304 protein-coding genes, 1 tRNA gene, 1 rRNA gene, 1 other RNA gene, 8 pseudogenes, 3 riboswitches and 1 other annotated feature are annotated in these 323,770 nt (G+C 37.9%); of the genes and pseudogenes, 57 read left to right on the top strand and 258 right to left on the bottom strand.

The window, feature by feature from the left end; all coding sequences use genetic code 11:
- A 16S ribosomal RNA gene (locus MLOOGBEN_RS00005) occupies positions 1-63 on the bottom strand; the annotation flags it as partial.
- Positions 64-659: 596 nt separating this feature from the next.
- Between MLOOGBEN_RS00005 and MLOOGBEN_RS00010 the strand changes: the two genes are divergently transcribed.
- Both MLOOGBEN_RS00010 and MLOOGBEN_RS00015 read left to right on the top strand, forming a co-directional pair.
- Positions 660-1,355 (top strand): MgtC/SapB family protein, encoded by a 696-nt coding sequence (locus tag MLOOGBEN_RS00010; RefSeq protein ID WP_179156226.1) that lies wholly within the window; start codon positions 660-662, stop codon positions 1,353-1,355.
- A gap of 83 nt (positions 1,356-1,438) precedes the next feature.
- Positions 1,439-1,511, top strand: a tRNA-Ala gene (locus tag MLOOGBEN_RS00015).
- Between the two features lie 34 nt (positions 1,512-1,545).
- Here MLOOGBEN_RS00015 and MLOOGBEN_RS00020 read toward each other — a convergent pair.
- Both MLOOGBEN_RS00020 and MLOOGBEN_RS00025 read right to left on the bottom strand, forming a co-directional pair.
- The gene (locus MLOOGBEN_RS00020; protein ID WP_256988766.1) at positions 1,546-2,952 is read right to left on the bottom strand and encodes a DEAD/DEAH box helicase; all 1,407 of its coding nucleotides are present in this window, start codon (positions 2,950-2,952) and stop codon (positions 1,546-1,548) included.
- A 114-nt stretch (positions 2,953-3,066) separates the two neighbouring features.
- Positions 3,067-3,306 (bottom strand): sulfurtransferase TusA family protein, encoded by a 240-nt coding sequence (locus MLOOGBEN_RS00025; protein ID WP_179156228.1) that lies wholly within the window; start codon positions 3,304-3,306, stop codon positions 3,067-3,069.
- A gap of 135 nt (positions 3,307-3,441) precedes the next feature.
- Here MLOOGBEN_RS00025 and MLOOGBEN_RS00030 point away from each other — a divergent pair, with 135 nt between their 5' ends.
- Entirely contained in the window at positions 3,442-4,353 is a 912-nt protein-coding gene (locus tag MLOOGBEN_RS00030) for a selenium metabolism-associated LysR family transcriptional regulator (RefSeq protein WP_179156229.1), read from the top strand.
- Positions 4,354-4,387: 34 nt separating this feature from the next.
- Here MLOOGBEN_RS00030 and MLOOGBEN_RS00035 read toward each other — a convergent pair whose 3' ends face one another.
- The 19 genes from MLOOGBEN_RS00035 to MLOOGBEN_RS00125 form a co-directional block, all read right to left on the bottom strand.
- Complete coding sequence (locus MLOOGBEN_RS00035) at positions 4,388-5,887, bottom strand: acyl-CoA synthetase (RefSeq protein ID WP_179156230.1); 1,500 nt, start codon at positions 5,885-5,887, stop codon at positions 4,388-4,390.
- A 104-nt stretch (positions 5,888-5,991) separates the two neighbouring features.
- On the bottom strand, positions 5,992-6,732 hold the full coding sequence (gene fabG / locus MLOOGBEN_RS00040; RefSeq protein ID WP_179156231.1) for a 3-oxoacyl-ACP reductase FabG: 741 nt from the start codon (positions 6,730-6,732) through the stop codon (positions 5,992-5,994).
- Complete coding sequence (phaZ, locus tag MLOOGBEN_RS00045; RefSeq protein ID WP_256988767.1) at positions 6,729-7,649, bottom strand: intracellular short-chain-length polyhydroxyalkanoate depolymerase; 921 nt, start codon at positions 7,647-7,649, stop codon at positions 6,729-6,731. The genes fabG and phaZ overlap by 4 nt, the downstream gene beginning before the upstream one ends.
- Complete coding sequence (locus MLOOGBEN_RS00050) at positions 7,631-8,644, bottom strand: 3-oxoacyl-ACP synthase (RefSeq protein ID WP_179156233.1); 1,014 nt, start codon at positions 8,642-8,644, stop codon at positions 7,631-7,633. Before MLOOGBEN_RS00050 ends, phaZ begins: the two co-directional genes overlap by 19 nt.
- Before the next feature lie 17 nt (positions 8,645-8,661).
- Positions 8,662-8,841, bottom strand: a complete 180-nt coding sequence (locus MLOOGBEN_RS00055) for a hypothetical protein (RefSeq protein WP_179156234.1) — start codon at positions 8,839-8,841, stop codon at positions 8,662-8,664.
- Positions 8,842-8,852: 11 nt separating this feature from the next.
- Positions 8,853-9,851: a branched-chain amino acid ABC transporter permease gene (locus MLOOGBEN_RS00060; RefSeq protein ID WP_179156235.1), complete on the bottom strand. Its 999-nt coding sequence runs from the start codon at positions 9,849-9,851 to the stop codon at positions 8,853-8,855.
- Between the two features lie 4 nt (positions 9,852-9,855).
- Positions 9,856-10,716: a branched-chain amino acid ABC transporter permease gene (locus MLOOGBEN_RS00065; protein WP_179156236.1), complete on the bottom strand. Its 861-nt coding sequence runs from the start codon at positions 10,714-10,716 to the stop codon at positions 9,856-9,858.
- A gap of 18 nt (positions 10,717-10,734) precedes the next feature.
- Complete coding sequence (locus MLOOGBEN_RS00070) at positions 10,735-11,442, bottom strand: ABC transporter ATP-binding protein (RefSeq protein ID WP_179156237.1); 708 nt, start codon at positions 11,440-11,442, stop codon at positions 10,735-10,737.
- Positions 11,420-12,193 (bottom strand): ABC transporter ATP-binding protein, encoded by a 774-nt coding sequence (locus tag MLOOGBEN_RS00075; RefSeq protein WP_179156238.1) that lies wholly within the window; start codon positions 12,191-12,193, stop codon positions 11,420-11,422. The genes MLOOGBEN_RS00070 and MLOOGBEN_RS00075 overlap by 23 nt, the downstream gene beginning before the upstream one ends.
- 89 nt (positions 12,194-12,282) lie before the next feature.
- Positions 12,283-13,467 (bottom strand): substrate-binding domain-containing protein, encoded by a 1,185-nt coding sequence (locus MLOOGBEN_RS00080; RefSeq protein WP_179156830.1) that lies wholly within the window; start codon positions 13,465-13,467, stop codon positions 12,283-12,285.
- Positions 13,468-13,686: 219 nt separating this feature from the next.
- Complete coding sequence (locus MLOOGBEN_RS00085; RefSeq protein ID WP_179156239.1) at positions 13,687-14,349, bottom strand: 3'-5' exonuclease; 663 nt, start codon at positions 14,347-14,349, stop codon at positions 13,687-13,689.
- Positions 14,350-14,370: 21 nt separating this feature from the next.
- Complete coding sequence (locus MLOOGBEN_RS00090) at positions 14,371-16,284, bottom strand: DUF294 nucleotidyltransferase-like domain-containing protein (protein ID WP_179156240.1); 1,914 nt, start codon at positions 16,282-16,284, stop codon at positions 14,371-14,373.
- On the bottom strand, positions 16,265-17,935 hold the full coding sequence (locus MLOOGBEN_RS00095) for a sodium:solute symporter family protein (protein WP_179156241.1): 1,671 nt from the start codon (positions 17,933-17,935) through the stop codon (positions 16,265-16,267). Before MLOOGBEN_RS00095 ends, MLOOGBEN_RS00090 begins: the two co-directional genes overlap by 20 nt.
- 86 nt (positions 17,936-18,021) lie before the next feature.
- Positions 18,022-18,324, bottom strand: a complete 303-nt coding sequence (locus tag MLOOGBEN_RS00100; protein ID WP_179156242.1) for a DUF4212 domain-containing protein — start codon at positions 18,322-18,324, stop codon at positions 18,022-18,024.
- A gap of 148 nt (positions 18,325-18,472) precedes the next feature.
- Positions 18,473-18,655, bottom strand: coding sequence for a hypothetical protein (locus MLOOGBEN_RS00105; protein WP_179156243.1), 183 nt, complete (start codon positions 18,653-18,655; stop codon positions 18,473-18,475).
- A gap of 264 nt (positions 18,656-18,919) precedes the next feature.
- Positions 18,920-22,162 carry a winged helix-turn-helix domain-containing protein gene (locus MLOOGBEN_RS00110; protein ID WP_179156244.1) on the bottom strand — a complete coding sequence of 1,081 codons (3,243 nt, stop codon included), beginning with the start codon at positions 22,160-22,162 and terminating at the stop codon, positions 18,920-18,922.
- Between the two features lie 161 nt (positions 22,163-22,323).
- Positions 22,324-23,247 (bottom strand): homoserine kinase, encoded by a 924-nt coding sequence (gene thrB, locus MLOOGBEN_RS00115; protein ID WP_179156245.1) that lies wholly within the window; start codon positions 23,245-23,247, stop codon positions 22,324-22,326.
- Complete coding sequence (gene thrC / locus MLOOGBEN_RS00120; RefSeq protein WP_179156246.1) at positions 23,244-24,305, bottom strand: threonine synthase; 1,062 nt, start codon at positions 24,303-24,305, stop codon at positions 23,244-23,246. The genes thrB and thrC overlap by 4 nt, the downstream gene beginning before the upstream one ends.
- Positions 24,302-25,597 (bottom strand): homoserine dehydrogenase, encoded by a 1,296-nt coding sequence (locus MLOOGBEN_RS00125; RefSeq protein WP_179156247.1) that lies wholly within the window; start codon positions 25,595-25,597, stop codon positions 24,302-24,304. The genes thrC and MLOOGBEN_RS00125 overlap by 4 nt, the downstream gene beginning before the upstream one ends.
- A 255-nt stretch (positions 25,598-25,852) precedes the next feature.
- Positions 25,853-26,063: a binding site (T-box leader), on the top strand.
- Positions 26,064-26,441: 378 nt separating this feature from the next.
- Between MLOOGBEN_RS00125 and serA the strand changes: the two genes are divergently transcribed.
- The gene (gene serA / locus MLOOGBEN_RS00130) at positions 26,442-28,076 is read left to right on the top strand and encodes a phosphoglycerate dehydrogenase (RefSeq protein WP_179156248.1); all 1,635 of its coding nucleotides are present in this window, start codon (positions 26,442-26,444) and stop codon (positions 28,074-28,076) included.
- 198 nt (positions 28,077-28,274) lie between these two features.
- Here the strand turns inward: serA and MLOOGBEN_RS00135 are convergent, their stop codons facing one another.
- From MLOOGBEN_RS00135 to MLOOGBEN_RS00180, 10 genes are all read right to left on the bottom strand, one after another.
- Positions 28,275-29,414 carry an HAD family hydrolase gene (locus MLOOGBEN_RS00135; protein ID WP_179156249.1) on the bottom strand — a complete coding sequence of 380 codons (1,140 nt, stop codon included), beginning with the start codon at positions 29,412-29,414 and terminating at the stop codon, positions 28,275-28,277.
- Between the two features lie 163 nt (positions 29,415-29,577).
- Complete coding sequence (locus tag MLOOGBEN_RS00140; protein WP_179156831.1) at positions 29,578-30,999, bottom strand: NAD-dependent succinate-semialdehyde dehydrogenase; 1,422 nt, start codon at positions 30,997-30,999, stop codon at positions 29,578-29,580.
- A gap of 43 nt (positions 31,000-31,042) precedes the next feature.
- A complete protein-coding gene (gabT, locus tag MLOOGBEN_RS00145; RefSeq protein WP_483296368.1) occupies positions 31,043-32,410 on the bottom strand; it encodes a 4-aminobutyrate--2-oxoglutarate transaminase in 1,368 nt (455 codons plus the stop codon).
- 31 nt (positions 32,411-32,441) lie between these two features.
- Positions 32,442-33,815 carry a putrescine aminotransferase gene (locus MLOOGBEN_RS00150; protein WP_179156251.1) on the bottom strand — a complete coding sequence of 458 codons (1,374 nt, stop codon included), beginning with the start codon at positions 33,813-33,815 and terminating at the stop codon, positions 32,442-32,444.
- A gap of 22 nt (positions 33,816-33,837) precedes the next feature.
- On the bottom strand, positions 33,838-35,310 hold the full coding sequence (locus tag MLOOGBEN_RS00155; RefSeq protein ID WP_179156832.1) for an aldehyde dehydrogenase family protein: 1,473 nt from the start codon (positions 35,308-35,310) through the stop codon (positions 33,838-33,840).
- A gap of 205 nt (positions 35,311-35,515) precedes the next feature.
- Positions 35,516-37,651 (bottom strand): sigma 54-interacting transcriptional regulator, encoded by a 2,136-nt coding sequence (locus tag MLOOGBEN_RS00160; protein WP_179156252.1) that lies wholly within the window; start codon positions 37,649-37,651, stop codon positions 35,516-35,518.
- A 99-nt stretch (positions 37,652-37,750) separates the two neighbouring features.
- Complete coding sequence (locus tag MLOOGBEN_RS00165) at positions 37,751-37,999, bottom strand: biotin/lipoyl attachment domain-containing protein (protein WP_179156253.1); 249 nt, start codon at positions 37,997-37,999, stop codon at positions 37,751-37,753.
- A 22-nt stretch (positions 38,000-38,021) separates the two neighbouring features.
- Positions 38,022-38,312: an SAV0927 family protein gene (locus tag MLOOGBEN_RS00170; protein WP_179156254.1), complete on the bottom strand. Its 291-nt coding sequence runs from the start codon at positions 38,310-38,312 to the stop codon at positions 38,022-38,024.
- Between the two features lie 28 nt (positions 38,313-38,340).
- Positions 38,341-39,630 carry a Glu/Leu/Phe/Val family dehydrogenase gene (locus tag MLOOGBEN_RS00175; protein WP_179156255.1) on the bottom strand — a complete coding sequence of 430 codons (1,290 nt, stop codon included), beginning with the start codon at positions 39,628-39,630 and terminating at the stop codon, positions 38,341-38,343.
- 211 nt (positions 39,631-39,841) lie between these two features.
- Complete coding sequence (locus MLOOGBEN_RS00180; RefSeq protein WP_368737734.1) at positions 39,842-41,188, bottom strand: APC family permease; 1,347 nt, start codon at positions 41,186-41,188, stop codon at positions 39,842-39,844.
- Between the two features lie 437 nt (positions 41,189-41,625).
- Between MLOOGBEN_RS00180 and speB the strand changes: the two genes are divergently transcribed.
- Positions 41,626-42,555: an agmatinase gene (gene speB / locus MLOOGBEN_RS00185; RefSeq protein ID WP_179156256.1), complete on the top strand. Its 930-nt coding sequence runs from the start codon at positions 41,626-41,628 to the stop codon at positions 42,553-42,555.
- A 73-nt stretch (positions 42,556-42,628) separates the two neighbouring features.
- On the opposite strand, the gene MLOOGBEN_RS00190 is transcribed toward speB, so the two are convergent.
- Entirely contained in the window at positions 42,629-43,228 is a 600-nt protein-coding gene (locus MLOOGBEN_RS00190; protein WP_179156257.1) for a cell wall hydrolase, read from the bottom strand.
- A gap of 277 nt (positions 43,229-43,505) precedes the next feature.
- On the opposite strand from MLOOGBEN_RS00190, the pseudogene MLOOGBEN_RS00195 reads away from it, so the two are divergent.
- A pseudogene (locus MLOOGBEN_RS00195) lies at positions 43,506-43,838 on the top strand (Dps family protein); the annotation flags it as partial.
- 46 nt (positions 43,839-43,884) lie between these two features.
- Here MLOOGBEN_RS00195 and MLOOGBEN_RS00200 read toward each other — a convergent pair.
- The 18 genes from MLOOGBEN_RS00200 to MLOOGBEN_RS00285 form a co-directional block, all read right to left on the bottom strand.
- Positions 43,885-44,295 carry a disulfide oxidoreductase gene (locus MLOOGBEN_RS00200; RefSeq protein WP_179156258.1) on the bottom strand — a complete coding sequence of 137 codons (411 nt, stop codon included), beginning with the start codon at positions 44,293-44,295 and terminating at the stop codon, positions 43,885-43,887.
- Entirely contained in the window at positions 44,288-45,010 is a 723-nt protein-coding gene (locus tag MLOOGBEN_RS00205; RefSeq protein WP_179156259.1) for a DsbA family protein, read from the bottom strand. The genes MLOOGBEN_RS00200 and MLOOGBEN_RS00205 overlap by 8 nt, the downstream gene beginning before the upstream one ends.
- A 137-nt stretch (positions 45,011-45,147) precedes the next feature.
- Positions 45,148-46,089: a family 43 glycosylhydrolase gene (locus MLOOGBEN_RS00210; RefSeq protein ID WP_179156260.1), complete on the bottom strand. Its 942-nt coding sequence runs from the start codon at positions 46,087-46,089 to the stop codon at positions 45,148-45,150.
- A gap of 20 nt (positions 46,090-46,109) precedes the next feature.
- A complete protein-coding gene (locus tag MLOOGBEN_RS00215; protein WP_179156261.1) occupies positions 46,110-47,486 on the bottom strand; it encodes an MATE family efflux transporter in 1,377 nt (458 codons plus the stop codon).
- Positions 47,487-47,586: 100 nt separating this feature from the next.
- Positions 47,587-48,552 (bottom strand): glycoside hydrolase family 43 protein, encoded by a 966-nt coding sequence (locus MLOOGBEN_RS00220; RefSeq protein WP_179156262.1) that lies wholly within the window; start codon positions 48,550-48,552, stop codon positions 47,587-47,589.
- 33 nt (positions 48,553-48,585) lie between these two features.
- Positions 48,586-49,536, bottom strand: coding sequence for a glycoside hydrolase family 43 protein (locus MLOOGBEN_RS00225; protein ID WP_179156263.1), 951 nt, complete (start codon positions 49,534-49,536; stop codon positions 48,586-48,588).
- 18 nt (positions 49,537-49,554) lie between these two features.
- On the bottom strand, positions 49,555-50,787 hold the full coding sequence (locus MLOOGBEN_RS00230) for a sn-glycerol-1-phosphate dehydrogenase (protein WP_368737735.1): 1,233 nt from the start codon (positions 50,785-50,787) through the stop codon (positions 49,555-49,557).
- A 38-nt stretch (positions 50,788-50,825) separates the two neighbouring features.
- Positions 50,826-51,878, bottom strand: a complete 1,053-nt coding sequence (locus MLOOGBEN_RS00235; protein WP_179156264.1) for an aldose epimerase family protein — start codon at positions 51,876-51,878, stop codon at positions 50,826-50,828.
- Between the two features lie 105 nt (positions 51,879-51,983).
- Positions 51,984-53,498, bottom strand: coding sequence for an arabinosylfuranosidase ArfA (arfA, locus tag MLOOGBEN_RS00240; protein WP_179156265.1), 1,515 nt, complete (start codon positions 53,496-53,498; stop codon positions 51,984-51,986).
- Between the two features lie 17 nt (positions 53,499-53,515).
- Positions 53,516-53,788: a DUF6171 family protein gene (locus MLOOGBEN_RS00245; protein WP_179156266.1), complete on the bottom strand. Its 273-nt coding sequence runs from the start codon at positions 53,786-53,788 to the stop codon at positions 53,516-53,518.
- A 17-nt stretch (positions 53,789-53,805) separates the two neighbouring features.
- Complete coding sequence (locus MLOOGBEN_RS00250; RefSeq protein ID WP_179156267.1) at positions 53,806-55,293, bottom strand: alpha-N-arabinofuranosidase; 1,488 nt, start codon at positions 55,291-55,293, stop codon at positions 53,806-53,808.
- A gap of 101 nt (positions 55,294-55,394) precedes the next feature.
- On the bottom strand, positions 55,395-56,879 hold the full coding sequence (gene araA / locus MLOOGBEN_RS00255; protein ID WP_179156268.1) for an L-arabinose isomerase: 1,485 nt from the start codon (positions 56,877-56,879) through the stop codon (positions 55,395-55,397).
- 93 nt (positions 56,880-56,972) lie between these two features.
- Positions 56,973-57,668, bottom strand: a complete 696-nt coding sequence (gene araD / locus MLOOGBEN_RS00260) for an L-ribulose-5-phosphate 4-epimerase (RefSeq protein WP_179156269.1) — start codon at positions 57,666-57,668, stop codon at positions 56,973-56,975.
- The gene (gene araB, locus MLOOGBEN_RS00265) at positions 57,662-59,356 is read right to left on the bottom strand and encodes a ribulokinase (protein WP_179156270.1); all 1,695 of its coding nucleotides are present in this window, start codon (positions 59,354-59,356) and stop codon (positions 57,662-57,664) included. The genes araD and araB overlap by 7 nt, the downstream gene beginning before the upstream one ends.
- Before the next feature lie 609 nt (positions 59,357-59,965).
- Positions 59,966-62,215 carry a glycoside hydrolase family 127 protein gene (locus tag MLOOGBEN_RS00270; RefSeq protein ID WP_179156271.1) on the bottom strand — a complete coding sequence of 750 codons (2,250 nt, stop codon included), beginning with the start codon at positions 62,213-62,215 and terminating at the stop codon, positions 59,966-59,968.
- 171 nt (positions 62,216-62,386) lie between these two features.
- Positions 62,387-63,229, bottom strand: a complete 843-nt coding sequence (locus MLOOGBEN_RS00275) for a carbohydrate ABC transporter permease (protein ID WP_179156836.1) — start codon at positions 63,227-63,229, stop codon at positions 62,387-62,389.
- Between the two features lie 85 nt (positions 63,230-63,314).
- Entirely contained in the window at positions 63,315-64,205 is an 891-nt protein-coding gene (locus tag MLOOGBEN_RS00280) for a carbohydrate ABC transporter permease (RefSeq protein WP_179156272.1), read from the bottom strand.
- Between the two features lie 148 nt (positions 64,206-64,353).
- Entirely contained in the window at positions 64,354-65,688 is a 1,335-nt protein-coding gene (locus tag MLOOGBEN_RS00285) for an ABC transporter substrate-binding protein (RefSeq protein ID WP_179156837.1), read from the bottom strand.
- A gap of 516 nt (positions 65,689-66,204) precedes the next feature.
- On the opposite strand from MLOOGBEN_RS00285, the gene MLOOGBEN_RS00290 reads away from it, so the two are divergent.
- Both MLOOGBEN_RS00290 and MLOOGBEN_RS00295 read left to right on the top strand, forming a co-directional pair.
- Entirely contained in the window at positions 66,205-67,305 is a 1,101-nt protein-coding gene (locus MLOOGBEN_RS00290; RefSeq protein ID WP_179156838.1) for a GntR family transcriptional regulator, read from the top strand.
- A 100-nt stretch (positions 67,306-67,405) separates the two neighbouring features.
- Entirely contained in the window at positions 67,406-67,996 is a 591-nt protein-coding gene (locus tag MLOOGBEN_RS00295) for a DUF624 domain-containing protein (protein ID WP_179156273.1), read from the top strand.
- 117 nt (positions 67,997-68,113) lie between these two features.
- Here the strand turns inward: MLOOGBEN_RS00295 and MLOOGBEN_RS00300 are convergent, their stop codons facing one another.
- The gene (locus tag MLOOGBEN_RS00300; protein WP_179156274.1) at positions 68,114-68,242 is read right to left on the bottom strand and encodes an anti-repressor SinI family protein; all 129 of its coding nucleotides are present in this window, start codon (positions 68,240-68,242) and stop codon (positions 68,114-68,116) included.
- A 310-nt stretch (positions 68,243-68,552) separates the two neighbouring features.
- On the opposite strand from MLOOGBEN_RS00300, the gene MLOOGBEN_RS00305 reads away from it, so the two are divergent.
- Together MLOOGBEN_RS00305 and MLOOGBEN_RS00310 are read left to right on the top strand one after the other, a co-directional pair.
- Complete coding sequence (locus MLOOGBEN_RS00305; protein ID WP_179156275.1) at positions 68,553-69,611, top strand: lactonase family protein; 1,059 nt, start codon at positions 68,553-68,555, stop codon at positions 69,609-69,611.
- A gap of 27 nt (positions 69,612-69,638) precedes the next feature.
- Positions 69,639-70,343: a DUF421 domain-containing protein gene (locus tag MLOOGBEN_RS00310; protein WP_179156276.1), complete on the top strand. Its 705-nt coding sequence runs from the start codon at positions 69,639-69,641 to the stop codon at positions 70,341-70,343.
- Between the two features lie 60 nt (positions 70,344-70,403).
- Here the strand turns inward: MLOOGBEN_RS00310 and MLOOGBEN_RS00315 are convergent, their stop codons facing one another.
- The 54 genes and pseudogenes from MLOOGBEN_RS00315 to MLOOGBEN_RS00575 all read right to left on the bottom strand — a co-directional run bounded on the left by MLOOGBEN_RS00315 (position 70,404) and on the right by MLOOGBEN_RS00575 (position 122,810).
- Positions 70,404-71,486: a nucleotidyltransferase domain-containing protein gene (locus MLOOGBEN_RS00315; RefSeq protein WP_179156277.1), complete on the bottom strand. Its 1,083-nt coding sequence runs from the start codon at positions 71,484-71,486 to the stop codon at positions 70,404-70,406.
- 16 nt (positions 71,487-71,502) lie between these two features.
- A complete protein-coding gene (locus MLOOGBEN_RS00320) occupies positions 71,503-73,314 on the bottom strand; it encodes an ABC transporter ATP-binding protein (protein ID WP_256988769.1) in 1,812 nt (603 codons plus the stop codon).
- A gap of 19 nt (positions 73,315-73,333) precedes the next feature.
- Positions 73,334-73,789, bottom strand: coding sequence for a signal peptidase I (locus MLOOGBEN_RS00325; RefSeq protein WP_179156278.1), 456 nt, complete (start codon positions 73,787-73,789; stop codon positions 73,334-73,336).
- Entirely contained in the window at positions 73,776-74,051 is a 276-nt protein-coding gene (locus tag MLOOGBEN_RS00330; protein ID WP_179156279.1) for a PqqD family protein, read from the bottom strand. Before MLOOGBEN_RS00330 ends, MLOOGBEN_RS00325 begins: the two co-directional genes overlap by 14 nt.
- Before the next feature lie 134 nt (positions 74,052-74,185).
- Positions 74,186-74,395 carry a hypothetical protein gene (locus tag MLOOGBEN_RS00335; protein ID WP_179156280.1) on the bottom strand — a complete coding sequence of 70 codons (210 nt, stop codon included), beginning with the start codon at positions 74,393-74,395 and terminating at the stop codon, positions 74,186-74,188.
- Between the two features lie 88 nt (positions 74,396-74,483).
- On the bottom strand, positions 74,484-75,263 hold the full coding sequence (locus MLOOGBEN_RS00340; protein ID WP_179156281.1) for a hypothetical protein: 780 nt from the start codon (positions 75,261-75,263) through the stop codon (positions 74,484-74,486).
- Between the two features lie 250 nt (positions 75,264-75,513).
- Positions 75,514-75,840 carry a VanZ family protein gene (locus MLOOGBEN_RS00345; protein ID WP_256988770.1) on the bottom strand — a complete coding sequence of 109 codons (327 nt, stop codon included), beginning with the start codon at positions 75,838-75,840 and terminating at the stop codon, positions 75,514-75,516.
- Positions 75,841-76,017: 177 nt separating this feature from the next.
- A complete protein-coding gene (locus MLOOGBEN_RS00350; protein ID WP_179156282.1) occupies positions 76,018-76,908 on the bottom strand; it encodes a glycosyltransferase family 2 protein in 891 nt (296 codons plus the stop codon).
- A gap of 5 nt (positions 76,909-76,913) precedes the next feature.
- On the bottom strand, positions 76,914-78,023 hold the full coding sequence (locus MLOOGBEN_RS00355; RefSeq protein ID WP_179156283.1) for a glycosyltransferase family 1 protein: 1,110 nt from the start codon (positions 78,021-78,023) through the stop codon (positions 76,914-76,916).
- Between the two features lie 58 nt (positions 78,024-78,081).
- Positions 78,082-79,074 (bottom strand): SDR family oxidoreductase, encoded by a 993-nt coding sequence (locus MLOOGBEN_RS00360; protein WP_179156284.1) that lies wholly within the window; start codon positions 79,072-79,074, stop codon positions 78,082-78,084.
- Positions 79,075-79,076: 2 nt separating this feature from the next.
- Complete coding sequence (locus MLOOGBEN_RS00365; RefSeq protein ID WP_179156285.1) at positions 79,077-80,465, bottom strand: nucleotide sugar dehydrogenase; 1,389 nt, start codon at positions 80,463-80,465, stop codon at positions 79,077-79,079.
- Positions 80,440-81,561: a glycosyltransferase family 4 protein gene (locus MLOOGBEN_RS00370; RefSeq protein ID WP_179156286.1), complete on the bottom strand. Its 1,122-nt coding sequence runs from the start codon at positions 81,559-81,561 to the stop codon at positions 80,440-80,442. The genes MLOOGBEN_RS00365 and MLOOGBEN_RS00370 overlap by 26 nt, the downstream gene beginning before the upstream one ends.
- A gap of 507 nt (positions 81,562-82,068) precedes the next feature.
- On the bottom strand, positions 82,069-84,207 hold the full coding sequence (locus MLOOGBEN_RS00375; protein ID WP_179156287.1) for a hyaluronate lyase N-terminal domain-containing protein: 2,139 nt from the start codon (positions 84,205-84,207) through the stop codon (positions 82,069-82,071).
- A 20-nt stretch (positions 84,208-84,227) separates the two neighbouring features.
- Entirely contained in the window at positions 84,228-85,910 is a 1,683-nt protein-coding gene (locus MLOOGBEN_RS00380; RefSeq protein ID WP_179156288.1) for a hypothetical protein, read from the bottom strand.
- A gap of 660 nt (positions 85,911-86,570) precedes the next feature.
- Positions 86,571-87,452 (bottom strand): acyltransferase family protein, encoded by an 882-nt coding sequence (locus MLOOGBEN_RS29650; protein ID WP_179156840.1) that lies wholly within the window; start codon positions 87,450-87,452, stop codon positions 86,571-86,573.
- A gap of 9 nt (positions 87,453-87,461) precedes the next feature.
- Positions 87,462-87,692, bottom strand: coding sequence for a hypothetical protein (locus tag MLOOGBEN_RS00390; RefSeq protein WP_179156289.1), 231 nt, complete (start codon positions 87,690-87,692; stop codon positions 87,462-87,464).
- A 94-nt stretch (positions 87,693-87,786) separates the two neighbouring features.
- Complete coding sequence (locus MLOOGBEN_RS00395) at positions 87,787-88,482, bottom strand: acylneuraminate cytidylyltransferase family protein (RefSeq protein WP_179156290.1); 696 nt, start codon at positions 88,480-88,482, stop codon at positions 87,787-87,789.
- Positions 88,483-89,649: a UDP-N-acetylglucosamine 2-epimerase gene (neuC, locus tag MLOOGBEN_RS00400; protein WP_368737736.1), complete on the bottom strand. Its 1,167-nt coding sequence runs from the start codon at positions 89,647-89,649 to the stop codon at positions 88,483-88,485.
- Positions 89,646-90,641 carry an N-acetylneuraminate synthase gene (neuB, locus tag MLOOGBEN_RS00405; protein ID WP_179156291.1) on the bottom strand — a complete coding sequence of 332 codons (996 nt, stop codon included), beginning with the start codon at positions 90,639-90,641 and terminating at the stop codon, positions 89,646-89,648. Before neuB ends, neuC begins: the two co-directional genes overlap by 4 nt.
- A gap of 5 nt (positions 90,642-90,646) precedes the next feature.
- Positions 90,647-91,282: an acetyltransferase gene (locus MLOOGBEN_RS00410; protein ID WP_179156292.1), complete on the bottom strand. Its 636-nt coding sequence runs from the start codon at positions 91,280-91,282 to the stop codon at positions 90,647-90,649.
- Positions 91,275-92,318, bottom strand: a complete 1,044-nt coding sequence (locus MLOOGBEN_RS00415) for a sugar phosphate nucleotidyltransferase (protein ID WP_179156293.1) — start codon at positions 92,316-92,318, stop codon at positions 91,275-91,277. Before MLOOGBEN_RS00415 ends, MLOOGBEN_RS00410 begins: the two co-directional genes overlap by 8 nt.
- A gap of 19 nt (positions 92,319-92,337) precedes the next feature.
- The gene (locus MLOOGBEN_RS00420; RefSeq protein WP_179156294.1) at positions 92,338-93,513 is read right to left on the bottom strand and encodes a LegC family aminotransferase; all 1,176 of its coding nucleotides are present in this window, start codon (positions 93,511-93,513) and stop codon (positions 92,338-92,340) included.
- An 11-nt stretch (positions 93,514-93,524) separates the two neighbouring features.
- Positions 93,525-94,505: an NAD-dependent 4,6-dehydratase LegB gene (locus tag MLOOGBEN_RS00425; protein WP_179156295.1), complete on the bottom strand. Its 981-nt coding sequence runs from the start codon at positions 94,503-94,505 to the stop codon at positions 93,525-93,527.
- A gap of 106 nt (positions 94,506-94,611) precedes the next feature.
- Positions 94,612-95,475, bottom strand: coding sequence for a 6-hydroxymethylpterin diphosphokinase MptE-like protein (locus MLOOGBEN_RS00430; RefSeq protein ID WP_179156296.1), 864 nt, complete (start codon positions 95,473-95,475; stop codon positions 94,612-94,614).
- Complete coding sequence (locus MLOOGBEN_RS00435; protein WP_179156297.1) at positions 95,472-96,281, bottom strand: 6-hydroxymethylpterin diphosphokinase MptE-like protein; 810 nt, start codon at positions 96,279-96,281, stop codon at positions 95,472-95,474. Before MLOOGBEN_RS00435 ends, MLOOGBEN_RS00430 begins: the two co-directional genes overlap by 4 nt.
- Positions 96,282-96,327: 46 nt before the next feature.
- On the bottom strand, positions 96,328-96,810 hold the full coding sequence (locus MLOOGBEN_RS00440) for a KdsC family phosphatase (RefSeq protein ID WP_179156298.1): 483 nt from the start codon (positions 96,808-96,810) through the stop codon (positions 96,328-96,330).
- Positions 96,807-97,817 carry a KpsF/GutQ family sugar-phosphate isomerase gene (locus MLOOGBEN_RS00445; protein ID WP_179156299.1) on the bottom strand — a complete coding sequence of 337 codons (1,011 nt, stop codon included), beginning with the start codon at positions 97,815-97,817 and terminating at the stop codon, positions 96,807-96,809. Before MLOOGBEN_RS00445 ends, MLOOGBEN_RS00440 begins: the two co-directional genes overlap by 4 nt.
- Positions 97,789-98,628: a 3-deoxy-8-phosphooctulonate synthase gene (gene kdsA / locus MLOOGBEN_RS00450; RefSeq protein WP_179156300.1), complete on the bottom strand. Its 840-nt coding sequence runs from the start codon at positions 98,626-98,628 to the stop codon at positions 97,789-97,791. The genes MLOOGBEN_RS00445 and kdsA overlap by 29 nt, the downstream gene beginning before the upstream one ends.
- A gap of 29 nt (positions 98,629-98,657) precedes the next feature.
- A complete protein-coding gene (locus MLOOGBEN_RS00455) occupies positions 98,658-99,458 on the bottom strand; it encodes a 3-deoxy-manno-octulosonate cytidylyltransferase (protein ID WP_218780980.1) in 801 nt (266 codons plus the stop codon).
- On the bottom strand, positions 99,439-100,221 hold the full coding sequence (locus tag MLOOGBEN_RS00460) for a 6-hydroxymethylpterin diphosphokinase MptE-like protein (protein ID WP_256988774.1): 783 nt from the start codon (positions 100,219-100,221) through the stop codon (positions 99,439-99,441). The genes MLOOGBEN_RS00455 and MLOOGBEN_RS00460 overlap by 20 nt, the downstream gene beginning before the upstream one ends.
- 4 nt (positions 100,222-100,225) lie before the next feature.
- Positions 100,226-101,005, bottom strand: coding sequence for a glycosyltransferase family 32 protein (locus MLOOGBEN_RS00465; protein ID WP_256988775.1), 780 nt, complete (start codon positions 101,003-101,005; stop codon positions 100,226-100,228).
- Between the two features lie 77 nt (positions 101,006-101,082).
- A complete protein-coding gene (locus tag MLOOGBEN_RS00470; RefSeq protein ID WP_179156304.1) occupies positions 101,083-102,084 on the bottom strand; it encodes a glycosyltransferase family 2 protein in 1,002 nt (333 codons plus the stop codon).
- Positions 102,085-102,122: 38 nt separating this feature from the next.
- Complete coding sequence (locus MLOOGBEN_RS00475; protein WP_483296369.1) at positions 102,123-103,916, bottom strand: ABC transporter ATP-binding protein; 1,794 nt, start codon at positions 103,914-103,916, stop codon at positions 102,123-102,125.
- Between the two features lie 216 nt (positions 103,917-104,132).
- A complete protein-coding gene (locus MLOOGBEN_RS00480; protein WP_179156306.1) occupies positions 104,133-105,332 on the bottom strand; it encodes a glycosyltransferase in 1,200 nt (399 codons plus the stop codon).
- A 26-nt stretch (positions 105,333-105,358) separates the two neighbouring features.
- Positions 105,359-105,985 carry an acyltransferase gene (locus tag MLOOGBEN_RS00485; protein WP_256988776.1) on the bottom strand — a complete coding sequence of 209 codons (627 nt, stop codon included), beginning with the start codon at positions 105,983-105,985 and terminating at the stop codon, positions 105,359-105,361.
- Positions 105,986-106,005: 20 nt separating this feature from the next.
- A complete protein-coding gene (locus MLOOGBEN_RS00490) occupies positions 106,006-106,746 on the bottom strand; it encodes a glycosyltransferase family 32 protein (protein ID WP_179156307.1) in 741 nt (246 codons plus the stop codon).
- 9 nt (positions 106,747-106,755) lie between these two features.
- Positions 106,756-107,100, bottom strand: a complete 345-nt coding sequence (locus MLOOGBEN_RS00495) for a helix-turn-helix domain-containing protein (protein ID WP_179156308.1) — start codon at positions 107,098-107,100, stop codon at positions 106,756-106,758.
- Positions 107,101-107,132: 32 nt separating this feature from the next.
- Positions 107,133-108,272 carry a DegT/DnrJ/EryC1/StrS family aminotransferase gene (locus MLOOGBEN_RS00500; RefSeq protein ID WP_179156843.1) on the bottom strand — a complete coding sequence of 380 codons (1,140 nt, stop codon included), beginning with the start codon at positions 108,270-108,272 and terminating at the stop codon, positions 107,133-107,135.
- A 53-nt stretch (positions 108,273-108,325) separates the two neighbouring features.
- On the bottom strand, positions 108,326-108,970 hold the full coding sequence (locus MLOOGBEN_RS00505; protein WP_179156309.1) for an acetyltransferase: 645 nt from the start codon (positions 108,968-108,970) through the stop codon (positions 108,326-108,328).
- Positions 108,967-109,581, bottom strand: a complete 615-nt coding sequence (locus tag MLOOGBEN_RS00510; protein ID WP_179156310.1) for a sugar transferase — start codon at positions 109,579-109,581, stop codon at positions 108,967-108,969. The genes MLOOGBEN_RS00505 and MLOOGBEN_RS00510 overlap by 4 nt, the downstream gene beginning before the upstream one ends.
- 16 nt (positions 109,582-109,597) lie before the next feature.
- On the bottom strand, positions 109,598-109,741 hold the full coding sequence (locus MLOOGBEN_RS00515) for a YwzD family small protein (RefSeq protein ID WP_179156311.1): 144 nt from the start codon (positions 109,739-109,741) through the stop codon (positions 109,598-109,600).
- Positions 109,742-109,904: 163 nt separating this feature from the next.
- Positions 109,905-109,976: pseudogene (locus MLOOGBEN_RS28865) on the bottom strand (SDR family NAD(P)-dependent oxidoreductase); the annotation flags it as partial.
- Positions 109,977-110,017: 41 nt separating this feature from the next.
- Positions 110,018-111,088: an EpsG family protein gene (locus tag MLOOGBEN_RS00520; protein WP_179156312.1), complete on the bottom strand. Its 1,071-nt coding sequence runs from the start codon at positions 111,086-111,088 to the stop codon at positions 110,018-110,020.
- 42 nt (positions 111,089-111,130) lie between these two features.
- Positions 111,131-112,009 (bottom strand): UTP--glucose-1-phosphate uridylyltransferase GalU, encoded by an 879-nt coding sequence (galU, locus tag MLOOGBEN_RS00525; RefSeq protein ID WP_179156313.1) that lies wholly within the window; start codon positions 112,007-112,009, stop codon positions 111,131-111,133.
- Positions 112,010-112,024: 15 nt separating this feature from the next.
- The gene (locus MLOOGBEN_RS00530) at positions 112,025-113,866 is read right to left on the bottom strand and encodes a polysaccharide biosynthesis protein (protein WP_179156314.1); all 1,842 of its coding nucleotides are present in this window, start codon (positions 113,864-113,866) and stop codon (positions 112,025-112,027) included.
- A 402-nt stretch (positions 113,867-114,268) separates the two neighbouring features.
- A complete protein-coding gene (locus tag MLOOGBEN_RS00535) occupies positions 114,269-114,931 on the bottom strand; it encodes a CpsD/CapB family tyrosine-protein kinase (protein ID WP_368737737.1) in 663 nt (220 codons plus the stop codon).
- Entirely contained in the window at positions 114,912-115,640 is a 729-nt protein-coding gene (locus MLOOGBEN_RS00540; protein ID WP_179156316.1) for a YveK family protein, read from the bottom strand. The genes MLOOGBEN_RS00535 and MLOOGBEN_RS00540 overlap by 20 nt, the downstream gene beginning before the upstream one ends.
- A gap of 198 nt (positions 115,641-115,838) precedes the next feature.
- Positions 115,839-117,632, bottom strand: coding sequence for an ABC transporter ATP-binding protein (locus MLOOGBEN_RS00545; protein WP_179156317.1), 1,794 nt, complete (start codon positions 117,630-117,632; stop codon positions 115,839-115,841).
- On the bottom strand, positions 117,629-118,768 hold the full coding sequence (locus MLOOGBEN_RS00550; protein WP_179156844.1) for a nucleotidyltransferase domain-containing protein: 1,140 nt from the start codon (positions 118,766-118,768) through the stop codon (positions 117,629-117,631). The genes MLOOGBEN_RS00545 and MLOOGBEN_RS00550 overlap by 4 nt, the downstream gene beginning before the upstream one ends.
- Positions 118,769-118,840: 72 nt before the next feature.
- Positions 118,841-119,257, bottom strand: a complete 417-nt coding sequence (locus MLOOGBEN_RS00555; RefSeq protein WP_179156845.1) for a lasso peptide biosynthesis B2 protein — start codon at positions 119,255-119,257, stop codon at positions 118,841-118,843.
- A gap of 42 nt (positions 119,258-119,299) precedes the next feature.
- The gene (locus MLOOGBEN_RS00560; RefSeq protein ID WP_179156318.1) at positions 119,300-119,608 is read right to left on the bottom strand and encodes a lasso peptide biosynthesis PqqD family chaperone; all 309 of its coding nucleotides are present in this window, start codon (positions 119,606-119,608) and stop codon (positions 119,300-119,302) included.
- Positions 119,592-120,536, bottom strand: a complete 945-nt coding sequence (locus MLOOGBEN_RS00565; protein ID WP_179156319.1) for a phosphoenolpyruvate carboxykinase (ATP) — start codon at positions 120,534-120,536, stop codon at positions 119,592-119,594. The genes MLOOGBEN_RS00560 and MLOOGBEN_RS00565 overlap by 17 nt, the downstream gene beginning before the upstream one ends.
- A gap of 167 nt (positions 120,537-120,703) precedes the next feature.
- Positions 120,704-120,856 carry a paeninodin family lasso peptide gene (locus tag MLOOGBEN_RS00570; protein WP_179156320.1) on the bottom strand — a complete coding sequence of 51 codons (153 nt, stop codon included), beginning with the start codon at positions 120,854-120,856 and terminating at the stop codon, positions 120,704-120,706.
- A gap of 4 nt (positions 120,857-120,860) precedes the next feature.
- Positions 120,861-122,810 (bottom strand): lasso peptide isopeptide bond-forming cyclase, encoded by a 1,950-nt coding sequence (locus MLOOGBEN_RS00575; protein WP_179156321.1) that lies wholly within the window; start codon positions 122,808-122,810, stop codon positions 120,861-120,863.
- A 404-nt stretch (positions 122,811-123,214) separates the two neighbouring features.
- A riboswitch (SAM riboswitch) is annotated at positions 123,215-123,331 on the top strand.
- Positions 123,332-123,412: 81 nt separating this feature from the next.
- On the opposite strand from MLOOGBEN_RS00575, the gene MLOOGBEN_RS00580 reads away from it, so the two are divergent.
- Genes MLOOGBEN_RS00580 through metH form a run of 4 tightly spaced genes read left to right on the top strand, consistent with a single transcriptional unit; the run spans position 123,413 to position 131,003 of the window.
- Positions 123,413-124,528, top strand: coding sequence for a methionine biosynthesis PLP-dependent protein (locus MLOOGBEN_RS00580; RefSeq protein WP_179156322.1), 1,116 nt, complete (start codon positions 123,413-123,415; stop codon positions 124,526-124,528).
- The gene (gene metC, locus MLOOGBEN_RS00585) at positions 124,528-125,715 is read left to right on the top strand and encodes a cystathionine beta-lyase (protein WP_179156323.1); all 1,188 of its coding nucleotides are present in this window, start codon (positions 124,528-124,530) and stop codon (positions 125,713-125,715) included. The genes MLOOGBEN_RS00580 and metC overlap by 1 nt, the downstream gene beginning before the upstream one ends.
- A 1-nt stretch (position 125,716) precedes the next feature.
- Positions 125,717-127,576, top strand: a complete 1,860-nt coding sequence (locus tag MLOOGBEN_RS00590; RefSeq protein ID WP_179156324.1) for a bifunctional homocysteine S-methyltransferase/methylenetetrahydrofolate reductase — start codon at positions 125,717-125,719, stop codon at positions 127,574-127,576.
- Positions 127,554-131,003: a methionine synthase gene (metH, locus tag MLOOGBEN_RS00595; RefSeq protein WP_179156325.1), complete on the top strand. Its 3,450-nt coding sequence runs from the start codon at positions 127,554-127,556 to the stop codon at positions 131,001-131,003. The genes MLOOGBEN_RS00590 and metH overlap by 23 nt, the downstream gene beginning before the upstream one ends.
- A gap of 72 nt (positions 131,004-131,075) precedes the next feature.
- Here the strand turns inward: metH and MLOOGBEN_RS29655 are convergent, their stop codons facing one another.
- Together MLOOGBEN_RS29655 and MLOOGBEN_RS28870 are read right to left on the bottom strand one after the other, a co-directional pair.
- Positions 131,076-131,213, bottom strand: a complete 138-nt coding sequence (locus MLOOGBEN_RS29655) for a hypothetical protein (RefSeq protein ID WP_179156326.1) — start codon at positions 131,211-131,213, stop codon at positions 131,076-131,078.
- Positions 131,186-131,449 (bottom strand): hypothetical protein, encoded by a 264-nt coding sequence (locus tag MLOOGBEN_RS28870; protein WP_218780981.1) that lies wholly within the window; start codon positions 131,447-131,449, stop codon positions 131,186-131,188. Before MLOOGBEN_RS28870 ends, MLOOGBEN_RS29655 begins: the two co-directional genes overlap by 28 nt.
- Positions 131,450-131,864: 415 nt before the next feature.
- On the opposite strand from MLOOGBEN_RS28870, the gene MLOOGBEN_RS00605 reads away from it, so the two are divergent.
- From MLOOGBEN_RS00605 to MLOOGBEN_RS00620, 4 genes and pseudogenes are all read left to right on the top strand, one after another.
- Positions 131,865-132,737 carry an AraC family transcriptional regulator gene (locus tag MLOOGBEN_RS00605; RefSeq protein ID WP_256988778.1) on the top strand — a complete coding sequence of 291 codons (873 nt, stop codon included), beginning with the start codon at positions 131,865-131,867 and terminating at the stop codon, positions 132,735-132,737.
- Between the two features lie 102 nt (positions 132,738-132,839).
- Positions 132,840-133,712, top strand: a pseudogene (locus MLOOGBEN_RS00610) (family 4 glycosyl hydrolase); the annotation flags it as partial.
- An 82-nt stretch (positions 133,713-133,794) separates the two neighbouring features.
- The gene (locus MLOOGBEN_RS00615; protein ID WP_179156327.1) at positions 133,795-134,568 is read left to right on the top strand and encodes a phytanoyl-CoA dioxygenase family protein; all 774 of its coding nucleotides are present in this window, start codon (positions 133,795-133,797) and stop codon (positions 134,566-134,568) included.
- A gap of 52 nt (positions 134,569-134,620) precedes the next feature.
- Positions 134,621-134,746, top strand: a pseudogene (locus MLOOGBEN_RS00620) (beta-propeller fold lactonase family protein); the annotation flags it as partial.
- A gap of 136 nt (positions 134,747-134,882) precedes the next feature.
- On the opposite strand, the gene nagA reads toward MLOOGBEN_RS00620, so the two are convergent.
- Together nagA and MLOOGBEN_RS00630 are read right to left on the bottom strand one after the other, a co-directional pair.
- Positions 134,883-136,034 (bottom strand): N-acetylglucosamine-6-phosphate deacetylase, encoded by a 1,152-nt coding sequence (nagA, locus tag MLOOGBEN_RS00625; protein ID WP_179156328.1) that lies wholly within the window; start codon positions 136,032-136,034, stop codon positions 134,883-134,885.
- Between the two features lie 104 nt (positions 136,035-136,138).
- Entirely contained in the window at positions 136,139-136,978 is an 840-nt protein-coding gene (locus MLOOGBEN_RS00630; protein ID WP_179156329.1) for an AraC family transcriptional regulator, read from the bottom strand.
- A 126-nt stretch (positions 136,979-137,104) separates the two neighbouring features.
- Here MLOOGBEN_RS00630 and MLOOGBEN_RS00635 point away from each other — a divergent pair, with 126 nt between their 5' ends.
- Together MLOOGBEN_RS00635 and MLOOGBEN_RS00640 are read left to right on the top strand one after the other, a co-directional pair.
- Positions 137,105-138,193, top strand: a complete 1,089-nt coding sequence (locus MLOOGBEN_RS00635) for a Gfo/Idh/MocA family protein (protein WP_179156330.1) — start codon at positions 137,105-137,107, stop codon at positions 138,191-138,193.
- Between the two features lie 23 nt (positions 138,194-138,216).
- Positions 138,217-138,990, top strand: a complete 774-nt coding sequence (locus MLOOGBEN_RS00640; RefSeq protein ID WP_179156331.1) for a sugar phosphate isomerase/epimerase family protein — start codon at positions 138,217-138,219, stop codon at positions 138,988-138,990.
- A gap of 122 nt (positions 138,991-139,112) precedes the next feature.
- On the opposite strand, the gene MLOOGBEN_RS00645 is transcribed toward MLOOGBEN_RS00640, so the two are convergent.
- From MLOOGBEN_RS00645 to MLOOGBEN_RS00835, 39 genes and pseudogenes are all read right to left on the bottom strand, one after another.
- Positions 139,113-140,213, bottom strand: coding sequence for a GNAT family N-acetyltransferase (locus MLOOGBEN_RS00645; protein ID WP_218780982.1), 1,101 nt, complete (start codon positions 140,211-140,213; stop codon positions 139,113-139,115).
- 45 nt (positions 140,214-140,258) lie between these two features.
- Positions 140,259-141,107: pseudogene (locus tag MLOOGBEN_RS00650) on the bottom strand (family 43 glycosylhydrolase); the annotation flags it as partial.
- A gap of 237 nt (positions 141,108-141,344) precedes the next feature.
- On the bottom strand, positions 141,345-141,554 hold the full coding sequence (locus MLOOGBEN_RS00655; protein ID WP_256988779.1) for a family 4 glycosyl hydrolase: 210 nt from the start codon (positions 141,552-141,554) through the stop codon (positions 141,345-141,347).
- Between the two features lie 85 nt (positions 141,555-141,639).
- Positions 141,640-144,786 carry an alpha-mannosidase gene (locus MLOOGBEN_RS00660; protein ID WP_218780983.1) on the bottom strand — a complete coding sequence of 1,049 codons (3,147 nt, stop codon included), beginning with the start codon at positions 144,784-144,786 and terminating at the stop codon, positions 141,640-141,642.
- 23 nt (positions 144,787-144,809) lie between these two features.
- Entirely contained in the window at positions 144,810-146,585 is a 1,776-nt protein-coding gene (locus MLOOGBEN_RS00665; protein WP_179156334.1) for a glycoside hydrolase family 2 protein, read from the bottom strand.
- Complete coding sequence (locus MLOOGBEN_RS00670) at positions 146,582-147,352, bottom strand: sugar phosphate isomerase/epimerase family protein (RefSeq protein ID WP_179156335.1); 771 nt, start codon at positions 147,350-147,352, stop codon at positions 146,582-146,584. Before MLOOGBEN_RS00670 ends, MLOOGBEN_RS00665 begins: the two co-directional genes overlap by 4 nt.
- Before the next feature lie 75 nt (positions 147,353-147,427).
- The gene (locus MLOOGBEN_RS00675; protein WP_179156336.1) at positions 147,428-148,489 is read right to left on the bottom strand and encodes a Gfo/Idh/MocA family protein; all 1,062 of its coding nucleotides are present in this window, start codon (positions 148,487-148,489) and stop codon (positions 147,428-147,430) included.
- A 17-nt stretch (positions 148,490-148,506) separates the two neighbouring features.
- Positions 148,507-149,526 carry a Gfo/Idh/MocA family protein gene (locus tag MLOOGBEN_RS00680; RefSeq protein WP_179156337.1) on the bottom strand — a complete coding sequence of 340 codons (1,020 nt, stop codon included), beginning with the start codon at positions 149,524-149,526 and terminating at the stop codon, positions 148,507-148,509.
- A 99-nt stretch (positions 149,527-149,625) separates the two neighbouring features.
- Entirely contained in the window at positions 149,626-150,423 is a 798-nt protein-coding gene (locus MLOOGBEN_RS00685; protein ID WP_179156338.1) for a DeoR/GlpR family DNA-binding transcription regulator, read from the bottom strand.
- 44 nt (positions 150,424-150,467) lie between these two features.
- Positions 150,468-152,939, bottom strand: coding sequence for an alpha-mannosidase (locus MLOOGBEN_RS00690; RefSeq protein WP_218780984.1), 2,472 nt, complete (start codon positions 152,937-152,939; stop codon positions 150,468-150,470).
- Entirely contained in the window at positions 152,932-154,764 is a 1,833-nt protein-coding gene (locus MLOOGBEN_RS29030; protein ID WP_218780985.1) for an MBL fold metallo-hydrolase, read from the bottom strand. The genes MLOOGBEN_RS00690 and MLOOGBEN_RS29030 overlap by 8 nt, the downstream gene beginning before the upstream one ends.
- Complete coding sequence (locus MLOOGBEN_RS00700; protein WP_179156339.1) at positions 154,761-156,131, bottom strand: protein O-GlcNAcase; 1,371 nt, start codon at positions 156,129-156,131, stop codon at positions 154,761-154,763. Before MLOOGBEN_RS00700 ends, MLOOGBEN_RS29030 begins: the two co-directional genes overlap by 4 nt.
- 79 nt (positions 156,132-156,210) lie before the next feature.
- Positions 156,211-157,131 (bottom strand): class II fructose-bisphosphate aldolase, encoded by a 921-nt coding sequence (locus MLOOGBEN_RS00705; RefSeq protein ID WP_179156340.1) that lies wholly within the window; start codon positions 157,129-157,131, stop codon positions 156,211-156,213.
- Positions 157,132-157,150: 19 nt separating this feature from the next.
- Positions 157,151-158,656: an FGGY-family carbohydrate kinase gene (locus MLOOGBEN_RS00710; RefSeq protein ID WP_179156341.1), complete on the bottom strand. Its 1,506-nt coding sequence runs from the start codon at positions 158,654-158,656 to the stop codon at positions 157,151-157,153.
- 42 nt (positions 158,657-158,698) lie between these two features.
- Positions 158,699-159,574 (bottom strand): carbohydrate ABC transporter permease, encoded by an 876-nt coding sequence (locus MLOOGBEN_RS00715; RefSeq protein ID WP_179156342.1) that lies wholly within the window; start codon positions 159,572-159,574, stop codon positions 158,699-158,701.
- Positions 159,571-160,533, bottom strand: a complete 963-nt coding sequence (locus MLOOGBEN_RS00720; protein WP_306430710.1) for a carbohydrate ABC transporter permease — start codon at positions 160,531-160,533, stop codon at positions 159,571-159,573. The genes MLOOGBEN_RS00715 and MLOOGBEN_RS00720 overlap by 4 nt, the downstream gene beginning before the upstream one ends.
- Before the next feature lie 71 nt (positions 160,534-160,604).
- A complete protein-coding gene (locus tag MLOOGBEN_RS00725) occupies positions 160,605-161,945 on the bottom strand; it encodes an ABC transporter substrate-binding protein (RefSeq protein ID WP_179156343.1) in 1,341 nt (446 codons plus the stop codon).
- A gap of 258 nt (positions 161,946-162,203) precedes the next feature.
- The gene (locus MLOOGBEN_RS00730; RefSeq protein WP_179156344.1) at positions 162,204-162,812 is read right to left on the bottom strand and encodes a YesL family protein; all 609 of its coding nucleotides are present in this window, start codon (positions 162,810-162,812) and stop codon (positions 162,204-162,206) included.
- A gap of 85 nt (positions 162,813-162,897) precedes the next feature.
- Positions 162,898-163,878 (bottom strand): Gfo/Idh/MocA family protein, encoded by a 981-nt coding sequence (locus tag MLOOGBEN_RS00735; RefSeq protein WP_179156345.1) that lies wholly within the window; start codon positions 163,876-163,878, stop codon positions 162,898-162,900.
- A 50-nt stretch (positions 163,879-163,928) separates the two neighbouring features.
- On the bottom strand, positions 163,929-164,732 hold the full coding sequence (locus MLOOGBEN_RS00740) for a sugar phosphate isomerase/epimerase family protein (RefSeq protein WP_179156346.1): 804 nt from the start codon (positions 164,730-164,732) through the stop codon (positions 163,929-163,931).
- A 20-nt stretch (positions 164,733-164,752) separates the two neighbouring features.
- Positions 164,753-166,636 carry a beta-N-acetylhexosaminidase gene (locus MLOOGBEN_RS00745; RefSeq protein WP_179156347.1) on the bottom strand — a complete coding sequence of 628 codons (1,884 nt, stop codon included), beginning with the start codon at positions 166,634-166,636 and terminating at the stop codon, positions 164,753-164,755.
- Positions 166,637-166,644: 8 nt separating this feature from the next.
- A complete protein-coding gene (locus tag MLOOGBEN_RS00750) occupies positions 166,645-167,988 on the bottom strand; it encodes a GH1 family beta-glucosidase (protein WP_179156348.1) in 1,344 nt (447 codons plus the stop codon).
- 29 nt (positions 167,989-168,017) lie between these two features.
- Positions 168,018-171,143: an FAD-dependent oxidoreductase gene (locus MLOOGBEN_RS00755; RefSeq protein ID WP_179156349.1), complete on the bottom strand. Its 3,126-nt coding sequence runs from the start codon at positions 171,141-171,143 to the stop codon at positions 168,018-168,020.
- 19 nt (positions 171,144-171,162) lie between these two features.
- The gene (locus MLOOGBEN_RS00760) at positions 171,163-173,316 is read right to left on the bottom strand and encodes a Sip1-related alpha-galactosidase (RefSeq protein ID WP_179156350.1); all 2,154 of its coding nucleotides are present in this window, start codon (positions 173,314-173,316) and stop codon (positions 171,163-171,165) included.
- 33 nt (positions 173,317-173,349) lie between these two features.
- Positions 173,350-174,327, bottom strand: coding sequence for an ROK family protein (locus MLOOGBEN_RS00765; RefSeq protein WP_179156351.1), 978 nt, complete (start codon positions 174,325-174,327; stop codon positions 173,350-173,352).
- Positions 174,324-174,950 (bottom strand): D-sedoheptulose-7-phosphate isomerase, encoded by a 627-nt coding sequence (locus MLOOGBEN_RS00770; protein ID WP_179156352.1) that lies wholly within the window; start codon positions 174,948-174,950, stop codon positions 174,324-174,326. Before MLOOGBEN_RS00770 ends, MLOOGBEN_RS00765 begins: the two co-directional genes overlap by 4 nt.
- 27 nt (positions 174,951-174,977) lie before the next feature.
- Positions 174,978-176,252: a four-carbon acid sugar kinase family protein gene (locus tag MLOOGBEN_RS00775; RefSeq protein WP_179156353.1), complete on the bottom strand. Its 1,275-nt coding sequence runs from the start codon at positions 176,250-176,252 to the stop codon at positions 174,978-174,980.
- Positions 176,249-176,920 (bottom strand): class II aldolase/adducin family protein, encoded by a 672-nt coding sequence (locus tag MLOOGBEN_RS00780; RefSeq protein ID WP_179156354.1) that lies wholly within the window; start codon positions 176,918-176,920, stop codon positions 176,249-176,251. The genes MLOOGBEN_RS00775 and MLOOGBEN_RS00780 overlap by 4 nt, the downstream gene beginning before the upstream one ends.
- Before the next feature lie 2 nt (positions 176,921-176,922).
- Complete coding sequence (locus MLOOGBEN_RS00785) at positions 176,923-179,352, bottom strand: alpha-mannosidase (protein ID WP_179156355.1); 2,430 nt, start codon at positions 179,350-179,352, stop codon at positions 176,923-176,925.
- 32 nt (positions 179,353-179,384) lie between these two features.
- Positions 179,385-180,302, bottom strand: a complete 918-nt coding sequence (locus MLOOGBEN_RS00790) for a class II fructose-bisphosphate aldolase (RefSeq protein ID WP_218780986.1) — start codon at positions 180,300-180,302, stop codon at positions 179,385-179,387.
- 14 nt (positions 180,303-180,316) lie between these two features.
- Positions 180,317-180,982 carry an aspartate/glutamate racemase family protein gene (locus tag MLOOGBEN_RS00795; RefSeq protein ID WP_179156357.1) on the bottom strand — a complete coding sequence of 222 codons (666 nt, stop codon included), beginning with the start codon at positions 180,980-180,982 and terminating at the stop codon, positions 180,317-180,319.
- Positions 180,983-181,081: 99 nt separating this feature from the next.
- A complete protein-coding gene (locus tag MLOOGBEN_RS00800; RefSeq protein WP_179156358.1) occupies positions 181,082-183,103 on the bottom strand; it encodes a YyaL domain-containing protein in 2,022 nt (673 codons plus the stop codon).
- A 5-nt stretch (positions 183,104-183,108) separates the two neighbouring features.
- A complete protein-coding gene (locus MLOOGBEN_RS00805) occupies positions 183,109-184,365 on the bottom strand; it encodes an amidohydrolase family protein (RefSeq protein WP_179156359.1) in 1,257 nt (418 codons plus the stop codon).
- 77 nt (positions 184,366-184,442) lie between these two features.
- The gene (locus MLOOGBEN_RS00810; RefSeq protein WP_179156360.1) at positions 184,443-185,726 is read right to left on the bottom strand and encodes an ABC transporter substrate-binding protein; all 1,284 of its coding nucleotides are present in this window, start codon (positions 185,724-185,726) and stop codon (positions 184,443-184,445) included.
- Positions 185,727-185,927: 201 nt separating this feature from the next.
- Positions 185,928-186,821 carry a carbohydrate ABC transporter permease gene (locus MLOOGBEN_RS00815; RefSeq protein ID WP_179156361.1) on the bottom strand — a complete coding sequence of 298 codons (894 nt, stop codon included), beginning with the start codon at positions 186,819-186,821 and terminating at the stop codon, positions 185,928-185,930.
- Between the two features lie 59 nt (positions 186,822-186,880).
- Positions 186,881-187,765, bottom strand: a complete 885-nt coding sequence (locus tag MLOOGBEN_RS00820; RefSeq protein ID WP_179156362.1) for a carbohydrate ABC transporter permease — start codon at positions 187,763-187,765, stop codon at positions 186,881-186,883.
- 99 nt (positions 187,766-187,864) lie between these two features.
- Positions 187,865-188,890, bottom strand: a complete 1,026-nt coding sequence (locus tag MLOOGBEN_RS00825; RefSeq protein WP_179156363.1) for a LacI family DNA-binding transcriptional regulator — start codon at positions 188,888-188,890, stop codon at positions 187,865-187,867.
- 431 nt (positions 188,891-189,321) lie between these two features.
- Complete coding sequence (locus MLOOGBEN_RS00830) at positions 189,322-190,629, bottom strand: amylo-alpha-1,6-glucosidase (protein WP_179156364.1); 1,308 nt, start codon at positions 190,627-190,629, stop codon at positions 189,322-189,324.
- Between the two features lie 81 nt (positions 190,630-190,710).
- Entirely contained in the window at positions 190,711-193,161 is a 2,451-nt protein-coding gene (locus tag MLOOGBEN_RS00835) for an alpha-mannosidase (RefSeq protein WP_179156365.1), read from the bottom strand.
- Between the two features lie 392 nt (positions 193,162-193,553).
- Here MLOOGBEN_RS00835 and MLOOGBEN_RS00840 point away from each other — a divergent pair, with 392 nt between their 5' ends.
- The 3 genes from MLOOGBEN_RS00840 (at position 193,554) to MLOOGBEN_RS00850 (ending at position 195,874) form a co-directional block, all read left to right on the top strand.
- Complete coding sequence (locus tag MLOOGBEN_RS00840) at positions 193,554-193,967, top strand: MarR family winged helix-turn-helix transcriptional regulator (protein ID WP_179156366.1); 414 nt, start codon at positions 193,554-193,556, stop codon at positions 193,965-193,967.
- Positions 193,968-193,982: 15 nt separating this feature from the next.
- Positions 193,983-195,188: an MFS transporter gene (locus MLOOGBEN_RS00845; RefSeq protein WP_179156367.1), complete on the top strand. Its 1,206-nt coding sequence runs from the start codon at positions 193,983-193,985 to the stop codon at positions 195,186-195,188.
- A 122-nt stretch (positions 195,189-195,310) separates the two neighbouring features.
- Entirely contained in the window at positions 195,311-195,874 is a 564-nt protein-coding gene (locus tag MLOOGBEN_RS00850) for an FAD-dependent oxidoreductase (protein WP_179156368.1), read from the top strand.
- Between the two features lie 37 nt (positions 195,875-195,911).
- On the opposite strand, the gene MLOOGBEN_RS00855 is transcribed toward MLOOGBEN_RS00850, so the two are convergent.
- The 7 genes from MLOOGBEN_RS00855 to MLOOGBEN_RS00885 all read right to left on the bottom strand — a co-directional run bounded on the left by MLOOGBEN_RS00855 (position 195,912) and on the right by MLOOGBEN_RS00885 (position 201,616).
- Positions 195,912-196,322: a cytosolic protein gene (locus MLOOGBEN_RS00855; RefSeq protein WP_179156369.1), complete on the bottom strand. Its 411-nt coding sequence runs from the start codon at positions 196,320-196,322 to the stop codon at positions 195,912-195,914.
- A gap of 121 nt (positions 196,323-196,443) precedes the next feature.
- The gene (locus tag MLOOGBEN_RS00860; RefSeq protein ID WP_179156370.1) at positions 196,444-196,593 is read right to left on the bottom strand and encodes a hypothetical protein; all 150 of its coding nucleotides are present in this window, start codon (positions 196,591-196,593) and stop codon (positions 196,444-196,446) included.
- Between the two features lie 11 nt (positions 196,594-196,604).
- Positions 196,605-197,825 (bottom strand): helix-turn-helix domain-containing protein, encoded by a 1,221-nt coding sequence (locus MLOOGBEN_RS00865; protein ID WP_179156371.1) that lies wholly within the window; start codon positions 197,823-197,825, stop codon positions 196,605-196,607.
- A gap of 150 nt (positions 197,826-197,975) precedes the next feature.
- Positions 197,976-199,238, bottom strand: coding sequence for a S8 family peptidase (locus MLOOGBEN_RS00870; protein ID WP_179156372.1), 1,263 nt, complete (start codon positions 199,236-199,238; stop codon positions 197,976-197,978).
- A 175-nt stretch (positions 199,239-199,413) separates the two neighbouring features.
- Entirely contained in the window at positions 199,414-200,352 is a 939-nt protein-coding gene (locus MLOOGBEN_RS00875; RefSeq protein WP_179156373.1) for a magnesium transporter CorA family protein, read from the bottom strand.
- 208 nt (positions 200,353-200,560) lie between these two features.
- Entirely contained in the window at positions 200,561-201,445 is an 885-nt protein-coding gene (locus MLOOGBEN_RS00880; protein WP_179156374.1) for a cation diffusion facilitator family transporter, read from the bottom strand.
- A 27-nt stretch (positions 201,446-201,472) separates the two neighbouring features.
- Positions 201,473-201,616, bottom strand: a complete 144-nt coding sequence (locus tag MLOOGBEN_RS00885) for a hypothetical protein (RefSeq protein ID WP_179156375.1) — start codon at positions 201,614-201,616, stop codon at positions 201,473-201,475.
- Positions 201,617-201,706: 90 nt separating this feature from the next.
- Here MLOOGBEN_RS00885 and MLOOGBEN_RS00890 point away from each other — a divergent pair, with 90 nt between their 5' ends.
- A complete protein-coding gene (locus tag MLOOGBEN_RS00890) occupies positions 201,707-201,925 on the top strand; it encodes a YozQ family protein (RefSeq protein WP_179156376.1) in 219 nt (72 codons plus the stop codon).
- Positions 201,926-201,968: 43 nt separating this feature from the next.
- Here MLOOGBEN_RS00890 and MLOOGBEN_RS00895 read toward each other — a convergent pair whose 3' ends face one another.
- The gene (locus MLOOGBEN_RS00895) at positions 201,969-202,724 is read right to left on the bottom strand and encodes a TraR/DksA C4-type zinc finger protein (RefSeq protein ID WP_179156377.1); all 756 of its coding nucleotides are present in this window, start codon (positions 202,722-202,724) and stop codon (positions 201,969-201,971) included.
- A 221-nt stretch (positions 202,725-202,945) separates the two neighbouring features.
- Here MLOOGBEN_RS00895 and MLOOGBEN_RS00900 point away from each other — a divergent pair, with 221 nt between their 5' ends.
- Together MLOOGBEN_RS00900 and MLOOGBEN_RS00905 are read left to right on the top strand one after the other, a co-directional pair.
- On the top strand, positions 202,946-203,119 hold the full coding sequence (locus MLOOGBEN_RS00900; protein ID WP_179156378.1) for a hypothetical protein: 174 nt from the start codon (positions 202,946-202,948) through the stop codon (positions 203,117-203,119).
- Complete coding sequence (locus MLOOGBEN_RS00905) at positions 203,103-204,464, top strand: amino acid permease (protein ID WP_179156379.1); 1,362 nt, start codon at positions 203,103-203,105, stop codon at positions 204,462-204,464. Before MLOOGBEN_RS00900 ends, MLOOGBEN_RS00905 begins: the two co-directional genes overlap by 17 nt.
- A 33-nt stretch (positions 204,465-204,497) precedes the next feature.
- Here the strand turns inward: MLOOGBEN_RS00905 and MLOOGBEN_RS00910 are convergent, their stop codons facing one another.
- The 8 genes from MLOOGBEN_RS00910 to MLOOGBEN_RS00945 form a co-directional block, all read right to left on the bottom strand.
- Positions 204,498-205,124, bottom strand: coding sequence for a LysE family transporter (locus MLOOGBEN_RS00910; protein ID WP_179156380.1), 627 nt, complete (start codon positions 205,122-205,124; stop codon positions 204,498-204,500).
- A gap of 115 nt (positions 205,125-205,239) precedes the next feature.
- Positions 205,240-205,671 carry a GtrA family protein gene (locus MLOOGBEN_RS00915; RefSeq protein ID WP_179156381.1) on the bottom strand — a complete coding sequence of 144 codons (432 nt, stop codon included), beginning with the start codon at positions 205,669-205,671 and terminating at the stop codon, positions 205,240-205,242.
- A complete protein-coding gene (locus MLOOGBEN_RS00920; protein WP_179156382.1) occupies positions 205,640-206,650 on the bottom strand; it encodes a glycosyltransferase family 2 protein in 1,011 nt (336 codons plus the stop codon). The genes MLOOGBEN_RS00915 and MLOOGBEN_RS00920 overlap by 32 nt, the downstream gene beginning before the upstream one ends.
- Positions 206,651-206,671: 21 nt before the next feature.
- Positions 206,672-208,345, bottom strand: coding sequence for a DUF6044 family protein (locus tag MLOOGBEN_RS00925; protein ID WP_179156383.1), 1,674 nt, complete (start codon positions 208,343-208,345; stop codon positions 206,672-206,674).
- Positions 208,346-208,510: 165 nt separating this feature from the next.
- Positions 208,511-208,675 carry an aspartyl-phosphate phosphatase Spo0E family protein gene (locus MLOOGBEN_RS00930; RefSeq protein ID WP_306430711.1) on the bottom strand — a complete coding sequence of 55 codons (165 nt, stop codon included), beginning with the start codon at positions 208,673-208,675 and terminating at the stop codon, positions 208,511-208,513.
- Between the two features lie 142 nt (positions 208,676-208,817).
- A complete protein-coding gene (locus tag MLOOGBEN_RS00935; RefSeq protein WP_179156384.1) occupies positions 208,818-209,216 on the bottom strand; it encodes a YugN-like family protein in 399 nt (132 codons plus the stop codon).
- A gap of 540 nt (positions 209,217-209,756) precedes the next feature.
- Positions 209,757-211,103 carry a glucose-6-phosphate isomerase gene (locus MLOOGBEN_RS00940; protein ID WP_179156385.1) on the bottom strand — a complete coding sequence of 449 codons (1,347 nt, stop codon included), beginning with the start codon at positions 211,101-211,103 and terminating at the stop codon, positions 209,757-209,759.
- Positions 211,104-211,269: 166 nt separating this feature from the next.
- Positions 211,270-212,433, bottom strand: coding sequence for an iron-containing alcohol dehydrogenase (locus MLOOGBEN_RS00945; protein ID WP_179156386.1), 1,164 nt, complete (start codon positions 212,431-212,433; stop codon positions 211,270-211,272).
- 130 nt (positions 212,434-212,563) lie between these two features.
- On the opposite strand from MLOOGBEN_RS00945, the gene MLOOGBEN_RS00950 reads away from it, so the two are divergent.
- Positions 212,564-212,794 carry a DUF378 domain-containing protein gene (locus tag MLOOGBEN_RS00950; RefSeq protein ID WP_095248344.1) on the top strand — a complete coding sequence of 77 codons (231 nt, stop codon included), beginning with the start codon at positions 212,564-212,566 and terminating at the stop codon, positions 212,792-212,794.
- A gap of 37 nt (positions 212,795-212,831) precedes the next feature.
- Here MLOOGBEN_RS00950 and MLOOGBEN_RS00955 read toward each other — a convergent pair whose 3' ends face one another.
- The 3 genes from MLOOGBEN_RS00955 to yugI all read right to left on the bottom strand — a co-directional run bounded on the left by MLOOGBEN_RS00955 (position 212,832) and on the right by yugI (position 215,905).
- Positions 212,832-214,121, bottom strand: a complete 1,290-nt coding sequence (locus tag MLOOGBEN_RS00955) for a Glu/Leu/Phe/Val family dehydrogenase (protein ID WP_179156387.1) — start codon at positions 214,119-214,121, stop codon at positions 212,832-212,834.
- 24 nt (positions 214,122-214,145) lie between these two features.
- Positions 214,146-215,345, bottom strand: a complete 1,200-nt coding sequence (locus MLOOGBEN_RS00960; RefSeq protein WP_179156388.1) for an ornithine--oxo-acid transaminase — start codon at positions 215,343-215,345, stop codon at positions 214,146-214,148.
- Positions 215,346-215,500: 155 nt separating this feature from the next.
- Complete coding sequence (gene yugI / locus MLOOGBEN_RS00965) at positions 215,501-215,905, bottom strand: S1 domain-containing post-transcriptional regulator GSP13 (RefSeq protein WP_179156389.1); 405 nt, start codon at positions 215,903-215,905, stop codon at positions 215,501-215,503.
- A 205-nt stretch (positions 215,906-216,110) separates the two neighbouring features.
- Between yugI and MLOOGBEN_RS00970 the strand changes: the two are divergent.
- Both MLOOGBEN_RS00970 and MLOOGBEN_RS00975 read left to right on the top strand, forming a co-directional pair.
- Positions 216,111-216,296: pseudogene (locus MLOOGBEN_RS00970) on the top strand (helix-turn-helix domain-containing protein); the annotation flags it as partial.
- Positions 216,297-216,529: 233 nt separating this feature from the next.
- A complete protein-coding gene (locus MLOOGBEN_RS00975; RefSeq protein ID WP_368737738.1) occupies positions 216,530-217,354 on the top strand; it encodes an alpha/beta fold hydrolase in 825 nt (274 codons plus the stop codon).
- A 47-nt stretch (positions 217,355-217,401) separates the two neighbouring features.
- On the opposite strand, the gene MLOOGBEN_RS00980 is transcribed toward MLOOGBEN_RS00975, so the two are convergent.
- The 6 genes from MLOOGBEN_RS00980 to MLOOGBEN_RS01005 all read right to left on the bottom strand — a co-directional run bounded on the left by MLOOGBEN_RS00980 (position 217,402) and on the right by MLOOGBEN_RS01005 (position 221,040).
- Positions 217,402-217,665 carry a DUF1871 family protein gene (locus MLOOGBEN_RS00980; RefSeq protein WP_179156392.1) on the bottom strand — a complete coding sequence of 88 codons (264 nt, stop codon included), beginning with the start codon at positions 217,663-217,665 and terminating at the stop codon, positions 217,402-217,404.
- 21 nt (positions 217,666-217,686) lie between these two features.
- Positions 217,687-218,064, bottom strand: coding sequence for a PH domain-containing protein (locus MLOOGBEN_RS00985; protein ID WP_179156393.1), 378 nt, complete (start codon positions 218,062-218,064; stop codon positions 217,687-217,689).
- Between the two features lie 66 nt (positions 218,065-218,130).
- On the bottom strand, positions 218,131-219,324 hold the full coding sequence (locus tag MLOOGBEN_RS00990; RefSeq protein ID WP_179156394.1) for an alanyl-tRNA editing protein: 1,194 nt from the start codon (positions 219,322-219,324) through the stop codon (positions 218,131-218,133).
- A 74-nt stretch (positions 219,325-219,398) separates the two neighbouring features.
- Entirely contained in the window at positions 219,399-219,920 is a 522-nt protein-coding gene (locus tag MLOOGBEN_RS00995) for a superoxide dismutase family protein (RefSeq protein ID WP_179156395.1), read from the bottom strand.
- A gap of 76 nt (positions 219,921-219,996) precedes the next feature.
- Positions 219,997-220,212 (bottom strand): hypothetical protein, encoded by a 216-nt coding sequence (locus tag MLOOGBEN_RS01000; RefSeq protein WP_179156396.1) that lies wholly within the window; start codon positions 220,210-220,212, stop codon positions 219,997-219,999.
- An 87-nt stretch (positions 220,213-220,299) separates the two neighbouring features.
- Positions 220,300-221,040: a peptidylprolyl isomerase gene (locus MLOOGBEN_RS01005; protein ID WP_179156397.1), complete on the bottom strand. Its 741-nt coding sequence runs from the start codon at positions 221,038-221,040 to the stop codon at positions 220,300-220,302.
- A 100-nt stretch (positions 221,041-221,140) separates the two neighbouring features.
- Between MLOOGBEN_RS01005 and kapB the strand changes: the two genes are divergently transcribed.
- On the top strand, positions 221,141-221,521 hold the full coding sequence (gene kapB, locus MLOOGBEN_RS01010) for a kinase-associated lipoprotein KapB (RefSeq protein WP_179156398.1): 381 nt from the start codon (positions 221,141-221,143) through the stop codon (positions 221,519-221,521).
- A 38-nt stretch (positions 221,522-221,559) separates the two neighbouring features.
- Here the strand turns inward: kapB and kapD are convergent, their stop codons facing one another.
- The 9 genes from kapD to MLOOGBEN_RS01055 form a co-directional block, all read right to left on the bottom strand.
- Positions 221,560-222,180: a 3'-5' exonuclease KapD gene (kapD, locus tag MLOOGBEN_RS01015; RefSeq protein ID WP_179156399.1), complete on the bottom strand. Its 621-nt coding sequence runs from the start codon at positions 222,178-222,180 to the stop codon at positions 221,560-221,562.
- Between the two features lie 175 nt (positions 222,181-222,355).
- Positions 222,356-222,739 (bottom strand): hotdog fold thioesterase, encoded by a 384-nt coding sequence (locus MLOOGBEN_RS01020; RefSeq protein ID WP_179156400.1) that lies wholly within the window; start codon positions 222,737-222,739, stop codon positions 222,356-222,358.
- A gap of 106 nt (positions 222,740-222,845) precedes the next feature.
- Positions 222,846-223,058 carry a hypothetical protein gene (locus MLOOGBEN_RS01025; protein WP_179156401.1) on the bottom strand — a complete coding sequence of 71 codons (213 nt, stop codon included), beginning with the start codon at positions 223,056-223,058 and terminating at the stop codon, positions 222,846-222,848.
- A 78-nt stretch (positions 223,059-223,136) separates the two neighbouring features.
- Positions 223,137-224,645, bottom strand: a complete 1,509-nt coding sequence (locus MLOOGBEN_RS01030; RefSeq protein WP_179156402.1) for a leucyl aminopeptidase — start codon at positions 224,643-224,645, stop codon at positions 223,137-223,139.
- 115 nt (positions 224,646-224,760) lie between these two features.
- Complete coding sequence (locus tag MLOOGBEN_RS01035) at positions 224,761-225,375, bottom strand: 3D domain-containing protein (protein WP_179156403.1); 615 nt, start codon at positions 225,373-225,375, stop codon at positions 224,761-224,763.
- A gap of 116 nt (positions 225,376-225,491) precedes the next feature.
- Positions 225,492-225,815, bottom strand: a complete 324-nt coding sequence (locus tag MLOOGBEN_RS01040) for a YuiB family protein (RefSeq protein WP_179156404.1) — start codon at positions 225,813-225,815, stop codon at positions 225,492-225,494.
- A gap of 157 nt (positions 225,816-225,972) precedes the next feature.
- Positions 225,973-226,104: a YuiA family protein gene (locus tag MLOOGBEN_RS01045; protein ID WP_179156405.1), complete on the bottom strand. Its 132-nt coding sequence runs from the start codon at positions 226,102-226,104 to the stop codon at positions 225,973-225,975.
- A gap of 156 nt (positions 226,105-226,260) precedes the next feature.
- A complete protein-coding gene (locus tag MLOOGBEN_RS01050) occupies positions 226,261-226,752 on the bottom strand; it encodes an NUDIX hydrolase (protein ID WP_179156406.1) in 492 nt (163 codons plus the stop codon).
- A 212-nt stretch (positions 226,753-226,964) separates the two neighbouring features.
- A complete protein-coding gene (locus tag MLOOGBEN_RS01055; RefSeq protein WP_179156407.1) occupies positions 226,965-228,182 on the bottom strand; it encodes an NAD(P)/FAD-dependent oxidoreductase in 1,218 nt (405 codons plus the stop codon).
- Between the two features lie 389 nt (positions 228,183-228,571).
- Between MLOOGBEN_RS01055 and MLOOGBEN_RS01060 the strand changes: the two genes are divergently transcribed.
- Positions 228,572-229,579: an NAD(P)/FAD-dependent oxidoreductase gene (locus MLOOGBEN_RS01060; protein ID WP_179156408.1), complete on the top strand. Its 1,008-nt coding sequence runs from the start codon at positions 228,572-228,574 to the stop codon at positions 229,577-229,579.
- Between the two features lie 43 nt (positions 229,580-229,622).
- Here MLOOGBEN_RS01060 and MLOOGBEN_RS01065 read toward each other — a convergent pair whose 3' ends face one another.
- Together MLOOGBEN_RS01065 and MLOOGBEN_RS01070 are read right to left on the bottom strand one after the other, a co-directional pair.
- Positions 229,623-229,988, bottom strand: coding sequence for a HesB/IscA family protein (locus MLOOGBEN_RS01065; protein WP_179156409.1), 366 nt, complete (start codon positions 229,986-229,988; stop codon positions 229,623-229,625).
- A gap of 141 nt (positions 229,989-230,129) precedes the next feature.
- On the bottom strand, positions 230,130-230,369 hold the full coding sequence (locus tag MLOOGBEN_RS01070) for a YuzB family protein (RefSeq protein WP_179156410.1): 240 nt from the start codon (positions 230,367-230,369) through the stop codon (positions 230,130-230,132).
- 245 nt (positions 230,370-230,614) lie between these two features.
- On the opposite strand from MLOOGBEN_RS01070, the gene MLOOGBEN_RS01075 reads away from it, so the two are divergent.
- Entirely contained in the window at positions 230,615-231,682 is a 1,068-nt protein-coding gene (locus tag MLOOGBEN_RS01075; RefSeq protein WP_179156411.1) for an NAD(P)/FAD-dependent oxidoreductase, read from the top strand.
- Positions 231,683-231,722: 40 nt separating this feature from the next.
- Here the strand turns inward: MLOOGBEN_RS01075 and MLOOGBEN_RS01080 are convergent, their stop codons facing one another.
- Complete coding sequence (locus MLOOGBEN_RS01080) at positions 231,723-232,049, bottom strand: YuzD family protein (RefSeq protein ID WP_179156412.1); 327 nt, start codon at positions 232,047-232,049, stop codon at positions 231,723-231,725.
- 166 nt (positions 232,050-232,215) lie between these two features.
- On the opposite strand from MLOOGBEN_RS01080, the pseudogene MLOOGBEN_RS01085 reads away from it, so the two are divergent.
- Positions 232,216-232,440, top strand: a pseudogene (locus tag MLOOGBEN_RS01085) (NifU family protein); the annotation flags it as partial.
- A 42-nt stretch (positions 232,441-232,482) separates the two neighbouring features.
- On the opposite strand, the gene yutH reads toward MLOOGBEN_RS01085, so the two are convergent.
- Positions 232,483-233,493 (bottom strand): spore coat putative kinase YutH, encoded by a 1,011-nt coding sequence (gene yutH / locus MLOOGBEN_RS01090; RefSeq protein WP_179156413.1) that lies wholly within the window; start codon positions 233,491-233,493, stop codon positions 232,483-232,485.
- A 212-nt stretch (positions 233,494-233,705) separates the two neighbouring features.
- Between yutH and MLOOGBEN_RS01095 the strand changes: the two genes are divergently transcribed.
- Positions 233,706-234,206 carry a phosphatidylglycerophosphatase A family protein gene (locus MLOOGBEN_RS01095; RefSeq protein ID WP_179156414.1) on the top strand — a complete coding sequence of 167 codons (501 nt, stop codon included), beginning with the start codon at positions 233,706-233,708 and terminating at the stop codon, positions 234,204-234,206.
- Positions 234,207-234,250: 44 nt separating this feature from the next.
- On the opposite strand, the gene MLOOGBEN_RS01100 is transcribed toward MLOOGBEN_RS01095, so the two are convergent.
- The 3 genes from MLOOGBEN_RS01100 to MLOOGBEN_RS01110 all read right to left on the bottom strand — a co-directional run bounded on the left by MLOOGBEN_RS01100 (position 234,251) and on the right by MLOOGBEN_RS01110 (position 236,833).
- A complete protein-coding gene (locus tag MLOOGBEN_RS01100) occupies positions 234,251-235,015 on the bottom strand; it encodes a TIGR01457 family HAD-type hydrolase (protein ID WP_179156415.1) in 765 nt (254 codons plus the stop codon).
- 69 nt (positions 235,016-235,084) lie between these two features.
- Positions 235,085-235,519: a DUF86 domain-containing protein gene (locus tag MLOOGBEN_RS01105; RefSeq protein ID WP_179156416.1), complete on the bottom strand. Its 435-nt coding sequence runs from the start codon at positions 235,517-235,519 to the stop codon at positions 235,085-235,087.
- A gap of 27 nt (positions 235,520-235,546) precedes the next feature.
- The gene (locus tag MLOOGBEN_RS01110; protein ID WP_256988787.1) at positions 235,547-236,833 is read right to left on the bottom strand and encodes an EAL domain-containing protein; all 1,287 of its coding nucleotides are present in this window, start codon (positions 236,831-236,833) and stop codon (positions 235,547-235,549) included.
- Between the two features lie 200 nt (positions 236,834-237,033).
- Here MLOOGBEN_RS01110 and MLOOGBEN_RS01115 point away from each other — a divergent pair, with 200 nt between their 5' ends.
- Together MLOOGBEN_RS01115 and MLOOGBEN_RS01120 are read left to right on the top strand one after the other, a co-directional pair.
- On the top strand, positions 237,034-237,300 hold the full coding sequence (locus MLOOGBEN_RS01115) for a DUF3055 domain-containing protein (protein WP_090761491.1): 267 nt from the start codon (positions 237,034-237,036) through the stop codon (positions 237,298-237,300).
- 47 nt (positions 237,301-237,347) lie between these two features.
- Complete coding sequence (locus tag MLOOGBEN_RS01120; protein ID WP_179156418.1) at positions 237,348-237,632, top strand: cytosolic protein; 285 nt, start codon at positions 237,348-237,350, stop codon at positions 237,630-237,632.
- A 29-nt stretch (positions 237,633-237,661) separates the two neighbouring features.
- On the opposite strand, the gene MLOOGBEN_RS01125 is transcribed toward MLOOGBEN_RS01120, so the two are convergent.
- Positions 237,662-237,937: a YutD family protein gene (locus MLOOGBEN_RS01125; protein ID WP_179156419.1), complete on the bottom strand. Its 276-nt coding sequence runs from the start codon at positions 237,935-237,937 to the stop codon at positions 237,662-237,664.
- Positions 237,938-238,051: 114 nt separating this feature from the next.
- Between MLOOGBEN_RS01125 and MLOOGBEN_RS01130 the strand changes: the two genes are divergently transcribed.
- Complete coding sequence (locus MLOOGBEN_RS01130) at positions 238,052-238,690, top strand: YhcN/YlaJ family sporulation lipoprotein (protein WP_368737739.1); 639 nt, start codon at positions 238,052-238,054, stop codon at positions 238,688-238,690.
- Between the two features lie 44 nt (positions 238,691-238,734).
- Here the strand turns inward: MLOOGBEN_RS01130 and lipA are convergent, their stop codons facing one another.
- Positions 238,735-239,652 (bottom strand): lipoyl synthase, encoded by a 918-nt coding sequence (gene lipA / locus MLOOGBEN_RS01135; protein ID WP_179156420.1) that lies wholly within the window; start codon positions 239,650-239,652, stop codon positions 238,735-238,737.
- A 203-nt stretch (positions 239,653-239,855) separates the two neighbouring features.
- Here lipA and MLOOGBEN_RS01140 point away from each other — a divergent pair, with 203 nt between their 5' ends.
- Positions 239,856-240,806 carry a M23 family metallopeptidase gene (locus tag MLOOGBEN_RS01140; protein ID WP_179156853.1) on the top strand — a complete coding sequence of 317 codons (951 nt, stop codon included), beginning with the start codon at positions 239,856-239,858 and terminating at the stop codon, positions 240,804-240,806.
- 152 nt (positions 240,807-240,958) lie between these two features.
- On the opposite strand, the gene yunB is transcribed toward MLOOGBEN_RS01140, so the two are convergent.
- The 23 genes from yunB to MLOOGBEN_RS01255 all read right to left on the bottom strand — a co-directional run bounded on the left by yunB (position 240,959) and on the right by MLOOGBEN_RS01255 (position 263,382).
- A complete protein-coding gene (gene yunB, locus MLOOGBEN_RS01145; protein WP_179156421.1) occupies positions 240,959-241,714 on the bottom strand; it encodes a sporulation protein YunB in 756 nt (251 codons plus the stop codon).
- Positions 241,715-241,807: 93 nt separating this feature from the next.
- Entirely contained in the window at positions 241,808-242,110 is a 303-nt protein-coding gene (locus tag MLOOGBEN_RS01150; protein WP_179156422.1) for a YunC family protein, read from the bottom strand.
- Positions 242,111-242,170: 60 nt separating this feature from the next.
- Positions 242,171-243,517, bottom strand: coding sequence for a bifunctional metallophosphatase/5'-nucleotidase (locus tag MLOOGBEN_RS01155; RefSeq protein WP_179156423.1), 1,347 nt, complete (start codon positions 243,515-243,517; stop codon positions 242,171-242,173).
- 18 nt (positions 243,518-243,535) lie between these two features.
- Positions 243,536-244,357, bottom strand: a complete 822-nt coding sequence (locus tag MLOOGBEN_RS01160; protein ID WP_179156424.1) for a sulfite exporter TauE/SafE family protein — start codon at positions 244,355-244,357, stop codon at positions 243,536-243,538.
- A gap of 16 nt (positions 244,358-244,373) precedes the next feature.
- Positions 244,374-245,219, bottom strand: coding sequence for a DUF72 domain-containing protein (locus tag MLOOGBEN_RS01165; RefSeq protein WP_179156425.1), 846 nt, complete (start codon positions 245,217-245,219; stop codon positions 244,374-244,376).
- Between the two features lie 35 nt (positions 245,220-245,254).
- Positions 245,255-245,515, bottom strand: coding sequence for a hypothetical protein (locus MLOOGBEN_RS01170; protein WP_179156426.1), 261 nt, complete (start codon positions 245,513-245,515; stop codon positions 245,255-245,257).
- Between the two features lie 64 nt (positions 245,516-245,579).
- Positions 245,580-246,977, bottom strand: a complete 1,398-nt coding sequence (gene sufB, locus MLOOGBEN_RS01175; protein ID WP_179156427.1) for a Fe-S cluster assembly protein SufB — start codon at positions 246,975-246,977, stop codon at positions 245,580-245,582.
- A gap of 51 nt (positions 246,978-247,028) precedes the next feature.
- On the bottom strand, positions 247,029-247,466 hold the full coding sequence (gene sufU, locus MLOOGBEN_RS01180; protein ID WP_179156428.1) for a Fe-S cluster assembly sulfur transfer protein SufU: 438 nt from the start codon (positions 247,464-247,466) through the stop codon (positions 247,029-247,031).
- Positions 247,456-248,685: a cysteine desulfurase gene (locus MLOOGBEN_RS01185; protein ID WP_179156429.1), complete on the bottom strand. Its 1,230-nt coding sequence runs from the start codon at positions 248,683-248,685 to the stop codon at positions 247,456-247,458. The genes sufU and MLOOGBEN_RS01185 overlap by 11 nt, the downstream gene beginning before the upstream one ends.
- Positions 248,685-249,995, bottom strand: a complete 1,311-nt coding sequence (gene sufD / locus MLOOGBEN_RS01190; protein WP_179156430.1) for a Fe-S cluster assembly protein SufD — start codon at positions 249,993-249,995, stop codon at positions 248,685-248,687. Before sufD ends, MLOOGBEN_RS01185 begins: the two co-directional genes overlap by 1 nt.
- 23 nt (positions 249,996-250,018) lie before the next feature.
- Positions 250,019-250,804, bottom strand: a complete 786-nt coding sequence (gene sufC / locus MLOOGBEN_RS01195) for a Fe-S cluster assembly ATPase SufC (protein WP_179156431.1) — start codon at positions 250,802-250,804, stop codon at positions 250,019-250,021.
- A gap of 434 nt (positions 250,805-251,238) precedes the next feature.
- A complete protein-coding gene (locus MLOOGBEN_RS01200; RefSeq protein ID WP_179156432.1) occupies positions 251,239-252,066 on the bottom strand; it encodes a MetQ/NlpA family ABC transporter substrate-binding protein in 828 nt (275 codons plus the stop codon).
- Between the two features lie 18 nt (positions 252,067-252,084).
- Entirely contained in the window at positions 252,085-252,750 is a 666-nt protein-coding gene (locus MLOOGBEN_RS01205; RefSeq protein ID WP_179156433.1) for a methionine ABC transporter permease, read from the bottom strand.
- Positions 252,743-253,768, bottom strand: a complete 1,026-nt coding sequence (locus MLOOGBEN_RS01210) for a methionine ABC transporter ATP-binding protein (protein WP_179156434.1) — start codon at positions 253,766-253,768, stop codon at positions 252,743-252,745. The genes MLOOGBEN_RS01205 and MLOOGBEN_RS01210 overlap by 8 nt, the downstream gene beginning before the upstream one ends.
- A gap of 163 nt (positions 253,769-253,931) precedes the next feature.
- Positions 253,932-254,040: riboswitch (SAM riboswitch) on the bottom strand.
- A gap of 133 nt (positions 254,041-254,173) precedes the next feature.
- A complete protein-coding gene (locus MLOOGBEN_RS01215; protein WP_179156435.1) occupies positions 254,174-255,490 on the bottom strand; it encodes an O-acetylhomoserine aminocarboxypropyltransferase/cysteine synthase family protein in 1,317 nt (438 codons plus the stop codon).
- A 67-nt stretch (positions 255,491-255,557) separates the two neighbouring features.
- Positions 255,558-255,659: riboswitch (SAM riboswitch) on the bottom strand.
- Between the two features lie 115 nt (positions 255,660-255,774).
- Complete coding sequence (locus MLOOGBEN_RS01220) at positions 255,775-256,083, bottom strand: thioredoxin family protein (protein ID WP_179156436.1); 309 nt, start codon at positions 256,081-256,083, stop codon at positions 255,775-255,777.
- A gap of 3 nt (positions 256,084-256,086) precedes the next feature.
- Positions 256,087-256,443, bottom strand: coding sequence for a toprim domain-containing protein (locus MLOOGBEN_RS01225; protein ID WP_095250798.1), 357 nt, complete (start codon positions 256,441-256,443; stop codon positions 256,087-256,089).
- Positions 256,444-256,573: 130 nt separating this feature from the next.
- Positions 256,574-256,813, bottom strand: coding sequence for a YusG family protein (locus MLOOGBEN_RS01230; RefSeq protein ID WP_179156437.1), 240 nt, complete (start codon positions 256,811-256,813; stop codon positions 256,574-256,576).
- 114 nt (positions 256,814-256,927) lie between these two features.
- A complete protein-coding gene (gene gcvH, locus MLOOGBEN_RS01235; protein ID WP_133369137.1) occupies positions 256,928-257,311 on the bottom strand; it encodes a glycine cleavage system protein GcvH in 384 nt (127 codons plus the stop codon).
- 87 nt (positions 257,312-257,398) lie between these two features.
- Positions 257,399-257,755, bottom strand: a complete 357-nt coding sequence (locus MLOOGBEN_RS01240) for an arsenate reductase family protein (RefSeq protein ID WP_179156438.1) — start codon at positions 257,753-257,755, stop codon at positions 257,399-257,401.
- 180 nt (positions 257,756-257,935) lie between these two features.
- Complete coding sequence (locus MLOOGBEN_RS01245; RefSeq protein WP_179156439.1) at positions 257,936-259,720, bottom strand: acyl-CoA dehydrogenase family protein; 1,785 nt, start codon at positions 259,718-259,720, stop codon at positions 257,936-257,938.
- A gap of 20 nt (positions 259,721-259,740) precedes the next feature.
- Positions 259,741-260,916 carry an acetyl-CoA C-acetyltransferase gene (locus MLOOGBEN_RS01250; protein WP_179156440.1) on the bottom strand — a complete coding sequence of 392 codons (1,176 nt, stop codon included), beginning with the start codon at positions 260,914-260,916 and terminating at the stop codon, positions 259,741-259,743.
- Positions 260,917-260,994: 78 nt separating this feature from the next.
- Positions 260,995-263,382, bottom strand: coding sequence for a 3-hydroxyacyl-CoA dehydrogenase/enoyl-CoA hydratase family protein (locus MLOOGBEN_RS01255; RefSeq protein ID WP_179156441.1), 2,388 nt, complete (start codon positions 263,380-263,382; stop codon positions 260,995-260,997).
- 207 nt (positions 263,383-263,589) lie between these two features.
- Here MLOOGBEN_RS01255 and MLOOGBEN_RS01260 point away from each other — a divergent pair, with 207 nt between their 5' ends.
- Positions 263,590-263,721, top strand: coding sequence for a YuzL family protein (locus tag MLOOGBEN_RS01260; RefSeq protein ID WP_179156442.1), 132 nt, complete (start codon positions 263,590-263,592; stop codon positions 263,719-263,721).
- Positions 263,722-263,798: 77 nt separating this feature from the next.
- Here the strand turns inward: MLOOGBEN_RS01260 and MLOOGBEN_RS01265 are convergent, their stop codons facing one another.
- The 5 genes from MLOOGBEN_RS01265 to MLOOGBEN_RS01285 form a co-directional block, all read right to left on the bottom strand.
- Positions 263,799-264,050: a DUF2573 family protein gene (locus MLOOGBEN_RS01265; RefSeq protein ID WP_179156443.1), complete on the bottom strand. Its 252-nt coding sequence runs from the start codon at positions 264,048-264,050 to the stop codon at positions 263,799-263,801.
- Entirely contained in the window at positions 264,010-264,789 is a 780-nt protein-coding gene (locus MLOOGBEN_RS01270) for an IucA/IucC family C-terminal-domain containing protein (protein WP_179156444.1), read from the bottom strand. Before MLOOGBEN_RS01270 ends, MLOOGBEN_RS01265 begins: the two co-directional genes overlap by 41 nt.
- Positions 264,782-265,603 carry an ABC transporter ATP-binding protein gene (locus tag MLOOGBEN_RS01275; protein ID WP_179156445.1) on the bottom strand — a complete coding sequence of 274 codons (822 nt, stop codon included), beginning with the start codon at positions 265,601-265,603 and terminating at the stop codon, positions 264,782-264,784. The genes MLOOGBEN_RS01270 and MLOOGBEN_RS01275 overlap by 8 nt, the downstream gene beginning before the upstream one ends.
- A 239-nt stretch (positions 265,604-265,842) precedes the next feature.
- Entirely contained in the window at positions 265,843-266,898 is a 1,056-nt protein-coding gene (locus tag MLOOGBEN_RS01280; protein ID WP_179156446.1) for a FecCD family ABC transporter permease, read from the bottom strand.
- A complete protein-coding gene (locus MLOOGBEN_RS01285) occupies positions 266,895-267,899 on the bottom strand; it encodes a FecCD family ABC transporter permease (RefSeq protein ID WP_179156447.1) in 1,005 nt (334 codons plus the stop codon). Before MLOOGBEN_RS01285 ends, MLOOGBEN_RS01280 begins: the two co-directional genes overlap by 4 nt.
- 270 nt (positions 267,900-268,169) lie before the next feature.
- Here MLOOGBEN_RS01285 and MLOOGBEN_RS01290 point away from each other — a divergent pair, with 270 nt between their 5' ends.
- Positions 268,170-269,159, top strand: a complete 990-nt coding sequence (locus tag MLOOGBEN_RS01290; RefSeq protein ID WP_179156448.1) for an ABC transporter substrate-binding protein — start codon at positions 268,170-268,172, stop codon at positions 269,157-269,159.
- A gap of 71 nt (positions 269,160-269,230) precedes the next feature.
- On the opposite strand, the gene MLOOGBEN_RS01295 is transcribed toward MLOOGBEN_RS01290, so the two are convergent.
- Both MLOOGBEN_RS01295 and MLOOGBEN_RS01300 read right to left on the bottom strand, forming a co-directional pair.
- Positions 269,231-270,400 carry an FtsW/RodA/SpoVE family cell cycle protein gene (locus tag MLOOGBEN_RS01295; protein ID WP_179156449.1) on the bottom strand — a complete coding sequence of 390 codons (1,170 nt, stop codon included), beginning with the start codon at positions 270,398-270,400 and terminating at the stop codon, positions 269,231-269,233.
- A 137-nt stretch (positions 270,401-270,537) separates the two neighbouring features.
- Positions 270,538-271,311 (bottom strand): DUF4931 domain-containing protein, encoded by a 774-nt coding sequence (locus MLOOGBEN_RS01300; RefSeq protein WP_179156450.1) that lies wholly within the window; start codon positions 271,309-271,311, stop codon positions 270,538-270,540.
- 165 nt (positions 271,312-271,476) lie between these two features.
- On the opposite strand from MLOOGBEN_RS01300, the gene MLOOGBEN_RS01305 reads away from it, so the two are divergent.
- A complete protein-coding gene (locus MLOOGBEN_RS01305) occupies positions 271,477-272,259 on the top strand; it encodes an undecaprenyl-diphosphate phosphatase (protein WP_179156451.1) in 783 nt (260 codons plus the stop codon).
- Between the two features lie 419 nt (positions 272,260-272,678).
- Here the strand turns inward: MLOOGBEN_RS01305 and MLOOGBEN_RS01310 are convergent, their stop codons facing one another.
- The gene (locus tag MLOOGBEN_RS01310) at positions 272,679-273,341 is read right to left on the bottom strand and encodes an FMN-dependent NADH-azoreductase (RefSeq protein ID WP_179156452.1); all 663 of its coding nucleotides are present in this window, start codon (positions 273,339-273,341) and stop codon (positions 272,679-272,681) included.
- A gap of 244 nt (positions 273,342-273,585) precedes the next feature.
- On the opposite strand from MLOOGBEN_RS01310, the gene MLOOGBEN_RS01315 reads away from it, so the two are divergent.
- The 4 genes from MLOOGBEN_RS01315 to MLOOGBEN_RS01330 are packed head-to-tail and all read left to right on the top strand — an operon-like array spanning position 273,586 to position 276,873.
- On the top strand, positions 273,586-274,524 hold the full coding sequence (locus MLOOGBEN_RS01315; RefSeq protein ID WP_179156453.1) for a substrate-binding domain-containing protein: 939 nt from the start codon (positions 273,586-273,588) through the stop codon (positions 274,522-274,524).
- Complete coding sequence (locus MLOOGBEN_RS01320; RefSeq protein WP_179156454.1) at positions 274,518-275,381, top strand: ABC transporter substrate-binding protein; 864 nt, start codon at positions 274,518-274,520, stop codon at positions 275,379-275,381. The genes MLOOGBEN_RS01315 and MLOOGBEN_RS01320 overlap by 7 nt, the downstream gene beginning before the upstream one ends.
- A 23-nt stretch (positions 275,382-275,404) precedes the next feature.
- Positions 275,405-276,103, top strand: a complete 699-nt coding sequence (locus MLOOGBEN_RS01325; RefSeq protein WP_179156455.1) for an ABC transporter permease — start codon at positions 275,405-275,407, stop codon at positions 276,101-276,103.
- Positions 276,100-276,873 carry an ABC transporter ATP-binding protein gene (locus tag MLOOGBEN_RS01330; RefSeq protein WP_179156456.1) on the top strand — a complete coding sequence of 258 codons (774 nt, stop codon included), beginning with the start codon at positions 276,100-276,102 and terminating at the stop codon, positions 276,871-276,873. The genes MLOOGBEN_RS01325 and MLOOGBEN_RS01330 overlap by 4 nt, the downstream gene beginning before the upstream one ends.
- Before the next feature lie 10 nt (positions 276,874-276,883).
- On the opposite strand, the gene MLOOGBEN_RS01335 is transcribed toward MLOOGBEN_RS01330, so the two are convergent.
- From MLOOGBEN_RS01335 to MLOOGBEN_RS01350, 4 genes are all read right to left on the bottom strand, one after another.
- Positions 276,884-278,260, bottom strand: a complete 1,377-nt coding sequence (locus MLOOGBEN_RS01335; protein WP_179156457.1) for a HAMP domain-containing sensor histidine kinase — start codon at positions 278,258-278,260, stop codon at positions 276,884-276,886.
- A complete protein-coding gene (locus tag MLOOGBEN_RS01340; protein ID WP_179156458.1) occupies positions 278,238-278,948 on the bottom strand; it encodes a response regulator transcription factor in 711 nt (236 codons plus the stop codon). The genes MLOOGBEN_RS01335 and MLOOGBEN_RS01340 overlap by 23 nt, the downstream gene beginning before the upstream one ends.
- A 280-nt stretch (positions 278,949-279,228) precedes the next feature.
- Positions 279,229-280,743, bottom strand: coding sequence for a flotillin lipid rafts scaffold protein FloT (locus MLOOGBEN_RS01345; RefSeq protein WP_179156459.1), 1,515 nt, complete (start codon positions 280,741-280,743; stop codon positions 279,229-279,231).
- Between the two features lie 13 nt (positions 280,744-280,756).
- Positions 280,757-281,290, bottom strand: a complete 534-nt coding sequence (locus tag MLOOGBEN_RS01350) for an NfeD family protein (protein ID WP_179156460.1) — start codon at positions 281,288-281,290, stop codon at positions 280,757-280,759.
- A 250-nt stretch (positions 281,291-281,540) separates the two neighbouring features.
- On the opposite strand from MLOOGBEN_RS01350, the pseudogene tnpA reads away from it, so the two are divergent.
- Together tnpA and MLOOGBEN_RS01360 are read left to right on the top strand one after the other, a co-directional pair.
- Positions 281,541-281,922, top strand: a pseudogene (tnpA, locus tag MLOOGBEN_RS01355) (IS200/IS605 family transposase); the annotation flags it as partial.
- A gap of 4 nt (positions 281,923-281,926) precedes the next feature.
- Positions 281,927-283,342: a zinc ribbon domain-containing protein gene (locus tag MLOOGBEN_RS01360; RefSeq protein ID WP_179156461.1), complete on the top strand. Its 1,416-nt coding sequence runs from the start codon at positions 281,927-281,929 to the stop codon at positions 283,340-283,342.
- Positions 283,343-283,606: 264 nt separating this feature from the next.
- On the opposite strand, the gene MLOOGBEN_RS01365 is transcribed toward MLOOGBEN_RS01360, so the two are convergent.
- The 6 genes from MLOOGBEN_RS01365 to nadE all read right to left on the bottom strand — a co-directional run bounded on the left by MLOOGBEN_RS01365 (position 283,607) and on the right by nadE (position 289,893).
- Positions 283,607-284,341, bottom strand: a complete 735-nt coding sequence (locus tag MLOOGBEN_RS01365) for an amino acid ABC transporter ATP-binding protein (protein WP_179156462.1) — start codon at positions 284,339-284,341, stop codon at positions 283,607-283,609.
- Between the two features lie 20 nt (positions 284,342-284,361).
- Complete coding sequence (locus MLOOGBEN_RS01370; RefSeq protein ID WP_179156463.1) at positions 284,362-285,057, bottom strand: amino acid ABC transporter permease; 696 nt, start codon at positions 285,055-285,057, stop codon at positions 284,362-284,364.
- Positions 285,044-285,877, bottom strand: a complete 834-nt coding sequence (locus MLOOGBEN_RS01375; protein WP_179156464.1) for an amino acid ABC transporter substrate-binding protein — start codon at positions 285,875-285,877, stop codon at positions 285,044-285,046. The genes MLOOGBEN_RS01370 and MLOOGBEN_RS01375 overlap by 14 nt, the downstream gene beginning before the upstream one ends.
- A gap of 140 nt (positions 285,878-286,017) precedes the next feature.
- Positions 286,018-287,445 carry an amino acid permease gene (locus MLOOGBEN_RS01380; RefSeq protein ID WP_179156465.1) on the bottom strand — a complete coding sequence of 476 codons (1,428 nt, stop codon included), beginning with the start codon at positions 287,443-287,445 and terminating at the stop codon, positions 286,018-286,020.
- A gap of 174 nt (positions 287,446-287,619) precedes the next feature.
- Entirely contained in the window at positions 287,620-288,819 is a 1,200-nt protein-coding gene (locus tag MLOOGBEN_RS01385; RefSeq protein WP_179156466.1) for a membrane-associated sensor domain-containing protein, read from the bottom strand.
- A gap of 252 nt (positions 288,820-289,071) precedes the next feature.
- On the bottom strand, positions 289,072-289,893 hold the full coding sequence (gene nadE, locus MLOOGBEN_RS01390; protein WP_179156854.1) for an ammonia-dependent NAD(+) synthetase: 822 nt from the start codon (positions 289,891-289,893) through the stop codon (positions 289,072-289,074).
- Between the two features lie 153 nt (positions 289,894-290,046).
- Between nadE and MLOOGBEN_RS01395 the strand changes: the two genes are divergently transcribed.
- A complete protein-coding gene (locus MLOOGBEN_RS01395) occupies positions 290,047-290,559 on the top strand; it encodes an acyl-CoA thioesterase (protein ID WP_179156467.1) in 513 nt (170 codons plus the stop codon).
- A 25-nt stretch (positions 290,560-290,584) separates the two neighbouring features.
- On the opposite strand, the gene MLOOGBEN_RS01400 is transcribed toward MLOOGBEN_RS01395, so the two are convergent.
- Positions 290,585-291,556: a cation diffusion facilitator family transporter gene (locus tag MLOOGBEN_RS01400; RefSeq protein WP_179156468.1), complete on the bottom strand. Its 972-nt coding sequence runs from the start codon at positions 291,554-291,556 to the stop codon at positions 290,585-290,587.
- 164 nt (positions 291,557-291,720) lie between these two features.
- Between MLOOGBEN_RS01400 and MLOOGBEN_RS01405 the strand changes: the two genes are divergently transcribed.
- Positions 291,721-292,428, top strand: a complete 708-nt coding sequence (locus tag MLOOGBEN_RS01405; RefSeq protein ID WP_179156469.1) for a DNA alkylation repair protein — start codon at positions 291,721-291,723, stop codon at positions 292,426-292,428.
- Between the two features lie 37 nt (positions 292,429-292,465).
- Here the strand turns inward: MLOOGBEN_RS01405 and MLOOGBEN_RS01410 are convergent, their stop codons facing one another.
- Complete coding sequence (locus tag MLOOGBEN_RS01410; RefSeq protein WP_179156470.1) at positions 292,466-292,699, bottom strand: group-specific protein; 234 nt, start codon at positions 292,697-292,699, stop codon at positions 292,466-292,468.
- A gap of 12 nt (positions 292,700-292,711) precedes the next feature.
- Positions 292,712-293,713 carry an AI-2E family transporter gene (locus MLOOGBEN_RS01415; RefSeq protein WP_179156471.1) on the bottom strand — a complete coding sequence of 334 codons (1,002 nt, stop codon included), beginning with the start codon at positions 293,711-293,713 and terminating at the stop codon, positions 292,712-292,714.
- A gap of 227 nt (positions 293,714-293,940) precedes the next feature.
- Here MLOOGBEN_RS01415 and MLOOGBEN_RS01420 point away from each other — a divergent pair, with 227 nt between their 5' ends.
- Both MLOOGBEN_RS01420 and MLOOGBEN_RS01425 read left to right on the top strand, forming a co-directional pair.
- A complete protein-coding gene (locus MLOOGBEN_RS01420; protein WP_179156472.1) occupies positions 293,941-294,159 on the top strand; it encodes a hypothetical protein in 219 nt (72 codons plus the stop codon).
- Positions 294,160-294,223: 64 nt separating this feature from the next.
- Positions 294,224-294,856, top strand: a complete 633-nt coding sequence (locus MLOOGBEN_RS01425) for a DUF2085 domain-containing protein (RefSeq protein ID WP_179156473.1) — start codon at positions 294,224-294,226, stop codon at positions 294,854-294,856.
- Positions 294,857-294,909: 53 nt separating this feature from the next.
- Here MLOOGBEN_RS01425 and MLOOGBEN_RS01430 read toward each other — a convergent pair whose 3' ends face one another.
- The 11 genes from MLOOGBEN_RS01430 to MLOOGBEN_RS01480 all read right to left on the bottom strand — a co-directional run bounded on the left by MLOOGBEN_RS01430 (position 294,910) and on the right by MLOOGBEN_RS01480 (position 304,092).
- On the bottom strand, positions 294,910-296,274 hold the full coding sequence (locus MLOOGBEN_RS01430; RefSeq protein WP_179156474.1) for a glycosyltransferase family 2 protein: 1,365 nt from the start codon (positions 296,272-296,274) through the stop codon (positions 294,910-294,912).
- Between the two features lie 323 nt (positions 296,275-296,597).
- Positions 296,598-296,936 carry a helix-turn-helix domain-containing protein gene (locus MLOOGBEN_RS01435; RefSeq protein ID WP_179156475.1) on the bottom strand — a complete coding sequence of 113 codons (339 nt, stop codon included), beginning with the start codon at positions 296,934-296,936 and terminating at the stop codon, positions 296,598-296,600.
- Between the two features lie 29 nt (positions 296,937-296,965).
- On the bottom strand, positions 296,966-297,898 hold the full coding sequence (locus MLOOGBEN_RS01440) for a type II secretion system F family protein (RefSeq protein ID WP_179156476.1): 933 nt from the start codon (positions 297,896-297,898) through the stop codon (positions 296,966-296,968).
- Between the two features lies 1 nt (position 297,899).
- Positions 297,900-298,862, bottom strand: a complete 963-nt coding sequence (locus MLOOGBEN_RS01445) for a type II secretion system F family protein (RefSeq protein WP_179156477.1) — start codon at positions 298,860-298,862, stop codon at positions 297,900-297,902.
- Positions 298,859-300,208 (bottom strand): TadA family conjugal transfer-associated ATPase, encoded by a 1,350-nt coding sequence (locus MLOOGBEN_RS01450; protein WP_179156478.1) that lies wholly within the window; start codon positions 300,206-300,208, stop codon positions 298,859-298,861. The genes MLOOGBEN_RS01445 and MLOOGBEN_RS01450 overlap by 4 nt, the downstream gene beginning before the upstream one ends.
- A gap of 10 nt (positions 300,209-300,218) precedes the next feature.
- Positions 300,219-301,406 carry a CpaE/TadZ family protein gene (locus tag MLOOGBEN_RS01455; RefSeq protein WP_256988830.1) on the bottom strand — a complete coding sequence of 396 codons (1,188 nt, stop codon included), beginning with the start codon at positions 301,404-301,406 and terminating at the stop codon, positions 300,219-300,221.
- Complete coding sequence (gene cpaB / locus MLOOGBEN_RS01460; protein WP_179156480.1) at positions 301,406-302,020, bottom strand: Flp pilus assembly protein CpaB; 615 nt, start codon at positions 302,018-302,020, stop codon at positions 301,406-301,408. The genes MLOOGBEN_RS01455 and cpaB overlap by 1 nt, the downstream gene beginning before the upstream one ends.
- 31 nt (positions 302,021-302,051) lie before the next feature.
- Complete coding sequence (locus MLOOGBEN_RS01465; protein ID WP_179156481.1) at positions 302,052-302,972, bottom strand: TadE/TadG family type IV pilus assembly protein; 921 nt, start codon at positions 302,970-302,972, stop codon at positions 302,052-302,054.
- Between the two features lies 1 nt (position 302,973).
- Positions 302,974-303,339, bottom strand: a complete 366-nt coding sequence (locus MLOOGBEN_RS01470) for a TadE/TadG family type IV pilus assembly protein (RefSeq protein ID WP_218780989.1) — start codon at positions 303,337-303,339, stop codon at positions 302,974-302,976.
- Complete coding sequence (locus tag MLOOGBEN_RS01475; RefSeq protein ID WP_218780990.1) at positions 303,336-303,848, bottom strand: A24 family peptidase; 513 nt, start codon at positions 303,846-303,848, stop codon at positions 303,336-303,338. The genes MLOOGBEN_RS01470 and MLOOGBEN_RS01475 overlap by 4 nt, the downstream gene beginning before the upstream one ends.
- 70 nt (positions 303,849-303,918) lie before the next feature.
- Positions 303,919-304,092: a Flp family type IVb pilin gene (locus MLOOGBEN_RS01480; protein WP_179156483.1), complete on the bottom strand. Its 174-nt coding sequence runs from the start codon at positions 304,090-304,092 to the stop codon at positions 303,919-303,921.
- A gap of 237 nt (positions 304,093-304,329) precedes the next feature.
- Here MLOOGBEN_RS01480 and MLOOGBEN_RS01485 point away from each other — a divergent pair, with 237 nt between their 5' ends.
- The 3 genes from MLOOGBEN_RS01485 to MLOOGBEN_RS01495 all read left to right on the top strand — a co-directional run bounded on the left by MLOOGBEN_RS01485 (position 304,330) and on the right by MLOOGBEN_RS01495 (position 307,704).
- The gene (locus MLOOGBEN_RS01485; protein WP_179156484.1) at positions 304,330-304,662 is read left to right on the top strand and encodes a DUF192 domain-containing protein; all 333 of its coding nucleotides are present in this window, start codon (positions 304,330-304,332) and stop codon (positions 304,660-304,662) included.
- Positions 304,663-304,873: 211 nt separating this feature from the next.
- Positions 304,874-306,745, top strand: coding sequence for a VWA domain-containing protein (locus MLOOGBEN_RS01490; RefSeq protein WP_179156485.1), 1,872 nt, complete (start codon positions 304,874-304,876; stop codon positions 306,743-306,745).
- Positions 306,746-307,239: 494 nt separating this feature from the next.
- A complete protein-coding gene (locus tag MLOOGBEN_RS01495) occupies positions 307,240-307,704 on the top strand; it encodes a hypothetical protein (RefSeq protein ID WP_179156486.1) in 465 nt (154 codons plus the stop codon).
- Positions 307,705-307,789: 85 nt separating this feature from the next.
- On the opposite strand, the gene MLOOGBEN_RS01500 is transcribed toward MLOOGBEN_RS01495, so the two are convergent.
- Genes MLOOGBEN_RS01500 through MLOOGBEN_RS01510 form a run of 3 tightly spaced genes read right to left on the bottom strand, consistent with a single transcriptional unit; the run spans position 307,790 to position 309,575 of the window.
- On the bottom strand, positions 307,790-308,137 hold the full coding sequence (locus MLOOGBEN_RS01500) for a 2Fe-2S iron-sulfur cluster-binding protein (RefSeq protein ID WP_179156487.1): 348 nt from the start codon (positions 308,135-308,137) through the stop codon (positions 307,790-307,792).
- Positions 308,137-308,985: a family 1 encapsulin nanocompartment shell protein gene (locus tag MLOOGBEN_RS01505; protein ID WP_179156488.1), complete on the bottom strand. Its 849-nt coding sequence runs from the start codon at positions 308,983-308,985 to the stop codon at positions 308,137-308,139. Before MLOOGBEN_RS01505 ends, MLOOGBEN_RS01500 begins: the two co-directional genes overlap by 1 nt.
- A gap of 20 nt (positions 308,986-309,005) precedes the next feature.
- Positions 309,006-309,575, bottom strand: coding sequence for an IMEF encapsulin system ferritin-like cargo protein (locus tag MLOOGBEN_RS01510; RefSeq protein WP_179156489.1), 570 nt, complete (start codon positions 309,573-309,575; stop codon positions 309,006-309,008).
- 172 nt (positions 309,576-309,747) lie between these two features.
- On the opposite strand from MLOOGBEN_RS01510, the gene MLOOGBEN_RS01515 reads away from it, so the two are divergent.
- Entirely contained in the window at positions 309,748-310,425 is a 678-nt protein-coding gene (locus MLOOGBEN_RS01515) for a spore coat protein (RefSeq protein ID WP_179156856.1), read from the top strand.
- 432 nt (positions 310,426-310,857) lie between these two features.
- Entirely contained in the window at positions 310,858-314,400 is a 3,543-nt protein-coding gene (locus MLOOGBEN_RS01520) for a bifunctional 2',3'-cyclic-nucleotide 2'-phosphodiesterase/3'-nucleotidase (RefSeq protein ID WP_179156490.1), read from the top strand.
- A gap of 51 nt (positions 314,401-314,451) precedes the next feature.
- On the opposite strand, the gene menC is transcribed toward MLOOGBEN_RS01520, so the two are convergent.
- Genes menC through MLOOGBEN_RS01535 form a run of 3 tightly spaced genes read right to left on the bottom strand, consistent with a single transcriptional unit; the run spans position 314,452 to position 317,859 of the window.
- Positions 314,452-315,561 carry an o-succinylbenzoate synthase gene (menC, locus tag MLOOGBEN_RS01525; protein ID WP_179156491.1) on the bottom strand — a complete coding sequence of 370 codons (1,110 nt, stop codon included), beginning with the start codon at positions 315,559-315,561 and terminating at the stop codon, positions 314,452-314,454.
- A gap of 21 nt (positions 315,562-315,582) precedes the next feature.
- Positions 315,583-316,965 carry a YjiH family protein gene (locus MLOOGBEN_RS01530; protein WP_179156492.1) on the bottom strand — a complete coding sequence of 461 codons (1,383 nt, stop codon included), beginning with the start codon at positions 316,963-316,965 and terminating at the stop codon, positions 315,583-315,585.
- 36 nt (positions 316,966-317,001) lie between these two features.
- Positions 317,002-317,859, bottom strand: coding sequence for a MurR/RpiR family transcriptional regulator (locus MLOOGBEN_RS01535; protein WP_179156493.1), 858 nt, complete (start codon positions 317,857-317,859; stop codon positions 317,002-317,004).
- Positions 317,860-318,146: 287 nt separating this feature from the next.
- On the opposite strand from MLOOGBEN_RS01535, the gene MLOOGBEN_RS01540 reads away from it, so the two are divergent.
- On the top strand, positions 318,147-318,611 hold the full coding sequence (locus MLOOGBEN_RS01540) for an LAGLIDADG family homing endonuclease (RefSeq protein ID WP_256988792.1): 465 nt from the start codon (positions 318,147-318,149) through the stop codon (positions 318,609-318,611).
- 338 nt (positions 318,612-318,949) lie between these two features.
- On the opposite strand, the gene ssrA is transcribed toward MLOOGBEN_RS01540, so the two are convergent.
- The 5 genes from ssrA to secG all read right to left on the bottom strand — a co-directional run bounded on the left by ssrA (position 318,950) and on the right by secG (position 323,475).
- Positions 318,950-319,286, bottom strand: a transfer-messenger RNA (tmRNA) gene (gene ssrA / locus MLOOGBEN_RS01545).
- Between the two features lie 153 nt (positions 319,287-319,439).
- A complete protein-coding gene (smpB, locus tag MLOOGBEN_RS01550) occupies positions 319,440-319,907 on the bottom strand; it encodes an SsrA-binding protein SmpB (protein WP_179156495.1) in 468 nt (155 codons plus the stop codon).
- Positions 319,908-319,994: 87 nt separating this feature from the next.
- Positions 319,995-322,292 carry a ribonuclease R gene (rnr, locus tag MLOOGBEN_RS01555; RefSeq protein WP_483296371.1) on the bottom strand — a complete coding sequence of 766 codons (2,298 nt, stop codon included), beginning with the start codon at positions 322,290-322,292 and terminating at the stop codon, positions 319,995-319,997.
- Between the two features lie 65 nt (positions 322,293-322,357).
- On the bottom strand, positions 322,358-323,104 hold the full coding sequence (locus tag MLOOGBEN_RS01560) for an alpha/beta hydrolase (RefSeq protein ID WP_179156497.1): 747 nt from the start codon (positions 323,102-323,104) through the stop codon (positions 322,358-322,360).
- Between the two features lie 137 nt (positions 323,105-323,241).
- Positions 323,242-323,475, bottom strand: coding sequence for a preprotein translocase subunit SecG (gene secG / locus MLOOGBEN_RS01565; protein ID WP_095246682.1), 234 nt, complete (start codon positions 323,473-323,475; stop codon positions 323,242-323,244).
- Positions 323,476-323,770 lie beyond the last annotated feature (295 nt).

A 323,770-nucleotide genomic window follows, 5' to 3' on the forward strand; every position in this document is an offset into this window, starting at 1 on the left:
GACTTGCATGTATTAGGCACGCCGCCAGCGTTCGTCCTGAGCCAGGATCAAACTCTCCAAGAAAGTTGATTAGCTCATAAATGTTACGTTGGCTTAGCTTTTATAAAAAAGCTAAAAAATTGTTTGTTGACGTTCTTGTTTGTTTAGTTTTCAAAGAACAAATTCTTTCACTTATGAGCTTTTCCTACTAAGTAAGCTCGAAAGCGACCTCTTTAATTTAGCATATCCATCAAGATGATGTCAACAACTTTTTTAATTTCTTTTTTTCGTTGTGTGACTCACTCGTGAGGACGAGATTTAATATAACATGTTCCGAAAATGATTGCAATATAATTTATAAAGTTTTTTTGATTCATTTATTTTAGGTAGAAGTTAAACAACAATTTACTTTAGCCATTTGAAGGGGAATAAAGAGTATTCAACTGTCAAAGGATAAATCAAATAAGTGGTGGACTCATAATTTCAACCAATTATGTATATGTAATTAGTAAGGACTTAAATATTATAAGACTGTACGAAAAGAGAAAAGTAAAACTAGCTTTTTCAACTATATTTAGTAATAAGTAATATTTCTTTATTTTTCATGGAAGGGATATCGTATAATAGTAATAACTATATTCTAATTATCACTAAACACAATAATAATGGACGTGAAGTCAATGGAGAATATTGATTACGATATATTATTAAAGCTTGGAGTATCAGCGATTTTAGGGCTTATAATTGGGCTTGAACGCGAATTAAAGAGAAAACCTGTAGGACTTAAGACAAGTCTTGTAATATCTGTAGTGAGTTGTCTACTTACAATTGTTTCAATTGAATCTGCTTATATGTTTCCCGCTTCTGACGATGTAAGAATTACCATGGACCCTCTTCGTCTTGCTGCGCAAATTGTTTCTGGTATCGGTTTTCTAGGAGCAGGCGTAATCCTTAGACGGGGAAATGATAGTATATCTGGTTTAACAACGGCCGCGATGATTTGGGGAGCAGCTGGAATCGGTATCGCTGTTGGGGCTGGTTTCTTTATCGAAGCGTTTGTTGGTGTCGCCTTACTAATTATTAGTGTAGAATTGGTACCATATGTCATGAAGTTCATTGGTCCAAAGCAATTGCGTGAAAAAGAAATTAGTCTTCAATTATTTATTAGAGACAAAATCCAAATTGAAGATGCCATTTCATTTATAATCGGCAGGAAATATATTATCCGCAGGATCCGTATAAAGGATTTAGATAACGGTGACCATCTCGTGCAAATATTAGTTGCGGTAGATTACCGGGAGAAGACTACCGATGTGTATGATTCTGTTTCAAAATTAGATGGCGTTCATAAGGTTGAAATTGAAAGCATGGGTTAATTTACTTTTTACTGAAGAAAAAAGTAAAAATTACTATTGCAAGAATGGTATGAGAAAGATATAATTTTTCTTGTACCACATACGGGGGCTTAGCTCAGCTGGGAGAGCGCTTGCATGGCATGCAAGAGGTCGTCGGTTCGATCCCGATAGTCTCCATACTTAAAAACCCTTGCCTCGCAAGGGTTTTTTTCTATGTCATTCTTCTGCTTTTACTAGAACTGGATTGGCTCCTGCCTTTTTCCCCTGGTCTGGTATTCGTACGTTTTCCCTTAATAGGACTCTTCTTGTTCCCTTGATCCTTCAATGATCCTCTTCCTTGTTGTCTCGTACTGTTCTTACCATCACTTTTCCCGTCGGTTGTACGAACTGACTTTCTGTTTTTATTCGTTTTAAATGTCCTTTCCTTTTCCGACTCTGAAGTTGAACTTGGTTTTTTATCTTCCTTTTCCCCACTATTTCCTAGGTTTTGCTTTTGAATCGTAATGTTAAGCTCTTTTTCAATCATGTCCAGAGTTGGGCGATCATCCGAAGAGTATAATGTGATGGCCAATCCCTTTGTACCGGCTCTTCCAGTTCTTCCAATTCGATGGATAAAGCTTTCGGCATCTTGAGGAATGTCATAATTAAATACATGTGTCACCCCTTCAACATCGAGACCTCTTGCTGCGACATCGGTCGCTATCAACAGTTGAACATCCCCGTCCCTGAAGCGTTTCATCACTTGCTCTCTTTTGGCTTGCGACAGGTCACCATGCAGTTCATCACATAAAAATTTGTGAGATTTAAGAACATCATACAACTTTGAGACTCTGCGTTTGGTCCTACAAAAGATAACAGCTAAATATGGTCTATGTGTTTCAACTAATTGAATCAATGTTGCTTGCTTTGCACGATCAATCGTATGAATAGCAATTAGTTTAACATTTTCGGCAGGGCCCTGTGTTTTTTCAACTTGGATGTATTCAGGCTTACGCATATGTTTATTAGCTAGTGTCCGTATTTCCTCTGGCATTGTTGCAGAAAACAGCATAGTCTGACGAGTCTTAGGTGTTTCCCTAATAATATCCTCAACTTCATTCAGAAAACCTATATGGAGCATTTGGTCTGCCTCATCAAGAACTAGAAATGAAGCTTCTGATAAGTGAACTGTTCCTCTTCTAATATGGTCTAACAGCCTGCCTGGTGTCCCAACAACGATTTGAACATTTTTCTTTAGTTTCTTTAGCTGCTTATCAACATCCTGGCCTCCATAAACTGCCAGCACATCAACACCATCCATATCTTTGGTCAACTTTTCAAATTCCTCGGTAATTTGTAAAGCCAATTCTCTGGTTGGGGTAACAATGAGTGCTTGTACATGTGGTGCAAGTGGATTTATTTTTTCTAATATGGGCAGTATGAAGGCAAATGTCTTCCCCGTCCCAGTTTGGGCCTGTGCAATTACATCTTTTCCGCCCATTACAATGGGTATTGCTTTTTCTTGGATTGGAGTTGGCTTGGCTACACCGTAACTCCTCAACTTTTGTACATTTGACTTAGAAATACCTAATGATTCAAAATCAGGCAAAAAAATCCCTACTTTCTCTACTATAAACATATAAACAACAAAAATTATGTCTTATTAATATTGAGTGTTTAACATCGAAAAGGCAAATATTCTTATTATAAGAAAAAAAGACCTTATCAGGTGATAAGACCTTTTTATAGATTACTAACGTTTCTCAATGTAGTAATAACAACTTTCACCAAAATCCTTACGATCTAACAAAGTGTGCTTTTGTATTCTTACCCAGGTCAGCAAGTCTTCTTTTACCGATGGTTCATTTGAAATGACCTCGATAATTTGTCCACTGATCAACGCTTCCGTCTTCAATAACAGTGATTTTATTAACTCGCCGTATTCAGTATGACCTGCATCATAGATTACATCCGGTACATATTGGAGTGACATTCATTAAACTCCCATCACATTGTATTCAAACCTCTAATAACATCTATTATAAAAAAATGTTATGATAAGATAAATTCAATTTATCTATTCTACCGATAAATATAAATCGGTAATTTGAATAAAGGGGCAAAGTCTATGGATTTACACCAATTATTTGTGTTTACAAAGGTAGTTGAGCATAAGAGCTTTTCTAAAGCAGCCGAAGACATCTTTTTAAGTCAATCAACAGTCAGCTCCCATATTCAAACACTTGAGAGAACTCTTAATGTAAGTCTATTTGATCGTGTTGGCAGAGAGAATATTCTTACACCATCCGGTGAGCGTTTGTATCAGTGGGCACTAAAGCTCTTATTATTGAAGGACCAGGCGATGTTGGACTTAAAGAAGGGTGTGACCGAACTCAGGGGAATTATTCGAATCGGTGCAAGCTCTGTGCCTGGGCAATTTATGATTCCAAAGATGGTCAAGCAATTTAGAACTCAATACCCAAAAGCAACATTTCATATTAACCAATCCTCCTCAAAAAATGTGGCGGATAAGGTTCTAAATGGGTCTGTGGATTTTGGTATTTTAGGTGAGAAATATGAAAACGAAAAGCTATGCTATATTCCCTTACTTAAAGAAAGTTTAGTCCTAATAACATCACATCATTCTGATATTGTTGGTTCTGTAGATATTCATGAACTCTTAAAGTATCCTTTTATTATGAGAAACGCTGATTCTGGAACGAATTCACTTATTGAAAAATTTTTGACGAAAAACCAAATTTCAAAAGACCAAATGAATATTGTTGCTTATACAGAAAGTGGACAAAGTTTGATTCAGTTCGTACTCCAGGATATAGGTATAGCAATTATATCGGAAATGGCTGCAAGGGAATATTACGATAGAAATTTACTTAGGATCCATGATATTAATGGATTCGATAATGAACGATTTTTCTATCTCGTTTATAACCAAAACAAAACCCAATCGATGTTATCTAAATTATTTATTGAAAGTGCACACGAACTCATTAAACCTATAAGTCCAGACGAAATAAAATGAAGAAAAGGAGGACCCGCTTGAGTGGGTTCTCCTTTTATGTTTGTGTACTTAATTCTTTTAATTTCTTTTTATCGATTTTTCCAACATGTGTTTTTGGGAGCTCATTCAAAGATATAAATTTCTTCGGAATTTTATATCTTCCAAGTTTTCTCTCACAATAGGTTTTTAGTTCTTGTTCATCTAGAGATTGAGGATGTTTCTGAACGATAAATGCGGTAACAAGTTCCCCCCATTTTTCATCTGGGAGTCCAATTACGGCCACTTCATCAACCTCAGGGTGAGCTGCAATCCAATGTTCAATCTCAAGTGGATAAACATTTTCTCCACCCGAGATGATCATATCCTTCTTTCTTCCGACAATATAATGGAATCCATCTGCATCTTTCTTCGCCAAGTCTCCAGTATGAATCCAGCCTTCTTTTTTCGTTTCTAGCGTTGCGAGTTCGTTATTCCAATAATGCGAGAAGGAATGTTTTCCTTTGATTAAAAGTTCTCCAACCTCGTTTATTGATACTTCGTGACCCTCATCCTTTATAAGTTTAATAGCGTTGAATAACATTGGTTTTCCAACTGACCCGCGTTTCACTTGCGCTTCCTCTGGATGAATAAAGAAATTATTTGGGCCAGCTTCCGTTAACCCATACCCTTCTTTAAAATCTAATCCTTTTTTCTTAAAAGCTTCATAAACGTGGAAAGGACATGGGGCCGCACCTGATAAAAATACTTTCATAGAAGGAAATTCACTTCTCTGGAACTCTTCCGTTTGAATGAGTAAATGGTACATCGTTGGTACAAGGAGAATAATCGTACAGCTGTACTGTTCAATCGAATTCACTACTTTTTGTCCGGTAAACTGATCTCCAATAACAACAGTCCCTCCGGTCATTAGGATTGGCAGCGATAATGCATTTAGTCCGCCTGTATGAAACAGCGGCATATAGTTGATTGTTACATCCGCTTCTGATAAATTCCAGCTAAGAACAGTGTTTATAGCGTTCCATTGAATCGATTGATGGCTTAACACCACTCCTTTTGGTTGACCGGTTGTTCCCCCTGTATAGATTATGGCTAAGGGATCAAGTTCAGTGATTGGGTCAAAATGATTACCTCTATCTAATTGAGCTGTACTCTCTTCATACTTAGAGTCTCCAACATAAAAAGAACTTGGTACTACAGCTTTTAAAGAAGTAAACACGTTCTTGAACTTCTGATGGATACCAAGTAATAAGGGTGAACAATCCAGCAATATTTCATTTAATTCATATTCTGACAACCGCCAGTTAAGCGGAACAAATATGGCGCCAATTTTTCCACAAGCAAAAAGCAAATCAAAATAGCTAATATTGTTTGGCGACAGAAGTGCCACCCGATCACCTTTTTTCACTCCTTGACTTTTTAACCATCCTGCCACTGAGGACGAACGTTTATTTATTTCTTCATAAGTCCAGGATTTATTTGTATCTTCATCTATAATTGCCTTTTTATTTGGCGATAACCTTGCTCTATTTTCAAGCCAGTCAAGTTCCCACCTCACTGTTCAATCTCTCCTTCACAACTAGATGAGAATATCTTACAGAATTCTAGTTACATCAAAGTTACAAGAGTTAGGGTAAAAAAACGGCCCTAAAGGCCGTTTCTTTACATCATAATCCCACCGTCTACATGTAGAACAGCCCCGTTTATATAATTTGATTCATCGGATGCTAAAAACAAGTAGGCATTTGCGATTTCTTCAGGCTTCCCCAGCCTTGCCAGCGGCACCATCTGTTTCATTTGGTCTAATACCTTTTCAGGAACCTTTGCTGTCATTCCTGTTTCAATAAAACCAGGGGCAACGGCATTTACATTAATCCCTTTGCGGCCAAGCTCTTTGGCCCATGATTTTGTCATGCCGACCACACCTGCTTTTGTTGCCGCATAATTCGTTTGACCAACATTTCCATAAACGCCTGAAACAGAAGATGTATTTATAATTTTTCCTTTTCCATTTTCAATCATAGACGGTAAGACCGCTTGTGTACAATGAAACACTCCTGTAAGATTAACATCCAAAACTGCTTGAAAATCCTCGATGGATAATTTCGAAAGCATCGCATCTTTTGTAATTCCCGCATTATTTACTAGGACTCCGATGTTTCCGTAAGCTTCACGGACCTTTTCAACCATTTCATCTACACTCGAACGCTGTGCTACATTCACTTGAAAAAAGGTTACTTCATAGCCCTTTTCCCTTAATTCTTGTGCCCTCTTTTCACCCTGCTCTGCATTAAAATCAGCCATGGCCACCCTTGCACCCTCTTTGGCAAAAACTTCCGAAGCTTTTAAGCCTATTCCATTTGCCGCACCAGTAATAATAGCCACTCTGTCTTTTAATCTCATTTGAGCACCTCATTCTTTAAAAAATTTGTTATTTCTTTTAGTAATTGAGGTAAATCATCAATAAGGGGGGAATGCCCACAATCCTTTAACTCTACAAATTTAGCTTTTGGTCCTAAATCGTCTACCAATTCTTTTGTCATTTCAGCATTAACAACAAAATCACGGTCCCCTCTTAATACAAGGACAGGTACATTAATTTGATCCACTAAACCATTTCCATCTACCAGTCCATTATGATGATGACTGATATTAAACGTATTGTTTGAATGATGTACCTCAGCTAAGTTTCGCTGTGTTCTCATATCCTGCACATATTCGTCATACAGGTCAGGTTCAGGCTGATTTTTTGTATAAATAACGGCGTTCCATATTAGTTTTAATAAATCAACATTGTTCGTGTCATAGGCAGCTTGAACAGGCAGGGTTCGAATTAAGTCACGTTTAATATCTTCATAGGAGGAAAATCTTCGGAGTTCCTCGTTCTCACTCGTTTTTCCATCAAACGGGTAGCCTCTAGTAGATTCTGAAGCTAATAAAATCAGCTTATTACAATAACCAGGATGATCAGCAGCAAATTGCATGGCGACAGCACCTCCTGTTGACCAACCCACAATCGCAAAATCCTTTAAGTCAATTGCATCGACAAAGAGCTTTACATCATCTGAAAAATCCTTGATTGAAGTAATAAGTTTATTGTAGCTAGATTTTCCAAACCCTCGTAAATCCAAAGCATATAACTTATATTCCTCAGACATATTATCTAGGACAAGGTCCCAGTGCTTAGAGGAAGTCATGTTTCCATGGATCAACAATACCTTTTTCTCACCTCCTTCCCTTTCTCGAAAGGCAATAGTTTCTCCATTTTTTAACTGTACCTCTTTCATCGTCACATTACCCATTACATCACCCTTCCCCATTTAATTGTAGAGGCTCCCCAGGCATAGCCAATCCCAGCACTAACTAAAACGACAATGTCACCCTCTTTTACCTTCCCTTCTTTTACGGCAAGCTCAAGAGATAATATTTGATCAATCTGCCCGATATGACCATAGTCCTCCAGATAGATTGATTGCTGGTGTGATAAGCCCAATTCTTTTAATACATATTCATGGGCAGACTTTTTCATGTGGAGCATAGCTATAAATGAAATATCTCCAACTTTGTATCCACTTTTTCTAACGGATTCCCGAATTACCTTCAGAAAATTAGCCATAGACTTCTGTTCCAAACGCTGTTTCATTCCCTCAGGATCAAGGACATCCAGCATATTTAGCCGCTGATCAATAGCTTCTTTAGTAATTGGATTTTTTGTACCGCCACTAACAACCACCACATCCTCTGAAAAGGATCCATCTGTCAGCAGCTCAGTTTCTAACAAGATGTTTTCGTTGTGGTCTTTTTTCAAAAGAATTGCCCCGCCGCCAGCACTTAGATTAAACATGAAACGCGTCCTTGGGTTCTGGTAGTCGATAAAATCCCCATTTCGATATCCTCCTGCCAGCAACACAGTTTGGATTGTTGAATCCGCTATTATCAAGCTTTTTGCTACCTTAAGCGCCATAACGGTTGTTCCACATCTTAAAGCTACATCAAATGCCCAGGCATTTAAGGCTCCAACCTCTTCCTGTAGTTTGATGCCAGCCGTCCAAAGTGGATATTCCTTATGCTCTTCACCAATATAAATAACGACATCAATCTCCATTGGATGTATTCCTGCCTTTTTAATGGCTTGCTTTGCTGCCTTGATGCCCATTTCACACGTATGATCATCAGGACCAGGAACATATTTCTTTTTTATCCCCATCTTTTCTTCAACAACATGTGCAGGGATACTTGCTTTTTCTGCTATCTCTTTACCTGTTATATAATCCTGCGGGAGGTATAGACCTGTACTTACGATTCCTATTTGCAAAATATCCACCACCTAGATTAAGTGTCTTCTACCATCGACATCATAAAAGCAGTAGCCTCTTCAATGGTCTCAAATAAAGTTTCTCGCTCTTCTTGAACATGGGTTACTTTAATCCTCCATTGTTTTTTACCAGTCTCTTTTTCAACATCGGCTAGTTGAAAACGCACGACGAAGGAAGCAATTTGTAGTGGTTCCATTAAGCCTCCCTCTAACCTGCTAAATTTTCTTTTTTCTTAACAGGCTGCTGTTTTTTTCGTTTCCAAGTGAATTTCCTTAATGTCCCCACAATACCTAGCGGGAAGAAAATAACAACCAAAATATAAATGATACCAAAGAAAATAATCCAACGTTCAAATATCCAATGTTCTTTTGCCAGCTCTGTTAATCCATCGTGGGCAAATTCAATTAATCCTGCCCCAATAATGGCACCAACTAAAGTGCCTACTCCGCCGATAATCGTCATCAATAAAGCGTCTAATGTAATATCCATTGCAAATACACTAGTATTCACATATCGAAGTGACATCGCATAAAAAATCCCTGCAATTCCTGCTAAAACACCTGAAACAACACTAACAGCAATCTTATAGTGTAATACTTGATAACCTAAAGACTCTGTTCGTTGTTCATTTTCTCGAATGGCCTGAAGAACTCTTCCAAGAGGGGAGTTGGTAAAGCGTTTTAAAATCATAAAAGTAGCAATCATTGCAGCCAAACAAATGATGTAAAAATTAGTCCTATCAATAAACAGTTCCGGTACTCGAAAGGTAAATCCATCATTTCCAAATGTTAAGATCCGCCATTTTTCTGCTAATACCAAAAACAATCCAGCCAATGCCATGGTTAACATCGCGTAAAAATGGCTTTTCAATCGCAGTGTAAGTAAACCAACAATAAAACTTACGATTGCCGTGATAAGAATCGTTGCCAGCACCGCATAAATAAAATGAAGCATAGTTGGTTCAAAACGCTTCATGAATATCCCAATCGAGTAGGCCCCGATACCAAAAAACATCGCATGACCAAAGGAAACAATTCCAGTAAAGCCTAGTAATAAATCGTAGCTCATCGCAAGGATGGCAAATACAAAAATTTGGGTTAACAAAATCAACATATTTCTAGATTCATAGACGAAAGGCAAGAGAAACAGGAAAGCGGCAATGATGATATAAATAGCATTTATTCTATTATTAACAATCCATTTCATACTCTCACCCCTTCCCGCCAAACAGTCCTTGTGGCTTTACAATCAAAACAACTGCCATTAAAAGCATGTTTACTGCTAATGATAATTCCGGTACATAATAAGCCATGAACGAACCTGATAACCCAACTAGGATCGCCGCCATGACCGATCCTGTGAAATTTCCCATTCCGCCAATGACAACTACAATAAACGCTAATATGGCAAACTCCATCCCCATACCCGCGTGTATGACACCAGAGTATGGTCCAAAAAGTACCCCGCCAAGCGCTGCCATGCCGGAACCAATCATAAATACAAACATAAATACCTTCTTAATATTAATTCCCAGTGCCTGAACCATTTCCTTATTCATAACCCCTGCCCGGACAACCAGGCCAATTTTGGTATTTTTCAGCAAAAATTGTACTCCTGCAAAAACGAGCAATCCAACTACTATGATAAATACTCGATATTTAATGATAATCATATCGCCAATTTCCCAGCTGCCTGTCAAATATTCTGGAGGGTTAGCTGTTAATTGATTAGGTCCCCAAACAACTTTTAACATCTCTGATAGAACCAACATTAAGCCGAGAGTAATTAAAATTTGCTGAACATGGTTTCCGTAAACTGGTTTAATAATCCATTTTTCAGTAATAATCCCTAGTATAAAACCTGTAAGAATAGCCCCAATAATACCGATAAAAAAACTTCCAGTACTGGCATAAATCCAAGTGCCGCTATAGGCACCCCAGGCAAATAAACCGCCGTGGGCAAAGTTAAGTACATCCATCAGACCGAAAATAAGTGTTAGTCCTGCTGCTAATAGGAAGATCAGCATGCCTGTTGCCAATCCATTTAATGTTAAATTGAATAATAGCTCCATTCAAACCTTCCTCCTTCCCTAAGCAATCCCCAAGTACTTTCGTTTCATTTCCTCATCTTCTTTTAACTGTTTCATAGTTCCAGTGCTTACCGTTCTTCCATCATCGATAATATAAAAGCAATCACCGATGGTACTAGCCATCATGAAATTTTGTTCTACTAATACGATCGTTGTTTGATCCTTCATTTGCAGGATCGATTCCATCACCTTCTCGACGACGATAGGGGCTAAACCTTTACTTGGTTCATCAATTAATAACAGTTCGTTATCATTTACATAGGCTCGGGCGATGGAAAGCATTTGTTTTTGACCGCCGCTTAATAACCCGCCGGGCTTTTTCCAGAACTTTTTTAAGTCAGGAAACAAATTTATGATATAATCTAGTCGCTTATTCGTTTCATCATTTTCTTTTTGAATGGCTACTTTCATATTTTCTTCAACTGTCAATCCTGCAAAGATACCTTGGTCTTCTGGAACATAGCCGATTCCCTTTTGAGCAATGGTGTAGGTTGGTAAAGCATGGATTTCTTCTCCTTTATAAACAACACTGCCTTTTGAGGCTGGATTTAGTCCCATAATCGTCCGTAATGTGGTTGTTTTTCCGGCACCATTTCTTCCTAACAGTACCGTAACCTCACCTTTTTTCACTTCAAGCGAAACACCCTGTAAAATATGATACTGTCCAATAAACGTCTCGATATTATTAAGCTTCAGCAGCTGTTTCATCGCTGATACCTCCCAAATAGGCAGACTGGACCGTTTCATTTTTCATTATTTCCTCAGGAGTTCCGTCCGCCAGCAGCCTGCCATTAAATAGCACCATTACAGAATCTGATAAATCGAGGATCATATCCATTTTGTGCTCAATTAATATAATTGTCCGATTCGCTTGCTCTTTAATTCTTTTAATGACATCTAATATGGCTGGAACATCTTCTAAAGACATACCTGCTGTCGGTTCATCTAATAAAAGAACCTCTGTTTCAAGGGCTAGGAGCATAGCCATTTCTAGCTTTCGCTTTTCCCCATGTGCCAAATTGCTCGCCAATGAGTCCACTTTATCGTCTAAAAGCACAAGACGTAACCATTCTATAGCCTTTGTTTCAAATTCTGTGTATTTCTTATAATGAAATAACATCTGGTAGCGAACTCCAGCCTTTGATTGAACGGCCAGTCTTACATTTTCAAGAACCGTTAAATTAGGGAAAACATTGGTAATTTGAAAGGAACGTCCTATTCCTTCTCTCGTTCGCTTTGTCGAAGAAAGTTTTGTGATATCCTTTCCCCGAAAATAAATTTTTCCATTTGTAGGGGTTAATTGACCGCTTAAAAGATTAAAGAATGTTGTTTTTCCAGCACCATTTGGACCAATGATGGATTTAAAGTGTTTTGCTGGAACGGAAATGCTGACAGTATCAACTGCCGTATGCCCTCCAAAGGTTATCGATAAATTTTCTGTTTCTATTAGGGTTTTCATGTTTTCACCACCAATCTTGGAGATAGAAATAAGGAAGAGGGTGACCATAAACAACAGGTCTAACCCTCATATTTTAAAAGAACACTTTATTAATTACGTACTGGCGGTGCGGTTTCTTCTGGTGTTAGTTCTCTAATTAGCACTGGGACTGGATATGGTACGCCATCTTTCTTTTCTAGTTTAATGGCATATAGTGCTTGAAGGGCCTGGTGATCTTCAGGACGATAGGTCATTTTTCCTTTTGGCGTTTCGAAGCTCATGCCTTCCATGGCTTCAATTAGTGTATTACCATCAGCATCACCTTCGGTTTTCTTTAATGCTTCTACAATTGAAATCGCTGCACTCATCCCCCCTGGTGTGAATAAATCAGGAACGTCCCCATTAAATCGCTTCTTATGTTCAGCTACGAGCCAATCATTAATTTCATTTTTTGGCAGATCGTGATAGTAAACGGTAAAGCCTTCCATGCCAATAAGCGGCTCCATTGTAGCCAAAGCTGCGATATCCGGCGCCCCTGTTGAAATTTTGATGCCCTTGTCTTGTACCTTCATATCTGAAATCTGCTTCCAAGGAGAGTTTGCACCCGCCCAAACAACAAATAAATAATCAGGCTTAGCATCAATAATCTTTTGAATGTTCGAAGTAAAATCAGTTGCTGCTGGGTCTGCATACTCTTCTAAAACAATATCTGCACCAAGTTTTTCAGCTGCTTCTTTAAAAGCTGCTACTCCATCACGGCCAAACGAGTAATCCGGTGCCAGAGTAGCAATCTTCACACCATCTCCAGCGATAGCAGCTGCACCCGCAACGGCATCCTGTGAAGAATTTCGCGCTGAACGGAAAATATATTTATTAAACTCAGAGCCTGTGATACTATCAGCGGCTGCTGGTTCAACAATCATGATTTTTTGGTATTCTTCAGCAAGCGGTAATACCGCTAACGTATCAGCTGAACTGGATGATCCCACTAAAAAGTCAACTTTATCTTCTTCTAATAGTTTAGTAGCTTTTTGAACAGCAACTTCTGGCTTCGTTTCTGTATCTTCAACCACAAACTCTATTTTTCTGCCTGCAACCTCCATTGTCCCTTCGGTTGCATATTCAAGACCAAGTTCAAAACCTCTTAACGTTTGTTTACCATATGATTCTAGGGCACCTGTTGTTGAGGCAAGAACTCCAATTTTAATTGGCTCCTTCGTCTCAGCCTTTTCACCGTTTCCCTTTGTATCTCCCTCTGTCTTGTCAGAGCTGCATGCTGTAGCAAATACCATCATAAAAATAAGTAATCCTAATAAGAAAACTCTGCCTTTACATACCTTCACTTTTTTTCCCCCTTATTATTTGTAAAAAACTATTGCAATACCTTTAAGTTAATAATAGAAGATGAGAGTTACAAGCAAGTTACAAAAGACGAAAAGCGGAAGCCCCTAGGCGCTGCTGCTAGACAAAAAAATACAGCTCAGTTGAGCTGTACTAGGTAAATATAGTTAAGTTTATTGCAGGGATCTCATCTGGCTGTCGGTTGCTTTTATTAGTTCTCCCCACGTGCTGTATCCGCGATTTTTGAATTGCCATAAGAGCTCAATAAATAAATAAGCGGTGGTTAACGCGTCGCCTAATCCGCTATGCCGGTCATAGATTCTTGTTCCAAAAGCCATTGCATATCGTTCTAAATCCCTCATATCGTAGGACGGTGCAATAAATCCGATAAGATCAAGCGTATCGATGGTTAGAAATTTTTTCAAAGCAAGTTTTTCCCTGCTAAATTCACTTTTCAATGCAAGCACATCAAAACTGACATAATGACCTACCAAACATACGGCTTCTCTCGATTGTACATAATCAAAGAAACTCATTATTGCCTCTAACGCTTGTGGTGCACCCTCTACCTGCACATTAGAAATAGAGGTCAACTCTACCGTTTCCTGAGGAATTTTCCGATTAGGGTTCACATAGGTCTGAAATGTATCAGTCTCACGAACCTCTAGGCCTTTTATAGAAACAGCACCAATCTCAATGATTCGGTCCATTGTCGCTACCTGAAATCCTGTTGTTTCTGTATCAAAAACAACAAAATCAAGATTTTCTAGGGGAGTTGACAGCGGAGTATTTTCATATTTAAAGGCACAAGCTACATTTTTTCTGCGAAAAAACATTACCACCCTCCTCTAGGACAGCTACAAAGAAAAGTGTGCAAACACCTGACCTTGAAGCTCCCTTAATGTTTTTAAGCTTAATATCAATTCTTCTTTTTCCCGGGTAGACAGCCTAGTAAAAGAGACAATAGATGTCAGTTCATTGCCGCTTTTCACCTGCTGCCAGCGTTGGTTGACATATAGAGTTAAGATATGGCTGACCGCTTCCTTGAGGTCCTGTGCAAATGCCTCAGAAAATACTCTTTTATTCATAAGCCAATCAATTTTTTCTATCGGGGTTCCCGATTGGTTTCCATGCAAAAGAGATAATATTTGCAAGCTATGATGATAGGGAAATAAAACCTCCTTTTTCATATCAATGTTTTTTCGCTCAAGCTTAAATAAAGAACGAATAGGGTGATCAAGGGTAGGAATCAGTTGCTCTCTCTCTATTTGCGCCAGCTGGTATAAAAAAATTCTCGACCTTTCCATTTGATTTGAAACCACGTTTTCAAACATTTCATGCAATTTATCACTGCCTGTAATAAACCGGTATGAAAAGAGGTTTTCAGCTAATAACAAATTGTCATTTGTCGATTGAAGCATCCATTTTCGAAGACGTTCTTCCCAGACCGCCAGAGACCCGCGCCATTTCTGCTCACTGCACATCATCAAGCCTTTACACCGTGCATAACCGGCTGCTTCCATGTTGTCAGTAATCTCTCTTCCTAATTCAGCAAAATAGGAATTTTCCTTATCCCCATCATCCTCATAAACAAGAAAATGATCTTGATCAGTCAGGATAAACTGCTCTTCACGGCCGCTGCTGCCCATTTGATAAAAGGCAAAAGAACATGGCTTCCGCCTTCCGATTTCCTCCAGCTTTTGAATAGATAGCTCTACTATTCTTAAAACAAGACGATCGTACAAATTGGTTACGATTTCGAAGGTTTTTAATATAGGAATCCGGTCTCTCAACAGGGTTCCTATCACTTCATAAATCGCACTCTTCACCATTGGAAGGCTGTCCATATCAGCTTGTTCAATCTTTTGAATGGTCTTCATAACGTTTTCGCTTTTTTTCCGTAATAAATCAGACAATGTAACGATTCCTACCACCTTTGAATCTTCTATTACGGGTAAGTGTTTAATTCCTTTTAGAAGAATCATTGAAATGGCTTCATAATAAAAAGCAAATCTTGAAATAGATAAGGGATTCTGGGTCATAATTTCTTGGGCTGCGGCCGTCATTGGCATACCTTGGGCAACCACTCTTGACACCATGTCCCTTTCAGTAATGATTCCTTTTAAAATCTCCCTTTCTATTACCAAAACTGAACTTATTCTCTTTTCATGCATAATCCGGGCTGTTTCCTGTACAGTTGTTACAGACGTAACTGCGACAACTTTTTCACTCATAATGTCCTGGACACGAATCTTAATCGTATCATTTTCACCATAATCCCGTGCAAGCTTGACCTGCTCAGCTAGGGATGTATAAATATCCCTTAAGCGAATAGCCACCTGTGTCAGTAAATAGTCACGGACTGCCGGATCATCCCATCTCCTTGTTACGACCTCGAAAGGAATATATAATACCTTGACAGCACTTACAGCTTTTACCTCAACCATGACATCGTTTTTCATACTCGGCTTTGACACCCCAAGTAAATCAGCTAATTTTGAGAACCCGATCATTTCCCCTTTTTGTAAGACCTCCAAGACTTCTTCTCTGTCATTGCTTTCATTTCTGATAAATACCTCCGAAAGACCTTCTATCATAAGCAGAAGGCCTTCACGGGGTTTATCTTTTTTGAACATCTTTTCATTTTTTTCAAAATGACGGATTTCACATAGGGATAGAAGTGAAAGAGCACTGTCAGGCTCCACCCCACAGAAAAAGGGGTGAAACCTGACTGCCTCTAAATTGAATAAATTAAACTGATTTTGGTCCATCATCATTCATCCATACATCGCCATTTTTATAAACCATTTGCTCTGGATAGCGAAGGTCCATAACCTCATCCTGAATCTTTTGAGAAGGAGCCGGTGTCATAAGTGAAACTACGATGTTGGCAGTAAATGCAGCGATTGCACCGAAAACTCCTGCACCTGTATCAATGATTCCGAGGATCGTAAATCCGCCATACTTCGCTGCAAAAATGTATGACAAAGTTACGCCCAAACCAACCAGCAATCCAGCAATAACACCTTTTGAATTTGAACGTTTCCACCAAACACCAAGCACAAGTGCCGGGAAGAAGGTTCCAGTTGCAAGCGCAAATGCCCAGGCAACGATTTGTGTGATGGCTCCTGGAGGGTTAAGCGCGATAAGTCCCGCGAAAAGAGTCGCTAGGACGATTGACCAGCGTGCAACAGACAGGCGTTTTTTCTCGGTTGCATTTGGTTTTAAGACACGATAGTAAATGTCGTGGGCAAATGATGATGAAATAGCAATCATCAAACCGCCGGCAGTTGATAATGCAGCTGCCATTGCCCCTGCTGCCACTAAGCCGATTACAAACATACCAAGATTTGCAATTTCCGGTGTCGCCATAACAACAATATCATTAGAGATAATTAATTCACTCCACTGAAGGATTCCATCTCCATTTCCATCTGCTACCTGCAGCTTGCCTGTATCAACCCAAGTTTTTGTCCATGCAGGCAGTTCTGTTATTTTGCTGCCAGCAACCTTTGTCATCAGAATGAACCGGGAAAATGCAGAATAAGCGGGTGCCGACAGGTAAAGCAGCCCGATGAACAACAAAGCCCAAGCACCAGACCAGCGGGCAGCCTTCATTGTTGAAACTGTATAGAAACGGACAATTACATGCGGCAATCCTGCTGTACCAGCCATTAATGTAAACATAAGTGCCAAGAATTGCCACTTTGTCCCATTTGTAAATGGTGCAAAATATTCAGAGATACCCAATTCACGATCGAGTTCCCCCATTTTACCAACAAGCTCACCATAAGAAATCCAAGGCATTGGGTTTCCGGTAAGTTGGAGTGACATGAAAATAACTGGTATTAAGTAAGCAATAATTAAAATGATATACTGAGCTACCTGTGTCCAAGTAATTCCTTTCATACCGCCAAACGCTGCATAGAAGGCAATGAGAATAACCCCAATCATTGTTCCCACTTTAGCATCAATTTCAAATAAACGGCCAATTACCACTCCTGAGCCAGAAAGCTGTCCAATAGAATAAGTAAAGCTGATTATGATTGTACATATAGCTGCAATCACTCGGGCCGTATGGCTTTCAAAACGGTCACCGATAAAGTCTGGTACTGTATAGCGTCCATACTTTCGCAGCTGCGGTGCCAATAGGAATGTCAACAGCAAATATCCTCCCGTCCATCCCATTATATACGCAAGACCATCATAGCCAAGAAGCATGATAGTTCCAGCCATACCAATGAATGAAGCGGCACTCATCCAATCTGCCCCAATTGCCATCCCATTAAAAATTGGCGGAACACCCCGGCCGGCAACATAGAAATCTGATGTTGCTTTTGCTTTGTTATAAATGGCAATACCAATATACAATGCAAATGTTGCTAAGATAATAGATAATGAGACCAAAAATTGTATATCCAATGTCATCCCCCTTTTTCAATTACAAATATTTTTTGTGAGCTCCTATCGCTAAGCTTACAGACAGCTTGAACAGCAGCTTGTCGGAATTAATGATCAAGTACCTTTCCCGAACTGATCTGCTTATTTTTCTCCTCGTCAATCCCATATTTCCTATCAATGGAGTCACCCAGCTTTGCATTGACAAACAGAAGGATAATAAAAGTTATTACTGCTCCCTGTGCTCCCATAAAGTAATGAAATGGAAAGCCGTTAATTGTAATTTCACTCAAAGGCTCTGCCATAAGGACTACCCCAAATGAAACGATAAACCACACAATAAAATAAATAATCATATTCCGAGTTTTTTCCCGAAAATAGCTGTCTGCTATTTTCTTATCAATTTTCTTCAAAACCCCACCCCCGATTAAATTGATTGAATTTCCATGAAATAAAATTGCTGGTAAATGGATTTTTCTCGGCACCACCCCTTTTTTTAGAAACTGCAGCATGACTGGCTGCTATTCTCACCGTGCCCATAATCGGGCTCGGGAAAAATCATTATCTTAGACTGAAAATGAATTTGACTGTTTCTATAAATGGTGCTGGTACTAGGATGATTTGAATGAGGAAGTAGGCAAAGATGGATAGGATGGGTACAGCTAGAAAGAATGGCCTTTTCTTCTTTAGAGCAAGAAAAAGGCAGACACCTGTAATAATCAATAATGACAATAAAACAAGCAAATCGTTTCCCCCTTCATAAAGAAAGCGTTATCATTTTTTAGAGTTCTTTTGGCAAGTTAGTTTTTTAAGAAGTCTAACAAACTATCCTTCTGACTAGATTAAATTTTGGGAAAATTCCCACTTTATTATTATGTCTAAAAAATATTCTTAGGTCAAGCACTACTAACAAAAATTAACAATTTTATATTGGGTTATACGCAATATAAAAGGAGCCATTTCATAAAGAAATCGCTCCGTTCATTTTGTATGTTTAAATTCCTAGAGTTATCGTATTAGATTCCTATATTTTTCTGATTCGATAATCATGTCATGCATTTGATTTGTGGGTTCCAATGGAGAGACCCCAAGTTCTTCTTCCAAGACTGTCATACATTTTTGGTACCATTTCATTGCTAGTGGGCGATTGTTTTTTCGATAATAGCAATACATTAATAATCGATAGGCTTCCTCCCAAGTCCTATCCCTTTTAAGTATATTTTCACACCAATAAATCGCTTGTTCATATTCTTCTTTTCGGACCATAAACTGTGCCATTTTTTCTGCGCCCCGTAAAAAGTAAACCAGCATACTCTCCCTTTTACTTAAACACCAATCATCATATCGCCGTTCTGGCAAGTATTCTCCTAGATAAAGCCTCAAGCCCTTTTCTAAAAGGGGTATCACTTTTTCCTGGTATGTTTCACTCAAACCATTTTGAATCAGAGATTGAAATAGGGTTGTATCTAATTCAATTTTGGCATGTGGATTTATTCCATAAAACATCCCTTCTCTTATAATGAAAAATGGAGCTGCCCTTGCCTTACGAGTTGGTTCAAGTACATGCTGGAGACTATTTAATGCAACTTTAAAGTCACGGTCGGCATGTTTTGTATCCTGATTAGGCCAAAGAATTTGGAGTATCTCCTCTTTGGAAATAAGTTCGTTTACTGTAATAAAGAGCTGAAATAATTCCTTGCCTTTTTCACGCTGCCAATCTTTTTCCCCAACTTCCTTTTCCCCTAACCAAATTTTAAATTGCCCAAGTGTTTGAACTCTTATCGAATATCCAGGATGTGAATCCAATGTCGTGATTCCCATTTCCTGAAGGATTTTTACGGCTAATGACTTTTGAATATCTCCTTTCGTGCATTCGATTAATAGTGGAACAAACATTTGTAAATCCCTTGGACTGAAAACTGACACTTTATGAAAAAAGAACTCAAAATCATTTTTTTGAACCATATATAAGAACTTATCCATCGTTTCTCTAAACATGTCTTGATCTTTTTCTAAATAGTAAATATAGGCCAGCCAGAAACTAGATAACATCTGTCCAAAGGAATCCTCACACTGATAAAATAATTCTCTCGTTTTTTCTAAGCAGGAAAGACCTTTATTTAGTCTTTCATTATAAATACAGGTGATCCCCATACATAGGGTAATAAGTGCGGAAAGCCAGATATCTTGAACTTTTTCAGTCTCCTGTAAGGCCCTTTTCCCTGCCTCTAATGCCCGCTCATATTCTCCCCTTGTCCCATAAAGGATACAAAGTCCCATTAACGGTTCGGCTTTTCCTCTTTCTACATTCAGCCTGCTCATAATTTCTAATGCTGTATTGTAGCATTGTTCTGCCAAATCCGAATCATATTTATTGAGAATTTGCACGGCATGCCCCATCCGAATCCAGCCGCATGCTTCCACAAAAGGTGCTTTTAAACTAATACCTTGTTGTATGCCTGCCTGTGCTAATTCTTTGGCCATTAATCCTTCTCCTGTAAATGATTCTATTAATGATAAAAGTAAATCTGTTTCTCTATGGGATTTGGGAAGTTCTATCCCATTTTTATTTGATAATTCTTCTTTTTGGTGGAGAAGGAATCTTTTTGCTGCTTCAAAACGACCTGTTCTTAAATACAATCTTGCTTCAATATTTCCATCCAATATTGATGGGCTGTACGTTTTTGCCTTTTGCAGCCATTTTTCAGCGTTTGTTGATTTTCCAGAGTTTAAAAGATTTTCAGAGAGCAAGTAATATAACTTTGCCTTTTCCGCTTCTGAACTTATGCTTTTCTCTCTCGCTTCAATAGCTTCATATAATAGCTTCTCAGCTTGATGAGGCTGGATGGTGTCTAAATAAATCTTCGCTTTTCCTTCTAACGCCTTGCTCATCCCGAGAAAGTCGTGTCTCTTCTCAGCCTCGTTATAGGTTTTATCATAACATTCCTCGGCCTCGTGAAATTGAGAGCGATATCGGTGGACCTCTGCTTTTAGGAACCAGAGAAGATAATACGTATCTAACTCAAGCACAGGAATCAATGTCAATTGATCAGACAGGCTTTTTAGCTTCCCAGCTTCAAGCATTTTAATCCCATTTTCTTGTAAGATTGATGCCATTGCTTTGTAATGATTAATTTTTTTATAGTGATAGAGTGCCTCTTCCCACATCAGTCTTTTTTCATAAAATCGTGCACATTTTTCATGAAGTTTAGTGAAGGTAGTCGGGTTATTCTTTAAGAAGGCATTTTCTAAAAACTCTTTAAAAAGTGCATGGTAGCGATAATGTTTTAATCCAATCTTTTGAATGAACAAATTTCTCTCTTTTAATTGCTCGAGCATGGTAGAAGCACCTTGAATTCCAATGACTTCATCACAAAGTTCTTCTTCAAGAATATCTAAGATTGATGTTTGTTCCAAAAATTGCTGAATCATTGGAGGCTGTTTTGAAAAGACTTCCATAACTAAGTAGTCAAATAGATCTTGAAGTGAGAAGGAGGAATGTTCTAAAAGGGTTGAAATATCTCCAGTAAGTGGAATCTGTTGTGCAATCATACACAATGCAATAATCCAGCCTTCTGTTAGCTGATAAATACTTTCTAAATGAGCGGGCTCTATTTCTAGTCCATAGAGGTCGATTAATAACAATTCCATTTCTTCAATGGTTAGCACTAAATCTTCCCGGATAATTTCTAATAGCTGCCCGTTTACCTTCATTTTCGTTAAATACTTCCAGCCCGGCCGGCTGCGGCTTGAGATAACCATGTGTAAATTAGAGGGAATATGCTCCAGTAATTTCTCAATCCAACTATTGATCGTGTAGGAATGTTCAATTTGATGATAGTCGTCCAAAATTAGTGTGATATCGGAATTAGCTTCAAGAACTTCATTAATAAATAAGGAGCATAAATAACTTAAATCTTCTTCTCTTATGTAGCGGTCCATTGTTTCGATATACTTCTCAATATCCTGCCCGAAGTCAGGAATATATCCTCTTATTGAATGGATGATATAGGAAAGGAACGGAAGGATGTCGTCATCCATTGATGAGATGGAGTACCAGCAGCCTGGGATATTTTCATCCCTCATAAATAAAGCAAGAGCCGTACTTTTTCCAAAACCAGCCCCTGAATGAATAATGGTCAAAGGATATTCTGGAATTTTCTTCATTTTTCTCGTAAGCTTAGCTCTTCTAATAAATTCATCTTTGACAACCGGAATTCTCAGTTTTGTTTGAATGATTGGCAGCTTCATTTATTTATCCTCCTTTCTAATTTTTTCAATTTTTACACTATTTTATCATACTATTCATCATAATTCATTTTTCTTGTCATGCCGACGTCAACAAACTGATTAATTCCCCGTTCACAATAAAAACTTGCACAACAAAGAAAAAAGGACCGAATATTTCGGCCCTAATTCACGATACAATTATTAAGTTGGGATACGTTGCTTCCTGTAAAGTCAATGCTTAGCACTTTAGCTGCCATATCAGGAAAGGCTGTTTTTAAAGACTTCTCAAGTAATTTACCCTTTCCCTCTTCACAAAAACATAAAACTGTCGGGCCCGCTCCACTTAAGGCCACACCGAATGCCCCTTCAGATTTTGCGAAATTTGCAACATCATCATAAAATGGGATCAGCGGCTTCCGATAAGGCTGGTGAAAAATATCCTTTTCCATCATCTTTCCGGCCAATTCCCAATTCTGACTAAGTAGTGCTCCCACTAATACATTTGCGATTGAAGAAGCACGAATACTGTCTTGGTAGGAAAACTCTATTGGCAAAACACCGCGAGAATCCTTAGTCAACAAGCTTTCTTTCGGGATGACTGCAACCATTTCAAAAGATATATCAGAAATAGATACAATATCGACCTCTCCTTGTTGATAACTGCCGATTACTAGTCCCCCATAAAGAGAGGCACCAACATTATCTGGATGGCCTTCTACTTCAGTTGCTAGTAATAGCTTTTCTTTTTTTGTCAGCCCTAAATCTCCAACGTAATCAGCAAGTTCAATTCCTGCAATAATCGCCGATGCACTTGAACCAAGTCCACGAGCCAATGGAATGTCACTTTCAACCTTGATTTTACAAGGATGCAGCTCCTTACCATATTTAGCTGCCGTTTGAATGGCAATTTGACAGATATAATGCTTTTCGTCTGTTGGGAAATCCTTCAATTCATCTGAAGTTGAATAACATTCCCACTTCTCATTTCTCTCTACTTCTAAGCGTAAATATAAATTAACGGCAACTCCCATTGAATCAAAGCCTGGTCCAAGGTTTGCAGAACTCGCTGGTATTTTGATAACAAACCTTCCAGCATTTAGAGTCATTGGTGGACAACTCCCCTAATGTGTTCTGTCACAGCTTTCTCATCATTTGGCAATTTCTTTACATCCACAAAGCTGCTTTGAATAGCCGTATCCGGATCTTTTAAACCATTTCCAGTAAGCACAGCGACGATTTTAGATCCCTTTTCAATTTTGCCTTTTTGGAGGGACTTCATCACACCAGCGATTGACGCACATGAAGCTGGTTCAGCGAAGATTCCTTCAGAGGCGGCGATTTTCTTATACGCAGCTACAATTTCATCATCACTTACTTCATCAAATAGACCTTTGGATTCTTCAACTGCGGCAACAGCTAAGTTCCAGCTTGCGGGATTTCCAATTCGAATCGCTGTTGCAATCGTTTCTGGATTTTCAAATACACGATTATGAACAAGTGCTGCTGCTCCTGCTGCTTCAAAACCATACATTCTAGGCAGTCCTGTTCCCTTACGGTTTGCGTATTCTTTAAACCCTTTCCAATATGCACTAATGTTACCCGCGTTTCCAACTGGTATCGCTAAAATGTCTGGAGCTGCCCCTAATTGATCACATACTTCAAAGGCTGCTGTTTTTTGTCCCTCTAAACGATATGGATTAACCGAATTAACAAGTGCAATCGGTTCTTCTTCACTAATATTGCGGACCATCTTTAGTGCTTGGTCAAAATTCCCCTCAATGGAGATAATTTCTGCTCCGTACATCATTGCTTGAGCAAGCTTCCCTAAGGCAATTTTTCCTTCAGGAATAACAATAATACAACGGATTCCAGCACGGGCAGCATAAGCTGCAGCCGCTGCGGAAGTATTCCCCGTTGAGGCACAGATAATCGTTTTACTGCCAGACTCTATCGCCTTTGCAACTGCCATTACCATCCCGCGGTCCTTAAAAGAACCTGTCGGATTTGCGCCTTCAAGTTTAACGTATAGCTCTACATCCAGTTCCTTTGAAAGCCGTTCAAGCTTTACTAACGGGGTATTTCCTTCATTCAAGGTTAACATAGGTGTTTCATTAGTTACTGGTAAAAATTCTTTATATGCTTCAATTAATCCCGGCCATCTCATAATGATTTCCTCACCACTCTATATGCACTTTTTATTTCTTTCACCGCTGGTAAATCATTTAATTCGTGAAGAATAGCATCGTAATTTGTCAGTGAAGCCCGGTGTGTAACTAAGACAATTTCGGATGTTTCATTCTTTTTAACAGGAAGCTGTAATATTTTTTCAAAGCTGACACCATACTTTGCAAAGATGGAAGTAAGTTCTGCAAATACTCCGACCTCATCTTGTACATGAATTCGTAAGAAGTATTTAGAATACTTTTCATTATCATCCTTTAAGCGCTTTGGATATTGTGGTGTTACCGCACTTCGGCCATTAACACCAAGTCGTAAATTTTTCATAACCCCAACTAAATCTGAAACAACTGCTGTTGCCGTTGGCAGGCTGCCAGCACCTGGTCCATAAAACATTGTCTCACCAACAGCTTCACCATATACATAAACAGCGTTATATTCATTTTGAACGGAAGCCAGTGGATGGTTGTCAGACAAGAATGTCGGCTGGACACTTACCTCTACTTTTTCCCCTTCACGGTGGGCATATCCTAATAACTTCATCGTATAGCCTAACTGTTTTCCATAACGTAAGTCTTCTTCTGTAATTTTCGAAATTCCACTTACCTTTACATCGTCAAGGTCAATATGCATCGAAAAGCCTAAAGTAGCTAATATTGTCATTTTCCTGGCTGCATCCAGTCCCTCTACATCTGAAGTAGGGTCCGCTTCGGCAAATCCAAGCTCTTGCGCTTCTTTAAGGACATCCTCATAAGCTAAACCTTCTTGGCTCATTTTTGTTAAAATAAAATTAGTGGTTCCATTTACAATCCCCATCATTTGGGTTATGCGATCAGAAGCAAGGCCATCAACTAAGCCTCTTAGAATAGGAATGCCTCCTGCAACACTTGCTTCATAGAATAAGTCACATCCATTTTCAGAAGCAACAGATAACAATTCTGATCCATGAAGCGCCATTAAATCCTTGTTTGCCGTCACTACATGTTTTCCTTGACGGAGGGCACTAAGCAAATATTCCTTTGTTTCTTTAACCCCGCCCATCACTTCAATGACAACATTTATATCGGGATCATGCAGGATATCAGATGGGGATGACGTTAACAAAACTGGATCCACATCAACTGGTCTTGTTTTATGTATATCTTGGACCAGGATTTTCTTTACGACAACAGGACAGCCCACCTGATGCATTAATTTATCTTGATGATTTTTAATAATTTTCACAACACCTGAACCGACTGTTCCTAAACCGAGTAACCCAATTTTAATTGCTTCCATATTAATCCCTCCCACACTGTCTACCACATGCGTACAATTGTATTTATATAGTAGACATTATATGATTCTCTCAATACAATTACAATAGACTAATTTTTTTAAAAATTCAATGTAATCGCTTACCACCGCACCAACATTGGTTTGCATCTTTTAAAAAAATTTTTAAATTTGAATACTCAAAAAATTATTCATTTTATCTCTTTACAATAGTAAAGGTATCGATGTAGAATATTCTTTAAATTCAGGTAAATATTAAAAAATGTATTGATGAAGACGGCAGTAAGAAAATGCTTAAGAGAGCCGGTGGCTGCTGTGAACCGGTGCAATTTCTTAATCCTGCCCAGCCCTTCTGAACTGGCAGACTGAAAGTTTTAGTAGGAATGCCCGGGAAAACCCGTTAACATGTTGAGGCTGCACTGTTTCCAGCAGCAAAAGAGGGTGGCACCACGTTGATCACGTCCCTCATAACAAGACAAATCTGTCTGTTATGGGGGATTTTTTTTATTTTAAAGCGGAAGCGCCTTCGGAACAAGCACAGCTTGTTCCTGCGATGATTAATCGCAGGAGCCTTCCTTGGTGCACAGGGGCGACAGGCATAAGACGAGCCGGCGGGAAGGTTGTTCTTTAACCTTTCTGACGGATTGAATGAAATGTGGAGGCGACTGCTCTGGGACGAAGGCATAAGACGAACTCTGCAAGAAGGCGCTTTTTGCCTTCTTCAGGGGGCGGCTTATGACTCGAGTCCCAAGGAGCCGGAACTAGACACGCTTATGACCCCGAGCCCCTAGGCGCTGGAGCTAGATAATTTAATCTTATATTTAAAAACGGAGAGGATGAGGAAAGAATGTTTAAGGTACTTGTAACAGATGGTATTAGTGATACTGGATTGAAAAAGTTGTTTGATCACCCAAATTTTATCGTTGAGCGCCAGCCTACACTAAAGCCCGAAGAGCTAAAGAATATTATTGGAGAATACGAGGCTTTAATTGTACGAAGCCAAACAAAAGTTACAGCGGAACTGCTTCAGTATGCGGACCGTCTTAAGGTAATTGCCCGTGCAGGTGTTGGTGTAGATAATATCGATGTGAATGCAGCTACAGGAAAAGGGATAATTGTCATTAATGCTCCTGGTGCCAACACAATTGCCGCAACTGAACATACTTTAGCGATGATGCTCTCTATGGCAAGAATGATTCCTCAAGCTCACAAAAAAACCGTTGGAGGAGAATGGGATCGCAATTCTTTCAAGGGTGTTGAATTATACAAAAAAACACTTGGTGTCATTGGTATGGGGAAAATTGGTACCGAAGTTGCAAAGCGTGCTAAAAGCTTTGGAATGAATATATTAGGATATGACCCTTACTTAACGGAAGAGCGAGCCGAAAAGCTAGGTATGAAAAAAGCTAGTCTTGATTTAATCGCACGCGAGTCTGATTTCATTACGATTCATACACCACTAACAAACGACACCAAAGGGCTTGTAAATGACGACTACCTCAGCAAGACAAAAAAAGGAGTCCGATTTATCAACGTCGCACGAGGCGGAATTATTGATGAAAAGGCATTGGTTAGAGCCATCCAAGCTGGGCATGTTGCAGGTGCTGCACTTGATGTTTTTGAAAAGGAACCTGTGGCCGATCCAGCATTGTTAGATAACCCTAATATTATTGTAACCCCGCATTTAGGAGCATCTACTGTAGAAGCGCAGGAAAAAGTTGCCCAAGAAGTAAGTGAAGAAATCATTGAAATTCTCGAAACACAGTCCATCCGCAATGCTGTAAATATGCCGCAAATGTCAGGCGAGGCACAGCAAAAAATGCAGCCATACCTACTCCTTGGGGAGCAGATGGGGCAGCTTGTCGTTCAATTATTAAAACATGCTCCTTCTAAAATAGAAATCAATTATTATGGAGATTTAATTGAGGAAGATACGGAACTATTAACTCGAACCATGATTAAAGGAATCCTTTCTTATCATTTAAGTGATTCTGTTAATTTAATTAATGCGCTTCATCTTTTAAAAGGACAGGGAGTTTCCTATAATGTCCAGAAAAATGCTAATAATAAAGGCTTTGCCAATTATATGGAGCTTTCCATCACAAAAGGCTCTGAAACAGCTAAAATTGGTGCGACAGTCTTAAACGGCTATGGTGCAAGAATCGTGAAAATTAACGAGTATCGTATTGATGTAAGACCTGAAAACCACCTTTTACTGGTAAAACATCAGGACGTCCCTGGTATGATTGGTAAGGTTGGATCTCTACTTGGAGATTATCAGATCAATATTGGAACGATGCAAGTGGGCAGAACAACGGTCGGCGGGGAAGCCGTCATGGTGTTAACCCTTGATAAGCAAATTACTACAGAGGTAATTAATGCCCTCACACAAATTAACGGTTTAAACGCAGCCCAATCTTTAGAGTTAGAAAATGTTGATTCCTTTTACCCAGGAAGACTTGAGTTAGAGAAAATTAATTAATGAAAGAAGACCAAATCTGTTATGGATTTGGTCTTTTTCTTATGTATTATAGGAGTTGGCGAGAACAATGAGAGCCCGTAATCGTATAAAAAGTGAAGAAGCGGTCACTCATAAGAACGATGAGAGCCCGTGCCCTTCTAAAAAGGGCAGTAGCGGTCACTCATAAGGTTGATGAGAACCCAGGCCTTGCAATCCCTCTTAGTTTTTCTCGATAATTCTCCTCACATCGAGCACCGAATCCAGGATAAAGTCTGCCTCGTGCTTTTCAAAGTCACTTCTCGCATCTTTTCCAGATAATCCAGTCAATACTGCAGCAAACTGACATCCCATCTTTCTCGCAGCCAGCAGGTCTGCCAAAGAATCCCCCACCACTAGTACCTCTCCGCCATCCTCAATTGGCAAGGTCGTATTTAAACAATCCTCTACTGAAGTTTCTCTGCCTTTATGACCCAAAATATACGTAAACGGATCTGGTTTTGACAGTGATCTTCTTTCATTTAATCCCTTTTCCGCTTTCAGGACATCATCCGCTGTGACAATATGATTGATATCAAAGTGTTTAAGCCAGTCTAAATGGTGGAAAGGTTGAATGGTTTCAAGCTCTGGTCTCCCCGTTCCAATTCCTATTTTTACCCCAGATTCCTTAAGGAATGTAAAAAGACCATCAATTTCTGCTTGATCTGCTAATGTGGTTTCGTTTGCTAGAAAGCCTTTCTTTCCTAGCTGCACAGAAGGTCTGCCAGTGGATTTTTCTACATTCTTATCACCAACGTACCATTCCTGACAGACATGTTCACATACTGACCAAAGCTCACTGATGCCACTAAAAATACCTGTATGAACCCTTAGCTTCTCTTCCGCTAACAGATTTAAATAATTGAACAGTTCTTGCTTTGTTTCAATTGACTTATTAAAATCAGATACAAATTGATTGAAATCTAATTTCACCTCATAATTATGTAGGACCCTGCCTATTTCAAGCAGTACTTCTCTATTAATTGGTTTTTGCAGCCAGGTGTTTATTCTATCCTGCTCGTTTTCCTTCATTTGAGATAAAAGATGAATGAATTGATGACCAAAGGACAAATAGATCATATCCCAATTTGCATTAAGACCCCTTGATTTCATTAGCTTAAGGACCTCATCATTTTTTCCAAACACAGTCTCACGGATTACCTTTATTTCTGTTGGGCTATAATCCGTTTTAAATTTTTCAGGTGACAATGCCAAATAATTATTACTAATAAGCAACTCCCAGACAGTTAAGGCTGATGCATCAAAGTAATGCTCCTCACTTAACAAAACTCCATCAACATCAAATAATATTGTTCCAATCATCTAAAACACCCTCTTCTCCAAGTCCACTTTATTCCGTTATCGTAACACAGCAAAGACCTATATTTAAAGTAAATAATGATTGATGAAAAAACACTGAAACTAGAAACACAGCTTAACGACTTTTGTTAAGCTGTGTTTGATATTTTATCTATTATAAAGAAGACTATATATCTAGCCCTATTGATATATATTTTACTTCTAAAAATTCTTCCATTCCGAAGTGACCGCCTTCACGGCCGAGACCGCTCTCTTTATAGCCGCCAAATGGAACTTGAACAGCTGATGGCAGGGCATCATTAAGACCAATGATTCCGTATTCGAGTTGTTCTGTGATTCTAAAGGATCGGCTTAGATTTTCTGTATAAACATATGCCGCTAATCCAAAGCGGGAATTATTTGCCCTTTCAATCACTTCTTCTTCGGTTTTGAAGGTCGAAATCGGCGCAAGCGGACCAAAGATTTCATCCTTCATACATTCCATATCGTCGTGGATAGCGGTTAAAATTGTTGGGGCATAGAAATAGCCATTCTCTTCAGCAGGTTTAAGCCCGCTATAAGTGACTTTCCCTCCCTTTTTAACTGCATCATTCACAAGGGATTCCACTTTTTTATAAGCTGCTTTATCAATTAATGGTCCGATGTCGGTCCCTTCTTCGAGGCCATTTCCAACCTTAAGCTTTTCTAATTCTGCTTGGAAAAGCTCAATGAATTGATCCGCTATTCCTTCTTGCACATATACGCGATTCGTACATATACAAGTCTGACCTGCATTCCGGAATTTTGAATGTACCAATCCCTCCGCAGCCTTTACTAGATTCGCATCATCCATGACAATAAATGGGGCGTTTCCTCCAAGCTCCAGCGATACCTTTTTAACATTTTCAGCAGCACCGCGCATCAACGTTTTCCCTACTTCAGTCGATCCAGTAAAGGTTATCTTGGTTACACGGGGGTCCTTCAGCCACGTTTCGCCGATTTCTGCTGACCTGCCGGTGATTACATTGATTACACCATTAGGGATTCCTGCTTCATGGGCAAGCTCCACCATCTTTAACGCGGTAAGCGGGGTCTGATTGGCCGGTTTTACCACGCAAGTACACCCTGCTGCGAGGGCTGGTGCCACTTTTCTAGTAATCATAGCTGCCGGGAAGTTCCAGGGGGTAATCGCTGCAACCACCCCAACTGGTTCCTTTCTAACAAGAATTCGTTTATTTGGGTGGGATGCCGGTATCGTTTCTCCATAGATTCGTTTCCCTTCCTCCGCATACCACGAGATAAATCCGTTAGCGTATTGAACCTCACCCAATGCTTCTTTTAATGGTTTACCCTGCTCCATCGTCATAATCCTAGCAATTTCATGTTTGTGCTCATCAATCAATTGATACCATTTCATCATAAGCTGATAGCGTTCATCAGCTGTTTTTTTCGACCAAGGTTTAAATGCCTTGTGGGCCGCATCAACGGCTTGCTCCGCTTCAAAAGCACCCCCGGTTGGCACTGCCCCTAAAACTTCCTTTGTGGCTGGGTTAATAATCTCGGTAAATACCTCAAAATCATTCCCGACCCATTTTCCATCAAGATACATAGGATAGATTTGATATTTTTGCGTAACGATATCCATATTCCATTTACCTCCCAGCCGGAACAGCAGAGTTGTTCAAATATACAGCCTCAAAGCTTTCCTCAAGTATTTGTAATCCTTCCTCCAACTGCTCATCTGTAATGGTTAACGGCATTAGAAGGCGGATAACGTTACCATATAGCCCTGCACTTAGCAGCAACAGCCCTCGCTCACCTGCGGCTTTCACTATTTTTCCAACTGCCTCTTTATCAGGTGTTTTACTGTGACGGTCTTTAACGATTTCCATTGCACACATGGCGCCAAGACCACGGACATCTCCAATGCTATCGAAACGTTCAGCAAGCTGTTTCATTTTATTCGTAGCTCTTGTACCTATTTTTTGAGCCCTTTCATTAAGGTTTTCACTCTCAATGATATCGAGGACGGTAAGTGCTGCCCTGCAGCCTAGTGGACTTCCAGAATAGGTTCCGCCGATTTCGCCAACCTCTGCTGCATCCATAATTTCTGCTCGGCCAATGACCCCGCTAATCGGCACTCCTGCTCCCATTGATTTTGAAATGGTGATTAAATCTGGCTCAACTCCAAAATGTTCAATCGCAAAATATTTCCCGGTACGGCCGAATCCCGTTTGAATCTCATCTGCTACAAACAAAATTCCATACTGTGTACAAATTTCTCTAACTCTTTGAACAAATCCTTTATCTGGTACGATAAATCCTCCTTCACCTTGAACCGGCTCCATTACAACAGCAGCAATCGTTTCAGGAGCGACTTCCGCCAGTAAAAACGTTTCAAATTGCTCAATAATCATTTCAGTGTATTGTTGTTCGCTCATTCCTTCAGGCCGGCGGTATACATATGGATATGGCGCCTTATAGACTTCGGGAGCAAACGGTCCAAACCCGAACTTGTATGGCTTGACTTTACTCGTCATCGTCATCGTCATTAACGTTCTGCCGTGGAAGCCTCGTGTAAAGGAAATAATTCCTTGTCGTTTTGTATATTTTCTAGCGATTTTCACGGCATTTTCAACTGCTTCTGCACCGCTGTTAAAGAAAGCTGTCTGCTTATTAAAATCACCCGGTGCAAGCTGACACAGCCTCTCAGCAAGATTGATATAGGACTCATACATCATGACATTAAACCCTGTATGGATAAATTGACTTGCCTGCTCTTGCAGGGCCCTGACCACTCTTGGGTGGGAATGGCCGACATTTACTGTTCCAATTGCTCCAGCAAAATCAATAAAAATATTTCCGTCTACATCCTCAACAAGAGAACCCTGTGCCTTTTTCACAAAGGAATGACAATTATTACTGATTCCCTTTGGGACATATTTTTTTCTCAACTCTAGTATTTCTTTTGATTTTGGTCCGGGTATCTCTGTTAGCTGCTTAACAAATTTCTTTTCCAATTCCATGCTCCCCCCTTATAAAAATAAATCGTTATGCTTTTACCAGACTTAATACTTCCTTAAAGGTGCTGATTACCATATCGACTTCTTCATAGCCAATCGTCAATGCTGGTTCAATTCTTATCGTCTTCGAGTTAATTAATGTTCCTGCCACAAGGATCCCGCGGTCAAACATTCCTTTGGAAACTTCATAACCAATTTCATCCTTATGGAATTCAATTCCAATCATCAATCCTTGGCCGCGAATTTCAAGGACCTTATCTTCATGTCCTTTCGCTGCTTCTTTTAACTCTTTTAGGAAATACTCCCCAACTACTCCGGCTCTCTCTGGTAAATTTTCTTCGATTAAAACACCAATGGTGGCAATAGCCGCTGCACATGCTAATGGATTACCGCCAAAAGTCGTTGTATGCATAAATGGGTTTGGAAACCAGCTTTTGAACACTTCTTCCCTTGCTACAATCGCACCTGCTGGCATAACACCGCCGCCAAACGCTTTTGCTAGACAGATAATATCTGGGACTACATCATACAAATCGGCCGCAAACATTTTTCCGGTACGTCCCATTCCTGTTTGGACTTCATCAAAGATTAATAGAGTACCATATTCATCACAAAGTTCACGAACCTGTTTTAAATATCCCTCTGGCGGGAGAATAATTCCTCCTTCACCTTGTATTGGCTCTAAAATGACTGCAGCAACATCTTCTCCAACCGCTGCACATACCTCGAATGTTTTTTTCATCATGTCAAAATCACCAAATGGTACATGACGGAATCCTGGAATTAAAGGCAGAAATGGTTTACGGAACATTCCTTTGGCTGTTCCAGATAATGCACCTAGACTTTTGCCATGGAAAGCACGTGTCGTTGAAATAAAAGTCGTTCTTTCACTATACATTTTCGCAAGCTTTAATGCTGCTTCAACACTTTCCGTTCCACTGTTGGTAAAAAAGGCATATTTCAAATCACCAGGGGTGATATCCGCTAGAATTTTCGCCAGCATCGCACGCAATGGATCAAGCAGGTCTTGGCTGTGGAGAGCTTGACGTTTCAGTTGATCTGTTACTGCCTTTACGACCTTGGGATTGCGGTGGCCGACATTATAAATACCAAATCCGCCTAGACAATCAATATATTCCTTGCCGTTTACATCCTTAAAGCAGGCACCATTATCTGACCATTCAACAGCTGCAAATTGACCATCCTTTGTCACCGATTTACGGTACGTTAAAAATCCTGGGTTTACGTGCTCACGGAAGCCATCGACCGTTTCCTTTGTGATCCAGGCTGCTTCTTCCTTATTCACCTCTTCCTTTTCTATTAAACTTAAAACCTTATTAATGTATTCGCTAACTTGTTGATTCTGCTCAGTCCTTGCCTCACGTGTTAAATCGATACTCATATGATCGCTCCTCAATAGTTTATTAGTTTGAAAACCAGCCAATTGGCTCTACTTGTAAATTAATATTGATTTGTTTAATTTCTTGGAATTCCTCTAGCCCGAATGTTCCAAGGCTTCGTCCAATTCCACTTTGCTTGTAACCACCCCATGGTGCTTCATTATAGGTTGGGTGATAGGAATTCACCCAGGTAATACCAGATTTCAACTTTTTAATGACTCGTAAGCCCTTTGCTCCATCATTCGTGAAAACACCGCCAGCAAGTCCATAAACGGTACCATTAGCAAGCTTTACTGCCTCTTCTTCATCCTTAAACTTCTGAATAACAACGACTGGTCCGAAAATTTCTTCCTGCACGATTCTCATTTCCTGATTCACATCAACGAACGCCGTAGGCTCGACAAAGTAGCCGTTATCTAGTCCATTGCTTACGATTCGGTTCCCCCCGCAGGCAACGCTGGCACCTTCCTGTTTTCCTACCTCAATATAATGAAGGACTTTTTCCAAATGCTCCTTGCTTACAAGCGGCCCCATCTCTGTTGAAGGGTCATTCCCCGGTCCTACTTTAATTTGCTTCGCTCTTTCTACAAAGCGGGCGACAAATTGATCGTAAATACTTTCTTCTACTAGAATTCTTGACCCAGCCGAACATACCTGGCCAGCACCAGCGTAAATGCCAAACAGCGCATAATCGACCGCAGTTTCAAAATCAGCATCAGCAAAAATGATGTTTGGCGATTTTCCGCCTAATTCCAATGACACTTTTTTCATTGTGTCAGCTGCCGTTTTCATGATATGTTTGCCTGTTTTTGTACCCCCGGTAAACGAAATCATATCGACTTCAGGATGGGATGCGATTTCATTACCGACAACTGCTCCGGCACCCATGACCATATTGGCGACTCCTTTTGGCAGTCCTACTTCTTCAAAGATTTCGAATAGCTTTTTCGGTGTAACCGGTGTTACTTCTGACGGTTTAAAAACGATTGTATTTCCAGCGGCTAAAGCCGGAGCAATTTTCCAAACACTCATTAGGAGCGGATAATTCCATGGAACAATCAGACCGCAGACTCCTACAGGCTCACGGACAACCATCGCCTGCATAGGGTCGGCAACGTGATAGGTATAGCCGTCTGGCTTTGTAATCAGTCCTGCATAATAGCGGAAGCATGCTGCCGCATCGCCGACATCAAATCCAGCTTCTCTTAATGTTTTCCCATTATCCATCGTTTCAAGCTGTGTTAATTCATCTGCATATTCCTCAATTTTGTCCGCAATTTTAAATAAATAGGAGGCTCTTTCTTGAGCTGAAATTCCTGACCAGACACCTTTTTCGAAAGCACTCCGAGCTGCAAAGATCGCCGCCCGTGCATCAGCAACTGTTCCTTCAGGGGCATATGAAATCACTTCTCCATTTGCTGGATTAATGATTGGACGTGTTTCCAGAGTTTCAGACTCTTTCCATTCACCATCAATAAACATCTTAAGGTTAGCAATGCGGTTTTTTATCTCGACCATTATCAAGTCCTCCTTTATTCTCTCTTACTATCTATATTTGCAAGAACTGTGCCAAAGTAGAAAAGTGGTCATTACCGGGTGTTCTCCAAAAAGACGATTTAAAGTTATTCAATTTTGCATAACTGTATCTATCTGTGCATACATAAAAAAGCTGCTTCAGATTGTAATCTGAAACAGCTTTTCATTAAAGAGATGTTAAGTTTTCTATTTTAATATTTTTTTCATTTAGTATTTTTTGATATTTCCTGCTAACTGAGGATTGGCTGATTCCTAATGCTTTTGCAGCCTTTGTGGTTGTTTTGTATTGGTTCATAGCTAGGACAATCAGCTGCTCCTCTACATGTTCAATCGCCTCATGTAAAGGAATAACTCTAGTAATCATCGGCTTTATCTTTTTATTATCAAAGCCCAGCGATAAAAACTGACTGACAAACTCTGCATCTATGGCAGGATGATCAGCGGTAACCACTAATCTTTCAATTATATTTTGTAATTCACGGACATTTCCTGGCCACGAATAAAATTCAAGAACATTAATCGCATCTGGTGTTAAATGGTAATTTCGGTCATACCTTTCATTCAGCTGCTGTAAAAAATGAAAGGCAAGTAACGAGATATCCTCAGTCCGTTCCCTGAGCGGCGGAATCTGAATCGGAATAACATTTAGTCGGTAAAATAAGTCTTCTCGGAAAGTCCCATTTTCCACCATTTTTTCAAGCCTTTTATTGGTGGCCGCAATGATCTGGACATTCACCTTAATAGGCATTGTACTGCCAATCGGAATAACCTCTTGCTCCTGGAGAACACGTAAAAGCTTTACTTGAAGATGCAGCGGCATTTCACCGATTTCATCAAGAAACAAGATTCCGCCATCTGCTTGTTTAAAATAACCTTCTTTTCCATTTTTATCTGCACCTGTAAAGGAACCCTTTGCATATCCATACAATTCACTTTCTAATAGATTTTCAGGGATTGCCCCACAATTCATTTTAAGGAATGGCTTGCCAGAGCGTTTCCCTAGTTGGTGAATGGCTTGAGCAATTACCTCTTTACCCACACCAGATTCACCATTAAGGAGGACGGTCGATGAAAAGTCAGCAATTTTCTTAACTTGATTCATAATCTTTTCCATTTTAGGGCTGCAATAGAAGAGCTTTTTTAAAAAGCGATCCTTACTTTTAAAGTCATCTAATTCTTTTTTATATTGTTCCGTTATTTTCCGTATTTCCTGTAGTTCACTTTTTAAACGCGTTGTTTCCGTAATATCTCTCGAAGCAATGATAATCCGATCCAGCTCATTTTCTTTATTAAAGACAGGATTGCCAACAGCAAGAATTTTCCTGCCTGTTTTTGTTTCCTGGACAACGGAAACTTTTTTTCTTTTTTCGATTACTAATCTTGTTACTGATGGGGTAAAGAGTCCTTGATCCTCAAGCTCGAGGATATTTTTTCCAATCAGCTCTTTAAGGTCTACATTCCAGAAATCATGAATGATATTGTCACTATATCGAATCAATTCCCCAACGGCATTAACCACAAGAATCTCATCGTAAATACTCGACAATATCGCATTCAAGTCACGATTCAAATCCTTTATATATTCAATTTCATTGGCCATGTCCTCGACCATTGGCAGATCTTGAACAACAATAATCATCCCTTCAACTTCACCGTTATCGGTTAAAATAGGACAGTAATCGACGAGAACTCCCGTGTCATCCGTAATTTCTAAATGATTCAATATTGTTTTTCCTGTAGCAAACACGTTGTTAATCTGTTGAGCACTAAAAATAGATCCCCCTGGATAATTTAGTACCTGTTCTGCAGTAGATTTAATCATCTTTAACCCTGATTCATTGCAATTTATTATTTGTTTCTCTTTATCAAGTACAAAAATCCCCATTGGTATCGAGGTAAGAAGGATTTTCAGTAAATCTACACTCTTATTTTCTTGTTTAAAAAGCTCTGCCAAAACATCTTCTCTTCGTATGTATCCTAACGGTTCGCCGTCCTCACCTATTATGATTGCGAACGGCTCACCAATAATTTGGAACAATGAGGGGAAAGAAATATTCTTATTAAGGAAACAAATACTTTTGATAGATTTTGCCTGACCTAGCAGCGCCTCTAAGGAATAATTTTTGCTTTCAAGCAGCTCAAGTAATAGATTATTGATTGGTGCATAGGTAAATAATTGACCTTGTTTTTTTAAGAATATAAAGGGTTCTTTGCATTGGTCTAAAGTTGATTTCAATACAACTTCTTCATCTATATTAATAGATACTATTGGCTTAATCTTATCCTTTGCGACGGAAAACATCTTTTTATCCCCCTTTATCTTTTCACTCTTATATTATCACTATTTCGAATTTTTTAAATAGAAAAAAGAAGATGCGGTATCCATCTTCTTTCTCGGTATTTACTCACTGCCCGTTACAAATAAATCTTCTTTTATAAAGGCAAGGACCATGCCGGGAATAACATAGTCCCCTTCCTGAACTTCAAGTGATTCGACCTCACCACTTAAACCCATTTGAATCATTTGAACCTTACCTTCAACCGTTTTAATTTGAAATAATGGTTCCCATTCATATATTCGTGTTTCACTTTGGATTGAAACTTTTTCAACAACCCCATGGCATGGACTAAGTACCACTCCAAAATACATCGTATCACTCCCCTAAATTATTCTAGTATTGTTCCTGAAAGGGCCCTGATTGTAATACAAGGCCGAAAAAATCTTGAAATTCTGCAATATCCTCTTCTTCGATTCCTAGACGATCAGCCCAATAATGTGGAGCATAGGTGTCCTCTTGGCAGAGTAAAACCATATTCCCCGTTTGCATCGAAGTGACCATCGCTTTACCATAGAAATGATTCGAGTGACCAATGGTCAAGTCGTAGCGGTGATTATTTGATATGAGACAAAAGTAATGCATGAGCTGCTGATCTTTTTGTTCTGAAAGAATATCAAGCTTCATTTCCTTGTCCTCCTTTACGTTGGGTATTTTAATATTTCAACCAGCCTCTTAGCCTAGAGGTTTCTGCCAGCTTTTTAATTCCCTCAATATAGGCAGCAATTTTCATATTCACTCCATATTTTTCAGCGGTGTTATACACATTCTTAAAGCTGGCTGTTATTTTTCCCTTTAATCGAGTGTCCACACTTTCCTCTGTCCAATAATAGCCTTGGTTGTTTTGGCACCACTCAAAGTAGGAAACAATTACACCACCGGAATTTGCAAGTATGTCAGGGACAACAAGAATTTCGCGCTTATCCAAAATTCTCAGAGCCTCTTTGGTTGTAGGTCCATTCGCTGCTTCAATCACAATATTGCAATTAAGCTTGCTCGCGTTTTGTTTATTGATTACACCTGAAATGGCGGCTGGAATCAGGATATCACATTCTTTTTCTAGCAGTTCTTGATTGCTGATACTGCTACTAGGTCGCTTGGTTATGATACCGAAAGAGTCTCTATTTTCTAAAAGATAGGGGATATCCAAGCCATTTTCGTCATATAGACCACCAAGTGCGTCCCCAATTCCAATTACCTTTGCCCCTAAATCATATAAATACTGAGCCAAGTAACTGCCTACATTTCCAAAGCCTTGAATAATAACCCGCATATCCGTTAAAGGAATGCTCTTCAATTCGCATACCATTTGAAGCGTATATAATACACCTTTCGAAGTAGCCGTCTCCCTGCCCTTTGATCCCCCCAAAGCAATTGGTTTCCCGGTAATAAAACCTGGCGAATCAAATTCACGAATATGGTCATACTCATCGAGCATCCATGCCATTATTTGCGAATTGGTGTACATATCAGGTGCCGGTATATCTTTCGTCGGTCCGACCATTTGGCTGACTGCTCTTACATACCCCCTGCTTAATCTCTCTAATTCATCTAGACTCATATTGCGTGGATCACAGACAATCCCACCTTTTGCCCCGCCATATGGCAGGTCGGTGATTCCACATTTTAAACTCATCCAGCCAGCCAGCGCCTTTACCTCTTCGGGTGTAACATCTGGATGGAAGCGAATACCTCCCTTAGTCGGTCCTGCAGCATCATTATGCTGTGCCCGGTAGCCCTGGAAAATCTCTGTTTGTCCGTTATCCATACGAATAGGAATACTCACTTCCAAAAATCTCATTGGCCTCTTTAAGAATTCAAAGACTTGCGGAGGATAGTTCAGTATGTCAACTGCTTCCCTGAGAATTTCCTGAAACTCAATAAGTGAATTATCCTTTTCCTGTACACCCTCATTCTTTTTCAAAACTAAAGATTCGATAGCCATCCTAACACCTCATTTTTTATTGTTATTAATCTAATTGGCAAGTTCCGTGCCAAATGAAGAAATCCACTATTCCAAAGCTTTACTTATCGTTTTTCTAGCGAAATAAAATGAATACTATGAAAAAATGACTGTATTATTCAAATTTGCATAGATAATAAAAATAAAAAAATACGCACTCCTGTGAGGTGGAATGCGTATTTTTACCGTTTACTTATACTTCAGCTTCTTCTGCCTTATATTGAGGTGGTGCTACTCTGAAGGCTTTTGTTAGAAATACAAGGTAGACAAGTCCGATGAGGAACCAGCCGACACCCATGATTAAAGAACTAAGTTCAAGATTGATCCAAAGGACTCCAACTAATCCGGCTCCAATCAGCGGCATGATAACATAATCAAAAAATCCCTTTGGAGTCCGGTGCATTTTTTCACGGACAGCGAAATGACTAACCACCGAAAGATTAACAAACGTAAAAGCCATTAATGCTCCGAAATTAATCAGTGAAGTGGCAGTTACTAAATCAAAGAACCAGGCTGATAATGAAATCACTCCAACGATTAAAACATTTATTGCAGGTGTTCTCCATTTTGGATGTACGTATCCAAACCATTTTTCCGGGAATACTTTATCGCGCCCCATAACATACAAGAGACGGGAAACACTTGCGTGAGAGGCAAGTCCTGACGCGAGTGTGTTCACAAAGGTTGTACATAAGAAAATCGACTGAAACAGCTTCCCGCCAACATAAAGGGCAATTTCAGGTAAAGCTGCCTCCGAATCAATGAATCTCGAATTATCTGGAAAAAATGACTGGATAAAAAATGAGGTGGAGATAAAGATTACCCCTCCCCATAAAGCTGTAAGGAGAATTGCTTTTGGGATTGTTTTTTCAGGATTTGGCGTTTCTTCTGATAATGTCGTAACAGCATCAAAGCCAAGGAATGAAAAGCAGAGTATTGTCGCTCCTGTTATCAGGATTGGGATGTTCATACCTTCAACAAAAAACGGCTGCATGCTGAAAACAGTTCCCGTTCCTTCTCCTGCATTTAGCCCTTTAATAACTAGGATGATAAAGACAACCATGATCAGTATTTGTATAAGAACAAAAAGTGTATTGAAATTTGCCAGAACATTGACACTTCGTAAATTTAAAACGGTTACAATGCCAACAAATACTAATACCCAAATAAAATCTGGAACGGACGGAAACAAAGCATTTAAGTAAAGTTTGGTTAACAGCGCATTTACCATTGGCAAAAATAAATAATCGAGTAAGGATGACCAGCCAACGAGAAAACCGAGATGCCGATTCATCGCTTTTTGGGTATAGGTATAGGCTGACCCTGCCTGAGGGAAAACCCTTACTAGCTTCCCGTAGCTAACCGCAGTGAAAAGCATGCCAACCAAGGCAATAACATAAGCGGCAGGTACATGCCCGTTTGTTTCACCAGAAACAATTCCAAATGTATCAAATACTACCATGGGTGTCATATACGCTAAACCCATAATGACAACCTGCCATAGCTTTAACGATCTTTTCAACTTTACGCCATTTTCCACATATCATTCCCCCTCTTAAATTAAAGCGTTTTCATTCCGATGTTACCCCTTTGCCTGCTATAAATTTTTTATTCCCCCTCCACTTTCTAAATTCACTAAGTATCTATGCAAGTTATATGCCAAAGTTAAATTTCATGAACATACCGTTGTGTTTATCCGTTTTTTTAAAATTAATGGGTTATAATGAACAAATAATAGAAGGTTTTAAATTTTAAGAATTATTCAACTATGCATACATTATTCCATATTAAATAACCACTTGTCACTATGGAATGGACATATATATTCGTTACCGGTTTCTCCAAAGATGTTGCCACAGAGGCACAAATAACTCCTATTCGTTACTGTTTTGGTTAAAACTGTCTCTACATGAGCACTGTTCGATCATGGCACAAAAATTGCATCATAAAAAGGAAAATAGGAAATGAGGGAAATCGATGCAATATCCTTTAACACCGGATGTTAAACCAGAGTTTTGTACCACAGGGACCTTTATGAGGTTACCATCAAACAGAGAAAATGCTAAATTAGCGATTGTCGGTTTGCCGTTTGATACAGCGGCTTCCTTCCGAGTTGGGGCACGCTTTGCACCTCAAGCAATACGTCAGGCTTCAATGACGTTATTCCCCTACCATCCTATTCATAAGGTGTATCCATTTGATGCATGCAACGCCATTGATATTGGGGACGTATCGGTTATTCCTCATAATATCCATCGAAGTTATGAGTTAATGGAAAAAGCAGTGATGGAGTTAATGGAGCAGGGGATTATCCCAATTGGACTAGGCGGCGACCACTCCGTTACACTAGCAAATCTTAGAGCTGCAGCCAAAATCCACGGATCTGTAGCATTGATTCATTTTGATTCACATACTGATACTTGGGATACTTATTATGAAGAAAAATATTGGCACGGCTCACCATTCATTCGTGCATATGAAGAAAATTTATTAATTCCAGATAAGGTTTTTCAGGTTGGTATTCGCGGAACCCTTAATCATCCTGGAGATATCGAGTCAAGCAGTGATTTAGGATATCATGTGATTACAACACCTGAATTAAAAGAACGTGGTTTTGAAAATGTTGTGAGGGAAATGAAAGAAAAAATTGGAGATACACCATGTTTCCTCAGTTTTGATATCGATTTTGTTGATCCATCCTGTGCACCAGGAACAGGAACGCTTGAGGTAGGCGGGTTAAACAGCTTTGAAACCTTACAAATCATACGTTCCCTGACAGATTTTAATTTTATTGGTTTCGATTTAGTTGAGGTACTACCGCCATACGACCCAACCCAGATAACCTCATTACTCGCTGCCACCATTATTCATGACTTTGCAAGCCTTGTTGCACTAAAATTAAAATAAGAACGTAAATAAATTTAAAAAAGCAGTGGTACACTATATTCAGTGTCCACTGCTTTTTGTATGAAGAGTATTTTTATTTTGCAAAACGGTGATTTCCAATTGTTACTGTTACTTCACGTGAAAAGATCCATTGGCTAGATGCGGTTTTTGGATTGTAGAAAAATAGAGAGCCATTTCCTTTTCCTTGGAAAGCAAGTGCTTCATTAACAGCCTTTTTGGAAGCTGCGTCAGCTGGTTGATTGATCTGTCCGTTTTGAACTGGCGTGAATGCATAGTGTCCATTTGAAATTTGATAGATAACTTCTCTTACTGAATTAGGAAAATCAGGGCTAGCCACACGATTTAAGATAACAGTGGCAACCGCAACTTTCCCAGCATAAGGTTCCCCTACTGCTTCTGCTCGCACAAGGCGCGCCATTAACTCTTTATCAGCTGCTGAAATAGTAGCATTTGGGATTACTAGATTTGAACCAGCATATAATAGAGAACTAGATGCATTGTTTGCCTTCATTAAGCTTGTAACGGGTACTCCATACTTTGTTGCAATCTTCCAATAGGTTTCACCGTATTGTACTTTATGATTTGTAGCAGCTTCTGATTTAGTAACACCTGTAAATGCTGACAATGAAAAGATTAATCCCGTTGCAATGACAAGTTTTTTTAATTTATTCATGTTTTGTAGCCTCCTCGTTGTTCGTTTCTCTACAAATAAGGCTATCAGTTGTAACATACTTATTCATTACCCAATAAATCCCATCCTTAAATTAGTATAAAGGGCGCCCGCTATGAAAGCCTTTATCTATTATTTAGAAAAATAATCCATTAACATAAAACTTCCTCTATCATTCCAAAGGTGGATAATTGAGGTAAGAATATTACATTCTATTGCACCTTTATTGCATGAAATCTCATTGTAACAAAGATAATCTTCACTAAATTGACATAATATCCCTCAATTTGGTACAGGATTCTATAATGAGGCTGGACTGCATGTCGATGAGTTAGCAGAACGTTTACTAGCAATTGGCGGCAGACCTGTAGCAACTATGAAAGAGTGCCTTGAACTATCTTCTGTAAATGAAGCAAATGGAAATGAAAGTGCTGAGGAAATGGTTCAAACCATTATCAATGACTTCTCTATTATCATTGGGGAATTAAAAGAAGGCATGAGCTTTGCTGGAGAAAAGGATGATGAAACAACAGGGGATATGCTCCTTGCTATTCATTTTGGTTTAGAAAAACACGTTTGGATGCTGACAGCATTTCTCGGAAAATCGATCTAAATTTTTAACTAAAAAAATAAGACTCAGCAGCTGCTGAGTCTTATTTCTATTCTCCCTTATTGCCGCGTGCAATCAATACTAAGCAAATCGTAATAATCGTGAATGCCGTAAATGCCAAGATTGGAATGGTGATAAACCCAAGCCAATTAATATAATCTTTCGAGCAAGGCACACCGCTTTTACACATTTCAAACTGCTGCAAATAAGGAATCTTCTGCAATGCAGTATGGTAACCTGAAATTAGCATCCCGATGATGGATAGTGGAATCGTGTATTTCACAATTCCAGTATCGTTCCGATAAAAAGCCACGCCCAAAATAATAGCTAGTGGATACATAAATATCCTCTGATACCAGCATAGTGTACATGGAATGTAGAGAAGGACTTCACTAAAATACAAACTTCCAATGGTTGCTATTAAGGCTGCAACCCATGCAAGAAGTAGAGGTTTATTCATTTCCTTTCTCCTTCGCCGCTTCCTCCACTAATTCATTTAAATCGTCCATTGTTTGTCCATCAAATCGCTTTCCATTAACAAAAATAGTCGGAGTTCCTTCTACACCTAATTTTCCACCAAGAGCCTCATCTTTTTCCCATGCTTCCTCTGGGGCTTTCGTATCAAAATAGGCAGCTACCTTTTTAACTTCTTCCTCACTGGCTATTTCTTGTAGCGTCTCGGTAAGGAAATCCTCTGTAAATACATCTATGGTTTCATAACGTGTGTCTTCCGGCTGCTTATCGTAAATAAGTTCATGAAACTCCCAAAATTTATCATTACCCAGCTCATGATAAACTGCTTCTGAAAATTTCGCAGTTCGCTCGGAATCAACATTGATAAATGGATAATGGAAATAATAGAATTTCGCTTTTCCGGTATCAACGAATTCCTTTACAATCAGTGGAACAGTGGTGTCAGTGAAATTTTTACAATTCGGGCATTTGTAATCACCAAATTCTACAATTGAAACAGGTGCAGCTTCTTCACCAAGAAAGGGTTGATTTGCATAATCAATCTCTTCTTTAGCAGGCTCATCGGATTTTTGGTTATTAGCTAGAAAGATAAATCCAATAATACTGATTGCAATTAATCCAATGATCCAAAACACAAATTTTGATGATGAGGAGGACGGTTTCGCCGGTCCTTTTTTAGTATTTTTTTTTCGTTTGGCCATGTTCAAACTCCTTAGTATATTTTATTAGAGTTTATCACCTTTGAAAAATAAATGCATTTAACAAATCCCGAAAAAAGAGCATACCCTATAGGCATGCTCTCCCTATCATATTTATATTATTTTTAAAACAGCAGGCTCTATAGATGTGGCCAGCCTTCATTATCCCAATACAAGGGTCTAATTTGCAAAGTAGGCTTCCCTTTTTTCAAAGAATCATAGGCATGATTAACGAGAATGGAAGAGTTGTCGGAAGAATAAATGGCACAGTGTCCAGGGCCAATCCAGCGATCATCTCCTGCATCGATTAACGTTCCGCCGCCATCCATCATTGAAATTCCATTTTTATCTGTATAAGGTCCGGTAATATTCTCTGACCTTCCTACGACGATTTTATAGGTACTCTCTACTCCTCGGCAGCAAAAATCAAAGGATACAAACTGATAATAAAAACCGTTTCGGTAAACGATAAAAGGAGCTTCAATCGTATTAGGCTGTTCGGTTCTGCTTGAAATCGAAAGCAGTTCCGCACCTTCTGCTATTTTCATCGTCACAGGATCTAATTGAATTAGCTTTATTCCAGACCAGAAGGATCCGAAATTTAACCATGGCTGCCCTTCTTGATCAAAAATTAAATTCGCGTCAATAGCGTTGTAATTATCAGCTTCTGTTGAATGGATGACATGCCCCCTGTCCTTCCACTCATATTCAGGATTTTCAGGGTTAAGCGTTGTATTCGTAACTAAACCTATTGCTGAAGTATTTTTCCCGAATGTAGATACAGAGTAATAGATATAATAAATACCATTATGATAGTAGATATCTGGCGCCCAAATACTTTCCTCTTCCTTCTCGGGTACATACTCTTTGCTCCACTCTGGTAGAGAAGTAAATATTGGACCTTCCTGCTTCCAATTAGCACCATCTTCTGATGATTTTATTTGGATTCCATTTCCTGTGTGAAATACATACCAGCGCGAACCCTCTTTCGCCAGCACAGGGTCATGCGCCCATAAATCTCCCTTAAGGTTCCAATTCATTTCGTAAAAATTAATATTGTCAAAGCCTTGATTATTATTCATATTCATTCCCCTCTCATTATCTATGAGCTAATCGGTATTCTTTGTTTTTTATGAACAAGTACTTTGTTCTCCCAAGCCCTGCTTTTCCATCTATAATACATAATGATTCCTCGAAGCCATTCATCAGTGATAAATGCAATCCATACCCCCGCTAAACCTAATCCATAATGAATCCCTAGGAAATAGGATAAGGGTACAGCGATTCCCCACATTGACAGCACACCCATCTTTACGGTAAAAAGGGCATCACCTGTTGCTCGCAGAGAGTTAATTACCACTAAATTAAATGTCCTCCCTGGCTCAAGAATTAAACATAGTAGTAAAAGGGTACTGCCCGTTTTAATAATTTCTTTATCATCGGTAAATAAACTCATAATATTTACCCGGAAGATTGAAACAAAGATAGCAATAAAAATGGTGATAATAAAACTAACCTTTAGACTCTTTAATAATTGACGATAGGCCGCTTCGAAATCACCTGCTCCAACCTTGTAGGCTATTAAAATCTGCGTCCCCTGCCCAAATGCTAGACCAAACAGCATGATAAAAGACATAACATTCCAGGTATAAACCCGTGTAGATAATGCTGCTGCACCCAGCATCGCAATTACCGCTGTCATCGCCATTTGACTAGTATTGTAACTTAACTGTTCACCTGCAGACGGTGCGCCAATTTTCATGATTTTTTTAATATGAGTCAGATTGAAATCCAAATAATCCTGTATTTCAATTCTTATTGGAAGTCTCTTATACATAAAAACAAAAGCAATAACCAGTGCGGCTGCCCTGCTAATAGCAGTAGACAGTGCTACGCCTTTTACACCCATTTCTGGGAAACCCAATAATCCATAAATCACCAATGCATTTCCCGCTAAATGGATAATGTTCATCATCACAGATACAAACATTGCTTCCCTTGAAAATCCATTTGCTCTCAGAATGGCTGAAACCGTTACTAAAACGGATTGCAAAAACAATGTTCCGCCAACGATGGATAGATACTCAAATCCTATTCCAGCAATATCGTCTTCTAGATGAAATATCCCTAAAAGCGGCCCTTTGAAAATCACCAGCAGCAGACTCACTACTAAACCAATACCCAGATTGATGGATATTGATATGGCAGAGGCTTGCTTAGCCTCCACTCTCATACCTGCTCCTAAATATTGTGAAATTAGAACAGCCGTCCCCGATGCTGTAAAGTTAAATAGGATAATGGCAAAAAAGACAAGTTGATTTGCTACTCCTATTGCAGCCACTACATCATCAGAAATATGAGAAAGCATAATGACATCCGTGCTTCCCATAATGGTTTGCAGAAACAATTCTATGAATATTGGCCATGTAATACCACGTAAAGTTAATCGCCTATCTTCTTGCTCTTTTAAACTTTGCATAGCTTTGCCCACCTTAAAAATTACAGAAAAAGATTCATATCAATATAGCTGATATGAACCTATTTTCTTCTAAATTATCTATTCATTTTTTCAAAAATTATCATTCAGGTGTACCAAAGTTAGGCGTTCCATCTGGATTCCATCCAAACTCTTTGGCACAGGTATGGCGATTTGGATCATACAACGGGTCGCCGACAATCTCTGTATAATTTCTAACATGGTAGACAAGTATATCTTTACTGCCATCTTCAGAGACAGTGAAGCTATTATGTCCTGGACCATATTGGCCTGTTTCATAGCACGTTTTGAAAACAGGTTCCTTCGATTTACTCCAAGAATGCGGATCCATTACGTCGCTATTCTCATCTGCAGCCAAAAGTCCCATTGCATAATTCTCATCTGTTGCACTACCGGAGAAGGAAATGAAAATTTTTCCGTTTCTCTTCAAGACAGCCGGTCCTTCATTTACCCAGAATCCAATCGTTTCCCAGTCAAACTCTGGTTTCGCAATCATAACTTGGGGCCCTTTAATTGTCCATGGATTTTCTAAAGCTGCTATATAAAGATTGGAGTTACCTTTAATAGCAGGGTCTTTTTGTGCCCAGACAAGGTACTGCTGGCCTTTATGCTCAAACGAAGTAGCATCAAGAGCAAAGGAATCCCAATCGGTGTTAATTTGTCCTTTTTCCTCCCAATTACCTTCTAGCGGATTAGCAGATTTATTTTCAATCACAAACATTCGGTGCTGAAAAAGGCCATCGATAATTTCCTTTGATGGTGCAGCAGCGAAATAAATGTACCAACTTCCATTGATATAATGTATTTCTGGTGCCCATATTAGTGAGCTCATGGGACCTGTTTCATGCTTGTTCCAGACCATAACAGGCTCGGCCACTGCTATCCCTTTAATTGTTTTAGAGCGCCTTACTTCAATTCCATCATATTCAGGCACAGAAGCTGTAAAGTAGTAATAACCATCTGTATGTTTATAAACCCATGGATCTGCTCGCTGCTCAATAATCAAATTTTTTGCTGTTTTAGCTTGATCTTTCGTTACAGAAACCATATAAATCTCCTTTCAAATCCTGATGCCAGAACTTTATTTTGCGTCTGGTACGGGAACGCCGAAATTTGGCGTTCCATCTTCATACCAAGTGAACACTTGTGCACGAGTATGACGGTTTGGATCCCATAATGGATCACCAACAATTTCACGATAGTTACGTGCATGGTAGATGATAATATCTTCGCTGCCATCTTCAGATACTGTAAAGCTGTTATGACCTGGACCATATTGGCTATTTTCTACATTTGTTTTAAATACAGGTTCCTCTGTTTTCAACCATGAAGCAGGATCTAATAAATCACTGTTTTCATCCGCTTGTAATAGCCCCATACAATAGTTGTAATCTGTTGCACTGGCAGAATAGGAAATAAAAATTTTACCATTTCTTATCAAAACAGCTGCACCTTCATTGACTAAAAAACCAATGGTTTCCCAGTCATATTCAGGCGTAGTGATCATTACCTGAGGTCCTTCAATGGTCCATGGATTGACCATTCTAGCGATGTAAAGGTTAGAATTTCCTTCAATCTTTGGATCTCTTTGAGCCCAGACATAGTACCTTTGGCCTTTATGTTCGAAAGTGGTGGCATCTAGAGAAAAAGATTCCCACTCTGTTTTTACCTGCCCCTTTTCGACCCAATTACCTTCTAATGGATTGGCAGAGACATTCTCAATGACATACATACGATGGTCAAAAATCGCATCTTCTCTTGCTGCAGCGTAATAGATGTACCATTTACCATCGATATAATGAATTTCAGGTGCCCAAATATTTGCGCTCATTGGACCATTCTCATGTTTTTTCCAGGCAACTACAGGTTCTGCACTGCCCAAGCCCTGGATTGTTTCGGACCGTCTAACCTCGATTCTGTCATATTCGGGAACAGACGCCGTGAAATAGTAATAACCATCTGTATGCTTATATACCCATGGATCTGCTCGCTGCTCGACAATCGGATTATTTAAAGTTTCTACCTTTTGCATTTTATTTCACCTTTCTTTTTAAGAGAGTTCACTTATTATTTTAGGATAATTGGCGACCTCATTTAAAAACCTTAAGGCCGTGAATCGGTTTCTTAGCTTATGCGCATCAGATAAGCTTCTTTTTACAAGGTTATCATCAATTCCAAGCTGCTCAGGAAATGTTGCTCCGCCCAATTTTTCTAAAAGTCCACCAAGCTGTGACGAACTTGGTACCTCACCGTAGAGGGCAATAATTTCTTGTAAATTTTCAGTAATATTCTTTTCGAGTTGGTGATCACAAAGAGAAGCTAACCTCACTGGATCCGTAATAACCTCGATAAATTCTTTCTTATATATATCTGCGAGGAGTGATGTAGAAACACCAACCTTTGCTCCATGAAGCACAGCTGGCCGGTTTTGTTGTAGAAATTCCATTTCCCAATAGTGTGAGAGATGGTGTTCCCCACCTGAAGCTGGGTGAGATTGTCCAAATAAAAGCATTGCTAATCCGGACTTAATGAGGGCTTTAATAAGAATTTGAATTCCTTCCTCATCACCTATTGATATTTTCGTGACGTTATCAATACATGACTCCAACGCCTCACGGGTAATTTTTGCTACCAGCGGACAATAAGGTTCTCCCTTTACGAGATGACTAAATTTCCAATCTGCTAGTGATGTATATTTTGCCACCATATCACCAAACCCTGCCGCAATCATTTTTTGCGGTGAAGCCTTTAATACAGCTAAATCAGCAAATAGGGCCATTGGCGCGGTCATTTGAAACGTTGTTTTTACTCCTCTAATAATCAATGGAGCACCCAAGCTTGTAAATCCATCTACAGAAGGAGCTGTTGGAGCAGATATAAATGGAACTCCTATTTTTGCACTGGTAAATCGGGCAATATCATGCAGGGTGCCAGCCCCCACAGCTATAATTACATCCGCTTCTCTTGGTAATTCTAATAATGCTTGGACTAATGATTTCTCATCTGCTACGACATCATTATTTGCATCCGGCTGAATTAGACATACCGAATAATCAATATTTTTTTCGGTAAAATGACGTGATAACTGTTTCCCGGCAGCATTTAAGGTGTTTTCATCCGCTATTAAGAAAGCATGTTTGAATGCCTTGTTTTTCACAAAAACAGCAGCTTCTGCAAGTGCATCGTTAGCTACAACCATTTTTTCAATTGGTATGGAATTGTGCTGGTTTCCACAATCACAGTTATGGGCTAGAGTCATAAGTTCACGAATATATTCTTCCACCTATTGTTCCTCCTGCTCCTGCATAAACTTATCCCTGTTTAGTTATTTTCAATTCCAAACCTATAGATGGTTTTAGATGAATACTCTTCTTCCTTTTCTAAAATCCAAGAAGGAAACTGTTGATTGTGGATTGCATCCGGAAGTCCCTGTGTCTCCAGACATATCCCCAAATATTTCCTGGAAGGTACTCCGGAAATTAAGCCTTCTGATTTCATCTGATTACCTGAATAAACGACAACACCAACCTCATCTGTTTCAATTGTCAATGTACGTCCGCTCTCTGAATCCTTCAGAACAATTTCATTATTATGCTGTTTATTTAAAAGAAATGGGTGATCGTACCCTTCACCTGCAAGCTTATTTTGCGGATGCTCCGAGATTACACCTGTCTGGATTAGTCTTTCAGATGTAAAATCAAAAGCTGTACCTTTCACATCTAGCATTTCTCCGGTTGGAAGGAGCTCGTCATTTAGTTCAAGAAACTTATCGCTTTTAATCATTAAGGAATGGTTTAGGATATCCCTTTTTAAATCTCCACTTAAATTGAAATAAGAGTGATTGGTCATGTTTAACAAAGTTTTCTCGTCCGAAATGCCGGTATAATGGATAGAAAATTCATTTTTATTGTTTAAGGTATATGTAACAGAAACTTTCAGATTACCAGGATAGCCTTCTTCACCATTTGGGCTCAAATAGGTGAAACGAACAGCTGCTTCTTGTTCATTTTCAATTATTTCAGCATCCCAAATCACTTGGTTAAAGCCTTTCATTCCACCATGAAGATGATTATTGTTTTCATTTTGAGCTAGGGAATATGCATGTCCATCAAGTTCAAACGATCCTTCCTTTATTCTACCTGCTACACGTCCAATCGCAGCACCTAAAAAGTATGAATCCTTTTCGTATTCATTTAGTGTGTCATATCCAACAACGATGTTTTCAAAGTTACCGTCTTTATCAGGCGTTTTTATTTTAGTGATGATACAGCCGTAGTTAATGCAGCCAATTTCTACTCCAAGACCATTTATCAAATTAAATAAAAAAACGGTTTGGTTATCTTTTCTTCCAAACTCTTCTTTTACTACCTTCATATTCATCCTGCCTTTCCATCCCATTAGGAAATGATTAAGTAAAATGATTCCATACCATCTTCATCATGAAACTGTCGACGAAGAAAGTATGGAAATCATTCAATATTACTTACACTTTGCTAAGCGAATAACGTTCCAAGATAACTTTGGCAGTACAGCAGTTACTCCGCCATTCTCTGTTTTAGCATTTCCATTTGAATGAGGTGCTACTGGAGTTCCTTGGGCTGAATTGGTTTGCTTTACGTTTCCGTCATTTTCAAGAACAATATGTTCTACTACTTCATATCCCTCGAAATTACGAATGTCCACTGCTAATTCTAAGCCTTCTTCAAGGTGGCGGTTAACCGCAAAGATGGTTAACTGTTCATTTTCTTCATTAAAAACGGCCGTTGACTCTAAATATGGAACATCCGTAAAGTCCTTACTATCATACTTAGGACTTGAGATGATTGGATTTAGCGAAACCCCTCTACCATAAACAGAAGTATGCATATATGGATAGAAAATCGTTTGCTTCCAAGCCGGACCATTTTCTTCCGTCATAATTGGTGCAATAACATTGACCAATTGAGCAAGACAAGCAATTTTTAAGCGGTCGGCATGCTTCAACATCGTGATGAGCATACAACCTACTAATAATGCATCTTCGAAATTATAAATATCTTCAAGCTGTGGAGGCGCAATACTCCAAGGCTCAATTTTCTTATCTGCTTCATTGCTATGGTACCAAACATTCCATTCATCAAAGGCAAGGTTAATTTTCTTTTTCCCACGTTTTTTTGCTTTAATATAGTCAGCAATTGAAATAACGGAACGAATAAAATCATCCATTTCAAGGGATAGTGCTAAATAATTTGAGATATCATTATCGCGGTTACCATAATATTGATGAAGGGAAATAAATTCAACATGGTCATAAGTATGATCAAGAACGGTTGCTTCCCAATCTGCAAAGGTCGGCATGTTTCGGTGTGAACTTCCACATGCAACAAGCTCGATAGTTGGATCCACCCACTTCATTGCTTTTGCGGTTTCCTGAGCTAGACGCCCATATTCAGCTGCAGTTTTATGGCCGATTTGCCATGGCCCATCCATTTCGTTCCCCAGACACCAAGTCTTAATTTTATATGGATCTTTTACCCCATGTGAGATACGTAAGTCACTGTAGTAGGAACCGCCTGGATGGTTGCAATACTCTACTAGGTTTCTAGCAGCGTCAATGCCCCGAGTACCTAGGTTTACTGCCATATTTACATCGGCGTTAACCAGCTGAGCCCACTTCATAAACTCGTTTGTACCCATTTCGTTTGTTTCCGTTGTACGCCATGCTAGATCTAAACGGCGTGGACGACTTTCAACTGGTCCTACACCATCTTCCCAGTTATAACCTGAAACAAAGTTTCCACCAGGATAACGTACAAGCGGAACTTGAAGTTCTTTTACCATTTCAATCACATCTTGGCGGAAGCCATTTTCATCTGCCTGTGGGTGTCCTGGTTCATAAATACCGCCATAGACAGCCCGTCCTAAATGTTCAATAAAAGAACCATATATACGATTATCAATTTCAGAGACTTTAAAATCCTTTTCTAAAATCATCTTAGCTTTGTTTGTAGCCATCATCACTATTCCTTTCTCTAGCTAACCTTTTCCCACTTTGGATTCCCTGCCAACGGGCATGCTTTGTTTTTAAATTTGGCCCGATAGCGGACAATGGAACCGCTATGAGCACAAGTGGTCCCGTATTGCAGGGAAGGGCATGAAGTACAACTCTTTAATCTGGCTTCGTAGACATCATCGGACACAATAACAGACAAATCTTCCTCGGCTTCTTTCACAAGTTCCTGGATGACCTCTTCCGTTACCATTACACTTTCTGTGCAGCCTTTACATAGACTCTTTTCAGTCACTTCTTTCCCGCCTTTTTCTATTCAATCACTAATGTAACGACTGACATAGCTGGAAGTTCGATCACTAATTTGTTGTTTTCAACGGCAACTCCAGTAAAATCAGCTGGTTTAACAACATCTGGCTGTTCAAAAGTATTATGAGCATTCATACTATCTGCTGTAAGGATGGTTCCAGATACCTTTGAATCTACCGCACTTACACCACGTAGATCTAAATCAATAAATGCTTCATTTTTATGGTCAATGTTACATAAGCTGATGTGAACTTTGCCTTCTGTATTTCTTGATGCTGAAACTGTTACATGCGGCAGGACATCCCCATTGTTTTCATAAGTGCCTAATGTCGAATCTACAGCCAAAACCTCTGCATCCTGGTGCACTTTGTACATATCAAATACATGGTATGTTGGAGTTAGAATCATCTGCTCTCCTTCAGTAAGAATCATTGCCTGCAAGACATTAACGGTTTGAGCAATATTTGTCATTTGAACGCGGTCAGCATGGTTGTGGAAGATATTAAAATGTAAACCTGCAACTAAAGCGTCACGAATTGTATTTTGTTGATAGAGGAATCCTGGGTTCGTTCCTGGTTCTACATCAAACCATGTTCCCCATTCATCAATTATCATTCCAACACGTTTTTCTGGATCATATTTATCCATAATCGTGCTGTGTTTTGTAATTAATTCATCCATATGTAGTGCCTTTTTCATCGTGATAAACCATTCATCTTCAGGGAAATCAACGGCAGATCCTTTTCCTAACCAGAAATCTCCAGGAATGGTGTAATAGTGAAGGCTTAAGCCATCCATTAGCCAGTGTGCATTTTTCATTAGCACTTCTGTCCAGTTATAGTCATCAACGTTTGCACCGCCAGCAATTTTATAAATCTTGTTGCCGCCATAATCTCTTACATAGGTTTGGTAACGTCGATAAAGGTCTGCATAATATTCAGGGCGCATATTGCCGCCGCAGCCCCAGTTTTCGTTCCCTACTCCAAAATATTTTAATTTCCATGGTTCCTCTTTGCCATTTTCACGACGCCAATTTGCCATTGGAGATTCGCCCTCAAATGTCATATATTCAACCCATTCAGACATTTCCTGAACAGTACCGCTTCCTACGTTTCCACAAATGTATGGCTCACACTCTAACAATTCACATAACATCATAAATTCATGTGTTCCAAAGTGATTGTTTTCTACAACTCCGCCCCAATGTGTATTAACCATACGCTTACGATTTTCCTTTGGACCAATACCATCTTTCCAGTGGTACTCATCTGCAAAGCAGCCGCCTGGCCAGCGAAGAACAGGAACTTTAATATTCTTTAGTGCAGCTAAGACATCATTACGAATACCTTTTGTGTTAGAAATAGAAGAATCTTCGCCAACCCAAATTCCTTCATAGATACATCTGCCAAGGTGTTCAGCAAAATGGCCATAAATATTTTTATTGATTTTTCCTTTTGTAATATCCGCGTTTACAATTACATTATTTGACATAAAAAAACCTCCTGTTTCTAACATTTTTTTAGTGTTCCTTTATTAAACACTAGGGCTATTATTGCTAATAGCCCCTAATGAATGTTTATATAAGATTCGAATTAACGGTAAATAAGCTCGTTCCAGCGCAGTTCATTATTGAAGGAATGAGTGTTAGTATCGTTATTGATTACTACCATTTCAATACCTGTTAATTCAGCAAAATCTCTTAATTGTTCAGTTGTTACTTTAGTGGAGTAGCCAGTGTGGTGTGCTCCTCCAGCCTGAATCCAATTTTCAACGGCCTGGCTTAAGGATGGCTGTGTCTTCCATAAAACTCTAGCTACAGGAAGGTTTGGCATATCTTTTTCTGGCTGTACAGCATCAACTTCGTTCACAAGCAAACGGAAACGATGTCCAAGATCGATAATCGATGCATTTAGTGCAGAACCGCCTTTTCCGTCAAACACGATTCTCGCAGGGTCTTCTTTGCCGCCGATTCCAAGCGGATGAACCTCAATCTTAGGACGAGTTGCTGAAATTGTAGGACATACCTCAAGCATATGGGCACCCAGAACCATTTCATTCCCTGGCTCAAAATGATACGTGTAATCTTCCATAAAGGATGTCTCTTCGTTACCAGCAATAATTTTCATTAATCTAACTAATGCTGCTGTTTTCCAGTCACCTTCTCCAGCAAAGCCATAGCCTTGTTCCATTAAACGTTGAACAGCAAGACCTGGCAGTTGACGCATACCATGTAAATCTTCAAAAGTTGTCGTAAATGCTGTATAGTTTCCTTCTGTTAAGAAAGCTTTCATTCCTAGTTCAATTCTTGCTTGATAACGAATAGAGTCTCTGACTGGACCTTCTGTAAGACCTTCAGGCACAATATCATAAAGCTCTTCATATTCAGTTAAAAGCTGATCTAATTCTTGGTCAGTCACCTCATTCATCTTTTGAACTAAGTCACCAACACCATATCCATTAACAGTCCAGCCAAATTTAATTTGTGCCTCGACCTTGTCACCTTCTGTTACCGCTACCTGACGCATATTATCGCCAAATCTTGCTACTTTAAGGTTTTTGCTTTCTGCAAACGCTGCTGCTGTACGCATCCAGCTGCCAATACGCTCTCTTACTTCAGGATTTTCCCAGTGTCCAACCACTACCTTCCGCTTAATATTCATGCGGCTGTGGATAAAACCATGCTCACGGTCACCATGTGCGGATTGGTTTAAGTTCATGAAATCCATATCAATGGAATCCCATGGAATATCGCGATTAAATTGAGTGGCTAAATGTAATAGTGGTTTTTGAAGTGCAGCTAGTCCTGCAATCCACATTTTTGATGGTGAGAAGGTGTGCATCCAAGTAATAAGACCTGCACAATTTTCATCTGCATTTGCTTCTAAAATCAATTTACGAATCGCATCGGAATCTTTTACAACGGATTTAAAAACTAGTTTATAAGGAACAGATGAGTCATCATCCAGACCATTCACAATCGTCTTTGAGTTTTCTTCAACTGCACTTAGTACATCTTCTCCGTAAAGTAATTGACTTCCAGTGACAAACCAATATTCATACGCTTTTGTAGTTAACAAGGTAAATCCCCCTTAGAATTGTTTGCGAAACATCTTAATAGTTTAGTAACATACTTTTTAAGATAGACCATTTAAAGATTGTTCTTTGTTTGTCTATTTTTGACCATAGTAGGCATTTACGCCATGCTTGCGAAGATAGTGCTTATCTAGCAAAAATTGATCAATTGGGTCTATTTGCAAATTTAATTGAAAAGTATGAAGGGCCATTTTGGCTACTTCTTCAAGTACGACTGCATTGTGAACAGCCTGATTGGCGTTTTTCCCCCAACAAAATGGTGCGTGGTTTGAAACGAGTACACCTGGCATTGCTAACGGATCAATACCTCCAGTTTCAAATGTTTCAATAATGACATTTCCTGTTTCCAACTCATATGCCCTCGTTATTTCATCTTTTGTTAATGTGCGTGTGCAAGGTATTTCGCCATAGTAATAATCTGCATGTGTTGTACCTAAAGCAGGAATGGAACGGCCTGCCTGTGCCCAAGCAGTTGCCCAAGGAGAATGTGTATGTACAATTCCACCTACATGTTGAAAGGAGCGATAAAGTGCAAGATGTGTTGGCGTATCAGAAGAAGGACGCTTTCTTCCTTCGATGATGTTTCCTTCCAAATCTACTACCACCATATCCTCTAGTGTTAGCTCTTCGTATGGAACACCGCTGGGTTTAATCACTACGAGTCCTCGATCACGATCGATTCCACTAACATTTCCCCATGTAAACGTAACAAGTCCATGTTTTGGAAGCTGTAAATTAGCTTCCAAAACCTCTTTTTTCAATTTTTCTAGCATACTGTCTCCTCCGTTTTCTCTATGGAGTTTTCTTTCTTAATTTTTTTCAATGTCTTCATTACATTGTTTTCACCGCGTCCAAAGTAATCATATAAACGGGCATACTCATTGAAAAGCTGATTATATACGTCTGCGTTAGCTTTAATAGGTTGGTAGATATACTCTTTTACTCGGCCCATATCCTTTGCAGCTTCCGTAATATTATCGTAGCCACCGCGGTCTTTTCCTGCTGCAACTGCACCGAACATGGCAGATCCTAGTGCCGGCGTTTGAGATGAAGCAGAAATTTTAATATCCATATCTAGTACATCAGAGTAAATTTGCATCATCATGGTATTTTTTTCAGCAATGCCTCCAGCTGCGAATACTTCGTTTACTGGAACACCGTTGTTTCTAAATGTCTCAACAATCATTCTAGTACCAAATGCGGTTGCTTCGATTAGAGTCCGATAGATTTCTTCAGGTTTTGTTAATAAGGTTGCCCCTAACAGTACTCCCGTTAGGTCAGCGTCAACAAGAGTAGAACGATTGCCATTCCACCAATCTAATGCTAATAGACCGCTTTCACCCACTTGTAGTTTGCTAGCTTTTTCGGTTAATAGCTGGTGGATATTGATTCCTCTTGCATTTGCTTCTTCTTGATAGCTTGTTGGTACACAGTTTTCTGTAAACCATTCAAAGTGGTCGCCTACACAGGATTGTCCTGCTTCATACCCCATGTATCCTGGGATTACACCGTCCTCAACGACACCACACATACCTGGAACTACTTTCTCTTCCTCACCAAGCAAAATGTGACATGTAGAAGTTCCCATAATCATTAATAATTTGCCCGGCTCGGTAATTCCAACTGCTGGGACTGCAACGTGAGCATCTACATTCGCTACCGCAACAGCAGTACCAGTTTTCAAGCCTGTTAGTTTAGCTGCTTTTTCAGTGATTTCTCCTGCCTTGGCACCAATCGGGAATATCTTTGTTGATAATTTTTCCTCCACTACATTCTCCAAACGCGGATCAAGCGCCTTAAAGAAATCCTGTGATGGATAACCATCCTGCTTATGCCAGATTGCTTTGTAACCAGCCGTACAGCTGTTACGGGTGATTTCTCCCGTTAATTGCGAAATAACCCAATCCGTTGCTTCTAGTATTTGATCTGCACCATCATAAATTTCTGTTGCTTCATTTAAAATTTGCCAAACTTTTGGTATCATCCATTCAGATGATATTTTGCCTCCATAGCGAGATAAGAACTTTTCCCCACGGGCTTCAGCTATTTCGTTTAATCGATTTGCTTCATCTTGTGCGGCATGATGTTTCCATAACTTTACATAGCTGTGAGGATTACTGCTTAGTTCTGGATGAAAACATAAAGGTGTTCCATTTTTATCAATCGGCAGGACCGTACAAGCAGTAAAATCTATTCCTAAACCGATAACATCTTCTGCTGAAACTTGTGCTTTTGTTAAAACTTCTGGAATAGTAATTTCTAAGACCTCAAGGTAATCAGCCGGATGCTGCAAGGCCCAGTCATGTTCCAACTTTGTATTTCCATCTGGTAAAAACTCATCCATTACACCATGTGTATATTCCTTAACAGCTGAAGCAACCTCTCTCCCGGTTCCTACTTCAACAAGTACCGCTCTTCCTGATTGTGTTCCATAATCTACACCAATCGAATATTTAGTCATTACTTATCACCCTGCCTTTTATGTAAGAATACGTTTACAAAAATATAATTTTTTATTTGAGTTTCATAGAATGTTCATCCTATTACTTCTCGATTATTTAAACGCTTCCAATAAATACACTATCATGCCATCCGTACAAGAATAATGATATAAAGTTAATAATTATTCTTTCAACCTTACAAGTATGTAAGTAATGTAAAATTAATTCTTAACTTGTACGTATAACCTTTAAGTTGATTGTACCACCTATCTCTATTTTTTCAATGGTATTTTGATAATTTATAAAAAAAGTTTTGAGCCACAATAATTATCCTTTTTAATATAGGGTCTGTTGATTTGCGCTCCATTAAGGAAAGCTTCTTTGAATAATCACCGCAGGGACAGGCGGTCTTTGCCTGTCACGAGGCGCTTCGCTTTCCGCAGGCGGTTCGGGAAGCCTCCTCGGCGCTAAAGCGCCTGCGGGGTCTCCCCTGTCCCGTCCTCCTGCAGGAGTCTCGCGCCTTCCACGCAAATCAACAGAGTGCCCATATCACATTTTGCTAAAACAAAGCCTAAAATTTAAAAAGGTAGGTACAACTCAATGGTTGTACCTACCTTCATTTAGCTTGTCTATTCTTTAACAACTCTAACACCGAAGACTTTAGGGACTTTTTGGCCTTCGTGCGCGCGAAATTCTACTGTTACTATATCCTTGTCCATGGTGGCATGATACGGTATTTCGTACTTTACTAGGACGAACTTATTCATTTCTTCCAATTCTATTTGACTATTTGTCAGTACAACTCTATTCACTACGATATCGAAGGAACGCATGGTTTCTATTTCATTGGTGTACATGACAACAAGATAGTTTGAGTCGTCTGGAAGAACGTTTAAAGTAAAGGAAAAGTGTCCATTTGGCCATGTATCTCTGTATTTACGATTTGACAGTACACCATATCCAACATGTTCACCCTTAAAGTCATGGTCACGTTCTGGCTGCATTTCTCCAGGTTGGAAAAAGTCGACTGTCCTCAATTGAAGATCACGCTCTTTCTCAATGGCAGATGTATAAGAGATTTCAGCCTTCCTCCATTCTTCCTCTGTGAAAACATCCCAATAAACAGAGGTGCTTCGATCATGCATTTGATAGAAAGGAATTAATGTAACATCACGAGGGACGCCAAGGTGATTCATTTCAAATTCATGTACTTTACCATTAACTGCAATAACCTGATTCAGTACATTTGAATCATCTGTCACTAATACAGGTGTAAATAAAAGGTCAGTTACATCCTTTTCGTGGTTTATCGGTCCCAAGTCCCCTGCAAGAACGATTGGTCCATTCAAAAGGGCTAGTCGATTGGGGTTATCACTCATTTTTTCAACTCTTAATGTCATCGGTATCTCAAGTTCAATACTATCTCCGTTATTCCAAACTCGCTCGATTGTGATAAAACTGGATGGCTCGGCAGCATGATTGAACACCTCACCGTTAACGACTACTGACATTCCTTGTTCTGCCCAGGATGGATACCTGACTGATAGGGCGAAGGATTTGGGATCCTTGGATTTGACTTCTAGTTTAATAGAACCATTTTCGGGATAGGATGTGGTTTGTTTGACAAACACTCCCATTTCACTCCAATCTAATTCAGAAGGAATATATTGATTTACAAATAGAGATTGCTCATTTTGGAAGTAAATAGCATTACCATAACTTGAATGATTCTCCATTCCCGAGCCGACACAGCATGTAAAATCATTAAATTTGGAGTTATAAACCTTGTGCCCTCCCATATCTAATGAAACAAAGTAGGTTACTGTCCCCTCTATAGGGTGCTGAGAAGCTAATATGTGATTGTATAATACTCTTTCATAAAAATCGCCTTGTTCAGCCAGAACATTCCACTGAAACAGGTGCTTTGTCAGCTTTAACATATTATATGAATTACACGTTTCACATGTATTTGCACCAAGCCGGTCATTCAATTTACCTGGCTCACCAAAATGTTCATTGAGACTGTTCCCTCCGATTACATATGAATGCTGATGAACCATTTGCTTCCAAAAATACTCAGAAATACGGCGATAAGATTCTATATTAGATATTTCATATTGACGGGCCGCACCGACAACTTTGGGTATCTGGGTGTTCGCATGTCTGCCTGCTAATTCATCTCTTCCATCGGCTAGCGGATTCAACAACTCATGATGATGAAATAGTTGCGATAATTTCCAAAACCTGTCATCCCCTGAATCATCAGCAAGGTCAGCCAACACCTCTGTCATTCCCCCAAACTCACATTTTAGAACGTCCTGTACCTGAGTATCAGTTAGATTAGCAAATACATCCTCCAGCCATAAACCAAGCTTTATCTCAACATTTAGCGCCTTTATGCTATGCGTTAACTTATATGCATCACGTAACCCAGCAAACAACTTATGAATGGAATATAACGGCACCCAGCCGCCATTCAAATCAAACCCCTGCGAACGGATGTCGCCAGCCTTTACTTCTTCAAAGATTTCCCTTCCTCTGGGAACACCTGATATATAACCAGTTCCATGGGCTTCTTGACATTCTTCTAATTCATCGACGATGTAATTTACTCTTTCACGAAATCTTTCATCATCATTTGCTGCTGCCATCATGGCACTGGCCGATAAATAGTGGCCAAGTGTATGCCCCGAAATACCCTGTGCTTCCCATCCCTGATAGTGTACCGCTTTTGGCTGCAATCCTGCGTACTCACGAAACCTGGATAGCAATTTGTCTGGCTCAAGCTGCAGCAAGTACTCTTTATTTAACTCCACCGCATGCTTAAGAGGTCCCCCAGTAATACGAACTCGTTCTAGTCCAAACGGTTTTACTTTCATATGATATCTCCTCATTAAAAATTTTGGGTTTATAGTAATCAACAGACAAGTTAACAGAGCGAAAATTATAAAAGGCACTTATCAGAAATAAAATGATAAGTGCCTTTCCACATTTTCTATTAACTTTATAAACTACGAATCAAAAATGCACCTGCATATGATTTAGTTGTCTTAACCTTTTACACCTGAAATTGCGATTGATTCGATGATTTGTTTTTGGAAGACAATAAAAACAATCAACATTGGCAATAACGCAATCACAGAAGCTGCCATAATTAGCGGGTAATCGCTTTGGATTGCATAAGACGCATTAAAGTTTGCAATAACGAGCTGCAAGGTTTGCTTTTCTGGTGAATTCAAGTACAGAATAGGACCTAAATAATCATTCCAAATTCCCATGAACCACAAAATTAACTGTGCCGCAACCGCAGGCTTAATCAATGGAAAGATAATTTTGTAAAAGATTTGAAAGTGAGAGCACCCATCAATCTTTGCCGCTTCCATGATAGAGGTAGGAATACTTGATAGATACTGTCGTAAAAAGAAAATCATGAATATGTTACCAAACAATCCTGGTATGATTAATGGTAATAAACTATCAATCCATCCCACAGAAGAAAACATAATGAACTGCGGAATCATAATGACTGGATACGGAATCATAACAGATGCAAATAACAGTAAGAATATTTTATTTTTCCCGCGGAACTGCAGCTTAGCAAAAGCAAAGGCAGCTAAGCTAGATGTGAACGTTCCAACAACTGTTACTGAAACTGCAATAATTAAGCTATTACTAATACCAGACAGCAGCGGCCCCATAGACCAAATTTCCTCATACTTAGCAAATGAGATCACTTCAGGAATCCATACTGGAGGTAAGGCAAATACATCTTCTTTTGATTTAAGTGAAGTTGAAAACATCCATAGCAGCGGTGCCACCATGAAGATAGCCCCTGCACTTAGAAAAAGGAAAACAAAGGCATCGGTAATTTTATTTTTTTTCTTTTCAGACATTGGTTCTGCTTTAACATTCTTTTTATCTGCAATTGCAACTTCCATTATTAAATGCCCCTTTCTATTACTCTGTTAATCACCTGTATTAATCCAATTCAAAGGAAGATTTTTCGTTTATCTTAAACTGGATTAGGGTAATAATAAAGATGAAAAGTCCCAGTATTAAGGCCATTGCAGATGCATAACCTAATTGGAAGTTACCAAATGCTTTTTGCCATACATAAAATACTACTGATGCTGAACTATATTCAGGACCACCAGTTGGTGTCATAACGTTAATTTCCGTAAAGATTTGGGCACCGCCAATAATATTGGTTACAATAATAAAGAATGTTACTGGTTTCACCATTGGCAGCGTAATATGCCAAAACGCTTGAAATGCATTAGCACCATCCAGCTTCGCAGCCTCGTAAAATGATTTTGGTACACTTTGCAGTGCTGCTAAGTATAGAAGCATTGTATAGCCTAGACCCTTCCAAACAGCCATGATAATTAATGCTGGTTTAACGGTAGAAGTATTTTGCAGCCAGTTAGGGCCCTCAATTCCAATTAGGGCAAGGAACTGGTTCACTAACCCGTAATCCCCATTGTAAGCCCATTGCCATAAAATAGAGATCGCTGCAATAGAAGAAACAACTGGAATATAGTAAAGCACTCTAAATGTATTCGTTCCAGGAATTCCTCTATTTAATGCAAGAGCAAGCAGTAAGGCCAACACAATACCGATTGGAATACCCAGCATCATATAAATAGTGTTAAACATAGACTTATAGAAATACTCATCTTGGAATACATTAATAAAGTTTTCTAATCCAATAAAGTTCATTTGTCCTAGACCGTCCCAGTCAGTAAAAGCACCATAAAAGGAATAAACGAGGGGAACCATAGCAAATATGAGGAATCCTAAGACTGGTGCTGCAATGAAAATATAGGCATTTCTTTGTTCTGTCCGATACAGTTTGGACGTTGCTTTCATCTTTCCTCACCCTTTCAAAAACATGAATGAACATTTCCCTTTTTCTAAATTTCTTATTAAAAAAATTTAGATAAAAGGAATAAATGGTGCTAGTCAGATTCTTAAAACTAGCACCATTTACACTATGTCAAAGCATCAATTTTATCTATTACTTAGAAGATTTCTTTTCTTGCTCGATTGCTGCATCTAATAGTTTTTGCATTTTTGGCTGTGCTTCTTTCACATACTCTTCAGCTGTCATCTTCCCATCAAGAACTGGTTGTATGTTTTTGAAGAATTCATCATACCATTCAGCAGTATAAGTCTTTTCAGCAGGGAATCCGCGCCCATAATCATTGATAATATCTAAGAACTCTTGCTTATTTGTAGGTTTAATAGATGTATCAGCAGCCCATTGCTCAGCAATCGTTACACTGTTTGGCAATTGAACCTGAGCATCAACTAACGCTTGGTTTCCTTCTTGGTCAGCAGATAGGTACATCGCTAACTCAGCCGCCGCTTCAGCATTTTTCGTTGTAGCTCCTACACCGATACCAAGGGAACCCACCCATGCAGCAGGTTTACCTGTTTTACCAGCAGGCCATGGAATTAAATCATACTCAAACTTTAATTGTTCTGCATATGTTGCCATATCCCAAGGACCAACCGGGAAGAATGCTAATTCGCCCTTCATCCATCTTTGGTACGTATCAAGTGTTTGTGCTTCTGCAATAGAAGGAGTAATTTTGTATTTATTTTGTTGATCTGCAAACCATTGTACTGCTTCAGCAAATTCAGGAGTATCAACTGTTACTTTTGTGCCAGTTTCATCAATCCAGTCTGCACCATTACTCCAAGCAATCGGCTGCAAAGCCCATTGAATGTTGAATCCAGCACCAAATTGATCATTTTTTCCATCGCCATTTTTATCTTTTGTTAACTTCTGTGCTACATCAATGAATTCATCTAATGTATAAGGCTTGTCTTTGTCAGGAAGTGGAATTCCTGCTTCTTCAAACATCGTTTTGTTGTAACCTAATGCAAATGGACCTAAGTCTTTTGGTAATCCGTAAATCGCACCTTCGCCAAGTGTTTCGCCATCAAAGCGATATTTCGCGATACCTTTTTCCCAAATATCGTCGATTTTAACATCTTCTGATCCTTCAACGAATTCGGTAATATCTTTTAATACGCCAGAGTTTACATAAGCTTTTACTTGAGCTGGGTTGTAGAAGAAAACATCTGGAATCTTCTTACCAGCAATCGCTGCTTTTAACTTCGTATCATATTGATCCGGAGCAACTTGAACCAATGTAACTTTAACGTCTGGATTTGACTTTTCAAATCTCTTTACAGTAGCCGTATAAGCTTCAAGTTCTTTAGGCTGACCTCTAAACATAAATGTAATCGCTGTTTTTCCATCTTTAGTCTTTCCTGAGCTGCTTTCCTTACTAGCACAACCACTAAGAATGGTACTGATAATCAACAATGCAAGAAGTGTCATAATTCCGAATTTTTTAGGTGTTTTAAACAATTGAATCCCTCCACAAACTATTTTATAATTTTTTAAGAATAAAACAATTTCGTGAAAACCTTTGAAAGCGTAACCACATTTTAAAAAAAATGAAAGTAATAGTTACCGGATTTATATGTACGTACATGTTGGATGATTACATTTACGACCTCCTAGGCTGTAATTTTTCATAAATAAAGCTTGAACGCAATAATAGATATACGTTCTATTTTTCTAAAGCTGTACTTCTATGAAACTTTGAAAGCGTATTCTCTATACTTCAAATAATAATATGCCTGTTCGTACATGTCAATCACTTTTATTAATTTTTTCATTTATGTCCGTACGTGTTTAATAAAAACTTTATCCGTGTATAATTTAACCATAGCAAATAATGATTCTATTTGTTAATATAAGACTATACATTATTCGTTGTACGTATAAGTTAATTTTAGTATACGAGTTGAAAGTGGTGAAACCGTGGCACAACAAAAAACCAAGTATAATATGGTAAAAGAAAAAATAACAGAATGGATCACTAGCGGCATCGTCAAACCTGGTGAAAAAATCTATTCCGAAAATGAACTGGTTAAAATGTTTGGTGTCTCTAGACATACCGTTCGCCAGGCTGTTGGCGATTTAGTACACGAAGGATGGCTCTATCGAGAACAAGGAGCGGGGACGTTTTGTTCATTAAAAAAAGAAACCGCTCCTCCTCAGGTTCAAATCTCAAATGGAAATGGGAAAAATATTGGTGTAATAACAACCTATATATCAGATTATATCTTCCCTTCTATTATTAAAGGGATTGAGTCATATCTAACAACCCAGGGATATTCCTTAACATTTGCATGTACTGACAATGATGTAGAAAAAGAGAAACAATGCCTGCAAACAATGTTGAGCAGAAATATTGATGGGCTAATTGTTGAACCAACAAAAAGCAGCAATTATAATCCGAACATTAGCTACTATTTAGAATTAGAACAAAACAATACCCCTTATTTAATGATTAACCAATACTATTCACAGCTGATGCCTCCGCATATTATTATGAATGATGAAAATGGCGGCTTTATTGCTACTGAACACTTAATTAAGCTGGGTCACAAAAAGATAATTGGGATATTTAAAACGGATGACCTTCAAGGGGTAAATCGTATGCAAGGCTTTATCCGAGCCTTTAGAGAGCACGGACTGCCGTTTTTTCCAGATATGGTTATTACCTATACGACAGAAGACCAGCATACCAAGCTTCTAGAACAATTAAAACGCTTTTATTCATCGGCGAAAATGCCTACAGCAATTGTATGTTACAATGACCAGATGGCATTAAGTGTAATTGAGATGTTAAGAGGCTTTGAATTAAGTGTTCCAGAAGATGTATCAATTGTTGGATATGACGATTCCTTTTTAGCAGAAGCAACTGAAGTGAAGTTAACATCTGTTTCCCATCCGAAAATGGAGATGGGTATTGAAGCCGCGAAATGGATTGTTTCAGCAGTCGAAGGGAACAGCAGCAGTAATCCACAGTCTATCATATACGAACCAGAGTTGGTTATACGAAATTCTACTTCAGAAGTGAAAAAGCCAAACTTAGTTAGTTAATATCCCTTCAATTAGTTTACTTTCTAAGCAAAATTGAACACCCCTATTTGATAACGGGGTGTTCAATTTTTATCTTTAGTTGAGGAAATATGGTGAAAATATGAAACAAGTATTCAAAGTACTAGAGTTTGTAACAGCTTTTTTCCAATTGAATCTCCTCTGGTTCTTATTTTGTCTACCGGTCATTACAATCTTCCCTGCAACTGTGGCAATGTACTGCGTCATCCGTCAATGGGTATTGCATAAAGACTATAGTGTCTTTCGCTCTTTTTTTGAATTCTTCAAAGAGAATTTTAAGCAAAGCTTTATTTTAGGGATGATCTGGACTGTCTTTGCAGGGCTGTTTTTTCTCGACTTTATATTAATGAAAAATCTCGGCTCTTTCCAGTATATCCTCTTACCAGTTTTGTCTCTATTAGGTATCGTGATTCTTTTCATCACTATTTTTATTTTTCCAACCATTGCGAACTATAATGTGAATTGGCTGACTGCCATTAAGAACTCTCTGTTCTTTTCCGTTCGATATTTCTTTGTAACTCTCTCTGTGATTGTTTTATTTGTTTTGACAGTATTGATTCTCTATACCTGGTCCGTTACTTTTCTATTTATTTTCTGTGTTTACGCCTGTTGCAATTACTATTTGTGTCATCTTGTTTTTAATAAGATTCAAGCTGTTCAATCTTCAAAATGAAAAAAAATGCCCATTTAACGGGCATTTTTTTGTTAACGAGTTCTTTATTCATTAAATCCTTATGGTATTCGATGATACAAGATTTGTTATGCAGGTAAATATCACAGGAGAACATTATTAAGTATTAGAAGGATCTTTTAGAAAGTCCTTAATTTCATCAACAGTAAGCCCTAAATTTATAGCTTCTAAAATGAGGGCTAGCCATTCCTTATCTAGTTCTTTTTCATCTAATAGAGTCCTTAACATAGCAATTTGTGTCCTCCTAAAATATTAGTTTCATCAAAATACAGTTATAAAGTCCATATGAAAATAGTACCACAAATGTTCTTTATATAGAACATAAATATTTCTAAAAATTACGACAATAACTTACATATAATTTTTAGTAATCCGAAAGTAGACACAGACACATTATGCTAATTACTTGTTTATTTTCGACTTTTGTTGTATTCATAAACCATACAACATTTTTTAAATAGCCAGGGACTTTAGTAAATAAATCTTTGGATAGTTTGATAAAATAGAATGATGGTATTTCATTGAAGGAGTTTAAATAATGACTGAAAAAAAACATTTCACAGGATTTATTGGAACATACACCAAAGGAGAAAGTGAAGGAATTTATTCTTTTACCTTAGACACGGATGAAAGGACTATAGTAGACGTAAAAGTTGCAGCTAGGTTAGAAAACCCAACCTACCTAACAATTAGTTCAAATAATAGCTACCTATATTCAGTTGTAAAAGAAGGAGGCTTAGGAGGACTAGCAGCTTTTTCTATTAACGACAACGGGGCGTTAACGTCAATTAACAGTCAATTTTCAGAAGGACCATCACCATGTCATGTAAGTGTAGACACTAGAAACAACTATGTTTTCAGCGCTAATTATCATAAAGGAACAGTTGAATCTTATTTAATTAGCCCAGAAGATGGCTCGATACAGACAGTTTCATCCATCATTCAGCATGAAGGTTCTGGACCTGATCCTAGACAAGAAAAACCACATACGCATTATGCTGGATTAACACCTGATGAAAAATATTTAACTGCTGTTGAACTCGGTATCGATGCCCTGATTACCTATAATGTAAATGACAATGGCACACTTGAAAAAGCAAACCTATTACCAATAAAAGCCGGAAGTGGTCCAAGGCACCTCGCTTTCCATCCAAATGGAAAATACGCGTATATTATGACCGAGTTCAGCTCCGAGGTAATTGTGTTAACCTATCATCCTGAGAATGGACAATTTACTGAAAAACAGTACATTTCTACTCTTCCAGAGGATTTTAATGAAAATAATCAAGGAAGTGCAATACATATTTCAGCCGACGGACGCTTTGTTTATGCAGGTAATCGCGGTCACAATAGTATTGCAGTCTTTCATGTCAATGAAGAAACAGGGGAACTTGATTTCGTGGAACATACCTCTACAGAGGGAGATTGGCCGAGGGATTTTGAAATAGACCCTAGTGGAAAATTTATTGTTGCTTCTAATCAGGAATCAGGCAACTTAGTCCTATTTGCAAGAAATGAAAATACAGGAAAATTAACTTTATTACAATCAGATATTAAGGTACCATACCCGGTTTGTGTTAAGTTTTTAGAAAAGTAGGGCTTAACAAATAAAGGATGTGTTTCGATGGATTTCATTCATAGTCAGGAATCCTTGACAACAATAGAGTGGATTCTACGTGCTGTAGTAGGCTATTTTTTCTTGATTCTAGTTGCCAAAGCAATGGGCCAGCGTTCGATTGCACAGCTAAGACTGCTTGATTTCGTGATTGCACTAATAATAGGGAACATTATTGCTCATCCATTGTCCGATGAACACCTTGGACTGAAAGGTTCCCTTACCACTACAGTGGTGTTGGTGATCCTGTATATTGGCAGTGTGTATGCTGTGTTGAAATGGCCGCGAATTAGAAATCTAATTACTCCCCCACCGATTACACTAATTAAAGACGGAGAGATTATCTCTAAAGGGTTGAAAAAGGCAAGAATATCAATCGATATTTTATTGGAAGAATTACGGGAAGAAAAAGTAGAAGATGTTAAAAAAGTGGCTTTAGCATTGTGGGAAGCAGATGGGAAAGTATCCGTTTTTCTGGATCCAAAATATAACCCTATTACACCTGCAACATATAAAATGAAACCTGAACCATTTGACCTTCCAAAAACGATCATTAAGGAAGGAACCATTTCTTCTAATGTTTTGAAACAATTGGACAAAGATGAAGTCTGGGTTGTTGAGAAGCTAGAAAATCTGTATCATACAAATATTAAAAATGTGCTGCTTGCAACCATTGATCAAAAAGACAACTTAAAGGTTTTCCTGTATAAATAAAAATAGGGCACCGTTAGGAACTAATCCCTTACGGTGCTCTACTTTTGATTTAGAACTATTTTAAAAAATCACCTTTACCAGTCCTGAAATCCTTTTTTTGTATAACGATATGTACATTTTACTTATTGAGCTTCCTTGTGGAATCTCTCCTAGTTCACATGAGAGGTCAAATTTTGATGGAAGTATCCAATGACGAATTTCTATCAAACTGTGCTTAACGGTATCATAGCTGAAAAATTGGTAGTCAAAGAAGTCCATATATTGTTTAAGACCCTTAACTTTACGATGCTTCCAAAAAGTTTTTCTTTTAAAAGGCAGCTTGGCTACATGATTTAAATGTGGAAACTGTTCATATACAATGGATAAAGTCCGAGTTACCCTTTTTAACGTTTGGTGAGATTCAGCCATTTTAAAAAGTTCTTCATAATCCAACTCATCGCTATATTGATGAATCATTTGGATAATGTCTATAAAATATTTCATAGAGTCTAAATTATGCCTCCATCCGTGCAGGCAAATCATATAAAAGCAATGCAAATGGGAGAGTTCTCTGATATGTGAATATTGGCCAATCGCTTTCGAATCTCTCCAAATATTGTTTATATTAAATCTAGATGTATCTTCTTTTACAAGCCCCCAATGCAATTCCACCACTAATGGAATGGGAGAATTCGGAAGTTTTTTACTAAAACTGTAATGGAAATGTCCAGAAATAGGTTCCTCTTCAACCGAAAATCCTAACGCTTTTACTGACTCAATGGATTGATTTAAGTCCTGAAAACGGACTAATAAATCAATGTCAGAAGTTGCTCGCGCACCGATATGACCAAAGTATTTTTCAGCAAAATAAACTCCTTTAAGTGGAATCACATCAATTCCTTGTTCTTCAAACCTTCTTAATAGCATATTCGTCTGATTTTTTATAAAAAGGTTTTGAAAAAGGCATGTATCATAGTTTTCTTTTAAATAGGCTTGAAAAAAGGTTGGGGTTTGATCGAGTATTCCTTGCTGCTTTAATAAATAATAAACCTGGGATTCAATCCCATCGTGCTTAATCTCCCTAAGGACTTTATGAAAGTAATAATCATCGATTGGCAGTGGGACTTGGGTTTTATATAAGGCTGAAACAAATTCAAAACTCACGGTACCCACCTCCTTTTTATGATTTTGAGACCAAAGATAATGGACTTACTCTTTTTGAGCTATAGGATGATTTATTGAGTTTTCGGTATAATCCATTTTGATTCATTAATTCATTATGAGTTCCTCTTTGAACAATATTCCCCTTATTCATAACTAAAATAATGTCGGCATTTTGAATAGTAGACAATCGATGAGCAATAATAATCGTTGTTCTGCCTTTCATCAATTCCTCAAGTGCTTCCTTTACATAGAACTCCGTTTCTCCATCCAAAGCCGATGTTGCCTCGTCTAGTAAGAGGATTGGGGCATCTTTAATAATAGCACGTGCAATCGCAATTCTTTGCTTTTGTCCGCCAGATAATTTGACTCCATTTTCACCAATTTGGGTGTCATATCCTTTTGGCAGTGAGAGTATAAAGTCATGTATCTCAGCGCTAATGGCCGCTTCGATCATTTCTTTCTCCGTTGCATCCGGGCGTGCAATCATTAGGTTTTCTCGAAAAGTTCCAGCAAATAAAAACGTATCCTGTGGAACATGGGCCATGGAACTTCTTAACTCTGAAGCTGTAAATTCTGTAATTGATTTACCAGAAATATATATTTCGCCTGAATGCGGCTTATAGAATCCTTGTAAGAGGTTAAACAATGTACTCTTTCCCGCGCCGCTCGGACCAACAAGGGCAATCACTTTTCCTGCAGGAATCTCTAAATGAAAATGATTTAGTACATGATTATTTTCTACATAACCAAAGGTAACGTTATCGAACTGAATTGACTCTACCTGTTCAATTGTTGGCTCAAATGAAGGTAAATCTTTTAAATCAGCGGTTTTTTCAAGAACATCAAGTACTCTCTCTAGTCCTGCAACAGATCGTTGAAATCCTGCCCAAAGACTTGCAAGCCCTGTTAATGGATAATATAAATGATTGACCAAGTTTAAAAAGGTTAACAAAGCGCCCACTGTCAGGACACCTTTTGAAACAAACAAGGCACCTACGGTCAGATTTACCAGAAAGGTGACTGATCCAATAATCTGCCCCCCCGTGTAATACCATGACTGAAGCTTTGTATTATCCAATTCTAATTTAAACAATTCTTGATTCTTGTTCTCGTATTGTTTGTACTGAAGCTTTTCAAGCGTAAAGGAACGAATAATAGCAAAGCCGTGAAACGTCTCATTTAGCATATTATTGATGTCCCCTACTAATTTGTGAATCAATCTTCCATTTTTCCGTAGCAATAAACCAAACACGAGCCCAGCTAGTGCGGCAATCGGTGCAATAATAAGACTTACCAAACAGAGTGTCAAATTTATATTCGCCAAATAAATAAATACAACAATATAGACAATTGGCAGTCTAAATAGACTAAGAAGACTACTTCCAATTACACCATCGACACCATGGATATCGTTAGAAAAATGGGACATTAATTCACCCGTGCGAAGATTTGAAGCATCCCTTACTGGCAAACGTAAAATATGGTGAAACAAATGGTTTTTCAGGTCCATTTTCACACCATTGGTAGCAATTGTATCAAAATATGAATAGGTAACATCTGAAAAGATATTTAATAGAATCAGAAATATGCCAAATGGAATAAGGGACAGTATTTGTTGAAAGCCTCCGTGAATAGCTGAATCTGTAACCTCACCATAAAATTTTGCAAAGGAGATAGTTAAATAGATATTCACTCCTAATAAACCAATCAAGACCAAATAGGACTTCCACTGTTTCATGAGGAAAGGCTTCAACAGCGAAAATGTCCGGCGAATATCCTTCATGGTAAAATACTGTTTTAATATTGCTGCCATTTGTTCTTTCATCATAAGGACACTCCATAAATGACTAGAATTGTAATTTGTATTTCATATTAATAAGTTTCCGCAAAATACCAGAAAGCGCTGGGATCATAACAATCAATTTCCCCCATAAACGTGCGCTGAGCTGATTAGAGGTTATATTGATATTTTGTTTCTCGATAGATATCAATCTTCCAAGAATTTTATCCTCTTCAATTGGCTGGTCAAACCCTAGGTTCGTATCACCTTTGAAAAGGAATAACTGTTTGTTGTTGATTATCTTTTTTTGAACAAAACGGTGAGCAATTAACTGGCCAGCTTCCGAATAGAACAAGATAACATCACCCTTTTTTATAAAATCGGGGTTACACGGGGTAAATCTACATAAATCACCTTGTTGGATATAAGGGAACATGCTATCTCCATATGCCGGAAGATTCAACCATCCATCCTTATTAATTACCCTTTTTAATAGACTGAATGTGGTTTCATCGAATAACATTTTGAATCAGGCCACACTCTTCTAGATTAAGTAAAAATTGTTCAATATCTTTTTTAACCTGTTCTTTGCTATCAACTATTTGATAAATATCCATGATGGATTCTGTTAGGGTTTCCACTGTCTGAGCTTCCTTCAATAAGGACCAACAGTGGCCTCCCACTTCATTGATTTTTGTGATCGTGTAATCATCAGTATTTAGAATAATCCACTCTCCATCAAGCACAGTTGTATCATAGTCGTCTTTGTAAATGAATTGTGTCATCAAGAGACCAGCTCCTAAAATTGTTATTTTTATAAAATGTGGCTCATATTCTAACCTAGTTAATATGGGAATAAAGAAATGATTTTAATAAATAGATCAATGGGGAGATACAGCATCACCATTGATCCTCTAAGTTACGACTTTGATGGTGGTTTATCTATTGGTTTTGATGGCGGCCATGGTTTTTTTGGATCATAAGGGTCAAGTGGATATTGAATACCATTACTTTTTCCAGGGTCACCAGATACAGGTCCGTGTCCTTGATTCCAGCTTTGAGAAGTTTCAAAACGTATAGATTGACGACTTAAGACCATTGGCCGATTATAAACTTTCATCTTTAACATATTTTCACCTCCTTAATCGACCAACCAAAAAAAATATTACTGATACCAGGTAAACCATTCCTGCCACTCTATACCTAAACTCTACAAATTAAGAAATCAACTTCCAAAAAGTATTATTTTTTTGAAAGTTAAGGTCATAAACCGATACGTTCTTTACTAATTTAGTCAACAAATTCAAGATTGTTTTAATTTCATCTTGGCTATGAGGCCAAAAAAACACTTTATCCATTAAATTAATAAGTGCATCCGCCATTGGTAATTTGGTTCGATCATTTTGAAGTGCTTGGTAAATAATTTGAATACTTTCTAGGGTTACTGTCCCTTCAAAAGGTTCTGCCTCCAACTCACTCCGGAACGGTGAATTATAGACTTCAACATTTCCTGAATTAATTTTTACAATTGTGGCCTCATCCGAAAGAAGCATTCTAGGAAACGATAGTTTTGCAGCAGTTGATTTCCCAGCACCAGAATGACCAGAAAAAATATGTGCCTTTCCATTTTCCATTACGCATGAGGAATGAATTAACAAACCCCAATTATGATAAACAATAAAGGCGCTATATAAATTCATTAAGGCGTGTTTTAAGGCAAGTTCATTAAATACAGAAATGGTTGCAGATTTATAATCCGAGTTAATTTCAATTAAGTAATCCGCACGACAATATTGTATTTGGTTATTCCCTTTTGTAATTTTTACTTGATAATCAATGAAGGAAACTCCATAACCATCATTAATCTCTATAACAAGGTCTGGTTGTTTAAAACAAATGTTAGTTTGAAAGTTTTTTTGAAGCATTTTAAGTAAAACCTTTGATTTACATATGATTTGGATAAAATGGTCGCCAATTTTTGTATTTATAACTTCCATATTGTCTCCTCATAAAAAACTTTATTTAGAAAAGAAGTTTCGGAAATCCAAAATTTCTTTCCGGTTCTATTCCATATTAAATGCCAAATCGTATTCCTGTACTCTGCCAAATTTATTATAACGCATATTCAGTTCTTTTTAAAGAACAATATCTCCTGAAATATTTTCTTTTTTTAAATAATATTATAAAAAAAGTTAGGTACCAAGATAATGGGAAGTATCCTAGTATTTAAGATACTAATCGTTATAACTAAATAGAAACATTGGTCTTTTCCTTTTTAAAAAAAATTGTTATTTTTCTAAGAAAAGAACCCACTCCTGAGTCTGTTTTATTATAGTATTTTTGATGGATGAAATACCATATTGCCAAAACCCCTATTGCATTTTTTATTAAGTCTATAATGGAAAAAGACCTAAATGGCACGAATATTTGATGAATCTCATCCGAAAGTCCATATAAAAGTGAAATGGCTATAGCCAAAATCTCTTTCCTCTTACTTAATTGTCCATAACAAAGCAACGCCAATATTATTAGAAAGTAAAGGATGCCAAATTCAAAAAGATGGGCAAATTCCAATGTTGATCCTATAGAAAGAATAACAGCATCACTTAATACTTAAGATAAGCCACTAACCGATTCAGGGTCAAAGTAACTAGTTTGCTGCCAAATTAAGAACATATAAATAAATGGAAATAGTGTAATGATAAGACGACCAATAAATAGCATTTAGTAGCACCAATCCTCATTTTCTCACTATAAATTTATTTTCCTAACCTTGGCTATAATATATTTATTTAGCACTATACCAAATGGCAAAGCAATAAGTGTCAGTAGCTTTTGAGGTGAATGCCTTAAAACACCATTACTTTCTGCAAAAATGCTGCTAGATACATAATGTATAGCCTGCTTAAATTTGAAGAGTAATGATGTGTTTGGTAATTTCATCATTTCCATTCGATAATATCTAAAACCCTTCGGACTAAGTTTATATTGTTTTATTATATTCATGGACGATCCATCAGGCAGATACTCCACACAACAAAGGGCCTCATTCATTAGCAGCAATTCATATTCTTGGTCTAACATTAAATATTTATATGAAAGCGGTACTAATTTTTCATTTTGATAAATAGGGTATGGATACTTCTTTGTTAGTTTCGTCCGATAAACTAACTTTTTGTCTCCTTTAACTCCGTACTTATTATATAGATTAAATAGTGTCGAGGTTTTAATATCCTTTGGGAATTCTGTTCCAATTATTTCCCCACTAGTAGTGCAATCAAGGCCAACTATACCACCTATTTCTTCACTACCATTCTCTTTCCAAAAAGAAACAATTTTTTCAACCGCATCGTCTGGCATAAAGTCATCGCTGTCTATACAAACATTTAATTCTGTAACGATCATGGAATAAGCAGTATTATGCGCTCCATGCATCCCCTGGTTATCCTGGCGATGATATCGAATTGAAATAATATTTTCATCCATCCAACTTCTAACTAAATCTTCCGTATTATCAGAAGACCCGTCGTCAATAACTAACCAAATAAATTCTTTTGTTGATTGTCTCTTTAGACTCTCATAACAGTTGTGAAGTGTATATGCCCTATTATATGTCGGGGTAAATATGGTTAATATCGGCAAGATTATCACCTCGAATTTGATATATAAAAATCTTCAAGCCAACTTGCTGTATTTTTTATATCATAGCCTTTGTCTCTTAACATTTTTAGTTTAGAAGTATTACGTTCTCTTTGTTCCATACTAAAGTTCTCTAGTTCAGCAACCCAGGAATCTACACTTGTTAGTTCTAAAAACTTCAATAAATCTAACCCCATGTCAACCTCGTTAGTAATTTCATCGGATATCAAACAAGGTATTCCTGCAGCTTGCGCCTCGATAAGAGTGACTGGCAATCCTTCATGTAAAGATGGAAATAAAAATAGGTCAAAAGCTTGTAGTAATTGGTTAATATCGCTTCTGACACCCAGGAATTTAACTTCTTTTTGTAGATTTAATTCATATACTTTTCTTTCAATATCTTTCCGTAATACGCCGTCACCACATAATAATAAAGTTGATTCTGGTTTTCTTTTAACAAATTCCGCAAAAACTTCAATTAAAAACATGTGATTTTTTTGTTTTGTAAATCTGCCAACATGTCCAATAACTATTTGGTCACTAATCCCTAATTCTTTTCTTTTCCTCATTCTAATATCGGGAGAATAACTAAACATCTCTGGTTCTATTCCATTATTAAGTAGTCTTGCGTCATTTGATTTTCTGCCAAATAACCATTTGGCAGCAGCTTGGGAGCAGGCTAAGGTATAATCAGAGTTGGATGGAATAAATAACCCTGAATACCATTTATATCCCTTGGCCAAAAGGCCACCTTCCCCGCCGGTATTATGACTGTGAGTTATACAATATCGAATCCCAGCTCTCTTTGCAGCACGAAGTACAAAACCACTCATCCGATTTAAATGAGAATGTACAATTGTATACTCGTTATTAGTAGAGAAAAAATTGTTAAGGGATTTTAAATATCCAAAATGCCCCACTTCGCTAACATAGGGAATCCGATGTATGGTCCCCCCAAGTTCCTTAATTTCACTATCAAAAATTCCTTCTTTACACGTTAGGAAATCGAATTGAACTTTGGTGCGGTCTATATTCCGATATAAATTCATAACCAGCGTTTCAGCACCGCCCCTGTTCATATTGACTACTACGTGTAGAACTCTAATCGGTTTACTCATCACTATCCTCCTATTTGTAGCCGTTTCATATAACCTATTGGGCGTTAACTCTACAAAACTAGGAATGGCTTAAACTTCCCAAATTATTTTTATACCATTCTATTGCAGCTTCAATTCCTTGCTCGAAACTCCATTCTGGTTCATACCCAAGCATTTCTTGTGCTTTAGATATATCGGCATTACTATGCTTAATATCTCCTTTTCTCGTTGGTCCAAAGAGGGGTTGAATATCCTTCCCTAATGCATTCAACAACTGATTATAGATATCGATTAAAAACTCTCTTCCACCGTAAGCAATATTGTAGGCATGTCCTGCTGCTTCACTCTTTGCATTACATGCCTTCAAATTAGCCTCAATTACATTTTCAATATAAGTAAAATCCCTGCTCTGCTGCCCATCACCATTAATCATTGGACTTTCACCGTTTAGTAATTGTTTAATAAATTTTGGAATAACTGCTGCATATACTCCATCGGGATCCTGTCTTCTTCCAAATACATTGAAATATCGTAAACCATAGGTTTCAAGATTGTATAGCTTTGTATAGAGCCTTCCATATTCTTCATCTACCCTTTTGGTAAGTGCATATGGTGATAATAAATTTCCTTCCTTTCCTTCCTTCTTAGGTAGATTGGGCTCGTCACCATATACGGATGAACTTGAAGCATAAACAAATTTTTTGACACCACTCTGTCTTGCTGCCTCCATCATGTTTAAAGTACCTTTAATATTAATCTCTTCATATAGTAGAGGCATCTCAATACTTCTAGGTACGCTTCCCCATGCAGCTTGATGAAGGACATAATCTATCCCTTCACAAGCTTCCATGCATCTACTAAATTCACAAATATCTCCTTCAATGAATTCATAGTTAGAATTAGATATAAACTGTTCTACATTTTCTCTTTTTCCCGTTGAAAAATTATCAAGTCCTCTAACTTGATAGCCTAAATTTAGTATTGCTTCAACTAAATTGGAACCAATAAATCCTGCTGATCCGGTTACTAAAAACTTTGATCCTTCTGGAAACCTAATATTTTCATATCCCATCTTTATAACCTCCAATATAAAATGCCCATATTCTCTGCTTTTGTTCGATTAAAAACTCCCTTGATATCCATTAATACATGTTTATTATTTTCAACAACTGTGTTAAACTCAGAGGCTGCCGCTACTTCATTCATAGATTCAAAGTGAATATACTTATACCCTGATGGTTTAAACATACCTTTTACGGCCTCTAAACTAATAGATTTAAACTCATCATGTGGAACGGCAAAGATTATTGCGTCCATATCTTTAATTTCATGGACCTCACTTGGATTAATTCTATATTCATGCCAAAGATCGTCTCTATCCGCTAGAGGATCAACCACTTTTACCTGTATTCCATACTCTTCAAGTTCCCTAATAACATCTACTACTTTTGAATTACGAACATCTGGACAGTTCTCTTTAAAGGTAACTCCAAAGATAGCAACTTTTGATCCATTTATTTGTTTATTGGCCTTTATCATACTCTTTACCGTACTTTCAGCCACATACTTACCCATATCATCATTAATTTTTCTTCCTGATAGTATAATCTGAGAATAATAGCCCATTTGTTCCGCTTTGTAGGTAAGATAATATGGATCTACACCAATACAGTGGCCGCCTACAAGACCAGGATAGAATTTCAGAAAGTTCCACTTCGTTCCTGCCGCCTCTAGTACTGATTTGGTATCAATGCCCATCTTATTAAAGATAATCGAGAGCTCGTTCATAAAAGCAATGTTAATATCTCGTTGGGAATTTTCAATCACCTTTGCTGCTTCAGCTACTTTAATGCTTTCCGCTTTATAAACACCGGCATTAACAACTAACTCATACACTTTTGCCACGATATCAAGCGTCTCTTTATCCATCCCTGCAACTACTTTAATAATAGTTTCCAATCTATGTTCTTGATCCCCAGGATTAATTCTCTCTGGTGAATATCCAACTTTAAAATCTACTCCACACTTTAAACCAGATTCTTTTTCCAAAATGGGAACACAGATTTCCTCAGTTACTCCTGGATATACAGTAGATTCGAAAACAACAATTGATCCTTTTGTTAAATTTCTAGCAAGAATACGACTGGCTGATTCTACCGGGGTTAAATCTGGTGTACGATCTTCTCTTACAGGTGTTGGTACTGCTACAATATGAAATTTTGCCTCTCTTAGCTTTTTTTCGTCTGAGGTGAAATTAACTGCTGTATTTTTAATTACTACATTTCCCACTTCTTTTGTAGGATCAATACCCTTTTTATAGAGTTCAATCTTTTCCTTATTCACATCAAAGCCAATGACATCAACCTTCTTTGCAAAGGAAACGGCAATAGGCATACCAACATAGCCAAGTCCAATTAGTGATACTTTTTCTTCCCTGTTAACAATCTTTTCGTATAAATTCATATCGTTCCCCCTTTAAATTCTTAATTTCATCCATATATGCTTGAATCACAATTTTCCTATCATATTCTCTTTCCATCTTTTTGCGACCAGCTATGCCCATTGCTTTTTTTTGCTCATAAGGCAGATTAATAAATTTAATTATGGCTTCAACTAAACTATCAACACTCCTAACTTCAAAACCAAAACCACTTATATCTTCGTCAAAAGTTTCTTTACAACCAGGCACTCTAGATGCCAGCACAGCACGTCCTGATGAGGCAGATTCCAGCAATACATTAGCGGTTCCCTCATGATAGGAAGGAAGGATGGTAGCGTGAGATTTTTTGATAAACGAATGTACATCTTCCTGTTGACCGTGATAGTTTATTACCTCTGATTTATTTAATTCACCTAATTGTTGTTGATAATCTTCTTCACAATGACCAATTAAATCAAATTGAGTATTTGGATATTTTAGTTTGACAATTTTAGCCGCTTGCAGCAGCTCCTCTATCCCCTTTGATTTCATGATTCGTCCAATAAAGAGGAATCTGTTATTCTGTTCATTCTCGGGATATTCTTCAAGAGTATGTTGCTTTAAATTCACACCGGAACCAGGAACCAATCTTGTCTTGTTCTTTATAATCTTCTGATCAATAAAGAACTTTAGATTCGTTTCATTTTGAAAAAATAAGCATGATGCCTTTTTTAATCCAAATTTATAAAGCATCACCGTGACCCTTTGAATTAGACCTTTATTTTCAACTGCTGTACCTAGCCCTGTGATGTTTGTGATGTACGGTGTTTTTGTCATTCTACACGCTAGGCCCCCATATACATTCGGTTTAATCGTATAAGTTAAAACAACGTCTGGTTTGATTCGTTTTATTATATTTATGTAATGAAACAAAAGCTTTAAATCTTTAATTGGATTGGTTCCACGTTTATCTAGATGAGTCTCTACAAATTCACACCCTAAACTTTTTAGCTTTGGTACATAATCATCACTTGGTAACGAAATATAAACCTCATTATTTTGATTTATTAGTTCTTCTAATAATTCTTTTCGAAAATTATATAAACCCATACCGAAGTTAGCTAAAACAAGAATTTTCATTTTTTAAACTCTCCCTAACCGGTAGCAAACATAAGCTCCAGCTTCAGTTATATCCCCATCCACGATTGCATCTGTCAATAAAACAACATTTTCCTTAGAAAATTATTGTTCATTAAAAAGAACAATGAATCAAAAAAAATCAAGAGGCTTTTATATTTAGATACAAGCCCTCTCTCTATTCTATAAATCGTTTGAATCTATAGTTATAAATAATATTGTAGTTCTCTATTGAGAACATGTTTATATGATTATAATATTACTTAAAGGCATTATAGTCAACACTATATTTTAAATGACTTGTTATTATTTTGAAATAGTTGTAAAAATTTATCCACTAGACAATAAAAGGATAGTAGAATCTGTAGCAAAACACTCCCAACATAAGATAACCTATAATTGTGCCTATTCCTTTGCTCATATTTTGTATAATACTTCCTAATTCAACCTCAAATAAAAAGAGGACTGAATTCAGCCCTCTAAGATTGTAACTATTTTGTTCAATATTCTTTAGTTATCCCATTCACCGAACTTAACTTCGTAGATATTACCGCTACTATAACCTCCATGGATAGCATATATTTTCGTCTTATCCACAGTACCGATAACATTGGTTAGGTATGTGTAATTAATTACGTTTGTTGAATCAAATGGGAATGTTTTAACTGCTACTTCATTATCATTAACAAATGCTTTCATTGTACCATTCCAATATTCAAATCTGAAATCATAAAGTGTAGCACGAGATAATCCGTATGACGGTCCTATTTTGTAAATACCATAACCAACTCCATTGATAAGAGCACCAACAACAGGTAAGCCAACTGAATTGTTACCTACCGTTCCTTTATAAGCAATAGCAAAATTAGGTTTTGTTGTTGTTATAGCCATCCCCCAATGGTTACCATTCCAGTGATAAGTAATGCCATTCTCATCTGTTCTTAATTGGTTATAAACAGAGTTTGTACTTCCCCAACTAGTTTTACCAGTAAAATCTGGGTCATTAACCAATAGTATTTGTTCATTTTGAGCGTTATATTGTTTTGTCCAAAGAAGTGTTCCTGTTGGCGGGTTAACGACACTTCCTCCGCCTGTCCCACCTGAGCTTATTTGCGACACTGCATATTGAAGGGTAGCTAAATCTGTCCTTAAATTAGAGATTAAATATTCAATATATTTTCCACTATAACTAAAGATAGGAGACTTTGCACCATCACGATTTTTGTATGAAACATATCCTAGGCCACCTCTTACAAACCAATAATTAACAGCAGCATTTTGATGTTCTGATTCGTCCATATACATCAACAATAACCTCTTTTGATCATCAATCGAAACACATGGGGAATGAAAGTTTACACTATTTGTAGCATTTGCATAAACAGTCGTTTCATTGAACGTAAAGTTATCATTAAGTGCATTCTCTACTGTTGCAATATAATGAGTTATACTGCCTGTTTCCCCTGTGTTCGAATTAGCAGTTGTTGAGTAATATCTTGAAGCTACGAATACTTCTACAATGCCATCATGTACGTATGCAGTAGCTCCTGATGCATTCATATTAAGAATAGAAGTCGAATTTTTGTAATTTGTCCATGTTGCCCCGTTATCAGTAGAAAACGAAATTAGAGCAGGTTCAGGCACACTACCTGCGGGTGCTCCGCCTGTTGTTCTCCTTGCAAGACTTATTAGTTTGTTAGGTGATACTTCAATAATACACGGCTCAGCACTAGTCGTACCGCTAGGGTAATTAGTACCTACAGATACAAATGTCCAATTAACCCCATTGTTATCTGAATACATGAGTTTTCCACGAACTTCAGTTTGTGCTCCAAACCCGCAAATTAATCTACCGTTAGATAATTTCGTAATGCCCCAAATATTGCTAGAGGTAGTTAAACTATTGCTGGGACTTACCACTATTTGCCCCCGGTCTACCCAAGTCACCCCACCATCTACCGAAGTAATTCTCTGGTAAATACCATTTTTTCGAAGGAGGTACATATAGGTTCCATCTTCGAATACCATAAAGTTATTTGAGGAAGATACATCAAACGTAACTGCATTCCCGTTTGTATCAACCACTGAAATCAGCTTGGGTGGTGTTGATACAAGTGTATCAGGATTAATTGTACAAAAATATTGTTTTAATTCAGTAAATACGTGAGCATTAGCCCCGTTAATTAAAACAGCGTAAACCCCTCTTTTTTTATCAAATTGTAGATTGCTAGGACACCACGCATTATAGTTTGCTGGTGGGTTAAATATCTCACCTATTGGCTCAGTTTTATAAACCTCAAATGAAGTTCCGCCGGTACTACCTGAGACGGAAATAGTACCATCACTACCTAGAGTAATACCGTTACCGACCTTTACCCCTCCCAATGTAGTTGTACTAGCTATAGGCAAAGTATAGGCGGAAGGAATAAAGGGTTTGTTTAGTAAATCATTATAACTTCCAGTAGTTGCTACAGTAGAAAAACTAGGCTTCCCGAGAATGTTCGACCAGGAAAAGTTGTTTACTAAAACATTCCCCCCGCTTGTACCAATATATAGTTCTTTTGTGTCCAAACAAAAACCGAACTCACCCTCACTAAGAACAGGTAAATCTGCTTTTAATCCTCTGCGGATTTGAATCTTTTGTGTCATTTTCTCAACCTTCTTATAATTTATATTAAATTATTTTCAATAAGGTGAACATCATAAGCTGCATTTGGGTGGTTCTTACCTGTAGTATATCTTATTTCCTTTAGTGTATTTTCCGCGAAGTATGAATCACCTTGAGTTCCAAGGTGGATATTAAATTGCCCTACTGTACCACCCTTGCCGTTAAATAAATTACGAAATATTCGCCAATTTTGTGTTCTTTCCCATATATATATATAAGATTTATTAAAGGTATTATCAAAAATAGAATGGTTTGCTCCTGCTGTCGTTACAATACCTAATGTGGAGTTAAATGTATTGTTTTTAACAATATCACCCACCATTGCATCCCAGCCATCTTCCCAGACAGTATCACACCCCGGTGGTCTTCCTCCATTACCTGTGAATGTATTTCCTGATATAGACCAATCTTGTCCACCAGTCATTGCTAATCCTGAAGTCCAACTATCTGAAAGTATAGAGTTTTTAATAAAACATCTTCGCGGTATTCCTAATGTGCGTATAAAAGCAACTGCACCATTATAATCTGTATCACCGGAAGTAGGGGCCGTATCCTGATAAACGACAATCTTTGCATAGTAGGCATTTTGTGGTTTATCGTAACAGTAATATTGCAAATTGTACCGTTGGACTTCAAGAAATTGACGATTAACATCATAAAAATAAATGCTGTATAATCGTGAACGTAAGAAACGATAATCCCAATAACCTTGATTATAGCCCACCATATAATAATTTCCTAAACGTGATATATCAATAAAGTTAGGTGTGCGGAAATGATAAGTAACGATATTATCATCATTAACACCTGAATGATCAATATTACCTGGTTCAAAATTGGAATAGGTAAACCAGGCATCACCTGTACCATCTTTCATACGTTTAGTTTCTGTTTTAACGTTAAAACCAGGTGATTTACTAAAAGTGCATAATTCAAACCCGGATTTGTAGGCATCACCAATTAGTAAAGAAACACAATCTTCATGTGACCCTGCAATAGTTGTAAAGTCCTTTTCCCCATATACATGTGCATTAACCAGTTTTGTGTATTCCACGTTATCCATTTTAAACATTTCATATCCGGTCGATGTTTTAGCACTAATTTCGATATTTATCTTGGAATTGTTAAAGTCAATTATCATATTGCTAGGAAAATTTATTGTACCTGCCATTGGCGTAACAAGATAAGTTCCATATGGGAATAAAATCTTTTTATACCCCATTGACTTAGCAAAGTTTAAAGCATTGATAATTCCAATTGTGGTTTCAGAAGAATGGGTATTATCTAAATAAATACCATAACTTGAAGCTGTTACGTAATATATATCCGTTGGTGTTAGAGTTTGTATTATTGGCTCTTTAACCTCAACTGTAAAACTTTTAGAATATGTTCTTGTACGATCAAAAGCTGTAATAATTGAAGTTCCCTCTGAGACACCTTCTAAAACCCCATAATGTATCGTGCATATTTCAGGGTTCGATGTTTCCCATTCAACTATATTGCTATACATCACATCATAGGGGTATCTTGTAGCCATAGCGGAGAAGTTTTCACCTACTTCAAGGGTTTCGATGCTTTTATTTATAGAAATCTCCTGAAATAATCCACCATCTATTAATTCCATTTTAAATGTTCCGCAATCCACTAATGTATCCGGGGTTCCTGTAAATAAACCACCATCCACTAACATTCACCTCCATCAACTTTTACTGTATTGATTTATTGCTTTTAAATAATTGGTTAAAGTTGCTTGTCCCGCCACCGGTTGCATTTGTTAACTGAAGCTTGTCCTCCAGTTTGGGGTAGTCTGTCTAGACCCCCAGCATTTGGTGATAAATGATATATTGGCATCTCTCGAAAATATCGCTTTTGGTTCTTACCATTGAAGAAGTAAGCCTCAGTACTAGGATTTAAGTGGCTGCTTCCTAAAACCTTTTGTTCTTCTATTCCATATATATGAATGTAATCAAAAATGTGTGATTAATTAAATGCAGCTTCCAGACATAGAAAAGGTTAAGAAATGGCTAGGTGTGGGAAAACTAATTTAAATTAAAGTCGAAGGGAATTTTCGGATAAAAGAGGAAGTTTACCCCACCTTTTAATAGGAATGGTGGGGATAATCAAAGTTTTCAACAATTTCAGAAGAGTAACCTTCAGTGTTCCACAAATGAATAATGCAGTAAAGATTATGGACCATAAAATATTGAAATAGTATGTTACTATTAAATAGTAACTGTAATCCATCACCAATACATATCAACAGAAATACAGTTACTAAATTTCCCATTAGGTTAACCGTAAAATTATGGCATTAACAATTTAAAAAAATACTTATTTCTATAAATTAACCAATTTTCTTAGTTCTAAACTTTTTATATTCTAGTTTTGTATAAAAAAATTGTTTAACTCTCTTTCTCATTGGTTCTTCGTAACAGTGATATAGCAGGGAACTAGTAATCAGAGTAAGAATAAAGCATAGACAGATTAGTAAAGTCATGTTAATATCAGGTTTCCATAAAAACAAAATATATGACAGTATAAGATTATGAACCATATAAAATGAAAAGCTTATTTCACCTAAATAAACTAAAATTTTATTTTTTAATAATGTTGAAATTATTCCTTTTTGGAATGCAAAAATAAAAATTATTAAACTCCAAAAGGGAGCAAAAACTAACCCATAACGAAGATTGTCATTAAATTGTGGAGATAAAACAACTGTTACAATTATCATTATTAGGGTAATAATCTCAAGCAATGTAGCATTAGTTTTTGACATTTTTGAAAAGTTTTTTTGGAGTTTGAGGTATATTACCCCTAATACTACTCCTACTATAAACTCAAAAATCCGGGTAACTGGAAAAAAATAAACAAACCATCTTGTTAAGGCCAAGTTACTTGGCAAAATCGAAAATAAAATCAATAAAAAAACAAAACAAACTACTGTAATAATACCTATTCTAAGAAGATTGTCTTTGTATTTTAATATCAGATGGACAATAAAAGGAAACAAGGCATAAAAGAAAATTTCATCTGATAGACTCCAAGAAACGCCATTAAATGATATGTTTCCGAAAGGGATAAAACTGTGTATTAAGCTTAAATTTGTTATAGCTTGAAAGACATACAGAATAGGTTCATGTTTTAGTGGAATAAAAAAATAGTATGGGACTGCAAAAAGAAATGTCAGTATATGAATCGGATAAATCTTTGAAAACCTTGCAATAAAGAATTTTTATAACTCTTTATTATTTATTACTCCTTCAAACAAAGCGCTATAATTGTAAACTAATATAAAACCAGAAAGTACGAAGAAAAAGCTTACTCCTAAAAATCCCGTTTTATAATCTTTTAAAAGCCCTGCATGAAAAATAAAAACCAATAAGGCTCCGATGAATCGAAACGAAGTCAATGTATTAAGTTTTGTATCAACTCTGTTCAAATCATTTTGATAACCAAATTTCAAATTTCCCCACCTCCTCCAATTATTATTAATTACCTACATTTTCAAATACATAATTAAAATGGAAAAAAAGGATTTCAATAAACCTTTTGTCCACCTAATTTTCCTCTAAATTAGTAATTAGCAATTCAGCAATTTTAAAGTCCATAGCATCATCAATATCAATAGAAGTTTCTTTTGACATGACTAGAGCATAGCATTTTTCATTATAGATGTTTTGAGTGGACATTAAGTGTTCGCATTTAATTATATACAGTGCACCATTAATACGATAATACGTCGGTAAACTTTGTCGGGGAACTTTTACTAAGTCTTGGTTTAAAAAGTTCTTGAGAGAATGATCTTCCGGTATCGTATTACACCACAATGGTGAATGGTCTACTTCACACACTGATACTACAGTTTTGGCTTTTTTATCCTTGAAAATTTTATATCCATTTATGATATCCTCTGATTTTCTAAGTGGTGAAGTTGGTTGAAGTAAAAATACAGTATCAAATTCTTTTCCCATTTCCTGATAATTAAATAAAGCTTCTTTAACAACATCCCAGGATGAAGCATTATCAGTTGATAACTCATCACTCCTTAAAAATGGAACGCTTGCCCCCCACTCATGTGCAATCCTTGCATATTCATGAGAATCAGTTGATACAAAAATCTCATCAAATAAATTAGACTTTCTAGCAGCTTCAATTGTATAAGCCATTAATGGTTTTCCATTTAATATCTTAATATTTTTATCCAGTAGACCTTTTGAGCCACTTCTAGCTGGAATAATTGCAATATTACGCAATTATCTCACCTCATAATTGTAGAATTTTTTCTTCAGGATAATTCGGTTATTAAATAGAAAATCTTTTAAGGTTACAATTACCTTGTCTGATGTTTCTCCATTCCCATATGGATTATCTGTCTTCTTTGCTTTATCTTTGAATTCTTCAGTTAATGCTAAATCAATTGCCTTTTCAATATCACCATGTCTTGGCTCACAATCAATTACACTATCTGCTTTCATTCTACCTTTTTGACGGTCTCCAATGTTGATTGTGGGGATACCAAAGCTAGGTGCTTCTAATAGCCCGCTTGATGAATTTCCAATTACTAGAGTACAATATTTTAACGCACTTAAATATCTAATAATACCTAATGAAGTAAACGCTATAGCATTATTGTTTTCCTCTATATAAGCATCAATCATATTATTAATAATGCGTCCATTTGCATCAGCGTTAGCCTTTGTAAATATAAAATTCATATTTTGATATCTTCTACATACATCCAATAAAGCTTGGAACTGCACTTCTGAATTGTCATCTTCTAAGGTTACCGGATGAAAAGTTACCATCGCATAGGGGTAATCCAGTTTGAAACCGATTGAAGACTCTAACTCACTTTTATCCATTAAATTTTGGTTAAAAATATTCTCTATACCTACTGCTCCAACACAAAATACCCTATCTGGATGTTCTCCCAATTGAATCACACGCATTCGATATTCTTCGGTACTTGTAAAATGTAAATAACTTAGTTTCGTAATTGCATGACGAATAGCCTCATCTACAGCTCCTTCAGTTGCTTCCCCACCGTATAAATGGGTAATTGGAATTCTTTGATTCATCGCTGCTATACTAACCGCCAATGTCTCATATCGGTCTCCGAGAACAATTAGCATGTCTGGCTTCAATTTTTCAAAATAATCTGCAAAACTAATCATTGCTAGCCCCATAGATTTAGTAATCGCTGTAGGCGTGTCCGCACTTAAAAGCATTTCAATTTTCTCATCAATAGCGATTCCGTCCTGCTCGATTTCCTTATAAGTTAACCCGAATTCTGGTGATAAATGTGCTCCTGTAACAACTACACGCACATCAAATTCTGAAACATCATTTAATTTTTTTATTATTGGTTTTAATAGTCCATATTCTGCTCTTGTAGCAGTAAGAATACTTATTTTCTTCACAATTCGATCAACTCATCTTCTTCAAAATCTCGAACAGCTGTTTTTCCAATTACTTCAAACCATTTCATTGGACTTACTCCATTTCCTGGTCTTTTAACAGTCAAATTTCTTTCTGTAAAAATCTCGCCTTTTTTTATTTCACAATTAGCAATAATACTTTTTCTAGCAATCACCATATTCTTTTTCTCTGATTCTGTAGGTGATTTTTCACCGTTGCCTATTGCTAATTCCACATTCCTTATAGCACTAATCATGGCCTTAAGTTCATTTGGTTCTAAGCTTGCCTTATGGTCTGGTCCATCCATATTTCTATCGAGGGTAAAATGTTTCTCAATTACAGTTGCCCCCATCGCAACTGCTGCAATTGGGACTTCAATACCCTTTGAATGGTCTGAGTAACCGAAAGGTAAACCAAACTCATTATGTATCGTTATCATTGCTGCTAAATTTACATCAGTAAACGGTGTAGGATACTCTGTTGTGCAGTGAAGTAATGTTATTTCTCCAGACCCATTTTCTATAAGAACATTTAGAGCAATCCGAATATCTTCCATCGTACTCATTCCTGTAGAGAGAATAACCGGTTTTTTTAATTTTGCAATTCTGATTAGATAAGGAAGGTTCGTAATTTCTCCAGAAGGGATTTTCCACTTTTTCATGTCTATACTATTTAAAAAATCGATACTATCAAAGTCAAAACCCGTTGAGAGAAATTCAATCCCTGTTGATTTACAATATTCACTTAGTTCAAAAAATTCTTTAAATGATAACTCTAATTTTCTTAACATATCCAATTGACTCTCATCAGAATTAGTTTGGAATTTTTGATAATCTGCCTTTTTAGCATTCTTTGAGACAATATTTTTTGATATAAAGGTTTGAAATTTTATACAGTCCGCACCGGATTCCTTGACACTATCCACCATATTTTTCGCTATTTCTAAGCTCCCATTATGATTAACTCCAGCTTCTGCTATTATGTAAACACTCACTTTGGTCAAACCTCCTTACATGGGTTTCCGTATGCAACAACACCATTACCTATATCATTCAACACAACACTTCCCATTCCAATCATTGTATTTGAACCTATGCTTATTTGCTGCTTAATTACACTTTTTGCACCAATATGCGTTTTTGCACCAATCCGAACATGACCACAGAGAACCGCACCTGGAGCAATATGAGAAAATTCTTCAATAATGCAATCATGTTCTATTACAGCGGATGTATTGATAATGGCACCGTTATGAATAAAAGAGCCAGCATTAATCACCGTATTTTTACCTATAAAAATACCATTATCTAACTTAGCTTGATTACTTACATGAGCAGTTCTATCAACAATGTTTGGAATCTTAAACCCTATTTTTTCTAACAGAATAAAAAGTTTTAAACGGAGTTTCGGATTTCCAACACTACCTACAGTTACAAAAGCTTCATTAAATCCTGTTTTATATAGTCTTGATAGATCTTCATCACATCCAATAATGGGTACACCTAAGACGCTTTCTCCTATATTTTCCTCTTGATCAATTACACCAATATCAGAATACTGATTTGTTTTTAATAGGGTATCTATTACAGATTTACAATGTCCTCCTCCACCTATTAAAAGAATTTTATTATACATTTTGCACTAACCTTTTCGTCATCTTTTCCATTTCATCCAGCTGTCCCATATCAAGCCATGCATTTTCACTAATTGGATAAACACCTATTTTTTCTCCAGCTTTCTTATATTTATCAATGATGTCTGGAAATCCAATAGCTTTATTTTCTTCAAGTTCTTCAATCACTCTTGACTCAACGACATACATACCAGTATTAGTAAAGAAGGAGAATTTTGGTTTTTCCTTCATTTCCTCTATTTCACCAGTATCATTAATTTGAATAACACCATAAGGTATTTTAATATTTTTTAGAGAGCATACCATTGTTATAAGATTTTTCTCTTTCTTATGATAATCATAGATTTTTTCATAATCTCCATCGATGAGGATATCACAATTTGTTAGAATAAATGTGGAATTTATTTTCCCTTTTAGTAAACTTAACCCACCACCAGTACCTAAAGGCTGGTCTTCGTCAACATAGTTGACTTCATAGTTTTTCTCTATTTCATTGAAATAAGCCTTAATCATATTTTTTTTATGATTAACGACAAGAAAGTATTGATTATTTCCATATTCATTAAAGCTATTTATAATATGTTCTGCAATTGGTATTTCTCCAATAGGTATTAAAGGTTTAGGAAGAACTTGAGTATAAGGATATAATCTTGTTCCTAGTCCACCAGCCATAATAACAACAGGAACTTGAAGATCCTTTTGTCGCTTAATTTCATCATTCCATAACACTACTGATACGATATCTTTTTCATTATTTAAGATAGGCAAAGCCTCAATAGAATACTTTCTCATATATTCTTTTGCAGACATTTTTTCCTCTTCATAGATATATTTCGGGTTGTAGTTAGCAATATCTTTCACTTGTGCTTCTAGGTTACCTTTTTTTAGTATCCATCGTCTAATGTCACCGTCAGTAATTGCAGCAACAAATTGTCCATCTCTTATAACGAAAAGTACTTTCTTAGCCACTTTATCAAGTACTTCCATTGCTTCTATCATCGTTGAATTTTCGTCAATCAAAAAATCATTAATATCCAATCTATCCACCCCCATTAATCTATTGATTTTTTTCTGGACTCCTTAAGCAATCTATTACGTATTGAACATCTTCTTTGCTTAGGTTTGAACTGCATGGTATATTAATAACATGTCCTAAATAGTTACTAGCCTTTTCAATTTTATATGCTTGGCACCCTACATAAGGACTCTGCTCACTGATTAGGCCCCAAATTGGTCTTATTTGTATTTTTTTTGAAGCTAAATATTTTATTATTTCATCTCTATCGAGTGGATATTCATCATTCACATACAATGAATAGAACCAATAGTTGCTCCTAATGCCCTTTTCAAAATTAAGAATTGAAAGACCCTGAATATTATTTATTTTCTCTTTATAAAGTTTATAATTATCTCTTTTAGTTTGGATAAAGCTCTCTAATTGCTCTAGTTGGGCTAATCCGATTGCTGCCTGAAGATTCGTCAATCGATAGTTATAGCCAATTTCATCATGTATATAATACAACTCGTCACTCTTAGCCTGCGTTGTGAGATGCTTCGCCTTTCTTAACAGCTCTTTATCATTAGAAACAATCATTCCGCCACCACCGGTGGTAATAATTTTATTCCCATTAAACGAGTAAACACCCACCGTACCTATTGTACCTGCGTATTTCCCCTTATACTTGCCTTCGGTATAATAAGTTCCAATAGCCTCAGTTGAATCTTCGATTACCTTTATATTAAACTTATCAGCTATTTCCATTATTTGCTCCATATTAGCCATATTACCGAATACATGGACAATTATTACGGCTTTAATATGCCTTTGTGTCTTTTTGTTGATTAGCCTTCCATCTATTAAACTACATTCCATTTTGCAAAACTCTAAAAGTTTGTCCGCATCCATACAAAGAGAGTCGTCACAGTCCATAAAAATTGGTTCCGCACCAATATACTTAACTGGGTTAACTGCAGCAATAAATGTTAGTGTAGGGACAATAACTTCATCATCTCTTGTAACACCACAAACTTTAAGTGAGATGTGAAGGCCAGATGTTCCATTTTGAACAGAAACAGCACCTTTTGATTTTACATATTCAGCCAACTTTTCTTCAAATTCATTAACATAAGGACCACCAGTTGAAACCCACTCCGTTTCAACCGCATGCGTGACATATTCTAATTCTCTTCCTTTTAAGGTAGGTACAGAAAGAGGAATAAATTTCCGACTCATGTTTCACGCTCCTAAATGTTATAAATATCTGTTTTGTATTTATCTAAATTATTTTTAAAGAATTTAATTGTTTCCGCAAGTCCTTGTTCAAAAGTATATTTCGGCTTCCAGTTTGTTAAACTTTTGATTTTTTCATTAGACCCAAGCAACCTGTTAACCTCACTATTTTCCGGCCTTAACCTTTGTTCATCACAGACTATTTTTACTTTTGGATTGATTTGTCTGATAAGTTCTTCTGCAAGTTGGCCTATTGAAATTTCGTGTTGGGTCGCGATATTAATTTCTTCACCAATGGTATTTTTTGATTTTGCGATTTCAATAAAGCCATTAGCCGTGTCTTTTACAAAGTTAAAATCCCTAGTGGGAGTCAATAACCCAAGTTTTATTTCTTCCTCTCCTGAAAGTAACTGAGTAATAATAGTTGGAATTACAGCTCTTGCAGATTGACGTGGTCCATAGGTATTAAAAGGTCTAACAATTGTAATTGGCATATTAAAACTTCTATAAAACGATTCAGCTAATCTATCTGATCCTATTTTCGTAGCAGAGTAAGGTGATTGCCCTTGGTAAGGATGTTTTTCATCAATTGGCACATATTGTGCGGTACCGTAGACTTCAGATGTCGAAGTAATTAGTAATCTAGAAGTTTCTAATTCTCTTGCTGCCTGCAATACATTTAGTGTACCTTTAATGTTAGTGTCTACATATGTATCCGGTGAATGATAGCTAAAGGGAATAGCAATAAGCGCGGCTAAATGGTATACCTCCTCCATTCCTTTCATTGCCTCTTTTACACCATTCGGGTCTCTTATATCTCCTGTAAAAACCTCAACCTGGTTCATAATATCCTTTGGAAGTGTATCTAACCATCCCCAAGAATTAAATGAGTTATAGTATGCAAATGCTTTGACTTTATGTCCTTGTTTTACTAATTCTTCAGTTAAGTGGCTCCCTATGAATCCATCTGCCCCTGTTACCAAAATTTCTCTCATTTAACTTACACCTCATATATTTATTCGGATTTTATTTCTTGTTGTATTTATTATTTAGTTTAATTAATAAAAGAATATATCTAGTAAAATTCAGTAGATACAATATTCACTTTGTATCTATTGAAGCACCAATAAATTCACCATTATTATCAAATAATTCATCAAAGTTTACCCGTGGAAACACTTCTAGTTTTCCTCCCCTTGTCGCGTTATAAATTTTCACACCTTTTTTATCGCAATATTTCTTCGCAGACAAATAAGCTTCTGTCATAGAATATAAATTTACGGGATTTTCTTTATTGTGTTTAACTGTATAATTTTCATCAAAGTGGTCTTTTCCCATCAACTCTTTATTAATATCAATACTCCCGTCTTTTTTCTTAGTTATTCCAAAATTATGGTCAACACCAATAAGATAAATATTTTTAAATCCCATATATGCTGCAAGCTGAATATTTGCATATGTAACTGTTCCATGTTGGAATATTTTTTTTGACACGTCATTACTGAATCTTGGTAACGCATTATTTTCAAGTTCATAATAAGATCTTAAAAAAATACAATCTTTATCAAACTGTTTTTTTAACGAAGGATAACTTGTATTTGAAACAACTACAAACATCTGCTTCTTTTGCATGTTATAAACTTCATCAAAAAATTTACTTGCCATTAATGAGTCGGTAATAGTATAGAAATAAGGTTTCCATACAGTTTTATCTAAAAGTAAATTAATTCTATTGCAAGAAAAAGATACCTGACTTTTAATTTTATTTAGATCTTCTACTGTTAAACTTGGACCGTTCCCAATAATAAAGCAGCTTTCGCCCATATGACGGTTTTTAAGATTCTTAGCTTTTTGTGACAAAGTTCTTATTCTTATATTTATATATGATGGTTTAATATTTTTTCTATATGTCCATATAAAGAATGACAATACATTATTAGTTGATTTTTTTATTAAATTTATCATTTTATATCTCCAAACAATTCATCAAAATTCCTTAGTTCAAATACATCTAGATATGTAACTCGTGTTGCGTTAAATATTTTTCTATCGGAACTTCCATATACTAATTTCGCTTTTTCCATTCCAATATACATTTCTTCCGGTGCCTGTCCTGGTCTCTTTTCGTTTACTTTAATGTAGTCTTCACTAAAATATATTTGCGAATTTTCATCTTTTTTTAAGCACGATAAATCTTTTGTTTTTGAAATTGCCCCTTTAAAATTGTAATCATGTCCAACCAAAAACACTTCTGAAAATCCCATATAATGAGCTATTTGAAGCATATGATATGAGACAGTTCCTGAAGAATACAACGATTCCATAATATTAGTTGAAAAAGAACCGCGTTTGTTCTTATAAAAGTTATTATTAAAATATATATCTGCATTAAATAAATGTTTATAAACCTTTAATGTAAATTTTGTCTTTGCTTCAACAAAATTTATATCTTTAACATTTTCCTCTAATACTATGGGATCAACAACCATATAAAATGTTGGTCTCCAAGTAGTCTTTTTAAAGATTTTATAAATTTTATTAGAAGCAAAAGTAAATTCACCTTTCAATTTTTCTAAATCCTCTGATTTCAAACTGGGGCCATTACCAATAATGAAACAACGCTCACCTTTATATTTGTTTTTTAACCCTAAAATTTTATAGTTATTTTTGGTTAAAGGGATATTAAGTTTCGCGAAAGAATTAACAATATAAAAGATAATTAAATATAGAGTATTGTAAACTTTAATTATACTTTTTTTTACTTTAAACATTTTCATTCTCCTAAACTTAAAGGCTAAATTGGTGTTTTTGGCATTATTATTTTTTCACAATCAAATCAATAAATTCTCTAACTGCTCCATTTCCACCATTAGATTTACAAACATAATCTACTACATCAATAACCTCATTCATTGCATCTGCTGGGCAAGCTTTTAAATAGCAAACTTTCATACAATCAAGATCGTTTACATCATCACCGATATACGCAACATTTTCATAAGTTAACTGGTATCTCTTAATTACCTCGTCCAAAACCTTCAGTTTATCGTCAACACCTTGATAAACTTCTTCAATCTTTAGTTCAGCAGCACGTTTCGATAATATCTCTGATTTCTTTCCTGTAATGATAACGGGTATCATATTATACTTTTCAATATTAATTAACCGGTAGCCATCTTTTACATTAAATGCCTTAAATACCTCACCACTATCACCTACATAAATTTTCCCATCGGTAAGAGTACCGTCTACATCCATAACTAGCATTTTTATTTTTGATAGATTTTTATCTTTAATCATATGATTATCCCCACTCCTAGAATATCGTTAACTCTTATTGTTCCTACCAGTTTATTATCCTTAACGATTGGCAATGCAGAGATATTATTATCTTTCATCATCTTAAGTGCATCTACTGCGAGCATTTCAGAACCTATATATAATGGTGTTTTAGCCATTACATCATCAACTGACAAATCAAAAACATTCACTTCTTTTGTAAACGTTCTTCTTAAATCACCATCCGTAAAGACTCCGACTAATTCATGAAGTTCATTTACAATATTAATAATCCCTATAGCTTTAGTACTCATTTCAATAATAGCGTCCTTTAACTTAGTCCCTGCTCCTACAACTGCATTTTTGTCCCCTGCATGCATAATATCTTTTACTTTTATTAGCAGTTTTTTCCCAAGAGAGCCAGCTGGGTGATACATTGCGTAATTATGTTCATGGAATCCATAGATCTTCGATAAACAAACTGCTAGTGCGTCTCCCAAAACCATTTCAACCGTTGTACTTGATGTAGGTGCCAAATTCATCGCACAAGCTTCCTTAAATTTAGGAAACACAAACGAGTAATCACTATATTTAATAAGTGATGAATTTTGATTACCAGAAATCCCTATTAATGTTGACCCTATTATTTTTATATTAGGTAGAATTCTAGTGACCTCTTCACTTTCTCCACTATAGCTAATGGCTATAACAATATCATTGGGAGAAATCATTCCTAAGTCTCCATGTAGTGCTTCCGCAGGATGCAGAAAAAACGATGATGTCCCTAGACTTGACATAGTTGCGGCAATCTTTCTCGAAACATGCCCAGGCTTCCCCATACCTGTTACAATTACCTTGCCGGTACACTTGGATATTAATTCTACTATTCTTACAAAACTATCATCTAAAGCATCTTTTACAAGGTTTATTGCATTTACCTCAGTTTCAAAAACAAATCTTGATTCGGAAAGAATATCTATTTGATGTTCGATGTTCATTTCAGTTTGAGCAGCTAATTGATTCAACATCATGCACCGCCTTATATACTTTGATAAGCTTTTTAAGTATAACTTCAATCTCATCAAGTCTAACCATATTAGGCCCATCGGATTTAGCATTATCCGGATCTTCATGTACTTCCATAAATAATAGATCAGCACCAACAGCAATAGCTGCTTTCGCTAAGTGTTCTACATACTCCCGATTCCCACCAGTAGACGTTAGGTTTCCACCAGGCTTTTGAACACTATGGGTTGCATCAAAAACAACTGGGTAACCGAACTTTTTCATTTCAATGATGCTGGTCATATCAACTACTAGATTGTTATAACCGAATGTGTTCCCTCTTTCGCATAAAAGAATGTTTTCATTCCCTGATTCTTCAACCTTAGTAATGACATTTTTCATATCTTTAGCAGATAAAAACTGCGCTTTTTTAATATTCACCGGCAAGCCAGTTTCAGCTGCTGCTATTAATAAATCTGTTTGTCTACATAGGAAGGCTGGTATTTGAAGCATATCGACAACCTCAGCAGCAATCCTTGCTTGGTAAGGTTCATGAATGTCTGTTACTACAGGTAACCCTAACTCATCTTTTACTCTTTTAAGAATACGTAGACCCTCATTTATTCCTGGACCTCTGAACGCTGAAACAGACGTTCTGTTCGCTTTATCGAACGATGACTTAAAAATAAAAGGAATACCCAGTAGTCCTGTAATGTCTTTCATTCTTGATGCCACTTCCATCACTTGTGTTTCTGATTCTATTACACAAGGACCAGCAATCAGAGAAAATATATTATTATTTATTGTAATGTTACCGACTTTCATTGTTTTCATTTTAATTTCTTCCTCCTAAAATAAAATCTTTATGCTCTTTCATTATTATGTGTATAAACTGGAAGTTTCCCACTTGCTAACATATACTCTTCTACCTTTTCAATATCTTTAGGAGTATCGACTGAAATTGTTTTACAGTGTGCGTTAATATAATAAATGTCCTTCCTATTCTCTATAAATCTGAAAGAGTCATTTTCTTCAATTTTTTCAATTGGTCCCCGTGCAGTATTATGATAGTATTGTAGAGCTTTTTTAGTAAAAGCCCCTACTCCCACAAATTTCTGGTATGTATAATTCATACCACCTTTAGGGAATGGTATAGGGCTGCGCGAAATGAACAGACAAATCCCATCTTTATTTGTTACTATTTTTAAATTCGTTGTATCCACTACTTCAACCGGATCAGTAAAATCTGTCATTAGATTTGATACATAGAAATCTTCTTTTTCCAACTCAACAGGAATACATTTTATGATATCTTTTGCTTCTATCACTGGCTCGTCACCATTTACCATTACATATAGATCTGCATCTGTTTTTTGGGATACTTCATAAAGCCTTTCTGTTGCTGTATCATGCTCCTTTGAGGTCATGATTACTTTTGCACCAAAGTCTTCACATACTGATCTAATTTCTTCGCTGTCTGTAGCAATATATACTTCTTCAAAACATTCAACTTCTTTAGAATGTGTGTAGACCCACCAAACCATAGGTTTTCCAAAAATATTTGCTAAAGGTTTATTATAAAATCTGGCAGAACCGCCTCTTGCAGGTATTACTCCAACTATTCTCATACTTGATACCACGCTTTCAAAATAATATTTTGTCAAAATCTATTCTGTCAAAGACTTCTAGTTTCCCTCCACGAGTTGCATTAAAAATTTTTATATTGTGATTGTCTGTAAATTTTTTTGCAGCTTTAAATGCTCTGGTTGAAATTTCAATATTTGGAATATATAAATCCTCTTTGTCTGTATTATAGTTTTCAGTAAAATAGTCTTTTGCTGTTTCATCAGATACAATTTCACCGTTATCATTTATCATCTTACTGAAGTTATGGTCAACACCTAATAGATAAATCTCTTTAATACCCATATAAACTGCCATTTGAATGGCCGTATAGGCTACTGTATTTCCCCAGTATATGCCTTTAACGATGTCTTCAGAAAACCTCGGTTCGACATTCCTATCACCAAACTTAAAGATATAATAATTTGCATTATTAAAATGAATCTTATAATCCCATGGGAAGTTAACAGGGAAAAATTTGTTTTCTATCTTTAATTTATTTATCTCTTCTTTACTTTTAAAAATAGTTTTATCATCTTCAGAACAGTAATAAGTAGGACGCCAATCTGTGTCATCAAAAATATAGTAAATGCGATTAAAAGCAAATGTAATTTCATTTTTTAAGAGATTGAGATCTTCAACTGTTAAACTAGGACCATTACCTACAATGAAGCATCTGTTTCCTTTATGTTTATTCTTCAATTTTTTAAGTTTTCTCCCATTAGAGGTATATGGGAAAATAAGTGTTCGAGATAATTTTATTGTCCTGTACCTTTGATTAGTTATATATTTCTTTATTACCATTTGACTACTCTCTCAAAAATAATTGTTTATATTTAATGTGGAGCCTCCGTGCATTATGTTTTCCAAGTATTAGTTTCCCAAAATTAATTACTCCAATTAGTGTTGTTTTATAAAGGGGGTAATACCATTTATGCATAAAAGCTACTTGTTTTTGGTCCTTTTCAGGTCTCCATGAAGAGGTGAAATGATGGATGCAATAAGTTTTTTTAGAGAAATCTCTATTTCCATTAGCATCAATTGGACAAAAATAAGTTCTAGGATAAATACAGAATCCATTTAAAATCTGGAATTCGTTATTTACTTTCAACCCATATTCTTTTAATATTTCTGTCATAAACCGTACATTGGGAATATCCTTAATACTTCCATCCTCGTTTATAAAGTGAAGGCCATCATAGTATTCCAAAAAATTCTTTATTACTTTATGTCTCGGAACACTTCCAATTATCCCAGTTGAAACATATTTATCATTTTCAAAACAAGAAAATGCCTCATGTAATAAAAATTCATCTATGTTTTTTGTTAACTCTACATCCGTATCTAAATATATACCTCCATAATTGTAGAGGATAAATAATCTTGCATAATCAGAAACAAAAGCATATTTTTTTTTGTCATACGCTTCCTTTGTCCAAATACTAGAATTTATGTCGAAATTAGATTCATTCCATTCAATAATTTCATAATCAGGGCAAAACTTTTTCCAACTAGATATACAATTTTTTATTAATGGGGATAATTCACCTTTCCCAAACCAGCAGTAATGAATTACTTTTGGTATCATAAAAGTCATTCCTCCGATATTCTTTTAATTTTTCCCAGCGGATTTATTTGCTATCAAACCTTGCTAGCATATTTATTTTAGTTATTAATAAAATTATACAATCTTACCATTTTAAACTTTATTAAAAGTATAATAATTTTGGTCTTCCAGGAAACGTTAGGTAATTTAAAGTCCTTCAATGTTTCAGTAACTTTGGGGTGATACATGATTCTTTTAATCATATCTATTCTTTTTTTTTCATCTACCTCTGAATATTTTATTTGTCCTAATGCATTTAACGTAAAATACAACATATTAATTTGAATTTGTCTCGAAAAGTCAAATTCAACAACTTTTCCAAAATATTTTTCCATTCTTCCATTAATTTTAAGATAAGCATTCCATTTTTTTTCATTGTATGTATTCGTTGTAGAATTTGGGTTGTAGAAATAGTTATAATAATAATGACCTTTTAAGTAGTAAAAACTGGTAGCATGAAACATAATCTTCGATCCTAGTATTGAGTCTTCAGAATAATGGATATCTTCATCGTAGTATAGACTGTTATTTTTAAGAAATTCTAAATTAAATAAACAAAGCCAATTTGAAATAGTAGGTGGAAATTCAATATCCTCAAACATGATTAAACAATTGAAAAGTTCATTTTTTATGTCATCTTTTGAGTAATATCCCCCTCGTATAGGTTGTGATCGCTTATCTTCATAATCATTTGATTTTTTCTTGTAATCGCACATAATAAAATCCAGATCTAAATCTTCAGCTTTATTAAACATTTCCTGGTACATTGGAGGTTCAATCCAATCATCCGAGTCAATAAAACTTAAGTATTTTCCTTTTGCCATTTTAATACCGTCATTTCTAGCAGCTGAAACCCTAGCATTTTTTTTATGGATTACTTTTATCCGTTTATCCTGTTTTGCATAATCATCACAAATTTCACCAGAACTATCCTTGGAACCGTCGTTAATTAGTATAATTTCAAAATCTTGAAATGTTTGATTTAATACACTATCAACACAACGGTGTAAATAATTTTCTACATTATAAACTGGTATGATCACACTGATTTTTGGAACCACCTTTTTCCTCCTTTCAAAAAATTTGATATATATTTACCTTACATTGACTGTTTTAATTTATGATCTACAGATATTAACTTTCCTTTATCCACTTTAAAAACAATATCGCAATTTTCTATTGTACTTAGTCTATGAGCTATAATGATTAAAGTCTTCTCACCTTTTAGACCATCTATTGCTCTCATAATCTCTTTTTCAGTACTGTTATCTAAAGCAGATGTTGCCTCATCTAAAAAGATAATTTCCGGATTATGGTACAATGCCCTAGCAATCCCAATACGTTGGCGTTGTCCTCCAGAAAGCCTTACTCCTCTCTCCCCGACAATTGTATCTAATCCTTCAGGAAGTGAATTAACAAAATCCTCTAACTGAGCATCTTTAATTGCCTTTTGAACAGCAAGTTCATCGATGTCATTATCATCTATTCCAAATGCAACATTTTTCCTAATGGTTTCATCTGATAAATATATGGATTGTGGGATATAACCAATTTTATTTTTCCAGATTGGCAAAAGTTCATTTAACTCCTTCCCATCTAAAAATACTAGACCCTTCTCAGGTTCCAAGAGACCCAGTATTATATCAACAATAGTTGTTTTACCAGCACCAGAAGTTCCAACAAAAGCAACTGAATTACCAATAGGGATGTTTAAAGATACATCTTTTATTGAATATTCATCTTGGTTTGGATAACGGAAGTATACATTTTCCAAATTTATCGATTTTTTGAATGTCTTTTCACCTTTAGCCACCTTTACTGGTTTCGACTCATTGATTTCTTTTTCAGACTTTGTTTTTCTTTCTAAATTGTCTTCAATTAAATCATTGTAAACTACTGTTAAAGCTGGTTGACTGAATCGTATTGTTGATAAACTAGCAACAATTCTATTTATTGAAGGCATAAGGCGAAAAGCTGCCATTGCAAATAATGACATAGTTGCTACTAAGTTGGTCGAATTGGTCCCTTGAAAAACAATAATAATCATCGTAATAAGGACAACTGAAACTAATAATGTTTCGATGAAAAGCCTGGGTACTTGGTCCAGCATATTTTTAAAAATAGTATTACTAGCCATGATTTTACTTTGTTTTTCATATGAATTTACAAAGTAACGTTCCTTTCCTGAAACCTTTATTTCTTTACTTGCCCCTAATCCTTGATTGACCCATTTAATGACCTCACGGCTAATCTTTTGATTTTCCTTTCCTAAATAAGTGATTTTAGTACGGAAAATTTTAAAGAAAATAAAAATACTTCCGCCTAATAGAATTCCAGCGGTTAGAGTAGCTAATGGTGCAGTAACGATTAGTAAAGTAAGTATAGAAATAACGACTAGAATTTCAGTCAGTAATTGAAAAGTTGCTAATAATATTCCATCAAATATTTTGGCCACTTCACCATTTACATTTCTTAATAGTTCAGCGGAATTCCGTTGCAAATGAAATGTATAAGGTTTGGTTAAATACTCTTTAAACATTGAACTTGATAGTTTTACCTTTTGATTAAAAATGACTCTGTATTGTAAATAGTAAAACCCTAGTAAGTAGCCATTTTTTATAATAAAAACTGTAAGTAAAATGCCAACAGCAAATATAATAAAAGCATTTACTGATTGAAAGTTTAACAATTTGTATGCAAATGATAAAAACGGTTGTTCTTGTATCATTGTAGGATTTGTCACTATTCCAACAAAAGGAACTATTAAACCAATCCCTGCCGTTTCAAATATAGCAGCAATGATCATCATAAAAAAAAGTAATAAAAACTTTTTCTTATCTTTTTTATTAAAGAGTACCCTTAGCTTTTTAAATGTATCTTTCAATTTAGTCACACCTTAAATTTATTATTACCAACCGTTCACTATAATGAACGATAACAACAAAAAAAATACGTATTTTACGATATCTTAAAATTATGGTTACCAAAGTTTCCTTTTTTTAAAATTATAAACTACAATATGTTCTTATTAAAGAACATTCCTTCGACATTATTCTACAGTTGATCTGTAAATCCTTATTGTTTAACTCCCATCAAACTACAACTAAAACTAACTAATTATTTTATATAGCTTTTCTAGTTCATAACTATTACTAAAATCTTTATGTTTTATATTGTTGATTATAGTATTCTTCAATTTTTGATTATTATAAAATTCCTCAATCCCCTTCGCTAAACCTGGAACACTTAGATCACAGATTGCTCCTTCAACCCCATTTTCTATCTGGCTGGATGCTGTTGGATAATTGGTAATAAGGATTGGTTTACCTAGTATTTTGGCCTCAGTAACAGTTACTGCTTTTCCTTCATACCTAGAAGGTTGAACGTATAAATCACAATTTTTCATATAAGGATATGGGTTTGTTCTTTTACCTAAAAGGATAAAACTATCCATTAATTTATGTTTAGAAATTAAATCTTTCAATTCCTTCTCGAATCCGCCGTAACCGATAATATACCACTTAATATTAGTTAACCCTTTGTCATGTAGTTGTTTAAGAGCTTCTATTGCTAGGTCAAACCCTTTTACATAAGATAATCTGCCCACAGATACAAGATTAAAATTTTTATCTTTTACATCATTAAGTGTTAATTCTTCCTCCGCCATATTTTTTATGAAATTAGGGGAAGTTATGTTTTCAACAACCATTACTTTTTCTTTTAAGGTTGGATAGGTAGTTAAAAATGCATCCCTGCAGGCATCTGATACTGACGCAATATGATTAAATTGATTCCAAACTTTGAGATCTAGCTCGTTATCAATTTCCAACTTACTATAATCAGTATGCACCCAAGCAATTTTTTTCTTTGCTTTTACCTTATTGGCAATAATATCATGCGGCCAAGCATAGCTAATTGCTACATCATATTCCTTATCAAGTTCTGGCAAAAAGTAAGAAGAGTATTTTTGAGTCAGCTGCATTTGTATATATCCAGCACCCTCTTCCAAGCTCCGGGCCACACACTTCATTTTTGCGATATACTTTGATACAACTCTAATAAAAGCTAATGTATATTGTTTTTCTTTAAGACATAGAAAAACAGGTTTTCGAAATACAGAGTACTCTAATATCTGTGGCAATAGATTCACTGACTCTGGGATTAAACTCATAAACTCGCCAACATGATGAAAGATTAATAGATCAACATTGTATTTTTCATAATCAAAGCTTTCCAACATATTAATTAAACTTCTTTCAATTCCGCCAATTTCCATATTATAAACAGATATTAAAATATTCTTTTTCATCCCTCAATCCTCACCTAAAAGAAGTATTAAACACTAAACTGCACTACCTTATCTATGCTTTTATAAGGTTTTATTTCTGTCTCTCTTTTATTTATAAAGATTGTATTAGGTGGAACGATTCCCTTAACGACACTCCCTGCGGCAACCACCACATTATCTCCAATATGGGTATTTCTTAAAATAACCACATTTGATCCTATCCAAACATTCTCACCAATGGTAACTTCTCCTCTTATAAGATGGTCAGAGGTATTTTTTTTATAATTATGATCATGATCATTAATACAGACATTTGGCGCAATCTTAGTGTTGTTCCCTATCGTGATTCGGTTCACACAATTAATATTACAATTGTCGTTAATAAAAACATTATTCCCTATATTAAGTACTCCTTCATAATCAATCCGAACGCTCGCGTTTTTCCTTATAAAAACAAATTTTCCAATATAAATCTTTGCCCTATTATTAAACACTTCTATCTTACTATTGGCTTGAAGAGAAAAAATGGAGGATTTAATATTTTTAAAATATATGACTTTGTAAAATCCTCCCCTTAATATGCCAACCAAATGCGAAAAATTCATCAAAATCGTAATCAAAAACCCACGTTTTTTACTCTCGGATATAAGTGTCATAACTACTTTTTTGATCATACCGATACTCCTTCTACAACTTACTTCAACGGATACATTTTTCTTAATCTAGCAATATTGTGACCGCCTATTAGTTTTGAGAGGACAAATTTTACTTTTCCTTTTAATCTTGTACTTAATGGGAGCCAACTCTTATAAAAATGATGGATGGCATAAGTTTTTTCAGAAATAAACGACTGGCAATTGATATAGTCATAGGGAGAGAAATAGGTCTGAGGATAAAAAACTCCAATTTGATTAATTTCCTGATAATGACCATTAGGTATTAAACCCTTTCCTTGAAGCAACTTAGTAATAATAGCAACATTTGTTAATTGATTAAATGTTCCATCCCTTTTAATGAATTTTTTCTCATTATAAGAATCTAGAAATTCCTTGATTAAAGAACTTCCCTTCTCTGCTCCAATCGTGCTTGTTGCAATATAGTTTTCTTGCTCAAATCCCCAAAAGGAAGTATGAAGTAAAAGGTCATCAAATGATTTAAAGACCTCAACATCCGTATCAAGATAGATTCCACCGTAGTTGTAAAGGGCATGCACACGTACATAATCACTGACAAAAGCATATTTCCCTGCGCTGTAAGCTTCTTTCACATATGAATTTAATTCTAGATTAAAATTATGTTCATTCCATTCAATAATTTCATAATCCGGTAGTTGCTTTTTCCAGGTCTCTATGCATTTTTTTACAATTCCTGGTTTTTCCTTTCCTCCAAACCAACAGTAATGGATTGTCTTAGGTATTTTGTTAATATAGTCCATTAAATTACCTCAACTTTCCTCTACTCTTGTATTCTGATTTTTCCACTTAATAAATTCAATTAAGGTTTTATATTCATTAATTTGAATTCCTGTATCCTTTAATTCTGCCACTAAATCAATCAAATCTTGATCCAGTTCTTGTTGAAACCCGCTTGTATTTAATGGTCTTAAAAATATATCTAATTCCACATCTAGCACTGCTGCGATTCTTTTTACAACCTCTATGGAAGGATTCCGATTTATATTACGTTCTATATTACTTAAGTAGGACTTTGATAAATTAGCACGTTTGGCTAATTCTGACAAAGTCAGTCCCTTTTGCTTGCGAAATTCATATATCGTTTTTCCAATCACGACTCATACCCCGTTTATCATAAAGTAAATTACTATGATCTAAACATATCAACTCTTTCCTTCCTTTTATTAACAGTTTGTTTGATATGGTGAATAACAGTGTTTATATCCTCTTCCGTCATATTCGAACCTGAAGGTAAACACAACCCGTTATTAAAGAGGGTTTCTGAAACGCTTTCTTTGTCATTATGAGGATAATATTTCCCCCCCTTAAATACTGGTTGAAGGTGTAGTGGCTTCCAAACTGGCCTTGCTTCAATATTTTCCTCACTTAATGTATTCAGTATATCTGCTACTGAAATTCCAGCCTCATTCTCATTTATTGTTAGAGCTGTCAGCCAGCGATTAGAAAAGGTATCAAATAACTCAGGCATAAAGGTAAATCCGGGATAGTCTGAAAGTTCATGATAGTATCGTTGAAAAATAGCTCTTCTTGCAGCTATCCTTTCGTCCAATACTTCCAATTGTGCCCTTCCGATACCAGCTAAAATATTACTCAATCTATAGTTGAATCCTATTTGACTGTGTTGGTAATGTACCGCAGTATCACGTGCTTGTGTAGCTAAAAATCTTGCTCTTTGTAAAGCCTCACGGTCATTCGAAACCAGCATTCCTCCACCTGAAGTGGTAATAATTTTATTCCCATTAAAAGAGAAAATACCAAACTTTCCAAACGTTCCACTTGCTTCCCCTTTATATAACGCTCCAAGCGATTCCGCTGCATCTTCAATGATGGGAACTCCGTATTGGTTACAGATAGTTGAAATTTCTTCCATTTTGGCACTTTGACCGTATAAATTGACAACAATTACCGCCTTCGGAAGAGCCCCGTCCCTAAATGCCTCTTCAAATGCTCTTTCCAACGCTTGCGGTGACATATTCCAGGTATCGGGTTCAGAGTCAATAAAAACTGGTTCAGCTCCCTGATATATTATAGGATTGGCACTCGCAATAAAGGTTAGGCTCGAACAAAACACTTTATCCCCTTTACCCACATCTAGTAGTAGTAGAGCCAGATGAATGGCTGCTGTACCTGAACTAAGAGCCACTGCCTCATTGACTCCCACATAATGAGCTATTTCCTTTTCAAATTCATCTACATTTGGACCAAGTGGAGCAATCCAATTTGTTTCAAATGCTGTATTAATATATTTATGTTCCTTTCCACTCATATGTGGAGAGGATAGAAATATCCTTTTTTTATAGGTCGTTTTTTCCAATGACTTCACCCCGCGCTCACTTTATAATTCTTCTTCACCTTGGCAGGTGTACCCACAGCCAGACAATTTTCAGGAAGGTCACCAACAACAGTTGCCCCTGCGCCAATCATTGTCCATTTACCAATTCTTCTATTTGGAATAATTGTTGACCCGCTTCCCAAATAGGAACCCTCATGCATTTCGACTGTACCAGCGATAGTACTATTAGGACAGAGGTGAACAAAATCTTTTAATAGACTATCATGTTCCACAACTGAGCCAGAATTGATAATACAATGGTTACCAATCATCACATCTGCATTAATGACCGCCTGTGGCATGACAACAGTACCGTACCCTATTTTTGCACTTGGGCTTATACTTGCAGAAGGATGGACAATGGTTAAAAAATTATTTATGCTAAAACCCAGGTTTTCAACAACTAATTTTCTTGCTCTGTTATCCCCAATAGCCATCACAAATTTAATACCATGATATTCTTCCTTAAGTTGATTTGCTGCTCCAATAGGTGCACAAATGAGTTTGTCTACTATTTGAAATCTTTCATACTTATTATCAAGATATCCTATAATTTGGAGACCATTGGTTGCCCGAATAATATCAGAAACCACTTTACTGTGACCTCCATGACCAATGACAACAACCTTCATGGATTTCCCCCTCCCATTGTGGAGTTAGATCCTTTAAAGCTCTCCACAGTTGCATTACCTGGTTGATTAATGCCTTCCGATATGATGACTATATAAATGGTAAGAAAGAGAATTTTCATATCAAGGAAGAACGATTGGTTTTTAACGTACCAAACATCTAACTTGAACTTTTCATCCCATGAAAGAGTATTCCTTCCATTTACCTGTGCCCACCCCGTTATACCCGGTCTAACGTTGTGACGTAAGGATTGCTCCTTTGTATAAAGTGGCAGGTATTCAATGAGCAACGGTCGTGGTCCAACTAAACTCAAATCCCCTTTTATCACGTTCCATAATTGTGGATATTCATCTAAGCTGTATTTTCGAAGAAAACTTCCAAATGAAGTTATCCTTATATAATCTGGCAGCAATTGACCTTGATCATTTTTTTCATCTGTCATCGTCCTAAACTTGTACAAAGAGAACCGTTCTCCATTTAAACCAGGCCGTTCTTGTTTAAAGATAATGGGAGATCCGAGCTTCTTTTTAACTAACAAAGCAATTACGATAAAGATGGGAGAAAGAAAAGCAAATAGTATTATAGATATCGCTAAGTCAAATAGCCGTTTCATGTTTTATCCCCCCAAGCTACTTGGAATCTGCTAGCACCTGTTTTTTTATCTCTTCAATAAGATCTTTAACTTGGACGTTTTCTGCCTCTATACTCTTAATATAAATATTCATCATAATCTCTTGTAATTTCTGTTGGGTTAAATGTTCAGATATATCCATTTACTAACCTCTCTTAATACTATTTATTACTAATTAAAAAGTCCTCACTTGGTATGAAGTGAGGACTTTCAATATTTAGACTTTCTTTTTAACCGTTTGGATTTTTATTCTGCCAGCGCCAAGCATCCTCACACATCTCATTTATCCCTTTCTTTGCAATCTAGCCGAGATTTAGTAACTCAACACATGTGTGGCTACTAATATATCCGGCTCCCCAAGTAATTAATATCGCCATTTATTTCCTCCTCTTATTTTTAATTAAAATAATCCGTAGAGTTAACCCAAATAATTACTTCTATATATAATATTTAAATTGATTACACTCTCGTAGAAATAATAGGCAAAATAGCATAATAGTATTGCATAATATACAAGCCTTTGATCTTTTTCTCTAAATACCTTGACGATCCATGATAGTAAGATTATTTGATATAGTTCAAAATAAATATTAAATCTGGCAAAAATCCAATTTCCCATTGATATAATCATAAATGACAACCCGATTATTGCCATATTTACAATAACGTCACTATCTGGATAAATTTCTCTTAGTTTCTCTCTTCCAAAGAAAGCAATGACCAAGGGAATTGCAAACACAATAACCCTGATAAAATTTGCTCCTCCTTCACTAAATTGGCTATAAACACCGTACTGACTATCTTCAATGGCTGAGAATAATATTGTTGAAAACTGATTAAATCCTAAAACAATGATTGCTGAACCAAGTAATAGGATCATAGTTGCCTTTGTCCATGCTTTATACCTTACTAAGAAATAAATAGGAATTAAGATTAGTGCACTTTGGTGGAAAAGCGATGCAAAAATAACTACTAATAAATACCTAAACCAATTACCCTCTATTAAATACTTTGTAGCAGTAAAGAGAATAGCGGTTGCTAAACATTGCCTAATTCCATTCATTGTGACTAAAAACAAGCCACCTGTTACATAAACATAGATACTTAATTCAAATAACCTTGAATATTTATATAACCCAATAATGATTAAAACATTAGTTATCATAGCCGTTGTAAATATTAGTATTTGTGGATCTGCTGAATATCTTTGTAGTATCATCTGAAGAACACCAAATCCGATATCATCCTGGGATTTAATTAATTCCCAGTTAAAATCGTTAATTTTGTAGGTATGCATATAGAAGAAGGTATCACCTATATTATTACGTAAACCAGAAACTAAAATAAAAGAAATGATGGTACCAAATGCTAATAACTTATTGGGTTTTATTGACACCAATAAACCATTTAATACCAAAGTGTTTGAAAAATAGCGTGAGAACAGAGAAAATAAAAAAACTATCGTAAGATTGAGCCATAGAACAGTCATACAATAGACCCCTTCAGAGTATTATGAAAATTCAAGTTAGCTTTATTTAATCAGTTCCTTGTCTAAAGTTATAGATAAATAATTCAATAGTTGTTCTCTTAAATCCTTATGCTTCAAGGCAAATTCAATTGTAGTTTGAATAAAGCCCATTTTATCCCCCACATCATAACGTGTACCCTCAAAATGATATGCATAGACTGCTTCGAATTTATTTAGAGTTGCAATTGCATCTGTAAGTTGAATTTCTCCACCAGTCCCTGGCTGTTGCTGACTTAGGATTTCGAAAATTTTAGGACTTAAAATATAGCGACCAAGAATAGCTAAATTGGATGGTGCTTCTTCCTGCTTTGGCTTTTCTACTAATCTATCCACACTGTAAAAACGGCTTGTCATTTGATTCCCACCTACAATTCCATACCTAGAAACATCTTGTTCTCGGACAGATTGGACCCCTAGAATTGTGGCATTATATCTGTTATACTGTTCAATTAACTGTTTTAAACAAGGCTTTTCAGCCTGGACAATATCATCTCCCAAAAGGACTGCAAACGGTTCATTACCGATAAATTTGCGGGCGCACCAAATGGCATGACCCAATCCTCTTGGTTCCTTTTGTCGGATGTAATGGATGTCGACAAGTTTAGACGATTTCTGTACTTCACTTAGTAACTCATACTTTCCCTTATCTATCAAATTTTGTTCTAATTCAAACGAGTTGTCAAAATGATCTTCAATAGCCCGTTTCCCTTTCCCAGTTACAATGATAATATCTTCAATTCCAGATTCTACAGCTTCCTCTACAATGTATTGGATTGTAGGTTTATCGACAATTGGCAGCATTTCCTTTGGCATTGCCTTAGTAGCTGGGAGAAACCTTGTTCCAAGACCTGCTGCAGGTATAATGGCTTTTCTTACTTCCATTGATTTCGCACCTCATTAATTTATTGGTAAAGCTTCTATTATAGCAATTTCCTGTTTTTGTACCACTCGATTATTGGCCAGATTTAATAACTTATCCCTTATTTCTTTCTTTTCTAAATGGTGGAATGTTGAGATTAGCTCTTCAATTTCCTGTAAATAAAGATTTGAAGTTTTACCAATATAGATCTTTGGATAAATCTGTTGCTCCTGAACTTCGTCCTCTTTTAATAGTTCTTCAAAAAGTTTCTCCCCTGGTCTCATTCCAGAAAATTCAATCCCAATTTCTTCAACTGAGTTACCTGATAGTTTGATTAAATTCTTAGCTAAATCCACTATCTTAACTGGTTCACCCATATCTAAAATAAAAATCTCCCCTCCTTTTGCCAATGCCCCGGCTTGAAGTACAAGTCTTGATGCTTCGGGAATCGTCATAAAGTACCGGACCATATCAGGATGAGTAACTGTAACCGGTCCACCATTTTCAATTTGTCTTTTAAATAATGGGATTACACTCCCTCGGCTCCCCAGAACGTTTCCAAAACGAACTGCAACAAATTTAGTATCACTTACACTATTCATTGATTGAATAATCATTTCAGCAAGCCTTTTCGTTGCCCCCATTACACTAGTGGGATTTACAGCTTTATCTGTTGAGACCATTACAAAGGTATTGACCCCATTCCAGCTGGCAGCCTTGGCTGCATTCATGGTCCCAATTAAATTATTTTTTACAGCTTCTTCAGGATTTGCCTCCATCAATGGCACGTGTTTATGTGCTGCTGCATGATAAACAATATCCGGCTGATATGTACTCATGACATTCAGCATTTTCTTTTCATCCTGTAAATCAGCAATTACAGGAATATATTCAGTTTCTATATTTTTGAATGTGTCTTTCAATTCCATCTCAATGGAATAGATGCTGTTTTCCCCATGACCCAGCAATACTAATTGCCTTGGATGAAATTTTGAAATTTGACGACAAATCTCAGAGCCAATGGAACCACCTGCTCCAGTAACAAGGACAACCTTCCCCGTAATATTCTCAGTGATACTATTAATATCTAATTCTACCGGCTCTCTTCCAAGTAAGTCCTCCACCTGCACATCACGGAATTGTTTTACCGATACCTTTCCAGTAATCAGGTCTTCAATCATTGGGAGACTTTGTGTTTTCACATTCGTTTTTGCGCATTCATTAAAAATAGTGCTAAGTTCCCTCTTATTAAGTGAAGGAATAGCAATAACGATATGATCTATTTTTAGTTTTTTTACCGTTGTCTCAATCATTCTAATTCCACCTATGATTGGTATTCCAAGAATCTCTAGCTGATGTTTTTTGATATCATCATCTATGAAGGCGACAGGTAAAAGATTATCTTCACTGTTTTTTTTGAGCTGTCTAGCAACCATCATCCCTGCAGATCCAGCACCAACAATAAGCGTTCTTTTTTTGTTACTAGCTCTATTAAGATGGGAGTCTCGATACATTCTCCCAAAAAAACGAGAACCACCAATAAATGACATATTTAGAAACCATGTTACTGTAAGCAATCGTAGGTGTATTTCTTGAACCGCTACCTGTTGAACTACGGCTGCAATAAGAATAGAAATAGATACTACCTTCATGATACTTAATAACTCGCCTATACTAGCATATTCCCAAGCTTTTTTATAAAGATGAAGTTGAAAAGATAGGACATGATGACTAATTATAATGACAATTGCACTTAAAATCATTTGAGGAGCTATAACCTTTATTGTTCCACTTACTAAAAAACCGCTAAAAAAAATAGCTGTTATGACAATACAAGAATCAAGAAATATAAATAAGGATAAACGTTGCCGATAGGTCATACTTTTCCTCCTTCACCAGATTAGACTCTTTTCAACCTTATTTTGATCGCATTGTCTATTAATTTTCGAATTTCTTCTAGCTGGTTTTTGTCTGCGTCCTGCTTAATATACCTAATTGCTTTTGCTATAGATTTTGGATAAAGATCAATATCTTTCAAAATAACAACTCCTTAAATAAATATTAATGATAGGTTTTACTTCAAAACCTATCATTAATATTTATTTAAATTTGGGCATCTAACCCATCCTCACACCACACTATCGACGACTAGCGTCTAAGGTCCTTTGACCCACAGCATGACCGAGTGCCTCCATTGATAACGGAGAGGAGACATCACCTGAATCTTTCGAAATAACAATATCTTTTTCTCAATAGAGAACAACAGTTTTAAAAAATTTTAGTTATTGGTTTATTACAACTCCAACTAGTTTTGCTTTTGCAAATTCCAATACCTTTTTAGCCTCAGTAGCTTTTTCAAACGTTGTTTTACCGTTTTGAACGACCAATACAACCCCATCACATTGCTTTGCTAAAAGCTTTGTATCTGTTACATCCAAGATAGCATTGGAATCAATTATAACTACTTCATACGATCTTAAAGCCATCTTTAGAAGATCGTTCATCATTTGTGAACTTAATAATTCAACCGGATTATTCGAAATTTGGCCACTAGGTATTAGGTCCAATCTACCCATTTCCGTATGAATGATAACATCATAAAATGAAATTCTTCCGTTTAATATATCTGTCAGTCCATCAGAGTTTTGCGTTTTAAAAAATGAGTGTAAAGAAGGATTCCTTAAATTAGCATCAATTAATAGAACCTTTTCATTTCTTTGTGCAATAGTGATAGCTAGGTTAGCAGCAGTGGTTGACTTTCCTTCTCCATCACTTGGTGATGTAACTAAGAAAATTCGACTTTTCTCTTCAGCCATAGAAAATTTTATATTTGTTTGGATCATACGAAATTGTTCAGATATAATCGAATCTGGATTGGAAGAGGCTATTAGATATCTTTTCTTTGCATTTGATTTTTTTCTTTTATTAATAACCAACTGGCTCACCTCTCTGTTCCAAATCAGATTGGACCTTTTTCCTCTTTCTAATATTTCTTTTATTCATTTTTGAAACTTTTCCAAGTACTTGGACACCAAGCATTCTTTCTATCTCTTTTTCTGAACGAATTCTATCGTCCAAAGTTTCTAATAAAAATGCTAAACCAACCCCCGCTACTATTCCTCCAATAATTGCTATGATAATCTTATTATTCGTTTTTGGGTTAATAGGCGCCGGGTTAATTTTCGCCTTTGATAATGAGCGTATATAGTCTTCACCAACTATTTTAGGTACCTCTGATTGAAATACTTTTGCCGTGGTGTCTGCTATAACAGCTGCTTGGACAGGATCAGTATCTACTACACTAATGCTTACCACTTGTGACCCATCTACACTTTGCACACTTATTTGACCAGCTAATTCCTCTGCGGATTTACTTAAATTTAATTCCTCAATAACTAAATCTAAAATTGAGGAGTCTCTTACGATAACCTGAAGTGTCTTTCTTGACTCTTCATCAGCACCAATGATAATTCTAGAAGAAGATTGATAGAGCGGAAAAGATGCTGAATTGTTAATAATTATTCCTGCTATAGTAGCTATAATTGTAATTACTACAATCAACCAAAACCTTCTCTTAAGAACTGTGAATAATTCAAGTAAATTAATTTCTTTGGCTTTTCTTTTGTTCTCACTAATTTGATTAAAGTTATTCATTAAATCACCTTTTTTTAAGACTTGATTTTTTTCGTTCTAAATAAAGAACTAATTTGATAAAAAAAATAACTTCTTTAAAAGGATTATTATATTTTTACCAAAGTTCATCTCTATAACATAATTTTAGTTCTTTATTAAGAACAAGTCAATAAAAATTAAACATACTATATAATTATAAAAAAGGTGATAATAACTCATTTAAACACTAACTTCTAATTGCTTTTTTAACAACCTACTAAACATTCCATGTTTCTCACTTGCTAGTTCACTAAACTGTCCTTGTTGAATAATTTCACCGTTATCTAATACTATTACTTGATCTGCGTTACGAATTGTTGATAATCGATGTGCGATTATTATAATTGTCATTGATCCCTTTAAGTTTTCAAGTGCATTTTGGATTTTAGTCTCGTTTTCTGTATCCAAAGCACTAGTTGCCTCATCTAAAACAAGAATCGATGGCTTACGTAATATAGCTCTGGCAAGGACTAGTCTTTGCCGTTCTCCTCCTGAGAGTTTTATACCTCTATCACCTATCATAGTATCAAGACCATAGGGGAGCCTTTTAACAAAGTCTGCAGCCGCTGCAAATTCAAGTGCCTCCCAGATGTGCTCATCTTTTGCACTTTCATCTATAATTAACAAATTTTCACGAATTGTAGTATTAAACAAGAATGGATCTTGGGGTACATAACTGATTGAACGCCTTAATGCAAGTAAATTTTTACTTGTTAAGTTTTTCCCATCAATAAAAACTTTACCTTTTTCAGGCTGATTAAGCCCCATTAATAAATCTATTAATGTGCTTTTTCCAGCACCAGAGCGACCGACTATGGCTGTCATTCGATTAGCGGGAAATAGCAAGTTAATTTTTTGTAATGCATATTGCTCTGTTTTATTATATTTAAAATATACATCTTTACATTCTAGACCTTGTTTTATCATGATTGGATTTACGTTATGCATCATTCTTTCATTTAACTCTCGTTCCTCAATACATTGATTCTGTAGGTCTAGGAGTTTCTTAAATGAAGGTAATGCTAAACCTAACTGTTCTAAATTTGATTGAATTCCCGTTATTCTTGGCCATATTCTAGAAAATATAATAAGTATTAGAAACAAAGAAGCAGACTGCCCTTCGAACATTTTTATTGTAATAAAGATAAAAATTCCAATTAATAATGATGATACTACTCTATAAATGAAGTTTGATTTTGTTTTTAAATCCACTGCTTTTATTGAGTTCCTAACCATTTTTCCATTTAGTTCTTTGAACCACGAAATGTGGTGTTCCTCTAAGTTGTTACTTTTTATATCTTTTATACCATTGAAAGAATCAGTAATTCCTGCCATATATGTTTGTCCCAACTCAATATTATCTTTTCCTAATTTACTAGTCTGTTTGATAAATCTTCTCGAGAAAAATACCAATAATAGTCCAAATGCAGTAACAAATATGGTCACTTTTATTGAGAAAAAACAAGCAATCCCAATTTGAATAAGTGTAAAAATGAGGGAAGCAATAAAACTAAAAAAAACACTTATACCTCCACTAACACGACCAGTTTCCGAAATCATTGAGTTAATGAGGTCTGATTTTCGACTTTTTAAAAAGAAACCCCAATTTGCCAATAAGATTAATTTATACGTCTCTTCTCTTATATAACGAGCAAAGCCTTGTTGAATTTTTACGTTCAATATAGTTTGCTGCCTTTGAAAAAAACTTTGTCCTACCATTAGTAATACGAATACACCTAAGATTATTGATAAAGCGGTTGTTTGTGGAATACCTTGAAAAATGAAGGAAAACTGTTCTAAATAACTATCATTTATATTCAAATCTACAATTTTCGTTAAGTGAATTAAGGGTAATAGCAAAAAAATACCAATACCTTCAAATAGACTAATTACTATCATTGCGGAAAGGTTAAAATATAGTATTTTCCCTGAAAAGGAATGGATAAGTTTTACAAAATGCATTATCTCTTTCATTTCGGATCCTCCAAGGATAATTCTTGCTTTATTGCCTTTCTCCATATGCATAAAAAAGGTCTTAGTATAAAATATAAAAAATGGAGTTTTTTTGGTAATGGTAATGTTACTGTATCAATATGAAAGGGATATAAAGAACTCAGTAAAAATAATACCTTTTGCTGAAAAGACATTATCGAAAATAAGTGGCGGCCATGATATAGTGAAACCTCTTTTGGTAAAGTGTCATTATGCAAATTCACCATTTTTTCCAAATAAAATACTGCAGCTTGAGCCGTTAACCTAGATCGATTGCTCGTAATATACCTCTGCATTTCTTTAGTTATATTAACATTTAAAAGGTTTGAAGAAAGGAGAATACTTTGTCCAACAAGATTGAAATTGTTGTATTCTTTCGTAAGGGAATGAACTTTTTTCCAATCTATTTCCTGTCCAATCATCCTCTGAATGTCTATTAACCAACGAAGACGAGACCATCCGTGTCTTGCACCATGAGAAACCAGAAATAAAAATAAATCCTCCCTGCCCAGCAAGTAAATTGAACTGTTAGTAGATATGCTTTTTCTCTTACGCTCCCATAATTCTGAAAATCTTGGTTCCTTTCCAGGTCCTGGATTTAGTCTCCAATGTATTTCTAGCTTAATATTTTTTGAGGGATGAAAATAAGTTACATGATGATGTCTCCATTTCCAATCTTCCAATACACTCATTATGTAATCATCTTTTATAAAACCATGGATTTCTAGGATTTTATGCATATTATCTAAATCTTCAATAGGAATAAGTAAATCTAAATCTCCACATGTCCTTAATGAAACGTCCCCATAGACTTCATTACCTAGAAATGGTCCTTTTAAAAAGATGGCTTTAATACCATTAGCATTAAATACTTTCGCGAATTGTTCCATTTCGCCACTTAATTGCAGCATTTTGAAAATATTCCTCTTATAGAATCCATTAACGGTTTGAACAACAGAATGAGGAATTAAATTATCATTATATTCTTTAAGAATAGAAGCTAATAATGGATAAACCCTATGATGCAATGTTAAATCCAAAAACAATTTCCAATCTACCTTATTGTGTTCATCTTTTAAATATTTTTGAACATAACCATTATCATCACTCTTTAACATTTCAACTATAAGAATTAATTCTTTAGGAATATCCCGTACGTCGAGACTGAATTTTTTCACTGTAATTACTCCTTATTTATTAATACCTCGACTTTTTTTTGCAAATTTACCTACAACTACAAATTGCTTCATTTCCTCAGCACCAGTCAAATAAAGAGGACCACTTCTTAGCCAAGCATGAGCAATCATTTGTCCGTTCTCGTCTTTGGCTGTCCCTAAATAAAGGGTACTATCAATTTGCCGTCGTTCTAACATTTTCATACAGGCCATTGCCTTTATTAAGCATTTGCTTTCCCAAAATGTATATTTACTCATAATATGGATAGCATGGGATATTTGTTTAACGATTTTAATATTTACGGGAGCAATTTCAAAAGATGTTTCACTCATTCGAGAGCCAAGAAAAGGGGAAACCTTACTAAAAGGGAAGGTTTTTAACATGCGTGCCCATGCTAATAAAATATAGGCTTCTATTAATAAATTTCTCATTTTTACATCTGAAGTAAAAAATAACCATATTTTTTTCACTTTTCACGAATCCTTCAGACCTTTTTCAATCATAATTATTTTTTCATTTAATAACTGCTCTAGAAAGTGGATTACATCTTTCTTACATTGACTATCTTCTACATTAAACTCGTTAGATAATTTAGAAACTAATGTTTTAATAGTAATAGGCGTTCCAATATTTCCCCAAATATAACCACCGATTACACCTAAATTGTAGTATTTTCCATTATCAATACTCATCATTACAGTTTCTCCATCCATATCACTTATAATATTTCCCGGACTTTGTACGATTATCGTTTCGGTATAAAGCTTATTTGTATTTAACATTTTCATTCTCCTTGTTTATACAATCTAATATTTGTGAAACCAGCTCATTAGCTGTAAATCTGTTTCCTGGTCTCCGTATTTGGTACATATTTATCTGATTAATAATTTTTGTTGAATTTGTAAAATGCCAATTGGTTAGCCCTAGGTTTGGGATAAGTATATTCCTGTACGTATGGATTAATAACGTCTGTAATCGCGAAAGACCTTTAAGTTGTTTAAGCTCTATTTCTTCATTTTCGGTAAATGTTAATTCAAATAAACCAGCTAGTTGTAATGGTACTGATGAGAATTGGTCTTTAATAGGAATTGCAAATTTAGTTTCTCTTTGATAAACAGATTTATATTCTCGACTGTCTATTCCAAATTCATCTAAGCTTTCCTGCCAAAGTTTCTGTTGTGGATAGGCTGGAATGATCATTGGTACATTTTCCTTAGTAAAGTAAACACCTATTACATCATCTGTTAGCAATTTATATCCTTTACGAAGAAATGCTGATGCTAAAGTAGACTTCCCAGCACCAGAATTACCAACAATAGCATAAGCTTTTCCATTTATAGCAATTGCGCTACCATGCAAAGGAAGTATACCTCTTTGCATCAAGATTGCCCCCATGCAGCTACCTAATAAATATAGCCTTATTACATCTTCTTTATATTCATTTAAGGGGCTTACGGAAATTCGGCATCCTTCTTCTATAAGAAAAATAGCAATATCCGGAACCTTAAACATTACTAAACGTTCATTCATGACAAATCTGTTTCCGGAATCAGACAATTCCAACCATAAATTTGATAGGTCTTTAAAATTAATCTCTATATCTGTAGATTCCTTATCGCTTACTACTTTCAATAACTCGGGGAAATGGATCTTACTTCTCACTGAAAATCCAAAAGCCTTATAGATAAAATCACTAGCAATTTGCACCATCATATTCACTCCAATGAATCCCGATTATATAAAAAGCCCTTATATCAGTACTTTATATAAGGGCCTTTTATGTATGTCAAACTAATACCATCTAGATTTAATCTTAAAATTTCAAATAGATAAGAAAAAATTATACCTATCTAAAAAATAATTCTAATATTTCTCTATTAGCTTTTAGAATCTAAATGGTTACCCTGTGAATCAACAGGGATTGGCTCGCCTTCGGCCCAGGTATCATCATATTTGGTTCCAGCAACATTGTGCATTGTCATTTTTACATCTAACATTTCTAGTACTGGTTTTTGCCATTCTCTTTTCATTTAATCACCCCCTTTCAAAGTATTTTTTTACTAAACGAAATACGATGACGGCTCTTAATAATGTTCTATAGTCCGGATCGGACATACATTCTGGTCTTAGTCCCTTTTCACTTTTTGATAAGGCTGCCATTAATACCTCTCCATTAAAAAAATTCATTACATATGATTCATTAATAAGTTCTTTTACTTCTTCAATGAACATATTCCAATTTGGAATCATTCGATGAAGCCAATCGGCAGCCTGTATACCTCTAACCTGTTGATTTAACCTGATCTCGTCTGGTAATATACCTTCTGTTGATCTTCTAATGAGAGCCCGGTCTAACCCATTTTGAACAAATTGGTCTTCTGGCACTGAGAAGCAAAAACGCACCACACGAATATCATTTGTAGGATCGCGTTTCCATAATTTATGTCTCAATGACAGTTTGGCGTTTAATGTATTACCAGAGTTCCAAGTGGAAAGTTTATCAAATACGATCCTTCTTTGTTCATAGCTATTTTGAGAAACTAACCATCCAGAATTATCAATTCCAAATTCTCGCAACTTTGAATATACGTGGGTTCTCTCTGCGAACTCTGGGTTTATCAGCATCGGAAGTTCTAGTTCTCTATCCTTAACACCCATTTGATTAATAAATGGAAATCCATTTCTAATAATATAAGGGAGTAATCGATATCTGGCTCCTCCAGTTTTCATACTATATTTGTGTAATTCTTGAAGAAGTTGTATCCACTTAAACCTTTTTAATAGAATTGCATAATAATTTAGTGCCGAACCCCAAGAAATAGTCGAATTCCCTTTATCACCATTTAGAAGTATTCCAACACCTTTTTCGTGTGCCTTATCAAAAATTCCCCTTAACCAGAAAGAGTTTTCTGCAAATTTGTACGGCATTTCCATTACTTCAATAAAGTCATCGATTTCAGTATAAGAACTTCTCCCTTCAAAATCATAATAATGGTCAGATATCCCACCTACATATTCAACAGTTTTCTTAATATATGGTCGCTCGTCAGTAATAATTTTTTTATGAGTGAAATCGACGAAGTCTTTAGGCGGAAAATAACTGAAAGTATGTAACGTCTTATTTTCCTTTCTTAATTCTTTTGCTGCAAACCCTACGACAGCACCCGAATCTAACCCCCCACTTAATTGAGAACCAATTTCTCTAAATGTTCTTAACCTACAGTTAACAGCCTCCTGAAAAACCTCTTGAAATGCCTCAACATATTCTTCATTTGACCTTAATTTTAATTTTCCTTTTGGGGTAAAGGTACTATACTGATTCAGATGAATCTTTCCTCCGACAATTGAAATTGAATGAAATGGAGGTACCTGTTCAATATTTTTAAAAGGAGTCATACGAGCATCAACTGTATCAATCATCCCAGTAATCGCTAAAAATTCAGCTATATAATTTTCATTTAATTGCTTTTCAATATAAGACAAGGTTAACAAAGGTTCTATAGTTGTACAAAAGGTGAATCGTGAATGATTTTTGAAATAGTAAAGTGTCCTGTAACCGGAAGGATCTCTTGCACCAAAGACCTGTTGCTTTATCTCGTCCCATATCATAAAGGCAAAATCACCTATTAGATATTTCGGAGATTCCTCTCCCCATTTATGATAAGAAAGCAAGATGAGTTCACTATCCGTGATTTCTTTTCTTTTTCTTTTATCAACTTGTAATCTCTCATATAATTCATCCCGATTATCAATAATCGCATCAGCGGTAATAGCTAATTTCCTTTCATGATCATAGTAGGGAAGTTTTTCACCTATAGATTCAGGTGTGATCCATTGGGCATGGCATCCAAGAAACACTTTGTCGCTATGCCAGGTTTGAACATCATCGGCTGGAAATTTTTCTAAATCCTTCATCATTCTCCTGCCATGTTCGAGATTAATAGGTTCATCGTTAAAATGATATATACCAGCAATAGCGCTCATCTTTTCCTCCTGCCATTTCTACATCTACGTTTGATTTTAAAAGGATATAAACTTAGGATTTAATACAGAATTCAGTTCTTTAAAATGAACAACAACAGCATAGTTAATTAAAGGATTCTTAAAAGAAATCCATTACTTTGCAAACATATCATTAATGTTGATATAGTGAATAATAATAACATCGATATCTTTATTTTCACTTCCATCAGTTCTTAATAGAGAACATTTTTATATTCCTATCATAAATCTTCCCAATTTAAGAGTCAACTATTTTTTGAATAATAAATACGTTTTATTTAAGAGAATTTTTTGACAATATTTTAATGGTTTAAAGGAACAATGAAAAAGGAATTGACACACCCGAAAAACTGTAGTAAATTTTATAAATAATCTAAATATTTATGTTCTTATCAAGAGAGGTAGAGGGAATGGCCCTATGACGCCTCAGCAACCTTCAATGTCTTATTTCATTGAAAAGGTGCTAAGTCCTACGAGTTATTTGTTAACTTGTGAGATAAGGAGAATGACCTATGCGACCGTGCATCCAAAAGTCTTCTTCTTATAGAAGGCTTTTTTTGTTTTTATAAAGGAGGATAAGGGAAATGACGTATAAAATTGACACGAAGTTAGCTCAAATTGGAAATCGAAGTGATAAGGTGACAGGCACCGTAAATCCTCCTGTTTACTTTTCAACAGCTTACCGTCACGAGGGCATTGGACAATCAACAGGATATGATTACTCAAGGACAGGAAATCCTACTCGGCAGCTCCTTGAAAAGGCGATAGCTGACCTAGAAGGGGCAGATCAAGGATTTGCCTGCAGTTCGGGTATGGCAGCAATTTTTACGATTCTTTCCCTCTTTCAGTCTGGTGACGAGTGGATTGTCAGTGAGGATTTATATGGAGGAACGTATCGTTTATTAGAACAGGGATTTAAAAAATGGGGACTCCAGACTCAATATGTTAATACTTGCAGTCCAGAAGAAATTGAAAGCAGGATTACTCCACAAACCAAGGCGATTTTCCTTGAAACCCCGACCAATCCACTTATGCAGCAGTCTGATATCAGTGCTGTCTCAAAAATTGCAAAGAAACACGGAATTATTCTAATTGTGGATAATACCTTCTATACCCCCCTTCTCCAGCAGCCTATCGAGCTTGGAGCGGATATTGTTATTCATAGCGCTACAAAATACTTAGGCGGTCATAATGATGTCCTTGCTGGTCTTATTGTTGCTAAGGGGAAAGAAATTTGTGAGGCGCTGGCGTTTCATCATAACGGAGCGGGTGGCGTACTTAGCCCTTTTGATTCCTGGCTGGTGATGCGCGGAATGAAAACTTTATCTCTTCGTATGCAGCGGCATGAAAGCAATGCGAAATCAATAGTGGAATACCTTTCTGCGCATGAAGGCGTAACAGATGTCCTTTACCCAGGAAGAGGTGGAATGGTTTCCTTCCGCTTACAGGATGAGTCCTGTATTAACCCATTCCTGCAAGAGCTTTCACTGATTACGTTTGCAGAAAGCCTTGGCGGGACAGAAAGCTTTATTACCTACCCTGCCACGCAAACCCATGCTGATATTCCAGAAGAAATTCGAATTCAGTCAGGTGTTTGTAATCGACTATTAAGATTCTCTGTAGGACTAGAAGATCCAACTGATATCATTCAAGATCTTGAACAGGCATTAGCTAAATTAAAAGAAGGAGTGATGGGATAATGAGTTCGGAAGAATATCGTTTTGAAACAAAGCTCCTTCATAATCAGCATAAAGTCGATCCAAACACAGGAGCAGTAAGTGTGCCCATCCAGCATGCTTCAACCTTCCATCAGTTTGATATCGAAAGTTTCGGGAAATACGATTACGCTAGAAGTGCAAACCCCACAAGAGAAGCACTTGAGGATGTAATCGCTGAATTAGAGGGTGGAACAAGAGGCTTTGCTTTTTCGTCGGGAATGGCAGCTATTTCTACAGCCTTCCTCCTCCTTTCTTCCGGGGATCATATCGTTATTACGGAGGATGTGTATGGCGGCACATATCGGATGGTCACGGAGGTACTGACTCGTTTCGGAGTACAACATACATTTGTTGATATGACAGACCTTCATCAAGTAAGGGCGGCAATAAAGCCTAACACCAAAGCATTCTATGTTGAAACACCGTCTAACCCTACATTAAAGGTTACGAATATTAAAGCAATTAGTGATTTGGCTAAAGAAATTAACGCCATTACTTATGTAGATAACACTTTTTTGACTCCCGAGTACCAAAGACCTTTAGAGCTTGGAGCGGATGTAGTTCTTCATAGCGCAACTAAGTTTTTATCCGGTCATAGTGATGTGGTAGCAGGTCTCGCAGTTGTTAAAGATGAAGCGTTAGGAAAGAGACTGTACTCCTTACAGAATTCCTTTGGTGCTGTACTTGGGGTACAAGATGCATGGCTTGTACTTAGGGGATTAAAAACCCTTCATGTCAGACTAGAACAATCTCAAAAATCTGCTCTGAAAATTGCTGAGTTCCTAGAGGAACATCCTCTTATTGAAAAAGTATATTACCCAGCTCTTAAAAATCATCCGCAGCATGAATTGCAACAACACCAAGCAGCCGGAGCTGGCGCTGTATTATCATTCGAACTCCATAATGAAGAAGCTCTTAGGACCTTTGTCTCAAATGTAAAATTACCTGTATTTGCAGTGAGTCTTGGCGCGGTAGAATCAATTCTATCCTACCCTGCTAAAATGTCACATGCAGCAATGCCTCAAGCAGAGAGAGAAAAGCGTGGAATCAAAAATAGTCTCCTCCGCCTTTCTGTTGGTTTAGAGAATCCAGATGATTTAATAAAGGATTTTTCACAGGCCCTTCAAGTGGTAAATGAACAACAACTGACTGTAAAAAGAGGCCGATAATATGAGTCTATTAGAAAAATTAGAGAAGCAAATACTAATTGCTGATGGTGCCATGGGTACTCTCCTCTACTCTTTTGGAAAGGATAGTTGTCTTGAAGAACTAAACCTATCACATTCAGAAAAGATACAGGAAATCCATAAAGCCTATATTGATGCTGGTGCTGACGTGATTCAAACAAACACGTATGCAGCCAATTACTTAAAATTACAAAGATACGGTCTTGAGGATTCTGTTAAAGAAATCAATGCTGCCGCTGTCGAAAATGCCAAAAAGGCTGCCCAAAAGAATGCATATGTTCTAGGAACGATTGGCGGCAATCGCGGGATTAAGAGCAATACCGTTACCATTGAAGAATTAAGAAGAAGTTTCCGTGAACAATTATATTGCTTATTGTTAGAAGGGGTCGATGGGCTGTTATTAGAAACGTTTTATGACCTGGAGGAACTTCGTACTGTTCTCTCAATTGCAAGGAAAGAGACGAATCTGCCTATCATCGCTCAGGTCTCCCTTCAGGAACCAGGTATCTTACAAGACCGAACGCCCATTAATGAGGCGCTTACGAGTCTTGAAAACCTTGGTGCGGATGTAATTGGCTTAAATTGCCGGCTTGGTCCACATCATATGCTTAAAAGCTTAGAACAGATTGAACTTCCTGCACATGCATTTCTATCAGTCTATCCAAATGCAAGTCTGCCAGCTTATACGGACGGGAAATTTCACTATGAAGGCGATGCCGATTATTTTAGGAAATCCGCCAAAGCTTTCCGAAATGAAGGTGTTCGTTTACTAGGAGGCTGCTGTGGAACAACACCTGAGCATATCCGGGCATTCGCATTAGAATTGAAAAATAGTGAACCGGTTACGGAAAAGGTCGTAAAATTTAAACAAAGGGTTGTCGTTGAAAGTAATGCTCCAAAACGAGATTTCCAGCCACTAGAGGAATTAGTCAAGGAAAAGCCATCGGTAATCGTAGAATTAGATCCTCCTAGAAAACTAGATACAACCAAATTCTTTGAAGGGGCTAAGGCATTAAAAGACGCAGGTATTGATGCCATTACTCTTGCAGATAATTCGCTCGCACAGGTCCGGATATCGAATGAATCACTTGGTTATCTTGTAAAAAAAGAACTAGGAATGCGACCGCTTATCCATATTTCCTGTAGAGATAGAAACATTATCGGCCTCCAATCTCATTTAATGGGACTCCATACACTTGGAATGAATGATGTATTGGCGATTACAGGTGATCCTGCGAGAGTTGGCGACTTCCCTGGCGCATCGTCCGTCTATGATGTTTCTTCATTTGAGTTAATACAAATGATTAAACAATTGAACGAAGGCTTATCCTTTTCGGGAAAAGACCTAGGGCAAAAAACAGCTTTTAGCATTGCCGGTGCCTTTAATCCAAATGTTCGTTCAGTAGAAAAGGCCGTAAAACGCCTGGAGAAAAAGATTGAATATGGCGCAGATTATTTCATTTCACAACCTGTCTTCTCTGAGGAAAAATTGATTGAAGTATATGAGCATACCAAAGACCTTAAAGCACCTATTTATATTGGGCTGATGCCTCTAACAGGCAGCAGAAACGCGGAGTTCCTTCATAATGAAGTACCAGGAATTAAAATCTCCCAATCTATTCGTGACAGGATGTCGGCATTAAATGATCAACCGCTTCTAGCAGCACGTGAAGGAATTGAAATAACGAAATCGTTAATTGACACAGCACTAGATTTATTCAATGGGATTTATTTAATCACACCATTTTTACGGTATGAACTAACAACAGAATTAGCCATCTATGCCAAACAGCGTGCAAGTCAAGTAAGGGGGAACAACTATGTTGAAAGCTCCATTAAGTGAACAACTACAAAAACGGATTCTTGTAATGGACGGTGCCATGGGTACCATGATCCAAGAGGCAAATTTATCAGCAGAGGACTTTGGTGGCGAGCAATATGAGGGCTGTAATGAATATCTGAATGTTACAGCACCTGAGACAATCGCGAAAATTCATCGTGAATACTTGGAGGCTGGTGCTGATATCATTGAAACGAACAGCTTCGGCGCTACAAGCATTGTTCTTGATGACTACAATCTAGGCTTTAAGGCTTATGAATTAAATAAAATTGCCGGTCAAATTGCCAAAAAGGAAGTTGAGAAAATTTCAACAGCTGAGTGGCCGCGGTATGTTGCCGGTTCAATGGGACCGACAACAAAAACGCTAAGCGTCACAGGTGGAACAACCTTTGAAGCACTTGCTACTTCTTATGAGGAGCAGGCAATTGGGCTGATTGACGGTGGTGTTGACCTCCTGCTGCTTGAAACAAGTCAGGATATGCTGAATGTAAAAGCTGGCTTTATTGGAATAAAAAATGCATTTGATAAAACAGGCAAGGTTCTTCCCTTAATCGTTTCCGGTACGATTGAGCCGATGGGTACAACCCTGGCAGGACAGTCCATCGAATCCTTTTATATTTCGTTGGAACATATGAAACCTGTGGCAGTGGGATTAAATTGTGCGACAGGTCCGGAATTTATGCAGGAGCATGTCCGTTCCCTTTCCAATCTTGCTACATCAGCGATTATTTGTTATCCAAATGCTGGGCTGCCTGATGAAGAAGGACATTATCACGAAACACCTGAAACGTTAGCAAAGAAGCTTGCTGACTTTGCAGCCCATGGCTGGTTAAATATTGTTGGCGGCTGCTGTGGTACTACACCAAATCATATCCGTGCCATTTCAGAAGAGATGAAAAAGTATTCACCGCGGGAGGCACAGTCCTCTGATTTCCATATGGTATCAGGGATTGAACCATTCGTTTACGATGATCCGACACTGCGCCCGATAATGGTCGGAGAACGTACGAATGTCATTGGTTCTCGTAAATTTAAACGACTCATCATTGAAGGTAAGATTGAAGAAGCAGCGGAAATTGCTCGTGCCCAGGTTAAAGGCGGTGCACATGTCATAGATATTTGTCTTGCTGACCCCGATCGTGATGAGGCAATTGACATGGAGACTTTCATTCCAGAAGTAGTGAAGAAAATAAAAGTTCCGCTTGTTATTGATTCCACAGATGAAAAAGTAATCGAACAAGCACTCAAGTATTCACAAGGAAAAGCGATTATTAATTCCATTAATCTTGAGGATGGCGAGGAAAGATTTGAGGCAGTTGTTCCATTAATCCATAAATACGGTGCTGCTGTCGTCGTTGGTACGATTGATGAAAAAGGTATGGGTGTTACAGCTGAAAAGAAATTGGAAATAGCCAAGCGATCTCATGACATTCTCGTCAATAAGTATGGTTTAAAGCCCCAGGATCTAATATTTGACCCACTTGTTTTTCCTGTTGGTACAGGTGATGAACAGTATATTGGATCTGCAAAAGCAACGGTGGAAGGTATTAAGCTAATTAAAGAACATCTACCTAAGACACAAACCATTCTTGGGATTAGCAATGTATCCTTTGGTCTTCCGCCTGTTGGCAGAGAAATATTAAACTCGGTGTTTTTATACCACTGTACATTAGCAGGGCTTGACTATGCGATTGTAAATACTGAGAAACTAGAGAGGTTCGCTTCCATCTCAAAGGAAGAAGTCACATTAGCAGAAGCCCTTTTATTTAACACGACAGATGAAACCTTAGCTACCTTTACTGAATTTTATCGAGGCAAGAAGAAAGAGACAAAGAGTACCGTACCAAATATGAGTTTGGAAGAACGACTCTCTTACTACGTGATCGAAGGTACGAAGGAAGGTCTTTTGCCTGATTTGGCTTTAGCAATTGAAAAGTACCCTGCTCCGCTTGATATCATTAATGGACCATTAATGGAGGGCATGAAAGAAGTAGGAAGATTGTTTAACGACAATCAGCTGATTGTTGCCGAAGTTCTCCAAAGTGCTGAAGTTATGAAGGCATCTGTCTCTTATTTAGAACCTTATATGGAAAAGGGTGATGTTTCTTCTTCCAAAGGAAAAGTCATCTTAGCAACTGTAAAAGGCGATGTACATGATATTGGGAAAAACTTAGTTGACATTATTCTTAGTAACAACGGATATGATGTTCATGATTTAGGGATTAAAGTATCACCTACAGAATTGGTTCAAGTGATTCAAAAAGAAAAACCGGACATCGTTGGATTATCTGGCTTGCTGGTGAAATCTGCACAGCAAATGGTGTTAACAGCACAGGATATGAAAGAAGCTGGAATTTCAACTCCAATCATGGTAGGAGGAGCTGCCCTTTCTAGAAAGTTCACCGATACCAAAATTGCAAAAGAGTATGATGGACTTGTTCTTTATGCCAAGGATGCTATGACTGGATTATCACTCGCAAATCAGCTTCAATCGCCAGAAGAGCACGAAAAACTGATTGCTGAAAAAAGGGAAAAACTAGCCGCGATTGAACTTCCGCGCGATTTTCCTATTCGTTCAGCTGTATCCACCGCAGTTAAAACAAGACCATCTGTTTCGACTGAAGTACCGGTTTTTACACCGATGGATACTAAGAAACATATCTTAAAAACTTATTCACTATCCCATATTGAGCCTTATATTAATATGCAAATGTTAATTGGACACCACCTAGGGGTAAAAGGAAAAATTGCAAATTTACTTGCTGAAAAGAATGAAAAAGCTGTAAAAGTAAAAGAAGTAGTTGATGGATTATTAGCAGATGCTAAACAAGGTAATTGGATTTTACCAGCTGCTGTCTATCAATTCTTCCCTGCTCAGTCTGATGGGAATAAGATATTTATTTATGATCCAGAAGAGCCTAATACTGTTATTGAAACATTTGATTTTCCCCGTCAGGAATCTGCACCTCATTTATGTTTAGCAGACTTTGTAAAGTCTGTAGACAGCGGAGCGAAAGATTATGTTGGTTTCTTTACGGTAACTGCGGGAAGAGGAATCCGTGAAAAGGCAGACCAGTTAAAGGCTGAAGGCCGTTTCCTTGAGAGTCATGCCCTACAAGCTTTAGCACTTGAATCAGCAGAAGGCTTTGCAGAGTTGATTCATCGTCAAATGCGCGACCGCTGGGGTTTCCCAGACCCGCTAACGTTCACCATGCAGGATCGATTTACAGCTAAATATCAGGGGCAGCGCTTCTCATTTGGTTATCCAGCATGCCCGGAATTAGAGGATCAGAAGAAACTATTTGCATTAATTCATCCAGAGGAAATTGGGATTGAATTAACGGAAGGCTGCATGATGGAGCCAGAAGCATCCGTATCAGCCATGGTATTTGCCCATCCAGAGGCGAGATACTTTAATGTTTTAAGATAGATAAAGTCCGCGGATTGATTCCGCGGTTTTTTTTAACTTTTGTGATTTACTCGCAATGACTTTGAAACCATTTTATTCCATCTGGCGATATCCTTGAGGGGGTCGCACACTGTACGTTTTAAATTGCTTGTTGAAGGTGCTTAAAGTCTGGAATCCGCTTGCATAGGCAAGGTCTATCATACTCATGTTTGTCGAACGAAGGAAGTCCATTTCGCTTTGTAAGCGCAGCTGTTTAAGAAATTATTGGGACTAAGTCCAGTCAACCTGCGGAACTCATTAAAAAACATTGTTCCCCCCATTTCTGCCTGCCAGGACAATGTCTCAATTTTTATCGGCTTCTGGTAATTTTCAAGCAAGTACTCCACAATTTCAACAATTTCAGATGATGGTATGTCCAAATAATCTTCAGATTGAGATTCTTTAGTAAACTGATTCACTTGCAGCAAAATATTAATTAAATGTATATTTTACTGGTCACCCAAAGATTTTCTTTTTTCAACACAATGGAGCCTTTCTATATAGAAAGACTCTAATTTTTTGTGGTTATCTATATAAATACCTATGGGAGTAAACAAGATATTTGTTATGTTTTTCTAGGAGATTAGAACCTACCTTAAGAAATAAAGAAAAAGTGAAGATAAATTTTTTACAATGACGATATAAATAAAAGATCGTCGTACCTGTTTTTTGGACTAGGTCTTAAAATTGAGAATAAAGGTTTTATAAAGTGAATATTGAAAGATAGTCAGTTGAAAGACCATTGGACATGAAACCTGTCCCACTGTCCATTGTCAATCAATAGTGAGAATATTTTTAAGTTTTTAGAAGAAAAATTTACATGTACGGGGGAGGTAAAAATGCTTGAATGAATACAGCCTTTATAAAAGTGAATTACTGCATGATAAATACTATCCAAAGGTTATATCGTATTATTTTAAACAATGGAAGGGTTTTGAAATGCCGTATCATTCTCATAATGAAATCGAGATTATGTATGTGATTGAGGGAAAATGTGTTGTCGAAACCGCTACCGAAACAGTACCCATGAAAAAAGGAGATTTAATTTTACTCGATTCAAACATTGCGCATCGTTTGGTTGTAGATAATGAAAATCCTTGTAGAATGTTAAATTTAGAGTTTTTTTTTACAAACAAAGAGAATGTGGGATTTTCACCATCTTTCAAAGAAATTGTCAGAACGAATGGTATGCTGTCTCAGTTCCTTTCAAAAGCTTATCCTTATATTGTGTTAAAAGATTCAAGTGATATTTACCATATACTAAAAAGTCTTGTACTTGAGTTAGACGAGAGAAGTTTAGAGAATAAGTTGATGATTCAACTCCTATTTTCTCAACTATTTATTAAAATTGGCAGATTAGCGATTGAATATGAAAATCAGAATTCTTATCAAGTAAATTTATATATCAAACAAATCCTATCTTTCCTTCACCAGAATTATGACTGTGAAATTCAGGTGAAGGATATTGCAAATGTCGTTAATCTACACCCTGTTTACCTACATCGTATTTTCAAGGCAGAAATGGGATATACGGTGATGGAATATTTAACTTCATTGCGAATCAAAAAAGCTAAAATGCTGCTTGCTCACACAGAAATACCCATCATTGAGATATCTGAATACGTTGGTATAAACAGCCGTCAGTACTTTAGTACACTCTTTAAAAAGCACACTGGTAAGACTCCCGGTGATCATCGAAATACGCTTAACAAATAATTTCAGTCAAGAAAAGATTGTAGACGTTAGTATTTTATACATCGATAGATTGAGAAGGTTAGAATATTGTTAACGCTTTCTTATATTGCTTGGTAAGATAAAGAAGATATGACAGATAAGCTTCTCCATGCATTTGAAAATCACCCGGAATTTAGTAAAACGGAAAAGGTTCGCATTGATATGCTAAGACGTTTTGGCTATTACAGCACTGAATCAAATGGTCATTTAAGTGAATATGTGCCTTGGTACCGAAAACGTCCAGAAGAAATTAACGATTGGATTGATCTTGGAAGCTGGATAAATGGTGAGACCGGGGGATATTTAAGAGTTTGTACGGAAGGCAGAAATTGGTTTGAGACGGATTTTCCGAACTGGATGAAAGAACCTGTTCGTGAATATAAAGAGGAAAATCGTGGTGAGGAACACGCATCCTATATTCTTGAAGCCCTAGAAACTGGAAGAGTATACCGAGGACACTTTAATGTCGTTAATAATGGGATTATTTCAAATCTACCAGATTACTTGATTATCGAGGCGCCTGGATATGTTGATCGAAATGGTATTAGTATGCCACATGTAGGAGAGCTGCCACTGGGCTGTGCGGCAGTTTGTAATGCTAGTATCACAGTTCAACACCTTGCAGTGGAAGCTGCAATTCATGGAGATGATTATCTATTACGTCAAGCCATGATGATGGATCCATTAGTAGGAGCAGTGTGTAATCCGAAAGAAATTTGGCAGCTTGTAGATGAGATGCTAGTGGCGCAGGAACAATGGTTACCACAATATCAGGATGCAATCGTAAATGCTAAAAAGCGATGAGAATCCGGAAAATCAATTCAAGCTAAGCACAATAAAGGTGCAGCGCGGCTCAAAGTCAAAACAGTAGAAGAAATGGCTAAAAACCGAGAAGCAGCAAATAAGAATGCTGGTGAATCTGACAAAGCGAAGGAACGCCCTTCTGCAGTGAAATAAATGGAATAAAACGGGGATGCTGGACGTTACTTTTAAAGGATTTAAGTATTAAACAATTATGAAATAAGGGGGATGGGAAACGATGATTCAAAAAAAGGATGTAGAATTTTACAAAGAAGAAGGTTATTTATTAGTTAAAGGCGTGTTTAATATGCAAGAAGTCGAAGCTATGCGAAGTGGTATAGACAATATCATTCGACGAGCAGCTGAAGCAAAAAGGGATGAGAATGCCGCATGGGATGGTGATTATTTGCCAAAGGAACAAATAAGAAGACTCGTATTGAAGGGATTTCATAACGTTCATTATCATGACTCTGTCTTCTTAAATGCCCTATTTCATGTAAATATGGTCTCTGTATTAAAAAAATTAATAGGGCCAAATGTACAACTTCATCATTCAAAAATGCTTGTGAAGCCACCTGAAAAAGGTGCTGCATTTCCGATGCATCAAGATTACCCTTACTTTCCTCATGAAAAACACAGCATGTTGGCCGCAAGTGTACATTTAGACGAAAGTAATGAAGAAAACGGCTGTCTGCGTGTCATCCCTAAGTCACACAAACAAGGTGTCCTTTCGCATGTTGGGCGACACTACTTAAATCACAAAGAATATCCTATTTCTAGTGGAACACCTTGTCCAGCTGAACCTGGAGATGTATTATTTTTCAATTATTTAACGATTCACGGTTCTGATGTAAACAAGAGTGGACGAAATCGCAGAAATGTTTTATTTCAATATCGTGATGCATCGGATTTCCCTATAGAAGATACACATTTTGATTGGGGAATGGGATTAATGGTTAGTGGTGAAAATCCTCATTTTGATAAGGTGACACCAAAGTATACGATTGGTTAATTTCCAAATATTATAGGAACATTTGAATACAATAATGTCTCTTATCGGATTTGTTGCTTCTAATCAAGAATCGAGCAATTTGGTTTTATTTTCAAGAGATGAGAATACATGAAAATTAACTCTTATACAATCTGATATAACGATGCCACATCCAGTTTGTGTTAAGTTTTTAGGATAATAGACAGTTTTTACAATACTTCAACCTTACAATACATCTATTTGAACAATATAAAATATGGGTATCTAATTTAAGATACCCATTTTTGTTTTATATGGTCCAGTAACGCAGGCCGATAACGGCATCTTAACAAAGCTTAGGCCTGATAGACGATTCGCCCTTTTACCATTGTCCACAGGACCTCGAAACGATCGTTCATTAGAACTAAGTCAGCATCTGCACCGGATTTAATCCGGCCTTTTTTCTCTAATCCCAGTATATCTGCGGGTGACTGCGTCGCCATCTTAACTGCGTCCTTTAAAGAAATTCCCAATTTAACTGTTTTTGCCAATGCTTCATTCATTGTCACCGTACTTGATGCAAGGGTACCGTCGTCTAACATAGCAACTCCATCCATTACGCGAACTTCATGACCCCCGAATAAGTATGTTCCATCCCCCATTCCCATAGCTTGAAGGGCATCTGTAATTAACACCATTCTATCTGGACCCTTTTCCCTGTATAAGAGCCTTACAATGGCTGGATGAAGATGGACATCATCCACGATTGCTTGAACACTAACACTGCTTTCTTCAAAAGCTGCTAAAATCAAACCCGGGTCACGGTGATGAATTGGCCGCATCCCATTAAAACAATGAGTAACATGGCTGGCACCACACTTAAATGCTTGTTTCGCATCATCATAAGTGGCATCAGAATGGGCAATAGCAGCAATGATCCCTTGTTCCTTTAAAAAAGAAATCATCTCAAGACCGCCTGGCAATTCAGGCGCCAGCGTCACCATGCGGAGCAATGGACCAGTTTTCTGCATGATGGTTTTCATTTCTTCCAAATCAGGATGCCTTAAATACCGCTCATTTTGCATACCTTTTCGTTTTACATTTAGATAAGGACCTTCTATATGAATGCCAATGATTTGAGCCCCAGGTTCGCTGCCAGCCAGCTCTTTTACATTGGTAATCATTTCAAGAAGATCTTCTAAGGAGGAAGAAACTGAGGTGGCTAAGAAGGAGGTGCATCCTGTCTTTGCGCAAGCTTTAGAAACTGCTTCCACACTTCCAACAGTACCGTCCATCATGTCAAAACCTTCTGCTCCATGAATATGTACATCAATCATTCCTGGAATTAGAATCTGGCCGTTTCCATTGATTTCATAATCAGCGGAAAAGTCAGAACACCTATTGCCAGTATGAACCGATTCAATTTGCCCATTCCGAATAAGTATGCTTCCAAGTATTGGTTCTTCATCGAAGATTACACGAACATTACGAATTAAAATAGAATTCATGATTTTGATAGCCCCTTATTTTTAATAGTTTTGAAACATTCCTATTTAATATATTTTCAATGTTTCCCGCTAAACTTAGTTCGCCTATTGAACAAACCAAGTTTCTACGAAATTTGATATGCCATCTGGCGATACTCTTTAGGGGATCGCCCCGTATACCTTTTAAATTGTTTATTGAAGGTACTTAAGGACTGAAATCCGCTTGCATAGGCAAGGTCAATGATACTCTTGTTCGTCGAACGAAGGAGGTCCATTGCGCTTTGTAGGCGCAGGAAGTTAAGAAATTCATTTGGACTAAGTCCAGTCAACCTGCGGAACTCATTAAAAAACATTGTTCTCCCCATTTTTGCCTGCCAGGATAATGTTTCAATATTTATAGGCTTCTGATAATTTTCAAGCATGTACCCCACAATTTCAACAATTCCAGAAGATGGTAATTCCAAATTATCTGCAGATTGAGATTCTTTAGCAAACTGATTTACTTGCAGTAAAATATTGATTAAATGCATATATTGACGGGTCACCCAAAGATCTTCTTCCTTTTCTTGATCTTCCATCGCAAATACAGCCACCTGCCTTATTGCTCTTGCGAAAATCGTGTTAGACGGGATAATGGGCTGTATTCCTTGTGCAGTATAGAAAGGCTTAAGAAGCTGAATTCCATCAGGGATTTTACCTACAGCAGACGGTGTGAACAGGAGGAGAATACATTCGAACGGTTGATCAGGCTGAGCAAAACTCCAGTGCGGCTCGAATGGACGGCATAAAAACACATCTCCCGGCTTCCCGAGGTAGGTGTGTTCGTTAAACCTATATTCTAATTCATTATTAATAACTACCCCTATTTCTAAACAATCATGGACATGCAAATCATGCTCCTCATGTGACCCCCATACACGGCAAAACGCAAACGATCGCTGTAAACGTAAGTGTTCTACATACATTTTTCACAACTCCTAAACAATCTTTTCTTTGAACAAAATGATAAGTTTTCCGCTTAATTGGAGGAGAACTTAATTTTTTGGATATGGTAGAGTAAAACCATTAATATTCTACAGAGGTGAATAAATTTGAGAATTTATATAATTGGCGCGGGCGTAATTGGCCGGACACACGCGGAAGCGGCAAAAAAACTTTCCGAACAGATTCAATTGAGAGCTGCTGATACAAATCCTGCTGCACTAGAAGCATTTTGCAGCCAATTTCCTGAGACAATTGGCTTTACAAGTGTGGAAGAAATGCTGAACTCCGAGACTGCACAAAACGATGATATTGTAATTATCTGTACACCGCCGACGGCACATTTTGATCCCTCAAGACTTTCAATTGAGTCTGGCCGCCATGTTCTTTGTGAGAAACCTCTAGCGATGAATGGTTCTCAAGCTCAAGAAATGGTCCAGCTTGCAGAAAAGCATAACCGATTATTAGGATGCTGCAGTGTACGTTTTAAAGGCATGCCTCACATGGAGGCAGTAAAGAAAGTAATCAAGTCCGGATCTCTAGGTGAAATCTATCATGTTACGTTTGTTAACAAATGGGAACGAAGCCGATCAGGAATCGAATATCAGCCTGCAAGCCGCTGGTTTTTAGATTCAACACTAAGCGGCGGAGGCGTGTTAATGGATTGGGGACCTTACGACTTTGCCACATTGAATGACATACTCAATCCAACCTCCATTGAGATAAATACTGCATGGACAGCGAAGCCCCATACTGAAATTGATCCCATGGATACACCCTTCGATGTTGAAACTCATGTCGGCGCCTTCATGACTTTCAGCAGTGGTAACCATCCAATTCACGTCCATTACGAGCGTGCTTCATGTGCACACGGAGAAAGTTATGTAAGGGCGGAAATCGAGGGTACACTTGGTTCACTTAGGTGGACACCATTTGATTCTAGGCAGCCTGTCTTCCTTCGTTACGATAAGCACGGGCAACTTGTAGAGGAACAGGTAGAAACAGGACCGCGAAGTGAGTACACGATTTTCGACAATCCACTCCTTCACTTTTATCGAAAAGTGAAAGGCATTGAATCACATGCTAACGTTAATCAACAAGCACTGAATAATTTTCTCTGCCTTACATCCATATATACAACTGCAGAAACCGAACAAAAACAACTGATAGAAATGGTGCAGAAAGGAGTAACACTTTGAACATCAAAGGATTTTCATCAAATATGTACGGCTGGACAGAACGCTGGAAAATGGATGGCAAAAAACCACATTGGGAAGAATTATTCCGCGCTTGTGCAGAAGCAGGTCTTGATGCTGTCGAGATTGATGCTGATACTGAAAAACTAAAATTGGCACGTTCCTTTGGACTGGCCGTATCAGCCTCCTATGTCGGTCTCCCTTTACATATACCATTCAACAATCTGGATGTGGAGAAAACGGTGTTACCTTTTGCTGAACGCTTGGCTGTAACAGAAGGCTCCGACTTACTCATAAATGCTGATCCAATCAGCTGGAAAAATGTAGTTCCTAAGGCAGAGGATCATTTCAAGCAGCAGGGCGAGAACTTATCTCGTATTTCCGAACTTGTTGCCCCAATGGGTTTAGAAGTTTGTCTGCATAATCATGCCGCTGACAATCACAATGCTAAAGGAGATCTAAGATCGGTCATCCAATATGCAGATCAAAGTGTAGGACTGTGTGTAGATTCCGGCTGGGCCCATGTATCTGGCTGCAATCCCATTGAGTGGGTTAATGCCTATACTGAACGGGTCTATGCCTTTCATTTACGTAATCAATATGGGAATGTGCCATCTGAAGACTTACTAGAAGGAGATATTGATATCGCCTCCCTGCTCGATTCCGCAGGAGCCGCTCAGTATAACGGCTGGCTGGCACTCGAACTATGGCATCCCCGAAGCACTCAACCTGTCCGAACCATGACGGAGGATGTGGAGCGTTCACTCGACTTTTTAAGGCGTATTCTATCACAATCATAAAATTAGCCGCAAATAGTTTAAAATTCTTCATGATAGAGGCGGAAACCGATCGATTCGGTTTCACGCCTTTTTGTATGAATTAAATAAGAGCTTCGACAAACGGCGGCTTAAGCAACGTTCGCCTAAACATAGTTTAACCCTTCAGGGAATGGAAGCGGTATAGGAAAAATCTCGTTTAAATAACTGCCAAGAGTTGGATTTCCTTGAAGGATTAATTTTTCTAAAGAAGCGTTGTCTAAGATCATTGACTTTTGATTGAAAATTAGTTTTTTGCTGCTTTTATCAACCTCTACTATTTTGACTTTTCCACTAAAGAAAGGCTCTGCTTGTTTTAACAACAAATCCAGGTTAGTAATTTTAACCGTCCCTGGGTATGATGCATTTGTTTTTTCTAAAGAGTTTAGTAGTTTGTTAAGCTCTTTTTCGTACAAAGGAATTGAACATTTCAGAGATTTTATTCCATTCTGGAAGGTTTCTGCTAAAATGGTTTGGATAGCTTGCGGTTCCCCTCCCCATTCAATGACTTGTGCTGGCTGATCACAAGAACCTAATGAAGAATTGGGAACCCCCAAAACTACAAATCCCTTTATGTCATTTTCAGATTGGGCAACTAATATCTTGTGTTCCATTTTTAGAATACTAGCAAATCCTGCTGCTTTATATAGGACTGAAAAATCATAAATACTTTGTTCAACATAAACAGGACGAGCCTGAAGTAATTTTCGCAAATAAAACCAATCAAACGGGGATAATTCCCTAACTAAGTAGCCTTCATTACCTAGTAAATCTCCCTTATTTATTTCGTATTTAAATAATTTACCATAGTAGGAACAGCCAGCTTTTAAGTACATGGGTAAACTTCCTGATACAAATAAAATGGAAGCGTCAGCCCTCTGAACATGAGTAAAAATCCTACCTAAGAGCATGCTGGCAAAGCCTTTTTTACGATGGCCTGGATGAGTACAGACAGCACCGATTGAATAGGCTTTAATCTCTGCATCACCTAGATGGATGATAGAAGGAACTAAGCCAATATATGAAACCAATTCATTATTTATAAATGCTCCATATGATTGATTTAGTTCAGGTGAAAACACCTGGGGGAAGGCTGCCCCCATCGAAATATGCCCCTCGTCCCGGAACACTTTGTCGGCTAATTTTATTGCTTGTTTGTACTCGGTTTCCGATTTTAGTAATCTTAATTCTACCATCTTGTTCTCCATTCAATTATTTAGTAATGTTATATTTTTCTGCCTTACGAATCCTCATTACTTATGGAACTCTGGTCTTGGTTTTGTTTTATTACTAGGGACTAGCCCATCTATTGTTGGCCACCCATTCTTCCATTTAATTGGATCAATCATTAGGGGGCGTCTTGTTGCTCCATTTGGTAAAAGTGGATTATCTTTTTCTACTGCATGATAAACCATCCAATCTGTACCTTTATCATCTTTTATTATCGCGTTATGACCTGGACCTGAATATAATTTGCTTCCCTTATCATTTGGGAAATTCCCCATTACAACCAAGGTTCCTCCCCCTTGTATTAGATCTTTCCCGTCTTTATCAATATATGGTCCGGTTATACTCTTAGAGCGACCAACCGCTACATTGTAACCACTTTTTGCTCCTTCACAGCATGACCCTCTTGAACCAAAATAATAGTAATATTCACCACGTTTGATCAAGTACGAAGCTTCAAAAGCATTCCCAGCAATATGGAATGGATCCCCTATCGTACTTAATCGATCCTTTGAAAGTTTAATTCCAAAAATCCCATGAAAGCTTCCCCAAAATAGATAAGCTGTATCGTCATTATCTACAAAGATCATTGGATCTATTGAATTTCCTATACCAATCGATTTACTATCAAATAATTTCCCCAGGTCTTTATAAGGACCCCCTGGTACATCCGAAACAGCAACTCCAATTCCCGGATTCACATCTCCCCATATTGAAATTGAATAATACAAATAATACTTTTTATTAAAATAACTAATATCAGGGGCCCACAGTGATCCATCACTTTTCCATTCAGGCTTTTTGTCAAAGGCTTGCCCTACATATTTCCAATCCACTAAATTTTTTGAACGGACAATTGGAATCAAACGAGCACCTACTTGATCTCCCCAGTCATCTTCAGTTCCAAAGGCATAAAAATATCCATCTTTTGCTTTTAATTGAGGGGTCTGCTAGTACCGGTTCAAAAACAGGGTTTTTGTATGACAATGCTGGTTCTTCCTTTGATGTAGAACAACTACTTAATAACATTACTAAGCTGATGACTATAGTCGTCAATATTTTTTTCATTCTGCTGTTCTTCCTCTCAATCTCAGACTACTTTCGGAGAATCGTTAAACTAAATTAGCTGTCCTTATAATCTTTGCTGGCAGTTTGTTGAATTGAATCATCTGTTGACACAAGTTTGTTACCATTTCAAGATTTTCTTTGTTAATATCCATAAAATGAAATTCTGTATCTTGGAATTCTTTTACTGCTAGAATATCCATCATCAATCTTCGAGTGAATCCAATACTCCCAGCGCCCATCATTGCAATCTTCAAAATAGATTGATTGCCTCCAATATTTTGTTCTAGATAAACAACACCATAAAAAGTATTTTATGGTGTTATCTATGGAATTTATTGTTTAGAACCATATTTTAAATGTCTTAATTTCATAAGGTGAAACGGAGAATGAAAGATTCTTATTCTGATAATCAGCTTCCTTTTCTGCTTCTTCAATCAAGTTACATTCGACCGCTTTTTTAATTGGTTTTGCAAAGGAGACATTTATTTTATTTTTGTATTGTTTATATTCGTAGAAACGTATAAGAATTGCATCGCCGTCTTCAGCTTTTTTCACCGTTTCAAGCAGAACGTTGTCTTGGCCAATCTCGGCAAATTGATAGGAGGCTGGCAAATGCCCATCAAGGTTAGCTGGCAGTTCATTTGCAAATAATGGAACATTCAAATGATAGGCTTCTTTTACAATATTTCCTTCACGCCAATCCCCTTTATGTGGAATTAGGCTGTACGTAAATTCATGGTTGCCACGGTCGGCTGTTTCATCAGGTTCAATGGAAGACTTGATTAATGTTAATCGGATCACATTGTCTTTTACATCGTGGCCGTATTTACAATCATTAAGTAAGCTGACTCCGAAGTTACCTTCAGAAAGGTCAACCCATTTATGTCCCACTACTTCAAAGCGCGCCTGGTCCCAACTCGTATTCCAATGAGTCGGACGCTCCATATTACCAAACTGAATATCGAAGGTTGCTTTTGTTGAACGAACATCAACTGGGAATGCTGCCTTTACTAATGTTTGTTTCTCCTGCCAATTGGCTTTAGTAATAAAGTCAATTCTTGGTGAATGTTTATAAACCGTTATATATTGTGTAATTGTAGAATCATAGAACTCCCAAGTTAATTTAAGACTGCCGCGAATCGGACCTACCTCATGCACCTCTACCGCTGTTAAATGGTCGATCTCACGCATCTTTTCTTGATAATATAGGTCAACATCCCAGGCATCAAAGTTCATTGGTTTATCCTCAAACGTCTGAAGGACATTTCCCCTTGCCCCTTCGGCAATAACTTCTCGTTCTAATACTTTATCAAATAATGAAATAATCTGGCCTTTTTCATTAAAAGTAATTTGGTAGTAATCATTCTCCATATATTCCTTCGTTACAATAAGACTGGACCCCGAAGCTGATTGTTCAGCGAGTTTAAACGTTTTATATCCTAGTGCTGGTACATTTTTAGCTTGAACCAGTACCTTTTGGCTATCCTCGGCTTGAATGACCTGAGCTGGCAGGGTGTTTCCTTCTTCATCCACAATGGTTGTTGTTTCTGTGAAAATTGAAGAAACAGGTAATTCGATCAAACCATCCCGTTCAAAAGATAGAGAATTGTAGACTATAATAGCATCCTCATGAGTTTGAATGTTTTGTTCAATAGAGCCTTTTGCTTCTTTAAGAACATTTTCTCCTATACTCTGCACGGCTTGGTAATCTCTGCGCGCATCTTCATTTACCTGACGAATAGAGGAGCCTGGTAAAATGTCATGAAATTGATTTAGGAGTAATAGTTCCCAGCCTTCATTTAAAGCAGCATGTGGATAATTTTCCTTGCCGCTGAAATGGTCAGCAAGTGCACTTAACCATTCCGCATTATGATAGGTAAATTCTGCTTTACGGTTTGCTTTTTTTAAGGATGCCTGAGAGGTATAAGTACCCCGGTGATACTCTAAATACAATTCTCCATCCCAAACCGGTAATGATTGATCTTTCACCGTGTCTTGTAAACGTGCAAAATAGGCTTCGGCCTTGTCCATTTGAACTTTTGGCAGACCTGGCAGATTTTTCATGGCACGCGCGGTTTCAATCATTTCTTTTGTCGGCCCGCCGCCGCCATCACCCCATCCAAAGGCTAGTAACAGTTCATCATTTACTTCCTTTTGCTGGTAGGCATCCCAAATTCCTTTTACACTTCGAGGTTCCAGCATTCCATTATACGTATAGGCTCTTGCTCCCTCCTCAGGGGTGGTTATAAAATGGGTAAAGATTTCCGTGCCATCAATACCGCGCCAATTAAACGTATCGAATGGGAACCGATTATATTGATTCCAACTAATTTTGGTTGTCATAAAAGTGTCAATTCCACTTTTTTTCATAATCTGAGGCAGGGCCCATGAATATCCAAATACATCTGGTAGCCAAACAACCCTCGTATCAACACCAAACTCATCCTTCATAAACCTTTTTCCAAACTGAATTTGACGAATCAATGACTCTCCATTCGGGAGATTGGTGTCTGGCTCAATCCACATTCCGCCTGTGATTTCCCACTCACCAGAAGCAATTTTTTGTTTAACTTCTGCAAAGATTTCAGGATAATCCTCTTTTAAATATTTGTATAATTGGGGCGATGTATGGATGTATCGGTATTCAGGATATTGACGCATGAGATGCAGGACAGTTGAAAAGGTCCTGGAGGCTTTTTCTCTTGAATGAACCAAGCGCCATAACCATGCCATGTCAATATGAGAATGACCAAGTGCTGTAACCAATGGCTTTAATTCCTCTATTTCACTTAATTGCTCCACCTCTGTTTTCAGAAACTCATAGGCATCTTGAATAGATTGATAGAAGAAAGCTGAACCCGGCTTTATAAAATCTACTTTTAAGATTGACTCATTTACTAGCTGCAGCATTTTCGTTCTTCTAAATTCATTTTCATCTAGGACCTTCACTGTATTTATGAGTGTATGAGCAAGATAAAAATACTTTTCTGTTGGAACATCAACACATGCAAGCCTGGCCTTTTTAAATCTTCGACGATCAGGAGGATTCAACACCCCGCTCCATGCTTTTAGGGAAATTTGAATCTCACCTTTTTCAAGAGGCTCTGGCGGAAGCCATGCTTCCTCATGCCAGACATCAATTCCCTGTAATGGGACGCCATTTACATATAACAAAGATTCGGCCGTTGATCCTCCGCCATCTCGAGGGCCAACCAAAAAATGAAGAACCAAGCATTCTTTTTTCCAGTCCTTAGGGACAGTGATCGTGGTCCTAAACCAAGCAGATTTATCATACCCGCCCCAAAAATCGCCTACCTGGAAGTTTGTCCAGTTCTGATCATCAAAGTCAGTTTTGTACGCATCCTTATCTTCATCACCAAATTCCCACTCTTTATAGCGAAAAACAGGGATATCTAACGTTTCTTTATAAATATAATTCTTCAATTCTGTTAAAAATTTCTCAATCTTTTCAACTGTAAAATACAACATTAACACTCCTTGATCAAGGGTTAGTTTTTCGCAGTAAACGTAAGCTTTTTACCTTCATTGATTTCACGTATTATGCTAAGGTCAACCTTTGGCTTCCTGTCATAGGTTAAAAGACCATTAATTTCCTGTTCAACATCTGTTATTTGGGTATAACAAAATCCTTGAACAAGCGGTGATTCCAGCAAGCCAGAAACAACTTGATAATATCGCTCAATAAAATCTTGGTCATTTGCGGCAGATGTATAGCCCCATCCTTGCCATTCATTTTTCTGATAGGCAATACCGCCAAACTCCGAAACCATAATGGGCTCACCCTTATGTTGAAAACCAGGAACAAATAATAGTCGGTCTGCAGGTGTAAACTGTAATGTACTATCAAGCTTGGAATACCTTTCTTTTAAAACTTCCTTTTCACCTTCATAGTCATGAATAGTTAAGATATCTGAAACGGTGTGTTCCCATCCGTCATTTGAAATGACTAGACGCGACTGATCCAATGATTTTGTTAAATAGTACATACTTACTAAATGATTCGCTTGACGGGGATCTCTTTTTAATCGAGGAACACCCCAGCTTTCGTTAATAGGAACCCACGCAATAATGGATGGATGATTATAATCTCGTTCTATTGCTTCCTGCCATTCAGACGAAATTCGTTTAATAGCTTTATCTGTAAACGTATGGCTGTTCGCCATTTCACCCCAGACAAGAATTCCTAAGTGATCTGCCCAATATAGATAACGAGGCTCCTCGACCTTTTGGTGTTTCCTAACCCCGTTAAAGCCCATTTCCTTCGTTAATTCGATATCTCTCTTTAAATCTTCATCCGTTGGTGCGGTTAGCAGGCTGGCAGGATAATACCCTTGGTCTAGAACTAGTTTCATATAATAAGGCATATTGTTTAATTCAATTCTTCCGTTATTAATAGAAATTTTTCTCATCCCAAAATAGCTGTCAACTTTATCAACAATCTTATTTTCTTCTTTTAAAAAAAGTTTAACAGTATAAAGAAATGGTTGTTCTGGGCTCCAAAGCTTTCCGTTACCGCTCTGGAAATCCTTCAACGAAACCACTTGTTTATTCTTGCGTTGAACAAGATTTACTTTACAAGACTCTTTTGCAACAACTAGGTCTTGAGAATAGATTTCTATTTCCAGCTCTTGTTTATCTGACGCATTCTGAATAAGGTATTCGACCGTTACTTCACCTGTATCAATGTTTGGTGTTAGTTTTACTCTTTCAAGGAACGAGTGATTGACTGGCTCCAGCCAAACACTTTGCCAAATGCCGGTTGTACGGGTATAAAAAATCCCTTCAGATTCCTTCTCCCAGTATTGTTTGCCACGCGGCTGCTCCAAGTCGGTTGATACGTCTTCTACCCTTACAACCACTTTATTTAATCCGCCCATTAAAGCATCTGTTATATCAGTGGAAAATGATGTATGCCCTCCTTCATGAACAGTAACGAACCTTCCATTGACCCAGACAGTTGCACGATAATCAACGGCACCAAAATGCAGCTGTATTTGTTTCCCCCGCCACTTGTCCGGAATCATAAATGTTTTTTCATACCAAACAACATCGTGGAACTCATTGGTATGAATACCGCTTAGTTGTGTTTGAAATGCATACGGAACAGTAATTTCTTGTTGATAGTCATGATTCACATACCACTCTTCTCTTAAACCATTATTGTGATCATCGAATGCAAAGTTCCATTGGCCATTTAGATTTAACCACTCATTTCGTCTGAAATTAGGTCTTGGATATTCTGGTCTAGGAATCATAGTAGTCATCGAATTTTCGCCTCGCTCATTAATTGTTTAAGAGTATCTACATTAATAGAAAGACTTTCATAAGGATCCCTTTCAAATTCCTCCTGCTCAACCGTGAACCACTCAACACCAACTTTATCCCCCATCTTAATTAGCGAGGCAAAATCAAGTTGACCTCTCCCTACTTCAATCCCAGTCTTTGTACCATTAACCATTTTCATATCCTTAATATGCAGGGACACCACACGACTTCCATATTTTTGAATGATTTCTAACGGATCTTGATCCGCAAAAGCGGCCCAATAACAATCTAATTCCATTTTTACTAAATCAGGGTCTGTGTGACCAAATAGCAGATCAAATCCCGTTTCACTTCCAAACTGTTCAAATTCAAATGCGTGGTTATGATAGCCGAAAGTAAAACCTGCCTCCTTGCATGTTTCTCCAATTTGATTCAGTACTTCTGCTGTTTTCTTATAATCCTCGGCTGTCTGTCTCATTTCCTTTGGAAGCGCAGGACAAACCAGTAAGTTATTATTAATGGCGCTATTGTATTCAAACGTCCTTTTTAATTCATCATCCAATAACTTCTCAATCCCTACATGTGCCCCGGCAGCGAGGAGTCCATTTTCTTCTAATACCGTTTGTAGTTTATTAGCTGGTGTATCATAAAAGCCCGCAAATTGGATTGCCTCGTATCCTAGCTCAGCCGCTTTTTGAATGGTCCCTAAAAAATCTTTTTCGGCATCTCTCCACACAGAAAATAATTGTAAGCCAATTTTACTCAATGGAAATTCCCCCTATTTAATAAATAAGAGGCAACTTAAAGAAATACTGCCGCCTCCCATTTTTTTAATTTTCAGTTAAACCTGAATATGTTCACTTAATTTAACAGCCTCACCTTTGGCCGCTGATTCGTATAGACCATTAATGATTTGTTGAAGATAGACACCTTGTTTGGCGGTGCTTAATGGTGTTGTTCCTTCTAAGCACGCATCCACAAATCTACTAAGTTCCAGTTCATGATAATCTCTCTTTGGTAAATATGCCGGAGTGAGATCAATTAACGATTCATGTTTTTCCTGATAGATTTTTAGTGGGAATACATCTGCTCCACCATTGTCCCCCATTAACGTTACATTCATTTCATCAGCTTTCTCAACATTCGCAGCAAATGCAGACTCTAATAGAATGGAAGCCCCATTTTTGAAAGTAATCATTCCGCGTGCCATATCTTCCACCGAAAAATTCTCCCAATCCCATGATCCCATGAGGCCTAGTCCTTTTCGGTTTCCTAGTTTTTGATAGGTTACTCCAAATACGGTATCCGGCTCTGGATAACCCATTAAATATAATGCCGTATCCAGCATATGAACCCCGATATCAATTAAAGGTCCTCCGCCTTGAAGTTCTTTGTTTGTGAATACCCCCCAGCCAGGAATTCCCCGTCGGCGCATTGCCGTCACACGTGCAGCATAAATATCACCAAGTTCACCCGCGTCGATAAAGCGCTTTAACACTTCCACCTGTGGTGCATGACGATAATGGAATCCATAGGTTAGGATTTTGCCAGCTTTTTGTGCTGCGTTGGCCATTTCTTCTGCTTCTTTTGCTGTCATAGCCGGCGGCTTTTCACATAGGACATGGCACCCTGCATTTAGTGCGGCTAGTGTGGCATGATAATGGAATTTGTTTGGTGTACAAATACTGACAGCATCCAATTTTAGAGTCTGAAACATTTCTTCATAACTCGTAAAAGTATGGGGAATATTAAATTCTGCTGCTAATTCATCAGCCTTTTCCTCTACAACATCACTTACAGCAACGATCTCAACTTTTTCCCCGCATTTTAAATAGTTTGGAATATGTGCATGCTTTGCAATGCCGCCCGCTCCGATAATCCCTACTCTTAATGTGTTCACCATTTTTCTTTGCCTCCGAATTATACTTTTTGTTTATCCATTATTATTTCAGCTATTTCTACTCTTCGTCCTTGATTGTGTGATATCATTGCTGCCTGGTTAATTAACGTTAACCCTAGTACATCTTTATCTGTAATGGTTGGTTCAGTTTCATCAATGATAAAATTTACCCATTGCTCCATCGGCAGCGGAAGTGGTTCTGGCAGCTTTTCAGGGGCATCCCATCCCTCGCCTGCCTGTTTAGAATTTAAGGTGATCTTATTATCTTCTATTAATAGAGTTCCTTCCGTTCCATACAGCTCCAGCTGGAAAGGGCTGCGTACTGAAAGAAATCCTGTTTCAATCGTTCCTAAGGCACCGTTTTCATATTCAATAATAGCGACGGAATTATCATCCACATCATAGCCAAATTGTTTTTGTAACCTTGCCGTAACAGCTTTTACCGGTCCTGCAAGACGATTGGTTAAATATATCGGGTGCGCTCCTAAGTCAATAAATGCACCACCGCCGCATTCCTCTTTATTAAAAAAGTGTTTTGGAAGCCATCCGTTTGGGTGTCCCTCAAACGGAACAGCACCATTATGTGCTAATCGGCAGCGAATATAGGTCAGTTTCCCTAATAGCCCTTCATCAATAACCTGCTGGGCATATAAAAAGTAATTTTCAGTCAGCCGGGGCAAAGAAACCATCAACTTTACATTGTTATTACTCACTGCCTCATAAATCTCTTTACAATCTTCCATCGTAAAAGCCAATACCTTTTCAGTAAAAATATGTTTTTTATTTTTTGCCGAAAGCAGGATGATCTCCTTGTGAAGGTTTGTTGGTGTATCTACAATAACTGCCTCAATCTCCGGATCAGCTAACACTTTCAGTAAATCTTGTTCAAAAGGAACACCTAGCTTTCCTGCCCACTCATTGCCGCGTTCGGCATTTTCGTCCCAGACTACTTTGATTTCCAGATGTTTATTTTGAGTTGCCTGCCGTGCATAATCATCAGCATGGACATGCCATTTACTTAATAAAGCAACCTTTACCACTTGTATAACCTCCTTTTTGCATATTGATTTTTATAGTATGTTAATTTCATAGAAGTCAGGGGAAAAAACAAACTGGCTGCTTTATCCCATCACTCCTTTCTAACTAGAGAAAGTATCACCTGATATAGGTACTACAATTACCTCCACACCTCTTTTTTCAATTTCCTTTAGAATTTCTTTATCTGCAAGATCACTAGTAATAAATATATCTGCTTGATTAAAAGGGCAAAAAGGGGTTAATCCTGATCTTTGAAGCTTGCTGTGGTCAGCCACAACAATAATCTTTTGTCCTGCAGAAACCATCGCCCGTTTCATTTCCGCATCATACAAATCAGAGCTTGTAAACCCATGCCTTAATGAAATTCCAGCTGTCCCAAGGAAAACATAATCGGCATTGTAGTTTTGTAATTCAGTCTCTACCTGCGGCCCAACAAGACTCATTGAATTCTTCCTTAGTTTCCCGCCTAATAAGTAGATCGAGGCAGTTTCATCTTTGCTGCATTCCTCTGCTACGTTCATAGCATTGGTTATAATCGTTAAGTTACTATTATCTGGTAAGTTTTTTCCTACATACCAAGTTGTTGATCCTGCATCAAAAATGATGGTTTGACCCTCTTTTATCAATTGGGCTGCAGCCTTCCCGATTAATTCTTTTTCAAGAGAATATTGTAACTTTCTTTTATCAACAGGAGGAATAAGAAATTGGCTTTCATCCTCCTCTATTAGGACTGCACCGCCATAGTTTTTCTCGGCAACGCCCTCTCTTTCAAGTTGATTCAAATCCCTCCGGATTGTTTCTTCTGATACATGAAGTAGCTCAACAAGATCAGAGACCTTTACACTCTTATTTTTTATTAATAACTCTTTTATTAACTTACGGCGCTGCGACACAATCATGTACTTTACTCCTTGTCATTAAGTAAATGCTCAGTAGACATTTCTTATTCTTCCCACTCCAGTAAATTATTTTCAAATACAGGTTGTGACGAATCTTTTGGAATACGGAATGTCTTTATTTCTGACGGCCTAAACGTAGTCTTTATTTGTCGATTCCATTTAGGTAAAGAAATGATGGCAGTAGTTTCATCATTTGCTGTTTCATAGGCACGCAGTATTAGATCCTCATTGTCCTCTGCTTGCTTTATGACACTAACTATGACATTCTCAACATCAACTGACAAGAAGGAATCTTTCTGTGGAAGGTGACCTTTATGATAGGTTTCAATAATGCTAATAGGTTTTTGGTTCAATTCGGCTGCACGTTTTACAGTCCCTGCTGTTTCCCAATTTCCTTCATGCGGCAGCAAGGAGTATGTGAATCTTTGAATTCCCTGATCAATAAATGAATAATACCTATCTTCTTCCGGAACCAGCGGGTCATGATGTGCATAAATTGGGCTGCGAAGGACCGTCATACTCATTTCTTTGTTATGGATGTCAAAGCTGTATTTGCCGTCATTTAGCAAGCTGAATCCGTATATCTCGCCTGTAGCTGGATGAGTTCCAGAAGTATCAATCCAGTTTTGTCCAGGCTCCTCTTCACCATTGCCCTCTCTAACAATATGCCCATAAGGAATTTCATAGGTTGATTTTCTGAAGATAAGATCAACAGGAAACTTAATCTTTAGTGCTTTAAATTGTTCCTGCCAGTTTAATGTACAATGGACATCAATCTGGTTTAACTCTTTATACATAGTAAAGTCTTGATGCAGTGTTGATCTTCCATATTCACTAATAACGCGAATAACCGATTTTACTGGGCCATGTTCCACCAGTTTTACACTCGTGGCTTTGAAGGTGCCATCTTCGCTCTTAAACTGAAGAACATTATGCGACCACGTGTCACTAAAATCGTTCATGACGACTGGTCTTGCCGCTGGTCCCCCTAGTATTTCCAGGTTCTTTTGTTTATCATATATACTTGTGACAAATCCTGTTTGTTGATCGATTTCAACTCTAAAATGGTCATTTTCCATACTAGTATCATTTGCCTTGATAGATGTGAATTCTTTATCAGTTTCACGTTGTACGATTTTATATACTCGGTACCCTATTGAAGGAAGATTGGCAATAAAGCTAATGCGTGAACGGCCCCCAGCGGTTGCCTGCGATTGAACCACTTGCATCGGAACTTGATTTCCCTCTTCATCTACTAAAATATCCTCAGGCTTTAATCCACCTATTTCCTGTTCAACATTTACATTACTGTTCCACGAATGAGGATTAAAGATAACAATTGGTTTCATCCCTTTTTCTTCTTCTATATCAATTCTCCATGACAAAGATTGGATGGCATAGTTGACACCCCGTTTAGCGATTGACATTGCCTCTCCGTGCATATCCCGCGCATCTTCATATGCTGCTTCAATACTTGTCCCTGCTAAAATATCATGAAATTGATTGAATAATACATTTTTCCATGCCTGTTTATATTCAGCAGCCGGATATTTTTGCCCGGTTGCCCAATCCGCAAGTGCCGAGAATTTCTCAGCTTTAATAAGGGCATTTTCTGCCTCGCGGTTCCATTTTTTAATTCCTGAATGTACAGAGTAGCATCCGCTTGCATGGTGCTGAAGGTCATCATGGACAACCGGGAACGGAAGATTCTTTACCATAAGGTCATCAAAAAATTTATTTACTGTACTAAACAAAAGTGTTGGATAGGACGGATTTTCATTTAATTGTTTAATACTTTCGATATTCTCCTTTGTTGGACCGCCGCCATGGTTACCAACACCGTAAAATGTCATTAAATCATTAAATGGTGCTTTTAATTCCCCTGCATTTCTACGTACATGTTTTTCAACATCCTTGCCCCATGTGCAATATTCAAATGGTATACGATAGGCTAAAACGCGTGAGCCGTCATCTGATTCCCACCAGAACAACCTTCCAGGAAGTCCTTTTTCCTGCGGGCTTGGACGCATAAAAATATAGTAATCCATACCGCTTTTCTTTAAAATTTGTGGAAGCATCCCATGGTGTCCAAAACTATCCACATTGTAGCCAACCTTCGCTGTCACCCCAAATTTTTCTTGGAAATAACGCTGTCCATAAAGCCCTTGGCGAACAAACGACTCCCCGCTCGGAAGGTTGCAATCCGGCTGAATCCACCAGCCGCCGACAATTTCCCATCGTCCTTCTTGAATACGTTGTTTGATTTCTTCAAACATCTCAGGTTCATTGTTTTCAATCCATTCATAATTAGCGGCGGAACTATTCGTGAATACGAAATCAGGATACTCTTTCATTCGATCAAGCGCAGACCTAAATGTTGCTTTTGTTTCCTGAAATCCCTCTTGCCATTGCCATAGCCATACGGGGTCAAGATGAGCATTTCCAATCATATGTAAGGTTTTTTCTTTTGTCTTCGGCAGTTGTTTTTCCATTATCGTACTATTTTTATTATTCATTTTCTGCACCTCCTAAAATTGGCAAATCCTTAATCGTTACAAGTGCTTCGGCATGCTGTCCGAAACGTCGCTTACCTACAGTAAGATCCACTGCAATTCGTTCCCTGTAGCCCGTGTATCCTTGCGGAATTGTAATCAATGTTGTAAATTGTACGGCTTCATTGCCTGGCAGCTTCGCATTGAATTCCCTGTTATTGATTTTCCAGCCTGCCGGCGTAATCATTTTCGCGATAATATCGCTTTCTTCTGGGAATGGGTTCTTTATTTCAACGGTTACTGAAAAGGTTTGTCCTGACTGTACCTCTGTCTGGTATGGCACTATGGACGCACCAAATCCTTCCGCTCCAAAATCCAGCTCCTCTAAAGGCAGGAGGTCTTTATGGAGTTGTTCAAGCACCTTCCCTTTTTCATCAACCCGTAAAAGAAATTCCTCCGTTACAACGATTGGATCCCAATGTCCAGAAATAATAAGGTCAGGTTTAACAGACTTATAGAGTTCAGCACTATCAACATAGTCGCTTATTCTGAATCGGTTATGGTACACATAATTGAATTGACCATTTTCACCTTGATATTGGTCACCAATGGCAAGAACTTTTTTCCCATCTACGCTAAATTCAATAGCAGCAGCATATAGTGTATGCCCTGCCTGCTCATAAACAATAAATTCATATTCTTCCCACTTAAATATCTGGTTTAAGGGAAGCTGCTTATCCACTTTTATCGGATCATACCACAGACATGGCAAATCATATTTTTTAGGGTTCTCCAAAACTTCTGCCACGTTCTCAGGGCACCAAACCTCAGTTCCTTCTACATCCCGCAATAGATTAATTCCTGCCACATGATCATCATGGTAATGGGTGGGAATGACAACATCGATTTTTTCAACTCCGTACTGTTCCTTTAACCTTGATAGAGTATATAACCAAGGTCTTCTTGATGCTCTGTCACTCCCAGAGCCGATTCCGCCAATAAAGTCGTAACCAAAGTCAATAAACAGCGCTTTGCCGCTTTTGGATAAAACGACGTAGGCATTAGACATGCTTGTGCAGTTTTGTAATAAATGAGGTGTAATTGCTTGATATGGATTATCCAGCAATTTAAATAATCTAGGATTCTGCATTCTTTGTTTCATTAATAGTGCATAACGCTCAATAAGGAGTTCCATTGCTGAAGATGGCTCCTCCATTATTTGCCCATGAGAGGGCAGAAGTAAATCAGGTTCCCGATCTTTTAAATCTAATAGTGAAAGAACACTTAAAGCAATGCCCTCACCGCCGTTGTAAGACCATTGTGTAGCCGCCAGCGACCAAACCTTTCCAGGTCCATAAATTAAATCACCTGTGAACGCTGTCTTCTTATCATCAATATCCGTTATTATGGTAATGGAACCAATGGAATGGCCTGGGCTGGGAATAATCGTGAACTTGAGTCCGTTTATCACATGTGCAGAATAATCCTTTAATGTTTTATACACTGGTACAGATTGAAGGATTGAAAAACGGTCTTGTCTCATATTGTAGTTATTAGTAATTTCTCTAGCCAGCCAGTGTTCATCCATATGGTGAAATAAATCTTGTTCACTGTGCGGTACCCAAATTCGGATCCCTTCCTTAACAGCAATTGGAAGCCCCTGGCACTGATCCCGATGATGATGGGTGATAAAAACGTCTGTTACACTCTCAACCCCGATTGTATCAAGATATTTAAGAACATTCCCATCCCCAAAGTCAATTAAGACCGCCTTTTCTTCGGTCTTAATAACGTATACATTACAAGTATCTTCATATAAATAAAGATTAGTTGAGATTTTCTTTATCACAATATGAATGACCCCTTTTCGTCAACAGCTTTGGATTCAACATATTCAATCAATGAGTACAAAACGTTCCCAGCATATCGTTTCGGATGGCTCCGTACTTCACTGGCCGACTCCTTCAGCCAGTTAAGCGGGGACTTAATGTCCTCAATATTTTCCATTGCCCTTAAAACATCGATGGACCTTCTTCCTGCCCACGCCCAGCTTTCCATCAGCTCTATCCATGGGACCAAATTATTACGCAAAGCATAATTGGTCATTCTAAATTTAAGCTGGTACCCCGCTTCGTCTAGTTCGTTCAAGTAATCATAAAGGTTTTTAACATCAACGCTAACTGATGCTTTTTCGCCGGATTGCAGGGAACATAGGGCTTTTGAAGTTAAATTTTCCAATGGCGCTGCCTTTGAATAATCCAGACATGAATGCAGACAATTTTCAGCAAATAGACGTAAAGCCTGGTAGTTTTCCACTCCACCAATTGTTTTCAGTGCATAGTCCCAAGAGGTCCACGGGTCATATTCTTCCGGATTGTTGAAGAAGTCCGCAAAGGTTAGTAAAGCGACTTTTGATGCTTCTGCCTGACTCATCGTATTGACAATGAACCCTTTACATACTTTTATAAGAGAGTTTTCGCGGCCGGTTATAGGACCGATATGCATTTCACTAGTCATTGCTAAATCATTTACAGGGTAGTTATCCCAAATAATCGGCTTTCTTTGAACCGCAGCTGCAAAATCAGCTGCATCTTGCTCTGAAATTGTCTTCGAACAAATCTCTGGCCCTGTATAAAAGATGTCAATTTCTTCGTTCAATCCTTTACCCAGTTCATGAATATAGTCACTAAATGGCGCTGTACCATGATAATCAGTTGGACAAAGAGAGAGCCTGCATGTTTTATCAAGTGATTTTAACCAGTGATTCAAACGGTTCGCAACATGAACATGTGCTTGTGCATAACTGGTGAACTTTTGCACTTCTTCCTCATGTTGAAATTCCGCAGCTATATCATCTAACATGATCATAAAATCCCTGACACCAATTTTATAAAATGCTTTAAATTTTTCCGTAATTAACTGAAAATCCTCTTCACATGCATAATTAATTGAAACACCAGATCCAATACTGTAGGCGAAATCTACTCCAACGTTCCTCGAATGAGCAACGGTTTCAGCAAACTGTTCCATAATAAAATCAGGATAAGGCTCCCGCCAGCGGGCGCGATGCTGACGGTCATTTTTTGGTCCATATATGTATAGATTAAACCCATGATCACCCATAAAGGAGATTAAATCCTTTCGCTCAGGAGCACTGTAAAATAATCCATAAAATCCTTCTATCACCCCTCTAATAGGGAATGGGGACTGGCTCATCAAAAATAACCTCCTTTAAAGATAAACTGCTCTCGAATCTCTATAACAGTTTCTATGTTTCTATAAAAGAACTTCTTTTTTATACCGGAAAGCTTGCTGCCTGTTGGGCGCTTCCAAGAAAGTACTGGATTTTTTCAATTACTGCAGCCTCAACTGCATTTTGGGCAATCTCTAACTGCTCCTTTGAAAGTGCTTTGCACTCCTCATTTGTCATTCTTTCTTTTCTTCCAAGGGAGTTCAAAAGTGCAAGTTCTAAATCGGTTGCGATATTCACTTTACTTATACCGCCGTTGGGAAGCATTGTCGCCTCTTTAATCATTTCAGATGGTACACCAGATCCTCCGTGGAGAACTAAATGAACAGGGGTTAAGTTTCTGATTTCCTTCAAGCGTTCAAGGTCGACCTTTGGCTGTTTTACCAGATAGACACCATGTGCCGTTCCGACCGAAACAGCCAGCGCATCACAGCCTGTCTCGTTCACAAATCGCAAGGCTTCTTTCGGATCGGTATAAAGCTCATCATCATTGTCAGTTTCTACAAAATCAGTTGTTCCGATTTTCCCAAGCTCCGCTTCAACAGAAACACCTTTTGCATGGGCAAATTCAACCACTTCTTTACTTATAGAAATATTTTCATCCAGCTCTTTTTCAGAAGCATCGATCATGACAGAAGTAAATCCAGCTTCAACACAATCCTCAATAACGGAAAATTCCTTTGTATGGTCAAGATGAAGGACAACGGGCACTGTGATTTTCTCTTCTTCCATTGCCTTGTAAAATGCCTCTCCAAATTCAAATGGAGTAATACCATAACGAATTAATTCTTTTTCGGATATTTGGATAATTAAAGGAGATTTTGTCTTTTCTCCTGCCCGTAAAACCGGACGAATCATCGGTGTATATCTTGGTGAGAAGGAGCCGACTGCATAGCCCTTTTTTTCAGCTTCTACCAAAACTTCTTTTAACGGCAGTACATTTATAAGATTAATATTCTTTTCCATAAACTTGTCCCCCTTTGATTTAAACTCTCTTGTGAAAATTTTGATAAAAGTTCCGTAAATGCAGCTGAAGACCCATATACCCTTCTTCGTACAAGCGTTTATATTCATGATGGTACTGCTGATTAGGTATTATTTCTTTAGGATTAGTAAATTGAATTGCCTTTGCAGCCTCTTCTTCGTCTTTATATACACCTGAGCAAATCCCTGCTGAAATTGCGGCTCCAAGCAGGGTCGCTTCATTTATTTCCGGGATAGCCAAATGGCAGTTTGTAATATCGGACTTTATTTGCATCCAGTAATGGTTTTTTGTCCCGCCGCCAACTGAAATCATTTGATTAATTAGCCGACCACCTATATTTTCAGCACTTCTGCGAATCGATTCCAGTTCATACGCAGTTCCCTCCATCATCGCTTTCAAAAGATCTTCACGTTTATGAGATGTCTTGAGACCGATGAAAGCAGCTCTTGCAAACGGGTCAGGCTGTGGGGAACCACTCCCAGATAAGTATGGATAGTATAAAATACCTGACGGCCCTTCTATTGATCGAGCCGATAGACTAATAATTTCATCATAGGACATTTTTTGATCCGAAAACTGATTTCTAAACCATTCAATTGAACCCCCTGAGGCTGAAATTCCTCCCATCCAAAAGAATTTATCCCTCACAACATGACATCCAAATGTAAGTCCTGATGCAAAATCCACTTCTGTAAGCTGCTTTTTTTCTATCGCCCCTACAAGTGTTTCAGCTGTACCAATAGAATCAAATACACTTCCAGGGGTGACAGCACCAACGGCAAGGGCAGCTGCAAGGTGGTCATGACCTGCAACTGTAACAGGTATCCCTTGAGGTATTCCAAGCTCTTCTAACTCTGTAGACAGAGTGATTCCCATTTTTGTTCCGCTCGGCAATGCCTCCGGGAATAATTGGTCCGATAAATTGAAATGCCTAATCCAGTCCTGGTCCCAAGAAAGTTGATCAATTTGAAACGCATAGGTTCTTGCTGCTAAAGAATAGTCTGTTGCAAAATGATCGGTAAGCTTATAGGCAATAAAGTCTGAAGCCGACAGCCAGACTGCATCGTCCAAAATGTCTGTTTGCTGCTTTCTCAAGTGGATTATTTTTGCAAGTCCATATTTATAACTGCTATGAAGACCCGTTTTCTGAAAGCGATGTAAAGGGCTGTCCTCATTAGCAATTTCCTCCGCTTCACCTTCAGCACACCGGCTGAACCAAGGAATGAAAGGGGTCCTTGGTTTACCAGTCTGCCTGTCCAACAAGAGACCAGTTTCCGCCATACTTGTAATGCCGATAGCCGAAACTTTTTCCTCACAGCAGAGCATAACTTCCTTTAAACAACTTGTAATATTATCCCATATATCTTCAGGCAAATAATACGGTTCTCCTTGCTGGTTATAATGGGCAATGGTTGGACGAACAGAATACTGAATAACTGATCCATTTTCTTTAAATACCCCTGCCTTACAATGAGTAGTCCCAATATCAATCCCAAGTAATGCCATTAGTTAAACAATTCCTTCCTTTAAAATTCCATTAGGTTCGGATTATCCCTTAGATCCAGCTGTTAAGTTCATTCCTTCAATGAAGTAACGCTGGAAGAAGAAGAAAATGGTGATAACTGGAAGTAATACCATAATCGATCCTGCCATCAAAAAGTTCCATTGCGTATCATTTTGACCTTTAAATATTTGTAATCCCAATTGCAGCGTATAGAGAGACTCATCGCTTATGTATAATAATGGACCAAGAAAATCATTCCATGCTCCGTTAAAAGAAAAAATGGCAACAGTGGCAATCGCCGGTTTTGCCAGTGGAATGAAAATTTTCCACCAGATATAAAGATGATTAGCACCATCAATTTTGGCTGCTTCAATTAATTCATTTGGTATCGTCAAAAAGAACTGTCTAAGCAAGAAAATATTAAAGGCACTTCCAAAGAAAGCAGGGAGAATTAACGGTAAATAGGTGTTTAACCATCCCAGCTTGGCATAAATCACATATTGCGGGACTAATGTAACAAACCCGGGAATCATCATCGTTGCAAGGACGATTGCGAACAAAACATTCCTGCCTTTAAACTGGATTTTTGCAAATCCGTAAGCAATAAACGAGTTTGCCACAACATTTCCGATTACAACGAAAAAAGTAATAAACAGCGTGTTTAAGGTATATTGCAAAAAAGGACCTTTTTGTAGTGTTATTAAATAGTTTTCCCAATGCCATTCTTTTGGGATAAAGGTTGGCGGATAGGTCATGATTTCTTTCATATCCTTCAAAGAGGTGGCAATCATCCACCAGATTGGGGATAAAATTAACAGACTTCCTAAAATTAAAATGATCAGGACAATCGTCTGACCAGTTTTTTTCTTGAAATTCGCACTTTTAAAATAGTTTTCCTTTGTTTGGGCTGCTGCACTCATTTCCGATCCTCCCCTTCATAATGTACCCAGCGCGGGGCAATCTTTAGGTTGAAAACTGTTAACACAAGGATGATGATGAATAATATCCAGGACATGGCCATCGCGTAACCCATATCGAAAACCTCAAACGCTTTGTTCCACATATGCAAATTGAAGAATACCAGTGAATTGGCTGGTCCACCGTCTCCACTCTCACTCATTACGTAGGCTTCCTGGAAAATCTGGAAGGCTCCAATTGTACTCGTCACAAGATCAAAAAAGATAACCGGGGTAATCATTGGCAATGTAATATGAAAAAACTTTCTAAACGAGTTAGCCCCGTCAATCTCAGCTGCTTCATATAAGGACTGTGATACACCTTGAAGGCTTGCTAAGTACAAAAGCATTCCGCCGCCGACACTCCACATTTTCATAAAAATTAAAGCGTTCTTTGTCCAGGAAGGATCTGTCAGCCAAGCAGGACCGTCAATCCCTACAAAACCAAGCAGTGTGTTTACCAATCCTGAAGAAGGACTTAAAAGCTGCATCCAAAGCAAATAGACGCCTACACCGGATAAAACAGCAGGTAAATAAAAAATGGTTCGAAATACTCGCATCCCCTTTATTCCCTGATTTAAAAGAACGGCCAACAGGACAGCCCCCGTCGTTGTTAACGGCACAGAGATTACGACATAGTAAAGCGTGTTTTTCAGTGAGAGCCAAATTAGTGGGTCATTTGTAAACATTTTTTTGAAGTTATCGAGGCCGATAAAATCCATTTTTGAAGTGATGTTGAAATTGGTAAAGCTTCCATAGAGGGAAAATATTAGTGGTCCAGACATAAAAAACAGAAAACCAATAATCCACGGTGCAATAAAAAGGTATCCCTGTAATCCTTCTTTTCGCTGATATGAGGACATTCCTTTTTGTTTTTTATTTTTTATTGTTATATCTGGTTTACTTGATACAATTGGTTCCATCTCGTTCATCCCTTCTGTCAAGGTTAAACAATCAGGGAGCGAATTGATGTCACTCCCTGAACAATTTCCTATTATTTTTTGTTAGATTTAACTAATTCTTCTACTGCTTTTTGAGCTGCATTCAATCCTTCTTTCGGTGATTTTTTCCCTAATAGAACGGACTCAATTTCAGGCTGGATTAAATTGATATAATCAGGTGCTTCAATTGGTGTTGGAGTTAGTAAGGTTTGTTTCATATTTTCAGCTGCTTCAGAATAAACCATTTTTCCTTCTTCTGAAAATTCTGAACTGCCTGCAGATTTTTCTGCTGCTTCTTTGTTTGCTACAATATCAAAGTTTTTAACAGCCCAGTATTCCTGTGCCTGAACATCCGTTAAATACTTCAGGAATTCCCATGCTTCATCAGGATGTTTTGCTCCTTTAGGAATTTCAGCGACAAAGCCGCCGCCCCAGCTTGAATTGCCGCTTCCTTCTTCCATTGCTGGCAGAGGTGCAACACCGAAGTTCATACCTTCACCGTAATCTCTTATTTTCGTGAAGAAGTTTGCATTATCAGTAGTAATTGCTAGTTTACCAGCAACAAATGGATCTGCAGTTTGCTCACCAAACTCTGCCTTGAAGGTATTAATAATTTTATCACCGTAATAGTCATAATAGTTTTTCATCCATGTTAAGGCTTTTACATTTGTTTCATCATTGATAATTGCTTTATTTGCATCAAAATCCCAGTAACCTTTTCCATCTGCATTGATCATCCAGACATCTGCTCCGATTCCCTGGTTTGGCAGATAACCGATTCTTTCATACCTATCTCCTTTTTTCACATCAAGCTTTTTACCCATTTCTTCTAACTCTTCCCATGTTTTTGGAGGTGTATTAGGGTCAAGGCCAGCTTCTTCAAACATATCTTTATTCCAGAACATTAAACGTGTATCTGTGTTGAAAGGGAGTGCGTATGGATCTCCTTCATACAAACTTGCATTATACAATTCTGGGTAGAAGCGGTCTTTCACTTCTGGATCTTGCTTTAAATATTTTGCAAGATTAGTATTTTGATTATTTTGCGCACGGTGTCCTACTGCGTTAATGTCGTTAATGATTAAGTCTGCAGGATTTCCTGCAGCGATTGAAGCTAAGTTCTTAGTCCAAACATCCCCCCATGGAAGATATGTATGTTTGACTTCAATTTTATCCTGAGATTTATTGAAATCATCGATAATTTTTTCAATGATTGGCCTGCGTGTTTCAGAACCCCAAAATGTCCAGAAGTCGATAACAACTTTTTCGCCGTCTTTAGAATTACCGCTAGACTTTGTCGCTCCGGATTCTTTGCTTGAACAGCCAGCCAGGATTAAAGAGAAGCTTATGGCCAGAATTAACAGTGACACTAATGTTTTTCTTACTGTTTTCATTCATTTTCCCCCTAAATAGATTATTTGTTTTTGGTCACAACCCTCACAAACTATTGATTTGTAATTGTAAATTTTTCTCCCTCAATTTTTTTCTCAGAGGCCTATGGAATTATATCGTTTCTTGATGCATTCATTGACGTTTGTTGTGGGATGTTGTGGACTTATTACTATTATTATATGAATACGCTTTCATGTCAATTGATTTTTGAAAATTCTATTAATATTTTTGCCATTTTCAAAAAAAAGACACAATTGTGGTCAACAGGCTTCATCTATTGCTATTTCCGGTAAACCTCTAATGATAAAATGTGCAGAAGTCGTGCAGATTAAAGCTATTGAGCTCGCAAATAGTAATAACCCCACGCCCGTAGCAAACATGAATAGCAATAAAACCAACAAAAACCCACACGACATCAAAAATGTGATAACGGGGTTCCGGATTCCTAGCATAAAAGCAAAAAACAGTGTTTTATACCACGGGAACTGATAGCGCAGAAAAACAGGAAAACTATAGGACACGGCAATTAAAAATAATAAGCTAAACAACAATACTGCATAGCGAATGGTCACAAAGATATCAGCTATTGCATTTCTTAGAATCAGCAGGTCTAAAAATAGCAAACCTCCAATTAGTACAATGGAAAGTCCAAGCGGATAGCTTTTTAGAAATAATCTCTTAAACTCACGAAAATAGACTTTAAAATCTGGCTCATGCTGATCTTCCCTAACCCATTTGTCCATTACGCTAAACATTGTAGCTGTTGCTGGGATCACGGTAATGACCGGTAATGAAAACAATATCCAGATCGCGTTTAAATATAATAGTCTCCATAGCCACTCCATTAAAAAAGTAAGCGCTCTGCCCATATCACTCTCTCCTTTACATGTAATCAAAGAGAATGCCGGCGAACACCTTTTAAGCAGTCTCGGCACTCTCTGACGCCGTTCCTATTTAACTATTTACCTTTTTATCTGCTTCAAGGACCTCCAGTGCTTCGAGGGCAACTGTTAGAGATTGAATACTGTCTTTATAGGTTGCTAGCACGAATTTAGGATTTTGTTCTTCAATGGCCTTCGCGAATGCCTCCAGTTCAAGCTGATATAGTCCATGTTCCTCCGCCTCGAAGGATACTGCTGTCCCCTCCAACTTACCGCTTACACTTCCTTTAACAAGATCAAGTGTTAAATGCAGCTGGTCGGAAATCAGTTCTATTTGCGTAAATACATCCGGATAGGACCAAGTATGGGTATGATTTTGTAATATTCCATTTTGGTATTTCATCAAAAGGGTAAAGCTATCCTCAACCGTAAAGTCCCCGCCTTTTTGAACAACCAGATTGCCTTGGTAACCAGTTACTTTCTCTACTTCCCCAAGCAGATAGCGGGAGAGATCAAAGATATGAATCGCCTGATCAAATACAGGCCCACCTGAAATTTCTTTATTAAAAAACCAGCGCGGCCAGTTTGGTCGAAGTGCTAAACCATCAAGCATGGCACTGCGGACCCATGCAACCCGTTTGCCTTTAATAAGTTCTTTTAAGTAGGCAACAGCAGGACTGTACCGGTACATAAAGCCAACACTGTTAATGACTCCAGTTCTGTCTAGTATCTCATCGACTTTTTTAGCCATCTCGAGATTTTTTGCAGGCGGTTTTTCTATAAAACAATGAATCCCCCGTTCCGCTGCTTCACGGACAAGAAACTCCCGCACTTCTGGGGGTGTACATATAATGACTCCATCAGGCTTACTTTCCTCAAGCATTTTCACATAATCAGTAAAACCCTTCACACCAAATTTATTTGTGGCTTTTAAGAGGGTTTCTTCATTTAATTCACAAACACCAACTACTTTAATTCCAGCTATTTTCTGCATCGTACTTAAATGCCCCTGGCCTTGCCAGCCAGTGCCAACTACTGCAATCCGTACCATCATTTCATTCTCCTCATCATTTTTTGGTTAAAAGGTAATTAAAGCAAAACCGACTAGGAATCAGACTTGCTTTCATCTAGTAAACTCTTAACCCATTGAAGAGCACTGGCGCAGTCATCAGTTGGATCAAAATCCCCCGCTTCTTGCTCAATTGATACCGTCCGGTCATAGCCAATTTCTTTTAGGGCATATACACACTCAGCAATACCGGCAATTCCCGTTCCAAGTGCGACAGGATTATGCATACCTGCTTCCCTTACATCTTTTAGATGTACATTAAGTAAGGAATCCTTTAATTGCAAAATCGCTTCAGATGCAGAAAAGTCCTGTGTTCCATACCACCCCGTATCAACAACAGCACCAAGCAAGTCTCCATAATCACCGATAATCTCCTTGATTTCATCAGGATGCTTTTCTGGATGGTTCTCTACACCAACCTTGATCCCAAATTCATTACATAGACTATAAATGACCGGAGCTGACTCTTTGGAAATGCCGCTTGTAATTAAGTCAATTCCTAGCATTTTGGCTGTTTCAAAACACAGCCTCGTCCATCTTGGATAGCGGATTGGGTCGCCAAGCGAACAAGAATAAGAATAGACGCTTAAACTATAGCTCTGCCAAATTTTCTTTAATTCTTCTGCAAAATAAGGAGTCATAAATTTAGGAAAAGCATGTCCCATCCATAATTCCATATTTTGAAACCCCGCACCTCGTATATCCTGGCAAATGGTGTTGAATTCAGCTAAGCTAAATGTTTCAATTACTTTGCGCTCAGCTTCTCCCCATGCTTCCATACTTGACTGGTAGTTCGTTGCACGGGCAAAATAATTTGCACTTTGAAAGCCAATGATCATTATGAACACCTCTATAAAATTTATCCGGAAAATGTTCCAGCTGTTACAATCCGGTGATACGAATTTCTACCTAAAGCTCCTTCAGGCATTTTCCATGGTGCATCGTGGTTAAGCCTCTCGACCTCTAACTCTTCAAATCTGTAAATCTCACCATTAAGCCATTGATCAATTCGATACTCTGCGGATTCTAACCTTGAGAGTATTCCTCCATAGCGGATATCAATAATTTCCCAGCCAAAAGGTTTCATTGTTGAAAACCATAGTGAACGATGAAGCTTTCGTAAATCATCGACCATATTTCGTAGTGTTGGCAGCTCACCTTTCAGGCGTGTTAATCTCTGTTTATCATTTTGATCAAAGGCACCCTTTAATTTGATGCCTATGTCTGCTTTAATACTCAATACATGAGCCAGCTGGGTATAAAAACTAAAAATCCCTGCCCAGCTTGTGTTCCTGTCTTTCGCTTTTTCCAAGCGTGAAGCCAAATTTGCGTAATGTTCACTTAAATGCAAGGAACGAATATTCTCATCATATAAACCGAGTAAAACATCTTGCCATAACAAAAATTTAGATGGATGTGATTCATGCAGGTTATCTTTATAAACGCCAGGTGTCTCATCGAATTCATTTAAGGCAACAAAATCATCCCAATTGCCACCGGTGCAAAAATGGAACCGTTTGGCTAACTTCTTTTGACTCACTTCACTTGCATATCCGTGTTCGGCAAACAACTGCAGGCCAGCCAAACCGGTAAATGGATGTGTTTCTGCTCCGTTATCGCCCCACATGGTTGCAAATACCTCGCGGATTCCTTCTTTTTTACAAGCTTCTAAAGCGGCATTCGTGGTAACGATTGTTTTTCCATAGTTCGGAGCAATGCCATTCCAAGTCCATACGCCCCCGGCGAAGATTGGCTCTGAACCAAATTCTTTATGTTTTCTCAAGAATATTCGGTAAAATTCTTCATCCGTATGATAATAATCCCAATAAACAAATTGAACATTTTTTGGCATAGATTCCATGACGTCCTCTGGGATGTTAGCAGTTAAATCATAGTAATTTCCTGATTTGGAACCAAGTCGAAAATACATATCGCTCCAAATCATCGGTTTTAAGGCTAACGATTCTGCGAGTGATACCACCCTGTGAAGATGCTTATTCATAATATCAAAGCGTTTTTGATATCCATGCTCCTCCAAATATTTCCCTAAGCCAAGCTGATGTGCTTCGTCCATTCCGATATGGATACGCTTGCTTCGGAATGGCCGTGAGGCAGCTTTTAACAATTCTTCAATAAATTCATAGGTTTCTTCACTATCTGCTAATAAAATATCGGCGGTATCTCTTATCTTTGCTGCATAATTCCATTTTAGTGCCTCTGTTAAATGGGCGAGTGTTTGGATACATGGAATTATTTCAATGCCGAAATGATCTGCATAGTCATCACAGGCTTGTAATTCCTGCTCGGTATATCGGCCCCTCATATAACCGAAATATGGATATTTCTCAACAGTAAAGGTATCCTCTGTGTACATCATGACAATATTCAAGCCCATTAAAGCCATTTTTTGTAAAAGGGTATGAATCCCGTCTACGGTCATTACGGCATTACGCGAACAATCCACCATAACACCATTTGTTTTAAATTGTGGCTCTTCAGTTATTTCAAATTGATTACCTTCATTAAACTCCTGCAGCCACAATCCTAATGCACGAAAAAAGTGAATTTTTTCTTGATAGCGGATTACTCCATGGTCTTTCTGGCAGGCAGCCTTTAATGGACCCGTTATTTGTTCCACAGTGATAGGAATTCCATCTTTCGATTGCTGAATATCCAACTCTCTGCAAATAATCTCTAATCCTTGTTCAAGCCCCTGCAAATCACCACTAAAATGAATATTCATCGTAACACCTACAATTCAAACCAATGGTTTTGATTCAGTTTCTTGTACCAGAAATAGCTGTCTTTTTTCGTTCGCTTCAATGTATGATAATCAACATGAACAAGACCGAATCTCATACTATAGCCATAGGACCATTCATAATTATCCATCAATGACCAAACACAATAGCCTTTTAAATTCACACCTGATGATAGCGCACGACTAATCTGTGTTAAGTGCTGCTTTAAGTAGTTGATTCGTTTATCATCACAAACACGACCCTCGACAGGATCCTGATTATACGTTGCACCATTTTCTGTGATGTAGATTGGTACCTCGCCATATTTATTTTTTATATCCATCAGCACCTTGTAAAAGGCATCCGCATAGATGGTAAACCCGATGTCGGTTTTATCAAATAAACCATCAAGATGTTCACAATCAAACGTTCCATTTCCTTCTTTATATCTCGATACCGTTCCAGTATAAAAATTGATTCCTAAAATATCGATAGGCTGCGAAATGATTTCCATATCCCCTTCTTGAATATTTACTTTTGCTCCTTTTTTTGCAAACCAATCTACTAAAATTTGCGGGTAGCTTCCTTTATATACGGGGTCTAAAAACCATTCCATAAACCATGCCGAGATTCTCTTACAAGCCTCGATATCTTCTGGTCGATTGCTAAATGGTTCATACCAAGTAACATTTGGCGCAAAACCAATTTCTCCAGAAATACCAAGTTCTTTAAATCGCTTTACAGCTCGTCCATGTGCCAGCAAGAGGTGATGGGCAACATCAAGAGAAGTTTGGAGATCTTTTTCCCCAGGAGCCTGCTCGCCAACGAAATATCCTAAAAAGGAAACACACCACGGTTCATTAATCGTTAACCACGATTTAATTTTTCCTGAAAACTCACGGAACAATAAATCAGAATACTCAACAAATGCCTCAATTGTTTGTCGATTCTTCCAACCGCCCTCATCTTGGAGAGCTTGCGGTAAATCCCAATGATAGATGGTACAAAGTGGTTCAATTCCATTTTCTAATAGCTTATCGACAAACTGATGATAGTGGTCCAGCCCTTTTTGATTGACGTCACCTCTTCCGTTTGGAAAAATTCTTGGCCATGCAATGGAGAAACGATAGGTATTCACACCTAACTCCTTTAATAATGCAATATCTTCATCCATTCGATGATAGCTATCACAAGCAGTATCACCATTGTCTCCATTTAGGACCCTGCCAGGAATTCTGCTATAGGTATCCCATATAGACATACCTCTGCCATCTTCGTTATAGGCACCTTCAATTTGATAAGATGCTGTCGACACACCAAACCGAAAATCTCTAGGAAAAGTAATGATTGCCATAATTTTCATACCCCTTTCTTTATAACCATTTATATTCTTCTTGAGATGGCTTCATTTTCGTCCGCCTGATCCGTAATGAGGATATATGGTTGAGGGCGGAGAGTATTCATATTCTTCTCGAGCCAGTCACTCCACCTTTTTTGGTCTTTTTTAATACTGAGTCCGCTTAATCGTTTTAATTCTGTATATGCCTGCTTACTAAGTAACGAACGTACATCATCAATATAGGTAATTAATATTTCATACCCTTCAGAACTGCCGCACCGTGCTAATGCCCTGCCGACAGCTAGCTCTAGGAGGGCTCTCCTTTCTAAGAAAAAGTCTGCTTGATAGCCTTCATAACAATACTGATTGCTTATTGCTGGAATTGACAGTAGCTGTTTAAGGAATGGAACTGCGTCCACATCACCTAATTTTTCAGCACCAACACAAAGCGCATGAATGTAATAAAAAATCCCCCACATTTTGTCTGTAATGTCTTCTTCAGTTGGATTTAGCAGATCAGCTACCCGCTGCCACACCTTAATAGCCCGTTTATCCCTTGTTAAGCCTAATGAGTAAAGCAAATAACACACATCTGGCATTGCCCCATGGTCAGGAGGCATCGTAACATACAATATATCCGCCGTCCGTTTAGGAAGCTGTTCCCCTTGAAGCATGGTCATTATTTCTGAGATTAAGGTTGGCACTCCAGTTGTTGAGCCATACATTGCTAAGGCTTGAGCGATTCGCACCTTACGAGTACCTACTGCTCCCGCATTTTCTTTTTCAAGGAAAGGAATGATGCGTTTCCCTACTGTAGAAATTTCAACAAATGGTATTCGTTGTTGATAGATCTCATTCATCCGCATATTCGAGTATTCATAGAGAGGCTCATTCACCTCAATGGAATCTATAAGTGCAACTAATTGCTCATCAGAATATTGAAAGGGCTCAGTAGTTCTTGTCAAAATTTGTTCAGGAATCAGGCCCTCTTTCACAATTCTCTTCTGCAAATTCGAATATTCTATTTGTCTAGGAAACTTATTTTCCTTTACAGCCATCGATGCTGCCAATGCTGCAATCCCGCCGAGATTTTCTAAATCCGATTGCATTCGAATCGCAGGCAGTGCATCATGTGTAGCAGAAATAGCTTTACCGACCACTAAAATTCCATCTAGCCCTTTTGGTAACAGCATTCTGTATGGGATTTCGATTTCAAGGTTTGGTGGAATGAACCCAGCATTCAGCCAGTTTACTTCGCTAATCCCCTTCATATCATGGTTGCTGAAATGAATATTAATACAATCGTGCCAGCTCCTATGAAGCAATTGATCACTCATATTCATTACAACATCACCTATAATATGGCGGCTTTCACGAGGAGCTACATAAATTCCGTGATCATGACAGCCAGCAACGTCTACACTCCATCTTCTTCTTCCTGAGAGAATTGCTCTTGTGTAGTCATGGACATCTGACACATTCACCATACTCGTAAAATTATTTTGTAATTTTCCCGGTTTGTTATATTGAGCCAGCGAATACCACATTGTAACGTGATCACGAGCAGCACCATAGACAAATTCTGCCCCTGCAAAAGCTGCAAGATCACCATCACCGGTTGCATCAATCACACAGTCAGCTAATAGGGAACATGCCCCCCATCTTGTCGCGATCATACTTCCGCATACACGAGTCCCTTTTGTAATTGCTCCAAAGGTAATCGTATTGAACAGCATCTCAATTCCTAAACGGTCTGCTAATTCTAACAGCGCATACTTTTTTGCCTCAATATTCCATTTATGACCCTTATAGTTAATTCTTTTCTGGACATCATGGACGAGTTTCGTTATCTTCTCCGCATAACCATGGCGCTTCCCAAACCAATAGCTGTCAACTCCACCGAATGTACCTGTTCCCCCAAGCCCAGGATTGAGGTCAACAAGGATGGTGTTCATTCCTTCCTCTGCAGATACAATCGCCGCAGCACCACCACTAGAGCCGCCGCCGGCAACTAGCACCTCGGCCTTTTTAGAAAGGAAGACTCCTTGGGCGGGAACGTTCCCAAAATCATGACTCTTTTCTAAAAAATCAACCGGAATTTTCACTTCATACTCAGTAATAACTTCAGCAGTAACACCTTTAACTTGAATTATCTGCTGATTCATCATTGAGAAATCGGTTACTAATTCCGCAAACTGTTCGCCAAAGGATGCTGCCTTTACTGGATCAAGCCAATTCGTATTGTTATTTTCATATAGGTCTTTATAAAAACTCCACACGTTTGGATAGTTAACTGCTATTTTTTCAAGATGGAAATTATGATCAGTCTGTATGTCCATACAATATGGACCCTTTAATTCATATGAACTTGCAGATAACAACGCTTTACTGAACGCAGGGACCTCTTGAATTAAAAACTCACTAAGCGAGATTCCTAGTTTTTGGGCGATTGTTTCACGAATCTGATTTCCTTCTAAACTATTTTCAGCCTCTAAATATAGTTGGTATTCCACATAGACATGACCATTCTCATGATAGCCATGAAAAAGGTTAATCATATTTTCCTTTATGTTTAAATCTGTTGGAACGGATATTTCCGCTTGGTCAATCTCTTGGACATTCGTAAACTCTAAAACGCGCTTATAGAATGTCTGCTCTTTTTCAGCGGTAGATTTCAAAGCATCTTCGGTTAAAAAGGTAGTGATAGCCGTTTCCGTTGCATCGACAATTCCTTTACATCGGATTAGCTGCCGTCCTGATTTATTTGCCATCACCAATCCATTCCAATCAGCTTCAAAGCGAGTGATAGTGATTGGAAGTGAACTATACAATAATTCAACACCAGCAGCAAATAATAGGTCCTCAAGATGTATTTTCAATTGATCCATCTGAAAAACAATCATATTTCCATTCTGAACAGGTTTCCCACATGCATTTATACAAGAGTCGATTAACTGGGATCTAAATGAATGAGATTGCTTAATCCAAGGGCTAAGTGAAGCGGTCATTTCACCGCCTAAATAGGTTCTGGATTCCACCACCATTACACGTTTACCTTGCTTGGCAAATTGCAATGCACTCGCAATACCTGCAAAGGATCCACCGAGTATGACAACATCGACTTCTGCTAAAATAGGAATATCACCGGCAGGCAATTGAGGCTTTTTCATATTCATTACCTCCCTCACCTTAGTCCGTTAATTCTATTTCTAGAAGCACTTCACCATCAATGGCTTGACAATCAATCGTATAAATATCCTGGTTAACGGAATCACTTTCGATCGGTACCACTTCACCATTAACAGTTGCTCTTAATGGTTGTCCTTCAGACAAGAATGCAAAGACTCCGCCTTCTTTTAACGTAAGCTTCAAACCACACTCTGTGTTCCAATTATTTATAATTCCATGATTACAAATAAACTTATTGATAAGCCCAATCGGAGTAATCGAATCTGTTACTGGAATCAGGAGGTATATAGAACTTCCATTCTCGGCTAATTCGATATTGATCCGTTCTTCTTTTTTCAGCTTCCAATGTCTCTTAGTTAAGACATCAAAAAGGATGAACTCTTCACCTGCTAAATTTGGCACATCAATTGGCCCGATAGAACCTTTAACGGTTTCATTTCCTACAAAAATATTAAATGCAGCAACAACACCTGCACCTTTACTTGAGTTCCAAATTTTTAGCGGCACCCTCGTTTTGAATGGATCGATAAACAAGCAATCCTCTGTTGGCACTCCAGGCTGGTCACAGCGTATAATTCGGCCATCACTGTAGATTAACGGCCAAATCATTTCTGGATTCGTGCTATCAACAGCATCACTGAAATAAATGGGTCCCCCACTAATGACGCGCAAAATCATATTTTGCTGATCATCATGGTTTTTCGTCCAATACATATCCCAATCGCCCCAATAAAAGGCACCGTGGTAAAAAGAATTATAGGCATTTTGCAGCGCATGTTCTTTAAAACCATTCATTTCTTGCGGGACAAAATCATCGCTATTTCGTGATACAGCGGAGTATGGACGATGCCAAATATTTTCTTCAGCCATTCCCATACAGTTGATAACCGTATTATTAAAATGTAAAGAACAGGACGCTTCAAGTGCTGTATGAGCACCGCTTGCTGCTTCACCGACTGACTGGTTATGAGCCATAAAGTTTGAAATGGCACTTTGACTATCGACCTTAACAAAATCGATTCCATCCTTTTTAAGCTTAGAATGCCAGGCATGCCAAAAACCAAAGCCTTCTTCCGCGTTAGGTGATGGGATTAAACTGCCGTTTTTCGCTTGGTATAAATGCTTATCTAAAGATTTGGCTAAAGAACTATCTGGTGCAATTCCTTCCCAATATCCTGCAAGCGTGTGCCACACACCTACCCAGTTCACTCCAAACTTCTGCTTAAGTGAGGATACAGTACTTGATAATCCATTAGGGAATTTCTCCTGGTCAGCATCGAAGGATTGCAGTTTTCTTCCATTAACCTCTGACCAGCCATCATCGATCATCACCCATTTAACAGGGAGATTTTTTTGCTGCAATTCTTCAGCTTTTGTGAGAATTCCTTCCTCATTTACCGCATGATAAAAGGCATCCCAGCTGCACCAGCCTAAATAATCCAAAATTTCCGGATATCTCTTTTCCTCTCTAGGCAAGACACTTTGACCACAGAAACTTAAAGCCCTCTTTACATTGTCATTCACTAACTGGAAAGGATGGTTTGATGCACCAAAAATAAAGGCAAAGGTACTAATCTGGTTATAGCCGCCATGAAATGGAGAAACAGAAATCTGCAAGCCCTTTTCAGTGCCTGACAAATCTGTACGTGCTTCTTTATCACAAACAGGAAGCAGATGAAAATAACGATTATCATTTTTTAAAAGCAAGGATTGTGTTCGTTCAGGGATTTCCTTGATGTTGTTCGTAAAAAATGGGCGCGTCCACCAATCTTTATGTTGATAGTTCGCCATTGCCTGATACTCTTCTATATGGTTAGCAATCGTAATGTTAATTGCTTGCTGTGTTGCAAAATAAGCTTGTTTTTTGAACAGTTCATCATTTTTAATAGATGCAGTTACAAATGATGTCATAAACGAATCATAACAGCGGAATGTTAATGCTGCCGTTACCGTTTCCAAATCATCACAATAATGATAACTATATTCCTTATAGGTGCCGAGGAGGTCTTCCACTGTATTCTCTGACGCGGTTTTGAGATTTAAAGATATAGTAGAGTGAGAATCAAGATTTACTGAGACTTGAATTCCTGATAAAATACGCTGATTATGGTAAAGACAATCTAGCTCGTCTTGTTTTTTATCGAATTGAAACATAGTATGACTCCTTTAGTCTTTTTTGGTCTGGACCTATCCTTCGAGTTCAAGTGCATATTTAGCAACAGAGAGAGACGCTAGGTCACCAACACTTTCTTTTAACCCTGAAGGAACAACCTCGCAAACCTCGAGCGAGAAAGGAAGGGCTTCTTTTCGTAGTTCTTCCATCACGATTGGTTTTAATAAAGCTTCTTGCCGCAAGTAAATGCTGCCGATAATAATTTTTTCGGGATTAAGCATATCAATTAAAAGAGCTAAGCCTCTCCCTAATTTCTGCCCAACTACTTGATAAATCTGATTGGCCAGCTCGTCCCCAGCATTTACAGCTTCTGCAACACTTTTGGCTGTGATTTCAGCAATTTCTTCCCTTGAAGAACAAATCTCGGTCGTTTTTCCTTGATTGAACCATTCATTAACCATCCTTTGAGCTAAACGAGCAATACCGCCGCCGCTGCAAAAGCCTTCAAATGATCCGGCCTTCCCGTATCCGATTGGACCGTCCTGTTCCAAACGAACATGGCCGACTTCACCAGCCATATCATTTGTACCCGTATACAAGCGTCCATCCAATATGAAACCTGCACCCATTCCCGTTCCGAATGTTAGAAAGACCATGTTGTTCGTGTCTTTTCCTGCGCCCCACTTCCACTCAGCCAGCGCACATGCATTTGCATCGTTTTGGACAGAAACTGGGACTAGAAAACGTTCTCTTAGCGGTGTTAAAACATCAATCCGGTCCCAGTTTGGTAAATTTGGAGGCGATAAGATGAGCCCTTTCTTACTATCAAGCGGACCGCCACAGCTTATTCCAATGGCTGTTAAAACAAAATCTTCCTGCTCAAATAACATTTTCTCTAATGCATCCATCATTTTCGTCAGCGCTTTTTCGGGGGTATCAGGAGTAGGAAAACTTTGTTTTGCTACAATCTGAATTCCTTGCAGATCTTCAATACCTACTACTACAGCACACTTTGTTCCACCGATATCTAAACCTGCTAAAACGGGTTTCATCCAAAGAACTCCTCCTCAAGCATGATGCAAAGGGTGTGGTAAATAGGCAGATGCCTTTCCTGAATATCCGGTGTGCCATCAAAAGGAACACAAATGGTAATATCACAAAGCTCTTTTAAAGCCCCGCCACTTTTACCAGTGAATCCGATCGTTGTTATTCCAAGCACTTTTGCCACTTTTACAGCATGGTTAATATTGTTCGAATTACCTGAAGTACTAAAGCCAATGAATACATCGCCGAGTTTTCCGTAACCGTAAACCTGTTGTGCAAACACCATGTCAGGAGCAACATCATTGGCAAAGGCTGTCATCAGTGCCGAATGGCTGACAAGCGAGATAGCAGGGAGCGCTCCCTGCAAATTTTCACCAAGATAGTCTCCATCTGCAGTTTCCCTTAACTTTGCTTTGATTGTTTGAGGTAATGGCCGCTTCGACATAAACCCCTTCATTAATTCACCAACAACATGCTCACAGTCAGCTGCACTGCCTCCATTACCAGCAAGCAGCAGTTTTCCATTTGCTTCATAGGACTTTTTAATCGCATTAAAAGCTTCAATAATACTGTTCTGACATTCAAGTAATTCTGGATATTTTTCAATTAGTTTTTCTAATCTAGCATTCATCGTTACATCCCCTATTAAAATCATTCATTAATTTTCCTTAAGATGGTCAATCGCCTTAGCAAAGAAATCAGGACTCCCAAAACTGCCTGACTTTAAGACAAGCATCATTGATGGCTTATTTAAACTCATACATGAGGGAAGACCGGGTTCAATTTCCTTCCAGACTCGAAGACCTTCAATCCCAAGCCTGCTGCAAACAGAAGCAGAGGTTTCACCACCTGCTATTAACAGGCGATTAGCATTAGTCCGTTTTACCGTTTCATCAATTACAAACGCTAATGATTCAGATACGCTCCTTGAAACTGCCGTATTCGAAAAACCTAAACTTGCGGCAATTTGTTTTGTTTCTTTCACAACATCCGGGTTATTTGATGAGTGCACCAGCACATCTTCACCCTTTGTTAAGCAAGTGACAAGTTTCGTGATAAGCTCCTCTTTATGTGCTTCCTTTTGCCCAGAAAACAACAGACGTGATTCCAATTCCAATACAGGAAATCCACGTTTCTTCATTTCTTCCACTTGCTTAAAGGTCTGTGGCATTAAACTGCCAGCGGCACATAGTATTCCTGTATCTAATTTTGGAATTTTAATAGATTGTTGTTCCTTTTGACCTTGATTCATTACGAGTGCTAATTCTTCTGCAATGCCTGATGCCCCGCAGATAATCTTTTCCTCTTTGATGGCTCTTGCAATGACTTGTAAAGATAACTGGTCTCTAACATCAATCAGCAAGTAATTGCACTCTGTACGCATGCGTTCAATTTCTTGTTTAAGTAATTCGCTGCCTTGATCAATGATATCGACTTCCACAAGGGCTACTTTTCTCTTTGTTTGTGCTTGTAAAATTTCAACCAAGTTAGAGTCGTGCATCGGATGTACAGGGTCATGACGAAACTCAGAATCTGCTAATTTTTTTCCATGGACATAATGCTCTCCATTTATCGTGGTTCTTCCGTTTTTCGGGAAGCCAAGTACAACGACAGCAAATTCACTTTCAAGCGCATCTAGCATCGCATCAAATTCAGCACCAATATTTCCACGAAAAACCGAACATGTTTTATTAAAAAATTGTTCACATCCTAGTAACTGAAGATTTTTTGTGCTCGAAAAAACCTTCTCGTAGGCTTCGTTGTAGGAATCGAGACGAGAATTCGTATCGATGATTAATACTTCTGGTAGGAACGTTCCTATTTTTGTTTGTGAAAATGTGTAAGGATAGACATCTGTCTGCCAGGCTGCTTTCGCATACATAATTCCAATATCATTTGCTCCTGTAATATCATCCGCAACAATTCCGATCAATTTTCCCACTTCCTTCGCGGCTTATATCCTGAATCATGAAGAAAGCTGTGTATCTTATTATCCGAAAGCTCTTGAAGAACGATACCGGAGCTGCGGGAAATGATGAGCATGCGGCATGCCATTTCTAATGTTTGCAGTGCCATTTTCGCTTCCTTAATGCTTGTATCATAAACAAGGACTCCATGGTTTTCTAATAAAAGAATGTTGGCGTTTTTCGCCTTTTCTCGAACGAGTTCTCCTAATTCAATTGAACCAGGATGTGCATATGGGACACGTTCAATCCGTTCTAAATAATACATCCCTTCAACAAACCAAGGTGCATGTGCGTCGAGATGGGAAGAAGCGATCAGCGTACTATATAAAGGTGAGGCGTGGAGTACTGCACCGATTTCAGGCCTAGTTTCATAGATTGCTTGATGCATTGGGACTTCTTTCGAAGGCTTTGGACCGAAACTAGGACTCTCGTTAACTTCTAAAGAGCATTCGGCAAAATCTTCTACATCTAAATCGCCTAAATAAGTACCGCTTGCCGTAATAAAGAACGAATTCTCCTCCGTTTTAGCACTGATATTCCCTGAATTTCCCCAGGCAAGGTCATATTCCATCATGAATTTTCCTGTTTCCTGCAATTGCTTTTTTAGTTCTAGCAGTTTCTTATCGATGACCATTTTTACTCATCCCATTCAATTAGATTCGTTTCCCTAACTAGATTTTCGCTATCTTTAGGGATTCGGAAGGTTTTGATTTCTGAAGGTTTAAAGGATGCCTTAAAGGAACGATTAAATTTCGGCAAAGTGATTTCAACTTCTGCTGCGACTTTATTCGTTTCATAAGCGCGAATAATCAAATCTTCATTGTCTTCTGCTTTCTTGATGGCGCTTACGAGCACATGATTCGCACCACTTATGTTCACATATGAATCTGTTTGTGGTAATGAACCTTTGTGGAATGTTTCAATAATAGCAATTGGTTTACAATTTAATTCCGCTGCTCTTTTCACTGTTTCTGCATCTTCCCAGCTTCCTTCATGTGGAAGTAACGAGTATTCAAAGCGCTGAATTCCTTGGTCGATAAACGTATATTCCCCGTCCTCCTCTGGAACAAGTGGATCATGATGGGCATAAATTGGACTGCGCAATACCGTTAAAGAAAGCTCCTTATTGTGGATACTGTAACTATATTTTGCGTCATTCATCAAACTCAAACCATATACGCCTTCGTGGTTTGGACGAACACCTGTTACATCCACCCAGCTTTGACCCGGTTCCTCTTCGCCATTATGTTCCCGCTCGATTGTTCCATATGGAATTTCATATGTTTGTTTCCTAAAGATTGAATTGATAGGGAAAACAAGCTTCAGCATCTTGAACTTTTCTCGCCAATCAACAGTAACATTCACATCAATTTGGTCTTTCTCTTGATACATGGTGAAGTCCTGAATTACTATAGAGCGTCCGTATTCACTTTTCACCCGAATCACAGATTTAACTGGACCATGCTCTGCAAGGTAAATCTTCGTCGCCTTAAACTTGCCTAATCTATCATTAAAATGGAGGGTATCATGGCTCCAAGTATCTGTTTTGTCATTCAGGACCATCGGTATCGCTGCAGGACCCGAAAAAACTTCATGCTCTACTTGTTTATCATATAAACTCTTAATCCAACCTGTTTCCGAATCAAACTCGATTCTAAAACGTTCGTTTTCCATGGAGTATTGGCTTACATTAATTGGTTCACCCACTGGTGTAACGCTGTTTAGTTCTGTATAAAGCTTGTACATACGATATCCCATGGCCGGTAAATCAGCTAAAAAGTTTAAGCGCCATCGCCCCCCTGCTGTTGCTTGTGACTGTACTGTTTGAAATGGAACAGCATTGCCTTGATCATCCACTAAAACAGAGGTTGATTTAAAGCCGCCAATTTCAATTTCTACATTCACTTTGCTCACCCATGCATGTGGGTTAAAAACAACAATTGGTTTCATTCTTTCATCTTGTTCGATATCAATTTTCCATGAAATCGATTGAACCGCATTATTTAAGGCCCGGTCAGCAATCGAGATAGCTTCGCCATATAAATTTCTTGCATCCTCATAGGCAGGCTCAATACTCGTACCCGCTAAAATATCATGAAATTGATTAAATAAGATATTTTTCCAAGCCCGTTTGAATTCAACTGGATACGGTTGTCCTGTTAACCAAGAAGCAAGAGCTGCATATTTTTCAGCTGTCATCACGATATTTTCTGCTTTACGATTGTATTGTTTCACGCCAGAATGGGCAGCATAGCACCCGCTTGCATGGTGCTGAAGATCATCATGAACAACAGGTAAATCATTTGTATTTTTCATTTTTTCAAAATATTCTTCAGGTGTTGAGATTGTTAGATTAGGAAGACTGGCATCCTCATTTAACCGATAGATACTCTCAATGTTTTCTTTCGTTGGTCCGCCGCCATGGTTTCCTACTCCATAGAAAATCATCAGGTCATTGACGCTGCCTTTAAACTCGCCTTTACTTCGATGGACAATTCGATCAAGCTCTTTGCCCCATGAATTATATTCCTGCATAATTCGGAACGCCATTACACGTGTGCCATCATCAGATTCCCACCAAAAGAGCCTACTGGGAAGACCTTTTTCATTTGGTGCAGGCCGCATAAAAACGTAAGAGTCCATTCCACTTTTCTTTAGAATTTGTGGAAGCATGCCGTGATGACCAAAACTATCAACATTGTAGCCAACACGAGCTGTTACACCAAATTTCTCTTGAAAATAATGCTGGCCATATAGACCCTGTCTTACAAACGACTCACCATTAGGGATATTGCAATCTGGCTGAATCCACCAGCCGCCAACAATTCGCCAGCGCCCTTCTTTTACCCGCTCTTTGATTTCAGCAAACATTTCCGGATCATTTTCTTCTACCCATTCAAACATCGCTGCTGAACTACAGGTGAAAATGAAATCCTCATATTCTTTCATTCGGTCCAAGGCTGAACGAAATGTGGCTTTTGTTTCTTGGAATCCCTCTTGCCATTGCCAAAGCCAAACTGGATCTAAGTGAGCATTTCCAATCATATGAAATGTTTTATCTTTCATTTCCTAAAACCCCAATCTGTTGATTCTTTTTGTTATTGGTTGAAATGACATGCTTTATTATCACTTAATAAAAATTGAGTGATTTTTTCTGATACCGTTTCTTCGACAGCATTTTGACCTGCCTGCAATTCATCTAATGGTAATAGCCTACATTCAACATTGGTCATTCTTTCCTCTCGTCCGATTGCCTTTAACACAGAAAGCTCTAGGTCAGTGGCAATATTTACTTTACTTACACCGCCGTTTGAAAGCTGAAATGCTTTATGGATCATTTCACTCGGTACACCGGATCCGCCATGAAGCACTAAATGGACAGGTGTTAACGCACGAATACCACTTAAACGGTCATAATCAACCTTTGGTTCACGAACCATGTACACACCATGTGCTGTTCCGCATGATACCGCTAAGGCATCGACACCTGTTTGTTTAACAAATTCAGCTGCTTCAATTGGATCAGTATATAATTCTTCATCTTTATCTGTTTCAATAAAATCGGTTGTACCAATCATGCCAAGTTCTGCTTCCACAGATACTCCTTTTGCATGAGCATATTCCACAACCTCTTTTGTAATTTTTACATTCTCGTCAAATGGTTTTTCTGAAGCATCAATCATGACAGATGTGAATCCAGCTTCGATTGCATCCTTAATCACTTCTAATTCTTTCGTGTGGTCTAAATGTAAAACAACGGGGACTGTAATCGCTAAAGTTTCTACTTGTTTATAAAACTCATCCGCAAATTCAAATGGTGTAATTCCATAACGTTCTAATTCTTTTTGTGAGATTTGAACAATAAGTGGTGAAGCTGTTTTTTGTCCTGCTTGTAAAACTGGTTTAATCATTGCTGTATAACGTGGTGAAAACGAACCTGTTGCATATTGAAATTTTTCTGCCATTTTTAACGCTTCGGTTAATGGGAGTACATTAGCTGGTTTTACTTGATTCATCATTATCATTCCTTTTATTTAATAGTTTGTAAGGTGTTTTTCACTGCTTCCATACCTAGCTCGGGACTCGTTACAAAATGGCGCTGCTCATCTGCCGGAAAAGTAGAAACAACCCTTGCCATTGATGCTTGAGCTAGTACGACGATATCTACTGTTTTTGCTAATTCACGTAAAGCCTTCGAAAGGTCCGAATCATGACCATCTTTATCGCCTGCCATTAATTTCTGATAGGCGGATGCAACTAGAATAGGTTGAAACTCAACTGCTTTCTGCTTCTGTGCTGCTTTTTGTTTTAACAATTCTAAGGTCGGTTTTAGCGTCGTTTCCAAAGTTGCCGCAACCCCAATTTTTGATGCAGCATTTACTGCATATTCTGCCATCGCGTCATCAATGCGGACGATTGGTATTGCTATTTTTGATTGAGTTAAGGAAACAAGTTCTCCTATTGAAGAACAGGCATTCAATATACAATCAGCCCCCTGCCCATGTGCAACCCTGGCATAACTTTCCCAGCGTTCAGCAATTTCATTGATATTCCCGCCATTTTTACTTAGCTGCGGGAGGATGGAGTCATCTACTAAATTGACAATCTCGCATTCTCCAATCATTTTCTGGGCTAAATCCTTTAACGGCTCAATGGTGACTGGAGTCGTATGGATAATCGCAAGCTTCTTTTTCATCTCTTCATCCCTCCAATTTGATAGTAAGATAGCTGCTGCCGATATTAGTAAACTCAACTAACCATCATGGCTGACCAGGATGGCTAATTGAATTTTCAATTAAGATAGCTTCAAATCGCTATTAAAAGTTAATGCTTCCTGGGCAGCATAGAGCACTAGACCAACACACCAGGAATGAGATAGTGTTAACATCATTCCCTTCGGCTGAAAGCAATTCGTATTATAAAAACGCTCAGTGACCATTCCTTTATAGGCGTTAAAATCACCATCTTTTCTCGCAATAAATTGCAAGAAACAAGCGATATGATCTCGTGTTCGGTCCAAGTAATAGGAATCATCACTATATTTCCATAAACGCAGCATTTCTGGCACACAAAACAGTCCATAATTATGTAAATGCTGATTAGACGGCGATGCTTGGTCAGCACCACGAGAGCGGAAGTCGTACTGATTCAGCAATGTATGCTCTGGAAATGCTAGATTGTAAGTCCAACGGAAAGTCATTAACCAATCTGCTGCAGATTTTGCAAGCACTAACCATTTTTCATTTTTATCACTTTCATAGAGTAATACATATGCGACCACGGCATTATAAGCATCTTCAGATGTTGGTGTTAAATGGACATCTTCTGGCGCTCCATAGATGTATTCATCTACCACAAATCTCTCATAATAATGGCCTGCCTTTTCTGCTGCAGCACGATATATTTCTTTTTGAAAAAATGTACTTCCTTCTAATAAAGAGGCAATCCATAAAATACCTCCTGCACCGTCCCACTCTTCGACCTCTCCCGTTTCACAGTGGTAATAAGAACCGAAATTTCCATCAGGACGCTGGCGTTCTACAGCAAAATTCAAATTAGAGGTTACAGCCTTTTCCCAATCAGGGTGGCTATATCCTAACTGTTTCTCAAAGGAAAGGGCACGAACCATAAACAAGGCTGCCTCAGAAACCGTTCTTGCCTGCAGCCAAGTGTTTTTCGGATTCCAGCCAGTTCCCCAGCCTTTTCCGAGCACCCATGACGCCCAAAACGTACCACTCGGGGCGAGTGCCGATGCAATATTATTTATAACATCGATTGCGGCATCCACATATTGCCCTATCCCATTTTTTCTTCCATATGTTAGTAATGCGTAGGCGTACGGTGCCCCGCTGACCCAGCCGACATGCATATGGGGGCGGTCTCCCATTCCTTTTACATTGTTATTAAACTCACGGTCAAAGGCAGCAGTTTCTGCTAGAATCCTATGTTCAGGCATATAATGCCAGCGATATAAGCCATGTGCGGTTAATTCTGCTGCTTCTTCAAGTCCGATCCACGGATTTAATGCATACTCTTGCTGATGCTGCTTATAGATTTCACGCACGAAAGGATCATAGGAATGTAAATCAGCTGAGCCTGTATAGATTTTCACTCGCAAAGTGACACTTTCACCTGGTTTAAAGGTATATAAAGAAATATCCTTTGGCTCAGGAATTGGCTGCCCAACAAATGTGACCGGTTCCTCTTTATAAGGAAAATTCACCCAAATGGAAGTTTCAGATTCATTTCCTTTAAACCCTAAACCTGTCAACCCAAGTGCAGACATTTCCTCTACACAAAAAGCACCGCACATCTCATCATTCCAAGCAAAAACGGCTGGAAGTGCCGCACGGTCTGCTCGAAAGGACCAGTGATCAGATACCATTTCTTCATGATTGCCATTACGGTAATCATATCTTGGGTATTGCCTGGAATTATGCTCAAAACGATTCTCTTTGTAAAAGGCACCGGGAATCATCCAAGTCGGCTTTCCGTTTCCTGCTAATTCGGCTTTAAACTGTAATCCAAAATCACCTGAAACCTCCTGCTTGTAGCGAACGTTTAAGTCAACCTGTATATAATGACTGCCATCTTGGTCAGGTTTCCACTCAGATTGAACAGAGAATAACTCCCCTTCGCCCGACACGTGGAAGCTGTCATCCACCTGATTAACTTCTGTTATTTGGATATCCTCTACTGTCTGTTCACCGTTATATATTTCAAGCAGTGATGACAGTTTTAGAAAAGCATTATTGCTCTTTCGTTCTGATGAATACACTTCAATTTCATTATGATGAAGGTTAATAATAGTACTCAAGGAAATCACACCTTTAGTTTGTAAAATTCTAGCAGGTTATCTCTAAAAATTCGCTGTGCAAATTCAACCGCTTCACTTTCTGTTAACATTTGGTCTTGTACTTTTTCGACTAAAACGTCTCCTACAATCTTACGGGCGAGCTTCTGATGAGCATAGGTTCCTTCAATAAAATTGTAATCTCCTCCAAAACCAAAGATCTTTGTTTGCGGAACCATTTCAATCATTTGATGCAATATTTGTTTCGCAATTGTAGGAGAAAGGATATAAACCCATGTAAAGTCTGCATATACATTCGGATAGTTTTTCACAATGTTCAAATATTCTTGGTGGTATGGAATACCGCAATGTAACAAAACAAATTTTGCATCAGGATAAGCAAGTAATAGTGGAATTAAATCAGTAACATTTGAGTTTGTAATAATATTGCCGTTCCCCGAAACACTGGTTTCATGATGTCCTGTATGAATCTGAATCGGTAAATCATGTTTTATTGATCCTTGGATAATATGATGAATCAAGTAATCTTGTAAAACAATCGCTTCCTGCTGCGACATTGGCTCGTCTAAAAACGAAGAAAGCAAGCGATTAAAACATTTTTCCGCTTCATATAATGTTGGTTTCGACGATTTAAGCGTTCTCCAGTAGGCATGTCCGAGCTTTGTCGCAACCATCCCTTCAGAGACAAATTTATTTAATAAGGCATCAACAGCATGAAGATAATCCTGGAATGTATGAACATTCACTCCTGAATGCCTTTCAATTACCTGTATATCCTTAATTGTTCTCAATTTATATGCGTAGTCCAAGAACATGACTGGACGAAAAAGAGAAAAATCAACATTCGTCGTATAAGCTAGTGTAATAGCCAAATCAATACCCGACTTTTCCTTTAACACTTTCGGATACCAATGATCATCATTTGTAGCACCTCTTACCTTTTCATTTAAGGATAATATGCTATTAACAGACCATTCTTCCATTCCATATAAGTCCTGTACAGCTGTATTTAAAGTACGTGCATAAGTTGTATTTTTTGTTTTTTGATAGTAGGTTAAAAATTGTTCAGCTTTCTCTTCAACACTTAATGGTGAATTATTGCTTAAGATACCGCGTTTCATTCCAGCCGTTATTAAGTCTGACTCTAAATAATGAAGAAGACCAAAAAAATCCACTTTATTTTTTCTTCGAATTTCCACCGGATCAATGTGTTCATGGCCATCGATAATGCGAATTTTGTTAATTTCTTCATGGATACTACTCATTATACTGCTCCTCTCAAAGATGAAAGGATGACTTAAAAGAATACATTAAGCCATCCTTAACTCTTACAACTTGCTAATTAATCAACCTTAAGTTCAGGGAATGAGTTCTGTACTTCTTTTTTGAAGTTTTTAATCACTTCATTAATATCAGCATTATCTTTGATTCCCTGTCCTGCTACTTTTCTCCACTTACTTAACACTTCTTCACCATACTTGTCTGATTTAGTTCCAGGAATTTCCTTCACCATTTCGTAATATGGCTTTAAAATATTTTGCTCACCAAACATTGGAGTTTTGAATGTTTCTAAGTTCTTTTCATAAACAGTTAATAATCCTGGCATATTTCCTGTTGCTTCTAGGTTGTGCTGCTGCCATTCTTCACCTGCAATGAATTCAATAAACTTATATGCTAACTCTTTATTTTCTGACTTTTCATAGATTGAACGGTATGTCCCACCCATGTAGAATCCTTTTGGAGTTTTCGCCACGCCGTATTTATCATTTGCGCTATCATCTTTGTTATCAACCATGAAGCCTGCCCAAGCTGGCATTGCATTTAATACAACACTTCCATCATTGATGGCATTTCCCCAGCCTGCTGAGAAAAATTCAAGCTTTGCATCAACGTCATTATTAAAGATTTCTTTTTGAATTTCATAATTCTCTTTCCAGCTATCAGCGATCGTTAATTTTCCATCCTTCACCCAAGGCTTGGCGTGATAGGCTTCAACATTGTATACATCACCAAAATGAGAAATTAAATGAACCTGTCCATTACTTTCTTTATTCACTTTCTTACCTAATTCAATAACTTTATCCCATGAATCTACCATGGCACTGATTTCATCTGGGTTGTCAGTTCCTAAATATTTTTTAGCATTTTCTTTGATATACCAGAATCCACCTGGTGAAGAGTGGTCAGAAATCGCTCGTACATCACCCTTACTATCTCTGCCTAATGCTTCTACATACGGAACGTAATCTTTAACAAGATCTTCAGCACCCATATCAGATAGGTTCGCTGCATACTTAGAATTAATAAACTTGTCAATATAGGCTCTTTCTAAGTCAAAAATATCGGGTACACCTTTACCTGACTGAAGCACATTTAGAAGCTTTGTTTGATATTGATCGCCAGGGAAGATTTTCACTTCAACCTCTGCATCTGGATACTTTTTCTCAAATTCTTTGGCCATATCTTCAACTTGTCCAAAGAATGTCCAGATTGTTAATTTACCTTCTACTTTATTGCTATCACCTTTTTTATCATCAGATGCATTTGTATTTTCATTGTTAGAACATCCTGCAAATAATGCTAGAACAAGAACAGAAGCTAATAGGATTGAAAGCCACTTTTTCATATAGATGTACAGCCCCTTTTTTGGTATAATTAACGTCTATTGTTTTTCTTATCGTTCTCTTTTAGTGCCTAAGACCGTCAATTCTTTCACACTTAATCGAGTTTGATAAGTTCTATATTCTTCAGTGATGGATGGTTCATCCTTTCACTGAAGTTTTTAATTTATGTATTTTTCACATCACCCCCATTAGTTTAAGAAGGATTACCCTTTTAATGCTCCTGCTGTAACTCCGCTGATAATTTTCTTAGAAACAATCGAGAAGAAGATTAAGATTGGAATAACTGATATAACAATTCCTACATACATGGCTCCAAAGTCTGTTGAGAATTGTGATTTTACCATTGCAATCATGACAGGCAGCGGCTGCAGTTCATTATCGAACAGAACAATCATTGGTGTTAAGAAATCGTTCCACTTTCCAATAAATGAAAAGATTCCCAATGTTGCGAGCGATGGCATTAGCAATGGCAATACTAAACGGTGGAAAATTTTCAACTCCCCGCAGCCATCGATTCTACCTGATTCTAGAATTTCTGTTGGGATACTAGAATCACACATTTGCTTCATAAAGAAGATACCAAATGCATTTGAAATCGATGGAAGAATGAGAGGCCAATAGGTGTTTAACATTTGGAAGCTATCCATCAACTTGAAAAAACCAATAATACCTAACTGCCCCGGAATCATCATCGTCCCTAACACAGCAAGGAAAAGAATATTCTTATATTTGAAGTTATATTTTGAAAAACCATAACCTGCTAGTGCCGAGAAGTATAGATTCAATACAGTTGAAGCTACCGTAATAAAGACTGTATTTGCAAAACCTCGCCAAATTGGCACAGTATCTACTAATCTTTTATAGTTTTCAACAAACTCCCCACCAGGGATAAGCAACAGCTTCCTCGCAATATCTGAATTCGTATGGGATGAAGTGACCATCATACTGTAAAATGGCAGCAAACAAGTAAATGCCACAGCAATCAGTAAGAAATATACAGCAAATTTACCTAAAAATACTTTTGCATTAAACTCTTTTTTTGTTTTGCTTTTACTTAATGAAATACTTTTTTCTACAAAACTATCATTAGCTTTCATAAGGATCCCCTTTCATTCCAAGCTGAAAGTCTCCTACTTTTCTAAAGTAAAAAGATATTTTACTGTTCAACTTTGTTCATTTTTGTAAATTTCATTGAGATTAATGAGAAGAACAAGATTATCACAAAGATTGCATAAGCAATCGCAGCACCATAACTATAATCAAAACGTTGGAATGCGGTTTGGAATAGGTACATTACCATTGTCAGGGTTGAGTTATCCGGCCCATTACCGAGCATTAACGGTGCATCAAATAATTGCAGACCTCCGATAACTGATGTAATAAAGGTAAATAATAATACTGGTCTTAATAAAGGCAGGGTTATTTTTGTCGCAATATCCCATTTTGAAGCTCCATCAACTCTAGCTGCCTCATACAACTCTTCAGAAATCGATTGAAGACCAGCGATAAAGACGAGCATATTGAATCCAAAGTATTGCCACATAATCACTCCTGCAACAATAAACCTTGAAAGCCAAGGGCTGTTAAACCAGTTTACTGGATCATCAATAAGCCCAATTCCCATCAAAAATTTATTAACACTCCCTGTTTGCCAATCAAACATTAAGCTGAACAAAACCCCTAGTGTGACAGGTGTAACGATATTAGGGAAATAGAACACAGCGCGAAAGAAATGCTTCCCTTTAATAAACTTTTCGTTCAGGATCATGGCTAACGCTAATGCAAGTATCAATTGCGGAACGATTGATAAAATCCAGATGATTAATGTGTTTCCTATCGCTTTAAAAAAGAATGTATCTTGGAGTAATCGTGAATAATTATCTAATCCTACAAACACGGGGTCTGAAAACCCATCCCACTTCGTAAAGCTTAAATAAAGCGAGAAGATAATAGGCACTAAACCAAAAATAAGAAATGTAATGAAGTATGGAAGCACAAAATAGAATCCATATTTTGATTTATTAATAGAAGAACTTCTCATGTTTTCACAGCCTTTTAAACTTTTTTGTCCACCTTTTCCTATTTTTCTTTGGATTTTTCAATGTCATTTGAGTAAAGTCTATTAATCTAGGAACTCGACTTATTTTAAGTTAGAAATCGGCTCAGATATTTTCCTGCATGAATCACGGATAATTAATTCAGGTTTTAAAAGATGGCGTTTTGCTGGGTACTCTTCTCCAGTTTCCATCCTGCTAAATAATTCCGTTGCTGCTTTCATGCCCATTTGCATAAATGGCTGTTTTACTGTCGTTAATGATGGATATACCCAGCTCGCCAAAGTGATGTCGTCAAAACCCGTTATCGAAAAATTAGTGGGAACATGATATCCTCGCTCTTGAAACGCTCTTAATGCCCCAATTGCTGTTTCATCATTGGAAGCAACAACCGCAGTGAAATCTCCGTCAGCTAGTAACTGATTCATCGCATGATAACCACCCTCATTCGACCAGTCAGTAGTAACAATCCAGCTTGGATTGACTTCTAATCCTAGTTGTCCGATTGTTTCAAGATAACCTGCTAAGCGGCAATTTGTGGCCGCAGCATCCTCTGGCCCTGAAATATAGGCGATTTTTTGGTGTCCAATACGATGAAGGTAGCGAACAAGTTCAGCAATACCGTAATAATTATCTACATCTACCGAAATGACATTCGGAACACCAGCAGAATCTCCAAAAACGACAACTGGGAAACCAGCTTCTGCTATTTCAACTAATTCTTGTTTGTCTCTTTTTCTGAAGCTAATCATAATGATTCCATCAACATGTCCTTCAAAAAATAAATTTTGAAAATAAGACTCCTTATATTTATTTGAGGTCATACTGTAGAACACACAATTAAAACCTTTTTCCTTAGCTACCTCTTCAATTCCTCTGAAAATGGATGGATAAAAAATGTTCGTAATACTGTCAACCACAATACCAATGGTTTGTGTTTTACTTCTAACTAATCTTCTCGCATTTTCATTACGGTGATAGTTCAATTCCTTTATCGCCTTTTTTAATGCTTCTTCTGTTTCCTTTTTTACTGGTAAACCATTCAAATAACGAGAGACAGTGCTTTTTGATGTATTGGCAAGTTTAGCCACATCTTTGATTGTAGGATTCATTATTGCCCTCCTCTCCTTTAGTTTAATATTTTTCTTTTCATAAATAGGAACGTTCCCAAAATAGATAAAACCAAATCATTCCTTTAATTAAACGCTGTTGCTCAACTACGTTCCTCAATCCTAGTAGAATAATGCTCACTTTTTAGGAAAATTCACTTTACGAAAGAATAGAGTTCCTACTACCAAAAGAATAGAAACCGTTTTCAATTAACAAAAAATTTTTTTTACAACCCTTAATGCTATCGTTAATTTGGTAACCCAGCAGGATATTGTACGCATCCTACTGGGAAAGCCAGGAAAACTAGGAACGTTCCCAGTTTGGTGTAAGAATTATTTGTATATTTAAATTTTATGGTATCTTTATACTTCTGTCAAACAATTATTCGACTTTCTATTAAAATATATGCGATAAGGTTCGATTATTGCCGAAATTACTTCCATTCATCCTCATGATTAAAAATGTTTACCTTTTGATTTTTTACCGCATTCTCCGCAAACAAATACATCGCGGCTGACCACGATTGTCCTGCAAATCCCATCGGACGCCCTGATTGACCATGGAACCATTCATTAAATTCCCACTTAGCTTTCTTACCTGCTTTATTCATGCTTGCCAGTTTTCCTAGTTGAAACTCAGCTTCTTCAAATCTTTTCGCTTGAATAAGTGCAGCGACATAGATACCGCCAATGAAAGGCCATGAGCCACCATTATGATAATGGTGTGGCAAATTAAGATTGCGAACCCGATAATAGTCGCGCCAATCCTTTTCACCCTCGTGAATAGCAGGATATAAGGCTTGTACCGGAAAAGGTTCATTGATTCCACACCCCTGGATATAATCGAGGATTTTATTAGCCTTTTCTTCATCCGCAATCCCAAAAACGATTGCTAACAAATTACCTAGCGTATCAAACCGGTCTGCATAATCACGAAATCCCATATATGGAAGATAAAATGGTCTTTCCACAAGTTCTGTTTCCACCCGCTTAATGGGATAAAGCCATTCTTTACGCTCCTTTTTAACCCAGTCCATTTTTTCCTGATTTTCTGGCGTAATCCACAATAGAATATTAATCTTCTCTTTAACATCTCTTGCATTTTCATAATAATAACTGGAAGGAAGGCTTAATGCTTCTGCCATATGGCCCATACACTTCCAGGCTGCAGCATATAATACATTATCGAAAAGGACATTGTATCGGTTTGCAAATAAATCCGCCCAGTCCATCGCTTCATGGACCTCTAATAAGCCGCACTCATTTGAATCTTGGTAGCGTAACCAAAGCAATGCTTTTTCTAAATTGCCCCACCATTTTTCTAAAAATTCCTTGTCCCTCGTTTCCATAAAATATGAGTAATGGCCTATGATATACCAAAGGTTTCCATCCACACAGCCTGCATGAATCGAATCCTCAACAGCTTGTCCTTTTACACTCTCATCATCGAGCTTCCCGCCATGGGCGATTAACGCAGGATCAGCTACATTCGGAAAACCAACATTATGGGGGATCTTTCCTAGTTCACTTTGAAATCGTCCCAAGGTTTCCAATGAACGGCGATGAATGCTCGGGCCGATATCATCCTGACAGACAAGAAGGCCCAGTCCACAAATCATACTATCCCTTGCCCAAACCTGTTGATAGGCGGTACTTGAGCCAAGCAGTCCAAGCTCTCCACCATTTTTCAGTAATATTTTTTCAGCTTTTTCTCTGCCTAATTCTACTATATTTTCTACCATATCAGTCTCTCCCCACTGGACTTTAGTTACATATTTCATTTCCTTGCTTTTAAACCTATTAATCTAACAGAGAGTAGTTCTTCACACAGTCACCAAAGATTTCTCAAGATCTTCGATTAAGTTCGTTTCCTTGATTGGCTCCTCGGGTTTTTTCGGGATAGATAACGTTTTAATTTCAGATGGTCCAAATTTGAGCTCAATCTTCCTGCCCCAATTCTTCAAATCCACGTTGACTACAGTTTCTTGGTTATGGGCTTCATAAAGACGAATAATTAAATCATCATGATTTTCAGCCTTTTTTAAAGCAGAAAGAATAATATTGTGCTTGTCAATCTCAATAAATGAATCTTCTTGTGCTAAAGAACCTTTATGATAGGTTTCCACAATGAGCTGCGGCTTTTGATTCAGTTCTAATGCATGCTTAACACTTCCGGCTTCTTGCCAGCTATTTTCATGTGGCAGCAATTGGTAGGTAAAGGTTTGAATCCCTTGATCAATAATCGGATAATCCTCGTCCGGATCTGGTACGAATGGAGCATGATGGGCATAAATTGGGCTTCTTAGAACCGTTAAATTGATACTATTTCCACTTACATCGACACCATATTTGCCGTCATTAAGAAGACTTAAACCATATATATCTTTCCTTTGTTTGCTAATCGTGCCTGTTACATCAATCCAATTTTGCATTGGCTTTTCATCTCCGTTTGCCTCCCTTGATGCATGCCCAAAAGGAATCTCAGAAGTTGCATGCCGTTGATTAAAACTTACTGGAAACTTGAGTTTTAACGTTTGGTAACTTTCTTGCCAATTTACTTTCACTTTCACTTCAATCTTATTCAACTCTTTGTACATGATAAAGTCCTGGACAATAGTGGATGATTGAAACTTAGACGTTACCCGGATAACTCCTTTTACCGGACCTTCTTCCAGCTTTTTAATCCGGATTGGCTTGAAGACACCGGCGATTTCATCAAAGCGAAGTTTCCCATGTCCCCATGAATCGGAAGAATCATTCATGACATAAGGGATAGCAGCATCACTTTTGAACACTTCGATTTCCATCTCTTTATCAAATAAACTGCTGATTCCACCAGATTCTTTATCAATCACAAGCTTGAAGCGGTCGTTTTCCATTTCGTGATCGGTTACTTTTACAGATTCAAACTCTTTTGTCGGCTTAACCGCACGAAGTTTATACGTGCTATATCCTAATGGCGGAAGCTCAGCCAAAAAGGCAGCTCTTTTTCGATTCGGTATTTTCGCAACAGAATCAATGATTTGGTACGGCATTTCATTTCCACGAACATCTTCAATAATGAATTCTTCAGGCAATAAATAATTCACAAACAGCCCATACTCAATTTCAACATTTACCTTTACCGGCCATGAATGAGGATTAAAGATGACCATTGGTTTCATGTCTTTTTCTTCTTCGATATCTATATTCCAACTTAACGATTGGAGGGCGTAATTCATATTTCTTGATGCAATACTGATCGACTCGCCAAATAAATCTCTAGCATCATCATATGCTTCTGAAATGCTTGTCCCCGCTAAAATATCGTGGAATTGGTTAAATAAGATTCCCTTCCAAGCCTGATTCATGTCTTCTGGATACGGTTGACCTGTCGTCCAGTTGGCAACCGAGGAAAACTTCTCAGCCATTAAGGTAAGATTTTCAGAATAGCGATTTAGCTTTTTTACTTCGGAATGAACAGAATAACAACCAATCGCATGATGGAGCAGATCATCATGGACAACCGGGAGAGTTTCCTTAAAACCCTCTACATGGTCAAAAAATTCATTTGGTGAACTAAGAATAAGATTAGTATCTTCCATCGTTTGGTTTAGTTTTTCAATAATCTCGATATTTTCCTTTGTCGGCCCGCCTCCATGATTACCAACACCATAAAAGCACATAAGATGGTTGAAAGAATGCTTAAGTTCATTTTTACAATGCTTGATGTGATTTTCTAGATGGTCAAAGGTGCAATATTCAAAGGGAATACGGAACGCTTTTACACGTGAACCATCTTTTGATTCCCATAAAAACAACCGGCCCGGCAGCCCTTTTTCCTCTGGCCCCGGTCTCATAAATACATAAGAATCCATTCCGGATTTCTTTAATATTTGCGGTAGCATTCCATTATGACCAAAGCTGTCAACATTGTAGCCAACAGTCGCAGTAACCCCAAACTTTTCTTTAAAATAGTTCTGGCCGATCAGCCCTTGACGGACAAATGATTCACCACTTGGAATATTGCAATCCGGCTGAATCCACCAGCCGCCACAAATAATCCATCTGCCCTCTTGAATTCTTTGCTTGATTTCTTGAAACATTTTTGAATCGTTTTTTTCAATCCATTCATAATATGCAGCAGAACTTGATGTAAAAATAAAATTCTCATATTCAGTTAGACGGTCGAGTGCTGAACGAAATGTCGCCTTCACTTCTTGAAAACCTTCCTGCCAGCGCCAAAGCCATACGGGATCGAGATGTGCATTTCCAATCATAAACATTCTTTTCATAGTTGAATGCCTCCAATTCCAATTTCCATCTTCTCAATGGTTAAAAACAAATAATGTCTCATCTTTAATTTGAAACCGCCTTCACAAAAAAAATAAAAAAGACTTACCTTATTTTTTGGATTCATTATAACATCCTACTTTAACTTTGTATATCCAATAAACTAAGTTTACGATATAGAGTATATCCCCCTATTAAGAAAAATAAAATACTAATTACACTTCGTTTAATTGGTAAGCATTTTCGTGTCCAATGGATTAAGAGGTCCAAAAATGGATTTTCTGATTTACTCACCAACTGCCAGTATATGGAGCATTCCTTGACATTTCCCTCCTAAAACGATATATTTACCTAGGTAACTAATGTGAATTTATTAACTTTGGAGTGAATTTATTTGACCAACCACGCATTATTTCATACTCTACATCAACTTTCCCGACAACTAACCAATAAACTAAATGAAGCTCTAAAACCTTTTGGATTATATAGTGCTCAGTGGTCTGTCCTTTTTGTTTTACATACAAAAGGCTCACTAACCCAAAAAGAACTCTCTGAGTATTTATTTGTTGAAGCTCCTCCCATGACCCGGACGATTCAACGTCTTGTTAAACAAGGATATGTAAGACAAATACCCGGCAAGGACAAACGTGAAAAGTTTATCCAATTGACCGAGGAAGCAGTAAAGGAATTTCCCATCTGGGAACAGGCTGTTATGGAATGCAATCAGGCATTATTAAAGAATCTTCCGGAAACCTCACAACAAGAATTATTAACATTGCAAAGCATTTGGTTAAAACAGCTTTTGTAAAAGGAGTGCAAAAAAATGAACAAACCTAAATTATGGACGAAGGATTTCATTAATATTTCCTTGAGTAACTTTTTTCTATTTCTAACTTTTTATATCTTGCTCGTAACTCTGCCTATTTTTGCATTACAGGAATTTGACAGCAACGCATCACAGGCGGGATTAATGACAACCGTTTTCTTGCTTTCGGCCATCATATCCAGACCTCTAGCCGGTCAATGGCTTGAACGTGGCAGCAATAAGAAAGTGTTATTAACGGCTCTAATCATTTTCGCAGCCGCTTCGCTTTTATATTTCTTCCCAAAAACGGTAACAGGCTTTCTGATCATTCGTTTATTACACGGAGTAGGCTTTGGAATGGCCACGACCGCAGTAGGTGCGATTGTTGCAGACCTTATCCCCAGCTCACGCAGAGGGGAAGGAATGGGATACTTTGTAATGTCGACAAACATGGCGATGGTCTTAGGACCGTTTGTAGGTTTAACAGCTATCCAACAGTGGGGAGCTAAAACAATGTTTATCCTGACTGTCATTGTCGCCATTGGAGCGCTAATTACTGGTCTTACCGTCAAATTATCAAAAAACGAGGAATCTAATCGAAAGGTTATTGCTCCGGCTTTCTCATTGAAAAGCTTTATTGAACCTTCAGCAGTATCGATTGCCATTGTCGGCGGTTTTCTAGCCATTGTATATGCTGCCCTGCTTTCCTTCGTATCTGTTTATGCAAATGAAATTCATGTTCCCGAAGTTTCAAGCCTATTCTTTGTGGTCTATGCGATTATTTTATTAATGTCTAGACCTTTTACAGGAAGATGGCTGGATCAATATGGTCCTAATGTGATTGTTTTCCCATCCATCGTCTTGTTTGCCTTTGGTATGTTTGTCTTAAGTCAAAGCAGCGGAGCGATTATGTTTCTCGTTTCTGCCGGAATGATTGGTTTAGGATGGGGTACTCTTTTTCCAACCTTCCAAACAATTGCCATTCAAAACGCTGCACCTAGAAAACGCGGTTTAGCTACCGCTACCTTCCTATCAATCTATGATATTGGTATTGCACTCGGCTCATTCTTGGTGGGGTTAATTGCAGCAAAAATGGATTTTAGCTCTTTGTACTTCTTATGTTCTTTCTACATTCTTATCGGAGCACTTCTTTACTACTTCATGCAAGTTCGAAAACCAGAAATGAAACGCAGCCAGCAGTACTTAAAAGGAAAAGAGCAGTAATGGACTAGAACCATCGTTAGTTTTGATGGTTCTTTTTTACGTACTGAGCAGTGATTTTTACTTTTCCCATTCATTAGGTTACACTTTTTTTGTATGTTAATTATTCGAATGGAGGTTTTTACATGTTAGATGTTGTTGTGATTGGTGCTGGACCTGCAGGTGCGAGTGCTGCTTTATTTACAGCGAAAGCAGGAAAGAAAACATTGGTGATCGATAATGATAAAAGTGCTACAAAGCGAGCATGGATGGAAAATCATTATGGTATAGCAGAAATCTCCGGACCGGACCTCATTGAAATTGGTAAGCAGCAGGTAACTAAATTTGGCGGCGAAATTGTCCAAGCTACTGTTTCCAATATTACTAAAGTTGACGGTGGTTTTAAGGTCGAAACAGACAACGGAGAGCACGAAACTAAGCATGTTATTGTTGCCACTGGATTCCTTGTTGATGTTGCTGAAAAAGCAGGTATCACAACTAAGCCTGGCACGGAGCCAAGAGTCAAAGCGATTTTTGATGTAACTCCAGAAGGAAAAACGAGTGTAGAGGGTATTTGGGCAGCAGGAACGGCGGCTGGTGTCAGTGTACATACCATTATTACTGCTGGTGACGGAGCGAAAGTGGCGATCAATGTGATCAGCGAATTGAACGGCGAGCGTTATGTTGACCATGATGTATTAAAAGCCTAATTATCATAATAAGACCCCCTTCGTGAGGGGGTTTTGTTTATACCTCTAAATCTTTTCCTTCTTCAACAATATGAAATAGAAGATGAGCAAGATGGTGAATCGGACCATATTCTTCTTCCTCTTCACTGACTTCTTCATTAAATTCAAGATCATTTAGATAAAGAGCTGTAAATTCATAAAAATCCTTCAATTCGAAGGAATAGCAGCCCACCGGGTCTTCACTGCCATCCTCTCCAGTTGGATCTTCATATTGAAGCACCATGTATGACACATCACCATCGGCGTCTTCTGCGTCGAAAAAGACAAAAAAGCCAATGTTCGTATCTAATTCAAAAAGATGTCTTGTACCTCCTTCTGTTGCTTTTTCAAAGTCTTCCTGGCTTAGCTTTTGAATCTGCATAGAATCTACATTATCTTCTTGATGAAAACCAACAATAAATGATTTCATATTCTTTTCCTCCTTGTTAAACACATATAAACTACTTTTCCCTTTATTTATAGTTTTAATTACGTTATGAAGAAAATAAAAAAATCTCGACAGCAGACAACTGTCGAGATGGCTTTTATGATTACCCTATTGGCGGATAAATGGGATCTGCTTGTGCTTCTGAATAAGCCTTTGCAACATCATATGATGTATTTTGACTGTTAGCATCATTTACAGGTGTTGCAAGAACTAGTAATGAGAGTGAAAATAATATTATTATAGCCTTTTTCATTTTCTTCCTCCTCAAGTAATTTTGGATAGATAATTTACAGCCTGCATATATTTCCCCTGTTGATTATAGTGCTCAGAAAGGAGCTTGTAATAACGGATTAATTCCTCTTTATGTTCTTTCGATCCCTCTAAATAGGGGATTACCTTGACCTCTAAATATTTCATTGCCTTTTCAGGGGAATCCATATGAATTAAGTAAAAATCAGCTAAAAGACCCTGCTTTTTTATGCCAGTTTCTTTTGAAAGATCTTTTACCTGAAGAAAATATTCCTTAGCTTTCTCCATGTCTGATAATTTGTAATTGATTTCACCAATTCCATATAAAGTTACAAGATAGTTTTGATTTTTTAGTGGCTGTAAAGATAAACTTTTTTCATAATAGGTTAATGCTTCTTTCACGTTGTTCATTTTGTCCTGCAAATAACCCATATTATGATAGATTTGCGGAAGCATTCTTTCTTCCTTTAACAATTCAGCATTTCGGATTAAGTGGTTAAAACAAACCTGTGCTTCCTCATATATTTTTGAATTAGTATAGTTAATCCCCAGCAGCATTAGCGTATGAAGAATTCGATAAAAATTATGCTGATTCATAAAGATTTGCAGTGCTAACCTTCCAAAGTGTATGGCATGTCCAGGTTGATCGAGTGAACTCTTTACAAAAGTCCAGTGATATAAGAATTCTCCATTCGTTGGTTCATTGTTGTTTTCTATAAATAATTCATCGAAAATTTTATCTGCTTTTTTATAGTGACCCTTATATAATAAGAATACTGCATTATAATAATGGAATAAATACCTTTCATGTTGGGAAAAATTTTTCTTTTGCTTATGTAATAAATCTCTTTGTGCCTCAGCCTCTGAAAGTAATCCCTTGAATAATAGATAGCGATATTTATATAATTCATATAAATACATATGTGCAGAAAAAGGGACAACATGTTCAATCTTCTTAAGTTTTTGATAGATATCTTCTATTTCTTCTCGTAAATAAAAGTTAATTTTATCACCAAAATCTCTTAATAAGGTTTTAATTAACTCCTCTTTTTCCTCCATTTCTTCAAAGCTTACTTCCAGCCTCCCAAGCAATAAGGAGATCGTCTCTTCATTTGCGTCTTTTGAGTTATTTTCTATTTTACTTAAATGGGGAATAGAGCAAATTCCAGCAGCAAGTTCTTTTTGCGTGATCCCTTTTTGGGTTCTGTAGTATTTAACTAATGGACCAAATTCCATAACATAACCACCTTTAGAAGCTCTTCCTTTTTCCTATCATTTTATACCAACTAAGCCACCTCTTCCACCTATTTGTTCAGACTATTTAAAAAATTGTTAATTGCATAGAAAAAGCCATCTGTTTGCGATAAACAGATGGCTTTTTTCCTATTATCGTACCCTTGGGAAACCATAACCAGATGCATAATCGTCGCCAATGGCTGCACCTGTTCCGCCATTAATATCATAAAGTTTTGCTCTGTCCTGAAGCTCTTTACGAAGCTGTGTGTGTGACATCGAAGGATTTTCGGCCCAAAGCTTGGCTGCTAATCCTGATACATGAGGTGTAGCCATTGAAGTTCCGCTGATGGTATTGTAAGAACCATCATGCCATGTAGACTCGATTGCTCTACCAGGAGCAGAAACTTCTACATCGCGTTCTTGAATGACATAATCACCATCCGTTGCAGGATTGCCTCGAGAAGAGAAATCAGCTACACGATATGTACCGTTTTGCTGAACATCTTCTAATGCTGCTACCGCTACAGCATTGACTAGTGCACCTGGATACCCAATGGTATTGCTTGAAGGGCCATCATTTCCAGCGGCTGCAATGACTAATACCCCTTTACCATAAGCATAATCAACCGCATTTGAAATCAGGGTGTCCTTTACACTAGAACCTAATGACATGGAGATAATTACTTTTGAACTGGTCCTAGCTGCCTCATCTGCAGCTTTACGAATGGCAGAAGCAATATCATCTGAATATCCAGACCCCCGATTATTTAATACTTTATATGCCCATAGATCAGCCTCTGGTGCCACTCCATATATCCCCTGGCCTGTTCCGCCGTCTGCAAGTACTGTACCTGCTACATGCGTACCGTGACCATTTCCATCTGAACAGCTGCCCTCAATAAGCGGTGATTTGTTCTGTGTAAAATCCTTACATTGTTCGACTCTATTTGTTAGATCTGCGTGACTTGTATTAGCACCCGTATCTAGGACAGCCACCTTAATTCCAGCGCCTCCAGAGGTTGACTGAATAGTAGAATCGTTATATATGGCTTGAATTCCCCACGGTGTTCGATCACTTGGACCAGAATTGGCAGAACTGCCTGGTTTAGCGGCAGCCTCTTTGTTCGGTGCCAACTGGACTTCTTCAACCTTTTCAATCGTTAAGTTTTTATTTTTCAATAGTGCTTGGTATTGCTTGCTGTTAACCGTGGTTGTAAAACCCTCTGCCCCAAAATCCCAACGAACTCCAACATTTTTCTTTGCCTGTGCCTTATCAGCGGATGGGCCTTGAATGATAACCCGAATAGGCTCCTCCTGGCTCTTTGGCTGCTGACCGAAGGCACCTGTTGCAAACATGGATACCCCCATTACAAAGCTAAGTACTGACACTCCTGCCACTTTTCTCTTTTTCATCCACATTCTCCCCTACTTTATCAACTCCAGGCTTGGACCTGTTTCTCTATTCTATTTAGAATATTCAGAATATGTAAATGAGAAAATACCTAGAAAAGTTGGGAAATTTTTCGATTCCATTAAAAAAGACCCTGAAGATTTACTCCAGAGCCTCCTACATTTTACATGTATTACGTTAAAAGTATTTCTTTTTCCAAAAAATTAACGCCGTTAAGGTAGATAAAACACATGCTACTGTGATTGAAATCCAAAAGGCGTGCGGGCTGTTTTGCAGCGGTAAATCCACATTCATCCCATAAAAACTGAAAACGATCGTTGGAAATGAAAGAATGATGGTAAATGATGTTAAGAACTTCATGACAATATTCACATTGTTGGAAATAATCGAAGCAAATGCGTCCATCATCCCACTTAGAATGGAGCTGTATGTCTCAGCCATCTCAATCGCCTGGATTTTTTCAATCATTACATCTTCTAATAAATCCTTATCTTCCTCATACATTTTTATATAACTAAAACGAAGAATTTTATCTAAAACGACCTTATTGGATTTTAGGGAAGTTGTAAAATAAACAAGGCTCTTTTCTAAAGCAAGAAACGCATACAATTCTTTATTTTTCATCGATTGGTGAAGTTCCCGTTCAATCTCATTTGTTCTTTTATTAATTTGTTTCAAGTACCGTAAATAATAGGATGTAATAATGGCCAGAATTTGCAGAGCAAATCGGTTCTTTTTAAAGGTATAAAACTCTTTTATTTTATTATTCTTAAAAACTTCTAAGATTGGTGTATCCTTTAATGATACAGTGATAATACACTCGTCGGTTATAACAATTCCAATCGGTATGGTCTCATAGATGGGAAAGCCAGCATCATCATGAGTTATATAGGGATAATCTACGATGATATAAACCTGGCCATCCTCACGCTCAATTCTTGGACGTTCTTCGTCATCAAGGGCGTCTCTGATAAAGTCAACATAGATGTTAGCTTCATCTGCAACCCTGTTAATTTCTTCTTCGCTTGGGGCGTACATATTTATCCAGCAGCCCTTTGAGATATTTTCTACCTGTTCAAGTACTTTTGTTTCACTGCTTTTATAAATCTCCAACATGATAAAACCTCCTCACTTACTTGGTACGAGGAAGCCAAACTACCTTCTTAAGAGCTGATATTCCTGAAGAATCCAATTCAAAGATAACGCTGACTTCCCCGCTGCTACTAGGGTCCGGGTCTATTGCATAACTCAAAAATATCAACTCCTCAAAGCATAAATTACTTCATTATCATAAACCCAAAATCAAAAAAGCACAAACAAGAAATTATTCAGGAAAATAGGGGTTTAAGTGAATTAATACTTCTTCAATATTGTCGTATCTTTCCATCATTCTCCCTTTAATTAACTTAGCTAGGTCATGGCCTTCCTTAATGGTTTTAAAGTGGTCAATGGATATTCTTAGATCAACTAAAACATAATGACCATGTTCCCTCGCTCTCATCCGATCTATTCTCTTTACCTCTGGAAATTCATTCACTACATTCATATATTCTTGTAATGTGGCGGCATCAATATTACGTTCAATTAAGATATCAAATGCCTCCATTAACATTTCCTTGGAGATTTTAAAAATTAAGTAAGCTACAAATATACTTGCTGCTTTATCTCCATAGTGTAAGATAAAAATATTAAAATGTTCGCCCATTATAGAGAGGAGAACCCCAATAGCTGCAGCGATCGAAGCCGCAATATCTGCTTTGTGGTCAAAGGCGATGGCTTCAATTGCCTTACTATTATGCTCTTTTGCCACCTTTAATGAAGAACGGTACAGAATAATCTTAGTAATATAGGAAATGATTGCTACCCACATCGCTAAGTAGCTCGGTGTTTCTACCTCATGGAAGAACCCAGCGATTCCTTCATAGACCACATAAATGGAAACGAGGAAAAGTAAAATTCCTACGATCCCGGAAACAATCACCTCTGCTTTTCCATGACCATATGGATGTTCATTATCAGCAGGTTTATTGGCAAGTTTAATGACCAATAAAACGATTACAGAAGCAAAAACATCAGCAGCAGAATGAATACCATCCGCAAAAACAGCGTCACTATTTCCATACCAGCCTATGAAAATTTTCCCTAATGTTAAGATGATATTACTAATCACACTAATCCAGGCAATTTTCTTAGCTAAGGATTCCCTCATCTATCTAGTCCACCTCAAAAAAAATTTCTACTTCTCCACCTGAGTATTCCCATTAATCTCCATCTTCATTTCTTCCTCTTCTTCTTCGACGGTGATTCTGTTAATCGCGTCATGAAGAAAATGAAAAGCCTCATCCAATTCTTCCCTTGATGGATACTTATCTTTGTTCATAATTATCAGCTCCTTGATTTTTGTATGAGTAATCCTTGAATAAAACGTAGAAAATACGGTTGTACCAAATTTATTAAAGGAGTGTGCAGCATGGATAAAAAGAATTCTGCGAACAACAGCACTGATCTCGCTGGTCGTATTTACGAAACAAGCGATTATCAAAAGAATGATGTTATTGCTACTGGCCTTTCGACCACCCATGAACAGGCAAGTGACAGCTATATGGAAGGCGAAATCGACACATCCACTGATGACGATTTAAACGCAAAGGATCTTCCAATTGCCCAAAAGCCATTCAGAAATAGATAAAAATTAGGAAAACAGCTTTCCAAGTGAAAGCTGTTTTCTTTTTTTACTTTTCGTCGTCTACATAAGGATCATGTTCATAGGCCGGCAGGTCTCCAAAGCTTGTCATAATTCCTTCTTCATCAAGTGACTGTTCATATCGTTCATGCTGCGGGTTTGGGTACACGGTAATATTGTTTCCATACATATCATTCCCTACAAAGTTTTCATAATCCTCCACATAACCTTCATTTTCATCTGGTTCACTCCCAACATCATTGTAGTGCTCTTGTGGAAAAGCTAGATCCGATGGTGTATCGGATGTTCCCCATTGTTCTACAATCTGCCAAGAATCCTCAGCGTCAAAGGCTACATTTTCATCCTTTGAATCCATATCAAATTTTCCAAACGGCGGCATTAATACTCCCTCTTCAATAGGTCGATCATGTGAAACAACCTGATCTGGACTATGTTCCTTACAATAGGTCGTATTAGGCAATGCCTCCAATCGCTCATAAGAAATCTCATTCCCACATACTTCACATTTTCCATACGAACCATTTTCCATTGCTTCAAGTGCTTTATTAATATTTCTTAGCTGTAAATCAGTATGCTCATTTAACGCAATATCCTTTTCTCGTTCATACAACTCTGAACCTTCATCTGCAGGATGATTATCATAACTTGATAACTCCCCCATCGATTCATGAAAATGACCTCGTTCTAAACCATAATGGTCATTTTGCTCGAGACGCTCTTCTATTTCCTCTTTTTCCTTTAGTAATTGCAAACGAAAACCAGCAAGCTGCTCTGTCGTTAACATAGTAAACCCCTTTCAAGGCTTATTGCTTATCTATATCGCCCATTTAATTTCACCTTTATCTAGTACCTTTTTATTTTCATTGATTTGGCCGATGATTATGTAATTAATTTAGTGATTCCAACAAAAACCTAATTGCTCTTATGAACAAACTGAATAAGTTTTTGGCGAGCGTGTATCTTAACATATAGAACGATATTAGAAAAAGAAAAGAGGGGACTTCAATGGTAAACGAAAATTTTAATAAATTCAAAAAAGAACAGCAGAACCACCAAAGCGTATATTTGGGCGGCGCTAACCAACAACGCGGCAAGAATGACCCAGAATATAATAACCAGGACAATACAGATAAATCAGCAGGAGCAACTGGGAGAAGTGTGAATGGGCAAATCGAGTAGCGGGGAAAATGAACAAAAAAATATGAAGTGGTGGCAGCTTTCGTTATTTGGGGTGGGGTGTACAATCGGTACAGGATTCTTCCTAGGGTCCAGTATCGCCATCAAAATGACAGGACCTGCTATTCTAATCGCCTTCATACTAGCAGCGGCTGGAACCTATTTGGTCTTTGATGCACTGGCAAAGATGACTGTACAGGAACCTCTAAAGGGCGGGTTTAGGTCCTATGCGAAAAAAGCCTTCGGCAGATGGGCTGGATTTAGCAGCGGCTGGGTCTACTGGATGTCAGAGGTTTTAATTATGGGCAGTCAAATGACCGCTCTTTCCATTTTTTCGCGATTTTGGTTCCCAAAAATTCCACTATGGGCATTTGCTGGTGTTTATGCTCTCCTTGGACTAGTTGTCGTCTTAATCGGCGTAAGTATACTAAACAAATTAGAGAATATTCTTGCCGTCATAAAAATAGCGGCGATATTAATGTTCGTTGTCATTGCTTTATTGGCGATATTCGGAGTGATTGATGGAGACCGGCCTATTCAATATCCTGACAGCAGGAAGGATTTAATTCCCCATGGGTTATTAGGGTTATGGTCCGGGGTGATTTTTGCCTTCTATGCATTTGGGGGAATTGAAATTCTAGGCTTAATGGCTACCCAATTAAAGGATCCAAAGGAAGCTCCTAAGGCTGGCAAGGTAATGCTGATAACTCTTATGGTTATCTACATACTCTCCATTGGTCTTGCTGTCTTAATGGTTCCATGGAATCAGTTTAATGGTGAGAAAAGTCCATTCGTTAATGCATTAGACAACTACAATTTAACGTTTATTCCACATCTTTTTAACGGAGCATTAATCATTGCAGGATTTTCAACGATGGTTGCCTCCCTATTTGCTGTTACCAGCATTCTTGTTACACTCTCTGAAGAAGGAGATGCACCAGGATTATTTTGCAGGCAGGGGAAACTAAAAGTACCTATTCCCACTTTACTCATTACCGTTTTGGGAATATCTGCTTCAATTGTCTGCGCCCTTTTAATGCCAGGCCATGTTTATGAATACATTACCACCGCAGCAGGACTCATGCTCCTTTACAATTGGATTTTTATTTTAGCATCATCATGGAAATTATTAGAGGTAACAGCAAAGGATAAAATTAAATACTCCATTGGGATCCTGTTCATTCTTATCGCAGTTAGTGGAACGTTATTTCATAGCACAAGCCGGCCTGGTTTCTTCATTAGCCTGGCTTTCGTTGGTATTATTGGCTGCATAACTTTAATTATGAATTTCAAGTGGAAAAAGAAAAAGAAGAAGGGCAAAGTACTTAGTCCTTGGCCAACTGCTTAATTGCCAGCGCTTATATTCGCTGGCTTTTTTGAGTTATCCAAATAAAACATTAAAGGCTTGGAAGCCAAAGTAAATCCCGAAACCAATCAGAGAGACTCCAGACAACAGCGAAATCCCGACGAGCAGCTTTGATGTTAAATACTTCCGAAAATTACTTGCAATCCCAGCCATCGTAATATCCCAAATAAGTAATCCAATAAAAATGGCACTGCTGTAAATGATTAATTGACTTGTTTCATAGGTTGCAGCAGTCTTGGCCAGCACAGAGCCGTAAATCCCCAGCCAAAATAATATTGTTAACGGGTTAGATATCGACATAAAGAAACCAGATAAAAAGGATTTTACTAAGTGTTCATCCTTCCTTTTCTCCCCTATGTTCAGCTTATTAGCGGATAGCATGGTTTCAATTCCGGTGTAAATTAGGACAAAACAGCCAAATAACCATAAAAATGTTTTCATAAAAGGCGTTTCAAGGAAGTGAACAACTCCAAAATACACAATCAACATGTAAACCCCATCAGCTACGACCGCCCCTACCCCAATAAGCCATGAATGCATAAAACCATGTTTTATCCCTTTATCAATTTGGGCGGCATTAATGGGACCAATAGGAGCCGCCAGCGACAATCCCAGCAAAATATAACTCAAAAATACATTCATCCTAATCTCTCCCTGAATTGAAATAGAAGCCTGTCTATCAATTTCTATTCAGGAAAAAGGGGTTGTACCACTTTATTTTCAAAGAAAAGGAGTTTTCTTTTGGTAAGAAAACTCCTTATGCCGTCTTTACAGTGTTGAATACAAAGTATTTTTGCCCTAGGTAATTACCTATTGTATATAACACACATCCAATAAGAACAGCTCCATTTTGTTCAACAAATGTACTTACATAATGAAAGGAGTTGAACCAAATCATTAGCCTTTCACTAAAGAAATAAGCTCCAAAATAGCATATGAGTATGATGGTTACAAATCTTGGCAGCCCTCTTTGAACGGAAACCGTACTATTGAAGGTAAAAGATCGGTTTAATAAATAACTAATACAAGCCCCCGCTGAATTTCCCACTAAGGTCGAAACCCAATACGAAAGATGCAGGGCATTTAGTAAAACGAATATGATAAATAAACCTACACATGTATTGATAACCCCAACCAGAAGAAAACGAATGAAAGAATTAGTTCGTTTTATAAAATTCCTCCTCCTCATTTTTTCTAATTAAGTGCCGCCGTGGGATTGGCATAGAAAAGGTATCAATATCAACAATAAACTTGGGACGCTGCTTTGATTCCTTATAGATTTTTCCTACATACTCCCCAATTAGCCCGATAGCAATTAACTGCAGGCCGCCAATTAACCAGATAGATGTTATAAGTGACGTCCAGCCTGTTTGTGTTTCCCCTAATGTTTTTAGCATTAAAAAGTATACGCCAAATAACAGACTTAGGAAAAAGGAAACAAAGCCGATCATTAACACAAAGCGAATCGGTGAAACAGAAAAGGAGGTAATTCCATCAAAGGCAAAAGCCAGCATTTTTTTTAACGGATACTTTGTTTCACCTGCTTGTCTTTCTTTACGGTCATAGTAGACAATATCCGAACGAAATCCGAGGAGTGGAACAATACCGCGTAAAAAAAGATTTACCTCTTTAAATTCTTCTAACTCCATTAAAGCTCGTTTACTCATTAAACGAAAATCCGCATGGTTATAAACAAGATCAACACCCAATTTTTTCATTACCTTATAAAAACCTTGAGCCGTACTCCTTTTAAAGATGGTGTCAGTATCCCTTCGCTTTCGAACGCCATACACAATCTCATTTCCTTCATTAAACTTTTGGATAAATTCACGAATAACCTGAACATCATCCTGCAGGTCTGCGTCAATAGAGACAACACAATCTGAAGAGACTTTTGCTGCAAACAATCCTGCTAACAAGGCGTTTTGATGACCAACATTTCTTGATAATTTTATTCCGCGGACATGCTCATTTCTTAATCCTGCTTTATAAATGATTTCCCATGTTCGATCCTTACTTCCATCATCTACGAACAATATCTTGGTTTTGTTAGAAACAAGCTGTTCACTGATCAACTCTTTTACGAACAGGTCAAGTTGATGAATGGTTTCAGGTAAAACATCTTCTTCATTAAAACAAGGCACGACTATTGTCAGGACAGGCTCCATATCTGTAATAACCTCCGATGTTTACAAAGTCTTGTATAGATAGATTTTCCATGCGGAACTTTTCGATTCAAATATCTTATCCAATGTCAGTTGATTTTCATCTGAGTTTGTAATGGGCAGTGCAGACAGGATATACTGACCACCCATCTCTTTAAACACGGATGTATTTAATTGCAGGTTGTTTAATTTCCTTTTAGAGTCCTTCTTAACCATATATTTTTTCCCTAGCTGGTCCGTAAAGAGATAACAGCGGCCGCCCCATTGATCAAAGTATTTGTGAATCGTTTTATTTTTTGCTAATTCCGACTCTATTATTTTTCTAAATTTGTGCTTATAGGTTAATGGATAAAAGTTATTATAGGTATCTAGCGTGTAAAAGCCATTATACTGCGAAATGGCAGGATGAATTCCGATACTAGCTACCCGATAATTTTCTTGATCTTGTCCGATGTGCTCTTTAATCTCTGCAAATAATTCCTCCGCATAAAATTCTTTAACTGTTGGCTTTTTCTGATAGATAATCTCATCATTAAATAAACATAATAAAAGAATTTGCAGGATAGCCAACCATTTTGCCGTTTTCGACCAGCTATGTCCTTGAAGGGAGAGTATCTTCAATGCCAGGGCAAATCCAACATATATGACCATCGGCCTTAAAAAGTGATAGCGGGCAAAGTTAAAGGTATCCATAAAGTGAAACCTTTTCGTTAATGGTAACCAGCCTTTATAAAACCAAAAAGCATACCAGAGAGATAACAAGATATTTAAGACAAATAAAAAGACAAAAAGCTTTTCCTGTCTCCAAAGTTTTTTTGAAAAGACAAAATAAAGGGCAATTAACGTAACGGGTAAAATAAATAAACCATGCACCGTCATGACATGCGTATGTCCTAAAACATAATTTTTTAGCGTTAATCGTACTACTCTCCATAAGGGTAAGGAAGCATGGAAATATTCGTCACGGCTGTTTGGTTCAGTGGAAAATAAAAAGGAATAAATCAATCGGTATTCAACGAGCATGAAAATACAAGTCATATAGGCAATAGCAAAAAAGAAACGAAGATTCCATCCTTTGCCTCTGACAACATCCAAGAGCCAAAAGATTCCCATGGCACTTAAAAAAAAGAAAAAACCTAGAACGATACTTGCGTAAAAAGGAATTAACGCTAGGACTATGTAATCTTTCTTCGTTCCTTCTCCGTTTCGAATATTAAGGAAAGCCCACAGTGCGAGCGGCATTCCCAGTGTACTAAGCATTCCTGATGGCCAAAAGGGAGTTAAAGCAAATGCCAGCGCTGTACCAATCTGCAGGAAGATCCACCTATCACCTGCAAGGAGATGTTTTTTTAATAGTAAATACATCCCTATAAATGCGACTATTCTTGTTAATGCCTGACTGAGACCATAGGCAATCATAGTTGGAAATAACGCATAGAGCCAAACAATGATACTGTATTCCGTTCCAAATGCATTTCTTGGCACCCCATTTATAATTTGGGGAATCACAGCATTTACATCTCCAAACATTTGACCGCTTCTGGCTAGAACTTTATACCATGCTAAATTGGAATCCAAGTTATCATGAACACGGATATGAGCGTCCTCTTGGAGAATAAAGAGTGGGGAAAGATAAATTGTTAGAATTAGCAAAGCAAAAAGGATGAACTTCAGTTCTTTTTTCGTATCAGTGTACACTCATTCACACCTCGTAAACCTGTGTCCTCTATTTAACCTTATGTTTAATAAAGTTTGCATATGGAATGGAAATTATTCCTTTTTATCAATTGTTTTCCTCCCTAAAAAGGCTTTAAATAAAAAAAATAACCTTCCGAATGAACGAAAGGTTATTTTTACTATGATTTAATGCTTTATTTGTATATTACCGTATACATTTAAGAGAAGGTCGAGCTTTTGGCTGCATTGAACAACATTTGGGTTCGAGAATCCATATTGTTGTGCTAAACCAATCATTTCTATCCTCGTTTTTTCAATATCAGTTAACAAATAGTCCATGCTAGTTTCCATAGCTCCAACCTCTTTTCATGTTTATAACATATTTATATTATTAACCTTAATTTATAAATTTTAACAATATAATACAAGTAGAATTAGTAAAAATTATTGTATCTTTCGTGAACATTATTCTAGTACAATATTCCTAACGGGTTTATTCTGTACTTAATATAGATTCGAGTTCCTTTACAAGAGTCTTCCCTGTTTCAATATACTGTTCAGGAAAACTGGCGTCCTTATCAACTGGTTCGGAAAATTGATTTAAAGTGCCTGCGTCACCAATATGGTCATCAAGTCCTATTTGATATTTATGAGACAATAGGAATGGAGTGCCAAGCTCCACTGTACAGTTTCGTGCGTCTAACTGTCCATCGATGGCTGAAAATGGCAGCCTCAGAAATTGATATCCCACTTCATCATTTATTTTGTAGTCAAAGGCACCATGGTCATAATCCCAGTTACCGCCGATTGAATAACCGATTGGCTTTAATTTTTGTTCCAGCTTATACAAATCAAACTGCTTACCTTCTACACTTGATGGTATTTCAATCATGATTAAACCCCCTTATCATCATTATTATTTATTAGTTTCTCCAAAGGCTCTTTTCTTAAACTTTGTTGCTTTTTGAAACAAAATTTAAAAAAAGAGCCTGCAAACTAAATTCAAAATCGCAAAATAACTATTTCCACGTTAAAATCGGCTTTAAGATTTTAACAACAATCTTTACGAAAACAGCCCTCCAAAAAAGATAAAAAATAGAGTACTGATTTTGTCAGTACTCTACTTTTTTATTTGCTGTGCTGAATTGGGTCTGTTGATTTCCGTTCCAGGCACTTCGCTTTCCGCGGGCGGTTCGGGGAGCCTGTCTAGCTGCTGCGCCTAGCCCCTCGAGTCGCTTCGGTCCCAACGTTGAAGTCAAAGAACGACTTCATCGTCAGGCCCTCCAGCGCTTGTCGGGGCTGTACAAGGCGCTTCCGCTTTTCCTACTCCTCGCCGCTTACGCGCCTGCGGGGTCTCCCCTGCCCCGTCCTCCCGCAGGAGTCTCGTGCCTTCCACTCCAATTAACAGAGTGCCAAAATCAATCAATTGCTTTTAAAGTCTTTTTTCTAATTCAGCCTTTTTCTCTTCAAAACCTGGTTTTCCTAATAATGCAAACATGTTTACTTTGTATGCTTCGACTCCTGGCTGGTCGAATGGATTTACTCCTAGGAGGTATCCACTCATTGCACATGCCTTTTCGAAGAAATAGACTAGGTAGCCAAATGTGTATTCATCCAATTCAGGAATGGATACGATTAAGTTTGGTACGCCTCCATCTGTATGTGCAAGCATTGTTCCTTGGAATGCTTTGTTGTTTACAAAGTCAACGGATTGTCCTGCTAAATAATTTAAGCCGTCTAAATCACTATCTGCCTCTTCAATCGTCAATTCATGGCGTGGTTTTTCCACCTTAATGACTGTTTCAAACAAATCACGGCGGCCTTCTTGTACATATTGTCCTAAAGAATGTAGATCGGTTGAGAAGTTAGCGGAAGAAGGGTAAATTCCTTTTTGGTCTTTTCCTTCACTCTCTCCAAATAGTTGCTTCCACCATTCTGAAAAGTATTGAAGTCCAGGCTCGTAATTGATTAGCATTTCAATCGTTTTCCCTTTATTATAAAGAGCATTTCGAACAGCTGCATATTGGTAAGCAGGATTTTCTTCTAGCTCTGAATGGCTGAAGTCTTCTTGTGCTTTAGAAGCTCCCTGCATCATCTTATCAATGTCCGCACCACTTACAGCTATAGGAAGTAAACCAACTGCTGTTAATACTGAATAGCGTCCACCAATATCATCTGCGATAACAAAGGATTCATAACCTTCTTCATTGGCCAAGGTTTTCAGTGCACCTCTTGCTTTGTCTGTTGTTGCATAAATTCTCTTCTTTGCTTCTTCAGCACCATACTTTTCCTCAAGAAGTTTACGGAAGATTCTAAAGGCTATCGCTGGCTCCGTTGTCGTTCCAGACTTTGAAATAACATTGACGGAAAAGTCTTTTCCGTCCAGGACGTCCATAACATCTCTCATATAAGTGGAGCTGATATTATTGCCAACAAAAATAATTTGTGGTGTTTTACGCTTTTCTTTTGGCAGGGCATTGTAGAAACTATGCTGAAGCATTTCAATTGCAGCTCTTGCGCCTAAATACGATCCGCCAATCCCAATCACAAGGAGTACATCTGAATCGGCCTTAATTTTTTCTGCCGCTTTTTTAATACGTGAAAATTCTTCCTTATCATAATTTGCAGGAAGTTCTATCCAGCCTAAAAAGTCACTTCCTGCTCCTGTCTGTTCATGCAGGGAATGGTGTGCGACCTTCACGGCGTCGCGTAAATATGTAATCTCATGTTCTGCAAAGAAGGCTAACGCTTTTGAATAATCAAAACGTATGTGTGTCATGTATGTAATCCTCCAATATTTTATTTTCAATACTCACTTTAACCAATGCTGGACAGATTATCAAGAATGGGCTTCCCTTGTAAGCGTACCCATTTTCGCCAATTTTTTTACATTTTAAAGATTTTGTCGAAAAGGAAAAACGAGCATTAAAAATGCCCGTTATTTTTTACAATGACTCACGGTAAATCTTTTCTACATCTTCTCTATTCAATTTAGTAAAATTGCCAAATTCACCGTACACCATTGCTTTGTCAGTCATCAAGTCAATTTTGCTGTCATCAATATTATAGTCTGCTAAACGCCCAGGTGCTCCAATACTATTCCAGTACTCACGTAATTTTTGAATTCCTGCTAGGCCTGCTTCCTCTGCACTTTTCCCTTCTGGATCAACCCCAAACACTCTCTCGGCGAGCTGTTTAAAGCGCTCTGGTTTTACCTTAAGATTATGTTTCATCCAGTGAGGAAATAAAATCGCAAGGCCCCCGCCATGTGGGATGTCATATACAGCTGAAACGGCATGTTCAAGATTATGGGTAGCCCAATCGCCGCGATAACCCATATTTAGAATACCGTTTAAAGCCATTGTCCCATTATAAAGAATGGTTGCTCGATGTTCATAGCTTTCTAAGTCCTTAAGCAATTTAGGTGCAGTTTCCATAATAGTTATTAGTAACGATTCACACATACGATCCTGGAATAATGTATTCTCTTCTAAATGAAAATAATGCTCTAATACATGGGTCATCATATCGACAATTCCATATATCGTTTGATCTCTTGGAACGGAAAAAGTATGTACAGGATCTAGAATCGAGAATTTCGGAAAGGTATGCGGACTTCCCCAGCCGTATTTTTCGTTCGTTTCCCAATTGGTGATAACAGATCCAGAGTTCATTTCAGAACCTGTTGCAGCTAAAGTTAAAACTGTTCCAAAAGGAAGTGCATCTGTTACGGCTGCCTTTTTTATTACCAAGTCCCATGTATCTCCGTCATATTTAGCGCCAGCGGCAATTAACTTCGTACAGTCGATAACACTGCCGCCGCCAACAGCTAAAAGGACGTCAATACCTTCCTTTTTACATATTTCTACTCCCTTACGTGCCGTTGTAATTCGAGGATTAGGTTCTACCCCCGGTAATTCAAAAACCTGTGCATGTATTTCTTTTAGTAGGTTTATCACCTTGTCATAAAGACCGCTGCGTTTAATGCTGCCGCCGCCATAAACCACTAAGACCTTTTGTCCATAGAGAGGTATTTCCTTTTTTAATTGCTCAAGCTGCCCTTTACCAAAAATTAATTTGGTCGGATTCCAAAATGTGAAATTTTGCATGAAATGCACCATCCTTTCACATTTCATTATTATTGAAAAAAATTTTTTTTGCAAAGAAACAGAAATGAATATTTATATACATTTATCTGCAATCTAATAGGGAACATAAATCTGATAGGAGGAATCCTGCTTGAGTACGATTCAAAGAATTGCTTTAATTCTTACAATCATCGGTGCTATTAATTGGGGATTAATTGGTTTTTTTGGATTTAATTTAGTGGAAGCCATTTTTGGTGATAATTCAGCGCTATCAAGAATTATTTATGGATTAGTTGGAATCGCTGGACTGATTAATCTTGGACTTCTCTTCAAGCCAAATGAAGCGTATGTACGGGATCCAGAAACAGAAACCACACGATAAAAAATAGAAATCCTTGCAGTTTTTTGCAAGGATTTTTTTATATCCAGCCTCTAAATTCTGAAGCTTCTACCATTTTTCTTACACCAACCATATAAGCGGCAACACGTAAATTTACATTGTGTTTTTTTGAGATAGTATAAATTTGTTGAAAAGCACTGACCATCTTCTCACGTAATTTATCTGCCACTTCTTTTTCATCCCAATAATACCCTTGCTTATTCTGGACCCATTCAAAATAAGAGACCGTCACTCCTCCGGCTCCAGCCAAAACATCAGGAACTAGCAGTATGCCACCTTCAGAAAGAATTCTTGTTGCTTCCCTGGTCGTCGGGCCATTGGCAGCTTCCACTACGATCTTGGCCTTTATACTTGAAGCATTTTTAGCTGTAATTTGATTGGAGGTCGCTGCTGGTACAAGAATATCACATTCTTGTTCAAGTAATTCCTCATTGGTAATGGTTCCGTCAAACAGGCTAGTTACCGTACCAAAACTGTCACGGCGCTGAAGTAAATACTCAATATTTAGGCCATCCGGGTCGTAAAGGGCGCCATAGACATCAGAAATCCCAACGATAATGGCCCCCGATTGGTGCATAAACTTTGCAATGTAACTTCCAGCATTACCAAATCCCTGCACAATAACACGGCATCCCTTTATCGAAAGTCCTCGTATTTTTGCAGCTTCCTCTATACAAATGGCTACCCCTAGTGCTCCTGCTTCTTCCCTGCCTTCTGACCCCCCAAGAAGGAGTGGCTTTCCTGTTATAAAGTCAGGGGAGTCAAATTTTCGGAGACGACTATATTCATCCATCATCCAGGCCATAATCTGAGAATTTGTATACATATCTGGTGCCGGGATATCTTTCGTTGGACCCACAACTTGACTAATGGAACGTACATACCCGCGGCTTAGGCGTTCAAGTTCACCCAATGATAGAGTTCGAGGGTTACATAGGATACCACCCTTTCCGCCTCCAAAGGGTAAATCAGCAATTCCGCATTTCAAGCTCATCCACATGGACAATGCCTTTATTTCATCTTCATTGATCTTTGGATGAAAACGTACACCGCCGATGGTCGGTCCTACTGAATCATTGTGCTGCGCTCTATAGCCAGTAAAAACTTTAACAGACCCATCATCCATCCGAACCGGAATCCTCACATTCAACATTCTGATAGGTTCTTTCAAGATCTCAAACGCATTATCTGTAAACCCCAGTCTTTTTAAAGCATCATGAATAACAACCTGCGTGGAGGTAAGAAGATTTAAGTTCTCTTTCTCTTTATCATTTTCACCTGCACTTTTTTGTACATCATTCTTCCCCATTTTGGCACCTCAGTTTTTTTTCATTTAGGCAAGCACGTTATTAATACGTTCTATTGCCCAATCTAATTCTTCTTTCGTAATAATCAGAGGAGGAGCGAAACGAATCACAGTATCATGCGTTTCCTTACATAAAAGCCCTTGCTCCTTTAGTTCTTCACAATATTTTCGTGCTGGCTCTGTTAATTCTACCCCGATAAACAAGCCACGGCCTCGTACTTCTTTAATCCTTGGATTACGAATTTCCTTTAATTTTCTAACAAAATATTCCCCTAATTCTAATGATTTATCGGAGAGCTTTTCGTCAATCAGTACATCCAGAGCAGCAATTGATACTGCACATGCCAGTGGATTTCCTCCGAAAGTAGAACCATGAGAACCTGGATTAAATACACCTAAAATATCATTATTTGCCACAACACATGAGATTGGGAAAACACCGCCGCCAAGTGCTTTACCAAGGATATACATATCAGGCTGTATTCCTTCCCATTCGCACGCAAACATTTTTCCGGTACGAGCTAAGCCAGCTTGAATCTCATCTGCAATAAAGAGAACATTATTTTCTTTACATATGTCAAAGGCTGCTTTCATAAAGCCTTCAGGTGGGATAACAATTCCCGCTTCCCCTTGAATTGGTTCAATTAAAAATGCTGCCGTATTGGCGGAAATAGCAGACTTCAGTGCTTCTAAATCTCCATAAGGAATAAGGTTTATTCCCGGAAGCATTGGTCCAAATCCTCGTTTATATTCAGCTTCAGAGGACAAGGAAACTGCCGTCATCGTTCTGCCATGGAAGTTTCCTACACAAGCGATAATTTCAGCTTGGTTCTCATCAATCCCCTTTACATCATAGCCCCAGCGTCGTGCTGCTTTAACTGCAGTTTCAACGGCTTCCGCACCTGTGTTCATAGGGAGTGCCATTTCTTTACTTGTTAATTTACATATTTTCTCATACCATGGACCTAATTGGTCATTATGAAAGGCACGTGAAGTTAACGTTACCTTATCCGCTTGATCCTTTAATGCTTGAATAATTTTTGGATGGCGATGGCCTTGGTTAACTGCAGAATAAGCACTTAACATATCCATATATTTATTTCCTTCTGGATCCTCTACCCAGACTCCTTCAGCACGTGAAATAACAATTGGAAGCGGGTGGTAATTGTGTGCCCCGTATTTTTCGGTTTGTTCTATTAAGCCTTTAGTTTTCTTTTCTGCTGCCATTAAACTTTTCCTCCGTTTCGTTGGTGAGTTATGTACATACCTATTGTAGCCGAGCATTTAAAAAGAATGAACAAATACAGAAAAAATCTTATTTTTAAATAAAAAAACCTAGCTCCTGCTAGTTAATAGCATGGTGCTAGGTTTTTTTATGCTTATTATTTCTTGATTAAATCTTCGCGTTGAGATTGGTCAATCCATTCTTGCAGCTTATCTTTTAACGTGTTAAAGCCTTGTTGTCCATCAACTTCTGGTACAATTGCAGCTGCTTGACGCTTACGAGGTTTCTTTGGTTTAGCAACAGCCTGTTGAACAGGAGCTTCTTCCGTTGCACGAATAGATAAACCAATTTTTCCAGCATTTTCATCAATTGACAATACTTTTACGTTAACTTCATCTCCAACTTTAAGATGTTCGTTAATGTCTTTTACATAACCATGTGTGATTTCTGAAATATGCACAAGGCCTTGTGTATTTTCATCTAATGCTATGAACGCACCATATGGTTGAATTCCAGTTACTTTACCTGTTACTACACTTCCAGTTTCGATCTTTTCTGTCATGAAAACACTCCTAAGAAATAATTATTTTATCTTCTATATACGCAATAAGAAATTATAGCACATTGTGAACATATAATCAAAAAAGGTTTTCCTCAGGAAGGAAGAGAAAACGTTAACATAATGTTCAAATAGGATTTTTCCTAAAAAAAAGAAATTTATGTTAAAATAAAAATGAGATATTGTCTTAGTGGGAGAGGTGATTATTGTGAATACAATTGGCAGTACGATCAAAACGTATCGAGAACACTTGAAAATGACAAAAGAGGAACTGGCACAAAAAATTAGAGTAGGGATTCATACAATCGAAAAATATGAATCTGGCGAGCAAATTCCAAGTAGGCAAACCATTTTAAAATTGTCTACCGTCCTTGACATTCCAGCTTCTGAACTATCTTTAGACCAACTCGATCAACACATTTAATTTTTATTATGACTGTATAAATTAAGCAAAGATGGGAAATCATTAATTTATAAGCTTTCTAGTATTCCCCCCTTTTTTGAAGTGGACAACCTAATAAGGTGTGTCCTCTTTTTTTTGAAAAAAAATCTAGGAATATGTGTGAAAAAAGAGACGACTGGAGAAATTATTATCACGAACAATTCAATAGAAGGTGGGTTACATACGTGGAAGAGAAGGTTTTTTACCGTAACCAGCTAGTGAATGATATTAATATTTATTATGAATTTTATCCAAACCCTAATTCCGAAAGGACACTAGTCCTGCTTCATGGATTTCTTTCCTCCACTTTTAGCTATCGTAGATTGATTCCCTTTTTAAATAAAGAATATCAAGTCGTTTCTATTGACCTCCCTCCTTTCGGAAAGAGCGGGAAGAGCAACCAGTTTGTTTATTCCTATCGTAATCTTGCCCAAACGGTTATTCAGCTCATTTCTACACTTGGTTTAAAAGAAATTACTCTTATTGGTCATTCAATGGGCGGGCAAATTGTCCTCAACATCCTGCATCAACAGCCAGAATTAACAGAAAAGGCCGTCCTGCTTTGCAGTTCATCCTATTCCAAACGTTCAAAACTGCCATTGATCATTGGCAGTTACATTCCTTATTTTCATCTTTATGTAAAGTTTTTTCTCGCTCGTTCAGGTATCATGCAAAATCTTCAAAATGTCGTACATGACCACTCCTTAATAAGTGATGAGATGCTTTTTGGTTATGTACAGCCTTTTTTAAAGGATGAAATTTTCCTTGCCTTAACCAGAATGATTCGCGACCATGAAGGGGACCTCTCTACGATGGTGCTCAATCAAATTGCCCATCCATGTTTATTAATTTGGGGTGAGTATGACAAAGTTGTTCCGTTATCTGTCGGGAAGCGCTTGAAAAATGATTTAAGAGAATCTGAACTGGTTATTTTAAGGGAAACGGGTCATTTAGTTCCTGAGGAACGTCCTGAGGATGTTTTTCAGCACATTAAACAATTCTTAGCCTAAAAAAACGACAGCAAGCTTAAAGGTATCTTTAAGCCTATGCTGTCATTTTATATCGTACATGAGTCATTTTCCTTTATCATCAGCAGTTCATTAGCAATGTTCAAGCACTGTTGTATAGGTATGATTCTCTCAAAGGAAAATTCATATATACTTTGTATTCTTGCTGCTAATGCCTCTGGGTTGTCTAACTCATGAATGGCTTGGATGGTATCAGCTATCTCGGTGTCATAATTTCCATTCTTTAATTTGAAAGGGTCCCATTCGTTTAACGCATCCACAAATTGCAAATTCGTTTTCATTTCACTTTCCATGAGTCTCCTCCTTCTGCTTTTCTATTTCAGGACATATTCTGCAAGTACTGTTTGAAGTTCATAAATATTTAAGTTCTTGTTAAATTGTTTTTGAAGTGGGAGTGCATTACCTGAGATCCAGATTTTTAATTCTGCGTCCAAATCGAAGCTTCCCGCCGTCTCAATGCTAAAATGGGTAATACTTTTATAGGGAATGGAATGATACTCAACCTTCTTTCCTGTTAGCCCCTGCTTATCCACTAGAATCAGCCGTTTATTGGTAAAAATAAATAAATCTCTAATCAACTTATACGCTTTTTCAATTCTTTCATTCTCCGCAAGAATTCTAGCGAATTCCCTTTGTGCATCTGCAGGGTTTACCTCTGCGGCATTTCCCATCATACCATCAAAAAATCCCATCAAACCCACACCTTCCCTTACTACTTTCTAAATTATTATATATGAAAGTTTTATTAACAACCATCGCTATTGGATTAACTCCAACAAATGCAGCATCATTTTTTCACCTGTAATGATGGCTTCTCCTCCTCCTTGCGCAAATGAATCACTTCCGCCGCCCTTACCATTAATGATCGAAAGTGCATTTCCTATTACCTTTTTCATGCTTGCATTTTCTGCCGTCCCTCGTGCACCAACAAGCTGCAGCCTATTTTCATTTTGAGAAACGAATAACACGATGGTTTCTTCATCCTCTGCAATAATCATCCGGGCTAATTTTTGCAGTTCCTGAATACTTCTGTTTTGAAACACACCACTAACAATTTTGTTATCACCTTTACCCTTTTCTAATAAACCCTTTGCCTCGTTGTGCAGCAGGGTCTCAAGTGATTGTTCTAATTCTTTCTCCATTGATTTACTATTTTCTAGAAGCCGAGTTACTGCCTCCTGCATATCCTTTTCAGGGGCATTAAGTAATTTCGTTAGCTCTATAAGCACCCTGTTTTTTTGGTGAAACTGTTTCAAAACACGATTTCCGCAAACAAATTGAACGCGGACTTTTTTCTTTTGTCTTTCCCAGTCTATTATTTTTATGGCTTGGACTTCACCCGTTGCATTCGGATGAGTTCCTCCACAGCCGTTATAATCAAAGTTTGGAATAATGACAAGCCGAATATCCTCTTTTACCTTTGTCTCTTTTCGCAAATCATAATTAACTAACTCATCTTCTGTTACCCACTTCGTTTCAATGGGTCTATTTTCTAATATAATCTTGTTGGCTAGTTCCTCTACTTTCAATGCCTCCGATTCCAAAAGATTAGCTGCCTCTAAATCAATTGTTAACGTTTCATTTCCTAGATGGAAGCCGATTGTTTTGTGTCCATATAGTTGTTCAAAGGCAGCAGAAAGAATATGTTGTCCAGCATGCTGCTGCATATGATCATATCTTCTATCCCAATCGATCACACCATATACGGGAGAGCTGACATCATGTACTTCGCTTTCGAGGTAGTGACGAACTTCCTCATCTGTTTCCTCCACATTTAGTACTTTAATGTTTTCAATGGTTCCAATATCATGGGGCTGTCCTCCGCCTGTTGGGTAGAAAGCAGTTTGATCCAGCACAATATAGTCTTTTCCATCCTCATCTTTTCCTTTTGTAACAACTTTTGCTGTAAATGATTTTATGTATGCGTCTTGATAAAATAATTGATTTTTCATATATGAATTCTCCTAGATTTATTATTAATAAAGCCTGTCCTTCAATTATGAAGAAACAGGCTTGTTACGTCTAATTATTTCTTTCCATCCTTGGATATTTCACCGCATGCAATCCTTGCACCAGAATCTCCTTCGGGCTGGGTCATCCCATCATCTTTTTCTTCATGAATCACAAGGGAGGTTCCATCCTTGGGAAAAAGGGATTTCTTCCCCTCTTTTAACGTTACATTAGCTGCCATTAATTCTCCCTTTACAGACCCATCATCGTCTACAATTAAATTAGGAAGGTCACCAGCATGCGAGCCCTTTGGGTGTAAAAGACCATGCTCTTTATCATCGGGGTTTAAATGTTCGCCAGCTGATTTAAAATCTGGAGTTTTGCATTGACCCTTATCATAAATGTGAAGGGCATGCTCACCTGGAGGAAGTCCATTTAACTTCAAATATAATTTTACTCCACTTGAAACTTCTTGAATTGTAATGGTTCCAACAGAATCTCCCTTATCATTTACCATTTTAACATCAAGTTTTGTAATCTCCTTTTCCAAACAACCCGTGAGCAGGATAATTGGAATCATCATCCAAACTCGCTTCATACAAATCCCCCCAAAATAGACATTTTGTCATAGTATTATCTAGGGTCGGGAAAATTATTTAAAAAAAAGAAACAGCTTAATGTTCACTGTTTCCTTGACTATGCTGTTGAGACATTATTTTTTCTTCTAGTTCTTTCGCTTTCATAGCTTCACGTTTAGAGATTTTGATAATGTACCTCATGGTTAAAAAGGCACCGATTAAAAAGATAGTAAACGTAATGGCCGCTGGGCCATATTCGGATTTATCTTCAGGAAAGTATAAAAATAATGATAATACGAATGGCTGAAACATTTTTCTCTCCCTTTCTATAAAGGAATGTCACTAATGATTAATTATAGCAACAAAAAGTGTATCCTGCCATAAATTGAATCTCACAAATTATTTCAATACCTTAATCCCTTTAATCACCACATCTTTTTCTGGTTTATCCTTTGGGTCTACAGGCGTTTCAGCAATTTTATCAACTATGTCCATGCCCTCAACCACATGCCCAAATACGGTATGGCGATTGTCTAGCCAAGGTGTGCCTCCTAATTCTTCATAGGCCTCAATTACCTCATTCGCAAAGCCAGCCTTTTCCATTTCCGTTTTAATGGATGGATCCACTGATTTTTTCTGCACGATAAAGAATTGACTTCCATTCGTATTTGCTCCTGAATTAGCCATCGATAAGGCTCCACGTAAATTAAAAAGATTGTTTGAGAATTCATCCTCAAATGGCTTTCCATAAATACTTTCCCCACCTGTTCCATCTCCATTCGGGTCACCACCCTGAATCATGAAGTCGTTAATAACCCGGTGAAAAATCAGACCATCATAATACCCTTCTTCACTATGCTCCAAAAAATTTTCTACTGCTTTTGGAGCATATTCGGGGAATAATTTAATTTTTATGTTTCCCATAGTCGTTTCTATTTCAACGAGTTTTTCATTTTCAGAAACCTCATTCGAAAGTTGAGGATAAACTGCGTTTGCCACTTGATCGCTCCCTTCCTTTTCCTCTGCATTCGGAGCAGTACTCTTCGGTGCCGCTTCCTCTTTCTCCTTGCTTGTCCCACACCCGGCCAAGACAAGAACTCCAATGATTAACAGTAATAAAAATTGCAAATTCTTTCTCATTTATCATCCCTCCATTTAATTAATTTAACCGATAATTTTGTTTTTTGCACTTTGTTTTTTATATAATAAAGTAAGGTAGTAGAGTGAGGAGGAAAACTAGATGTCAGAATTGCAGATTGGCGAAGTTGTTACCGGCATTTATAAAACAGGAAAATATATTGGGGAAATAACCGAGGTTCGTCACCAGCATTATTTAGTCAGAGTTTTAGCGGTTTTAAAACATCCAATGCAAGGGGATTTACATAATCCAAAAGAAGCGGATGTACTTATTTTCCATGAGAGGAAAGCTCTCTCCTATCGTGAGCAAGCCAATATCCCAAAACAAATGGTAAAGCCTTTCAAGGAAGAAGTGCCAGACTATCTCGAATCATTAAGACAAGCAGTTGATAAAATGATAACGGAACTTACAGAAAATACAACCTCTTGGGCAGAAATGAGTTTAAAAAGTATTGCATCTTTAGAAAAAGATTATTTTAAATAAATAATTTAAGGCCAAATCAGTTTGAATGATTTGGCCTTTTATGCGAATTCATTTAATAGTTTTGAAAAGTCAATGCGGTCACCAATCGTAGTTGGTTTGGGCTTTTCTAAATAGCGTTTATCCTTTTCAACAAGCCGGAATATATTGTAAGTAGTCAGCGCATCATCCAGTGCCCTGTGATGTCTTCCAGTTCCTTCTTTACCATATTCCTGTACGGCCTTCCATAATCCTGTTTGATTTTGATCGCCAAAAAACCGCTTATATTCCATTGATAAATCCAATTCTGTGGCTTTAAAGGGAAATGCCACACCTGCTTCTAAACAATTATGCCGAAGAACCTTCATATCCATATTTCCCCAAGTGACGATGGTAGTTTCATATTGATTATTGAATTCACCTAACTTTCGGATGAGTTCATAAAATGAAATTCCCTGGTCAACCTGCTGCTGTGAAATATGTAAGAATGATTTACAGCGTTCCGTTAGGATTGGGAATTTAAGTGGTGTTACATAGGAGGAGAATTGCTCTGTAATTTGATCATCAACAACTGCCACGAGTCCAACCTCAATAATCTCTGCAAAAAAATTCTTCATACGAACATTTCGTTCCGGCATTGTAAATTCAAAATCAATAAAGATAGTTTGTCTCTTTTCCTTCATTCTTTCACCACCTTTTTGACACTTTTCTTACTACCATTATATAAAGAAACATGTACAAAGTATTGTACTAATTCTCTATATTTCTTATATTATATCACGAAATTGACATGAATTTTTTAAATATTTTTTCAATTGTATTAAAAAAAAGATGGAATAATTCCCATCTTTATTTTCTTTACTTTTTTAATTGAATAATGGCGATTGTACATCTTGATACGCAAATAAGACGATCTTGTTCATCACTTATTTTGATATCCCAAACCATTGTGGACTTTCCTTTATGAAGGATCGTCCCAACAGCAGTTACAGTTCCCTCTGTGATAGGCCGAACATGATTTGCATTAATTTCTAAGCCAGCAGCACCTTCTGTTTCTTTATCTACCAATTCAAATGCACCAATACTTGCGACTGTTTCTGCTAATGCCACCGAAGCACCGCCGTGTAACAATCCAAATGGCTGGCGAGTCCTTTCATCAACAGGCATCGTTGCGATTACTTTTCCAGCTTCTAAATGTGTTATTTCAATCCCTAACGTTTCAATCAAAGTGTTTTTAATCATTGCATCTGCCCCTTTCGAAATCTATTCCTTATATTCTCTTTGTCTGTGGAATTTCCCTTTAACAAAAAAGAAAAAACAGCCTCGAAAGCTGTTTTTTGCAAACAAACTAATAATAAAAAGGTGCTCCGTATCCAGGGTAACCATATGCCGGCGGGCCATAAACAGGGTAACCATAAAACGGGCGGGGATACCCATAAAATGGCCGAGGATAGATTAAAGCACTTCCTAACAGTCCACCAACTAAACCACCCAAAAATGGCAGCCCAAAGCCAATAAATCTTTGGTTATGTTTAGGATACGGGCTTCGATAATAATACATGCAGCCAAACCTCCTATTCGCTATACTTGCCTACACTACTTCATATGCGAGTAAGGAAGAGATGGGTTGGGCCAATTACTATTTTTCAATGGGTTCAAAGCGTTCAACAAATAATGCAAGCGTTCGAGTCATTACACCAGTTGCCCCAGCCGGACCAAGATCGTGTTCCCTAGAAGTCGTAGAAGTACCCGCAATATCTAGATGTACCCAAGGAGTACCTTCTGTAAATTCACCAATAAAGGCTCCTGCTACAATCGCATGTCCCTCACTGCCAGGAGAGTTGTTTAAATCTGCAACCTTACTATTTCTAACTCGCTCTTTGTCTTTCTCGAACAACGGTAACTGCCACATTGGCTCACCAGCTTCCATTGACGCTTCTAAGACTTGTTCATATAATGTTTCGTGATTCGTCATAGCACCTGTTGTGTGAAGTCCAAGCGCAGTGATAACCCCGCCTGTTAAGGTTGCAACATCAATTAAATATTCTGCACCATGGTGTTTTGCATAGGTTACAGCGTCTGCTAAAACAAGTCTGCCTTCTGCATCTGTATTTAACACTTCAATTGTCTTCCCGCTCATAGAGGTGATTACATCGTCAGGTTTAAAGGCATTACCGGAAATCATATTATCCGTTGAAGGAATTACTGCGACAACATTTTGTTCTGGTTTTAATTCCCCGATGATTTCCATTGCACCAAGAACAGCCGCAGCTCCTCCCATGTCTGTCTTCATCCCTACAATGCCCGCTTTTGTTTTGATTGAATAGCCGCCCGTGTCAAAGGTGATTCCTTTACCAACCAATCCTATAACATCCTGCCATTGTTCTTTCCCTTGATACTTTAAAACAATCATCTTAGGTGGTTCTGTGGAACCTTGGTTAACAGCTAGAAAAGCTCCCATTCCCAGCTTTTCAATCTCTTCCTTATCAAGAATTTCAATTTCAAAATCATATTTGGCAGCAAGCTCTTGTGCATATTCCGCCATGTCCTTTGCTGTCAGCAAGTTACCTGGAATATTTACTAGTGTGCGAGCTGAGTTGGTACCATTTCCAAAAGCAAGCCCCACTGTTAGCGAAGCCTTAATATCCTCTAAATCATTATTTTCACTGTAAACCGTTATTTTTTCTATCCTTTTTTCTGGTTCATTTGATTTTTGCTTGTAGCCGCGGAATTGATAGCTGGCTAATGCATATGCTTCGCTTACAGCATGTGCTGCCTCTAGTCTATCTAATGAATCTGCTGTAAAAGAATCCACAAGGACAGCACATTCTTGAAGCTTGCTTGCTTTTAGAGCCTTATATGCTCTCCCTAAAGCCTCACTCAGCCTCTCGAAGTTAAATTCCTTTTCCTTTCCAAGACCCACAAACCAAATTCTTTTTGCACCGATTTTACCAAAACTATGTACTTTGCTAATATTTTTAAACTTGGCAGAAATATCCCCAGCTCTCACAAGTTCCGTTAATTGCCCTTTGAATTTCTCATCCAGGTTTTCAAGGATACCGCTGAACTTCTCTTGCTTGTCAAAAAGTCCAATAACTAAGCCCTCATGTGCTGCTGAGAAATCTATTTCATTTTTAACCTCAAACATGTTTCCACCTCCAAATAAAATACCTTTTTATTATATCGGAAATATGAATATATTTCGACTTTCTAAATATATTCATTCCATTACAACAATAAAAATAGCAGGCTCGATGCCTGCATTATTTTCTCTCTGAACCAATATATTGCTGACGGAATACCTGCATGGATTTGTCTTCATTTAATGCTTGTAATTGGGACTCTGTAAGTTTTCCATTACCCTGTTCAATGATATAAACATCGATTTCCTTTTTACCCCACTTGTTATAAACATCATCAACTGTTTCATAATAAAGATCGACTTTATTTCCTTTAATAGCCCCGCCTTTATCTGCTACCACCCCTAACCCATACCCAGGAATGAACAGAATCGTTCCAATCGGAAAAACCGATAAGTCTGCAGCTACAGTCGAATATAAATCTCGTTTTACTTTTACACCTGAATAGGTAATTCCATACTCAGGATGGTTTTCATTTTTACCTGTGGATTCAAAGCCTGCTGTATATCCTGTTGCAATTACTGTTTTTTTCGGATACTTTGACCAGTCAAAGGCATCCTCTAATGGCGGCGTCACAGCGTCTGTTTCGCTAGCAGCTGCGTGTGCCTCGAGTTGGACTATTTGTTTAAAAAAGAATTTGAGATCTATACCTGTAATAGATTGAACAGTCACTAGAATGGCGAGCAGAAAAAGAACAGTCATTGCAAAACGCTTTGTCCAATTTTTGATATTATTCATTAATAGTTTTCACTCCTCCCAAAATATTCATTTCCCAACATGCTCGGAATTATTCAAAAAGGAGTAAAAACCATTTTGTATCCACAAAAAAAGACCTTTTCACAAAGGAAAAAGTCTTAAAACATTTGATAGCCATTTTTTCGCAACAGTTTAATGGTAACTCCGGCTGCAATTGCGCCAGCTAGCCCACTCAGCAATATGAGGATATCAGCGGTTGCTAATGAACCCAGCTTTTGACCAAGTTCCTGAAAAGCCACTTTACTATTTGTAATGTATTCAATGAATTTAACTTTATCAACAATAAAAATAGCAATAATCGGATATATGAATGCCATGATCCAAGACATTCTTAAAAGCATATTTAGTATAAAACCAATTCCAAAAAATAACACAAAGAATAATAATATCGAAATAATTAATACAACAATGCTCATCTGCATGGATTTACCCCCTTTACACATCATTAATAAGTTTACTTAATGTCCATTGGGGAGTCAATCCTAACACACTATATATCTATACATGGGAAATACTTCAAAAAAATAGCTTCCCGAAGTATCTCGTGGAAGCTGCTCTAATTAACCGTATAAGCTAGAATTAATACTTTTCCTGTTTTTTTCCAGAGCCCTCGCAGCAGGTGCATGTTTCAGAACCCCCAAGCAGTAATTGAAAATATCCTGTTCCTGAACAGTAATCACAATTTTTAGTATCTAAGCTAGTTGTTTTCATTCAAATCAGCTCCTTGAAATATTATTTAAATTTTCTGATAATATATCAAGAATTTGACCAAATGGAAAGGACGAAATTCAACCAAAAATGGGTAAGAAAACGGATACATCACAAGTTTTCTTTTATTTACTAAATGTTACTTAAATTTTCTAAAAATTAAAAAAATAATTTGTAGGCACTGTATTTAAAGTGGTCCCCTGGGTTTAGTCCATCATATCCAGGCTTGGTAACCGATTCACTGTGATTGATCAGGAAGTGCAGCATAATCGATGCATCTTCTTCTTGGAGGAGTTCTTGAGGTGCGATAAACCTTGCTTCAAATAACTCATTTTCTTGATGTTTAATACTCCCTTCGTTGAGTGGTTCAAGTAAAAAAACAAGCATATTATCACTAATTTCTTCAGAAATGACACCTGTTCTTAGCCCTATCAATCCCTTAACAACGCAATCTAAACCGGTTTCTTCCTTAACTTCTCTAACAACCGCTTCATCGGCCGTCTCTCCTTCGTCCACAAAACCTGCAGGCAGTGACCACTTTCCTTTTAGACCGCCGTACCGCTTTTTAACAACCAGCCAATGACCCTCAGATGATTTGACTATCCCTCCAACCGCTAACCAGACCTTGCCTCGCTTCTCTTTATTACTCATAAGATCTCCTTCCCGCCAAAACGATTTATTTCTATAATAACAAAAAAAGGACAGATATCTCTGCCCTTTTTTTGAGGAATAATTATACTGTCTAGCTTCAGCGCCTAGGGGCTCGGGGTCATAAGCCAATCCGTCAGAAAGGTTAAAGAACAACCTTCCCGCCGGCTCGTCTTATGCCTGTCGCCCCTGGACAAGGCGCTTCCGCTTTTCAATTAAAAAACGTTAAATTTACCTTTTTTCAATACGAGTCCAGCGCCGCCAATCATGAATAATGAACGATTGTCGACTACTTTTTTCATTAAGGATGCTTTGCCGCCCATTACCTTTTTACCAAATACAACACCAATGGCATCGTCATGACCAAGTGAACATACAGTTCCTTTATTATCGAACGTAAAGGTTTCAAGGTCGGTCTTGTTGCGAATTAATGCAGCCAAGTTACGAGCAGCGACTTCGCCCTGCTGCATGGCAATTTGTGCGGTAGGAGGATATGGACGGTTGATTTCTTCGTTGATAACAAGTGAACTGTCGCCAATGATAAACACATCATCAAATCCAGGTACGCGAAGGTCAGGCTGTACTTTTACACGGCCTCTCATTGCTTCAAATCCTGATTTTTCAATAATGGAATTTCCACGGACACCCGCAGCCCAAACGACCGTTTCCGCTTTAATTTCACGAGGTTCTTCTTCACCTTTTGCTACAATAATTCCATCAGGTGTACATTCTTTAATCGCTGTTCCAATTAAGAATTCTACCCCTTTACGCTCCAATGTTGATACAGCGTAGTTAACAAGCTCTGGGTCGAAGCCTGGAAGAACAGTTGGTGCTGCCTCTACACAAAGAATTTTTACTTTGTGTGAATCCACATCGTATTCGTGACACAGCTCAGGTACTCGATTGGTTAATTCACCTAAGAATTCAATACCAGTAAAGCCTGCACCGCCTACAACTATAACCAAACGATTGTCATTCTTTTCTTCTTCCATATTATAAGTGGCAAATTGATACTCAATATGCTCACGCAATTGGCGAGAAGAATTAACATTTGTAATCCCAAAAGCATACTCCTTTAACCCTTTGATACCAAAGGTTTCCGGTTCGCCCCCAAGAGCTATAACGAGATAATCATACTGTACTTCGCCCTTTTCTAAGATTACCTTTTTCTCCTCTTTATTGATTTCAATAACCGTATCCTGGACAAAATCAACTTTACTTCTATCAATAACATCACGTATGTCATAACGTACACGGTCATGATGAAGGGTGCCTGCAGAAGCCTCATGCAGCCATGTAGTTTCATAATGGTAATCATTCTTATTAATTAAAACAATATCTGCTTCATTCACTCCAACAAGCTTTTGCAACCTTACAGTTGTCATAAGCCCGCCATAGCCCGCACCAACAATAACAATTTTTGGCTTTCTCAAAGTGATCACTTCCACCTTTTTTATTTTGAGTAAAATACTTGTTCTTATCTTCCTCAGCTTTGATGATTTTTATTTTGATTAGAGGAAAAAACTATGTGATATAATTCACGTACAGTGACACAAAAGTTTTACTTTGTTGACACAAAAGTTTTACTTTGTTGACACAAAAGATTTACTTTTTTGTCACAAAAATTTAACATCTATCCTCCATACATATTATGCTAAACTCTTCACAATTTCAAGTAGTTTAATTGATTATTTTTTATAAAATGGGTTGATTTTACCCTATACTAACTGTCTGAATATTTCCTGAAAGTTGTGAGGATTTTATGTTTTTGTTATATTATAAGGAATAGAGTCTGTTATTACATAAGTTGGGGGGATACATGGTGCAAGAGAATCAAAAGGTTTATGACATAACCATTATTGGGGGCGGCCCTACCGGTCTATTTACAGCTTTTTATGGCGGCATGAGACAAGCTTCAGTAAAAATTATTGAAAGCTTACCACAATTAGGCGGTCAATTATCGGCACTATACCCGGAAAAATACATTTACGATGTTGCAGGATTTCCAAAAGTCCGTGCACAAGAATTAATTAATAATTTAAAAGCACAAATGGCAAAGTTTGAGCCAGCCGTAGCGTTAGAACAATCAGTCGAGAAATTGGAAAAACAAGAGGATGGTACTTTCAAATTAACAACCAATTCGGAAGTTCATTATTCAAAGACAGTTATTATTACAGCAGGTAATGGAGCTTTCCAGCCACGGCGTTTAGAACTTGAAAGCGCTACACAATACGAGCGTAAAAATCTTCATTACTTTATTGATGACCTTAATAAGTTTGCAGGTCAAAAGGTTGTTGTTTTTGGCGGCGGCGATTCAGCTGTGGACTGGGCATTAATGTTAGAGCCTATTGCCAAAGAAGTAACGCTAGTCCACCGCAGAGATAAATTCAGAGCCCATGAGCATAGTGTTGAAAACTTGCATAACTCCAAAGTCATCGTTAAAACGCCTTTTGTGCCTGCAGAATTAATTGGCGATGACGACGGCATTAAACAAGTTGTCCTAACAGGGGTTAATGGAGAAGGCAGAGAAGGCAGAGAAGCCATTGATGTTGATGCCGTCATTTGTAACTATGGTTTCGTTTCCTCTCTAGGTCCTATCAAAGAATGGGGCTTACAAATCGAGAAGAATTCTATCGTCGTTAATTCTAAAATGGAAACAGCTATTCCAGGAATTTATGCTGCTGGAGATATTTGCACATACGAAGGTAAAGTGAAATTAATTGCCTGCGGATTTGGTGAAGCACCAACGGCCGTTAACAATGCGAAAGCATTTATCGATCCAAAAGCAAAAATCCAGCCACTTCACAGCTCGTCAATGTTTGGAAAGTAATGAATAAAGGCGCCCTTATCAGCGCCTTTTCCTTTGTTAACTATTAACATTCTTCCGGTGTACCTGTTGCTGTTGCTGTTCTGAATGATGAGCCACAGCCACATGATGCAATGGCGTTTGGATTTTCAATGGTAAATCCGCCGCCCATCATCGATTGCTTATAATCAATTTTTGTCCCATTTAAAATAGGGGCATCTTCTTTAGCCACAAGAATTTGAATTCCATGCTGCGCAAAATGGAGATCCTCTTCCTTCACTTCATGATCAAAACCCATACCATATGACAAACCACTGCAGCCTCCACCCTTTACACTAACTCGTAATAGGGCACCTTCTTCTTCATTGTGTTTCATCATTTCTCTTATTTGAAGTGCCGCGGCTTCCGTTATAATAACTGCATCGTTACTCATAGATTTCTTCCTCCTTTATTTGAGGTCTTTCTTAATAGTATATACACTGTGTCTTCATGACTCAACTAATACGTTTCTTATGAGTAGTATATGATAAGAAAATAGGGAAGCAGTATACGCTCCCTATTTTGCGACATTATATTAAAACATTGGATTCTCATCTAAGTACTGGTAAATATTTTCCACAAGTTCATCAGGTGTATCGCCTGTTACAACTTCACCGTTTACAAGTGCGTAAAGAGTGGAAGCGCATTTCCCGCAATAACCGAGACAACCATATTCAATAATATCGAGATTCGGGTCTTTTTCTAACTTCTCCAGTGCTTTTTGAGCACCGCTTGCGAGATTACTGATACAAAATTCAATAATTGGTTTATACATGGCAATCACCTCTCCACAACTTATTATCCTACTATCTTTCTCCAGTTGCGTCAAATACCATGTTTCATGTGATTCTGTCAATAAAATTGTTATATGTGTTGTTATTTTGTCATATTTCAGATATACTCTTAATGGATTTAAAGGCTGTATTACAATTATTTTTATCTTAACCTAGCTTGCTAGGTCTCATATTTTTACCAAAATATAGATTATGATTACTGGTGTACACAAAGGGGAAATAAAAAATGAAAAACCTTGTAATTCTCGGTGGCGGATACGGCGGAATGAAGATATTGAGTGAACTTCTTCCAAATAATTTACCTGAGGATGTAAGAATTACACTTGTCGACCGTGTTCCATACCATTGTTTGAAAACGGAATATTATGCCTTGGCGGCAGGAACTGTATCCGATAAGGAGCTGCGTGTTTCTTTTCCAGAACACCCTCAATTAGAGATTAAATATGGAGAAGTTACAGGAATTGAAAAAGATAATAAAAAGGTTCTGATTAAAGATTGCGAGCCCATCAGCTATGACGACTTAATCATTGGTCTAGGCTGTGAGGACAAGTATCATGGTGTACCAGGTGCAGATCAATATACCTACAGCATTCAGAGCATTGAAAAATCCCGTATGACCTATTCTGTACTAAACAATTTAGGACCTGGGTCTGTTGTTGGTATCGTTGGTGCAGGGCTTAGCGGTGTGGAGCTTGCCAGTGAATTGAGTGAAAGTCGTGACGATCTAAAAATTAAACTATTTGATCGTGGTAAGCACATTCTTCCTGCCTTTCCTGACCGCTTAAGTAAATATGTAGAAAATTGGTTTCATAAAAATAATGTTGAAATTATCAACAACTCTAATATCACAAAAGTGGAGGAAAATTTACTTTACAACCATGATGAGCCAATTCCATGTGATGTGATTGTTTGGACAGCTGGTATCCAGGCGAATCAGGTTGTTCGTGAATTAGGGGAAGAGATGGATCGCTCAGGCAGGCTCATTATTACTCCTCGTCATCATTTACCGAATGATGAGAACGTTTTTATTTTAGGGGATTGTGCAAGTCTCCCTCATGCCCCAAGTGCTCAATTAGCAGAGGGACAAGCAGAGCAAATCGTCGAAGTGTTGAAAAAGCGCTGGAATGGTGAGGAGCCTCCAACAGAATTCCCAACGATTAAATTAAAAGGTGTTCTAGGTTCTCTCGGTAAGAAACATGGCTTTGGAATGATGGCAGACAGAGCGATAACTGGCCGAGTTGCTCGTCTGTTAAAATCCGGAATCCTCTGGCTCTATAAGTACCATAACGGTTGATATAATAAAAGCATTCCAGCATGAATCTGGAATGCTTCTTTTATATTTCTTTGTACCCGTACTTTTCCAACTCATTAAAAATTGTTTTTAGCCGCGGGTTGCCTTCACCGACAATTTTATCTTTAATTACTACAACAGGATAAAACATATCTTCTTCAATGACTCGTTTGGCAAAGTTTTCTTTTTCACTGTCAGTAGGTGGTTGATAAATGTCAACATATGTCATCTTGAATTGCTGCTCTGGGAACTTCCTTGCAATAGCAGCCTCTAGCCATTCGAATGTTTCCTTTGAGGAGGGTAAATTCACACAGCTCGGGCATAATTGTTCGGCACCATAGAGGATAATTTCAACTGTAGTATTTGTCATTCCATCCATCCTTGCTTTTTCTTCTATTTTACACCATTTAAACTAGTAAACATAAAAATATGGTTGTAAATGTGCGAATTCCCATTTCATGAGAATGGATTTTTCCCTTCAATGACATTATAATATAAGGAGGAAGGAGACGATAAGTATGGCAGAACAAGTACAAGAAATGTTTGAGCAGGTTCAGGAAGTATTAGATAAATTACGTCCATTTCTTCTTCGTGATGGAGGAGATTGCGAATTAGTTGATGTTGAGGATGGTATTGTGAAACTTCGTTTACTAGGTGCATGCGGAAGCTGTCCGAGCTCAACCATTACCCTAAAAGCAGGAATTGAAAGAGCACTTTTAGAAGAAGTTCCTGGCGTTGTTGAAGTAGAACAAGTATTTTAATAACCAAAAAAAGCGATTGCTGCCCTAGCAATCGCTTTTTTATTATCTCATGGTTAGCCAATCTAATTGAGGAATATTTAATGGTTTTAAAGGTGCTCCTACAGTATGATAAAAGTTGCCTAGAAAACGCTCATATTCTGTTGATTGTTTTAACATCTTACTTAACTGCTCTTCAAGAAGTTTCTTTTCCTGCTCCGATCGAGTGATATAGTAATTTTCAATGCACTCAAAGTAATGCAGCGGGAATAATAAGCGTGAGAATAATAACCGCCACGAAAAGGAGGTTAAAGGGGCCATACTTTGATAATCAACAAAAAACTGTCTCACATCCATTTCGTAGGTTTGCGTATTTCTGAAATATCGCTCTCTCGTCCATTCTGCTAAGTCACGGCTGCGATGATCAAAAACCCAATCAAATGGGTCTTTAATGTAATAATTAGCTCCCCAAGAGCCATTTGAAAAACGTTCATGGCATACGGTTCCACTATCGGATTCCTTTGGTTCATCGTCAAGCTCAGTATCCACCAAATACTGGATTGCATTTTCCGTTAATCCGATATAATAGGGAAATGAATCAATAAACATTCGTTCAAAATCATCCTCAGGTGTTTGATACAGAAGCTCGCTCCATACTTTTTCAATTTGGTCCAGCCGCTTTTCCCATAATTGTTTCCACTGCCCAATTCGGCTAGTCCTTTCGATTTTAAATGGCACTGTTTTTCCGCGTTCATGAAATTTAGCTAACTTTCTTCCTAATTTTACTTTTACCTGTTTTTCAGTTTGTCGATTTGCAAGCACACAATATTGATGGTCCTCCCAGGTGGTAATGAATCCTCCCTCACTAGATTGTAAAAAGGCTGGAACATGGGAATCTCCATTTTTTCTTAAATGTTCAGCAATTTTCTCAAGTTCATCAATATCTTCAGCTTCTCTTCCGTCAGATTTGGCAACTAAATATAGCCAGCCATTACTTCTCAATGCATCATAGGAATCAAGCTTTACGTATTCATCTACTTGAATACCATATTTATTTTCAAGTAATTTTTGAAGCACGCTTCCACCTCTTCTCTTTTCTGCTCTTATGTCATATATATGTAGTAGCCCAGAAAACTTGTTGTCTTCTTACGTAATAAAAGTATAAGAAAAACGTTATAGGAGAAATCTGTAAGAAGGGTGTGTGATGGTTCATTCGTTCCTTTTTAAAACAGCTTGCATATGTTATGAATTAAGAATAGTGAAAATTCCAAGGAAAAGGTGATAAATGGATGGCAGAAAATAAAAAAATGGATTTAACAGAGGAAACAGCACGAAGATGGATTAAAGAAAGAGGCGTAGAAATTCAGGATATTGCGGATTTAGTCTTTTTTTTACAGGAAAAATACCACGAAAACTTAAAAATGGAAGACTGTATCGCAAATGTCGAGCGCGTTATTTCTAAACGAGAGGTCCAAAATGCCATCATTACGGGAATCCAGCTCGATATGCTAGCCGAAAAAAACATGCTGGAAGAACCAATTCAATCGATTATTAAAACGGATGAAAGTCTTTATGGCGTGGATGAAATACTAGCATTGTCAATCGTTAATGTGTATGGATCCATCGGCTTTACGAATTATGGCTATATCGATAAGCAAAAGCCTGGTATATTAGCCCGTTTAAATGATAAATCAACTGGTGAATGTCACACGTTTCTAGATGACATCATCGGTGCAATCGCAGCTGCCGCCTCAAGCCGATTGGCTCACCGCGCAGCGCATGTTGAATAAAAAAAATTTTAAATGAAAAGGATGGAAACCAATCCATCCTTTTCTTACGGCTCCCAGTGTTCCAATGAATCAATCGCATAGGTTGGTTTTCGGTCATAGCCAGCTAGTAACTTCTTCGTTGTGACACCTGTGTGGACTAAAAGCGTATCAAGTCCCGCATTCATCCCCGCTAAAATATCGGTATCATAATAATCGCCTACCATTAAGGTTTCGTTTTTTGATGTTCCCAAAACCTTTAGAGCCTGCTCCATAATAATCGATTCAGGTTTGCCTATAAAAATCGGTTTGGTCTGCGTTGAAACGGCAATTACTGAAGTGAGAGACCCATTCCCAGGGACTAAGCCTCTCTCGGTTGGTATCGCTATATCCCCATTTGTTGAGATAAACTTCGCACCATTGCGGACAGCCAGGCATGCAATTGTTAATTTTTCATAGCTAATTTCGCGGTCAATCCCAATTACAACATATTCCGCATTCTCACCAGCAAAGGTAAAGTTTTTTTCCTCCAAGGCCGTACGAATACCTTCTTCTCCTATTACATAAACCGATGCGTCTTTCTTTTGGTCATAAATGTAATTAGCTGTTGCCTGACTTGTGGTAAAGACAAGCTTCTCCTCGGCAGGAATATCAAAGTCTCTTAACTTTGCAGCAACTTGAGCCGGAGTCCGTGATGAATTATTGGTTACGAATAAATAAGGAACATCCTTTTCCCTTAATTTTTTCACAAAATCTCCTGCTGCCTCAATTTTTTCTGAACCCTTGTACATCGTTCCATCGAGATCAATTAAATAGCCTTTATATTTTTTCAAAACAAATCACTCCTATATGTATCATAGCCATAAATAAAAAGGACCGCAAACGCGGTCACAGGTTAATGTTTAATTAAATGCTGAAACTGGGCCAAGTTCATTCTGCAGGTAGTCCCGGACATTCTTTGGAAATATTGCTAACGTTTTAAGATGTGAGGCGAACTGATTCTGAAGTTCCCCATGGTTTATCTCCGTATACAGCTGGACGAGAACCTTCCGATATTGAATTAGAATTTTTATGCTATTACCTGTTTCAGCACTAACAACCTTTTCGTCGATCAATATTTCAATAATATCTTCATAACTGCCAGGGTCTCTCATAATAAACCCATCTATCATCGCGTTACCCACATCTAAAACCGACTCAATCATGATATGTGTAATCCGTTCTAATGCAGCTTTTTCTATCTGTGTTGACCATTGATCCTGACTAGAAAATAGACTGATTTGCTTTTCTAAAAAAACCAATGTTGTCTCCAACTTATCACGGTCTACAAAATACATGTCATCACTTCCTCTAATTTATATCACTTAAGTTGCAATTTCTTCATAAAACCTCGCTGGTCGCGCGTAAAAATTACCCTGTGCTAAGTCAACATTATTTCTAGTTAAAACGGAAGCCTCTTCTTGGTTTTCAATACCCTCTGCCACCACTAACGAGCCAGCCTCCCTAGCAACAAGGAGCAAGCCTTTTAACATTGACTCTTTGACCGAGTTTTTATCGATGTTTTCAATGACAGAACGATCAATCTTAATGATATCAGGCATAAGTTCAGTAATTGTATTTAAGCTGGAATAGCCTGCTCCCGTGTCATCCACAGCAATCTTAAAACCCAATAATCGTAAAACATTAATATTAAAGGCAAAGTTCTTCAAACCCTCGATTGAATCCCGTTCAGTCACTTCAAAGGTAATCTGTTTCGGCGAAATGCCTCTATATTTCTGTAACAACTTTTTTAAATCACTGGTAAACCTAATATTCCCGAGAGTTAAAGGAGTACAATTAACAAAAATATCTTGGCGGCAGCGGGATGCTTTTACTTGCTGAAGCATTTTTTCCAACACAATCATTTCTAACTCGTACAGACGCCCGGTTTGTCTTGCAACAGAAAAAAGCTGTAACGGAGCTTCCAAAACAGTCCCTTTTGGTCCTCGAGTAAGCAATTCCCATGCTCGTATTTCACTTGTAGCCACATCAATAATAGGCTGTGCAAATAAGGTAATATTCTTTTTGGTAATAATTTTGTTAATGGCTAACAGCATTTCATTAATCTCCAGCTGTTCTCGCTTCTCAGCCATGCCAATGGCTTGCCTATGTGCCCTTAATATGGAATCCTCGATTGAATAGGCATGTTTATCGACAAACATATATCCTTCTTCAAAAGTGGGATACGCGGAAGGATAAAGTTTAATGAACCTTTGTGCAACTTCTTCTGTTATCTTTTTCATCATAAGGTCAATATTAGAAATAGAATGGCGCTCATGGTCAACGGTAATTAATAGCGTGATACCTTCGCCATAATAATCATGAAGGGTAATTACTTCCTTTGGGTTAACCTCTTGTTCCACCACGATTTGAAAAAGCTTCTTCATCGTTTTTAGTAATTTGGACTGCTGCTGGACTTCAGTTTGTTCCAGTAATTCCCTCTGATTTCTTAATTTGAAAACAATTACCGCTACCTCATGCCCAGCACGAAAGGCGTTACTAACCCCTTCTTGTAAAGGATTGCGCAAGGTAAATTGGGGAGGATAATAGCGTATAGACGATAGAGGTAATAAAATCTTTCCCCATTTCATTACACTCTTTACTTTTTTCATGTAACGACAGTCCATGGATTCCATCCCTCTCAAAAAGCAGCATATCGACAATTTTAAGTATATTGTAACACAATTTGACAGAATCCGGTTTTCCTTTAGTAAATTTTTAACAATATTCTATTAACACCCAAAGTTCCCTCCCTGACTCATTATTTGGTAATATATAGAGGACGGAGAAATTAACCAAAGGAGAACAGCACATGAAAGAACGTTTTTTCTTATACGATGATACAGAGGATACAAAAACCCGGTTTGTCAGCTTTGTCGGCGACAACCAACGCTTTGATTTGGCGATTGTTAAAACCGATCGCCATTTTGGAAAACATCTTGTCCTCGATATTCAAGGGAATCGGTTTGCGATTATTGGTGAGGATGACTTAAAAGAGGAAGGGTATTTAGAATACGCTTTCCAATTAAATGAAGAGGATGCAGAAGAATTACGTTCCTTTTTGTTAGAATTACTTTAATTTTTTATTACTCCTTTTTACATAATAATAAAAAGGAGTGATTAAACATGGACAAGAAAAAAGCAAGAAGCTATTTTGATCTTTCTAATGTGGAAAAACAGAAGAATTTCTTAACTGCAGAGGAATTTCCTGAAGGTCCTTTTGGTTCACCAATAGGCAAAAACGAGCCTGTTGAAAATAAAAGTACTCCCTGGCAAGAAGGACAGCGTTTTTATAGCAACTTCAATTACGAGGATAAAACGTTTCATCAAAATATTCCACGGCAAATGGACGGGGCTCATCCTACACATGATGATCCTGAAACAGATAAACAGCCACCTTATAATGAATAATAAAGAAGCTCGCCAAATGGCGAGCCTTTTTATTTTTTCACTTTTTTTAAGACAAAATAGGCACAGCCAAAATTACAGTATTCATACAAATATTCACTTAATGTACTGATTTTGGTATCAAAGGTAGCTTTTTGATTCTGATCTTCAAAAAAGCCCTTTAGCCGGAGCTGCCCATATCCCCAATCCCCGACAATATAATCATATCTTGATAATATATCACTATATCTCGCCTTTATGGCTTCCTCATTAAAGGCATCTCTGTGTTCCTGCACGATTTCATAGGTGGAGCCGTTGATATTGAACATGTTATCACCTCAAATTTTACCAGTAAATCTTTCTTTCATTATAACCGATTCACCATCAATTACTAAGAAAAAAAATCAGTTATTTGGCTATTCTATAAAAAGGAGGTGCTTAAAGTGAAAAAATGGTCGATAATAATTGGTTTTTGTATACTCCTGACAGCAGCTGGCTGCTCGAAGGATATGGCTAATCGCGATGTGTATGAAGAAAGCGGAGATACCATAAATGTCAATAATAAAAGAGAAGAGCTGTACAATGAAGGCGGAGGCCAAGGCGTTCGGAATGTGAGCGATAATTATGGCTTTGTTCGTCATCAAAAGAGTCCTATCCAGGGTGACCGGGGTGGAACCGAACACTATTCCGCCATTGACCGTGAACAAGTAGCAAATATTATTAGCCAGCTTAGTACAGATATCCCAAATGTAAATGATGTGGCTACTCTTGTAACCGATCAGGAAGTTCTTGTTTCCTATAGTACAAATTCTAAGGACCGTTACCAGACTGCAGACCAGGTAAAAAGAACAGCCATGTCTGTGGTCCCAAGATATTACCATGTTTATGTTTCGGACAATACAAATTTAATGCGCGATGTGGAAAATCTCGCGAATTTGGACTCTACAAGCAGAAATGCAAGAAATTTGGTTCATGGTTTAGTGAAAGAAATGAAGAAATCACCACAAGGAAGTCGAATGAGTGATAGTGAAGATGAAAATGGAGCAACGAAAGATGATGTAATGAACACAACAAATAGATAAAAAATGAGAGTTCAGCCGATAGACTGAACTCTTTTTTCTTATATTTACGCTTCCTTGGCTTCGGTTTCGCCTAGTAACTGCTTATGCTTGGCTGCTGCATTTACTTGCTCGTCTGCATGGTAGGATGAACGAACTAACGGCCCAGCTTCACAGTGACTGAACCCTTTTGTGAGGGCAATTTCACGTAACTCTGCAAATTCCTCTGGACGATAATATTTTTCAACCTTCAAGTGACTTTTTGATGGCTGCAGGTACTGCCCAATGGTCATAATATCCACATTATTTGCTCTTAAATCATCCATTACTTCGATAATTTCTTCTTTCGTTTCACCTAGACCTACCATTAAGCTAGATTTCGTAGGAATTGTAGGCTGCATTTCTTTTGCTCGGCGTAAAAATTCTAGTGAACGATCATACTTTGCACGCGCTCTAACTCTTGGTGTAAGTCTTTTTACAGTTTCAATATTATGATTTAAAATATCAGGTTTTGCGTCCATTAACAGCGCTAAATTTTCTTCCTTACCACCCATATCTGACGGAAGAACTTCAATGCTTGTGAATGGGTTTTTTCTTCTAATGGCTCTAACGGTTTCAGCAAATACAGCTGCACCGCCATCCTTTAAATCGTCTCGTGCTACCGCAGTCACCACGACATGCTTTAAGTTCATTAATTGAACGGAGTCTGCTACACGTTCTGGCTCTTGCAAATCTAATTCTGTCGGTAATCCTGTTTTAACGGCACAGAAACGGCATGCACGTGTACAGGTATCACCGAGAATCATAAAGGTAGCCGTTCTTCTTTCGGCCCAGCATTCGTGAATATTTGGGCATCGCGCTTCTTCACAAACCGTATGTAAGTTTTTTTCACGCATCATCTTTTTTAAGCCTGTATAATGTTCATTCGTATTTAATTTTATTTTCAACCATTCCGGTTTTCTTAAGTATTCTGCATTTTTGCTCACTATTTCCACCCCTATAAATGAGTTCGTCCTTGTCACTTTACCATACTTTTCGTAACAACAACAAGCAGACAACTCTGTAAATTCCTATTTCCAATTATTGACCATTATGAAATTGCCTAGATATCATAAACTAAAGACGTACAATAATCGGAAGGAGGATTCCTGTGCGGGCATTTCTGATAATTGGAACTTTCCTCTTATTAATGAGCAGCATATCTCCCAGGGATGCTCATGCTAAAGGTCCTGATGAGTATCAGGAAAGAATGAAGCTATACAAAAAGGTGGAAACCATCACACAAATTCCATGGTATTACTTAGCAGCTATTGATCAATACGAAAGGAATATCCGTGCGGTTCGTAAGGACTTACCTAAAGCAGAAAGTGTGATTGGAATATATTTTACTCCAGAGAAATGGGCTGGGCCAACCAATCCAAATCCTGCCGAAGAAAACCCCGCAATTATCCAGTTTTTTAATGGTATGGGTGTGGACGGGGACGGAGATGGTAAAGCCAGTTTAAAGAGCGATGAAGATGTCTTATATTCTTTTGCCAATTATCTTTTATCGTATGGAACAGATCATGATAATATAAAAATCGGGTTATGGAATTATTATCATCGTGATAAGACAGTTGGCATTATTGCTGACAAGGCGAAAGTGTACCGGCATTTCGGCCGGTTAGAATTAGATAAACATGTATTTCCGATGCCATTACGAAGTAATCACAGCTATCGCAGTACCTGGGGTGATGCCAGGGGCTGGGGCGGCAGAAGGATTCATGAGGGTACCGACATATTTGCAGGCTATGGTGTTCCTGTCCGAGCTACAAATTATGGCATCGTAGAAATGAAAGGTTGGAATAAGTTCGGCGGCTGGAGAGTTGGCATTCGTGATATTAATAATACGTATCATTATTTTGCTCATCTAAGCGGTTTTGCTAAAGATCTAAAAGTGGGACAAATCGTGGAACCGGGAACGTTAATTGGCGGTGTCGGCAGTTCTGGGTATGGACCTCCTGGGACATCAGGTAAATTCCCTCCCCATTTACATTATGGGATGTACAAAGATAATGGCTATACTGAATGGTCCTTCGACCCCACACCACATTTAAGATTGTGGAAACAGCAGGAAAGACAGGCATTAAAGAAACGATAAAAGCGGAAGCGCCTTGACCAGGGGCGACAGGCATAAGACGAGCCGGCAGGAAGGTTGCTTTTTAACCTTCTTGACGGATTGGCTTATGACCCCGAGTCCCTAGGCGCTGAAGCTAGATAAAAAAGTAGTAAGGACTGTCAACGACAGTCCTTTTAACGTTCTGGCTGCGGTATTTGAATAGATGGTGTAATTCCACTGCCGCCATTATTATAAAATTGCGGTACCTCACCCTGTATCAATCTTCCGCCAACAGGTATCTTCTGCTCTAGTTTAGTAATTTCCGTTGCAAACGGGGTTATGATTTGTACGGATACCTCTAAATGGATCGCAACGTCAATCCAGGTATTATTAATTCCCATTGGTTTTGGGTCGATTTTCACATCAGGGCGCACCTCTCCGATAGCATGAAACCGAACGGGTATTTTAGGCCCTAAGTTTCCTAACAACGCCATGTTGGTTGCCTGCCCTAATGGGACATTCCAAACAATCCCATCCTCTCTTCCCTCATTAACCTCAATATCAACGTCTGTTAATTGCTCTAAGGAAGCCAGGTCCCCTTTCTCTGCCGCATTTAAGTTTTTCTGTATCTCATTGGTGATTTCAGATAACTTTTGATTTATCACTTCTGTATTTAAACTAGCGCTCGGCTGCGCACCATTTTCCCCCGGCTCTACTGCAATGACATCCCCTACCTCGACGGTTTTTTTATTAATGGCTTTATTTATTACCTGCGAGGCAATTTGTTTTGTTTTTGATTCCGCATATCTCATTAAGGAAGGCTCAATCCCTTTGTTAACCAGCCATATTCCAAATGCAGTAGACAAAAGAAAGAAAACAAATGATAGGAGCATGACATATCTGAAAGGTAACGGTCCTCGTTTCCGGGCACGTACACGAAACTTTGCCAAAAAAAATCCCCCCTTACATGCTATATGTATGCTTATAAAAGGGGAACTAGCCTATAAAATTGAAGAAAAGCCTGCACAACTTGTGCAAGCTTTTTAAGCCATTTTTAACAAGGCATCTTTCCCAAGCATTCCTTTTGTTATTCCTAAGTTTTCTGCCTCGGTTGTTACTGACTCCATTGGTGCATTAAGGAGTTGTTCAATGGTTTTTACTCCTACCGCTCTTGCGGCAATGATTTTTCGGTCCTTAAGCCTTTCGTTTAACAAACCGACATCTAAGGCACCGCACATAATATATCCCTTATCATTGCTTACAGTGAGCAGTGTTGTTTTTGGTAGTAAGACCGTAACAGCCAAGAACGTGTGACCATTAATCTCTACCGGTGATAGCTCAATCAATTTACACACTCCTTTCCTCACTATCAACTTATGAAAGCGAAAGAAAAAGCGTGTAACAAACTAGGACTGCAATTTCCATTTTAATAAATCCCGCAAAAACTCAGGAAGGAAGTATTCTTTTTCTTTATTTGGAAAAACGTTTTTAAAAAAATGCCCAAAGGTAAACATATCTGGAACCGCAAGAGAGTAGGTCTTTTCTAGATCCAGTTCATTGCCATTTATATTAATTATGTGATTTTCTTTAAAGGTAATCCGATCGTAAACACTTGCCCCCATTACTGTCCCTCTAAAGCCAAGCCCTATAACTTGCCGCCCAGCCCACTCATCGGACTTTGTTTCCAATAATACTTCTCTTAATTCCCTGCCTGTAAGTTGAATTTTACAGGGATTGATCGGATGAGGACAAATCGATAGCAAATCATAGGAGGTTACCCTCCCAGATAATGGACCCAAAATTAGACCTGCGTTAATATAGGCACAATCCGCATTGCACCATTCCCTTAACGCTTGGCATAAAATCTGAGACAACTCAGTAGCTTGAAAGGGGTCATGGATGTATTCCTTAGGCAGGTTAGTAATTTTTTGATTTAACAGCTTCTTCCCTTTTCGGTAAATCTCCTTAGAAATTGCTTTCTCATCTTGTATAGCCGGGAGCTCCATTACATTATACAATTTTGCCTGTTTGCTACAAATTTTTTTATCAGCTATCTGGAGCGTTACATGGCCGACAAATCTACCATGCTTGCCAGCTCCAGCAAGCATGGTCTGTCCCACCTGCTTCCCTTCAGGAAGGGTATGGTGGGTATGCCCACCAAGAATGACATCTATATCTGGATATTCCATAGCAATTCTTTCATCATGGGTAAGGCCAAGATGAGAGAGCAGAATGATGACATCAGATTGATCCTTTAATGGTTGTATCCACTTTCCCAACTCCTCAAGCGGCTCAGTCAAATGCCAGCCTAACAGGTCATATAGAAGCAAAAAATAGGCAGTTAAACCGATTACACCAATCCGTGTTCCCTGTTTTGTTTGATAAACTTTATATGGTTTCAGCCATGTTGGATGCTGACCATTCTTGTCATAGAGATTAGCCACTACAACATCAAATTCACTTTTATCATACAGATGATTAAGCACTTCATAAGGAAAATTGATACCTTCATTGTTACCAATTGTAACAGCACTATAGCCACTCTCATTTAACAGCTCAATATTCCCCTGTCCTTCGGTCCCCTCTGAAAGCGGGTGCCAGCGATCAATAAAGTCACCAACGTCAAAAAGGAAAAAATCTTCTCCATTTTCTGCATGATGTGTTCTTCGGCTTGTTAAGAAACTCTGAATTCGCGGCCATCGTTTTAAATGGCTGTGAAGATCATTTGTATGATAGATATGGATCATTTCCATGGATGTTTCGCTTCCTTTTTATCCAATAATTCCTTGATAAATTAATCGTATGCCAACGATGATTAAGATGGTTCGTAATAATAAAACAATTGTTTTGCTTTTTAGTTTTATATTTAAATAGACACCAACCTTTGCACCAATCCATGCTCCTGGAACTAATGCCAACGCAAGCAGCCAGTCCACATTTCCAAGCGTGATATGGGTAATGGAGCTAAGAATGGATGTTGGTAAGATCATAAACATGGATGTAGCTGTTGCTACATGGGGCGGAAAGAAGAAAAGCAGAATCATGGTCGGAACCATTAAGGACCCGCCGCCAACACCCAGAATCCCTGATAAGAACCCAACAATAAATGCAATAGCAACTCCCATTACAGGGTTAAAGCCGTACTCAAAGACTTTTCCTGAGTTATCCGTAAAGCTCCTGAAAATCCCCTTATCTCTACGGTAGGGAATCGGTTTTAGTTTATCTTTTACTAATAGAATACACGAAACAAAAAGAATAAAAATGCCAAAAAATAAATTGAATGATTTTAAATTTAATATCTCCGTAACCCATGCTCCCAAAATACTTCCAGGTCCACTTCCTATCAGAAAGATTAACCCGCTTTTATAGTCTACCGTTTTATGTTTCATATAAGCTAACGTGGAAGAAAGCCCGGTAAAAATCATGGTGAAAAGTGAGGTACCCACAGCTGTCTGAGGAGAGATATAACCAAATGCAGATAGAGAGCCTAAAAAGAGTAAGGAAGGAACAATGACGATACCTCCGCCTAATCCAATTAAGCTCCCTAAGGAACTACCTGCAATTCCTATTAATATTAAAACAATCCATTCCATTCTCTTTCTCCTTTATTTAAAATAGATCTAGTTGTCTAGGAGCAAGGTCCTCATATTTTATATCTAAAAGGGTAATCATTTCTTTTGCGTTATCTGCCGCATCCCCGCCTGAATTATTGTTAAATAGAACATAGACGTTTTGCGATTCATTGGATAATCTCCGGATTATGTCTGCCCATTCTTGAAGTTCTTGTTGATTGTAGCGATAAAGGTACCTGACTTCACGCCAATCCGTATCCTGACGTTTTTGCCAGCCATGAACGTTTCGTCCGTGAAATCGAATGAGAAGTTTTTCTGGATCGATAGCCTCTGCTATCGCTGGTATGGAGCCCTCCCCTGATTGTGGTTCATCACAAATACTATGTATCCACTTTTCTTCTTTCATAAAATCAAGCGTATGCTGGCGAAACCGGGGTGTAAACCAGGATTGGTGCCTGAACTCAAGTGCGCAGGGTATATCGCCCATTTGCGCTTTACACCATCGTAAATATTCAACATTTTCCCGTTTACAATCAAACCACGGCGGAAATTGAAAAAGCACCATTGCTAATTTATTTTCTTCTATGTATGGTTCTAGCGATTCTTTAAAGGCTTGAAACATTTCTTGTTTTGTTGCAAATGGGATTTCCCCGCGTTGATGACCTGTCATACCTTGGTAGGCTTTAACAATGAACTGAAACGAAGCAGGAGTATCAGTAACCCATTTTGCTGCATTCCTTTTGGGTTGGATGGCGTAAAAAGCGGAATCCACTTCCACTGTCGGAAAATGGCCAGCATATTCTTTTAGCTTATCGCGCGGTGAGGTTTGACCCGGATATAAGCTGTCTTGATCGCCCCAACCTGTAACACCGATATAAATCAACCTGAATCACCTCCACTACTAATAATAGCATACCCTTAGTTTTGATTTTCCGCTATCCGAGAGTATACCCCGCCATCCGCAAGTATTTCTCGCCATCCGCAAGTATTTTCTGCTATCCGCAAGTATTTCTTGCCATCCGCCAGTATTCCTTGCCATCCGCGAGTATTTTCTGCTATCCGCCAGTATTTCTCGCCATCCGCCAGTATTTCTCGCCATCCGCCAGTATTTCTCGCCATCCGCCAGTATTTCTTGCTATCCGCTAGTATTTCTCGCCATCCGCCAGTATTTCTCGCCATCCGCCAGTATTTCTCGAAAACGCAAAGAACCGCCTGCCAATATGGCAAGCGGACCAAAATCTTATTAACCGATAGAACCTTCCATCTCGAACTTTATGAGACGATTCATTTCAACGGCGTATTCCATTGGTAACTCTTTTGTAAATGGCTCAATGAAGCCCATTACGATCATTTCAGTCGCTTCTTGTTGTGAAATACCACGGCTCATTAAGTAGAAGAGCTGTTCTTCTGATACTTTAGAAACCTTAGCTTCATGTTCAAGAGAAATGTTGTCGTTTAAGATTTCATTGTATGGAATAGTATCAGAAGTTGACTGATTATCCATAATCAATGTATCACATTCGATATTCGCACGTGCACCATCCGCTTTACGGCCGAAGTGAACAACACCACGATAGGTTACTTTACCACCATGTTTAGAAATCGACTTAGAAACAATGGTAGAAGAAGTGTTTGGAGCTAAGTGAATCATCTTTGCTCCAGCATCCTGGTGCTGACCTTTACCAGCAATGGCAATGGATAATGTCATACCACGTGCGCCTTCGCCTTTAAGAATAACAGCAGGATATTTCATCGTTAATTTAGAACCAATGTTACCATCAATCCATTCCATTGTCGCATTCGCTTCACAAACAGCACGCTTTGTAACAAGATTGAAAACATTGTTTGCCCAGTTTTGAATCGTTGTATAGCGGCAATATGCATCTTTTTTAATAACAATCTCAACGACTGCACTATGAAGTGAGTTCGTCGTATAAACAGGTGCCGTACAGCCTTCTACATAATGAACATGTGCGCCTTCATCCACAATGATTAACGTACGCTCAAATTGTCCCATATTTTCAGAGTTAATTCGGAAATACGCCTGTAACGGAGTATCTACTTTAACTCCTTTTGGAACATAAATAAATGATCCACCTGACCATACTGCTGAGTTTAGTGCAGCAAACTTGTTATCTGTCGGAGGAATCGTTTTTCCAAAATGCTCACGGAAGATATCTTCATTCTCTCTTAGAGCAGAATCAGTATCTTTAAAAACGATGCCCAAATCTTCAAGTTCTACCTTCATGTTATGGTAAACTACCTCAGATTCGTATTGAGCAGATACACCAGCAAGATACTTTTGCTCTGCTTCAGGAATCCCAAGTTTGTCAAATGTTGCTTTAATCTCTTCAGGAACTTCATCCCAAGATTTTTCCGATTTCTCAGATGGTTTTACATAATAGGTAATTTCGTCAAAATTTAATGAAGCCATATCCCCGCCCCATTGTGGCATCGGCATTTTATAAAAATGCTCAAGTGACTTCAAGCGGAAATCGAGCATCCACTGCGGTTCGTTTTTTAACTTTGAAATTTCTTTTACAATGTCACTTGTTAAACCACGCTTTGATCGAAATATGGAAACATCCTTATCGGCAAAACCGTATTTATAATCACCGATTTCCGGCATTTTTTTCGCCATCTACCTGTTCCTCCATTTCATAAACAAAAAGGGAAAACTCCCTTGTTTGTTCTATTGTTGTTCCTCTTCAGTTAACCCTTTTTCCATTGCCTTCCACGCAAGCGTTGCACATTTAATTCTAGCAGGAAATTTAGAAACCCCTTGAAGTGCTTCAATGTCACCCAGGTCAATATCTTCGTCATAATCCTTACCTTGAATCATATCAGAGAAAATCTTTGAAAGCCGGATAGCTTCCTCCACTTTTTTCCCTTTTATGGCTTGTGTCATCATCGAAGCAGATGACATAGAAATGGAGCAGCCTTCCCCTTCAAAACGTACATCCTTAACAATTCCATCTTCAACCTTAAAGGTTAATTGAATTCGGTCGCCACAAGTAGGATTGTTCATATTGATGGTATGACTGCCATCCTCTAAAAGTCCACGGTTACGTGGTTTTTTATAATGGTCCATAATAACTTGACGGTAAAGTGCATCTAAATTAGAAGACATCGCTGAAATACTCCTTTGTTTTCACAAGTCCTTCAACCAGCTTATCAATATCGTCTTCTGTGTTGTATAAATAAAAGCTTGCACGAGCAGTTGCAGATGCCTTTAACCATTTCATCAACGGTTGTGCACAATGATGTCCTGCACGGACAGCAATGCCTTCAGCGTCGAGAACAGTAGCGACATCATGCGGATGTACATCGCTAATATTAAAGGTAACAAGACCTGCACGTTTCGCAGCGTCTAATGGTCCATAAATCGTCATTCCAGGAACAGAAGACATTTTTTCTAATGCATACGCTGCAAGCTTATGCTCGTGTTGTTCAATATTATCTAAGCCAATCTCATTTAAAAAATCAATTGCGGCACCAAGACCAATTGCACCTGCAATGATCGGTGTACCGGCTTCAAACTTCCACGGCAGTTCTTTCCATGTTGATTCTTGTAAATGTACAAAATCAATCATTTCTCCGCCGAACTCAATCGGTTCCATTTTTTCTAACAAATGTTTCTTGCCATATAAAACTCCGATACCAGTTGGAGCACACATCTTATGTCCAGAAAAAGCTAAGAAATCACAATCTAGATCTTGAACATCTATTTTCATATGGGGTGCACTTTGCGCCCCATCGACTACCATAATAGCTCCATTTTCATGGGCAATTCTCGCAATTTCCTTAACAGGATTAATGACACCTAGTACATTGGATACCTGCATGACTGAAACGACACGGGTATTAGCTGTAACAGTTGCTTGAACATCATCAAGTGAAATGGTTCCATCTTCTTGAAGCGGGATGTACTTTAACACTGCTCCCGTCCGCTTTGCCACTTGCTGCCAAGGAATGATGTTGCTGTGGTGCTCCATGTACGTAATGACAATTTCATCACCAGCATTTAAGTTCTCAGCTGCATAGCTTGCTGCAACTGTATTTAATGCTGTTGTCGTACCCCGGGTAAAAATAACCTCTTGGGTTGATTTCGCATTAATAAACTTTCGAACCTTTTCCCGTGCCCCTTCGTATGCATCCGTAGCGCGTGTTCCGAGCGTGTGGACACCACGATGGACATTGGAATTGATTTCTTTATAATATTTCTCCACAGTCTCTATCACTTGGATTGGCTTTTGTGAAGTAGCTGAGCTATCCAAATAGACTAGCGGTTTTCCATTTACTTCTTGATCTAAAATAGGGAATTGACGACGAATATCATGGACATTCATTATCGTACTTTCCTTTCAATTACAGCAGTTAACTGCTTCTTAACTCCTTCAATTGGAAGCTGATTAACTACCGGTGCTAGGAAACCATGAATAACCAGACGTTCTGCTTCTTTTTTCGGAATTCCACGGCTCATTAGGTAGTAAAGCTGCACAGGATCGACACGTCCGACTGATGCAGCGTGACCTGCAGTTACATCGTCTTCATCAATAAGAAGAATCGGGTTCGCATCTCCACGTGCTTTTTCGCTAAGCATAAGTACACGTGATTCCTGTTCTGCATTCGATTTTGACGCACCATGCAGGATATGGCCAATTCCATTAAAAATGGAAGAAGCACTGTCCTTCATGACACCATGCTTTAAGATATAGCCTTCTGAGTTTTTACCATAATGAACAACCTTTGTTGTAAAGTTTTGGGTCTGTTCACCACGTCCGACAACAACTGTTTTGGTATCTCCATAAGAACCATCACCCATAAGGTTGGTCGTATTTTCTGAAATGGTATTTCCTTCATTCATTAAGCCAAGCGCCCACTCAATTCGAGCGTCTCTTCCAGCAGTTCCGCGACGATTCACGTATGTTGTTACGCCCTTCGCAAGGGTATCAACAGCACCATACTGAACCTTGGCACCAGCTTTTGCAATCACTTCCGTCACGATATTAAAAACGCCATTAGCAGATTCAAGCGTTGACAGATAGTTTTCTACATAGGTTACAGAACTATTATCGTCTGCAACAACAATAACATGATTGAACAGGTTCGCCTCAGCATGATCATGTAAATAAATAGAATGGATTGGTTCTTTGATTTCAACATTTTTAGGAATGTATAAGAATGCTCCACCATTAATTAGTGCTGCGTGGAAGGCAATTAGCCGATGTTCGTCTGTTTTAACAGCTTCTGTTAACAAGTATTTTTGCACAAGCTCGCTGTGTTCACGAAGTGCAGTAAAGATATCTGTGAAAATAACACCTTGCGCTTTTAATTCTTCTGACAAAGAAATATACGCAGGTGTTTGATTCCGCTGAATATATAAGTTCTTAGCCGCAGCTTCATCACCTATTAATGCTTTTACTTCTTCAGGAAGCCCAGCAAGTGATGTGAAAGCTTCACTTTTTACAGTATGATTATCAAATTGAGTGAAATTCCACTTATCAATTTTTGTTTTATCTGGTCTTGGCATTGGAAGGGTTTCGCTTAGCTCAAATGCATTTACACGAAATTCCTCCATCCAAGCGGGCTCGTTCATTTCTTTTGAAAAAGAACGAACAAAATCTTTATCAAATGATAAATTCGTTTCTGTTGTCATGATTATCCTCCTAACGCAAACTCTTACGCTTCTTGCCCAACTGTTTCATCTTCGATTCCGAGCTCTTGCTTGATCCAGTCATATCCTTCTGCTTCTAAGCGTTGTGCTAGTTCTGGTCCGCCTGATTTCACAATACGTCCCTGCATCATAACGTGCACATAGTCAGGAGTGATATAATTTAAAAGTCGTTGATAGTGAGTAATAACTAAACAGCCAAATTCTTCTCCACGCATTTGATTGATTCCTTTTGAAACAACCTTTAGGGCATCAATATCTAATCCTGAGTCAATTTCGTCTAAAATGGCGATTTTTGGCTCAAGCATCATTAATTGAAGAATTTCATTACGCTTCTTCTCTCCACCTGAAAATCCTTCATTTAAATAGCGTTGTGCCATATCAAGATCCATTTCAAGGAATTCCATCTGCTTATCCATTTTGCGAATAAATTTCATTAGTGAAATTTCATTTCCTTCGCCAAGACGGCTGTTAAGGGCAGAACGTAAGAAATCCGCATTTGTAACCCCGTTAATTTCACTTGGATATTGCATTGCTAAAAATAGGCCAGCACGAGCTCGCTCGTCTACTTCCATTTCAAGAACGTTTTGATCGTCTAGAGTAATATTTCCGCTCGTTACTTCATATTTTGGATGACCCATAATAGCAGAAGATAAAGTAGATTTACCAGTACCATTTGGTCCCATGATTGCGTGAATTTCTCCACCTTTTATTTCAAGGTTTACACCTTTTAAAATTTCTTTTCCATCAATTTCTACATGTAAATCTTTGATCGTTAATGTTGATCCAGCCATATATATACCTCCGCAAAGATAATTTTGTATCTTGTAGCCTATAACGCCGGCCGCAAAATTCTATTCTCACTTTATTCTCATTACAATCTTATAACAAATCGAATGTGTTAGCAACTTATAAACAGTATTAACTTTTATGAAAAGTTAAAGAAATTAATTTTCACTAAACACAAACCAATTGAGAATGAATAAGTAGACAAGATGTGTTTGTATTATAATAAATTCAGAATTTTAAAACATGTGACCGCTTTATGTATTCACATACGAATAAAATCATAACGTATTTATCTCTATTTTGCCAAGACTTCCTCATTATTATTTCCTACCTATTTTTACCTATTTAATTGATTTCATGTAAGCTAAATTTTTTAAAATAGAAGAAAGCCAGTAAGTTCTACTTAACTGGCTTTTTCCGACTTTCTATATATTATTTCTTATTCAGAAACCGTTACCGCACCTTGGTATTTTTCAAGAATGAAATCTTGGATTTCCTTTGAGCGAAGGACTTCAACAAGAGCCTTGATTTCTTCTCGGTCTTTATCCTCTGATCGGACAACTACTAGGTTTGCAGGTACAACATCATCACCTTCAAATGCAATTCCATACTTTCCGATGTCAACATTGCCTTCTAATGCGTAGTTCGTATTAATAACCACTGCATCCCCTTCACCACTTTCGAATGAAGTAGCTAATAATTTTGCTTCAATTAATGTTGAGAAATCAAGATTCTTTGGATTTTCAACAATATCCTCAACTCTTGCATTTGCGCCAACGCCTTCTTTAAGCTTAATTAAACCTTCTTTTTCAAAAATCGGTAAAATTCGTCCATGGTCACTTAGTGAGTCACTCATAATAATTTTTGCACCATTTGGAAGGTCTTTCAAGCTTTTATATTCTTTAGAATAAATACCGATAGGTTCTTTATGAATTTCACCAACACTTACAAAATCAAAATCCTTATTTTCCTCCATTTGCAAGGCTAAATACCCTGGTGTTTGGAAATAGTTTGCATCAAGGTCTTTATCTCTTAACGTTACGTTTGGAAGAATATAGTCTTGAAAAACCTGTACTTCTAAATCAATACCTTTTTCCTTTAATAAGGGTTTTGCCGCGTCTAGCACTTCCGCATGTGGTACAGCAGATGCACCAACAACTAATTTCTTGTTACCAGCTGAATCTGATGAATCGTCTTTTTCACCACCGCAAGCTGTTAATGCGATTGCTAAAATTGCTAATACTATAAAACTAATTATTTTTTTCATCTTCTTACTCTCCTCCAGTTATCGTTTATCTGTTTTCTTTGTAAAATAATCTCCAATAAATTGGATAATAAATACCAATATTAATATCGCAACCGTTGCAACTAGCGTAACAATTGGTCTGTTGCGCTGAAAACCTTCAAGATACGCGAAATGTCCAAGTCCGCCAGCACCAATGACCCCGGCCATTGCAGTAAAGCCAACTAGCGAAATAGCTGTGACTGTAATCCCTGAAATTAATGCCGGCAATGATTCCGGTATTAGGACTTTAAATATGAGATGACCATGTGTTGCACCCATCGATTGTGATGCCTCAATAACACCTTTATCGATTTCCCTAAGAGCGATTTCTACCATACGTGCATAAAAAGGAGCTGCACCAATAATTAGCGCCGGTAGGGCCGCATTGGCACCGAGGATAGTATCAAGCAAAAATTTTGTAAACGGAATTAATAAAATGATTAAGATAATAAACGGGATGGATCTGAAAATATTTACAAAGCTTCCAATGATGACATTTATAGTCCGATTCGCCCATAAATTCCCTTCCGCCGTTAAAAATAATAGCAGACCGAGAAGCAACCCTAAGACAAATGTGGCAAACACTGAAATGGAAGTCATATAAATGGTTTCACTTGTTGCAGCTAATAAATTTTCCCATTTTACTATTTCCATAAAGTCAGCCATTACTGATCACCTCCACTCCGATTTGCTGAGAATGAATATAATCAATGGCTTTCTGTATTTCGTTCGCTTGTCCATCCAAATGGATAAATAATGTTCCATATGATCCGTTTTGCGTGTGCGAAATTTTCCCTTGAAGGATATTTACAATAACATCATAATCTCGGACGATATTTGTGATTAATGGCTGTTCTGTTGATTCCCCAACAAACGAAAGCTGGACCACCTTCCCTTGTGGAAAAAGTTCAAGTAGGTGTTCAATTGTTTCTCTGGTTTCTTCAGGTTCAGTAACCTGCTGGACAAATCGTTTCGTAATTGGCTGCTGCGGATGTTTAAACACATCCAAAACAGAACCGAGTTCGACGATTTTCCCACTTTCCATCACCGCAACCCGGTGACAGATTTTTCGAATGACATGCATTTCATGTGTAATTAAGACAATCGTTAAACCAAGACGTTTATTGATATCTACTAACAATTCCAAAATGGAATCTGTTGTTTGCGGATCAAGAGCTGATGTTGCTTCATCACAAAGCAGTACTTTAGGATTATTGGCAAGTGCCCTAGCAATACCAACCCGTTGCTTTTGTCCACCGCTAAGCTGTGATGGAAACGCATTTTCTCTTCCCTCTAGGCCTACTAGCTTAACTAGCTCAGCGACCTTTTTCTTTCTTTGCGGTCCGTTTACTCCAGCAATTTCTAATGGAAATGCGATATTCTCACTAACTGTCCTTGACCAAAGCAGATTAAAATGCTGAAAGATCATACTAATTTCCTGACGTGCTTTTCTGAGTTGACTGCCTTTAATTTTTGATATAACCCTTCCAGCAACCGTAACAGAACCTGCTGTTGGAAGCTCTAGCCCATTGAGCATTCGTATTAAGGTACTTTTACCAGCACCGCTATATCCGATTACACCAAAAATTTCTCCTTCTTTTATTTCTAAATTTACATCATCGACTGCTTTGAGCTGTCCCTGTTTAGAAGGGAACACTTTTTGGACATCTTTTATAGAAATCATTCCATCACCTACTTTTATCCAATTAAAAATGAATTGCAAAAACTCTAACCAGATTGTACCGCTTAAATATAGGGTTTGATTGTTTTCAGAAAAACATTCTTATATTAAAAAATTAAAAAGCCTTTCTGCATAGGGCAGAAAGGCATTATAAATAAAGACCTTTCTCCCATCTTCCAAAGCAATCGCTTTGTGTGAATTGGCACCATTTCAATATAAATATTGACGGTTGCCGGGCTTCATCGGGCACATCCCTCCACCTCTCTTGATAAGAGCTATAGCATTCTATATTTAATTAACACGTTCACGGATTAAAGCAATCATTTTAGTACGAAAGTAATCTTATCACGGATAAAAAGTAGTGTCAAACAAATTTTCTTCATATTTTGAATAAACATTAATCTTACTTTATGCTTTTGCTTTTATGGAAGAAACACCTGTGGCAGCCTCAATCGCTGATTCTAGATCTTCGATCAGGTCCTCCACATTCTCAATGCCAATGGAAAGTCGAATTAAATCCTCAGAAACACCCGCTGACTTTAGTCCTTCTGCATCTAGCTGCTGGTGAGTAGTGCTGGCAGGATGGATAATTAAGCTTTTTGCATCGCCAACATTCGCTACATGGGCGAAAAGTGTAATCGAATCAATTAATTTTGCTCCTGCATCTCTTCCACCTTTTATACCAAAAACAATCATAGATCCTGCACCCTTAGGTAAATACTTACTTGCCAATTCATAGTCAGGATGTGAAGTGTGACCAGGATAAGATACCCACTCTACTGCAGGATGCTTTTCTAAATAATCCACTACTTCCTTGGTATTAGCAACATGTTCCTTCATTCTGACATGCAGGGTTTCAAGACCAAGCGTGAATTGAAACGCGTTTTGTGGGCTTAATGCAGGTCCTAAATCACGTAATAACTGAACACGTGCTTTAATAATATAGGCAACAGCACCTAATGCTTCAGCATATACAAGATCATGATAACTCGGGTCAGGAGTAGTAAAACCAGGGAATTTTGGTGAATTCCAATCAAACTTTCCTCCATCCACAATAACTCCGCCTGTTGAAGTGCCATTCCCTAAAAGCCATTTCGTCGCTGAATGAATCACAATATCTGCGCCATATTCTATCGGTCTGCACAGATAAGGGGTAGCAAAGGTATTATCAATAATTAATGGAACACCTGCTTCATGGGCAATTTCTGCTACTTTTTCAATATCAAGAACTCTTAAAGACGGATTACCAATCGTCTCAGCAAATACAGCTTTTGTTTTATCATTGATTGCTGCGCGGAAGTTTTCAGGGTCTTCTGGGTCAACAAACTTAACCTTGATTCCATATTTAGGGAGCGTAACAGCGAATAAATTGTATGTTCCACCATATAAATTGGATGCAGAAACGATTTCATCACCCGCTTCAGCAATATTTAAGATTGCCAAAGTAATCGCGGCCATACCGCTCGCAACCGCTAGAGCCCCTACTCCACCTTCCAACAGAGCAACTCTTTCTTCGAAAACCGTTGTTGTCGGATTATGGATTCGAGTATATATGTATCCAGTTTCTTTTAACGCAAAAAGATTTGCTGCATGTTCCGTATTTTTAAATTGGTAGGCATTATTTTGGTAAATCGGTACGGCCCGTGCTCCTGTTACTGGGTCTGGTGCCAATCCGCCGTGAACACTCAAAGTTTCAAAACGATAATTTTTTTGATTTTCCCCCATACTAACACTCCTCCATTTTTTTAATACTGAAACAGAAAACCCCCTCTTTAAGAAGAGGGGGTCTCTCTTCTTATCTGCCAGAGTAGTAACTCTGCTGGAATTAGCACCGTGTTGTCAAACCGGTTGCCGGGCATCGCAGGGCCAGTCCCTCCGCCTCTCTGGATAAGAATTTATTGAATTGTAAAATTAATTGAATATTTTAAAAGAATAATACACTAAATCATGGAAATCTTCAATACCTTTTAAAAATAATTCCAATAAAAAACAGATACCAAGTATCTGTTTTAATTAAAATGATGTTTTATTTTTTCATATAAGAACGGAACGGATTGAAAAGCATAGATTGTATCTGCTATCTCACCATTTTTTATAAAAATAAGGCAGGGAACACTTTCAATACCAAACTGAATCGCCAGATCTGAGTGATAATTCAAATTGACTTTTCCGATTTCTACATCAACCATTTTCTCAATAATTTGCAGCATTCTTGATGCTACCTGACAAGTACCACATAAAGGGGTATAGAAGTAAATGAGTCCGGATGAATGATTTTTTAAGAATGATGATACTTCATCAAGGTTCCATTCGTTCATTTTTTAACCCATCTCTAAAAATTCAGAATGAACATCGATATTAGCGCCTAAAAGAACGGTAGCTAGATGGTACACTGGAGCAGTTGCTACTTCGCGGTACATTCTGTCTATATAGATATGTTCTGCTTGAGGGAACTCCCTTTTCAATTGTTTGCGTAGCTTTTCACCAGCATCATCAGCATCAACAAGGATATAGACCTCTTTATCTTCGAGAGAATCAATTAATTCATCCAATTTTGACATACTAATGGTACCATTTGTACAAACAATGTCCATCGGTTCTTTCAGGATACTTTTTACCTTTTTCTTATCTGATTTTCCTTCAACAATCAGAACTTTATCACCATACGTGTCATTCATCATTCATCACCTATACAATAGAAAGTTATTTGTTGATGTTAACATATTCAATAAATTTAATAACGTGTCTATATGTTAACTATACCATGATAAACCTTTTGATAACAGGTGTTTGCTTATAGTACTTGTACTAGCACCATCCACCATCATCACAATCGGTATATTTAGCATCTGGTTGTTCCGTAATTGTCATATTCTGAAAAATCTTCCGCTGTTCTACTTCAAATCGTTGATCTAATTGAAAAGTCATGTCCCCTGGTAACTGTATCTTTCCTATGGAGGTATTATCAAGAAATAATTCCATCTCACCATTTTTCATTTTTCCAACAACTCGATCTGTCACATCAATTTTCTGTTGTTTCAATGTCATTCCAAGATCCCCTTTTGTAAAAGTTTATTCTAGTATCCCCTAGATTTAGAATATACAAGTTGCGAAATTTTCCCATAAAAAAAACACCTTGAGGATCAAGGTGTCTAGGTACTATTAGTCTTCTTTAATCATTGCTTCATATTGTTCTGCTGTCATTAAGTTGTCCAATTCACTGCTATTAGAAGGCTCAATGACAATCATCCAAGCTTTTTCATATGGAGATTCGTTTACGAATTCAGGACTGTCACTTAAATCTTCATTCACCTCAACAACCTTACCACTTAGCGGCGCATATAATTCAGAAACTGTTTTCACAGATTCAACACTGCCAAAAGGCTCATCAGCAGTCACTTCATCGCCAACTTCAGGAAGCTCAACAAAAACGATATCACCTAGCTCAGATTGTGCAAAATGAGTGATTCCTACACGGACTGTTTCTCCTTCAAGTTTTACCCACTCATGTTCTTCAGAATAACGCAATTCCTTTGGTGTAGTCATTACAAAATCCCTCCATTATTTTCTAAAAATCAATGATCGACATAAATCGATTTTACCTTAATTACTTTTTGAAAAGTATAGATATGCTCATAACCACATTTTCTCATACTCTTCTTCTTTAAAACCTACTGTTACCTTTTCCCCATCCGTTAATAATGGTCTTTTGATTAGCATCCCATCCGAGGCTAACAAATCTAGCAGCTCATCTTCTGAAGCAGTGGATATTTTATCCTTAATCCCCAGTTCACGATACTTTTGCCCGCTTGTATTAAAGAACTTCTTTAATTCAAGGCTGCTTTTTTCGTAATAATCCTGAAGTTCTGCCTTAGTCGGTGGGTTTTCAACAATATGTATTTCTTTGTAGGCAAGCTGATGTGCATCCAGCCATTTCTTTGCATTTCGACATGTACCACATTTCGGATACCAGTAAAAAGTAAGAGACATCTGTTCCCCCTCCTTTGCACAAAACATCAATGACATCATTCGTCACTTGAATAGTAACATAACAGGAAAAAAAGTAAAAATGCTTCCCTTACAAAAATTCGACTAAATCTGCGAATTTCCTGCTAAACCAACAGAAAAATTTAGACTCCCAACAAACGCCGGGAGCCTAAAGTTTATCCATTATACGATATAGCGTTCAGCTTCAATCAGAACATCAGCAGCTTCACGTTTCTTACCAATCACATTGATTGGAGTATGGCGTGTAAGTTTGCGAAGGGCGGATACAAGCATACGAAGTGTATCTCCTTGTTCAGTTGCAACTAACGTTTCTTTAGCATGCTGTTCGATTTCGTTAAAAGCTTCTTGACAGAAGATTTGTGTATAAAGAAGCTTTTGTTTATTTTTCTCAAGACCCGTCTTCGCGATTGCCTTTTCTGTACGTAATACGACAGATTCCATTGCATAAGCATTGGAAACAATATCTGCAATATTTGATAAGATTTCTTGTTCTTTATCAAGTGCTGTACCAAATTTTTGTGCAGCTAAACCAGCAGCTAACAAGCCGATCTTCTTGGCATTGCTAACTAAATGTTTTTCTTGTGCAAGCGGCTCATCTCCTGGCTCTTCAGGCATTAACATCATGATTTCTTCTTGAAGCGCCATGGCTTTTTGGAATAATGGGAGTTCTCCTTTGAAAGCCTTTTTAATATAGGTTCCAGGTACGAGCAAACGGTTAATTTCATTCGTACCTTCGAAAATCCGGTTAATACGGGAATCACGGTACGCTCTTTCAATTGTATACTCCTGCATAAAGCCGTATCCACCATGAATTTGGACACCCTCGTCTACAACGTAATCTAATACTTCACTGGCAAAGAATTTATTAACAGAACATTCAATTGCATATTCAGCAATCGAATTAGCTACTAATTTAATGTCCTTCTGCTCTTCCGTTGTAAGCTTTCCTTGGTTATCTTCATAAAGTCCAATCGTACGGTAGACAGAGCTCTCTGCAGCATAGATTTTAGAGGCCATTGTACCGAACTTTTCTTTTGTTAAATTAAATTGAGAAATAGCTGTGTTAAATTGCTTACGGCCATTTGCATATTTAACGGCTAATTCAAATGCATTTTTAGAACCGCCAACACCGCCAACAGCTAATTTATAGCGCCCGATATTTAGGATATTAAACGCAATGACGTGCCCTTTTCCATATTCACCGAGTAAGTTTTCTACAGGAACCGATACATCTTCTAAAATAAGAGTACGAGTGGAAGAGCTCTTAATCCCCATTTTCTTCTCTTCAGCTCCAGTTGAAACTCCAGGGAAATCCCGTTCAACAATGAATGCTGTAAAATGTTCACCATCAATTTTTGTATAGACAACAAATACGTCAGCAAAACCAGCATTGGTAATCCATTGCTTTTCGCCGTTAAGAATGTAATGAGTACCTGCTGCATTCAATTTTGCTGTTGTTCTTGCACCAAGAGCATCAGAACCTGAACCTGGCTCAGTTAAAGCGTAAGCGGCAATTTTTTCACCTGAAGCAAGGGCAGGTAAATATTTCTTCTTTTGCTCTTCGTTTCCAAATAAAACGATCGGCAGTGAGCCGATACCAACATGGGCACCATAGGATAGCGAGAAGCCGCCAGCTTTTGACATTTTTTCAGTTACAAGGGAAGAAGTTACTTTATCTAATCCTAAGCCTTCATACTCTTCCGGAACATCTGCTGCTAGCAGTCCAAGGTCACCCGCTTGCTTTAGAAGTTTAACTGTGCGGTCAAATTCATGGTTTTCAAGATGTTCTAACTGTGGGAGAACTTCTTTTTCGATGAAGTCTTCTGCTGTTTTGGCAATCATTAATTGTTCTTCGTTGAAATCTTCTGGCGTTAAAATACGGTCGTAGGAAATATCGTCGATTAAAAAGCTTCCGCCTTTAATAATTTTTTCAGTTTGTTGTGTCATTATATTTTCCTCCTAATCTTTTATAAAAGTTCAAAAACCCCAGCTGCGCCCATTCCGCCGCCTATACACATGGTTACTACTCCGAATTGTTGATTGCGGCGCTTTAATTCATGAATTAGGGTTAAGGTTAGTTTTGCACCTGTACAACCAAGTGGATGGCCTAGGGCAATCGCACCGCCATTTACATTTACCTTTTCTTCGTCTAGTCCAAGCTCGCGAATAACTTGTAGAGATTGAGAAGCAAAAGCTTCGTTCAATTCGAATAGATTGATATCGGATAATTCTAAGCCAGCTAGCTTAACCGCCTTTGGTACCGCAACAACTGGACCAACTCCCATAATTTCCGGCGGTACGCCGCCTACTGCAAAGGATCTGAACTTTGCTAATGGCTTTAATCCAAGCGCTTCTGCTTTTTCACGGTCCATAATCATTAAAGCCGCTGCACCATCACTTGTTTGCGATGCATTACCGGCCGTAACCGAACCTGTTACGGAGAAGGCAGGTCGAAGTTTGGCTAATGATTGCAGGTTAGTATCAGGACGAACTCCTTCATCCTGAGAAAACTGAATCGTTCTTTCTACCAACTTATTGTCATTACCTACAGTACGCTGGGTAACCTCTACTGGGACGATTTCGTCTACGAATTTTCCTTCCTGAATTGCCTTTGCAGCTTTTTGATGACTGCGGACGGCAAATGCATCTTGATCCTCCCGAGAAATACCATATTTCTTGGCTACTTCTTCGGCTGTATGACCCATTCCCATATAATACTCTGGAGCAGTTTCTGCCAATTTCACATTCGGACGAACCACATGCCCCATCATGGGAATTAGACTCATGGATTCTGCCCCGCCAGCAATTGCCGTATCGGTATGGCCGAGCATAATTCCTTGTGCTGCATACGCAATCGCCTGCAGACCAGATGAACAAAAACGATTAATTGTGATGGCTGGTACTGTATGCGGCAGACCTGCTAAGGCACCAATATTACGAGCCATGTTATTCCCCTGCTCAGCTTCAGGCATGGCACACCCAATGATTAAATCATCGATATTTCCTTCATAATTTCCTGCACGTCTTAATGTTTCTTTTACAACCAATGCTCCCAAATCATCAGGGCGAACATGTGCAAGGGTTCCTTTCTTTGCTTTGCCTACCGGGGTCCGAGCTCCGGCTACGATTACCGCTTCTCTCATTTTGTTCCCTCTCTTTCCTTGTATATTAGCAATCTATATGTCTAGCTTCCTGCGCCAAATGCACTTCCGCTTATTTATTTAATTACGAAGTGGTTTTCCTTTAACTAACATGTGCTGCATACGCTGTTGTGTTTTTTGTTCTCTTATTAAGCTTAAGAACGCTTCTTTTTCTAAATCCAATAAATATTGCTCATCTACTTCTGTTCCAAATGGAACTTTTCCGCCAGCAAGCACATAGGCAACTTTTTTGGCAATCTTCAAATCATGCTCTGAAATATATCCAGATAAGAACATTGCTTGTGCTCCAAGTAACAGTGTAGCGTAGCCTGTTTCACCCACTACCGGTACCTTTTTGCGTGCCTTTTGTACATAACCCTGCTCATGTAAGGCGAGAACAGCCTGCTTGGCATCGTACAATTGATGATCTCCATTGACACTAATGCCATCAGATAATCCTAAGAAATTATTTTCACGCGCTTCCGCACCAGAGGTTGATACTTTTGCCATAGCGATGGTTTCAAACACTTTATTGGCAACAGCTTGAAGGTCAAACGGAACACCATTTGGCATACCTTCTAAATGCTTAATATAAAGCTCTTTATTACCGCCGCCGCCAGGAATTAAGCCTACACCGACTTCAACCAGCCCCATATACGTTTCAGCAGATGCTTGAATATGTGCGGCAGGTAAACAAACTTCTGCTCCCCCTCCAAGGGTCATCGCAAAAGGTGCTGCGACAACTGGTTTTGCACTGTACTTAATCTTCATCATCGCATTTTGGAATTGGCGGATCACCATATCAAGCTCATAGATATTGTCATCCTGTGCTTCCATTAACATCATCGCAAGGTTCGCACCAACACAGAAGTTCTTACCTTGATTTCCAATGACAAGTCCTTTGTAATTCTTCTCAACTTCATCAACTGCAAAGTTAATCATTTGGATAATATCAAGACCAATCGCATTACTTTGGGAGTGGAATTCTAAGAGCGCTACTCCATCACCTATGTCAATTAAGCTTGCTCCGCCATTCTTTTTAATAACGCCTTTTTGCTTTTTCAATTTCTTTAAATCAATTGCTTTTGGATTACTTTCAACTAGACGGTATTCACCATTGTTGTAAAAGAATCGTTCGCCATTCTCTTCTAAGTAGAACGATGTATGTCCTTTATCAAGCATATCTGTTACCCACGCAGGGATTTCTTGACCATCCTTCTTCAACTTCTCTAAAGACTTCTCTAAACCAATGGCATCCCATGTTTCAAACGGACCCATTTCCCAGCCGAAGCCCCATTTCATGGCACGATCAATATCAACAATTGTCTCCGCAATCTCGCCTAAGAGCTGTGCTGAGTATACAAGAACCGGACTAAAGATGTTCCATAATAGCTCCCCAGCACGGTCCTCGGCGTATACAAGCGCTTTCAATTTATTTGCAGTTCCTTTTTCCTGCTTACTTAATTCTGTTGCTGTTGTTTTCAGCTTTTGACGTGGAATATATTCTAATGTAGCAGGGTCTAGTTCAAGAATCTCTTTACCTTTTTTCTGGAAGAAACCTTGACCGGACTTGCTTCCCAGCCAGCCTTTTTCAAGCATGGTTTTCATGAATGCAGGAACTTCAAATACTTCCTTTTCTTTTCCTGATACTTTTTCATAAACATTACCGGCAACATGCGGGAACGTATCTAAGCCGACTACATCGAGCGTACGGAAGGTTGCACTAGAAGGACGACCGACTAATGGTCCTGTTACAGAATCAACTTCCCCAACACTATAACCGCCCTTTAACATTTCTTGTACAGTGATAAGGAGGCCATAGGTTCCAATTCGGTTTGCAATAAAGTTTGGAGTGTCTTTCGCAAGAACAACACCTTTTCCTAATACATCTTCACCAAAGTTTTTCATGAATGAAATGACTTCCGGGCTAGTATATTGAGTAGGAATCACTTCAAGTAATTTTAAGTATCTTGGCGGGTTAAAGAAGTGGGTACCAAGGAAATGCTTTTGGAAATCCTCTGATCTTCCTTCTGCCATCGCTTCAACCGAGATTCCAGATGTGTTTGAGCTGATAATGCTGCCTGGTTTCCGATATTGGTCAACCTTTTCAAAGACCTGTTTCTTTACATTGAGATTTTCAACGACAACCTCGATTACCCAATCCACATCTTTTAATTTAACTAGGTCATCTTCAAGGTTACCTGCTTCAATAAGTGCCAAATTCTTTTTTACAGCTAGCGGCGCAGGTTTTTGTTTCAATAATTTTTGAATCGATTGGCTGCTGATTCGATTACGGACTTGTTTATGTTCGAGCGTAAGCCCTTTTGCCTTTTCATCGTCGTTTAACTCCCGAGGTACAATATCCAATAATAATGTTGGTATACCGATATTTGCTAGGTGAGCTGCAATCCCTGATCCCATTACTCCTGATCCTAGAACAGCTGCTTTTTTAATAAGTTGGTTCAACATTGTCTCCCCCTCATAGGTTTTGAATGAATATTCATTCATTTTTTTGTCAAAAAAAATTCACAAATGTATGAGTTCTGCTACTTATTACTATAGAATATTTCAAAAATTTGCGCAATAAATAAACGCGGAAAAAATTAATTTTTTTTTGAAAATGTTTTATCTTATAAAAAAGTGGAATTGGGCACCCTAAACCTGAGGTGATGAAGTATGGGAAAAATGAAGAAAGACCCATCTAAAAAAGGCGTAAGCGCCGCTAGCGTTCAAGGAAACGCTGGTCCTGGCGGAGAACAAGCCGATAAAAACAAAGTTAACAGCCAAAATAATCAATATAAAAGGTAATTCCAAACACAGTAAAATCAATATTCAGCTTTATCACAGCAAAAAAAATAGAACCAGAGGCTCTTTTGCCTTTGGCTCTATTTTTTTGCTGCATTACGATGCTGCTCGTTTAGTTCCTTAATTTCATTAATGATTGTTTTCATTTCTTCCTTCGCATCTGGGTATAGTTCATTCCAGTGCTTCGCTAAGGCCGGCATTGATTTAGCAATATGTGTATACAGTGCCCATGCCTTTACCTTTTCCATCGTTTCCTCATTAGACTCGCCAACAAGCAGTTCACTATATTTTTCAAGTAACGCTTTGAATTGCTCCGCAAATATTTTCTCCATCATAACACACTCCATCCTTAGCTATATGCGTACAAGGACATGTTTTACAGCGTTTCGATCCAAGTTGATAGGTAAAACAACATGTTTTTCTTATCCTTATCTCATCTTGATTATTCTTTTCGGAATAATACTTCTGTATTGGATTTAGGTGGTATCTGCCAAACAGCCTGCCCTCTGCCTCGATAATTAAGAAATTAAAGTCATCCTGTACGTTGGGATTATTGCTATCCCTTAATTCTGTCTCATAAAGCCAGAACAGGTAAACTGCAATATTTTCCCATAGGACGAGTTTGGAAACCTTAAATGTTTTTTCAAAATGCTCAATGATCGGGTAAATATTTTCCGCAAAAAGTTCATGGAAGACATTTTCCCTCCATTTATGACGGTCAATGCCATTCCATGTCTCGATGGCTGCATCTTTTAATGAAATCGTTGGCAGCCAGTCCTTCCCATGTTCAGCTTCTTCCAGTTCAATATTGTCTAAAGACAGATTCATCTTTTTATTACTGGTCGTCATGGCAAAAAGAGAGATAACTGCTATAAATGCATACCTTTTTATAAAAATGGAGGCTGCTGTCTTTTCTGAAGGAGCACCAATGGAATAAGCTAATTTTTTCATGAATTCTTTTGCATAGGCTTTATCCAATAAACTTCCGACCTTAAATGACTTTCCTGTATTTGGCCTGAGTCTATATTTCTGTAAGCAGACAAGGTCATTTTCTATAAGAACATTATCCATTGGACACAGCCGCCTTTGGAAGGATACATCTGCCTTTTCCATAGGGAATACAAAGCGGGGTCCCAAATAATGGATCCATAGTAACCTCACAATCCATGCCAAAAACATTTTTAACAAGGCTACAGTTGATGACGTACTCCGGCTTCCCTTGTGCATAAACCTTCTGATCCTTCAAGGCAACAATATTATGTGCATAGCGGCAGGCTAGATTAAGGTCATGAAGTACCATAACAACCGTCCGTTTTTTCTTCTCATTTAGTTCAAAAAGAAGGTCAAGGATTTCAATTTGATGTGTCATATCCAGGTACGTTGTCGGTTCATCTAAAAGAATAACATCCGTATCCTGTGCCAAGGTCATGGCAATCCAAGCACGCTGCCTTTGACCGCCTGAAAGTGAATCCACTGTTCGTTCTTTCAAATCCTCTAACCTTGTAGCTTTTAGGGCATCATTAACCTTTTTCTCATCTTCCTCTGACCATTGTTTTAACCAGGATTGATGAGGATAACGACCCTGTTTGACAAGCTGAAGCACCGTCAGACCTTCAGGAGCAGCCGGTGATTGTGGAAGAATCGCCATTCTTTTTGCCACTTCTTTTGTGGAAAGCTTGGCAATCGCTGTCCCATCCAAAATAACAGCACCGGATTTTGGCTTCAGAAGACGGGCGATTGAACGGAGAAGAGTTGACTTTCCGCATCCATTTGCACCAATAAATACGGAAATTTCACCTTTAGGAATCTTTAAATTTAAGTCATCAATGATGATCGTATCCCCATATGAAAGTGATAAATCTTTCGTTTCAATCGCATTCATCATCTACCCACTCCTTTAAAAATCAATCAATTATATGTTTATTTCGCTTATTATAAGTATATTATTAGAAACCATTTAGAGGCTGTATTAACATCCTATATAGTATTTATATTGTTTACAGTTATAAGTTTATAATTAATTGATAATGATTGTCAATGAGTATGAAAATCGTTTTCATTTACAGTTTTTTCAAATTCACAAAAAAGCCATATCCTTTCTTCGGAAATGGACTTTTTGTGAATTTATTGATTTCTTGTTTTGAATAATAAGTAAATAAAGTATGGTGCTCCGATGCTTGCTGTAAAGACACCAGCTGGAATTTCTAGTGGTGAAAATAATGTTCTGCCCACTAAATCGGCCAGCATGACCAGCATTCCTCCGAGGAGTGCTGAAACAGGTAGTAACGCTCCAAATGCAGAGCCCACTAATCTTCTCGCCATATGCGGCGCCATTAAACCAACAAAACCAATACCGCCGGCAAAAGCTACCGCACCCCCAACCAACCCGGTACTAAGCATCAATAAAATAAACCGCTGTTTTTGCACACGTCCACCAAGACCAGTTGCGACCTCATCACCAAGCTCTTGAATATTTACATTTCGTGCGTAAACAAATGCGACGATAACGAGGATGATGACCCAAGGCAGGAGGGCGCCCACATTTCTCCACGTTGAGCCGTAGACTGTGCCTGTAATCCAAATGTTGGCCTGGCTTGCCTGATAAATAGGTCCTAACACCATCATAAAGGTGGTAAGAGCTTTTGTTAAACTCATCAAGCCTATTCCAATCAGAATAAGTCTAATCGGCGAAACTCCGTTTTTCCATGCCAATCCATATACTAGAAAACCCACGACAGAAGCACCGATAAATGCAGCTAAAGGCATCCAATGAATACTAACCGTCAATACATGATTTTTATCACTGAAGATTGCCATGAAACCTACAACGGCAACCGATGCTCCACCTGTAATCCCTAAGATATCTGGGGAGGCCAAGGGATTTCGGATCATACCCTGCAGGATCCCCCCCGCTACAGCCAATGCAATCCCTGCCATTAAGCCAACGATAATTCTTGGTAATCGGAACGAGTGAATAACAAGCTTATCCATTTCAGTTCCGCCACCAAAAAATACCTTGATGACATTTAATGGGGTGATTTTCATTTCTCCTAATCCAGTACTAACAACAAAAATTCCAGCCGTACAGAGCAGCAGTGCGATAATAACGAAAAATGCCTTTTTATCAATTAAATAAGATATATTTCCTTTTTTGTTTCTAAAAATTTTATATTTACTCATCGCCCATTGAACCCCTTTCTAGCTATGTATATGAAAAACGGGGTTCCAATAATGGCAGTCATAACTCCGACAGGTATTTCCTGCGGCATTAAAATGTATCTAGATAACGTATCTGCAGCCAGCAGAAGCATTGCACCAAGCAGCCCAGAAAAAGGGATTACCCAGCGGTGGTCAATCCCTACAATGGAACGGGTAAGATGAGGAATTACAATGCCAATAAAGCCTATTGGTCCTGCAACAGCAACTGCTCCGCCCGACAAAAGGATGACAACGAGACCAATCACAATTTTTAAAATAGCCGTGTTAACCCCTAGACCTTTGGCAACATCCTCACCCATTGATAGGACATTCATTTTAGAAGCAATAATCAACGAAACAATCCATCCGCCAACCAAATAAGGAAGGACAGCTAGTAAATTTTCCAGACTTCTACCTGCTACTGAACCAGCAAGCCAAAATAACACCTGCTCTAATGCAGCTTCATTTAATACGAGTATCCCCTGTGTAAAAGAAGCAAAAAATGCCGTCATTGCAGCACCTGCAAGAGTGAGCTTCATAGGAGTCAACCCTTCTCTCCCAACTCCTCCAATAGCATAGACACTTATTGCAGCTATAGCAGCCCCAGTAAATGAGATCCAGGTAAATAGTTGAAGACTTGCTACACTAAATACCGTTACAGCTACTACAACCGCCACCCCTGCCCCGGCATTTATCCCAAATATGTCTGGTGATGCAAGCGGGTTTTTTGTAACCGTCTGCATGAGGACACCTGAAATCGCTAAACTGGCACCAACCGCTGCCGCAATAAATGCTCGTGGTATTCGAACGTGTTGGATCACGATATGTTCATTTGTACCATTGAAATTGGTAAGAGAATCAATAGCCATTTTCCAGGTGGTATCCGTATAACCGTAGACAATACTTACGGACATTAAAAAAAGTAATAAAATGATTGCAATAAAAAGTCCTGCCCACTTTTGTCTTGTGTGTTTAAGCAGCATAACCTAGTTCTCCTCTAACCTATTTATTTAGATGAATTTTACATATATGTATGTATCCGCTTTTTCATGTATCAGTCTATTGGAATAGTGGAAAACTGTCAATGAGTTGAAAACCATTTTCATTTGTTAAGATTAGGAGTCACAAACTTGCCACTGATTTTGATAATCATTTTCATTTTGGTGATTGACACCTATTTAAAAACGTTTTATGATAGGTTTGTAAATGAAAATGATTATCATTAACAACAAAATTATTTGGGGGTACATAGGATGAAAGGGTTCAAAAATTTATTTGCAATTATTTCAATAATTGCTCTCTTCCTGCTTGCTGCTTGTGGAAACACGGAAGAGAAACCAACTGAAGAAAAAGATACTGCAAAGAAGACAGAAGATACCAGCTACACCGTAGAACATGCAATGGGGTCTACTACTTTAGAAAAAACTCCGGAGAAAATCGTTATTCTAACAAACGAAGGTACCGAAGCTTTACTTGCACTAGGGGTAAAACCAGTTGGTGCAGTTCAATCTTGGCTTGGTGATCCATGGTATGATCATATTAAAGAGGACATGGATGGAGTTGAAGTTGTTGGTGTTGAAAGTGAAGTTAATTTAGAGAAAATTGCCACGCTGAAGCCTGACTTAATTATCGGAAACAAGCTCCGTCAAGAAGCAGTGTACAGTCAATTAAGTGCAATTGCGCCAACTATTTTTTCCGAAACTCTTAGAGGAGATTGGAAAGATAACTTTTCACTATACGCTAAAGCTCTAAACATGGAAGACAAAGGTAATGAAGTACTCGCTGATTTTGATGCACATGTAGAAGACTTAAAAGGAAAACTTGGAGATAAAGTAAATCAAGAAGTTTCTGTTGTCCGTTTTATGGCGGGTAAGTCTCGTATCTATTACACAGACTCATTCTCTGGAATCATCTTTAATCAACTAGGTTTCAAACGTGCCGCACATCAAGCAGAGTTTTTCCCTGATGCTAAATTAGGTAATCTTGCGAAAGATGTTGGAACAGAAGCTATTCCGAAAATGGATGGAGACATTATTTTCTACTTTACTTATGCTCCAAAAGGTGACACAGTTGCCCTTGATACAGCCAAGGAATATACAAATAATCCGCTGTGGAATAATTTAAATGCAGTAAAAAATGGAAATGTCCATGAGGTAAGTGATGCTACTTGGAATACAGCTGGCGGCGTTCTAGCAGCCAATATCATGCTTGATGACCTTGAAAAAATCATGCTAAAAAAGTAATACCTTCCTTAAATAAATAATTCCAAAGAAAAAAGCGAGGTTGCCATGACCTCGCTTTTTTCTTTGTCTCTTTATGCGCTTGTAGAAAACATGTACTTTTTATAGTGGTAACGAATCGAGAAAATTAATCCCAACCCCAGCATATTCCCCATTAACGAACTTCCGCCATAGCTGATAAACGGCAATGGAATACCCGTAATTGGCAGGACTCCTATCGTCATCCCAATATTTTGGAAGACATGGAAGGTAATCATACTGATGACTCCGACACAAATGTATGTGTAAAAGTTATTCTTTGTTTCCATACCAACCTTGGTAATATGATAAATCAACAAGAAAAATAAACTAACGAGCACACTTGCACCAATAAAACCATACTCTTCGCCGACAACACTAAAGATAAAATCAGTATGGCTTTCAGGCAAATACACTTCTCTATTCCCGTATCCCTTACCACCCGTTTGTCCCGAGCCAATAGCTAGAAGTGATCGTGTCAACTGGTATCCTGCTGAGCTTTGAAAGTTATAGGGATCCAGCCAGGAATAGATACGGCTAAATTGATACTGCTTAACACCTAAATATTTTTCAAGAATCTCTGGCTTTATCAATACAAAATAAAAAATGACCGAAATAAGTGCCGTTCCAATTGAGAATATTGGTACTAGTAATTTCCATGTGATGCCGGAAATAAAAATCATTCCTAAAAGGATCGCTAAAAATACGAGCGAAGTCCCTAAGTCTTGCTTAATAATAAGTATTAAGGGAACCATTGTGACGACACCAAGCTTTATTAGCAGCCAAAAATCAGTAGCAATCGTTTTAACTGGGTTCTTTTGGTGATGATCCTCAATTACTTTTGCTAACGCTAAAATAATAAAGATTTTGACAAACTCAGAAGGCTGGAGTGAACCAATCCCAGGTACCTTAAACCAGTTCTTTGCACCATTGATCACCGGGGCAATGCTTTCTGGCGCTATGATTAAAAGAACAAGTAGAAATATTCCTACTCCGTAAGCATACCAAGTTAATTTTTTTAACTGGTCGGAGTCGAGCCTAATAACGGCGGCAATAATTCCACACCCAATTCCATAAAAGATAATTTGCTTTACAAGGAAGTTACTGTCATATTGACCGCTTGCTTGCGCACTATAAATCGATGCACAGCTAGCCAGAAATAATAAAATTAAGATAAAAACAAGACTATAATCAAGTTTTGAAGTTGTATTTTTAGATGTTGTCATCATTCACACTCCTTTATGTCACAGCCTCAAAAAGGAACTTGTACATTATCTCATTATATTTTTTTAGAGTATAAAGCACAACTTATAAAGCGTGAATGGGTTAATTTACATATGCAAAAAGGTGGAAGCTCCTATTGTTAGGCGCTTCCATTCGTGAAATATTTACTTTTAATATCATCTGCCATCCAATGTAAATTATTAGGTACCTGTGGAATTCCGTAGCCGATATAAAGCGGAGTGGTGACAAACCTGGGGACAATTTTAACATAAATTCTTCTATTATAATGGTGAAAGAAAAGATTATAACTGCTCGCTTTAAATGGGAAGTTATTTAGAATATAATGGACCGTCTTTTGAAGATGGACCCCAAAGGTTTCATTGTAGCTGGAATCATCCATATCGATATTAAACTCATAAAAGCCTACCTTTGGCTTTGTCGATAAAGTCAACCTGACCCCGCTTATTTCCTCTATAACAATACCCTCAAACACTTCCTCCGTTATATTTTCCTTATAGTTAATATCATGTAACCCAATTATTTGCATATGAGGATGTGCTATGGTCCCCCCTGACAATGGTCCATAGTTTTTAAATAAAATTACGGATTCATATTTTCCCGTTCTATCTAATTCAAGCCAATTTCTCAAGGCAAATTGGAGCAATTTATGTAGATATGGAAGTTCATAGGTAGATAATTCGCCATGACAATCATCTGTTTCAATTAATACCGTTTGGTAGGCATTCTCTAAAACAGGATATTTATTTTTCAAAAGAATGATAGGTCCATCTACTTCAATTAGATCTGTTAACTCCTCGCGCGCACAAAAAGGGCATGCCTGCTGTTTATTTCTTATACTTTCTGGTTTCTTAACTCCGATGGAAGTATCAAAATGTAGATGGCAATTTTTCAAGTTTCCAGCTCCTCTCCAAAGTACTTATCTCTATTTTATGGGAGATTCCGCTCCTTTTGCACTATTTTTGACTTGGTAATATATAAAAATTTTATTGGCTATTTGTTGGTATTCATGCATATCTTTACAATGTACAGGCTTTTGCTGCAGAAAGAGAGGATGGCTATGTTAAGTAAATTAGAAGCATTCATATTAGGGATTATCCAAGGGTTAACTGAATTTTTACCAATTAGCAGTACGGGACATTTATATTTAGGCCGGAATTTATTCGGGTTACAGGAAGCCGGTCTATTACTTGATACGATGCTGCATGTTGGTACCTTACTGGCTGTTTTTGTCTTCTATAAGGATGAGTTTGTGAAGATTATTAAAAATCCCTTTAGCAAGCTTACCTTCCTGTTAATCGTTGGAACCATTCCAGCTGTTGTGATTGGCTTACTTTTTAAGGATTACTTTGAGGAGATTTCGAAGACTGGAGTTACCATTGGATGGGAGTTTTTAGTTACTGGGGTGTTTCTTTGGATTGCCGATTCAGCAAAAAATGGCTATAAAAAGATGGATGATATTAGTTATACCGATGCTCTGATCATTGGATCCTTTCAAGCGGCTGCAATATTCCCTGCGATCTCACGCTCCGGGTTTACGATTGTGGCTGCCTTATGGAGAAAGTTAGACCGTGAAACAGCTGCCTATTTCTCCTTTCTGTTATCTACACCTGCCATTGCTGGAGCAGTTGTTCTTCAATCATTGGATTTATTCGGCGGTGCCGGAGAAGAAATCTCACTATCTGCGTTGATTGTTGGTATCCTATCCTCTGCCCTTTTCGGATATTTTGCAGTAAAGTGGATGATTGGATATCTAAAGAAACATTCATTAAAACCGTTTGCTATTTATGTCTGGGCTCTAGGCTTTGCGGTGTTATTTTTCCAGTTTACAGGGAAATTCTAGGTGGAAATTACCTTTGAAAACCTCTGGAGTGACCCAACTATTTTTTCTTCTCACCTTTCGGTCACTCCAGACCCTCTGGAATGACCCAACTATCTTTTCTTCTCACCTTTCGGTCACTCCAGACCCTCTGGAGTGACCCAACTATCTTTTCTTCTCACCTTTCGGTCACTCCAGACCCTCTGGAATGACCCAACTATCTTTTCTTCTCACCTTTCTGTCACTCCAGACCCCCTGGAGTGACCCAACTACCTTTTCTTCTCACCTTTCGGTCACTCCAGACCCTCTGGAGTGACCCAACTATCTTTTCTTCTCACCTTTCGGTCACTCCAGACTCCATATAGTGATCAGTTAGCCTTTTTTCACTCAATACTATTTATTAAAAAATGCGGCTCGATTTCTCGAGTCGCATTTTTGTTGTATTAAACGGTAACTGTTTCTTTCGCCATTTCTTTTGCTGCCTCGATGACTTGTTCTTTGGCCTTTGCCATAATTTCAGGTACCTGTTTCGGGAAGTGGTCCATTCCTTCAGCGAATACTGTTGGCATTACTTCCATTCCTAAGAATCCAAGTACTTTCGTTAAGAACCGATCGCCGAATTCAAAGTCAACCATTGGACCCGTTGAGTAAATTCCGCCGCGTGTTTGAATATGGAGGGCTTTTCGATTTGTAAGTAATCCTTTTGCACCTTCATGCGTATTAACAAAGGTCTTGTTCACGATAAATAAATTATCAAGGAATGCTTTTAAAATAGCAGGTGAGCCAAAGTTCCAAATTGGTGTAACAAATACATAATAATCAGCTGCAATAAAGCGGTCTGCTAATGCATGCATGGCTGTAATTTGTTTTTGTTCAGCCTCTGTAAGTTCATCAAACTTTTTGCCCATGAAGGATAATTTAGCGCGGGCATATAACAAATCCATGTCAATTTGCGGGATATCCATATCATATAAATGCATATGTTCAATTTCTACTTCAGGCTTTTGTTTTCTAAACTCTTCAAGAAAAGCCTCGCCAAGCTGCATCCCTTTCGAAAGCTTTATATCATTTTTTGGGTTTACAGTAATATAAAGAAGTTTAGACATCTGATCCCCATCCCTTTTATTAATAATTTTTTCTCTATCCATATAGTACAACAAACTTCTTTGTTCACCGATGAACAATCAGTGAAGTTTATGAAGAAATTGTGAAATTTTTCGATTATCAGTGAACAAAACGTGATAATTCTAAATAAAACTAAATGAAACTTAACAAAACTAAACAATAATCACAGTTGGCATTGTATAATATTTCTATATTTAAAAGGTAATTAAATGGGGGGAAATACGGATGGAAGGAAAAGCATATACACCTGATGAGGTAGCTCAACTATTCCAAATCTCAAAACATACGGTTTATGAACTGATTAAGCGCGGTGAATTACAAGCATTTAAAGTCGGAAACAAAATGAGAATCGAGCATTCTGAGATCGAGAGATACAAGGAATGCACAAAAGCACCTGCTAAAAAAACACAGGCAGATCAGCCAGATACACATTCCGCTTTTCCAATAAGGCTATCAGGAAGCCATGACTTCCTAGTAGAGCATTTTGTTAAACAAACATCTAAAGATCTAAATCTGCAAATTCAGCCAACCTACATAGGCAGCCTTGAAGGGTTAATGATGCTATATCGTGGTCAATCCGATATTGCTGCCATCCATCTATTAGACCCGGCATCACAGGAATATAATTTACCATTTATTAATCAACTCTTTGTTTACGAATCTATCTCTGTCATCCGATTTGTCTCAAGGGTGCAAGGCTTTATTGTAGCAAACGGAAACCCAAAAGGTATTGCAAACTTTCATGATCTCACGAGGAAAGATGTTCAGTTTGTTAATCGCCAGAAAGGTGCTGGGACTAGATTTCTCTTAGACTCAATGCTCTCAAGTAATAGAATTGACCCAACAAAAATAAATGGTTACTCCAATGAAGAATGGAACCACCTTTCTACCGCTTCTTATATTAGCCGGGGGATGGCGGATGTAGCTTTCGGAATTCAATCAGCAGCAAGCCATCTAGGACTTGATTTCATTCCGATTGCAAAGGAACATTTTGACCTTGTGTACCGGTTTACAAATGAAAACAAACAAAATCTTACTAACCTAATTAACTACCTGCAGTCACCTGAATTCAAAAGCAGTTTAACTGATTTAGAAGGCTATGATATCGAAGATTTAGGAACTGTCATCTATCAAACTAGTAAAATGGAGGAAACATCATGTTAAAAAATTGTTTTTTTGCTACACTATTTGTATTCATGCTTCTTTTCCTAGCAGCTTGCGGCAACAAGGTAACCGATCAAGCTGACGCAAAAGAGAAAAAGACGGAAAAAACCGAACCAACTGAATTAATCCTTGCTACTACTACAAGCACTCAGGACAGTGGCTTGTTAGATATTTTACTGCCAATCTTTGAAGAAGAAAACAATGTAAAAGTAAAAACCATTGCGGTTGGTACAGGACAAGCTTTAGAAATGGGTACAAAAGGGGAAGCAGATGTCCTTTTGGTTCATGCTCCTAAATCAGAGGAAGAACTAGTAACAAGCGGTGATGCTGTCAATCGTAAACGTGTCATGTACAATGATTTTATTTTAGTAGGACCAAAAGATAATCCGGCAAATGTAAGCGGTGAGGACATTAACACAGCCTTCAAAACAATTTCAGAGATAAAAGCTAATTTTGTCACTCGCGGCGATGACTCTGGTACACATAAAAAAGAACTAGGTATTTGGACAGCAGTAAATATCCAGCCTGCTGGCGATACTTATGTCTCGACTGGTCAAGGTATGGGTGCTTCTTTACAAATTGCTAACGAGAAAAATGGATATATTTTAACGGATCGTGCTACATGGCTAGCTCAAGAGAAAAACTTAACAAACCTACAAATCGTTGTTGAGGGCGGTAAGGACTTAATGAATATTTACCATGTTATGCAGGTTAATCCAGAAAAGCACGGCATGGTTAACAGCTCCGATGCAGAAAGATTTGTAGAATTTATGATTGATAGTGAAACTCAAGATGTAATTGAAAGCTTCGGTAAGGAAGATTACGGCCAATCTTTATTCTTTAAATATACAGAATAGGCAGCGGAAGGATGTAAGGCAGGATGGAACTAATTATTGATGGATTACGGAAAGCGATCGAGATGATTCTTACAGGCGATAAAGAGATTCTCGAAATAACGTGGCTGACTCTTAGAGTTTGCTTTATGGCCATCCTGATTAGTTCCCTGATTGGCCTGCCTCTGGGAATGCTGCTTGGACTTACACGGTTTAAAGGCAGAAAAGTAATCCTAGTGTTCATTAATATCGGCATGGGCTTACCCCCGGTTGTTGCGGGGTTATGGATTACCATGCTGCTGTGGCGCTCTGGTCCGCTGGGACATTTACAATTGCTTTATTCTCCAACGGCGATTATCATGGCACAAGTGCTAGTTTCCCTCCCTATTGTAACCGGATTAACAAGTTCAGCGTTTCAGCAAATCAATGAAAAAATGCTTTTACAAATAAAGGCACTCGGGGCCACGAAATTCCAAACGATAGCATTACTTCTAAAACAAACGAAGATTGCCATTGTGGCTGCCATCATGGCCGGCTTTGGCCGTGTTATCGCTGAGGTTGGTGCTGCAATGATGGTAGGAGGAAATATTCAAGGAGATACACGAATTTTAACCACTTCTATTGTCATGGAAGTATCAAAGGGGAACTTTGATGTTGCCCTAGCGATTTCCTTTATTTTATTAACGGTTGCTTTATTGATCACTGCAGCCTTAACACTGTTACAGCAAAGGAAGCGAGTATCATGAATCCATTAATTGAACTTAAAAACATTCGCTATCAGGCAAATTCAAAAAGTATTCTAGCCATCCCTCATTTTCAGATTCAAGATGGGGAATTCCTTGGAATTATGGGACCCAATGGTGCTGGTAAAAGTACCCTGCTTAAAGTAATGGCCATGCTTGACAGTATTAGTGGTGGCGAGATTTTATACCGCGGGCAAGCCGTTCCTAATGGAACTCCCTCACTTGAACTGCGGAGGAAATTCTCCGTCGCCTTACAGCAATCGTTACTGCTAGAAGGCTCTGTTTTTCAAAACATTGCAATTGGACTTAAGCTCAGAAAGGTTCCAAAGGCAGTTATTAAAGAAAAGGTAACTTTGTGGATGGAGCAGTTTCAAATCAGTCATTTGGCAAAAAAAAATGCTCATTTTCTTTCAGGTGGTGAGGCGCAGCGTGTAAACCTCGCAAGAGCGATGATTGTCGAGCCAGAAATACTTTTTCTTGATGAACCCTTTTCAGCATTAGATTTTCCAACAAAAATTAAATTAATGGATGACTTTAAAGGAATTATTGAAGGTTCAGGAACGACAACCGCCTTCGTTAGTCATGACCTGATGGAAATCAATTATCTAACGAATACTCTGGTGATTATTGTAAGTGGAGAAATCAAGCAGTATGGACCTACACAACGAGTCCTTGAACATCCCAATTCAGCGACTTCTCCTTTCCTAAATGAATGGAAGAAATTCTATCCCTTACACGCTGACAACCAAAAGCCGCTATCCCTAATGAGATAGCGGCTCTATTTTAATCGTCTTCCTCCGGAAACCAAAGAATGATACTTGTACCCTTGTTTTTTCTGCTTTTAACTTTAATGATCCCTTTATGCGCTTCCATTAATGCTTTTACAATTGAAAGGCCAATTCCGGCTCCGCCTGTTTTTCGATCTCGTGATTTATCGCCGCGATAAAAGCGTTCAAAGATATGCGGAATATCATCCTCTGCCATACCGGATCCCTCATCCTCGATTTTGAAACCAACATACCCCTCTTTTTCAGTTAAAATGGATATGGTTACATTCTTTCCTTCTGGCGTATATTTTAGAGCATTATTCAACACGTTGGAGAGGATTTGCATTAAACGGTCCTTGTCTGCAGGGAAAAGCAGTTCCTTTTCGGGCTCTTCGATATGAAGCTGTACACCCTTTTGTTTAAACAGTGGTAAAAACATTTCCCATAATGCTAAAAGAACATTACCTGCCTCTACCTCTACTTTTTCCAATCTAATTTGTGGATTTTCGGCTGCAAGCAGCTTCTCAAGCTCATTCACCAGCCTAACTAATCGCATGAGCTCTTCATGACTTGATTGTAATCGTGCAGGTGTTGGCTCCCATATCCCATCCTGGTAGGCCTCAATTTGACTTCTTAACGTGGCAAGCGGTGTCCGGAGTTCATGAGCTAAATCCCCAGTAAATTGTTTTCTTAACATTTCACCCTTTGCCAAGGATTCTGCTAGATTATTAAACGAAATCGCAAGCTGTTTAACCTCTGTGGGTAAACCAGTTAACGGAATCCTAATCGATAGATTATGCTGCTGCAGTTCATTTGCTGCAAAAGAAACTTTATTTAATCCAGAGGTTAGTTTTTTAGAAAATAACATACTAAATAGAATCGATAACAAGATTGTTAAACAAACAGCAGCATAAATGTATAACTGAATCGTTTGTAAAAAATTGTACTCATCATCAATTAAGCCTACAGGGTAAATTGCTTCAAGTTTACCAATCACTTTATTGTCTACTCTCAGAGTATAGGAGGAAGAATGCCACTCCTCTTCATTAGGCTCGGGTTCGGTCAACCCTAGGCTATTCAAGTAACCAACAATATTTGAGGTCCCCATTTGCAATTGACCACGGTTATCATACAAATCGAAATAAAGCTGATCGGTCATTGCATGCTCATGGAGGAAACCAAAAACCGGGTCCCTGGTAAAATGTCCATTTTTCTGATAGCCCTTTTCAATCTCATTGATGATTCTATCAATCTTCTTATCTCGGTTACGATCTAGATAATTCTTGAAACTCTCTTCAAATCCCCACTGCATAAAAAAGCTGACAAAGAGTATTCCAATCATCGAGCTAAGTAGAAGATAAAAGAGAATTTTAGACCGCAGTGTTTGAAACATCTAGTACCCCTCCAAATTTGTACCCCATCCCAAATACGGTCAGGATAAACAGCGGCTGCCTAGAATCCAACTCGATTTTTTTTCGAAGGTTTTTAATATGGGTATCGACGCTTCGCTCATAGCCCTCGTAATACATTCCTTCATCCTGGATTTTTTCGAGTAAATCCATTCGGCTGTATACTCTTCCCGGATTAAGTGCCATATTGGTAAGCAGTTTATATTCAATCGGTGTCAAAATAACATCCTGACCCTTAACCGTTACTTCTTTTTTACTGAGGTCAATTGCCAGTTTTTTATTATTGAATTCAATCCGCTCTACTTTCTCTGTTTTCTTTACTCTTCTGAGGATAGCTTGAACCCTTACCACTACTTCCCGCGGGCTAAATGGCTTTGTTAGATAATCATCCGCGCCCATAACAATTCCGTTTATGCGATCATCTTCCGCAGACTTAGCCGTCAGCATCAGAATGGGGACATCTGATTCTTTTCTTACTAAGCGGCATACCTCTTCTCCGGAGATATCCGGCAGCATTAAATCTAGTACAATTAAATCTGGATTTATTGTTTTAGCCTTTTTCAAGGCGTCTATTCCATTATCAGCACAATGAATTTCATAGCCTTCTCTTTCGAGGTAGGCTTCGAGAACTTCTAGTATTCTTTTTTCATCATCAACTAGTAATATTTTCATCGTTCTCACTCCCTTAACTATAATATATCATGTTGGGGAATGGCTTTTTTCATCTTCACAAATTCATCACAACTTCTTCATAACATCTACAATATTTCTCAATAAGATGTACCTGTAGCAATGAAAGAGTTCTTAATTCTCTAAGGTTTATACATGGTATTAACCAACTTGCTCCTCCCAATTTTAATCTCTCTTTTTTACATATGGGTTCCCCCGCGGGAGCCCTTATTTTTTTGCATAAAAATGGCCATTATCAATTTCTGATAAGGACCCTTTTTGTTTAGTCTTCGGTTTTTTTGATTGTGTCTGTGAGTTCTTCGATGCTTCGTTTTACGTTTCCTTTTCCTGAATAGTTCTCGATTAGTTCTTTTACATCTATTCCACTTGATGCTTTTAATGATTCTTGGAGAGTGGCCATTAGATTTGTTGCATAACCGGTAATTTTATTGGCTCCGCCATTCTCACCTGAACTACCAGTATCTACTACAGTAATTTTATCAATATTAGCAAGCGGGCTGGCTACTTGCTTCGCATATTCAGGAAGCATTTTCATGATCATGTCTAAGATAGCGGCCTGACCGAATTGTTCGAAGGCTTCAGCAATCTTTTCCTTCGCTTCCGCTTCTGCCAAACCTTTTAGACGAATAATCTCTGCCTCTGCAGTACCTTGTGCCTTTTGGGCCTCCGCTTTGGATAAACCATCTAGGCGAACACGTTCTGCCTCCGCTTTTGCCATTGCTTCAATACGATATTTATTCGCTTCAGCATCTGCCATTTGTTTAGCTTTATTTGCAGCTGCAGCCTGCTCAACGGAGTATCGATCCGCATCGGCTTTTTTCTTCACTTCAGAATCGTATTGACGTTCACGGCGCAGAATTTCTTTTTCTTCTAATTCGATTTGTTTCTGTCTTTCAATAATTTTTATTTGCATTTCCTGCTCCGTAACTTCCTGCTTCGACCTTGCACTTTCCAATTCATAGGCCATGTCAGCACGTGCTTTTGCACTGTCTTGTTCACGGCGGAACTCTGCAACTTTTAACTGATTAATTTTTTCTGCTTCAGCAATTTCAGTAGCACGCTCTAATTCAGAACGCTTTGCTTCCTTTGCTGCCTCTGCTCTTTTAATCCTAGTTTCCTTATCAGCTTCAGCCGTTGCAATATCAGCATCACGTTTAACTTGGGCAATTCTAGGTTTACCAAGGGAATCTAAGTATCCATTTTTATCGCGGACATCTTTAATCGTAAATGAAACAATCACTAATCCCATTTTCGCCAAATCCTGTGAAGCGACTCTTTGAACCTCTTGTGAGAATTTATCGCGGTTTTTATAAATCTCCTCCACTGTCATCGAACCGAGGATGGAGCGTAAATGTCCCTCAAGAACTTCCTTTGCTTCATTTTCTCGATCTTCCTTCGCCTTTCCAAGGAATTGTTCCGCAGCCGTGGCGATTTCACTAATTGAACCGCCAATTTTTATGATTGCGACACCATCTGCCATAACAGGTACACCTTGCTCTGTATACACTTCAGGTGTTGTTACCTCAAGCTTGCTTGAAAGCAGGCTAAGCGGTTTTGCCTGTTGAAACACCGGTAGAATGAAGCTACCGCCGCCGCGAATGATTTTAATTTTATTTCCTGATTCATCCACATGTACACTGCCGTTTCCTAAGAAACTTCCCGTCACAATCAGTGCCTCATCCGGCCCAGCTGTCCGATACTTCGTGATAAAAACACCAATTAAAGCGATTAAAATAAATGCAACAACCCCAATAACAATCCAAAAACTTAATTCCATATAGCCAACCTCCCTATAGTAAGTACTTCTCTATTTCTTGATGAGAGCTAACTTGGAGCACCCCATCTTTTATATCAACCACAAGCACATTCGTGCCATTATCAATCTGAACACGATCAAAGCTTGTCGCTGGTTTTGCAATTCTTCCGCTTATACTTTCTATCATAACTTCACCATAACCGTCTGTCGGAATCGCAGTAATCACGGTTCCAATCCTGCCTCTTAAATCACTTTCTTTGTATACCAGTGATTCTTCGGCATTCGACAATGGGATTAGAATAAAAACATTTAACAAAGTAACAAGTATGAAGGCAATAACAGCTGATATCCCTAAAATTGCTAGATAATGTAATGCAGTAAGCTTCTCAAATAAATACCCGCTTGCCGAAAAAATAGTGACAAACGCAAAGATAATAACTGGATTAAGAAAATCTGGTCCATCGAAATGAACAACGTCTGCAAAGAATTCATACAAAATGGTTAAAATACCTGAACCAATTAATCCATATAAATAAATCGTTTCTAATGGCAGATTGAATACTTCCATCGGCACCACTCCCTTCCTTATGTATTCAACATTAATACGATTCAATAAATGGAAAAGTTTCACATTTATAATAAAATTTTACTCGAGTAATAAAAAAAAAGCTTTGACCAAAAAGATACAACCGCAAGCCCCTACATTCATGTATGCGGTAAGGTTATATTTTTATAGAACGAATGTTCCTAAAACAGTTGTATTCGTTTTATTCATTTGATATGATAAGTATAATATGATAAGTCTAATACATTATTAAAGTAATAGTAACGTAGTATATTCATGCAAGTATCATGTAGTTTGGTGTCCTAAATATAGAAGAAGTGTATTGATAGATGGAGTAGATGAACGACTTAAATTTATTTTATTTGAGGTTGCAGAAGAGACGCATTCTAAAATACTTGAAATGGAGATTATGTTCAATCATGTCCATCTTCTGGTAGAATGCGATCCCCAGTTTGGTATAAATAAATTAATAAGTATGATGAAAGGAAGAAGTTTTCGTTACCTCCGCAGCGAATTCCCATGGTTAAAAAGTAGAATCCCTTCCCTATAGACGAATAGCTATTTTGTTTACACTGTTGGTGGGTACCACACTTGATATAGTAAAACAGTACATAGAAAATCAAAAAGGAGTGTAAAGCCATGTCAACATCAAAAGATCGAACACCCTCTTTTATTGCGACGATTCGTCTAAAAACGGAGAAGAAGGCAGAAAAGCAGTTTTTGGTGATGTCAGACTGTGCAAGACAACTTTACAATGCTTGTTTAGGGGAAAGTTTGAAGAGACTTAGAGGTATTCAATCTACTGAATTGTATAAGGAGACGGTTCAATTATCTAAAACTTCGGAAGCGGATATTGAAAAACGTCGAACGAACTTCAAACATCTGAATGATACATATGGTTTTACCGACTATTCCATTCAATCTTTCGGGACCAAAACGAAAAATGATTCAAAGTTTATTACCGAACATTTAGGGACGCACATCTGTCAAAAAATCGCTACCAGAGCCTTTAAAGCTGTTCAAAAGTTGGCCTTTAAGAAAGCCAAAAAGGTATGGTTTAAACGAAAAGGTGAGTATGTTTCTTTAGAAGGAAAAAATAACAAAACATTTCTTACCTACTCTAATGGTTATGTTTTTGTCGGTAAAAGCCTCTCGATGAGATGCTTAATCGATCCTAAAGATCAATGGATGCAGCACGCCTTAAAGCAAAGAATAAAATATTGTCGGTTGATTAAAAAGGAAGTAAAGGGAAAAAATCGGTTTTATGTTCAACTAGTTTTGGAAGGACATCCATATCGAAAATGTAATTTAGGACAGGAAATGATTGGACTAGATGTTGGTCCTTCCACCATTGCGATTGTATGGGAATCAAAAGCTGAATTAAAGGAATTTTGTCAGGAAGTTGTTTTTCTTGATAAAGAAAAAAGAAGAAAAAATCGCAAATTAGATCGACAGCGTCGAGCAAATAATCCAAATCATTATGAAAGCAATGGCGTTGTGAAAAAAGAGAAAAAGAAATGGATCAACTCCAAAAACTACATAAAAACTCGTTCAGAACTCAGAGAATTGGAACGAAAGATAAAAGAAGTTAGAAAACATCTCCATGGTCGAGATACCAATCAAATCCTTCAACTAGCCTCTTCCATTCAAACAGAAAAACTCTCCTATAAAGCATTTCAAAAAATGTTTGGCAAAAGCATAGGTAGAAAAGCTCCAAGTATGTTTATGAAAATGTTAAAACGAAAAGTTGTAGCACAAGGTGGAATATTCCGAGAATTCCCTACCCACTCCACAAAGCTATCTCAGACCTGTCATTGTGGTGCAATAAAGAAAAAAAGACTAAAAGACCGCTGGCATATTTGCGAATGCGGTGTCACGGCACAACGGGATTTGTACAGTGCTTTTCTAGCAAGGTATGTAGCTAAAAACAATCGTTTAGCAAAAAAAGTAGCGGAAAATGATTGGGAACAACTCTCCATTGTTTTGAATGATTGTGTAACGAATTTGAAAAAAATGAAGCCAGTAAGAAAATTCATATCCACATTTGGTTTATAAATCCTTTGAGATTAGAAGGTTAAATCTCTCGGTGCAGACGTACCCCGAAGCAGTCAATAAGTTGTGAGAGGCAAGGGAATCCGAGCCCATGTAAATAGTCGTGTTTCGATTATTTGCATTAGAACGATTTCGGCTGTAGAAGCCTTTTAAACCGAAGTGAAGTCCCTCTTCTAGATAGAATACTAGAAGAGGGAAGAGCCTAGGTTGATTGAAGGTGGAACCCCCTCCATTATGGATGGGAGAACGTCAGTTTTGCCATAGCACTTATTGAATCTTATTTAAAAATTTTCTTGTCCGTTCCTCTTTTGGATTGGTGAATATTTCTTCTGGTTTGTTCCTTTCAACCACAACACCTTGATCCATAAAGATAACCTCATCTGCAGCTTCTCTTGCAAAGCGCATTTCATGTGTTACGACAATCATCGTCATCCCTTCATTGGCAAGGTCCTTCATGACTTTTAGCACTTCACCCACCAGCTCAGGGTCAAGAGCTGAAGTCGGTTCATCAAACAGCATAACCTCTGGCTCCATTGCCAATGCTCTTGCAATCCCTACCCTTTGCTGCTGCCCCCCTGAGAGCTGTACAGGGTAATAATCCATTTTATCCCCCAGCCCTACCTTTTCTAATAAGGTCTGGGCTTTTTTACGAGCGCTTTCCTTATTCTCATTTTTTACAATTACAGGCCCCTCCATCACATTTTCAAGAGCTGTTTTATGAGGGAATAAGTTATAGCTTTGAAACACCATACCCGTTAATCGGCGAAAGGCTGCAATGTTTTTCTTCGGTACAGCACCTGAGAAATCAAGTGTTTGGCTCTCGATCGAAATAACGCCTTTCGTTGGTGTTTCTAATACATTTAAGCATCGAAGCATGGTTGTTTTTCCTGAGCCGGATGGTCCAATCACTACTACTACATTGCCCTTATCTACCTCTAAATCAATCCCTTTTAGAACCTCTAACTTTCCGAATTGCTTATATAATCCTTGTATGGAAATCAACGTTAGGACCCTCCCTTCTATTACACGTAACGGTCTAGTTTCTTTTCTAAAACTTGCTGGATAACGGAAAGGATAAAGCAAATGACCCAATAGATCAGGGCAGCTTCAGAATAGACCAGTAAAAATTCATAATTGCTCGCTGCAATTTCTTGAGCTTTGCGAAACATCTCAGACACAAGTACAAGAGATGCAAGGGAAGTGTCTTTCACAAGACTAATAAAAGAATTTGAAAGCGGCGGAATGGAAACTCTTGCAGCCTGAGGCAGGATAATTCTTCTTAACACTTGAGAGTAACTCATTCCAATGGAATAGCCTGCCTCCCACTGTCCCTTTGGAGTCGAAAGAATGGCTGCGCGAATAATTTCGGATGTATAGGCTCCAACACTTAGAGAAAAACCAATCACTGCCGCTAAATAGGAATCAATAATAATTCCCACTGTTGGAAGTCCATAAAAAATGATGAATAGTTGTACCAATAGCGGAGTCCCACGGATAGCTGAAACATAGATTCTTGCGATCATTTGAAAAATCTTAACATGGGAAATTCGAGCCAAGGCAGTTAATATCGCTAATATCAAACCAACGATAAAAGTAATAATGGTTAACGGAATGGTATAAAAAATAGCCCCTTTCAAAAGGGGCAGAAAGGAACTTTGAGCTATGTCAATTAGTCGAGCCGTTCTCTCTGGGTCAGCAAAAATACTATTTAAGTACATCTTCACCAAACCATTTCTCAGAGATTTTTTTGTAGGTGCCGTCCTCTATCATTTCGGTTAATGCTTTATTAACCTCAGCAACTAGTGTATCACTATCTTTTCTAAACATAAGTCCGCTAACGGATGCGTCTTCACTAGTCGCGGCAATTTTTATTGGCGCATCAGGTCTTTGCTTTGTATAATCTAAAAACGAAATCCGATCGTTAATGGTTACATCAACCCGTTTGGAAGCAAGTAGTTCCACAGCTTGGGTAAAGCCTTCGACGCTAACTAAATTCGCACCATGCTTTTTGGCCATTTCTCCATAGTTACTTGTTAAGGACTGTGCTGAATTTAAGCCTTTTATGTCTTCAAAAGCCTTTACTTTTTCATTATCCTTGTGTGTAATCAAAACAGCAGCTGAAGTAATATATGGATCAGAAAAAGAGTATTTTTCCTGTCGATCTGGTCGAATTCCAACCTGGTTCGCAATCATATCGAATCGCTTTGCATCGAGGCCAGCAAATATGGCATCCCATTGTGTTTCTTTAAACTCAGGCTCTACCCCTAAACGTTTTGCAACTTCTGTTGCAATCTCAACATCAAATCCGGTAAGATTTCCACTTTCATCATGAAACGTAAATGGTGCATATGTACCCTCTGTCCCGATGAGCAGCTTGCCTTCATCCTTAACCTTTGCAAGTAAATCTTCATCATCAGCCTTTTCTGCTGTTTTATTATTTTCTTTATCATCTTTCTTCGCCTCATCATCATTGCCACATGCTGACATGAGCAAAAGGATGCTGAGTAAAAGTGCAAATAAAACCAAAAGTTTCTTCATGTCGGTTACCTCCTATATATGTTCTAGACCATACAAATACTCCTTAACATTATCGTTCCCTTTTTACTCATTAAAATGTAAAACACCTGTCAGTTTTACTTAAAGGAAACCCTTTAAGTAAAACTAGACAGGTGCAATGGTTATGCAGATAGTAATTCTTTTTGTTCCTCTTCTTTAGCACGCTTTTTCTTAAGCGGACCATAAAAAAAGATTCCACTTGATAGAAGGACAATCCCTAAAATAAAGGTCTTTAAATCAGATGTTCCAGATATGATCACCCAAACAGAGTAGATGGTGGCAACTAAAGCAATAATCCCATCTATAACTCTGGATTTGGTATTAACATAGGTCTCACCCTTCATCACTAATTTCAACTGATAAACAGAAGCAATAAAATAAGGAACTAAATAGGCTAACGTTGCAATGATAATAATAAAATCAAAAGCCCCTGAAATCGATTTAGATACGGTTGAGAAAATAAAAATTTGAGCGATTCCGTTTGTTAATACAAGTGAAAAGATAGGGAGGCCCTTTTTGTTTTCTTTTAAGAAAGCCGGAAGGAATAATCCTTGCTTTGCCGCTTGATAAGGCACTTCAGCACTTAACATAACCCAGCCAATCGTGGAACCAAATAAGCTGACTAAACCAATAGCGGCTAATACCTTCCCGCCAATCGGTCCTAAAACGGTTTGAATCGCATCAATCAATGGCTTTTCCGAGTTAATAAGTGTATTTTGGTCTAACATCCCCATGACAAGTGTGCTTATCCCAATATAAATACCAAGAGCGATAAAAAGTCCAACAATCGTTGCTCTCTTTACATCAATTTTCCTTTTCGCACGTGACGCAAAAACTACAGCTGACTCCAACCCGCAGAAAGCCCATAAAGTTACTAGTGCCGCATTGTTCACTTGTGACATTAAACCAAATGTTTCTCCTGAATCCCCTAATCTAGTTTCAACCATAGGTAATATATTTGCTTTATCGAAGGCAAATAGTCCAACAAGGATAAATAGTAAAAATCCCGTAATCTTTGCTGCAGTTGCTGCAAAATTTAATTTTCCAGCACTTTCTAATCCGCGTAAAATGATAAAATGCGTACCCCATAAGAGAATGGAGCAAACAATAAAGGTTAACCCATTACCAACCTTCAATGTATATCCGCCAATCGTGAACCAGTCAGCCTGACTCGTTAAAACAGGAAAGAAGGTTGATAAATATCCAGCAAACGTAGTAATAATCGCAACATTTCCAGCTACGTTTCCAATCCAGTAACCCCAAGAAGCCATAAATCCTGATAATACAGAACCTTGAGACCCAGGTTTAAATAGTTCTTTTGCATATATTTGTGGTCCACCTGTCAGATTCGGTTTCCGGATGGCTAGGTTTCCGAATACAAGTGCAATCATTAACACACCTATTCCAGTAAATAACCATGCCAACATAACTCCAGCAGGGCTGGCAGCTTCTGATAAAGACCGCGGAAGCATGAATATACCTGAACCGACCATGTTACCAACAACAAGTGCAGTTAAAACCCAAAAACCTAACTTATTTGAATTCCCCAAGATGTAACCCCCTATCTAGCTTTAAGGTGCATAATTTATAATCAACTTCAAAAGTGAAAAATTATTATATTAACGTAATAATATTAAGTGCCTCTATCACCATAGTCAATGGAAAATATAACATACAGAATACCAAAACAATAAAAAAAATAGCAAGGTAATCCTTTGATATGATTACATTACTATTTTGACATTTTTATTTTCTTCTTGCTCAATCTGCTTTGAATTGAACCTTCGGGGAAATACTCCCGACATATCCATCGCCGTTCCTAGTATAACATCTTGGCCAATTTCGTCAACAGTTGGTTTTAAGGAAATCAATAATAATTTATCCTGAAATTGTATTTCAAAGGTGACACTTTCTTGAAGTTTCTTAGCTAGATGACAATAGTCATTTAAGGATCCATCCAGTGCTGGCAGGATTTTCGAAATCGGTACTCCCGCCAAGTCTTTTTGAGAAGAGGGAACTCCGTTAAGCAATGCACCATCAATATGCGTACAAACAAACTGTTTTCCAATCTCCCTCAGCGTAAAAAATAAGCCTGGATGATCCGACATCGAAATTTGTTCATTGGATTTCTTTTCATTAACATATTCAGAAAAATAAAACCCTTTTAAAATAAAGTAAAAACCAAAGACCTTATAAATATGACCTAAGAAGTTATCAAGATCAAAAACACTTTGATAGATTGTAAAAATTAATTCGGTAAGAAGCAAAAAGACAAAAGCCAAACTGAAAAATAATTTGTCTTCCTTTTTGTCTAGATAATATTGATATAAGGCAACCATCAATGAGATAAGTAGTATAAAACTTACACCGTACTCCATACCATTTTTTAATAAGGTAGTACCTTTACCTTCAATCACAAGCAAGGGGAGAACTTTCTCATAAGCAATAATAATATATCCTACGGCGCCTGTAAGTAATAACCCCAGGGTGACGGATACAAAACGATAATCTTTCTTTACTTTCTTATCAGGAAGAAGAATTATAGTTAACATTAATATCGATTGAATGACCCTGGCCGTAATCCAAAACCAGGTTGCCTTTTGAATAGAGCTCTCTGTTATAAAAAAAGGCATTCCCTTGTATGAAAGGGTATGGAATAAATCAATTATTCCTATTGTTAAAAAGGTAAATGATAAAAGCAGTAAACGAAGGGATCTAGTTGCGCTGAACTTTTTCAGTCCATATAGAAAGATAGTTATAGAAATAGCAATACAAATTATCTCTAACATTGAGTGCATGCCTACATAGTTTTTGGGGTCATAAATGGTATAAGTTTGTGATATGAAAATACGAACCAACATCAGCAGAAAAATGGCACTTACCGAATAAAATAGGAATTTAGTTTCCGTCATCTTTGATCTCATATTTTTCACATCCTTTTACAATGATTTGATTAAATCTAATTATAAAAGAGGTGTGGAAAAATAAATCGGCCAAATTATATCAGTTTTATGAATTTTTCAAAAACAAAAGGCGGAAACACCTTGCCCAAAGAAAAATGCAGTTCAATTTTTCCCAGGGGCGACAGGCATAAGACGACCCGGCGAGAAGGTTGCTTTTTACCTTCTAGCGGATTGTCTTGCTAGATTCAAAAAAAGGGGGATAATCCCCTTTTTTCATTTCCACCATTGGTCAAACATTGTTGCTGGAAGGTGACGCTTATGTTCAGTTACAAGATAGCGTTTTTCAATTTTTTCAGCTATTTCTTGTGAAACAATTTTTCCTTCGAGGTAATCATCGATGTCATCATATGAAATCCCTAGTTCTGTTTCATCGGCTTGACCTGGCTTCTGATCGAGCAAATCAGCAGTTGGCACTTTCAGATAGAGACTTTCTTCTGCACCTAGCTCTTTAAGCAGTGCTTTACCCTGGCGCTTCGTTAATCCGCTTAAAGGCAGTACATCCGCTCCACCGTCACCATGTTTTGTAAAGAAACCTGTAACCGCCTCCGCCGCATGGTCCGTGCCAATAACGAGCAGGCCTTCCATCCCACCAAAAGCATATTGAGCAATCATTCTCAATCTTGCCTTCACATTGCCTTTATGATAATCACTTAATGGTTCTGCTGGATTAGCAGCATTATACTCTGATTGAACAGCATCCACTGCCTCTTGAATATTATACGTGTACTCACGGTCTGCGGAGATGAATTTCATTGCTCGGACTGCGTCGTCTTCATCTCTCTGTACCCCATAAGGCAGACGAACAGCAATAAATAAAGCATCTTTACCATCTTGGCGAAGTTCTTCAACCGCGAGCTGAACAAGCCGTCCCGCAAGCGTTGAATCCTGGCCACCGCTAATTCCTAAAACGTATCCCTCTGCCTTTGTTTTTACTAAATATCTTTTTAAGAAGTCAATTCGCTTTCTTATCTCTTCCTTAGGATTAATCTCAGGTTTCACATTTAATGTCTGAATAATTTCTCTTTGCATGGTTATCATCCGAACCTCCATTCTATGTATACATATAGTAATTTATCATACGTAATGATCATTCGCCTTAAATCTGACTGCAATATTATTTCAACCTGAATGATTATATGATACGATTACAGCTAAAAATAAATTCATCTTAGGATTCGGAGGATACATATGGATTCAAAAACGTGTAATGAAACAAGAGTAGTTAGGACGGGCAGAATTTTTCCGAATGATGTAAACAATCATAATACGTTATTTGGGGGCAAGTTAATGAGTGACATGGACATGATTGCCTCCATTTCGGCTGTACGACATGCAAGAAAAGAAGTTGTTACCGCCTCAACAGATTCTGTTGATTTTTTAAGTCCGATTACTCAACAGGACTCTATATGTATTGAATCTTTCGTTACCTGGACTGGGACCAGTTCAATGGAGGTTTTCGTCAAAGTAATTGCAGAGAATTTAATGACAGGTAATCGAAAAATTGCTGCTACTGCTTTTTTAACCTTTGTTGCTTTGGATGAAGATGGAAAACCATCAAAGGTTCCTGAGATTATTCCCGAAACGAAAGAAGAAAAAAAGCTGTTTGAAACAGGAAAAGGTAGAGCTGAAAAACGGAAAGAACATCGTAAAAACAGTAAGGAACTGGCAAGTTATTTCACAACTGAAAAACCTTGGGAATGAAGATAGGCTCTTAGCTAGCCTATCTTCACTTTTTCTCTGTAGAGTCACTTTTCCACGTCATAACCTCATCTTCTTCATCAAACTCAATCGTAACATCGACGACGCCTTTTTCCGCCATGATTTTCTCCTGTAAGCGATCTTTTATATCATCTGCAGCGGCTATCGTGAGACTAGGGTCAATCTCAATTTCCAATTCCACATGTAAATCTTCCCCTTCTTTAATGACAGCAAGGTCTTGGATATCTTTAACATCAGGGTCAGACATCACTAATTGACCAATCTTCTCTTCCATTTCCTCATCTGCCCTGCCAAGAACACCCGCAGCATTATCCAAAAAGACTCGGCCGACAACAAAGAACATCATTAAACCAATAAGAATTGAAGCAGCCCCCTCAATCCAATGAATATGCGTAAAATGGGCAATCACGACAGCGATAATAGCAAGTAAGCCTCCGCTTGTCGCGACTAGATCTTCCATGAACACAAGCTTTGTTGCTGGCTTAGCTCTGCCGAGATGGGCAAAACTTTTAAAAATAACACTCGGACCACTTGCCGGTTCTCCGACCTCATGCATAACTTCCTTCATTGCCTTATAGAGAACGTATATCTCAAGGATGAGAGCGAATGCCAGTACGCCTACATTAATTAAGAACCCTTCTGATTCAGCTGGATGCAGGATATGATGATAACCTTCTTGGATGGTCTCAAACGCCATTATCCCAACGATTAATACAGCCCCTAGTAAAACTAAGTTAACCAATCGACCAAAGCCATTAGGAAAACGGTCAGTAGGTGACTTCTTACTTAAGGCTGATCCGATAAACACAAAAAACTGGTTTGCCGCATCTCCTAGACTATGCATCGTTTCCGCAAACATCGCGACGTTTCCCGTAAACATATAGGCAACACCTTTAGCAATCGAAATGATCGTGTTAACGATGGCTGCAATCAATGCAGATTTATTACCTTTTCGTAATAATTTAAATAATTCTCCCATTATACCCCTACTTCCTCATGCATTTAGATACCCTTACTATTTTCAAAAAAAGCCCATTTCATGAAAACAGCTCCCTTCCTATTTAGTGAATTTTTCCCAATCGGTAAAATTGCTGGTTGAATAAGGAATACAAAGGGATATACTGATTTTGAGGAGGAATGGGAATGAAATTAGAAGGAATAATGAGTAAGCTTGAGGAATTAGGGTCAGAGCAAACGAAAAAAATCTATATGAACCACGGGGTAAAGGAACCTTTCTTTGGAGTTAAAATAGGGGACCTAAAGAAACTTGTTAAAGATGTGAAAAAAGACCATGAACTTGCCTTGGCACTTTATGATACGGGGAATCATGATGCGATGTACTTGGCTGGACTTTCCGTTAATCCGAAAGTAATGACGAAAGAAACATTGCAGGATTGGGTGAAGAAAGCCTATTGGTATATGCCGGCTGAATACACGGTCGCAGGCGTTGCCTCAGAAAGTAATTATGCGCTTGAACTGGCCCGTGAATGGATGGATTCAGAGGAAGAAATGGTAGCTGTTAGCGGCTGGAATACATATACAAACTATATTTCAATAACACCTGATGAAAAGTTGGATTTAGAAGAAATTCGCACCCGGCTGCATCAAGTCGAAACGACAATCCACGAGGAGCGAAACCGTGTCCGATATGTGATGAATACCTTTGTCATTGGTGCTGCAGCCTATGTTAGCGGTTTGCAGGAAGAAGCACTCAACGTGGCCGAAAAGATTGGCAAGGTTCACGTCAATGTCGGGAACACAGCGTGTAAAGTTCCATTAGCAACACACTATATTAACAAAATTATCCAAAAGGATAAAATAGGTATAAAGAAGAAAACGGCCATTTGCTAAAGTGAAAACCCCCATCGACGTGGGGGTTTCACTTTTTTCATACGTTTTTCAATACTAAGAGTAGTTTGTTATTTCTCGCACTTCTTTCTTCTTCTGAAGCTAAATCATATTTTTTCAACAGATGAAACACTTCATTTAATAGGTCCTGAGTATGCTCCTCGGAAAAAAATTGATTAAATAATGGCTTCACGTCTTCTGGAAGAAATGCTGCTTGTGATTCATATTTATCTCTTACATCTTCCTTCGTATGGTCCAGTTTGCATTCGCTCATAAGGATCACCTTCTATACTTTCTTATTATCTGTTACTTCTAATACATCCAAGATGAAAACAAATACCGGTATACCTATTATTAAGCCCCAAACTCCAAAAAAGTGTTCAGAAAAAATTAAGACGAGGAATGTATAGAAAACAGGCAAATTTGTTTTTGAAGACATTAAATTTGGATTTAAAATATATGCCTCGATGGCATGGATAATCATAATTGCAATAAAAACATATAGGACTGTCATGATTCCACCAATACTATACCCTATGATGACCAGCGGAATAAGAGAAATGATCACTCCGGCAACAGGAATCAATCCTAAGAAGAAAATCATAATGGAAAGTCCACCTAACTGCGGAAATCCAAATATCCAAAGGGCAATGGTTGTTAGTACACAGTTAACCACTGCAATGATTAATTGTGCTTCAATTACTTTGCCGAATGTACCAACAAATTTTCCAGAGAAAAATTCTATTTCTGCGTAAATAGACGCAACCTTACTTGTTTTGAATTTTTTTGTAAATTCTATTAAACGAGGTTTTTCTAGTAAGAAAAACAAACTCATTAAAAGAGCAATTAATATTTGCAGGCTAAATGTACTAATATCAGTAAAATAGGAAATTACAAAGGTAAAACCTCTCTCCAAATAATTTGAAATCTGGATTTCCTCAAGACGGCTGACCAAATAATTTAATATGATGTTATCGTGTTCTTTGGTATAAAATGCAGTGATTTGTTTTATTAATGCTGTTATTTCGCCAATGATCATTGGTAAGTATTTCACAAGACCATAGGAGAGGAAACCTACAATTGTAGTATAGGAAGCTACAACAAGGATTTTCCGATTTAGTGGAATTTTTCTTGATAAGAAAATAACCAGCCGATCCATTAGAAATGTGAAGATAAACGTAAATAAAATCAAATTGATCATATCTTTTAGTCCATAAAGAACCAGTGCCAGTAAGACAAAAATAGAAATCCTTTTAAAACCGCTGCTTTTAAGTAGATTATTTATCATATTAATTTACCAAACCCCATTTTTTATGTCCTAATAACTATGTATTAACTTTATTATAACAAATAAGTATCTGATTGTTACTTTTAAGTCTGAATCTTTTATAAAAAAGATTCATTCGAAAGACCCAGAGGAAATTTCTAATAGCTGGACAGGCAAAATATCCAATCCCTTCTCATACATATTCAAAGAGCGTGATTTATCTCATTATAATTGGAGGGGATTGAATTTTGTCAGGAGGTCACAGAGCACTCTTATACATCTTGTCTTTTTTCATACCTGTAGTTGGAATCATTTTAGGGATAGTTTGGATGAATGATCAGGATATAGACAAAAAAGCCGTTGGTAAAACTTGTTTAATTATTGGTATAGCCGCGATAGTCCTTAGTTGTATCTGCTGGTTTGCCGCTTCTGCATTGTCTATTATTCCGGCCTTTATGACGTATTAAATTCCAGGTAAAAAACCCAATTCTATAGATTGAATTGGGTTTTTTGAATATAGGAGTGATAATGGTGCTGCATGAAATTCTGCATTTTTTTGGTCGGGCGATATGCCATCAATTAGAAGAGCGATCGCTGACAGTGTCCGGTGAGGTTCTTGCGGTTTGCGCAAGAGATACTGGGATCTATATTGGTATTTTTTCTACACTTATTTATTTGCATTTTTCAAAACGGAAACAAAGTATTACGATTCCTTCTATTAAAGTAAGCTTTTTACTTTTGTTGTTTCTGGTTCCATTAATAATTGATGGACTCGGTTCATATTTAAACGTATTTGAATCGACGAATGTCAGGAGGTTGGTTACGGGGACTTTATTTGGTTTCGTCCTGCCTTATTTTATTTACCCGCTGCTATCGAAACAAGCACTGGATCATAAATGCCAACCGGTTCTAAACGAGAGTAGGGATTTTTATCTACCGCTTCTCTTAAGCTGTCTCTTGGGTGGATTATTTTATTGGGGCAACCTTCCGTCCGACCTTCTTAATGGCATCATTATTTTCACAATCATTGTATGGTTCAGTTTATGTGCTTCATTTCTTTTTTCATCAATCCGCAGCCGTACATTAAAATTGGCTCTTTCAGTATTTACCAGTCTGGCTTTTCTCTCGTTACTTTCTGTCATGCATTCTTGGATAACCATATAAAATTCTATAAAGGATTAATTATTCATTATAAAGAACAACTTCACCTAAAAAAATTACCCTTCCTGTTCAATATGATATTGTCTGCCAGTTCTAGCGACTTTGTTCCATCCTTCTTTGTTAATAAAGTATTGTACGGTTCCATTTAACGTACAGAATAATGTAAAAAACCTGAAGATGAATATATCAAAAATGATCACAACTAAAAGATTTAGAAATTCTTTATAAGAAAAACTATTTTGATAATAATAAGAAATAACAATAGCCACAAAATTATAGAGTAAATTTGATAAACCGGTAATGATGGCAAAGAGGAAAATTACACTTGGGTTACCCGAAAATAATAGTATAGACAAAAATCCTAATACGGTTAGAAACGAGCAAAAAATACCTACAAATAATGCATCAACCATAAAGAAAAAGGATAAAGGACTCTTAAAAACGGATAACAGAAATTCTCTTAAATAAAGAACAGTGCAATCAATAAACGCCTTTTGCCACCTAATTCGCTGGTCATACAGCCCCTTCCATGTTTCAGGAACCTCCGTATAACAAATTGCTTCTGGAATATAGGCTACTTTTAAATCGTTTTTTTTATTTTTATAATGTTGAACCTTTAAGGTAATATCGATATCTTCGCCAATCGTTTTTCTATATCCACCTACTTTAATCAAAACATCTCTTTTAAAAATACCGAAAGCACCAGATATAATAGAAAGAGCATCTGCCTTGGCTAGAGACGCTTTATAAATATAGAACCCGCGTAAATATTCAGCGATTTGAAATTTCACGATCGGTTTGACCTTTAATGTTGGTTTTAAAGAGCCATTTTTTAACTTTCTACCCTGTAAAACATGGACGGTTCCACCCGCAGCTATTAAGTTGGTATCTTCAAAAGCTCTGTTAATAACACAAAGAGCCTTTTCATCTAATATGCTATCCGCATCTAAGGTAATAACCAAATCGTTGGAGGCATAGGTTATTCCAGCATTAAGTGAGTCTGCTTTTCCCCCATTAAATTTATCAATTACGACAATCCTCGGGTTTTTCTTCGATCTATAAATTCCTTTTATTGGAGCAAACTCTAAATCACAATTATTCGGTCTCATTTTTTGAATCTCTAGATCTAACATTTCTTCCATTATTTCAAATGAATGATCAGTAGAACCATCGTTGATCAGGATGTATTCATAATTCTTATAATTTAAACCCTCAATCCCTAAAATGGTTGTTTCAATAATGGATTCCTCGTTGTAACAAGGGACTAAAATACTCAATGGTTTTTCTGATAATTTTAACTCCGTTTTTAGATAATAGGGGTTTTTCCTTAGAATAAACAGCGAATGAATCATATGGAAAATCGGAAAAATGAGACAGATGATGAAAATTAAATGCGGCCAAATTTCAAATATATTTTCCATTTACTCTCCTACTTTACGATAAATTTTTACATAATCTATTGAAAATTCAGCTGGGAAAATGGTACTCTCATCTGGTTTACCTGGCCAATTCCCCCGAGACTAACATTCTCTTTTTTATAAGCATGTAATTCATTGTTATAATTTATTTCTCTATCTAATGCAGTCCAAGTTTATTAAGCTCTGGACCATTAAACTCGCCATAAAAAACTAATTCCCACACAGGATAGAAATAGACTCTATAGCCTTTTAGGTTATACTGAACGAAACATTCAATATAAAGAACAATTAAGCAAAAAAAATTTTCACTTTAACTAAACCCCAGATTAATTTGTAATAATGGCATCAATTAACTTTTTTATTTGGTTTAATTTTTCAGTGGTTAATTGATCATCAGACAATTCTATCTCGACTTTAAGTTTACTTTTCACCTGTAATAACCCTTTACAGAATAGCCCTGACTCCTCTTTTTCAATACGAATCAAATCCTCTACCGCCACTCCAAACGTTTCTGCCAGCTTCCCGAGTATCTCCAAACTTGGGTTCTTTTGAATTTTCCGTTCTATTAAACTTAAATAAGATTTTGAGATACCGGTCTGTTCACTTAACTTACTTAAAGACATTCCCTTTTCTATCCTCAACGCTTTGAGTTTATATCCGTCCATCGAATCACCCCTTGTTGTAAATTTTCAACTTACCCACCGAGGCCTTTGGTTATTAGCGTAATTACCAATGGTCCTAGAATAACAATAAATAATGAAGGGAAGATGAAAAATACCATTGGAAATAACATCTTAACAGGTGCTTTCATGGCCTGCTCCCTTGCAGCTTCACGACGTTGTTCCCGAATTCTTACAGTTAAATTGCCTAGAACCTTTGCCATTCCGATTCCGAGCTGGTCTGCCTGGATTAATGAAGTGATGACGCTTTGAAAGGAATCGGATGGTACACGTTTCCGAAGAGCATAAAAGGCCTCTCTTCTCGATTTACCTAGCTTCATATCCTCTAATGTTTGAAAAAACTCATCAGCTAACGGTCCTTTAATCTTTTTCGAGACTTCAAGCAGAGCTAAATCTAACCCCATCCCAGCCTCTAATAATAGATTTACAGTATCAAAGAAATCCGGCATAGAAACATTTATCTCTTTAATTCTAGCTGTCTTTTTCTTTCCAAGATAAAAGATTGGGAGTCGAAACCCTAACATCGCTAACGTCAACATCATCATCCAGGTTAACATTTTGTTATCTGAGCTCGGAAGAATAAGGAAAAATACAGGTAAACATAATCCAGCACTTAGGACAAATTGGAAAAGCCTGAAATCGATAGCTGATTTAAAAGGATTGCCAGCGTCCCTAAGGAGCATGTCTAATTTTTTCCTCTCGTCTTTTGAAACCCTTTTACTTAACATTTCTGTTCCTTTGCTCCAATAGATATCGATAGACTTTTTTATACTTTTCTTATTCTTTTGTTCTATTGAATCATCTTTTTGCTTTTTTAATGGTTCAGCAAAAAATTTATTTACCCGTTCATTGAAGGCTATTTGTTTTTTGAATATGGTAAGCATAAAAGCTGCTATAAGTGTAGTTGAAAATCCAGCGAGTAAAAATAGTAGTATAATATCCAGCATATTACACCTCGATTCGGATGATTTTCTGAATAACCACCCAGCCAATGATGATAGAAACTGAAGCAACGAACAGCATCATCCATCCTAATGGATGCTCCAGCATGGGTGAAAAATATTCACGGTTTACTAATGCTAAATACAATCCAAGACCAACCGGCAGTAAAGTAATAATCCAAGATGACATTCTGCCCTGTGCGGTCAAAGTGTTTAGTTCTTCCAGTATTCTAACCCTGCCTCTAATGGTTTCTTCCATTGTTTCAAGCAACTCAGCTAGGTTTCCTCCGCTCCTTCTTTGAGCAAGAATAGCCCTGATGACTACTTCCAGTTCCTTATTTGGCAGGCGTTTCTCCATTTCATCGAAAACCTCCTCCAAAGGAACACCTAATCCTGCCTGGCGAATTACTCGCTCAAATTCAGGTCCCAGTGGATCGGGAATCTCTTTTCCAACCAGCTGCATTGCCTGCATAAAGCTAAAGCCTGCTCGCATGGAGTTTGCCATCATTCCTAACACTTCAATCAATTGATAGTTTACAAAGGCCAAGCGTTTCTTTCTTTTTCGTTTCATGATGATTTTAGGAACTGCAAATCCAATGATTACCACAAACGCATTGAAATACCATGGTAAGTCTAGAATTAATCCTAATAAACCAATGCTGGCAGCTACAAGAAGCCTAAGCGCAAAAAAATCCTCTGGTTTCAATTTACTTCCTGCTTCAAGCAACAGCTTTACTGTACCTTCATTAAATTGAACGTTTTTAAACATAGCTGCAATTTTATATACTAACTGGTTACTGACAGATGGTTTCTTTTCGCGTCCGCTCGATACTTCTATTTGCTCTGGAGAAGGCAAAAACTCGTTTATACGTTGTTTGATCCTTCGCTTTTCAGCATAGGTTACTAGAAAGAGAAATATAGTACCGCTAACGGCAATAAATAGCAGCAGAATTGTTATCGCTGTTTTCATTTTTCCCACTCCCCAATAAACCATGATGAAGGCAGCTGATAACCATTTATCTCAAGCTGCTCGGTGAACTTGGGACGAATACCGGTACTTATGAATTTACCCTCAATTCGGCCATCAATAGAATGACGTGTTTCCTTAAAAACAAAAAGTTCTTGAAGAACAATCGTTTCCCCTTCCAACCCTAGTACTTCCGTTATATGGGTAATCTTTCGTGTCCCATCCTTCATCCTTGACTGATGGACAATTAAATCAATCGCATTCGCAATCTGTTCACGGATGGCTTTTACCGGAAGTTCATATCCTGCCATTAACACCATGGTCTCCAAGCGTGAAAGGATGTCACGCGGAGAATTTGCGTGACCTGTACTTAAGCTGCCGTCATGACCGGTGTTCATTGCTTGAAGCATATCCAAAGCCTCTGCTCCTCGAACCTCACCGACTACGATTCGATCAGGACGCATCCGAAGTGCATTTCGAACTAAATCACGGATCGTAATTTGTCCCTTACCCTCAATGTTCGGCGGACGGGATTCAAGTGAAACGATATGCTCCTGTTCGAGTTTAAGCTCGGCTGCATCTTCGATTGTTACAATCCGTTCATCATTGGGAATAAAGGATGATAATACATTTAGTGTCGAGGTTTTACCTGATCCAGTCCCACCGCTAATAAAAACATTAAGCTTTGATTTCACACAAATCTCAAGAAATTCCGCCATTTTTTCATCCAAAGTTTTAAAATCGATAATATCCTTAATAGTAAATGGAGTTTCAGAGAACTTTCGGATGGTTAAGCTTGGTCCCTTAAGTGCCAGCGGAGGAATAATCGCATTAACACGTGAACCATCAGGCAGACGCGCGTCAACCATTGGTGAACTTTCATCCACTCGGCGGCCAATAGGGGAAACAATTCGCTCTATAACTCGCATAACATGCTGATTATCGATGAAATTTACATTGCTTCGGTAAACCTTACCTTTTTTCTCGTAGTAAACCTCATTGTAGCTATTAACCATAACCTCACTGACTAAAGGATTCTCCAACAAAGGGGTAATCGGCCCATAAGCAAGCAATTCGTCTTTAACATAATGAAGAAGATCCCTCTTCTCTTCAAAGGTCAACCTTGTACCTTCCTGTTCAAAAAAGTTCTCGGCTAATTCCTCTAATTTTTCATTTTCCTGTTGTTTATTTTGACCAGGATATTTTTTCAATTCTTCCAAAAGGAAATTATGAAGGTCAGCCTCAATATCCCAGAACTCTTGTGATTTCTCTACAACTGGAACTTCTTGGGACGATTTGGTATTTATTATTGTGCTATTTTCCTCAATAAATCGTTTAAAAAGTGACATATCCTTCGCCTCACTTCCGCAGTAGATACCAACGTTTATCTTTTTTTACCTCTACTATCGCATCTTTGTTTTCTACAAACAGTGCCTCTGACAGCTTTAAAACCGACTTTCCAATCTGGCTGCGTGAATTAGACAAGATATACGGATAACCAGCATTAATGGAAGCCAATACAACAGGTGCCTGGTCGGGGAGGATGTGATAAACATTTAATCCAAAGATTTCTTCAATTTTTTTAACCTCAAGGCCCTGACCCTTTTGATACCTATTCAAAATTGGCTTAACTTTGTTTTTTAGATTAATAGTCTCTAAAGTTTCAAGATAAAGCTGACTTAACCGTAAAACCGAAAGTTCATTCGAAGTCAGCAGTAGTATTTCATCTGCTAAATCAATACAGCGCAAATGAATCTCGGATAAATATGTCGGCATATCAATTAAAACGATATCAAAATACTTCTTCGTTTCTTCGATGGCCGCTTTAATATGCTGCTCTGAAATTCCTTCAAAGAATTCAGGTCTTAGCGGTGCCGCTAGGATCGAGACATCAAACTCACCACTTGTCATGTACTGGCTGATAGGATAATTATCCCGCCCACAGCCTTCTTTGACCCACTCGTAAATCGTTCTTTTCGGCTTAAGGTTGCAATACATTGCGACTTCACCAAACTGAAGATTACCATCAATAATCGCAACCTTTTTCCCCATCTTAGCAAACGAAACGGCGAGATTAATGGTTAAAACCGTTCTCCCCATTCCTCCTTTTGGGCTGGAGACTGCAATTACTCTTCCTTCTGCTTTTGATAGATTAGTATGATTTTGATCCATTTTGACTCGATGTAACATAAATTTCCTTGCATGAAGAACTGCCTCAGAAAGTTCTTCCTCGCTATAGGAGGAGCGTAAGGTATCTGATGCTCCCATCTGCATCGCCCTTTTTAAGTTTTCCATGTTTTCAGGAACAATTAGAATGATGTAAGCATGCGGGTATAGTGCCGAAATTTCTTGAGAAAGTTCATAAACGTTATAAAGCGATCCAGCTTTTAAAAAGAGAACAGAATGATTATTCTCCATCAAGAGTTGATGAAGCCTTTCTAATTGGTTTGTCTTAGTTAATTGGAAATTGTTCTTTTCTAAAATTGTTTTAAGTTCACCAGGAGTGGTTTTTGTATCAGAAAAATAAATCCAATTTATGTTGTTCATCACTGCTCAGTCCCCTCACCTTTGATTACTTCTCTTGTTTGCTTGATACCAGATTTACCGGTCTCATTGTCTTTAGAATTTCGGAGCATTAGATAGAAGCCGTCTTTATCTTGAGCAGCTAAACTAATCACTACACCTTGTTCAGGTGTTACTTCTAAAGTAACAGTTTCATATTGTAGTGCAGTTTCCTTGTTGTCTGATGATTTACCTGAGGATAGAATTTTTACATTTTCGAGTACTAGAATTGCAGATTTAAATTCCTTTTTTGTTGCGTCATCTTTAGTAGTTTCATAAGCAATGACGTCAACCATTGAATTCGGTGTTATAAACCCAGATACTCCCTGCTGCGATTCTACTTTTATCGAAATCGCCCTTTTACCTGTACTTACATCCTCAATTGGATTTGAGAATTCTCTTAAAAGTGCTAGTTCTTTTTCAGCCTGTTTTTCTTTTTCCTTTTCAGATTTTTGATCTTTTTTCTCTTTAGCATCCTGCCCAACCGCTATGCTGGCTGGAGAGGAAGTTTTTTCTTTTGAAAATACCGATACGTAAACAAAGCATGCAACTATCAGACCTAATACTACTGAGATAATCCAAATTTTTTTCGTATTCATAGTGACCTCCTACAATTCAGGCAAAAGTGGTTTATTCTACAAGCTTGACGCCGTATAGGGAATAATCCCCGATTCCTGTACCACTACCAATTTCCCCAGGTGATATCATTTTAATAAACTTTCCATAGAGCTTTTTGTCTTCATACTTTTCAATCCAATACGATGCAAATCCAGCCACTAATAATTCACTTTTCCCTGTTACCTTTTTGCCATCTACATCTTCCCATTTATCTATAACCACAATTGTTACGACCCTTTTACATAAATTATCTGCAGTAGTCGCACTTTGGCAATAAGTTTTTGAAGCATCACTGGCTATTAAATATTCAATGCCCTTATCTATCTGACCTACTTTTCCCCCAGAATCTGTCCATACCGTTTTACCGACTTCGTATGTCGCTCCATTTTCTAAAGCATCACGAACATTCTGAGCATCAGAGTCTAAATATCCACAATTACCTTGAAGTGTCCCAGGATTTGTTTCCCCACAATTTAAAACAGCAGCATTAGGAATATTACTTTTTTCGATTACTAAAGGTGCAATCCCATTTGCTTTTGTTAGAGGAGCAACTTTTGCTGCTGCTGTTGCGCTAATTGTTGTGTCATTTATTCCAATTACCTTAGCAAAAGTCATAGGAACGGTTATTTGTTTTGTCGCTTTTATTGAGTCGCTAGTGTAGGTAAGTTCAGATTCCGATACTTTAAATTTATTTTTATCAGACACATCTATTGCAATCTCAGTTGCTCTAGCCTCACTCGTTCGCAACCCTTGGACACCTGCTAAAACAGCAGCATCTAAAGCTTTTTGAAGCTTACTTTTCTCCGTGTATAATCTTCCTCCATCAATTACTATCGCAGTGATTCCGAGTAATACCACCATAAAAATAGCAACAAATACTAGTACTCCGCCGCTTTCATCACGTAATTTTACAAAATGCAACAGTATTTTCATATTATTCAACCCTCATAATCGTGGTATCTTTTAAAGTTAATGGGCCTACAACATTTCCTATAATTGGTGTAAGAAAAGTTATCGGATACGTTATTGTTATAGTCGCATCTGTTCCAGATGACCCTGTAGTGACACTTACTTGCCCCGCTGTTAAGCCTATGCTCGACCCTTGATTAACCGCTTTACTTGTAATTGTGGCTACATCTTTACCAATACTTGCTGTTCTCGCAGCTTCTCTTCCAGCATGATCGATAGTTAAATAGGCATGGAAAATTCGTCCAAAATCAATTATTCCAAACAGTAGGAATATAAGTACTGGAACTATCAGTGCAAACTCAACTAATGATTGCCCCTTTTCCGATTTCATATAAAGCTCCCCCGAACAAACATACATAATGTTCCAAAAACGATTGCTACCCCATACGGAAATGAAATACTTGTACTTTTTTCTTTACTAAATAATATTGATCCTAAATTTCCTCTTAAGTAAATAATTTGAAAAAAGAAAGATTTAATGGAGGTCTTAATTCCACTTTTTTTCATAATCAAGACAATTGAGATTACTCCCCCTATAAGAGCTATATAAACAAATGAGTATAAAACAAAACTCGTTCCCATTAAAGCCCCGATTGCTGCCATAAGCTTAACATCACCAGCACCCATTCCCCCTAATAAATAAGGAATTAGCAAAAGGGATAATCCAAGCAAAAAACCCTTACCGCTAAAAAGAAAGCCTTCTAAACCTTGGACAGATGTATAATAAATGAACCCTATTATGATAGCTGGTAATGTTACTATATTTAATATTTTTCTATTTTTAATGTCTGTTATTAATGAAATTATTAATGCAGTGATGAGTACAAAATTTATAATCATATCTTTACCTCTCTGTTTTTTAATAGAAGGAAAGCCCTACCTATTAAAGTAGGGCTCCGATTGGAAAAATCTACAAAGCAGAGTCTAACTTTGCCTTTAAATCATTGAATAAACCAGTAAGTGAACCAGACAGTATACCAACAGCAGAAACAGCAACTACTACAATTCCGGCTAATATTAAACCATACTCCGATAATCCTTGACCTTCTTCTTCAATAAATAATCCTTTGATTTTTTGTAACATTTTGTTTCCTCCTACTATTTTATAGTTTTTGTTTGTTCTATATTTAGAACCTGAGCTAAATATATAACGAACAAAAAGATTTGAAAATGTTCATTTTTGTTCGTTATAGAGGGTTTAGACAAGTTATTCTATCTTTTTCTCTATTTTTCTAGTTTTTTCTTAGTTTTTTGTTCTTTAAAAAGAAAATTTAGTTTAATATAATGAACATATAGTACCTAAAATGAAAGGAGTTTTTATATGCAAAAAAAAGTTGTTAACATCCCTCATCATATTGAATTGGCTGATTCCTTTTTCAAAAGATTGAAGGGTTTGATGTTTCGGCAGGATCCAATTCAGGATGAAGGACTCTGGATTGTACCCTGTAATGCAGTCCACATGTTCTTTATGAAGTTCCCTTTAGACATTGTTCTATTAAGCGAACAAAACGAAGTGATTGGGCTTCATCATTGTTTACAGCCCTGGAAAATAACAAAACCCGTCAAAAATGCCTATTCAACTTTAGAGCTGCCAGCAGGATCTGCTGAGAAATTAGGAATTCGTATTGGAAGTATTATTCAATGTCAAAATTAAATAACTACAGCATTTTGGGATCTAGATATAGGTCGGTTCCTAATTATTTTGATTATAGACAGGAGCACCAAGAGAGCTGACTTCGCTAAAATCAGTTCTTTTACTATTGAGAAACATCCATCTATACAAAACGATCGTTTTGATGTTAAAATTGTTTTATATAAAGAACGTTCTGTTCTATTTACTGTTTTTACTATGGAGGTGTTACCCGGTGTTGAAAAAAACAATTGGTATCCTAGTCTTGTTCATTTATTTATTCTCTCTGACGAGTGTGCATGCTGAGGATTCCTTTGTCACCTCTTCACGGATTGAAGGGGTTTTAGTTGTTGATGTAAGTAAGTCGATGCTGACAAGTGACCCAAACAAAATCAGCAACGAAGCAATGAAAATGTTTATTGATATGTCTTCGCTTAAAGGGGATAAAATCGGTTTTATTGCTTATGCAGGTGATGTTGTTGCAAAAAAGGACCTAGTAAAGCTGCAGGCCGAGAAAGATAAAACCGACCTGAAAGCATTTATTGATTCGCTAGGCCAATATGCAAATACCGACATATCCGTTGGACTGAAAGACGCCATCAAGTCGCTAGATGCCAGCCATGAAAAAGATTATCGTCCGATGATCGTATTACTAGCTGATGGAAATAATGATGTAGATGAGAAACAAGGTAAAACACTGCAGCAAGCATCAGTTGGACTGAACATCGCAGTTGCTGAAGCAAAAGCAAAGGGTTATCCAGTATATGTCATCGGTCTAAATGCGGATGGAACATTGAATAAAGATGTTCTACAGAACATTGCCACTACAACAAACGGGAAATTTTTTGAAACAAGTTCAGCGGGTGAATTGCCAGGAATCCTGAGTGAGATTTTTGCCAACCATTTAAAATTAAAAGTTGTTCCCGTTGATGAGCTTGTTGGTCAAGGTGATTTTCAAGATGTCACCATCACTATTCCAAATACGAATGTATTAGAGGCAAACCTTTCCCTTGTCTCGAGCCAGCCAGTAGAGATTAAGTTGTTCGACCCGACAGGCACTGAACAGGCCTTACCTTCAGATAAAATTTCTCTTACAAAATCTAAGTCCTACTCGATGGTAAAGATGCTACGTCCTGTTCCAGGCGATTGGACACTAAAGGTCAAAGGCATGCCTGCAGATAAAGTTGATATTAATTTCGTGTTTAACTATGATATACAGCTTTCACTTACTCCGCTTGAGAGTAAGATTTATACTGCTGGAGATAGAATCAAGGTTGGAGCATTCTTTGAAGATAATGGGCAACAAGTTGCAAACGCTGATCTCTATAATACAATGAAAGCTACGCTTTTAATAACGGATTTAGAATCAGGTCAAACAGAGGAAATCCCTTTAGTAGCTGATCAGCAAGGATATACTGGGGAATTTATTCTCGGGAATTCAGAAAACTATGAGATTATGGTAAAGGCAGAAGGGATTAGTTTTTTCCGTGAAACACCGGTTCAACAGTTTTCAGTGGATAAGACTCCTGTTCCTGTGGAAGTAAAGGTAAGCCCAGAAAAAGAAGCTCAGCCTTTCCCTTGGACTAACGCTGTTCTTATTGGATTAGGAGCTATCCTACTGGTTACACTCATTATCTCCCGTAAAAAGAGAAAAAGGAAAAAACAAACTGGTAACAGAGTTACTGAAGCTGTACCTGCCTTTACCTTTTCTACGAGTAATAGAAAGGGAAAACGCGGCTTTTATGGACAAATTGTTATTGAAATTAAAGATGAAGAAACTGGGGAACTCTCCCAGCCATACTATGAAAAATTAAAAGCCTTTAAAGGAGAATTCTCTCTGCGGCAGCTCTTTAAGCTATCTGAAGAATTCATCGAAACTGATCAAATCAATTTTGTACCACTCACAGATTTTGCGTTACTGCTGTTAAATAAATCAAATTGTATGATTGAAATGAACCGTGAGCAGATTGCTGAAGAAGAATACCTCCGATTCAGGCCAAACGATAAGCTTCGCATCTTTTTAAAAGAAGCCAATAAATCGATAAATATTCAGATTATTAGTTTAGAAAAAAATAAGCATCAAGTTCAGAAGCTAAAACAAGCATAGGAAAAAGGCGATGGATTTCTAGTAAATAGAGATTCATCGCCTTTTCTAGTTAATCGAAGTGTAGACAAAAAGCATACGAATGAGCTTAGTTGGAATGCATTTTGTATATTACTCTGTATTACATGAGAAATTTAGCTTATTTATTCACTGAATTTGAGGGGGTTGTTACCTTTTTCTAGTGGGGTTTTACTGACTTTTAAGTTTTGGACTTTTTTCTATGAATTATGGACTTTTTAGGGGAGCTTTTGGACTTTTCCCATGAGGTTTTGGACTTTTTTCAAGGGGTTTTGGACTATTAGACAATTTATCCCATAAATTTACCCAGGGGGTTTCATAAAACGGATTAAAATTCAGACATCCCCCCCTACGGTAAATTTTACCATAGGATAAATTCGTATTAACGTCAAAATTAGACATTATACTCCATTGACAATGATTCTCATTATCTATAGAATCAACAGTATAAACAACTTCGGAAATGAGGGATCATCAATATGTTTAACATGCTATTTGGGTTAAAGGATATTCACACGGTAATTGCCAATCAACGGAAAATCGGGGGTGCAGCAGAAGCAGACTCTATCCGTCTTTCTTCCGGTGAAACCTATTTAAGCCCTGTGTTTACTAATGTTGATTTCTCTAAAGGACAGTATGTATCTGTCGGTTTTATCGATGAAGAGGGACAAAATATCATTGCCCATGTGGACCAAATAGCGGTTATTAAAGGATTAGAGCATAAATTAATTTGCCAGCTGAATAATCCTTATATTAAACAAATCCTAGTCCGTGATACATTACAATATTTACAAAAGTTATGTGAAGTAAACGCTGGTTTTGTTACAAAAACCTTCAAAAAAGAAGCATTAAGACTTGTTCAGGATATTAGTGTGAATGAATTAAAAAATCACAATATCTCACTTCCATTCCCAGTTGAAGATAAAATTGTTAAATTAGCATAATAAAAACGAGGTCCTGTTAAAAATGGACCTCGTTTTTTTGTTGGATTTGAATTTATTCCGCGAACTAGCCTTTTGGTCGTGCTTTTTAGAGTATTTCTGCCTGGCAAGCCAACCGATACCCGTTTGCTATCTCATTCTTAAGCTTTTTCCGCTCCTGCTCATTTGGAGATGACAATCCTGGACCACTAAGGACCTTGACTGTACATTGTCCGCACGTACCTTTGCGGCATTTATAATTGATTTGCTTCCCTTGATTCAAGGCTGCGTCCAATAGCTTTCCTTTTACAGGGTGAATTTCGATTTTACTGCCGTTTTGCTCCACGATGATTTCTTCTGTTTCAATTTTTTGGGTTTCTTTCAGCACGGGGGCTTGTTGTTTTATAATCAGCCTTCCTGGAATAAGTGAACCGACTGTGAAGACACGATTATTCATTAGTCTCCCATAGCTTCCAATGTACAAATGGCTGAAGGCCGCTTAATTCGCAAAACCACAGTTTCATATACACGGAAAGGATGATTCATCCCTTCTACACCCAGGTAAGCAGTATCGAAATCCTCTGATATCGCAAGGTCTAGATTATTTTTCCCTGTATTTACTAGCACCCCTGATTTTCCTTTTAAAACAGGAGATTGAAACACCCCATCAGTAACTAATTCACGAATATGTTCAATTTCTAATACATTTGTATCACGGTGGACACGATGGATAAGTGAATATAATTGTGGTGATAGAACAAGTGCAAATGGTCCATTGTGATTCATCTCAAGCAGCTTATTCCTTGCATCGACGATATCCTGAAAGGCATTTCCAGATTCAAACCATTCGCCAATTAAGTGTGTTAAGCGGCCTGGAACATTCATTAAACCAGGAATATCAAATTCCCTGGTCCCATGGAAAATCATTTGGTCTTCTAGAATCGCCACATCACGTGCAGCATTGGCAGCGGCTGAAAAGTCTATGGGGATATCTACTACCTTTGCCTGATCTAAATCACGCCAATATAATACGAAGTCTTTATAAAGCAAAGGAATCGTATAGTTCACCCTTTTACTCGTCTCAATATCCGTATCAAAGGAGCCCTGAAAATCCATTTTTGCTTCTAAATTTTCTGCAAAAACATCATTAAAGATACTTTGTACGCCTCTTCCAAGCGGACCGTATAGTTCAATAAAGCGGCGCCCGACCAATTGCCTTCTTGCTGCATCAATAACGGTTTGATCCAGCTGAGTAAATTCTTGATTTGATAATGGTGAATCCGGGTATAATTGTATTTTATTCATTGGTTTATCCTCTCTTTTCCTTAGATTAAGCTTCCCACCGTAAAGCCCCTTCTCTGTTTAGTTTGAGGTGCATGACTAACCTCTGTTACAGTTCCTGTTCGGTCTAAATGGTCATGATCCTCATCGTGATGGGCATGTGGGTCTACATAATTGGTATCAAATCGACTGTTAATTTCAATTAACATTTGTTTTACCTGCTGATAATCCTTATACGAAACTTCCCTCAAGCTATTTAACAAGTTGCTTCGCTCTTCATCTGTAAAGCGAAATAGAGCTAAATCTAGGTGTTCGACGAAATTATGTAAACCGAATTTTTCAAGATTTAATTCTTGTAAAAGTCGATTAAATTCATTGTTGGTTGGAGAAAATTCTTTTTCGTCTTTTACTTGTTGAAATTTACTTATAAGCGGTATAAGTACAACTAACCGAGAAAGCCGCTGTTCTTCTTCTTCATAAATATGGTGGTAGTAAAGTCTCTCATGTTCATCCGTTGCATTTTGAATGACCGGGTCGAGCATATTCATAAATTTTTCGATTGCGTCTTTGGTGGTTGTAAATATTTGGTAAAAAATTTTTAACTCTTCTTGCACGAATGCGCACCTCCTAATGCATATTACTACCTGTCATTATTGACGGTTAATTTCATTTCTAAAACACCATTCCGTGAGAATCTTTTGAACATATCCGTTTTTATGAATAACTCGGGCCTAGTGATACATAATAACAATGGCAATTATCAAATCATTAGGAGGAAAGTATATGATGCAAAATCAGCAAGGACAGGGCCAGATGCACCAAAATATGCACACAGGTAATGTACCGCCTCAACTGAATCATGGTGGTCATGAGGTCATTGACTTAAATGAAGTTCTAGGGGCTGCTGTTGGTACACTGAATCAGTATCTGATGTTACGTCAACACGTAAAGGATCCAGAATTACTTGATATCCTGGATCGCCAATATAAATTTATGCAGGATGAATACAACATCACTGTAGAGTGTTTCAAGACAGGACAAAATCCTTCCCATCCTACTTCTAGGTATGAAATGAGACAAGGAAATGACTTCATCTATGGTATGAAGCCATCTCAGCCGAAAAAGCCTTGGCAATCAGTGTCTGAGATTAATGATGAATACATTTCAAGCTGTTTGCTGGCATCCTGCAAATCAGGCGCTTCCATGAAAACGATGGCAGCACTTGAAACAACAAATCCAGTGGTGCGCCGCGTGCTCGCAGATTCAGTACCAAACTGCATTGAAATGGGCTATGAACTCTCTATTTATCAAAATAAACATCATTACTATCAGGTGCCACAGCTTGCTGAGCAGGATATGAATACTTATAGAAATGCATTTGCACCGGCACAGGGTCAAGCGATGGGACAACCTATGGGGCAAATGCCAAATAACAATTTGATGAATAATAACCTTCCTCATTAATAAAAAACGCTATCCTTCAATAATATGAAGGATAGCGTTTTTTGCTTTAAAGCTATATTGTTTACCAATTCCAAAATTTATTAAATTTTTTAAATATTCGTAAAGATTCTATTAATTAAGAGAATTATTATCGAATAGTTGTTAGTATTAAAAATGCAGATTGAGCTGTCTTTTGACCTATTACTTCTTCCCCTTACGGTGTATAAACAATTTTTCTATTATTAGGTAGGAATCACCAAAAGTTAGAAAAATTTTTATAAAAAGAAGGAATGTGCTTAATTAAGAACGAATATATTTTATATCTGTGCTATTTTCATATAATTTCACCCAATTAAGCACAGTGATGAGTGATCTCTTCTTTTAAACCTTTTCTAAGGGGGGGATTCTGCATTTTTTCGTAATAAAAAACACTATATTACTAGGAAGGTGAACATGTTGAAAAAGAAACCATTACGTAGTGCAAAGAAAATATTATCATCATCTCTTGCAGTAACACTTCTTGCATTTCCATTCTTTTCATCAAATCAAGTATATGCGGCACCTAAAGCAGACAAAAATCCTATAGTAGAGTTGCGTCTTATGGAAACTACAGATTTACATACAAATCTACTAAACTACGATTATTACAAAAACGCAGAGTATTTAAAGGTTGGTTTAGCCAGCACTGCAACCCTAGTAAAAGATGCTCGTTCTGAAGTAAAAAACAGTGTACTGGTAGACAATGGTGATTTAATTCAAGGAACTCCATTAGGTACGTATAAGGCAAAGATTGATCCGCTGGAAGATGGAGAGGTTCACCCCGTATTTAAAGCGATGAACCAAATGAACTATGATATTGCTACCTTAGGGAATCATGAGTTTAACTATGGTCTTGAGTTCCTTGAAGAAGCATACGATGACGCCAATTTTCCTGTTATCAATGCCAACGTCTATGTGGATGACAATGACACAAATCCTAATAATGACATAAATAAGTATACCCCTTACAAAATTATTAACAAAAAAGTGGTTGATGGGCAAGGTAAAAACCATGTGATCAAAGTTGGTTTTATCGGCTTCGTACCACCTCAAATTAACGAGTGGGACAAAGCCCATCTGGACGGAAAAGTAATCACGAAAAACATTATTGAAACAGCAGAGAAATTTATACCGCAGATGAGAGAAGAAGGCGCAGATGTTATTGTGGCCATGACTCACTCAGGATTCAGCGGCAATAAAGCCAATTCAGAGGATGTCATTTACGCATTAAGTGAAGTACCAGGTATTGATGCGCTAACATTCTCGCATACTCACAAATTATTCCCGGCAAAAACAGACGCAGCTCTTGATGGATTATTTAAAGGTGCTGATGGTAAGCCGCTTCCTGGTGTAGACAATACAAAAGGAACGATTAATGGTGTTCCAGCCGTACAAGCTGGTTACGGCGGCGGTTCTTTAGGTATTATCGATCTAGATCTTGTGAAAGTAAAAGGCAAATGGACGGTTGCTGATTCTCAATCAAAAACACGTGAAATTTCTTCGCCAACACAAGTTAAGCCTGTTCAATCTATCGTAGATGCCGTTAAGGCGGATCATGAAGCTACTATAGAATATGTAAATACGCCTATCGGAAAAACAACTGATGACATACACAGCTATTTCTCACTTGTACAAGATGATCCATCCATCCAGGTAGTAACAAATGCACAAAAATGGTATGTAGAAAAATACATTAACCAAAGCAAGCCTGAATATCAAGACCTGCCAATTGTTTCTGTAGGTGCACCATTCAAGGCTGGCCGTAACGGTGTGGCAGAATATACTGAAATCCAAGCAGGCGATTTAACGATTCGAAGTGCTGGAGACTTATACTTGTATGATAATACTCTTAAAGCAATCAAAGTAAAAGGCTCAGTCGTAAAAGAATGGATTGAAATGACTGCTGGTAAATTCAATACCATTGATCCTGCTAAAACAGAAGAGCAGGCATTATTAAATCCAGCATTCCAAGTATATAACTTTGATGTAATTGATGGAGTTCAATATCAAATTGATGTTACAGCTCCACCAAAATACGATCCATCCGGTAAATTGATTAACCCAGAATCCAGCCGTGTGGTGAACCTTACTTACAACGGCGAGCCAGTAAATCCAGATCAAGATTTTATCGTTGTTACCAATAACTATCGTGCAGGCGGTGGCGGTAACTTCCCTGGTGTAAAAGGAAGCGAATTGGTTGTCGACTCCGCGGATGAAAACCGTCAAATTTTGATGGATTACATTTCTGAAATGGAAGTCATTACTCCAACTGCAGATAACAACTGGTCAATTGCACCAGTCCCTGGAGATGTGAAGGTAACATTCACAACATCACCAAATGCTGAAAAGTATATTAAAGAAGGCAGCAATATTTCTTATTCCGGAAAAACAGATGATAAAGGCTTTGGAATTTTCAATTTAGACATTGGTTTCACTCCAGTTAATGTTCAGCTGCTTGGCTTAAATGATTTACACGGACAGCTGGATACCGATACAAAATTAACAGTAGATGGACAATCAGTATTAGCAGGCAGTATGGAATACACTGCTGCAGCCATCAGACAGCGTGAAGCAACAAACGAAAATACACTGCTTGTACATGCTGGAGACATGGTTGGCGGCAGCCCGCTAATCTCCGCTATTTATCAAGATGAACCAACGGTTGAAGTGCTAGAATCTATTGGCATGGATGTTGGTACACTTGGAAACCATGAATTCGATGAGGGTATTGCTGAATTGCAACGCATGATGAATGGCGGCGATCATCCACTTGGAAAAGGCACTGTAGGCTATGATGGCATGAACTTCCCGCTAATAGCAGCGAATGCCTTTGATAAGTCAACAGGTGAATTAATTACGGAAGCGCCGTATGTAATTAAGGAAGTGGCTGGTCAAAAAATCGGGTTTATCGGAGTGGTGACACAAGAAACTCCAGATATGATTGTCACAAAAGGAAATGAGAATCTTCAAATTACAGATGAAGCGGCGGCAATAAACAAATATACTGCAGAGCTAAAGGAACAGGGTATTGAAGCGATCGTTGTTCTTGCACACAATCCAGCCAGTCAAAATGGATATACAGATATGTTTGATGCTACTAGAATTGCCGAAAGTGTTGATGATGAGGTTGATGTGATTTTCTCTGCTCACAATCATGTATATAATGATAAAGTCGTAGATAACAAGTTGATTGTCCAAGCCTATTCTTATGGTTCAGCCTTCTCTGATGTGGATCTTGTTATCAATCCTGAAACAGGTGATATTTTCAAGAAAGAGGCAGAAGTGGTGACTGTTTATCAAGCCGATTACACTCCAGACCCAGCTGTTTCAGCGATTATGAAAAAGTATGAAGACCAGGTGGCTGCAATAAAGGCTGAGGTAGTTGGTAATTCTGCTACAACTTTATTGAAAGCTTATCCATCTACTGCAACAGAGTTTGCTGATAATGGACTTGGCAACTTAATTGCTGATGGTATGAAGGCAGCGATGGGAACTGATTTTGCCCTGATGAACGGTGGCGGCGTTCGTTCGCAGCTTGACGCGGGTGATGTAACATTCGGTGATTTATTCTCGATTCAACCATTTGGAAATGTGTTAAACAAGATTAACTTAAGCGGCACTGATTTAGAAGTAGTTTTAAATAATCAAATTACAGGTCGCGGGCTGGACTTCCATATTGCAGGTTTTAAATATACCTACACATACGACGATACCACTAAAACTGGGAAGATCGTCGACATATTCCTGCCAGATGGCAGCAAAATTGATCCGGCTAAAGAATACTCGGTTGTTGTGAATAACTACATGTATGGAAATGCTTCCTACGGAATTGGTGCGTTGTCCACTGGTCTGGAAGTAGGTCCAGAAGATTTACAGGCAACTGTTGATTATGTAAAATCATTACCATCACCATTTGAATACAAAGCTGAAGGCCGTATTCAAAAAGTAACACCGTAAATTTGCATGAAAAAGCGGTCCATTCCTTTCGAAGTGGACCGCTTTTTCTATTTACCTGCGGAAGGTTTTCGAATACAATGTTCGATCGTCAATTTTTGTGATCGATGGGTCAAACCCGATCCCAGGAAGTTCTGGAACAAGGATAAATCCGTCCTTCATCACTACTTCCGGTTGAATAATATCCTCTTTCCAGTAATGGGACGATGGCGCTGTGTCACCTGGAATGGTGAAATTCGCTAACGAGGTAATCGCAATATTATGGGCCCTGCCAATACCTGCTTCCAGCATGCCACCGCACCACATTGGGATTTCATTCTTCACACATAAATCATGAATCTTCTTCGACTCGGTCACCCCGCCGACCCGGCCAATTTTTAAATTAATGATTTTACAGCTTCCAAGCTCAATCGCTTTTCGAGCATCCTCTGCTGTATGAATGCTTTCATCTAAGCAAATAGGCGTCCTCAGTTTAGCCTGGAGTCTTGAATGGTCAATGATATCATCACAGGCCAAAGGCTGTTCAATCATCGTTAAATGGAACGCATCCAATTGCTGCAGGTGTTCAATATCCTCTAGCGTATAAGCACAATTGGCGTCTGCCATGAGAGCGATATCTGGAAACTGAGCCCGGATGGCCTTTAAGATATGAACATCCCATTCAGGCTTTATTTTCACCTTAATTCTTTTGTAGCCCTCGTTCAGATAGCCCTCAATTTGTTGGAGCATTTTGTACTCAGATTCCTGGATCCCAACACTTACGCCAACTTCAATTTTGTCTTTTACCCCGCCGAGGGCTTTCGCTAACGGCATGTTCTGCTCTCTTGCGTAGAGATCCCAGACTGCACATTCCAGAGCAGCCTTTGCATTATAATTTCCGCGAATCGGCTTAAATCGCTCTGAGACTTCATCCGGATGGTGAATAGGCTCTTTTAACAAAAGGGGAATCAGGAAATCACCCATCATATGCCAATTGGTTTTCACCGTTTCCTCATTATAAATTGGTTCCATAATCGAAACCGATTCACCCCATCCAGACAAACCGCTTTTAGCTTTTACTTCTACAACAATAAAATCCTTGTCATATTCCGTCCCTACACTTGTTGTGAAAGGATTTAACAGATCCATTTTAATATGCCGTAATACGATACTTTTAATCTCCATTTTATAATCCCCTTGGTTCGTCTAAAAAATAATATGGGCAATGATAACTACGATTGGTAATGTAATAAAGGTACGCAGAAAGAAAATGAGCACTAGATCTTTAATGGTAATTGGGAGCTTCGAACCAAGAAGCAAGCCGCCCATTTCAGACATATAAACGAGCTGTGTAACAGAAACACAGGCAATAATAAATCGAGTCATTTCGCTTTCAATTCCACTCCCAATAACAGCAGGTAAGAACATGTCTGCAAATCCAACAACCATCGTTTGAGCTGCTTCTGCTGCTTCTGGAACTTGCATTAAGGCTAAAATAGGTTCAAAAGGTTTACCAATAATCGTAAACACAGGAGTATATTCAGCAATCATCAATGCTGTTGTTCCAATCGCCATTACGATCGGAAGAACACCCATCCACATGTCTAAGACGTTCTCAATACCCTCTCTAACAACCTGTGAAAAACTTTCATTGGTCTTTGCCTTCTTTAACGCTTGGTTTAGACCCCAGCGGGCAGGAGAAAATTCTGAAGGAATATCATTCTCTTCTTTAAATTCAATCCCTTCATAGCCAGTATCCGGTTTTCTTGAAAGCGGCGGGATTCGCGGCATCACAAATGCTGCAACTAACCCAGCGAAAATAACCGTCATATAATAGTGGATGAAATAATCACCTAGTTTTAAATATTGAGCGACAACAATGGTAAAGGTAATCGAAACAACTGAAAAGGTGGTTGCGACAACAGCTGCTTCACGTTTTGTATAATAGCCATCCTCATATTGCTTGGTTGTTAACAGAACGCCAATGGTTCCATCTCCTACCCATGAAGCCAAACAGTCTAATGAAGAACGGCCAGGTAATTTAAATACAGGTCTCATTATTTTTATTAATAAAGCACCAAAAAACTCAAGTAACCCGAAGTTTAATAGCAAAGGTAATAAAAAACCGGCTAAAAGAAAGGTAGTGAATAAAATCGGGATTAAATCATAGAGTAATAGGGCGCCGGTATTCTCTGAGTAAATCGCACCCGGACCCATTTTAAATAGTGTGATGACTGCAAAAATCAATCCTAAAAGGCGTGCAGACAACCAAAACTTGTTTACAGTTAGCAGTTTACTAAAAAACAAGCTGTTCGTGATAAATGCAGGTTTCATAACGACTGCAATAAAGGAGCCAATGACAGAAAGAGCCATAACTCCTACGGTAATGGGTGGAATGCTTGCGCCTAATAAACCATTTATTTGGTTAGCGAAATAAGCCACCGGAATCGTGATACCATCCTCTGCTTTAAATGGAATCATGAATAATAAAACACCTAATATGGATGGGATAATAAACTTTAAATAATCAGCGTATGATTTCACTGGTACTTCATTACTTGCTGTAATCTCCTTTGAAAAGCTGTTCAATAAAAAAACCCCCTAAGTTTATTTTTAGACAAAGATTTATTCCAAAAATAATTCCTGTTCTGTATAAATCTTTTCTAACTTTTTCTGTCTTATACTGATTCTATCGATATCTTGATGATGGATCGCTGCGATTAGTACTTCCAGCAAGGTAATAACGGAAGCAATCGAGTGATGATCGGATTCCATTTGTTCTTCTGTTGTTAATGTCATGTCTGATATCTGGCCGATTGGTGATAATTGCTTATTTGTAACCGCAATAATTTTGGCACCATGCTGAGCTGCAATTTTTACTAGTTTAAGTGATTCTCTTCGGTACCGTGGGAAGGAAAAAACAACGACAACCGATTGTTCTGTCAGGTCTGATATATCTTCAACCATGAAGCCGGTTGGACTGGATAGATATACATTTCCCCTCATCTGTTTGAGAGTGTAGTAAAACCAATAAGCTGCACCATAGGTACTCCCAAATCCGCCGATATAGACGGAATCAGCTTTAATAACTTCTTCCGCAGACATCATAACCTCATTTGTGTTTAACTGCTGTAATAACTGTTGCAAAATCAAACTTTCCTGGTCTACAACCTTCGTAAAGAGATGACTCACTGAAAACTCCTCCGTCATTGAGGACAACCTTACTTCACTGTGAGGGTCCTTTCTTACGAGCCAATCTTTGCGAAGTTTTTCCTGCAGCTGCGAAAAGCCGCTGAATCCAAGAGCGTATGCAAGTCTTATCACCGTGGTTTCACTAACGCCAACTTTTCTGCCGACCTGGTATGCTGTAAGCAGCGCAGCTTCATTCATGTTTTGAATGAAATATTCTGCTACTTTTTTCTGGCCGGGAGACAATAAAGAAAAGTTTTCTTTGATCACTTGGTTTAATGTTTTTTGATCCATAGATAGTTTCCCCCACGGTAGTGAAGAAGGAAAAACTTCATAATCAACATTATAAAGTAACAAATCCTTCATACACAACTATTTTTTTTATATTCAAAGTATTCAAAAATAAATATCAGAGCCGGATATGCAATCTATTAACATCTTATTTATGAAGGAAAAACTTCATAGATAGAATAATACAGCATAAAATACTTTACCTGCAATACAAAAATGAATTTTTAATCCTAGAAAATTATAATTATGCATTCTTTTAGTTATAATTTGAAAACTATTAAATAATAGAATTGGAACATACGTTTGCAATACAGAAAAATTTAGGAATTCTCGATGGAGGGATTTTAATGGAATGTTGTGAGTCTGCGTATATCGCAGGAATAATAGATGGAGAAGGATCTATTTCATTAACTAGAATGCATGAACGTGAACATCGACGCCCTTGTATATCGATAGCATCAACAGATAAAGAACTATTAATTTACATTCAGTCCCTATCAGGAGGAACAATCAATAATAAAAAGAATTACAATCCTCATAAACATAAGGATTCATTTACATTAAATATTAAGAATAAAGAAGCTGTTATTTCCTTACTAAGATACATCTCACCTTTTCTAAGAGTAGATAAAAAAAGAAACCGAGCTCAATGGATTCTTAAGAAGTATGAGGAGGTTACTCCTCGAAACGGTAAGTACAATTTGGAATCACTAGAAAAGAAATTAGCTTTTGAAGAAAATTTTTTTAGGATATAAAAAAGACTAGCATTTCTGCTAGCCTTGTTATCCACCTTATGTATGGTGGAGACGGCGGGACGTGCGTTTCCATGCTTTCGTCATGGCACTGACTATATCTTGAACCTGCGTAGTTTACAGGTCCCTCGGCGTCTTATGCGAAATATAATTTTTACCTCAAGGTAGGATTTCGCATCCTAGTACTACCATTTTTGAAATGGCAGCCTATAAGTCGATACACGGCTGTTGGATTACTCCACATACCGCTCGGCATTGCCTTATCGCCATTTAAGCGACTTAGGTTTCACCGATAAAGCCGAATTTTCACTTATGTGTTACCACATAAGGCGACTAATTACTAATCGAACCCGCGTCCAAAGATAACGGCACTTAAGCTTCTACGAGTGTAGTCGACATATTGGCGCTTCGCTGATCCTTTTGCCTGCCGACAGGCGGCCGGTCAGCTAGTCTGGTTGTTCTCTTCCTTCGCCCTCAGACGGTGGACTCCGGCGTAGCCTACTTAGAGTGAGTCCGCTACCCTACCACATAGGCGATGGAGGGGCGAACAGCTATGCAGTTATTAAGCTGCGAAAGCTAGGTTGTTGTTAGTTTTGCCAGTTATAGGCGTTGACGTTTTAACGAGGCCGATCCCCTCGACTCGCAACCTAAGCTCGAACTACCCCTGTCGAATCCTTAGCGCCCCCATTATAAAATGTGCTGAAACCTAGTTAAAGATTTTAGCAAGCGTAGGATGCTCAACAATAGTTTGAGCAAAAGTTTCTCATCGCTTTTCAGCGACAAACTTATTATAACACACTTCGAGCATTTTTCAATTGTAAGTATTTGTAATTACATTTTTTGACGATCACGGAATGCACGTTCAATATCGCGTTTTGCCTCTTTTTGCTTCAAGACTTCACGTTTGTCATAATTCTTCTTACCTTTTGCTAATCCTAACAAAACTTTTGCAAATCCATTTTTCAAGTAAATCTTTACTGGTATAAGCGCATAGCCTGCTTCTCTTGTTTCTCCAAATAGCTTGTTAATTTCCCGCTTATGGAGCAAAAGCTTTCTTTGTCTTAAAGGATCATGATTGAAGCGGTTCCCTTGCTCATATGGGCTTACGTGCATATTTAATAAATGCATTTCACCGTTATGAATTCTTGCATAAGAATCCTTTAAATTCACTTTTCCAGCACGAATGGACTTAATTTCCGTTCCTTGAAGAACGATACCAGCCTCGTATGTTTCTTCTATAAAGTAATCATGGTATGCCTTTTTATTTTGCGCAACCACTTTCCCTATACCTTTTGGCATGTCTCTCACCTCGTTATGGGTTTATTTTAGCAGAAAACCGTATTCATCACAATTGAAAGAGAGTCCCGCAAGAGACCCTCTACAAAATTATCTTTTCTTATTTTTCCGCTTCGTGCTTTTATTTTTCGGTACATTGTCGTAAAACTTCTTTTTCTTTCTCGTACCTGAGCCTTGAGCAGTACTCTCAGACTTTTGACCACCACGACCCTCTGTTTTATTGCGGCGCGGCTTTTTCGTGTCACTGCCTGTTTTAAATACTCTCGTATTCTCTGACCGCTCGCGGCGAGTTCCTTTCATGCCCACGACTTCAAAATCAATGGAACGTTCGTCTTTATTGACTTTTACTACCCTAACGGTGATTTCATCGCCAATTCGGAATACATTACCTGTCCGCTCGCCAATCATCGCAAAATGACGCTCATCAAAACGATAGTAATCATCGGTAAGGTAGCTGACATGAACGAGGCCTTCAATCGTATTTGGAAGCTCCACAAACATTCCAAAATTGGTCACTGAGCTAATAATACCATCATACTCTTCACCAATCTTGTCTTCCATATATTCAGCCTTCTTAAGCTCATCCGTTTCACGTTCTGCATCAACCGCACGGCGCTCCATCTTAGATGAATGCTGGGCAATTTCCGGTAATCTCGTATTCCATTTTTCCCTTGTTGTCTCATCAAGCTTTCCTTCAATAAGATACGTCCGGATTAAGCGATGAACAATGGTATCAGGATACCTTCGAATAGGCGATGTGAAATGAGTATAAAACTCTGTTGATAATCCAAAGTGTCCTAGGCTTTCTGGATCGTATTTCGCCTGTTGCATAGAACGGAGCATAACGGTCGAAATAACCATCTCTTCCGGCTTGCCTTGAACTTCTTCAATAATTTCTTGAAGAGCCCTAGGATGAACATCATTGGCTGTACCTTTGACAATGTATCCAAAATTAGTGATAAACTCAAAAAATCTTCTTAGCTTATCTTCCTTTGGATCCTCGTGAATCCGGTAAATAAACGGAACTTCCATCCAGTGAAAGTGCTCTGCGACTGTTTCATTGGCACAAAGCATAAATTCTTCTATTAACCTTTCCGCTACTGAACGCTCGCGAAGAACAACATCCATCGGTTTACTTTCTTCATCAACCAATACCTTTGATTCTTTAAAATCAAAATCGATAGCCCCGCGCTTCATTCTCTTCTCACGCAATATTTGTGCCAGTTCTTCCATTTGTTCAAACATTGGAACAAGAGACTCATAACGGCTCCGTGTTTCCTCATCTTTATCAACTAGTATCTTATTTACATCGAAATAGGTCATTCTCTCAGTTGTTTTAATCACGCTTTGAAAAATTTCATGACTAACAACTTGACCTTCGTCGTTGATTTCCATATTACATGACAGTACTAAACGATCCACTTTTGGATTGAGTGAACAAATACCATTGGATAAACGATGTGGAATCATCGGAATAACCCTGTCTACTAAGTAAACACTCGTTGCACGTTCTTCGGCCTCGAGGTCAATGGGCGTTCCTTCTTTCACATAATAGCTTACATCCGCAATATGTACGCCAAGCTTATAATTACCATTTTCAAGCTTCGTCACCGTAACAGCATCATCAAGATCCTTTGCGTCAGCTCCATCTATAGTGACAATGGTTTCATTCCGTAAATCGCGGCGGTTCGCCAGTTCGCTTTCATCAATCGTATCAGGAGTCTCATTTGCCTGCTTTAAAACTTCATCAGGGAACGCCATCGGCAGACCATGTTTATGAATAACAGATAGAATATCCACACCTGGGTCATTTTTATGACCTAGGACCGTAATGACTTCACCTTCAGCACTCTTCCGGCCTTCTGGATAGGTGATTAACTTAACGACAACTTTATGACCTTCAACTGCACCCTTAGATGCTGCTTTGGGGATAAAAATGTCACTAGCAAACTTTTTGTCATCAGGAATAACAAAACCAAAGCTTTTGCTTTCTACATAGGTACCTACAATTTGCTGAACCCCTCGTTCAAGAATGCGAATGACGCTTCCTTCTCTGCGCTGTCCCGAGCTTTCTGATGAAATACGGGCAAGTACAGTATCCCCGTGCATTGCTGTATTCGTTTCATTTGGCGGAATAAAAATATCATCCATCCCAGGCTCATCAGGAATCACAAAGGCAAACCCTTTTGCGTGGCCTGTTAATTTTCCGCGGATTAAGTTCATTTTTTGCGGCAAGCCGTAGCGGTTGCTGCGAGTACGGACGACTAGTCCCTTTTCTTCCATTTGCACAAGTGCTTTTACAAATTCCTTAAAGTCACTAGAATCTGAAATACCAAAGGCCTCTTCTAGCTCTTGAACAGTCAAAGGCTTGTAAGCTTCGTCCTTCATATATTGTAATAGCTTGTCAACGTGCAGTTGAATATTATCTTCCAATAAAATCCCTCCTCAAAGGATTAATTCTTCCAATCTAATTTTTCTAAAAAGGCGTACACATCTTCATGAAGCTGGTCACGTTCTTTATCTAATGTAATCACATGTCCCGATTCTTCGTACCATTTTATTTCTTTCAAGACGGACTCCACTTCATTGTAAATGATGTTTGCACTATCTGTGTTTATCATTTTGTCATGACGTGCTTGAACAACGAATGTTGGAGCATAAATCATATCAACATGATTGCGAACCTCTGCAATTAATTCTTGCAGAGCCTTTAAGGTATTCATCGGCGTTTTTGAAAACTCATTCATTTCTAGTTCAATTTGTTCCTCGCTTTTTCCTTCTCGTTCCTTATATTCGCGTGCATACTCAAGAATTCCGTGATACATCACATCTTCACTTTTTATATACATGGGTGCACACATTGGAAATACACCTTTTATAGGTACAGTGTAACCCAATTTCAAGGAAAATACGCCGCCAAGCGAAAGTCCGCCGACTGCAATTTCTTCGTGTCCTTGATTTTTTAAAAAATTATAGCCATTTATGACGTCCTGCCACCAATCTTCAGGGCCAGTGTGCACTAGTTCCTCTGGTGGAACACCATGTCCCTTATAGTGGGGTGCATGACAGGTATATCCCCTTTTTTCTAAAAAGCGTCCCAACATCCGGACATCAGCCGAATTTCCTGTGAATCCGTGAAGTAAAAGAACCGCTCGTTTTCCTCCTTTAAAGGTAAAAGGCTTTGGTACAGCAATTTTCATAGTTAAAACTCCTTCAGCTCTAAAAAATCCGTTATCTTAGTTTAAGCAAAGAATTGGCTAACATTCCAGAAATACGCCTTCGATTTTTGTGCATAAAAAAAACCTGACATTAAAGACAGGTTTTTGAGCATTCTTTATTAAACTTCGAAGTATGCAACCAATACCGCAAGGATAATGAAAAGAACTGCTAAAACGATGGTAATACGATGTAGAATTAAATCAAGTCCTCGTGCTTTTTGCTTACCAAATAATGTTTCAGCACCACCTGAAATGGCACCAGATAATCCAGCACTTTTACCTGATTGCAATAAAACAACTAGAATAAGTCCAATACTCACGATTACTAATAATGTAACAACCAATGCATGCATGTAAGCCACCTCCTGTTAGTTCGTACATTTCACAGTATTTTTAATGTACCATAATATTGACCTTTTAACAATACTAGTGTTTGTGTCACCTTTTAGGAGATTACCGGAGATGTCAAACCGTTCTGAAACTAGAGCCTCCCTGAAGTTACCGTGAACCCTATTCATTTCATGCTTCGGTCACTCCAGCCCCTCTGCATTGACCGAAACCTCTAATCTACTCATGCTTCGGTCACTCCAGCCCCTCTGCATTGACCGAAACCTCTTTTCTTCTCACGCTTCGGTCACTCCAGCCCCT

The sequence above is a fragment of the Bacillus sp. EB106-08-02-XG196 genome (assembly GCF_013396335.1).
Taxonomy (GTDB): Bacteria; Bacillota; Bacilli; order Bacillales; family Cytobacillaceae; genus Neobacillus.

What these genes read in the sequence shown, in the direction of transcription:
- MLOOGBEN_RS00010 (WP_179156226.1), top strand. Translation starts at nt 660, where the DNA reads ATGGAGAATATTGATTACGATATATTATTAAAGCTTGGAGTATCAGCG.
- MLOOGBEN_RS00020 (WP_256988766.1), bottom strand. Translation starts at nt 2,952, where the DNA reads ATGTTTATAGTAGAGAAAGTAGGGATTTTTTTGCCTGATTTTGAATCA.
- MLOOGBEN_RS00025 (WP_179156228.1), bottom strand. Translation starts at nt 3,306, where the DNA reads ATGTCACTCCAATATGTACCGGATGTAATCTATGATGCAGGTCATACT.
- MLOOGBEN_RS00030 (WP_179156229.1), top strand. Translation starts at nt 3,442, where the DNA reads ATGGATTTACACCAATTATTTGTGTTTACAAAGGTAGTTGAGCATAAG.
- fabG (WP_179156231.1), bottom strand. Translation starts at nt 6,732, where the DNA reads ATGAGATTAAAAGACAGAGTGGCTATTATTACTGGTGCGGCAAATGGA.
- phaZ (WP_256988767.1), bottom strand. Translation starts at nt 7,649, where the DNA reads ATGGGGAAGGGTGATGTAATGGGTAATGTGACGATGAAAGAGGTACAG.
- MLOOGBEN_RS00055 (WP_179156234.1), bottom strand. Translation starts at nt 8,841, where the DNA reads ATGGAACCACTACAAATTGCTTCCTTCGTCGTGCGTTTTCAACTAGCC.
- MLOOGBEN_RS00060 (WP_179156235.1), bottom strand. Translation starts at nt 9,851, where the DNA reads ATGAAATGGATTGTTAATAATAGAATAAATGCTATTTATATCATCATT.
- MLOOGBEN_RS00065 (WP_179156236.1), bottom strand. Translation starts at nt 10,716, where the DNA reads ATGGAGCTATTATTCAATTTAACATTAAATGGATTGGCAACAGGCATG.
- MLOOGBEN_RS00070 (WP_179156237.1), bottom strand. Translation starts at nt 11,442, where the DNA reads ATGAAACAGCTGCTGAAGCTTAATAATATCGAGACGTTTATTGGACAG.
- MLOOGBEN_RS00075 (WP_179156238.1), bottom strand. Translation starts at nt 12,193, where the DNA reads ATGAAAACCCTAATAGAAACAGAAAATTTATCGATAACCTTTGGAGGG.
- MLOOGBEN_RS00080 (WP_179156830.1), bottom strand. Translation starts at nt 13,467, where the DNA reads ATGATGGTATTTGCTACAGCATGCAGCTCTGACAAGACAGAGGGAGAT.
- MLOOGBEN_RS00085 (WP_179156239.1), bottom strand. Translation starts at nt 14,349, where the DNA reads ATGTTTTTTCGCAGAAAAAATGTAGCTTGTGCCTTTAAATATGAAAAT.
- MLOOGBEN_RS00090 (WP_179156240.1), bottom strand. Translation starts at nt 16,284, where the DNA reads ATGGACCAAAATCAGTTTAATTTATTCAATTTAGAGGCAGTCAGGTTT.
- MLOOGBEN_RS00110 (WP_179156244.1), bottom strand. Translation starts at nt 22,162, where the DNA reads ATGAAGCTGCCAATCATTCAAACAAAACTGAGAATTCCGGTTGTCAAA.
- thrB (WP_179156245.1), bottom strand. Translation starts at nt 23,247, where the DNA reads ATGACTCTAAATGCTGGAAGGTTTGTTATCAAAATACCAGCGAGTTCT.
- thrC (WP_179156246.1), bottom strand. Translation starts at nt 24,305, where the DNA reads ATGAGATGGCCGGGATTAATTGAAGCATATAAAGAATTTTTACCAGTA.
- MLOOGBEN_RS00125 (WP_179156247.1), bottom strand. Translation starts at nt 25,597, where the DNA reads ATGGAAGCAATTAAAATTGGGTTACTCGGTTTAGGAACAGTCGGTTCA.
- serA (WP_179156248.1), top strand. Translation starts at nt 26,442, where the DNA reads ATGTTTAAGGTACTTGTAACAGATGGTATTAGTGATACTGGATTGAAA.
- MLOOGBEN_RS00135 (WP_179156249.1), bottom strand. Translation starts at nt 29,414, where the DNA reads ATGATTGGAACAATATTATTTGATGTTGATGGAGTTTTGTTAAGTGAG.
- MLOOGBEN_RS00140 (WP_179156831.1), bottom strand. Translation starts at nt 30,999, where the DNA reads ATGTATCTTGATGGAAAATGGGTCGGGAATGATTTTGAGGTATTTACC.
- MLOOGBEN_RS00150 (WP_179156251.1), bottom strand. Translation starts at nt 33,815, where the DNA reads ATGAGTATCGATTTAACACGTGAGGCAAGGACTGAGCAGAATCAACAA.
- MLOOGBEN_RS00160 (WP_179156252.1), bottom strand. Translation starts at nt 37,651, where the DNA reads ATGTTTTCCGTCGCAAAGGATAAGATTAAGCCAATAGTATCTATTAAT.
- MLOOGBEN_RS00165 (WP_179156253.1), bottom strand. Translation starts at nt 37,999, where the DNA reads ATGTATTTTGGAGTGGTACTTAGTCCATGCCATGGGGTTGTTGAAAAA.
- MLOOGBEN_RS00170 (WP_179156254.1), bottom strand. Translation starts at nt 38,312, where the DNA reads ATGAAGCTTGATATTCTTTCAGAACAAAAAGATCAGCAGCTCATGCAT.
- MLOOGBEN_RS00175 (WP_179156255.1), bottom strand. Translation starts at nt 39,630, where the DNA reads ATGGCTATCGAATCTTTAGTTTTGAAAAAGAATGAGGGTGTACAGGAA.
- speB (WP_179156256.1), top strand. Translation starts at nt 41,626, where the DNA reads ATGCAATATCCTTTAACACCGGATGTTAAACCAGAGTTTTGTACCACA.
- MLOOGBEN_RS00190 (WP_179156257.1), bottom strand. Translation starts at nt 43,228, where the DNA reads ATGAATAAATTAAAAAAACTTGTCATTGCAACGGGATTAATCTTTTCA.
- MLOOGBEN_RS00200 (WP_179156258.1), bottom strand. Translation starts at nt 44,295, where the DNA reads ATGAATAAACCTCTACTTCTTGCATGGGTTGCAGCCTTAATAGCAACC.
- MLOOGBEN_RS00205 (WP_179156259.1), bottom strand. Translation starts at nt 45,010, where the DNA reads ATGGCCAAACGAAAAAAAAATACTAAAAAAGGACCGGCGAAACCGTCC.
- MLOOGBEN_RS00210 (WP_179156260.1), bottom strand. Translation starts at nt 46,089, where the DNA reads ATGAATAATAATCAAGGCTTTGACAATATTAATTTTTACGAAATGAAT.
- MLOOGBEN_RS00215 (WP_179156261.1), bottom strand. Translation starts at nt 47,486, where the DNA reads ATGCAAAGTTTAAAAGAGCAAGAAGATAGGCGATTAACTTTACGTGGT.
- MLOOGBEN_RS00220 (WP_179156262.1), bottom strand. Translation starts at nt 48,552, where the DNA reads ATGGTTTCTGTAACGAAAGATCAAGCTAAAACAGCAAAAAATTTGATT.
- MLOOGBEN_RS00225 (WP_179156263.1), bottom strand. Translation starts at nt 49,536, where the DNA reads ATGCAAAAGGTAGAAACTTTAAATAATCCGATTGTCGAGCAGCGAGCA.
- MLOOGBEN_RS00235 (WP_179156264.1), bottom strand. Translation starts at nt 51,878, where the DNA reads ATGAAGGTAGTAAAAGAAGAGTTTGGAAGAAAAGATAACCAAACCGTT.
- arfA (WP_179156265.1), bottom strand. Translation starts at nt 53,498, where the DNA reads ATGGCTACAAACAAAGCTAAGATGATTTTAGAAAAGGATTTTAAAGTC.
- MLOOGBEN_RS00250 (WP_179156267.1), bottom strand. Translation starts at nt 55,293, where the DNA reads ATGTCAAATAATGTAATTGTAAACGCGGATATTACAAAAGGAAAAATC.
- araD (WP_179156269.1), bottom strand. Translation starts at nt 57,668, where the DNA reads ATGCTAGAAAAATTGAAAAAAGAGGTTTTGGAAGCTAATTTACAGCTT.
- araB (WP_179156270.1), bottom strand. Translation starts at nt 59,356, where the DNA reads ATGACTAAATATTCGATTGGTGTAGATTATGGAACACAATCAGGAAGA.
- MLOOGBEN_RS00270 (WP_179156271.1), bottom strand. Translation starts at nt 62,215, where the DNA reads ATGAAAGTAAAACCGTTTGGACTAGAACGAGTTCGTATTACTGGGGGA.
- MLOOGBEN_RS00275 (WP_179156836.1), bottom strand. Translation starts at nt 63,229, where the DNA reads ATGTCTGAAAAGAAAAAAAATAAAATTACCGATGCCTTTGTTTTCCTT.
- MLOOGBEN_RS00280 (WP_179156272.1), bottom strand. Translation starts at nt 64,205, where the DNA reads ATGAAAGCAACGTCCAAACTGTATCGGACAGAACAAAGAAATGCCTAT.
- MLOOGBEN_RS00285 (WP_179156837.1), bottom strand. Translation starts at nt 65,688, where the DNA reads ATGACACTTCTTGCATTGTTGATTATCAGTACCATTCTTAGTGGTTGT.
- MLOOGBEN_RS00290 (WP_179156838.1), top strand. Translation starts at nt 66,205, where the DNA reads ATGGTAAAAGAAAAAATAACAGAATGGATCACTAGCGGCATCGTCAAA.
- MLOOGBEN_RS00295 (WP_179156273.1), top strand. Translation starts at nt 67,406, where the DNA reads ATGAAACAAGTATTCAAAGTACTAGAGTTTGTAACAGCTTTTTTCCAA.
- MLOOGBEN_RS00300 (WP_179156274.1), bottom strand. Translation starts at nt 68,242, where the DNA reads ATGTTAAGGACTCTATTAGATGAAAAAGAACTAGATAAGGAATGGCTA.
- MLOOGBEN_RS00305 (WP_179156275.1), top strand. Translation starts at nt 68,553, where the DNA reads ATGACTGAAAAAAAACATTTCACAGGATTTATTGGAACATACACCAAA.
- MLOOGBEN_RS00310 (WP_179156276.1), top strand. Translation starts at nt 69,639, where the DNA reads ATGGATTTCATTCATAGTCAGGAATCCTTGACAACAATAGAGTGGATT.
- MLOOGBEN_RS00320 (WP_256988769.1), bottom strand. Translation starts at nt 73,314, where the DNA reads ATGATGAAAGAACAAATGGCAGCAATATTAAAACAGTATTTTACCATG.
- MLOOGBEN_RS00325 (WP_179156278.1), bottom strand. Translation starts at nt 73,789, where the DNA reads ATGTTATTCGATGAAACCACATTCAGTCTATTAAAAAGGGTAATTAAT.
- MLOOGBEN_RS00330 (WP_179156279.1), bottom strand. Translation starts at nt 74,051, where the DNA reads ATGACACAATTCATTTACAAAGACGACTATGATACAACTGTGCTTGAT.
- MLOOGBEN_RS00335 (WP_179156280.1), bottom strand. Translation starts at nt 74,395, where the DNA reads ATGTTAAAGATGAAAGTTTATAATCGGCCAATGGTCTTAAGTCGTCAA.
- MLOOGBEN_RS00340 (WP_179156281.1), bottom strand. Translation starts at nt 75,263, where the DNA reads ATGGAAGTTATAAATACAAAAATTGGCGACCATTTTATCCAAATCATA.
- MLOOGBEN_RS00355 (WP_179156283.1), bottom strand. Translation starts at nt 78,023, where the DNA reads ATGAGTAAACCGATTAGAGTTCTACACGTAGTAGTCAATATGAACAGG.
- MLOOGBEN_RS00360 (WP_179156284.1), bottom strand. Translation starts at nt 79,074, where the DNA reads ATGGGATATGAAAATATTAGGTTTCCAGAAGGATCAAAGTTTTTAGTA.
- MLOOGBEN_RS00365 (WP_179156285.1), bottom strand. Translation starts at nt 80,465, where the DNA reads ATGAATTTATACGAAAAGATTGTTAACAGGGAAGAAAAAGTATCACTA.
- MLOOGBEN_RS00370 (WP_179156286.1), bottom strand. Translation starts at nt 81,561, where the DNA reads ATGAAAATTCTTGTTTTAGCTAACTTCGGTATGGGTTTATATAATTTT.
- MLOOGBEN_RS00375 (WP_179156287.1), bottom strand. Translation starts at nt 84,207, where the DNA reads ATGACACAAAAGATTCAAATCCGCAGAGGATTAAAAGCAGATTTACCT.
- MLOOGBEN_RS00410 (WP_179156292.1), bottom strand. Translation starts at nt 91,282, where the DNA reads ATGTATAATAAAATTCTTTTAATAGGTGGAGGAGGACATTGTAAATCT.
- MLOOGBEN_RS00420 (WP_179156294.1), bottom strand. Translation starts at nt 93,513, where the DNA reads ATGAGTCGGAAATTTATTCCTCTTTCTGTACCTACCTTAAAAGGAAGA.
- MLOOGBEN_RS00425 (WP_179156295.1), bottom strand. Translation starts at nt 94,505, where the DNA reads ATGAGAGAAATTTTGGTAACAGGGGCAGATGGATTCATAGGGAGCCAC.
- MLOOGBEN_RS00430 (WP_179156296.1), bottom strand. Translation starts at nt 95,475, where the DNA reads ATGATAAATTTAATAAAAAAATCAACTAATAATGTATTGTCATTCTTT.
- MLOOGBEN_RS00435 (WP_179156297.1), bottom strand. Translation starts at nt 96,281, where the DNA reads ATGTTTAAAGTAAAAAAAAGTATAATTAAAGTTTACAATACTCTATAT.
- MLOOGBEN_RS00440 (WP_179156298.1), bottom strand. Translation starts at nt 96,810, where the DNA reads ATGATTAAAGATAAAAATCTATCAAAAATAAAAATGCTAGTTATGGAT.
- MLOOGBEN_RS00445 (WP_179156299.1), bottom strand. Translation starts at nt 97,817, where the DNA reads ATGTTGAATCAATTAGCTGCTCAAACTGAAATGAACATCGAACATCAA.
- kdsA (WP_179156300.1), bottom strand. Translation starts at nt 98,628, where the DNA reads ATGAAAACAATGAAAGTCGGTAACATTACAATAAATAATAATATATTT.
- MLOOGBEN_RS00460 (WP_256988774.1), bottom strand. Translation starts at nt 100,221, where the DNA reads ATGGTAATAAAGAAATATATAACTAATCAAAGGTACAGGACAATAAAA.
- MLOOGBEN_RS00465 (WP_256988775.1), bottom strand. Translation starts at nt 101,005, where the DNA reads ATGATACCAAAAGTAATTCATTACTGCTGGTTTGGGAAAGGTGAATTA.
- MLOOGBEN_RS00480 (WP_179156306.1), bottom strand. Translation starts at nt 105,332, where the DNA reads ATGAAAAAGAATATTTTAATATCTGTTTATAATATGGAAATTGGCGGA.
- MLOOGBEN_RS00485 (WP_256988776.1), bottom strand. Translation starts at nt 105,985, where the DNA reads ATGATCAAAAAAGTAGTTATGACACTTATATCCGAGAGTAAAAAACGT.
- MLOOGBEN_RS00490 (WP_179156307.1), bottom strand. Translation starts at nt 106,746, where the DNA reads ATGGACTATATTAACAAAATACCTAAGACAATCCATTACTGTTGGTTT.
- MLOOGBEN_RS00500 (WP_179156843.1), bottom strand. Translation starts at nt 108,272, where the DNA reads ATGAGTGGAAAGGAACATAAATATATTAATACAGCATTTGAAACAAAT.
- MLOOGBEN_RS00505 (WP_179156309.1), bottom strand. Translation starts at nt 108,970, where the DNA reads ATGAAGGTTGTTGTCATTGGTCATGGAGGTCACAGTAAAGTGGTTTCT.
- MLOOGBEN_RS00510 (WP_179156310.1), bottom strand. Translation starts at nt 109,581, where the DNA reads ATGAAACGGCTATTTGACTTAGCGATATCTATAATACTATTTGCTTTT.
- MLOOGBEN_RS00515 (WP_179156311.1), bottom strand. Translation starts at nt 109,741, where the DNA reads ATGGATATATCTGAACATTTAACCCAACAGAAATTACAAGAGATTATG.
- MLOOGBEN_RS00520 (WP_179156312.1), bottom strand. Translation starts at nt 111,088, where the DNA reads ATGACTGTTCTATGGCTCAATCTTACGATAGTTTTTTTATTTTCTCTG.
- galU (WP_179156313.1), bottom strand. Translation starts at nt 112,009, where the DNA reads ATGGAAGTAAGAAAAGCCATTATACCTGCAGCAGGTCTTGGAACAAGG.
- MLOOGBEN_RS00530 (WP_179156314.1), bottom strand. Translation starts at nt 113,866, where the DNA reads ATGACCTATCGGCAACGTTTATCCTTATTTATATTTCTTGATTCTTGT.
- MLOOGBEN_RS00540 (WP_179156316.1), bottom strand. Translation starts at nt 115,640, where the DNA reads ATGAATAACTTTAATCAAATTAGTGAGAACAAAAGAAAAGCCAAAGAA.
- MLOOGBEN_RS00545 (WP_179156317.1), bottom strand. Translation starts at nt 117,632, where the DNA reads ATGAAAGAGATAATGCATTTTGTAAAACTTATCCATTCCTTTTCAGGG.
- MLOOGBEN_RS00550 (WP_179156844.1), bottom strand. Translation starts at nt 118,768, where the DNA reads ATGTTAAAGAGTGATGATAATGGTTATGTTCAAAAATATTTAAAAGAT.
- MLOOGBEN_RS00555 (WP_179156845.1), bottom strand. Translation starts at nt 119,257, where the DNA reads ATGAGAAATTTATTAATAGAAGCCTATATTTTATTAGCATGGGCACGC.
- MLOOGBEN_RS00560 (WP_179156318.1), bottom strand. Translation starts at nt 119,608, where the DNA reads ATGTTAAATACAAATAAGCTTTATACCGAAACGATAATCGTACAAAGT.
- MLOOGBEN_RS00565 (WP_179156319.1), bottom strand. Translation starts at nt 120,536, where the DNA reads ATGGTGCAAATTGCTAGTGATTTTATCTATAAGGCTTTTGGATTTTCA.
- MLOOGBEN_RS00570 (WP_179156320.1), bottom strand. Translation starts at nt 120,856, where the DNA reads ATGAAAAGAGAATGGCAAAAACCAGTACTAGAAATGTTAGATGTAAAA.
- MLOOGBEN_RS00575 (WP_179156321.1), bottom strand. Translation starts at nt 122,810, where the DNA reads ATGAGCGCTATTGCTGGTATATATCATTTTAACGATGAACCTATTAAT.
- MLOOGBEN_RS00580 (WP_179156322.1), top strand. Translation starts at nt 123,413, where the DNA reads ATGACGTATAAAATTGACACGAAGTTAGCTCAAATTGGAAATCGAAGT.
- metC (WP_179156323.1), top strand. Translation starts at nt 124,528, where the DNA reads ATGAGTTCGGAAGAATATCGTTTTGAAACAAAGCTCCTTCATAATCAG.
- MLOOGBEN_RS00590 (WP_179156324.1), top strand. Translation starts at nt 125,717, where the DNA reads ATGAGTCTATTAGAAAAATTAGAGAAGCAAATACTAATTGCTGATGGT.
- metH (WP_179156325.1), top strand. Translation starts at nt 127,554, where the DNA reads ATGTTGAAAGCTCCATTAAGTGAACAACTACAAAAACGGATTCTTGTA.
- MLOOGBEN_RS29655 (WP_179156326.1), bottom strand. Translation starts at nt 131,213, where the DNA reads ATGGACTTCCTTCGTTCGACAAACATGAGTATGATAGACCTTGCCTAT.
- MLOOGBEN_RS00615 (WP_179156327.1), top strand. Translation starts at nt 133,795, where the DNA reads ATGATTCAAAAAAAGGATGTAGAATTTTACAAAGAAGAAGGTTATTTA.
- nagA (WP_179156328.1), bottom strand. Translation starts at nt 136,034, where the DNA reads ATGAATTCTATTTTAATTCGTAATGTTCGTGTAATCTTCGATGAAGAA.
- MLOOGBEN_RS00630 (WP_179156329.1), bottom strand. Translation starts at nt 136,978, where the DNA reads ATGTATGTAGAACACTTACGTTTACAGCGATCGTTTGCGTTTTGCCGT.
- MLOOGBEN_RS00640 (WP_179156331.1), top strand. Translation starts at nt 138,217, where the DNA reads ATGTACGGCTGGACAGAACGCTGGAAAATGGATGGCAAAAAACCACAT.
- MLOOGBEN_RS00645 (WP_218780982.1), bottom strand. Translation starts at nt 140,213, where the DNA reads ATGGAGAACAAGATGGTAGAATTAAGATTACTAAAATCGGAAACCGAG.
- MLOOGBEN_RS00665 (WP_179156334.1), bottom strand. Translation starts at nt 146,585, where the DNA reads ATGACTACTATGATTCCTAGACCAGAATATCCAAGACCTAATTTCAGA.
- MLOOGBEN_RS00675 (WP_179156336.1), bottom strand. Translation starts at nt 148,489, where the DNA reads ATGGTGAACACATTAAGAGTAGGGATTATCGGAGCGGGCGGCATTGCA.
- MLOOGBEN_RS00685 (WP_179156338.1), bottom strand. Translation starts at nt 150,423, where the DNA reads ATGATTGTGTCGCAGCGCCGTAAGTTAATAAAAGAGTTATTAATAAAA.
- MLOOGBEN_RS00690 (WP_218780984.1), bottom strand. Translation starts at nt 152,939, where the DNA reads ATGAATAATAAAAATAGTACGATAATGGAAAAACAACTGCCGAAGACA.
- MLOOGBEN_RS00700 (WP_179156339.1), bottom strand. Translation starts at nt 156,131, where the DNA reads ATGAGCCAGTCCCCATTCCCTATTAGAGGGGTGATAGAAGGATTTTAT.
- MLOOGBEN_RS00705 (WP_179156340.1), bottom strand. Translation starts at nt 157,131, where the DNA reads ATGGAAAAGAATATTAATCTTATAAATGTACTGCCGTTAAAAGAAGTT.
- MLOOGBEN_RS00710 (WP_179156341.1), bottom strand. Translation starts at nt 158,656, where the DNA reads ATGGCATTACTTGGGATTGATATTGGGACTACTCATTGTAAGGCAGGG.
- MLOOGBEN_RS00715 (WP_179156342.1), bottom strand. Translation starts at nt 159,574, where the DNA reads ATGAGTGCAGCAGCCCAAACAAAGGAAAACTATTTTAAAAGTGCGAAT.
- MLOOGBEN_RS00720 (WP_306430710.1), bottom strand. Translation starts at nt 160,533, where the DNA reads ATGGAACCAATTGTATCAAGTAAACCAGATATAACAATAAAAAATAAA.
- MLOOGBEN_RS00725 (WP_179156343.1), bottom strand. Translation starts at nt 161,945, where the DNA reads ATGAAAACAGTAAGAAAAACATTAGTGTCACTGTTAATTCTGGCCATA.
- MLOOGBEN_RS00730 (WP_179156344.1), bottom strand. Translation starts at nt 162,812, where the DNA reads ATGGGCAGAGCGCTTACTTTTTTAATGGAGTGGCTATGGAGACTATTA.
- MLOOGBEN_RS00735 (WP_179156345.1), bottom strand. Translation starts at nt 163,878, where the DNA reads ATGATGGTACGGATTGCAGTAGTTGGCACTGGCTGGCAAGGCCAGGGG.
- MLOOGBEN_RS00740 (WP_179156346.1), bottom strand. Translation starts at nt 164,732, where the DNA reads ATGATCATTGGCTTTCAAAGTGCAAATTATTTTGCCCGTGCAACGAAC.
- MLOOGBEN_RS00745 (WP_179156347.1), bottom strand. Translation starts at nt 166,636, where the DNA reads ATGAATATTCATTTTAGTGGTGATTTGCAGGGGCTTGAACAAGGATTA.
- MLOOGBEN_RS00750 (WP_179156348.1), bottom strand. Translation starts at nt 167,988, where the DNA reads ATGGCAATCATTACTTTTCCTAGAGATTTTCGGTTTGGTGTGTCGACA.
- MLOOGBEN_RS00755 (WP_179156349.1), bottom strand. Translation starts at nt 171,143, where the DNA reads ATGAAAAAGCCTCAATTGCCTGCCGGTGATATTCCTATTTTAGCAGAA.
- MLOOGBEN_RS00760 (WP_179156350.1), bottom strand. Translation starts at nt 173,316, where the DNA reads ATGTTTCAATTCGATAAAAAACAAGACGAGCTAGATTGTCTTTACCAT.
- MLOOGBEN_RS00765 (WP_179156351.1), bottom strand. Translation starts at nt 174,327, where the DNA reads ATGAAACCCGTTTTAGCAGGTTTAGATATCGGTGGAACAAAGTGTGCT.
- MLOOGBEN_RS00770 (WP_179156352.1), bottom strand. Translation starts at nt 174,950, where the DNA reads ATGAATGCTAGATTAGAAAAACTAATTGAAAAATATCCAGAATTACTT.
- MLOOGBEN_RS00780 (WP_179156354.1), bottom strand. Translation starts at nt 176,920, where the DNA reads ATGGTCATCGATAAGAAACTGCTAGAACTAAAAAAGCAATTGCAGGAA.
- MLOOGBEN_RS00785 (WP_179156355.1), bottom strand. Translation starts at nt 179,352, where the DNA reads ATGAAAGATAAAACATTTCATATGATTGGAAATGCTCACTTAGATCCA.
- MLOOGBEN_RS00790 (WP_218780986.1), bottom strand. Translation starts at nt 180,302, where the DNA reads ATGAATCAAGTAAAACCAGCTAATGTACTCCCATTAACCGAAGCGTTA.
- MLOOGBEN_RS00795 (WP_179156357.1), bottom strand. Translation starts at nt 180,982, where the DNA reads ATGAAAAAGAAGCTTGCGATTATCCATACGACTCCAGTCACCATTGAG.
- MLOOGBEN_RS00805 (WP_179156359.1), bottom strand. Translation starts at nt 184,365, where the DNA reads ATGAGTAGTATCCATGAAGAAATTAACAAAATTCGCATTATCGATGGC.
- MLOOGBEN_RS00810 (WP_179156360.1), bottom strand. Translation starts at nt 185,726, where the DNA reads ATGAAAAAGTGGCTTTCAATCCTATTAGCTTCTGTTCTTGTTCTAGCA.
- MLOOGBEN_RS00815 (WP_179156361.1), bottom strand. Translation starts at nt 186,821, where the DNA reads ATGAAAGCTAATGATAGTTTTGTAGAAAAAAGTATTTCATTAAGTAAA.
- MLOOGBEN_RS00820 (WP_179156362.1), bottom strand. Translation starts at nt 187,765, where the DNA reads ATGAGAAGTTCTTCTATTAATAAATCAAAATATGGATTCTATTTTGTG.
- MLOOGBEN_RS00825 (WP_179156363.1), bottom strand. Translation starts at nt 188,890, where the DNA reads ATGAATCCTACAATCAAAGATGTGGCTAAACTTGCCAATACATCAAAA.
- MLOOGBEN_RS00830 (WP_179156364.1), bottom strand. Translation starts at nt 190,629, where the DNA reads ATGGTAGAAAATATAGTAGAATTAGGCAGAGAAAAAGCTGAAAAAATA.
- MLOOGBEN_RS00835 (WP_179156365.1), bottom strand. Translation starts at nt 193,161, where the DNA reads ATGAAAAGAATGTTTATGATTGGAAATGCACATCTCGATCCCGTATGG.
- MLOOGBEN_RS00845 (WP_179156367.1), top strand. Translation starts at nt 193,983, where the DNA reads ATGAACAAACCTAAATTATGGACGAAGGATTTCATTAATATTTCCTTG.
- MLOOGBEN_RS00850 (WP_179156368.1), top strand. Translation starts at nt 195,311, where the DNA reads ATGTTAGATGTTGTTGTGATTGGTGCTGGACCTGCAGGTGCGAGTGCT.
- MLOOGBEN_RS00855 (WP_179156369.1), bottom strand. Translation starts at nt 196,322, where the DNA reads ATGAAATCATTTATTGTTGGTTTTCATCAAGAAGATAATGTAGATTCT.
- MLOOGBEN_RS00860 (WP_179156370.1), bottom strand. Translation starts at nt 196,593, where the DNA reads ATGAAAAAGGCTATAATAATATTATTTTCACTCTCATTACTAGTTCTT.
- MLOOGBEN_RS00865 (WP_179156371.1), bottom strand. Translation starts at nt 197,825, where the DNA reads ATGGAATTTGGTCCATTAGTTAAATACTACAGAACCCAAAAAGGGATC.
- MLOOGBEN_RS00870 (WP_179156372.1), bottom strand. Translation starts at nt 199,238, where the DNA reads ATGAAAAAGAGAAAAGTGGCAGGAGTGTCAGTACTTAGCTTTGTAATG.
- MLOOGBEN_RS00875 (WP_179156373.1), bottom strand. Translation starts at nt 200,352, where the DNA reads ATGTTGGAGATTTATAAAAGCAGTGAAACAAAAGTACTTGAACAGGTA.
- MLOOGBEN_RS00880 (WP_179156374.1), bottom strand. Translation starts at nt 201,445, where the DNA reads ATGAGGGAATCCTTAGCTAAGAAAATTGCCTGGATTAGTGTGATTAGT.
- MLOOGBEN_RS00885 (WP_179156375.1), bottom strand. Translation starts at nt 201,616, where the DNA reads ATGAACAAAGATAAGTATCCATCAAGGGAAGAATTGGATGAGGCTTTT.
- MLOOGBEN_RS00890 (WP_179156376.1), top strand. Translation starts at nt 201,707, where the DNA reads ATGGATAAAAAGAATTCTGCGAACAACAGCACTGATCTCGCTGGTCGT.
- MLOOGBEN_RS00895 (WP_179156377.1), bottom strand. Translation starts at nt 202,724, where the DNA reads ATGTTAACGACAGAGCAGCTTGCTGGTTTTCGTTTGCAATTACTAAAG.
- MLOOGBEN_RS00900 (WP_179156378.1), top strand. Translation starts at nt 202,946, where the DNA reads ATGGTAAACGAAAATTTTAATAAATTCAAAAAAGAACAGCAGAACCAC.
- MLOOGBEN_RS00905 (WP_179156379.1), top strand. Translation starts at nt 203,103, where the DNA reads ATGGGCAAATCGAGTAGCGGGGAAAATGAACAAAAAAATATGAAGTGG.
- MLOOGBEN_RS00910 (WP_179156380.1), bottom strand. Translation starts at nt 205,124, where the DNA reads ATGAATGTATTTTTGAGTTATATTTTGCTGGGATTGTCGCTGGCGGCT.
- MLOOGBEN_RS00915 (WP_179156381.1), bottom strand. Translation starts at nt 205,671, where the DNA reads ATGAGGAGGAGGAATTTTATAAAACGAACTAATTCTTTCATTCGTTTT.
- MLOOGBEN_RS00920 (WP_179156382.1), bottom strand. Translation starts at nt 206,650, where the DNA reads ATGGAGCCTGTCCTGACAATAGTCGTGCCTTGTTTTAATGAAGAAGAT.
- MLOOGBEN_RS00930 (WP_306430711.1), bottom strand. Translation starts at nt 208,675, where the DNA reads ATGGAAACTAGCATGGACTATTTGTTAACTGATATTGAAAAAACGAGG.
- MLOOGBEN_RS00935 (WP_179156384.1), bottom strand. Translation starts at nt 209,216, where the DNA reads ATGATTGAAATACCATCAAGTGTAGAAGGTAAGCAGTTTGATTTGTAT.
- MLOOGBEN_RS00940 (WP_179156385.1), bottom strand. Translation starts at nt 211,103, where the DNA reads ATGACACACATACGTTTTGATTATTCAAAAGCGTTAGCCTTCTTTGCA.
- MLOOGBEN_RS00945 (WP_179156386.1), bottom strand. Translation starts at nt 212,433, where the DNA reads ATGCAAAATTTCACATTTTGGAATCCGACCAAATTAATTTTTGGTAAA.
- MLOOGBEN_RS00955 (WP_179156387.1), bottom strand. Translation starts at nt 214,121, where the DNA reads ATGGGGAAGAATGATGTACAAAAAAGTGCAGGTGAAAATGATAAAGAG.
- MLOOGBEN_RS00960 (WP_179156388.1), bottom strand. Translation starts at nt 215,345, where the DNA reads ATGGCAGCAGAAAAGAAAACTAAAGGCTTAATAGAACAAACCGAAAAA.
- yugI (WP_179156389.1), bottom strand. Translation starts at nt 215,905, where the DNA reads ATGACAGAAAAGATCGAAACTGGAAGTGTAGTAACAGGTAAAGTAACT.
- MLOOGBEN_RS00980 (WP_179156392.1), bottom strand. Translation starts at nt 217,665, where the DNA reads ATGGAAAGTGAAATGAAAACGAATTTGCAATTTGTGGATGCGTTAAAC.
- MLOOGBEN_RS00985 (WP_179156393.1), bottom strand. Translation starts at nt 218,064, where the DNA reads ATGGGATTTTTTGATGGTATGATGGGAAATGCCGCAGAGGTAAACCCT.
- MLOOGBEN_RS00990 (WP_179156394.1), bottom strand. Translation starts at nt 219,324, where the DNA reads ATGAAAAATCAATTATTTTATCAAGACGCATACATAAAATCATTTACA.
- MLOOGBEN_RS00995 (WP_179156395.1), bottom strand. Translation starts at nt 219,920, where the DNA reads ATGAAGCGAGTTTGGATGATGATTCCAATTATCCTGCTCACGGGTTGT.
- MLOOGBEN_RS01000 (WP_179156396.1), bottom strand. Translation starts at nt 220,212, where the DNA reads ATGTTTCAGCCATTCGTATTATCATTATTTTTATACTTTCCTGAAGAT.
- MLOOGBEN_RS01005 (WP_179156397.1), bottom strand. Translation starts at nt 221,040, where the DNA reads ATGAGAAAGAATTTGCAATTTTTATTACTGTTAATCATTGGAGTTCTT.
- kapB (WP_179156398.1), top strand. Translation starts at nt 221,141, where the DNA reads ATGTCAGAATTGCAGATTGGCGAAGTTGTTACCGGCATTTATAAAACA.
- kapD (WP_179156399.1), bottom strand. Translation starts at nt 222,180, where the DNA reads ATGAAGGAAAAGAGACAAACTATCTTTATTGATTTTGAATTTACAATG.
- MLOOGBEN_RS01020 (WP_179156400.1), bottom strand. Translation starts at nt 222,739, where the DNA reads ATGATTAAAAACACTTTGATTGAAACGTTAGGGATTGAAATAACACAT.
- MLOOGBEN_RS01025 (WP_179156401.1), bottom strand. Translation starts at nt 223,058, where the DNA reads ATGTATTATTATCGAAGCCCGTATCCTAAACATAACCAAAGATTTATT.
- MLOOGBEN_RS01030 (WP_179156402.1), bottom strand. Translation starts at nt 224,645, where the DNA reads ATGTTTGAGGTTAAAAATGAAATAGATTTCTCAGCAGCACATGAGGGC.
- MLOOGBEN_RS01035 (WP_179156403.1), bottom strand. Translation starts at nt 225,375, where the DNA reads ATGAATAATATCAAAAATTGGACAAAGCGTTTTGCAATGACTGTTCTT.
- MLOOGBEN_RS01040 (WP_179156404.1), bottom strand. Translation starts at nt 225,815, where the DNA reads ATGCAGATGAGCATTGTTGTATTAATTATTTCGATATTATTATTCTTT.
- MLOOGBEN_RS01045 (WP_179156405.1), bottom strand. Translation starts at nt 226,104, where the DNA reads ATGAAAACAACTAGCTTAGATACTAAAAATTGTGATTACTGTTCAGGA.
- MLOOGBEN_RS01050 (WP_179156406.1), bottom strand. Translation starts at nt 226,752, where the DNA reads ATGAGTAATAAAGAGAAGCGAGGCAAGGTCTGGTTAGCGGTTGGAGGG.
- MLOOGBEN_RS01065 (WP_179156409.1), bottom strand. Translation starts at nt 229,988, where the DNA reads ATGAGTAACGATGCAGTTATTATAACGGAAGCCGCGGCACTTCAAATA.
- MLOOGBEN_RS01070 (WP_179156410.1), bottom strand. Translation starts at nt 230,369, where the DNA reads ATGTATAAACCAATTATTGAATTTTGTATCAGTAATCTCGCAAGCGGT.
- MLOOGBEN_RS01075 (WP_179156411.1), top strand. Translation starts at nt 230,615, where the DNA reads ATGAAAAACCTTGTAATTCTCGGTGGCGGATACGGCGGAATGAAGATA.
- MLOOGBEN_RS01080 (WP_179156412.1), bottom strand. Translation starts at nt 232,049, where the DNA reads ATGACAAATACTACAGTTGAAATTATCCTCTATGGTGCCGAACAATTA.
- MLOOGBEN_RS01095 (WP_179156414.1), top strand. Translation starts at nt 233,706, where the DNA reads ATGGCAGAAAATAAAAAAATGGATTTAACAGAGGAAACAGCACGAAGA.
- MLOOGBEN_RS01105 (WP_179156416.1), bottom strand. Translation starts at nt 235,519, where the DNA reads ATGTATTTTGTAGACCGTGATAAGTTGGAGACAACATTGGTTTTTTTA.
- MLOOGBEN_RS01110 (WP_256988787.1), bottom strand. Translation starts at nt 236,833, where the DNA reads ATGAAAAAAGTAAAGAGTGTAATGAAATGGGGAAAGATTTTATTACCT.
- MLOOGBEN_RS01115 (WP_090761491.1), top strand. Translation starts at nt 237,034, where the DNA reads ATGAAAGAACGTTTTTTCTTATACGATGATACAGAGGATACAAAAACC.
- MLOOGBEN_RS01120 (WP_179156418.1), top strand. Translation starts at nt 237,348, where the DNA reads ATGGACAAGAAAAAAGCAAGAAGCTATTTTGATCTTTCTAATGTGGAA.
- MLOOGBEN_RS01125 (WP_179156419.1), bottom strand. Translation starts at nt 237,937, where the DNA reads ATGTTCAATATCAACGGCTCCACCTATGAAATCGTGCAGGAACACAGA.
- MLOOGBEN_RS01140 (WP_179156853.1), top strand. Translation starts at nt 239,856, where the DNA reads ATGAGCAGCATATCTCCCAGGGATGCTCATGCTAAAGGTCCTGATGAG.
- MLOOGBEN_RS01155 (WP_179156423.1), bottom strand. Translation starts at nt 243,517, where the DNA reads ATGGAAATGATCCATATCTATCATACAAATGATCTTCACAGCCATTTA.
- MLOOGBEN_RS01160 (WP_179156424.1), bottom strand. Translation starts at nt 244,357, where the DNA reads ATGGAATGGATTGTTTTAATATTAATAGGAATTGCAGGTAGTTCCTTA.
- MLOOGBEN_RS01170 (WP_179156426.1), bottom strand. Translation starts at nt 245,515, where the DNA reads ATGGCGAGAAATACTGGCGGATGGCGAGAAATACTAGCGGATAGCAAG.
- sufB (WP_179156427.1), bottom strand. Translation starts at nt 246,977, where the DNA reads ATGGCGAAAAAAATGCCGGAAATCGGTGATTATAAATACGGTTTTGCC.
- sufU (WP_179156428.1), bottom strand. Translation starts at nt 247,466, where the DNA reads ATGTCTTCTAATTTAGATGCACTTTACCGTCAAGTTATTATGGACCAT.
- MLOOGBEN_RS01185 (WP_179156429.1), bottom strand. Translation starts at nt 248,685, where the DNA reads ATGAATGTCCATGATATTCGTCGTCAATTCCCTATTTTAGATCAAGAA.
- sufD (WP_179156430.1), bottom strand. Translation starts at nt 249,995, where the DNA reads ATGACAACAGAAACGAATTTATCATTTGATAAAGATTTTGTTCGTTCT.
- sufC (WP_179156431.1), bottom strand. Translation starts at nt 250,804, where the DNA reads ATGGCTGGATCAACATTAACGATCAAAGATTTACATGTAGAAATTGAT.
- MLOOGBEN_RS01200 (WP_179156432.1), bottom strand. Translation starts at nt 252,066, where the DNA reads ATGAAAAAAATAATTAGTTTTATAGTATTAGCAATTTTAGCAATCGCA.
- MLOOGBEN_RS01205 (WP_179156433.1), bottom strand. Translation starts at nt 252,750, where the DNA reads ATGGCTGACTTTATGGAAATAGTAAAATGGGAAAATTTATTAGCTGCA.
- MLOOGBEN_RS01210 (WP_179156434.1), bottom strand. Translation starts at nt 253,768, where the DNA reads ATGATTTCTATAAAAGATGTCCAAAAAGTGTTCCCTTCTAAACAGGGA.
- MLOOGBEN_RS01215 (WP_179156435.1), bottom strand. Translation starts at nt 255,490, where the DNA reads ATGGGGGAAAATCAAAAAAATTATCGTTTTGAAACTTTGAGTGTTCAC.
- MLOOGBEN_RS01220 (WP_179156436.1), bottom strand. Translation starts at nt 256,083, where the DNA reads ATGAACGAATGGAACCTTGATGAAGTATCATCATTCTTAAAAAATCAT.
- MLOOGBEN_RS01225 (WP_095250798.1), bottom strand. Translation starts at nt 256,443, where the DNA reads ATGAATGACACGTATGGTGATAAAGTTCTGATTGTTGAAGGAAAATCA.
- MLOOGBEN_RS01230 (WP_179156437.1), bottom strand. Translation starts at nt 256,813, where the DNA reads ATGACATTGAAACAACAGAAAATTGATGTGACAGATCGAGTTGTTGGA.
- gcvH (WP_133369137.1), bottom strand. Translation starts at nt 257,311, where the DNA reads ATGACTACACCAAAGGAATTGCGTTATTCTGAAGAACATGAGTGGGTA.
- MLOOGBEN_RS01240 (WP_179156438.1), bottom strand. Translation starts at nt 257,755, where the DNA reads ATGTCTCTTACTTTTTACTGGTATCCGAAATGTGGTACATGTCGAAAT.
- MLOOGBEN_RS01245 (WP_179156439.1), bottom strand. Translation starts at nt 259,720, where the DNA reads ATGACACAACAAACTGAAAAAATTATTAAAGGCGGAAGCTTTTTAATC.
- MLOOGBEN_RS01250 (WP_179156440.1), bottom strand. Translation starts at nt 260,916, where the DNA reads ATGAGAGAAGCGGTAATCGTAGCCGGAGCTCGGACCCCGGTAGGCAAA.
- MLOOGBEN_RS01255 (WP_179156441.1), bottom strand. Translation starts at nt 263,382, where the DNA reads ATGTTGAACCAACTTATTAAAAAAGCAGCTGTTCTAGGATCAGGAGTA.
- MLOOGBEN_RS01260 (WP_179156442.1), top strand. Translation starts at nt 263,590, where the DNA reads ATGGGAAAAATGAAGAAAGACCCATCTAAAAAAGGCGTAAGCGCCGCT.
- MLOOGBEN_RS01265 (WP_179156443.1), bottom strand. Translation starts at nt 264,050, where the DNA reads ATGGAGAAAATATTTGCGGAGCAATTCAAAGCGTTACTTGAAAAATAT.
- MLOOGBEN_RS01270 (WP_179156444.1), bottom strand. Translation starts at nt 264,789, where the DNA reads ATGGATAATGTTCTTATAGAAAATGACCTTGTCTGCTTACAGAAATAT.
- MLOOGBEN_RS01275 (WP_179156445.1), bottom strand. Translation starts at nt 265,603, where the DNA reads ATGATGAATGCGATTGAAACGAAAGATTTATCACTTTCATATGGGGAT.
- MLOOGBEN_RS01280 (WP_179156446.1), bottom strand. Translation starts at nt 266,898, where the DNA reads ATGAGTAAATATAAAATTTTTAGAAACAAAAAAGGAAATATATCTTAT.
- MLOOGBEN_RS01285 (WP_179156447.1), bottom strand. Translation starts at nt 267,899, where the DNA reads ATGCTGCTTAAACACACAAGACAAAAGTGGGCAGGACTTTTTATTGCA.
- MLOOGBEN_RS01290 (WP_179156448.1), top strand. Translation starts at nt 268,170, where the DNA reads ATGAAAGGGTTCAAAAATTTATTTGCAATTATTTCAATAATTGCTCTC.
- MLOOGBEN_RS01295 (WP_179156449.1), bottom strand. Translation starts at nt 270,400, where the DNA reads ATGACAACATCTAAAAATACAACTTCAAAACTTGATTATAGTCTTGTT.
- MLOOGBEN_RS01305 (WP_179156451.1), top strand. Translation starts at nt 271,477, where the DNA reads ATGTTAAGTAAATTAGAAGCATTCATATTAGGGATTATCCAAGGGTTA.
- MLOOGBEN_RS01310 (WP_179156452.1), bottom strand. Translation starts at nt 273,341, where the DNA reads ATGTCTAAACTTCTTTATATTACTGTAAACCCAAAAAATGATATAAAG.
- MLOOGBEN_RS01315 (WP_179156453.1), top strand. Translation starts at nt 273,586, where the DNA reads ATGGAAGGAAAAGCATATACACCTGATGAGGTAGCTCAACTATTCCAA.
- MLOOGBEN_RS01320 (WP_179156454.1), top strand. Translation starts at nt 274,518, where the DNA reads ATGTTAAAAAATTGTTTTTTTGCTACACTATTTGTATTCATGCTTCTT.
- MLOOGBEN_RS01325 (WP_179156455.1), top strand. Translation starts at nt 275,405, where the DNA reads ATGGAACTAATTATTGATGGATTACGGAAAGCGATCGAGATGATTCTT.
- MLOOGBEN_RS01330 (WP_179156456.1), top strand. Translation starts at nt 276,100, where the DNA reads ATGAATCCATTAATTGAACTTAAAAACATTCGCTATCAGGCAAATTCA.
- MLOOGBEN_RS01335 (WP_179156457.1), bottom strand. Translation starts at nt 278,260, where the DNA reads ATGTTTCAAACACTGCGGTCTAAAATTCTCTTTTATCTTCTACTTAGC.
- MLOOGBEN_RS01340 (WP_179156458.1), bottom strand. Translation starts at nt 278,948, where the DNA reads ATGAAAATATTACTAGTTGATGATGAAAAAAGAATACTAGAAGTTCTC.
- MLOOGBEN_RS01345 (WP_179156459.1), bottom strand. Translation starts at nt 280,743, where the DNA reads ATGGAATTAAGTTTTTGGATTGTTATTGGGGTTGTTGCATTTATTTTA.
- MLOOGBEN_RS01350 (WP_179156460.1), bottom strand. Translation starts at nt 281,290, where the DNA reads ATGGAAGTATTCAATCTGCCATTAGAAACGATTTATTTATATGGATTA.
- MLOOGBEN_RS01360 (WP_179156461.1), top strand. Translation starts at nt 281,927, where the DNA reads ATGTCAACATCAAAAGATCGAACACCCTCTTTTATTGCGACGATTCGT.
- MLOOGBEN_RS01370 (WP_179156463.1), bottom strand. Translation starts at nt 285,057, where the DNA reads ATGTACTTAAATAGTATTTTTGCTGACCCAGAGAGAACGGCTCGACTA.
- MLOOGBEN_RS01375 (WP_179156464.1), bottom strand. Translation starts at nt 285,877, where the DNA reads ATGAAGAAACTTTTGGTTTTATTTGCACTTTTACTCAGCATCCTTTTG.
- MLOOGBEN_RS01385 (WP_179156466.1), bottom strand. Translation starts at nt 288,819, where the DNA reads ATGAGATCAAAGATGACGGAAACTAAATTCCTATTTTATTCGGTAAGT.
- MLOOGBEN_RS01395 (WP_179156467.1), top strand. Translation starts at nt 290,047, where the DNA reads ATGGATTCAAAAACGTGTAATGAAACAAGAGTAGTTAGGACGGGCAGA.
- MLOOGBEN_RS01400 (WP_179156468.1), bottom strand. Translation starts at nt 291,556, where the DNA reads ATGGGAGAATTATTTAAATTATTACGAAAAGGTAATAAATCTGCATTG.
- MLOOGBEN_RS01405 (WP_179156469.1), top strand. Translation starts at nt 291,721, where the DNA reads ATGAAATTAGAAGGAATAATGAGTAAGCTTGAGGAATTAGGGTCAGAG.
- MLOOGBEN_RS01410 (WP_179156470.1), bottom strand. Translation starts at nt 292,699, where the DNA reads ATGAGCGAATGCAAACTGGACCATACGAAGGAAGATGTAAGAGATAAA.
- MLOOGBEN_RS01415 (WP_179156471.1), bottom strand. Translation starts at nt 293,713, where the DNA reads ATGATAAATAATCTACTTAAAAGCAGCGGTTTTAAAAGGATTTCTATT.
- MLOOGBEN_RS01430 (WP_179156474.1), bottom strand. Translation starts at nt 296,274, where the DNA reads ATGGAAAATATATTTGAAATTTGGCCGCATTTAATTTTCATCATCTGT.
- MLOOGBEN_RS01435 (WP_179156475.1), bottom strand. Translation starts at nt 296,936, where the DNA reads ATGGACGGATATAAACTCAAAGCGTTGAGGATAGAAAAGGGAATGTCT.
- MLOOGBEN_RS01440 (WP_179156476.1), bottom strand. Translation starts at nt 297,898, where the DNA reads ATGCTGGATATTATACTACTATTTTTACTCGCTGGATTTTCAACTACA.
- MLOOGBEN_RS01445 (WP_179156477.1), bottom strand. Translation starts at nt 298,862, where the DNA reads ATGAAAACAGCGATAACAATTCTGCTGCTATTTATTGCCGTTAGCGGT.
- MLOOGBEN_RS01450 (WP_179156478.1), bottom strand. Translation starts at nt 300,208, where the DNA reads ATGTCACTTTTTAAACGATTTATTGAGGAAAATAGCACAATAATAAAT.
- MLOOGBEN_RS01455 (WP_256988830.1), bottom strand. Translation starts at nt 301,406, where the DNA reads ATGAACAACATAAATTGGATTTATTTTTCTGATACAAAAACCACTCCT.
- cpaB (WP_179156480.1), bottom strand. Translation starts at nt 302,020, where the DNA reads ATGAATACGAAAAAAATTTGGATTATCTCAGTAGTATTAGGTCTGATA.
- MLOOGBEN_RS01465 (WP_179156481.1), bottom strand. Translation starts at nt 302,972, where the DNA reads ATGAAAATACTGTTGCATTTTGTAAAATTACGTGATGAAAGCGGCGGA.
- MLOOGBEN_RS01470 (WP_218780989.1), bottom strand. Translation starts at nt 303,339, where the DNA reads ATGAAATCGGAAAAGGGGCAATCATTAGTTGAGTTTGCACTGATAGTT.
- MLOOGBEN_RS01475 (WP_218780990.1), bottom strand. Translation starts at nt 303,848, where the DNA reads ATGATTATAAATTTTGTACTCATCACTGCATTAATAATTTCATTAATA.
- MLOOGBEN_RS01480 (WP_179156483.1), bottom strand. Translation starts at nt 304,092, where the DNA reads ATGTTACAAAAAATCAAAGGATTATTTATTGAAGAAGAAGGTCAAGGA.
- MLOOGBEN_RS01485 (WP_179156484.1), top strand. Translation starts at nt 304,330, where the DNA reads ATGCAAAAAAAAGTTGTTAACATCCCTCATCATATTGAATTGGCTGAT.
- MLOOGBEN_RS01495 (WP_179156486.1), top strand. Translation starts at nt 307,240, where the DNA reads ATGTTTAACATGCTATTTGGGTTAAAGGATATTCACACGGTAATTGCC.
- MLOOGBEN_RS01500 (WP_179156487.1), bottom strand. Translation starts at nt 308,137, where the DNA reads ATGAATAATCGTGTCTTCACAGTCGGTTCACTTATTCCAGGAAGGCTG.
- MLOOGBEN_RS01505 (WP_179156488.1), bottom strand. Translation starts at nt 308,985, where the DNA reads ATGAATAAAATACAATTATACCCGGATTCACCATTATCAAATCAAGAA.
- MLOOGBEN_RS01515 (WP_179156856.1), top strand. Translation starts at nt 309,748, where the DNA reads ATGCAAAATCAGCAAGGACAGGGCCAGATGCACCAAAATATGCACACA.
- MLOOGBEN_RS01520 (WP_179156490.1), top strand. Translation starts at nt 310,858, where the DNA reads ATGTTGAAAAAGAAACCATTACGTAGTGCAAAGAAAATATTATCATCA.
- menC (WP_179156491.1), bottom strand. Translation starts at nt 315,561, where the DNA reads ATGGAGATTAAAAGTATCGTATTACGGCATATTAAAATGGATCTGTTA.
- MLOOGBEN_RS01535 (WP_179156493.1), bottom strand. Translation starts at nt 317,859, where the DNA reads ATGGATCAAAAAACATTAAACCAAGTGATCAAAGAAAACTTTTCTTTA.
- smpB (WP_179156495.1), bottom strand. Translation starts at nt 319,907, where the DNA reads ATGCCAAAAGGTATAGGGAAAGTGGTTGCGCAAAATAAAAAGGCATAC.
- rnr (WP_483296371.1), bottom strand. Translation starts at nt 322,292, where the DNA reads ATGAAGGACGAAGCTTACAAGCCTTTGACTGTTCAAGAGCTAGAAGAG.
- MLOOGBEN_RS01560 (WP_179156497.1), bottom strand. Translation starts at nt 323,104, where the DNA reads ATGAAAATTGCTGTACCAAAGCCTTTTACCTTTAAAGGAGGAAAACGA.
- secG (WP_095246682.1), bottom strand. Translation starts at nt 323,475, where the DNA reads ATGCATGCATTGGTTGTTACATTATTAGTAATCGTGAGTATTGGACTT.